356 protein-coding genes, 4 tRNA genes, 1 pseudogene and 1 riboswitch are annotated in these 402845 nt (G+C 63.8%); of the genes and pseudogenes, 229 read left to right on the top strand and 132 right to left on the bottom strand.

Annotated elements, in window-relative coordinates; translation table 11 throughout:
• Positions 1–159 precede the first annotated feature (159 nt).
• Positions 160–573: a tellurite resistance TerB family protein gene (locus tag C8348_RS02535; protein ID WP_106751708.1), complete on the top strand. Its 414-nt coding sequence runs from the start codon at positions 160–162 to the stop codon at positions 571–573.
• A gap of 4 nt (positions 574–577) precedes the next feature.
• On the opposite strand, the gene apaG is transcribed toward C8348_RS02535, so the two are convergent.
• Positions 578–970, bottom strand: a complete 393-nt coding sequence (apaG, locus tag C8348_RS02540) for a Co2+/Mg2+ efflux protein ApaG (RefSeq protein ID WP_106751709.1) — start codon at positions 968–970, stop codon at positions 578–580.
• Positions 971–1171: 201 nt separating this feature from the next.
• On the opposite strand from apaG, the gene C8348_RS02545 reads away from it, so the two are divergent.
• The gene (locus C8348_RS02545; RefSeq protein WP_106751710.1) at positions 1172–1780 is read left to right on the top strand and encodes a CDP-alcohol phosphatidyltransferase family protein; all 609 of its coding nucleotides are present in this window, start codon (positions 1172–1174) and stop codon (positions 1778–1780) included.
• Positions 1781–1796: 16 nt separating this feature from the next.
• On the opposite strand, the gene C8348_RS02550 is transcribed toward C8348_RS02545, so the two are convergent.
• Positions 1797–3023, bottom strand: coding sequence for an O-succinylhomoserine sulfhydrylase (locus tag C8348_RS02550; RefSeq protein ID WP_106751711.1), 1227 nt, complete (start codon positions 3021–3023; stop codon positions 1797–1799).
• A gap of 41 nt (positions 3024–3064) precedes the next feature.
• Positions 3065–3144: riboswitch (SAM riboswitch) on the bottom strand.
• A gap of 140 nt (positions 3145–3284) precedes the next feature.
• Here C8348_RS02550 and C8348_RS02555 point away from each other — a divergent pair.
• Positions 3285–4379 carry a 2'-deoxycytidine 5'-triphosphate deaminase gene (locus C8348_RS02555; protein ID WP_106751712.1) on the top strand — a complete coding sequence of 365 codons (1095 nt, stop codon included), beginning with the start codon at positions 3285–3287 and terminating at the stop codon, positions 4377–4379.
• A 38-nt stretch (positions 4380–4417) separates the two neighbouring features.
• Positions 4418–5356, top strand: coding sequence for a histone deacetylase family protein (locus tag C8348_RS02560; protein ID WP_106751713.1), 939 nt, complete (start codon positions 4418–4420; stop codon positions 5354–5356).
• Positions 5357–5361: 5 nt separating this feature from the next.
• On the opposite strand, the gene C8348_RS02565 is transcribed toward C8348_RS02560, so the two are convergent.
• The 7 genes from C8348_RS02565 to C8348_RS02595 form a co-directional block, all read right to left on the bottom strand.
• Positions 5362–5631: a DUF6460 domain-containing protein gene (locus C8348_RS02565; protein WP_106751714.1), complete on the bottom strand. Its 270-nt coding sequence runs from the start codon at positions 5629–5631 to the stop codon at positions 5362–5364.
• A gap of 96 nt (positions 5632–5727) precedes the next feature.
• Positions 5728–6798 carry a helix-turn-helix transcriptional regulator gene (locus tag C8348_RS02570; protein WP_208983494.1) on the bottom strand — a complete coding sequence of 357 codons (1071 nt, stop codon included), beginning with the start codon at positions 6796–6798 and terminating at the stop codon, positions 5728–5730.
• Positions 6799–7566: 768 nt separating this feature from the next.
• Complete coding sequence (locus tag C8348_RS02575) at positions 7567–9786, bottom strand: FAD-dependent oxidoreductase (RefSeq protein ID WP_106751716.1); 2220 nt, start codon at positions 9784–9786, stop codon at positions 7567–7569.
• Positions 9787–9810: 24 nt separating this feature from the next.
• Positions 9811–11019, bottom strand: coding sequence for an acetyl-CoA C-acetyltransferase (locus C8348_RS02580; RefSeq protein ID WP_106751717.1), 1209 nt, complete (start codon positions 11017–11019; stop codon positions 9811–9813).
• 26 nt (positions 11020–11045) lie between these two features.
• The gene (locus tag C8348_RS02585; RefSeq protein WP_106751718.1) at positions 11046–11684 is read right to left on the bottom strand and encodes a glutathione S-transferase family protein; all 639 of its coding nucleotides are present in this window, start codon (positions 11682–11684) and stop codon (positions 11046–11048) included.
• Between the two features lie 77 nt (positions 11685–11761).
• The gene (locus C8348_RS02590; RefSeq protein ID WP_106751719.1) at positions 11762–13552 is read right to left on the bottom strand and encodes an acyl-CoA dehydrogenase C-terminal domain-containing protein; all 1791 of its coding nucleotides are present in this window, start codon (positions 13550–13552) and stop codon (positions 11762–11764) included.
• A gap of 233 nt (positions 13553–13785) precedes the next feature.
• Complete coding sequence (locus tag C8348_RS02595) at positions 13786–14247, bottom strand: MerR family transcriptional regulator (protein ID WP_106751720.1); 462 nt, start codon at positions 14245–14247, stop codon at positions 13786–13788.
• Between the two features lie 375 nt (positions 14248–14622).
• Here C8348_RS02595 and C8348_RS02600 point away from each other — a divergent pair, with 375 nt between their 5' ends.
• From C8348_RS02600 to C8348_RS02610, 3 genes are all read left to right on the top strand, one after another.
• Positions 14623–18894 (top strand): peptidoglycan-binding protein, encoded by a 4272-nt coding sequence (locus C8348_RS02600; RefSeq protein WP_157950361.1) that lies wholly within the window; start codon positions 14623–14625, stop codon positions 18892–18894.
• 103 nt (positions 18895–18997) lie between these two features.
• Positions 18998–19927: a sulfite exporter TauE/SafE family protein gene (locus C8348_RS02605; protein WP_106751722.1), complete on the top strand. Its 930-nt coding sequence runs from the start codon at positions 18998–19000 to the stop codon at positions 19925–19927.
• Positions 19924–20700, top strand: coding sequence for a TIGR02186 family protein (locus C8348_RS02610; protein ID WP_106751723.1), 777 nt, complete (start codon positions 19924–19926; stop codon positions 20698–20700). Before C8348_RS02605 ends, C8348_RS02610 begins: the two co-directional genes overlap by 4 nt.
• Before the next feature lie 16 nt (positions 20701–20716).
• On the opposite strand, the gene pdeM is transcribed toward C8348_RS02610, so the two are convergent.
• Together pdeM and C8348_RS02620 are read right to left on the bottom strand one after the other, a co-directional pair.
• Positions 20717–21442: a ligase-associated DNA damage response endonuclease PdeM gene (gene pdeM / locus C8348_RS02615; RefSeq protein ID WP_106751724.1), complete on the bottom strand. Its 726-nt coding sequence runs from the start codon at positions 21440–21442 to the stop codon at positions 20717–20719.
• The gene (locus tag C8348_RS02620; protein ID WP_106751725.1) at positions 21439–23967 is read right to left on the bottom strand and encodes a ligase-associated DNA damage response DEXH box helicase; all 2529 of its coding nucleotides are present in this window, start codon (positions 23965–23967) and stop codon (positions 21439–21441) included. Before C8348_RS02620 ends, pdeM begins: the two co-directional genes overlap by 4 nt.
• Positions 23968–24075: 108 nt before the next feature.
• On the opposite strand from C8348_RS02620, the gene C8348_RS02625 reads away from it, so the two are divergent.
• Positions 24076–25104: a ligase-associated DNA damage response exonuclease gene (locus C8348_RS02625; protein ID WP_106751726.1), complete on the top strand. Its 1029-nt coding sequence runs from the start codon at positions 24076–24078 to the stop codon at positions 25102–25104.
• Positions 25105–25227: 123 nt separating this feature from the next.
• Positions 25228–25653, top strand: a complete 426-nt coding sequence (locus tag C8348_RS02630; protein ID WP_106751727.1) for a DUF4440 domain-containing protein — start codon at positions 25228–25230, stop codon at positions 25651–25653.
• 84 nt (positions 25654–25737) lie between these two features.
• Here C8348_RS02630 and C8348_RS02635 read toward each other — a convergent pair whose 3' ends face one another.
• Positions 25738–27756 (bottom strand): DEAD/DEAH box helicase, encoded by a 2019-nt coding sequence (locus C8348_RS02635; RefSeq protein ID WP_106751728.1) that lies wholly within the window; start codon positions 27754–27756, stop codon positions 25738–25740.
• 184 nt (positions 27757–27940) lie between these two features.
• On the opposite strand from C8348_RS02635, the gene C8348_RS02640 reads away from it, so the two are divergent.
• The 3 genes from C8348_RS02640 (at position 27941) to C8348_RS02650 (ending at position 30932) form a co-directional block, all read left to right on the top strand.
• Positions 27941–29569: a cisplatin damage response ATP-dependent DNA ligase gene (locus C8348_RS02640; RefSeq protein WP_106751729.1), complete on the top strand. Its 1629-nt coding sequence runs from the start codon at positions 27941–27943 to the stop codon at positions 29567–29569.
• A gap of 71 nt (positions 29570–29640) precedes the next feature.
• Positions 29641–30261, top strand: coding sequence for a 2-hydroxychromene-2-carboxylate isomerase (locus C8348_RS02645; RefSeq protein WP_106751730.1), 621 nt, complete (start codon positions 29641–29643; stop codon positions 30259–30261).
• 95 nt (positions 30262–30356) lie between these two features.
• Complete coding sequence (locus tag C8348_RS02650) at positions 30357–30932, top strand: hypothetical protein (protein WP_157950363.1); 576 nt, start codon at positions 30357–30359, stop codon at positions 30930–30932.
• Between the two features lie 27 nt (positions 30933–30959).
• Here C8348_RS02650 and C8348_RS02655 read toward each other — a convergent pair whose 3' ends face one another.
• Both C8348_RS02655 and C8348_RS02660 read right to left on the bottom strand, forming a co-directional pair.
• The gene (locus C8348_RS02655; RefSeq protein ID WP_106751732.1) at positions 30960–31829 is read right to left on the bottom strand and encodes an acyl-CoA thioesterase; all 870 of its coding nucleotides are present in this window, start codon (positions 31827–31829) and stop codon (positions 30960–30962) included.
• A 72-nt stretch (positions 31830–31901) separates the two neighbouring features.
• Positions 31902–32858: an alpha/beta hydrolase gene (locus tag C8348_RS02660; protein WP_106751733.1), complete on the bottom strand. Its 957-nt coding sequence runs from the start codon at positions 32856–32858 to the stop codon at positions 31902–31904.
• Between the two features lie 344 nt (positions 32859–33202).
• On the opposite strand from C8348_RS02660, the gene C8348_RS02665 reads away from it, so the two are divergent.
• Both C8348_RS02665 and C8348_RS02670 read left to right on the top strand, forming a co-directional pair.
• Positions 33203–33871, top strand: coding sequence for a response regulator (locus C8348_RS02665; protein WP_198646900.1), 669 nt, complete (start codon positions 33203–33205; stop codon positions 33869–33871).
• Between the two features lie 171 nt (positions 33872–34042).
• Positions 34043–36445 carry a putative bifunctional diguanylate cyclase/phosphodiesterase gene (locus C8348_RS02670; protein ID WP_106751735.1) on the top strand — a complete coding sequence of 801 codons (2403 nt, stop codon included), beginning with the start codon at positions 34043–34045 and terminating at the stop codon, positions 36443–36445.
• A 6-nt stretch (positions 36446–36451) separates the two neighbouring features.
• Here the strand turns inward: C8348_RS02670 and C8348_RS02675 are convergent, their stop codons facing one another.
• The gene (locus C8348_RS02675; RefSeq protein ID WP_106751736.1) at positions 36452–39976 is read right to left on the bottom strand and encodes a PAS domain-containing hybrid sensor histidine kinase/response regulator; all 3525 of its coding nucleotides are present in this window, start codon (positions 39974–39976) and stop codon (positions 36452–36454) included.
• A 253-nt stretch (positions 39977–40229) separates the two neighbouring features.
• Here C8348_RS02675 and mscL point away from each other — a divergent pair, with 253 nt between their 5' ends.
• From mscL to C8348_RS02705, 6 genes are all read left to right on the top strand, one after another.
• A complete protein-coding gene (gene mscL, locus C8348_RS02680; RefSeq protein WP_106751737.1) occupies positions 40230–40655 on the top strand; it encodes a large-conductance mechanosensitive channel protein MscL in 426 nt (141 codons plus the stop codon).
• A gap of 157 nt (positions 40656–40812) precedes the next feature.
• Positions 40813–41988 (top strand): pyridoxal phosphate-dependent aminotransferase, encoded by a 1176-nt coding sequence (locus tag C8348_RS02685; protein WP_106751738.1) that lies wholly within the window; start codon positions 40813–40815, stop codon positions 41986–41988.
• Between the two features lie 96 nt (positions 41989–42084).
• The gene (locus C8348_RS02690; protein ID WP_106751739.1) at positions 42085–43260 is read left to right on the top strand and encodes a two-component system sensor histidine kinase NtrB; all 1176 of its coding nucleotides are present in this window, start codon (positions 42085–42087) and stop codon (positions 43258–43260) included.
• A gap of 63 nt (positions 43261–43323) precedes the next feature.
• A complete protein-coding gene (locus tag C8348_RS02695) occupies positions 43324–43923 on the top strand; it encodes a response regulator transcription factor (protein ID WP_106752018.1) in 600 nt (199 codons plus the stop codon).
• Between the two features lie 142 nt (positions 43924–44065).
• Positions 44066–44404 (top strand): response regulator, encoded by a 339-nt coding sequence (locus C8348_RS02700; protein ID WP_106751740.1) that lies wholly within the window; start codon positions 44066–44068, stop codon positions 44402–44404.
• Positions 44405–44699: 295 nt separating this feature from the next.
• Positions 44700–45413 carry a Crp/Fnr family transcriptional regulator gene (locus C8348_RS02705; RefSeq protein ID WP_208983496.1) on the top strand — a complete coding sequence of 238 codons (714 nt, stop codon included), beginning with the start codon at positions 44700–44702 and terminating at the stop codon, positions 45411–45413.
• 207 nt (positions 45414–45620) lie between these two features.
• Here C8348_RS02705 and hemN read toward each other — a convergent pair whose 3' ends face one another.
• On the bottom strand, positions 45621–46985 hold the full coding sequence (gene hemN, locus C8348_RS02710) for an oxygen-independent coproporphyrinogen III oxidase (RefSeq protein WP_106751741.1): 1365 nt from the start codon (positions 46983–46985) through the stop codon (positions 45621–45623).
• Between the two features lie 181 nt (positions 46986–47166).
• On the opposite strand from hemN, the gene C8348_RS02715 reads away from it, so the two are divergent.
• The 9 genes from C8348_RS02715 to ccoS all read left to right on the top strand — a co-directional run bounded on the left by C8348_RS02715 (position 47167) and on the right by ccoS (position 56668).
• Positions 47167–48210, top strand: a complete 1044-nt coding sequence (locus C8348_RS02715; RefSeq protein ID WP_208983498.1) for an AbrB family transcriptional regulator — start codon at positions 47167–47169, stop codon at positions 48208–48210.
• Positions 48211–48434: 224 nt separating this feature from the next.
• On the top strand, positions 48435–50090 hold the full coding sequence (gene ccoN / locus C8348_RS02720; RefSeq protein WP_106751743.1) for a cytochrome-c oxidase, cbb3-type subunit I: 1656 nt from the start codon (positions 48435–48437) through the stop codon (positions 50088–50090).
• 13 nt (positions 50091–50103) lie between these two features.
• Complete coding sequence (ccoO, locus tag C8348_RS02725; RefSeq protein ID WP_106751744.1) at positions 50104–50838, top strand: cytochrome-c oxidase, cbb3-type subunit II; 735 nt, start codon at positions 50104–50106, stop codon at positions 50836–50838.
• A 10-nt stretch (positions 50839–50848) separates the two neighbouring features.
• Positions 50849–51004 (top strand): cbb3-type cytochrome c oxidase subunit 3, encoded by a 156-nt coding sequence (locus tag C8348_RS02730; RefSeq protein ID WP_106751745.1) that lies wholly within the window; start codon positions 50849–50851, stop codon positions 51002–51004.
• A gap of 3 nt (positions 51005–51007) precedes the next feature.
• Complete coding sequence (ccoP, locus tag C8348_RS02735; protein ID WP_106751746.1) at positions 51008–51886, top strand: cytochrome-c oxidase, cbb3-type subunit III; 879 nt, start codon at positions 51008–51010, stop codon at positions 51884–51886.
• A 169-nt stretch (positions 51887–52055) separates the two neighbouring features.
• Entirely contained in the window at positions 52056–53513 is a 1458-nt protein-coding gene (ccoG, locus tag C8348_RS02740; protein ID WP_198646901.1) for a cytochrome c oxidase accessory protein CcoG, read from the top strand.
• Positions 53514–53525: 12 nt separating this feature from the next.
• Positions 53526–54074 carry a FixH family protein gene (locus tag C8348_RS02745; RefSeq protein ID WP_208983500.1) on the top strand — a complete coding sequence of 183 codons (549 nt, stop codon included), beginning with the start codon at positions 53526–53528 and terminating at the stop codon, positions 54072–54074.
• 46 nt (positions 54075–54120) lie between these two features.
• Positions 54121–56331, top strand: coding sequence for a heavy metal translocating P-type ATPase (locus tag C8348_RS02750; RefSeq protein WP_106751747.1), 2211 nt, complete (start codon positions 54121–54123; stop codon positions 56329–56331).
• Between the two features lie 157 nt (positions 56332–56488).
• Positions 56489–56668 carry a cbb3-type cytochrome oxidase assembly protein CcoS gene (ccoS, locus tag C8348_RS02755; RefSeq protein WP_106751748.1) on the top strand — a complete coding sequence of 60 codons (180 nt, stop codon included), beginning with the start codon at positions 56489–56491 and terminating at the stop codon, positions 56666–56668.
• A 29-nt stretch (positions 56669–56697) separates the two neighbouring features.
• Here the strand turns inward: ccoS and C8348_RS21875 are convergent, their stop codons facing one another.
• Positions 56698–56871, bottom strand: coding sequence for a hypothetical protein (locus tag C8348_RS21875; protein WP_157950365.1), 174 nt, complete (start codon positions 56869–56871; stop codon positions 56698–56700).
• A 521-nt stretch (positions 56872–57392) separates the two neighbouring features.
• On the opposite strand from C8348_RS21875, the gene C8348_RS02760 reads away from it, so the two are divergent.
• On the top strand, positions 57393–57953 hold the full coding sequence (locus C8348_RS02760) for a response regulator (protein WP_425270805.1): 561 nt from the start codon (positions 57393–57395) through the stop codon (positions 57951–57953).
• A 14-nt stretch (positions 57954–57967) separates the two neighbouring features.
• Here C8348_RS02760 and C8348_RS02765 read toward each other — a convergent pair whose 3' ends face one another.
• The 6 genes from C8348_RS02765 to C8348_RS02790 all read right to left on the bottom strand — a co-directional run bounded on the left by C8348_RS02765 (position 57968) and on the right by C8348_RS02790 (position 65594).
• Positions 57968–58180 carry a hypothetical protein gene (locus C8348_RS02765; RefSeq protein ID WP_106751749.1) on the bottom strand — a complete coding sequence of 71 codons (213 nt, stop codon included), beginning with the start codon at positions 58178–58180 and terminating at the stop codon, positions 57968–57970.
• A 118-nt stretch (positions 58181–58298) separates the two neighbouring features.
• Positions 58299–59705, bottom strand: a complete 1407-nt coding sequence (gene uxaC, locus C8348_RS02770) for a glucuronate isomerase (RefSeq protein ID WP_106751750.1) — start codon at positions 59703–59705, stop codon at positions 58299–58301.
• Positions 59706–59729: 24 nt separating this feature from the next.
• Positions 59730–61214 (bottom strand): mannitol dehydrogenase family protein, encoded by a 1485-nt coding sequence (locus tag C8348_RS02775; RefSeq protein WP_106751751.1) that lies wholly within the window; start codon positions 61212–61214, stop codon positions 59730–59732.
• Between the two features lie 15 nt (positions 61215–61229).
• A complete protein-coding gene (locus C8348_RS02780) occupies positions 61230–63638 on the bottom strand; it encodes a glycoside hydrolase family 31 protein (RefSeq protein WP_106751752.1) in 2409 nt (802 codons plus the stop codon).
• Positions 63639–63750: 112 nt separating this feature from the next.
• Positions 63751–65058 carry a TRAP transporter large permease gene (locus C8348_RS02785; protein ID WP_106751753.1) on the bottom strand — a complete coding sequence of 436 codons (1308 nt, stop codon included), beginning with the start codon at positions 65056–65058 and terminating at the stop codon, positions 63751–63753.
• A gap of 11 nt (positions 65059–65069) precedes the next feature.
• Complete coding sequence (locus C8348_RS02790; RefSeq protein WP_106751754.1) at positions 65070–65594, bottom strand: TRAP transporter small permease; 525 nt, start codon at positions 65592–65594, stop codon at positions 65070–65072.
• Positions 65595–66071: 477 nt separating this feature from the next.
• On the opposite strand from C8348_RS02790, the gene C8348_RS02795 reads away from it, so the two are divergent.
• The 4 genes from C8348_RS02795 (at position 66072) to uxuA (C8348_RS02810) (ending at position 70928) form a co-directional block, all read left to right on the top strand.
• A complete protein-coding gene (locus C8348_RS02795) occupies positions 66072–67052 on the top strand; it encodes a TRAP transporter substrate-binding protein (protein ID WP_208983504.1) in 981 nt (326 codons plus the stop codon).
• Between the two features lie 91 nt (positions 67053–67143).
• On the top strand, positions 67144–68964 hold the full coding sequence (locus C8348_RS02800) for a glycoside hydrolase family 2 protein (RefSeq protein ID WP_106751755.1): 1821 nt from the start codon (positions 67144–67146) through the stop codon (positions 68962–68964).
• Entirely contained in the window at positions 68961–69710 is a 750-nt protein-coding gene (locus C8348_RS02805; protein WP_106751756.1) for an FCD domain-containing protein, read from the top strand. Before C8348_RS02800 ends, C8348_RS02805 begins: the two co-directional genes overlap by 4 nt.
• Before the next feature lie 57 nt (positions 69711–69767).
• Positions 69768–70928, top strand: coding sequence for a mannonate dehydratase (gene uxuA / locus C8348_RS02810; protein ID WP_106751757.1), 1161 nt, complete (start codon positions 69768–69770; stop codon positions 70926–70928).
• A 363-nt stretch (positions 70929–71291) separates the two neighbouring features.
• On the opposite strand, the gene C8348_RS02815 is transcribed toward uxuA (C8348_RS02810), so the two are convergent.
• Positions 71292–72230 carry a helix-turn-helix domain-containing protein gene (locus C8348_RS02815; protein WP_106751758.1) on the bottom strand — a complete coding sequence of 313 codons (939 nt, stop codon included), beginning with the start codon at positions 72228–72230 and terminating at the stop codon, positions 71292–71294.
• A 1106-nt stretch (positions 72231–73336) separates the two neighbouring features.
• Complete coding sequence (hpaR, locus tag C8348_RS02820; protein ID WP_106752024.1) at positions 73337–73879, bottom strand: homoprotocatechuate degradation operon regulator HpaR; 543 nt, start codon at positions 73877–73879, stop codon at positions 73337–73339.
• Positions 73880–74171: 292 nt separating this feature from the next.
• Between hpaR and C8348_RS02825 the strand changes: the two genes are divergently transcribed.
• Positions 74172–75689, top strand: coding sequence for an aldehyde dehydrogenase family protein (locus C8348_RS02825; protein ID WP_106751759.1), 1518 nt, complete (start codon positions 74172–74174; stop codon positions 75687–75689).
• 7 nt (positions 75690–75696) lie between these two features.
• A complete protein-coding gene (locus C8348_RS02830) occupies positions 75697–77286 on the top strand; it encodes a GMC family oxidoreductase (protein ID WP_106751760.1) in 1590 nt (529 codons plus the stop codon).
• Between the two features lie 625 nt (positions 77287–77911).
• On the opposite strand, the gene C8348_RS02835 is transcribed toward C8348_RS02830, so the two are convergent.
• The 5 genes from C8348_RS02835 to C8348_RS02855 all read right to left on the bottom strand — a co-directional run bounded on the left by C8348_RS02835 (position 77912) and on the right by C8348_RS02855 (position 82640).
• On the bottom strand, positions 77912–78634 hold the full coding sequence (locus C8348_RS02835; protein ID WP_106751761.1) for an ABC transporter ATP-binding protein: 723 nt from the start codon (positions 78632–78634) through the stop codon (positions 77912–77914).
• Between the two features lie 3 nt (positions 78635–78637).
• Positions 78638–79345, bottom strand: coding sequence for an ABC transporter ATP-binding protein (locus C8348_RS02840; RefSeq protein WP_106751762.1), 708 nt, complete (start codon positions 79343–79345; stop codon positions 78638–78640).
• On the bottom strand, positions 79342–80451 hold the full coding sequence (locus C8348_RS02845) for a branched-chain amino acid ABC transporter permease (protein WP_106751763.1): 1110 nt from the start codon (positions 80449–80451) through the stop codon (positions 79342–79344). Before C8348_RS02845 ends, C8348_RS02840 begins: the two co-directional genes overlap by 4 nt.
• Positions 80448–81314, bottom strand: coding sequence for a branched-chain amino acid ABC transporter permease (locus C8348_RS02850; RefSeq protein ID WP_106751764.1), 867 nt, complete (start codon positions 81312–81314; stop codon positions 80448–80450). Before C8348_RS02850 ends, C8348_RS02845 begins: the two co-directional genes overlap by 4 nt.
• A gap of 75 nt (positions 81315–81389) precedes the next feature.
• A complete protein-coding gene (locus C8348_RS02855) occupies positions 81390–82640 on the bottom strand; it encodes an ABC transporter substrate-binding protein (RefSeq protein WP_106751765.1) in 1251 nt (416 codons plus the stop codon).
• 291 nt (positions 82641–82931) lie between these two features.
• Between C8348_RS02855 and hpaD the strand changes: the two genes are divergently transcribed.
• A complete protein-coding gene (gene hpaD / locus C8348_RS02860; RefSeq protein WP_106751766.1) occupies positions 82932–83783 on the top strand; it encodes a 3,4-dihydroxyphenylacetate 2,3-dioxygenase in 852 nt (283 codons plus the stop codon).
• A gap of 10 nt (positions 83784–83793) precedes the next feature.
• Here hpaD and gntR read toward each other — a convergent pair whose 3' ends face one another.
• The gene (gene gntR / locus C8348_RS02865; protein ID WP_341871585.1) at positions 83794–84798 is read right to left on the bottom strand and encodes an HTH-type transcriptional regulator GntR; all 1005 of its coding nucleotides are present in this window, start codon (positions 84796–84798) and stop codon (positions 83794–83796) included.
• Between the two features lie 134 nt (positions 84799–84932).
• On the opposite strand from gntR, the gene C8348_RS02870 reads away from it, so the two are divergent.
• From C8348_RS02870 to C8348_RS02885, 4 genes are all read left to right on the top strand, one after another.
• Entirely contained in the window at positions 84933–85490 is a 558-nt protein-coding gene (locus C8348_RS02870) for a gluconokinase (RefSeq protein WP_106751768.1), read from the top strand.
• A gap of 42 nt (positions 85491–85532) precedes the next feature.
• Positions 85533–86552: a TRAP transporter substrate-binding protein gene (locus C8348_RS02875; RefSeq protein WP_198646903.1), complete on the top strand. Its 1020-nt coding sequence runs from the start codon at positions 85533–85535 to the stop codon at positions 86550–86552.
• A gap of 63 nt (positions 86553–86615) precedes the next feature.
• Complete coding sequence (locus C8348_RS02880) at positions 86616–87167, top strand: TRAP transporter small permease subunit (protein ID WP_208983508.1); 552 nt, start codon at positions 86616–86618, stop codon at positions 87165–87167.
• Positions 87167–88483 carry a TRAP transporter large permease gene (locus C8348_RS02885; protein WP_106751769.1) on the top strand — a complete coding sequence of 439 codons (1317 nt, stop codon included), beginning with the start codon at positions 87167–87169 and terminating at the stop codon, positions 88481–88483. Before C8348_RS02880 ends, C8348_RS02885 begins: the two co-directional genes overlap by 1 nt.
• Before the next feature lie 80 nt (positions 88484–88563).
• Here the strand turns inward: C8348_RS02885 and C8348_RS02890 are convergent, their stop codons facing one another.
• From C8348_RS02890 to C8348_RS02910, 5 genes are all read right to left on the bottom strand, one after another.
• Positions 88564–88953 carry a nuclear transport factor 2 family protein gene (locus tag C8348_RS02890; RefSeq protein WP_106751770.1) on the bottom strand — a complete coding sequence of 130 codons (390 nt, stop codon included), beginning with the start codon at positions 88951–88953 and terminating at the stop codon, positions 88564–88566.
• A 21-nt stretch (positions 88954–88974) separates the two neighbouring features.
• Positions 88975–89766, bottom strand: coding sequence for a MoaF C-terminal domain-containing protein (locus C8348_RS02895; protein WP_106751771.1), 792 nt, complete (start codon positions 89764–89766; stop codon positions 88975–88977).
• A 120-nt stretch (positions 89767–89886) separates the two neighbouring features.
• Positions 89887–90675, bottom strand: coding sequence for an SDR family NAD(P)-dependent oxidoreductase (locus tag C8348_RS02900; RefSeq protein WP_106752027.1), 789 nt, complete (start codon positions 90673–90675; stop codon positions 89887–89889).
• 165 nt (positions 90676–90840) lie between these two features.
• Positions 90841–91278, bottom strand: coding sequence for a thiol-disulfide oxidoreductase DCC family protein (locus C8348_RS02905; protein ID WP_106751772.1), 438 nt, complete (start codon positions 91276–91278; stop codon positions 90841–90843).
• The gene (locus C8348_RS02910; RefSeq protein WP_244293930.1) at positions 91275–92039 is read right to left on the bottom strand and encodes an SDR family NAD(P)-dependent oxidoreductase; all 765 of its coding nucleotides are present in this window, start codon (positions 92037–92039) and stop codon (positions 91275–91277) included. Before C8348_RS02910 ends, C8348_RS02905 begins: the two co-directional genes overlap by 4 nt.
• 147 nt (positions 92040–92186) lie before the next feature.
• Between C8348_RS02910 and C8348_RS02915 the strand changes: the two genes are divergently transcribed.
• Positions 92187–92879 carry a nitroreductase family protein gene (locus C8348_RS02915; RefSeq protein ID WP_106751773.1) on the top strand — a complete coding sequence of 231 codons (693 nt, stop codon included), beginning with the start codon at positions 92187–92189 and terminating at the stop codon, positions 92877–92879.
• Positions 92880–93189: 310 nt separating this feature from the next.
• On the opposite strand, the gene C8348_RS02920 is transcribed toward C8348_RS02915, so the two are convergent.
• Complete coding sequence (locus C8348_RS02920; RefSeq protein WP_108724193.1) at positions 93190–94404, bottom strand: aminotransferase class V-fold PLP-dependent enzyme; 1215 nt, start codon at positions 94402–94404, stop codon at positions 93190–93192.
• Positions 94405–94454: 50 nt separating this feature from the next.
• Between C8348_RS02920 and C8348_RS02925 the strand changes: the two genes are divergently transcribed.
• Positions 94455–95306, top strand: coding sequence for an IclR family transcriptional regulator (locus C8348_RS02925; protein WP_106751775.1), 852 nt, complete (start codon positions 94455–94457; stop codon positions 95304–95306).
• On the opposite strand, the gene C8348_RS02930 is transcribed toward C8348_RS02925, so the two are convergent.
• From C8348_RS02930 to C8348_RS02970, 9 genes are all read right to left on the bottom strand, one after another.
• Positions 95294–95773: a RidA family protein gene (locus C8348_RS02930; RefSeq protein WP_106751776.1), complete on the bottom strand. Its 480-nt coding sequence runs from the start codon at positions 95771–95773 to the stop codon at positions 95294–95296. The genes C8348_RS02925 and C8348_RS02930 overlap by 13 nt on opposite strands.
• Positions 95767–96735, bottom strand: coding sequence for an ABC transporter ATP-binding protein (locus tag C8348_RS02935; protein WP_106751777.1), 969 nt, complete (start codon positions 96733–96735; stop codon positions 95767–95769). Before C8348_RS02935 ends, C8348_RS02930 begins: the two co-directional genes overlap by 7 nt.
• On the bottom strand, positions 96732–97751 hold the full coding sequence (locus C8348_RS02940; RefSeq protein WP_106751778.1) for an ABC transporter ATP-binding protein: 1020 nt from the start codon (positions 97749–97751) through the stop codon (positions 96732–96734). Before C8348_RS02940 ends, C8348_RS02935 begins: the two co-directional genes overlap by 4 nt.
• The gene (locus tag C8348_RS02945; RefSeq protein ID WP_106751779.1) at positions 97748–98860 is read right to left on the bottom strand and encodes an amidohydrolase/deacetylase family metallohydrolase; all 1113 of its coding nucleotides are present in this window, start codon (positions 98858–98860) and stop codon (positions 97748–97750) included. The genes C8348_RS02940 and C8348_RS02945 overlap by 4 nt, the downstream gene beginning before the upstream one ends.
• Positions 98861–98864: 4 nt before the next feature.
• Positions 98865–99725 carry an ABC transporter permease gene (locus C8348_RS02950; protein ID WP_106751780.1) on the bottom strand — a complete coding sequence of 287 codons (861 nt, stop codon included), beginning with the start codon at positions 99723–99725 and terminating at the stop codon, positions 98865–98867.
• Positions 99726–99738: 13 nt separating this feature from the next.
• Positions 99739–100680, bottom strand: a complete 942-nt coding sequence (locus C8348_RS02955; protein WP_106751781.1) for an ABC transporter permease — start codon at positions 100678–100680, stop codon at positions 99739–99741.
• Positions 100681–101015: 335 nt separating this feature from the next.
• Positions 101016–102551, bottom strand: coding sequence for an ABC transporter substrate-binding protein (locus C8348_RS02960; RefSeq protein ID WP_106751782.1), 1536 nt, complete (start codon positions 102549–102551; stop codon positions 101016–101018).
• 336 nt (positions 102552–102887) lie between these two features.
• A complete protein-coding gene (locus C8348_RS02965; RefSeq protein WP_157950367.1) occupies positions 102888–103511 on the bottom strand; it encodes a DUF418 domain-containing protein in 624 nt (207 codons plus the stop codon).
• A gap of 14 nt (positions 103512–103525) precedes the next feature.
• Entirely contained in the window at positions 103526–103996 is a 471-nt protein-coding gene (locus tag C8348_RS02970) for a DUF418 domain-containing protein (RefSeq protein WP_106751784.1), read from the bottom strand.
• A gap of 81 nt (positions 103997–104077) precedes the next feature.
• Between C8348_RS02970 and C8348_RS02975 the strand changes: the two genes are divergently transcribed.
• From C8348_RS02975 to C8348_RS02990, 4 genes are all read left to right on the top strand, one after another.
• Complete coding sequence (locus C8348_RS02975) at positions 104078–104713, top strand: TetR/AcrR family transcriptional regulator (protein ID WP_198646904.1); 636 nt, start codon at positions 104078–104080, stop codon at positions 104711–104713.
• Positions 104714–104792: 79 nt separating this feature from the next.
• Entirely contained in the window at positions 104793–106709 is a 1917-nt protein-coding gene (locus C8348_RS02980; protein WP_106751786.1) for a PhoX family protein, read from the top strand.
• 180 nt (positions 106710–106889) lie between these two features.
• Positions 106890–108047, top strand: a complete 1158-nt coding sequence (locus C8348_RS02985) for a serine hydrolase domain-containing protein (protein WP_157950368.1) — start codon at positions 106890–106892, stop codon at positions 108045–108047.
• Positions 108044–108418 carry a nuclear transport factor 2 family protein gene (locus C8348_RS02990; protein WP_106751788.1) on the top strand — a complete coding sequence of 125 codons (375 nt, stop codon included), beginning with the start codon at positions 108044–108046 and terminating at the stop codon, positions 108416–108418. Before C8348_RS02985 ends, C8348_RS02990 begins: the two co-directional genes overlap by 4 nt.
• 291 nt (positions 108419–108709) lie before the next feature.
• On the opposite strand, the gene C8348_RS02995 is transcribed toward C8348_RS02990, so the two are convergent.
• The gene (locus C8348_RS02995) at positions 108710–109318 is read right to left on the bottom strand and encodes an NUDIX hydrolase (RefSeq protein ID WP_106751789.1); all 609 of its coding nucleotides are present in this window, start codon (positions 109316–109318) and stop codon (positions 108710–108712) included.
• A 308-nt stretch (positions 109319–109626) separates the two neighbouring features.
• Here C8348_RS02995 and C8348_RS03000 point away from each other — a divergent pair, with 308 nt between their 5' ends.
• Positions 109627–109929, top strand: a complete 303-nt coding sequence (locus C8348_RS03000) for a GNAT family N-acetyltransferase (RefSeq protein WP_106751790.1) — start codon at positions 109627–109629, stop codon at positions 109927–109929.
• Between the two features lie 223 nt (positions 109930–110152).
• Here C8348_RS03000 and C8348_RS03005 read toward each other — a convergent pair whose 3' ends face one another.
• Positions 110153–111478 (bottom strand): GH1 family beta-glucosidase, encoded by a 1326-nt coding sequence (locus C8348_RS03005; RefSeq protein WP_106751791.1) that lies wholly within the window; start codon positions 111476–111478, stop codon positions 110153–110155.
• 5 nt (positions 111479–111483) lie between these two features.
• Positions 111484–112521, bottom strand: coding sequence for a LacI family DNA-binding transcriptional regulator (locus tag C8348_RS03010; RefSeq protein WP_106751792.1), 1038 nt, complete (start codon positions 112519–112521; stop codon positions 111484–111486).
• Positions 112522–112782: 261 nt separating this feature from the next.
• Between C8348_RS03010 and C8348_RS03015 the strand changes: the two genes are divergently transcribed.
• The 5 genes from C8348_RS03015 to C8348_RS03035 all read left to right on the top strand — a co-directional run bounded on the left by C8348_RS03015 (position 112783) and on the right by C8348_RS03035 (position 119331).
• Positions 112783–114135 carry an ABC transporter substrate-binding protein gene (locus C8348_RS03015; RefSeq protein ID WP_106751793.1) on the top strand — a complete coding sequence of 451 codons (1353 nt, stop codon included), beginning with the start codon at positions 112783–112785 and terminating at the stop codon, positions 114133–114135.
• Positions 114136–114446: 311 nt separating this feature from the next.
• Positions 114447–115442 (top strand): carbohydrate ABC transporter permease, encoded by a 996-nt coding sequence (locus tag C8348_RS03020; protein ID WP_106751794.1) that lies wholly within the window; start codon positions 114447–114449, stop codon positions 115440–115442.
• Positions 115442–116569 (top strand): carbohydrate ABC transporter permease, encoded by a 1128-nt coding sequence (locus C8348_RS03025; protein ID WP_106751795.1) that lies wholly within the window; start codon positions 115442–115444, stop codon positions 116567–116569. Before C8348_RS03020 ends, C8348_RS03025 begins: the two co-directional genes overlap by 1 nt.
• A gap of 17 nt (positions 116570–116586) precedes the next feature.
• Complete coding sequence (locus C8348_RS03030; RefSeq protein WP_106751796.1) at positions 116587–118209, top strand: alpha-glucosidase family protein; 1623 nt, start codon at positions 116587–116589, stop codon at positions 118207–118209.
• A 36-nt stretch (positions 118210–118245) separates the two neighbouring features.
• Entirely contained in the window at positions 118246–119331 is a 1086-nt protein-coding gene (locus tag C8348_RS03035) for an ABC transporter ATP-binding protein (protein WP_106751797.1), read from the top strand.
• A gap of 260 nt (positions 119332–119591) precedes the next feature.
• On the opposite strand, the gene C8348_RS03040 is transcribed toward C8348_RS03035, so the two are convergent.
• The gene (locus C8348_RS03040; protein ID WP_198646905.1) at positions 119592–120023 is read right to left on the bottom strand and encodes an Lrp/AsnC family transcriptional regulator; all 432 of its coding nucleotides are present in this window, start codon (positions 120021–120023) and stop codon (positions 119592–119594) included.
• Between the two features lie 139 nt (positions 120024–120162).
• Here C8348_RS03040 and C8348_RS03045 point away from each other — a divergent pair, with 139 nt between their 5' ends.
• A complete protein-coding gene (locus C8348_RS03045; RefSeq protein WP_106751799.1) occupies positions 120163–123204 on the top strand; it encodes an aminotransferase class III-fold pyridoxal phosphate-dependent enzyme in 3042 nt (1013 codons plus the stop codon).
• A gap of 305 nt (positions 123205–123509) precedes the next feature.
• Here the strand turns inward: C8348_RS03045 and C8348_RS03050 are convergent, their stop codons facing one another.
• Positions 123510–124412, bottom strand: coding sequence for an MBL fold metallo-hydrolase (locus C8348_RS03050; RefSeq protein WP_106751800.1), 903 nt, complete (start codon positions 124410–124412; stop codon positions 123510–123512).
• Between the two features lie 25 nt (positions 124413–124437).
• A complete protein-coding gene (locus tag C8348_RS03055) occupies positions 124438–125085 on the bottom strand; it encodes a DsbA family protein (protein WP_106751801.1) in 648 nt (215 codons plus the stop codon).
• A 158-nt stretch (positions 125086–125243) separates the two neighbouring features.
• On the opposite strand from C8348_RS03055, the gene C8348_RS03060 reads away from it, so the two are divergent.
• The 3 genes from C8348_RS03060 (at position 125244) to C8348_RS03070 (ending at position 127992) form a co-directional block, all read left to right on the top strand.
• Complete coding sequence (locus C8348_RS03060; RefSeq protein WP_198646906.1) at positions 125244–126149, top strand: LysR family transcriptional regulator; 906 nt, start codon at positions 125244–125246, stop codon at positions 126147–126149.
• A 73-nt stretch (positions 126150–126222) separates the two neighbouring features.
• Positions 126223–127446 (top strand): mannonate dehydratase, encoded by a 1224-nt coding sequence (gene uxuA, locus C8348_RS03065; protein ID WP_106751803.1) that lies wholly within the window; start codon positions 126223–126225, stop codon positions 127444–127446.
• A gap of 108 nt (positions 127447–127554) precedes the next feature.
• Complete coding sequence (locus C8348_RS03070; protein ID WP_106751804.1) at positions 127555–127992, top strand: YqaA family protein; 438 nt, start codon at positions 127555–127557, stop codon at positions 127990–127992.
• On the opposite strand, the gene C8348_RS03075 is transcribed toward C8348_RS03070, so the two are convergent.
• A complete protein-coding gene (locus C8348_RS03075) occupies positions 127953–128963 on the bottom strand; it encodes a glycosyltransferase family 2 protein (RefSeq protein ID WP_106751805.1) in 1011 nt (336 codons plus the stop codon). The genes C8348_RS03070 and C8348_RS03075 overlap by 40 nt on opposite strands.
• 95 nt (positions 128964–129058) lie before the next feature.
• Between C8348_RS03075 and C8348_RS03080 the strand changes: the two genes are divergently transcribed.
• The gene (locus tag C8348_RS03080; protein ID WP_106751806.1) at positions 129059–129946 is read left to right on the top strand and encodes a ChbG/HpnK family deacetylase; all 888 of its coding nucleotides are present in this window, start codon (positions 129059–129061) and stop codon (positions 129944–129946) included.
• A 35-nt stretch (positions 129947–129981) separates the two neighbouring features.
• Here the strand turns inward: C8348_RS03080 and C8348_RS03085 are convergent, their stop codons facing one another.
• The gene (locus C8348_RS03085) at positions 129982–130605 is read right to left on the bottom strand and encodes a GntR family transcriptional regulator (RefSeq protein WP_106752029.1); all 624 of its coding nucleotides are present in this window, start codon (positions 130603–130605) and stop codon (positions 129982–129984) included.
• 436 nt (positions 130606–131041) lie between these two features.
• On the opposite strand from C8348_RS03085, the gene C8348_RS03090 reads away from it, so the two are divergent.
• The 8 genes from C8348_RS03090 to C8348_RS03125 all read left to right on the top strand — a co-directional run bounded on the left by C8348_RS03090 (position 131042) and on the right by C8348_RS03125 (position 142717).
• On the top strand, positions 131042–131824 hold the full coding sequence (locus tag C8348_RS03090; protein WP_198646907.1) for a LamB/YcsF family protein: 783 nt from the start codon (positions 131042–131044) through the stop codon (positions 131822–131824).
• Between the two features lies 1 nt (position 131825).
• The gene (gene pxpB, locus C8348_RS03095; RefSeq protein WP_198646908.1) at positions 131826–133475 is read left to right on the top strand and encodes a 5-oxoprolinase subunit PxpB; all 1650 of its coding nucleotides are present in this window, start codon (positions 131826–131828) and stop codon (positions 133473–133475) included.
• On the top strand, positions 133472–135244 hold the full coding sequence (locus tag C8348_RS03100) for an acetyl/propionyl/methylcrotonyl-CoA carboxylase subunit alpha (RefSeq protein ID WP_106751807.1): 1773 nt from the start codon (positions 133472–133474) through the stop codon (positions 135242–135244). Before pxpB ends, C8348_RS03100 begins: the two co-directional genes overlap by 4 nt.
• A complete protein-coding gene (locus tag C8348_RS03105) occupies positions 135241–137088 on the top strand; it encodes an ABC transporter ATP-binding protein (protein ID WP_198646909.1) in 1848 nt (615 codons plus the stop codon). The genes C8348_RS03100 and C8348_RS03105 overlap by 4 nt, the downstream gene beginning before the upstream one ends.
• Positions 137089–137128: 40 nt before the next feature.
• Complete coding sequence (locus tag C8348_RS03110) at positions 137129–138664, top strand: ABC transporter substrate-binding protein (protein ID WP_106751808.1); 1536 nt, start codon at positions 137129–137131, stop codon at positions 138662–138664.
• A 534-nt stretch (positions 138665–139198) separates the two neighbouring features.
• Positions 139199–140122, top strand: coding sequence for an ABC transporter permease (locus C8348_RS03115; protein ID WP_106751809.1), 924 nt, complete (start codon positions 139199–139201; stop codon positions 140120–140122).
• A 5-nt stretch (positions 140123–140127) separates the two neighbouring features.
• Positions 140128–140973, top strand: coding sequence for an ABC transporter permease (locus C8348_RS03120; protein ID WP_106751810.1), 846 nt, complete (start codon positions 140128–140130; stop codon positions 140971–140973).
• Positions 140974–140977: 4 nt separating this feature from the next.
• Positions 140978–142717, top strand: a complete 1740-nt coding sequence (locus tag C8348_RS03125) for a M14 family metallopeptidase (RefSeq protein ID WP_106751811.1) — start codon at positions 140978–140980, stop codon at positions 142715–142717.
• 253 nt (positions 142718–142970) lie between these two features.
• Here the strand turns inward: C8348_RS03125 and C8348_RS03130 are convergent, their stop codons facing one another.
• On the bottom strand, positions 142971–143837 hold the full coding sequence (locus tag C8348_RS03130) for a sugar transferase (RefSeq protein WP_106751812.1): 867 nt from the start codon (positions 143835–143837) through the stop codon (positions 142971–142973).
• 363 nt (positions 143838–144200) lie between these two features.
• On the opposite strand from C8348_RS03130, the gene C8348_RS03135 reads away from it, so the two are divergent.
• The 3 genes from C8348_RS03135 to C8348_RS03145 all read left to right on the top strand — a co-directional run bounded on the left by C8348_RS03135 (position 144201) and on the right by C8348_RS03145 (position 147448).
• A complete protein-coding gene (locus C8348_RS03135; protein ID WP_106751813.1) occupies positions 144201–145214 on the top strand; it encodes an NAD-dependent epimerase/dehydratase family protein in 1014 nt (337 codons plus the stop codon).
• A 367-nt stretch (positions 145215–145581) separates the two neighbouring features.
• Positions 145582–146220: a helix-turn-helix domain-containing protein gene (locus C8348_RS03140; RefSeq protein ID WP_106751814.1), complete on the top strand. Its 639-nt coding sequence runs from the start codon at positions 145582–145584 to the stop codon at positions 146218–146220.
• Positions 146213–147448 (top strand): type II toxin-antitoxin system HipA family toxin, encoded by a 1236-nt coding sequence (locus tag C8348_RS03145; protein ID WP_106752033.1) that lies wholly within the window; start codon positions 146213–146215, stop codon positions 147446–147448. The genes C8348_RS03140 and C8348_RS03145 overlap by 8 nt, the downstream gene beginning before the upstream one ends.
• 201 nt (positions 147449–147649) lie before the next feature.
• Here the strand turns inward: C8348_RS03145 and C8348_RS03150 are convergent.
• A tRNA-Thr gene (locus C8348_RS03150) sits at positions 147650–147724 on the bottom strand.
• 218 nt (positions 147725–147942) lie between these two features.
• On the opposite strand from C8348_RS03150, the gene C8348_RS03155 reads away from it, so the two are divergent.
• The 13 genes from C8348_RS03155 to C8348_RS03215 all read left to right on the top strand — a co-directional run bounded on the left by C8348_RS03155 (position 147943) and on the right by C8348_RS03215 (position 161242).
• Entirely contained in the window at positions 147943–148182 is a 240-nt protein-coding gene (locus C8348_RS03155) for a hypothetical protein (protein ID WP_106751815.1), read from the top strand.
• Positions 148183–148395: 213 nt separating this feature from the next.
• The gene (murA, locus tag C8348_RS03160) at positions 148396–149685 is read left to right on the top strand and encodes a UDP-N-acetylglucosamine 1-carboxyvinyltransferase (protein WP_106751816.1); all 1290 of its coding nucleotides are present in this window, start codon (positions 148396–148398) and stop codon (positions 149683–149685) included.
• Between the two features lie 440 nt (positions 149686–150125).
• Entirely contained in the window at positions 150126–150566 is a 441-nt protein-coding gene (locus tag C8348_RS03165) for a DUF2948 family protein (RefSeq protein ID WP_106751817.1), read from the top strand.
• Positions 150567–150643: 77 nt separating this feature from the next.
• Positions 150644–151942, top strand: coding sequence for a histidinol dehydrogenase (gene hisD, locus C8348_RS03170; RefSeq protein ID WP_106751818.1), 1299 nt, complete (start codon positions 150644–150646; stop codon positions 151940–151942).
• 61 nt (positions 151943–152003) lie between these two features.
• Complete coding sequence (locus tag C8348_RS03175) at positions 152004–152525, top strand: UPF0262 family protein (RefSeq protein ID WP_106751819.1); 522 nt, start codon at positions 152004–152006, stop codon at positions 152523–152525.
• A gap of 5 nt (positions 152526–152530) precedes the next feature.
• The gene (locus tag C8348_RS03180) at positions 152531–152983 is read left to right on the top strand and encodes an arsenate-mycothiol transferase ArsC (RefSeq protein WP_106751820.1); all 453 of its coding nucleotides are present in this window, start codon (positions 152531–152533) and stop codon (positions 152981–152983) included.
• A gap of 213 nt (positions 152984–153196) precedes the next feature.
• On the top strand, positions 153197–153415 hold the full coding sequence (gene infA, locus C8348_RS03185; protein ID WP_106751821.1) for a translation initiation factor IF-1: 219 nt from the start codon (positions 153197–153199) through the stop codon (positions 153413–153415).
• A 35-nt stretch (positions 153416–153450) separates the two neighbouring features.
• On the top strand, positions 153451–154092 hold the full coding sequence (locus tag C8348_RS03190; protein ID WP_106751822.1) for a Maf family nucleotide pyrophosphatase: 642 nt from the start codon (positions 153451–153453) through the stop codon (positions 154090–154092).
• Between the two features lie 83 nt (positions 154093–154175).
• Positions 154176–154322 carry a DNA gyrase inhibitor YacG gene (yacG, locus tag C8348_RS03195; protein WP_341871586.1) on the top strand — a complete coding sequence of 49 codons (147 nt, stop codon included), beginning with the start codon at positions 154176–154178 and terminating at the stop codon, positions 154320–154322.
• A gap of 246 nt (positions 154323–154568) precedes the next feature.
• Complete coding sequence (locus C8348_RS03200; RefSeq protein WP_106752034.1) at positions 154569–156182, top strand: bifunctional metallophosphatase/5'-nucleotidase; 1614 nt, start codon at positions 154569–154571, stop codon at positions 156180–156182.
• 263 nt (positions 156183–156445) lie between these two features.
• Positions 156446–157840: a tetratricopeptide repeat protein gene (locus tag C8348_RS03205; protein WP_106751824.1), complete on the top strand. Its 1395-nt coding sequence runs from the start codon at positions 156446–156448 to the stop codon at positions 157838–157840.
• Positions 157841–157851: 11 nt separating this feature from the next.
• On the top strand, positions 157852–160938 hold the full coding sequence (locus tag C8348_RS03210; protein ID WP_106751825.1) for a FecR family protein: 3087 nt from the start codon (positions 157852–157854) through the stop codon (positions 160936–160938).
• Between the two features lie 228 nt (positions 160939–161166).
• Positions 161167–161242 (top strand) — tRNA-Phe (locus tag C8348_RS03215).
• A 117-nt stretch (positions 161243–161359) separates the two neighbouring features.
• On the opposite strand, the gene C8348_RS03220 is transcribed toward C8348_RS03215, so the two are convergent.
• Complete coding sequence (locus C8348_RS03220; protein ID WP_106751826.1) at positions 161360–161998, bottom strand: YitT family protein; 639 nt, start codon at positions 161996–161998, stop codon at positions 161360–161362.
• Positions 161999–162198: 200 nt separating this feature from the next.
• Here C8348_RS03220 and C8348_RS03225 point away from each other — a divergent pair, with 200 nt between their 5' ends.
• The 4 genes from C8348_RS03225 (at position 162199) to C8348_RS03240 (ending at position 170862) form a co-directional block, all read left to right on the top strand.
• Positions 162199–164907, top strand: coding sequence for a cation-transporting P-type ATPase (locus C8348_RS03225; RefSeq protein WP_106751827.1), 2709 nt, complete (start codon positions 162199–162201; stop codon positions 164905–164907).
• Between the two features lie 191 nt (positions 164908–165098).
• Entirely contained in the window at positions 165099–167192 is a 2094-nt protein-coding gene (locus tag C8348_RS03230; RefSeq protein ID WP_106751828.1) for a 3-hydroxyacyl-CoA dehydrogenase NAD-binding domain-containing protein, read from the top strand.
• Between the two features lie 461 nt (positions 167193–167653).
• Positions 167654–168418, top strand: coding sequence for an enoyl-ACP reductase FabI (gene fabI / locus C8348_RS03235; RefSeq protein WP_106751829.1), 765 nt, complete (start codon positions 167654–167656; stop codon positions 168416–168418).
• An 11-nt stretch (positions 168419–168429) separates the two neighbouring features.
• On the top strand, positions 168430–170862 hold the full coding sequence (locus C8348_RS03240) for a DUF3141 domain-containing protein (RefSeq protein WP_106751830.1): 2433 nt from the start codon (positions 168430–168432) through the stop codon (positions 170860–170862).
• 362 nt (positions 170863–171224) lie between these two features.
• Here the strand turns inward: C8348_RS03240 and C8348_RS03245 are convergent, their stop codons facing one another.
• The 3 genes from C8348_RS03245 to C8348_RS03255 all read right to left on the bottom strand — a co-directional run bounded on the left by C8348_RS03245 (position 171225) and on the right by C8348_RS03255 (position 173877).
• Positions 171225–171992, bottom strand: coding sequence for an ABC transporter permease (locus C8348_RS03245; protein ID WP_106751831.1), 768 nt, complete (start codon positions 171990–171992; stop codon positions 171225–171227).
• Positions 171989–172780 carry an ABC transporter ATP-binding protein gene (locus C8348_RS03250; protein WP_106751832.1) on the bottom strand — a complete coding sequence of 264 codons (792 nt, stop codon included), beginning with the start codon at positions 172778–172780 and terminating at the stop codon, positions 171989–171991. The genes C8348_RS03245 and C8348_RS03250 overlap by 4 nt, the downstream gene beginning before the upstream one ends.
• A gap of 86 nt (positions 172781–172866) precedes the next feature.
• Positions 172867–173877 carry an ABC transporter substrate-binding protein gene (locus C8348_RS03255; RefSeq protein WP_106751833.1) on the bottom strand — a complete coding sequence of 337 codons (1011 nt, stop codon included), beginning with the start codon at positions 173875–173877 and terminating at the stop codon, positions 172867–172869.
• Between C8348_RS03255 and C8348_RS21880 the strand changes: the two genes are divergently transcribed.
• The gene (locus C8348_RS21880) at positions 173876–174187 is read left to right on the top strand and encodes a hypothetical protein (protein ID WP_157950370.1); all 312 of its coding nucleotides are present in this window, start codon (positions 173876–173878) and stop codon (positions 174185–174187) included. The genes C8348_RS03255 and C8348_RS21880 overlap by 2 nt on opposite strands.
• Here C8348_RS21880 and C8348_RS03260 read toward each other — a convergent pair.
• From C8348_RS03260 to C8348_RS03270, 3 genes are all read right to left on the bottom strand, one after another.
• The gene (locus tag C8348_RS03260; RefSeq protein ID WP_106751834.1) at positions 174133–175665 is read right to left on the bottom strand and encodes an alkaline phosphatase family protein; all 1533 of its coding nucleotides are present in this window, start codon (positions 175663–175665) and stop codon (positions 174133–174135) included. The two genes, C8348_RS21880 and C8348_RS03260, sit on opposite strands and share 55 nt — an antisense overlap.
• Positions 175666–175762: 97 nt before the next feature.
• Complete coding sequence (gene phnX, locus C8348_RS03265) at positions 175763–176548, bottom strand: phosphonoacetaldehyde hydrolase (protein WP_106751835.1); 786 nt, start codon at positions 176546–176548, stop codon at positions 175763–175765.
• The gene (locus C8348_RS03270; RefSeq protein WP_106751836.1) at positions 176545–177681 is read right to left on the bottom strand and encodes a TIGR03364 family FAD-dependent oxidoreductase; all 1137 of its coding nucleotides are present in this window, start codon (positions 177679–177681) and stop codon (positions 176545–176547) included. The genes phnX and C8348_RS03270 overlap by 4 nt, the downstream gene beginning before the upstream one ends.
• 491 nt (positions 177682–178172) lie before the next feature.
• On the opposite strand from C8348_RS03270, the gene C8348_RS03275 reads away from it, so the two are divergent.
• From C8348_RS03275 to C8348_RS03290, 4 genes are all read left to right on the top strand, one after another.
• The gene (locus C8348_RS03275; protein ID WP_106751837.1) at positions 178173–179276 is read left to right on the top strand and encodes an ABC transporter substrate-binding protein; all 1104 of its coding nucleotides are present in this window, start codon (positions 178173–178175) and stop codon (positions 179274–179276) included.
• Between the two features lie 205 nt (positions 179277–179481).
• Positions 179482–180354, top strand: coding sequence for an ABC transporter permease (locus tag C8348_RS03280; RefSeq protein WP_106751838.1), 873 nt, complete (start codon positions 179482–179484; stop codon positions 180352–180354).
• Positions 180351–181133: an ABC transporter permease gene (locus C8348_RS03285; RefSeq protein ID WP_106751839.1), complete on the top strand. Its 783-nt coding sequence runs from the start codon at positions 180351–180353 to the stop codon at positions 181131–181133. The genes C8348_RS03280 and C8348_RS03285 overlap by 4 nt, the downstream gene beginning before the upstream one ends.
• Positions 181133–182194, top strand: coding sequence for an ABC transporter ATP-binding protein (locus C8348_RS03290; protein ID WP_106751840.1), 1062 nt, complete (start codon positions 181133–181135; stop codon positions 182192–182194). The genes C8348_RS03285 and C8348_RS03290 overlap by 1 nt, the downstream gene beginning before the upstream one ends.
• A gap of 71 nt (positions 182195–182265) precedes the next feature.
• Here the strand turns inward: C8348_RS03290 and C8348_RS03295 are convergent, their stop codons facing one another.
• Positions 182266–183171: an alpha/beta hydrolase gene (locus tag C8348_RS03295; RefSeq protein WP_198646911.1), complete on the bottom strand. Its 906-nt coding sequence runs from the start codon at positions 183169–183171 to the stop codon at positions 182266–182268.
• 352 nt (positions 183172–183523) lie between these two features.
• Here C8348_RS03295 and C8348_RS03300 point away from each other — a divergent pair, with 352 nt between their 5' ends.
• Entirely contained in the window at positions 183524–184228 is a 705-nt protein-coding gene (locus C8348_RS03300) for a ParA family protein (RefSeq protein WP_106751841.1), read from the top strand.
• Between the two features lie 151 nt (positions 184229–184379).
• Here C8348_RS03300 and C8348_RS03305 read toward each other — a convergent pair whose 3' ends face one another.
• Entirely contained in the window at positions 184380–185045 is a 666-nt protein-coding gene (locus C8348_RS03305; RefSeq protein WP_208983510.1) for a class I SAM-dependent methyltransferase, read from the bottom strand.
• Between the two features lie 70 nt (positions 185046–185115).
• On the opposite strand from C8348_RS03305, the gene C8348_RS03310 reads away from it, so the two are divergent.
• A complete protein-coding gene (locus C8348_RS03310; RefSeq protein ID WP_106751842.1) occupies positions 185116–186009 on the top strand; it encodes a LysR family transcriptional regulator in 894 nt (297 codons plus the stop codon).
• Between the two features lie 8 nt (positions 186010–186017).
• Here the strand turns inward: C8348_RS03310 and C8348_RS03315 are convergent, their stop codons facing one another.
• The gene (locus C8348_RS03315) at positions 186018–186575 is read right to left on the bottom strand and encodes a DUF2585 domain-containing protein (protein ID WP_106751843.1); all 558 of its coding nucleotides are present in this window, start codon (positions 186573–186575) and stop codon (positions 186018–186020) included.
• Between the two features lie 241 nt (positions 186576–186816).
• On the opposite strand from C8348_RS03315, the gene C8348_RS03320 reads away from it, so the two are divergent.
• From C8348_RS03320 to C8348_RS03350, 7 genes are all read left to right on the top strand, one after another.
• Complete coding sequence (locus tag C8348_RS03320; protein ID WP_106751844.1) at positions 186817–188415, top strand: peptide chain release factor 3; 1599 nt, start codon at positions 186817–186819, stop codon at positions 188413–188415.
• 226 nt (positions 188416–188641) lie between these two features.
• Positions 188642–190330: a methyl-accepting chemotaxis protein gene (locus C8348_RS03325; protein ID WP_106751845.1), complete on the top strand. Its 1689-nt coding sequence runs from the start codon at positions 188642–188644 to the stop codon at positions 190328–190330.
• A 71-nt stretch (positions 190331–190401) separates the two neighbouring features.
• Positions 190402–191745, top strand: coding sequence for a DUF2157 domain-containing protein (locus C8348_RS03330; protein ID WP_106751846.1), 1344 nt, complete (start codon positions 190402–190404; stop codon positions 191743–191745).
• The gene (locus tag C8348_RS03335) at positions 191742–192341 is read left to right on the top strand and encodes a GDYXXLXY domain-containing protein (RefSeq protein WP_198646912.1); all 600 of its coding nucleotides are present in this window, start codon (positions 191742–191744) and stop codon (positions 192339–192341) included. Before C8348_RS03330 ends, C8348_RS03335 begins: the two co-directional genes overlap by 4 nt.
• Positions 192342–192402: 61 nt before the next feature.
• Positions 192403–193449, top strand: coding sequence for a class I SAM-dependent methyltransferase (locus tag C8348_RS03340; protein ID WP_106751847.1), 1047 nt, complete (start codon positions 192403–192405; stop codon positions 193447–193449).
• Positions 193446–194147 carry a pseudouridine synthase gene (locus tag C8348_RS03345; protein WP_106751848.1) on the top strand — a complete coding sequence of 234 codons (702 nt, stop codon included), beginning with the start codon at positions 193446–193448 and terminating at the stop codon, positions 194145–194147. The genes C8348_RS03340 and C8348_RS03345 overlap by 4 nt, the downstream gene beginning before the upstream one ends.
• Positions 194148–194245: 98 nt before the next feature.
• Positions 194246–194545 (top strand): hypothetical protein, encoded by a 300-nt coding sequence (locus tag C8348_RS03350; protein ID WP_106751849.1) that lies wholly within the window; start codon positions 194246–194248, stop codon positions 194543–194545.
• A gap of 37 nt (positions 194546–194582) precedes the next feature.
• Here C8348_RS03350 and C8348_RS03355 read toward each other — a convergent pair whose 3' ends face one another.
• A complete protein-coding gene (locus C8348_RS03355; protein ID WP_106751850.1) occupies positions 194583–196394 on the bottom strand; it encodes an ABC-F family ATP-binding cassette domain-containing protein in 1812 nt (603 codons plus the stop codon).
• 395 nt (positions 196395–196789) lie between these two features.
• Between C8348_RS03355 and C8348_RS03360 the strand changes: the two genes are divergently transcribed.
• The 4 genes from C8348_RS03360 to C8348_RS03375 all read left to right on the top strand — a co-directional run bounded on the left by C8348_RS03360 (position 196790) and on the right by C8348_RS03375 (position 202225).
• Entirely contained in the window at positions 196790–198376 is a 1587-nt protein-coding gene (locus tag C8348_RS03360; RefSeq protein WP_106751851.1) for a peptide ABC transporter substrate-binding protein, read from the top strand.
• Between the two features lie 163 nt (positions 198377–198539).
• On the top strand, positions 198540–199463 hold the full coding sequence (oppB, locus tag C8348_RS03365) for an oligopeptide ABC transporter permease OppB (RefSeq protein ID WP_106751852.1): 924 nt from the start codon (positions 198540–198542) through the stop codon (positions 199461–199463).
• 12 nt (positions 199464–199475) lie between these two features.
• Positions 199476–200603: an ABC transporter permease subunit gene (locus C8348_RS03370; RefSeq protein ID WP_106751853.1), complete on the top strand. Its 1128-nt coding sequence runs from the start codon at positions 199476–199478 to the stop codon at positions 200601–200603.
• Positions 200604–200614: 11 nt separating this feature from the next.
• Positions 200615–202225, top strand: coding sequence for an ABC transporter ATP-binding protein (locus C8348_RS03375; protein ID WP_106752038.1), 1611 nt, complete (start codon positions 200615–200617; stop codon positions 202223–202225).
• Positions 202226–202334: 109 nt separating this feature from the next.
• Here C8348_RS03375 and C8348_RS03380 read toward each other — a convergent pair whose 3' ends face one another.
• The gene (locus tag C8348_RS03380) at positions 202335–203102 is read right to left on the bottom strand and encodes a GntR family transcriptional regulator (protein ID WP_106751854.1); all 768 of its coding nucleotides are present in this window, start codon (positions 203100–203102) and stop codon (positions 202335–202337) included.
• 223 nt (positions 203103–203325) lie between these two features.
• Positions 203326–204396: a dipeptidase gene (locus tag C8348_RS03385; RefSeq protein WP_106752039.1), complete on the bottom strand. Its 1071-nt coding sequence runs from the start codon at positions 204394–204396 to the stop codon at positions 203326–203328.
• 269 nt (positions 204397–204665) lie between these two features.
• Here C8348_RS03385 and C8348_RS03390 point away from each other — a divergent pair, with 269 nt between their 5' ends.
• Complete coding sequence (locus C8348_RS03390) at positions 204666–205445, top strand: L,D-transpeptidase (protein WP_106751855.1); 780 nt, start codon at positions 204666–204668, stop codon at positions 205443–205445.
• A gap of 260 nt (positions 205446–205705) precedes the next feature.
• On the opposite strand, the gene trhA is transcribed toward C8348_RS03390, so the two are convergent.
• Positions 205706–206356 (bottom strand): PAQR family membrane homeostasis protein TrhA, encoded by a 651-nt coding sequence (trhA, locus tag C8348_RS03395; protein WP_106751856.1) that lies wholly within the window; start codon positions 206354–206356, stop codon positions 205706–205708.
• Positions 206357–206681: 325 nt separating this feature from the next.
• Here trhA and C8348_RS03400 point away from each other — a divergent pair, with 325 nt between their 5' ends.
• Positions 206682–208169, top strand: coding sequence for a helicase HerA domain-containing protein (locus tag C8348_RS03400; protein WP_106751857.1), 1488 nt, complete (start codon positions 206682–206684; stop codon positions 208167–208169).
• A gap of 58 nt (positions 208170–208227) precedes the next feature.
• Here C8348_RS03400 and C8348_RS03405 read toward each other — a convergent pair whose 3' ends face one another.
• Both C8348_RS03405 and C8348_RS03410 read right to left on the bottom strand, forming a co-directional pair.
• A complete protein-coding gene (locus C8348_RS03405) occupies positions 208228–210261 on the bottom strand; it encodes a methyl-accepting chemotaxis protein (protein WP_106751858.1) in 2034 nt (677 codons plus the stop codon).
• 176 nt (positions 210262–210437) lie between these two features.
• Positions 210438–210692, bottom strand: a complete 255-nt coding sequence (locus tag C8348_RS03410; protein ID WP_106751859.1) for a hypothetical protein — start codon at positions 210690–210692, stop codon at positions 210438–210440.
• A 161-nt stretch (positions 210693–210853) separates the two neighbouring features.
• On the opposite strand from C8348_RS03410, the gene hmgA reads away from it, so the two are divergent.
• From hmgA to C8348_RS03455, 9 genes are all read left to right on the top strand, one after another.
• Positions 210854–212170, top strand: coding sequence for a homogentisate 1,2-dioxygenase (gene hmgA / locus C8348_RS03415; RefSeq protein ID WP_106751860.1), 1317 nt, complete (start codon positions 210854–210856; stop codon positions 212168–212170).
• A 132-nt stretch (positions 212171–212302) separates the two neighbouring features.
• Complete coding sequence (locus C8348_RS03420) at positions 212303–213313, top strand: fumarylacetoacetate hydrolase family protein (RefSeq protein WP_106751861.1); 1011 nt, start codon at positions 212303–212305, stop codon at positions 213311–213313.
• On the top strand, positions 213306–213821 hold the full coding sequence (locus C8348_RS03425) for a hypothetical protein (protein WP_106751862.1): 516 nt from the start codon (positions 213306–213308) through the stop codon (positions 213819–213821). Before C8348_RS03420 ends, C8348_RS03425 begins: the two co-directional genes overlap by 8 nt.
• A 155-nt stretch (positions 213822–213976) precedes the next feature.
• Entirely contained in the window at positions 213977–214927 is a 951-nt protein-coding gene (locus C8348_RS03430) for an MBL fold metallo-hydrolase (RefSeq protein WP_106751863.1), read from the top strand.
• A 124-nt stretch (positions 214928–215051) separates the two neighbouring features.
• A complete protein-coding gene (locus tag C8348_RS03435; protein WP_106751864.1) occupies positions 215052–216662 on the top strand; it encodes an FAD-dependent oxidoreductase in 1611 nt (536 codons plus the stop codon).
• Positions 216663–216678: 16 nt separating this feature from the next.
• Positions 216679–216894: a DUF2783 domain-containing protein gene (locus C8348_RS03440; protein ID WP_106751865.1), complete on the top strand. Its 216-nt coding sequence runs from the start codon at positions 216679–216681 to the stop codon at positions 216892–216894.
• A gap of 29 nt (positions 216895–216923) precedes the next feature.
• On the top strand, positions 216924–217466 hold the full coding sequence (locus C8348_RS03445) for a VOC family protein (protein WP_106751866.1): 543 nt from the start codon (positions 216924–216926) through the stop codon (positions 217464–217466).
• 256 nt (positions 217467–217722) lie between these two features.
• Positions 217723–220149 (top strand): methyl-accepting chemotaxis protein, encoded by a 2427-nt coding sequence (locus C8348_RS03450; protein ID WP_106751867.1) that lies wholly within the window; start codon positions 217723–217725, stop codon positions 220147–220149.
• A 192-nt stretch (positions 220150–220341) separates the two neighbouring features.
• On the top strand, positions 220342–222312 hold the full coding sequence (locus tag C8348_RS03455) for a vWA domain-containing protein (RefSeq protein ID WP_157950371.1): 1971 nt from the start codon (positions 220342–220344) through the stop codon (positions 222310–222312).
• Between the two features lie 98 nt (positions 222313–222410).
• Here C8348_RS03455 and C8348_RS03460 read toward each other — a convergent pair whose 3' ends face one another.
• Together C8348_RS03460 and C8348_RS03465 are read right to left on the bottom strand one after the other, a co-directional pair.
• Positions 222411–224078: a methyl-accepting chemotaxis protein gene (locus tag C8348_RS03460; protein WP_106751869.1), complete on the bottom strand. Its 1668-nt coding sequence runs from the start codon at positions 224076–224078 to the stop codon at positions 222411–222413.
• A gap of 313 nt (positions 224079–224391) precedes the next feature.
• Positions 224392–224468, bottom strand: a tRNA-Pro gene (locus tag C8348_RS03465).
• 279 nt (positions 224469–224747) lie between these two features.
• On the opposite strand from C8348_RS03465, the gene C8348_RS03470 reads away from it, so the two are divergent.
• The 4 genes from C8348_RS03470 (at position 224748) to cysQ (ending at position 226896) form a co-directional block, all read left to right on the top strand.
• A tRNA-Gln gene (locus tag C8348_RS03470) sits at positions 224748–224822 on the top strand.
• A gap of 339 nt (positions 224823–225161) precedes the next feature.
• Entirely contained in the window at positions 225162–225365 is a 204-nt protein-coding gene (locus tag C8348_RS03475) for a hypothetical protein (RefSeq protein WP_106751870.1), read from the top strand.
• Between the two features lie 86 nt (positions 225366–225451).
• Positions 225452–225748: a hypothetical protein gene (locus C8348_RS03480; protein ID WP_106751871.1), complete on the top strand. Its 297-nt coding sequence runs from the start codon at positions 225452–225454 to the stop codon at positions 225746–225748.
• A 254-nt stretch (positions 225749–226002) separates the two neighbouring features.
• Positions 226003–226896, top strand: a complete 894-nt coding sequence (gene cysQ / locus C8348_RS03485; protein WP_106751872.1) for a 3'(2'),5'-bisphosphate nucleotidase CysQ — start codon at positions 226003–226005, stop codon at positions 226894–226896.
• Between the two features lie 3 nt (positions 226897–226899).
• Here cysQ and galE read toward each other — a convergent pair whose 3' ends face one another.
• Positions 226900–227889, bottom strand: a complete 990-nt coding sequence (gene galE / locus C8348_RS03490; protein ID WP_106751873.1) for a UDP-glucose 4-epimerase GalE — start codon at positions 227887–227889, stop codon at positions 226900–226902.
• A 69-nt stretch (positions 227890–227958) separates the two neighbouring features.
• The gene (locus C8348_RS03495; RefSeq protein ID WP_106752040.1) at positions 227959–228432 is read right to left on the bottom strand and encodes a YbaK/EbsC family protein; all 474 of its coding nucleotides are present in this window, start codon (positions 228430–228432) and stop codon (positions 227959–227961) included.
• A gap of 153 nt (positions 228433–228585) precedes the next feature.
• Here C8348_RS03495 and C8348_RS03500 point away from each other — a divergent pair, with 153 nt between their 5' ends.
• Positions 228586–230064: a hypothetical protein gene (locus C8348_RS03500; protein ID WP_106751874.1), complete on the top strand. Its 1479-nt coding sequence runs from the start codon at positions 228586–228588 to the stop codon at positions 230062–230064.
• Between the two features lie 21 nt (positions 230065–230085).
• Here the strand turns inward: C8348_RS03500 and C8348_RS03505 are convergent, their stop codons facing one another.
• A complete protein-coding gene (locus C8348_RS03505; protein WP_106751875.1) occupies positions 230086–231231 on the bottom strand; it encodes an NAD(P)/FAD-dependent oxidoreductase in 1146 nt (381 codons plus the stop codon).
• 70 nt (positions 231232–231301) lie between these two features.
• Here C8348_RS03505 and mnmC2 point away from each other — a divergent pair, with 70 nt between their 5' ends.
• Positions 231302–232087, top strand: coding sequence for a tRNA (5-methylaminomethyl-2-thiouridine)(34)-methyltransferase MnmC2 (mnmC2, locus tag C8348_RS03510; RefSeq protein ID WP_106751876.1), 786 nt, complete (start codon positions 231302–231304; stop codon positions 232085–232087).
• Here the strand turns inward: mnmC2 and C8348_RS03515 are convergent.
• Positions 232071–232829, bottom strand: a complete 759-nt coding sequence (locus C8348_RS03515) for an SDR family oxidoreductase (protein WP_106752041.1) — start codon at positions 232827–232829, stop codon at positions 232071–232073. The two genes, mnmC2 and C8348_RS03515, sit on opposite strands and share 17 nt — an antisense overlap.
• Before the next feature lie 181 nt (positions 232830–233010).
• Between C8348_RS03515 and C8348_RS03520 the strand changes: the two genes are divergently transcribed.
• The 11 genes from C8348_RS03520 to C8348_RS03570 all read left to right on the top strand — a co-directional run bounded on the left by C8348_RS03520 (position 233011) and on the right by C8348_RS03570 (position 244870).
• Complete coding sequence (locus C8348_RS03520; RefSeq protein WP_106751877.1) at positions 233011–234324, top strand: MHYT domain-containing protein; 1314 nt, start codon at positions 233011–233013, stop codon at positions 234322–234324.
• Between the two features lie 256 nt (positions 234325–234580).
• Positions 234581–235447, top strand: a complete 867-nt coding sequence (locus tag C8348_RS03525; RefSeq protein ID WP_106752042.1) for an FAD binding domain-containing protein — start codon at positions 234581–234583, stop codon at positions 235445–235447.
• A gap of 11 nt (positions 235448–235458) precedes the next feature.
• The gene (locus C8348_RS03530) at positions 235459–235968 is read left to right on the top strand and encodes a (2Fe-2S)-binding protein (RefSeq protein ID WP_106751878.1); all 510 of its coding nucleotides are present in this window, start codon (positions 235459–235461) and stop codon (positions 235966–235968) included.
• Positions 235965–238385 (top strand): aerobic carbon-monoxide dehydrogenase large subunit, encoded by a 2421-nt coding sequence (locus C8348_RS03535; protein WP_106751879.1) that lies wholly within the window; start codon positions 235965–235967, stop codon positions 238383–238385. Before C8348_RS03530 ends, C8348_RS03535 begins: the two co-directional genes overlap by 4 nt.
• Before the next feature lie 440 nt (positions 238386–238825).
• Positions 238826–239704 carry an AAA family ATPase gene (locus tag C8348_RS03540; protein ID WP_106751880.1) on the top strand — a complete coding sequence of 293 codons (879 nt, stop codon included), beginning with the start codon at positions 238826–238828 and terminating at the stop codon, positions 239702–239704.
• Positions 239705–239711: 7 nt separating this feature from the next.
• Positions 239712–240917: a vWA domain-containing protein gene (locus C8348_RS03545; protein WP_106751881.1), complete on the top strand. Its 1206-nt coding sequence runs from the start codon at positions 239712–239714 to the stop codon at positions 240915–240917.
• A 70-nt stretch (positions 240918–240987) separates the two neighbouring features.
• On the top strand, positions 240988–241797 hold the full coding sequence (locus C8348_RS03550; protein ID WP_106751882.1) for an XdhC family protein: 810 nt from the start codon (positions 240988–240990) through the stop codon (positions 241795–241797).
• Positions 241798–241823: 26 nt separating this feature from the next.
• Positions 241824–242378, top strand: coding sequence for an SRPBCC family protein (locus C8348_RS03555; protein WP_106751883.1), 555 nt, complete (start codon positions 241824–241826; stop codon positions 242376–242378).
• Between the two features lie 32 nt (positions 242379–242410).
• On the top strand, positions 242411–242620 hold the full coding sequence (locus C8348_RS03560) for a hypothetical protein (RefSeq protein WP_106751884.1): 210 nt from the start codon (positions 242411–242413) through the stop codon (positions 242618–242620).
• Between the two features lie 144 nt (positions 242621–242764).
• Positions 242765–243028: a helix-turn-helix domain-containing protein gene (locus C8348_RS03565; RefSeq protein WP_106751885.1), complete on the top strand. Its 264-nt coding sequence runs from the start codon at positions 242765–242767 to the stop codon at positions 243026–243028.
• An 81-nt stretch (positions 243029–243109) separates the two neighbouring features.
• On the top strand, positions 243110–244870 hold the full coding sequence (locus C8348_RS03570) for a SulP family inorganic anion transporter (protein ID WP_106751886.1): 1761 nt from the start codon (positions 243110–243112) through the stop codon (positions 244868–244870).
• Between the two features lie 66 nt (positions 244871–244936).
• Here C8348_RS03570 and C8348_RS22510 read toward each other — a convergent pair whose 3' ends face one another.
• From C8348_RS22510 to C8348_RS03580, 3 genes are all read right to left on the bottom strand, one after another.
• Positions 244937–245068, bottom strand: coding sequence for a hypothetical protein (locus C8348_RS22510; RefSeq protein ID WP_268140602.1), 132 nt, complete (start codon positions 245066–245068; stop codon positions 244937–244939).
• Positions 245069–245330: 262 nt separating this feature from the next.
• On the bottom strand, positions 245331–246644 hold the full coding sequence (locus C8348_RS03575) for an adenylate/guanylate cyclase domain-containing protein (RefSeq protein ID WP_106751887.1): 1314 nt from the start codon (positions 246642–246644) through the stop codon (positions 245331–245333).
• Positions 246645–246675: 31 nt separating this feature from the next.
• Positions 246676–248853, bottom strand: coding sequence for a malate synthase G (locus tag C8348_RS03580; RefSeq protein ID WP_106752043.1), 2178 nt, complete (start codon positions 248851–248853; stop codon positions 246676–246678).
• A 276-nt stretch (positions 248854–249129) separates the two neighbouring features.
• Between C8348_RS03580 and C8348_RS03585 the strand changes: the two genes are divergently transcribed.
• The 5 genes from C8348_RS03585 to C8348_RS03605 all read left to right on the top strand — a co-directional run bounded on the left by C8348_RS03585 (position 249130) and on the right by C8348_RS03605 (position 254687).
• The gene (locus C8348_RS03585) at positions 249130–250053 is read left to right on the top strand and encodes a DMT family transporter (RefSeq protein WP_106751888.1); all 924 of its coding nucleotides are present in this window, start codon (positions 249130–249132) and stop codon (positions 250051–250053) included.
• A 93-nt stretch (positions 250054–250146) separates the two neighbouring features.
• Positions 250147–252702: a cation:proton antiporter gene (locus tag C8348_RS03590; protein WP_106751889.1), complete on the top strand. Its 2556-nt coding sequence runs from the start codon at positions 250147–250149 to the stop codon at positions 252700–252702.
• 139 nt (positions 252703–252841) lie between these two features.
• Positions 252842–253237: a (R)-mandelonitrile lyase gene (locus tag C8348_RS03595; RefSeq protein ID WP_106751890.1), complete on the top strand. Its 396-nt coding sequence runs from the start codon at positions 252842–252844 to the stop codon at positions 253235–253237.
• 105 nt (positions 253238–253342) lie between these two features.
• Positions 253343–253807: a carboxymuconolactone decarboxylase family protein gene (locus C8348_RS03600; RefSeq protein ID WP_106751891.1), complete on the top strand. Its 465-nt coding sequence runs from the start codon at positions 253343–253345 to the stop codon at positions 253805–253807.
• The gene (locus C8348_RS03605; RefSeq protein WP_106751892.1) at positions 253794–254687 is read left to right on the top strand and encodes a sigma-70 family RNA polymerase sigma factor; all 894 of its coding nucleotides are present in this window, start codon (positions 253794–253796) and stop codon (positions 254685–254687) included. Before C8348_RS03600 ends, C8348_RS03605 begins: the two co-directional genes overlap by 14 nt.
• Here C8348_RS03605 and C8348_RS03610 read toward each other — a convergent pair.
• Both C8348_RS03610 and C8348_RS03615 read right to left on the bottom strand, forming a co-directional pair.
• Positions 254684–256129 (bottom strand): ATP-binding protein, encoded by a 1446-nt coding sequence (locus C8348_RS03610; RefSeq protein WP_106751893.1) that lies wholly within the window; start codon positions 256127–256129, stop codon positions 254684–254686. The two genes, C8348_RS03605 and C8348_RS03610, sit on opposite strands and share 4 nt — an antisense overlap.
• Entirely contained in the window at positions 256126–256863 is a 738-nt protein-coding gene (locus tag C8348_RS03615; RefSeq protein WP_106751894.1) for a response regulator, read from the bottom strand. The genes C8348_RS03610 and C8348_RS03615 overlap by 4 nt, the downstream gene beginning before the upstream one ends.
• Positions 256864–257087: 224 nt before the next feature.
• On the opposite strand from C8348_RS03615, the gene C8348_RS03620 reads away from it, so the two are divergent.
• The 3 genes from C8348_RS03620 to C8348_RS03630 all read left to right on the top strand — a co-directional run bounded on the left by C8348_RS03620 (position 257088) and on the right by C8348_RS03630 (position 260384).
• Positions 257088–258083 carry an EF-hand domain-containing protein gene (locus tag C8348_RS03620; RefSeq protein WP_106751895.1) on the top strand — a complete coding sequence of 332 codons (996 nt, stop codon included), beginning with the start codon at positions 257088–257090 and terminating at the stop codon, positions 258081–258083.
• A 601-nt stretch (positions 258084–258684) separates the two neighbouring features.
• On the top strand, positions 258685–259815 hold the full coding sequence (locus C8348_RS03625; RefSeq protein WP_106751896.1) for a type III PLP-dependent enzyme: 1131 nt from the start codon (positions 258685–258687) through the stop codon (positions 259813–259815).
• 11 nt (positions 259816–259826) lie between these two features.
• The gene (locus C8348_RS03630; RefSeq protein ID WP_106751897.1) at positions 259827–260384 is read left to right on the top strand and encodes a GNAT family N-acetyltransferase; all 558 of its coding nucleotides are present in this window, start codon (positions 259827–259829) and stop codon (positions 260382–260384) included.
• 92 nt (positions 260385–260476) lie between these two features.
• Here C8348_RS03630 and C8348_RS03635 read toward each other — a convergent pair whose 3' ends face one another.
• Together C8348_RS03635 and C8348_RS03640 are read right to left on the bottom strand one after the other, a co-directional pair.
• On the bottom strand, positions 260477–262291 hold the full coding sequence (locus C8348_RS03635) for an adenylate/guanylate cyclase domain-containing protein (protein WP_106751898.1): 1815 nt from the start codon (positions 262289–262291) through the stop codon (positions 260477–260479).
• Between the two features lie 306 nt (positions 262292–262597).
• Positions 262598–262978, bottom strand: a complete 381-nt coding sequence (locus C8348_RS03640) for a hypothetical protein (RefSeq protein ID WP_208983512.1) — start codon at positions 262976–262978, stop codon at positions 262598–262600.
• A 231-nt stretch (positions 262979–263209) separates the two neighbouring features.
• On the opposite strand from C8348_RS03640, the gene C8348_RS03645 reads away from it, so the two are divergent.
• The 5 genes from C8348_RS03645 to meaB all read left to right on the top strand — a co-directional run bounded on the left by C8348_RS03645 (position 263210) and on the right by meaB (position 267923).
• Positions 263210–264391: an aminotransferase gene (locus C8348_RS03645; RefSeq protein WP_106751899.1), complete on the top strand. Its 1182-nt coding sequence runs from the start codon at positions 263210–263212 to the stop codon at positions 264389–264391.
• Positions 264392–264425: 34 nt separating this feature from the next.
• On the top strand, positions 264426–265463 hold the full coding sequence (locus C8348_RS03650; RefSeq protein WP_106751900.1) for an asparaginase: 1038 nt from the start codon (positions 264426–264428) through the stop codon (positions 265461–265463).
• Positions 265463–266056: an LOG family protein gene (locus C8348_RS03655; protein WP_208983514.1), complete on the top strand. Its 594-nt coding sequence runs from the start codon at positions 265463–265465 to the stop codon at positions 266054–266056. Before C8348_RS03650 ends, C8348_RS03655 begins: the two co-directional genes overlap by 1 nt.
• A 194-nt stretch (positions 266057–266250) precedes the next feature.
• The gene (locus C8348_RS03660) at positions 266251–266862 is read left to right on the top strand and encodes a DUF1131 family protein (protein WP_106751901.1); all 612 of its coding nucleotides are present in this window, start codon (positions 266251–266253) and stop codon (positions 266860–266862) included.
• Positions 266863–266918: 56 nt separating this feature from the next.
• Positions 266919–267923 (top strand): methylmalonyl Co-A mutase-associated GTPase MeaB, encoded by a 1005-nt coding sequence (gene meaB, locus C8348_RS03665; protein ID WP_106751902.1) that lies wholly within the window; start codon positions 266919–266921, stop codon positions 267921–267923.
• On the opposite strand, the gene C8348_RS03670 is transcribed toward meaB, so the two are convergent.
• Positions 267920–268207, bottom strand: coding sequence for a hypothetical protein (locus C8348_RS03670; protein ID WP_106751903.1), 288 nt, complete (start codon positions 268205–268207; stop codon positions 267920–267922). The two genes, meaB and C8348_RS03670, sit on opposite strands and share 4 nt — an antisense overlap.
• A 147-nt stretch (positions 268208–268354) precedes the next feature.
• On the opposite strand from C8348_RS03670, the gene C8348_RS03675 reads away from it, so the two are divergent.
• Positions 268355–269743, top strand: a complete 1389-nt coding sequence (locus tag C8348_RS03675) for a TIGR03808 family TAT-translocated repetitive protein (RefSeq protein ID WP_208983516.1) — start codon at positions 268355–268357, stop codon at positions 269741–269743.
• Between the two features lie 45 nt (positions 269744–269788).
• Here the strand turns inward: C8348_RS03675 and C8348_RS03680 are convergent, their stop codons facing one another.
• From C8348_RS03680 to C8348_RS03695, 4 genes are all read right to left on the bottom strand, one after another.
• Entirely contained in the window at positions 269789–271177 is a 1389-nt protein-coding gene (locus tag C8348_RS03680) for a dipeptidase (RefSeq protein ID WP_106751904.1), read from the bottom strand.
• Positions 271178–271343: 166 nt separating this feature from the next.
• Positions 271344–272195, bottom strand: coding sequence for a pantoate--beta-alanine ligase (gene panC / locus C8348_RS03685; RefSeq protein ID WP_106751905.1), 852 nt, complete (start codon positions 272193–272195; stop codon positions 271344–271346).
• A complete protein-coding gene (gene panB, locus C8348_RS03690) occupies positions 272192–273052 on the bottom strand; it encodes a 3-methyl-2-oxobutanoate hydroxymethyltransferase (protein WP_106751906.1) in 861 nt (286 codons plus the stop codon). The genes panC and panB overlap by 4 nt, the downstream gene beginning before the upstream one ends.
• A gap of 137 nt (positions 273053–273189) precedes the next feature.
• The gene (locus C8348_RS03695; RefSeq protein ID WP_106751907.1) at positions 273190–274740 is read right to left on the bottom strand and encodes a helicase HerA-like C-terminal domain-containing protein; all 1551 of its coding nucleotides are present in this window, start codon (positions 274738–274740) and stop codon (positions 273190–273192) included.
• Between the two features lie 169 nt (positions 274741–274909).
• On the opposite strand from C8348_RS03695, the gene C8348_RS03700 reads away from it, so the two are divergent.
• From C8348_RS03700 to C8348_RS03730, 7 genes are all read left to right on the top strand, one after another.
• The gene (locus tag C8348_RS03700) at positions 274910–275296 is read left to right on the top strand and encodes a DUF2780 domain-containing protein (RefSeq protein ID WP_106751908.1); all 387 of its coding nucleotides are present in this window, start codon (positions 274910–274912) and stop codon (positions 275294–275296) included.
• A gap of 54 nt (positions 275297–275350) precedes the next feature.
• Entirely contained in the window at positions 275351–275758 is a 408-nt protein-coding gene (locus C8348_RS03705) for a DUF4332 domain-containing protein (protein ID WP_106751909.1), read from the top strand.
• Positions 275759–276257: 499 nt separating this feature from the next.
• A complete protein-coding gene (locus C8348_RS03710) occupies positions 276258–276941 on the top strand; it encodes a DUF2239 family protein (RefSeq protein ID WP_106751910.1) in 684 nt (227 codons plus the stop codon).
• Positions 276922–277377 carry a DUF1330 domain-containing protein gene (locus C8348_RS03715; protein ID WP_106751911.1) on the top strand — a complete coding sequence of 152 codons (456 nt, stop codon included), beginning with the start codon at positions 276922–276924 and terminating at the stop codon, positions 277375–277377. The genes C8348_RS03710 and C8348_RS03715 overlap by 20 nt, the downstream gene beginning before the upstream one ends.
• A gap of 122 nt (positions 277378–277499) precedes the next feature.
• Complete coding sequence (locus tag C8348_RS03720) at positions 277500–278105, top strand: GNAT family N-acetyltransferase (RefSeq protein ID WP_106751912.1); 606 nt, start codon at positions 277500–277502, stop codon at positions 278103–278105.
• Positions 278106–278503: 398 nt separating this feature from the next.
• The gene (locus C8348_RS03725) at positions 278504–278866 is read left to right on the top strand and encodes a type II toxin-antitoxin system ParD family antitoxin (RefSeq protein WP_425270804.1); all 363 of its coding nucleotides are present in this window, start codon (positions 278504–278506) and stop codon (positions 278864–278866) included.
• Positions 278859–279149: a type II toxin-antitoxin system RelE/ParE family toxin gene (locus C8348_RS03730; protein ID WP_106751913.1), complete on the top strand. Its 291-nt coding sequence runs from the start codon at positions 278859–278861 to the stop codon at positions 279147–279149. The genes C8348_RS03725 and C8348_RS03730 overlap by 8 nt, the downstream gene beginning before the upstream one ends.
• Before the next feature lie 361 nt (positions 279150–279510).
• Here the strand turns inward: C8348_RS03730 and scpA are convergent, their stop codons facing one another.
• Both scpA and C8348_RS03740 read right to left on the bottom strand, forming a co-directional pair.
• Complete coding sequence (gene scpA, locus C8348_RS03735) at positions 279511–281673, bottom strand: methylmalonyl-CoA mutase (protein ID WP_106751914.1); 2163 nt, start codon at positions 281671–281673, stop codon at positions 279511–279513.
• A complete protein-coding gene (locus C8348_RS03740) occupies positions 281670–283652 on the bottom strand; it encodes a methylmalonyl-CoA mutase family protein (protein ID WP_106751915.1) in 1983 nt (660 codons plus the stop codon). Before C8348_RS03740 ends, scpA begins: the two co-directional genes overlap by 4 nt.
• A 426-nt stretch (positions 283653–284078) precedes the next feature.
• Between C8348_RS03740 and C8348_RS03745 the strand changes: the two genes are divergently transcribed.
• Positions 284079–284780 (top strand): helix-turn-helix transcriptional regulator, encoded by a 702-nt coding sequence (locus C8348_RS03745; RefSeq protein ID WP_106751916.1) that lies wholly within the window; start codon positions 284079–284081, stop codon positions 284778–284780.
• A 294-nt stretch (positions 284781–285074) separates the two neighbouring features.
• Here the strand turns inward: C8348_RS03745 and C8348_RS03750 are convergent, their stop codons facing one another.
• Positions 285075–285899 carry an META domain-containing protein gene (locus C8348_RS03750; RefSeq protein WP_106751917.1) on the bottom strand — a complete coding sequence of 275 codons (825 nt, stop codon included), beginning with the start codon at positions 285897–285899 and terminating at the stop codon, positions 285075–285077.
• A gap of 104 nt (positions 285900–286003) precedes the next feature.
• Positions 286004–287407: an aminotransferase-like domain-containing protein gene (locus C8348_RS03755; RefSeq protein WP_106751918.1), complete on the bottom strand. Its 1404-nt coding sequence runs from the start codon at positions 287405–287407 to the stop codon at positions 286004–286006.
• A gap of 498 nt (positions 287408–287905) precedes the next feature.
• Between C8348_RS03755 and C8348_RS03760 the strand changes: the two genes are divergently transcribed.
• A complete protein-coding gene (locus C8348_RS03760) occupies positions 287906–288766 on the top strand; it encodes a DMT family transporter (protein ID WP_208983518.1) in 861 nt (286 codons plus the stop codon).
• A 169-nt stretch (positions 288767–288935) separates the two neighbouring features.
• On the top strand, positions 288936–291113 hold the full coding sequence (gene katG / locus C8348_RS03765) for a catalase/peroxidase HPI (protein WP_106751919.1): 2178 nt from the start codon (positions 288936–288938) through the stop codon (positions 291111–291113).
• Positions 291114–291196: 83 nt separating this feature from the next.
• Here katG and C8348_RS22345 read toward each other — a convergent pair whose 3' ends face one another.
• The 6 genes from C8348_RS22345 to C8348_RS03790 form a co-directional block, all read right to left on the bottom strand.
• Positions 291197–291724: a transposase gene (locus tag C8348_RS22345; RefSeq protein WP_198646915.1), complete on the bottom strand. Its 528-nt coding sequence runs from the start codon at positions 291722–291724 to the stop codon at positions 291197–291199.
• A gap of 51 nt (positions 291725–291775) precedes the next feature.
• Positions 291776–292156 (bottom strand): IS110 family transposase, encoded by a 381-nt coding sequence (locus C8348_RS22350; RefSeq protein WP_198646916.1) that lies wholly within the window; start codon positions 292154–292156, stop codon positions 291776–291778.
• 405 nt (positions 292157–292561) lie between these two features.
• Complete coding sequence (locus C8348_RS03775; protein ID WP_157950372.1) at positions 292562–294262, bottom strand: GGDEF domain-containing protein; 1701 nt, start codon at positions 294260–294262, stop codon at positions 292562–292564.
• 192 nt (positions 294263–294454) lie between these two features.
• On the bottom strand, positions 294455–294769 hold the full coding sequence (locus C8348_RS03780; protein WP_157950373.1) for a hypothetical protein: 315 nt from the start codon (positions 294767–294769) through the stop codon (positions 294455–294457).
• Between the two features lie 121 nt (positions 294770–294890).
• Positions 294891–295109 carry a helix-turn-helix domain-containing protein gene (locus C8348_RS03785; protein WP_106751922.1) on the bottom strand — a complete coding sequence of 73 codons (219 nt, stop codon included), beginning with the start codon at positions 295107–295109 and terminating at the stop codon, positions 294891–294893.
• A 10-nt stretch (positions 295110–295119) separates the two neighbouring features.
• Complete coding sequence (locus C8348_RS03790) at positions 295120–295713, bottom strand: hypothetical protein (RefSeq protein ID WP_106751923.1); 594 nt, start codon at positions 295711–295713, stop codon at positions 295120–295122.
• Between the two features lie 175 nt (positions 295714–295888).
• Here C8348_RS03790 and C8348_RS03795 point away from each other — a divergent pair, with 175 nt between their 5' ends.
• Positions 295889–296593: an outer membrane protein gene (locus tag C8348_RS03795; RefSeq protein ID WP_106751924.1), complete on the top strand. Its 705-nt coding sequence runs from the start codon at positions 295889–295891 to the stop codon at positions 296591–296593.
• A gap of 184 nt (positions 296594–296777) precedes the next feature.
• Here the strand turns inward: C8348_RS03795 and C8348_RS03800 are convergent, their stop codons facing one another.
• A complete protein-coding gene (locus C8348_RS03800; protein ID WP_106751925.1) occupies positions 296778–297440 on the bottom strand; it encodes a haloacid dehalogenase type II in 663 nt (220 codons plus the stop codon).
• Between the two features lie 195 nt (positions 297441–297635).
• Positions 297636–298064 carry a VOC family protein gene (locus C8348_RS03805; RefSeq protein ID WP_106752049.1) on the bottom strand — a complete coding sequence of 143 codons (429 nt, stop codon included), beginning with the start codon at positions 298062–298064 and terminating at the stop codon, positions 297636–297638.
• A gap of 185 nt (positions 298065–298249) precedes the next feature.
• Between C8348_RS03805 and C8348_RS03810 the strand changes: the two genes are divergently transcribed.
• Positions 298250–299107 (top strand): branched-chain amino acid aminotransferase, encoded by an 858-nt coding sequence (locus C8348_RS03810; RefSeq protein WP_106751926.1) that lies wholly within the window; start codon positions 298250–298252, stop codon positions 299105–299107.
• Positions 299108–299121: 14 nt separating this feature from the next.
• On the opposite strand, the gene C8348_RS03815 is transcribed toward C8348_RS03810, so the two are convergent.
• Together C8348_RS03815 and C8348_RS03820 are read right to left on the bottom strand one after the other, a co-directional pair.
• The gene (locus C8348_RS03815) at positions 299122–300294 is read right to left on the bottom strand and encodes a YbfB/YjiJ family MFS transporter (protein WP_208983520.1); all 1173 of its coding nucleotides are present in this window, start codon (positions 300292–300294) and stop codon (positions 299122–299124) included.
• Between the two features lie 141 nt (positions 300295–300435).
• Positions 300436–301164 carry a thermonuclease family protein gene (locus C8348_RS03820; protein ID WP_244293932.1) on the bottom strand — a complete coding sequence of 243 codons (729 nt, stop codon included), beginning with the start codon at positions 301162–301164 and terminating at the stop codon, positions 300436–300438.
• Between the two features lie 317 nt (positions 301165–301481).
• On the opposite strand from C8348_RS03820, the gene C8348_RS03825 reads away from it, so the two are divergent.
• A complete protein-coding gene (locus tag C8348_RS03825; protein WP_106751928.1) occupies positions 301482–302084 on the top strand; it encodes a superoxide dismutase in 603 nt (200 codons plus the stop codon).
• A 329-nt stretch (positions 302085–302413) separates the two neighbouring features.
• Entirely contained in the window at positions 302414–302839 is a 426-nt protein-coding gene (locus tag C8348_RS03830) for a DUF1284 domain-containing protein (protein WP_106751929.1), read from the top strand.
• A gap of 103 nt (positions 302840–302942) precedes the next feature.
• Here the strand turns inward: C8348_RS03830 and C8348_RS03835 are convergent, their stop codons facing one another.
• Positions 302943–303143: a YgaP family membrane protein gene (locus C8348_RS03835; protein ID WP_106751930.1), complete on the bottom strand. Its 201-nt coding sequence runs from the start codon at positions 303141–303143 to the stop codon at positions 302943–302945.
• A 132-nt stretch (positions 303144–303275) separates the two neighbouring features.
• On the bottom strand, positions 303276–303959 hold the full coding sequence (locus C8348_RS03840) for a Crp/Fnr family transcriptional regulator (protein WP_106751931.1): 684 nt from the start codon (positions 303957–303959) through the stop codon (positions 303276–303278).
• Positions 303960–304218: 259 nt separating this feature from the next.
• Between C8348_RS03840 and C8348_RS03845 the strand changes: the two genes are divergently transcribed.
• Entirely contained in the window at positions 304219–305439 is a 1221-nt protein-coding gene (locus C8348_RS03845) for an MFS transporter (protein ID WP_106752051.1), read from the top strand.
• A 32-nt stretch (positions 305440–305471) separates the two neighbouring features.
• Here the strand turns inward: C8348_RS03845 and C8348_RS03850 are convergent, their stop codons facing one another.
• Entirely contained in the window at positions 305472–305855 is a 384-nt protein-coding gene (locus tag C8348_RS03850) for a hypothetical protein (protein ID WP_106751932.1), read from the bottom strand.
• Between the two features lie 175 nt (positions 305856–306030).
• Here C8348_RS03850 and C8348_RS03855 point away from each other — a divergent pair, with 175 nt between their 5' ends.
• From C8348_RS03855 to C8348_RS03865, 3 genes are all read left to right on the top strand, one after another.
• On the top strand, positions 306031–308115 hold the full coding sequence (locus C8348_RS03855; protein ID WP_106751933.1) for a S9 family peptidase: 2085 nt from the start codon (positions 306031–306033) through the stop codon (positions 308113–308115).
• A gap of 121 nt (positions 308116–308236) precedes the next feature.
• The gene (locus tag C8348_RS03860; RefSeq protein WP_106751934.1) at positions 308237–308686 is read left to right on the top strand and encodes a c-type cytochrome; all 450 of its coding nucleotides are present in this window, start codon (positions 308237–308239) and stop codon (positions 308684–308686) included.
• Between the two features lie 21 nt (positions 308687–308707).
• Entirely contained in the window at positions 308708–309625 is a 918-nt protein-coding gene (locus C8348_RS03865) for a c-type cytochrome (protein WP_106751935.1), read from the top strand.
• 36 nt (positions 309626–309661) lie between these two features.
• Here C8348_RS03865 and C8348_RS03870 read toward each other — a convergent pair whose 3' ends face one another.
• The gene (locus C8348_RS03870; RefSeq protein ID WP_106751936.1) at positions 309662–310516 is read right to left on the bottom strand and encodes an SDR family oxidoreductase; all 855 of its coding nucleotides are present in this window, start codon (positions 310514–310516) and stop codon (positions 309662–309664) included.
• A 168-nt stretch (positions 310517–310684) separates the two neighbouring features.
• On the opposite strand from C8348_RS03870, the gene C8348_RS03875 reads away from it, so the two are divergent.
• From C8348_RS03875 to C8348_RS21885, 11 genes are all read left to right on the top strand, one after another.
• Positions 310685–311083: a winged helix-turn-helix transcriptional regulator gene (locus C8348_RS03875; protein WP_106752052.1), complete on the top strand. Its 399-nt coding sequence runs from the start codon at positions 310685–310687 to the stop codon at positions 311081–311083.
• 286 nt (positions 311084–311369) lie between these two features.
• On the top strand, positions 311370–313763 hold the full coding sequence (locus tag C8348_RS03880) for a putative monovalent cation/H+ antiporter subunit A (RefSeq protein ID WP_106751937.1): 2394 nt from the start codon (positions 311370–311372) through the stop codon (positions 313761–313763).
• A complete protein-coding gene (locus C8348_RS03885; protein ID WP_106751938.1) occupies positions 313763–314182 on the top strand; it encodes a Na+/H+ antiporter subunit B in 420 nt (139 codons plus the stop codon). Before C8348_RS03880 ends, C8348_RS03885 begins: the two co-directional genes overlap by 1 nt.
• On the top strand, positions 314182–314559 hold the full coding sequence (locus C8348_RS03890) for a Na+/H+ antiporter subunit C (protein WP_106751939.1): 378 nt from the start codon (positions 314182–314184) through the stop codon (positions 314557–314559). The genes C8348_RS03885 and C8348_RS03890 overlap by 1 nt, the downstream gene beginning before the upstream one ends.
• Positions 314560–314562: 3 nt before the next feature.
• Positions 314563–316161 (top strand): Na+/H+ antiporter subunit D, encoded by a 1599-nt coding sequence (locus tag C8348_RS03895; RefSeq protein ID WP_106751940.1) that lies wholly within the window; start codon positions 314563–314565, stop codon positions 316159–316161.
• Positions 316158–316634: a Na+/H+ antiporter subunit E gene (locus C8348_RS03900; protein ID WP_106751941.1), complete on the top strand. Its 477-nt coding sequence runs from the start codon at positions 316158–316160 to the stop codon at positions 316632–316634. The genes C8348_RS03895 and C8348_RS03900 overlap by 4 nt, the downstream gene beginning before the upstream one ends.
• The gene (locus tag C8348_RS03905; RefSeq protein WP_106751942.1) at positions 316631–316987 is read left to right on the top strand and encodes a cation:proton antiporter; all 357 of its coding nucleotides are present in this window, start codon (positions 316631–316633) and stop codon (positions 316985–316987) included. Before C8348_RS03900 ends, C8348_RS03905 begins: the two co-directional genes overlap by 4 nt.
• Complete coding sequence (gene mnhG / locus C8348_RS03910; protein WP_106751943.1) at positions 316984–317340, top strand: monovalent cation/H(+) antiporter subunit G; 357 nt, start codon at positions 316984–316986, stop codon at positions 317338–317340. The genes C8348_RS03905 and mnhG overlap by 4 nt, the downstream gene beginning before the upstream one ends.
• Before the next feature lie 572 nt (positions 317341–317912).
• Positions 317913–318329, top strand: coding sequence for a Ros/MucR family transcriptional regulator (locus C8348_RS03915; protein WP_106751944.1), 417 nt, complete (start codon positions 317913–317915; stop codon positions 318327–318329).
• 687 nt (positions 318330–319016) lie between these two features.
• Complete coding sequence (locus C8348_RS03920) at positions 319017–319460, top strand: helix-turn-helix domain-containing protein (RefSeq protein WP_106751945.1); 444 nt, start codon at positions 319017–319019, stop codon at positions 319458–319460.
• Complete coding sequence (locus C8348_RS21885) at positions 319457–320230, top strand: DUF6456 domain-containing protein (RefSeq protein ID WP_157950374.1); 774 nt, start codon at positions 319457–319459, stop codon at positions 320228–320230. Before C8348_RS03920 ends, C8348_RS21885 begins: the two co-directional genes overlap by 4 nt.
• Here C8348_RS21885 and C8348_RS03930 read toward each other — a convergent pair.
• Together C8348_RS03930 and C8348_RS03935 are read right to left on the bottom strand one after the other, a co-directional pair.
• Positions 320175–320603, bottom strand: a complete 429-nt coding sequence (locus C8348_RS03930) for a SufE family protein (RefSeq protein WP_106751947.1) — start codon at positions 320601–320603, stop codon at positions 320175–320177. The two genes, C8348_RS21885 and C8348_RS03930, sit on opposite strands and share 56 nt — an antisense overlap.
• A 292-nt stretch (positions 320604–320895) precedes the next feature.
• On the bottom strand, positions 320896–321399 hold the full coding sequence (locus tag C8348_RS03935; RefSeq protein WP_106751948.1) for a DUF5330 domain-containing protein: 504 nt from the start codon (positions 321397–321399) through the stop codon (positions 320896–320898).
• A 361-nt stretch (positions 321400–321760) separates the two neighbouring features.
• Here C8348_RS03935 and C8348_RS03940 point away from each other — a divergent pair, with 361 nt between their 5' ends.
• The 3 genes from C8348_RS03940 to C8348_RS03950 all read left to right on the top strand — a co-directional run bounded on the left by C8348_RS03940 (position 321761) and on the right by C8348_RS03950 (position 324861).
• A complete protein-coding gene (locus C8348_RS03940; RefSeq protein ID WP_106751949.1) occupies positions 321761–323497 on the top strand; it encodes a sensor histidine kinase in 1737 nt (578 codons plus the stop codon).
• Positions 323498–323510: 13 nt separating this feature from the next.
• Positions 323511–324386, top strand: a complete 876-nt coding sequence (locus C8348_RS03945) for a peptidoglycan-binding domain-containing protein (protein WP_106751950.1) — start codon at positions 323511–323513, stop codon at positions 324384–324386.
• Positions 324387–324516: 130 nt separating this feature from the next.
• Positions 324517–324861, top strand: a complete 345-nt coding sequence (locus tag C8348_RS03950) for a DUF1491 family protein (RefSeq protein WP_106751951.1) — start codon at positions 324517–324519, stop codon at positions 324859–324861.
• Between the two features lie 10 nt (positions 324862–324871).
• Here the strand turns inward: C8348_RS03950 and C8348_RS03955 are convergent, their stop codons facing one another.
• Positions 324872–326035, bottom strand: coding sequence for a DUF2336 domain-containing protein (locus tag C8348_RS03955; RefSeq protein WP_106751952.1), 1164 nt, complete (start codon positions 326033–326035; stop codon positions 324872–324874).
• Positions 326036–326218: 183 nt separating this feature from the next.
• Here C8348_RS03955 and C8348_RS03960 point away from each other — a divergent pair, with 183 nt between their 5' ends.
• Both C8348_RS03960 and C8348_RS03965 read left to right on the top strand, forming a co-directional pair.
• Entirely contained in the window at positions 326219–326440 is a 222-nt protein-coding gene (locus C8348_RS03960) for a hypothetical protein (protein ID WP_106751953.1), read from the top strand.
• Between the two features lie 211 nt (positions 326441–326651).
• Positions 326652–327320, top strand: a complete 669-nt coding sequence (locus tag C8348_RS03965) for a hypothetical protein (protein ID WP_208983522.1) — start codon at positions 326652–326654, stop codon at positions 327318–327320.
• A 2-nt stretch (positions 327321–327322) separates the two neighbouring features.
• On the opposite strand, the gene C8348_RS03970 is transcribed toward C8348_RS03965, so the two are convergent.
• From C8348_RS03970 to C8348_RS03980, 3 genes are read right to left on the bottom strand one after another with little or no spacing between them, the layout of a single operon-like run.
• The gene (locus C8348_RS03970; protein WP_106751954.1) at positions 327323–327907 is read right to left on the bottom strand and encodes a DUF1254 domain-containing protein; all 585 of its coding nucleotides are present in this window, start codon (positions 327905–327907) and stop codon (positions 327323–327325) included.
• Positions 327904–328566 carry a DUF1214 domain-containing protein gene (locus C8348_RS03975; RefSeq protein ID WP_106751955.1) on the bottom strand — a complete coding sequence of 221 codons (663 nt, stop codon included), beginning with the start codon at positions 328564–328566 and terminating at the stop codon, positions 327904–327906. Before C8348_RS03975 ends, C8348_RS03970 begins: the two co-directional genes overlap by 4 nt.
• Entirely contained in the window at positions 328563–330773 is a 2211-nt protein-coding gene (locus C8348_RS03980; protein WP_106751956.1) for a PBP1A family penicillin-binding protein, read from the bottom strand. The genes C8348_RS03975 and C8348_RS03980 overlap by 4 nt, the downstream gene beginning before the upstream one ends.
• Positions 330774–330884: 111 nt before the next feature.
• Between C8348_RS03980 and C8348_RS03985 the strand changes: the two genes are divergently transcribed.
• The gene (locus C8348_RS03985) at positions 330885–331373 is read left to right on the top strand and encodes a YcgN family cysteine cluster protein (RefSeq protein WP_106752054.1); all 489 of its coding nucleotides are present in this window, start codon (positions 330885–330887) and stop codon (positions 331371–331373) included.
• A 209-nt stretch (positions 331374–331582) separates the two neighbouring features.
• Positions 331583–333214, top strand: a complete 1632-nt coding sequence (locus C8348_RS03990; protein WP_198646917.1) for a methyl-accepting chemotaxis protein — start codon at positions 331583–331585, stop codon at positions 333212–333214.
• 63 nt (positions 333215–333277) lie between these two features.
• Here C8348_RS03990 and C8348_RS03995 read toward each other — a convergent pair whose 3' ends face one another.
• The 3 genes from C8348_RS03995 to C8348_RS04005 all read right to left on the bottom strand — a co-directional run bounded on the left by C8348_RS03995 (position 333278) and on the right by C8348_RS04005 (position 335563).
• Entirely contained in the window at positions 333278–333898 is a 621-nt protein-coding gene (locus C8348_RS03995; RefSeq protein ID WP_106751957.1) for an alpha/beta hydrolase, read from the bottom strand.
• A gap of 3 nt (positions 333899–333901) precedes the next feature.
• The gene (locus C8348_RS04000) at positions 333902–334834 is read right to left on the bottom strand and encodes a VOC family protein (RefSeq protein ID WP_106751958.1); all 933 of its coding nucleotides are present in this window, start codon (positions 334832–334834) and stop codon (positions 333902–333904) included.
• A 180-nt stretch (positions 334835–335014) separates the two neighbouring features.
• Positions 335015–335563, bottom strand: a complete 549-nt coding sequence (locus tag C8348_RS04005; RefSeq protein WP_208983524.1) for a DUF3833 family protein — start codon at positions 335561–335563, stop codon at positions 335015–335017.
• 391 nt (positions 335564–335954) lie between these two features.
• Between C8348_RS04005 and C8348_RS04010 the strand changes: the two genes are divergently transcribed.
• From C8348_RS04010 to C8348_RS04075, 14 genes are all read left to right on the top strand, one after another.
• Positions 335955–336674 carry a hypothetical protein gene (locus tag C8348_RS04010; RefSeq protein WP_106751959.1) on the top strand — a complete coding sequence of 240 codons (720 nt, stop codon included), beginning with the start codon at positions 335955–335957 and terminating at the stop codon, positions 336672–336674.
• Positions 336598–337878, top strand: a complete 1281-nt coding sequence (locus tag C8348_RS04015; protein ID WP_198646918.1) for a DNA-packaging protein — start codon at positions 336598–336600, stop codon at positions 337876–337878. The genes C8348_RS04010 and C8348_RS04015 overlap by 77 nt, the downstream gene beginning before the upstream one ends.
• Before the next feature lie 196 nt (positions 337879–338074).
• Positions 338075–339331: a phage portal protein gene (locus C8348_RS04020; RefSeq protein WP_106751960.1), complete on the top strand. Its 1257-nt coding sequence runs from the start codon at positions 338075–338077 to the stop codon at positions 339329–339331.
• On the top strand, positions 339324–339521 hold the full coding sequence (locus C8348_RS04025; protein ID WP_106751961.1) for a hypothetical protein: 198 nt from the start codon (positions 339324–339326) through the stop codon (positions 339519–339521). The genes C8348_RS04020 and C8348_RS04025 overlap by 8 nt, the downstream gene beginning before the upstream one ends.
• 152 nt (positions 339522–339673) lie before the next feature.
• Entirely contained in the window at positions 339674–339862 is a 189-nt protein-coding gene (locus C8348_RS04030; protein WP_106751962.1) for a hypothetical protein, read from the top strand.
• Positions 339859–340287 carry an HK97 family phage prohead protease gene (locus C8348_RS04035; RefSeq protein WP_106751963.1) on the top strand — a complete coding sequence of 143 codons (429 nt, stop codon included), beginning with the start codon at positions 339859–339861 and terminating at the stop codon, positions 340285–340287. Before C8348_RS04030 ends, C8348_RS04035 begins: the two co-directional genes overlap by 4 nt.
• 43 nt (positions 340288–340330) lie before the next feature.
• Complete coding sequence (locus tag C8348_RS04040) at positions 340331–341569, top strand: phage major capsid protein (RefSeq protein WP_106751964.1); 1239 nt, start codon at positions 340331–340333, stop codon at positions 341567–341569.
• A gap of 272 nt (positions 341570–341841) precedes the next feature.
• Positions 341842–342411, top strand: coding sequence for a head-tail connector protein (locus C8348_RS04045; RefSeq protein ID WP_106751965.1), 570 nt, complete (start codon positions 341842–341844; stop codon positions 342409–342411).
• Positions 342408–342731 carry a phage head closure protein gene (locus tag C8348_RS04050; protein WP_157950375.1) on the top strand — a complete coding sequence of 108 codons (324 nt, stop codon included), beginning with the start codon at positions 342408–342410 and terminating at the stop codon, positions 342729–342731. Before C8348_RS04045 ends, C8348_RS04050 begins: the two co-directional genes overlap by 4 nt.
• The gene (locus tag C8348_RS04055) at positions 342728–343129 is read left to right on the top strand and encodes a DUF3168 domain-containing protein (RefSeq protein WP_106751966.1); all 402 of its coding nucleotides are present in this window, start codon (positions 342728–342730) and stop codon (positions 343127–343129) included. Before C8348_RS04050 ends, C8348_RS04055 begins: the two co-directional genes overlap by 4 nt.
• A gap of 262 nt (positions 343130–343391) precedes the next feature.
• Positions 343392–343805 carry a phage major tail protein, TP901-1 family gene (locus C8348_RS04060; RefSeq protein WP_106751967.1) on the top strand — a complete coding sequence of 138 codons (414 nt, stop codon included), beginning with the start codon at positions 343392–343394 and terminating at the stop codon, positions 343803–343805.
• A 14-nt stretch (positions 343806–343819) separates the two neighbouring features.
• Positions 343820–344164: a gene transfer agent family protein gene (locus C8348_RS04065; RefSeq protein ID WP_106751968.1), complete on the top strand. Its 345-nt coding sequence runs from the start codon at positions 343820–343822 to the stop codon at positions 344162–344164.
• Positions 344161–344376: a phage tail assembly chaperone gene (locus C8348_RS04070; RefSeq protein WP_198646919.1), complete on the top strand. Its 216-nt coding sequence runs from the start codon at positions 344161–344163 to the stop codon at positions 344374–344376. The genes C8348_RS04065 and C8348_RS04070 overlap by 4 nt, the downstream gene beginning before the upstream one ends.
• Entirely contained in the window at positions 344376–344963 is a 588-nt protein-coding gene (locus C8348_RS04075; RefSeq protein ID WP_106751970.1) for a phage tail tape measure protein, read from the top strand. Before C8348_RS04070 ends, C8348_RS04075 begins: the two co-directional genes overlap by 1 nt.
• A 22-nt stretch (positions 344964–344985) precedes the next feature.
• Here C8348_RS04075 and C8348_RS04080 read toward each other — a convergent pair whose 3' ends face one another.
• The gene (locus tag C8348_RS04080; RefSeq protein WP_106751971.1) at positions 344986–345240 is read right to left on the bottom strand and encodes an HP1242/YdcH family protein; all 255 of its coding nucleotides are present in this window, start codon (positions 345238–345240) and stop codon (positions 344986–344988) included.
• A 96-nt stretch (positions 345241–345336) separates the two neighbouring features.
• Between C8348_RS04080 and C8348_RS04085 the strand changes: the two genes are divergently transcribed.
• The 18 genes from C8348_RS04085 to C8348_RS04170 all read left to right on the top strand — a co-directional run bounded on the left by C8348_RS04085 (position 345337) and on the right by C8348_RS04170 (position 363770).
• On the top strand, positions 345337–345975 hold the full coding sequence (locus C8348_RS04085; protein WP_106751972.1) for a DUF2460 domain-containing protein: 639 nt from the start codon (positions 345337–345339) through the stop codon (positions 345973–345975).
• Between the two features lie 231 nt (positions 345976–346206).
• Positions 346207–347118: a DUF2163 domain-containing protein gene (locus C8348_RS04090; protein WP_106752059.1), complete on the top strand. Its 912-nt coding sequence runs from the start codon at positions 346207–346209 to the stop codon at positions 347116–347118.
• The gene (locus tag C8348_RS04095) at positions 347096–347572 is read left to right on the top strand and encodes an NlpC/P60 family protein (RefSeq protein WP_106751973.1); all 477 of its coding nucleotides are present in this window, start codon (positions 347096–347098) and stop codon (positions 347570–347572) included. Before C8348_RS04090 ends, C8348_RS04095 begins: the two co-directional genes overlap by 23 nt.
• The gene (locus tag C8348_RS04100) at positions 347560–351411 is read left to right on the top strand and encodes a baseplate multidomain protein megatron (protein WP_106751974.1); all 3852 of its coding nucleotides are present in this window, start codon (positions 347560–347562) and stop codon (positions 351409–351411) included. The genes C8348_RS04095 and C8348_RS04100 overlap by 13 nt, the downstream gene beginning before the upstream one ends.
• Entirely contained in the window at positions 351404–352129 is a 726-nt protein-coding gene (locus C8348_RS04105) for a DUF2793 domain-containing protein (RefSeq protein WP_106751975.1), read from the top strand. Before C8348_RS04100 ends, C8348_RS04105 begins: the two co-directional genes overlap by 8 nt.
• Positions 352130–352160: 31 nt before the next feature.
• The gene (locus C8348_RS04110; RefSeq protein WP_106751976.1) at positions 352161–353075 is read left to right on the top strand and encodes a glycoside hydrolase family protein; all 915 of its coding nucleotides are present in this window, start codon (positions 352161–352163) and stop codon (positions 353073–353075) included.
• A complete protein-coding gene (locus tag C8348_RS04115) occupies positions 353072–353284 on the top strand; it encodes a hypothetical protein (protein ID WP_106751977.1) in 213 nt (70 codons plus the stop codon). Before C8348_RS04110 ends, C8348_RS04115 begins: the two co-directional genes overlap by 4 nt.
• 98 nt (positions 353285–353382) lie before the next feature.
• Complete coding sequence (locus tag C8348_RS04120) at positions 353383–353781, top strand: VOC family protein (protein ID WP_106751978.1); 399 nt, start codon at positions 353383–353385, stop codon at positions 353779–353781.
• Positions 353782–353787: 6 nt separating this feature from the next.
• Positions 353788–354483: a helix-turn-helix transcriptional regulator gene (locus tag C8348_RS04125; RefSeq protein ID WP_106751979.1), complete on the top strand. Its 696-nt coding sequence runs from the start codon at positions 353788–353790 to the stop codon at positions 354481–354483.
• 86 nt (positions 354484–354569) lie between these two features.
• On the top strand, positions 354570–354824 hold the full coding sequence (locus C8348_RS04130; RefSeq protein WP_208983526.1) for a PepSY domain-containing protein: 255 nt from the start codon (positions 354570–354572) through the stop codon (positions 354822–354824).
• Positions 354825–354993: 169 nt separating this feature from the next.
• On the top strand, positions 354994–355656 hold the full coding sequence (locus C8348_RS04135) for a response regulator transcription factor (protein WP_106751980.1): 663 nt from the start codon (positions 354994–354996) through the stop codon (positions 355654–355656).
• On the top strand, positions 355653–357035 hold the full coding sequence (locus C8348_RS04140) for an ATP-binding protein (RefSeq protein WP_106751981.1): 1383 nt from the start codon (positions 355653–355655) through the stop codon (positions 357033–357035). The genes C8348_RS04135 and C8348_RS04140 overlap by 4 nt, the downstream gene beginning before the upstream one ends.
• Before the next feature lie 300 nt (positions 357036–357335).
• Positions 357336–357779: a hypothetical protein gene (locus tag C8348_RS04145; RefSeq protein WP_208983528.1), complete on the top strand. Its 444-nt coding sequence runs from the start codon at positions 357336–357338 to the stop codon at positions 357777–357779.
• A gap of 169 nt (positions 357780–357948) precedes the next feature.
• The gene (locus C8348_RS04150) at positions 357949–359385 is read left to right on the top strand and encodes a hypothetical protein (protein WP_106751983.1); all 1437 of its coding nucleotides are present in this window, start codon (positions 357949–357951) and stop codon (positions 359383–359385) included.
• 87 nt (positions 359386–359472) lie between these two features.
• Positions 359473–360609, top strand: coding sequence for a c-type cytochrome biogenesis protein CcmI (gene ccmI / locus C8348_RS04155; RefSeq protein WP_106751984.1), 1137 nt, complete (start codon positions 359473–359475; stop codon positions 360607–360609).
• A gap of 75 nt (positions 360610–360684) precedes the next feature.
• Positions 360685–361134 (top strand): cytochrome c maturation protein CcmE, encoded by a 450-nt coding sequence (ccmE, locus tag C8348_RS04160; RefSeq protein ID WP_106751985.1) that lies wholly within the window; start codon positions 360685–360687, stop codon positions 361132–361134.
• Positions 361135–361269: 135 nt separating this feature from the next.
• Entirely contained in the window at positions 361270–363255 is a 1986-nt protein-coding gene (locus C8348_RS04165) for a heme lyase CcmF/NrfE family subunit (RefSeq protein WP_106751986.1), read from the top strand.
• Positions 363256–363266: 11 nt separating this feature from the next.
• A complete protein-coding gene (locus C8348_RS04170) occupies positions 363267–363770 on the top strand; it encodes a cytochrome c-type biogenesis protein (RefSeq protein WP_106751987.1) in 504 nt (167 codons plus the stop codon).
• A 15-nt stretch (positions 363771–363785) separates the two neighbouring features.
• Here C8348_RS04170 and C8348_RS04175 read toward each other — a convergent pair whose 3' ends face one another.
• Positions 363786–364862, bottom strand: coding sequence for a DUF2336 domain-containing protein (locus tag C8348_RS04175; protein WP_208983530.1), 1077 nt, complete (start codon positions 364860–364862; stop codon positions 363786–363788).
• Between the two features lie 289 nt (positions 364863–365151).
• Between C8348_RS04175 and C8348_RS04180 the strand changes: the two genes are divergently transcribed.
• The 4 genes from C8348_RS04180 to C8348_RS04195 all read left to right on the top strand — a co-directional run bounded on the left by C8348_RS04180 (position 365152) and on the right by C8348_RS04195 (position 371967).
• Positions 365152–366678, top strand: coding sequence for a Do family serine endopeptidase (locus C8348_RS04180; RefSeq protein ID WP_106751988.1), 1527 nt, complete (start codon positions 365152–365154; stop codon positions 366676–366678).
• A 196-nt stretch (positions 366679–366874) separates the two neighbouring features.
• Positions 366875–367576: a response regulator transcription factor gene (locus C8348_RS04185; RefSeq protein WP_106751989.1), complete on the top strand. Its 702-nt coding sequence runs from the start codon at positions 366875–366877 to the stop codon at positions 367574–367576.
• Positions 367560–368990, top strand: a complete 1431-nt coding sequence (locus tag C8348_RS04190) for a sensor histidine kinase (protein WP_106752062.1) — start codon at positions 367560–367562, stop codon at positions 368988–368990. The genes C8348_RS04185 and C8348_RS04190 overlap by 17 nt, the downstream gene beginning before the upstream one ends.
• A complete protein-coding gene (locus C8348_RS04195) occupies positions 368971–371967 on the top strand; it encodes a bifunctional [glutamine synthetase] adenylyltransferase/[glutamine synthetase]-adenylyl-L-tyrosine phosphorylase (RefSeq protein ID WP_106751990.1) in 2997 nt (998 codons plus the stop codon). Before C8348_RS04190 ends, C8348_RS04195 begins: the two co-directional genes overlap by 20 nt.
• A gap of 6 nt (positions 371968–371973) precedes the next feature.
• Here C8348_RS04195 and C8348_RS04200 read toward each other — a convergent pair whose 3' ends face one another.
• From C8348_RS04200 to C8348_RS04210, 3 genes are all read right to left on the bottom strand, one after another.
• On the bottom strand, positions 371974–374283 hold the full coding sequence (locus C8348_RS04200) for a PAS domain-containing sensor histidine kinase (RefSeq protein WP_244293933.1): 2310 nt from the start codon (positions 374281–374283) through the stop codon (positions 371974–371976).
• Positions 374284–374494: 211 nt separating this feature from the next.
• A complete protein-coding gene (pepN, locus tag C8348_RS04205; protein WP_106751992.1) occupies positions 374495–377137 on the bottom strand; it encodes an aminopeptidase N in 2643 nt (880 codons plus the stop codon).
• A gap of 58 nt (positions 377138–377195) precedes the next feature.
• Positions 377196–378263: a class I SAM-dependent methyltransferase gene (locus C8348_RS04210; protein WP_157950376.1), complete on the bottom strand. Its 1068-nt coding sequence runs from the start codon at positions 378261–378263 to the stop codon at positions 377196–377198.
• A 190-nt stretch (positions 378264–378453) separates the two neighbouring features.
• On the opposite strand from C8348_RS04210, the gene C8348_RS04215 reads away from it, so the two are divergent.
• The 7 genes from C8348_RS04215 to C8348_RS04245 all read left to right on the top strand — a co-directional run bounded on the left by C8348_RS04215 (position 378454) and on the right by C8348_RS04245 (position 388446).
• Positions 378454–379620, top strand: a complete 1167-nt coding sequence (locus tag C8348_RS04215; protein ID WP_106751994.1) for a CaiB/BaiF CoA transferase family protein — start codon at positions 378454–378456, stop codon at positions 379618–379620.
• A 125-nt stretch (positions 379621–379745) separates the two neighbouring features.
• Positions 379746–381617 carry an adenylate/guanylate cyclase domain-containing protein gene (locus tag C8348_RS04220; protein ID WP_106751995.1) on the top strand — a complete coding sequence of 624 codons (1872 nt, stop codon included), beginning with the start codon at positions 379746–379748 and terminating at the stop codon, positions 381615–381617.
• 153 nt (positions 381618–381770) lie between these two features.
• Complete coding sequence (locus C8348_RS04225) at positions 381771–383654, top strand: ABC transporter ATP-binding protein (protein ID WP_106751996.1); 1884 nt, start codon at positions 381771–381773, stop codon at positions 383652–383654.
• The gene (locus C8348_RS04230; protein WP_106751997.1) at positions 383651–385558 is read left to right on the top strand and encodes an ABC transporter substrate-binding protein; all 1908 of its coding nucleotides are present in this window, start codon (positions 383651–383653) and stop codon (positions 385556–385558) included. The genes C8348_RS04225 and C8348_RS04230 overlap by 4 nt, the downstream gene beginning before the upstream one ends.
• A gap of 52 nt (positions 385559–385610) precedes the next feature.
• Positions 385611–386636 carry an ABC transporter permease gene (locus C8348_RS04235; protein WP_106751998.1) on the top strand — a complete coding sequence of 342 codons (1026 nt, stop codon included), beginning with the start codon at positions 385611–385613 and terminating at the stop codon, positions 386634–386636.
• Positions 386633–387805: an ABC transporter permease gene (locus C8348_RS04240; protein WP_106751999.1), complete on the top strand. Its 1173-nt coding sequence runs from the start codon at positions 386633–386635 to the stop codon at positions 387803–387805. The genes C8348_RS04235 and C8348_RS04240 overlap by 4 nt, the downstream gene beginning before the upstream one ends.
• A 47-nt stretch (positions 387806–387852) precedes the next feature.
• On the top strand, positions 387853–388446 hold the full coding sequence (locus C8348_RS04245; RefSeq protein ID WP_106752000.1) for a class I SAM-dependent methyltransferase: 594 nt from the start codon (positions 387853–387855) through the stop codon (positions 388444–388446).
• Between the two features lie 90 nt (positions 388447–388536).
• Here the strand turns inward: C8348_RS04245 and C8348_RS04250 are convergent, their stop codons facing one another.
• From C8348_RS04250 to C8348_RS04270, 5 genes are all read right to left on the bottom strand, one after another.
• Entirely contained in the window at positions 388537–390183 is a 1647-nt protein-coding gene (locus C8348_RS04250; RefSeq protein WP_106752001.1) for an ABC transporter ATP-binding protein, read from the bottom strand.
• Positions 390180–391001 (bottom strand): ABC transporter permease, encoded by an 822-nt coding sequence (locus C8348_RS04255; protein ID WP_106752002.1) that lies wholly within the window; start codon positions 390999–391001, stop codon positions 390180–390182. Before C8348_RS04255 ends, C8348_RS04250 begins: the two co-directional genes overlap by 4 nt.
• Complete coding sequence (locus C8348_RS04260) at positions 390998–391945, bottom strand: ABC transporter permease (RefSeq protein WP_106752003.1); 948 nt, start codon at positions 391943–391945, stop codon at positions 390998–391000. The genes C8348_RS04255 and C8348_RS04260 overlap by 4 nt, the downstream gene beginning before the upstream one ends.
• Positions 391946–392158: 213 nt before the next feature.
• Positions 392159–393661: an ABC transporter substrate-binding protein gene (locus C8348_RS04265; RefSeq protein WP_106752004.1), complete on the bottom strand. Its 1503-nt coding sequence runs from the start codon at positions 393659–393661 to the stop codon at positions 392159–392161.
• A gap of 33 nt (positions 393662–393694) precedes the next feature.
• Complete coding sequence (locus C8348_RS04270; protein WP_106752005.1) at positions 393695–394966, bottom strand: acetylornithine deacetylase/succinyl-diaminopimelate desuccinylase family protein; 1272 nt, start codon at positions 394964–394966, stop codon at positions 393695–393697.
• Positions 394967–395149: 183 nt separating this feature from the next.
• Here C8348_RS04270 and C8348_RS04275 point away from each other — a divergent pair, with 183 nt between their 5' ends.
• Positions 395150–396265 carry a DUF6030 family protein gene (locus C8348_RS04275; protein WP_106752006.1) on the top strand — a complete coding sequence of 372 codons (1116 nt, stop codon included), beginning with the start codon at positions 395150–395152 and terminating at the stop codon, positions 396263–396265.
• Here the strand turns inward: C8348_RS04275 and C8348_RS04280 are convergent.
• Positions 396243–397169 (bottom strand): pirin family protein, encoded by a 927-nt coding sequence (locus tag C8348_RS04280; protein WP_106752007.1) that lies wholly within the window; start codon positions 397167–397169, stop codon positions 396243–396245. The two genes, C8348_RS04275 and C8348_RS04280, sit on opposite strands and share 23 nt — an antisense overlap.
• Before the next feature lie 115 nt (positions 397170–397284).
• Between C8348_RS04280 and C8348_RS04285 the strand changes: the two genes are divergently transcribed.
• Entirely contained in the window at positions 397285–397848 is a 564-nt protein-coding gene (locus C8348_RS04285) for an AAA family ATPase (RefSeq protein WP_106752008.1), read from the top strand.
• Here the strand turns inward: C8348_RS04285 and C8348_RS04290 are convergent.
• On the bottom strand, positions 397820–398701 hold the full coding sequence (locus tag C8348_RS04290) for a LysR family transcriptional regulator (protein WP_106752009.1): 882 nt from the start codon (positions 398699–398701) through the stop codon (positions 397820–397822). The two genes, C8348_RS04285 and C8348_RS04290, sit on opposite strands and share 29 nt — an antisense overlap.
• A 194-nt stretch (positions 398702–398895) precedes the next feature.
• Between C8348_RS04290 and C8348_RS04295 the strand changes: the two genes are divergently transcribed.
• Positions 398896–400395: a CoA-acylating methylmalonate-semialdehyde dehydrogenase gene (locus tag C8348_RS04295; RefSeq protein ID WP_106752010.1), complete on the top strand. Its 1500-nt coding sequence runs from the start codon at positions 398896–398898 to the stop codon at positions 400393–400395.
• Positions 400396–400568: 173 nt separating this feature from the next.
• Here the strand turns inward: C8348_RS04295 and C8348_RS04300 are convergent, their stop codons facing one another.
• The 3 genes and pseudogenes from C8348_RS04300 to C8348_RS04305 all read right to left on the bottom strand — a co-directional run.
• The gene (locus C8348_RS04300) at positions 400569–401030 is read right to left on the bottom strand and encodes a glyoxalase superfamily protein (protein ID WP_106752063.1); all 462 of its coding nucleotides are present in this window, start codon (positions 401028–401030) and stop codon (positions 400569–400571) included.
• Between the two features lie 433 nt (positions 401031–401463).
• Positions 401464–402084 (bottom strand): hypothetical protein, encoded by a 621-nt coding sequence (locus C8348_RS21890; protein WP_157950377.1) that lies wholly within the window; start codon positions 402082–402084, stop codon positions 401464–401466.
• A gap of 37 nt (positions 402085–402121) precedes the next feature.
• A pseudogene (locus tag C8348_RS04305) lies at positions 402122–402292 on the bottom strand (IS5/IS1182 family transposase); the annotation flags it as partial.
• Positions 402293–402692: 400 nt separating this feature from the next.
• Between C8348_RS04305 and C8348_RS04310 the strand changes: the two are divergent.
• The coding region (locus C8348_RS04310) for a transposase (protein WP_157950378.1) at positions 402693–402845 on the top strand (153 nt) is incomplete at its 3' end.

Consider the following 402845-nt stretch of genomic DNA (forward strand, 5'->3'; position numbering starts at 1 on the left):
GTTGCACCGCGGCAACAGGCTGGCGGACACTAGAAAAGCCTGTGTGTCACGTCAATGAAACTCTGGGGTCATTGCGGCGATCCGGCGCTTGTCCTTGGATCGGTGAGGCTATACCAGTGCTGTCACGAGTGTTTTGTCCCTCAGGGAGTGACCGATTTCATGAGCCAGAAAGTCAGCGTTCAGGAAGCCCTTCTGTATGTCATGGTCACCATGTCCGCTGCGGACAGTTCCATGCCGGACAACGAACTGGGTTCGATCGGCGATCTGGTGAAGGCGTTGCCGGTGTTCGCAGGGTTTGACGGCAACAGCATCGTCAAGGTCGCGCAGGCCTGCGGTGATTTGCTGCAGGATGCCGACGGGCTGGACACGATCCTCGATTTGATCGCCGACAGCCTGCCGCCGCGCCTCTATGACACGGCCTACGCGCTGGCTGTCGAGGTTGCCGCCGCCGATGGCGACGTTCCGGAGGAGGAATTGCGCCTTCTCGAACTGCTGCGCGATCGTCTCAGCCTCGACAAGCTGACGGTGGCTGCCATCGAACGTTCTGCTCAGGCCCGCTTCCGCACAGCCTGACAGGTCAGTTGAGGATGCGCCGCATGGACGGCGCATCCAGCGAGAAGGCCGGAATCTCGACGGCGATGAACCGTCCGTCCGGCAGCTCCATCCGGTAGCTTCCTTCCATGATGCCGGAGGGCGTCGGCAACGGGCAGCCTGAGGTGTACTCGAACGCCTCTCCCGGCTGGATGACCGGCTGCTGGCCAATCACGCCTGCGCCTTCCACTTCCTCGACCCGGCCAAGCGCATCGGTGATGATCCAGTGCCGGCGGCGCAGTTGCACCGGGATCTGACCGAGATTGCGGATCTCCACCGTATAGGCCCATACAAAGCGGCCATTCAGCGGCTCTGATTGCTCTTCCAGGTACATCGGCTCGACCGTAACCTGAATTCCCAGTGTGGTTGCTCTGTACATGGACTGTCCTGCATTGCGCTGGGAGAATGCATCCCGTGCAAAGGATATAGGGGGAACGCCTGCAGTTGGACAGTGCAGCCTGTTCGTCTGCCGTGCCGGCGTGATTTCGCGTGATTGCCGATGACGCAGCCGTGACGGTGTGGGGGCTTGCCGCAGCCGTCCGCGTGGAGCACACAGGCGGTGCCAACGCGGAACCATGCCATGTTTGATGCCCGTCTTCGTCCGTTGATCGATCCACCGCTGAATGCGGTCGGACGGACCTTGGCTGCCACAGGTCTTGCGGCCAATGCCGTCACGGCCATCGGCCTGGGGTTTGGTCTGGCGGCCGCCGCGTTGATTGCTCTTGGATATCCGCTTCTGGCCTTGCCGCTGCTTCTGGCCAATCGCCTGGCCGACGGGCTCGATGGCGCCATCGCCCGGGCAACGTCCCGCACGGATCTCGGCGGCTATCTGGATATCGTTTTCGACTTCCTGTTTTACGGTGCCGTGCCGGTCGCCTTCGCGTTGGCGGATCCGGCGGCCAATGGCGTGGCTGCCGCGGTGCTGCTGTTCAGCTTCTATGCAAACGGCGCCGCCTTCCTGACCTTTGCGATCATGGCTGAGCGCAGGCGTCTTGAGACATCACGTCAGGGACTGAAATCGCTCTACTATCTCGGCGGGCTGGCTGAAGGGGCCGAAACGATCCTCGTTTTCACGCTGATGTGCGTCTGGCCGGACAGCTTTGCAGTGCTCGCCTACGGCTTTGCCGCCCTGTGCGGCCTGTCGGCAGCGGCGCGCATCGCCACTGCCATCCAGGTGCTCAAGCGGTGAGCCGTCGCGGGCCGATCTAGAGCGCGGCGGCGGCAGCCAGTCCGCGCTCGATGTCGTCCAGCAAATCGAGCGGGTCTTCGAGGCCAACCGAAAGCCGCAGCATTCCGTTGGTGATGCCAAGCTCCAGGCGGGCCTCTTCGGCGACGTTCTTGTGTGTCGTCGTTGCCGGATGCGTGATCAGGCTCTTGGCGTCGCCGAGGTTGTTCGACAGCTTGATGACCTGAAGTGCATTGGTGAAGGCGAAGGCAGCTGCCTTGCCGCCTGCCAGCTCGAAGGCCAGCATGGTCGATCCGCCTGTCATCTGGCGGGCGATGACTTCGGCCTGCGGATGGTCGGCGCGGCCGGGATAGATCAGGCGGGAAATCGCCGCATGCCCGGCGAGCCGGTCAGCAAGGCGCTGGGCACTCTCGGTCTGGCGGGCAATGCGCAGAGGCAGGGTTTCGAGGCCCTTGAGCAGAACCCAGGCATTGAACGGGCTCATGGCCGGACCTGTGTGCTTGACCAGCGGCAGCACTTCGTCCTCGATCCACTTGGCGTCTGACAGCACGACGCCGCCAAGGCAGCGCCCCTGTCCGTCGATGTGCTTGGTGGCCGAGTAGACGACCACATCCGCACCCAGCTTCAGCGGTGACTGGAACAGCGGCGTGGCGAAGACGTTGTCGATGATCACGCGCGCGCCGACCGCATGGGCGATCTCGGCGACGGCTGCGATATCGATGACGTCCAGCGTCGGGTTGGTCGGGCTCTCGAGGAACACCGCACGTGTCTTCGGGGTCACGGCAGCGCGCCACTGGTCCAGATCCGTGCCGTCGACAAGCGTGCTGGTGACGCCGAAGCGCGGCAGCAGCGTTTCGACGATGTAGCGACAGGAGCCGAACAGCGCCTTGGCGGCGACGACATGATCACCGGCCTTGACGCTGGCCATCAGCGCCAGGTTGACGGCAGCCATACCGCTGGCGGTGCCGATTGCGGCCTCTGCCTGCTCAAGCTCGCACATCCGCCGTTCGAACATGGCGACGGTCGGGTTGGAATAGCGGGAATAGACGAAACCGGGATCTTCGCCGTTGAACCGTGCCTCGGCGGCTTCGGCATTCGGATAGACAAAGCCCTGGGTGAGGAAGATCGCCTCGGACGTCTCGCCATGCTGCGAACGGATCGTGCCGCCATGCACAAGACGGGTCGCGGTGCGCAGGCCGTCACTGGTTGCGCCGCTGCTTGCGGACTGGTCGTCGGATGCGGTCATCGGTCGAGGCTCCAGATACAAAAAAACCGGCCATAGGGGCCGGGATTCACCTCCCGACCTTTTTAGCTACTTATTTAACGTGGCTGCAAGCCGGCCGGCCCAAATCACCACGGAACATCTGACGCATTACGCCATTCCCGGCAAAGCGTCAATCACGCGCATAAAACTTGGTTGGCCGGAGAGAAACCATGAGCTAATCACTCAGATCCCCGGAGCGGCAGGCTGTCCTGCCCGTGCGACGCGAACGCGAGAGGTCTGTCCATGCGCCCTGAAGGCATCCTGCCCGCCCATATGATCGAGGACATGTTCCGGTCCGGCGGCATCCTCAGCGCTGCGGCGCCGGTCGAGGGGCAGATCCAGCCGGCAAGCCTTGACCTGCGCCTCGGCAGCCTGGCCTACCGGGTGCGTGCCAGCTTTCTTCCCGGTCAGGGCGTCACAGTCGCCGACAAGCTCGATGCCTTCGCGCTGCACACGATCGATCTGGCTCCCGGAGCTGTGCTGGAGACGGGCTGTGTCTACATCGTGCCCTTGCAGGAGAGCCTCGCCCTCAGCGAAGCGGTCTCCGCAACGGCAAACCCCAAGAGCTCGACGGGCCGCCTCGACGTCTTCACCCGTGTCATCACCGATGAGGGACGGGCATTCGACACGGTGCCCGCCGGCTATCGCGGGCCGCTTTATGCTGAAATCTCGCCGCTGACCTTTCCCATTCTCGTTCGAGAAGGCTCGCGCCTGTCACAGATCCGTTTCCGCATCGGCGAACCGCTGATCGGGGACAGCGAGCTGGAAGGTGTGCATCAGGTGCAGCGCCTCGTCAGTGGCGGGCACGAGCGCATTGGCGGTGGTGTCCAGTTGTCCATCGATCTGGAAGGTCAGGGCGAGGGCAGCCTTGTCGGCTACCGGGCCAAGCATCACACCGGAGTGATTGATGTCGACCGCACCTCGGCCCATCATCCGCTGGATTTCTGGGAACCGATCCACCGGCGCGGACCCGCGGAACTGATCCTCGATCCGAACGAATTCTACATCCTCGTCAGCCAGGAAGCGGTGCATGTACCGCCGCTCTATGCAGCGGAAATGGTGCCATTCGATCCGCTGGTCGGCGAGTTCCGCGTGCACTATGCCGGCTTCTTCGATCCGGGCTTTGGTCACGGCGGGGCAGGGGGAACAGGCTCGCGCGCGGTGCTGGAAGTGCGTTCGCACGACGTGCCCTTCATTCTCGAGCACGGCCAGACGGTTGGTCGTCTCGTCTATGAACACATGCTGGAGCGGCCGCACAGCCTTTACGGCGAGGGCATCGGTTCCAATTATCAGGGGCAGGCCCTGAAACTTTCCAAGCATTTCCGCCCGCTTGCCTGATTGGCCGTCAGGCTGGGCCGGGCACGCAGGTTGATCTGATGTTCGCTGAAGCCGCTGTTCCGATCGTTCATCACCCGGCCTATTGCGCCGAGTTGCCGGAGGGCCACCGGTTTCCGATGAACAAGTTCCGCCGCGTGGCCGAGTTGGCGTTGGCGGAGGGGCTGGTACCGCGGGGCCGGTTCCACCGGCCACGTCCGGCACCTGCGGAATGGGTCGCACTGGCGCATGACCGTGCTTATGTCGATCAGGTGTTCGCGGCTGACGTTCCCCCGCTGATCGCCCGGGAAATCGGCTTTCCGATGACGGAGAGTGTGGCCCTGCGCGGCCGTTGCGCCACCGGCGGCACGGTGCTGACCGGCTATCTCGCGCTTGAACACGGCCTTGCCTGCAACACGGCCGGCGGCAGCCATCACGCGCGCCGGGCGCATGGGGCAGGGTTCTGCGTTTTCAACGATGTTGCGGTTGCCATTCGCGTAATGCAGGCCGATGGCGTCATCCGCCGAGCGCTGGTCGTCGACCTCGACGTGCACCAGGGCGACGGAACGGCTGACATCTTTTCCGGTGACCCGGATGTCTTCACCTTCTCGGTGCATTCCGAAAAGAACTATCCCGTCCGCAAGGTGCCGTCCTCGCTCGATGTCGGGCTGGCCGACGGAATCGAAGACGCGGCTTATCTGGAGGCGCTGGCCGCGGCCCTGCCTGGTATTCTGGAATCTGCCCGTCCCGATATCGTCTTCTACAACGCCGGCGTAGATCCGTTTGCCGGTGACAAGCTTGGGCGGCTGGCACTTTCGCGCGACGGGCTTCGCCGCCGCGACGAGTACGTCATCGGATTGGTCAGGCAGGCGGGTATTCCGCTGGCCGGCGTGCTCGGTGGCGGCTATTCGGCGGATATTGACGAACTGGCTGACCGGCATCTGACATTGCTGCGCGCCGCCATTGCGGTCCAGTCCGGTCTGGCCGGGCAGCCTGACTGACCCTGTCAGCGGCGCGCGGCAAACACGCGGCTGAGGATCCAAAGCGGCACGACGATGACGGCTCCGAGGACCAGATACTGCCCCACCTGTTCGATCGCTGAAAAGCCCATGTTCCAGAGCTTGCGGATGAACGCGAACAACAGGTCGACCAGACCCAGCGGGTCGAGGTCGAGCGCAGACAGGATCACGCCGACAACCAGTGACAGGAAAATCAGGCGGACGGCAACGCGCAGCGGCGTATCGCCCAGGAACCGGCTCAGTCCATCACCCGACATGTCTTGCTCCATCGCTGCGTGGCACTCTCGGTTCCCTAGATAAGGGATCGCAAGACAATGTGCATCCCCGGTGCTGTCGGGGGAGTGGAGTTTCCCTCAGGCGGATGTCCGTTTCAGGGCGTCACCCGTGCCGTGGCTGCCGGTGAGGCGTACGGTCTTCGGCGGCACGCCATACCACGCTTTCACCGCCCTCGAGAAAGCGGAAAGCTCCGAGAATCCCAGAAGGAAGGCGATTTCCTTCATCGGCAGCGACGTGTCTTTCAGATAGCGCGCGGCCATGTTGCGGCGGATCGTTTCCGTCAGCTTGCGGAAAGACGTGCCTTCGGCCTCAAGCAACCGCTGCAGCGAGCGCTGTGACATGCCGAGATCTGCTGCGATGTGTTCCAGCGACACAGTGCCGGACTTCAACGCCTCGTTGATGCGCTCTGCCACCCGTGTCAGTGGCTCGTTGCGGCCGCTGTATTCTTCCATTTCCCGGATCGCGGCCTGCTCGACAATGGCGTAGAGATTTGCCTCGCTGCGCGGGGTTGGGCGCGGCAGATAGTGTTTGGGAATGTAGATGCGATCATGATGCCGGCCGAACAGAAGTCGGGCGCCGTGTCGGCGCTGGAAGTCGGAGGTGCGCCGTGGAGCGGGCTGGGAAATCTCGATGATCAGACCTGCGGTCGGGTCCTGGATTGCAAATTCGATGCGGCCGGCTGCCCATGCCACCCGTTCGTAGGTGCTTTGGATCCTGGGCAATCCGCAATCGGGCACATGCCATTCGAGGATCCCGTATTCAGGTTCCTCGGTGAAGGTCAGCCGGTAGAAGTTGGTGCGCAGCGGCAAGAAGCGCGACCAGTTCATCAAGCCGGTCGCCAAGCTTGGGGCGCACATCCCGACATAGTCAAATGTTGAAAACAAGCCGAGGGGGAGAGACGAGGCAATATCGAGCATAATGCCATCGTCATTGGAGGCCTGCGCCACGTGCTCGAACATCATGATTGCGGTTCGATAGTCAACGGTCGCCGCCGGACAATGCGGCTGATCCGCCCGCACGCCATAGTGTCTTGCAATCGCCGCCCAATCGAGGCGCTTCATCTTGCAGGCGATTTCCAGCGCTTGCAGCGTATCTGCACGGCACCAGTCGTCCTGTAGCCGCCGTGTCCCTCGGGTGTGCTCCAACACGTTCCTGCCCTCCCTGCAAGAGGTTTGGACGAGTGTTCTATAGACGCCGCCCTGGCGCAATAGGTCAAAGTTGTGTCGGCTTTGCCGCCAATCTATTTATTTTGGCACGTTTAGTTAAATATACGGCTGATTGTGACAACGACAGCGGCACGGAAAAGCGGCATATAACCGGATGAAAGACGTTATTGCCGCTGCGTCATGTCTGGCGGACCGGGCGGACTCCGCTATGTTCGTGTGCAGTGCGGGTCAGCCTGCCCCAGTTGGCAAGTCCATATTGGTGCATCTTTTGCAGCAGTTTCGCTTCGTTTTCGAGAATACGTGGCCCCATCACGAACGAACAATGCCGAAAACAATGTGAGACTATCTGCCGGCATGTTGAGCATGCACGGAAGAGCCCCTCGATCTCAATCGGCGGGGCTTTTCCTTTTCGCAGGGCACAAATCTAATCCGAGCTTGTTCTGCTCTGCAAGAACATGCCGATTCAAAGCGGACGGTCGCATTTGATTAAACAGCTGATGTGCTTTTTGTTCACGCAGTTGTGAAAAAGATCAATGAGAGCACTGCTGTGGAAAACTTCAAATCGCTTTCGATGAGAGAGGCGGCGGCCTCAATTTATTCCGCTATTCTGAAGCAAATTACTTTTGGTTGAATGTTTTTCCAATTCAATTTTGGATTTTATTTGCCAATGCAGCCGCGCTCATGAACACAAAGAGAAGGAGCGCAGCCGTGTGACTGCGCTCCTCCATTTCTCACTCAGACAAGCTTGCCTCAGGCAGCTTCGATTGCCGAGATGGCCTCGCCCTGCGGCGGGAACTTGCCGTAGAAGGTCTCGTTGTTCTTGGCCAATTCGCGCAGCAGCTTGTTCGGCTTGAAGCGCGGGCCCCACTTCTTGGTGAACTTCTTGCAAAGTTCAACGAAGGCGTGGGTGCCCATCATGTCGATGTAGCTGAGCGTGCCGCCCGTGTAAGGGGCGAACCCGAAGCCGAGGATCGAGCCGACATCGGCCTCGCGGACGTCCGTCAGGCACTTTTCTTCAAAGATGCGGGCGGTTTCGAGGGCCTGCATCACCAGAAGACGCTGCTTCAGCTCCTCGACATTGAAGGCGTCAGCCGGCTTCGGCTTGCCGACCACATCCGGGATCCCGGCCCAGAGGGACTTTTCCTTGCCCTTGTAGTCGTAGAAACCCTTGCCGTTCTTGCGGCCGAAGCGCTCGCGCTTGACCACCATCTCTTCGAGGATGTTGTCCAGCGGGCCTTCAACGTAGTTGACGCCAAGGTCCTTGCGGGTGGCCGAGACGATCTTCCAGGCCAGATCCAGCGCCACTTCGTCGCCAAGCGACAGCGGTCCGACCGGCATGCCGGCCATCTTGCCCGCGTTCTCGATCATGGCCGCCGGTACGCCGTCTGCCAGCATCATGAGGCCTTCTCGCACATAGGTCATGACGACGCGCGAGGTGTAGAAGCCACGGCTGTCGTTGACGACAATCGGGGTCTTCTTGATGGCCTTGATGTAGTCCAGCGCCATGGCCAGCGCCTTGTCCGAGGTCTTCTTGCCCAGGATCACCTCGACCAGCATCATCTTGTCGACGGGCGAGAAGAAGTGGATGCCGATGAAGTTCTTCGGGCGGGACGAGGCTTCTGCCAGCGAGGAAATCGGCAGCGTCGAGGTGTTCGACGCATAGATCGCCTTGGCTTTCAGCGCAGCTTCGGCCTTTTCGGTGACGACGCGCTTGACCTCACGGTCCTCGAACACGGCCTCGATGACGAGGTCGCAGTCGGCCAGCTGGTCATAGTCCGGCGTTGCGTTGATGCGCGCCAGCAGCTTTTCCTTGTCCTCGGCGGTTGCCTGGCCGCGCGAGACGGACTTGCTCATCAGCTCGTCCGAATGCGCCTTGCCCTTGTCGGCAGCGGCCTGGTCACGGTCGATCAGCACGACATCAATGCCGGCCTTGGCCGTGACATAGGCAATGCCCGCGCCCATGAAGCCCGCGCCGATGACGCCGATCTTCTTGATCTTGTTCGGCTTCACGTCGGCCGGACGGCGCGCGCCCTTGTTCAGCTCCTGCATGGAGACGAACAGCGAGCGGATCATGTTTGCTGCTTCCGGTGTCTGCAGCACATGCGCGAAGTAACGGCTCTCGACCTGCAGGGCGAGGTCCATCGGCAGCTGCAGGCCTTCGAACACGGACTTCAGCAGGCCGCGAATGCCCGGATAGTTGTCCTGGGTCTCACGACGATAGATGGCGTTGGCGGCCGGCCAGAACTGGAACCCGGCCGGGGAGTAGACCGGGCCGTTCGGCAGCTTGAAGCCCTTCTCGTCCCAGGGCTTCACCGGCTTCACGCCCGCCTTGAGCATCTTCTTGGCCGTCTCGACCAGCTTCTTGGCCGGTGCGGTCTCGTCGATGAGTTTCATCGACTTGGCCTTGTCGGCGCGCAGGGTCTGGCCCTGCATCAGGAAGGTGAGGCCAGCCTGGGCGTCGGTCATGCGCATGACGCGCTGCGTGCCGCCGGCGCCCGGGAACAGGCCCACCTTCACTTCCGGCAGGCCGAGCTTGAAGCTGTCATCTTCGACGCCAACGCGGGCATGGCAGGCCAGCGCCAGTTCGGTGCCGCCGCCCATGCAGGTGCCGTTGATCGCAGCGACGAACGGCTTCCCGCAGGTCTCGAGCTTGCGGTAGATCAGCGTCAGCCGGCGCGAGCCTTCAAACAGCGTCTTGGCTGCGGCTTCCGCATCCTTGCGGCGCTCCTTGTGGAAGCCCTTCAACAGGCCGTCGAGCATGGTGAGGTCAGCACCGCCCGAGAACGCGGCCTTGCCGGAGGTGATCACGGCGCCCTTGATGGCCGCATCGGCCACCACGTCCGCGATGATCTTGTCGAGGTCGTCCATCACCGAGATGTCGATGACGTTCATCGACTTTTCCGGCATGTCCCAGGTGATGAGGGCGATGCCATCAGCATCGGTTTCAAGGGTGAAGTTCGTGTAAGCCATTGTGGTTCTCCCCGAGGACAGCCGTCAGACGCGCTCGATGATCGTCGCCGTGCCCATGCCGGCGCCGATGCAGAGGGTGACGAGGGCGGTGTGGAGGTCGCGGCGCTCCAGTTCATCGAGCACCGTGCCGAGGATCATGGCGCCGGTGGCACCAAGCGGGTGGCCGAGCGCGATGGCTCCGCCATTGACGTTGACCACCGACGGGTCAAGGTCGAAGGCCTGCCGGAAGCGCAGCACCACCGAGGCGAAGGCTTCGTTGATCTCGAACAGGTCGATGTCCTTGAGGGTCATGCCGGCATTGCGCAGCAGCTTTTCGGTCACGTCGACCGGGCCGGTCAGCATCAGCGCCGGTTCGGAGCCGATGTTGGCAAAGGCCTTGATGCGCGCGCGGGGCTTCAGCCCGGCCGATTTGCCGGCCTTGCGCGAGCCGATCAGCACGCCTGCAGCGCCATCGACGATACCCGACGAGTTGCCGGCGTGATGCACGTGGGTGATGCGCTCCAGTTCCGGATGCGCCTGGACGGCGACCGCGTCAAAGCCGCCCATCGCCCCCATCATCTCGAAGGATGCGCCGAGTGCGGCGAGAGACTGCATGTCGGTGCCCGGACGCATGTGCTCGTCCTTGGCCAGGATGGTGATGCCGTTGACATCCTTCACCGGGACGACGGACTTGGCGAAGTAGCCCTTGTCCCAGGAGTGCGCTGCGCGCTTCTGGCTTTCGACGGCGTAGCTGTCGCAGTCATCGCGGGTGAAGCCGTACTTGGAGGCGATCAGGTCCGCCGACACGCCCTGCGGCATGAAATAAGAGGGCAGTGCCACCTGCGGATCGACCGGCCATGCGCCACCGGATGCGCCGATGCCGACGCGGCTCATGCTCTCGACACCGCCGGCGATCACCAGCTGGTGCTGGCCGGACATGACCTGGCCTGCGGCCATGTTGACCGCGTCGAGGCCAGAGGCGCAGAAGCGGTTGATCTGGATGCCGGGCACCGAATTGTCGTAGCCGGCAGCAAAGACGGCTGCGCGGGCAACGTCGCCGCCTGCTTCACCCACCGGGTCGACGCAGCCCAGGATGACGTCATCGACGAGCTTGGTGTCGAGTTCGTTGCGGTCGCGGATGGCTTCGAGGGCGACGGCGGCGAGGCGGACTGCGGTCACCTCATGCAGCGATCCGTCCTTCTTGCCGCGTCCGCGCGGGGTGCGCACGTGGTCAAATACATAAGCCTCAGGCATGGAATCCTCCTGAATGTCGTGGTTGGTCAGGCAGACGCGGGCAGCGGATGGCCCGGCATCAGCGCATAGGGGGGAGCCCAGCCAGGCTGGGCACGAAGCCGGTCAAGCCAGCGGGACATGTTGGGATAGGCGGCAAGGTCGATCCCGATTTCGTCGGGCCAGAACAGATAGCCGCACAGGGACAGATCGGCCGTTGTCAGCCGGTCGGCGACCACGAAATCGCGGCCAGTCAGGTGCTTGTCGAGGATGGCAAAGGCCGACTTGGCCCGGGCCTCGAAAAAGGCAGTAACCGGTGTTTCCCCGGTCTTTGCGAATTGCCGCTGGTAGCGCAGCGTCGCCGCGTAGCTGCTGAGCTTGTGGTTGTCGAAAAGGACCCAGCGCAGGATTTCCCGGGCTTCCTCCTCGGTGCGGGCACCGAACTCGCCAAGCTCCTCGGCAAGGTAGTCGAGAATGACGCCGGACTGCACCAGCTTGAGGCCGTTATGCTCCAGCACGGGCACTTCGCCCATCTCGTTGACGGTCTCGCGGAACTCCGGCGACCGGGTGGCTCCGTTGAAAAAGTCGACGAACCGCGGCTCCCAGTCTGCCCCGGCCAGCTGGAGCATCAGGGCGACCTTGTAGGAATAGCCCGATTGGGCAAAGCAATGCAGCACATACTCGGCCATGCGTTCCTCCCGTCATGGCATGACACCACAGGCGTGTGATCAAGGTGTGGCCCGGCGGTTGCGCCGGGCTAACCGGATCAGAATGCCTCGGCAGGCAGGCTCATCATGGTGTCTGCACCGGTCGAGATGCGGGCAAGATGCGCGGCCGTTTCCGGCAAGGTGCGCTCCATAAAGAAGCGGCCGAAGACCAGCTTGGCCTCATAGCGCTCCTTGTCCTCACCGGCCGCGATCTTGTCCTGAGCGGCCTTGGCGATCTGGGCCCACATGTAGGCGAGTGCGACCAGACCAAAGAGGTGCATGTAGTCGACCGAGCCAGCGCCGGCGTTGTCGGGCTTTGCCATGGCGTTCTGCATGAACCACATGGTCGCGGCCTGCAGGTCGTCATGTGCCTTCTTCAGCGGCTTGGTGAAGGGGGCGAGCGCCTCGTTTTCCTTGTTGGCCTTCAGGAAGTCGCCAACCTCGGCAAAGAAGGTCATCACGGCGCGGCCACCGTTGGCCGGCAGCTTGCGGCCGACAAGGTCAAGCGCCTGAATGCCGTTGGCACCTTCATAGATCATGGCGATGCGGGCATCGCGCACGAACTGCTCCATGCCCCATTCGGCAATGTAGCCATGGCCGCCATAGAGCTGCTGGGCGTTGACCGCGTTGGCAAAGCCAACATCGGTGAGGACGCCCTTCAGCACCGGGGTCATCAGGCCCATCAGGTCGTCTGCACGGGTCCGGTCTGCCTCGTTGTCCGAGCGATGCGACACGTCGCCCTGCAGCGCGGTCCACAACACCAGCGCGCGGGCCGCCTCGTTGAACGAACGGATCGACATCAGCACGCGGCGCACGTCCGGATGCACGATGATCGGATCGGCGGCCTTGTCTGCGGCCTTCGGACCGGTCAGGGCGCGGCCCTGGATGCGGTCCTTGGCGTAGACGACGGCGTTCTGATAGGCCACTTCCGACTGCGCGAGGCCCTGCACGGCCACGCCAAGACGGGCCTCGTTCATCATGGTGAACATGGCACGCAGGCCCTTGTTCTCCTCGCCGACGAGCCAGCCGGTCGCCCCGTCATAGTTCATGACGCAGGTGGCGTTGGCGTGGATGCCCATCTTGTGCTCGATCGAGCCGCAGGAGACGCCGTTGCGAGCGCCGAGCGACCCGTCGCCATTGACCATGAATTTCGGCACGACAAACAGCGAGATGCCCTTCACGCCCTCCGGTGCGCCCTCGATGCGGGCCAGCACCAGATGGATGATGTTCTCCGCCATGTCGTGTTCACCGGCCGAGATGAAGATCTTGGTGCCGGAAATCTTGTAGCTGCCATCGGCCTGCGGTGCAGCCTTGGTGCGGATGAGGCCCAGATCGGTGCCGCAATGCGGCTCGGTCAGGTTCATCGTGCCGGTCCAGGTACCGGCCACCATGTTGGGCAGGTAGGTCGCCTTCAGCGCGTCGGTGCCATGCAGCGTCAGCGCAGCCACGGCGCCGGCGGTCAGGCCCGGGTACATGGCAAAGGCCATGTTGGCGGAGGACAGATATTCGGCCATGACCATGGCCAGCGTGTGCGGCAGGCCCTGGCCGCCGTGATCGGGGTGAACCGACAGGCCGCCCCAGCCGCCTTCACAATAGGCGTCATAGGCTTCCTTGAAGCCCTTCGGGGGCGTGACGCTGCCGTCGTCGTGACGGACGCAGCCGGCCTGGTCACCGCTCTGGTTCAGAGGCTGGATCACCTCCTCGCAGAACTTCGCGCCTTCCCGCAGGATGGCTTCAACCAGATCGGGCGATGCATCGGCAAAGCCCGGCAGGTTGCTGTAGCGTTCGTAGCCGAACACATCCTTGAGTAGAAACAGTGTGTCCTCGACGGGGGCACGGTAGGTCGGCATAAATTCCTCCCAGAACGAAACCGCATAATCACGACTTGACGTTTCCGTAAACGTCAACTGCCGCCTTTATATACGCGCCATTCCCGGGCGGACAAGTCGTGTCCTTGCGGAAGGTACGCCTGATTCTTTATAAAATGAACAAAAGTCGCAGGCCCTAACGCACAAAACCGGAGCGCGTGCCCCGGTTTTGCGTGATTTTCGATCAATTTGCGGCCGTGCCGCGCGCGTCAGGGTTACTCGCCCTCGGCTTCCTTGTGCTTCAGCATCCCGGACACGATCTCGACCGTGCGGGAAAGCTCCTCGATCGCCTGGTCGATATCCTTGCGCTGGTTGACCAGAACGGCAATCTGCTCGCTGAATCGCGACAGGGCGACCCGAAGTTGCGTGACCTGTCCGTCGCGCAGGTCATAAAGATCCAGCATGTCGCGGATCTCGCTGAGCGAAAAACCGACGCGCTTGCCCATGACAACCAGCTTCAGGCGTGCGCGGTCGCGGCGCGTGTAGACGCGGTTGAGGCCATCGCGCTTCGGGTTCAGCAGGCCCCGGTCTTCATAGAAGCGCAGGGTGCGCAGGGTGCAGCCGAATTCCTTGGCGAGGTCGCCAATGGTGAAGTGGGTCTTCTTCGTGCTGTCGTCCGCAGCAGCCACGACATCGACAATCTCTGTGTTGTTCCGGAGGGATAGTGCTTCGCTCATGTCCTGTTCCTGCTCGCATGCCCTGCATTGGCAGCTGATCCGTGCGCCCGGTCAGGTGCGGTGGGCGGCTTGCGCGGTGTCGCTACACCGGGAGGGGTGTGGCACGCCGTTCTCTGACTGAACGCCATACCTTACGCTAAGGGAATGGTCCACACCTCCCATGCGCCTTTTTTCGTGATTCGGCATTTTGGGGTGTCTGGCAAACAAGCGGTTAAGACAAATTCGCAAGCTGCGACCGGAATTAACGCGCTGTTTACCCTACCGCGACAAAGATTCACCCATTGCTTCGGTGCCATTGTTTTTCCAGTTCCGGGACCGCGCAACTCGCAAGTTTGTTGTCAAAGGTCAGAACGACCGCAAGTCCAGGTCCAGCCCATGTCGTCTTGGAATATCCGCAGAGCAGGAAGCGGCGGCGATGAGATGTCGCGTGGCGGGCGTGGCCGGGGCTACGCCGGACAGCGCGACCACGACGATTCCTATGATGACGAGTATGAGGACGACTTGCCGGTATCCGCACGTTCGCTCCGCCGCGAACCGCCGCGCGAGCGAGTGGAGCGTCTGACGCGAACGGCAACAACCGCCTCGGACTATCGGCGGAATGACGGTCATCACGGCGCCGAGCATGAGCTTGATGCCGTGGCCGACGAACTCGACCGGCTGATGGGCGACCGCCATCGGTCGCGTCGCCGGGATCGCTCTGACGTCGAGCCCCGACCGGAGCGTCGCAATGAACGCCGTCAGGAGCCGGATTTCGAGCGTGAGGCAGCCCCGCGCGGGCGGCGCATTGGTGCGGTCATGGAGGCGCTTGAGCGGTTAGACCAACGCGTCGGCGATCTGTCGGAGCGCACGGTTTCGCCCCGCGCCGCGACGGAGACGCGCCGTGGCCACAGCCGGCTTCCGGCTGAAGATGCCTATGATTATGACGACGACCAGGAAGATGAACTGGATGTGTATGACGCACCGCGCTCCAGGTCACCTGAAACGCGGCGAGCCGAGCCACGTCGGGCGGCACGTCCCGTTCGCAGCCGCTACGAAGAAGATGATGATATCGGACATCAGCCGACGCGCCGCTCCCGTCGCCGGATGGACACGAATGAAGAGGTAAGCCGCGCCGCAGCTGACCTGCGTTCCCGCCGCGATGCGCTCGACCGGATTGCCGAACCGGATCTTGATACCCTCGATGACTATCCGATGGAGCGCCCACGCCCGCGCCGCAGCCGTGAGGCCGAGGCACCATCGCGCCAGATCTACAACGACTTGTCGCGCCGGATCGACGCGCTGCGCAAGCCGCATCAGGAAACCCTTGATGTGGTGCGCCGGGAAATCGGCGCCTTGCGGGAAACCCTGCAGGCCTGGCCCGACCGGGATCGCGGCCGCGAGGAACGCGATCGCCAGGAGATGCGTCGTCTGTCGGAGGTCGTCGAACGCTTGCGGGTTGACCGCACCGATGACCGCCAGGCCCGCGAACTGCGCGCCGAGATCGCGGACCTGCGCAATCTCGTCAGCACCACCAATGTCGACGGCACGCTGAAGACGCTCGAGATGGGCTATGCCCATATTGTTCAGCGGCTTGATGAGTTGTCCCGGTCCTCTGTGGATCCGCGTGCGGTCAAGAGCCTGGCAGTGCGGCTGATGGAGATCGAGGATGGCCTGTCCGCGCTGCCCCGCTCCGAGCATCTGCTGGTTCTGGAAGGGCGCATCGGCGACATTTCCGAGCGGGTAGATACCCTGTTGCGCGCCCATAGCCGGTTCGACATGGAACCGCTGCGCCAGGAACTGAAGGATGTCCGCCGCATTGTTGAACAGGTCGATATTGGCCGTGTTGTCGGCGGGATCGACGACCGGATGCGCTTTGTTGCCGACCGGCTCGATGAACTGGAACTGCTGGCGCGCGAGCAGCGTGGTCTCGACAGCCGTCTCAGTGCGATGGAGGAACGTCTTCCTGATGCGGACAGCCTTGACCGGCTGAACGGGCGTCTGGAAGAGATTTTCGGGATGCTCTCGCGCGGTGAGTGCGGGTCCGGCGAGGACGAGGCCCGGTTCGGCAAGGTCGATAACCGGCTGGACGAAATCATGGACCGGCTTGCCTCCATGGAACGGGGCAAAGGCCAGCAGCATCCCGCGATGGACGCCGCTTTCGCCGGGCTGGAGACACGGCTTCAGGGCATTCACAGCAAGATCGAATCCCTTGAGGAGCGCGCAACGCGCCCGATCTCCGTTGAGCTGGGCGAAGGTGCTGGCGTCGAGGCGGAGTTGCTTGCACAGCTTGAACGCCAGGTCGGTGACCTGTCACGCCGTCTTACCGAACCGCGTGATCATGTCACCAACCAGGATATCGAGGCGCTGCGTCGTGAAATCGTCGACATGCGCGCTGCCGTGCAGACGCCGGCCCCTGCGGTGATGGCGCTGGAACGGCGCATCAGCGATCTGGCCGAGGCGGTCAACCGTGGCAGCGAGACCATGGACGACCGCCGTCTCGATCTGATCACCGACAAGATCGGCGCGCTGGCCGGGCAGATTGAATCGGCCGAGAGCCGTCTGGCGGGCGTCGACGGGATCGAGAAGGCGTTGCTGCGCATCGAGGAAGGGCTTCGGGCGACCCGCGCTGAAGTCGCGGATGTGGCCAGCGAGGCCGCGCGCCGGGCCGTGCGCGATCATGTTCCCGATGTGAGGGAATATGACGATGCAATTGGCGACTTGCGCGATGACCTGAAGCGGCTTCTCGATGCCGCACAGGGCAGCGAAAGCCGGACGCGCAACACGTTCGAAGGCGTTCAGTCGATCCTGTCCGGGATCACCGACCGGCTTGATTCCATCGAGCGCAGCGGGGCGACCCGTCCCTCGACACGGGCTATGGATGAGCCGCGCGGCAGGGGGCCTCTGCCGGGGCTCCCCTTGAGCGCCGAGGGCCGCGAGCGGCCAAAGGAACGTGCCCGCGACCGCAAGGCGGATTTCATTGCCGCTGCCCGCCGCGCGGCACAGGCCGCCTCCGTTGAGGTTCAGCAGGCGCGAGCTGAAGAACTTAGGGACACCGACGAGGACGCGTCATCGGCCAACTGGTTCCGCCGAGCCTTTACCCGTTCAAAGCCGACCGGGACAGACGATGCCCTGGAACTCGGCACGGATCCGGAAATCAAACCCGCTAAGCGGTCCCGCCCTGCACCGGAAGAAATTTCGGCGATCAGCCGGGATGACCGTCCAGCTCCCGAGAGCACAGGCGGCGGTCTGCTGAGCGGCGGACGCAAGCGCGCGATTCTGTTTGCGGCCGCAGCTGTCGTGCTGGCCATCGGCACCCTGCAAATTTTCCGTCTGGCCGGCAGCGGTGATACGACCGCCGCGCTGGACGCTGCAGACAACGAGGCGCCGCAGGTTGCCGAGACGCCTGTCGATGGCGCTGCGACCCAGCCTGTGCTTGAACTCCAGGAAACGGATGTCGTTGAGGTCCCGGCAACTGGTCAGCCGGGGGACGTCTCCGCGCAGCAGATGATCGCGGCTGACACCAGTGCAGGGCAACTTGATGCCACCGCGCAGGGGCCGGATGTTCCGTTGATGCCGGGTCCCCTGGCAACTCAATCACCGCTTGTCACACCGAGCGCGCCCGATGCCTTGCCGCCGGCCTTGGCTTTTTCGCCCCCCGCCATTTCCGGCAAGTTTGGCGATACACCCTTTGTCAATGGCGCGGCGCCGGTGTTGCCGTCCAACCCGACGACACTCGCCTCAGCGCCGTCTTCATTGCAGCCCAACCCGGTCGCTCCCGTTGCACCAGGGGCGACGCTTGAAAACCTGCCACCTGAAGCAATTGGTCCCATGGCGCTGCGCAGTGCTGCCGCAGCGGGCAATGCTGCTGCAGAGTTCCAGATCGGTGTGAACTACACCGAAGGCAAGGGCGTGGATTCGGATCTCGCTGAAGCGGCCAAATGGTACGAAAAGGCCGCAGCCAAGGGGCTGGCCCCCGCCCAGTACCGGCTTGCAAGCCTTTATGAAAAAGGTCGCGGCGTTCCCAAGGATCTGGCGAAGGCGCGGGAGTGGTACGTCAAGGCGGCCGAGGCGGGCAACGCCAAGGCGATGCACAACCTGGCTGTGCTTTATGCCGAGGGTGCGGAAGGCGCGCCCAACTTCACGGAAGCAGCCCGCTGGTTCAAGTCGGCTGCCGAGCATGGTGTCCCGGACAGTCTCTTCAACCTCGGCATCCTGCACGCACGTGGCCTGGGCGTGCCCAAGGATCTGCCCGAGAGCTACAAGTGGTTCGCAATTGCAGCGAAGCAAGGCGACGGCGAAGCGGCCAAGAAACGCGACGACATCGCCAACATGATGGACCAGACCCAGCTTGCCGCCGGGCGTCTGGCGGTGGACACATTCGCCTTGCTGGAGCCGCAGCCGGAGGCAAACACCGTGGTGCTGGATCCGGCCTGGGACATGGCGGCTGCCATTCCCGCCACGAACGCGTCGGTCCTGCAGGGTGCGGATATGGTCCAGCAGGCCCAGGGGTTGCTGAAGACACTCGGCTTCTATTCGGGCTCGATTGATGGACAGATGGGACCGAAGACGCGGCAGGCGATCGAAGAATTCCAGCGCAGTGCGAAGATGCCGGTGACCGGCGTGGTCAGCCCCGATCTCGTCAAGGCGCTGCTCGGACGGTCAATTTGACCGGTTGGGATAGTCGACGGTTGACAGGGCGGCGAAAGCAGCTCTTTTAGCAACATTTCACGGGTGGCGGCGGGTGCCGCCGCCATAACGCCGGTATAAGCCCGTGCAGATCTACCTGCCCATCGCCGAAATCTCGGTGAATATGTTCGTCATCTTCGGCATGGGCGGTGCCGTGGGCTTCCTGTCGGGCCTGTTCGGGATCGGCGGCGGCTTTCTTCTGACACCCCTGCTGATTTTCTCCGGCATTCCACCCGCAGTCGCCGTTGCAACAGTGACGACGCAGATCGTCGCCTCGTCGTCGTCGGGGGTTCTGGCCTACTGGCGGCGCGGAGCCATTGACACCAAAATGGCGACGGTGCTGCTGATCGCCGGCATCGTCGGATCTGCCATCGGGGCCTGGCTGTTCAAGATCCTGCAGAGCCTTGGCCAGCTGGATGTCGTCATCTCGCTGTCCTACGTGACTTTCTTGGGTGCCATCGGCAGTCTGATGCTCGTTGAATCCATTGGCGCGATCCGCCGCCGGCGGACGGGCACCGGCCGTGTGGCCCGTCTTCCCGGGCAGCACAACTGGATCCATGGCCTGCCGTTCAAGATGCGGTTCCGCCAGTCGAAGCTCTATGTCAGTGTCATCCCGATCCTCGCACTTGGCTCCGGCATCGGCTTTCTGGGAACGGTTTTGGGTATCGGCGGCGGCTTCATGATGGTGCCGGCACTGATTTATCTGTTGCGCATGCCGACCAGTATCGTCGTCGGCACCTCGCTGATGCAGATCCTGTTCACAATGGCAGCGGCAACCATCCTGCACGCCATGACGACGCAGACGATCGACATTGTCCTCGCCTTGCTCCTGATGGTTGGTGGGGTGATCGGTGCGCAGTTTGGCGCCCGCATGGGACAGAAGCTGCGCGGTGATCAGTTGCGCCTCCTGTTGGCGCTTCTGGTTCTTTCGGTTGGCGTCCGCTTTGCCGTTGATCTTCTGGTTACCCCTGACGAGTTCTTCTCGATTGCGGTTAAGGGAGGCGCGGGCACATGAGTGGTCGCTGGTTCTTTCTGGTCGCCTCGCTGGCCCTCGCGCTGCGTCCGGTTCCGGCGACAGCAGAGGAACTGGTGACGTCCCTGTCCTCGAGCGAGGTGCTGATCGAGTCCAATTTCACCGGCGCCCAGATCGTCATCTTCGGACAGGTTGACCGGGACAAACAGACGGTTTCGCGGCCGGGCCCCTACGATCTTGCCGTTGTCCTGCGCGGCCCGGACCAGATCGTTACCACGCGCCGCAAGGACAGGCTGCTCGGTCTCTGGGTCAACCGCGAGGCCGAGACATTCTATGAGGTCCCGTCCTTCTATGTAATGTCCTCGACACGGCCGCCCACCGAGATGGGGCATCGGAACATGCTGGAGAAATATGGCATCGGCATCAATTACCTCAATCTGCCGATCAGCCCGCAATCCGAAGTCCAGGTGTCAGAGCGCGACGATTTCCGTGACGCTTTTCTGCGCCTTCGGCGGAAGCAGGGTGTTTACTCGGAACAGGCCGGCAAGGTGGACTTCCTGACCGAGAGCCTGTTCCGGACTACGATTTCCTTGCCGGCAACCACACCGGTCGGGGTCTACTCCGTGGATACCTTTCTCCTGCACGAGGGAGCCATGCTGGCGAGCCAGACAAAGGCGCTGACGGTTGCCAAGACTGGCTTCGAGCAGGCAGCCTTTGACCTGGCGCACCAGCGGCCAGCGCTCTACGGCATTCTGGCGGTCATAACTGCGGTATTCACCGGCTGGCTTGCCGGTGTCATTTTCCGCAAGGATTGAGGGTCGCTCTATGTCGTCAGTCGGCGATCAGTTTCGCGGCGGTAAAGGGGTAAAGCCTGTCCGCGCCAAGCATGAAGGCTGAAAATCGCCGGGGCGGGAACACGCTAGCAAAAGCGCTGTCCATCACGTTTAGCCCGCCGGTGAGGGCACCAAAGGCAGGCAAGACCAGCCGGTTGCCGTCAGTGGCAAAACAGGGGCGCCGGATCGACCGGCCGTAGCGCCGGACTTTCGCAGCCGGGTGCAGATGGCCACAAACCTCACCGGATTGCGGCCCGCTCTGCGGCTCATGGCGGAAGGTGAGGTCACCAAGCGTCATTTCGTCCACGCATTCGCCGCACAGGCGAACAGGCGCCACCGGATCGTGGTTGCCGGTGACCCAGATCCATTCCCGATTCAGCTGAAGTGTGGTGAGGAATGCGCGATACGGGGCCGGAAGCCTGTCGGACCCTTCCGCGTCATGGAAACTGTCGCCAAGCGCGATGACGCGTGCTGGATCGAAGGCGTCGATGACCATGGCCAGCCGTTCGAGTGTTGCCGCCGTGTCATAAGGCGGAAGCATCACGCCGCGCCGGGCATAGGACGAACCTTTCTCCAGATGCAGGTCGGCGACAACAAGCGTCTGTTCCTCGGCCCACCACGCGACGCCACTGTCATGCAGGCCCAACTGGGTCCCGCCAACGGCGATGTCGTGGCAGACGGGAGCCACCCGTCGGAACTGTCCTGCATTCCTTAGCGCCGTCATGCCAGGGCCTCCCCGATCAGGTCATCCGCCGCCTCGGCCAGGATTGCATCCTGCGCCTCGCCATAGACCGGTTCGCGCCCGATTTCCAGCAGAACGGGAACGGCAAGCGGGGAAACGCGGTCGAGCGGAGTATGCGTGATTCGACCCCTGATCCTGGCCAGAAGTTCGCCGAGCCTCGAGATATCCAGAAGTCCTTCCGCCGCGTCGTTCCAGGTTGCGGTCAAAAGGATGTGGTCGGGTTCGTGCTGGCGCAGGACATCATAAATGAGGTCCGAGGAAACGGTGATCTGCCGCCCGTTCTTTTCCTGGCCCGGGTGGCGCCGCTCGATCAGGCCGGCAATCACGGCACATGTCCGGAATGTCCGCTTCATGAGGCTGGAATCCGCCAGCCAAGCATCAAGGTCATCCCCGAGAATATCCTCCTCGAACAGGGCGTCTAGCGACAGCCTGCCCGTGTCGATCAGCAAGGACAGGTCGCTGAGGCACCAGATCGACAGCGCATAGTCATTGGCAACAAAGCCCATCGGCTTTGCGCCCAGCCGCTCCAGCCGGCGCGTGAGCAGCATCCCGAGCGTCTGGTGCGCAAGCCGGCCCTCGAAAGGGTAGCAGACCAGGTAATGCTTGTCGGAACGCGGGAATGTCTCGACCAGCATTCCGTCGCGGCGCGGCAGCACGGACTTCACCCGCTGCAGTTCCAGCCAGTCCCGCACCTGACCGGGAAGCTGGCTCCATTGCTTCGGGTCGGCAATCAGACGGCGCACCCCGTCGGCCAGATAGGTCGAGAGCGGGAACTTGCCGCCCTGGTAAGACGGGATCATCGGGCTGGTTGCACGGGCGCGGGACACATAGGCCTCGTTCTCTAGGATCGTCTCGAAACGGAGGATCTCGCCGGCAAACAGGAATGTGTCACCGGGTGTCAGTTGCTCGACGAACCATTCCTCGATCTCGCCCAGCACCCGGCCACCACGGCCCAATGGTGTCTTGCGCCCTTCCGCCTTGCTGCGCACCATCCGCACCTTGAGCATGGGCGCCTCGACAATGGTGCCGACGTTGAGCCGGTATTGCTGTGCAATCTTCGGATTGGCGATACGCCACAACCCGTCCGGTCCCAGTTTCAGTTTTGCGTATCGGTCATAGCTCTTGAGAGCATAACCGCCGGTGGCAACGAAGGCGATTACCTTGTCGAAGGTGGACCGGTCGAGGTGGCGATAGGTTTCGCAGGCGCGGATCTCATTGAACAGCGCATCCGCATCGAACGGCGCAGCACAGGCAACGCCGAGCACGTGCTGTGCAAGCACATCCAGCGCTCCCTTGCGCAGCGGCGGCGTGTCTTGCCCGCCGCAGAGCGAGGCCTCCAGAGCGGCGCGGCACTCCAGCACCTCGAACCGGTTGGCTGGCACCAGCACGGCCTTCGAGGGCTCGTCCATCCGGTGATTGGCGCGGCCGATGCGCTGCGCCAGCCGGCTGGCTCCCTTCGGTGCACCGATGTTGATGACCAGATCGACATCGCCCCAGTCAATGCCCATGTCGAGCGAGGACGTAGCGACGATGGCCTTCAACTGTCCTGAGGCCATGGCCGCCTCGACCTTGCGGCGTTGGCCGACGTCCAGCGAGCCGTGGTGAAGGGCGATCGGAAGGGTATCCTCGTTGATCTTCCAGAGGTCCTGGAAAACCATCTCGGCCTGGGAGCGTGTATTGACAAAAACCAGCGTCACGCCGTGCGCCTTGATCAGGCTGTAGATGTCAGCCAGCGCATACCGCGCAGAGTGGCCGGACCAGGGCACGCGTTCGGCCGAATCCAGGATAGCGATATCGGGTGCCGCACCGCCCTTGACGCTGACCATCTCGCTCAGCCGCCGCTTGCCTGGCTCGATCTGTGCCATCAGAAAGGCGCGCAGGTCATCCGGCTCTGCCACCGTCGCGGACAGGCCGACCATGCGCACCTTGGGTGAGAGCTGGCGCAGCCGGGCAAGGCCAAGGGCCAGCAGATCACCGCGCTTCGACGTGACGAGGGCATGCAGCTCGTCGAGGATGACGGTCCGCACATCGGCCAGCATCGCCATCCCGCCGGGGTCAGACAGCAGCAGGGCGATCTGCTCCGGCGTGGTCAGCAGGATGTCCGGCGGCACCAGCTTCTGCCGCTGGCGTTTGTGCGTGGGTGTGTCTCCGGTCCGCGTCTCGATCCGTACCGGCAGCCCCATCTCGGCGACAGGCGCTTCAAGGTTGCGCGCGATGTCGACCGCCAGCGCCTTCAACGGAGAGATGTAGAGCGTGTGTACCCCTTGGCCGCGGTCGCCTCTGGCCGCCCCGGGCTTGCGCCGGGACATATCGGACAGTTCGATGAGGCTTGGCAGGAAGCCGGCCAGCGTCTTGCCCGCACCGGTTGGGGCGATCAGCAGCGTCGATGCCCCTTGCGCCAGTTGCTCGATCAGCGCGACCTGATGCGCACGCGGGGTCCAGCCCCGCGCCTTGAACCAGGCACGGAAACAGTCAGGCAGGCACGTTGGATCAGGCGTTGCGGTCATGGCCGGCGAATGTAGGCGGGGCTGGCAGGAAAGGGTAGGGGGCAATCCGTCCGCGCTGTTGTGGTATGTTGCTCTGGTAAATCCCGAGCCGATGCCTATCCTCCAGCCATGTCCAGTTTGCTCACCCTGACGCCGGAAGGGCTCTACTGCCCGGCAGCCGGCCTGCATATAGATCCGGTCCGTCCTGTGGCGCGGGCGGTCATCACCCATGCCCATTCCGACCACGCCCGGCCCGGCCACGGCGCGGTGCTTGCGACGCGGCAGACGCTGGACATCATGGCTTTGCGCCTGGGTGAGGGCTTTGCGGGAACCCGGCAGGCCCTTGCCTATGACGAAACTGTCAACGTCAATGGCGTTCGGCTGCGGCTCGTTCCGGCCGGCCATGTGCTGGGTTCGGCCCAGGTGGTGCTGGAGGCAAGCGGCGAGCGGGCGGTGGTCTCCGGCGACTACAAGCGTCAGGCCGATCCGACCTGCGCACCGTTTGAACTGGTCCCTTGCGACACATTTGTCACCGAGGCGACCTTTGGCCTGCCGGTGTTCCGCCACCCGCCAATCGCCGGCGAAATCGCCCGGCTCCTGACCTCCTTGCGCCTGTTTCCCGAACGCACCCATCTCGTCGGAGCCTATTCGCTTGGCAAGGCACAGCGGCTTCTGGCCGAACTGAGGGCTGCCGGCTATGAGCGGCCGATCTTCCTGCATGGGGCGATGGAAAAGGTGACGGCGTATTACATCGCCCAGGGTGTCGCTTTAGGTCCGGTCGAACCTGTCGGAACGCGGGGAAAGGAACTCGCCGGGGAAATTGTGCTGTGCCCGCCCGGCGACTTGGGGGGGCGTTGGGCGCGGCGGTTCGCCGATCCCGTGACAGCCGTTGCCTCCGGCTGGATGCGTGTGCGCGCACGTGCGCGCCAGCGCGGCGCCCAGTTGCCGCTGATTGTCTCCGATCACGTCGACTGGCCGGATCTGTGCCGGACTGTGGAGGAAACCGGGGCAGGCCAGATCTGGGTGACGCACGGGGCTGAGGACGCCCTGTGTCACTGGTGCAAAACCGTTGGACGGGAAGCGCGACCTCTCAATATGATCGGATATGGGGAGGAAGAGGCTGATTCTTCTCCGGTACCGGCATTGGCGCCCGCATGACAGGCGGGATTTGACCGGCTCCGGGCCTGTCCGTCCCCTGGCCTTGCCGGCCGTTGCCCGCCTGCCTTGCGGGCCAGTCCTGGCCAAGACCCTAGCACCGGACCAGAGCCCAGGACTGAAGACATGGCTGACGATCGCTCCCCAGACCCCGCAGAAACCGGTGACGCGCCCACCGCCCTTGAGGATGGCATTGCCGGTCTGTTTGACGACTACCTCACCGGCTTCAATGATGCAGATGCCGACACGCTCATCGACTGCTTCTACCTGCCGGCGACCATCTGGCAGATGGACAAGGGGTATGTCTTCGATGACGAGGAAGACCTTGCAGAGAACATCGAAGCGCTGCTCGAAGCGCTCGACAAGGAGAACATCTCCTTTTCCGAGTTCTCGGTCGTATCCGCCCATATTTCCGGCACGACGGCGCTGGTCACGCTCGACTGGCGCCAGGAAAGCTCTGATGGCGAAAGCGTTTTCGAGTTCACCTGCCACTATCACCTGATTTTCGATGGCGACGACTGGCGCATCGCCATGATCGTCAACGAGCAGTAAAACGCTCAGGTCTTTGTGGCTCCTTTGAACGAAAAATGCCCGGTCCAGGACCGGGCATTTTGATGTCAGGCTTGAGTAGCGGTCTCAGGCGTCGCGCTTCTTTGGCTTCTTCTTCACGGCTGTTGCTGCGCCGGGGCCGGCCTTGCCGGGTTTCTTGAAGCCGCCTTCCTTGAAGGCCGGCTTGTTCTTGCGCGGAGCAAAGTCACCGTCCGGTCCGGACTTGGCCTTCTTCGGACCACGGGCGAGCGGAGCCTCATCCATCGGCGTGAAAGCGGGATGCGTCGGACGCGGCTCGTCGTCTTCGAAGCGACGACGCTTGGCCGGGCCACCGGCACCACCGCCAAAGCCACCACGGCCGCCAGACCGTTCGCGGGCATTTTCATAGCGGCTGCGGCCATCGCCATGTTCACGGCTGTTTTCGCGGAAGGCCGGGACCTGGCCGGCGCGCATATCCGTCACTTCGATGGACACGCCGCGTTCGCCCGAGCCATCCCGCCGGATCACTTCGGCGTATTTCTCGGCGTGGCTGCCGGCGATTTCGAACAGGGTCTCGGTGCCGCCGATCTTGATGGCACCGACTTCCTTCTTTGTGACATGGCCGGCGCGGCAGATCATCGGCAGCAGCCAGCGCGGATCGGCGCGGTGCTTGTGACCCAGGGACAGGCGGAACCAGATGCCGTCCTCGAACTTGTTGCGCAGTTCCTGCGACCGCGCGCCGCCGAAATCCTCATCGCGCTGGAACCGTTCACCGCGTTCCCCGCGCTCGCCGCGGCCACCGCGCGATTCAAAGGAATCCTCGGTCAGTTCTTCCGGAGCCGGCAGACGGGACTGATACAGACGGACGAAAGCGGCTGCGATCCGTTCGGCGCCATGCACCTCCATCAGCTCGCGTGCGATGTCCAGATCTTCTTCCTCGGCAGCCTCGGCCAGAACCGGATCGGCAAGCAGGCGTGCCTTGTCCTGGGCGCGGATGGCGTTGGCCGAGGGAGCCTCGCGCCATTCTGCCTTGACGCCGGCTGTCTGAAGCAGGCGCTCGGCGGTGCGTCGGCGGGTGAAGGGAACGATCACCACGCTGGTGCCCTTGCGCCCCGCGCGGCCCGTGCGGCCCGAACGGTGCAGCAGGCCAGCCTTGCCGGTCGGCATGTCGGCGTGAATGACCAGATCAAGGTTCGGCAGATCGATACCGCGCGCGGCAACGTCGGTGGCCACACAGACGCGGGCCCGGCCGTCACGCATCGCCTGCAGCGCGTGGGAGCGCTCGGCCTGGCTGAGCTCACCCGAAAGCGCTGCAACGGAAAAGCCCCTGTTGCCAAGGCGCGAGGTCAGCCGGTTGACAGCCTCACGCGTTGCGCAGAACACGATGGCCTTCTGGGCTTCATGATAGCGCAGCACGTTGATGATGGCGTTTTCGCGCTCGTTCGGCACCACCGGCATGGCGACATAGTCGATGTCGACATGCTGCTCGCGGGCGTTGATGGTGGTCAGCCGCACCGCGTTGCGCTGGTAGCGCTGTGCGAGATCGGCAATCGGTTTCGGCACGGTCGCCGAGAACATCAGCGTGCGGCGGTCCTGCGGCGCGGCGTCGAGGATGAACTCGAGATCCTCACGGAAGCCGAGGTCCAGCATCTCGTCGGCTTCGTCGAGAACGATGGCACGGATTGCGGACAGGTCAAGCGCACCGCGCTCGATGTGGTCACGCAGGCGGCCCGGAGTGCCGACGACGATATGTGCGCCACGTTCCAGGGTGCGCCGCTCGGCGCGCGGGTCCATGCCGCCGACACAGGAAGCTGTGTGCGCTCCTGCCTCTTCGTAGAGCCAGGTCAGTTCGGCCTTGACCTGCAGCGCCAGTTCGCGGGTCGGTGCGATGGCGAGAGCCAGCGGCAGACCGGCCTGTGGCAGCCGATCCTTGTCGCCCAGCAGCGTCGGGGCCAGGGCGAGGCCGAAGGCAACCGTCTTGCCGGAGCCGGTCTGTGCGGAGACCAGCAGGTCAGCCTCGGCAGGAGCTTCGGAGAGAATGGTCTCCTGCACGGGGGTGAGGCTGGAGTAGCCGCGCTTCGCCAAAGCGGAGGCCAGCGCCGGAGAGACGGCGTTTGTATCGATCATGCGTGTCTTTCGTGAAGGGGGCGGGCGAGCGGAATGCTACCGCAAGGGCCGGCCAGATTTTTCAACTGCTCCTATACTTCAAACTGCGCCTGCCGTCCACCAAAGAGCGGACAAAGCTGCGTCTTTGGTTGAGATTGTCACGTGAAGGCCTTTCCGTGCCAGTTCGGCGCTCTAAGATGCGCCCATGGAAGCCTTTGCCCGCCTGCTTGACAGTCTCGCCTTCGAGAGTTCCCGCAATGCCCGTGAGGCCTTGCTGGTGGACTATTTCCGGCGCACGCCCGATCCTGATCGCGGCTATGCACTCGCTGCGCTCACCGGGACATTGTCCTTCCGCACAGCCAAGCCGGCGGTGTTGAAGGCCCTGGTCAGTGAACGGTCGGATCCGGTGCTTTTTGCTCTGTCCTATGACTTTGTCGGCGATCTGTCCGAGACGATTGCCCTCATGTGGCCCGCGCACGGCACGGCCGGTGCTGCGGCTGTCCGGTTGTCGGAGGTCGTAGAACAATTGAGCGCGGCCGGACGCGCCGATGCCCCGCGCCTGATCGCGGCATGGCTCGACAGCCTGGATGAGACCGGCCGCTGGGCCTTGCTGAAGCTGGTGACCGGCGGCTTGCGGGTCGGTGTGTCGGCGCGCCTCGCCAAGACGGCGCTGGCAAGGCTTGGCAGCGTCTCCGTCGACGAGATCGAGGATGTCTGGAACACGCTGGAGCCGCCGTTCGTCCCGCTGTTTGCCTGGGCCGAGGGGCGAGCCGCGAAGCCGGAGAGCCGGGATCCGGCCCCGTTCCGGCCGCCCATGCTGGCCCATCCCCTTGATGAGGCCAGGGACTTCGAGCAACTCACGGCGAGCGATTTCATCGCCGAATGGAAATGGGACGGCATCCGCATTCAGGCTGCGGCCGGGCACGAGAGCGGGGCCTGGCATCGCCGGCTCTATTCGCGCTCCGGCGACGACATCACGGCGGCCTTTCCGGACCTTCTCGAGCATCTGTGCTTTGACGGTGCCATTGATGGCGAATTGCTGGTGGTTCGCGATGGCGAGGTACAGCCATTCTCCGATTTGCAGCGCCGCCTCAACCGCAAGACGGCAGATGCAAAGCTCATGCAGGCATTGCCCGTCGCGATCCGGGCCTATGATCTCCTGTCGGAGAATGGCGAGGATTTGCGGCCCCTCGGCTTCTTGCGACGCCGGGCGCGGCTGGAGGCGCTGTTGCAGCGGCTGCAATCGCCGCGAATCGATCTTTCTCCGCTGATCCCCTTCCGCGACTGGAGCGAACTGGCTGCCGTGCGGGCAGAGCCTTCCGCGCGCCTGTCTCCTGCGGATGCGGCGGCGGTCGAAGGCGTCATGCTCAAGCGCGCGCAGGCGCCTTATGTGCCTGGCCGCCCGAAGGGGGAATGGTTCAAGTGGAAGCGCGATCCATTTCTCGTCGACGCCGTGCTGATGTATGCGCAGCGCGGCCACGGCAAGCGGTCGTCATACTACTCCGACTACACCTTCGGCGTCTGGCGTGGGGCTGAACTGGTGCCTGTCGGCAAGGCCTACTTCGGTTTCACCGATGAGGAATTGCTGCAGATCGACAGGTTCATCCGAGCCAACACGGTTGGCCGCTTCGGTCCGGTCCGGGAAGTCATGCGCCAGCCGGACAAGGGGTTGGTGCTGGAAGTGGCTTTTGAAGGGCTGAACCGGTCCAGTCGGCATAAATCCGGTCTTGCCATGCGCTTCCCGCGCGTTTCGCGTTTGCGCTGGGACAAGCTGCCAGCCGAAGCGGACCATATCGAAGCTCTGGAGGCGCTCTTGTCCGCCACGCGAGCGTGACTTGCTTTTGATCGCGCAATCGCGACACAGTCGCCGCCTTGGGACTGGCACCTGACGCTTGGGGGAATTTTATGTCGGTGACGATTGAGTATTTTTACACCCACGTGTCTCCGTGGGCCTATTTCGGCCATGCGGCGTTTCTGGACCTCGCCACCCTGCATGGCGCGCGAGTCGTGTTTCGCCCGGTCAATCTCGGCGGGGTATTTGATGCCTCGGGCGGCATGCCACTGGCCAAGCGTCACCCGGTTCGCCAGGCTTACCGTTTGATCGAATTGCAGCGCTGGCGCGACAAGCGCAACCTGCCGCTGACCATTCACCCGAGCCACTTTCCCGCTGACCCGACCCTCGCAGATTGCTGCGCCCTTGCCCTTGTCGAGCAGGGTGGGCCAGTGGGCGCCTTTTCAGACAGGGCCTTCCGTCATGTCTGGGCCGAAGAGGGCGATCTAAATGACCGTGCCAGCTTGGCGAGGCTTGCGGAAGCCGTCGGAGCCGATGGCGAGCAAATGCTGGCCCTGGCGGACAGCGCCGCGATCAAGGCCGTCTATGCAGAAAACCAGGCCCGCGCTGTCGAACTCGGGGTGATAGGATCGCCGTGCTATGTTCTGGACGGTGAGCCCTTCTGGGGGCAGGATCGTCTGGATTTGTTGGCCGATGCCCTCGTAAGTGGACGCGCGCCCTACAAGCCTGTGTAATTCCCGCCGTCCTTTCGACATAGACGGGTGTTACGGCTATGCTGCATCGCGGCCTCTCGATGCAGTGAGCGGCAAGCGTCTTTGGAGAGTGTGCAATGGCACGGATCAGCCTTTTGGCATGTCAGGGAAAACGAGCTGCTCGCGCCGGCGGTCTGGCTCTGTTGCTGGCGCTCGCCAGCCTGACCGCCGCCTCGGCAGAGGGGCAGGCCCTGAAGGCGCCTGCCCTGGTTACCGGAGACGATCCGCAACGCTTTGCGCTGATTGAAGTCGAGGGAGAGTATCTGCGCCTCGACCGCCGGCTGGGCGATATCAGCACCTGCAAGAAGCTGAATGATGTCTGGCGTTGTTCGCCTGCGCCCGATGCCGGGCTTGCCTATCTTGCGGAGATCGAACGCCTGTCAGCGGAAGTCACGGAGTTGAAGGCACGGCTCGCCAGTGTGGGCAAGACCCCGGGCGATGGCGCAGCCCAGATGCCCCTGACCGGCAAGCCGGAACAGGAAGCGCCGAACGCCGAGACCCCTAAAAACGAGCCCCTGCGCAGTCCGCGCTTGTCCGAGAAGGACGAGAAGGAACTGGAGCAGGTGCTTGGCTTCACCGAAATGGCCATGCGCCGGTTTTTCGGCCTGATGCGCGAGTTCCAGCAGGATATGGACGGAACCGCGCGCCCCTGACCGCTTTCTCCCTGGAGGCGGATGCGTCTAGTCCATCTTGATGCGCAGGATCGCTTCCCGGTGATCAGCGCCAAGCTTTATGGCCTTTCGCGTTTCCTGGTGCATCGGCAGTACGACGGCATCGCACAGGGCCACAAGACGCGCTGTCCGTGCCTCGAACAGATGGTGGCGCATCGAGAATGTGCTGGCCTGGCAACCGGTGATGCCGCTTGCCACGATGACGCTGTCGCCAGCCTTGACTGGCCCCGCCCAGGACAGTTTCATCTCCACGGCAACCCGGCCGGCCTGCATTGATGCCAGCGTGGCCCGGTTCAGCGGTGTGCGCTCCCAGACGAACGGCGCTGCTTCGGTAAAGCAGCCCAGCACAAAGCCGTCGTCCGCCTTGCCGTCCGCACCCAGATGCCGCGACAGGACTGTGGCCCGGTGACTGATCTCGGCCCCGCTCCCGAGGATGCCGTCCAATGTCGAGCGCAGGCTTGCCGGGGTTGCCGAGAGACCGCGCGGCGCCGCCGCCTCCGGCATCGGGCCCTGGCTGTCCTTGAACCGGGTCCGCAACGTGCGGGCCGCTTCGAGTGCCGGATTGTAGCCGTCAATCGCCGTGGCGATCAGAGTTCCGCTGGTGGCATCGCGCATCTCATGGACGATGGTGAGAATATGCGGACCGTCGAAACAGACATAGGCGCTCACACGCAACAAGGTTCCGGATTGGGCTTCGTGATGATAGCGAACATGCCGGACACGCCGCGCTCCGACGAGAGACTCGCTGAAACCGGTCATAAGGCGAAACTGACGTTCGGATTCTTCAAAGCGCGAGAAGTAAAACTGCACATTCAGATGGGCGTTCTCGTCAAGCTCCCAAGCGTTGACGAGAGATAGCAGTGTATCGTGAGCTGGCATGGTCCGGGCAGTTCCGTTTCTTTGTGCAGACAAATACGAAGCGGCCGAGACCTGGGTACGGCTCAACCAGCCTCACTGCATACTTACCCTGAGGAAATTATCAATGAGATTGTTGCTTTCTAGTGAAATAGAAAGCCCAAAACTCTGGAAGACATGGCATCCGCCGGGGAAAATCCGGACTTCCGCCTTGTTTCCGCAGCTCATCCACCGGCTTGCCATGAACAACGTATCGTCCAGCAGAGGGTCACGGGTGCCGACCACAAAGTGGGCCATCGGCATGTCCTTGAGGTCCGCAATGAGGGGCGAGATGTCCGGCTGGGCCGGATCATGTCCGTGGCTCAGGTAGTGGCGGACGAACATGTCGAGGTCCCGGGTGTTCAGGACAAGTTTCTCGTTGCCCCAGGTGCGGGCGCTTGGCGTCAGGCGCAGGTCGAAGCAGCCTGCGATGAAGACAGCGGCGCGGAAGGGCGTTATCCGGTGACGGTCGCGCAGCCGCAGCAGCGTCGCCGCGGCCAGGTTCGCGCCTGCACTGTCACCGCCAATGGCCAGGTGCGAGATCCCGAATTCGGCGCGGCCTGGTCCAGCAAGCCAGAGTGCGGCGCTTTCACAATCGTCTGGCCCGCAAGGGTAGGGATGTTCCGGGGCGAGGCGATAGTCGACAGAGACTGCGATCAGGCCGGTGCGGTCGGCAAGTTCGATGAGCCGGGCGTCCTGAAGGTCGGCACCGCCAAAGGTCCAGCCGCCACCATGAATATGCAGGAATGCCCCGCAAGTCTCGCCAATCGGTTTCAGGATCCGCAGCTTTACCGGACCATGCAGGCCATCGATGACCCGGTTGATGGCTCTCGGGCTTCGCTCGGGTGGCGGGAACGGCCCAAGCCCCTGTTCCCGTCGTTCGCGGACGACCTGTGGGGGAAAGCTCCACTGGTCCGGCAGGGCGGCAAGCCGTGTCGCCAGGTCATGGTTGAAGGCACGCGTCTCCTCCGCCACTGCAGCGGGATCAAAGATGGATGGGTCAAGCGTGAACATGCGGCCTCGCAAATCTGGCATCAGCCTATCGAGGCTAGAGCCTGGCTTTCCAGCTGCCAAGCAGGTCGCACCGATATCCCAAGAGCTTCAGGCAGAAAGCCTGCGTGCACCTGATCTGCGAGGCTTGCACATGTGGCGCGCTGGCAACATAATCTGCCGCGCTTTGCGGTTGCGGGAGGAGGCCGGACCGCAAGGCGATACGGTGTCATTTTATAAACATGCACCCGCCGCGAGCTGGGGTGCATGCAAAGGCCGACGGGACCGGACCAGATGCACTGCGCAAGGGACTTGCACGGCAAGCGCCTGGTTGGAAGAAAAGCAGGCCACAAGGGGGGCAGAGGGTTTTGGCAGATACCAGCTACCAGTTCATTATTGCGGATGATCATCCGCTTTTCCGTGGTGCGCTGCGCCAGACCCTCGAGATGCAATATCCCGGTGCGCAGATCGTGGAAGCAGGCGCCCTGGAGGATGTGACCCGCCAGCTCGATGGCGAGGGCGATATTGATCTCGTCTTGCTGGATCTGACCATGCCCGGGATGCGCGGGTTCTCCGGCTTGATGTATCTTCGGGCGCAGTTTCCGTCGGTGCCGGTTGTCATCGTGTCGGCGAACGAGGAAGCCGGCGCGATACGCCGCAGCATTGAGTTTGGCGCTTCGGGCTTCATCCCGAAGTCGCGCGGCATTGAGGTCATTCGCGAGGCGATCGCCGCCGTCATGCTGGGCAATATCTGGACGCCGGCCGATGTGGATGTGACGACGCCCGACGAAGGCGCGGATGTGGTTCGCCGTCTGGCGACCCTGACGCCACAACAGGTCCGCGTTCTGATGATGTTGTCGGAAGGTTTGCTGAACAAGCAGATTGCCTATGAGTTGTCGGTGTCCGAAGCGACGGTGAAGGCTCATGTCTCGGCCATTTTGCAGAAACTGGGCGTGGAAAGCCGAACCCAGGCCGTCATCGCCGCCTCGAAGATTGAAGCTGGCCAGTGGCAGATCACCGAGAATGACAACGGTTGACCGCATGCGCGGTTGAGCGAGTGGACGAGCACCACTAACTGCTGCCGCAAAACCGGCACCATTAATCCGCGTTTGCCAATCCACTTTACCTGCCATTCATGACAGGTGCGGTACACCTGACCTTGGGGAAACAGAACAAGGGTCCATGCGCAAAGGCGTGGTCGGGGTGGAATGGTCAGCTGGTTCAAGGGCGGTGCCGGGGTGTTTACCCGGTTGCGCAACATCTTTCCCGACCCGGTTTTACCGGGCCATCAGGAGAGTATGGTCGAGCGGCAAGCCCTTGCTGTCGCCTTCGGCGGCTCGGCAGGTGATGAGGCCCTGACGCGCCGCGTCCATGCGGCGCAGGTCGGGGCAATCCTCCGGCTGGCGCCCTACACGTTTTTTGCCAATCTGTTCAATCTTGTGATCATGTTCCTGGCGCTGGCCGGGACGTTTCCGTTCTGGCTCGCCATGACCTGGGCGGCTGCTGTTCTTGTGGTTCTCTCGTTCGGGCTGCGGTCCTGGTGGAGCAATCTGAAACGGCCGATTGTAGCGGCCTCGCCGCGCGCCTTGCGGGCAGCAACATACCACTCGGGTATTCTTGCCGCCTTGTGGGCCTGCGGGCCGCTGGGCGTGATGATGACGGATGATCCGTCGAAGTTCCTTGTTATCGCCTGCATTACCACCGGGATGATTTGCGCCGGAGGATTTGTTCTCGCAACCGTTCCAGCCGCCGCAATAACGTGGGTTGCCGTAATTGCGGTCTCTGCGGCCTGCACGTTGGTGGTCGAGGACACGCCGGTTACCCTGTCGATCCTGATCCTGCTCGCAACCTATTGCCTGATCGTCATAGGCTCGGTGATCTCCACGTCCCGGCTGTTCGTGACCCGCTTCATGGTCGAGGCGGAACTGCACCGACGCGGCGAAGTCATTCATCTGCTTCTGAATGACTTCGAACAGTCATCCAGCGACTGGTTGTGGGAAACCAATTCGGCCGGGGTGCTGCAACGCGCTTCCAGCCGCTTCAGTGAAGTCTGCGGCTTGCCTCCGGAGGCCCTGCAGGGACGGCGGCTGAGCGAGATGCTGTCCGGAGCCAAGGATCCGGCCAATGGCTGGGGTGTTCTCGCCGAGTTGATGGAGCACCGTCAGGCCTTCCGCGAACATCCGGTTCCGGTCAAGATCCGCGGTGAGGCGAGGTGGTGGGCCCTGACTGGCCGTCCTGCCTTTGACGAGCGTGGGCGCTTCAAGGGCTATCGCGGCGTCGGGTCGGATATCACCGAGTCCCGCCGGGCGCAGGATCTCGTTACCTACATGGCCGAACACGATGCCCTGACCGGCGTGGGCAATCGCAACTGGTTGCTCTCCCGCGCCCAGGACGCCATGGCCGAGGCCTATGCCGAGGGAACCACGCTGAGCCTGCTGATGGTTGACCTCGACAATTTCAAGGCAATCAATGACACACGGGGCCATCCGGTCGGTGATGAAATCCTCAATCGGGTTGCACAGCGGTTCAAGTCGGTCTGCGACGGCCGGGCGGATCTGGCCCGTATCGGCGGCGACGAATTTGCCGTGCTTCATCTCAGTTCCTGCCGGGAGGAGACCGAACGCCTCGCGACCCAGCTGATCGAGATCCTTGACCAGCCGATTACGACAGAACATGGCGGGCACGCGATCGGGGCCACCATTGGCATTGCCTCCACTCCGGGCCACGCCGAAACCATCGAAGACCTGATGCGGGTTGCAGATATTGCGCTGTACCGGGCCAAGCGCGCTGGGCGCGGCCGGGCGCTGTATTTCGAAGTGGAAATGGAGCGCGAGGTTCGGGAGCGGCGTGAACTGGAAAACGCCCTCCGTTACACGCTTGAACGCGGCGGCCTGTCGCTGGCGTTCCAGCCAATTGTCTCGGCCCGCACCGGCGAAGTGGTCTCCTGTGAGGCGCTTTTGCGCTGGGAGGATCCAGGTTTCGGCACCGTTCCGCCCTCCCTGTTCGTCCCTGTTGCAGAAGAAGCAGGATTGATTGTGCCGATCGGCTCCTGGGTCCTGCAGGAAGCCTGCCGGCGGGCCATGGCCGCCGACCCCCGGATCGACATTGCCGTCAATCTCTCGCCCCTCCAGTTTGCAGCACCCGGCCTGGTCGATACGGTGCGGCAGGCCCTGGACGCGTCCGGCCTGCCGCCGCAGCGACTGATTCTCGAAATCACGGAATCCGTGCTCATCCAGGACTTCGGCTCGACGGCAACGACGCTGGCCGAGCTTGCGGCCCTTGGTGTGCGCATTGCACTGGATGACTTCGGCACCGGCTACTCGTCCCTGTCTTATCTGCGCCAGTACAAGTTTGACCGCATCAAGATCGACAAGTCCTTCGTGGCCGAGATCGGGCGCGGCGGCGAGAGCATTGCCATCATTTCCGCGGTCATCATCCTGGCGCGCAGCCTCGACATGGAAGTGACCGCCGAAGGTGTCGAGTTCGAGGCCCAGGCCGAGATGCTGCGTCTGATGGGATGCGACACGCTCCAGGGTTATTACTTTGGCCGCCCCGCCGCTGACTTCCCGCAAACGGTTCCCGTAACCCCCGTCCGCCAGGCATCGGCCTGATCAGGTCTATTCGGCGGGAAGGAGTTCGGCCCGGCACCGGGCCAGATGCGCGCGCAACGCCGCGGGCTTCACCGGTTTGTTGATCAGGGCGATGTCGCGGTCCTGGGCCTCGGCCCGCACCGGACGGCTGCGATCGGCTGTGATCAGGATCGCCGGGATGTTTGCGCCGAACTTCCAGCGCAACCGCACCACGCAGTCGATGCCGTTGCCCTGGTCGAGGTGATAGTCCACCAGCATGATATCCGGCGCCCGTCCGGCTTCTGCAATGCGTTCCATGGCCTCCACGTCATTGGCGGCCGTCATCGCCTTGCAGTTCCAGCTTTCCAGCAGGCGCTGCATGCCATCGAGAATGTTGGGCTCGTTGTCGATCGCAAGCACGAGAAGCCCGTCCAGCTGGCCGGGAATGGCTGCAGGCTCCGGGGGCAGGATGGTTTGCGGCAGCGGAGCCGCCGTGGGCAGTTCGACCGCGAAACATGACCCTTTGCCACTGCGCGAGCGCAGCGTAACCGGATGATCGAGGACGCGGCTGATCCGCTCGACAATGGACAGACCGAGCCCGAGCCCCTTGGCCGCGCGCATGCCCTCGTCGAGGCGATGAAATTCGAGAAAGATTGCCTTCTGCTTCGAGGAGGGAATCCCGAGGCCCGTGTCATGCACCTCCACCACCACCCGGCCCGCATGGCGGCGGCAGCCGACAAGGACCTTGCCCCGGCTGGTGTATTTGACCGCATTCGAGATGAGGTTCTGCAGCAGCCGCCGCAGCAGCCGTCTGTCCGAGCGCACCGACAGGGACGGTGCGACAAAGGTCAGAGCGAGGCCCTTTTCCTGCGCCACCGGCTCGAACTCCAGCCGCAGGCTCTGCAGCATTTCATCAAGGCGGAAGATTGTGTGTTCGGGTTTCAAGGCACCGGTGTCCAGCCGGGAGATATCAAGAACGGCGCCGATGATGTCCTCGACTGACTCCAGTGACGCCTCGACATTGCGTACCAGATCGCCAACGTCCCCCTCCTGATACCGGTTTACCAGAACGGACGCATAGAGCCGGGCGGCATTGAGCGGTTGCAGGATGTCGTGGCCAGCTGCTGCCAGAAACCGTGTCTTGCCGATATTCGCTTCTTCGGCCGCATGGGTTGCCGTCACCAGCTGGTGATTGACGCGCGTCAGTTCTTCCGTCCGCTCCCGCACCCTCCGTTCGAGCGTTTCATTCGCCCGTGCCAGCGCTTCCTCGGCAAGGACCCGCTCGGTGATATCCGTGAAAGTGGTGACGATGCCGCCATCGGGCATCGGGCTGATGCGCACTTCCAGCACGGTGCCGGACAGGAGTAGCCGCTCCTGGAAGGTCTCCTGCTGGATCACCAGCTTGTCGAGCCGGTCTGACAGGATGGCATCCGTGGCTCCACCGGCCAGTTCGCCCCGTTCTGCATTGAAGCGGATGATGGCGTCGAGCTGGGTGCCGACCTGGCCATATTCCGGCGGCAGGCCGAGCAGGTCGCGGAATTGCCGGTTCCAGCAGATCAGGCGCAGGTTGACGTCAAAAACGCCGATGCCCTGGCGCACCTGGTCGAGCGCGGTCTGCAACAGGTCGCGGTTGTACTGGATCGCCTCGGAGGCATCGTCCAGCAGCTTCATCGCGCCCTTTATGTTGGAATCCCGCCGCTTCAGCATCAGCGACAGCACAAGCCGGGAGGAGGCCGCGCCAATGGCCGAGGCCAGCAGCTGTTCGGAATATCGCAGCATCTGTGCGTCTGCGGTGGCGTTCTGGTCCAGCGTCAGCCCGCGTTCCCGGGCATAGCGTTCGAAGGACCGCTCGGTGCGTTCGACCCCGAGATAGCGGGCAACGGTCGACTTGAGGTCGCCAATGGTCACATTGGTACGCCACAGCCGCAGTGATGGGGTCGGCAGGATGTCGGGCGGCACGAAGATGTTGGCCTGCAGCCGTTCCGCCGGCTCCGGCGTCCGGCTCAGTGAAAAGCCGATGTAACAGGCGATATTGACCAGGAGGCTGAAGGCGACCCCATGCAGGAAGGGATCCGCCTCGATGCCGAACAGGGCCTGTGGCCGCAACAGCTCCAGTCCGAAGGGGCCGGTGTCGAGAAAACTCTCCGGAAACAGCCCGGAGCGGGCGAACGTCGGCAGCAACAGCGTGTAGAGCCAGAGCCCGAAGCCACTGGCCATGCCGGCAATCGCCCCGCGCGCGGTTGCCCGGCGCCAGACCAGTGCTCCAACGAAGGAAGGGGCGAACTGGGCGATGGCCGCGAAAGACAACAGGCCGATTGAGGAGAGCGCTGCAGTGTCCCCGGCTGCGCGGTAGTAGGCATAGGACAGGAGCAGGATGAACAGGATCGCGGTTCGCCGGGTTCGCAGCAGCAGCCGGCTCATGTCGCGCGCCGGGGCCCCGGCTGCCTCTTCCTGTGCCCGGCGCCTGAGGATCATGGGGACGACGATGTCATTCGAGATCATGATCGACAGGGCAACCGTCGCCACGATTACCATGGCAGTGGCCGCAGACAGGCCGCCGATGAAGGCAAACAGGGCCAGCAGGCCTTGCCCTTCGGAAATGGGCAGCGCCAGAACATAGCTATCCGCATTGACGGACGCTGGAAGGGTGAGCAATCCGGCGGCCGCAATGGGTATGACGAACAGGTTGATCAGGACGAGATACAGCGGAAACAGCCATGTCGCCCGGCGCAATTCCGCTTCCGAGTTGTTCTCCGTGACGATCACATGGAACTGGCGCGGCAGCATGAGAACAGCAATGGTCGACAGGGTCGTCATCGCGATCCAGTTGCCGGTGTTGATCGGCTGGGCAAAGACCCTCGCCGTTTCAGGATGCGTTGCAATCGCGGCCACGAGGTCGAGCGGGCCGTCGAAGAGCGCATAGGTGACCCAGATGCCGACAGCCAGAAAGGCGATGAGCTTGACGATGGCCTCCAGGGCAATTGCCAGCATCAGGCCTTCCTGATGCTCGGTGGCATCGATGTGGCGTGTTCCGAACAACCAGGCAAACCCAGCAAGTCCGATGGCGATCAGCAGGGTGATGTCGCCGAAGGATGTGATCAGCGACGTGCCATCAGGGGGGCCGAAGGGGCCGATCATGGTCGTGACCGAGAGCGAGATCGCCTTCAGTTGCAGCGCGATATAGGGAATAATTCCAATGACGGCGATCACGCTGGCCACGGCCGCCACAGTCTGGTGCTTGCCATAGCGCGCGCCGATGAAATCCGCGATCGACGTGATCTTCTCGGCCTTTGACAGCTGGATGATCCGCCGCAGGATCGGAAAGCCGAAGGCAAACAACAGCACCGGGCCGATGTAGATCGTCAGGAACTCGAAGCCGTTCCGCGTCGCGCCACCGACGGAGCCGTAAAACGTCCATGATGTGCAATAGACCGACAGGGACAGCGCATAGATCAGCGGTCGCCCCTTGCCGCCGCGCCACAGCCGTGCGGCTCGGTCGCCGTAGCTTGCAATGGCGAATAGCAGCAGAATGTATCCCAGTGCCGTCAGCGTGACGATCCAGCCATCCAGCATGGTCTGCCCGGTGTTCTGTCCCGGTCTGGTGTCCAGATCCGGGCGCGGTGGTTCCGCATTTGGTTATCAACATGCAGCAAGCTTGTGGATTGCCGCCTCCCGGTGCTGATCGGACCACAGCGCAGGGTCACTGTCTATTCACCTTCAGGCGGGGCCCCCTTCTGGATCGCGTTCAGAATGTGTTAAGCCTTCGGCCAGAGGGGCTGGCGGCACACAGCGCATCGCCGCACCTGGACTGCATGGGGAGCGAAACATGCTGAAGGAATTCAAGGAATTTGCCATCAAGGGCAACATGCTCGACATGGCCATCGGTATCGTCATTGGCGCGGCCTTCAGTGCGATTGTCTCGTCCATGGTCGATGACATTATTATGCCGCCGATCGGCCTGATCCTCGGAAATGTTGATTTCTCCGAGCTTTTCCTCGTGCTCAAGGAAGGCGCGGTCCAAGGCCCTTATGCCACGGTTGATGCGGCCAAATCTGCCGGTGCAGTAACCTGGAACCTGGGCCTCTTCATCAACGCGGTGGTAAAGTTCACCATCGTGGCCTTCGCGCTCTTTGTCGTGGTCAAGGGCGTCAACCGCCTGCGCCGGGAGGACGAAGCCAAGCCTGCCGCCCCGGCAGCGCCCAGCCGCGAGGAAGTCCTTCTCGGCGAGATCCGCGACCTGCTGAAGAAGTGAGGCTCGGTAGCGCCGCTGGTCCGTGATTGGCGGCGTGGTTACCAGACGCGGTCCCGGGTGTCCCGGACAAAGGGGTCGTACGTTACTTCCCGGGTCGGCATTTGCCGGCCCGGCTTTCGTGCCCGTTTCATCTGAAAGACATGCAGAAGGCTGCTTCGTGACCCAGTCGCTCTTGAACGCATTGCGTGCCGCCGCCAGACAAGCCCCGGAAAGCGGAATTGTCGAGGTTGTGAATGCCGCCCGCGGGCGCGCCGACCTGATCCCGCTCTGGGTCGGCGAAGGTGACCTGCCGACCCCGGAATTCATTTGCGAAGCCGCTGCAGGCGCGCTGAAGGCCGGCGAGACGTTCTACACCTATCAGCGTGGCTTGCCGGACCTGCGCCAGGCGCTGGCAGATTACCACGCCCGCGTTTACGAGCGTCCCTTTGATGCCGAACGGTTCTTCGTGACCGGATCCGGCATGCAGTCGATCCAGATCGCCGTCCAGATGATTGTTGGCGCCGGCGACGAGGTGCTTGTGCCGACGCCGGCCTGGCCCAACATCGCAGCGGCGGTGGGCATCAGCGGCGGAACCCCGGTGTCCGTGCCCATGCATTTCGGCACCCTTGGCTGGACCCTCGATCTTGATCTTCTGGCCGCCAGCGTGACGCCGCACACCCGGGCGATCTTTCTGAATTCGCCCAGCAATCCGACGGGTTGGGTTGCAGATCACTCGACCCTCTCGGCCATCTTGGCGCTGGCCCGCAAGCACGGGCTGTGGATCATCTCGGATGAGGTCTATGGCCGCTTCTATTATGGCGAGGGAGGGCGTGCCCCATCCCTTCACGACATTGCCGATGACAGCGACCGCATCCTGTATGTGAACACGTTTTCCAAGAACTGGGCCATGACCGGATGGCGCATCGGCTGGATGTCGGCCCCGGCAGAGCTGGGGCAGGTAATTGAAAACATGGTGCAATATTCCACGTCCGGGGTCGCGGCCTTCATGCAGCGCGCAGCGCTCGCCGCGCTCTCGCCGCAAGGCGATGCTTTCGTGGCCGCCCAGATCGCCCGGGCCGAGGCTGGCCGCAAGATCATCTGCGATGCCATTTCCGGCCTGCCCGGGTGTCGCTTTGCAGAGCCGGAGGGGGCCTTCTATCTTTTCTTTGGGTTGGACGCGCATCCGGACAGCCGCCGCCTCGCGATGGATCTCGTGCGCGAGACAGGGCTCGGTCTGGCTCCAGGGTCGGCGTTCGGCGCCGCAGGCGAAGGGTTCCTGCGCTTGTGCTACGCCCGGCGGCCGGACCATCTCGCCGAAGGCGCGCTGCGACTGTCCAGGTGGCTTGCAGATTGACGAAAACTGCACTGGCAAGTTACGCAATTTCCCGTAAGATTTACAATTCATACGTCACGAAGGGCGTATTGGCTGCAACCGCAGGCGGCGAGGGGCATGGTTGAGGGACCAACTCCGGACGAGGAACCAGTAGAGGGCGAGCCAGTGTGGACGGTTTCAGGGGCGCGGCTTGAAGGTGTGCTGGACACAGCCGTCGATGGCATCGTGGTGATCGATGATCACATGCGGGTACTGGCCTATAACAAGGCCTGTGAACGTTTGTTTGGCTATACCGCTGCGGAAACACTTGGGCGGAATGTGTCCATTATCATGCCGCGCCATTACGCCGAAGCGCATGACGGCTATGTCCAGCACTATCTTGAAACGGGTGAGAAGCGGATCATCGGCATTGGCCGGGAAGTCGCGGCGCGTCACAAGGACGGCACCGAGTTTGCGGTCGAACTGTCGGTTGGTGAAACCGTAACGCCGGACGGGCGTCAGTTTATCGGCATCTTGCGCGACCTGCGTCCGCGCAAGCAGATCGAGCGCAGCCTTGCCCAGGCGCAGGCTCAGCTCCTGCACATGACTCGCATCAGTGCCATTGACGAAATGGGCGCTGCCATTGCTCACGAACTCAATCAGCCGCTGACGGCGGTCCTGCTTTATTTGCAGGCCGTTGTGCGCAAGGCCCGTGATCGTGAGTTGCTTGATGCCCAGATGCTCGGCGTGATCGAAAAGGCCATGCGCGAAGCCGAGCGTGCCGGGGAGATCATTCAGCGGATGCGCCAGCTCGTCGAAAAGCGCGAGCCGGAACGCTCAGAGACGGACATCGGACCGTTTGCCCAGTCCTGTGTTGAGCTTGTCGAACTGGGCAGCATAGACGGCAAGACACTGTTCCAGACCGTCATTGATCCCCGGATCCCTACCGTATCGATGGACCCGGTGCAGATCCGACAGGTTCTGGTGAACCTGCTGCGGAATGCCCGCGAAGCGGTTGCCGCTTCAGACGTCAAGCAAGTCCGTCTGGAGGTTGCGATTGACGACGGGTTTGTCGAGTTCCGCGTGTCTGACAGTGGCCCCGGCGTGCCGAAGGAAGTCGTGCCGGAATTGTTCCGCGCCTTTTCAAGCCACAAGCGCAAGGGCCTGGGGCTCGGCCTGGCGATATCCAGGACCATCGCACAGAACCATGGGGGCGATCTCGTGCTCCGGCAAGGGACAGGGCAGGGTGCGACCTTCGTGCTCCGGCTTCCTGTGGAATGCGGCATTGATACTACGCAGGCCCCGGATCAATAAGGGTAAGTGCGCAGTATCTTGATTCGTGAATGAAAGGACCGAATGGCCATGAGCAACGTCAACATGGACGCAAGCCAGACCATCTATGTGGTTGATGATGACCCGGCGGTCCGCGACGCGCTTTCGGTGGTCTTCGAGATGGAGGGCTTCACGGTCCGCAGCTTCGCAGACGGCGATGCCTTCATTGAAGCGGTCAAGTCCCAGGTGCCTGCCAGTGTCATTCTGGACGTTCATATGCCTGGGCGTTCCGGCATCGATGTGCTGAAGACATTGAGCGCGGATCACTATGATGCCCCGGTTTTCATCATCTCCGGGCAAGGCGATATCCCGATGGCCGTCGAGGCGATCCGCAGCGGGGCATTCGATTTCATCGAGAAGCCCTTCAATGCGGACACGGTTGTCGATCGGGTGCGGGAGGGCATTGCGGCCATGGCGACCCGAAACGCTGCTGCCGAAGCTCATTCCGGGTTCCAGGGTGCTGAACTTCTGACCCAGCGGGAGCGCGAGGTCCTTGGCCGGATCACCGCCGGCGCATCGAACAAGGAAGCCGGGCGTGAACTCGGGATCAGCCCGCGCACCGTGGAAGTGCACCGGGCCCGCATCATGGAAAAGCTTGGCGCACGCAACGCCGCCGACCTCGTCCGTATCGTCCTGGGGCACTGAGGCGAGCGACCGGCGACGCACGGAATATGCGTGCCGGGCCTTGGGCGCGGTGACTTTCGTAGTAGTGCGTAGGTTACTCCGGCAAAGAAAGCCTTATAACTCTGGCCTAGGCTCAATATAGGTGCCCTGGAGTTAGGTCCTCGTGACGGTTCATATCATCGAAGATGATTATGGGGTTGCTGACGCGCTCGCCACATTGTTGGGCGGCGTTGGACATGACACCGTCTGCTATCCGGATGCGGAATCGTTTTTCGAGGCAGCGCCGCCGGCTGCCGGAGATGCCGTTATTGTCGATCTGGGTTTGCCAGGCTTGAGTGGTGTCCAGGTGGTGCGATGGCTGGATGAAATGAGAAATCCTCCGCGCGTCATTGTAATTTCCGGCCAGTCAAATTCGAGTATTAGAAGTATTATCTCAGAGCTTCGCCCGGTGGTCTTCTTGAGGAAGCCATTGTCTGAGGAGCTTATTGTTCCTCATCTGTGACGATTTGCCGCATTTGCTGTGAGTTCGATGCAAAATGTTTTGGCTCGCCCCCAAATTTTATCTCCCTTTCACGCCGAGGCAATGAATCCGGGCTTCGTTTCTTTCCCGTTATGTAAAATGCCTTACGCACTCGACCGGATTTTCCTGTGTCATGCGTCAGTCTAGGGTTGCTTGGTCAGCAATCGGGAAGGTTCCGGACACCGGACGGGGTGTGGGGAGCCGGGATGCAGGGAAAAGGGTGGACGGACCCTCTGCGCCAGTTCCGAGCCTCGACTGGCAGCCATAGGAGGGAAAAATGGCTTATCTCGATCGCACTCCCGACATGGACCTGTCCTATCGTGGACAGATGAGTGTTCGTGGCACGGCAGAAGCCTCTGCAACACTTTGCAGTTTTGGCGCCAAGTCGGTTCAGTTTCGCCCGCACGAGGTGGTATATTTCGAAGGTGACCCTGCTGACCGGATCTTCGAGGTCGCACGTGGAACCATCATGCTGTTCAAGCTCCTGCCGGATGGTCGTCGTCAGGTGGTCGAGATCCTGCGCACGGGCGATATTTTCGGCATTCCCAATGGCAGCGAGCAGGATTGCACCGCAGAGACCTTGACCGACGCCAAGGTCAATTCGCTGGATCTCAGCCAGGTCGAGACCTCGGCAGCCGTTCAGCGCCAGCTCACCAAATGCCTGATCGCGCAGATGCAATCACTGCACGAGCATGCTGTCCTTCTTGGCCGCAAGTCGGCCACCGAGCGCGTTGCGAGCTTCCTGATGCATCTCGTTCCCGAGCGCGGCACCAATTCCTGCGCCGGACCGGTTGATGAGGCCAATGACAGCCGCCAGGTCAAACTGCACATGACACGACAGGAAATTGCCGATTACCTCGGCCTGACAATCGAGACCGTCAGCCGTGTCATTTCCGATATGAAGCGTCGGGGTCTGATCAACGTCGAACGTAACGACGAGATCCGCCTCAACAAAGTCTGTGCCGTGTGCCAACTCACCGGCAGACACTGACCTCCAAAACACAAAGCCCCATCGGTCAGGAGAGAAGCCAGTCCTTTCGAGGGCTGGCTTTTTGTGTGGCCGCCAAGATCGGATGAAGACATCTGGTACCGTTCCGGTCCGCTTCCCCGAGAGAGCAAATGTGCCGGCTTTTCATCCAGGCCTATGGCTCGCATTCAATCCGTGTCCGGCCAATCGGCTCTCGTTCGACTGCCGCTGTCACACTGCCATGGAATGGCGCGGCGGCACGACCGCGGCGGCCGCTTTGCCGAAGTAGGCGTCGAAAACAGCAGCGACAACGCGAACATAGGGCTGCGCTTCGTCTGGCACGCGGATGATGTCCCCTTCGATGCGGGCGAGGCCATCCTCCACAAGGGGCGGCAGTTTCGAGAGGCTTTCGCTGAGCCGTGCCTTGCACACCCGGTGCCTGGCCAGCACGTCGGCGAGGTCCACCTGGTGATCGGTCATCAGCCGTTCGATGATTTCCCCACGCGCCTTGTCTTCAGCGCTCATGGCAAAGCCGCGTTGGACGGGAAGCCGGTTTGCACCCAGCGATCTTTCCCATGCCCCCACATCGGATGCGTTCTGGACATAGCCCTGCGGCAGGCGGCCGATGGACGACACACCAAAGCCAATCAGGGCTTCGCCCGTGTCGGTGGTGTAGCCCTGGAAGTTGCGTTTCAGCGTACCGGCGGCGAGCGCGACGGCCATGCTGTCGTCAGGCAGGGCAAAATGATCGAGACCAACCGCCACATAGCCGCCGGCCAGCAGCGCCTCCCTTGCGATATTGGCCATGTCCAGTCGCTCCGGCGGCGTCGGCAGCGCGGCTTCGTCAATCAGCCGCTGGTGCTTTTTCATCCAGGGTACATGGGCATAGCCGAACAGCGCGATGCGCGACGGCCGCAGGTCCAGTGTATGGGCGACCGTGTTGAGGATCGTCTCGCGGTTTTGATGTGGCAGACCATACATGAGGTCGAAATTGATCGCATCGAGCCCGGCCCGCCGCAGGTTCTCCACGGCCGTCCGCACCACCTCGAGCGGCTGCACGCGCCCGATGGCGAGTTGCACGCCGGGATCAAGGTCCTGCACCCCGAGGCTGGTCCGGTTAATGCCAATGGCCGCCAGTGTGACGGCCAGATCGGCGGTCACATGACGCGGGTCCAGTTCCATCGCATGTTCCAACCCGGGGACCAGATTGAAGACGACACGCATGAGGCCCGCAAGATCGATCAGACGCTTTGCCGGCAGAAGGCTCGGCGTGCCGCCGCCCCAGTGGATATGGTGAACCGGCCGGTTCCCCCCCAGGTGCCGAGTGACCAGTTCTATCTCGCTGGCCAGGGTTCGTGCATAGGCGTCAAGTGGAGCGTCCTTGCGGCTGGCCTTGGTATGGCATCCGCAATAGTGGCAGATCTCACGGCAGAACGGCACGTGCAGATACAGGGACAAGGGGGTGTCTGCCGGCAACTCGCGCAGCCAGGCGGCATAAAGTGTCCCGTCAACCGCGTCATTGAAATGCGGCGCGGTCGGGTAGCTTGTGTAACGTGGCACGTTGCGCGTGCCATAGGGGGCAAGTCTGTCGCTCATGGGCTTTTGATGGCAGCAGGCAGCGTGGCGTGCCTTGATCTGTCTCAACGGCAGATGCGTCTGTCCTGTTTTAGCCGGTGAAAAAAGTCGTTAGGGTCGCTATAGTTTTGCCTTCCCCTCGCGCCGTGTTTCCGGTCTCATGCCAAAATCAGACAGTCTTGCCGTCCGCTTGCGGACGTTGTTGATCACCCTTTTCGTTGGAACACTGGGCGGCGGGCTGTTTGCGCTCGCGGGTCTTCCTGCTGCCTGGTTGTCGGGGGCGATGATCGCGGTTGCAGCCGCCGTGCTCATCGGCATGCCGAGCCACGTGCCTGACAGGTTGCGGGATGGTCTGTTTGTAATCCTTGGTGTCGCGATGGGCAGCGGGGTTACGCCGGAGGTGGTGGATCGTGTTGGCGACTGGCCCTTGTCGATGCTGGGCCTGTTCGTGGTTGTCACGACGGTGATGGTTTCGACCTTTGCCTTTCTTCGCAGTTTCGCCGGCTGGTCGCGGGAAACATCCTATTTCGCGGCAATTCCGGGGGCCTTGTCATTTGTTATCGCCCTGGCCTCTGATCGCGAGGCCGATGTTGCCCGGGTCGCCGCCTCGCAGACGATCCGCCTGTTCTTTCTGGTTGCCATTCTTCCCGGGGTGGTTGTGGGAGCCACCCCGGCAGACCAGATGCCGGTTCTGGTGCAGCCGGCAATCGCGCCACTGCCGCAGTTCGTGTTGGCGCTGGCCCTTTGCGTCCTCGGCAGCCTTGCAGCCGTTCGCCTCAGGTTTCCGGGCGGGTGGCTGACCGGGGCCTTTTTTGTCAGTGCGGCTCTGAACGGCGGCGGCGTCCTCAACACGCATGTGCCGGATCCCTTGATGGTTCCCTGCTTCATTGCCCTTGGCGCAATGATTGGTACCCGGTTTGCCGACACCACGCCGATGAGCTTGCTTCGATTGCTCGTTGCCTCCGTTGGTGCGTTTCTTGTCGGACTTTTCGTGTCGGTGTCCGGTGCCCTGCTGGTTGCCTGGGCGCTTGGGTTGCCCTTCGGCCAGGTGCTGTTGGCCTATGCGCCTGGCGGCCTCGAAGTGATGATGCTCATCGCATTCCTGCTGGACCTCGACCCCGCCTATGTCGCGGCGCATCAGTTGGCACGTTACATCGCGCTGGTGCTGGTTCTGCCTCTGGTCACGCTGATTGTTCTGGGGCGGCCGGCCCGTGAGTCGCAGGACGGCTCCTCCGATCGGACCTGACTAGGCGCATATTCGGTATCTGAAGAGGCGAAATGCCCTGAAAGCCGGCGTGCCGGTGACTTGATGTGCGGCATTTCCAGCGCACTCCGAAGAGCCTTCACCCAAGTGGCTGCGGCATCTCGCAGCGGTTGATTTGAATCAACGCAAACTGCCCGTCCCCATGCGCATGGTCGACCTTGGTTCGCTGGCACTCGGCCTGCGACACAGAAGACTGGGGCGGAAGAATGGCAAATTCAAAAGCCAAGCTGATTACGCTCGAGGAAGGTGGCTTTGCGCTTTTCCTCGTGCTGCTGGCCTTCGCCTGCCTGATTGTGGCGGGGAAGACATATGACCAGGTGATGGCGTTCCACACGTCCTTCGGTGCGCTTTGCGCGGCCGCTGGTGCGTTCGTCATCTTCAAGAACTATTTCGCTGACGGCGGTGAGCCGATCCCTCAGGAGATCGACGGCAAGCCGAACTACAACATGGGGCCGGTCAAGTTCGGCTCCGTCGCTGCCATGTTCTGGGGCATCGCCGGCTTCACGGTCGGTCTGATCATCGCGCTTCAGCTGGCCTGGCCCGCACTGAACTTCGACCTGCCCTGGACCAACTTCGGCCGCCTGCGTCCGTTGCACACCTCCGCCGTGATCTTTGCCTTCGGCGGCAACGTGCTGCTGGCAACGTCCATGTATGTTGTACAGCGCACCTCACGTGCGCGCATGCCAGGCCAGATCCTGCCCTGGTTCGTGATCCTTGGCTACAACGCCTTCATCGTCATTGCCGGCACGGGCTACCTGCTGGGCGCGACGCAGGGCAAGGAATACGCCGAGCCGGAATGGTATGCCGACCTGTGGCTGACCATCGTCTGGGTTGCGTATCTGATGCTGTTCCTCGGTACGCTCTGGAAGCGCAAGGAACCGCACATCTACGTTGCCAACTGGTTCTACCTGGCTTTCATCGTCACCATCGCGATGCTGCACCTGGTCAACAACGCCACCATTCCGGTGTCGGTGTTCGGAACCAAGTCCTACATCGCCTGGGCTGGCGTGCAGGACGCCATGGTGCAGTGGTGGTACGGCCATAACGCCGTGGGCTTCTTCCTGACCGCCGGCTTCCTGGCCATCATGTACTACTTCGTGCCGAAGCGTGCCGAACGGCCGGTCTACTCCTACCGTCTGTCGATCGTGCACTTCTGGGCCCTGATCTTCATCTACATCTGGGCCGGTCCCCATCACCTCCACTACACGGCGCTGCCGCAGTGGGCCTCGACCTTGGGTGCGACCTTCTCGATCATCCTGTGGATGCCGTCCTGGGGTGGCATGATCAACGGCCTGATGACGCTCTCGGGCGCCTGGGACAAGCTGCGCACGGATCCGGTCCTGCGCATGATGGTGGTGTCCGTCGCCTTCTACGGCATGTCGACCTTCGAAGGTCCGCTGATGTCGCTGCGCTCGGTCAACTCGCTGTCGCACTACACCGACTGGACCATTGGCCATGTGCACTCGGGTGCGCTCGGCTGGGTGGGCTACATCTCCTTCGGTGCGCTCTACTGCCTCATTCCGTGGCTGTGGAACAAGAAGAGCCTGTATTCACTGAAGCTGGTGAACTGGCACTTCTGGCTCTCCACCATGGGCATCGTGCTCTACATCTGCGCGATGTGGGTGTCCGGCATCATGCAGGGTCTGATGTGGCGTGCCTACGACAAGATGGGCTTCCTCGAATACTCGTTCATCGAGACTGTCGATGCGATGTTCCCCTTCTACGTCATCCGTGCCCTTGGCGGTGCCCTGTTCGTGCTCGGCGCTCTCATCATGGCCTACAATCTTTGGATGACCGTTCGTCATGGCGAGGCAGAAGTTGCCGAACGCCAGTCGGGCGGCGCCCTGGCCCCGGCCGAATAAGGGGAGGCGAGACATGTCTGCTTGGAACAAACACGAAGTCTTCGAGAAGAACTCGATGATCCTGCTGGTTGGCATCCTGGTGATGGTTGCCATTGGTGGCCTGGTCGAGATCGTCCCGCTCTTCTATCTGAAGAGCACCATTGAAAAGGTGACGGGCATGCGGCCCTACACCCCGCTCGAGCTTGCCGGGCGCAACATCTACATCCGCGAAGGCTGCTACCTCTGCCATTCGCAGATGATCCGGCCGATGCGTGACGAACTGGAACGCTACGGCCACTACTCGCTGGCGGCGGAGTCGATGTACGACCACCCGTTCCAGTGGGGCTCCAAGCGTACGGGCCCGGATCTGGCCCGCGTCGGAGGCAAGTACTCGGACGAATGGCATCGCGATCATCTGGTAGACCCGCGCGCCGTCGTCCCGGAATCCATCATGCCGGGCTATCCGTTCCTGCTCGAGGCCAAGGTTGAGACCCGTGGCATTGCGGACCATCTGAAGGCCAACGTTATCGTCGGCGTGCCCTATACGGACGCCATGGTCGAGAACGCGGCCGCTGACATGGCGGCCCAGGCCAACCCCGACAGTGACGGCGTTGATGCGTTCCTCGAACGTTATCCCAATGCCCTGGTCCGCGACTTCGATGGCAATCCGAAGGCCGTCACCGAGATGGATGCACTGGTCGCCTACCTGCAGATGCTCGGTACGCTGGTGGACTTCTCGATCTACGACAACAAGGCCGACCTGCGCTGAGGAGACGACGATGAACGAGACTTACACCTCGCTGGCCGCCTTCGCCCAGACCTGGGGGCTCCTCTACTTCGTGCTCATGTTTGCACTGGTGGTTGCCTATGTGGCCTGGCCGAATAACCGGAAACAGTTCGAAGACGCCGCCCAAATCCCGTTTCGGGAGGATTGATCCATGACTGACACGCACAAGAAGGAAGTCGACGCGCTCTCGGGCGTGGAGACGACGGGCCACGAATGGGATGGCTTGAGGGAATTGAACAATCCACTGCCGAAATGGTGGCTCTACGTCTTCTACGCCTGCATTGTCTGGGCGATTGGCTACTGGATTGTCTATCCGTCCTGGCCGTTGCTCTCGAGCTACACCACAGGCGTCATGGGCAACAGCCAGCGTGCCGATGCGCTGGCGGCTGTTGACGCCGGCCGGGCAGCACGGGCCGAAATCGGCACGAAGCTGGTCGATGCCACGCTGGAGGATATTTCCTCCACGCCGGCTCTCCTGGACTTTGCCATGGCGAACGGCAGGGCCGCATTCGGTGACAACTGCTCGGCCTGTCACGGGTCGGGCGGCACCGGGTTTGTTGGCTATCCTAACCTGCAGGACGACGGCTGGATCTGGGGCGGAACCCTGGATGACATCCACACCACGCTGAAATACGGCATTCGCTCCGGTCACGACGAAGCCCGTATCGGTGAAATGCCGGCCTATGGTCGCGATGAACTGCTCGAGAAGGACCAGATTACACAGGTGGCGAATTTCGTCGCCTCGAAGGCTGGTCTTGAAACCGAAGCCGGCGTCGATCTGGCGGCCGGTGAAGTTGTCTACCAGGAGAACTGCGCCGCCTGTCACGGTGAAGACCTGAAAGGCTTGCGCGAAGTCGGTGCCCCGAACCTGGTGGGTGCCAACTATCTCTACGGGAAGTCTCTGGCAGCCATCAAGGCGCAGATCAACAACCCGCGTGCAGGCGTCATGCCGGCCTGGGAAGGCCGTCTCGACCCGGCCACGGTGAAATCCCTTGCTGTCTATGTCCACTCCTTCGGCGGCGGCGAGTAAGGGGGCTTGTCACCAGACACGGTGTCGCAGGTTGATCGGCCTCAAGGCCAGCCAGCCGGCACCGGACTAGAGTGACAGCCACGAGCAAGAGCCGGGTCGGCCTGCCGCCGACCCGGGAACCTTCCCGGGGTCCGTTGGGGCCGGCCCTGGACAGGAAAAGGACGGAACAATGCGTGTCGAGCCAGACGCCGCATCAGGCGGCAACGAGCCAGAAGAGTGGTTTGCCTCTGCGAAGAAGATTTATCCCATGGCAACTCATGGGACCTTCCGGCGGATCAAGTGGGCGCTGCTTTTCATAACGCTCGGCCTTTACTATTTCCTGCCATTCATCCGCTGGGACCGTGGGCCCAATGCGCCTGATCAGGCTATTCTCATCGATCTGGAGGGCCGGCGCGCCTATTTCTTCTTCATCGAGATCTGGCCGCAGGAAGTCTACTACCTCACGGGGCTCCTGATCATTGCCGCGCTCGCCCTGTTCCTGATGAATGCCGTCGCCGGCCGCATCTGGTGCGGCTACCTGTGCCCGCAGACGGTCTGGACGGACCTGTTCATGTGGGTCGAACGCAAGATCGAGGGGGATCGTCGTGAGCGGATTGCGCTCGACAAGGCACCCATGAGCCTGTCCAAGCTGGCCAAGCGCACCGCAAAGCATACGTCCTGGCTGATGATTGCCTGGTGGACGGGCGGTGCCTGGGTGCTCTATTTCTCCGACGCACCGACCCTCGTCTATGACCTTGCGACCTTCCAGGCGCCCTGGGCAGCCTATCTCTGGATCGCCATCCTGACCGCGACGACCTATCTCCTCGCTGGCTTCATGCGCGAGCAGGTCTGCATTTACATGTGCCCCTGGCCGCGCATCCAGGCGGCCCTGACCGATGAGAAGGCGCTCAACGTCACTTATCGCTGGGATCGCGGCGAGCCGCGTGGCCCCTTGAAGCGCAACAAGGAACTGGCGGAGCAGGGGCTTCCGGCAGGGGACTGTATCGACTGCGCCCAGTGCTATCATGTCTGCCCGACTGGCGTTGACATCCGGGGCGGCCTGCAACTTGACTGCATCCAGTGCGGCCTGTGCATCGATGCCTGCGACAACGTCATGACGAAGGTGGGCAAGCCGACAGGCCTGATCGGCTACGATACGGATGAAAACATCCAGCGGCGTCTGGATGGCAAGGATCCGGTCTATGAGATCGTCCGTCCCCGCACGGTCATCTATGCGGCGGTGATTGCCATTGCCGGCGCCATCATGCTCTACGCGCTGCTGACCCGCGATTTTGCCGGGATCAGCACCCTGCATGACCGCAACCCGATCTTTGTCACTCAGAACGATGGCAGCATCCGCAATGGCTTCACGGTTCGCCTGATGAACAAGCGGACGCATGATCGCAGCTTCCTGCTCAATGTCGAAGGCATGCCCGCCGGCTCGCGCATCGAGGCTGTCGGTATCGATCACTATTTCGAGGGGCGGCCCTATGTGGTGGTCGGCCCGGATCAGACCCGGGAAATCCGTGTTCTGGTCTATTCGCCGCAAGACATGAAACTGCCGTCCTCGACCCCGATCACGTTCCGCCTGACTGACACGGTGATGGGCGAGGTGGTCACCACCAAAGACTTCTTCAAGGCACCCTGAAGGGAGGGAGCAATGACCATGAACAGCACAGCTACTGCTGCAGCACTGGCTTCGGCACCGAACTCCGGCAAAGGCGGAAAGCCCTTCACCGGGCGGACTATCCTCTACTGGGTTCTCGGCTTCTTCGGTGTGATCTTTGCGGCCAACGCGGTCTTTCTCTACTATGCTATCGGGACATTTCCGGGCACGGTGGTCGACAGTTCTTACAAGGCCGGCCTTGCCTTCAACGGCGAGGTTGCCGCAGCCAAGGCCCAGGCCGACCGTGGCTGGCAGGTTGCAGCCCATCTCGATCGAAGCACGGACGGCGCAGCCCGGATTACGGTGACTGCCCGCGATGGCGCCGCAGCTCCGCTCGCAGGTCTCGTCTTCACGGCCAGGCTCTCCCACCCGACAGCCGCAGGGCTTGACCAGACGATCGCGCTCGCCCCGCTGGAGGACGGCCGCTACACCGGTGTTACGCCCGGGCCGCTTGCCGCCGGCAACTGGAACATGGTGATCGAGGCCGAAGGGGCGGAAGGCCGCCTGTTCCGGTCGGAAAACCGGTTGTTCCTGAAGGAGTGATCCTTCTTCTGACCTGACAACGCGAGTGCACGGCAAGAGGACGGCTATGACGGTGCATATGCGAGACTGGGATGCCTTTGTCACGCCAGCGGCGGACGGCGGCGTCCATATGGACCTGGCGGTGGAGGGCATCACCTGCGCCGCCTGTATGGGAGAGATCGAGCGCGGTCTGGCCCAGCTGCCTGGTGTCACAAGGGCGCGCCTCAACCTCACCAGCCATAGGCTGGCCGTGGACTGGGACGCCGAGCAGACGCCTGCCGATCTCATCGTCTCCACGCTCGACCATATGGGCTATCGCGCCCATCCCTTCGATCCGGCCGCCCAGAAGGCGCGCGAGGATCGCTCAGGGCGCGAGTTGCTGCGCGCCATTGGCGTGTCCGGCTTTGCCTCCATGAACATCATGCTGATGTCCGTGTCGGTGTGGTCCGGCAATGTCACGGACATTACCGATGAGACGCGCGACCTGTTCCATTGGGTCTCGGCGCTGATCGCCCTTCCGGCGGTCGCCTATGCCATCCGCCCGTTCCTGCGCAGCGCGCTTGCTGCCATTCGCGGGCACCGTCTCAACATGGATGTGCCGATCTGCATCGGCGTGTCGCTGGCCGTCGGCCTTTCGGTCATCCAGACCCTGCAGAGCCAGCATCATGCCTATTTTGAATCGGCAACGATGCTGCTCTTCTTCCTGCTGGTCGGGCGCTATCTCGATCACAACATGCGCGGACGCACCAGATCGCTCGCCGAAAACATCGCGGCTTTGAAGGCTGAAGTCGCCGCACGCATCGCCCCCGATGGCACCGTGCGGGAAGTCCCGCTGTCCAAGATCGAACCGGGTGACCGGGTGCTGGTGACCGCCGGCGAGCGCATTCCCGTCGACGGCGTTATCGATGTCGGCCAGTCCGAAGTCGACCAGAGCCTGGTGACCGGCGAAACCGCGCTTGCGCCGGTTGGACCAGGCACGCGGGTTTATGCCGGCACGCTCAATGCTGACGGCGTGCTGGAAATCCGTGTTTCGGCGGCCTCCGGAGCAACCCTGCTGGACGAGGTCAACCGCCTTCTGGAAGCCGCCGGTCAGGCAAAGTCCCGTTATGTGGTTCTCGCCGACCGTGCCGCCTCGATGTATTCGCCCATCGTCCATGCAGCCGCGCTGACAACTTTCCTCGGCTGGACGCTTTATGGTCTTGGCTGGCAGCCATCCCTGATCATCGCCATCTCGGTGCTGATCATCACGTGCCCCTGCGCACTCGGGCTTGCCATTCCGGCCGTGCAGGTCGTGGCGTCGGGGCTGCTGTTCCGCGCCGGCGTACTGATCCATTCCGGGGATGCCATCGAGCGGCTGGCCGCTGCCGACACCATCGTCTTCGACAAGACCGGCACCTTGACCCTGGCGCAGCCTGAATTGCTCGAGCCTGTTGACGACGCCGATCAGGATCTGGCCGTGGCCGGCCGGCTGGCCCTTTCCAGTCGCCATCCGCTGGCCCTGGCACTTGCACGGGCAACCGGAGCGAGCCATCCGCTGGGCGGTGTCCAGGAAACCACTGGCGCGGGCGTCGAGGCGTCGCAAGATGGACAGACTGTTCGCCTTGGCAGTCCGGCTTTTTGCGGGGTGTCGGAGGCCCGGGTGGCCGAACTGCTCGAGCGCCATGGCGATGCGTCTCTACTGGCGTTTCGCGTCGGCACCGAACCGGCCCGCCTGATCCCGATGCGTCAGAGCCTTCGTCCCGATGCGAAGCAGGTGATCTCGCTTTTGCAGTCTCGCGGTTACCGGATTGAAATCCTCTCCGGAGACCGTTCCGGTGCCGTAGAAGCCGCCGCGATGGCATTGGGCGTCACCCACTGGCGTGCCGGCATGACACCCGCCGACAAGATCGCCCGCCTCGATCAATTGAAGGCCGAGGGAGCCACTGTTCTGATGGTGGGGGATGGTTTGAACGATGCCCCGGCCTTGGCTGGTGCTCATGTGTCCTTGTCACCGGTGACTGCTGTTCATCTCAGCCAGGCAGCTGCGGATGCTGTCTTCCTTGGCGATGCGCTTGCCCCGGTTGCTGATGCCTTGTTGATTTCGCGCAGGGCAAAGGCAGTCATGATGGAGAACCTCTGGATCTCGGTCATCTACAACCTGATTGCCGTGCCTATTGCCGTCGCAGGGTTTGTCACGCCGCTGGTCGCGGCAGCCGCCATGTCCGGGTCCTCCCTGATCGTGACGGCAAACGCATTGCGGCTCCGTCTTCTGCGCAGTCGAGCACGCATAGATGGGTAACACCTGATCGGCGCAAGCCTCGCGAAAGCTCTGCGGCCAAGGATTGCCTGGTGAAGCAGGCACTTGCGATACATAGTGGAACGAGTGGAAGGGGCGGGGCAGTCAGGAGATTGGTGAGACAGGACCCTGAAGGCCTGGAGCCTGTGGAGTAAGAACCGTGGAAGTGCTGCTTTATCTCATTCCCGTCGCCGTCAGCCTGGGTGCGCTCGGCTTGGTCGGTTTTCTCTGGTCTCTGAAATCCGGTCAGTATGACGATCTGGAGGGGGCCAAGTGGCGGGTTCTGTCAGATGATGATCTGCCGGAGGACCAGCAATCGGGAAAAATGCCGGACGCGTAACGCCGACCGCCAGACGCTGGCGACGTGGGTCAGCCGATCAAGGTGGACAGCATCATGCTGGCCGAAACGACAATCAAGGCGACGCCGGACAGCAAAAGGGTGTTCTCGCGCATGGGAAACTGTGCGGACGACACGGGGCGCACCTCGAAGGGAGTGCCGAAATTCACTGCCTGCGTCTTGCTCTGGCGACCGATGGTGCGCATGGCTTGCTCCGACATGGTTATACCCTGAACATCCGTATTTTTGCTGTTCGTGTGAGCAACGTTGTAGGCCGGATTTTTGAAGGGGCAGTTAAGTCATATCGCTGTAATGTGTTAATCCCTGTAAACTTTACTGAGTGTTAAATTCTTTCCGAGCAAATTAATGCCAAGTGATGCCGACTTTTGTATCTGATTGAAATTCAATTGATTTCCGCAGCTTTGGTTCTGCGGCAGACGCGCATGTCTTTTTGGTTGAATGCAGTCGCAGCGGTGCTGGCGACTGTCTTTTACGGAAAATGGCTCCCTTCCATGGTCCATCCCTTAATGGATCCCGCTCCTATGTTAAGATCTGGAATTGAAGGTCGCGGATATCTCGATTTCCGAGCGGCAGCTTTCTTGTGTGACTTTTCGAGAGCGTGAACAACGTGATCTGAACAGCTGGAAAACACGCAACTCGCGAGAAACAATGCACTAACCCTCTTTTCACGGTTTCCCGGTAAGACTCTGGCTCTGAACTGGAGGTCCTGGTGAGCGTAGATCTGGCTTCGCTGACATTTTTGCTTGTGGAGGATAGCGCCTACATGCGCACGATCCTTCGCACGATGCTGCAGGGCTTTGGAGCCCGGCGTATCGTCGAGGCCGAAGACGGGGCATCCGGTCTGGAAGCCATGGACCGGGCAAACCCGGATGTCCTCATTCTGGACTGGGTTATGCCCATTCTGGACGGCGCGGACATGGTGCGCATGATCCGCACTTCCAACAATCCCTTCGCCTATATCCCGATCATCATGGTCACCGGACATACAGAGCGCAGCCGCATCATCGAAGCGCGCCGTCTGGGTGTCCATGAGTTGCTGTCAAAGCCGATTTCCGCAAAGGCGCTGTATCAGCGGGTGTCGAACGTGATCATGAACCCGCGTGATTTCGTCAAGACTCCCAGCTACTTCGGCCCTGCGCCGCGCGAGATCCGCAACCGCCAGAAAATCTGGCAGGGCGGGGTCCGGCCGCCGGAAATGCGCAAGCCGGGTGCCACTACTCCTCCCACGGACACCGGCGACGAGAACGAGACGCTCGCCATCGGCTAAGCATTTCGTCGTCGTCAGGCTGCGAGGGCTGCAAAGGGACGATGCGGTCCGCTTGGTGCGTCGGCTTTTCGCGCCAGATCACGGACGAATTCCTGGATGAGATCCAGGTCGACGGCGTAGTTGCTGATCAGATAACGGATGAGGTTTTGTGCCGGAAGATGCGCGTAGCCTTCCGTCGCGCGATAGAATCCCTCAAGTGTATCAATGCGCTTCTGCAGTTCCACCATGGCAAATCTCCTGAGTTGCCGATGGGAGAAGCTTCCACTTTTATGGTTAATGACAGGTGTATGGCCTTGTCAGTTTCTGCAGGGAACGGCCCAGATGCCAGGCGAGCATTTTGGGTCCTCAACCGAGGAACCAGCGCCGGGCATTGCCGTAGCAAACGTCCGTAACGAGAGTGTCAGCGAGATTCTGATCATTCGGCATGTGCCCCTGTTCGATCCAGTTTCCGACCATGTTGCAGAAAAGACGGCGGAAATACTCGTGCCGGGGGAAGGAGAGGAACGAGCGGCTGTCGGTCAGCATGCCGACGAAGGTGGAGATGAGACCCATCTGGGTAAGCTGGGTCATCTGGCGCTCCATGCCTTCGAGCTGGTCGTTGAACCACCAGCCGGATCCGGCCTGGACCTTGCCCGGAACGCTGCCGTCCTGGAAGTTGCCGGCGGTCGTTACGATCACCTCATTGCGTGTCGGATCAAGGGCATAGAGGATGGTCCGGGGCAGTGAGCCGGTCCTGTCGAGCCGGTCGAGCAGCGCATTCAGCTCTGCGGCGATCGGGCGGTCGGCGATGGAATCCCCGCCGGCATCGGGGCCGAGCTGGCGGAAGAGGGCGGTGCGGTTGTTGCGGGTGGCGCCGATGTGCAGCTGCATCACCAGCCCGCGGGCAGCATAGGCGCGGCCGAGACTGACCAGCACCGCGCCGTGGAAATCGGCGATCTCGGTCTCGTCAAGACTCTGATTTGCAAGGCGTTTTGACAGGATACCATCAAGCCGCGCCGCACCGCAATCGCTGCCGGCGCGCAGGATCTCGATGCCGTGGTCGGTGGCGACGCAGCCGGCGGCAACGAAGTGATCGAGGCGGGCGACAAGCGCGCCGGTCAGGTCCTCGAAGCTGCGGATCGGATGGTCGACGACGGATGCCAAGCGATTGATGTAGCTCGGGAATCCGTCCAGCTCGATCTTGAAGGCCTTGTCCGGCCGGAAGCTCGGCACCATGCGGAAGCCGAGGCTCGGGTCGTCCTTGAGGGCGATGTGGTGCTCGAGGCTGTCGCAGGGGTCATCGGTGGTGCCGACCAGTTCGACCTTCATCTGCCTGAGGAGGCCGCGGGCGGAGTGGCTGGGCTTGCCAAGTTCGGCGTTGGCGGCGTCCCAGATCGCGGCGGCGGACCCGGAATTGAGCACGGCTCCTGACAGTCCGAAGTAGCGGGCGAGCTCCAGATGGGACCAGTGATAGAGCGGATTTCCCAGCAATTTCGGCATGATAGCTGCGAAGGCATCATACTTCTCGCGGAAATCTGCCTCGCCGGTGATGCGCCTTTCGTCAATTCCGGCCCACCGCATCGCGCGCCACTTGTAGTGATCACCCTCCAGCCAGATGCGACCGAGACTGTCCCAGGTGGTGTCCGCGGCGATCTGATCGGGCGGCAGGTGGTTGTGATAATCGATGATCGGCAGACCGCTGGCGACCTCATGATAGAGGCGGCGGGCGGTGGGGGTGGCGAGCAGGAAATCGGGGCCGAGGAAGGGCTGCATTGTCAGGAGGCCTTGGCGAAACTGTCAGGAGAAGAGGGCGGTCAACGAGGCGCGGACGCCCTGCTCACGCAAGCGGCAATAGCTGTCGAAAATGGCCGAGCGGAACAGCGGATCGGCAGCGAGCTCTGGCGGGAAAATTTCCGAAAGTTCAAGCATCGCAGAGACATAGCCTGCGCCATCCGGAACAGCGGCGATGATCTCGGCAAAGCGCGGTGCCATCGGGTCATTGACGGGAAGCGGCTGGCCGGCCTCGTCACTGCCCCTGACATAAGCCATCCAGCCGGTGACAGCGAGCGCCAGCAGCGGGAAGGCTTTGCCGGCATCGAGATGCCAGCGGATCGAGGCCAGCAGGCGCTGCGGCAGTTTCTGTGAGCCGTCGTTGGCGATCTGCGTTGTGCGGTGCTTCAGCCGGCTGTTGCTGAAGCGTGCCAGAAGCTCATCAGAATAGATTTTGAGATCAATGCCTTGCAGGCCGCTCAGGGTCGGGGCCTGCTCGCTCATCATCAGCCGTCCTGCGGCTGCGGCAAAGAGCGGATCGGCCATGCAGTCTGAAATCGTCGCCTTTCCGGCCAGCGCGCCAAGATAGGCGAGGAAGGAATGCGAGCCATTCAGCATGCGCAGTTTCATCGCTTCAAAGGGGGCTACATCCGCGACAAACTGTGCCCCTGCGCGGACAAAGTCCGGTCTTTCTGCGACAAAATCATCCTCGATCACCCACTGACGGAACGGCTCGCAGACAATGCCGTTGATGTCGTCCGATCCGATCTCGCGCAGCAGCTGTTTTGACGGCTCGTCGAGGGCGGGAACGATGCGGTCGACCATGGTCGAGGGGAAGGTGCAGTGCCGGGCGATCCAGACCGCCAGATCTTCGTCGAGGGCCTTGGCATAGCCGATGATCGTCGCCTGGGTCACGGCGCCGTTGTGGGGCAGGTTGTCGAGCGGCAGCACGGTGACGCCTGGAAGGCCGCTGTCGCGGCGCAGCCGGAGACCTTCGACGATGACGCCGATGGCGGTGCCGGGCTGGCGCGGGGAGGCGAGGTCGGCAACGATGCCGGGATGGGCCGTGTCGAGAGCGCCCGAGCGCGAGCAGTAGCCCTTCTCGGTGATGGTCAGGCTGATGATCGACAGGTCCGGGTGGACGAAGTGGCCAAAGAGCGCCGGCAGTCCGTCGCGTGCCGGATGGCAGGTTGCGACCAGGCAGTCGATGCGCCGGGCCGCGATACCGGCATCGTCGGCGGCGGCAACCCAGAAGCGGCGGTCGGTGGCATCGAGGGCCGCGAGCTCCTCGGCGCCGGAATTGAGGCGGACGGCGACGAGGCCCCAGTCGGCAGCCTCGCCGGGACCGGCCTGGTCGAGTGTCTCGTCGAGGATCGAGCAGAGGAAGGCGCGGGCGAAGGCACCGAAGCCGAAATGCAGGATGCGCGGCTTCAGCATCTGGCGGTCATAGGTCGCGGTCTTGACGCGCACGACCTGGGTCACCTCGGGAGCCGCGGGAGCGGAAACGGACATGGACTTCACCTCTGCTCAGGCACGGGGAACGGGGCGGGAGATGCCGGAGGCGACAGCCTCGCCGTTCAGGATCAGGGGGCGGGTCTCGCCGGCGGGAAGAACGAAGCTGGCGTCTGCCCAGGCCGGATCATGCCGCCCGCTGCGGGCGACGTCGAGACGGATCTCGGATGCGGTCGAGGTGAGGGCAAGCCGAACAAGGGCGTGGTTGCCCTCGAGCGCATCGACGGCAAAGCCGTCATCGCCATACTCCAGGCTGACACCTGACGCGGCCCCTGGGGCAGGGAAGAGGGCGTAGGTGCGGGACGTGTCCCGGGCTGCCTGGGCGCGATTGAGATCATCGGCCAGCGGCAGCACCGCGCCACCACGGACGAAGAGCGGCATGGAGGCGAGTGTCACCGGCAGGGTGACGGTGGTGCCGCCTGCATGCCAGCTGCCGGCCCAGAAATCCCACCAGCCGGTGTCGTTCTGCGGCAGATAGACGGTGCGCTCGGTCACGCCGGGATCGACCACATTGGCGACCAGCAGATCGCGGCCGATCAGGAACTCGTCGCATTCCTCGAAGGTGCGCGGGTCGTGTTCATGGTCGAGGAAGGTCGGCCGCAGCATCGGCTCGTCGGCCGTCACGGCCTGGTGCAGCGCGGTGTAGAGATACGGCAGCAGCCGGTAGCGGAACTTGATCGCTTCGCGGATGAGCGGCGTCACGTTCGGATACATCCAGGGCTCGTTAACCGTGTGGTCGTCGTTCCAGGAATGGATGGTGAAGCGCGGATGGAAGATGCCGTTCTGCACCCAGCGGACGAACAGTTCCGGATCGGGCTTGGGGCCGGCAAAACCGCCAACGTCGTGGCCGACGTTGTAGAGGCCGGACAGGGACATGCCGAGGCCCATGCGGATGTTGTAGCGGATCGTCTCCCAGGCGGTGTAGTTGTCGCCGGTCCAGGTCTGGGCGTAGCGCTGCAGGCCGGGCGCGCCGGAGCGCGAAATGAGATAGGGGCGGGTGTCGGGCTGGTGCGCCACCTGCACTTCATGGCTGGCGCGGGTCATCAACACCGGCAGCAGTGGCCGGATCAGGCCGACGTCGATCTCCTCGCCAAAGCCGTGGCAGCGGGCATGGTTGTCCCAGACCTCGAACTCGTTGTTGTCGTTCCAGGTCGAGTTGATGCCGTAGCGCAGCAGCTTGTCGGCGATGTTGCCCTGCCACCAGGCGATGGTCGCCGGGTTGGTGAAGTCGAGGTTCGAGCCCTCGTCATCCCAGAAGACGGAGCGGGACGGGGCGTCGCTCTCGCTGTCCTTGATGAACAGGTCGCGCGCGGCGACGTCCTGGTACATCGGATGGTCCTGCAGCAGGCAGGGCTTGATGTTGGCGGCCAGATGCAGGCCAGCGTTCGTGAAGGTGGCGGCAAGGCCCGCCGGATCGGGCACCTTGGCGCTGTTCCAGGTGAAGACGTAGCGCTTGGCACCGATGGAGGAATAGCCGGAGGACAGCTGGAAACTGTCACAGGGAATGTCGTGTTCGTCGACGAGCCGGACGAAGCCTTCGAGCTGTTCCTGGGCATTGGGTGCATCGGTGTAATGCATGGTCGAGCCGGAGTAGCCGAGGCTCCACAGCGGCGGGAAGGCGGTGCCGCCGGTCAGACGGACATGATGTTTGACCGCGTCCAGAACCGAAGGTGACCAGCGCATAAAGTAGTCGAGATCGCCATCCTCGGCGCGGTAGCTGCGGTAGGGCTTGTGGTAGTTGTCCAGCTCGTTGCCGAGATCGAACCAGCAGCCGGCCAGATTGTCATAGAAGACCGAGAAGGTCCCGGCATCGGACGTGCGGGTGATGGTGACCGGGATGTGCTTGTAGAGCGGATCGGTCGAGCGCGCGTCATAGCCCATGGCATCGAGATTGCGCATCTCGTAGCGGCGGCCGGACCGTTCCAGATCGCCGGACTTCTCGCCGAGGCCATAGACCTTCTCGCCCTTGCGGCGGTTGAGGTAATGGGCGTGGGCGTGCGACTTGACGTCCAGCATGTAGGCGCCGGTCGGGCGGTCCTCGGCGAAGACCAGGAACCGGCCGTCGGCCTGCCGGGCCTCCCAGACGAAGGTGAGCGGTTCCGTTATGGTCAGACGCAGGTCCGAGGTCGAGAGGGTCAGGCCTGCCTCGCCGTGGTCGTCCAATGTAAAAGACGGACATGAAAAGCCTGACAGATCGAGGCGGGAGCGGCCTTCCCAGGCAACGTCTGCGGGCGCTGCCGTGTCTTCAGGCTTGGGCGCGACCGACCAGGAGCGGCCGAGGCGGAACTGGCCATCCTTGCGCAGGACAACACGGAAGAGCTGAGGCTCAAGGACAAATACAGTCAGGAGATGGCGGTTTTCGACCAGAAGCTCGATGCCCTTGTCAAAGGTGCGGGCGAGGCGGAAGGAGTGCAGCGTCTTCATGGGAACTCCGCGAAGCGGGGCAGCGCAAAGCTCGGTGCGCTGCGGGAACTAAAAGGGTCAGCATGCGGCGGCCAGCAGGCAGTGCAGATGCGCTTGCCTGCTGGCCTGAAGGTCAGCGGCCATAGCCAAGCAGCCAGCGCGGCAGGGCAAGGCTGAGGTCAGGAACAAAGGTGATAAGCATCAGCACGGCATATTGCATCGCGATCATCGGCAGGAGCGGCTTGATGACCTTGGCAATCGAGACCTTGCCGACGGAACAGCCGACAAACAAGGCCGAGCCGACCGGTGGGGTACAGATGCCGATGCACAGGTTGAAGGTCATCATCACGCCGAAATGCACCGGATCCATACCGAGATCCTTAACCACCGGCAGGAAGATCGGGGTGAAGATCAAAAGCGCCGGGGTCATGTCCATGAACATGCCGACGACAAGCAGTGCGATATTGATGATCAGCAGCAGCACCAGCGGGTTTTCCGACAAGGCCAGCAGGGCGTCTGATACGGCATAGGGAATATCGGCGAAGGCCATGGCCTTGGACATGGCGATGGAACAGCCGATCATCAGCAGCACGATGGACGTGGTGACAGCCGAATCGAGGAAGATGCCCGGAAGATCGCGCACCCGGATTTCGCGGTAGACCACCAGCGCCAGGAACAGGGTGTATATAACCGCCACGGCGGACGCCTCTGTCGCCGTAAAGACGCCGCCGATGATGCCACCCATGATGACGAAGATGAGGCTGAGTGGCAGCAGGGCATCGGCCGTCTTGGCCAGAACCGTGCCCAGGCTCGGACGCGGGGCAACCGGATAGCCGCGCTTCTTGGCGATGATGCCGGCGACGATCATGATGCTGAGACCCATCAGCAGGCCGGGGACATAGCCGGCAACGAAGAGAGCCGCGATGGAGGTTCCACCCGAGATCAGGGAGTAAACGATGAAGGTGGTGGACGGGGGGATCAGCAGCCCGGTGGGGCAGGAGGCGATGTTGACGGCGGCAGAATAGGCAGGGTCATAGCCTTCCTTCTTCTGCAAGGGGGCCATGACGCCGCCGACAGCGGCGGCGGCGGCGACCGCCGAGCCCGAGATGGCGCCAAACATCATGTTGGCCAAAACGTTGCAGTGGGCCAGGGAGCCCGGCAGGCGGCCGCCGAGTACCTTGGCGAATTCGATGAGGCGCAGGGCAATCCCGCCCCGGTTCATGATGTTGCCGGCGAGGATGAAGAACGGGATGGCGAGCAGGGTGAAGCTGTCGAGACCCGAGGCGATCTGCTGCGCCGTGATGAAGATCGACTGATCGACCGTCATGAACAGGGCAAAGGTGACAACCGAGGCAATGCCGATGGCAAAGGCAATCGGCACGCCGAGGACCATGAGCAGGCCGAACGAGCCGAAGAGAATGAACGCGCTGATGAGTTCCATGGGCCTGTCCTTCAGGTCTGCGGGCCGTTTGCCGGGACTTCGGCGTCGCTTTCGATCGGCTGGATGCGGCCGGAAATGACCCCCGCAGCGAATTCGAGGCAGTAGAGCACCATCATGATGCCGGCGAAGGGGATTGCGCCGTAGACATAGCCCATCGGCAGGCGCAGGGCCGGGGAGAGCTGGCCGCTAGCCAAGGTCTTCTGAACCAGGTTGTAACCGCCGTAGACCATGACGACCGCGGCAAAGGCCCCGACGATGACAGTGGCCAGCAGGGCCAGCCAGCGTCCATTCGACGGGCCGGCCATCTGCATCAGCAGGTCGATGGCCAGATGCTTGCGTTGGCCGAGCGTATAGGCTGCGCCGATAAGGCCGACCCACATGAAGAGGAACCGGGCGAGTTCGTCGGTCACTGTGCTGGGAGCATTGAGGACGTAGCGCGAGAAGACCTGCCAGACCACGCAGGTTACAAGCACCGCAAAAACGGCGGCGATGAAAACACCCAGCGCGTGGTCGACGCGGGTTTTCAGTGCATGCATGGCTGCATGTCCTCCTCTTCAAGGGTGTTCGCCCGGGCGATACCCCCTGTTTCCTCCCCGGACCAACTGGTCCGGTCCCGCTTCGGATTGGTTGACCAGATCCGCCAATTCCGGCGGCCGGTCTGTCTGTTGGCTGGTCAGCCTCCCCGAAACACGAGGCCTGACCTTAGTCTCATACACCAGTGCTCCTCGGGTCCCTTGTTGTTGAAACAAGTTCGCCCTTGCGCGCACAGCGCACACCACCGGCAGGAAGCTTTCCCGCCAGCCCCCTCAGAGAATGCGCATTTTCAGAAATTGGTCAACCAATTTTCAAAACTGGTTGACAGTGGCGCTGGATTGGCCAAGTCTCTGGTCGCGAGCCGAGCCTAGACTGATCGGCCAAGTCGTCCGGACCGGTGATCCGCCGCCCCGCCACAGCATGCGCGGGGAGGATGGGAGCCTGACGAGCCGGACGGGATCATCGGGAGGAATTTTGACATGCGTATGATGAACCGTCTCGCCGTTCTGGCGGGTGTTGCCCTCATGGCCTTTGCCACCGCCGCCGACGCCAAGACGCTGAAGCTGAACCATAACAACCCGGAAGACCATCCGCTGCACAAGTCGATGGAATTCATGGGCAAGCGCGTGGATGAGCTGACCAACGGCGACATCAAGATCCGCGTCTATGCCAACGCGCAGCTGGGCAACCAGCGCGAGTCCATGGAACTGATGCAGAATGGCACGCTCGACATGGCCCGCTCCAACGCCAGCGAGCTGGAAGCCTTCGAAGAGTCCTATTCGGCGCTGAACCTGCCGTTCATTTTTGCGAACGACGACCACTACTACAAGGTGCTCTCCGGCGACATCGGTGACGATATCCTGGCCGCCTCCAAGGACAAGGGCTTCGTTGGCCTGGCCTACTACGTGGAAGGTGCGCGCTCCTTCTACTCCAACAAGGAAATCAAGACCCCGGCCGACCTGAAGGGCATGAAGATCCGCGTGCAGCCGAGCCCGTCGGCCATCCGCATGGTCGAACTGCTGGGCGCCGCCCCGACGCCGATTGCCTTCGGTGAACTCTACAGCGCCCTGCAGCAGGGCGTGGTTGATGGCGCCGAGAACAACCCGCTGGCGCTGACCGTCAACCGCCATGGCGAAATCGCCAAGGTCTATTCCGAGAACGAACACACCATGATCCCGTCGGTGGTGATGATCTCGACCCAGACCTGGGACGGCCTGACCGAAGACCAGCAGAAGGCGCTGAAGCAGGCCGCGCGCGAGTCCATGGACTTCCACCGCGACGGCTGGAACAAGCAGGTTGCCGCCGGCAAGGAACAGGCCGAGAAGGAAATGGGCGTGAAGTTCGTGGCCGTCGAGAAGGCCCCGTTCGTGGAAGCCGTGAAGCCGATGTATGACGAGGCCGCTGCCAAGTCGCCGCGCATCGCCGACCTCATCAAGCGCATCCAGGCGACCGCCAACTAAGACCCAAGTCAGACCCCGGGCTGGTTGCATCCCGGGGTCTGCGTCTTTCCATCTTCATGACCTCGTTGCTTCTGCCATTCGGAGACCTGCCGTGCTCGAACGTTCCGCCCTCGCCGAAAACGCCCTGCAGGCGCTGCATGACGAGGACTATGACCGCCCGTTCAACACGCAGGCGCTGAACCATTCGACGCTGGTCTTCACCCGTGGCCGCCCGCGCATCAGCCTCAACGGCGACTGGAACTTCTGCGTTGACCTGCTCGACACCGGGCTGCGGCAGAAGTGGTTTGCCATGCTGCCGATGGCGGCCGAGGAGCGGCCCGAGCCCTGGGACTATGATCCCTATGAGGGCGAGACAGTGCCGGTGCCCTCCAACTGGCAGATGCTGAAGGAGAAGTGGTACTTCTTTGAAGGCAGCGCCTGGTACACCCGGCCGCTCGACATGGCCGCGATCAACCCGGACACGCGCAAGTTCCTGCGCGTGGGCGCGGCGCAATATGACTGCAAGGTCTTCCTCAACGGCGCCTTCCTCGGCAACCACTACGGCGGCTCGACGCCCTTCATGGTGGAGCTGACCGAGCACCTGAAGCCCGGCCGCAACTGGCTGATGCTGATGGTCAACAACACCCGCACGCTGGACCGCGTGCCGATGCGCAACACCGACTGGTTCAATTACGGCGGCGTCTACCGCGAGGTGGAGCTGTTCGAGACGCCGAAGACGCTGATCCGCGATCTCTTCGTTCATCTGGTGCCCGACGGCCGCTTCGGCACGATCCGCGCCGAAGTGGCGGTCGAGGGCGCGAATTCGGCGCGGCTGGAAATCCCGGCGCTTGGCATTGACACCACCCTTGCGCTGGACGCCAGTGGGCGCGGCGTCATCGAGATCGCGGCCAAGCCCGCGCTGTGGTCGCCGGAGAGCCCGGTGCTCTACGACGTGCGCCTGACGGCGGGCGCGGACAGCGTCCGTGACCGTATCGGCTTCCGCGAGATCCGCACGGTTGGCGACGAGATCCACCTCAACGGCAAGCCGCTGTTCCTGCGCGGCATTTCCGTGCATGAGGACGACCGTACGCTCGGCAAGGTGATGCGCGAGGAAGACCTCGCCCGCCGCTTTGCCCATGCGCGGGAGCTGAACTGCAACTACCTCCGCCTTGCCCATTATCCGCACCACGAGCGCGCCGCCGAGATGGCGGATGAGCTCGGGTTCCTGCTTTGGGAAGAGATCCCGGTCTACTGGGCGATCGACTTTGCCAATCCGGCCACCTACCGCGATGCCGAGAACCAGTTGATCGAGCTGATCAAGCGCGACCGCAACCGCGCCTCCGTCATCATCTGGTCGGTCGGCAACGAGAACCCGGACACCGATGCGCGGCTCGCCTTCATGCGCGGCCTTGCCGAGACAGCCAAGGCCTATGACCCGACCCGGCTGACCTCGGCGGCCTGTCTCGTCAACCACGCCAAGACCTGCATCGAGGACCGGCTGGCCGACCACATCGATGTCATCGGCATCAACGAGTATTACGGCTGGTACGAGGAGAACTTCGAGGATCTCGCCGCCATCGGTCGCAATTCCAACCCGGGCAAGCCGGTGGTGATCTCCGAGACCGGCGCCGATGCCGACATCAGCGCCACCGGCCCGCGCCGGGCGCTGTTCAGCGAGGCCTACCAGACCGAAGTCTACGAAAAGCAGATTGCGACGCTGCGTCCGCTTGACTACGTGAAGGGGATGTCGCCCTGGATCCTCTATGACTTCCGTGTCGAACGGCGGCAGAATGTGTTCCAGAAGGGCTTCAACAAGAAGGGCCTGATCGCCGGTGACAAGGCGACCAAGAAGGAGGCCTTCGCGGTGCTTTCGGCCTATTACGCCGAGCGCCGGGACGAGGACCAGGCGCGCGGCGGCGGGGGAGAAGCATGATCGAAGCGGCGGGCAAACGGCGCTACGAAGAGGTGGCCGAAGCGCTCCGCAGGGAGCTGGCCGAGGGCCGTTACAAGGTCGGTGACCGGATGAAGCCGGAACGCCAGATCTCGGACGAGATGGGCGTGTCGCGCTCGCTGGTGCGCGAAGCAATCATCCGGCTCGAGATCGAGGGCCTTGTCGACGTGCGCAAGGGCTCGGGCACCTATGTGGTGCGCCTTCCGGCCGGCGACGCGGAAGATCCGCGCGGCGATATCGGCCCGTTTGAACTGCTGCAGGCGCGGCAGGTGCTGGAAAGCTCCATCGCAGCCTTTGCCGCCACGACCGTGACCAAGGCCGACATCCTGCGCATGCGCGAGGCGCTGGACATGGAGCGCCGCGCCATCGAGGAGGGCAGCGGCGACTATTCCGGCGACGAGCTGTTCCATCATCTCATCGCCGAGGCGACGCAGAACAGCGTGCTGGTCGACATGATCGACGAGCTGTGGGGCAAGCGCGAGCAGAGCCCGATGTGGGAACGCCTGCATGCCCGTATCTTCGATGTCAGCTACCGCGGCCGCTGGCTGGAGGACCATCAGGCGATCCTGACGGCGCTGCAGTGCAAGGACCCGCGCGCGGCGCGTCAGGCCATGTGGCAGCACCTGGAAAACGTGCGCCAGACACTGATGGAACTCTCGGACGTCGATGACCCGGAGTTCGACGGTTACCTGTTCGACAGCGGCCTCGTTGCCGCTGCCGTGTCCTGACCTGTGCCCCATCATCACCTGAACAACAAGACCGCCTCCAACTGAGGACAGACCAAGATGCAACAGACCTGGCGCTGGTTCGGCCCTGCCGATCCCGTTTCCCTCGCCGATATCCGGCAGGCCGGCGCGACCGGTATCGTGACCGCGCTGCATGACCTGCCCAATGGCGTGGTCTGGCCTGTGGAGCGGATCCTCGAGCGCAAGGCCATGATCGAGGCTGCCGGCCTGACCTGGGCCGTGGTCGAGAGCATCCCGGTGCATGAGGACATCAAGACCGCCGCGCCGGGCTGGGAGCGCTATGCCGAGGCCTGGGCCGAGAGCCTGACCAACCTTGCGCGCTGCGGCATCCGCACGATCTGCTACAACTTCATGCCGGTGATCGACTGGACCCGCACGGACCTCGCCTATGAACTGCCGGACGGGGCGAAATGCCTGCGCTTCGATGCTGTGGCCTTTGCCGCCTTCGACCTGTTCATCCTGCGGCGGGACGGGGCAGAGGCGAGCTACAGCGCCGCCGAGATCGCAACCGCGCGGGCGGCCCATGCGGCCATGTCCGGCGCCGACATCGCCAGGCTTACCGCCAACATCATTGCCGGACTGCCGGGCGCTGAGGAAAGCTATTCGCTGGACAGCTTCAAGGCGCGGCTGGCCACCTATGCCGAAACCGACGCCGAGCGCCTGCGCGCCAATCTGGCGGCGTTCCTGAAGATCGTGGTGCCGGTTGCCGAAAAGGAAGGCGTCGTGCTGGCGATCCACCCGGACGATCCGCCGCGCCCGCTGTTCGGCCTGCCGCGCATCGTCTCGACCGCCGCCGACATGCAGGCAATTGCCGCCATGGTCGACAGCCCGGCCAACGGCTTCACCTTCTGCACCGGATCCTATGGTGTGCGGCCCGACAACGACCTCTGTGCCATGTTCCGCACCCATGCGGACCGGGTGCATTTCCTGCATCTGCGTGCGACCAAGCGCGAGGAAGGCGGCCTGACCTTCCACGAGGCGGGGCATCTGGACGGCGATGTCGACATGGTTGCCGTGATCCGCGAGATCGTCGCAACCGAACGCCGGCGCGGCATCGCTCTGCCCATGCGCCCGGACCATGGCCATCAGTTGCTCGACGACCTGCGCAAGACCTCGACCCCCGGCTACCCCGCCATCGGCCGCCTGCGCGGCCTTGCCGAACTGCGTGGTGTTGAACGGGCGGTGACGGCGCTGATCTGAAGGGGCGCGCTTCAGGCCAGCTCGCTCCTACTGGGGCAGGGCTATCGCTTCTGTGGCCAGACGGCTTTCGATGCGTCCCAGCCCCCTCTCCCTCGTGGGGAGGGCGATCGCATTTGATGTCTGTCACATGATCCATGTGAAAGATTGTGTCGAGAAAGTTTGAACTGTCGGAGCCTCGAAGCTCCCCTCTCCCTCGTGGGGAGGGGTTTGGGGGTGGGCGGAGTGGACTTAAATCCAATTCCCGACGTTACTGACCAGGCTGATTTCAGATGCCTTGTGATCTAACGGCCTCCCGTGCCCCCCACCCCTCACCCCTCCCCACGAGGGGGAGGGGGGGCGGAGAGGTCGTACCTCAAACCAGCCTTACCCCGCCATCTCGCCGCGCAGCTGGCTGGGGGTGCAGCCGTAGCGCTTGCGGAAGGCGCGGGAGAAGTGGGCGCTGGAGGAGAAGCCGCAGGAATAGGCGACTTCCGAGATCGAGCTGCCGCGAAAGGCCGGGTCTGTGAGCCGGGCGTGGGCCCGCTCCAGCCGCAGGTCCCACAGGAAGCTGGCCGGGGTCACGTTCTCGGCCTCGAAGGCGCGGAAGATGTAGCGGCGCGAGCACCCCATGCGCTGGGCGATTTCTTCGACATCGAGATTGGGACGGGCCAGATTGGTCTCGACATAGGCCTTCACCCGGCTCCGCAGGATCTTCAGCGACATGGAATCGCGTTCGTCCTCGGTTTCCTCGGGCAGGATCAGGCTGGTGGCGAGGCGGACAATCGTGTCGCCAACGCGGGCGCGAGCAGTTTCATCAAGCACGGGCGCCTCCGTCATTGCGTTGCGGACAAGGCCGGCAACGATGCGTGATATTCCGTTCTGTTCGGCCGTGAAGAGATGCGGGCCGGTGAGACGCTGAAGCAGGGCCGCCGAAAAATTGTGCCGGGGCACCTGCAACAGGAACTGAGTGATGCGCGAGACGTTGTTGAGGGCGTAAGGGCGGGTCGGGTCATAAAGCAGCATGGAGCCTGTGCCGACGATCAGGCTCATGCCGCCCTGTTCCATCACCGAACGGCCATCCGCCTGCAGGATCAGCTTGATGGAATCCACGTCATGGGACCGCTGCGCCACCCGCTGACCGCGCACGCCATGCGCCGTCGCATCGATGCGCGACAGGCGGCAGGGGCCAAAATCGGCAGACTGCAGCGTCGCGGCACGGGTTTCGGTTTCAAAGTCGAGCTGGATGTTTCCGAACAGCCGACGGGCCAGACCGGGCAGTTCCGGTCCTGACCCGATGTCCATCGGGGCGTGGGTGAAAGCCATGACGTCCTCCCGCCATCTGCCGGTCTGTCTCCCTTTCGGGTGACCGGTCTGGTTCTGCCGTCCGGATCACCTGCGCCAGGTGGCGCCAGTCCTCCAGATCCGGGTGCGGCACGGTTCCAGCCAGTGGAACCTCCCAGATAATAAACATATTAAATATCTCATTGGAAGAGGGGTGTGGGATACCTCGAGAAAAATGCTGAACCGGTAGGGATGGGGCCAAATGCCGGGCAGTGCGTTTTCTCGTCGTCGCTCCTGCGCAGGCAGGAGCCCAGTAACCGGGGCATCATCGGCTGAAACACCCAATGCGCACAGGGGGTACTGGATCCCTGCCTTCGCAGGGATGACGAGGGGGAGAGGCGCGGGGCGGAGTGGCCAAAACCAAACGCCTCGTCGCTCCTGCGCAGGCAGGAGCCCAGTAATCGAGGCGTTCTCGGCTGGAACACCCAAGGCGCACAGGGGCTACTGGATCCCTGCCTTCGCAGGGATGACGAGGGGAGAGGCGCGGCGCGGAGTGGCCAAAACCAAACGCCTCGTCGCTCCTGCGCAGGCAGGAGCCCAGTAACCGGGGCGTTCTCGGCTGAGACACACAACGCCCACCGGGGGTACGGGATCCCTGCCTTCGCAGGGATGACGAGGGGGAGAGGCGCGGGGCGGAGTGGCCAAAACCAAACGCCTCGTCGCCCCTGCGCAGGCAGGAGCCCAGTAACCGGGGCGTCGTCGGCTGAAACACGTAACGCCCACCGGGGATACTGGATCCCTGCCTTCGCAGGGATGACGAGGGGGAGAGGCGCGGGGCGGAGTGGCCAAAACCAAACGCCTCGTCGCTCCTGCGCAGGCAGGAGCCCAGTAACCGGGGCGTTCTCGGCTGGAACACCCAAGGCCCACCGGGGATACTGGATCCCTGCCTTCGCAGGGATGACGAGGGGGAGAGGTGCGGAGCGGAGTGGCCAAAACCAAATACCTCGTCGCTCCTGCGCAGGCAGGAGCCCAGTAATCGGGGCGTCGTCGGCTGGAACACCCAAGGCCCACCGGGGATACTGGATCCCTGCCTTCGCGGGGATGACGAGGGGGAGAGGCGCGGGACGGCGTGGCGGGCAATGAAAACGTCAGTCTTCGAGGGGCTCGTCGCCCTTGCGCGGCCGGCCGCGGCGGGGGGAGGGGCTGGGGGTGCGGGTGCCGAGGTCGAGGCCGAGGGATTCGGCGATGAGCGGACCGTCGTTCATGACTTCGTCCAGCTCGCGCAGCATGTCCTGCAGGACGGCGAGGCGCTCGGCACCATAGCGGCGCGTGATCTCGGCATAGATGCCTTCCGAGTGCTGGCCGGCCTGGTCGATGAGAACCTGGCCGGCCGGGCTGATGGAGATCAGCACCCGGCGCATGTCGTTCTCGTCGGCCATGCGCTGCACAAGATCCCGCTCCTCAAGGCCCTTGAGGATGCGCGACAGGCTTGGCGCGAGCAGGCAAGTGGCGTCGGCCAGTTCCAGCACCTCGATTGCGGAGACTGAGGAAAGGGCCCGCAGCACGCGCCATTGCTGCTCGGTGATGCCGAACCGGCCAAGGCTGGGGCGGAACTGGCGCATCACGGCTTCCCGCGCACGCAGCAGGGACATGGGCAGTGACTTGGAGAAATCACGCAGCCGCACCCGCATGCCGGCGCCCGACAGGGAGACGATGCTCTCGGTCGCCGGCAGACGGCGATGGGTGGGGCGAGAATCTCTTGTCATGTTCACAAATTTCCAGGTGGCTGATGCCTATCCCGAAAGTGGCCATATGGAAAGCGCCATCGTTCCGGCAATGGGGCAAACCCACATTGACCGGCGGGGCAGTGTCCCTTGCCTGCCTGCGCAAGGTGTGGTGGAGCCGGTTTTGACCTCGCAGCCGGGTCGCTAGGGTGAGCCATCAACAGCGCCCGGCCCTGACGTCCGGGCAGGGAGGACACCCATGACCATCCAGACCGCAACGCCGGCTGCCGCCCCGCAGATGAGCGAGGAAGCTGCCCGGTTTCTCAACGGACCGCATCGCGTCTTCATCAAGGGGGCATTCACCGACGAGGGGGCCGGCGAGGCCATTGCCGTGCATGACCCGGCAACCGGGCGGGTGATCGCCGAGGTGCCGGAATACGGCGCCGCCGGTGTCGAGGCGGCGGTCGTTGCCGCGCGTGCCGCACTTGAGGGGCCGTGGTCGCGGATGCGCCCGGCGGACCGGGAGAAGCTGATCCTGGATCTTGCCAATGCCATCGAGGCGGACGGGGCGCTGCTGGCCGAGCTGGAGACGCTGGAAAACGGCAAGTCGGTTGGCATCGCGCGCGGTCTCAGCGTCGGCGGATCGGTGGAGTGGCTGCGCTATTTTGCCGGCTGGGCCACCAAGATCGAGGGATCGAGCTATGACACCTCCATCGCCGTGCCGCCGGGAAGCCATCATTTCTCGGCCACCATCAAGGAGCCGGTGGGCGTGGTGGCAGCGATCGTGCCCTGGAACTTCCCGCTGCTGATGGGCATCTGGAAGATTGCCCCGGCGCTTGCCTGCGGCTGCACCGTGATCCTGAAGCCGGCCGAGGAAACGCCGCTGACGGCGCTGCGGCTGGCCGAGATTGCCGCCCGCGTCGGCCTGCCGGAAGGCGTGCTCAACATCATCACCGGCCGGGGATCGGTGACCGGCGCGGCGCTGACGGCGCATCCCGGGGTGGACAAGATCACCTTCACCGGCTCGACCGAAGTCGGCCAGATGATCGGCCGCAAGGCGCTCGACACCATGACCCGCTTCACGCTGGAGCTGGGCGGCAAGTCGCCGATGATCATCTGCGCCGATGCCGATCAGGGCCAGGAACCGCTGATGGCGGGGCTCGGCATGTTCTTCAACCAGGGTCAGGTCTGCACCTCGGCCTCGCGGCTGCTGATCGAGAAATCGGTCTATGACAGGACGCTGGAAGCACTGGCCGGGGTGGCCGACAGCATGACCATGGGCTCGGGCCTTGATCCGAATGCCCAGATCAATCCGCTGGTATCCGCCCGCCACCGCAACCGGGTGAACGGCTTCATCGAGCGGGCCGAGGCGGCAGGCGCCCGGCGCATCTGCGGCGCGCGGACCTTGCCGGACGGCGGCTATTTCGTGGCCCCGACCATCTTCGACGGCGTGAGCTCTGAGATGGAAATCGTGCAGGAGGAAGTGTTCGGCCCGGTGGTGGCGGCGATGCCCTTCACCGATCTGGACGAGGCGATCCGGCTGGCCAATGACAGCCGCTATGGCCTCGCCGCCTCGATCTGGACGCGCGACCTCAACAAGGCCTTCCACGCCAGCCGCGCCCTGAAGGCCGGAACGGTGTGGGTCAACAGCCACAACACCGTCGACGCCAACGCGCCCTTCGGCGGCTACAAGCAGTCCGGCATTGGCCGCGAGCACGGCCGGGCGGCGCTGGACGCCTATCTGGAATCCAAGACCGTGATCATCCGGTATTCGTGAGACAGCCATGACAGAAACCTTCGACTACGTCGTCATCGGGGCCGGTTCGGCCGGGTCTGCCGTGGCGCACAGGCTGGTCAATGCCGGCAAGACCGTGCTGCTGCTGGAAGCGGGCCCGGCGGACAATTCGATGTTCGTGCATATTCCGGCGACCTTCGTGCGCGTCATCGGCACGGCGCGGACCTGGCTGTACCAGTCCGAGCCTCAGCCGCATGCTGAGGGCCGCGTCATGCATATCCCGCAGGGGCGCACGCTTGGCGGCGGCTCCTCGGTCAACGCAATGATCTACATCCGCGGCCAGCGGCAGGACTATGACACCTGGGCCGCCATGGGCGCGCGCGGCTGGGCCTATGCCGATGTGCTGCCGTACTTCCGGCGGGCGGAGAACAACCAGCGCCTGTCCAATGCCTGGCACGGGGCAGACGGCCCGCAGAGCGTCAATGACCCGCGCCACCGGCATCCGCTGAGCCTTGCCTTCGTCAAGGCGGCGCAGGAGGCTGGCCACGCCTACAATGACGACTTCAACGGCGCGGAACAGGCCGGGACCGGCTTCTACCAGTCGACGACCGGCAACGGCCAGCGCGCCTCGACGGCGGTCGCCTATCTGAAGCCGCTCAGGGGCAACTCGAAGCTGGTGGTGCGCACGGGCTGTGCCGTGTCGCGGCTGATCATCGAGAACGGTGCAGCGACAGGGCTCAGCTACCGCCGCGAGGACGGCAGCGAGCACACCGTGCATGCGCGGGCGGAAGTGGTGCTGTCGGCCGGGGCGCTGGCGACGCCGAAGCTGATGATGCTGTCGGGACTGGGGCCGGCGGCGGAGCTGGAACCGCTCGGCATCCCGGTGCTGCGCGACCTGCCGGGCGTCGGCCGGAACTTCCAGGACCATCTGGAGGTGTCGGTCTATGCCAGGGCGAAGGACCCGATCAGCCTGCTCGGTGCGGACCGGGGGCTGAAGGCGATCCGGCATGGCCTGCAGTATTTCATGACCAGGTCCGGGCTGCTGACCTCGAATGTGGTGGAATGCGGTGGGTTTTTCGACACGAGCGGTTCGGGCCGTCCCGATATCCAGTTCCATGTCATCCCGACGCTGATGGGCGATGTGGGGCGCGAGCCGCTGGCCGGGCACGGCATGTCGCTGAACCCCTGTTTCCTGCGGCCGAAGTCGCGCGGCACGGTGAAGCTGCGCTCGGCCGACCCGAACGAGCCGATCCTGCTCGACCCGAACTTCCTCGCCGAACAGGACGACATGGACACGCTGGTGCGCGGGGTGAAACTGGCCCGCCGCATCCTGCGCCAGCCCTCGCTGCAGAAGCTGATCGAGCGCGAGCTGCTGCCCTCCGAGGCGGAGACGCTGAGCGACGCGCAGATCGAGGACCATGTCCGCCGTTATGCCAAGACGGTCTATCACCCCTCCGGCACCTGCCGCATGGGCGAGGACGACGAGGCGGTGGTCGACAGCCAGCTGCGCGTGCGCGGCATCGGCCGGCTTCGCATCGCCGATGCCTCGGTGATGCCGGCGCTGGTCAGCGGCAACACCAACGCCCCCTCGATCATGATCGGCGAACGCTGCGCCGACTTCCTGCTTGGGCGGGGATAGCGCAGGGTCGCGATGACTGAGAAAAAACGCCGCCACGGGATCGCCGGGGCGGCGTTTGCTTGTTGGTGGACCATGTTCTGTTGTGCCTGCACAGTCATTCCGGACAAGGTGAGCGTGAGCGAACCGCAGATCCGGAATCCAGCGCGTCTGCGCGAGCGTAAGCGAGCTCCAAAGAGCAACGGAGCAACAACCGGGTGTCGGGTCTGGTTTGTCGCGCTGCGCGCGGCTGATGTCTGGATCCCGGCTCACGTCCGGGATAGGTCCCGGCTCGGCGCATCACTGGCGCTCAGCTAGGCCGGGATGACGGTGGCGAGATGAGGACTCCGACAATGCAGAACGCTGAAAGCAGCCGCCTCATTATGACGTCCGAGATGCTGGAGGCGGTCCGCCGCCGAGTGCGGACTTCGATTGAAGATACTCGCCCGTCTCTCAATGCATCCGAAGTGGAGAGGCGGTTGCACGCGCTTCACACGGACACCGTGAAGGCGCATGGCAAGTCCATGTGATCAAAACAGGTCCCGGCTCAAGGCCGGGACAGCGCGGTGAGGGTGGCAACGGCCGGGGCCGTTCCGGTGCGGCAAGACCTCCGAGTCCATAACCTCCAAGGTCATTTTGTCTGTGCCAACTACGCCCCCTTGCCGCCGGCGAGGTAGGCGCTGTGCAGGATGTCGGGGCGGGCGGAGAGGTCGGCGGCGGTGCCGGAGAAGACCAGGTTGCCGCGTTCCATCACCATGGCCTGACGCGAGAGGGCAAGGGCGAGGGTGGTGAACTGCTCGATCAGCAACACGCCCGTGCCCTTGGCGGCAATCTCGGTCAGGGTGCCGGCAAGGCGCTTGACGATGGCCGGGGCAAGGCCCAGCGAAAGTTCGTCGATCAGGAGGAAGCGCGGCTTGGCGATGAGGGCCTGACCCATGGCGACCATCTGTTTCTGGCCGCCGGAGAGCGAGCAGCCGCGCACTTCCAGCCGCTGCACCAGCTCGGGGAAGAGGGCGAGCACCTCCTCGATGGCGCTGGAGAGGGCCGCTGGCGGCAGCATCGATCCGGCCGCGCGCAGGTTGTCGATGACGGTGAGGCTGGTCAGCACCCGGTGGCCTTCGGGCACGATGGCAATGCCGGCGCGGCGGACGCTGTCGGGGGAGCGGCCGTCGATGCGCTCCCCGTCCAGCAGGATGCGGCCGGCGGTGAGCGGCAGGACCCCGGCCATGGCGCCGACGAGGCTGGACTTGCCGGCCCCGTTGGCGCCGACGAGGGCGGTGATTTCGCCGGCCGTGATGGTGAGGTCAATGCCATGCAGCACGCGCTTGCCGCCGCGATGGAGGACGAGGCCGGAGACGTCGATGGTGCTCATGGCTCAGGCAGCTCCGAGATAGGCGCGGTGGACGACGGGATCATCGAGGACGGTGCGGGTGGGGCCGAGGGCGAGGCGCTTGCCGAAATCCAGCACCAGCGTTTCGCCGCAGGTGGCGGAAATCAGGTCGACGTCGTGGTCGATCAGCAGCACCGTGGCGCCGAAGGCCTTGGGAATGCCGAGGATGCACTGGCGCAGGCGCAGCGCTTCGGCCTCGTCGAGACCGGCGCCGGGCTCGTCCATCAGGATGAGACGCGGACCGCCGACCAGGGCGCGGGCGATCTCGACCATGCGCCGCTCATAGAGATTGAGCGCGGCCCCCATCACCTGGGCACGGGGGCCGAGGCCGGTGAAGGCGAGGGCCCGTTCGACATCATCGCCGATGGTTGCGCCCTTGAGGCCGATGTGGTCGGCCAGCGCGAGGACATTGTCCCAGGCAGAGAGGTCATCGGCGACCTGTTCGGTCTGGAACGTGCGGCGCAGCCCGGCCTGGACGCGGCGGGTTGGCGACAGCGGCAGGAGATCGCGGCCGTCCAGCTCGATGGAGCCGGTGACGGGGGTTATGAAGCCCGAGAACACGTTGAGCAGCGTGGTCTTGCCGGCACCGTTGGGGCCGACGAGGCCGATGATCGGCTGGGTCAGTTCTGCCGAGAGGCCGTCCAGCGGGCGCACCGCGCCGAACTGGACCGTGAGATTTTCGATGCGGATCATGGGCGTCTTTCCCCGGTCTCGGCGGCCAGCTTGTCGGAAGCCGGAGCTTCCTGTTGCGCTGGCGATGGGGTGCTTTCGCTGGCGATCAGACCGGTCAGCCATTGGCCAAGGCCTGTAATCTGGCCGGCGATCCCAGTCGGCGCGGTGACAAGGGCGTGCAGAAGCGCGGCGCCGAAGATGACCATGGCGAGATAGCCATCAACGCCGTGGTCAGTCAGCAGGGACGGGACGGCGCGCAGGAGCAGCCCGGCGATGACGGCACCGAACCAGTTGTAGGCCCCACCGACCACGGTGAGGGCGAAGAGATTGAGCGATTCCGCTGCCGAGAAGGCGCGGCCGTCGAGCTGGCCAACGCCGGCTGCCAGTACACCGCCAGCAAGACCGGCCAGGAAGCCGGCCAGCGCGAAGGCCCAGGCCTTGTAGAGCAGCAGGTTGACGCCGGCTGACAGCGCCGTGGTTTCGCCAGCGCGGATCATGGCCCAGGAGCGGCCGGGCTTTGTCCGCCGGTGCAGTTCGATGAGCATCAGGCCGAGGGCCAGCACGCCGACCGCGTAGAGGAAATAGGCCTCGTTGCCGGTGGCGAGCAGGGGGCGCGGCAGCATCAGGCGCTGGCTGGCATCGGCGCGGCCGAAAAAGCCCGAACCGCCGTCCGGAAAGCCGAAGGCATTGATGATGACCTGGAAGCCGCCGGCCAGCATCAGCGTGACCAGAGCGAGATAAAGCCCCTTGAGACGCAGCGCTGGAAGGCCGCAGAGCACGCCGACGAGTGATGCCGCGATGCCGCCCGAGAGCAGCGACAGCTCGAACGGCCAGCCGAAGGCAAAGCCGGTGCGCAGCGTGACCCAGCCGCCGACGCCGATGAGGCTGAACTGGCACAGGGAGACGAGCCCGAGCTGGCCGTAGAGCAGCGCAACGCCGGCAGCAGCGAGGCCAATAGCCGCAGCGGAGGTGAGCGTCGAGATCCAGTAGGCGTTGGCGGCGAGCGAGACGAGCACAGCGCCGGCCATCAGCAGCAGCGGAATGGTGACGAGGGTGCGGTAGCGGCCAAGGCCGGGACGTTCGACGGTCAGATGGGCCGGCTCGCCGGGGAGGGAAGGAGAAGTCATCGGCGGTCCATGGTCAGGAGGCTTGCGCGCATGGTGGCGACGGCCACGAGCGCGATGACAAAGGGGGCGGCTGTGCGATAGGGCGCGATGGCCGGCACGGCGGTGAGGCACGCTTCGGTAACGCCGATGGCGATGCCGGCGATGGCGGTGGCCGGAAGCGAGCGGAGCTGGCCCAGAATGGCGGCCGCAATGGCCGGGACGACCAGGAAGGTCAGCTGCATGCCCTGGAGGCGGACGAGATTGGCCAGCAGCAGCCCGCAGATGCCGGCAAACACGCCGGAAATGCCCCAGGCAAAGGCCTCCAGCCGCACCACGCGGATGCCGAGAATGGCGCTGAGATCGCGGTCATCGGCCAGCGAACGCAGGTAGAGGCCGACACGGGTGCGGGCCAGCAGCAGGCTGATCGCCGCGACCATGGCAAGGGCGAGCGTCAGCGCGATGATCCGCGTCATGTTGAGGCGTGCACCGAAAATCGTGAAGAACGTCTTGTCGGTCGGCAGATTGAGCCGGCGCGGCACCTCGCCCCAGTACCAGCCGATGAAGCCGAGCAGGACGAGGGCAAATCCGAGCGTGCCGACGGAGCGCACGACGGGGTCGCGGAAGGCCAGACGCGGCGCGATGAGACGGCCATAGGCATAGGAACCTGTGGCTGCGACCAGAATGGCAGCAAGCCAGGCCAGTGCGTTGGCATGGCCAAGTTCAATCAGGTTCCAGGCGACGAAAGCGCCAAGGGCACCCAGCGCACCAAAGGCAAAGTTGATGACGCCGGTTGCCCGGTACAGAACCACGAGGCCGACACCCGACAAGGCGTAGACCGCCCCGATGCCGAGACCCGACACGACGAAGGCGAGGAGGATGGACATGCAAAAGCCGACCGCGTTTCAGGATAAAAAAGCGCCCGGGCAAACCGTGGTTCGCCCGGGCAGGGGAGGAGAGGTTCAGCGAAGCGTGGCTTCGAAAGCGCGGATGTCTGTCAGCTCCGGGTCATTGACGGCGGCGCATTCGGAGACGGTCTTCCAGGATCCGTTGTCGGTGATGGCGTTGCGCAGGGTGTTGTTGGCGTTGTGCCGCGACAGCTCGGCGCCGTAGTACCAGGGCGCACACAGGATATCGCTCTCGAACGTCTTCACTTCACTAAGCGCCGTGGCAACGCTGTCACGCTCGATCTTGGCCGGATCCAGCTTCAGCATGGCTTCGGTGGCAAGGCGGGCGGAGAGGTAGCCGGCCTGGGCGAAGGTGTCGCGCGGGACATCCTTGCCGGCATGGGCATCCATGACGGCGCGCCAGTTCATGTTGTCCGGCGTCTCGGCATCCAGCGGCTGGAACTCCATGTTGACGACGAACTTGCCGTTCCAGGCCTCGCCGAGGGCACCGGGGACATCCAGGCTGTAGCCCGAGGCGGCCGAGCCGAACTTGATGGTCTCGTTGAGGCCCTGTTCTTCAGCGGCCACCAGCACCGGCAGCATGACGCCCTTGGGCAGGCTGAGGATGATCGCATCCGGGCTCATGCTGGCGGCCTGCAGCACGACCGAGGTGGCGTCCGATGAACCCGGATCGATGAGGATGGTGGAGGATTCCGCGCCGTTCTCGTTGGCCCAGACGGTGACGCCGTCACAGGCCCAGGCACCGACATTGGGGATGTTCGGGGCGATACAGACGAACTTCTTGGCGCCCGAGGTCTTGTTGATGTGCTCGGCAACCGCCAGCGTCGACAGCCGCGGACCCGCGTTCAGCGGGGCATAGGTCCAGGCCGTGAAGCACTCACGCGGCACGCCGACGCCGGCGATGGCGATGACGCCCTTCTCGGCATAGCTGTTGGCGTTGGCGGCGCATTCGACGAAGCTGGAGTTGCCGACCATGGCAACGACCTTCTCGTCATCGACCAGCTTGGCGGCAAGCTGCGCGGCGATTTCCGGGCTCCACTGGTCGTCGCCGATGATGTAGTTCACCGGACGGCCATTGATGCCGCCATTGGCGTTGACGCAGTCGAAATAGGCCTTGGCCGCCTGGGCCGAGGCGCTGAAGTCGTCCGGACCGGTCTTGGAGACGATGGAGCCGATGTTGATCGGCGTGCCGGTGGCCGCCTGGCCGTTGGCAAGGCCGCATTTGGGGGCATCAGCGGCCGACGCAACGCCAGCGGAAAGAGCGAACACGGCAGTTGCCGCGCCAGCCAGGATCAGATGTTTCATGATGGTTTCCTCCCAGTATGAGGACGCAGGCAACCTGTCACTGTCCAGCCTGTTTGCCGGGCAGTGAGGCAACCGGTTTTCCGGGGCTCTCCGGGGTCGCGTCCTGTTGCCCTGATCCTAGCCGAGCCTGCGATTCCGGCCATCCCATGCCCTTGATCGGCCACGCACTCGGGCTTGACCGAGGGCGGCAAGGCGCAGAAATCCGGGCTTTGTGTTGATCCACATCAAGGCAGGTTCATTATTTAACATGTTTATTAAATCCATTGCCGCACCAACCGGGAGGATCCGCACATGGGCAAGATTTCACTCGCCGCCAAGGTCACACACGTTCCGTCGATGTTCCTGTCGGAGTTGCCGGGGCAGCATCATGGCTGCCGTCAGTCCGCCATCGACGGGCTGATCGAGATTCGCCGCCGCTGCGAGGCAGACGGGGTGGACACGCTGGTGGTTTTCGACACGCACTGGCTGGTGAACAGCGGGTTCCACATCAACGCGTCTGCCCGCTACCAGGGCATCTACACCTCGAACGAGTTCCCGCAGTTCATCCAGAACCTCACCTATGACTATGAGGGCGCGCCGGAGCTGGGCGATGCGGTGGCGCAGATCGCAAGGGGCAAGGGCGTGCGCATCGAGGCGCATCACGTCGATACGCTGGAATTGGAATACGGCACGCTGGTGCCGCTCAAATACATCAACCCGGACCACCGGATGAAGGTGCTGTCGATCGCGGCCTGGTGTCCGTGGCACGAACTGGAGGACAGCCGCCGGATCGGCGAGGCCGTGCGCGAGGCCATCGCGGCAAGCGGCTGCAACGCCGCCGTGCTTGCCTCCGGCTCGCTGTCGCACCGCATCCACGACAACAACGAGGCCCAGGCCGGGATCCACACGATCTCGAACGAGTTCTATCGGCAGGTCGACAAGCGGGTGCTGGACCTGTGGACGCAAGGGCGGTTCGAGGAGTTCACCGCGATGCTGCCGGAATATGCCCGTGCCTGCCACGGCGAAGGGCTGATGCATGACACGGCGATGCTGATGGGTCTGCTTGGCTGGGACAAGTACACCGGCAAGGCCGAGATCCTGACCGACTACTTCACCTCATCGGGCACTGGCCAGGTGAATGCCGTGTTCCCGCTGGCGGCATGAGGAACTGGGGTCAGGCCTGGCGCGCGGTGCTGCCGCGCGCCATGACCTGATAGCCAAGGTCCACGGTTTCCACTGGATTGTCCGGGTTCCGCAGGGCGGCGATGAGCATATCCATCGCCGTCTTGCCCATTTCCTGCCGGAAGGTGCGGACACTGGAAATGGAGGGATTGGCGGCCGCCATCATTTCTAAGTCGTTGAAGCCGCAGATCCCCATGGCCTGCGGCACGTCGATACCCCGGCGCTGGCATTCGAACAGGGCACCGAGTGCAAGGTCGTCATTGTTGCACAGAACCGCGTCCGTTTCCGGGGCGCGGGCAAGGAGGTCTGCCATCAGGAGGCCGCCCAGCGTCACGCTGGACGGCTTTGGCGTGGTGACAATGCGCTCGTCACTGAGACAGCCGGCCCGACGCGTCACATCACGGAACCCTTCGAGACGGCGCTGGGTCCGCGGATCAAGCCGCGCTGCGAGAAATCCGGGGCGGACATAGCCGGCCTCGATGAGGTGCCGCGTCGCGGCCCGGGCGGCGTCCAGATGCGAAAAGCCGACCATCATGTCGAGCGGATCCGGACCGGTCTCCATGATCTGGACCATCCGGCAGGACGCGCGCTTGAGCAGCGCCAGAGTTTCGCTGGACTGGTCGATGCCAGAGAGGATGAGGCCGGCTGGGCGCTGCGACAGGAAGGTCCGGACGAGGCGTTCTTCTTCCAGCGGCGAATACCGGGAATTGCCGAGCTGGATCTGCCACTCGGTTCCCTCGGCCGCCTTGTAGACCCCTGACAATACATCCGAAAAGACGTTGTTGGTGACGGACGGCACGATGAAGCCGATGACGTTCGTGCGCCCCGTTGCCAGGGCGCTGGCTGCAGGGTCAGGCACATAGCCGAGCTTGTCGATGGCTGCCCGGACCTTCTCCCGCGCCTTGGCCGACACCTTGTCCGGTTCCCGCAGGACGCGGGACACAGTCATAGCGCTAACACCAGCTTCTTTAGCGACGTCACTGATTTTGATCTGCAAAAAAATGTTGCTTTCTCAAATGGTTGAGCGGGTAGCCCGATTTTGCGTGAAGTGTAGCAGGAAAAATGCATTTGACAAATGTTAGCGCTAACATATGTTGAATTGAACAGGATGGCAGGCCAGCGGCGAGAAAGATGACGAGAGCGACAGTTCAGGTGGTCGTCGTGATGGGGGTTTGTGGTGCCGGCAAGAGCCGGGTCGCCGCCGACCTGGCACAGGCGCTGGGCGGTGTGTTCGTCGAGGCCGACAGTTTCCATTCCGAGGCCAGCAAGCAGCGGATGCATCGCGGCGAGGCCTTGACCGATGCGGACCGGCTGCCGTGGCTGCGGCGGGTGGCGCAGGCGGCGCAGGACGCGCGTTCAACCGGGCGCGGGCCGGTCGTGGTGGCCTGTTCGGCCTTGAAACGCAGCTACCGGGATCTGTTGCGCGGGGAACTGGGTGATGTGCTGTTCGTGCATCTGATCGGCACGTTGGCCCTGCTCCGGGAGCGCCTCGAACAGCGCCAGGGCCACTTCGTTGGCGAGGCGCTGCTCGACAGCCAGCTGGCGACACTCGAGCCGCTGGAACGGGACGAGGCGGGGATGACCGTCGATGTTTCAAACCCGGTCCGGACAATCGTCCAGGCCGTGATGGATGTGCTGCCGGGGGGAGATCCGGCGGCAACGCATGGCGCAGCCGGTCAGGTGCTCTGACGCGGAGGCGCAACTGGAATTGCAATCAAACGGGAGGATACCATGTTGAAGTTCGCAAGCAGTCTGGCCGCCAGCGCAATCGTGGCGGCATCCTTGATCTCGTCGGCTGGAGCGGCTGACTTCAGCTTCAAGTTCCAGTCGTCCGATCCGGCCGGCAATCCGAATTTCGTGCTGCAGCAGGGATGGGCGGAGAGCGTCAAGCAGAAGACCAATGGCCGCGTCGATATCGAGCTGCTGCCGGTGGAATCGCTGGTGGCGCACAATGAAACCCAGGACGCGGTCTCGGCTGGCATTCTCGACGGTCATGTGACCGACACGTCCTATTTCTCCGGCAAGGATCCGGCCTTCGGCCTGATCGCCAACCCGGTCGGTGCCTGGTCCGATCCGGCGCAGATGTTCGACTTCATGGCGAATGGCGGTGGCAAGGAGCTGATGAACGAGATCCTTGAACCCTACGGCCTGCATTTCATCGGAGCGACCACGCCCGGTCTGGAGGCGTTTGTGGCCCGGGTGCCTATCCGGGGCGTTGCTGACCTGAAGGGTGTCAAGGTGCGGGCGCCAGAAGGACTTGTTCAGCAGGTGTTTGCCGCAGCTGGTGCTGCCCCGGTCAACCTGCCGGGCTCGGAAGTGTTCACCAGCCTCGACAAGCGCGTGATCGACGCGGCTGACTACACCGTGTTCTCCACCAACCAGGCCCAGGGCCTCAATGACATCGCCACGTTCCCGGTCTATCCGGGCTTCCACTCCATGCCGCTCGTCGAGATTTCGATGAACAAGCAGTCCTGGGATGCCCTGCCGGACGATCTGAAGGTTGCACTTGAGGAGAGCGTCGCGGAGTTCGCGACGGCGCAGGTCGCGGCCCTGGCCGAAAAGGATCTGGCAGCGGTGAAGGCTGCGCAGGATGGCGGCAAGATCACGGTGATCGACTGGGCCGCCGAGGAGCGCGCCAAGTTCCGGGTGATCGCGATGGGCGAATGGGCCAAGGTTGCCGAACGGTCCGAGAACGCCCGGAAGGTCTATGACACGCTGACCACTTATCTCAAGGAAAAGGGCCTGATGTAATCAGGCACCAAGGGACTGATCAGGGACCGGCGGCCTGCCGGTCCCTTGTCGGGAGGGCGCGTTTTGACTGAAACGGCAGACAATCATACTGAATCCCGGGACCATGTCGCGATCCCGCAGGCAGGACGTCTTGGACGGCTCATCGACAAGGGTGCGATTGTCTTCGCGGCCGGTATCGTCCTCGCCATGCTCATTCTGATCAACGAGGTGTTTTTGCGCTATGTGCTGAACGCTCCGACGATCTGGGCGCATGAGACGACGATCTTCCTCTGCGGAATTGCCTTTCTCTATGGGGGCCTGCTCTGCACCGCGCGCGACCGGCATATCCGGGTGGTCCTGATCTATGACTTTGTTCCCAAGGGCCTGCGCCGCTATCTGGATGTGGTGATCTCGCTGATCTGCGCTGCCGCCAGCCTCATGTTCGCATGGGCGGCCTGGTTGATGGTGGCCAGGGCCGCGTTCAGGCCGGATGGAACCATCCGGCTGGAGCGCTCGGGCAGCGCCTGGGACCCTGCCTTTCCGGGTCTGCTGAAGATCTTCCTTCTTGTCATCATGTCGGTCATGGCGCTGCAGTTCGCCATCCTCGCCGTGAACTACCTGCGGGGCCGCCGCTGATGGACTTCTTCGGCTCATTCCAATCTCTCGGCATCGAGACCGGCACGCTGGTCATGTTCATCGCCCTGATCGGGCTGCTGATCACCGGCATGCCGCTGGCTTTCGTGACGCTGCTTGTCGCGCTGATCTTCGCACTCGGATGGTTCGGCCCGATGGCCGTGCCGCTGATCACCAGCCGCGTCTACTCCTTCGTATCCTCCTTTGTCTTTGTCTCCGTGCCGATGTTCGTGCTGATGGCGGCGATCCTGGACCGGTCCGGCATTGCCCGCGACCTGTTCGACGCCATGCGCCTGCTCGGGGGGCGGATCCGGGGCGGCATCGCTGTCCAGACCATTTTCGTCGCCGTGATCCTTGCGGCGATGAGCGGGATCATTGGCGGAGAGGTGGTGCTGCTCGGACTTGTGGCACTGCCTCAGATGCTGCGTCTGGGCTATGACAAGCATCTCGCCATCGGTGTGGTTTGCGCCGGCGGTGCGCTGGGGACCATGATCCCGCCGTCGATCGTGCTGATCATCTACGGACTGGCTGCCAATGTATCCGTGGGCGAACTGTTTACGGCCTCGTTCTTCCCCGGGCTGATGCTGGCGGCTTTCTACGTTGGCTATGTCCTGATCCGAGCCTATCTCAACCCGAGCATCGCGCCGATCCCCGATGAGACGCCCGTTCCGCTGGCGGAAAAAATGCGTCTGCTCAAGGGCTTGTTCTTGCCGCTGCTGGTCGTGGTCTTCGTTCTGGGCTCCATCTATGGCGGCATCGCAAGTGTCACTGAGGCCTCGGCCGTCGGTGTGCTCGGCGTGCTGATCTCGACTGTGCTGCGCGGTGAGTTCAGCTTCGGCCTGTTGAAGGGGGCTGCCATGCAGACGCTTCAGACGGTCGGCATGATTGTCTGGATCGGAATTGGCGCCAGCGCGCTGATCGGCGTGTTCAACATGATGGGCGGCATCAAGTTCGTGTCCGGTCTCCTTGCGGGTGCGTCCGATGATCCGCTGGTGATCCTGCTGCTGATGATGCTGATCCTGTTCGTGCTGGGCATGTTCCTGGACTGGGTGGGCATTGCGCTGCTGACCCTGCCGATCTTCGTGCCGATCATCATCCAGCTTGGCTATGATCCGGTGTGGTTCGGCGTGCTGTTCTGCATGAACATGCAGGTGTCGTTCCTGTCACCGCCGTTCGGACCGGCAGCCTTTTACCTGAAAAGTGTCGCGCCACCGGACATCACGCTGGCGACGATCTTCCGCTCCCTGCTTCCCTTTATCGGATTGCAGATCCTGGCGGTGTCGATGCTGATTATCTTTCCGGGCATCACTGGCCGTTGACGGCAAGGCAGTTGCAGGAGGCCACGCAAAAAGGCCGGAGCGGTGGGACGCTCCGGCCTTTTCGCATCGCCTGACTGCACTCAGTTCATGCACTCGGCGACGCGAAGCGTGTCGGTGAACTGCTCGAAGCGGACGACCTTGCCGTTTTCCACGTCCCAGACATGGGTGACGCGGGCATGGAACGGCTTGCCGGTTGCCTTGCAGGTGCCGGTGTAGTCGCCGATGCCCACGACCGAGGAACCGGCGTCGAGCAGGCGCTCAAGGCGGAAGGTGTAGCCGTCGAACTCGGCACCGAGCCGCATGAAGACCTCGCGGATGATCGCCTCGCGGCCCACATGGGTGCCACGGCAGGGGAAGCCATCCATTTCGGTCCAGGCGGCATCAGGGGCAAGATCGGCCACCATGCCCTCAAGATCGCCGCGGTCTGAGGCGGCGTAGTGGTCCTTGATGATCTGATAGGGTGTGCGCATGGGTCTTTCTCGTGGGTTCGCTCAGACCGGGGCTTCGCCCGGGCGGTAGAGGGTCATGGAGGCCTTGGAGATGTGTGCGCCGGCCTTGTTGTTGGCGAGCTTGCCGTCGCCGGTGATGCCGAGGAACTTGCCGGTCGAGCGCAGGGTCTCGAAATTGTAGAAGAACACCGAGGCGACCGGGATCTTGAACTCGCGGAAAGTGAAGACGTACTGGTCTTCGGCGAACTTGAAGGTGGTGGTCAGGTCGACGTCACCATGGCCGCGCTGCACGCCCTTCAGGCACTGCCAGCAATAGCGCTGCGACGACAGGTAGGTGTGCTCGTAGACGTGGTTGGGGCTGTAGGTGAAATGGGCGCGCAGGCCGATGAGGTCACGCGTCTCGGCCGGCACGAGGCCGGTGGCCGGCTGGCCGTCGTCGATGACGCCGACACGGAAGATCTGGGAGACCTGCGGCTCGCCGACGGTTTCCTCCGGCTTGCGCACGATGCAGCGCACCGACAGGACGCGGCGGGTGACGAGGTTGAGGATCAGTGTCTCGGCTTCGGTCGGCAGGGCAGCGAAGGCGATGTCGATGAAGTAGGTGTTCTCGGCCACTTCCACCACATCGGCGGCCTCGGCACCAGCCAGACTGCCCTCGCGCCAGGCGAGCGTGTCACCGTCGGTGAAGGCGAGATCAAGCCGGCGACCATCGTCAAAGGCGACGGCGAAGGACTTGCCCTTGAGGGCCTGGCTGGCAGGCAGGCGGTTTGTGTCGATGCCGAAGGCGAACTGGTCGTAGGTCTTCCAGTCCTTCGGGGTCTGCTGTGCGGTCATTCTATCCTCCCGTAAGATAAGAGTGTGTTTTGTGAAAGAAGAGAAGTTGTGTGTGTTCTGTCTCTTTGTTTTCACGCAATTCCGGACGCAAAACCGGTTCCCACTTTTGCTGGAATTGCTTTAACTGACAAAGGCCAGCGTCGGCAGATCCACCGTGGACGCCCCGCCGTCCACGGTGACGATTGCGCCATTGACCATCGATGCTTCGGGGCTGGCGAGGAAACAGACCACGTTGGAGACTTCCTCCGGCGTGGCAGGACGGTTGATCGGCACGTCGCGGGTGACGAGGGCATAGGCCTCGGCCGGTCCACTGAGGCCGTCGCGGTCAATGAGGACCTGCATTTGCTCGTCGGCCATGGCGGTGCTGACCCAGCCCGGGCAGACGGTGTTGGTGCGCACGCCCTTGCGGCCATAGTCGCGCGCCAGCGACTTGGCGAGGCCGATGCAGCCATGCTTCATCGTGACGTAACCGATGGCGTCGGGGCCTGAGAACAGCCCGGCGATGGACGAGACAACGACAATCGCCCCCTTGGCCTCGATGAGGGCCGGCAGGCAGGCGCGGGCGCTCACAAATGCGGTGTCGAGGTTGGAGCGGGTGGCCAGCGCCCAGGTCTCGTCGCTCATGGAGACGGTGGGGCCAACGCCATGACCACCGGCATTGGCGATGAGCAGGTCGAGGCTGCCGTGGGCTTCGAGCGTGGCGGCTACGGCCTTGACCATGGCGGCGCCATCGGCGGCGTCAGCGGCGATCACGAGCGCGCCGGTTTCCTCCGCCACTGCCATCAGCGGCTCCTTGCGGCGGCCGACGAGAACGACCTTGCCGCCCTCCGATGAAATGCGGCGCGCGACGGCGGCGCCGATGCCGGTTCCGCCACCGGTGATGAGGGCGGTCTTGCCTGAAAAACGCATCTGAAGAAATCCTCCCGATTGGATGACGGCAAGCATCGGGGAGGGCGCGGATCCTGTCTCGCCCACCGGGGAACCGGCGATTGACTGGCGATGAACAGGTTGCGAAACCGGGATCACCCGGTTTCTATAGTTGAAATCATGGCAGGAATGCCCTGCTGGCGGATATCAGACTGCTGGCGGCGATACGGCCGAGGCACCGGGTTTTTCGCCGCAGGCGCAGGCATCGCCCCCGGCGGCTAGGCTGCGACGGTAGCGGGCAAGCAATCGGGCACGGAGCGGCAGGAACAGCCGGTAGGCCAGTTCGCCAAGGGTGGTGACCGGCGGCAGGGACGCCAGCCGGCCAAGAAGGGCGAAGCCGGGCAGCGCGCGCCAGAGTGCGGCAAAGCCTGCTGCGCCGGACACCAGCGTGCCATCGGGACGGCGGACATGGAACCGGGCGAGTGCGGCGGCCCGGTCAAGATCCGGCGGCATCTCGGGCGTCGCAGCTACATCGACCCAGGCGATGGCATCCGCGCCCCGGCACCGCTGGTAACAGCCGATTTCGCGCGAGCACAGCGGGCAGGCGCCGTCGAAATAGACCGTGAGAGCGGGCCCTGTGCTCACCAGACGATCTCCTTGCCTTCGGCATCATGGAAACTGCCGGTGTGATGGCCACTCAGGGCATCGACGACGGCGAGCAGCCTTGCTGCGGCCTCTTCCGCTGGATGTACGTTAAGGCCCGCCTTGGCGAAAGGATCCGACAGGCGGCTGGCGACGGTGCCGGGATGCAGCACGACGCAGGCGGCGTCAGGACGCTTGCGGGCCAGTTCAATCGCCGCCGAATGTACAAGCTGGTTCAAGGCGGCCTTGGCGGCGCGGTAGCTGTACCAGCCGCCGAGATGATTGTCGCCGATGCTGCCGACCCGGGCGGACAGGGTGGCGAAGACCGATTTTCCATCACCGGCCAGCAGTGGCAGCAGATGCTTCATCAAGAGGGCCGGACCGATGGCATTGATCGCGAAGGACCGGGCCATCGCGGCAGGGTCGAGCGAGCGCCAGGATTTTTCCGGCTGGATGTCCCCGTCATGCAGCATGCCGGTGGCGTCAAACACCAGGCGCAAGGGCAAGCCGACCGCCGAAACTCGTGCAGCGGCACTCGCGATGGACCCTTCGTCGGTGAGATCTAGGAAACCTTCGTCCGCATTGCTGCGGGCGAAGCGCAAGACGTTGGCAAAGCGGCCGCTGGCCTCGGCCTGGCGCGCGACTTCAGATCCGATGGCGCCGCTGGCTCCGATGATGACCGCAAGGCCACCGTCCGGGAACGAGGTGAGCTGAGGACTGGAGCGGGTGAGGTCGAGGGGCATGGTCGGGTCCGGGCTGGTCATGCTCGTCTTACGCAGGCGAGCCCGTGCCGGTTCAGACCCCTTCCAAGTGCTGCCCTGCAACTTCGGGACACGAAGGGGATTGATTATCACTGTGAACTGGTGCAGCCATTGGTTACCGGCGCAACAGACACCTTTGGGGAGGAAATCATGTTCGCAAAAGCAAAGATCAAGTTCGAGGCGCTCGACCTGCCGGATCGGGTCAGCATGCCGGATGAGGCAATGGAAAGCGCGGCGCGCGGCTTCTACGAGCACGTGAAGAAACGGCATACGGTGCGTGACTTCTCGGACCGGCCCGTGCCGCGCAAGGTGATCGAGGACTGCATTCGCGCCGCCGGCACCGCGCCGTCGGGGGCCAACCACCAGCCCTGGCATTTCGTGGCCATTGCCAATCCGGAGTTCAAGCACCAGATCCGGCTTGCCGCCGAGGAGGAGGAGAAGGCCTTCTACGCCGGTGGCGCGGGGGATGAGTGGCTGCAGGCGCTGGAGCCGATCGGCACCAATGCGGACAAGCCGCATCTGGACATCGCGCCCTGGCTGATCGTGGTGTTTGCACAGCGGTGGGGCCAGTTCGACGATGGCACGCGCTTCAAGAACTACTACGTGCCGGAAAGCGTCGGCATTGCCTGCGGCTTCCTGCTGACCGCGCTGCACACGGCGGGGCTGGTGGCGCTGACACACACGCCGAACCCGATGAAATTCCTGAACGGATTGCTGGGCCGGCCGGAGTCCGAAAAGCCGATCATGATCATTGCGGTTGGGCACCCGGCTGAGGATGCCAAGGTGCCGGCGGTGGCCAAGCTGAAGAAGCCGCTGGAGGAAATCCTGACCGTGGCGGAGTAGGCGGGTCGGAGCAAGCCTTTGGTTTGCGCCTCTCACTCGTCTCGTCATGCCATGGCTCGACCATGGCATCCATGCCGTGACACTTCCGCGCTGGAAGGCATGAAGATGGATATTCTGGCTTCGTGATCCATGCCGGAGGTGAGTCAACGGCATGGATGCCATGATCAAGTCATGGCATGACGGCAGGGGTAACGGAGGCAGCCTCGGGTGCAGGCGGGCCCCCAATCGATGAGATGACCGAGGGCCGTGCTGCGAGAAAGCCCGAATGACCGTTCAGAAGTTACGCGGCAATGCGGGTGCGAGGCCCGGATCAGAACAGATCCGGGTTGAGATAGGTCGCGATGCCGCCGTTGCGGTGGGCTGTGACGTCGGGCTCCGGCAGCTCGCCGGCACGGGCTCGGGTCAGGACTTTCACCAGGCTTTCGGCCACGATCTCGGCATCGCCGTCATGGAGATTGCAGGGATCAAGCTGGATCCAGCCGAGTTCGACTTCGTGGTCACGCAGGATCACCGGAATGTCGAGCGAGGCCATTGCCTTGACGATCGCCAGTGCGCTCGCGCCGAGGGTCTTGGCGGAAATGTCCAGGCGCAGACGGTCGAGCGGGTTACCGGTCGGATCCGGATTGCGGCGTGCGGTCACACCCGGGAATGGTGCGACGGCACTTTGCCAGAGATCAAGGGCAGCCTGTTCGCGGGCGAGTATGCCCTCGTGATCCCGGGTCTTCCAGGCATTGAGCGCGGCCATGACGCCCCAGATGCTTTCCTTGCCAACCTTCATGCCGCGGCCAATGCCGATGTTCTGGAGGTAGGCAGCCCGAACAAGATCGCGGCGCCCGGCAACGATGCCGGACGTCGGACCACCGAGGAACTTGTGACCGGAATAGATGCCAATGTCCGCGCCCGCCTTGAGGAAGGCACCGAGATCGTATTCGGACGCGCCGTCGACGATGACAGGAACACCATGGGAATGCGCAATGGCTACAAAACGGTCCAGCGGGATCTGGCCGTATTCGACGACATGATGGGAGACGACATACAGTGCCGCAACGACATCTCCGCCGGCGAGCGCGTGTTCGAGCTGGTGATCCAGCGCCTGGGTCGACTGGCCGACCGGAACCGGAACGGCGCCGGTGAGGCGGATCGACTGGTCAACGGCGGCGCCGTAGTGGCACATGTGGCCAAGCTGGATGGCGACCTTGTTCTTCATGCCGGTGGCATCGGGCAGCTGTTCGGCCCGGCCGGGGTTCAGTCCGGTCATGGTGCCGGCAATCGTCAGGGCAATGCCGGCAGCCGCAGAGGCGGTGATGAAACCGGCTTCGGCGCCGGTCATCTCGGCAATCAGCTGGCTGGCCTCGCGCTGCAGCTTGTGCATGGGGACGAAGCGGGGAGCGATCTCCTGCATCGCCGCGATGGCTTCCGGCACCATGATCGAAGCCCCGAGGCTGGTCATGGTACCATTTACATTTATCACCCGGGGTAGAACCGAGAGGTCGAGACCCGAGCCGGAGTTGCGCCTGTCATTCATTTCGAGCATGATCCCGCTATCGTGGAATAGATTACGTTGTAAAAGAACAAATGTTCTCCAGGAGTTTTGCAGTGACCATCGATCAGACAGCCGAGGCGAGTGAGAAGGGCGTCAAGTCCCCGCGCAAACGGGCCCATGGCATTGACCGCATGCTGGAAATTCTCGACACGCTGTGCGCCGAGGAACGCGAGCTGACGTCCTACGAGATCGCCAAGCTCGTCGGCGCACCGATCTCCACCATCTATACGCTTGTTGCCGAAATGGTCGAGCGCGGCTTGCTGAGCCGGCGCGTGGGCAACACGGTCTGGCTTGGCCCGCGCACGCTGCGCTATGGCATCGCCTTTGAGAAGGGCACCAACCTGCTGGCGCTGGCACGCCAGGAGATGCACACGCTGGCGCGGCAACTGGGCGAGACGGTTCAGGTCTGCGTGCGCGATGAGGACATGATGGTCGTGGCCGCCATGGCCGACGGAATCGGGCATTTCCGCGTGACGTCGGATGTCGGCACCCGCGTGCCGCTGAACTGGACCGCGTCCGGCCGCCTTCTGGTCGGGCATCTGCCGGCAGGCGAGCGGCTGGCGGTGTTTTCCGCCTGCAACCGTCCGTCGCCGACCGCCCGGGCCGAAACTGACCCGAGCCGCCTGACGGTGCAGGCCGAGGAGGACTTCAACAACCGCCTGTCGATCCAGATCGGTCAGTCCGACTATGCTGTCGCCTGCATTGCCTCGCCGATCCGCGACGCGTCCGGGGCTTGCGTTGCGACGATCTCGGTCGTGCTGCCGGAGCAGCGGGCGAACGAGCGGCGGGATGAAATCTGCGATGCTGTCCGCGATGCCGCTGCCCTGATCGAAACGCAGGCCGGTGTCGAGCATGGCGGTCAGCGCAAGTCTCATTCCGGGTGAACCAGGAACACAGCCTCGACTTCCACGGTGATCTGCCGAGGCAGCGAGGCGACGCCGAAGGACGACCGGGCATGGCGGCCAGCCGCCGGCCCGAACACCTCCATGAAGAGGTCTGAACAGCCGTTGATGACGGCGGGGTGGTCGCAGAACGTGTCGATTGCGTTGACCATGCCGAGGACCTTCACGACACGGCGGAAGCGCGTCCAGCCGCCGAGTTCGGCGTGTACGGCTGACAGGATGTTCATGCCGACAAGGCGGGCGTGGGCATAGGCTTCCTCGACACTGACGTCCCGCCCGACCTTGCCGGTGTGCAGGCTGCCGTCGAGTTCGACGGGACCCTGGCCGGAGATGTAGAGCAGATTATCGACCAGCAACGCATTGGCGAAGGTGCCGATCGGCGTCGGCGGCGCAAGGGGGATGCCGGTACCGGCCAGGCGCTCGGAAATCTCGATGGGTGTGATCAGCATGAAACGGTCTCGTTGAGGCGCAGGCAGGCGGCGGTGACGGAGGCGGCAACGGGCTGCGGCGTGGGGAGGATGTGACGGCAATCGTCCATGGCCACCGGGCAGCGGGTATGGAAGACACAGCCGGGGGGCGGATTGAGCGGGCTCGGGATATCGCCCATGAGCATGACATCGGCGCGCGGCACGAGCGGATCGGGCACGGGCGCGGCGGCAAGCAGGGCCTTGGTGTAGGGGTGGTTCGGCGCGGCATAGATGCTGCGGCAGTCGCCTGCCTCCATCACCCGGCCGAGATAGAGCACGGCGACGGCCTCGCACAGATATTCCACCACCGACAGGTCATGGGCGATGAACAGCATCGTCAGTCCGCGCTTTTGGCGCAAGTCATTGAGCAGGTTGAGGATCTGCGCCTGGACCGACACGTCGAGCGCGGACACGGATTCATCGGCGACGATGAAGTCCGGGTCGACGGCGAGCGCCCGGGCAATGCCGATGCGCTGGCGCTGGCCGCCGGAGAATTCATGCGGGAAGCGGTCGAGCTGGTCGGGGCGCAGGCCCACTTCCTCCAGCAGCGCGGCGGCGCGATCACGGCGCTCCGTCCGCGTCCGCCCGATGCCGTGGGCGATCAGGGCCTCGCCGATGATCTCGTGTACGCGCATGCGCGGATTGAGGCTGGAGAAGGGATCCTGGAAGACGATCTGCATGCGCTTGCGCATCGCCTTCATGTCGCGGGGATTCAGCTTGGTGATGTCGGTGCCGTCGAAGAAGACTTCGCCCGACGTTGGCTCGATGAGCCGCAACACGCAGCGCCCGAGGGTGGTCTTGCCGGAGCCGGATTCGCCGACGAGGCCGAGGATCGAGCCGCGCGGAATGTCGAGACTGACATCGGTCAGGGCCCGGACCTTGCCGCCCGGCGTCTCGAACACCTTGGTGACGTTGCGGAGCGAGAGAAGCGGGGTGGCGGTCATGCGCTTTGCCTCATCTTCCAGCAGCGGGTCATGTGGTCGGCACCAAGCGCCGCCAGCCGTGCCGGCTCGCGGCAGGTCGGTTCGCTGCTGGCGCAGCGCGGCGCAAAACTGCAGCCGACGGGCAAATCAACAGGCGAGGGCACGGAGCCGGGAATGGCCGTCAGCGGCAGCCGGCTGCCATCGGCGGCAAAACCACGGGCAGCGCTCGGGATCGAGCCGAGCAGACCTGTGGTATAGGGATGGCTCGGCTTGGCAAACAGGGGGCGGACGGCGCCCTGCTCGACAACCTCACCCGCATACATGACGGCAACCTCGTCGGCCATCTCCGCCACCACACCCATGTCGTGGGTGATGAACAGGATCGACATGCCGAGATCCTTTTGCAGCCGTTGCATCAGGCGCAGGATCTGGGCCTGGATGGTCACGTCCAGCGCCGTCGTCGGCTCATCGGCGATCAAGAGGCGCGGATTGCAGGCGAGCGCAACGGCGATCATCACGCGCTGACGCATGCCGCCGGACATGGAATGGGGATAGTCCCACATGCGCCGGGCAGCGGCCGGGATCTCGACCAGCTCCAGCAGCTCCCGCACCCGGGTCTGCAGCGCCTGGCCCTTCAGGCCGAGGTGCAGCGTCAGCATCTCGCCGATCTGGTCACCGACCCGCATCAAGGGGTTGAGCGAGCTCATCGGCTCCTGGAAGATCATCGAGATCTCGCCGCCACGCACGCCGCGCATGGTGCGGGCGTCGGCCTTGGCAAGGTCGAGAATCTCACCCGCGCGGGTGCGGTACAGGACCGAGCCGCCGACGATCTGGCCCGGTGAGGACAGAAGACGCAGGATGGACAGCGAGGTGACCGACTTGCCGGAGCCGGACTCGCCCACCAACGCGAGGGTCTTGCCCTCGCGCAGGGTGAAGGTGACGTCCCGAAGCGCCGGAACGGTCCGGCTCTTGAAGATGAAGGAGGTCGAGAGATTGTCGACCTTCAGGACGATGTCGGGCGAGAGTTCCGCTGTCATGTCTTCCTCCGCCGCGCCGCATAGATCTCTGTGCCCAGCACGGCATGCTTGGGCAGGAACACCTTCGACAGGCGGCTGTGGTTGCCCATGCTGTCGGAAACCGGCTCGTCGGCGTCTTCGATGGTGAAGACGGTGAAGTCGGCACGGTCGCCAATGCCCGGCTCGCCGAGGCCCATGACGGAGCGCGGGTTGGTGGTGATGCCGGTGATGCACTGCTCGAGGGTGAGGCCGGCCATCATCAGCTTGGACACGGTCGTCGCAAGGTCATGCACCGGACCGTCGATGTTGTTCTGGTGCAGGTCGGTCGAGATGGAGAAGGGGATCAGGCCTTCGCCGATGGCGCGCTGGGCAACGGCGAAGTTGTAGGAAGCGGCGCCATGGCCGACATCCATGCGCACGCCGGAGCCGGCGATATCCTTGGCCATCTGCATCAGGGCGGGCGTGTCGGTGATGGAGCCGGTGCGCTTGCCGTTGAAGCAGTGGGTGACGATGTCGCCCTCGGTGAGGATGGCGAAGACTTCGTCGATCATCGGCAGCGGCTCGCCGACATGCACCATCAGCGGCAGGCCGCAGATTTCGGCAACACGCTTGGCGATCTTGGCCGGGCCGATGCCCCAGGCGCCCGTGATGACGCCGCTGGCGCGGACCTTGATGCCGCAGATCACGTCGCGGTTCGCCTCGACGACGGCCAGCGTCCGGTCGACGTCGACGAAGCGCAGGTCAACCAGTTCCGGCACGCGGTTGCAGGCGACGATGCCGATGGAGCCGATGTTGAGGAAGGCTCTCACCGTCTCCGGCTGCTTCTCGATGACATATTCGCGCAGACCATGGAACGCCGCCTCGCCGGAGGACCCGGCGTCCGCCATCGCGGTCACACCATGCGAAACGCCGCAATAGTCGGCACGCACGGAAATGTCGGTGCCGCCATACCAGACATGCACGTGCAGGTCGGCCCAGCCCGGCGACAGGTAGGCGCCGCCCAGATCGATGGTCTCGGCCCCGGCCACCGGCGCGGCAACGATCCGGCCGTTGGCATCGATGTGGAGCGCGGCACCCGGGTTGCGGGCAAAACCGATGGCGCGGAAATTGGTGAGGGTACGGGCAGTCATGGTCTCAAAGGTCCTTGGAGAGGCGCGGATCGAGGGCATCGCGCAGGCCGTCACCGGCGATCTGCAGCGACAGGACGGACAGCGTGATGGCCAGGCCCGGGAAGAGGATCAGCCAGTCGGCGGTGCCAATATACTGCCGGCCGCCGTTGATCATCGAGCCCCAGGTCGGGGTGGAGGGATCGACGCCGACGCCGAGGAAGGAGAGGCCCGCCTCGGCCAGCATCGAATAGGCAAAGATGAAGGTCGCCTGCACTATCACGGGCGAGACCATGTTGCGCAGGATATGGTGCACGAGGATGCGCCAGGTGGAGGTGCCGAGTGCCCGGGCCGCTTCCACATAGGGAAGCTCGCGGATGACCAGTGTTGCCGCACGCACGACACGGGCGACGCGCGGGGCATAAACGATGGACAGCGCCAGGATCAGGTTGGCGAGCGAGCCACCGAGGACCGCCACCAGCGAGATCGCCAGAAGAATGTCCGGGAAGGCCATCATCGCGTCGACCAGCCGGCTGACCGGCGCGTCGAGCTTGCGGAAGAAACCGCCGGTGAGGCCAAGGACGATGCCGATGATCGACGCCAGTACGGCGGTGCCGATGCCCACGATCAGCGACACGCGCCCGGCGTAGATCAGCCGGGTGAAGACATCGCGGCCGAACTCATCCGTGCCGAACCACCACTCCGCACTCGGCGGCTTGAGGCGGTTGCGCACGGACATCACGCCCGGATCATGCGGGGCGATGACATCGGCAAAGACGGCGGCAAACAGCACGACTGCCAGGATGGCAAGCCCGAGGGCCACCGACCGGCGCTGGATGAGCACCTTGAACAGGCTGGGAGCAGCGACTGCCGCGGAAGCACCGGCCATGACAGGCTCCTTTTCAATATTTCACGCGGGGATCGATGGCCAGATACAGCATGTCGATCAGGAAATTGACGAAGACATAAAGCGCAGCCACGACGATCAGCGCGCCCTGGATGGTCGGATAGTCGCGCCTGAGCACCGCACCCACCACCAGCGAGCCGATGCCCGGCAGGTTGAAGACACGCTCGGTGACGACGGCACCGGAAATGAGCAGCGCGAAGGTGAGGCCCACCACGGTGACGATCGGGATCAGCGCGTTCTTGAAGGCATGCTTCAGGACGACGCGGGACTCGCTCATGCCCTTGGAGCGGGCGGTGCGGACGAAATCCTCCGACAGCACGTCCAGCATCGAGGCGCGGGTGAAGCGGATGATCAGCGCGGAATTGACGATGCCGAGGACGATGGCCGGCATGATCAGATAGGTCATGCGCTCAAAGAACCCGGCTTCCGGCGGACCGTAGCCGGACACGGGCAGAAGACCCAATTTGCTGCCGAGCTGCTGCTGGATGATCAGGCCGAGCCAGAAGGACGGTACTGAGGCAACCAGAATGGCGGTCGACAGGGTGCCCTGGTCGAACAGCGAGCCGCGGGTGTAGGCGGAGGCAATGCCGACGGGCAGGGCGATGGCGACGGCGATGAGGATCGAGAACAGCGTCAGGAACACGGTCGGTTCCGCGCGGGCGATCAGAACATCGGCAACCGGCTGGTTGAAGAAGATCGAGGTGCCGAGGTCACCCTGCAGGACGTTGGCGATGAAGCCGAGGTACTGCACGATGATCGGCTGGTCGAGGCCAAGCCGGCTGCGCAGGGCGGCGATGTCGGCGGCGGTGGCTTCGGGGCCGAGCATCAGGGCAGCCGGGTCGCCCGGCGCGAGGCGGACAAGCACGAACACCAGCGTCAGCACGATGAAGATCACCAGTGCCATGCCGGCAAATCGCTTCAGGATGTAGTTGGCCATGGGCTGGACCTCTGGCGGTGAAGTTTGGTTTCCAAGGCGACGCCGACGATCGGTTCATCGGCGCTGCGGAACGTCTGGCGATGGTCCTTGCCCCGAGCCCTCTCCCCCCTTGAGGGGGAGATGCCCCCGTCAGGGGGCAGAGGGGGGTATGCGGACTGTCCGACTTTCGAGAGGTGGCTTTGCGTTGAAGCGCTGCTACCCCCCCCCCCCCCCCTCTGTCTGCTATCGCAGACATCTCCCCCTCAAGGGGGGAGAGGACCCCCGGGTATGCCCTCAGGACCTGTCGGCGGGGGCATCCCCCGCTGCACAAACAGCAGGGGAATCCCAAACGCTCGTCAGTTGCCGACCTGTGCGTTCCAGAAGAACGGCCACGGGGTCGGGGCGACGCCGGTGAGGCCCTGCTTCTTGCCCATCAGGGCATTGAAGCCGCCAACCTTGTAGAAAGGCACCTCGGTGTAGACGAGCTTCTGCAGATCAGCGAAAGCCGCCTGGCGGGCAATGGGATCGCTTTCGCCGGTCAGGCGGGCGTAGATCGCATCGCGGTCGGCGTTGGCCCAGCCAATCGGCGAGTTCTCGACATAGAGGTTAGTGAGGGTCGGCTCGGGCAGGAACGGCGAGTGGGTGATGAAGATGTCCCACAGGTCCGGATTGCCACGGCGCTCGATGAGGGTTGCCCATTCGACGACGTCAAGCTGGACGGTGAAGCCTGCAGCTTCAAGATTCACCTTGGCAACTTCCGCCATCTTGAAGTGGAACTCGTACTGGCGCGAGGTCAGGATGCGCAGCGGCTCACCCTTGTAGCCCGCCTTGGCAAGGATTTCCTTGGCCTTTTCCGGGTTGGCCTGGGCATAGAGCTCCTTGCCCTCTTCGTTGTTCCACGGATACTGTTCCGGGAACAGGGCCGCGTCGACGACGAAGTACTTGTCGTCACCAAAGGCGGCGAACAGCATGTCATCCGGCGACAGGGCTGCCTGTACCGCCTGGCGGACGGCAAGCTCGGTGCCCAGGCCCTTGCGCATGTTGAAGGCAAAGATCGGCCAGCCGAAGGGGCGCAGCAGCACCGGCTCGACGCTGGCACTGTCGGCAAGGCGGCCATAGGCCTCGGTTGGCAGGCTGTCGGCGAAGGCGAACTGGCCGGAGACCAGACCCTCGACGCGGGTGTTGGCATCAGGCACAGGAACGAAGCGGATTTCGTCCAGCGTCTGCATGCGGGCACCGGAGCTGCCGCTGGCCGGTTCGGAACGCGACTTGAAACCGTCGAACTTGCCGAGCTGGATGTAGCGGTCCGGCGCATGCTCGATCAGCTTGTAGGGGCCGGTGCCGACCGTGGCCGACAACTTCTCGCCGAGGATCTCCTGCGGCACCACGATGGCAGCAGAGTTGGAGAAGGCCAGCAGCGACAGGAGCGGCGAGTAAGGCTTGTTCAGCTTGATCACGACAACGCTCGGGCCTTCGGCCTCGATGCTGTCGATCATGCCGGCGACAGACTTGCCGCGCGCGGCGACGGTGGTCCAGCGCTTCAGCGAATCCACCACATCGGCGCTGTCCATGGCTGAGCCGTCGTGGAAGGTGATGCCCTCGCGCAGCGGGATCTTGTAGGTCTTGCCGTCCTCGGAAATGAACGGCAGCGCGTCGGCCAGCAGCGGCGCGACATCCCAGTTTTCATCGAACGTGTAGAGCGTCTCGTAGAAATGCTGGGTCACGATGCTGACCACGTCGGCGGTGGACATCATCGGGTCGAGGGTGGGCGGCTCGCCGATAATGGCGACATCCAGCGTGCCGGCGGCGAAGCCGAGGGCTGTGGAGCCAAGGAAGGCGGCGAGAGTAAACGAGGCAAGGCGGCCGGAACGGCCAGACAGGATCCGGGTCATGTCATTCTCCTGGAAGGTTTATTCGTTATAAGAGAATATATGTTGTTGCAGTGAAATGCTGGCAGTGACCGGCGGTGCTGTCAAGCCGCTGACGGACGTGGATCGTCCTGTTTGGGGCGTGGACGAGACAGGCCCGAGGTGCCACAGCCTGCCGCCGAGTGGCAAAACGGCTTTATTTGCCGAGGCTTCCGGCCCCGCTTCGCAGGTGCAGCATGAGGGCTCAAAAAAACAACGGGCGCCAACGGGTGGGACCGTTGGCGCCCGTTGTGCCAGAAGCCGGCAACGGGGGTGGGGAACCTGGGCAGCCGTTGCCGGACTTCGCGACCTCTGCGTGTGTCAGCGGCTGCCGGTGATGGCGCGCAGGACCTCTTCAAGTGGCCCGCGCCGGAACTGGATCTGCCAGACGCGGGCAAAGAGCATGGTCGCCAGGCAAACGGCGAGGGCGGTGACCAGATAGCCCGCAGAACCCATCTGCGCCCCGAGGCCTAAGCCATAGCCAGACACCAGAACGCCGCCAATCAGGCCTTGCAGGACGTAGGTCGTAAGCGAGCTTTTTCCCGTTGCGACAAAGGCTTGTGGGAAGTGAACACGACGGGCGAGTTCGACGATTGCAACAAGATAGGCCGTCGACAGGAACAGGGCGCCGAGCGGCCCGAGCGCCATGCCCGCAACGGCGGACCAATCCGGCGCCTCCGGCGTGAGGTTGGCTTCGGCGATGGCATAGCCGAGGCTGAGCGTGAGGCCTGCCAGCGTGATCGGGATGATCTTCCGGCGCAGCCACAGGTAGTGCGGATTGTCCTGCTGCAGCAGCCCGGCCCGGGCGCCGGCAAGGCCAAGGCAGAAGGCGGCGAAGGCGGCCGGTCCGTTGAACAGCACGACAAAGCTGAAGGTGATGGGCCAGTCAATCTGCCGGTAGGCGACCGCGTCCATGAAGGTGACAATGTCTGGACCTTCGGGCATGTCGCCAAACTCGATCAGGTAAAGGCTGCCCAGAGCCACATAGGCGAGCGCGGCAACGGGACCATCGCCAGTGCCAGCCTGACAAGGCGCGGACCCGACCAGCCGAGAAACGGCCAGATCAACAGTCCGAGAAGGGCATATAGCACCAGGATGTCGCCGGTGTAGACGAAGAGCGCATGCAGCGCACCAAGCAGCAGCAGGCCGAACAGGCGGCGGGCATAGCGGTGGGCAAAGGACTGCCCATCACGGAGAGCGGCAGCCTGCTGGCCAACAATGCCCCAGCCGAACATGAAGGCAAACAGCGGGAAGACCTTGCCTTCCAGCAGCCACACATTGGCGAAATAGACGATCTCGTCCAGCCTGGTCGGCTCGCGCAGCGGCTCGGGGGCATCATAGAGGGCGAGAATCGGCAGGTTGACGATGCAGATGCCGACAAGTGCGAAACTGCGCAGCAGATCAACTTCGGGGTTGCGGGGGGGCGCCATGACGCTATCCTGACTTGAGCAAGCGCTCAGCTAGTTATTGAGCGGATGCTCAATTGTCAAGGCTGCAACCAGGAGGTTGGGATGGCCAAGGACGTGACCAGAGAGGACGGGCAGGAGGCTCGCCCCCGGATCAGCGCCGATGCGCGCAAGGCCCTGCTTGTCGCGGCCACCGCCGAACTGTTGTTCGAGCGCGGGTTCAGCGGCACGAAGACGCGGGATGTAACGGAGCGCTGCGGCGTCGGCACCGGCCTTCTGAACCACTATTTCACCTGGGCCGAGCTTCGTGCTCAGGCCTTTGCCGGGATCTATGCCGAAGTGGTGGCCGAGCAGTTCCACGCCGGGACGCCGCCGCTGCCGCTGCTCGATGCCTATCTTCGGACTACATTCAGTCCGCGGGCCGTGCCCTACCTGCGGCTGTGGGTCGAGGCAACCGAGCTGTCGGCAGAAGACCGGGTGCTGGCTGCCGTTCTGGAGCAATGCCAGCGGGCCTTTCTGGATGGATTGACGGGTCTTCTCACCAAACTGGTGCAGGAGGAGGGCTGGCGGCTGCCCGATCCGGCAGCGACGGCGCTGCGCTTGTCCGCAATGCAGGATGGGCTGGCGGGACTGCTGCTGTGGCGATTCCCCGGGGTAAATGCGCAGATGGCGGAGGCGCAGATGCGCTGCCTGGTCGACTTGGAGCGGGGCCTGCCGCAGTCCGCCGTCATTCCGTTGTGACGCAGCTGCGATAAGGCAGGTCGGGAGACACCGGGATCGCTCCCCGTCTCCCAACAAGCCAGCTTTTCGGAGGCCAGCCATGACCGAGATCAACAAGAACGACCTGTCCTGGGATGAATGGGACGAACTGCAGACCCCGCCGCCGGCAGTGACGGATTTCGACAAGGTGGTTGAATCGGCCCTGTCGCGCCGCGGGTTCCTGGGCGGCATCCTGGCCATGGGGTCGGCTGCAGCGGCCATGGGGTCCCTCTCCGGTGTTGGCGCCCTGATGTCGAGCACCTCGGCGGAAGCCTCGACCTCGCGCTTTGCCTTCAAGCCGATCACCATTGCCACCGATAGCACGATCCATGTGCCGGAAGGCTACACCTGGGACGTGCTGGCCAAGTGGGGTGACCCGCTGTTTTCGAGCGCCGCTCCCTTCAGCGACGAGACCGGCGGTGACGCTGCCTCGGCCGACAAGATCTTTGGCGAGAACACCGACGGCATGGAACTGTTCGTGATCGGCAACCGCCAGGTGATTGCCGTCAACCACGAATATGTGAACCCGGAAATCAACCTGCCGAAGAACGACAAGGGCACGCCGGCGAGCGCCGAAGACGTCATGAAGCTGCAGAACCTGCAGGGCGTCACCGTCATGGAAGTGGCGGAAGGCGAGAACGGTTGGGGCATCGTCGTCGACAGCCCGTTCAACCGCCGCATCACCCATCTGACTCCGATGAAGATCTCCGGTCCGGCCGCCGGCTCTGACCTGCTGAAGACCGAAGCCGATCCGACCGGCACCCAGAGCCTCGGCACCTTCAACAACTGCGGCGCCGGCAAGACTCCGTGGGGCACCTATCTGACCTGCGAGGAAAACTTCAACGGCTACTTCGGCACCACCGACGCGGCCTTCAAGCTGCCGGACGACTACAAGCGCTACGGCATTTCGGCTGAAACCCGCTATGCCTACGAGAAGTTCGATCCGCGCTTTGATGTGGCTAAGAACCCGAACGAGCCGCGCCGCGCCGGCTACGTGGTCGAGATCGACCCGTCCGACGCCAGCTCGACCCCGGTGAAGCGCACTGCGCTTGGCCGTATCAAGCACGAGAACGCGGCCGTCGTCATCGCCCGTGACGGGCGCGTGGTCGTCTACATGGGCGACGATGAGCGCGGCGAGTTCCTCTACAAGTATGTCTCCAACGACGTCTATGTTCCCGGTGGCGACACCTCGAAGCTGCTCGACGAAGGCATGCTGTATGTCGCCAGGTTCTCCGACGAAGGCATCGGCGAGTGGCTGGCGCTGACCCCGGAAACGACCGGCATGAAGGCGGACGAGATCGCTGTCTTCACCCGTCAGGCGGCCTCCAAGGTGGGCGCGACCACCATGGACCGTCCGGAATGGGTTGCGGTCAATCCGGTCGCCATCGAAGCCTATTGCTGCCTGACCAACAACACCCGCCGCGGTGAAGTGAAGGACGGCAAGATGCGCACCAACGCCGGCGGCGACGAGATGACCGTGAATGCGGTCAACCCGCGCGAAAAGAACGGCTATGGCCAGATCGTGCGCTGGTATCCGGCAAACAATGACCACGCGGACGCCGCGTTCAAGTGGGACCTGTTCGCGATGGCCGGCAACCCGGTCGTCCACAAGGACAGCGCCTATGCCGGGTCGCAGAACATCAACGACGGCAACATGTTCAACTCGCCGGACGGCATGATGTTCGACACCACCGGCCTCGTCTGGATCCAGACCGACGGCGAAGACAGCAACGAGGGCGACTTTGCTGGTCAGGGCAACAACCAGATGCTGGCAGGTGACCCGGTCACCGGCCGTATTGAGCGCTTCCTCACCGGCCCGAAGGGCTCGGAAGTGACCGGCCTGACCTGGTCCGCTGACAAGCGCACCATGTTCGTCGGCATCCAGCACCCCGATGCTCCGTTCCCGGAAGGCGAAGGCAAGCTGCCGCGCTCGGCCATCATCGCCGTCAAGCGTCAGGACAATGCCCTGGTTGGCTGAGGCCTGGCGGACTGGACTGAAGACAAGGGAGGGCGCGCCGGTGGCGCGCCCTTTTGTTTGACCGTTGATGCTCCAGTTGCTGTCACCCCGGACCACACTGACGCGATGCCTTCGCAATTTTGACGTGTTCTCTGACTACGACTTCGTTCTGGCGATGCAGCATTGCCGGAGGACAGGACCGTGGACCCACAGCTGCCAGTCGTACGATCGCAGACGCTGCGCCCCCTGGCCGTCCCCCCACATCCGGCGCTGATCGGCTTTGTCGAGGGAGCAACGCGAAGCGGGCGGTTGCCGGCGGTGGCCGCAGGGGTCTGGCAGGAGGGGCAGGGCCCAATGCTGGCCACGAGTGGCCGCAGGTCGGCATCCGCCAAGGTCGCCGTGACCGACAGTGACCGCTGGCACATCGGCTCGATCACCAAGTCGATGACCGCGCTGCTGTTGATGCGGCTGGGGAGCCGGCACGGGGTAACGCTGGAAACGCCGCTGGCCGATCTGGTCAGCTTGCCGTTGCACGAGACGCTGAAGCCGGTGACCCTGAGGCTCCTGCTGGCGCACCGGGCCGGACTGACCGCGAACCCGCCGACAGCGCAGGCATTCCCAAGACATGGGCCGGTGACCCATGGCGCGGCCCATGGCCCCGAGCGGGATGCCATGATCGCGCCCTTTCTGCTGAAACCGGTGAACCCGGGCAAGCACAGCTATTCCAACATCGGTTACATGCTCGCCGGCCATATCGCCGAACGGCTGGGCGCAGACAGCTACGAGACCTTGATGCGGGCCGAGATTGCGGCTCCGCTCGGGCTCGAAAGCTTCGGCTTTGGTCCGCCGCGCGGGCAAGGGCCGCTGGACGAGCCACTTGGCCATACATCGCTCCTCGGCTTCTTCCGCAGGCCCGTGCCGAGCGACTCCATTCGCGCGGACCTCGCGGCTTGCCTTGCGCCGGCCGGACTGGTGCATCTGTCGATGGGTGATCTCCTCAGCTATGGCGCTGCCGTCTTGCGGCTGGCGCGCGGCGAGGACGGGATCATTTCCGCCGCCAGCTTCGCTGACCTCACACGCAGTCCCGACGACTACGCCGGTGGTTGGGTCAAGGGAGAGGAGCCCTGGTCGAACGGTCCGTTCCTGGGCCACAATGGCTCAAACCAGCGCTGGTACGCCGATCTCACGATCCTGCCGGGCAAGGGACGGGTGCTGGCCTTTGCCACCAATGTCTTCGGCCTGCCCGGCTTTGGCGCTGCCATGCGCTGGCGTGGAATTGCAGCGGTTCGCGATGAGGTGACGTCTCAGCCGGCCTCCGGTGCAAGTTCCAAGCGTAGCGAGCAAAGGCTCGTGCCATGACCAAAGTTCCCCTCCTCAAGGACATTCAGTTGCTGGAAGAGGCGCTGTACCGGCCGGAGATCCGGCGCTCGCGAGAAGCGGTCGGAAGTTTGCTCGCGGATGGCTTTTTCGAGTTTGGTTCATCCGGGCGCGTCTACGACCGCGCCCACACCATCGAGCTTCTCGCCTCGGAAAGCGGTGCGGTAGAAAGCGGCTTGAAGACACAGGACCACGCCCTGACGTTGCTCGCAGAGGGAGTGGTCCTTCTGACTTACCAATCGGAAAGCACGTCCGAAAACGGGTTGCCGCGACGGGTGTTGCGAAGCTCTATCTGGAAGCAGGATGATGCACGGTGGCGGATGGTTTTTCATCAGGGCACGGTGAGAGAGTAAGCGTGGACTCCTGAAGGCGAGGGCAAGCCGCCGCGCCCTTTTTGTTTCAAGGTCATTGCTCCAATGGCTGTCACCCCGGACGAGCAACGCGAGATCCGGGGCCTACTCGTTTCCAGAGCAGTGCCGTATTGCCAGACACTGCCACACTGCGACGAGTGCACCTATGGGCCCGATGGTGCGAAGGATACGGCGCTCTGGAAACGAGTAGGCCCCGGGTCTCCGCTGCGCTGCGCCCGGGGTGACACCGGAGAGGTCGAGTATTGCCCTCAAGCTCAGGGCGCGTCGGATTTCTTAAGCGCGGAAGACCGTCAGGGCGAGATGATAGAGGAGCAGGATGGTCTTGGCGTCGGGGATGCGGCCGGCGGCGACGAGGCCCATGACCTCGTCAAAGGGCAGGTCGAGCACGGTGATGTCCTCGCCCTCATCCGCCTTGCCGCCGCCGTCGGAGATGCGGTCGGCCGGGGAATAGGGGGCGATGAAGAAAGTGAGGCGTTCGGTGACGGAGCCGGGGCTCATGAAGGGGGCAAACAACTGCTCGACGGGGCCGAGCCGGTAGCCGGTCTCTTCCTCCACCTCCAGCCGGATGCGCGTTTCCGGATCGGCATTGTCAAGGAGGCCGGCCGGGGCCTCGATCAGCTCCTCCGCATGGCCGCTGACGAGCGCCGGCAGGCGGAACTGGCGGGTGAGCAGCACGTGGCGGCGCACCGGGTCATAGGGCAAAAGCACGGCACCGTGGCCCCGGTCATAGACCTCGCGCACCTGCGGCTGCCAGTCGCCGTCGGAGCGGCGATAGCGGAAGCCGTATTTCGTCAGCCGTCCCCAGTTCGCGGACAGAAGCTCCTGCGTGTCGATCTCGACGCGGCCTTCGAGCGAGGCACCAAGGAGGGCGGGCTTGTCCATGTGAACACCTTCAGACAGTTCGGCAACGCCGCGACGCGCGGCAGCATGACCGCCAGAGGGCTTGGAAATCCGGCCAGGATCAAGCCGGAACCTGCGGCGGATTCGTTTTCTGCAAAGGACAGTGACGATCAGGACACATCTATTCGAGGCGAGACAGTGCGCAAGAATAAAACATCATCGTCTTCTAAATGGTGGACAATGTGTCCGTCGTCAGAGGGCTGGCGCAGGTGAAGCCGGTCTGCGAGGTTTCTCGCATGACATCAAGGGCGCGTGACTTGCGCGCCAGGTGAACAGGACGGAGGGAAGCGATGAGTGATGTGGGTGTGACCATTCGCGAAGAACGCGGCGCTGGCCGGGGCCGCTTCGTCGGGACTGTCGAAGGCGCAGAAGGCGAGGCGGAGATCACGTTCTCGATCGTCAATGACGGCCTGATCATCGCCGACCACACCGGCGTGCCGGACAGCATGCGCGGCATGGGCGTCGGCCAGAAACTGGTGGCGCATATGGTGGAAGCCGCGCGTGCCGGTCAGTTCCGCATCGTGCCGCTGTGCCCCTTCGTCAACGCCCAGCGCCAGCGCCACAAGGAGTGGGCTGACGTGTTCCAGGTGTGAGCATCCGGCGCCATTGGTTGCTGAAATACGCCGTTGCATCATCCCGGACGCAGCGAAGCGGAGATCCGGGACCGGAGAGCCAAGGTGTTTCGCAGGCGGGGTCGCGGACCCACCGCGTCCTCGGCTCTCCGGTCCCGGCTCTCGCGTTGCTCGGCCGGGATGACGTTGGAGAGGTCGAGGCTTTCCCGCAAGATTGCGCCGCTAACTTGTCTGCCTGTTCTCCCTAGCGCGCGAGGGCCTGGCGCAGGGCGTGGTAGGAGGCCTTGGGGGTGCGGGCGAGGGTATCGAAATCGACATGGACGACGCCGAAGCGTTTCTCGTAGCCGAGCGACCATTCGTAATTGTCCATGAGCGACCAGACGAAATAGCCGGCGACCGGAACGCCGGCAGACGCGGCCCGGCGCACGGCCTCGAGATGGCTGGCGATATAGGCGATGCGGCCGGCATCCTCCACCGCGCCGCCCTCGATCACGTCCGGATTGGCCATGCCGTTCTCCGTCACGTAGAGCGGCAGGCCCCTGGTGTAGTCGGCGTGGGTGCGCTTGAGGAAATGTTCGAGCCCCTCGGGATAGATTTCCCAGCCCATCTGCGTCTTCGGCAAGGGGCCGTCGACCTCGCGCAAGGACGGCCAGGGGCTGGCCGGATCGGCGGCGATGAGCTTGCGGGTGTAGTAGTTGAGCCCGCACCAGTCGACCGGCGTGCCGATGACGTCGAAGTCGTCCTGCCAGCCCGCCGGCATGTGCGGCAGGAAGGCTTCCAGCACCTCCGCCGGGTATTCCTTGCGGAACATGCCCGACAGGAACCAGCGATTGTAGTAGCCGTCATAGACCCGGGCGGCCTCCATGTCGGCGGCACTGTCGCTGGCGGCCTGGGCATACTCGAAATTGCAGACCGCGCCGAGATTGCCCATGCCCAGCGCCCGCATGGCCTGTATCGCGCGGCCGTGCGCCAGCAAAACGTGGTGCATGGCGCGCGCGGTGGCGCGGATGTCGCGCAGGCCGGGGGCGTGGTGGCCCATGAAATGCGACAGGAAGGCCACGCACCACGGCTCGTTGATGGGGGCGGCCGACCAGACGCGGTCGCCGATGCGGCGCATGATGACGTCGGTGTAGTCGGCGAACCAGCCGGCGATGTCACGGTTGCGCCAGCCACCGAGATCGAGCAGCGGCGAGGGCAGTTCCCAGTGATAGAGCGTGACGGCGGGCTTCAGGCCGCGCTCCAGCAGCCCGTCGACCAGGCGGTCATAGAAGTCGAGCCCCTCGACATTGACCTGGCCGCGGCCCTCGGGAATGACGCGGGCCCAGGAGGTGGAGAAGCGGTAGACGTCGAAATTGCCATCGCGGATCAGGTCGAGATCCTGATCGAGGCGCAGGTAATGCTCGCAGGCGCGCGTACCATTCTCGGCCCGCACGACATTGCCGGGCGTTGCGGCAAAGTCATCCCACTGGGTGCGGCCCGCGCCGCCAAAGCCATGACCTTCGATCTGGTAGCTCGAGGTTGCCGCGCCGAACAGGAAGCCGGACGGGAAATCAGAACGGGTGACGAGCATGACACTCAGGTCCTTGCAGGGGCTGGAACGGGGCCGGTGGACTGGCCGATGATCAGTTCGGCTTCCAGCAGGCGGGTCTGGGGTTCGCCGGAGGGATCCGTGATGAGCGAGAGCAGGATTTCCGCCGCCTGCCGCCCAGCCTCGCGCACGGAGGAGCGCGTGGCGGTGTAGATCGGCACGTCCTCGCCATTCTTCATGTAGCTGAGATCGTCATCGTGAATGATGATCGAGACATCGCGGCCAATCCTGAGGCCCCGCTCCTCGACGGCGCGGCGCACGCCCATGCCCGAGATCATCGAGGCAACCAGGAAAGCCGTCGGCGGCTCGGGCAGCGCCAGCATGCTCGCGGCCATGGCGTGGCCCCGGCCTTCCGTCATCTCGGCACTCGACATCAGCTCTGGCGCCGGCATCAGGCCGCGTGCTTCCTGCGCCTCGGTAAAGCCAATGCGGCGGCGCATGGCGAAATCCATGAACTCGAGCCCGTTGACCAGCGCGATGCGGCGGTGGCCGAGATCCAGCAGGAAATCGGTGGCGCGGCGGAAGGCACGGCGGTTGTTCACGTCGAGCCAGGAGTAGGGCGTCTGGCTGCCGCTGGCCCGCCCATGCACAACGAAGGGCAGGCCGATCTCCGTGAGGAGGCGCACGCGCGGATCATCCATGCGCGGACCATGCACGATCACGCCGTCGACGGTTCCCCGCGCCTTCAGCTCGCGGTAGGCCGCCTCCTCGTCATTGTCGGGCACGACAGACAGGACCATGTCGTAGCCATTGCGGGAATAGGTTTCGCCCGCTCCTGCAATGAAGTCGGCAAAGACCGGGTTCACCATCTCGTGCTTGTTGGCGATCGGGATCACATGGCCGATGGCCATGGCACGGCCGGTGGCAAGGCGCTGGGCGCGGGAGTTGGGGCGGTAGTTGAGCCGTTTGGCGGCAGCCATGACCCGTTCGCGCGTGGCCTCGTTCACCTCCGGATAGCCGTTGAGTGCCCGGCTGACGGTGGTGGGGGACAGGCCCAGCTGACGCGCGAATTCCTTGAGGTTCATTGGGTCCGATTTTCCAAAGCGCTTTGAAGACTGCGCAACTTTAGCGGCGTCGCGCCGTTGCGTCAAAGGGTTGGGTCATCTGATCATGTTGCGTCGCACAAGAAACGAGACAGTATTGCTGGCCTTTTCGGATTCTTTTTTGGTCCCAATTGACTCTGCGTCGGCAATCGGCGAGTGTGCCGCATCCAAAGCGGTTTGAATTTGTCGCCGCGACGGACTGTGCACGCCGCGCTCGGCGTGCTCGCAACTGGGAGGTTAGCGATGAAGAGCGTATTTCTGGCGGGTGCGGCTGCACTTGCCCTGATGGCCGGCCCCGCCGCAGCGCAGGAGCTGAAATTTGCGCCGGGTCAGGATGCCAAGTTCAACTGGGCAAGCTACGAGGCGCTGAAGTCTCAGGACCTCAAGGGTCAGGAGATTTCGATCCTTGGTCCCTGGCTTGGGCCGGACAAGGAGCTGATCGAGAGCGTCATCGCCTATTTCGAGGCCGCGACCGGCGCGAAGGTGAATTACTCCGGCTCCGACAGCTTCGAGCAGCAGATCGTCATCGACACCGAAGCCGGGTCTCCGCCCAACATTGCCGCTTTCCCGCAGCCGGGCCTGGTGCGCGATCTTGCCGCCAAGGGGCAGATTGCGCCGCTTGGTCAGGCAACGTCCGACTGGCTGCGCGACAACTACGCGGCCGGCCAGTCCTGGGTGGACCTGTCCACCTTCAAGGGCAAGGACGGCAAGGATGACCTCTACGGCCTCTTCTTCAAGGTCGATGTGAAGTCGCTCGTCTGGTACGTGCCGGAGAACTTCGAGGACGCGGGCTATGAAGTGCCCAAGACCATGGAAGAGTTGAAGGCGCTGACCGACAAGATCGTGGCTGATGGCGGCACGCCCTGGTGCATCGGTCTGGGCTCGGGCGCTGCCACCGGCTGGCCGGCCACGGACTGGGTCGAGGACATGATGCTGCGCACCCAGTCGCCTGCCGACTATGACGCCTGGACCTCGAACGGCATGAAGTTCGATGATCCGAAGGTGGTGGCGGCCATCGAGGAGTTCGGCTACTTCGCCCGCAACGACAAGTATGTCGCGGGCGGTGCCGGTGCTGCTGCCTCGACCGACTTCCGCGATAGCCCGAAGGGTCTCTTCACGTCGCCGCCGCAGTGCTACATGCACCGCCAGGCCTCGTTCATTCCGGCCTTCTTCCCGGACGGGACCAAGGTTGGCGAGGATGTCGACTTCTTCTACTTCCCGGCCTATGCAGGCAAGGATCTCGGCCAGCCGGTGCTGGGGGCAGGCACGCTGTTCTCCATCACCAAGGACAGCCCGGCTGCCCGCGCGTTCATCGAGTTCCTGAAGAGCCCGATCGCGCATGAAGTCTGGATGGCGCAGAAGGGCTTCCTCACCCCCTACAAGGGCGTGAACACGGATGTCTATGGCGATCCGACCCTGAAGAAGATGGGTGACATCCTTCTGGGTGCCAGCACCTTCCGCTTCGACGGGTCCGACCTGATGCCGGGTGCCATCGGCGCCGGCGCCTTCTGGACCGGCATGGTCGACTACACCGGCGGCAAGGACGCGAAGGTGGTTGCCGGCGAGATCCAGAAGACCTGGGACGCCCTGAAGTAAGGGCTGCGCGCCAGCGCTGACAGTCTGCAACTTGATCATTCCGGACCGGGCAAGGTTCGGTCCGGGATGGCATTAAAGCGGCTTTTCTGCCCGTGCCGGAACACCTCCGGGTCATCCCCGCCTTGTGCGGGGATCCACCTTCTCTTGCCGGTGAACTGAGGGATTCGGGTCTGGTTCTCCGCTGCATGGATCCCCGCACAAGGCGGGGATGACCGGGGAGGGGCGTGCACCGGAAAGACAGGCCCTTTCGCCAGTTGACGGCTGGAAAAACAAGTAACTGCGCGGAAAAGTGCAAGGCCCCGGGAGGACGCATGTTCGAGCAACTGATGATGGCGGGTTCGACCATCGTGGTCGGCGTGTTCGGCTGCGTGGCCTATTTCTTCGCCTCGAACCTCATTCTGGATCGGCTGTTGCCGGCCAGGGGGCCGAATGCCGGGGCGAACATCAACCGTGCCAATGCGGTCCGGCCCTGGCTGTTCCTGGCGCCGGCGGTGATCCTGCTCGGGCTCTATCTGGTCTATCCGGTGTTCGTCTCGATCTGGCTGTCGTTGCATGACAGCGGCGGTGACAGATTTGTCGGCCTTGCCAACTATTCCTGGCTGTTCCAGGACGGCAAATTCCGCGAGTCCATGCGCAACAACCTGTTGTGGCTGCTCGTGGTACCGGCTGCCTCGACATTCTTCGGGCTGATCGCGGCGGCGCTGACTGACCGTATCCGCTGGGGCAATTTCGCCAAGTCGCTGATCTTCATGCCGATGGCGATCTCCTTCATCGGGGCCTCGGTGATCTGGAAATTCATTTATGACTTCCGCGGTGAAGGTCAGGCGCAGATCGGACTGCTCAACGCTATCGTGGAGACGCTCGGCGGCACGCCGCAGACGTGGCTGACGCTCGACATTGCCAACAACTTCTTCCTGATGATGGTGCTGATCTGGATCCAGACCGGCTTTGCCATGGTGATCCTGTCGGCGGCCCTGCGCGGCATTCCGGAAGAGACAATCGAGGCCGCCATCCTCGACGGCGCCTCGCCGTTGCAGATCTTCCTCAAGATCAAGGTGCCGCAGATCTGGGGCACCATCGCCGTGGTCTGGACGACGATCACCATTCTTGTGCTGAAGGTGTTCGACATCGTGCTGGCCATGACCAACGGCCAGTGGGGCACGCAGGTTCTGGCCAATCTCATGTTCGACTGGATGTTCCGTGGCAATGACTCCGGCCGCGCCTCGACGGTGGCGCTGGTGATCATGCTGCTGGTGACACCGATCATGATCTGGAACATCCGCAACGCCCGCAAGGAGATGCGCTGATGGACAATATCGCGGGCACCCGGTCCAGGCTGGTCTGGGCGGTCAACCTGTCGGTGGTGGCGCTGGTGGTCTTGTGGACCATCCCGACATTCGGACTGCTGGTCTCCTCGGTGCGCAACGCGGACCAGATCGCCTCGTCAGGCTGGTGGCAGGCGCTGTTCCCGGCAACGCAGAACCTGATCGTGCGTGCCGCACCCGCCGAGAGCCAGAGCGAGGAAGCGGGCAAGTTCGTGCTGGCCGGCAATGCGCTGGAGGGAAGCTCCGGCACCGTTTCGGCTTTCGGCGCCAGCTCGCGTGAACCCACGGCCTTTGCGCCCGGCGACGTTGCCGACTTTGGCAGCGGCCAGACCTTGAGCGTTGCGGCGGACGGCAGCTACCGCATCGAAAGCCCGACCCGGTTCGAAGGGCGCAGTCCGCGCATCTTTGTGACGGCCCGCATGCCACCGTCCTTCACCAGCAGCAACTACGCCAAGGTGATTGGTGCCGAAGGGCTGGGCCGGGCTTTCCTCAACACCATGACCGTGACGATCCCGGCCACGGTCATCCCGATCCTGATTGCCGCCTTCGCCGCCTATGCGCTGGCCTGGATGGAGTTTCCCGGCCGCGCGCTGCTGATCGCGGCCGTCGTGGGCCTGCTGGTGGTGCCGCTGCAGATGGCGCTGATCCCGCTCCTGAAGCTGCACAACGCCATCGGCATCGGCAAGGACTACCTCGGCATCTGGCTGGCCCATACCGGCTTCGGCCTGCCGATGGCGATCTACCTCCTGCGCAACTACATGGTTGGCCTGCCGCGGGAGATCATTGAAAGCGCGAGAGTCGACGGGGCGACGGATTTCCAGATTTTCCTGAAGATCATTCTGCCGCTCAGCTTCCCTGCCCTTGCCTCTTTCGCAATCTTCCAGTTCCTCTGGACCTGGAACGACCTCCTCGTCGCCACCGTGTTCCTCGGCAACACCGAGAGCCAGCTGGTAATGACCGGCGTCCTGCGTGAGCTGCTCGGCTCCAAGGGCGGCGAGTGGGAAATCCTGGCGGCTTCGGCGTTCCTGTCGATCCTGGTGCCGCTGATCGTCTTCTTTGCCATGCAAAAGTATCTGGTGCGCGGCCTTCTGGCCGGCTCTGTCAAGTAAGCTGCGAGACTGTTTTCATGACGTATCTGACCAAGGACAAGGACTGGTGGCGTGGCGCGGTGATCTATCAGATCTATCCGCGCAGTTATCAGGACCTCAACGACGACGGGATTGGCGATCTGGCCGGCATTGTCTCGCGCCTGCCGCATATCGCCAGCCTCGGGGTGGACGGCATCTGGATCAGCCCGTTCTTCACCTCGCCGATGAAGGACTTCGGCTATGACGTGTCGGACTATTGCGATGTCGATCCGATGTTCGGCACGCTGGCCGATTTCGACCGGCTGATCGAGACCGCGCATGCGCATGGCCTCAAGGTCATGATCGACCTGGTGCTGTCGCACACGTCGGACAAGCACGCCTGGTTCGAGGAAAGCCGCCAGAGCCGCGACAACCCGAAGGCCGACTGGTATGTCTGGGCCGATCCGAAGCCGGATGGCACCGTGCCGACCAACTGGCTGTCGGTGTTTGGCGGTTCCTCCTGGCACTGGGACGGGCGGCGCGAGCAGTATTACCTGCATAACTTCCTCGTCTCGCAGCCGGACCTCAACTTCCACAATCCGGCGGTGCAGGACGCGCTGCTCGACGTGGCCGGCTTCTGGCTGAAGCGCGGCGTCGACGGGTTCCGCCTCGACACCATCAACTTCTATTTCCACGACAAGGAACTTCGGGACAATCCGCCGCTGCCGAAGGACCAGCGCAACACGCTGACGGCACCAGCTGTGAACCCCTACAATCACCAGCTCCATCTCTACGACAAGAACCAGCCGGAGAACCTGGGCTTCCTGCGCCGCCTGCGCGCGGTGATGGAGCCTTACAGCGCGGCGGCCGTCGGCGAGGTCGGCGACAGCCAGCGCGGGCTGGAGATCCTGGGCGAATACACCCGCGGCAATGATCTCATGCAGATGAGCTATGCCTTCGAGTTCCTGGCGGGAGCCGGATTGACGGCGCCTTATGTGGCGAACGTGTTCGAGCATTTCGACCGGGTCGCCTCGGAAGGCTGGGCCTGCTGGGCCTTCTCCAACCATGACGTGGTGCGCCACATCAGCCGCTGGAACCTGACGCCGGCGGCGGCGCGCACCTATATCACCCTGCTGATGTGCCTGCGCGGCTCGGCCTGCATCTATCAGGGCGAGGAGCTGGGCCTGCCGGAGGCTGACGTTGCCTTCGAGGACCTGCAGGATCCCTATGGCATCGAGTTCTGGCCGAAGTTCAAGGGCCGCGATGGATGCCGGACGCCGATGGTCTGGCGCACGGACAATGGCTATGGCGGTTTCTCCAACACCAAGCCCTGGCTGCCGGTTCCGGCCGAGCACCTGCCGCTGGCGGCAGAAACACAGGAACAGGACGCTGGCGCGCTGGTGCATCACTATCGCCGTGCCATCGGCCTGCGGCAGGCACAAGTGGCGCTGAAGAAGGGAAGCCAGTCGGCAATGCGGGCCGAGGGCAATGTGCTCGTGTTCGAGCGCGAGGGCGGCGGCGAGACGCTGACCTGCGTCTTCAACCTGTCGGATACACCGGCGGATGTGACGCTGCCGGCGGGCCCGCGCGAGACCCTGGGTGAGGACATCGGCAGCATCGCGCCGCGTGATGGCGTCGTGCAGCTCGGCCCCTGGGGCGTGTCGATCACCCGCAAGGCCTGACAAGACCCGAAAGCAAGGGCGTAGGGAGGAACCACCATGGCCGATCTGAAGCTGACGGATGTCGCCAAGGCCTATGGCGACATCAAGGTGCTCGGCAACATCAACCTGGATATCAAGCAGGGCGAGCTGATCGTCTTTGTCGGGCCGTCGGGCTGCGGCAAGTCCACGCTCTTGCGCATGATCGCGGGGCTGGAGCGGATCAGCGGCGGCCGGCTGGAAATCGACGGCATGCTGATGAACGACGTGCCGCCGGCCCAGCGCGGCATCGCCATGGTGTTCCAGTCCTACGCCCTCTATCCGCACATGACCGTGCGCGAGAACATGGCCTTCGCCCTGAAGATCGCCGGCAAGAGCAAGGCCGAGATCGACGCGGCCGTCACCAAGGCGGCCGGGATCCTGCAGTTGACGCCCTATCTTGACCGGCTGCCCAAGGCGCTGTCCGGTGGCCAGCGCCAGCGCGTGGCCATCGGCCGGGCGATCGTGCGCGACCCGAAGGTCTATCTGTTCGACGAGCCGCTTTCCAACCTCGACGCGGCGCTACGTGTGGCGACCCGCATCGAGATTGCCCAGCTCAAGGAGCAGATGCCGCAGTCGACGATGATCTACGTTACCCACGACCAGGTGGAGGCCATGACGCTCGCCAGCCGCATCGTCGTGCTGGCCGGCGGCGGCATCAGTCAGGTGGGCACGCCGATGGACCTGTATCTGAAGCCCGAGAACGAGTTCGTGGCGCAGTTCATCGGCTCTCCTGCTATGAACCTGTTGCCGGGCGAGATCGTGGCGACGGGCACGGAAACCCATGTGCGGCTGGACAACGGCGGCATGGCCCGGGTGGCCATCGCCACGACGGCGGCGGACATGGGCCTGAAGGTCAATCTCGGTGTGCGGCCGGAAGATCTGACGGTCAGCGCTGAGCCCTCGATCTACACTGGTGAGGTGGAGATCACCGAGGCGCTGGGCGAGGTGACGCTGCTCTATTTCCGCAAGGACGCGGCCGGCCGGCAGATGGTCGCCAAGCTTCCCGGCATTCACGGCGACCTGAAGCACCGCAGCGTGCACCTGACCGCCGCCCCCGACAAGCTGCACCTGTTCCACGGCGGAAAGTCGCTGCTGTACCGGTGAGGGGAGGGGCTGACAGTTCCATTGAGGGATTAGAAGCCTCTCCGCTCCCCTCCCCCTCGTGGGGAGGGGTTAGGGGTGGGGGGCTCTGATGCAGTCCCGATCGAAGCGATTGATTTGCAACTCCGGCGGCAAGTCTAAAGGACAAGACTTCGTGGTTACGGGCACTGTGCCTCAACGATAGGCTGTTCCCCCCACCCCCAACCCCTCCCCACAAGGGGGAGGGGGACGAGAGGCCGTAAAGCGGGCGGGACTGCATAGAACTAGCCCCGCATCTCGTCGCGCAGGACGATGGCGGTGGTGAGGTCGGCGATGTGGGGAAGAGAGGCGATGGTGTCGCGCAGGCGATTGAGCGCCTCGGTGTCCGCGACGCTGACCGAGACGATCAGGTCCGTGTCGCCCGTGAGCGAGGCGCAGGCGGTGACGCCGGGCAGGCGGATGATGCGGGAAACCGTGTCGCGGGCGGGTGTCTTGGTGAGGCGGACGAGAAGATGCGCCTGCAGGGCGGCGCCCATCGCCTCGGGGGCGATGTCGGCGTGATAGCCGCGGATGATCCCGGCCTTTTCCATCCGGTCGATGCGCTCGCGCACGGAGGAGCGGGCAAGGCCAACTTCGGCAGCCAGCGTCTTGAGCGGCAGCCGCGCATCGGCCTTCAGAAGCTCGATGATCCGCCGGTTGATCTCGTCCAGATGCATGTCCTGCCCCTCGCGCCTTGCCCCCATTGCCTGAGTGCCGGCCCGACATAGCAAAGCGGCGGCCTCGCCGCCACTTTGACGGCTGCCATGACCTGCATTCTCATGTCAGTTCTGATGGGAACGCTGACGGGAGAGACCGATGCCGATTGAAGAGAGCCGCCCGACCCTGAGCCCGGACGAGGCGCTTGCCATCCTCGCTGATGCCTATGGCCTGACCGGCCAGCTTTCGCCGTTGCCGAGCGAGCGCGACCAGAATTTTGCCTTTGAATCCGCCGACGGCATGAAGGCCATCCTGAAGATCTCGCAGCACGGGGAAGACCCTGAGGCGCTGGCGTTCCAGGAAGCGATGCTGGCGCATCTGGCAGTCGCCGATCCTGGCCTGCCGGTGCCGCGCCTCATTGCCCGGCGCGATGGCGCACTGAGCGGGACCATCGACCGCGCGAATGGCCGCAGCCATGCGGTCCGGCTTGTTTCCTATCTCCCCGGCGAGGCGATGGCGGATGCGCGCGGCGATCACGCGACCCTGCGCGATCTGGGCCTCGTGCTCGGACGACTCGACCGGGCGCTTGCATCCTTCGGCCATGCCGGTGCCATGCGGACCTTCGACTGGGACATCCGCCAGACGCCGCGCGCCAGGGCGCGGCTTGCAGCGATCCGCGATGCGGGCGACCGCGCGCGTGTTGCCGACATTCTGGATGCCTATGACAGCCGCGTCGCCCCGGCGCTGGCGCGCCTGCCGCATCAGGTGATCCACAACGACGCTAACGACTGGAACCTGCTGGTGGATGCGGCCGGGCGCGTCTCGGGCGTGATCGACTTCGGCGATGCGCTGTTTTCGCCGCGCGTGGCGGAAGTGGCTGTTGCACTCGCCTATGCGATGATGGAGCGGGACAACCCGATCCTGGCCGGGGCCGAGCTGGTGGCCGGCTATCACGCCGAACATCCGCTGAGCGACCTGGAATTTGCCCTGCTGCCCGATCTGATTGCCGCGCGGCTGGCGATCTCGGTCAGCCTGTCGAGCGAACGGGCGGCGCTGGCGGCGGACAATCCCTATCTGAGCGTCTCCGAGCGCGGGGCCTTCCGCCTGATCGAGACGCTGGCGCGGCAGGATCGGCACATCGTCACGGGGATCTTCCGCAAGGCAGCAGGGCTTGAGGCGGCCGCCGGCGCGGAGCGGGTGAAGGCATGGCTTGCCGCCCATCGCAACCGTCTGGCGCCCCTGATGCAGCCGCATCCGGCGCGGGCGGAAAAGCATGTGCTGAAGCTTGCCGACCTGAACGATCCGCTGGTCCAGGCGAGCCGCACGCAGGACCACGCCAGGGCTGCCGCCCTCTATGCGGCCGAGATGCAGGCCGCCGGGGCGGAGCTTGGCATGGGGCCTTGGGGCGAGGTGCGCGAGGTCTATGCCGCGCCGTTCTTTGCCTCCAAGCTGATCGCCGGCGAACGGCGCAAGATGCATCTGGGGCTCGACATCTTTGCGCCTGCCGGCACGGTGCTCACCGCGCCGCTGCAGGGCCGCGTGGTGGGCCTGGCGATCAACCCGGACCCGCTCGACTATGGCGGGCTGATCGTGCTGGAGCATGAGCCCGAGCCGGGGCTGGTGTTCCGCACGCTGTGGGGCCATCTCGCCCATGCCTCGATCGAGCGGCTGAGCCTTGGCCAGATGATCGCGGCCGGCGCGGAAGTGGCGCGGCTCGGCGACACGGACCAGAACGGCGGCTGGCTGCCGCATCTCCACCTGCAGGTGGTGCTGCCGGACTATCCCGACATTGCCGGCATTCCGGGCGTTGGCGAGGCGGCGTTGGAGGCGGTCTGGGCGGATCTCTATCCGAAGGCCTATGATCTGGCCGGCCTGCCGCCGGAGACCTTCGAGAAGACCGGGCGCGACAAGGCAAGCCTGCTGGCGGCACGCAAGGCGCTGCTCGGCCCCAACCTGTCACTGTCCTACCGCGAGCCGCTGAAGATCGTGCGCGGCGACGGCGTCTGGCTGATCGATGCGGGCGGGCGCGCCTATCTCGACTGCTACAACAATGTCGCCCATGTCGGGCATTGCCACCCGCATGTGGTGGCCGCGCTGCGCGACCAGATCGGCACGCTCAACACCAACACGCGCTACCTGCACGATGCCATCATCGACTATGCCGAGCGGTTGAAGGCGACCCTGCCGGAAGGGCTCGACACGTTCTACTTCACCTCGTCAGGCAGCGAGGCGAACGAGGTGGCGCTGCGCATGGCCCGCGCGGTGACGGCGCGCAAGGGAACGCTGGTGGTGGACTGGGCCTATCACGGCACGACCCAGGGCCTGATCGACGTCAGCGCCTACAAGTACAAGCGCAAGGGCGGCCAGGGGAAGCCGGCCACCACCCACGAACTGCCGCTGCCCGAGGTCTACCGCGCCCCGGCCGACTGGCCGGCCGACGAGATCGGCGCGCGCTATGTGGCAGAGGCCGAAGACATTATCGCCGGGCTGGTGGCGCGGGGCGAGGTGCCGGCGGCCTTCATCGCCGAGACCATTCCCTCCGTGGCCGGGCAGGTGTTCCTGCCGGAAGGCTACCTGAAGGGCATCTATGCGGCGGCGCGCAAGGCGGGGATCGTCTGCATTGCCGACGAGGTGCAGGTCGGCTTCGGCCGGGTGGGCGGCGCCATGTGGGCCTTCGAGGAGCATGGCGTGGTTCCGGACATCGTCACCATGGGCAAGCCGATCGGGGCCGGGCATCCCATGGGCCTGGTGGCAACGCGGCGCGACATCGCCGCCGCCTTTGCCAACGGCATGGAGTATTTCAACACCTTCGGCGGCAACCCGGTGTCCTGCCGGGCGGCGGCGGCGGTGCTTGACGTGATGGAGGCGGAGGGCCTCAAGGAGAATGCGGCGCGGGAGGGCGCCTATCTGCTGCAGGCGTTCCGGGCGCTGATGGCCGAGGACGAGCAGATCGGCGACGTGCGCGGGCGCGGCCTGTTCCTCGGCATCGAGATCGTGCGCGACCGGGCGAGCAAGGCGCACAATGGCACCCGGGCCGGGGCCATCGTTGGACGGATGCGCGAGCTCGGTGTGCTGGCCGGCACCGACGGGCCGTTCGACAACGTCATCAAGCTGCGCCCGCCGATGGTCTTCGCCCGCGAGCACTCTGACTTGCTGCTGACGGTGTTCCGTCAGGCGCTGGCGGAAACGCGGGGACTGTGAGGGGACAGAAGCACCCTGAGCCAGACCACTGCCGAGTCAGTTGAATACTGAGGCGACTCCGCTCCCCTCCCCCTTGTGGGGAGGGGGTAGGGGTGGGGGGTAACTACCTCAGCCGTTCGGTAAGCTATTGTTTTTTCGGACGGGAGGATTGATCGGCTCCGGGCGCGCGTCGGGCTCACAGCCCCCCACCCCCAACCCGACCTGGGTCGAGCCAACGGTCTCGCCCCGCCTTCGGCCCCCACGAGGGGGAGGGGGGCGGAGGGGCTTTGGTGTTCCTCACAAGGGACAGGACTATCCCCGAAGCCTCAGCCCCACTTCATCTCGCCCTTCACCACCTTGGCGGAGAGTTCGAGACTGAAGTCCTCGCCGGCGGAGGGGAAGCGGGCCTTCATGGCCTTGATCAGCGCGGCGCTGTCGGCAGCCCTGGCGGCCTCTTCCTCGAAAGCGACCAGATAGGCGCGGGTGTAGGCGATGGCGCTGGCATCGAGCGCCGAGCCCGGGGCCATGTGGCCGGGGACAACGACCTTCGGGTTCCGCGCGGCCATCTCGTCAAGCGCGGCGATCCAGGCCTGACGCTGTTCTGAGGTCGGCGTGTCGGCCATCCAGACATGGATGCCGGAGAAGACCAGCACGCCGCCGAAGACCGCGTCCAGCGAGGGCACCCAGAGATAGCGCCGGTTGGCGAGGGCGCCTGCCGGAACGATCTCGATGGTCTCGCCGTCGAGCGTCAGGCCGGGTTCGGACGAGACGGTAGGGATCACCACGTCGGCCAGGACCTGCGGGCCGTTGTCCTTGAGCTGCGGCCCCCAGACGGCGAGCTTCTTTTCGACGTTGCCCTTGATCGCCGCGACCGTTGCGGCGTCGGCAATCACTTTTGCGTCCGGGAAGGCAGCCTTCACCGGGCCGAGGCTGAAGTAATAGTCCGGGTCGCTCTGGCTGACATAGATGGTGGTGAGCCGCTTGCCGGTGGCCTTGATGGCCTCGGCAAGGGCGCGGCCATCCGCGAGGGTGAAGCCGCCGTCGATGAGGATGGCCTCGCTCTCGCCCTCGATCAGGACGGGGGCGCGGAGAAAGCCGGTCTCATCGGCCTGAAAATGGGTCCATGTCAGGCCGCGGGCGGCGGCCAGGACATCGAGCGGCAGGTTGAACGCGACCATGGCGGCCGTGCCGGTGACGAGGGTCTTGAGGGTCTGGCGACGCGTGAACATGACGGGGTCCTGGATTGCGGGACGATCAGGCGGCCTTGAGCCGGCTGACAAGCGTTTCGGGATTGGCGTAAAGGGCGGCGGAGGGCACGAGGCTGCGGCTGCCGTCCGGATTGTCGAGCGCGAGCGTCGGCACGCCGTTGGCGAAGACCGAGCGCAGCATCGCGCTGCCCGTGGCGGCGCGGCTCTGGGTCATGGCGATCAGCGCGGCATCCGGCGCCGCAACCCGGCGGGCGGCATCCTCGAGGCCGAGCGTGGCAAGCGTGTCGGCCAGCACGCCGAGGCTGGTGATGTCGCGGCCGTCGACGTAGCGGGCGAGCTGGATCGCCTTGAGGGCGGCCAGTTCGTTGGCAACGCCGCTTTCCCGCGCCGCCGTCAGGGCGAGGGTGGCCGGGCCGCTGTCGAACATCTGGGTCCGGTTGGCCAGCACATCGCGGCGGTAGAGATCGGAAAATTCCTGGCCGGTGAGACGGGCAATGCGCTGGTCATTGGCCCAGGCATAGGCGGCAAATCCGTCGTCCATGGGCCGGGCTCCGGTGCGGGAGAACAGGCCGGTTGGCAGAAGGTCCAAGGTGACATCGGTAGCGCCCGCGAGCGCCGCCATGGCCGGGGCAGCGCCATAGCACCAGCCGCATAGCGGATCGAAGAGATAGGTGAGGCGGAGAGACTGGGACATCGGCGGCTCGTGTCGTGAACTCGGGTGCTACCCGCCTTTGCCGCAGTGGCATCATCGGGCAGGCAGACAATCCCACAGTCAGCGGATTTGCAGAAGATCAACAAATCGGACAGATTGTATGCTTCAAGCATACAAAAGGGTCCAGGATGCGCGCGTACATGAACCTCAACCGGCTGGCCTATTTCGCGGCGGTGCTGGACACGGGATCCTTCACGCAGGCGGCAGAGCGGCTGGGCGTGACGAAGGCAGTGGTCAGCCAGCAGGTGGCCAAGCTGGAGGAGGAGCTTGGGGCCAGCCTCATCGTGCGATCAACGCGCCGGGTGCAGGCAACCGAGGCCGGGCGGGCGTTTCACGCGCGCTGCACAGTGATCCTAAAGGAAGCCGAGGACGCCTTCGACCTGGTTGCGGAAGCCAGCGGCGCGCCGAGCGGCACATTGCGGCTGACGGCTCCCTATGACTATGGCACGGCCAAGGTGGTACCGGCAGTGACCCGCTACATCACGCGATATCCCGGCTGCGAGGTTGAGGTGAGTTTCACCGACCGGCGGCTGGACCTGATGGCAGGCGAACTGGATCTTGCCATTCATGCCGGCTGGCTGCAGGACAGCTCGCTGCAGGTCCGGCGCATCGGGGAGTTTCGCCAGGTGCTGGTGGCGCGGGCTGACCTTGCAAAAAAATGCAAGGGTCTGAAGGAGCCAGCGGATCTGGCGGGCTTGCCCTTCGTCGCCAATCTTGCCTTGCGCGATCCCTTGACCTGGCGCTTCAGCCGCGATGCCATCTCCCGGGAGACGGTGCAATTCTCGGCAAGGCTGCGACTGGACACGACAACGGCGGTGTATCACGCGGTGAAGCTTGGTGCCGGGCTGTCGGTCCTGCCCGACTATCTGGTTGCGCCCGACCTTGCTGCCGGGGACTTGCATGAACTGTTGCCCGACTGGCAACTGCCGGTCGGTGGCATCCATGCCGTCTTCCCGCCGGCCCGCTATCGCCCACCGAAAGTCGCTGCCTTTGTCGAGATCCTGCGCGAGCTCGAGCAGGGGATCGAGTCAGGACTGGAATACTAACATACTAGATTGACGAGCTGGAGCCTGCTAAGCATGGGCAACACGGCGCGAGACTGCTGTGAGGGAGGGAGCAATGCGGCAGACCTGGCGCTGGTTCGGTCCGAAGGACCTGGTCAGCATCGATGACATGATGCAGGCTGGCGTCCAGGGCGTGGTCTCGGCGCTGCACCATGTGCCGACCGGCGCTGTCTGGAGCGCCGACGAGATTGCCAGACGGCAGCAGGAAGTGGCGACCCGGAGGAGCGGCGAGCCCTCGGGCTTGCGCTGGGAGGTGGTTGAAAGCCTGCCGGTCTCCGAGGACATCAAGAAACAGACGGGAAACTGGCGCGCCCACATCGAAGCTTACAAGATCAGCCTGCAGCACCTCGCCGCTGCCGGCATCGAGGTGCTGTGCTACAATTTCATGCCGGTGCTGGACTGGACCCGAACGGATCTGGCGTGGCGGGTTGCCCATGGCGGGACCTGCATGCGGTTTGATCTTTATGACTTTGCCGCCTTCGACATTCATATCCTGCAACGTCCAGGTGCTGCTGAAGACCATGCCGGTCCCGTCGCGGACGAGGCCCGACGTCGGTTTGTCGCCATGAGCGAGACCCGCAAGCAGGAACTGGCGGCCAATGTCGCCTTCGGTCTGCCAGGAGCTGCCGAGCAGATGTCGCTGGCGGATGTGCGCGCGCATCTGGCCGAATATGGCGGCATCGACGCGGACCGGTTGCGGCAGCATTTCATTGCCTTTCTCGAGGAGGTGATCCCGGTCGCGGAACAACTTGGTATCCGCATGTGCTGCCATCCGGACGATCCGCCAGTGCCGCTGCTCGGCCTGCCGCGCATCGTCTCAACGGAGGCTGACTACCGGCTGCTACTTGAGGCGGTGGACAGCCCGGCGAATGGGGTGACGTTGTGCACGGGCTCGCTTGGCGCCCGCGCCGACAATGACCTGCCCGGCATGATGCGGCGTCTGGGGCCGCGCGTTCATTTCCTGCACCTGCGCAATGTCCGGCGGGAGCAACCCGGCCTGTTCGGTTCGTTCCACGAGGCCGAGCATCTAGCCGGCGACACTGACATGGTGGCAGTGCTGGCCGAGGTGGTGAAGGAAGAGGCCCGGCGCAGGGCGGAAGGGCGCAGCGACTGGTCGATCCCGTTCCGGCCTGACCATGGACAGGACATTCTCGATGATCTGACGCGCAAGGCGCAGCCGGGTTATCCGGCCATCGGCCGTCTGAAGGGACTGGCAGAGCTGCGCGGCATCGCGACCGCGCTGACCCACCCGGAGTTGGGCCTTCTTACCCGCGTTTGACAAGCGTGGCGGCGTGGCACTTGAACAAATGCAGCCGGGGAGCTACCTGCGGCACCACACTCGGGTTCCGCCATCAGGGCACGGAACGTGACCGTCAGGTGGTGAGCGATGGATGGACTGGCCGGTCTCGCTGGATTGTTTCTGGCAGCCTTTCTGGCTGCGACGATTCTGCCGGCTCAGTCCGAGGGTGTTCTGGCCGCGCTGGTGGTTGCAGGCAACTGGTCGCTGTGGCTGCTGGTTTGTGTTGCCACGCTGGGCAATGTGCTGGGTTCGGTGGTCAACTGGCTGCTGGGGCGCGGGCTGGCAAGCTTTCGGCACAAGCGCTGGTTTCCGGTGTCGGACAAGTCACTGGCCCGGGCGGAGGGCTGGTATCGCCGTTATGGCCGATGGAGCCTGCTGTTCGCCTGGTTGCCGGTCATCGGGGACCCGCTGACCGTGATTGCGGGCACCTTGCGCGAGCCGCTGGGGGTTTTCCTGGTGCTTGTCACCATCGGCAAGGCGGGCCGTTACGTGCTGGTTGCGCTGGTGGCGGCAGGCGTGGCGTGACCTGAAGCTGCCAAGACGTCAGGACCATTGGGTGTCGCCGGGCGATAGCTGCCGACGAAATAGAGCGGGCGCTGCTTTGTCTCGTTGAAGATGCGGCCGACATATTCGCCGAGGATGCCGAGCGAGATCAGCTGCACGCCGCTGAGGAACAAGAGGCCCACCATGAGCGAGGCATAGCCGGGCACGTCGATGCCATGCAGCAGCACATCCGTCATCAGGACGAGGCCATAGATGATGGCGATGATGGAGACCAGAAGTCCGGCGATGGAGGCAAGCCGCAAAGGCACCGTGCTGAAAGCGGTCAGGCCATTGAGGGCCAGGCTTGCGAGCCGGCGGTAACACCAGCCGCTTGCCCCTGCCAGTCGTTCGGCCGGCTCATAGGGGATTTGTTTCTGGCGGAAGCCAACCCAGAAATACAGACCCTTCATGAAGCGCGCCCGCTCGGGCATGGACTTGAGCGCGTCCAGCGCCGCCCGGTCCAGCAGGCAGAAGTCGCCCGCGCCGCGTGGCAGATCGATGTCCGAGAGCTGAGCCAGCAGCTTGTAGAAGAGATTGGCCCCGGCGCGCTTGGCCAGTCCCTCGGACGGGCGGACAGTCTGCGTGGCGTGGATGATCTGGAAGCCGTCATTCCAGGCCGCGACAAGCTCGATAATCTTTTCCGGCGGGTGCTGCAGGTCCGCGTCGATGAGGATTGCCGCCTTCCCCCGGGCATGGTCGATGCCGGCGGTGATGGCGATTTCCTTGCCGAAATTGCGGGAAAGCGAAAGAATTCCGATGCGTGGGTCTGCTGCTGCAAGACCGGAGGCAACCTCCAGTGTCCGGTCCCGGCTGCCGTCATCCACCAGCAGGATCTCGAAGCTGTGGCCGAGGCCTTCCAGCACCGGGACGAGCCGGGCCATCAGCGGCACAAGGTTGGCCGCTTCATTGAAGCAGGGAATGACGACTGAAAGCTCGGGAGCGGTACCGCCCATTTTCCTGGTTCCTGGTCGACCAGCGCAGCAGGCCGGATGACTTTGATCTTTTCGAAGTGTTTCTGCTATGGCCTAGATAGACGTGAAGCAGGGGAATGCAAACAGTGGCGGCTGGCAAAAATTGTGTGGTTCTCAGCGCGGATGACTATGGGCTGACACCTGGCGTCAGCGCGGGGATCCGGCAACTCCTTTTGCAAAAGCGTCTGACGGCGACAGCGGCCATGACCATAAGCCCCTTTTGGGCGGAAGAAGGGCGACGGCTGCTGGCCGACTGGGGCCGGGTTGATGCCGATGTCGGGCTGCATCTCACGCTCACCGATCATGTTCCCCTGACACGGATGCCGAGGCTAGCCAGGAGCGGGCGTCTGCCGGGCAACGGGCCGTTGATCCTGATGTCCCTGCGCGGGCAACTCAAGGACGATGCCATCCGGCGGGAGCTTGCCGGGGAGATCGCTGCGCAGATTGATGCCTTTGAGGCTGTCATGGGGCGGGTGCCGGACTTTATGGACGGGCATCATCACTGTCACCAGCTGCCGGTGATCCGCGATCTTGTGCTGGAGGCCTTCGGCAGCAGGATCGGGACTGAGGGCGGCTATCTGCGCCTGTGCCAGGAGCCGCTACCCGCCATCTTGCAGCGGGGCAGGGCGGTGCTGCGGGCTGCCGTTATCAACGCGCTGGGTCAGGGTTTCGCTCGAAAGGTGCGGAAGGCCGGGCTGAAGGCCAATGACAGTTTTCGCGGTGTGCGCGATTTCACGGCGCAGGAAGACACGGGCGATCTGTTTCGCCGGTTCTTCAAAGGGGCGGGAGACCGGCCGCTGGTCATGTGCCACCCGGGCTATGTCGATGACCATCTGATCGGGCTCGATCCGCTGACGGACCTGCGCGAGGTTGAACTTCAGTATCTCGCCAGCGACGCGTTTGCCATGTTGCTGGCGGAGAACGATGTCGCCCTTGTCCGGTTCAAGGACCTGGCGGCAGCCTAGCCGGGGTGCAGTGAGCCGGCTGCCGCCTTGCGATGTTACGCGGGGTAGATCCGCGCGTACGCGGCGAGGATGAAGCGTTCGGCCTGATGCAGATAGTCCTCGAGCCTTGCGGCGGCCGCGGCTGCTTCGCCTTGTTCAAGCTGGGTCAGGATGGCGACGTTCTGCTCGATGTAGGGGCCATGCAGATATTCCGGATCGCGCAGCAGGCCGAAGACCAGGCGCAGTTCCAGCGAGATCTGGGCGTAGAAGGCGGACAGGCGCGGGCTGTCGGCCAGCTCGACGATGGCAGCATGAAAGGCGATGTCGGCGCTGCCGACGCTGAGCCATTCGCCGGCCTCGCGATGACGAAGCGCGGCTTCCACGGCCGCACGCATGCGGGCGACGCTGGGATGCAGCGGATGGGCGCGGGCAAGCGCCGGGCATTCGATGTGGCGGCGGACGCGGTAGATATCGATGATGGTCGACATGCTGGGCGTGATGACGAACACGCCCTTGTTCGCCTCATGCCGCAGGAGGCCTTCCTTGGTGAGCAGGCGAAACACTTCGCGCAATGTGTTTCGCGAGACCTGCAGGTCTTCGCTGAGCGTGACCTCGGAGAGGTGACTGCCGGGTGTCAGCTCACCGGAAATCACCCGGTTCCGGATCCGCATTGCAATCATTTCGGCGAGCGTCTGACCAGCTTCTGACGCCGGCACCACGTTCGTCGCGGACCCAAGAACTTTCAATCATCACTCCTCGACAAGAACGGCAGGCATGACAGGGAGCAACCCGATTCCCGCCCGGCACAGTGCCGGAGACACTAGGGCGGAGGGCTGTCACCTTCAAGCACGGAGCTGCTGCGCCGCACGCCATGCCAACGTTGCATTGCACAATAAAGTTGCTCTTCCGCTGCTGCAAGAGACACTTAGTGCCATCGTTGTAGGTCAAGGCGACAAGATTGTTCAACAGTCTGGACAGGATTGTCTGTTTTTGATAGGCCTGTCCCCAATCAAGAGGGGTGGCACAAGCCATGAAGTCAGTTTGCCAGCGGGGCGGTGTTCGCCCTGACAGGAACGTCATGACCGGTCTGCCCGCGAACCCGTGGGACAGGGCCTGATGCGGTCGATCGATCTCAACAGTGATCTTGGCGAGAGCTTCGGCGCCTGGGTGATGGGCGACGATGCCGCGATGCTGGACCTCGTCAGCAGCGCCAATGTCGCCTGCGGGTTCCACGCCGGCGATCCGGCCGGCATCCTGAAGACCTTGAAGGCGGCACGCGTGCGCGGCGTCAGCGTTGGCGCGCACGTCGGCTACCGTGATCTCGCCGGCTTCGGTCGCCGGACGATGGATCCTTCCAGTGAAGAACTTTATGGCGACGTGATCTACCAGATCGGCGCGCTGCAAGGGCTTGCAGCTGCGGCTGGCACCTGCGTGTCCTACGTCAAGCCGCATGGCGCGCTCTACAACACAATTGCCTTTGACGCCCGGCAGGCGGCAGACGTGATCGCTGCCATCCTGGCGGTCGACCCGCGATTGACCCTTGTGGCGCTGGCCGGCTCTCCGCTGGTTGCGCAGGCGCAGAAGGCCGGGTTGACGGTGATCGCCGAAGCGTTTGCGGACCGCGCCTATACCGCCGACGGACGCCTGGTGTCGCGGCGCGAGCCCGGCGCCGTGCTGCATGACCCGGCACGGGTTGCCGACCGCATGGTGCGCCTTGTGCGTGACGGGGTTGTCGAAGCGATCGACGGGCAGATGGCCCGGGTCGAGGCGCAATCCATCTGCGTGCATGGCGACAGCCCGGATGCGGTGGCCATGGCGCGGCAGGTGCGACAGGCGCTGGAAGCAGATGGCATCGCCATCCGGCCTTTCGCCGGCCTGGAAAGCGCAGGGCAGGGCTGAGATGTCGTTGCTGCCCGTCCTTCCCACCGAGCCTGCCTCGGCCAGCCTGCGTTTCCTGCCGATGCGGGACGGCGCGCTGATGATCGAGCTGGCGGATCTAGCCGAAACGCTGGCGCTGTTCGATGCGCTGCAGGCGGCAAACCTGCCGGGCATCATCGAGATCATCCCGGCCGCGCGGACCCTTCTGCTGCGCTTTGATCCCAGCATGCTGCGCACGTCCGACATCGAGCGCGAAGCCTGTGCCCGTGCCGGACAGGGACGGAAGAGCGAAGCCGGGGTGCTGGTCGAGGTCCCTGTCTTCTACGATGGCGAGGATCTCGCGGAGGTGGCCGATCTCGTCGGGATCAGCCCTGAGGAAGTGATCCAGCGCCACACGCAGGCTGAGTACACCGTTGCCTTCACCGGCTTTGCCCCCGGATTTGCCTATCTGAGCGCGGGCGATGCCGGGCTCACGGTGCCGCGCCGCACGTCGCCGCGCACGCTGGTTCCGGCCGGCGCTGTCGGGCTGGCCGGTGAGTTCAGCGGCATCTACCCCAAGGCCAGCCCTGGCGGCTGGCAGCTGATCGGGCGCACGCCGCTGGCGATGTTTGATCTGGCGCGGGAGCCGGCGGCACTGCTGACCCCCGGCGCGCGGGTCAGGTTCCGCGACATGGCCAAGGAGCCCGGCGCGTCAGTCGTCGTGCCGTTGGCAGCAAGCGAAATCACCAGCAGCGCGCAGGACCGGCGGCAGGCCGCACTCGAGGTGTTGTCCACCGGCCTGCCGGCTCTGGTGCAGGATCTTGGCCGTCCGGGGCTCGCCGGGCAGGGCATCAGCCAGTCCGGGGCCGCGGACCGGGGTAGCCTGAAGGCTGCCAACCGGCTGGTCGGCAACCGGCCGGACGCACCCGCGCTGGAACTTGCGCCAACCGAATTCCGGTTCAAGGCCTTGGAGCGCGCTGTTATTGCGCTGACCGGCGCAGCCGAGCGGATCGAGATTGCGCCTAAGGCCGGCGCGAAACGGGTCTTTGCAGCGAACCGTCCCGTGGCGCTGGAGCGCGGCGATGTTGTGCGCGTTCCGGCACCTCAGCGCGGCATGCGCTCTTATCTTGCTCTGCGTGGCGGGCTCGACGTCCCTATAGTGCTGGGCAGCGCGGCGAGCGACACGCTGGCGCAGCTTGGGCCGGAGCCGGTCGTTGCCGGCGTCCGGCTTTGTGCCGGTCGCGAGCCCCGCGAGGCGGTGGCCGATGCAGCATATCTGCCAGCAACGATGTTGCCGGCGGCGGGCGAGGTCGTGGCGCTTGAGGTGGTTCTGGGGCCGCGCACGGACTGGTTCACCGACGCTGCACTGGCCGATTTTCTCGGGCAGGACTGGGAGGTCACCGCACTGGCGAGCCGCGTCGGACTGCGACTTGCCGGGCCGGACCTGACGCGCGCGATTGGCGGCGAGCTGCCGAGTGAAGGCACGTTGCGCGGAGCGATCCAGGTGCCGGCCAATGGTCAGCCGGTGCTGTTCCTGGCCGATCATCCGCTGACAGGCGGCTATCCGGTTATCGCCAATGTGGTGAGCCACCATCTCGACCTCGCCGGACAGATCCCGCCCGGCGCCCGGATCCGCTTCGTCGCGGCGCGGACTTTCAAAGACATCAAACCCTGTTCAGGTGCGCCCACATGAAAAAGGTTCTGATCGCCAATCGCGGCGAGATCGCAGTCCGCGTGATCCGGGCTTGCCGGGACTATGGCCTGGCGTCCGTTGCCGTCTACGCCGATGCGGATGCCGGAGCGCTGTTCACCGGGCTGGCCGACGAGGCGCTGGCACTCAATGGGGCGAGCCCGAAGGAGAGCTATCTCGACATCGGCAAGCTGATCGAGGCGGCTCGCCGTTCGGGGGCTGATGCGGTGCATCCGGGCTATGGCTTCCTGTCGGAACGGGCGGAGTTTGCCCGCGCGGTGATCGACGCGGGGCTGACCTGGATCGGGCCGGACCCGGAGGTGATCGAGGCGCTGGGCGACAAGCTCGAAGCGCGGCGCATTGCCCGCAAGGTCGGCGCGCCGCTGGTCAAGGGCAGCGACGGACCGATTGGCTCGGCTGCCGAGGCGCTGGCCTTTGCACGGGAGTTCGGTCTGCCGATGGCTATCAAGGCCGCGCATGGCGGCGGCGGACGCGGCCTCAAGATTGCCCGCAGCCTGGACGAGGTGGAGGAGCTGTTCGACAGCGCCACCCGTGAGGCACTGGCCGCCTTTGGCCGGGGCGAATGCTATGTGGAACAGTTCCTTGACCGGCCGCGTCACATCGAGGCGCAGGTTCTGGCCGACCGGCACGGCAATGTGGTCGTGGTCGGTACGCGCGATTGCTCGCTGCAGCGGCGCAACCAGAAGCTCGTCGAGGAAGCTCCGGCCCCGTTCCTGAGCGATGCGCAGCGCGCGGCCATCCATGCCGCTGCGCGCGATATCTGCCGCGCGGCTGGCTACACCGGGGCGGGCACGGTGGAGTTCCTGCTCAGCGCCGATGGGCTGATCTCGTTTCTGGAGGTGAATACGCGCCTGCAGGTGGAGCATCCGGTGACGGAAGAGACCACAGGGATCGACCTGGTGGTGGAGCAATTCCGCATCGCCGAGGGCCTGCCGCTGGGCATCACGGAAACGCCGGAGCCGCGCGGTCACGCGATCGAGTTCCGCATCAACATGGAAGACCCGGGCCGGGGCTTCCTGCCGGCGTCGGGTGAAATCACGGCGATGACGGTGCCGGCCGGTCCGGGCATCCGCTTTGACAGCGGTGTGACGGCCGGCTCGGTGATCCCGCCGATGTTTGATTCCTTGAGTTCAAAACTCATCGTCTGGGGTGTGACGCGCGAGCAGGCAATTGCCCGTGCGCGCCGTGCGCTCAGTGAGTTCCGCATCGAGGGTGTTCCGAGCGTGCTGCCGTTCCACAGGGCGGTGCTGCAGGAGGCTGACTTCTGCGGTCCGTTCAGGGTGCATACGCGCTGGATCGAGACAGAGTTTGCCGGGACGCTGGACACTGCCCCGCGGCCCGAGGCGACCGGTGAGGCAAGCCTGTTGCGCGGCAAGATCGAGATCGGCGGGCAGCTTGTCGAGATCGGCATTCCGCAGAGCCTGTTGCGGCTGCTGGGGACCGGGACGGCTGTGCCGGTGATGGAGGATGCGACCCCAATTGATGCGGCTGTCGTGGCCGCGCCGTTGCCGGGAACTTTGGCGCACTGGGCAGTTGCCGACGGCGATCTCGTCCGTGCGGGCGATGTCATCGCGATGATGGATGCGATGAAGATGGAAACGGCCGTCACGGCGCACCGCGATGGCGTGATCACCTGCCTGGCGCAGGCTGGATCAGCCCAGATCGCCGGGGCTGCATTGGCCCGGATTGAACCGGCGGGCGTGGCCCAGACAAACAACAACCGGCAGGAACCGGCGGAGACGCAGGCATGAGCACCATGACGCCCCCTGAGAAGACGCCCCCCCAGATGTCCAACCCGCTGCTCATCGTTGACGGGCTCAGCGTCAGCTTCGGCGGCAACCGGGTGATCGAGGATCTGTCCTTCTCCGTCCAGCCGGGCAAGACGCTGGCCATCGTGGGCGAGTCCGGGTCCGGCAAGTCGGTGACATCCCTGTCGATCATGCGGCTGGCCGACATGATGGGCGCGCGCTTTGACGCAGGCCGGATCCTGTTCGGCGCCCGCAACCTGCTCACCGAGACGCAGAAGGACATGCGCGCGATCCGTGGCAAGGACATTGCCATGATCTTTCAGGAGCCGATGACTTCGCTCAATCCGGTCTACACCATAGGCGACCAGATCTGCGAAACGCTGATGCTGCACGAAAAGATGAGCAAGGCGGCGGCGCTGGCGGAGGCCATCCGGCTGCTCGGCATGGTGCGCTTGCCGGACGCGGCCGAACTGGTGAAGCGCTATCCGCACCAGCTTTCCGGCGGCATGCGCCAGCGGGTGATGATCGCCATGGCGCTGGCCTGCCGGCCCAAGGTTCTGATCGCCGACGAGCCGACGACGGCGCTGGATGTGACCATCCAGGCCCAGATCCTCAACATCATGCGCGAGTTGCAGAAAGAACTCGGCATGGCGCTGATTTTCATCACCCATGACATGGGCGTGGTCGCCGAGATGGCGGACGACGTGGTGGTGATGTGGAAAGGCCGGAAGGTCGAGGAAGGCAAGGTCACCGACATTTTCGCAAGCCCGCAGCATCCCTACACCCGCGCCCTGCTGTCCGCCGTGCCGAAGCTGGGTTCAATGGCGGGCGAGGACTATCCCAAGCGCCTGCCGCTGACGGTGCTGGAAGATGGCGAGCCGAAGACCGTGGGCGTGGAGCGGGTGCAGAACACCGCCCGCACCGACGGAGGGCCGCTGTTGTCCGTGCGCGACCTGTTCGTGCGCTTTGACGTGCGCAAGACGATCCTTGGCAAGGTCACCCACCGCTGCAGCGCCGTGTCGAATGTATCCTTCGACATCTATCCGGGCGAGACGCTGGCGCTGGTTGGCGAATCCGGCTCGGGCAAGTCGACCATCGGCCGGGCGGTGCAGCAGCTGCAGGCCGCCCACTCCGGCGACATCAGCTTCAAGGGCAAGAGCCTTGCCGGCATGTCGGCGGCCGAGCGCTTCGCGTTGCGCCAGAAGGTGCAATACATCTTCCAGGACCCGTTCGCCTCGCTGGACCCGCGCAAGACCGTCGGGTTTTCGATTGCAGAACCGATCACGACGCACGGGCTGATCAGCGACCGCAAGGCGATCCAGCGGCGGGTGGATGAACTCCTCGAACGGGTCGGGCTCACCTCGGCCCATGCCAGCCGCTATCCGCATGAGTTTTCCGGTGGCCAGCGCCAGCGCGTCTGCATTGCCCGGGCACTCGCGTCCGACCCGGAGCTGATCATCGCCGATGAGGCCCTGTCGGCGCTGGATGTGTCGATCCAGGCGCAGGTGATCAACCTGTTCATGGACCTGCAGGCCGAACGCGGGCTGGCCTATCTCTTCATCAGCCATGACATGGCGGTGGTGGAGAAGATGAGCCACCGCGTCGCCGTGCTTTACCTCGGCCAGATCATGGAAATGGGCAGCCGCCGCCAGGTGTTCGAGACGCCGGCGCATGACTACACCCGCCGCCTCCTGTCCGCCGTGCCGGTTGCCGACCCGACCCGCGCCCGCACCTCCGCGATGCTGGAAGGCGAGATCCCCAGTTCAACCCGGCGCGTGGGAGACGAGCCGGCTCTCCTCGTTCGCGAGGAAATCCATCCAGGCCACCTTGTCGCCAAGAGCGCCTGAACCCTGCGAAATCCGCAGTCATCAGCAGAGGAATGGGAACATGAAAACAAAGAAGTGGGGAATGAGCGCCGCCCTCGTAGCGCTTGCCATGTCCAGTGTCTCTTTTGTCGCCCAGCCGGCGCTTGCCGCCGGCAAGCTGACCGTTGCTTCGCCGCTCGATCCGGGCAGCTGGGATCCGATCGACACGTTCCTGGTGGCCTGGGCCGCCGTTTCGACCAACGTGTTTGAAGGCCTCACCTATCGCGGTCCGGACCTGAAGCTGGTGCCGGGCCTTGCCGAAAGCTGGGAAGAGCTGGACGAGGGCAAGCGCATCCGCTTCAAGCTGCGCCAGAACGTCAAGTTCCACAACGGCGAGCCGTTCAATGCCGAAGCCGTCAAGTTCACCTTCGACCGCCTGCTCGGCGAGCAGGGCGCCAAGGGGCCGCAGCGCTCGAACTACACCGTGATCGACAGCGTCGAGGTCATCGATGAGAACACCGTCGACCTGAAGCTGAAGAAGCCGGATCCGGTGCTGCTGACGAAGCTCGCCGGCTATGGCGCGATGATCGTTCCGCCGAAGTACATCGCGGAGAAGGGCGAGGACCACTTCAACGCCAACCCGGTCGGCACCGGCCCGTTCAAGGTCGTGTCCTACGCACCGAAGGTCGACGTCAAGCTGGCGGCAAACCCGGATTACTGGGGCGGTGCGCCGAAGCTGGACGAGGTGGACTTCCGCTTCATCTCCGAGCCGGCAACGGCTGTCGCCGAACTGCAGTTCGGCCGCGTCGATCTCGTCATCCCGCCGATCATTCCGATCGGCATGGTCGAGACGATCAAGTCGGATGCGAACCTCGAGATCCTGAGCGTTCCTGGCCCGACCGTCGACGCGCTGCGCTTCAACACCCGCGACGGCATCACCGCCGATGCGCGCGTGCGCAAGGCGATCATCATGGCTGTCGACCGCGCGGCCATCGTGCAGTCGATCCTGGCAGGTCACGCTTCGGAAATCGCCACCTTCCAGAGCGCGCTGTCCTTTGGCCATGACGAGGCGCTGAAGCCGCTGCCGTTTGATCCGGCCGCTGCGAAGAAGCTGCTTGCCGAGGCTGGTGTGAAGCCGGGTGAGGCGCTGCAGATCGACGTGCGTGGCAATGACGCGACCATGAACGAAGTGGCCCAGGCCATCTCCTTCTACCTGCAGGCTGTCGGGCTCAATGCCACCGTGAAGCCGTACGAGACCAGCGTGCTGATCAACGACATCATCCCGCAGGGCAAGACCGGCGCCATGTTCCAGCAGAAGTGGGGTGGCTGGACCTTCGATTACGACAACACCGCCTACGCCATGTATCACACCGGCGAAAAGTGGAACCCGTATGACAAGGACGAAACGCTCGACAAGCTGCTGGAATCCCAGCGTCCGATGACCGATCAGGCGGCCCGCGAGAAGGTGCTGCAGGAGATCGGTGCCTATGTCGCGGACAAGGCGCTCGAGCTGCCACTCTACAACACCAACGCCATCTACGGCATCAACAAGCGGGTGAAGGGCTTCGTTCCGGCGCCCGACACCCGCATCAAGCTGAATGAAGTCAGCGTCGACTGACACACACTGAGGTCCCGCCCGGCATGGCCGGGCGGGGTTGTGACTTGCTGACACGACCAGAAGGCTGCGTGACACGACGGACCATGCGTTTGCGCCTCTCCCCCCATGAGGGGCAGAGCTCTCGCAGATGTAGTCAGACAGTTGTCGAGGCCTCGAAGCTCCCCTCCCCCCCGTGGGGAGGGGTGAGGGGTGGGGGGCACAGCGCCCGTTTGATCGCAAATTGCGTGAACCACGCGCAGTCAGGAACGCAGGTTACCTGGAATGAAGTCTGTTCCCCCCACCCCCAACCCCTCCCCACGAGGGGGAGGGGGGCGGAGAGGCTCCGACAAGGATCAAAATTTCTGGGCACGGTCGTTCACATCGAACACGTGCCAGACTTCATATGCGAAAGCCTCGACCCTCAAGGGGGGAGAGGGCGCTGCGACTTAAGGCATCTGTCAGGGGCTAATCTCTGGTTGGTCTTGGTGTGTCAGCAGTTTCAGGTTCCGCCCGGCATGGCCGGGCGGGGCCAATCCGCACCAGTAGGAGAAGAACGTGGCCGGTTTCCTCATCAAACGCCTGCTTCAGGCCATCTTCGTGGTCATCGCCATCACGCTCATCGTCTCGTTCGCCATCCGCCTCACCGGTGATCCGGCGGTGATGATGTTCCAGGGCGGCGGCAGCATGACGGAAGAGGATCTGATGCGGATCCGTGCCGAGCTTGGCACGGACAAGCCCTTCCTGGTGCAGTATCTGAGCTTCATGCAAGGTCTGGTGACCTTCGACCTCGGCAAGAGCTTCGTTGGCGGAACGCCGGTCGCCCGGCTGATCGGCGACGCGCTGCCGGCGACCCTGATGCTGGCCTTCGTGTCGATGGCGGTTTCCATCGCCCTGTCGATCCCGCTCGGCATCAAGGCGGCCACTTCCCGCGGCAAGCTGGCGGATCAGGTGATCCGCGTGTTCTCGCTGGTTGGCCTGTCGTTTCCGAATTTCTGGCTCGCCACCATGCTGGTGCTGCTGTTTGCCATCACCTTCAACCTCTTGCCACCCAGCGGCATGTCGGGACCGGAGAGCTTCATCATGCCCGCCGTGACCATGGGCGTGATCCTGACCGCGACCAATGTGCGCCTGGTGCGCACGGCGATGCTGGAAACGCTGCAGTCGCAATATGTCATGGTCGCCCGGGCCAAGGGGCTGAGCGAGAGCAAGGTTCTCTACAAGCACGCCCTGCGCAACTGTGCCATTCCGCTGATCACCTATTTCGGCCTGCAGTTTGGCGGCCTGCTCGGCGGCATCGTCGTCATCGAGCGGGTGTTCAACTGGCCGGGCATGGGCACGCTCGCCTTCGAGGCGGTCGGTGCGCGCGACTATCCGGTGCTGCAGGCCGTGATCACCGTGCTGTCGCTGATGATCGTCGGCATCAACCTTCTCGTCGATATCGCCTATGGCCTTGTCGACCCGCGCATCCGGACGGAGTGACGCTCATGGCCGCAAAGACCTCTCGCCCCTCGCAGTTTGCCAGTCTCGAGTTCATCCTCGGCGCGTTTCTGACAACCGTGATCTGTTTCGCGGTTTTGTTCTCGGATGTGCTGTTTCCCGGCGCCGACAAGATCGACCTGATGGCCCGGCTGACCAAGCCCTTTGTCAGTGCAGCGCATCCGCTCGGCACCGACCCGCTCGGCCGCGACGTGCTGGCCCGTGTGGTGGCCGGTGGCAAGATCTCGCTGCTGGTCGGCTTTACATCGGTGATCGGCGCGGTCGTCTTCGGCGTGCTGATGGGGCTGATCGCCGGCTATTACCGTGGCTTCTGGGACATGGTGGTGATGCGCTTTGCCGACCTGCAACTGGCCATGCCCTTCATCCTGCTCGCCATCACCTTCATTGCCATTGTCGGCGGCAGCCTGACCAACACGATCATCCTGCTGATCATCTCGCAGTGGGTGCAATATGCCCGTCTTGTGCGCGGCTCCGTGCTCACCCTGCGCGAGCGGGAGTTCATCCTCTCCGCCCGCGCCATTGGCGTGAAGGACTGGCGCATCATCCTGCAGCACCTGCTGCCGAACCTGATCGGCCCGGTGATCGTGCTCATGACGCTGAATGTTGCCAACAACATCCTGCTGGAAAGCAGCCTGACCTTCCTCGGCCTCGGCGTCGATCCGACGATCCCGAGCTGGGGCGGGATGCTGGCGGACGGGCGGACCTACCTGCAGACCGCGTGGTGGGTGAGCGTGTTCCCCGGTGTTGCCATCCTGCTGACCGTGCTGGGTCTCAATCTTCTCGGTGACTGGCTGCGCGACAGCCTCGACCCGACCGGACGAACCTCGAGGTAATCCGATGACCGTGCTTGTCGACCGCAGCTTTGCCCGCACGCTGGACCAGATTGCCGGTCTTGCCCGCCCTGGCGAGACGCTGGAGGTGTGGAGCTTCGATGACCGCCGCAGCCGCGAGGACTGCGAAGCGCTGCTGAAGCAGAAGGGCATCACGGCCCGCATCCGCAGCGCCTACAAGCCGCTGGTGCATGCCTTTCTGGAAGAAATCGATCTGGCCGGGGTGAATGCAATCGAGCTGCACTATCCGGTGCATCCGGCCGCGCCGGACAACCGGTTCCGCCTCGAGGCCTATCCGCTGGCCGCGATGACGGGCGACAGACCACTGCGCTTCGTGCCGAAAACCGGCGCGGTGCTGCAGTATGATGTCGTGCTGACCCGAGCGGACGGGAAACGTGAGACCATCGCCGTGCTTGCCCCGAACCGGCTGCATGTGGACGCGGCCGGCGAGACGAGCCTGTCGCCGACCGGCTGGATCCGGCGATCCGGCGAGGAAGAGGGGGAGCGGATCGAGACGGACTTCGAGCAGCTGTTCGAGGCGGCCATCGCCACCGTGAAGTCCGCCCCCTGGGGCACGCAGGAGCCCTATTTCGAGGAACTGCATATAGCAGCTTCCATCCCGGCGAAAGATGCGCCGATGTCAGTCGGCGACGAGGTGATCAGCCTCGCCGAGGCCCTGCATGAGGACCTGTATTTCTCGCTGCTGGAGGTGTTCCAGAAGCGCTCGGGGCGTCCGCTCGGCGACCGGGGGCTGAAGCCGGGGCAGATCGTTCCGGCTGTGACGGGCGGCGCGGCGCGGTCCTCCCTGCGGATCGAGCTCAAGGCCCTGTCGACCGGCCATATGGACGACCCACGACAGGATCTGGACCGGGCGGAGACGCCTCTGGCCGTTGCGCAGGTGACCGACGAACTGGCCGGCCATGGCGGTGTTGCGTTCGAGGCAAGCACCCGGTCGGGCCGGACGGTGCGCGCGACCTATGTTGCCGGGACGGCTGCACCGGTGATGATCAGCGCCGGGCAACATGCCAACGAGACGACTGGCGTCGTCGGTGCGCTTCGGGCCGCACGGCGTCTGGCCAGACGTGAAGGGGCGCATTTCAGCCTGTCGCCGCTGGAAAACCCGGATGGCTATGCGCTGCACCAGCGGCTGCGCCTCGGCAATCCACGTCACATGCACCACGCCGCGCGCTACACGGCGCTGGGCGATGACCTTGAATACCGCACGCGCGAGAACTCGGGGGCGACCCTCTTTGAAAAGGAAATCCGCCTCAAGGCCGAAGCGCTGAGCGGAGCGGGGCTGCATGTAAACCTGCACGGCTATCCCGCGCACGAATGGACCCGTCCGCTGTCAGGCTATGTTCCGCGCAACTTCGCCATGTGGACCTTGCCGAAGGGCTTTTTCCTGATCTTGCGCCATCTGCCGGGCTGGGAAGCGGCGTCCGAAGCCTTGCTCGACAAGGTGACGCGCCATCTGGCGGCAATCCCGGGGCTCGTTGGCGAGAACAGCCGGCAGATTGCGCTGTACGAGGCCCATGCCGGGGAAACCGGCTTCCGCATGATCAATGGGTTCCCGTGCCTGTGCTCGCTGGATGACCGGCACACGGTGCCTGTGACCCTGATCACCGAGTACCCGGACGAGACCATCTACGGCCCGGCCTTCCGCACCGGCCACACGGCGCAGATGGAAACCGTGCTTGCCGCCTATGAGGCCTGGCAGGAGATCATGACCGGACTTGGCATGGTGTGAGGCAGGGCTGCGGGACGGGAACCCGACATGTAGACAAGCATCAACAACGCGGCCCAGGGGATATTGTCCGGACCAGCGTTCATTTCTTTCGTCATGGTCGGGCTAGTCCCAACCATCTGCAAGCCTTTGACGGTTTAGGTCCTCGGCACAAGGCCGAGGATGACGAAAGAGCAGTTGCGGTGCGGTGAGCAGTCTTGTCCCCGGACATGCAGCGGCGCAGTCACGTGTGAACGCATTGCTCGCCGGGCAGGCCTTAGTAGCCAGTGCCCTTGGTGAATTCCTTCCAGACGGTCTGGAACAGGATCTTCAGGTCGCCGCGCGTCGACTGGCTGCGGATGTACTCGAGATCGTAATGGACGCGCATGCGGGCATGGTATTCCTCGGTGGTTTCACCGCGGAAGCCGTTGACCTGCGCAAGGCCAGTAATGCCCGGACGGACCTGGTGACGATCCATGTAACGGGTGTCGAATTCCTCGTAAGGCATACCGGCGGCAAGCATCCCCGGAACATGCGGACGCGGGCCGACGAGAGACATGTCGCCCATCAGGACGTTCCACAGCTGCGGCAGCTCATCGAAGTTGGACCGGCGCAGGAAGCGGCCGACCGGCGTGATGCGCGGGTCGTTCTTGCGCGTCTGCGCGACACCGGTTGTGTCCTGTTTGGCGACATACATCGACCGGAACTTCAGAGTGTAGAACAGCTCGCCATTCAAGCCATAACGCGCCTGGCGGAAGATCACCGGGCCGGCACTGTTCAACTTGATTGCGGCGGCAATCCCGATCAGCAGCGGGCTCAACAGAACCAGACCGGCAGCACTGCCAACCACATCCATGGTCCGCTTGAGTGGCGGGCGGGCGAAATTTCGCAGGCGCGCCCATCGACGCCCGTCATCGAACGCAGCTGCAGGCCCGGCGATGGCGGAGAAAGCTGCATTCGCACGTGACCCGACAAGCCGGACGTCCCCGAAAGTCCGACCCAGCCGGTCAGTCTTGTTGGGGCCAAAGCTGCCTCGATCAGCCCTGGAGCGATCGATCCGCGCCTTGGACAGGTAGACAATCCGTCCTGATTGCGGATGCCAGAACCCGAAGCCGTCAGGCTGGTCAAAACGATTATGCGCCATGGCATGCCCCGAAAACGCTAAACAATTTCCTGCACCCGCACCGTCGTTCTCGGCGATGGGAGCAGTGGCCAATGCCAGAAGCCTCCGTAAAAACTGAAGGCAGCAATTTTAATGGATTCTTAACATTGTCGGGACCCGACTGCAAATTACATCGGGCTTAATGTCATACCTGTCGCAGGCGATGCCAGGCTTTCGAAAGGCCGCTTTCCGGTGCTATCGGAAAAGCCCTGTCTGCCCGGCGGCGACACAGGCGAACCTGCCTGTCCCAGTGCCTGGCCGAATGGGGTTGGTCGCCCTGCGTCTCGATGCTAAGCACAGCGCGTGGGCCGCGCGGGCGGTCTGAACAGGCGAGAGAGGCTCCCCTTGCGCAAGGCACTGGTTACCGGTTCGGCCGGCTTCATCGGCTATTATCTGTGCAAGCGGCTGATTGCGGACGGGTTCGAGGTGATCGGCCTTGATGCAATGACCGATTACTATGATGTGCGCCTGAAGCAACGGCGGCACCAGATGCTGCTGCAGAGCCCGAACTTCCGTGCGCTCAACGAACGGGTCGAGACGCCGGGCTATCTGGTGGATCTCCTCGCCCGCGAAAAGCCGGATGTGGTCATCCACCTGGCGGCGCAGGCCGGCGTGCGCTATTCGATCGAGGCGCCGCGCTCCTATCTCGACAGCAACATTGCCGGTACGTTCGAGCTGCTGGAAGCGGCAAGGGCCACCCCGCCGCAGCACCTCTTGATCGCCTCGACCTCGTCGGCCTATGGCGCCAATACGACGATGCCCTATGTCGAGACGGCCAAGGCCGACCACCAGATGTCCTTCTACGCAGCGACGAAGAAGGCCTGCGAGGTGATGAGCCATTCCTATGCCCATCTCTATGGCCTGCCGACGACGCTGTTCCGCTTCTTCACAGTCTATGGCCCCTGGGGCCGGCCGGACATGGCGCTGTTCAAGTTCACCAAGGCGATCCTCGCCGGCGAGCCGATCGACGTCTACAATCACGGCGACATGCGCCGCGACTTCACCTATGTCGAGGATCTGGTCCTGGGCATCCGGCTCCTGATCGACGCGGTGCCGCAGCGCCCCCTGGACGGGGAGGGCGTGCCGGAGGGCGACAGCCTGTCGCCGGTTGCGCCCTGGCGCATCGTCAACATCGGCAATTCGGCACCGGTGCAGCTCACTGACTACATCGCCGCCATCGAGGCCGCCACGGGCCGCAAGGCGATCCGCAACCTGTTGCCGATGCAGCCGGGCGATGTTCCCGCCACCTGGGCCGACACCAGCCTCCTCGAACACCTCACCGGCTTCCGCCCGGCGACGAGCGTGGAAGAGGGCGTGGCGCGGTTCGTGGACTGGTACCGGGGGTATTATGGGGGGTGAGTGAGGCGACAGCGCTGGTCCTGTGCCAATCTGTCGCTCGCTCGGGACGATGAATATCCGCTTTGCGGCAGCGTGCCAAAGACGACCGGAACAACAGAATGAATTGTGTGGATCCGATTTACAGAGTGGGAAATGGCATTGGGGCCGAACTCCTGATGCGGACTTTCGCCTAGGTCTGAAAATCTGACCAAAGGGCTTCCAATGAGCTAATTTAAGAATGTTCCAAAAAGAGACGGCACCTTGAGGTAATATGTTTCAGCATATGAAGCGACAAACTTATATGCTGTAGCATGTCGAATTTCTCAGATTTGTTGACAGAAATATATCTTGGCATATAATTTAGGGCGATTATATGTGAGAATATATAATGACTGAGAATTTGGAGATCATAGAGGCAATCAAGAATGCCCGCAAAGCCAAGGGCCTAAGCCAAACCAGCTTCGGCGAGCTTGTTGGCGTGCCGCAAAGCCATATCTCTAAAATCGAAAAGGGCGGCGTAGATATCAAGCTCTCCAGCTTGATCCAGATTGCTCGCGCGCTTGACCTGGAAGTCAAGCTGGTACCCAAAAGGGCTCTTCCTGCCGTCGAGAGTATCGTCGCAGGGGTTTCGCGAGATCGTACCGCTCCCGCTTTGAGTAATATCCGCAATGCTCAAAAGGCTCTCGATCACCTGCGAAACATTGCTGGTGCGCCCGCCAATTACATTGAGGTGTTTGAGCAAATTGATCGCGCTCTGAAAGGGTTGCAAGCTCTCAACTACGACACGGACGCTTATGTTCGACTAGAGAAAGCTACATCTCCCATTTGGAAGATAACCTTTCCACCCAAGCAGTTCAGCCCTGCCGAAGGTCTCAAGGAGAATTCTTCCGAAGTCGGTAAAATCATCAAAATATTGGAGCGAGTTGGCAAAAGCTTGCGAGAACTCCGCAATAGTCTTGTTCATCGCCATGAAAAGGCTGACCTGCTAGAGCGTCCGGCCTATTTACTGGAGGATGACGTTGACTGATATATCCTCACTCAACATCCTTCTTCACGGCAAAAAAGTCGGCACACTCAGCCTGCTGCCGGGAGACCGCTCGATCTTTTCATTCGATGACGCCTATGTCGCCGACAAAAGCCGTGACACGCTGAGCTTGTCTTTCAAGAACCCCCTTGGCGAACTGCTGACGAGGTTTGACGCGACGGGGCCTAACCTGCTGCCGTTCTTTTCAAACCTATTACCGGAAGGCACTCTGCGGGATTATCTGGCACGGCAAGCCGGCGTAAAGCCTGTCAGAGAGCTATATCTCCTATGGGCGCTCGGCCAGGACTTGCCTGGTGCGGTCACCGTGTTGCCTGACGACGGGGAGGGGCTGCCAGATGATGACGACGAGACAACTGCCGAGGAAAAAGCAACGCGCAAAGAACAAGCTCTGCGCTTCTCTCTTGCGGGTGTTCAACTGAAGTTTTCTGCTTTGCGCAATGCAGGCAAGAACGGTGGCTTGACGATACCCGCCAAAGGGATCGGCGGGGAGTGGATCGTAAAGCTTCCGGCAGACAGGTTTGAAGGCGTTCCCGAGAACGAATTTTCGTTCATGACCATCGCAAGGCAGATCGGGATTGATGTGCCTGAGATCGAGCTGATTGATCTCAAGAGCATTGACGGTCTTCCGGACGGGCTTGGAAGGTTACGGGGCGAGAAAGCCTTCGCTATCAAGCGCTTCGACCGAAGTGACGATGGCCCTGTGCATATTGAAGACTTTGCGCAGGTTTTCGGGCGCTACCCTTTTCAGAAATACGATCAAGCGAGCTACAGAAATATCGCAACGGTGTTGGGGATTGAAACCACTCAAGGCGATGTCGCGGAATACATCCGGCGTTTGGTGTATTCGACGCTCATTGGCAACGACGATATGCACCTGAAAAACTGGTCGCTGATCTACTACGACCGAAAGACGCCGAGCGTCGCACCGGCCTATGATTTGCTTGCAACGATCCCATATCTGCCAAGCAAAACAGCGGCCATGAAATATGTCACCACAAACGTGATGGCGGAGCTCACGCTGAAAGAGCTTGCCGTACTGGCATCAAAGGCCAAGCTGCCAGAAAAGCTTGTCTTGGACACGGCCAAAGAAACGGTCGCTGCGTTTCAGGAGGTTTGGGCAAAGGAGAAAACGAACCTGGCCTTGAGCGAAGATGTGATCAAGGCTGTCGATGCCCATCTTGCGACGTTGATCCTGCCTTTGGAGTGCTGAGTTGCCTGCTGGGGGGGGCAATTCCAGCCTCCCTATCTGCGGGCATCGCACCCTGAGCAAACAGTAAATGCCCCTGAACGATCCTTGTCCGGATGATGACGTTTGTTCGCGGCAATCAAAGACTGTGATGAGGCCCGACCCTGATCGCATCGCAACTAACGGAATTTTATTAGAGGTATCAATGTACTGAGAAGATTTTGATGGTGCTGTGAGAGAGGATTGAACTCTCGACCTCTCCCTTACCAAGGGAGTGCTCTACCACTGAGCTACCACAGCATCTTCGGCGTGTTGACCGTTTGGTCCGCCAGGCGAGGGCAAAGGCTGCCGCTCGTGTCTGCAGCGGGTTATCGCTGCGAACGAGCGGGCTTGTGCCACAGTTGTTCGGGGATGGCAAGCGCCTGTTACAGGGAATTTGTAAGCCGCCTGTGGACAGGATGAGCCGGCGTGGCCGGTGGGCTTTGCGTGGGGGCCATGGCTGGGGTAGGTCTTGGGGCATGGACGAGAACACGAAGCAGAGCGGAAATCAGGGCAGAAATGCTGGTGCAAACGGCGGCAATCCAAAGCTGTCGCTGAAGCCGGGCAGCCGGGAGGCGCGCCTTGCCGAGGCCCTGCGCCAGAACCTGAAGCGCCGCAAGGTTGCCGCGCGCCAGCGGGCGGATCGGGACGGGGATGACGCTGGGGATCCCGCCGTCGACGGGCTTTTGCCGGCCCCGGAGGGTGCTGATACGCCCTGATGGCCAGCAAGGCTGTGGATAACGCGGCTGTGCGGCTTTTGAGGTGACGGACGCTGACGCTCCGACGTGCTGCAACGAATGCGGGGCGATACGCGGCAGCAGGGGCGATGCTGGCGGTCTGCCTTGCGCGCGCCAAACTCCGGGTGTAGACGCGGCTCGCGCAAGGGAACAAATCAATTTCAGGGCCGTTTGCGGCCGCAGCCAGGTGAATCCATGGACAGCATCAAGATCGTCGGCGGTTCTCAGTTGAACGGCGTCATTCCGATTTCCGGCGCCAAGAACGCCACCCTGCCGCTGATGATCGCCTCGCTGCTCAGCGACGAGACCCTGACGCTCGGCAACGTGCCGCGCCTGCGCGATGTCGCCCAGCTGAACCACATCCTGTCGAACCACGGCGTTGACTATTCCGTCGACGGCAAGCGCGTCGGCCAGGATGACCTGAAGGGCCAGACGCTGCATCTGACCGCTCGCACCATCGTTGACACCACTGCGCCCTATGAACTCGTCTCGAAGATGCGGGCGAGCTTCTGGGTGATCGGCCCGCTGGTGGCGCGCGAACGCCGCGCCCGCGTGTCGCTGCCCGGCGGCTGCGCGATCGGCACGCGTCCGGTCGATTTCTTCATCGAAGGCCTGACCAAGCTCGGCGCGTCCATCGACATCGAGGCCGGTTACGTCGTCGTCAACGCGCCGAAGGGCCTCGTCGGCGCGCGCATCGAGTTCCCGAAGGTCTCGGTCGGCGCGACGCATACGCTGATGATGGCCGCGACGCTCGCCAAGGGCGAAACCGAACTCGTCAACGCGGCGCGCGAGCCGGAAGTGGTCGATCTTGCCAACTGCCTCATCGGCATGGGCGCGAAGATCGAGGGCGCGGGCACGTCGGTGATCCGCATCCAGGGCGTTGACCGCCTGCATGGCCATCGCCATGCGGTGATCCCGGACCGCATCGAGGCCGGCACCTATGCCATGGCCGTTGCCATGACCGGCGGCGACGTGGTGCTGGAAAACGCCCGCGCGGACCTGTTCGAGAGCGCCCTCGACGTGCTGCGTCAGACCGGCGCGGAGATCACCGAGGTCGACGGCGGCCTGCGCGTCTACCGCAATGGCAATGGCATTGCTCCGGTCGACATCACGACCGAGCCGTTCCCCGGCTTCCCGACCGACCTGCAGGCCCAGTTCATGGCGCTGATGACGCGTGCGGGCGGCCAGAGCCGCATCACCGAGACGATCTTCGAGAACCGTTTCATGCATGTGCAGGAACTGGCCCGCCTCGGTGCCCGCATCCGCATTGACGGGCACACCGCGATTGTCGACGGCGTCAGCACGCTGCGCGGCGCTCCGGTGATGGCGACGGACCTGCGCGCCTCGGTGTCTCTGGTGATCGCCGGCCTTGCTGCCGAAGGCGAGACGAACGTCAGTCGCGTCTATCACCTCGACCGTGGCTTCGAACGGCTGGAAGAAAAGCTCGGCCGCTGCGGCGCGGTGATCGAGCGCATCTCGCACTGACGCCCAAAACACCGGCTGTGCTGTCTTGGATTGAGGGTCCGGCGCGTTTTGCGCCGGTCTTGCTCCGTGTCACCCCGGCCAAGCGCAGCGCCGAGCCGGGGGCTACTCGCTGCCAGAGCCGTCGTGTGGGATTGCACTGTAATAGCTGAACTCTATCGTCATTCGGCCAATTGCAGTGCTGCGAAAACGCTTTCTGCTCTGCGAGCGAGTAGGCCCCGGGTCTGCGCTGCGCTGCGCCCGGGGTGACGCTGGCGGATTTGTCGCCAGATTGGGTTGGCTGTGCCGTCTGGCCAATTGTCAAATCGGGCAGGACCGGTTAGGCAATCGCGGGAACGGCGTGTTCTGCGGCGGGCGTGATCGCCAGCGGGTCAATACGCCCGGCAGGACAGGCAGCATGTGACAGGTCCGGGACCCGGGCCGCAGGGACCTTGCGACGACCGATGGATCTCGTGAAACTCGCCGCTCTCGATCAGGACGACCTTGCCATCGTGTCCGCCCATGTGCAGGACGCGGTGCTGCTTGTCGGCGACATCCGCTTCCTGCCCCAGGAGGGCAAGGCGGTGTTCGTGATGAACCGTTTTGTCTGGGACAGACCGGTTGATCCGCGCAGCGGGGCGCATGAGCGCCGGCGCGCGGCCCTTGCCTTTTCCCGTGTCAGCGCCATGAAAGCGGCCGGGATCCGTCAGACGGTGAAGGATGCGGTGCTGTCCCTGCTGGCTGTGCAGTTCCATCAGGCCGGCGAGGGGCCGGAAGGCGAGGTCATGCTGTCGTTTTCCGGTGGCGGAACGATCGCGCTGACGGTGGAGTGCATCGAGGCACAGCTGACCGATCTCGGGCCCGCCTGGGGCACCGCGCATCGGCCGCAGCATCCGCTCGACTGATCCAGTTAGAAAACCGAATGGGCCCAAGGGGGCCGCTGGCGAGGCTGCGTGATCGCCGGCGACAAGGGAGATGACCTGTGCCGATCCGTCTTTCCATCGAGGCTGATGATTTCGAAACCCGCTTCCGCGCGCTGCTCGCCGGCAAGCGTGAAGTCTCCGAGGACGTCGACCAGATCGTGCGCGACATCATCGAGGATGTGCGCCAGCGCGGCGATGCCGCCGTGATCGACTACACCAACCGCTTTGACCGTCTGCAGGCGGTCTCGATTGCGGAACTGACCGTCACAGAGGCCGAGATTGAGGCGGCGATCGCCTCTGTCGACAGCGCAACGCTGGATGCGCTGAAGCTGGCCCGCGACCGGATCCATTCGCACCACGCCCGCCAGATGCCGAAGGATGACCGCTACACGGACGCCATCGGTGTCGAGCTGGGGTCGATCTGGACGGCTGTCGAGGCGGTCGGCATCTACGTGCCGGGCGGTCTTGCGAGCTATCCCAGCTCGGTGCTGATGAATGCTGTTCCGGCGAAGGTGGCAGGCGTCGAGCGCATTGCCATGGTGGTGCCGAGCCCGGACGGGATCCTCAATCCGCTGGTGCTGGCCGCAGCCCGGGTCGCCGGTGTCACCGAGATCTACCGCATCGGCGGCGCGCAGGCAGTGGCAGCGCTCGCCTATGGCACGGACAGTATCGCTCCGGTCGCCAAGATCGTCGGTCCGGGCAATGCCTTCGTGGCTGCAGCAAAGCGGCGTGTGTTCGGTACGGTCGGCATCGACATGATCGCCGGCCCGTCGGAAGTGCTGATCGTGGCTGACGGCGAGAACAATCCGGACTGGCTGGCAGCAGACCTGCTGGCCCAGGCCGAACATGATCCGGCCGCGCAGTCGATCCTCGTCACCACGGATGCAGCGCTCGCCGATGCGGTGGAAGCAGCCGTGGAGCGGCAGCTGCGCACCCTGCCGCGCGGCGACGTGGCAGGGGCAAGCTGGCGTGACTACGGCGCGGTGATCACGGTGCGCACGCTTGAGGAGGCACTGCCGCTGGTCAACCGCATCGCGCCGGAGCATCTGGAGCTGGCTGTGGCCGATCCGGAAGCGCTGCTGAAGGGCGTGCGCAACGCGGGTGCGATCTTCATGGGCCATCACACGCCGGAAGCCATCGGTGATTATGTTGGCGGTTCAAACCATGTGCTGCCCACGGCGCGCTCGGCGCGGTTCTCGTCGGGCCTGTCGGTGCTTGACTTTGTCAAGCGGACGTCGATCCTTAGGTGCAACGCGCAAAACCTGAAGGCGCTCGGGCCTGCGGCGATTGCACTCGGCGAGGCGGAAGGACTTGGCGCGCATGCGCGGTCCGTCTCGATCAGACTGAACCTCGGCTGACCAAGGGCTCAGTCGACATAAGAAGCGAGCCGGGCGTATGGGGTCAGACGGAGAGGCAGTCATGGGCGGCCACGACAATGCGGCCGCTTTGGCGGAACCGGGGGCAGACGAGGCGATCCGCAGCCGGCTGGTCGACGTGATCTTGGATGAAAGCTCCATCTCCCGCTCAACGCCGGACATCGAGCATGACCGGGCAGTGGCGATCTACGATCTGATCGAGGAGAACACGTTCCATCCGGTCGGCCAGGCTCCGGGGCGCTACATCCTGCGTCTTTCGGTCATCGAGAAGAAGCTGGTGTTCGAGATCAGCTCTGAAGCGGGTCCTGCGGTGGCAACGCATGTGCTGTCGCTGACCCCTCTGCGCAAGATCGTGCGCGATTACGACATGATCTGCGAAAGCTACTATCAGGCGATCCGGCATGCGACGCCAAGCCAGATCGAGGCCATCGACATGGGGCGCCGCGGCGTGCACAACGAGGGGTCCCAGATATTGATGGAGCGGCTGGAGGGGAAGATCGAGCTGGACCTTTTGACCGCGCGCCGATTGTTCACGCTGGTCTACGCCCTGCACTGGAAGGGCTAAGGGACATGACCGAGCCGGGCAAACGTCCGACTGCGGTCCTTTTCGCCTGCGGCATGAACGCGGTGCGCTCGCCCATGGCCGCCGCGATTGCCAGCGCGCTCTTCCCGGGGCGGGTCTATATCAAGTCGGCCGGTGTGAAGCGCGGTGACCGCGATCCCTTTGTCGATCAGGTCATGGCCGAACTTGGCATGGACACCAGCAAGCATCAGCCGAAAACCTTCGAGGATCTCGACGAGTCCGGGTTTGACCTCGTCATCACGCTCGCCCCGGAAGCGCATCACAAGGCGCTGGAACTGACCCGGACCGAAGCGGTCGACGTTGAATACTGGCCGACAATGGACCCGACACTGGCCACCGGCAGCCGCGAGCAGATCCTCAATTCCTATCGTTCGGTGCGTGATCAACTGCTGATGCGGATCAAGAAGCGGCTGGGCTGGACGCCGCCCCCCAGTGGGTGATATGTACCGCATCCTGTAAAGGTTCATGCTGCCGGCCTGTGATGGTCGGCTTTCGCGCGTTAGCCCTTGTGTGCTGCGGGCTTTTGCAAGCCGAACCTCTGTTTCCGCTTCGGGTGAGAAAAGCGCTCCTGCGCGGAAATTGCGTTGTTCACATTCGAGGCGCGATCCGTTAGGTTCCGCGCACTTTCAAGAACGGTTTGACCGGGATACCATATGGCCAAGGAAGAAATTCTGGAGTTTCCGGGCGTAGTCACAGAACTGCTGCCCAACGCGACCTTTCGCGTGAAACTCGAAAACGATCACGAGATCATTGCCCACACCGCGGGTCGCATGCGCAAGAACCGCATCCGCGTGCTTGCCGGTGACCGGGTTCTCGTCGAGATGACCCCGTACGACCTGACCAAGGGCCGCATTACCTACCGCTTCAAGTAAGCGGTATTCCGGCAGCGGGGACGATCAAGATCATCATGAGCGATGCCGCACAAGTTCCGCTGATCCTGGCCTCTGCCTCGCCACGCCGCTTGGCGTTGCTGCAGCAGATCGGCATCGACCCGCGCCACCTGATCCCTGCCGATCTTGATGAAACGCCGCAGCGCGGTGAAACCCCGCGGGCTCTGGCCGTTCGACTTGCCCGCCTGAAGGCGAAAGCCGTTCGGGACCAGGCGGACGGGCAGGCCGAACTTGCACCCTGCGTCGTCCTGGCGGCTGACACAGTTGTGGCGGTCGGCCGCCGCATCCTGCCGAAGGCCGAGACCATCGACCAGGCGGAAGCTTGCCTCGGACTTCTGTCCGGGCGCGGCCATCGTGTTTATACCGGGCTGGCGGTTGCCTTGCCCGGAGGCGGGATCCGGCACAAGATCGTCGAGACCCGCGTGCGCTTCAAGAAACTCTCGCGCCAGGAAGGCGATGACTATCTGGCCTCCGGCGAGTGGCGGGGCAAGGCGGGCGGCTATGCCATCCAGGGACTGGCCGGAGCCTTTGTGGTGAAGCTGGTCGGGTCCTATCCAAACGTGGTCGGCCTGCCGCTCTACGAGACGATGAGCCTCCTCTCCTCGGCCGGAATTGATGTCCGGACGCTCTGGCGCGATCCTCTGCGCCTGCCTGCGTGAGGTGTTGCATGAGCGACAGCAGCAATTCCGGCGGACAAGGCAAGGACGGTGAGGGGGAAGCGCGCAGGCTGCGACCGTGCCCGGTGTGCGCGAAAATGTCCACGCCTGCAGACCATCCCTTCTGCAGCGACCGCTGTGCCAAGGTGGACCTCAATCGCTGGCTCTCGGGGGGCTATGGCATTCCTGTCGTGGAATTCGATGATCTGTCGGAAGGCGACGACCAGAGTTGAGGCCGGTGTCGCTGATGGGCCGGATTTATTAGCCGGCTTGCAAATTTCCACTTGTCCTGAAAATTTTTTCGCCCTTCAATAGGAGTTACTGCAACTTGCCAAGGCTGGTTGGTGCGTGTGGCCACGATCTTGCACGCGCCTTGCGGGAAAATCCGAGACGACGCAGCAACAAAAGCGTCGCAGTGCTGTGCTACGCCCCATAATTGTAACAGGACCTTCAGGTCCGTGTTTTTTGGCGAGGCGATCATGAAGAACATGTTTCTCGGCGCCACTGCCCTTTTCGCCTCCCTGGCGATGGGCGGGGCTGCGCTGGCAGATTATTCCGTAACGATCCTGCATACGAACGACCTGCACAGCCGCATCGAACAGATCAACAAGTTCGATTCGGGCTGTAGTGCGGAAGAGGACCAGAAGGGCGAATGCTTTGGCGGCATCGCCCGCGTGAAGGCCAAGATCGACGAGCGCCGCAAGGCGCTGGCCGCCGAGGGCAAGAACGTGATCGTGCTGGACGCCGGCGACCAGTTCCAGGGCTCGCTGTTCTACACGACCTACAAGGGCAAGGATTCGGCCGAGTTCATGAACATGATCGGCTATGACGTCATGGCCGTCGGTAACCACGAGTTCGATGATGGTCCGAAGGGCCTTGCCGACTTCCTGGATCTTGTGAAGTTCCCGGTTATCTCCGGCAACATCGATGTCGCTGGCGAGCCGCTGCTGAAGGGCCGTGTTCCCGGCGCCGTGGTGCTGGATATCGGTGGAGAGAAGCTGGCAATCGTCTCGACCCTGGCTGAAGATACAGTTGAGACTTCCTCGCCCGGCAAGGGCGTGCGCTTCATCAAGTCCGAGGACTATCTCAAGGGCGCCGTCGATGCCTTTGAGCTGGCCGGGATCAACAAGATTATCGCTCTGACCCACGTCGGCCTGCCGCGCGACAAGGAAATTGCGGCCAGTGTCACGGGCATCGACGCCATCGTCGGTGGCCACTCGCACACGCTGCTGTCGAACACGAATGACAAGGCCGCCGGACCCTATCCGACCCTCGTCTCAAATCCGGCCGGCAAGGACGTTCCGATCGTCCAGGCCTATGCCTACGGAAAGTATGTCGGCGAAGTCGAACTGACCTTTGACGACACTGGCAACCTGATCTCCGCGAAGGGCGAACCGATCCTTCTCGACAACAGCGTCGAGCCGGATGCGGCCGTCGTGGCCCGCGTTGCTGAACTGGCCAAGCCGCTGGAAGAAGTCCGCGCCAAGGTCATCGGCTCTTCCGCTGCAGCCATCGACGGCTCGCGTGACACCTGCCGGGCTGGCGAGTGCCAGATGGGCAACCTCGTCGCCGATGCCATGCTGGAGCGCGTAAAGGGCCAGGGCGTCCAGATCGCGATCCAGAACGGTGGCGGCTTGCGCACATCGATTGACGCGGGCGAAGTCACCATGGGCGAAGTGCTGACGGTGCTGCCGTTCCAGAACAGCCTCGCGACCTTCCAGCTCAAGGGCTCCGATGTGATCGCTGCCCTTGAGAATGGCGTATCTAAGGTCGAGGAAGGCGCTGGCCGCTTCCCGCAGGTCTCCGGCCTGCGCTACAAGTGGACCCGTGCAAAGCCGGCCGGCGAAGGCCGCATCATCACCGTCGAGGTGATGGAAGATGGCAACTGGAAGCCGCTGGACCCGGAAAAGGTCTATGGCGTTGCCACCAACAACTATATGCGCGGCGGCGGTGACGGCTATGGCGTTTTCGCCAAGGCCGGGATCAACGCCTATGACTACGGTCCGGGCCTTGAAGAGGTTGTGGCCGAATTCATCGCCACCGTGAAGGACTACACGCCCTACACCGACGGCCGCGTGACTGAGGTGCAGTGAGTGAAATAGACCCCGAAAGTTTCGGAAGGGTCTGGAATGGCGCGCTGGCTTGCTGGCGCGCCATTTTATCTTTCTATTCGAAGGGTTTGATACCTTCCGCCGTTGCGGTCTGACGAGCTTGCGACGGCGTGGTTCGCGTTGCACCGCACACGAGTCTTTGCCTCATGGAACGCGATCCTGTACTTCTGATATACAGGGCAAAATTAACGATCAATTAAGCTGTTTCCAGATGGTGGGGTTTGGCGTTGGCATTCGGTGAGGGCATGGCAGGCAAGGCGCGCCGCAAGGGCCGGCGTGGCTGGAGCCGCAGCTTTTGGATTGGACTTTGGTGTCTTGTCAGTTCTGCGGCTTTGTTCCTGCCGCAGGCTTCGCCTGCGTATGCGCAAGGAGCCGTCTTCGGCACGCCGGAATTGAAGGCACGCCAGGCGGCACTGCTGAACGCCTCGCTCGCCGATCCCGCCAATCTTGATGCGGCATTTGAATACGCCATGGTCTCTGCTCGCATCGGTGACCATGAGGCGGCGATCAGCACGCTGGAGCGGATGCTGGTGTTCGCGCCGGGCCTGCCGCGGGTGCAACTGGAACTGGGTGTCCTCTATCTTCGCCTCGGTGCGGCGGATGTGGCCGCGACCTATTTCGAGAGCGCCCTGTCCGCGCCCAACGTGCCGCCGCAGGTGGCTGAACGGGTCAACTTGTACCTTGCCGCCATCGCCAAGAAGGAAGCGCCAGCCAAGCTGAGCGGCATGCTGGCGACCGGCGTGCGCGTCCAGTCCAACGCCAATGCCTCGCCTGAAGGGCGGCGGATCCAGTTGAACGGCAGCACCTTCCTGCTGGACGACACGGCGACCGGGCGGTCGGACGTCAATGGCTTCGTCTCGGGAAATGTGCATTTTTCCTACGACCTGGGTCTGCAGGGCGACACGCTGGAAGCGGACCTAGTGTTTTACGGGGCACGCTACGACAAGCTGGATCGGCTCAATACGGAAATGGCCGAGCTGACCTTTGGCCCGACGCTGAACCTTGCCCGGATCGGCATCGATGATGCCCGGCTCGGGCTCTATGGCATCGCCAATGGCATCCGCCTCAACGGGGCGAATTACAGCGGTGCGGTTGGTGCTGGCGTCCGGTTTGGTATGCAGGTCTTGGGCAAGGATGAGATCAACACCCGAATTGAACTGCGCCGGCGCTGGTTCAATGACACGGTCCGCTATCCGACAGCTTCGGACAGGGCAGGCTATTCGCTGCGTGCGGTCTCGACCTACCATCACCGCTTCACCGCCGCTTTTACTGGCCGGCTGTCGCTGTTGCTCGACTACGAGGATGCCCGCGTTGCCTGGAAACGCAGCCTCGAGGGCGGTGTCTCCGCCGGCCTGACCTATCGTTTTGCCTCGCCATTTGGCGCGGAGGCCGGTCCCTGGTCGATTGATCTGGAAGCTGGCTATAGCCGCCGGGCCTTTTCCAAGCCTGACCCGCTGATCAACCGCAACCGCAGCCAGCGTGACAATGAGGCCTGGGCTCGCTCGGTGCTCACGGTGCCGGTCGGCACCAGCGGAACCGCCGTTGCCCTGACCGGCGAACTCCGCAGGCAGCAGTCAAACTATGATCTGAATGACTACACCAATGCCCTCGGCATGGTGACGCTGATGCAGCGGTTCTAGGAGTGTCACCGATGAACACGCGCCTTGTTGTTACTCTTCTTGCCGTCACATCGCTGGCAAGCACCGCGACCCCGGCACTTGCCGCTCAGGATGTCGGTGTGGCTGCGGCTGTCAACCGCGAGGCGCAGGGCACGCCGCCTGGCCGCCCGACGCGAACGATCATCCTTGGCAACAACATCATCTTCAAGGAGCGCATCGAGACCGGCGGATCCGGCCTCGTTCAGGTGCTGCTGGTGGATGGTTCGACCTTTACCGTCGGGGCCAACTCCGATCTGGTCATCGATGAGTTCGTCTATGACCCGGCAGCAGGCACTGGGAAACTGGTAGCCTCTTTCGGCAAGGGCGTGGCGCGCTTTGTCGGCGGCAAGCTGTCCAAGGGCCCGGACGGGGTGAATGTCAGGACGCCCGTCGGCACCATCGGCATTCGCGGTGGCATCGCCAACATGGATGTGCGCGGCGATGGAGCAACCTTCTCGCTGATCTACGGCAAGGAACTGACTTTTGTCGGCCGAAATGGCGGCCGCGAACGTGTCTATGAGGCCGGCTATACGATTGCGGTCGGGGACAACGGCCAGGGCAGCGCGGTGCGGCGCACCACCCGTGCCGACCTTGGTGGCATCCAGAATGCCCTGGGGGGGCGGTCCGGACAAAATGGCGGCATCCCGAAACCGCCGACCGATACTCAGGTTGCCAATTCCGGCATCCAGGCGGTCAACTCCGGGCTGGGCGTGGTGCGGGCAGTGCCTGTGCCCAAGCCGCAGGTAGTGCGGGCGACTGAACTGGAACAGATCGAGCCTCGACTGGTCCAGGTGGCCCAACTTGATAAACTGCCGGATGGCAAGCCGGGTCCAGTGCCTACACCGACGCCGGACCCGGGACCAAATCCGACGCCTGACCCGATCCCTACGCCGGATCCCACGCCGATTCCGGATCCGGTGCCGGATCCGAATGAGCCGATCAAGCCGGAGCCGACCCCGGATCCCACGCCAACACCGACGCCTACACCGACGCCGACGCCGAGCACGCAGGATGTGCAGGCACGGGCGTTGTTTGCCAGCCCTGGCTTCTATGAAGTGCCGGGCGGCTCGGTGATCGTCTCCAACCCGGGTGCACAAGGCATCATCGGCAACAATGGCTCGACAACGCAGGATGTAACGCTGACCCTGCAGTCGAACGGCAATGCTGCGATGTCTGGCGGCGTCACGACCGATGGCGCGATCCTGCGCGGCACGGCCAATGGCGAGCAGATGTCCGTGCCGGTGCCCACGTCCAGTGGCATGCATTACTTCCTGTCGGCCATCACCAGCAGCGGCAAGCACTTCGGCGCCCTGTCGATCGACAGCGTCCCGGTCCTGCCGACGATTGATGCATCGACACAGGGCACAATCACCCACATTGGACGGGGCGCCTATTACCGCGGGGCGCATAATTTCTTTGCGCTCGCCTATCAGTCGGCGGACACGCCGGAAACCACGCCGACATTTGAAGGAGATCTGGGCGATATCCGCTTCCTGTTTGGCGGAACGCCGACGAGCTTTTCGTCAATGGTCGTGACAAGCAGCACGCCGAAGCTGCGGACATATACGCTGGAAGGCGACATGCAGCAGGCCATCCGCTTTGGTGAGGATGAGGGAGGCGGGGAGCTCCAGATTCGCGGTTCAGACGCCCTGTTCATGAACCCGGTTGCAACTGAAGCGCTCGGTCGCAATTTTATGTCCGCAGTCCGCAGCAGCGGACTGACCGTGCTCGATGGAACAGGGTCGTCTGCGACCACGCGGCCGCTGGGACTGGCGTCGTCCTTCCTGATCGACGGCCAGGGCAGTTCGCAGAAGTCCCTGGTCAGTTTGTTCGCGGGTGAGGTCTTCGACGATACGGTGTCGCTTAAGCTGCAGGGACAGCGGCGTGGCGGCTACCGGTCAGGCAGCGCCAACAGTTCAGCCAATTTCTCGGGCCGGATCAGGTCTGTGGCTGGCCCTGACGGGGCGCAAGCCTTTGGCAACAACGCGCAAAACTTTATCTTGAGCGCGGACCTGGGCAATGAACCCTATCATGACAGCTTTGCGGTGGTGCCCACGGGCATCACGCCGCCAAAGCAGGTTTCAAGCTCGATGCATATCGCCAACCTGCAATCGTCGGTGGACAGCACCGGCCTGACCCGTACCAGTCGCGGCATCTCAGGATATGCTGCCGGCGTGCTGCAGCAGCCGAATGGCGTCGGCGGCCTGAAGACGACGGCGCTGGCCACGCGGCATCCGATGGAAATGTCGGTCGAGTTTGACGCAGCCCGCAAATCGGTCAATGCCGAAATGCGGCTGACCGAGACCGGGTATCAGGATGATCCGGACAGCAGCACCGACCAGGCCATGTCCATGGACATCAGTTTCGGCGATGAATCTGCTGCCGTAGAAGATCCGCGCCGGTCGGTGTTCATCGACGATGACCGTTATGCGGCGCTTGAGAGCAACTCCAGCTACAGCACGCCCACAATCGAGGACAATGACGGCAACACCGCCTATGGGACAAAGGCAACCAGCTATTTCCTGCCCTCCACCATGGTGGCCAATGGCGATGCCGGCTTGTTTGCCGCCGGTCAAAAGTGCACCTGCGCTTTCCTCGAATGGGGCTATTGGGGCACAAGCGTCGCAACGCCAGGCGCCAGCGCCGGAGATCCGGATGTTCTGAACCAGGTGCATCTGGGAACCTGGGCAGCCGGGCGCATCCTCGGGCCAGGGGACATGCCGACAACCGGCACGGCCAGCTATTCCGGCCATGCGGTCGGATCGGTGGTCAATGGCGGGGCGCAGTATCTGGCGGCAGGCGATTTCAGCATGTCGGTGGACTTTGCCGCACGCACGGGAAATGCAGCAATCTCCAACTTTGACGGCCGCAATTTCTCCTCCGCCCTGACAGCCGGCAGCCTGTACGACGACAAGAACCGGATGACCGGTCTGATCACCGACGGTGCGACAATGACCGGCAGTTTTGGCGCGTCATTGGTCGAGGGGCCGAACAGCCCTGTAGAGGGCGTTGTCGGCGGCTTTTCGGCGTTTGATGGCGCCTGGAGCGCCACCGGCGTGGTTGTCGGCCAGCAGCCGTAAAGGCAGCCGGCCAGGGGCAAAACCGGCTTGAGACAGGGCGTCGCGGCCTGTCTCAGCTTTGACGCTAAGCTTTTGAGGACACGAACTAAACTGTCCCACGGGCAGGGTCTGAGAAAGAGTTTTCCCCAGGCTGAAAAGTTTTGCCGGGGTGCTGGACAAGGGGGATTTTGTCTCCTATAAGACGCGGGCTTCCGGCGGTTGCGGCCACGGACAGCGACTTGAAGAAGTGCCCAGATAGCTCAGTTGGTAGAGCAGCGGATTGAAAATCCGCGTGTCGCTGGTTCGATTCCGGCTCTGGGCACCATTTCCCTTTTCCCCACATATCCTCATCAGTCTGCATCAGTCCTCACGGGTCTTGTAACCCTATGGGGATATTGATGTTTTTGAAGCGGCCTGGCCTCCCGCCTGTCTTCGAGCTGCGTCAGGTTGAGTGCCGGACGCCCCTGCCCGTGGTCGCCTGATAGCGTCCCGGCCGGTGGTTGAAGGCGAGCACGAGATTGACGAGGATGCCGGTCAGGACGGACCAGGCGAGGTTCACCGGGGTCAGCACAAAGGCGGAGGCAAGAAGGACGCTGAGGTCCAGCGCCATCTGCACGTAGCCTGCGCGCAGGCCAAACCGGTTCTGCAGGAAAAGCACGAGGATGTTGAAGCCGCCGAGCGCCGTGCCATGGCGGAACAGCATCAGGAGCCCGGTGCCGGTGAGGCCGCCGCCCATGATGGCGGCAAACAGCGGGTGGATGTCGCTGATCACGATCCAGGACGAGATTGCCCGGGCCAGCAGGGACACCATGGCCACGGCCAGCAGGCTGCGCAGGGTGAAGGGCCAGCCAAGCACCTTCGGCGCGAAGATGAAGAAGGGCAGGTTGACGAGGGCAAAAAAGATCCAGAAGCCGGTGCCGGTCACATATTGCAGCAGCAAGGCAACGCCCGCGAGACCGCCGGTCAGCAGTTGGGCCTTCGCGCAGATCAGCATGCCGAAGGCAACGAACAGCGTGCCCATGACAAGAGCGAAGACATCTTCATGCGAGCCGTGGCGGGTGGTGTCGTTGGGTGTGCTCATGCAACTGCGATCCGGAACTGTGGAGACGTCAGAAAATCTGATGCCGCTTCTCCACTTCAATCGTGCCCGGGACCAAAAGAAAAGCGCCAAGGCGCCGCATACGTGTTTGTGCTGTGCGCTGCAACATTTGTCTGACACAGTCCGGCTGATAGGGTCAGCCGCGCCTTCAGTGCCCGGGCTGGAGCTGTTGCGGAGGCCAAATGACCCTTGCTGCCCATTCCAAAACTCCGATTGTCGTGCTGGAAAACCTCTCCTCTGGTGAGGCGGGCCTTCATGCAGCAGACGTTGACCGCCGGCTGGCAGAGCATGGGCCGAACCGCCTGCCACAGGCTCCCAAGCGCTCGGCGTTGCGGCGGTTTCTGGCCCAGTTCCACAATATCCTGATCTATGTCCTGCTCGCCTCCGCGGTGATTACGGCTGGGCTCGGGCATTTCATCGATTCTGCCGTGATCCTGGCGGTCGTCGTCGTCAACGCGGCCATCGGCTTCCTGCAGGAGGGCAAGGCCGAGCAGGCCATGGCGGCGATCCGTGACCTGCTGGCGCCCAAGGCATCCGTGATGCGTGACGGCATGCGCCAGACCATTGCCAGCGAAACCCTTGTGCCTGGCGACATCGTGCTGCTGGAAGCTGGCGACAAGGTGCCGGCGGATCTGCGGCTGTTATGGGCGGGGCGGCTGCAGATCGACGAGGCGCTGCTGACGGGCGAGTCGCTGCCCGTGGAAAAGGGCATTGCCCAGGTGGCGGCGGACGCCGCACTCGGCGATCGCAGTTGCATGGCCTACAGCGGCACGATGGTGACACAGGGCACGGCCGGCGGTGTGGTGGTGGCGACCGGCAAGCACTCCGAGATCGGCCGGATCAGCCGGATGCTGTCCTCGGTCGAAACGCTGACGACGCCCCTTGTTGTGCAGATGGACCTGTTCGCACGCTGGCTCACCTTTTTCATCCTGGCGGTGGCCGCGCTGATCCTGGGCTTTGGTTCGCTGGTCCTGAACTACGATTTCACTGAGCTGTTCATGGCTGTTGTCGGCCTGTCGGTTGCGGCGATCCCGGAAGGCTTGCCGGCCGTGCTGACGATCACGCTGGCGGTTGGCGTCAAGGCCATGGCGCGGCGCAATGCCATCGTCCGCCGGTTGCCGGCGATCGAGACGCTAGGTGCCGTTTCGGTCATCTGTACGGACAAGACCGGCACACTGACGCGCAACGAGATGATGGTGGCGAGTGTGGCCGTGGGCCGCGATGTGTTCAGTCTTGGCGGTGATGGCTACGCCCCGGATGGCGCGATCCATCTCGGCGACCAGAGCCAGGAGGCGCGCGATCACCGGCTGCTGCTGGATCTGGCCGAGGTGGCAGCGCTGTGCAATGACGCGGCGATCCGGCAGGTGAACGGAACCTGGCGCGTGGAAGGCGACCCGATGGAGGGGGCGCTGCTTGCCTTTGCCGGCAAGGCGGGGCTGGAACCACAGGCCAGTCAGCAAGGCTGGCAGCGGTTGCGCGTGGTGCCGTTCGACGCCCGGCATCGCTACATGGCGACGCTCGATCAGCCTCAGGCCAACCAGCCGGTGCTGCATCTGAAGGGCGCGCCCGAGGCCATTCTGGCGCTCTGCCGCCATGAACGGACTGCCGCTGGCGAAAACGTTCCACTGGAGGAAGCCTACTGGCATCAGGTGGCCAATCTGCTGGCCGCACGGGGTGAGCGCGTTCTGGCACTCGCCAGCCGGAGCGGGCTGACGGTGACTGCCGAGCTGGATCAGACGGATCTGCTGCAAGGGGCGGATCTGATCGGCCTTGTTGGCCTGATCGATCCCCCGAGACCGGAGGCCGTGGCTGCCGTGGCCGAATGCCGGGCGGCGGGCATTTCGGTCAAGATGATCACCGGAGATCATGCCGTCACCGCGTCAGCCATCGGCCGCCAGGTCGGGTTGGGGCATCCGGACCGGGTGCTGACCGGGGCCGATCTGGACCGGATGAGCGAGCCGGAGATTGCCGCCGCCGTGCTGGAGACGGATGTGTTTGCCCGCACGAGCCCGGGGCATAAGCTCGCGCTGGTAAAGGCGCTGCAGGCGCATGGATTGACCGTGGCCATGACCGGCGACGGCGTCAATGACGCGCCGGCGCTGAAACGCGCCGATGCCGGGATCGCCATGGGGCAGAAGGGCAGCGAGGCGACGCGGGAGGCGGCAGAGCTGGTGCTCGCCGACGACAACTTTGCGTCGATTGTCGTTGCGGTGCGCGAGGGGCGCACGGTCTATGACAACATCAAGAAGGTGATTGCCTGGAACCTGCCGACCAGCACGGGCGAAGCCCTGACCATCGTCGTTGCCCTGTTGGCTGGCCTGACCCTGCCGGTGACTGCCGTGCAGGTGCTCTGGGTCAATCTGATCACTGCCGTGACGCTGGGTCTGGCTCTGGCCTTCGAGCCGACCGAAACAGGCACGATGGCCCGGCCACCGCGACCGCGTCACGAGCCGATCATCAATGGCCGGCTGATCTGGCACATCCTGTTCGTGTCCGGCCTGATGCTGGCCGGTGTGTTCGGCATCTTCACCTATGCCATTCGGCAGGGCTACTCGATCGAGCTGGCCCGGACGCTCGCCGTCAACACGCTGGTCGCGATGGAAGTGTTCCACCTGTTCAACGTGCGCAACCTGCATGGCACCTCGCTCACCTGGACGGCGGTCCGGGGAATGCGGGTGATCTGGTGGACAATTGCGCTGGTCACGGTCGCCCAGTTCGCGATCACCTATCTGCCGCCGCTGCAGGCGGTGTTCGGCACCGCGCCGGTGCCGTTCCTTGATGGGGTTCTGGTGGTTGGTCTGGGCGTTGCCCTGTTCGTGCTGGTCGAGCTGGAAAAGCAGATCCGCTTTGCCTTGCGTCCTCTGGTTGGTGGGATGGTGCGCAAGGCGTGATCCCGGCTACGGATTGGCACCAGTCCATTGCAGCACTGGAATTGTCCGTCCGGTCGGTCTATGAATTTGTCCTGCAGTCTGGGTCGACGGCAGGTTGACAGGCCAACCGGCTCTCCCTAGCGTGCAGATAATATTTTAAACTTAAACCTTCTCTCGGAGAGCAGCAGGTTTATGGGGGAGTGAAGACGCCGATGACCGAGCCGCAAAGCGCCCACGCCGATGTCGTGACCCTGACACGGGAGGGTGATCTCGCCCTTGTGACGCTGAACAATCCACCCGTGAACGCGCTGAGCACGGCGCTGCGGGCCGGCATTGTCGCAGCGCTCGCCGAGGCTGCTGCCGACCCGGCGGTCAAAGGCATCGTGATGACGGGGGCCGGACGCGGTTTCTGCGCCGGGGCCGACATCACCGAGTTCGGCAAGCCGCCGCGCGAGCCGTTCCTGCCCGATGTCATTGCCGCCATCGAGGCCTGCCCGAAGCCGGTCGTTGCCGCGATCCACGGACCGGCGCTGGGCGGCGGGCTGGAAGTGGCGCTGGGCGCCCATGCCCGCGTCGCCGCGCCGTCCGCGAAGATGGGCCTGCCGGAGGTGAAGCTCGGCCTGATCCCCGGTGCCGGCGGCACCCAGCGCCTGCCGCGCCTGATCGGTCCGGCGGCAGCGGTGAAGCTCATTGTCTCGGGCGAGCCGGTGGGCGACGCCGAGGCGCTGAAGCTCGGCATCGTCACCGAGGTAGCCGAGGATGTGGTGGCCGCCGCCTGCGCCCTGGCGCGGCAGATGATCGCCTCCGGCGTGGCGCCGGTGGGTCTCTCAAAGGACGAAGCACGGCTCGAGGCGGCGCGGGCCGGGCGCGATGCGTTCGAGGCAGCAGCAGCCGAGGTGCTGAAGGGCGCGCGCGGGGCGGAAGCCCCGGCGGCTTGCGTCGCGGCCGTGCGCAACAGTCTGGATCTCGACATCGAGGCGGGCATGAAGGCGGAGCGCGCCGCATTCCTGTCGCTGGTGGCCGGAGACCAGTCGAAGGCGCTGCGCCATGCCTTCTTCGCCGAAAAGGCGGCGGCCAAGATCGACGGCCTGCCGGCTGATGCGGTGGCCCGTCCGGTGCGTTCGGTTGCGGTGATCGGCGCGGGCACCATGGGCGGCGGCATTGCCATGGCCTTTGCCAATGCCGGCTATCCGGTGACCCTGATCGAGACCAGCGCCGAGGCGCTGGCGCGCGGACAGGGCAACATCGAAAAGAACTATGCCTCCACCGTCGCGCGCGGCCGGATGAGCGAGGCCGAGAAGGGCGAGCGGATCGCCCGCATCACCGGCTCGCTGGATCTGGCCTCCGTGGCAAATGTCGATCTCATCGTCGAGGCGGTGTTCGAGGACATGGGCGTGAAGAAGACGCTGATGGCCGATCTCGACCGGCTGGCCGGGCCGGACGCGATCCTGGCGACCAACACCTCCTATCTCGACGTGAACGAGATTGCCTCGGCTACCTCCCGTCCCGAGGCGGTGGTCGGCATGCACTTCTTCTCGCCGGCCAACATCATGAAGCTCTTGGAAGTGGTGCGGGCTGCGAAGACAGCGCCGGACGTGCTGCTGGCCGCCGTCGAGGTGGGCCGCAAGCTCGGCAAGATCCCGGTGGTGGTCGGTGTCTGCAACGGCTTCGTCGGCAACCGCATCCTCCGGGCGCAGCGCAACGATCTGGAGGCGCTGCTGGTCGAGGGCGCGAGCCCGGCCGAGGTGGACGCGGCCTGGAGCGGCTTCGGCTTCCCGATGGGCCCCTTTGCCATGCTGGATCTCGCCGGCCTCGACATTTCCTGGCGCGCCCGCAAGGCGCTCGGCCAGACGGCAGAGATCGCCGATCACCTGTGCGAACAGGGCCGCTTCGGCCAGAAGACCGGGCGCGGCTTCTACCGCTACGAGCCGGGCGAGCGCAAGCCGCTGGCCGACAGCGAGGTCGAGGACCTGGCCAAGGCGATTGCCGCGCGCGAGGGCATCACCCGGCGCAGCATCCCGGCTGCGGAGATCGTCGAGCGGCTGCTCTATCCGATGATCAACGAGGGCGCGCGCATCCTGGAAGAGGGCATCGCCCAGCGGCCCGGCGACATCGACGTGATCTGGATCTTCGGCTACGGCTTTCCAGCCTGGCGCGGTGGCCCGATGCACGCGGCCGGCAGCATCGGCCTTGCCAAGATCCGCGACGGCCTGCAGGCCCGCTTCGAGCAGAGCGGCCGGGCGGAGTTCAAGCCGGCGGCGCTGCTGGAACGGCTGGCCGCAGAAGGGGGCAGCTTCGCGGGGTGACGTTGAGCCTGGGCAGTTCGCATATGTGGCCGGACGAAAACTGAGGGCTCTCCGCTCCCCTCCCCCTCGTGGGGAGGGGTTTGGGGGTGGGGGGCGGGACTTGAAACCAGGGTATTTGCTTTCCTGACTAGGCTTTCATCAGACCCCTACGACCTAACGGCCTCCCGAGCCCCCCACCCCTTACCCCTCCCCACGAGGGGGAGGGGAGCTGAGAGGCGGAGTGCGCCTTGTACTTTGCACTTTGCTCCTGTGATCCCTGATCAGCGCCGTACAGGGCGCAGTGGCTCTCCGGTCCCGGGTCTTCGCTGCGCTTCGCCCGGGATGACGCTGAATAGTTTAATGCTGCTCGCCGGCCCTCCGGTGAAATGCGCATAAGGGCAAATCGTCACAAACCGGTTGCTGCGGTGCAATAAGCTCGTCTGTGTTCGGTTCGTCCGTTCCGACACAGGGGAGTGCCAGAGATGTTTGATCTCACCGGTCAGAAAGCGCTGATTGTCGGCGTCGCCAACGACCAGTCCATCGCCTACGGGATTGCCGCGGCGTTGCGCCGCCAGGGCGCGGACCTGGCCATTACCTATCTGAATGAAAAGGCCGAGCCGCATGTGCGGCCGCTGGCCGAAGCGCTGGGCGCCGAGATCATCGCGCCGCTGGACGTGCGCAACGGCGACGACACCGATGCGCTGTTTGCCGAAATCGCCAGCCGCTGGGGCCGTCTCGATACGCTGGTCCACTCCATCGCCTTCTGCCCCAAGGACGATCTGCATGGCCGGGTGATCGATTGCTCCGCCGAAGGCTTCGGCCTTGCCATGGACATTTCCGTGCATTCCTTCCTGCGCCTGATCCGCAAGTCAGAACCGCTGATGCAGGACGGGGGCACCTGTATGACCGTGTCCTTCTATGGCGCGGAAAAGGTGGTCGAGCACTACAACGTCATGGGCCCGGTGAAGGCCGCGCTGGAAGCGGTGACACGCTATGCGGCCGCAGAACTCGGCCCGAAGCGGATCTCGGTGCATGCGCTGTCGCCCGGACCGCTGAAGACCCGCGCAGCCTCCGGCATCGCCGAGTTTGACGATCTGCTCAACGCGGCGGCCGAGCGCGCGCCGACGCATCTGCTGGCCACCATCGAGGACGTTGGCGCCTATGCCGCCTTCCTCGCCAGCCGTGAGGCCGCCAACGTTACGGGCGGCGTCCATGCCATCGACGGCGGTTACAGCATCATCGGCTGAAGGGAACTCCCATGAGCAACATTTTCGATGCCCTGAACACGCCGAACGGCGATCTGCTGAAGTCCCTGCAGGACGCGACCGCCTGGTCGCCGAGCGAGCGGATGAAGGTGTTCACCGCCCAGTTTGCCGAATTCTCAGCGATGAGCGAGATGATGCTGCGCGGCACGTCGCGCCATCTCGACGCGATGGCGCGCACGCACAACGCCCGCACCCGCAAGAGCCTCGACAACCTCACCAAGCTGGCGACAGACCTCACTGCCCGGCAGGCCGAGGGCACACTGGCCGATGACGTGAAGGCCTATGTCACCGATGCCAGCCAGCGCATGGTGCTGATGCTCGACACGCTGCGCCAGCGCGGCGACATCTTCCTGAAGCATGAGGCCGAGGGCTGCCCTCCGGTGCTGATCTATGACCACGAGGTGGTTGTCGACGGCAAGGACCTGCCGCATCCCTGCAACTACATGCTGCTGCGCATCCTGCCGCCGGCTGGCGTGACCATCGATCCGGCCAAGCGGCCCTATATCATCATTGATCCGCGCGCCGGCCACGGTGCCGGCATCGGCGGGTTCAAGACCGACAGCCAGGTCGGTGTAGCGCTGAAGGAAGGCTATCCGGTCTATTTCGTCGCCTTCCGCCGCGCGCCAGAGAAAGGCCAGACGCTGGCCGACGTGACACGGGCCGAAGCGGAGTTCGTGCGCGAGGTGACGCGCCGCCACCCGGAGGCCCCGCGTCCGGTGGTGATTGGCAACTGTCAGGGCGGCTGGGCGACCCTGCTGCTGGCGGCGTCCAATCCGGACCTGACCGGCCCGATTGTGCTGAATGGCGCGCCGGTCGACACCTGGTCCGGTCTCGTCGGTGGCCATCCGATGCGCTACAACGCCGGCGTTCTGGGCGGCACGATGATGCCGATGATCCTGGCGGACATCGGACATGGCGTCTTCGACGGCGCGCATCTCGTCTCCAACTTCGAACTGCTCAACCCGGCCCGGACGTTGTTCCGCAAATACGTCGACCTTTACGCCCAGGTGGACACGGAAGCCCCGCGCTTCCTCGAGTTCGAGACCTGGTGGGGCGGCTATTTCCTGCTGAACGAGGCCGAGATCCGCTGGATCGTCGAACAGCTCTTCGTCGGCAACCGGCTGGCGCGCAACGAGGCGCGGATCGAGCCGGGCCGCAATGTGGACCTGAAGGCAATCCGCGCGCCGATCATCGTGTTCGCCAGCCATGGCGACAACATCACCCCGCCGCAGCAGGCGCTGAACTGGATCATCGACACTTATTCCGATGTCAGCGAGATTCAGATCCGCGGCCAGCGCATCCTCTACATGGTGCATGACCAGGTCGGGCATCTCGGCATCTTCGTGTCTTCCTCTATTGCCAAGAAAGAGCACAGCGAGATGGCCTCGACGATGAAGACCATCGAGGCGCTGGCTCCCGGTCTCTACGAGATGAAGATCGACAATTATTCCGGCGAGGTGATGAACCGCACCTTCACCGTCTCGTTCCACGAGCGGACGCTGGATGACATTCTGGCGCTGGATGATGGCCGTGATGACGAGACGCCCTTTGCGGCCGTCGCCCGCTGGTCGGAGCAGCAGGCCGAGGTCTATGACACGGCGATCCGTCCCTTTGTACAGGCCGGTGTGACAGAAGCCAGCGCGGAAGCCGGCCGGGTGCTGCATCCGCTGCGGCTGCAGCGCGCGGCCTTCTCCAGCCGCAATCCGCTGGTGCAGCCGCTGCAGCAGATGGCCGAGAAGGTAAAGGCGGAACGCGCGCCGGCACCGGCCAGCAATCCGCTGGTCGAGCTGGAGCGGCTGAGCGCCGACCTGATCGAGCAGTCCATCGACATGGTCCGCGACCTGCGCGACACCTGGTACGAGATGGCCTTCTTCGGCATCTGGGGCACCCCCTGGGCGCGCTGGTATGGCCGCGGCCACGTGCGTCCGCGCACGCTCAAGCGTACTGACGAACTCAGGGCCTTGCCGGTTGTGCAATCGGCCCTGCGCCGCGTGGAGGAAGGCGGCTTCGTCGAGGCGGTCATCCGCATGCTGGTGCTGCTGGCGGAATCGCGCGGCAATGTGCGCCGCGACCGTCTGGAACGCTCGGCCCATGTGCTGACCGAGGACGAGCCGTTCCGCTCGCTCAGCGCCGAGGAGCGCGCGATCATCATCCACGAACAGACGCTGATTGTGGAATTCGACCGCAACGGCGCTCTGGCAGCCTTGCCGAAGCTGCTGAAGACCCGCGAGGAGCGTGATCTTGCCGCCCGCGTGGTGCAGTATGTCCCTGGCGCCATTGACGAAATGGCCCCGCACACGCTGGACATGCTGCAAAAGTTTCACGACATCCTCGACCTGCCGCCAATTTCCGGCGACGTGACCGAGGATCCGCTGGACAGGAAGGCGCTGAGCGGCCCGGCCGAGGTGATGGTGGCGGCGAAGTAAGGTCGCGCGGCGGGGCGGTGGGCCTTGGTTGGGCGGGGCTGTCGTCCCTGAAATCCGACATCCGTTCGATGTGAAGGACTGGGCTCAGACAGTTCAACCTTGTCGCTGCCTCTCCGCTCCCCTCCCCCTCGTGGGGAGGGGTTTGGGGGTGGGGGGAACCGACGTAAACCCAAGCTATAGACGTTCCTGACAAGGCGCAGTTCGGATGCCTTGTGATCTGACGACCTCCCGTGCCCCCCACCCCTTACCCCTCCCCACGAGGGGGAGGGGGGCTGCGAGGCCTCGACACCGTCTGACCGCTCATGAGATTGCACGGCCGCAAGGGGGCAGGGGGCTTGCCTCAGTTCTGGACTGAGGCGGTCCTACGCCCGGTTCTGGCCCGAGCGGTGGGCCCAGCCGGTCATGCGCATTTCCAGGAGTGCCATCAGCGCATACATGACGATGCCGAGGACCGCGAGTGCGACGAGGCCGGCCCAGACCAGCGGCACGTTGAACTGCGACTGCGCCGCCAGCATCATGTGACCGAGGCCGGAGTTGGCGGCGACGTTCTCCGAGATCACCGAGCCGACGAAGGCGAGCGTGATGGCGATCTTCAGCGAGCCGAAGAAATAGGGCATCGAGCGGGGAATGCCGACCTTGAGCATGATGTCGAGCTTCTTTGCCCCCAGTGCCCGCAGCACGTCCTCCATTTCCGGCTCGATGGTGGCAAGGCCGGTGGCCACATTCACCACGATCGGGAAGAAGGCGATCAGGAAAGCGGTAAGCACTGCGGGAATGGTGCCAATGCCGAACCAGATGACGAGGATCGGCACCACGGCCACCTTCGGGACCGAGTTGAAGCCGATCATCAACGGATAGAGCCCGGCGTAGATGGCACGGCTCCAGCCGACGGCCAGACCCAGCAGCAGGCCGCCGACGACCGCCATGGCAAAGCCGAGGACGGTGGTGAACAGCGTCTGCAGCGCGTTCTTCCAGATCGCCGGCCAATATTGGTAGGTCGCAACAGCGATGTCGGACGGGGCCGGAAGAATGTAGACCGGCAGCTTGAGGGCGGCGACGGCCAGTTCCCAGACCGCGAAGAGGCCGAAGGTCCAGAGGAACGGGGCAGCCTTGATCCAGCGGTCACTCATGCGGCAGCCCTCGCTTCGGCAATGTAACCGCGCAGCTCGTGCACGATGTCGTTGAAGCCCGCTTCATAGGTCAGGTCGATCGGGCGCGGGCGGGGGAAGTCGATGTGCCGTTCCATGATCACCTTGCCGGGCCGGGCGCTCATGACGAAGATACGGTCGGCGAGATAGACGGCTTCGCGCAGGTCATGGGTGACGAGGATGGTGGTGAAGCCCTTTTCCGCATGCAGGTCACGCATGACTTGCCACAGTTCCTCGCGGGTGAAGGCATCGAGCGCGCCGAAGGGCTCGTCCAGCATCAGGAGGGCCGGGTCATGCACCAGGGCGCGGCAGAGGTTGGCGCGCTGCTGCATGCCGCCGGAGAGCTGCCAGGGGAACTTCTGGCCGAAGCCCTTGAGCCCGACCAGGGCGAGAAGATCTTCCGCCTTTTTCAGATAGGCCTCGCGCTCGCGCTTCAGGCGGCTGCGATGCGGCTGAACGATCTCAAGCGGCAGCATGACGTTGTCGAGCGTCGTGCGCCAGGGCAGCATGGAAGGGTTCTGGAACGCCATGCCGGCGATGGACACCGGGCCGGCCACTTCCTTGCCCGCCACCTCGACCGTGCCGGCCTGGGGGCGCATGAGCCCCGTCGCCAGCTTCATCAGGGTGGACTTGCCACAGCCGGACGGGCCGACCACGGCAGCAAATTCGCCCTTGTTGACGGCCATCGTCAGGCCATCGAGGGCGAGGGTACCGTCAGCCGTGCCGCCATAGGTGAGCCGCACGCCGCGCAAATCGACAAATCCGGTCACTGCCCCTCCGGTCGGATCTTCTTGAACTCAAAAAGCCCCTCCCGGCGCCCTTAGGCACTCCGGGAGGGTAGGAAGTCATGAACCGGTTACTTGACGGCGCGCTCGGCGGCCGGCGGCAGATAGGCCGGATCGAACACCTTCTCGGCGGCTGGCGGCGTGGCGCTGACACCCATCGAGGTCTGGAGGTATTCCATCGACTTGGTGAGTTTGGCCATGTCGACGCCGCCGAAGCCGTTGGCTTTCACCGCCGGAGTGGCGATGGACTGGTCGACCGCCATCTTGAGGCGTTCGATCTCGACGGCCTCGTTCAGCACCTCGTTGCGCTTCATCACATGCGGGACGGCGGCTGCCGGATCGGCGATCGCGTCGAGATAGCCCTTGGTCAGCGCCTTGACGAAGCCCTTGACGGCCTCCGGGTTGGCGGCGGCGAAGTCGGTGTTGACCATGACGACGTTGCCGTAGAGGTCGAGACCCTTCTCGGCCATCATGATCAACGCGATGTCATCCTCCGGCACGCCCTGTGCCTTGAGGTTGATCACCGAGGAGAAGGAGAAGCCGAAGATCGCATCGACCTGGCCCTGGGCGAGCATCGGCTCGCGCACGGGGAAGCCGACGTTCTCGATGGTGATCTTCGAGGTGTCGAGACCGGTGACCTTGGCAAAGGCCGGCCACTGGCCGAAGGCGGCATCCGGGGGAGGTGCACCAAGCTTCTTGCCTTCCAGCGACTTCGGATCGTCGGTGATGCCAAGGCTCTTGCGCCCGATGACGGCGATCGGCGGCCGCTCATAGGCCATCATCACCGCCTTGACCTTGAGGTCGGGCTGCTTGTCCATCAGCTGGATCAGCGAATTGATGTCGCCAAAGCCCATCTGGTAGGCGCCGGTCGCCACCCGCGGGATCGACTCGCGCGAGCCGGCGCCGGTGTCGATGGTCACCTCCAGCCCTTCGGCTGCGAAGTAGCCCTTGTCGAGCGCGATGAAGAACGGGGCAGCAGGGCCCTCGAACTTCCAGTCGAGTGTGAACTTGATTTCAGTGGCAGCAAAGGCCGATGACGCCGAAAGCGCCAGGCCCATCGCCAGTCCAAAAAGACGCCGCATGCTGTTCCCCTCTGGTTTTTATGAGGTTTCACAGCAGAGTGACGCTGATCTGCACAACCGGCAAGCAGGAAAAATTGCTGCGCAATTATTGTGCAGTACACTGCATGCATTGCACACAGCGCACCAAAAGATAAAAGAAACCAAGGCGTTGGAGGTGCGTCGCCAAGCAGTTCTGGCCGAAACGGGGTGGCTTGCCGACGATCGCGCCCCTGCGGAGCGCGAAAAATTCGTGCAGGGCAGGGGCTGGGAACCGGATCAATCGTCGCTGAACGGCCGTGAGACAGGTCCCGATGCGGTCAGTTCGGTGTAGGCGAGCGTTTGGTCGAGGTGCTGCGTGCGCCAGTCCAGCAGGCGCTCGGCACAGGCCAGCCGCACGGCCTGCCAGGCAGGGTCGTCCGCCAGGTTCCTGAGTTCGCCCGGGTCATTGACCATGTCGAACAGCAGAGGTGGCAGACCACCGGCGAAATGGACGTATTTGAACCGCTCATCGCGCAGGACAGCCAGCGACAGCGCACGCGACGGCAGGCCAAAATGGCTTTCCTGCCGGCCGGACTTGATGTCGCGGAAGTCGAACTCCCACACCACCGCGTCGCGCCAGCGTTCCGGCGCCCGGCCTTCAAGGAAGGGCCGCAGGGACTGGCCATCCGGCCCGGTCAGCGGCGTTACGCCCAGATAGTCGGCCAGCGTCGGGAAGATGTCGCAAGCGCTGGTAAAGGCGGTCACGGTCTCACCTCGTGCCCCGTCGGCATCGGGCAGCTTGACCACCAGTGGAATATGATAGCTCTGGTCGTAGAAGCCGCCCTTGCCGAAGCCCCAATGGTCGCCCATCAGCTCGGCATGGTCGGAGGTGAGGATGATCAGCGTGTTGTCGAAGCTGCCGGCAGCCTTCAGCCCGTCGAACAGACGGCCAAGCTGGGTATCCACCTCGCTGATCATGCCGTGATAGATGGCACGGATAAGGCCGTGATCCTCTGCCGACCACTGCTCGGTGCCGCCGCTCGCGCCGGCGAGGAAATGCCCGGCCCCAACGCGGGCAAGTTCAGCGGCAACATAAGGATGGACATCTGCCTGTTCCGCACGGGTGCCAGGCCGCAGGAAGCCATCAGTGCGCGCCTCGTACATGGTGTTGTAGGGGGCGGGCACCACGAAGGGCGGGTGCGGGCGCAGAAACGAGATATGGGCAAACCACGGCCGCTCGCCCTCACGCTCCGACAGCCAGCGCAGGAATTCTCCCGTGAGGAAGGCGGTCTGGGTCTCGTCGGCGCTGTAGGCGGGGGCATCGCGGGTGACGGTGCCCGGCACATGGCCGACCGGAACATGGATCGTCGACGGATCGTCAATCCGGTGGCCGCGCTCGCGCAGCCAGGACAGCCAGGCCTTCTCATGCTCGGGCAGCAGCACACGGGTCGTGAAGCCCGGCAGCACACCTTCATAGGTGGTCAGGTCGGGATCATGGCTGTCCCGGGTGCGGGGATCGGGCGAGACGTCGGTGTAGCCGAACAGGGTCGGATCATAGCCGGCACGGCGGGCGAGCCGGGCAATGTTGTCGAGCCGGTCGTCCATCGGGGTGCCATTGCGGGTCACCCGGTTGTTCATCTGGGCAAGGCCGGTGTAGAGGCACGCACGCGCCGGAGAACAGGGAGCAGCGCCGGCGAAATGCTGGCGGAACAGCACGCCTTCGCGGGCAAGGGCATCCACATTCGGCGTCTTGACTTCACCGTGACCGGCACAGCCAAGGGCCGCGCCGCGCCACTGGTCGGCGGTGATCAGGAGAACATTCGGCTTCATTTCCGTCCCTTTGTGCCAGGGCGCGATGCGGCTGCATCACGCCCTGAAGTTCCTCGAAGGGCCGGGCGTACCGGGTGGCCGTGACTGCGCCTAACGGTTAAATGCCGGCTTCGAGACGCTCGATCAAGGCCGGAAGATCAGCCACCGTGTCAATGAGATAATCGGCGCCGGCGGCCTTGAGACGCGCCCCGGCCTCGGCCCGGATGGCATCGATCTCGGCCGGGGAGAGCGCCGCCAGTTCTTCCGGCGTGCGGCCGGCGATGTTGCCCGACAGGGTGACGCCGACGGTAAGGCAGCCCGCCGCAACGCCTTCGCCGATGCCCGGCTCGGTGTCGTCGACCTTGATCACGGCCGCGGCCGGATGCACGCCAAGATCAATGAAGCACTGGTACATGCCGAGCGGGCTCGGGCGGCCTTCCTTGACCTCGTCAGCGCAGATCAGATTGTCTGGCGCATAGCCCTGGGCGGCGGCAACCGGCAGCACCCGGTTCATGATCGAGCGGGTGTAGCCGGTGGTGGAGCCGATCTTCAGGCCGCGTGCGCGCAGGCTGTCGATGGCCTCCTTCGCGCCGGGGACCAGCGTGGCGAACTCGGCCACGACGTCCTCGTTCATCGGCACGAAGACCTCGTAGACCCGGTCGACGTCGGCGTCGGTCGGGTATGCCCCATGCGCGGCCTTCCAGCGCTCGGCAAGCGCGGGTGCCGTCATCATCGCCTTGATGTGATCCCACTTGGCCATGCCCATCGGCGCGCGGGCCTCGGCAATGGTCGCCTCGACGCCGAAGCGGGCGAAGGCTTTCACGAAAACGCCCATCGGGGCGAAGGAGCCGAAGTCGATGACGGTGCCGGCCCAGTCGAACACGACTGCCTTGAACTTGCTCATGCGATGATTTCCTGTCCGAAAAGGGAAGCGATGGTTTCCTCGCCGATGGCGAAGGCTGTGGAGGCGCCGCAGCCGGCGGTGACGACGACGATGCGGGTGGCGTCATCCGGTGCGTCCGTAAAGCGCCAGCGGTCGTCGGCGCTCGCATAGGTGCCGATCCAGTGCTCCTGGATGGTGCGGCCGGGCAGATCCAGCACCTGGTCCATCTCGTCGAGGATCAGGTCGCGGACGTCGACGGGGGCGAAGGGATCGGGCGTCGGCGCGTAGTGGTGGCTGTCGCCGACCACAAGCGAGCCATCGGCGGACTGCACCACGATCAGATGCACGCCATGGGCGCGATGCGCTGATTGTTCAGCGTCGAGCCGCGCCTTGAGGGCGGCCGCCTCCGGCAGGTCGGCATAGCCCCTGTAGCGGGCAAGGCCGAGATCGGACATGACCGGGGTCTGGAGGGCGACAGGCCGGGCCGGCGCGACGCGCAGCATCTGCAGCTTGCAGCGGAGCGGCTGATAGGCGGTGATCCGGTCCCGGAAGAGCGAGATGAAATCGTCGCCGGGACAGACGATGACCGTTTCGGCCATCACCTCGCCACGTGATGTCTCCAGCTTCGGGGCATTGATGCGGGTGACAGACGTTGACCAGTGAAACGTCACGCCATGGACGTCCGAAAGCCAGGCCGCCAGGCGCGGCAGCGCCTCCCGGCTCTCGACCCTGAGTTCATGTGGCGAATAGAGGACGCCGGACAGGCGGTCCTGCCGCAGGGCCGGGACAAGGTCGGCTGCCTCCGCCAAGGTCAGGCGGCGGCACTGCGCGCCCATGTCGGTACTCAGGAACGCATCGATCACCGCCTCGGCTTCCGGGCGACGAGCCGTCATGACCATGCCGCGTTGCAGGACGGGGATGCCTGCCGCCTCCGTGACTTCCGACCAGACATCACGCGCGCGCCGCGCCATCTGCCAGCAGTCACCCGCTTCTTGGCCGGTCACGGTGACGAAGCCGAAGTTGCGGATCGATGCGCCATTGGCCTGCGCGTCACGATCGAGAACAATGACGGACTTGCCGCGCCGTGCGGCTGCAAGAGCATGGGCAAGGCCGACGATACCGCCGCCCACGATCGCTACATCGAACTTGGTCAAAGGGTGTCCTTAGGGAAGGGGGAAATGTCATATTCGGCTGTCATAATACCGAGCCATTCTGTCTATGCTTGACGCAGGATGACGCTATTATGACGTTTATGCGATGGAACTTTTAGGGATAGCACCCCTTCATGAAACTGTCATAAAAAAGCAGTCGAAGTGTCATCTGTATCGGATAATGGCGCAGGGCAGGGGCTGGGCAAGGACTTTGCATCGCGTATCCTGCGTGGTGAGAGGTCGGGACCAGGCCGCCTGTTTTATCGAGGGCGATGAGGATCGCTTTCAAAGTTCGTCGTGATCGGGGTTCGGCAGCGGGCAGCACAGCTATGCTCGAGAGGCCGAAGCCGACCTGCGGCCAGGGAACCGGTTCGCCCGGTCGACCACATGCGTCGGCCTAAATTCCGGGAGGCCGCATCACCTGTTGCGAGGGGGTGCGTGGGAATTTTTGCAAGGAACCGATTCACGCGTATCGGGTAACCCAGGAGAAGTGCATGAACATCAAGACGATTTTGGCAGCGACGACGAGCCTCGCTGTTCTGTTCAGCGCCACAGCCGCTTCTGCGCAGTCGATGGAAGAACTCATCGAAGGTGCCAAGAAGGAAGGCATGCTCACCACCATCGCCCTGCCGCATGACTGGTGCGGTTATGGCGGCATCATTGCTTCCTTCAAGGAAAAGTACCCGTTCCTGACCGTCAACGAACTGAATCCGGATGCCGGCTCTGCCGACGAACTGGAAGCAATTCGCGCCAACAAGGGCAACACCGGCCCGCAGGCTCCGGACGTCATCGACGTCGGTCTGGCTTTTGGCCCGCAGGCCAAGGGTGAAGGCTTGATCCAGCCTTACAAGGTCTCGGTGTGGGACGAAATCCCGGATGCGGTCAAGGATGCCGAGGGCCATTTCTACGGCGCCTACTACGGCGTGATGTCCTTTGTTTCCAACAAGGATCTCGTGCAGAACCCGCCGAAGGAGTGGGAAGACCTGCTGAAGCCGGAATACGCTGGCCAGGTCGCGCTCGCCGGTGACCCGCGCGCCTCGAACCAGGCCATCCTGGGTGTCCTGTCCGCCGGCATGGCTGCTGGCGCCAAGGCTGGCACCGAGTCCGGTGCTGCTGGCCTGCAGTTCTTCAAGGAACTGAACGAGAAGGGCAATTTCGTGCCCGTCATCGGCAAGGCTGGCACGCTCGCCCAGGGCACCACGCCGATCATGGTAATGTGGGACTACAACGCCCTGTCCGCACGTGACAGCCTGAAGGGCAACCCGCCGGTGGAAGTGACCGTCCCGACCAAGGGCACCCTGGCTGGCGTCTACGTCCAGGCCATCAGCGCCTATGCACCGCATCCGAATGCTGCCAAGCTCTGGATGGAGCACATCTTCTCCGACGAAGGCCAGAACGGTTACGTCAAGGGCTACTGCCACACCGCGCGCTTCAACAAGATGGTCGCTGAAGGCAAGATCTCCGACGAACTGCTGAAGGCCCTTCCGCCGGCCGAGCCGTATGAGAAGGCCTACTTCCCGACCATCGAAGAGCAGAATGCCAACAAGGAAGCTGTTGTTTCCGGTTGGGACAAGGTCGTCGGCGCCAACGTGCAGTAAGCACGCCTGATACTGCGAAGAGCCGGGGCCTCCCCGGCTCTTCCGTCTTGACCGCCTGCGATGGATAAGTGACCTCCAAGGTCCGTTTCGTCGCCCACTGCGGCACACCAGAAGCCGGCAAACGGCCAGACTGACCAAGACCGGGCGGGGCATCCAGGGGCGGATGCAACCGTGACCGGCCACCGGACGAGAGGGGCTTCGCCCGATGCCAGAACCCAGACCGGGTCCACTCAGCCGTCTCAACCTCAACTGGTTGGGCCTGCTTCCCTTCGCGCTGTTCGCGCTGCTGTTCCTGATCCTGCCGACGATGAAGATCGTGGTCGGAGCATTCCAGACGCCGGACGGCAATTTCACCCTCGACAACATCTATGGCCTCAACACCGAGTCCATCGTCTCCTCCTACTGGGTCTCGATCCAGCTCAGCCTGATCACGGCCTTCCTGGGCTGCCTGATCGGCTTTGCGATGGCGGCGGCGGTGATCCTCGGCAAGTTGCCCGGCAAGGTGCGAAGCGGCCTGATGACCTTTTCCGGGGTCGCTTCAAATTTCGCCGGTGTTCCGCTGGCCTTTGCCTTCCTGGCAACGCTCGGGCCGGTTGGCCTCGTGACCATCTGGCTGCGCAACGAATTCGGCATCAACCTGCGCGCCATGGGCTTCAACCTGTTGTCCTTCTGGGGGCTGGTCGTTGTCTATCTCTTCTTCCAGATCCCGCTGATGATCCTGATGATCGCCCCCGCGCTCGATGGCCTGAAACGCGAGTGGCGGGAAGCTGCGGAAATTCTGGGGGCTTCGGCCTCGCAATACTGGCGCATGGTGGCCCTGCCGATCCTGTTCCCGGCGCTGCTTGGCACCTTCGCGCTGCTGTTTGCCAATTCTTTCGGTGCCATTGCCACGGCCTTCGCCCTGACCGGACCGCAACTGAACATCGTTCCCATCAAGCTCTATGCGCAGATCCGTGGCGACGTGCTCGGCAATCCGCATCTCGGCTATGCGCTGGCCTTTGGCATGATCGTCATCACCGCCCTTGCCAACGGGCTCTACATCTGGCTGCGAGTGCGCAGTGAAAGGTGGCTGAAGTGACCCGTCTTCTCGCCTGGAGCGCCCTGTTGCTGGGCTGCGTCTTCTTCGCGCTGCCGCTTGTCGGCATGACCGAGTTCTCGATGCGAATGCTGCGCGAGGGCTATTCCTTCGAGGCCTACCGCGTCGTGCTGGTGGATGAACGGTTCCAGCTGACCTTTTCGTATTCGGTGCTGATGGCGCTGGCGACGATTGTCGTCGGCATGGTCCTGGTGGTTCCGACGGCCTACTGGGTGCGGCTGCGCTTGCCTGCAGCAAGACCCTGGATCGAGTTCATCACGCTGCTGCCGCTGGTCATCCCTGCGATTGTCATCGTCTTCGGCTACATCCGCCTCTACAACACATCGTCCTGGCTGCCGCTGACCGGGTCGACGACCGGCACCAACATTCTCCTGATGTTCGGCTATGTCACCCTGTCGCTGCCGTATATGTACCGCGCCGTGGACACGGGGCTGCGGACCATTGACGTTGCGACACTCACAGAGGCAGCTCTGAGCCTTGGTGCGGGCTGGGTGACGATCCTGACCCGGGTGATCCTTCCCAACGTGCTTGTCGCGGTGCTTTCCGGCGCCTTCCTGACCTTCGCCATCGTCATCGGCGAGTTCACCATGGCGGCGCTGCTCGACCGGCCGGCCTTCGGACCCTTCATGCAATTGCTCGGCGCAAATCGCGCCTATGAACCGGCGGCGCTGGCCGTGATTGCCTTTGGTATCACCTGGGCCTGCATGGCCCTGATCCAGCTTGCGACCCGCTTCTCCAAACACATACAGGTGCAACGCTGATGGCTTATCTGGAGCTGAAAAACCTCAAGAAGTCCTTTGGCCCGACCACTGTCGTGCAGGACTTCAACCTTTCGGTTGGCCGCGGCGAGTTCATCTCGCTTCTGGGGCCATCCGGCTGCGGCAAGACCACCGTGCTGCGCATGGTCGCCGGCTTCGAAATACCGACGTCCGGGTCGATTGTCATCGACGGCCAGGATGTGACGCGGGTGAAGCCGAATGGACGCAACATCGGCATGGTGTTTCAGGCCTATGCGCTGTTCCCGAACATGACCGTAGCGCAGAACGTCGCCTTTGGCCTCAAGATCAAGGGCATGGGTCGGGCCGACATCGATACGCGGGTGCGTGAGATGCTCAAGCTGATCGGTTTGCCGGAACTGGGAAATCGGTTCCCGTTCCAGCTCTCCGGCGGGCAGCAGCAGCGCGTCGCACTGGCCCGTGCCCTCGCTCCGAGCCCGCGCGTGCTGCTTCTCGATGAGCCTCTGTCGGCGCTCGACGCCAAGATCCGCGTCAGCCTGCGCACCGAGATCCGCGAAATCCAGCGCGAACTCGGCATCACGACCATCTTCGTGACGCATGACCAGGAAGAAGCGCTGTCCATGTCGGACCGTATCGTCGTCATGTATGGCGGCGTAGCCGAGCAGGTCGGCAATCCGCATGAGGTCTACAACCGGCCGCGAACCCGCTTCGTCGCCAATTTTGTCGGAACGCTGAACACGCTGGATGCGACAGTGCGCGATGCCGACGCCGGCACCCTGACCATGGCCGGTGTCGACCTGACACTGCCGGAAGGCGGGTTGCAGGCCAAGTCCGGCGAACGGCTGACCGTCGCCTTGCGCCCGGAAGCGGTGCAGCTCGGACGCGGAGCCGACAGCGACATCGTGCTGCCCGGCAGCATCGAGGATGTGCATTTCATGGGATCGGTCATTCGCCTCAAGGTGGCTGTTGCCGGTTCGTCCCTGTCGCTTGATACCTTCAACCGCTCCGACATGCCGCCGCCAGCCGTCGGCGCCGCCATCGAGGTGTCCCTGTCGCCGAAGGACCTCATCGTCCTGCAGGGGTGAGTGCTTTCCCGCTTGCTTGAAAGACGACGCCGGCCAGTTGGCCGGCGTTGTTCTGACAAGGGGTGACGAACTTAGCCCCGTGACAGCATCCAGTTGAGGATCAGGCGCCAGTCGGTCATGCGGATCGGGGTGCCGTGGGTGCCGGTGTCGAACAGGGTGAAGCGGACCGGGTAACCGGGGGCTGCCTTGCGGATCTGCTCGTAGAAGGCGACCTGCTTCTCCCAGTCATAGACATTGTCCCAGCTGCCGTGGCCCATGTAGAGGGGGACATTGTTCTCCGCCTTGCGCAAGGTGGCGGACTTCAGGAAGGCGTCGTCCTTCGAGGCGCCGAACAGCAGCACGCCGGACAGCTTGCGCGCCTGGACCGGATCCTTGAGGAGGTTCCAGCACAGGATGCTGCCCATGGATCCGCAGGCCACAAACGTCCTGGCGCGGGGCGAACTGGCCCTGTAGGCGTCGATGATAGCTGCGACATCCTCAGTGCCCTTGGTCCCGAAGTCGGTAAAGCCGGCGGAGATGTACACGCCGCCATTGCGGGACATCAGGTTCTTGATGCGGTTGAAATTGCCGCCGAAGGTCAGGTCGTTCATGCCCTGGAAGCGGTTGCCGCCCTGGCCATGCACGTAGATGACGACGATCGAGGCGCCGCCCTCCGTCTTGCCGGTTGCCATGTATTTCACGGCACGGCCATTCGCCTTGAGTTCCAGGTCTGCCTGGCTGGATGTGGGGTGGAAGGAGACGTAGTTGCCCCATACCTCGCGCTCCGGCTCCTTGTCGCGCTCATGCAGATCGCGCGCCTTGATGTACTCCACCACTTCGTAGGTGCCATCGTCGTTGCTGGATATCAGGCGTGGATAGGCAAAGAGACTGTCCTTGTAAGGCGGCAGGCTCTGGGCGCTGGCGAGCCCGCACAGGAGCGTGAAGCCGGTGAGGGCGGCTAGGCCGCCGCGCAAGCCGGCAGAGAGGAGAGCACGCATGACAAGGTTCCTTGTGTGCCGGTTCGCGGCAGTTTCCCCAGACATACCCAAGCGCGGCAAGCCGTGCAAATGCTGAGAAACGCAATGCTGACGTTCAAGCATTTACCGGCCCGCGGAGACGCTGTTTACACTCTGCCATGCGCCGGATTTGCCGCTTGTGGAAAACTTTGACTGGAACCTTGTCAGTTTTGCGGCTGAACGGCGCCAGAGCGTCTCCCGAAAGCTCGCAAATTATTACAGGTAAATGCATTTTGAGACGAGTTATCGATTTGTTAACCATGAACTATTGAAACTCTGAAGACGAGAAGCCGCCAGCAGAAGGCCAACGGCTTCCGATCCAGGAGACCCACCGATGCCCGTAATTTCCTTCGCAAACGCCAAAGGTGGTGCAGGCAAGACCACCGCGGCGCTGCTCCTGGCGACAGAAGTCGCCGAACGGGGGAAAACTGTCACCATTTTTGACGCCGATCCGCAGCGCTGGATTTCCAACTGGTCCGATCTGCCCGGTCGTCATCCCAACATTTCCGTCCAGAGCCAGTTGTCTCCTGCAACGATCACCGAGCAGGTGCTCGAGGCCACACAGACAAGCGACTATGTGATCGTGGATCTGGAGGGGACGGAGAACCTCATGGTCGCGAATGCGATCTCCGTATCCGATCTTGTCGTCGTGCCGATCCAGGGCTCGTCGATGGACGCGCGGGGCGGGGCAAAGATCCTGCGTCTCATCAGCAAGCTTGAGCAGATCGTCCGGCACGATATTCGCCATTGTGTCGTGCTGACCCGGACCAATGCCGCAGTCACGACCCGGGCGCTGAAGGCCGTGCAGGATCATCTGGCCGTCAGCGGCATCGATGTGATGATGACCCCGATCATCGAGCGCGCCGCCTATCGCGACATGTTCGAGTTCGGTGGCGGGCTGGCCAATCTCGATCCGCGCACGGTGACCAACCTGGAAAAGGCGCGCGAGAACGCAGCCCTGTTCGCAGCTGAAGTGCTGGAGCGAGTGCAGGTGCGTCAGGCACGGCGGTGGTACGACTGGTTCAAGAAGGCTTCGTGAGCAAAGGCCCGGGGGCGAGGCAATCTCGCCTCCAGTGCCAGTTCAAGGACCTGAGCTTATATAAAACGAGGCCCGGCCGCGAACGACCGGGCCTCGCTGTCTTTCGCAGCCGACCTACGGGGCGATCTCTCCTCGACTGAGGGTAGGGACATCACTCGAGGAGACGGGCGGCGACGAAATGCGATGGCGGCTTCCTGGGGAAGTTGCCGGTTTCGAGAATGCGGAAGCCATGCGCAGCAATCTGGCGGTCCAAGGCTTCCTGCCGGAACAAACTGACGTGCGGCGCCTTGCCGAATAGCTTCATCACACCGATCAGCGGGCGAAAAATGAAGGAGGCATCGCCAAGGCAGACAGTCTTCGAAATGAACATGCCGCCAGGACGCAGCTTGCTGGCGACCTGTGCCAGCACTGCATCGATGTCATGGACGAGGTGCAGCATGTTGAAGGCCAGCACCGCATCAAAGCGGGCTGCCGGCAAATTCGCTCCGTCAGGGCCCGATGTCTGAAAGACCACGTTTTGCGGGGCATCTGGCTGCTTCAGCTTCTGGCGCGCGATGTCGATCATCGCCGGCGAGAAGTCCGTCGCCGTGATGTGGCCGACAGACGGCGCCAGCAACAGCGCCGTCGAGCCCGTGCCGCACCCCAGTTCCAGAACCCTGTCGCCGGGCAGCAGATAGCTGCGGGTCCGGTCAAGCGTGTATTCGTAGGACGCCATGTCCTTGATCGGATCGCGGGCGTATTTCTCCGCAATCCGGTCCCAGAAGATCACGTCCGGGTTCGGCAGGGCACGGTTGAATTCAGAACTCATCTTGGTCATGGGTCCTTTTTATCGGCATGCAAAAAAATATGAAATTGCGGTTTTTTGTACAATTGGTATGCGTAGTTGCATGAATTGGACCAAGCTCACTTTCGACTGGAACCAGGCTCGTGCCCTCGTCGCGGTTGCCGATCTCGGCTCGCTCTCGGCGGCCGCGAAGGCGCTCGGCCTGACCCAGCCGACAATCGGGCGCCAGATCTCAGCGCTTGAGGCGGATCTGGGGGTGGTTCTGGTCGAGCGCAGCGGCCGTTCGTTGACGCTGACGGTCTCGGGCCGTGAGGTTTTGGAAGCGGCAAGGGCGATGGCAGAGGCGGGCCTGCGCCTCAGCCTTGTTGCCTCAGGTCAGGCCCAGGCTCTGGCAGGGCCGGTCAGCATTTCGGCCAGCGACATGTTTGCCCATTACGCCTTGCCCCCGGTGCTGCGGCACCTGCAGGCCATCGCACCGGCGCTGGAAATTGACGTGATTGCCTCGAATGAAATCAGTGACCTGAAACGGCGCGAGGCCGACATCGCGATCCGCCATGTCCGCCCCACGGGCAGTGAACTGTATGCACGGCTCTTGCGGGAGGCGACGGCGCATCTTTACGCCGCGCGGAGCTATCTCGACCAGATTGGCCGTCCGGGCTCGGTGGCGGAACTGACCGGGAAGAACTTTGTCGGCTTTGGCAAGCGGGCCGAGATGGTGCAATACTTGGAGATGTATGGCATCAGCACCACGGAGAGCGATATCCGGTTCAACTCCGCAAACGGCGCTGTTGCCTGGGAGGCGGTACGCAAGGGACTTGGCTTCGGCTTCATGGCGGTCGACTTCACGCGTGGTCTCACGGATGTGGAACCGGTGTTGCCAAACGAGATTTCCGTCAAGTTCCCGATCTGGCTCGTCACCCATCGGGAACTTCACACCAGCCCGCGCATCCGCCTCGTGTTCGACGTGCTGGCCAAGGCGCTTGAGGCGCAACCCTGAGGGCGGGATCAGCCGCCGGCCTGCCAGACCTTGATCGCCTCGACCGGGCTGATCAGCATGATGACATTGAGGGTCAGGTTGTCGCGGATCACCCACAGCGCCGCGAGCTCGAAGACAATTGCCAGCAGCACCGTCACCCACACGGGCATCCTTGCGGCAAAGGCGAAGCCTGCAAGCATCCAGATGATGTCGAATACCGAGTTCAGCACACTGTCGCCGGTATAACCAACGGCAATCGTGGCCTCGCGGTAGCGGTCGATGATCCAGGGGCTGTTTTCCGTGATCTCCCAGGTGGCCTCCAGGAGGATCGCGATCAGCGCGCGTTCCCCGACCGGGCGGGCACGCAGCACCAGCCACAGGACCCAGTAGAAGATCATGCCGTGGATGATATGCGAGGGCGTATACCAGTCGGCGATGTGCTGGGAACTGCCCGAGATATCTGACGCCGGGGTCCAGAGCTTGATCTCGCCACAGTCGCAGATCGGAATGCGGCCCATGGCGAGCAAGATGATGGCGGTGAGCGCGATCAGGCCAAGGCCGGTGAGCCAGATGAGACGTTGGGACAAGGATCAAACCGATGCTGGAGACGACACCACCCACGTGGCGCTGCGGGCTGGCTAAGGGACGGACGTGGCGAGGCTACCCGGCTATGCATCTCTAACGCGGCAAATCTGTGCTGGCAAATCCGCGCTTTCCTGACTATTTCCTTGGCACCAGACCCGAACCCGACGAAGCGGTCTCCGACATGGTTATCCATGGGCGGAAGAGGCCGCGCTTTTGGGCTTATCCGCCCCAAGGAGTTACCGCATGACCACGGCCGCTGCGCCCTATCTCGCGCGCCGAACCTTTGCGATCATCTCGCATCCGGACGCCGGCAAGACGACGCTGACCGAAAAGCTGCTGCTGTCCGGCGGTGCCATTCGCGCCGCAGGTCAGGTGCGTGCGCGCGGCGAGCGCCGGCGGGCCCGCTCGGACTGGATGAAGATCGAACAGGAACGCGGGATCTCGGTCTCGTCCTCGGTGATGACTTTCGAGCGCCGTGGCATCATCTACAACCTGCTCGACACGCCGGGTCACGAGGACTTTTCCGAGGACACCTATCGCACGCTGACCGCCGTGGATGCTGCGATCATGGTCATTGATGCTGCGAAGGGCATCGAAACCCAGACGCGCAAACTGTTCGAAGTTTGCCGCCTGCGCGACATCCCGATCATTACTTTCGTCAACAAGATCGACCGGGAAGGACGGCACGCGCTGGAAATCCTCGACGAGATCCAGGAAGCGCTGGCGCTGGATGTGTCGCCGATGACCTGGCCGGTGGGCATGGGATCCGACTTCTTCGGCGTCTACGACGGCAAGAAGCACCTGTTCTGCACCTCCGATGGTGAACGCGGCGGCCCCTACACCCAGGCCAAGCCGGTGACCGGCATTGATGATCCGATTCTGGTCGACACGGTCTTTGACCGGGTGTTGGCCGAACTGTCCGAAAATGTTGAACTCGGCGAGGCCGGCTACGCGGCATTCGACCCCGAAAGCTTCCTGGAAGGGCATCTGACGCCGGTTTTCTTCGGTTCGGCCCTTCGCGACTATGGCGTCGAGGACCTGCTTGATTTCATCGCCGAACACGCGCCGGCCCCGCATTCGCAGCCGGCAACCGGAGGGCGTGTCATTGCCCCGGACGAGCCGGATGTGACCGGGTTCGTGTTCAAGGTGCAGGCCAACATGGACCCCAAGCACCGCGACCGCATCGCCTTCGTCCGCCTGTGCTCGGGCACGTTCAAGCGCGGCATGCGGCTGAAGCATGTGCGCGCCGGCAAGTCCATCGCCGTGTCTGCGCCGATCTTCTTCTTTGCCGAGGAGCGCGAAATTGCCGAAGAGGCCTTCCCCGGCGACGTGATCGGCGTGCCGAACCATGGCCAGTTGCGCGTGGGCGACACGTTGACCGAAGGCGAGGAAATTCACGTCACCGGCCTGCCGGCTTTTGCTCCGGAAGTGCTGCGCCGCGTCCGCCTGTCCGACACGATGCGGGTCAAGCAGATGCGTCAGGGCCTGCAGGACCTCGCCGAAGAGGGCCTGGTGCAGATCTTCAAGCCGGATCTTGGCTCGAACTGGATTGTCGGCGTCGTCGGCATGCTGCAGCTGGACGTGGTGATCGACCGGCTGAAGAACGAGTACACGACCGAAATCGGCTTCGAGACCGTGCCCTATACGACCGCGCGCTGGATCGAGTGCGCGGATCCGTTGAAGCTGCAGAAGTTCATCGAGGCCAACCGGATGAGCGTTGCCCTCGACCGCGATGACAAGCCGGTGTTCCTGTTCAAGAGCAACTGGGAAGTGAACTATATCGGCGAGAAAAACCCGGACATCGGCTTCCGCGAGACGCGCGAGATCGTGCACACGCATTGATCCTGCCGGCAGTTGGGCCCAACAACGTGGCCGCAGTCGATGACTGCGGTCATTCCTATAAATAAGCACTGTATTTTATGACTATATTTGCGATTTTGTTTTCGGTTTTTACGGTGCGTCCGCAGAGGATTCCCGCAGAATAAATCTTTTGATAACCATGTTGTACAATCATTTACCCCGGGTTGCTCATCGCGCGAGATGACAGTGCATTGCCTCGGGGGATTTCATGAATATGACAATTGGCCGGAAGCTGCTTGCAAGCTTTGCATTGATTGTCTGCGTCGTCCTCGGCGCGGGCGTGATCACCCACAACGCGGTCTCCGACCTCGGCGCGCGAGGGCTTGAACTGGGCGAACGCCTAGCTCCGCTTGGAGATGCCGCGATGGAGGTCAAGCTGACCGCCACCCATGCCCATCTCCTGTTCGAGGAGATCATGTCGGGCGACGAGGGCGAGGACATCAATGATGTGTGGAGCCTGATCGGTGAAAGCCGGTTCTACGCCAAAGCTATTCAGTCCGGTGGGGCAAGCAAAAAAGGGCTCATTCAGGCAACAGATTCTGAGCCGGTTCGCCAGTCGATGGCCAAGGTCCTGATCGGGCTCGATGAATTTGAACAAGTGGCACGGGACCGATACCGCAACATCGGCAAGGATGTCGCTGGAACTGATGCGGATGAGCGGTTTGACCAGGCGTTCGAAACCCTGCTCGCCGATGCGGACGTGGCTCAGGCGCTCATTCGTGGCGATATGGACGCCGCAAATGCGCATGTTCGTGAACTGACGGCTGAGGCCGGCATGCACCAGATGATCGCTGTCGGCGTCACCATGATTGTCGCGGTCTTCGCCTGGGTCTACCTCAATGGCCGGGTCGGTCTGCGCGCGGCAAGTCTGGCCCGGACAGCCGAAGCACTGGCTGCAGGCAACGTCAACACCCCGATCCCCTCCTGGACAAGCACGGATGAACTCGGGCAGTTGCGAAATGCCCTGAATGGTTTCCGCGCAGCGCTGACCGAACAACACGCTCTTGCAGAGCAGATGCGGAACTCGGAGCAGGCCGCGCAGCAGGAAAAGAGCGCGATGATGCGCAACCTCGCAGAACAGTTCCGGCAGAGCACCGAAAGCTATTTCACGTCTCTGGCGGATGCCTCGCGTCTTCTGGGGGAAGATGTCAGTGCCATGGATCACACGGCCCGGCGTAACACAGAGACGGTGACCCGGACGGCGGATGCTGCCGTCGAGGCCTCGGGCAACGTGGAGGCTGTTGCCGCTGCATCCGAGGAATTGTCGGCCTCGATTGCCGAGATCAGCCGGCAGGTGGCGACGACTGCGAAAGTCGTGGACACGGCGACGGTGCAGGCCGAGGCGACAAACTCGAAGATCGAGAGCCTTGCCGCAACAGCAGGGCGGATCGGCCAGGTGGTCACCTTGATCCAGGAGATCGCGGAGCAGACCAATCTCCTTGCCTTGAATGCGACGATCGAGGCCGCGCGTGCGGGCGAAATGGGCAAGGGTTTCGCGGTCGTTGCGTCCGAGGTCAAGCAACTGGCCAGCCAGACTGCAAAAGCCACGGACGAAATCGGCAAGCAGATTTCGGCAATCCAGGCCTCCACCGGCGAAGCGGTCGGGGCCATCGAGGCGATCACCCGGACAATGCGGGAGATCGACCAACATACCGCTTCGATCATCCGTTCTGTCGAGCAACAGGGCGCAGCGACAGGGGAAATCGCCAGCAACGCGCAGGTCACGTCGAGCCGGACGGCACAGATGGCGCAGGACATGTCCGGCATGCGCAGCAGCACCGAAGACACCATGGCCACGACGGATCGACTGCGCTCTTCGTCCAGGGCCGTTGCCGACCAGAGCAAGGCATTGCGATCAGCTGTTGATGGGTTCCTGAAACAACTGGCCGTTGCCTGAGGCCTGGGCTGCCGACACCTGACAAGCGCGACAAACCGTCTTATGGTCGGGCGCGAGACGGGGAGGCGCTCATGTTCGACCAGATCTACCAGCGCCGGCTGAAGGCTGACATCGAGACCTGGATCGCGCGCGGCTGGGTCAGCCCGGATGCGGCCGGTCACATCCTCGCCGAGGCCGGAAAGAGCGATGGCCGCAGCCGGTTGCCGATGGCGCTGGCAGCCGTCGGTGTCATCTGCGTTGCCCTCGCAATCACTGCCTTCATTGCTGCGAACTGGGATGGTATCCCCCGGGCTGTCCGGCTGCTCGGCATTGCCGCGTTGGTGATCGGGGCCAATCTTGCCGCCGCCCGCGCCGCCGCCCTCGGCCGCCACGGGATCGCAGATCTGGCCACGGCCTTCGCGGCGCTTGTCTTCACCGGGGGCCTGTCGTTGGTGGGGCAGATCTATCACCTGCCGCAGGACTGGGCCGGCGGCGCCCTGCTGATCACCCTTGGCAGTCTTGCTGCTGCCTGGCTCGGACAGTCACGTCTTACGCTGGCTTTCGCTGCCCTTGCAGCAATTGCGTGGCAGTGCTTGGCGGCTGAGGCGCATCCGGCGCTCCGGCTCGCAGAGGGAATGCTGAGCCTCGTCCTGGTCCTGGCCCTAGGGGCACATGCCGTCCGCTATCCAGCGCGCATGTCCCGCTGGGGCGTGATCCTGTTCGCCTATGTTGTCTACGGTCGCTGGCTTCTCATGGCGGCAGAGCAGGGCGCACGCGAGGAGGGTGTCCTCTCGATCGGTCTTTCCGCCTTGCCGGCTGCGATTATCCTGCTGGCTGTGGCGCTCGAACGTCGCGGCGGTTCGGGTGCCCATCTGGCCCGTATGGGTGGCGGATTGCGTCTGCTCGCCCGTTCGGCGAGCGAGGCCTCGCTCTTGGTCCTTCTGGCGCTTCTAATCATTACGCTTGTTGTGGCACTGGATGGCGCGAACCCGTTGCCGGCGTCGGTCTATCTTGCCGTGCCGGTTGGTCTGGCGCTGGCATTGATGCTGGTCGGGATCGGGCTGCTCATTCCCGTGGCCCGGCAGGACCTGACGGCGCTTCTGGTGCTTCTGGCGGTGCCTGGTGCTGTCGTCTGCGTGCTGATGGTGGTCTCTGTCCCGCACCAGGTTGTCCTGATTGCAGCGCTAGGGCTCGCAGTTTCCGTTGGTATTGCCATGGCCGGCGTCGTGTCGCATCAGTCGTTCTGGACGCTGGCCGGCCACGGCGCCTTTACGGTGCTGGCGCTGTGGCTGCTGTCTGAAACGGTTGGCAGCCTGCTCGGACAGGCCGTCTTCTTCCTCGTGGCCGGTCTGGTGCTGATCGGCATGGCACTGGTCACCGCCCGCAGCCTGAAGGCCGCCGCGCGCCGGGACGCAGTGAAGGCAGGTGCAGCATGACGATGCCATCTCAGTCCGGAACGGCCGAACCGGTTGGCGCAATCCGGCCGCTGCTGGCCGCGCCTTACCTGCGCTGGGGCCTGATCATCCTGCTGCAGCTTCTGCTCATCGGCCTGCCCCTGGCCGAGCGGGCAAGCGTGCATCTTCTCGGGCAAGAGGTGCGGCTGGAAGTGCGTCCCGTCGATCCGCGTGACCTGCTGCGGGGCGACTATGTGATCATCAACCTCGCGATCACGCAGCTGGATCCAGCCCTGCCGGGCCTCGAGCGGGAGATCCGGACCGGCGAGACGGTCTATGTTGAACTGGCAGCAGATGAAGGAGGCCTGTTCCAGCCTGTGGCGGTTCATCGCGATGCCGGCATGGCCAAGGGACCAGTGATCGCCGGAACCGCCGAGTATACCCGCCGGCCCGGCACCGCGCTCAACCTCGACTATGGCATCGATGCATTCTTCGTTCCCGAGGGGGAAGGGCTCGCCATCGAGAACACCGCGCCGGAGCGTATCAGCCTTGTGGTTTCGCTCGACAGGGCCGGACGTTCGGCTCCCCTGCGGCTGCTCGTCGATGGCCGGGAGATCCTGAACGACGCCGGCTTTTGACCCGGACCGCCGACACCTGTATGAGGGGCGCCCGAACCTCCAATCCAAGAGACCTGCCGCAATGACCGATCCGGTGCTTGAGACCCTGCTGCTGCCGCTGGAAAATGGCACCTTCGACCTGCCGGACGCGCCGCAGCGCGTTCTGTTCCTGCGTGCCCGCATGGGCAAGGATCTGGGATTGCTCGACAAGTCCCGCCTCGATCTGGTGCAGAGTTTCGCCCCTGACCGCGAGGCGCTGGCCGCTGGCGGCTATGAAGCGCAGCCCGACATTCGCGGCGAGACCTATGGCCTGGTGCTGCTGCTGCCGCCGCGCCAGAAGCAGGAAGCCCGTGCCCTGATCGCCGAGGCCTTCCGCCGGGTGGCGCCTGGGGGGCGCGTTGTCCTGTGTGCCGCCAACACCGAAGGCGCCAAGGCGTTCGAAAGTGATGTCGAGGCGCTGGCCGGAGAGTTGGAAGGCAAGCAGTCCAAGGCCAAGTGCCGCGTGGTCTGGGCGATCCGCGATGATGCGCGGCTGAATGCCTCGCTGCAGGCAGAGTGGGCCGAGGGCGATGCGCCGCGTCCGATCCTGGATGGCCGCTTTGTCAGCCGCCCGGGCCTGTTTGCCTGGGACCATGTCGATGCGGCGACGGACCTCCTCGTGCGCACGCTGCCCGTTGGCCTGTCCGGCATCGGGGCGGATCTGGGGGCGGGCTTCGGCGTCCTGACGGCCGGGGTGCTGGCCCGGTGCCCGAAGGTGGCAGCGCTGGACCTCTATGAGGCGGAGAAGCGCGCGCTGGATCTGGCGCGTCAGAACTTGGCTGCCGAGGCCGCACCGCGTCACTTGCAGTTCTTCTGGGCCGATGTCACCAAGGGACTTGGCCGGCCGCATGATTTCATCGTCATGAACCCGCCGTTCCATCAGGCGACCAAGGCCGACCGGACCGATGTTGGCCATGCCTTCATCCGCGCCGCTGCCAAGGGACTGAAGCCCGGTGGCAACCTCTGGATGGTCGCAAACCGGCATCTGCCCTATGAGGGCGTCATCAACGAGGTGTTCTCCGAGATGACCATTGTCGCCGATGAAGGCGGCTTCAAGGTCATCCATGCGCGCAAGGCCCGCGGCAAATGAGGCTGGTGAAGCTTCTGGCCAATCTTGGCTATGGCACGCGCAAGGAAATCCAGACGGTCATCCGCAATGGCTGGGTGACGGACCGCGCAGGCAATGCGCTGAAGGCTGATGCTCGCAACGAGCATGACGACATCCTGTTCGATGACGAGCCGCTGGATCCGGCGCAGGGCATGCTGCTGCTGCTGAACAAGCCGGTCGGCTACACCTGTTCGACCAAGGATCAGGGCAAGCTGGTCTATGACCTCCTGCCCGACCGGTTCCGCTATCGCAAGCCGGTGCTGTCCACCGTCGGCCGGCTGGACCGGGAGACCTCCGGCGCGCTGCTCTTCACCGATGACGGCACGCTGCTGCACCGGATCATCAGCCCCAAGGCCGAGGTGCCCAAGGTGTATGAAGCCGTGCTGGACCGGCCGCTGAAAGGCGACGAGGCCGCACTGTTTGCCTCCGGTGGCATGATGCTGGAGAGCGATGACAAGCCGCTGAAGCCGGCAGAACTGGAAGTGCTCGGCGAGAAACATGCCCGCCTCACGCTGCACGAGGGCCGCTATCATCAGGTCCGCCGCATGTTCGCTGCCACCGGCAATCACGTGAACGCTCTTGCCCGCGTCAGGATCGGCAACCTCACGCTTGACGGCCTGGAGGAAGGCAAGTGGCGGCTGCTGGATGCTGGCGATCTGGCGAGGGTGTTCGGGGAGTAGGCGGAAGGGCCTTCATGCGCGGATTTTGAGCGGTTGAGGTCGATTGGCATTTGCCAATCGACGCACGCTTCTGCATCCTTCAGTGCAGGAGGCAGGCAATGTCCCAAAGCACGATCGACCTTGAGTTTGTACTGCGCCAGCAACAGCAATTGCTTGACGAACTGCGCCTGTTGCGCAAAGACGTGTCCGATATACGCTCGCTTGCGGTGCAGACCGTTGAATACAGCCGCCGGATTGAACGGCGAGTGAGCGAGACTCGCGATGACATCGAGCTCATGCTCAAGGCGGAGCTCAGCGGTCGGCTCGCACACCTCGAGACGACCATCGAAGGCCAGTTGATGACCTTGTCATCCCGCATAGACGAAGCGGTTGCCGGATTTGCTTCGCCGAACTCCTAAGCCAGCAATCGTGCCAAGCCCGTCAAATGCCGGACTGTCACCCCTCGGCTTCTTCCTTCAGCATCTCCAGTTCCAGCCACTGTTCTTCGGCTGCGTCCTTTTCGCCGGTCAGCTTGGTGATCTCGGCTGACAGTTTGGCGAAGCGGTCCGGGTTTTTGGTGTAGAGCGCAGGGTCGGCCATTTCGGTCTGGAGCTTTTCCAGCTTCTTCGTCAGGGCTTCGATGGTGCCTGGCAGGGTTTTCAGCAGGTGTAACTGGCTGAAGGACAGCTTTGTCTTGGCGGCAGGTTTTTGCGCTGCTGGAGCCGAAGCCTTGGCAGCCTTGGCCTGCTGCTTCTCGGCCACCTTGCGGGCCGTGACGCCCTCGCCGCGCTGGGCCACCATGTCGGAATAGCCGCCCGCATATTCCTGCCACTTGCCTTCCCCCTCCGACACGATGACCGATGTGGCCACCCGGTCGAGGAAGTCGCGGTCATGGCTGACGAGCAGAACCGTGCCGTCGTAGTCGCCGAGCAATTCCTGCAGCAGGTCCAGCGTTTCGAGATCAAGGTCGTTGGTCGGTTCGTCAAGCACCATGATGTTGGACGGGCTGGCCAGCGCGCGGGCCAGCATCGCACGGGCCCGCTCGCCGCCGGAGAGCACGCCGACGGGGGTTCTTGCCTGTTCGGGAGCGAACAGGAAGTCCTTCATGTAGGCGATCACGTGCTTGGTCTCGGTGCCGAGCACCACGGTGTCGCCGCGCCCGCCGGTGAGGACGTTCGACAGCGTTTCGTCCGGATTGAGCTTCTCGCGCTTCTGGTCGAGCGTCACCATCTGCAGGTTGGTGCCCAACCGGATGCTGCCGGTATCGGGGGCGAGTTCACCGGTCAGCATCTTCAGCAGTGTTGTCTTGCCCGCGCCATTGGCACCGATGAAGCCGACACGGTCGCCGCGCTGGATGCGGGTCGAGAAGTTGGCGACGATGGTCCGCTCGCCATAGGTCTTGGAGGCGGACTTGGCCTCGACCACCAGCTTGCCCGAGGTTTCACCTTCGGTCACGGCCAGTTTGGCCGAGCCTTGCGGGCCACGGTGGTTGCGGGCCTTGTCGCGCAGATCGGCAAGCTCGCGCACGCGGCGCATGTTGCGCTTGCGCCGGGCGGTGACGCCATAACGCATCCAGTGCTCCTCGCGCTTGATCTGCTGCGCGAGTTTCTGCTGGTCGCGTTCCTCCTGCTCGAACACCTCGTCCCGCCAGGCCTCGAAATGCTCGAAACCCCGGTCCATGCGGCGGGTGGTGCCGCGGTCGACCCAGATGGTGGCACGGGAGAGATTCTCCAGGAATCGCCGGTCATGCGAGATCAGCACGATGGCTGACTTCAGTCCCTTCAACTCGCTTTCCAGCCATTCGATGGCCGGTAGGTCGAGATGGTTCGTCGGCTCGTCCAGCAGCAGGATGTCCGGCTCGGGGGCCAGCGCCCGGGCCAGCGCCGCGCGGCGCGCTTCGCCACCGGACAGGCTGCGCGGATCCTCCTTGCCGGTGAGGCCGAGAACCTCCAGCAGATAGGGCGCGCGATAGGGATCATCGCCGGGCGCCAGGCCGTCGTTCACATAGTCCAGAATGGTGGCATAGGCCGACAGGTCAGGCTCCTGCGGCAGGTAGCGCAGGGTGCGGCCGGGCTGCAGGAAGAACTCGCCCTGATCGGCCTCGATCAATCCCGCAGCAATCTTCAGCAAAGTCGACTTGCCGGATCCGTTGCGGCCGACGAGGCAGAGCCGGTCGCCCTCTGATACGCTGAGGTCTGCTCCGGTCAGGAGCGGGGTCGAGCCGAAGGTCAGGTGAATGTCACGCAGGATCAGAAGCGGAGGAGCCATGGATTTCCGGAACTTGGAGGCGAAAGGCGGGTAGCGCCGCCGTATTGTGGCGAGAGGAACGCCATCTTGGCCCCGGTTGCAAGGGGCTCGCCGGATACGACAGGATTGTTTTTTCTTTTTTGTGTGATCGCGCCGCGCTCCACCCGCTGTGGACAACGCAAGACTCCTTGTTGCCCAAAGGGGAAGTCTGCAAATCCAGATTGAAAGATGGTTGTTCAAGGGTGCGGTGGGGTGAATATAATTTCCTGAATGAACTGTTAACCGGATGAAATTCGCTTATTCAATGCAGAACGCGGAAAGCGCCGTTGCGGCACGGTTGATCTCCAATCCGACGCGTGGAATCGTCGGCACCCTACCGGAACAGGTAGCCTTCATTGCGAAGAGGGGAGACAAACATGTTTAAATCAGCCCGGATGTCTATTCTGGCGACGGCCCTTATGGCCGCCACGTCGATGAGCGCCATGGCCGAGGTGGTCTACCACCGCGGCAACTCTGGTGATCCCGAGACCCTGGATCAGCACAAGACTTCGACGGTTGTCGAGGCCCACGTCCTGCGTGACCTTTACGAAGGTCTCGTTGCCTATTCCGCCGCTGGCGAGATTATCCCCGGCGTTGCGGAAAGCTGGACCACGTCTGAAGACGGCAAGACCCTCACCTTCAAACTGCGCCAGAACGCCAAGTGGTCGAACGGTGACCCGGTCGTTGCCGGCGACTTCGTGTTCTCGCTCCAGCGCATCATGAACCCGGAGACTGGCGCTAAATACGCCAACATCCTCTACCCGATCCTCAACGCCGAGGAAGTTAACAAGGGCACCGCCAAGCCGGAAGAGCTGGGCGTGAAGGCCGTCGACGACCTCACCCTGGAGATCACCCTGAAGGCTCCGACGCCGTACTTCGTCGACCTTCTGGCCCACCAGACAGGACTGCCGGTGCATCCGGCGACCGTGCAGAAACACGGCACCGACTTCGTCAAGCCGGAGTTTTTCGTCAGCAACGGCCCCTTCGTCCTGAAGGAGTTCGTTCCGAACTCCCACATCAAGGCGGTGAAGAACCCGAATTTCCATGACGCTGCCAACGTCAAGATCGACACGGTGATGTTCCACCCGACCGAAGATCGCGGCGCTGCGCTGCGCCGTTTCCAGGCCGGTGAACTTCACTCCAACGATGATATCCCGACCGAACAGGTCGCCTTCATCCGCAAGGAACTGGGCGACCAGTTCAAGGTTGCCCCATATCTCGGCACCTATTATTTCGCCGTCAACATGAAGAACGAATCCTTGGCCAAGAAGGAAGTGCGTCAGGCGCTCTCGATGGCCGTTGACCGTGACTTCCTTGCCGAGGAAATCTGGGGTGGCACCATGGTGTCGGCCTACTCGCTGGTGCCCCCGGGCATCAACAACTACGGTGAGCCGGCATTTGCGTCCTACAAGGACATGTCGCAGATCGACCGCGAGGAAAAGGCCGCCGAGTTGCTGAAGGCTGCCGGCTACGGCCCGGACAAGCCGCTGAAGATCGAAATCCGCTACAACACCTCGGAAAACCACAAGAACACGTCGGTTGCCCTGGCTGACATGTGGAAGCCGCTCGGTGTCGAAGTGACGCTGCTCAACACGGACCTGAAGACCCACTATGCGCATCTGCGTGACAAGGGAGCCTTCGATCTCGCCCGTGCCGGCTGGATCGGGGATTACTCCGACCCGCAGAACTTCCTGTTCCTCGTTGAATCCGACAATGACGGCTTCAACTACGCAAACTACAACAACCCGGACTACGACAAGCTGATGGATGAGGCGGCCGCAACGACCGACCTCGAGAAGCGTGCCGAGATCCTGAAGCAGGCCGAGACCATCTTCATGGACGACCTGCCGTTCATCCCGATGCTGTACTACGCATCCAAGAACCTGGTGTCCCCGAAGCTCAAGGGCTTCGAAACCAACCTGCAGGACGTACATCCGACCCGCTTCATGAGCATTTCGGAATAAGGCACTCGTCAGGAGCCGGCCGCGCTTTTCAATGCGCGGTCGGCTTTTCTGCGGACATCAAATGCACAGGCTGTGGATGCCGCGTGCACTGATCTTGCCGACAGGACGGGATCAGTTCGCAGCTAAGCTTTGAGCTGAACAAGAAAATCACAAGGGCAGGGCCATGTCGCGCTACGTGCTGGAAAGGCTGCTCGGGGCTATCCCGACGCTGTTCCTGATCGTCACCATTTCCTTTTTCCTGATCCGAATTGCGCCGGGGGGGCCGTTCGATCTGGAGCGGCCACTGGAAGCCAAGGTGATGGAGAACCTCAACCGGATCTATCATCTCGATGAGCCGCTCTGGCAGCAGTACCTGATCTACCTGAAGAGCGTTGCCCAGCTCGATTTTGGCCCGAGCTTCTATTTCCGCGACTTCTCGATCAACGAGTTGTTCGCAGCCAGCCTGCCGATCTCCATCCAGCTCGGCCTGACGGCCCTGGCGCTTGCGCTGGTCGTCGGCGGTGTTCTGGGTGTCGTGGCCGCGCTGCGCCAGAACCATGGCACCGACTATGCGGTAATGGCAGCGGCAACCCTCGGCGTGACGGTGCCGAACTTCGTGGTGGCCCCGGTGCTGACGTTGATCCTTGGCGTCTGGCTCGGCTGGCTGCCGGTTGGTGGCTGGAATGGCGGGGCGATCGTGAACACGATCCTGCCCGTCGTCACCCTGGCCTTGCCGCAGATTGCCGTCGTGGCGCGCCTGACCCGTGGGTCGATGATCGAAGCCCTGCGCTCCAACCATGTGCGCACGGCTCGCGCCTATGGCCTGTCGTCCTGGACGGTGATTGTCGTCCACGCGCTGCGCGGGGCGATCCTGCCGGTCGTCTCCTATCTCGGGCCAGCTGCTGCGGCACTGCTGACCGGGTCTGTGGTGGTCGAGACGATTTTTGGTATCCCCGGGATCGGGCGCTATTTCGTGCAAGGGGCCCTCAACCGCGACTACACCCTTGTGATGGGCACGGTCGTGGTCGTTGCCTGTTTCGTCATCCTGTTCAACCTGATCGTGGACCTGCTCTATGCAGTCCTTGATCCGCGCGTTCGCTTTGATTGAGGAGAAAGCGTGATGAGTGTCTCCTCCGTGGAAGCCGTTCCGCTGCCGGTCAAGGGGCGTTCCCTCTGGGACGATGCCCGTGATCGCCTGCTGAAGAACCGCGCGGCTGTTGCCAGCATGATCGTGCTGACGCTGATTACCCTGATCTCTATTATTGGCCCCTGGTTGTCGCCGCATGGCTATGACCAGGTGTACCGGGACTATGTCAAGGTTCCGGCGAGCCTGACGGCCTATCCGCTGCCGGAACAGGTCGAGCCGGCTTTTCTGTCGGCATTGAGGAGGGCGCGCCTCGAGACCGAAGGTTTCCTGCAGGAGGGCAACACGGTCTCGGTCCGCGTCTCGTCGAGCCGCGAGATCGATCCGCGCTCGGTGCAATATGTCGATCGCAGTGACCTGTTCAAGAATGCAAGGTTCGAGGACTTTGCTGACGACAAGACCTCGGCCGTCATCAAGGCCGACATTCGCCATCTGCATTTCTATTTCGGCACGGACGCCAATGGCCGTGACCTGATGACCCGCACGTTCATCGCCGGTCGCGTGTCGCTGACCATCGGCTTGCTCGCCACCTTCGTCGCGATTTCGATCGGTGTGGTCTATGGCGCTGCCTCGGGCTATCTCGGCGGACGGATCGACCAGGTGATGATGCGAGTCGTCGACGTGCTCTACTCGCTGCCCTTCATCTTCTTCGTCATCATGCTGGTGGTGTTCTTCGGTCGGAATTTCGTGCTGATGTTCATCGCGGTCGGCGCTGTCGAATGGCTCGACATGGCCCGGATTGTGCGAGGCCAGACGCTGACCATCAAGCGGCAGGAATATGTGCAGGCGGCCGAGGCCATGGGCGTGTCGAATGGTGGTATCCTGCGCCGGCATGTTATCCCGAACACGCTGGGTCCGGTCGTCGTCTACATGACGCTCCTGGTGCCGAAGGTGATCCTGCTGGAGAGCTTCCTGTCCTTCCTGGGCCTTGGTGTTCAGGAGCCGATGACGAGCTGGGGCGTGCTGATTTCCGAAGGCGCGCGCAACCTGCAAGGCTCGGTCTGGATGCTCGTGTTTCCGTCGATTTTCCTGACGTCGACACTGTTCGCGCTGAACTTCATCGGCGACGGGCTGCGCGACGCTCTTGATCCGAAGGACCGCTGAGGGACATGGACATGACCACCACACGCGAAACGGTCCTGAAGATCGAGGACCTGAAGGTCGATTTCACCACCAACTCCGGCGCCGTCAATGCGGTGCGCGGTGTCAATATTCACGTCGATGCTGGCGAAACCGTCGCCATCGTGGGCGAAAGCGGCTCCGGCAAGAGCCAGACCATGATGGCTGCCATGGGCCTGCTGGCCTCCAATGGCAAGACCGCCGGGAAGGTCGTCTATGGCGGGGAGAACATTCTCGGCTTGCCGATTTCCCGCCTCAACACCATCCGCGGCAAGAAGATCACCATGATCTTCCAGGAGCCGATGACCTCGCTGGATCCGCTCTACACCATCGGCCGGCAACTCGCCGAACCCATGGTGGAACATGGCGGCCTGAGCTGGGCGGCGGCGAAGGAGCGGGCGCTCGAACTGCTGAAACTCGTCAACATCCCCGAGCCGGAGCGCAAGCTGAAGTCTTATCCGTATGAACTTTCCGGCGGCCAGCGTCAGCGCGTCATGATCGCCATGGCGTTGTCGAACAACCCGGATGTCCTCATTGCCGACGAGCCGACAACCGCGCTGGACGTGACCACGCAGGCCCAGATCCTGGAACTGCTGGCCGACCTGCAAAAGCGGCTGGGCATGTCGGTCGTGTTCATCACCCATGACCTCGGCATCGTCCGGCGCATTGCCGACCGTGTGTATGTGATGCGCCAGGGCGAGGTGGTGGAAGAGGGGGAAACGGCCAAGATTTTTGCCGCGCCTTCCCACCCCTATACCAAGATGCTGCTCGACGCAGAGCCGGAAGGGCACAAGCCCGCCGTTGCCGACAGCCGCCCGGCGGTGATCGAGGGCCAGAAGGTGCGCGTCGAGTTTGCGCTGGGTGGCGGGCTGTTGACCAAGCCCTTCATCCTGACGGCCGTCAATGATGTGTCCCTGGTCCTGCGCGAAGGCCAGACGCTCGGCATCGTGGGTGAAAGCGGCTCGGGCAAGTCGACGCTTGGCCGTGCGCTGCTGGGCCTTCTGCCCGCAGAGGGCCGCGTGATGTTCAAGGGCCAGCAGATCAGCGGCAAGAGCCGCTCGGAGCTGCGCGGCCTGCGCAAGCACATGCAGCTGGTGTTCCAGGACCCGTTCGGATCTCTCAGCCCGCGCATGACCGTAGGCCAGATCATCACCGAGGGTCTTCTGGTGCACGAGCCTTCGCTCGACTGGGCCGAGCGGGACCGCCGTGCCTGCCAGGCGCTGGAAGAGGTGTCGCTGGATCCGGCCATGCGCAACCGCTATCCGCACGAGTTCTCGGGCGGCCAGCGCCAGCGCATCGCCATTGCCCGCGCCATGGTGCTGAAGCCGGAGCTGATGGTTCTGGACGAGCCGACCTCAGCGCTTGATCGCACGATCCAGAAGCAAATCGTCACGCTGCTGCGCGACCTGCAGGCCGCCCATGGCCTGACCTATCTGTTCATCAGCCATGATCTTGCTGTCGTGCGCGCGATGGCCGACACGGTCATGGTGATGCAGCATGGCAAGGTCGTGGAAGCAGGGCCGACGGAGGCAATTTTCGAGGCGCCGCGTGAGGACTACACGCGCAAGCTGATTGCCGCCGCGATGCTGGAAACGCTGGCTGCCTGATCTGATTGTCTATGCGAAGGCACAAGACGCAAAAGACGGGGCGATCCGGTGATCGTCCCGTTTTCTGTATGAGATCCGCTGTGCTGCCTTTCAGGCTGCCTGCCTTGCTTCAGGATGGGGCAACGGTGGACCCGGGCGGCAATTGCGCCAGATCCTCGGATTGTGCGTTGCCAAACACTTTCTGATAGATCGCCGGCGCGAAAGCCTGGATGTTGCTCATGATATGTTCCCGCATCCGCTGACGGCACAGAGCGGGATCGCCACCCTCAAGCGCCTCGATGACGAGCCGGTGCGGGTCCGGCCGCAATTCGCGCCAGAGTTCTGGCCCCTGCCGCTTCGAAATCGTGTAGCGATGCAGTTGCAGGAGAACGCGGCTGAGCAGGGGCATCAGGTTCGGCATGTCCGCCTGCTCGAACAGGCGCAGGTGAAAGGCCCGGTCCAGCAGCACAAGGTTATAAAGATCACCCGTTGCCTGGACAGCCCTGTACTCTGCGGCTGACTGGGTCAGGAACTGGCGCACCTCGGGATCAAGGCGAAGGGCTGCCCGTTCGATCGCGGTGCATTCCAGCTCCAGCCGCAACCGCACAAACGCCTCGGCTTCTGCCTCCGACAACTGGGTCACATAGGTGCCGTGATAGCCCTTGCGGTCAACGAGACCATCCTGTTCGAGGCGCAGCAAGGCTTCGCGCACGGTGCCTTGCGCGCAGGAGTAATCCTGCGCGATCGCCTGCTCGGTCAGGATGCTTGCACCGGTCAACTCGCCAAGCACCATCTTGCGCTTCAGGTCGCAATAGACGTGGTTGCTCTTGCGACCGCCTTCAGCGGCATGAAGTGCGTGCAGCGTGGTCAGGACGATGGAGGATGCCACTTCGCTCATGCTCCCCCCCGGTCAGCCACATCTGGCGAGACTATTAAATGGCAGTGCACGCGAGGGCGCGCTGATATCTGGACCAACTTGTCCCATCCCCTTCAGGCAGTACGTTTGCGAATTACAAATCAAACAACAAAAATAAACGGACCCTACTATAGACAGATCCGGCATCCTGCTACCGCATTTGGCGGGAGGAAGGCGATAACATCTTCGCGAGTTGAGCCCTGATCTACAGGCCGGAGCTCTCGATCACACCCAGCCAGTTGCGCCAGGCGATGCGGGCAATCAGGTCTTCGCCATAGCCGGCCTTCCGGAAGGCCTCCATCAGCGCGGGCAAGCCGCCGACATCGCCAATCGCGCGCGGGACGACACAGCCATCAAAGTCAGATCCGAGCCCGACATGATCTTCGCCAAGCCGGCTGATCAGATGGTCCGCGTGGCGGATGATGGTCTCCAGCGCTGTATCGGCATCGTGCCGTCCGTCCTCGCGCAGGAAGGCGACGTGGAAATTGATGCCGACAAGCCCCTTGCTTTCTGCGATGGCGTCGAGCTGCCGGTCTGTGAGGTTGCGGGCGGTCGGGCAGATGGCATGGGCGTTGGAATGCGAGGCGATCAGCGGTCGTTCGCTGAGCCTTGCCACGTCCCAGAACCCCTTTTCGGTGATATGCGACAGGTCGATCAGCAGGCCCATGCGATTGCAGCGGCGCACCAGGTCGCGGCCAAGATCGGTCAGGCCGTCGCCGGTATCAGGGGACGAGGGAAACGCCATCGGGACCCCGTCGCTGAAGATGTTGCGCCGGCTCCAGACAGGTCCGATTGACCTCAGTCCGGCCGCATGGAGTACATCCAGTGCAACAAAGTCCGGGTCAATCGCCTCGGCGCCCTCGATGTGCAGCACCATCACCAGCTGCCCTGCGGCCATTGCGTCCCTGATATCCCTGGAACTGCGGCATATCCGGATGGCCTCCGGGGCTTGCTGTTCGAGCCGGAAGGCGCGCGCCATCATGCGCAGGGTGTAGTCGAGTGCATCTGGCTGGGACAGGCGCCCAAAATGTCGTGGGTCCGAATTGGGTATGGCCCGGATTTCAGCTTGGGATCGAACCGAGGGGACGAACATTGCAAACAGTCCCCCGGCAAATCCGCCTTTGCGGGCCCGGGACAGGTCAATGTGGTCCTCTGTGCTCTCGTCGAAAAACGAACGGGCTCGGCCGCCCTGCTCACGCATTTCCAGCTTCAGCAAAGTATCGTTGTGGCCATCGAACACGGGAACGAGCGGCTGCGAGATCGGCGAATCACTCACGAAGCAGTCTTTCGGCAGGGTATGGACAGGGCAGGGGCGGAAACTCACGATTGCCGCCATCTTATAAGACACCGGTGGTATGGGGCTGGCAAGTCTTCGCCGATGCGACGGACGGGTGCTTTCGGGGCGAAGTGCAGCACAAATGTGACGGATCCGCTTCTCTCGCGCGGTTTTGATCGGGCAAAGCCGATGCCCCATTGCCTTTTGCTCCGGTCACGGCGCAAAAGGGGCATTATTGCTTGCCTCCTGAATTTCTGAAGGTGACCTGAATGGCAGTTGATCATGCAGATGAGACTCCGATTGCAGACCTGGGCCTGAGCCGACGGGGCTTTCTGGGCGGTGCATCCCTGTTGCTGGCCAGCGCGCTCGCGGGATGCCAGTCCGTCGGCCTTCCAACCACAGTCGGCCTGCCTGGCCAGCCGCCGTTGCCAGATCAGACGTTCGACTACGCCCTGGCCTATGCCGGCCGGAAGGATGGCGAGTTTGAGATCCCCGCGATCAAGTACCAGAACTTCGATCGCAAGTTCTGGCGACAGGTCGTGCATTATCCCAATGATCTGGATCCCGGCTCGATCATCGTCGATCCGCACCACCACTTCCTCTACTGGACGCTTGGCCGTGACAAGGCGCTGCGTTACGGCATCGGCGTCGGCAAGGCCGGCTTTGCCTGGGCCGGGGTTGCCGTGATCCGGATGAAGCAAGAATGGCCGCGCTGGTTCCCGCCGAAGGAAATGATCGCGCGCCGTCCGGAACTGAAGAAATACGACAAGGAGCCGATGGAAGGCGGGCCGAAGAACCCGCTGGGTGCGCGTGCGCTTTATCTCTGGCAGGGCAATGTCGACACCCTGTACCGGATCCATGGCACATATGAACCGGACAGCATCGGCCGCAGCGTTTCAAGCGGTTGTATCCGCATGTGGCATCAGGACGTCATCGATCTGTACCAGCGCGTCCCGATGAAGACCCATGTCTTCGTCATCGGCCCGGACGGCTCGATCCCGAAGGCCCCGCCGAGGCCGCAGGATCCGGTGCTGACGATCCCGAATTGATTGGCGTTATCGTTTGATGAAAGGCCCAGACTGCTGACAAACCCTCAATGGTCATCCCGGACGCAGCGAAGCGAAGATCCGGGACCGGAGAGCCAAAGTCTCTCCGAGGTTACCTCATTGAAACATAGGGGCCTCGACTCTCCGGTCCCGGCTCGGCTCTACGCTTGGCCGGGATGACTTCGGTGAGGTAGAGGTTTGTCATCAAGCTCAGGCCCTGCATTGCAGGGCCTTTTTGATTTCAGGAGAACAACACGGCCAGTTCAGGCGCCAATCACAGGCGTGAGCGCAACGTCGGTTAGGATTGCTGCGAAATGGCAGACCGCGGCGGCAAGGACGAAGACGTGCCAGATGGCGTTCTGGAACGGCAGGGACTTCCAGGCGTAAAACGCTGTGCCGGCCGAATAGAGCGCGCCGCCGGCCACAAGCAGCCAGAACCCGGCCGGTGAGGCGTTCTCGATCAGCGGCTGGTAGGCAAAGACGATTACCCAGCCAAGTGCGAGGCAGATCGGTACGGTGAACTTGTCGAAGCGTTTCAACTGGATCAGCTTGAGGGTCGCCCCCGCGAGTGCGCCGGCCCAGACTATGGCGAGCACGATTGCGCCAGGCCAGCCGCCAATCACCATCGCGGCAAAGGGCGTATAAGTGCCTGCGATCATCAGGAAGATCGCCGCATGGTCCAGGCGCCGGAACAGGCTGGCGTGGTTGTTCTTGGCCAGCATGTTGTAAAGCGCGGAGCAGATGAGCATGGCCATCAGACAGGCCGTGTAGACGGAAATGCTGGCGATGCGGCCGGCGCCTGCATCGGGTATCACCAGCGACAGCAGGATGATGGTGGCCGCCAGTCCAAGCGCAATGCCGATGATGTGAACTGTGCTGTCTGCGATATATTCGGCTTTTGTCTGCGCGCGCATGCGGGCTCCCCTGAATTTGGCCGCAGATTACCGTTGACGTAACCGGTAAGGCAACCTTGCTTCACATGACAATTCGGAGGGATCGTAAAGGCGCAGGGCGAATGTGCTTGTCTCCTCGTCGCATGGCAACGGGCATGCGGTGGAAAAGCCGCCTTTCCTGTGGTGAAACACTCAAGGGTCAGGCTCACGGCGGCCATGGGGTTTTGACCTTGCTCCCGAATCGCGGGACTGTTCGCACCGTGGTATTCCGGCGTGCGACACCCGTTGCCCCGGGCCGTTTCCCGCACTACAGGAGACGGGCAGGGCACCGGTTACGGGACATGGAATGACGGTCAGCATCGATATCGGCGAAATGACGGGCGGCGCCCGGGCCCTGATGGATCTTGAGGAGCTTCTGGCGACCCGGTTGCTGGTTCAGGGCAATTCCGGCTCCGGAAAGTCGCATCTGCTGCGCCGTCTGCTGGAGCAGTCCGCCGGCTGGGTGCAGCAGGCCATCATCGACCCGGAGGGGGATTTTGTCAGTCTGGCTGACAAGTTCGGCCATGTGGTGGTCGATGCCGTCGGCACCGAGCGCGATCTGCAGATGATTGCCGCCCGCGTGCGTCAGCACCGTGTGTCGGTCATTCTCAATCTTGAGGGGCTCGACGCTGACCGGCAGATGAAGGCTGCGGCGACCTTCCTCGATGGGCTGTTTGATGCCGATCGGGATCAATGGTATCCGATGCTGGTCGTTGTGGACGAGGCGCAGCTGTTTGCGCCGGCCGCTGCCGGAGAGGTCTCCGAAGAAGCCCGCCGCCGCTCGCTGACGGCCATGACGAATCTGATGTGCCGTGGCCGCAAGCGCGGTCTTGCCGGCATTATCGCCACGCAACGTCTGGCAAAGTTGGCCAAGAATGTGGCGGCTGAAGCGTCCAATTTCTTGATGGGCCGCACGTTCCTCGACATTGACATGGCCCGGGCCGCAGACCTCCTCGGCATGGAACGCCGACAGGCGGAGGCATTCCGCAATCTGGATCGGGGGCACTTCGTGGCGCTTGGCCCGGCCATGTCCCGCCGTCCGGTCCCGGTGAAGATCGGTCCGGTAGAGACCATGGGGCGCGGCGGCGGACCGAAGCTCACCCCGCTGCCGGAGCAGCCGGCCGAGGACGCCAAGGATCTCATCTTCACCCCGACCGCAGACGAAGCGATCCGCATCAGGACCCGCGCGCCGGAGCCGGTGTCCACGGCGGAGATCCTGAGCCAGTTGTCGGCAGCCGGGCGTCATGAGGCCGCACGCAACAGCGCGCCCGCCCAGCCGGACGAGCCGCCGATCGATCTGGCGGCGCGGGAGGCGGCCGTCGAGGACATCATGACCGCGATCCTCGCCGAGCAGGATGCCGCGTTCCTGCCGGTGGCGACGCTGTACCAGGATTTCCAGGTGCGTTGCCGCATCGCCAAGGTGCCGGGCGGTGTCCCGGATCTGGCCTATTTCCGCGAGAAGCTCTCCGTTGCCCGCGCCGGTGTCGATGCGGGGGAGGTGGACACTGGCGACTGGGAGCGGGCGGCTCTGATCGCGGCCGAACTTCCCGAAGACATGCGCGGTGTCTACTTGCTGCTGGCCAAGGCGGCGCTTGCCAAGGCGCCGTGCCCGCCCAATGCCGAGATCGCCAAAGCCTATGGCACAAGGTCGCCCGGCCGCGCCCGCTGGCTACTGGCCCATATGGAGGAACGCGGTTTTCTCGTCTGCGCGACCGACATGCGCGGCAACCGGATCGTCACCTTGAGCGATCTTGGCTGGCAGACGGCGCCGGGCGACGCGGAAGCCGCTGCCTGACCTGAGATACGAAAAGGGCGCCACAAGGGCGCCCTTCTGCATTCAATTGAGGTGAATGTCAGGCCGCGCGAACCTGTGACAGGAAGGTCGCGATGGTCGACTGCAAGGTTTGCGCCTGGCGCGACACATCCTGCGAGACGTGCAGGACATCACCGGCCGACTGGCTGGTCTCCTGCGCCGACTGCATGACGTTGCCGACATTTTCGCTCATGTCGGTGGTGCAAGACGCTGCCTTCTGGACGTTGTAGGTGATCTCCCGCGTCGCCTCGCCCTGCTGCGAGATCGCATCGGCAATGGTGGCGGTGAACTGGTTGACCTCGTTCATGGTGGAGGCGATTTCCTGGATCGACGTCACGGCCTCGCGGGTGGAGGTCTGGATGCCGCCGATCTGGTTGGAAATTTCCTCCGTCGCCTTGGCCGTCTGGTTGGCCAGTTCCTTCACTTCCGCAGCAACCACCGCAAACCCGCGGCCGGCTTCACCGGCACGGGCCGCTTCGATGGTGGCATTGAGCGCCAGAAGGTTGGTCTGCTCGGCGATGGCCTGGATGAGGCTGACGACTTCGCCGATCTTCTGCGCGGCCGTATCGAGGCTGCCAACGCGTTCGTTCGAGGTTGCAGCTGCCCGGGTGGCGACGCTGACGACGCCCTTGGTCTGGTCGACCTGGCGGCTGATCTCGGCGATGGAGGCCGACAGTTCCTCGGCAGCCGAGGCCACGGTCTGCACGCTGATCTGCGTCGTCTCGGAGGAGGAGGCGACCGAGGACACTTTGCCGGAGGTCGCCTGGGCGATGGCATTGAGCGAGCCTGCGGTGCGTTCCATGCGCTCGGTGTTGCCGGCAACCTGGCTCAGTGCCTGCTGCACATCGGCCTCGAATGTCGAGATCATCTTCTCGATGGTCTTCTGCCGCTCCAGACGGGCCAGCTGTGCCTGCTCGCTTTCGCCCTGCAGTTTCTGGCGTTCGATTGCGTTTTCGACGAACACGCCGAGGGCGCCGGCCATCTGGCCGATCTCATCCTTGCGTTCGGTATGGGTCACGGCGGTGGTGACATCGCCGGCGGCAAGCTGGCGCATCCGCCCGGTCAGTTGCAGGATCGGTCCAGCGATGGTGTTTCCGAGCAACCACATCAGGCCGGTGCCGAGGGCGACAATCACCGCCGCAATCAGCATGGCGATGTTGCGGGTGCGGTCGGCAACGGCGGTCAGCTCGCTTTCGGCAACCGTCAAGACGACGAACCACTTCTGGTCCGTGTTGACGAGCTGGACCGGGCGCATGGCTTCGATCATGCCACCATTGGTCGAGAGGTTGAGGTCGCCGGTGACACCCTTCAGCCGGTTGACGAGCGAAGCGTCGGCGGTCTTGCCCAAAAGGCTTGTATCGGGATGCGAGACCCAGATGCCACTGCCGCTGAGCAGGCCGAGGTAGCCTGTCTCGTAAGGATCGCTGGCCGAAATCTGCTTCTGCAGCACCGCGAGTGACACGTCGACTGTGGTTCCGCCGACAGCCTTGCCGCTGGCATCAAGGATCGGGGAAGAGGCGGTGGCCATCAGCACGTCAACGCCATCCACCGGATAGAGATAGGGTTCGGTGACCGTATCGCGCTTCAGCTGCTTCGGCTTGTCGTACCATTCCTCGGAACCGCTATCGCCGCCGAACATCAGCGGATCAAAGGCGACGCTGCTGCCCTTGTGATAGAAATAGGGGATGAAGCGGCCATTCGGGTCATTGAACCCGGTGCCCTTGTTGTCGGCATCCAGGCCACCGACATCCGGTTCGAGGACCGCGCCAGCCCCGACGAACTGCTTGTTCTGCGACGTCAGCTGCTGCATCACCGCACCATAGGCGTTGCGGTCGGTGATGCCGGACTGGACCAGCCCCTCCAGCGCATCGGCTGCAGCACGGGCGGTAAGCTGGGCTTCCGCCACGGTCTTGCTGACCTCGGTGGCAATCGCGAGCGTGACGTCCGCGACCTGCTTGCGGCCGGCTTCCTCTGCCGCATTGCGCATCATCATGGATACGACCGTGAGGAGAACGATGAATCCAACCAGAAAGATTGCACTCGCTGACAGGAAGATTCGATTGCGCAGGGACATGAATTCACTCCGGGGAGAGAGCGGGACATTTTCCTCATAGTTAGGTCGTTGTTGTAAAGTAAACCTTACCACACCCTCGATTTGATCTATGTCAACAGGAGCAAATCTGTCGTTATTTTAGCCGGTTATGGAGCCGGTCGCTTCGGAAGGCGTGTGATCGGGCGTCTTGAGCACTTTCAGTTGGCGCGCCGCATCCGCGTAATGCGTTGATCTTCCTTGGCAGCTGATGGAAACTCGGGGTCAGCCAGCAGAAAGCGAAGCTGAGCCAGCTCAAGTTCCAGTCCCTCGATGGTTCGGCTGAGCACGCTGTCCAGATAGCTGCCGGCGGGCGCGTTGGAGCGGATGCGGTTGGCCTGGTTGAGTGTTGCACGCAAATAGCGTGCAATGTCTTCGACCTCGAAACGGGTGACGCTGATCTCGTTCGGCTGCATGGCTTCTGCCTCATGAAGTTCTCGTTTTGTTCTATATCTGAGAGTCGTCCTTCTATCAAGAGGCTGTGTCGCGGCACGTGAATTGCCGGTAAGCACTTGCGCGTAGGTGTTCAAATGGTTACATACGTAACCAATCAATCGGCCATGGAGGGGACACGATCATGGGCGTGAATGAACTTCAGTACATGCCGGGCTTCGGCAATGACTTCGAGACCGAGGCGCTGCCCGGCGCGCTGCCGCAGGGCATGAACAGCCCGCAGAAGTGCAATTACGGCCTCTACGGCGAGCAACTGTCGGGCACGGCATTCACCGCTCCGAGCCACCAGAATGAACGCACCTGGTGCTATCGCATCCGCCCCTCGGTGAAACACACCGGCCGCTTCCGCAAGATCGACATGCCGTACTGGAAGTCGGCGCCCAACGTCGACCCGGATGTCGTGTCGCTCGGCCAGTACCGTTGGGACCCGGTGCCGCACACCGGCGAGGACCTGACCTGGATCACCGGCATGCGCACCATGACGACGGCCGGCGACGTGAACACCCAGGTCGGCATGGCGAGCCACGTCTATCTCGTCACCAAGTCGATGCAGGATGCCTATTTCTTCTCTGCCGACAGCGAACTGCTGGTGGTGCCGCAGGAAGGCAAGCTGCGGTTCTGCACCGAATTGGGCGTGATCGACCTGGAGCCGAAGGAAATTGCTGTCATTCCGCGCGGTCTCATCTACCGCGTCGAGGTGCTGGAAGGTCCGGCGCGCGGCTTCGTCTGCGAGAACTACGGCCAGAAGTTCGAGCTTCCGGGCCGTGGCCCGATCGGCGCCAACTGTATGGCCAACCGCCGCGACTTCAAGACGCCCGTCGCCTGGTACGAGGACCGCGAGGTGCCCTCGACGGTGACTGTGAAATGGTGCGGCCAGTTCCACACCTGTGACATTGGCCACTCGCCGCTCGACGTGGTCGCCTGGCATGGCAATTACGCACCTGTCAAATACGACCTGCGCACCTATTGCCCGGTCGGCGCGATCCTGTTCGACCATCCCGACCCGTCGATCTTCACGGTGCTGACCGCGCCGTCGGGCGTACCGGGCACGGCCAATATCGACTTCGTGCTGTTCCGCGAGCGCTGGATGGTGGCCGAGAACACCTTCCGTCCGCCGTGGTACCACCGCAACATCATGTCGGAGCTGATGGGCAACATCTATGGCCAGTATGATGCCAAGCCCCAGGGCTTTGTTCCCGGTGGCATGAGCCTGCACAACATGATGCTGCCGCATGGGCCCGACCGTGATGCCTTCGAGCATGCCTCGAACATGGAACTCAAGCCGCAGAAGCTGGACGAGACCATGTCCTTCATGTTCGAGACCCGCTTCCCGCAGCACCTGACGCAGTTTGCCGCCAAGGAAGCGCCTTTGCAGGACGACTATGTCGACTGCTGGGATGGTCTTGAAAAGAAGTTTGACGGCACGCCCGGCGTGAAATGACGTCCGTTTCAAAACGGGCATAAATTGACGGTGACGGCCGGCTACAGGAGGCGCTAGCCTTGAACCTGTGTCCGGTGATCCGGCGAGCGTGGGCTTGCCGGGTCTGACAAAGACAAGACCCAGGGAGAATCCATGAAACTCGCCACGCTCAAGGACGGCAGCCGCGACGGCAGGCTGGTGGTTGTGAACAAGAGCCTGACTCGCTGCACGGAGGCGGCCCATATTGCCCCGACCCTGCAGGCGGCGCTGGACAACTGGGCAGCGGTCGCGCCGAAGCTTGCGGTTCTTGCCGAAAGCCTCGAGCACGATGCCGTGCCGTCCATGCGGTTTCACGAGCACAACGCCCATTCGCCGCTGCCGCGCGCCTATCAGTGGGCGGATGGTTCGGCCTATGTCAATCACGTGGAACTGGTGCGCAAGGCGCGTGGCGCCGAACTGCCCGAGAGCTTCTGGACCGATCCGCTGATGTATCAGGGCGGCTCTGACAGTTTCCTCAGCCCACGCGATCCGGTCGTGATGGCAGACGAGGCCTATGGCATCGACATGGAAGGCGAGGTTGCGGTGATCGTCGATGACGTGCCGATGGGCGCGAGTGTCGATCAGGCCCGTGCCGCTATCCGGCTCATCATGCTGGTCAACGATGTCTCGCTGCGTGGCCTGATCCCGGCGGAACTGGCCAAGGGCTTCGGCTTCTTCCAGTCCAAGCCCTCATCGGCCTTCTCGCCGGTTGCGGTCACGCCGGAAGAACTGGGCGAGGCCTGGGACGGCGGCAAGGTGCATCTGCCGCTGCGCGTTGACGTCAATGGCAAGCCGTTCGGCCGGGCGAATGCCGGGATCGACATGACCTTCGACTTCCCGGCCCTCGTCGCCCACGCGGCCAAGACCCGGCCCCTGACAGCCGGCTCGATCATTGGTTCGGGCACGGTTTCCAACAAGCTGGACGGCGGCGCCGGCAAGCCGGTTGCCGAGGGCGGCGTCGGATACTCTTGCATTGCGGAAATCCGCATGATTGAGACTATCCGTGATGGCGCCCCCAAGACCCCCTTCCTGCAGTTCGGCGACACCGTGCGCATCGAGATGCTGGATCGTGACGGCCATTCCGTGTTCGGTGCCATCGAACAACGGATCGAGAGACATGCTTAAGGCTGGTTTGATTGCCCTTGGACTGCTCCTGCCCACGGCGGCGCTTGCTGCCGATGCCCTGGTTCCGGTGCGCGAAGTGATGAGCGCAACGGAGGCCAACTGGCAGGAGGGAGCGAGCGAATTCCAGGATGTTTTTGCGGAAGACCGGCTTGTCCGGCTCTTCAGCAAGGACTTCGTCGAGCGCTACCGCAAGGCGGCCAACACGGAATATGCCAAGGAGTCCGGTTCGCCCTTCAGCTACGACGTCATCGTCAATGGCCAGGACGGCTGCGCATTGCGGAACATCACCATCACTCCGGGCCCTGCCAAGGGCGGGGCGACCGAGGTGCTGGCGAAGTTCCAGAACCTGACCTGCTTTGGCAACGACCAGGAATACCAGGCCTTCACGGAAACCCGCTTCAAGGTGATCACCGAAGGCGGCAAGCCGGTCATCGATGACATCATCACGATGATGGATGGCAGCGCCTTGTCGATCAAGTCTGAGCTGGACGCACTCGCGGCCCAGTAAGGGGCAGGGGACATTACCGCCGCACCCTGTGCGGACTGAAGCACACCAGTCTCTGGTGTGAACGACTTTCTGCTGCCGTGCCTCATCCAGCCGTGCAGCCGTGCCAGCCAAGTGGCCTGCGAATGCAGGCGATCGGAAAATGAGGGAGGACCGTGATGTCCAAGCAATTCGCATCCGCCGGCGACATGGCCGAAAAGAAGATCTCCTTCACGGAGATTGGCCGCGACCTGTGGGCCTTTACGGCTGAGGGGGATCCCAACTCCGGCGTCATCATCGGCGATGACAGTGTCATGATCATCGAGGCGCAGGCCACGCCGCGGCTCGCCAACAAGGTGATCGAGAAGGTCCGTGAAGTCACCGACAAGCCGATCTCGCATCTGGTCCTGACGCACTATCACGCCGTGCGCGTCCTCGGTGCGTCCGCCTATAATGCGCCCACCATCATCATGGGCGATGCCGCTCGCGGCATGGTCGAGGAACGTGGCCAGGAAGACTGGGACAGCGAGTTCGGCCGCTTCCCGCGCCTGTTCCAGGGGCACGAGTCCATCCCGGGCCTGACCTATCCGACCACGACCTTCTCCGAGCGCATGACCGTCTATCTCGGCAAGCGCCGCGTCGACCTGATGCATCTGGGCCGGGCGCATACGGCCGGGGACATCGTGGCCTGGGTGCCGGACGAGGAGGTCATGTTCACCGGTGACATTGTTGAGTATCACTCGGCCTGTTACTGCGGCGACGGTCACTTCAACGACTGGGGCGACACGCTCGACATGATCCGCTCCTTCGATCCGCGCGCCATCGCGCCGGGCCGGGGTGATGCCCTGATCGGCCATGACATGGTCGAGGCGGCGATTGCCAGCACCCGTGACTTCGTCGAAAGCACCTATCGCCCGGTCGCCCGCGTCGTGGCGCGCGGCGGCAGCCTCAAGGAAGCCTGGGACGCGGTGCGCGCCGAGTGCGATCCGAAGTTCAAGGACTTTGCCATCTACGAGCACTGCCTGCCGTTCAACGTCGCCCGCGCCTATGACGAAGCGCGCGGCATCGACACACCGCGCATTTGGACCGCCGAACGCGACCGCGAGATGTGGGCCAAGCTGCAGGGCTGAGGAATCAGGGCCGCCGGGACAAGTTCCGTGCGGCCCTTTTTGCAGGCGGCCGGATACGGGATCACCCGTACTTGCGCGCAAATGGTTGCAAATGTAACTAATTCATCGTTCATCAGGAGGAGAGATGACGAAGATCTTCGAAACGCCGCTTTATCCCTACGCGCGCAGCAGCGATCAGGATGCGGCCCAGCCGGTCCGGCACACGGTGGTGATCATTGGCGCAGGTCCCGTGGGACTGGCGGCGGCGATTGACCTTGCCCAGCAGGACGTGCCTGTCCTGGTGGTCGACGACAATGACAAGGTGAGCTTCGGCTCCCGCGCCATCTGCTTTGCAAAACGTCCGCTGGAAATCCTCGACCGTCTGGGCTGTGGCCAGCCGATGGTCGACAAGGGCGTCCTGTGGAACCTCGGCAAGGTGTTCTTTGACGAACGCCAGGTCTATGGCTTCAATCTCCTGCCGGAGGATGGCCACAAGCGCCCGGCTTTCATCAACCTGCAGCAGTACTATTTCGAGCTCTATCTGGTCGAGCGCGTCCGTGCCCTGCAGGCTGAAGGCAAGGCAATCGAGATCCGTGGCGGCAACAAGGTCGTGTCCATCGATCCTCGCGCTGACCATGTCGGCCTGACCATCGACACTGCGGATGGTCCTTACAGGATCGAGGCAGACTGGCTGATTGCCTGCGACGGCGCCAATTCGCCCGTACGCCGCATGATGGGCCTCGATTTCGTCGGTCGCATCTTCGAGGACAACTTCCTCATCGCCGACGTCAAGATGACGGCGGACTTCCCGACCGAACGCTGGTTCTGGTTCGATCCGCCGTTCAATCGCAACCAGTCTGCGCTCTTGCACAAGCAGCCGGATGATGTCTGGCGCATTGACCTGCAACTTGGCTGGAACATCGACAAGGAAGCCGAAAAGCAGCCGGAGCGGGTCATCCCGCGTCTCAAGGCGATGCTCGGTGAGGACGTCGAGTTCGAGCTGGAGTGGGTGTCGATCTACACCTTCCAGTGCCGCCGAATGGAAAAATTCCGTCATGGCCGGGTCCTGTTTGCCGGTGACAGCGCGCACCAGGTCTCGCCCTTCGGCGCCCGCGGGGCGAACTCGGGCCTGCAGGATTCCGACAATCTCGTCTGGAAGCTCAAGCTGGTCATCGATGGCAAGGCGGGAGACGCGCTGCTCGACAGCTATGACGACGAGCGCATCTACGGGGCCGACGAGAACATTCTGAACTCCTCGCGCTCGACCGACTTCATTACGCCGAAGTCGGACATCAGCCGGATCTTCCGCAATGCGGTGCTTGATCTCTCCGAGAAATTCGAGTTTGCCCGGCCCTTCGTCAACTCCGGTCGCCTGTCCGTGCCCTGCACCTATGACGGCTCGCCGCTCAATGGCCCCGATGCCTCCGGCCTGCCGGCACGCACAAGGCCGGGCTCGCCGGCTGCCGACGCCCCGCTCGGGGATGGGTGGCTGCTGGACAGGCTGGGAAATCGCTTCCAGCTTGTCGGGATCAACAGTCCCGTTCCGGCGCAATCGGATGTCGACGGCATCCTGGTCGAGGGCCTGTCTCTTGAAACCGCTGCCGACCCGAGCGGTGCCCTGTCCGCCCGTTACCTCGGTTCCGCCGATGCTGCCGTCTATCTGATGCGTCCGGACCAGCATGTTGCTGCCCGCTGGACATCCTTTGATGAAGCGGCTGTGCGCAAGGCACTGGCAACCGCGTTGGCGCGCCACTGAAGCGAAGGGCAGGACCATGACCAAGCTGACCACGACCACAAATATCACCGGCGCGGATGACTTCTACGCCGAACTCCTTGCCGCCCATGAGGGGCTCACCAAGGCGGACAGCGATGCCCTCAATGCCCGCCTGATTCTGATCCTTGCCAACCACATCGGTGATCGCGCGGTTCTGACCGAGGCGCTTGCTGCGGCGGCGGGTGCCGGCACGGATCGCAAACAGCCGGCATGAAGCCGGACACCTCTGGAGGAGGACCTGACATGAAAATCGAACAGATCCATCACGTTGCCTATCGGTGCAAGGACGCCAAGGAAACCGTGGAATGGTATGTGAAGAACCTGAACATGGATTTTGTTCTGGCCATCGCCGAGGACCATGTTCCCTCCACCCATGAGCCGGATCCCTACATGCATGTGTTCCTCGATGCAGGAAACGGCAACGTGCTGGCCTTCTTCGAACTGCCGACCAAGCCGGAGATGAGCCGGGACCTCAACACGCCTGTCTGGGTGCAGCACATCGCCTTCAAGGTGAAGGACCGTGACACGTTGGTCGCCTTCAAGGACCAGCTGGAGGAGAACGGCATCCCGGTGCTCGGTGTCACCGATCACTCCATCTTCCATTCGATCTATTTCTTCGACCCGAATGGCCACCGTGTCGAACTGGCCTGCCCGGATCCGGAGGAGGACGCTCTCCTGAAGAAACTCGACAGCGTCAAGTGGGACATGCTGGAGGAATGGTCGAAGACCAAGCGGGCACCGAAACACGCGGCCTGGCTGCACCAGAAGGAACTGTCCGGCGTTTGATCCCGTGCGGCGGCGACCTTTCTAAAGACCGATATCAGTCGGTATTCCGGGCCCTGCGGGGCCCGGATTTATTTCGCCTCCGCAAAACTGCCGAGTCCGCCAGGAAATCTGCTGCCGATGCAGGAAGCAAAGCCCTTGTCGGGATTTGTCTTTTCTTGAGAGGCAGAGTCTTCCCGCAGCCGGTCATTTATTTCGGAGTCTGGTTTTACGCTTTGTTTATTCCGTTCTCCCGTAATTGCTTCAAGGATTGGGGGGAATGATGGCTTCTTTCATCAAATGGCTTTCGGGTGTCCGGATTTCCGCAAAGGTTGGCGGTGGCTTCGCTGCGATGGTGACGCTGACAACTCTGGTTGGCGGGATCGGCGCCTATTCGGTTCTCGGGCTGAGTGAGCAAACGCATACAAGCGCGGCAGCAACGGCTGCTCTCGCCGGCTTGCAGGAAGTCACGGCTTCCAAGGAAGTCTATCTCGACACCCGCGAGCCAGCTGCAGCCGACCTGGTGGTCAGCCATCTTGACGCGCTGAAGGGGCAGCTTCGCCACCTGAAGGCCGCCGGCGCGGATGCCTCGGCAGTCGATGCCGCCAACATCGCTGTCGACGGGCTCGCCGCGAACTTCTCCGCTGTCACAAGCGCAATCGACGAGCAGCAGCAGCAGGTCGGGCGCCTGCTGGCCAGTTCCAGCAAGATCGAGAACCTCTCGACCGAAATCGGCGACGTGATGCTGACGCAGCAGCGCGGTGCTGCGGAGGAGGTCAAGACCGCCAGCCGCACCCGTGACCGGGCCGACAAGGCCGCCCGTCTCCTTGCCCAGGTGCAGGAACAGGCCCTTGAAGTGCAGAACCTGCTGCTGATTGCCGGACGGGCTGGGGATGCCGACGTGCTGCAACAAGCGCGGGACAAGGCGCTGGCAATGGTTGAAGCCTCGGCGGCAGCGGGCGCGGTGAAGGGGAGCGGCCTGGACGAAGCCGCCGGCGCGGCGCTGACCGTGAGCGCCACGGCCCTGGCCGAAACGCTGACGCCCATTGCAGCCATGCCCGATGCCTGGGGACGCCGGGCCGCTGCAACCGCGATTGCCAATGACAGCCTGGAAACGCGCCGGAAGTCGGCCGATCTCCTGTCGGGGCTCTACGCGACCCTCGACGAGGCACGTAAGACTGCCGCTGGTGCCCAAAGCCGTCTGAGCATCGTCGAACTGGTGAAGGTCAATGCCGACAAGTTCGCACGGGCATCGCTGGAACTGCGGGCGGCAACGATGGAATCGCTGGCCCGTCCGTCCGGCTTCGAGCTGAAGCCGGTGGCGATGCGTGTCGACATGCTGCGCAGCCTGTCCTCGGTCCTTGCTGCCGATGTGGCAGCCTTCCCGCAGATTACGGATACGGTTGCCCGGATCACCGGTGAGGTTGACGCCTATGCGCTGGAGCTTGCTGCCCTTGACGCTGCTTCCATTCGGCTTGCCGACAGCCGCAAGGCGCTGGACGCCCTGTCGACGCAGGTGATGGGCGAGATCACGACCATGACCGAGCGCCAAAGTGCGGCCACAGAACAGGCGGCCAGGACGGCTCTCTTGGTGATCGCTGCCACCGTACTTGCTGCCATTGTTCTGGCAACTGTGCTGGGTATTGCCTTGTCGCTGCTCATCTCCCGCCCGACCCGCGCCCTGACGGCCGTGATGGACCGCCTGGCCCGTGGTGACACGAGCGTTACCGTCACCACCGCCGATCGCGGCGACGAGATCGGTGACATGAGCCGCACGGTCGAAGTGTTCCGCGACAATGCCATGGAACGCCTGCGCCTGGAGGCCGAAAGCCGCGCCGAACAGGAGCGCGCCGGGGCCCGGCAGGACCGGATCGAGCATTTGATTGAAGACTTCCGGGAGACGGCCAGCCGGTTGACGTCGCAACTTGGCCAGACGGCCGGCAGCATGGAGACCACGGCGCGCAACCTCTCTGCCATTGCCGAGGAAAGTGCCCGCAAGGCCGGCGACACGCTGACGGTCAGCGACAGCGCGACCCATAGCGTCGAGAATGTTGCGAGCGCTGCGGAAGAACTGGCAGCCTCCATCGGCGAGATTGGCGGGCAGGTTCGCCGCACCAGTGCCATCGTCAACACGGCCAGCCAGTCGGTCGAGGACACCAACCGCAAGGTCGAAAGCCTGGCCGAAGCCGCTCACCGGATCGGCGAGGTCGTGACCCTCATCCAGGCGATTGCCGAACAGACAAACCTTCTCGCGCTCAATGCCACCATCGAGGCGGCGAGGGCAGGTGAGTCGGGCAAGGGCTTTGCCGTCGTCGCTGCCGAGGTCAAGGGCCTCGCCAACCAGACCTCGAAGGCAACCGAGGAAATCAGCGCCCAGATTGCCGCGATCCAGTCCTCGACGGCTGAGGCGGTCACGGCCATCTCCGGGATCGTCCACACCATGGGCGAAGTCGACAGCTACACGGCAGCCATCGCCGCGGCAGTCGAGCAGCAGGGCGCAGCGACGTCCGAGATCTCCGGCAATGTCCAGCGCGCGGCGCAGGGCACCCTGGCCGTAAAGGCCAATATGGATGGCCTTGCCGGTACAGTGGAAGAGACCCAGTCGTCTTCGCAGGCGGTGCTGTCCGCAAGCGCCGAACTGGGAACCAAGACCACTGCCCTGCGCAACGAAATCGACCGGTTCCTGGCCGAGGTGGCCGCAGCCTGACGCTCCTGCGGGGCGTGGTTTTCGGGAATGTCCCGGCCTTCGCGAGGCTTGTGACTTTGATCACACGCCTTGCGCGTTTCTTCCGACACAGTCGCGCCCGGGCCGATAAAGTATGGCACCTGGGCATGACACGAAGGGGGAGAACGGATGATATTCTGTCCAAACGGGCGAAACGGAGCATGGATCGGGGCGTTGCTTGGACTGGCCTCGTTGCTTCCTGGCGTCGTCCACGCGCAATCGGGCACGACGCCCGATACGATGATTGTGCTCGACGTTTCCAACTCCATGTGGGGGCAGATCGACGGCGTTGCCAAGATCGAGATCGCCCGCGAGGCGCTCGGCAGTTTGCTGGACGAGTTGCCGGACGGTGGTCGAACCGGTTTGATGGTTTATGGGCATCGCCGTGAGGGCGACTGCTCCGATGTTGAACTGGTGGCGCCCCTGACGCCCCTCGACCGGGCCGCGCTCAAGGCAGCTGCTGCAAAGGTCAAGCCGAAGGGCAAAACGCCGATCACCGAGGCCCTGCGCCAGGCAGCAACAAATCTCGGTGTTGCCGATCGGCCTTCGCGCCTGATCCTCGTGTCCGATGGCATCGAAACCTGTTCCGGCGATCCTTGCGCCCTGGCGGCGGAACTTGCCCGCGCCGGCGTTGATTTCAAGGCGCATGTCATCGGCTTTGATATCGCCTCGCGTGCCGACCAGGCGAAAATCGCCTGTATCGCCAGCCTGACGGGTGGCAGCTACACCAATGCCCGCGACGCTGCAGAACTTTCTGAAGCCCTGAAGAAATCGGCTGCGACCGTCTCGCAGGAGGCACCTGCGTCAAAACTGCCCGAACTGACCTTGACCGCAATTGACGGCGCAACCGGCAAGCCGATCGAGGGACCGGTCAACTGGACGGTAAGCGGCCGCGACAGCGAAGCCGTCGTGGCGGCCGGGCTCACCGGCGGGACAGTCAGCCTGCCGCTTCCACCCGGAGCCTATACGGTTTCAGCGACGCTTCTGGAGAAGTCCGGCGGCGCTGAGGCAAGTGTCACCGACGCTGGAGGTTCGGCGACCGTGGTCCTGGACGGCGTGGTCCCCAAGGCCAGCATCAGCCTTGCAGCAGCCTCGGCTCCTGCCTCGTCGGTTCTCGCCGTCAGCTTCGAGGGGCCGAAGGAGCCCGGTGATTTCCTGCGTATCGTGACGGCGGATGGCGAGCGGCTTGAAACCGATCTGTGGGTGCGGGTCGACGATGGCAGCCCCGTTGACATGCGCTTGCCCTCCGAACCTGGCACCTATGAAATCGTCTATGTTTGGAATGCCGGTGATGACCGCATCATCGCGCGTGCGCCCTTGACCGTTATGCCGGCCGAACTGTCCCTCGAACTGCCGGCAACCGTTCCTGTCGGAGCGCAGGTTTCCGTCGACTGGAAAGGTCCTGGCGGCAAAGGCGACTGGATCGGCTTCGTCCCGCAGGGCGGGGGGGCCGGAGACTATGCCGGCCGCTATGTCTTCGTCGAGACGAGCCCCGCCACGCTGATGGCCCCTTCCGGGACGGGGACATATGAAGCGATCTATGTCACCGGGCATGACGGCGCGGTGGTGCAGCGCAAGGCGTTCGAGGTTACCGAGGGCAGCAGTGCCCTTGTTGCCCCCACCTCTGCGGAAGCTGGCGCTTTGATCGAGGTGACTTGGCAAGGGCCTGGCGGCAGCAGCGACTGGATCGGCATCTCCGAGCCGGGATCTGCCGCCGACAGCTATCTTGCCTGGGCCGCGCCGTCAGATCCTGTGGTGCGCCTGAGATTGCCGTCGACGCCCGGGGCCTATGAACTGCGCTATGTACTGGCAGCGCCCGAGGGAGCCAAGGTGATGGCAGCGCAGGCGCTGACCCTGATTGAGCCGGAAATCGAACTCGGTGTTGCGGGGGAAGTCGCAGCATCGACCGCTGTCACCTTCGCGGCCAAAGGACCCTCAAATGGGTCCAACTGGATCGGCTTCGCACTGCCTGGCGCGGAGCCCGGCGCTCATGTCTCCGGGATGTGGGTTGGAGCTGACAACATTACGGTCGGTCAGCTGACGATGCGTACTCCAGATGAGCCCGGCACCTATGAATTGCGCTTCGTCCTGTCGGGTGTCGGAGAGGAGCGGATCGGCAAGGCTGTACCGGTTGTTGTGAAATAATCCGGAGACGACTAGGACAGCTCAGATATGGCAGGAGCCGGGCAGGGGAACCCTCCCGGCTCTCGTCATTTGGTTGGGAAATGGATCTTCCCTTCTCGTCAGGCGGCCCGGATGTTGGAGAAGAAGGCGTCCAGTTTGGACTTCAGGATGTGCGACTGGCGGGCCAGTTCCTGCGAGGACGAAAGCACCTGGACTGAGCCGGCACCCGTCTGTGTTGCCGAGCCGGTGACATTGGTGATGCTCGACGACACCTGCTGCGTCCCATAGGCGGCCTGATTGACGTTGCGTGCGATTTCCTGTGTGGCTGCCCCTTGCTCCTCGACGGCTGCCGAGATCGCGGTGGAGGCAGAATTGATCCGCCGGATGATTTCGCCAATGCCCTGGATGGCGAGCGCAACCTGATTGGTGGCGCTCTGCATTTCATCAATATGCGCCCCGATTTCGCCGGTTGCGCGGGCCGTCTGGGCGGCGAGCGTTTTCACTTCGGTGGCAACCACGGCAAAGCCCCGGCCAGCCTCTCCTGCACGCGCCGCCTCGATGGTGGCGTTCAGCGCCAGGAGATTGGTCTGGCCGGCGATGTTGTTGATCAGTTCCAGCACGCCGCCAATACGCGACGCCGACGAGACAAGGCCATTGACGGTCGCCTCGGTCTCCGTCGCAGCTCTCAATGCCTGGTCGGAGATATTCGCCGACATCTGCACCTGGTTCGAGATTTCACCGATCGATGCTGCCAGTTCGTCTGAAGCGGCTGCAACGGTCTGGACGTTCGCGGCTGCTTGTTCCGATGCTGCTGCCACGGTTGTCGCGGTCTGCGCGCTGGTCTCCGCGATTTGCGACAGGGATTCGGCTGTCGCCTCAAGCTCGGATGAGGCCGAAGCCACCGTGCGCAGGATCACGCCGACATCCTCGTCGAGGGTGGAGACCAGTTCCTCGATCAGCAGGGCACGCCTTTCCCGGGCCGCACGCTCCGTTGCCTGTTCTGCTTCGAGACGCTGCCGCTCAAGCCCGTTTTCCTTGAAGACGGAAACGGCGGAGGCCATCCCGCCGATTTCGTCCTTGCGGCCAATGCCCGGGACTTCAACCGCGAAATCCTGGTCGGCCAGCCGCTTCATGGCGTCTTGCATGGCCTGGATTGGCCGAAGGACGCTGCGGATCACGAACACGGCGACAAAGCCGGCAATCGCTGCCGAGAGCACCGCCAGCACTGCCATGATCGTCAGCGACAACTGGTTCGTCGCCTTGGCAGATTCATACTCATGCCCGGCAACATCGATCTGCAGGTCGACGAGCTTGGAGATCGGATCGCCGATCGGGTCGATGGTCGAGTAAAGCGAGGCGTTGATATACGTCTCCAGCGCAGCCTGGTCCCGTGATTGCAGGATGTACTCAAGCCGGGTGATGGAGGGTTTGGCCGCAGACATGGCAGCATAGACCTCTTCGGCCAGCGCCTTCTCGTCCGCAACCATGTAGGTGGCACTGTAGGCAGACCATTCCTTGTTGATGATCGAGAGAGCATCTGAAACTGAGGATTGTCCCTGCTCCCATGTCAATGCACCACTGCGGACCTTGTGCGCCGTGTCGACAATGCTGACAGCATAAGAATCTGCAACCCTTTTCAGTTGTTTCATCGGAACAACGCGATCATCGACAATTGTGCGGATGGATTCATAGGATGCAGACAAGGCGATATAGCCACAAAGGCCCATGACGGCGAGCATCAAAGTCATGATGACAAGACTGGCCAGAATCCGAAACTTTATGGTCATCGGGTTCCCCTAAGGAAAATTGCATGGCCAGTGTGCTCAAAAATGATGCAGGGGCGTAAGGGGGGAGCCGTAGTGAAGGGGTTATCAACAAGTTAATTACACGTAGAGCGAGTATTATTCTATTGTAAAGTAACTTTTGCGACGCATCTCAACTGCAGAGTGGTCTGGTTGTATATTTTGGTTGCTGAAATGATGGATTGTGCAGGGGGGCTCAGGCCCGAGATGCCGACAAAGGTCAGGCAAGCTGATTCGAAATCGCGTAGGCGCGGCTTTCAAATCTCTCTGCAACAGTAATTTTGAGAAAGAAACTGGATGGTCGGAGTGGAGTGATTCGAACACTCGACCCCCTCGTCCCGAACGAGGTGCGCTACCAGGCTGCGCTACACTCCGATCCAGTCATGCCGGTCTTGCGACCGCCGGGAACGGCAGAGCTAGGTGCGCCGCCGATGTGGGGGGTAATTAGCACCGCGATTTGAGGTCCGCAAGAGCGCAATGCGAAGAAGACGAAAAAAGTTCGTGGCTAGGGTCCAAGGCGTGGATAAGTCACGGGAATTTCGCAGAAAAATGGCTGCACACAGGCATTTCCGATGTTTCGGAGAGGTGCTTGCACCGTCTGGCGGCAGGAGGTATACAGCGCCTCACCCGCCCGGACCAAGCCGTCCGGCCTGCTGGGGCGTCGCCAAGTGGTAAGGCATCGGTTTTTGGTACCGACATTCCCAGGTTCGAATCCTGGCGCCCCAGCCAATCTCTTCCATCGTCCCGGATGACGTCCTGCTGCTGGCGCTTTCGCGCGCTGCGGTGGTCTGTCGTGCTTTGTCGTCGTTTTCGGCTGCTATGGCAGGCGCAACCGGTTTGACAAGGGCGTTGATGGGGCTGAACGCTCAAGCCTCACGCAAGTCCGCCGCATCACACCTGCCATGCGCTTGCGTCCAATTCGGCGACGGAAAGTTTGTCGCGCCTGTCTGGACTGATGCGGACGGTGCGCTGAGGTCTGCCCTGTTCTGGCACAACTTGGACCCAGGACGTCACTGCCTGACTTTAACACTTGTTAAGCAGTGCAGCTTATTTTCCGGAATTGGGTTGATGGGCAAGGACATGAGCAAGCCGATGTTTCGCGCAGATGGCCTCACCCGGACTGAACGACTGGCAGCAAGCCGGCGCCTGCGGCAAGGCGTTGGCAAACGCGCTTCGGGTCTGGTGTTCCTGCTGGCAAAGAACCTGTTATTCTGGGGTTCCATGCTCCTGAGTGGCTTTGCTGTCTACAGTCTCGCGTCCTGGTTTTTCTAGGTCTTCAGGCTGGTGAACTGAAACTATGTCCGCTGGGGAAAGCCCTGGCGGAGTTAACCTTAACAGGTGGACTGGAGCCATAAGTCATGACCGGCGCAATGATCCTGATGTTTCTCGGCGCGTTGCTCTACGGTGTCGTGGCCTTGATGTTCCTTGCTTTTTCCTGTGCTGAACTGATTGACACCAACCGGTCGAGCCGGCTTCGGCTGGCCCTTGCAATTGGCGCTGCCCTTGTCTGGCCTGTGGCCTTGGTGCTGGCAAGCGTTGCCGCCGTGCTGATGGCGCGCCCGCGAGCCGCTGTCCATGGGCAGTCCCGGACCACAGCCCGCCACGCGCCGGCCCAGCCGGCTGAAGGCCTTCCTGGCAAACGCATTGCTGCCTGATCTGTCAGACTGACCCGGCGCCCTGCACGAGCCAGACTGAGAAGAAAGATTTTTCCAGGCGAGGGGCAAACCTGCGCGTTGATGCCTCCGTTAGCGCTCCGATAAGTGCTACATCCAAGCCAGATCCACTGTCGCTGGACCTTGCGTCTTCCGTTCCAGCCGGGCGGGGATAGCTTTTGGACGGTCCCGGGAGCCCACGCGATGGGTCTGCCCGACTGGCGATGGCGCATCAGCCTTTGCAGGAAGTAGCGGACATGAACGACCCGAGAGCCCAAGCCCACCCTATTCAATCCGAGCCCGGGTTGCCGGCTGATCCGGTCGCCCGAGCCCTTCTGGCGATGGCGCTCGAGTCCGGCGAAGCCATTCTTGCGATCTATGCCGAAGCGACCGACTACATCAGCAAGGGTGATGGATCACCCGTGACCGCTGCCGATCATGCGGCGGAAGCGATCATCCTGCGCCGTCTCGCTGAGGCTTTTCCGGCATTGCCTGTCGTGGCCGAGGAAGCCATTGCCGCCGGTCACATTCCAGCCATCGGACCGGATTTCATCCTCGTCGATCCGCTGGATGGTACCCGCGAGTTCATCAGCCGCAATGGCGAGTTCACCGTCAACATCGCCATCATACGTGGCGGCGTTCCGGTGCAGGGCGTCGTCTATGCTCCGGCGTCGGGCGATATCTACTGGAATGTGGAAGGGGAGGCCTTCCATGCCTGCGTGAGGGATGGGACGATCACCGAGATCGCATCCATTGCCGTGCGTCCCGCCCCGGCAGAGGGCATCTCCATCCTGGCCAGCCGCTCGCATCTTTGCGGCCAGACGCAGTCGATGATCGAGGCCCTGAAAGCGGCTGACGTTGTCTCGGTCGGCTCGTCACTCAAGCTGTGCTGGCTGGCCAGTGGCAAGGCGGACGTTTACCCGCGCCTGTCGCCGACCATGCAATGGGATATTGCAGCCGGACATGCCGTGCTGCGGGCCGCCGGTGGCACGGTCCGTAACATCACAGAGCCCGGTTGGCCGGAACTCGCCTACAGGCTCGTGCCGGAGACGGATGTGGTCACCATGCTGCGCAATCCTGCCTTTGTCGCTGTTGGCGACGCGGCACTGGTTGGTGATGTCCGCAAATGCCTGGAAAGCAAGTCCGGATAGACGTCAGATCCGGTTGCGCCGGGCGAGCGCTGCCTCCCAGTCGAGCGCATGGCGCACGATAACGTTCAGGTCCTGGTGCTTTGGCTGCCAGTTCAGCTCCCGCAGGATGACCTCGTTGGCGGCCAGAACTTCCGGCATGTCGCCCGGGCGGCGTTCACCAAGGCGCACGTCGAACGTTGCCCCTGAGGCAGCCTGCACAGCATCGATGACCTGTCGAACGCTCGACCCTTTGCCATAGCCGCAGTTCATCACCACGCTGCCGCCGCCGGCCCGCAGGCGCAGCAGGGCCAGACGATGTGCCTCGACCAGATCCCAGACATGGATGTAGTCGCGAACTCCGGTGCCATCGATGGTGGGATAGTCGGTGCCGAAGATCGTCATGTGATCGCGCTTTCCGAGCGCGGTTTCGCAGGCGATCTTGATCAGGTTGGTGGCATTCAGTGTTGCCTGTCCGGTCCGGCCCTGCGGATCCGCACCGGCAACATTGAAGTAGCGCAGCGCCGTGTAGCGGAAGGGATGGGCGGCGGCCACATCCTTCAGCATCAGTTCCGTCATCAGCTTTGACAGCCCGTAAGGCGACTGCGGCCGCAGCGGTGCATCCTCGCGCACCGGTACCTCGTCAGGATCGCCGTAAACGGCCGCCGTCGAGGAGAAGATGAACTTGTCGACGCCGGCATTGACGCAAGCCTCGATGACATTGCGCGAGACAGCCGTGTTGTTACGGTAATATTTCAGCGGATTGGAGACGGATTCCGGCAGCACGACGGACCCGGCGAAGTGGATCATCGCCTCGACGGCGTGTTCCTTCAGGATCTGCTCCATCCGCGCGACGTCGCCGACATCAGCCTGGATGAAGGGCACACCCTCCGGCACCAGCCAGTCAAAGCCGGTGACAAGATTGTCGACGACAAGGGGTGTTTCCCCCGCGTCGAGCAGGCATCGCACCATGTGGCTGCCGATATAGCCGGCGCCGCCAGTGATCAGGACGGTCATGCTGTCTCCTCATCCAGTCATGGAGGCAAGACATACCCTGAAAAGATTGACGAGGCTTTGAGGCGGCTCTCAGTCGCCCTCGGGATCCTTGCAAACATCAACCCAGTCAGCCCCTGTCAGCGCCGCCATCCGGTCGGGCGAGAGGCAGACAGCGGCATTGACCGCGCCGGCGGCTGGATAGACGAGGTCAAACGCTTTGAGTGAAACGTCGCAGCAGACGCGCAGCGGCCGGGCAAGGCCGAAGGGGCAAACGCCGCCAACCGGATGACCGGTTATCTCCTCGACCACATCAAGGCCCAGCATCTTCACCTTCGAGCCGAAGGTCGCCTTGGCCTTCTTGTTGTCGAGGCGGGCATCGCCGCGCGTCACGATCAGCACCACATCCTCTCCGGCCTGGATCGACAGGGTCTTGGCAATCTCCGCCGGCGTGACGCCGAGGGCAGCCGCTGCTTCCACCACCGTTGCGGTGCTCGCCTCCTTCACCGTGACTGTGATGTCAGGCGCGTGTTCGGCAAAGAAAGCGCGGACACTGTCGAGGCTCATCTGTCTCTCCGGGACCAGGAAGAAATGCGTACCGAACCGTTCGGTTCTGATCCCAGCAAAGCAGGTCATGATGACCCTGTCCAGCCATCGCGTCACAGGATCGGTTCGCCTGCGTCCCTTCCAGCTGAGAGCAGCCAGTTCCAGGGAGCTACCATGGCGAAGGATCCGATCATCATTTATGGCCGTGCGGTCCAGGATGCGCGCAACCGGCTGCGGTCAGCCCAGATTTCGACCATGACCGATGTGTTGGTGGCCGAATTGTTCAAACCGGGGACTGGCGATGGGACAGCCTTTGCCACTGTCTTCGCGGGCTGGGTCAAGAAACTGCCGGCCATGGATGACACCGTCGGCAGTTCCCTCGACAAGCGCGCGGCGAAGGCGGCCAATCGGGCCGTCAGCGCGGCGCAGGTCCGGGCGGATGACTTCGTAACGCCCAATGGCGCGATCCAGGACATCTATGCCATCGGCGACATGCTGCGCTACGTCGGCGAGTATTTCGAGTTTGGCGGTGGCGGACAGGACGCAACCGTCAATGCCGTGAACCAGTTTCGCGACGGGCTGCGCAATCAGCTCGCCTTCAACAAGGCCAACCGCGCCCGGCGGCCGGTGACGGACTATGACCTCACCGAATGGCCAGATCTCGGCATTTTCAAGAATGAACTGCTCGACCGCTCCGTGGTCAAATACATGGAGCGCTTCTACGGCCCCTACATCGGCGCCGACATTTCCGGCACGACGACCGATGCGCTGGATGTGCTGGCGTATTTCATTGCCGGCGCGAATGGTACCGGGCTTCTGGACGTCTATGCGGGCACAGCCATCGGCCTCGGTGAGGAGATGGTGCCGATCGCCACGATGGTCCTGCAATATCACCACAGCCTGATGGAATGCGGGCTGGCGCTGAGCCTGTCGAGCAAGTCGATGGAAAACATTGCTTCAACGAATGGGGCCGCCCTGAAGCGCTTCAACTTCTATGACTATGCGACCTTCATCAACGGCTCGGCCCAGGATCCCATCGCCGGCGTCATGACACGCGGCAACCAGACGCTGACCCGGGATCTCGCCGGGCGCGGGTTGGTCATCATCCGCGACGCCATCGACATCAACGACAATCCCTACGCCGACACCGAAATCGCGCTGCTGCTGGACGATCCGTCGAACAATCGTCTCTTTGACCTGAACAGCCAGTACACCCCCTTCGCCGAAAAGCGGCGGGAGGTGATGATGACCGAAGACGGCTACTACCAGAACTGCAATCCGAGCCTGACGGCCTATGCGTCCCGTCAGTTCGGCAACCTGGCCGTGGCGAGCAAGAGCTACGATGATATCATCCGCATGAACTCCATTGACCTTGCTGCACTTCAGGCAACGGCACCGGCGCTGGTATTTGACAACCTTGATGCTGCGCTAAAAGCCGATCGCCCCGGCGCAGCGCTCTACGCGCAGCAGGTGGCAGCGGCGCTGAAGCTGCCACCTCAGCCGCAATCCTCTGCCCAGCCAGCGGTCCAGCCTCAACCCGCGCCGCAGTTGGCGCCGGGTGATGAGCCGGACGCTGATGAAGCCTCCTTGCGCGGCATCGATCCGAACCGCCTGCGCAAGGCGCTGGCCATTGCCAGCCTGTTCGACAACTGAGGGAGGCCAATGATGCGTCGCTCAGGCGAAATGCGCCTCGGGGCGGAAGGAGGCGGGCAGGGGATACTGCGGCGCCTCGTCCGCCAGCTCCGCCACAAGGGCGTCGGCGATGCGGTGCGCGAGACTAAAGCCGGTCTTGAAACCGCCCGTGGCGACGAAAGCGCGGCTCAGCCCCGGAACCGCGCCAACCAGCGGATCGCGCGCCTTCGGCTTCGGACGAATGCCCGCCCAGGCCTCGATGACGGGGCGTCCGGCGAGCTGGGGGCAGAAGCGGATGGCGCGGGCCACGAGGTCAGCCGTCGCCGCCGCTTCCGGCTCGGTATCGGTCACGCCGGCCAGCGCCGTGCTGCCGATGGCGACGCTGCCGTCGCTGTGCGGGACGACGTAGAGCCCGTCGCAGTAGACGGCGGGCATGTCGGAAAGACCCGCGCCATCGATCCGAAGCGCCTGCCCCTTCTGGCCCTCGCCAAGCGTCTGGCCAGTGAGGGCCGCCAGCGCATCAAACGCGGCAAAGCCTTGCGCCAGGACGATGCGGCCGGCACAGATCCGGGTGCCGGAGGAGAGGGTGACCGTCCCCGTTTTGTCGTCCAGCTCACCAAATCCCTCGCCGAGGCGAAGTTCCGTCCGGTTCCCGTCCGCGCTGCGGCCGGTGGCGGTGAACGCGGCAGCGAGCGCTCCGAGATAGGCACGGGGCGCCACGCGGGCCGCAAGCGTTTCCCGGACAACGCCGAAGGGCGCCGCCTCGGGGGCAATCCAGCCGCCAAGCGTGCCGGCATCCTCGACCGCATAAGAAAAACCGGTGACCGGGGTCGCCCAGTGGGTCAGCGCCTCGGCCGCGCGCGCCTCGTGATGCGCCCGAAGGTCCGCCGTGGTGATCGGCAGAACCCGGCCGCAGCGGCGGTAGCCGCACTGAAGGCCCGTTTCGGCCTCAAGGGCGGCAATAAAGCCGGACAGGGAGGCAAGCGCCTCGAACTGAAACGCCTTTTTCGCGTTCCAGCGGGCCGGCATATGCGGCATCAGTGCGCCAAGAACGCCCCCGCTCGCCCCTGAGCCAATGGCCTTCTGCTCCACGAGCGTTACCCGTAAGCCCTTGCGGGCGGCGCAGAGCGCGACCGACAGGCCAAAGACGCCAGCACCAATAACGAGCACATCCGGGGACTTGGACACGAGGCGCGGGCTCCGCTAGGAAGGAAAGGCATCGGGACACAGGCTGTGCCGCCTCAGCGGGTTCTATCGCATGGCTCAGGACGAACAAGGGAAATTGCCGCAACAGGTTGCCGCGCCAGAGCTTGAATGGCTGGACGATGGCGTGCCCCGCGCGCCGCGATTTGGCGACACCTATTTTTCGCGCGCCGGAGGCCTTGCCGAAACGGCCCATGTCTTTCACGCCGGCAACCGCCTGCCAGCGCGCTGGCAGGGCAGGGACCGGTTCGTGATCGGGGAACTCGGCTTCGGCACAGGACTGAACCTGCTTGCCACTCTGGCACTGCTGCGCGATCAGCGGACCGCGCCGCATCTGACCTTCATCTCGGTCGAGGCCTTCCCGCTGTCGATCGCCCAGCTCGAGAAGGCCCATGCCGCCTTTCCGGAGCTGGGCCTGCTTGCCGGCAATCTGCGGCAGCAGCTGGCAGCTGCCCGCATCGGGGAGGGAACTGCTGCGGGCTGGCACCGGATGGAAATGCCGGGTCTGACATTCTGGCTTGGTCTTGGAGATGCCAACCGGCTTGTCCCAGAGCTGGTGAACAAGCGGGCCCCTGTTGCCCTGTGTTCCTGTCTTCCCGTGGATGCCTGGTTCCTCGACGGCTTTGCCCCATCGCGCAACCCGGAGCTCTGGCAGCCGGGTCTGATGCAGGCGGTCTATGCGATAACAGCCAAGGACGGGAGCTTCGCAACCTACACATCCGCCGGCTGGGTTCGCCGCGCTCTGGCGCAGGTCGGCTTCACCGTCGAGAAGCGCAAGGGCTTCGCGGGAAAGCGTCAGATGTCGGTGGGGTGGAGAGGCGAGGTTACCCCCGGCCAATAAAGGGCATCGCGGTGGCCATCACGGTCATGAACTGCACATTTGCCTCAAGCGGCAGGCTGGCCATGTACAGCACCGAGCTTGCCACGTGCTGCACGTCCATGACGGGCTCGGCGGCGACCGTGCCGTTGGCCTGCGGCACGCCCTTGCTCATCGCATCCGTCATGTCCGAGGCGGCGTTGCCGATGTCGATCTGGCCGCAGGCGATGTTGAAGCGGCGGCCGTCGAGCGACAGGCTGCGGGTTAGGCCGGTGATGGCGTGTTTCGACGTGGTGTAGGCAACCGAGCCCGGACGCGGCACATGCGCGGAAATCGAGCCGTTGTTGATGATGCGCCCACCCTGCGGCGACTGCCGCCGCATCAGGGCAAAGGCGGCACGGGCAATCAAAAAGGCACCGATCACGTTCACGTCGATGACAGTCCGGAACTCCTGAGGACTAATCTCGTCGATCGTGCGCGAGTGAAGGCTGATGCCCGCGTTGTTGAAGACCACATCAAGCCGGCCAAACCGCGCTTCCAGAGCGGCAAACAGCCCATCGACGAAGGCCTCGTCGCTGACATCGCCGGCAAGACAAAGCGCCCGCCCGGCTGGCGCGCCGGAGAGGGCCAGCGTCTCATCGAGGGCGTCCAACCGGCGCCCTGTCAGGACAACCTGTGCCCCGGCCTCAAGGAAGGCAATCGCAGTAGCCCGGCCAATGCCGGCGCTGGCACCCGTGACGAGAATAGTCTTTTCCGACAAGGACATGATCGCTTGGCCCGGTGTTGTGGTGGCGTTGAAACGGCGCGGAGAGGGCAGGTTAGAGGCCTCGTCCCGCCCATGCAATGGCTGGCGGGCTGTGGACATTTCACAGACTTTCCTTATCCTTACGGCAGTGCCGGGGAGGAGGCTGCGTTCATCGCGGTGCCGGCAGGAGGGAGACGCGAGGATGGGACTCACCCATGAGCCCTGGCTCGTTGCCTTGTCCGTTCTGGTTGCCTTCCAGGGCAGCTTTGTCGGATTGAGCATGGCCATCCGCGTGCGTGACGCGCGCGATGCACGCCGGCGCATGCTGCTGGCGGGCTCCGCATTGACCCTCGCCCTCGGCATCTGGTCCATGCATTTCGTCGGCATGCTGGCGGCGCAGCTGCCGGTGGCGGTTGATTTCCTCGTGCTGCCGACGTTGCTGTCGTTTCTGATCTGCGTCCTGGTGGTCGGGCTGGCGGTGTTCACGGCAGCACGGCGAAGGGGCGGGCTTACGCGGCTGCGATTGCTCATCTCGGCCTTTGTCATGGGCGCGGGCATTGCCACCATGCACTACCTCGGCATGCTGGCGCTGCATGCCTCGTCGCACATGACCCATGATCCGCGATTTGTCGGCGCCAGTTTTCTGGTGGCCTTCTGCGTGTCCGGCCTGGCGCTCTGGCTTGCCTTCGGCACGGTTCGCCGTCCGCCCGTGCTGGTGTCGGCGCTGGCGCTCGCACTTGCCATCGCCGCGATGCACTACATTGCCATGGCCGGCATGTCGCTGATGCCGATGGAAGGTGGCGGTACGGGCGCGCCGGCTGTGTCGCCAGGCATTCTTGCAATCATCGTCTCGGTCGTCGCCTTTCTCGTTTCCGGCCTGTTCCTGCTGACCCTTGTGCCGGAAACCGAGGAGGCGGAGCCGCCGCTGGCGCTGTCAGCACCAACGCCGGCCGCTAAGTCAGGTCCTGCCATTGCCGCCAATGAAACCGTACATCCGGGCGAAGACGACGCGGCAGCGCAAATGACCAGCGTTGCCTCTCTGGCAGCGCTCTCTCCCATGCCGGCACCCACGCGCGACGGTCTTGCCGAACCGCTGCGGCGCGCGGCGCTTGGCCTGCAGAGCGCGCCGGACGAGGCGCGCCTGCGGTCTCAGCTCGCCGTCGGCGGCCTGTCCCTGCCCATCGAGCGGGACGGTGGCAAGGCGCGTCTGGCCGTGGGCGAGATTGTCGCCGTGCAGGCGGATGCCCATTACACCCGGGTGTTCGATCTGCAGCGCGCCTATTTCTGTCCCCTGTCGATCACGGAAGTCGAACGCCTGCTCGACGGACGCCATTTCACGCGCGTGCATCGCTCGCACATCGTCAATCTCGGCCGGGTCCGCGCGTTGCGGCGGGCTGGGGACAGCGGAATGGTGCTGCTGGAAGGCAGTCATGGCCACTGCGCGCCGGTCAGCCGGTCCAAATGGCCAAGGCTCAAGTCGCGCGTCGCGGGTGATACGGTCAGCGCGGCCGAGTAGACCGCACTCTCCCTGATATTCCAAAAAGGCCGGTGAGCTTCGGTCGCGGCGCCGCCGGGACAGCTCATCTCCATGCGCCAGATGCGGCAACCCTGCTGACGCATTTCGTGCAAGTCGCGCCGCATTTCGTGCAGGGGCAGCGCGAATGGTGCAGCTCCCGTTGTGCGTGCACCGCACACACCGCCAGCCTCCGGATCAGGAGCAAGCGGTTTGGCCCGGCATCCCCGAGTTGACCGCACCGGTGAGGGAGGAAGCCGTGATCCCAGGACAGTTCACCTATCACAGACCATCGACCGTACAGGAGGCGGTGGCCCTTCTCGCCAGCCACGGCGAGGAAGCCCGGCCGCTGGCCGGCGGCCACAGCCTGATCCCGATGATGAAGCTGCGCATGGCTGCGCCCGAGCATCTTGTCGACCTCGGCGGGGTCGCCGAGCTGAAGGGCATTCGCGAGGACGCAGGTCACATCGTCATCGGCGCGATCACGACGCAGCACGAAGTGATCGGATCCGAGCTTCTTGCGAGCAAGTTGCCGATCCTGCGCGAGACCTCGCTGGTTATTGCCGATCCGCAGATCCGTTATGTCGGCACCATCGGCGGCAATGTCGCCAACGGCGATCCGGGCAATGACATGCCGGCGCTGATGCAGTGCCTTGATGCCGGCTACGTGCTCGTCGGCCCGTCGGGCGAACGTCATGTGGCGGCGCGCGAGTTCTACGAGGCGGCCTATTTCACGGCGCTGAGCCCTGACGAGATCGTGGCTGCGATCCGCATTCCCGTGCCGGCCGCCGGCCATGGCTACGCCTACGAGAAGCTGAAGCGCAAGGTCGGCGACTACGCCACGGCGGCAGCTGCCGTGATGCTGACCCGCAGCGGGCATCAGATCACCTCCTGCGCCATCGGCCTCACCAATGTCGCCGATACGCCGCTGTTTGCCGAGGAGGCGGGCCGCATCCTGACCGGATCGTCCATGGAAGCCGATGTGGTCACCCGCGCCGTGGCTGCAGCCGAAGCAATCACCAATCCCGCCTCCGACGGCCGTGGGCCGGCGGAATACCGCACGCGCATGGCCGGCGTGATGCTGCGCCGGGCACTTGCCCGCGCCTATGACCGCGCAGCGGCCTGAGGGAGACAAAGATGAGCGAAATCGAACAGCATCCCCTGACCCTCACGGTCAATGGCAAGAAGGTGCAGCGCTTCGTCGAGCCGCGCACGCTGCTGATCCACTTCCTGCGCGAGGAACTGTCCCTGACCGGACCGCATATCGGCTGCGAGACATCCCACTGCGGCGCCTGCACCATCGAGCTGAACGGCATGTCGGTGAAATCCTGCACCATGTTTGCCGTCCAGGCGAACGGGGCGGAGATCACCACCATCGAAGGCATGGCCGCTGCCGATGGCACCCTGTCGGCATTGCAGGAAGGCTTCCGCCAGATGCATGGCCTGCAGTGCGGCTATTGCACGCCCGGCATGATCCTGCGCGCGCATGTGCTCCTGAAGGAAAACCCGAACCCGACCGAAGCGGAAATCCGCGCCGGTATTGCCGGTAACCTGTGCCGCTGCACCGGCTACCAGAACATCGTCAAGGCGATCCAGTACGCCGCCGCCAAGCTGGCCGGGCGTGACTTCCAGGAGGCAGCAGAATGAACGACATGACGCTGACCAAGGAACAGCGCGAGGCCCGCCTTGAAGGCATGGGCTGCAAGCGCAAGCGCGTCGAGGACATCCGCTTCACGCAGGGCAAGGGCCAGTATGTCGATGACATCAAGATGCCCGGCATGCTGTTCGGCGACTTCGTCCGCTCCCCCTATCCGCATGCGCGGGTGAAGAAGATTGATGCCTCGCGGGCCCTGGCCCTGCCGGGCGTGATCGCGGTGCTGACGGCGGAAGACCTCAAGGGCGTCAACCTCGCCTGGATGCCGACGCTCGCCGGTGACGTGCAGATGGTGCTGGCCGACGGCAAGGTGCTGTACCAGAACCAGGAAGTCGCCTTCGTGCTGGCTGAGGACCGCTATCTCGCCGACGACGCGATCCAGCTTGTCGATGTGGAATATGAGGAACTGCCGGTACTGGTTGACCCGTTCAAGTCGATGGACTCGGACGCGCCGGTGCTGCGTGAGGATCTTGTCGGCAAGACCAGCGGTGCGCACGGCCCGCGCAAGCACCACAACCACATCTTCACATGGGATGTCGGCGACAAGGACCTGACCGACAAGGCCTTCCACGAGGCAGATGTCACGATCAAGGAGCTGATCTCGTATCACCGCACCCATCCCTCGCCGCTGGAAACCTGCCAGTGCGTCGCGGCGATGGACAAGGTGAAGGGCGAGCTGACGCTCTACGGCACCTTCCAGGCGCCGCATGTCATCCGCACCGTGGCCTCGCTGCTCTCGACGATCCCGGAGCACAAGATCCACGTCATCGCGCCGGATATCGGCGGCGGCTTCGGCAACAAGGTCGGTGCCTATCCCGGCTACATCTGCGCCATCGTCGCCTCCATCGTCACCGGGCGTCCGGTGAAATGGGTCGAGGACCGCATGGAGAACCTCTCCACTACGTCCTTTGCCCGCGACTACCACATGACCACCGAGATTGCCGCCCGCAAGGATGGCACGGTGACAAGCCTGCGCGTGCACGTGCTGGCTGACCACGGCGGCTTCGATGCCTGCGCCGATCCGTCCAAGTGGCCGGCCGGCTTCTTCAACATCGTCACCGGCTCGTATGACTTCCCGGTCGCCCATCTCTCGGTCGACGGCGTCTACACCAACAAGGCGCCCGGCGGCGTTGCCTACCGGTGTTCCTTCCGCGTGACGGAAGCCGCCTACTGCATCGAACGGGCGATGGACATCCTGGCGCAGAAGCTCGGGATGGATCCGGCGGACCTCAGGATGAAGAACTTCATCCGCCGCGACCAGTTCCCCTACCAGTCGGCGCTGGGCTGGGAATATGACAGCGGCGACTATCACCTCGCCATGCAGAAGGCGATGGACACGCTGAACTATCGCGCGCTGCGCGAGGAGCAGAAGCAGAAGCAGGAGGCGTTCAGGCGCGGCGAGACCCGCGAGATCATGGGCATCGGCATTTCGTTCTTCACCGAGATCGTCGGTGCGGGGCCGTCCAAGAACTGCGACATCCTGGGCGTTGCCATGTTCGACAGCGCCGAGATCCGCGTCCATCCGACAGGATCGGTGATCTCGCGCATGGGCACCAAGAGCCAGGGCCAGGGACACGAGACCACCTGGGCCCAGATCATCGCCACCGAGATCGGCATCCCGGCCGAAAACATCATGGTGGAAGAAGGCAACACCGACACGGCTCCCTATGGCCTTGGCACCTATGGCTCGCGCTCCACTCCGGTCGCCGGTGCGGCCATCGCGCTGGCGGCGCGCAAGATCCGCGCCAAGGCGCAGATGATCGCGGCCCACATGCTCGAGGTCTCCGAGTACGATCTGGAATGGGATGTCGATGGGTTCCAGGTGAAGGGCAACCCGCAGGCGCGCAAGTCCATGACCGAGATCGCCTGGGCCGCCTATCATCTGCCGCCCCCGGGCATGGAACCGGGGCTGGAAGCGGTCAGCTACTATGATCCGCCCAACATGACCTATCCGTTCGGAGCCTATTTCTGCGTGATGGACATCGACGTCGATACGGGCGTTGCCAAGACCCGGCGCTTCTATGCGCTCGATGACTGCGGCACCCGCATCAACCCGATGATCATCGAAGGCCAGGTCCATGGCGGCCTGACGGAAGCCTTCGCCATCGCGATGGGGCAGGAGATTCGCTACGACGAGGCCGGCAACGTCATGGGGGCGTCCTTCATGGACTTCTTCCTGCCGACCGCCGTCGAGACGCCGCACTGGGAAACGGACTTTACCGTCACCCCCAGCCCGCATCACCCGATCGGGGCCAAGGGCGTGGGCGAAAGCCCGAATGTCGGCGGCGTGCCGGCCTTCTCCAACGCGGTCAACGACGCCTTCGCCTTCCTCGGCTCCACCCACATCCAGATGCCGCATGACAGCTGGCGCCTCTGGAAGGTGGCAAAGGAGCTCGGCGCGACGGCCTGACACTGCCTGTGGCCGGACGGAGCGCATGCGTTCCGTCCGGGGCGCGGGGTCGACGCTGTCTGGTGCAGGCTGGATGTCACCTAGTGTTTTCCGGCAGGCCTCTCAGCCCCCCTCCCCCTCGTGGGGAGGGGTGAGGGGTGGGGGGCACGGGAGGTCGTCGGATCACAAGGCGTCTGAAGATCACTTGGCCAAGAACGCAAGCTGCTTGGATCTAAGTCCGCTCCCCCCACCCCCAACCCCTCCCCACGAGGGGGAGGGGAGCGGAGAGGATCCGACGGGTTAAACGTTATGGGCACAGTCCTTCACATCGAACACGTGCCAGATTTCACTTACGACGGCCCTGCCTCAAGGGGGGAGAGGGACTGCGGCCTTGCCAGATGCGCATGGGGAACACTGAGCGTCCGCACTCGCTTCACCCCACACCAGGACCGGACTGATCCATGACCCGAACCAAGGACAGCATCGCCAAGGCCTTTGCCAGCGCCGGCTACATCGCCGACGAGGGATTGCTGACGGCCGTGCTGCTGATGGAGGTGCTGGCGCGGCCTCTGCTGCTGGAGGGCGAGGCCGGGGTCGGCAAGACGGAGGTCGCCAAGGCCCTGGCAGCCAGCGAGGGCACCGACCTGATCCGGCTGCAGTGCTTCGAAGGGCTCGACCGCTCCGATGCGCTTTACGAATGGAACTACCAGCGCCAGCTCCTCGCCATCAAGGCGCATGAGGGGCAGGGCGATCCGGACGCCCTCGAGAGTGCCATCTTCTCGGAAAGATACCTCCTGCAGCGGCCGCTGCTGGCTGCCATCCGCAGTGAGCGCCCGGTGGTTTTGCTGATCGACGAGGTCGACCGGGCCGACGAGGAGTTCGAGGCCTTCCTGCTGGAAGTCCTGTCGGACTATCAGGTCTCGATCCCGGAGCTTGGCACCATTTCGGCCACCAGCATTCCCCGCGTCGTGCTCACCTCGAACGGCACGCGCGAACTCGCCGATGCCCTGCGCCGCCGCTGTCTTTATCATTACGTCGACTACCCGGATGTCGGGCGCGAGGCCGAGATCCTGCGCGCCCGGGTTCCCGGCATCGACACGGCCTTTGCCCTGCAGATCGCCGAGCTGATGAGCCGGCTGCGCAAGGAGGATCTCGCCAAGGTGCCGGGCGTCGCCGAGACCATCGACTGGGCGGCCGCGCTGACGGGGCTGGGCGGCACCCATCTCGCCCGGGACCGGGAGCTGGTCTTCGATACGCTCGCCTGCGTCCTGAAGACGCGCGAGGACCGATCCCGCATCACCCGCGAGGTGACGGACCGCCTCATCGGCAAGGTTGCGTGAGGCGGACATGAGCCAGACCGCTGCCCCCCAGACCGCCGCGTTTGAACCGGGTCCCGCCCTGCGCCTGACGCTGGCTGCCTTCGTCGCGCTGCTGCGCGACAAGGGCTTCCGCATCGGCCCGAGCGAGGCGGCGGATGCAGGCCGGCTGGTGACGGGTGCCGCTGGCCAGCGCGCGGCGACGTTACGCCCGGCCTTGAAGGCTCTGTTCTGCGGCCGGCGCTCGGACTGGCTCGCCTTCGATGCGCTGTTTGATGCGCACTTCCTGCGCAAGGGCATGAAGAAGGCGGTGACGCTCGCGGGCTCTGCAGGCGAGAGCGGCGGTGCCCGCACGCTGAAGCAGATGCAGGACGACCAGGCCGCGCGCCGCTCGTCGCCCGCGCTGGACGTCAGCCGCGAGGCAGAAGCCCCCGAGGCCGGCGAGGAAGATCCGGCGGGCACCCGCGAGGGCGCAAGCCGGGCGGAGAACCTTGCGGAGACCGACTTCCGCAAGATCCGCGATCCGGAGCTGGAGGCCGAGGCGCATCGGCTGGCCGAACGGCTGGCGCTGGTGATGCGCCGTCGTCTCACCCGCCGCGACCGCATCCGCAGCCAGGGCCCGCGCCTCGACCTGCGTCGCACCTTGCGCAAGTCGGTGGCCCGCGGCGGCCTGCCGCTGGATCTGGTGCGCAAGGGGCCGAAGCTGCGCCAGCTGCGCCTCGTCGTGCTGCTGGATGCCTCGGGCTCGATGAACAACTACACCGGCGTTTTCGTCCGCTTCGTGCATGGTCTGCTGGATGCCTTCCGACAGGCCGATGCCTTCCTCGTCCACACGCGGCTGGTGCATGTGTCCTCTGCGCTCAAGGAGCGGGATGCGGCGCGGGCGCTGGACCGGCTCGGGCTGATGGCGCAGGGCGTCGGCGGCGGCACGCGAATCGGCGCGGCGCTGGCCGACTTCAACCGCTGGCACGCGGCCCGGGTGCTGACCTCGCGCAGCTGCGTCATCATCCTCTCCGATGGCTATGACACCGGCCCGGCCGAGGAGATCGGCGCGGAAATGGCCCGGCTCGCCCGCCGCTGCCGCCGCATCGTCTGGCTCAATCCGCTCATCGGCAGCGACGGCTATGCCCCGGTTGCCGCCGGCATGGCAGCCGCGCTGCCCCATGTCGACCTGTTCGCGCCCGCCCACAACCTGAAAAGCCTGGCAGCGCTCGAACCCTATCTGGCCAAGGTGTGAGGATCAAAACATGACCCCATCGACCACCCCACAACCACCACACTGGGACGCCAGAGACGTCAACTCCGTCATGGACCGCCTGCGCCGGGTGGGCGCTCCTTTCGCACTTGCCACCGTGGTTCGCACCGTTTCTGTCACGGCGGCCAAGGCGGGGGCGAAGGCGGTGATCGCGCCCGATGGCACGATGCTCGCCGGCTGGATCGGCGGCGGCTGCGCCCGCGGCGCCGTGCTGAAGGCCGCGCGCGAGGCGCTGGCCGATGGCAAGACGCGGCTCATCTCGGTGCAGCCCGAGGATCTCCTGGCCGAACAAGGCGTCGCAGCGGGGGATGAGCGTCAGGGCGTGCGCTACGCCAGAAGCATGTGTCCGAGCAAGGGCACGATGGATGTCTTTGTCGAACCGGTGCTGCCCCGTCCGCGTCTGATCGTTCTGGGCGCGAGCCCGGTCGCCGTTGCTCTTGCGGACCTTGGGCCGCGTCTTGGGTTTGACCTGACCGTCTGTGCCCTGCCGGAGGATCAACCGGTGTTTGCGTCGGCGGACGAGCGGATCGAGGGCTATGCCCTGCCGGTTGAAAGTCCGGCGGCCCGCTATGTCGTGGTCGCCACGCAAGGGCGCGGCGATCTGGCGGCACTGAAGGCAGCACTTGCCGTCGATGCCGAACACGTCGCTTTTGTCGGCAGCCGAAAGAAGGCGGAGGCCCTGTCACAAAAGCTGCAGGGGGATGGTATCGGTTTGAACCAGATTGGCCGGATGAAAGCCCCGGCCGGGCTTGACCTTGGCGCCATCACTCCTGAAGAAATCGCCCTGTCCGTGCTGGCCGAGATCATCGTGTTGCGGCGCAAGGGACAGCGTGACACCCCAGAACTGGCAAAAAATCCGTAGTCCGATCAAGCCGAGGAAACAGCCCCATGCAGATGGCCGACAGTCAACGAATTGAAGCCCCGCGCCAGAAGGTGTGGGAGGCTCTGAACAATCCGGACGTGCTCAAGGCCGCGATCCCCGGCTGCGAGGAACTGATCAAGCATTCCGACACAGAGCTGGAAGCCAAGGTGACGCTGAAGGTCGGGCCGGTGAAGGCGACCTTCGGCGGCAAGGTGACCTTGAGCGAGCTGGATCCGCCGAAGGGCTACCGGATTGACGGCGAAGGCTCCGGAGGCGTGGCCGGCTTTGCCCGGGGCGGTGCCAAGGTCTGGCTCGAGGAAGACGGCCCGGACGCCACCATTCTCAACTATGAGGTCGACGCCAATGTCGGCGGCAAGCTCGCCCAGCTCGGCGCGCGCCTGATTGATTCCACCGCCAAGCGACTGGCCGGCGAGTTCTTCAAGAGCTTCGGCGACATCGTCGCTCCTCCGGCACCGGATGCTGACGCTGCTGCCGAGCAAGCCGAGGGCGAGAAGAAGGGCTGGTTCGGTGGCCTATTCGGCAAGAAGAAAGACGAGCCAGCAGTTGACGCCGAGGCGTGAGCGGGTCCTTCCAGAGGTAAGGAGAAGAACAGATGACAGTCATGACCATCAATCTTGAGGTAGGCCAGGGCCAGGGCGGCAATGAAACACTGGCGGAGATCTTTGCCGATCCGTCGATCCGTCTCGCCCTTGGAACAGGTGCGGTTCTGTTGTCGGCGTTGGCCGCCGTGCATGCCTGTTGTCTTTTGCCGTCGACGGAAAGCTGGCATGGGCTGGCAGCCCTCTGCAGTTCCGCAGTTTAGCTGGCCAGTGCCTGTAAAGGCGGCATAGCCCGGCGTTTTCTGGGTGCAGGTTCAAACCATCTCCTCTTGATGCTGAGCAGCTTATCGTCATATGATTTCAGCTAACATTGATATCTGAAGCATCAGAATCGACAGGGCGAAATCATGTTGACTTCGGCACAGCTCAAGGCCGCCCGGGCCTTGCTCGGCATTGACCAGAAGACCCTGGCCGAGATGGCTGGTGTCTCCGTGCCGACGATCCAGCGCATGGAAGCCAGCAACGGCACGGTGCGCGGCGTCATCGAGACACTGACCCGCGTCGTCGAGGCGCTCGAAGGTGCCGGGATCGAACTGATTGGTGACAATGTCGCCAGCCTGTCCGGTGGCCGCGGGGTTCGCCTGCGCGACCGGTCCTCTGCCGGCAGCTAGCGTTGGGCTTGTGGACCGGCCGTTGCAGCCCCCGGCGCGCGGTCAGTTCCCCAAAGCCAGCGCCGGGGCCGTGAGGATGCCATGTCCAGTGGTTCGGGGCCGTCAGCATTGCAGTCCGGCAAACCTACATTTGCCGAATTGTTCACGCCCAAACTCGTCACGGCCTTGCGCGAAGGCTATGGCCCGGCGCGCTTCAGGGCCGATGCCATTGCCGGCCTGACGGTTGCCATCGTCGCCCTGCCATTGTCGATGGCGATTGCGATTGCGTCCGGGGCCTCGCCCGGGGCAGGGCTGACAACGGCCATCGTCGGCGGCTTCCTCGTGTCGGCGCTGGGCGGCAGCCGCTATCAGGTCGGTGGCCCGGCGGGTGCCTTCATCGTGCTCGTCGCTGCCTGTATCGCGCGCCATGGCATGGAGGGGTTGATCCTTGCCACCCTGATGTCCGGCGTGTTCCTTGCCCTGATCGGTGCCTTCCGGCTTGGCACCTACATCAAGTATATCCCGCACCCGGTGACGGTCGGCTTCACTGCGGGCATCGGCGTGATCATTCTCGCCAGCCAGCTCAAGGACCTGTTCGGTCTGACCCTGAGCGGACCGGAGCCAGGACCTCTGGCGGAGAAACTGCCGGCCCTGGTCGGCGCTCTGCCGACGGTCAGCGGGGCCACAGTTGCCGTTGCAGCGGGAACGATTGCCGTCATTCTGCTGTTGCGGCGTTACAAACCACACTGGCCCGGGCTGTTGATCGCCGTTGTCCTGGCCTCCGCTTGTGCCGCTGCCTTTGGCTTGCCGGTGGACACAATCGCCTCGCGGTTCGGTGGCATCCCGGCCGGTCTGCCGGCCCCCGCGTTGCCCGATTTCTCAGCCGCTAAGATGCTGGCCGTCCTGCCGGAGGCGATCAGCTTCGCCCTGCTGGGGGCCATCGAGTCGCTGCTCTCGGCGGTGGTCGCCGACGGAATGACGGGCCGCCGTCACCGGTCAAACTGCGAGCTGGTGGCACAGGGCATTGCCAACATCGGCTCGGCGCTGTTCGGCGGCATCTGCGTGACCGGCACCATTGCCCGCACGGCCACGAATGTCCGCGCCGGGGCTACATCACCAGTCGCCGGCATGCTGCACTCCGTGTTCCTGTTGCTGTTCCTTGTCGTCGCTGCCCCCCTCGCCGGCTTCATCCCGCTGGCTGCGCTCGCCGGGGTGCTGGCGGTGGTGGCCTGGAACATGCTGGAGCGGCATGCCATTGGCACCATCCTGCGCAATTCGCGCGCGGACACGCTGGTCTTTACCGCAACGTTCTTCCTGACGCTGTTCCGTGACCTGACAGAGGCGATCCTCGTCGGTGTGGCGCTCGGCGCGGCCATCTTCATCGACCGCATGGCCAAGCTTGTGCAGGTCGAGCAGCAAAAGCCGTTTGTCGGTGAGGATGTTGCCGACAGGATGCAAGGGGATGACAGCGGTCTGACCTATCTGCGCGGCGAGCGGCCTTTCGAGCCGGGCCTTGCCAGCGATCCCGATCTGGTCGTCTACCGTCTGTCCGGTGCGTTCTTCTTCGGTTCGGCCGCAACCGTCGGGGCCGTGCTGGAACGGATTGCCGATCAGCACAGGGCGTTGGTGCTGGATTTCTCCGGCGTGGCCCTGATCGATTCTACCGCAGCCCTGACGATGATCGGCGTTGTGCGCAAGGCATCCGGACGCAACGTGGCGCTCTATCTTGTCGGAGCGAGTCCTGCCATTCGCGGCGCGCTGGCGACCCATGGCCTGAAGGATGGCGAAGTGCACTTCCAGCCTGATCTGGAGACGGCTGTCCGCGCCGCCCGTCTTGCGCTTGATGAGGCTCGCACCAGTTAAGGCCAAGAGGGACAAAGCAAAAGCCCCGGAATGACCGGGGCTTTCATGCTGTCCGCTTGGGATGCGTCAGGCTTTGCGATTGGCCTTCACCGCTTCGGCGAAGAGGCGATAGAGGCTGGACGGCAGCCAGGGCAGCCGGTCGCGGTTGTAGTCCTGCCGATGATCGATGATCAGGGCACGGGCAGTGTAGACGTTCATGGTCTTGTTCTCCTGCGTCTGGTGGTATGGGGCGCTTACGCGTTCTTCTTTCCGCTAAGGTATGTGCATTGAGTGCACATTTCAAGGCGTACCATGTGCGTTTTGCTCCGAATGTATAGATAACTAGACCAATATGTCGGTTTCACGACATTCGACCGTCGGTTGCGGAATAAATGTGCAACGTGCATTGCCGGCTCAGGTTCATGCGAAAGGGGCCGGACCCTTCGGTCCAGCCCATCAGTGATGTGCGATTGCTTGTGATTCAGGCGTCGCGCGGTCTGATCGGCGCGAACAGATCCATCGGTTCGGGCAGTCCGCGCAGGTTGTGGCGGCCCAGGCTTTCGACCGCGACCGTCGCCATCGCTGCAACGGCAACTGAATTGGCGACAGGCGCCGTCATGATGATGGGCTGTGCCAACGGCTTGGTAAGGCCTTCGACCCGACTGGCCGTGTTGACCGCTGATCCGATGACCGTGAAGTCCAGCCGGTTGGCAGCTCCGACGTTGCCGAAGAAGACGTCCCCGACATGCAGGCCGATGCCAGACAGGAGCGGCGCCCAGCCCTCGATGCCGGACAGCTCATCGGGTGGGTTCAAACCCAGTTCGGCGACGGCGATCTCCGCGTCCAGCGCCGCTGCAAGGGCTGCGGTGGCGGCATTTGCTTGGTCGTAGGTCCGGTCGAGCGGGAACACAGCCAACAGGCCATCGCCGACAAACTTCAGGACATCGCCGCCATGTCGCGTGATGGCCTCGACCAAGGCCGAAAAATAGGCGTTGAGGATCAGCAACATGTCGTCTGGGGCCAGCCGGTCGGACAGATCGGTGAAACCGCGGAGGTCCGAGACCCAGATGACCGCTTCGATGCGGCTGCCCTTGCCGCGCTTGATGACGCCGTCGAGTACGGCCTTGCCTGCATCAGCGCCGAGATAGGTGGCGACCACATTCTGTGAAATCCGGAGTGCGATATGCCGCTCGACATGCAGGGCAAACAGGCGCAGCAGCGAGCACAGGATCTCGTGCTGTTCGGGCGAGAACCCGTCCGGATGCCTTGTGGCGACGGTTGCGACATTGTGATAGTCGCCAGCTCCCAATGGAGTTGCGATATATTGGGTAAAGCCGGTCTGGCGCAGGTCGGCCATGATGCCGTATTGGGCAACGGTTGCGTCATCGCGCGGATCAAGCACGAGTTCCTCGCCGGTCTGGAAGACAACGGACAGCGGGCTGCGCAGGAACGCCGGATGCTGCAAGGCCTCCTCGCTGACCTGAACCTCGTCACAGAACCCGTCGGCTTCGCTCCAGTTCCAGGCAAAACCCAGCAACTGGGGATGCAGGGTCCCGACATGCAGGCTCGCCCTGTGCAAGGGAACATCCGCAGCAACGAGATGCCAGCAGAATGCCTCGAACAGGGCATGAAGGGTCGGTATCCGTCCGCCCTCATCCAGCAGCCAACGCTCGATGTCGCGCCAGTCCTGCTTGCCGGGCATATGATCCCGGCCGCCGGACGACCGGGCCAGCAGCCGGACCATCGACGGGTAGACACGCTCAGGAACTTCTGACGTCTCGGGCGACTGGACCATGGACCTTCCTGTCAACGGGCACGTCGACCGGTCAGCGAGACACCATCTCGCTGGCCTTGCGTGCCTTGGCCTCACGCCGCCGGGCGTGGAGCACGGGTTCGGTGTAGCCGTTTGGCTGGCGGGTGCCTTCAAACACCAGGTCGCAGGCGGCCCTGAAGGCGATGGAGCCGTCGAAATCGGCGGCCATCGGCTGGTACAGCGGATCGCCTGCGTTCTGGGCGTCCACCACGGCGGCCATGCGCTTCATCGTTTCCATCACCTGGGCCTCGCTGCAGACGCCGTGGCGCAGCCAGTTGGCGATGTGCTGCGAGGAGATGCGCAGCGTCGCCCGGTCTTCCATCAGGCCGACATTGTGAATGTCCGGCACCTTGGAGCAGCCGACGCCCTGATCCACCCAGCGCACCACATAGCCGAGAATGCCTTGCGCGTTGTTGTCCAGCTCCGCCTGGATGTCCTCTGCCGACCTGTTCGGACGGGTGGCCACCGGGATCGACAGGATGTCGTCCAGCCTTGCCTTCGCCCGGCTGGCGAGCTCGCCCTGGCGGGCCTTCACGCTGACCTTGTGATAATGCAGCGCGTGCAGCGTCGCGGCCGTCGGGGAGGGGACCCAGGCGGTGTTGGCGCCGGCCATCGGATGGGCGATCTTCTGCTCGATCATCGCCTTCATCAGGTCCGGCATCGCCCACATGCCCTTGCCGATCTGCGCATGACCAGGCAGGCCACAGGCCAGACCGACGTCCACGTTGTTGGCTTCATAGGACGCGATCCAGGTGGCGGCTTTCATGTCGCCCTTGCGGATCATCGGCCCGGCTTCCATTGAGGTGTGCATCTCGTCGCCGGTGCGGTCGAGGAAGCCGGTGTTGATGAAGAACACCCGGTCCTTGGCCGCCCGGATGCATTCGGCAAGGTTCACCGTGGTCCGGCGCTCCTCGTCCATGATGCCCATCTTCAGCGTGTTGCGGGCCATGCCCAGTACATCCTCGATGCGGGCGAACAGGCGGTCGGCGAAGGCGACTTCCTCCGGCCCGTGCATCTTCGGCTTGACGATATAAACCGAGCCGGCGCGGGAGTTCGCCCGGCGGCCATTGGCGCCGATGTCGTGCAGCGCGATGGCCGCCGTCACCATGCCGTCGAGAATGCCCTCCGGCACTTCGTGGCCCTCGGCGTCAAGCACTGCGTCGATGGTCATCAGGTGGCCGACGTTGCGCACCAGCATTAGCGAGCGGCCATGCAGGGTGAGCGTTTCGCCGTCAGCTCCGGTGTAACTGCGGTCGCCGTTGAGACGGCGGGTGACGCTCTTGCCGCCCTTTTCGAACGTGTCGGTGAGGTCGCCCTTCATCAGGCCGAGCCAGTTGCCATAGACGACGACCTTGTCCTCGGCGTCGACGGCAGCAACGGAGTCTTCGCAGTCCATGATCGTGGACAGGGCGGATTCCAGAACCACGTCGGCAATGCCGGCAGGGTCCGTGGCGCCGATCGGATGGGCGCGGTTGATCTGGATGTCGAGATGCAGTCCGTTGCGCGCCAGCAGCACCGAGGCGGGTGCGTCCGGCGCCCCGGTGTAGCCCTTGAGCTGCGCCGGATCGGCAAGTCCCGTTTCGCCCGCGTCATTCGTCACGCTCAGCATGCCGCCCGCCAGGCTGAGGCCCGTCACCGTGCTCCAGGAGCCGACCGCCAGCGGGGCCGCGTCATCAAGCACCTTGCGGGCATGGGCGATGACCTCAGCGCCGCGCGCCGCATCATAGCCGCCGGCGGCCGGCAGGGAGCCCATCGCATCCGTGCCGTAAAGCGCGTCATAGAGCGAGCCCCAGCGGGCGTTGGCGGCGTTGAGCGCGTAGCGGGCGTTCATCACCGGCACGACGAGCTGCGGCCCGGCGACGGAGGCGATTTCCGGGTCGACATTGGCCGTGCCGACGGAGAACCGGTCGCCCTCCGGCACGAGATAGCCGATGTCCGTCAGGAAGGCCTTGTAGGCGGTCATGTCCGGCGCGCCCGGATTGGCCCTGTGCCAGGCATCGATCTGCGCCTGCAACGCATCGCGCTTGGCCAGCAGCGCCCGGTTTTCCGGCGCAAGATCGGTCAGGATCGCCGCAAACCCGCTCCAGAACGCATCGGACGACACGCCCGTTCCGGGCAGCACCCGGTCATTGACGAAGTCATGCAGTTCGCGTGCGATCTTGAGGCCATGCGTCTCGACCCGTTCCGTCATGCCGCTCTCCATTGCGTTGTCCGCGACCCTGCCGTGCAGGGGGACGATCCATCTGATTGGCGATCACTTTTGTCAGCCCCAGCGATTTCGTCAATCACATGGTGGTCCACATGACCTTTTCCATCAGGGAAACAATCATCCTTGATCCATCGCCAAACGCGAGGCGATGTCGGACGCGGCTTGCCAGCGTCGCATTTTCCGGTCACAGGTGGCGGCAATCAACTAGCGCCCGCCGCCGGTCTCCGGGCGCTCTCCCCGCCACAAAGGAACTCCCTGATGATCGAAGCTGCCCGCAGCCTCGGTGCTCGTCTCAACACCAGCCCGGTTCTTCTGCTGACATTGGCCATGCTGTTCTGGGGCGGCAACACCATCGCCGGACGGCTGGCCATCGGCGAAGTCTCGCCCATGGTGATCGTGTTCCTGCGCTGGATCATCGTGGCGGCGCTGATGGGCATGCTGATGCGCGGCCGGCTGGCCGAGGAGTGGCCTCTGGCGCGGCCGCACCTTCCCGCCATGATCGCCATGGCGCTGTTCGGCTTCGTCGGCTTCAACATCCTGTTCTACATCGCGGCCTATTACACCTCCGCGATCAACCTCGGCATCATCCAGGGCTCCATGCCTGCGCTGGTGCTGGCTGGCACGGTTCTGGTGTTCCGGGCAAAGGTGAAATTGTTGCAGCTGGCCGGCATTCTGGTGACGATCGTCGGTGTCGCGCTGGTGGCGGCCCAGGGTGATTTCGCCAATCTGGCCAAGCTGGAGATCAATCCTGGCGACGGCATCATGCTGATCGCCAGCCTGTTCTATGCGGGCTACACGCTGGCGCTGCGCAACCGGCCGAAGTTGTCGGGCCTCGTCTTCTTCACGCTGCTGTCGATCATTTCCGCCATCGCCTCCGTTCCCGCCGTAATCTACGAAATGGCCGCAGGCGCTGCGATCTGGCCTGGCGTCACCGGTTGGGCCATCGTCCTGTTCATCGCGCTGTTCCCCTCGTTGCTTGCACAGATCTACTTCATGCGCGGGGTCGAACTGATCGGACCAGGGCGCGCCGGTGTCTTCATCAACCTTGTGCCGATCTTCTCCGCGATTCTTGCCGTGGTGCTGCTCGGAGAGCCCTTCCGCTGGCACCATGCCGTGGCGCTGGTGCTGGTTCTTGGCGGGATCTGGCTGTCGGAACGAAAGAACGCCGGTCCCTTGCAGTAACGTCTTGTCCAGACACGGCGTGTGCAGCTAAAATTGAAACAAGCTCTGAAAAACTCACCATAATTTGCCACGTGGCACTGGAAGGTCGGCGCCATGCACACCCCGGTCGTCATCGCCGCCTTCGCGGTCCTGCTGATCGTCATCTCGCTGCTGCAGCCACTGGCGCGGCGGCTGGATCTTGCGCCGAGCGTGCTGCTCGCCGCAGTCGGCGCCCTGATCGGTGCTCTCGCGGCCTATCTGCTCTATACCCCGCGCACCGATGCGCTGAACGATCTGGCGCAGGTCTTCGTCGACCCTCCGATTGATTCCGAGACGATCCTCTACGTCTTCCTGCCGCTGCTTTTGTTCCAGACGACACTGACCCTGGAAATCCGCCGCATCTTCGAGGACATCGGTCCGATCCTCGTGCTGGCCGTGGTGGCGGTGCTGGTGGCCACGGCCTGCATCGGGCTCGCCATCTATCCGCTCTCGGGCGTGCCGCTGGTTGCCTGCCTTCTGCTTGGGGCCATCGTGGCAACGACCGATCCTGTCGCCGTCGTCTCGATCTTCCGCGACATCGGCGCGCCGGCCCGCCTCGGGCGGCTGGTGGAGGGCGAAAGCCTGCTCAATGACGCCGCCGCCATCGTGCTGTTCGTCATCCTGTTCGGCATGCTGACCGGGGCCCAGGCACCTGAACTGTCCACTGCGGTGATGACCTTTTTCCGGTCTTTTGTCGGCGGCCTTGTCTTTGGTCTCGTGATTGGCCGGATCGCGGTCGCCATCCTGCCCGTGATGCGGGAGCACAAGCTGGCACAGGTGACCTTCTCGGTGGCGCTGCCTTATCTCGTCTATGTGCTGAGCGAGCAGGTGGTCGGTGTCTCTGCGGTGGTGGCCGTGGTCTCCAGCGGCATCATGTTCAATCTCTATGGCCCGGCCCGCGTGACGCCGGATGCCTGGTCCTATCTGCATGATGTGTGGGAGCAGATCGCCTTCTGGGCGGCGTCTCTCATCTTCGTCATTGCATCGATCCTGATCCCGGAAATGCTCGACGGTTTCCGGCTGCTGGATGCTCTTATCCTCGTGGTGCTCATCCTTGCCGCCTTTGTCGGGCGCGCGGTGGTGATCTTTGGCCTGTTGCCCCTGCTGGGCGTCATGCGGCTTGGGGAGGGGGTCAGCAACAAGTACAAGACCGTGATCCTGTGGGGCGGCATGCGCGGCGCGGTGACGCTGACGCTGGCCCTGTCGGTAACCGAACACCGCAATATTCCCGACGACATCCAGCATTTCATCGCGGTCCAGGCCACCGGCTTCGTGCTGTTCACGCTGCTGGTGTACGGTACGACCCTGAAGCCGCTGATCAAGGTGCTGAAGCTCAACAAGCTGTCGCCGCTCGACGAGGCCCTGCGTAACCAGTTCCAGGCCCTGGTCCTGTCGGATGTGCGCGATGGCGTCGACCAGATGGCGTCCGCCTACGCGATCTCGCCGACTGTCGCACGCAAGGTCAGCGACGGCTACGCCGCGCGCTCGGCTGCCGCCGCCGAGGCGAATGCCTTCTCCGAAGACATCATGGACAAGGAACGGGTCCAACTCGGACTGATCGCCCTGGCCGACCGCGAGCGTGTGCTTGTGCTGCATCATTTCCGAGAGAACACCGTATCCAACCGGACGATCTCGGCGCATCTGGCCATTGTCGGGGCGATTGCCGATCTGGCGCGCACCAAGGGCCGCGCAGGCTACAACCGGGCCGCCCGGCGCCTCGTCGCCTTCGATGTCAGCTTTCGGGCCGCGCAATGGGTATTCCGTTGGCTGAAAACAGATGCTTTCCTCGGGCGTGTGGTTGCAGACCGGTTCGAGCGGCTGCTTCTCACACGTATCGTTCTCAACGAACTGATCCTGTTCAACGTCAAGCGCATTCGTCCGATGGTGGGCGACCGGGTGTCGACGATCCTGCATGAGGTGCTGGACAGCCGGAAGGATGATGTGCTGCGCGCGCTGGAAGCTCTCCGCCTGCAGTATCCCGATTACGCGGATGCGCTGGAACTGGAGTTCCTGCGCCGCACGGGCGAACGGATGGAAGAGACGGCCTATGCTGAAGCCTATGCCCAGCGGCTGATTGCTTCGGAGCTCTATAACGACCTGCAGCGCGAACTCGCAGTGCAGATGGGCGAGACCCGCCAGCGCCCGCATATCGATCTGGGGCTCAAGACGCGGGATCTCATTGCCTCCAATCCGCTGTTCGCGAGCCTGCCCGACCAGCAGCGGGAGACGATCTCGCGCCTGTTGCGACCCCTGTTCGTGTTGCCGGGGGAGCACATCATCCGCAAGGGCCAGAAGGGCGATGCGGCCTTCTTCATTTCCTCTGGCGCGGCCGAAGTGCGGACAGCTTTCGGCGTGCATCGCATGGGACGCGGCGATGTGGTCGGCGAGATGGCGCTGCTGACCGGCCAGCCGCGCAGCGCCGATGTGGTGGCGCTTGGCTACTGCACCCTGCTTGTGCTGTCTGCGGCAGATTTCCGCAATCTGATCCGGACCTCGCCGGAACTGAAGGCGCATGTGGAGCATCTGGCCCAGACCCGTCTCGGCATGAATGCCGCAGAGGCTGCCGCCCTGGCTGAGAAGGCCGCTCAGGATGTGCCGGATCCCGCAAGTGAGCACTCAGCTCAAGCCTGACAGGCGACGCGCGGCGGCGCATCCGGTCGTCTGGATTGAACTCCGCCCGGAAGTCCGGCACAGGCACGGCCTCGCGCGACACTTGCGCTTCACGGGCAGCCAAGGTTCCATGCCGATGGAACAGGGAGAAACTGGATCGATGAACATTCACAAGGCCGGCAGCCGCCCGACGCGGCGGGCAAATCCCGATTATTTTACCGGCACCGTCTGGCAGGATGTCGTGGCTGAACCGGAAGGCTCGGCCCGCGTTGCAGCACTGTTCGTGCATTTTGAGCCCGGCGCCCGCACGAACTGGCATACCCATCCGCATGGCCAGACGATCCATGTCCTGTCCGGCATCTGCCGGGTGCAGCTCCGCGGTGAGCCGGTGGTCGAGCTTCATCCCGGCGACACTGTCTTCTTCCCGCCGGAGACAGAACACTGGCACGGCGCCGCGCCGCACTCGGCGATGACCCATCTTGCGATCCAGGAAGCCGAGGGCGGTGTCACAGCGCATTGGCTGGAGCCGGTCAGCGAGAGGGACTATTCCGGCTGATTTATTCAGGGGCAATGTCACATGTCCGGTCAGCTCACTCGTCATGGCAGTGGACCCGCCTGTTTTGCCGGCCGTTGCCGGCAGCGTGTTCATAGGAGTGTTGTGATGTCCCCTCGTTTGACCAACCAGTTTGAACTTGCGGCCGATGCCTATCAGGCGATGGTTCAAGTGGAGGTGGCCCTTCAGTCATCCGGAGTGGATCTGCGGCTGCTTGAACTGGTCAAGCTGCGTGTTTCCCAGATCAATGGCTGCGCATTCTGCCTCGACATGCATCTTCGTGTTGCTCGCTCGCTTGGCGAGAACGAGTTGCGGATCCAGTTGCTTAATGCCTGGAGGGACAGCTCTCTCTACTCCGAGCGTGAACGGGCCGCACTTGATTGGGCGGAATGCCTGACACTGTTGTCTGACAGGGGTGCGCCTGATGAGGTCTATGATCGGCTCTCGGCCCAGTTCGATGCGCGTGAGCAGAGTTATCTGACCTTTGCAATTGGCGCGATCAATCTATGGAACCGATTGCAAGTCGGCTTCCGTGCGGCTCACTCGCAAGAGGCGCTCCGTGTCGCAGGCTAGTTCTGACCTGCAACTTTATGAGACGCAGCGGCCACGGCTGCTGCGTCTTGCTTATCGCATGCTCGGGTCCCTCGTGGAGGCCGAGGACGTGGTGCAGGAAGCCTGGCTGCGTTGGCAGGGGCGCAGTCAGGCTGAGATCCGCGAACCGGCAGCTTTTCTCACGCGGGTCGTGAGCCGTTTATGTCTAGACGTCATGAAATCGGGACGGTGGCGCAAAGAGACCTATGTCGGGATGTGGTTGCCGGAGCCATTGGTCGAGCCGGTTCTACCCGATGAGGAGAGCCGTCTGGATAATCTCAACCTGACATTGATGCTGGCATTGGAAAGGCTGTCGCCGCTCGAGAGAGCGGCCTTTCTGCTGCATGATGTCTTCGGTTTGCCGGCAGGTGAAGTTGCAACAACCCTCGAACGGGATCCGGCTGCAGTGCGCCAGCTGGCCAGCCGGGCCCGTCGGCATCTGCGCAGTGAAACTCCTCGGTACCAGATCGAAAAAGGTGAAGGGCAGCGGATCAGCAAAGCGTTCCATGAGGCGTCCACGAGCGGGAACATCGCCATGCTCGCAACACTCCTTGCCGAGAATGTCGTGCTGAAATCTGATGGCGGCGGCAAGGTTCTGGCGTTTCCCAATGCGATTGTGGGCCGTGATCGCGCTCTGCGCCTGTTTGAAGGTCTGTCGCGCAAGTTCGCGGCCGCACGCACTGAGTTGCTCAGCTTCGGCTGGATCGATGGATTGCCAGGCTATGTGAGCCGGGATGCAGCAGGTAACCTTCAGACAACGGCTCTGGCGATCGAAAACGAGTTGATTGTGGCGGTTTTCATCACCCGAAACCCCGACAAGCTTCAGGCACTTGGCGGAATGCCTGATCGAAAGCCCGCCTAGACCGGCAGAAGCACAATCGCCCTGAGGCCACCTTCGGCGCGGTTTTCCAGGGTGATTGTGCCGCCATGGGCGTGGATGATCGAGCGGGCGATGGCAAGGCCAAGGCCGATGCCTCCGGTTTCGCTGGAGCGGGAGGTTTCAAGCCGGACGAAGGGCTCAAACACATCCGCGAGCCGGTCTTGCGGGATGCCCGGGCCGTCATCGTCGATGATCAGGCGCAGCTGGCCGTCCTCGACACTCTGGCTGACGCGGGCAACCGCGCCATAGCGCACGGCATTCTCGATCAGGTTCCGGATGGCCCGTTTCAGGGCGAGCGGCCGACAAGTGAGCTGTAGCGGCGACGTTCCGGTCAGCCGCACGTCGCGGCCCATGTCAATCTGGTCATCGGTCAGCGCAACCAGGAGGGCGGGAAAATCCACAGTCTCCTGGCTTTCCTTCACGGCCTCGTCGCGGGCAAAGGCCAGCGTCGCCTCGGTCATCGCCGCCATTTCGTCGAGCGTCGCGATGAACTTCTCGCGGTCCTCGTCATCCTCGATGAACTCTGCACGGATGCGCAGCGAGGTGATCGGCGTGCGCAAGTCGTGGCTGATGGCGGCCAGCATGCGCGTCCGGTCACGGACAAAGCGGCTCAGCCGTTCCTGCATGGCGTTGAATGCCTGGATCGTCTGGCGTACTTCGCGGGGGCCGGCGACGGGCAGCGCTGAAACATCCTCACCGCGGCCAAGCCGATCCGAGGCCCCGGCCAGGGCGCGCAGTGGCTGGCTGACCTGACGGATGGTCACGGCCACGATGAGGATGATGGCTCCAGCCATCAGCGCGATCTGCAGCAGCAGGGTCTGGAAGGCGCCGCTTGGCGGCGGCCGGTGATTGGTGGTGACATTCAGCCAGGTGCCGTCCGCCAGGGGCACTGAAAAATTGATCGCCAGCAAGGTGCGGCGAATCCGCTCTGCCTGTTTCTCAGCGCGCTCGCGCTGCTTCTCAAGCCGTTTGTCCGGCTCAGTGTCCTGGTCCTTCCTTGGCGACTGGTGGTGTTGGGACGGCGCCGGGTTTCGGCTGCGCCCGATCAACTCCACCCGGATGTCCTTGCCGTTTCCCAGTTCTTCGGCAAGCGCGTCCTCCAGCCGCCGCTCTGGCGACGACCGGCCCGGCGCGGAAACGACCGGCTCCGCTCCGATCCAGAACCGGGTCACCGGCGTGCTGGCCGCCTTGAGGATCTGGTCGCGCACCTGGCCATCAGCGCTGTCGAGCAGCGGCACAAGCGTTGCCGCGCGCAGGATCACGCCGTCGCCGATGGCCTCATAGATCGCCACCCGGCGCTCGCCGGCAAACAGCCAGATGGCAAAGCCCTGGCTGGCAATGAGCGCAATCAGCAGCAGGGCAATCAGCTGACCGCCCAGGCTGCGCGGATAAAGCCGAAAGCGCGGCAGGCGCAGGCCCGTCATGGCGTCTCCTCCCCCAGCGACTTCACCTCGGGCGTAAACATGTAGCCACCGCCCCAGACCGTCTTGATGAAGACCGGTTCCTTGGGGTCCGGCTCGATCTTGCGCCGGAGCCGGCTGATCTGGTTGTCTATGGCACGGTCGAACAGTCCAGGCGCGCGCCCGGTGGTCAGATCCATCAGCTGATCCCGCGAGAGGACGAGGCGCGGACGCTTCAGGAAGGCACAAAGCAACTGGAACTCGCCGCTCGACAAGGCAACAAGCTGGCCGGCCGCATCGCGCAGTTCCCGCCGGACCACATCGACCGTGAAACCCTCGAAGGACAGGCGTTCCTGCTCCAGCGCATCCCGTGTCTTTGGAACGCTGGCGGTGCGGCGCAGCACGGCCTTGATCCGGGCCAGCAGCTCGCGCGGATTGAACGGCTTGGTGACATAGTCGTCAGCGCCGATCTCCAGCCCGATGATCCTGTCGGTGTCCTCCGCCATGGCCGTCAAAAGAATGATGGGCGGGGCATCGCCTTCCACAAGCGACCGGCACAGGCTCAGCCCGTCTTCGCCCGGCATCATCACGTCCAGCACGATCAGATCGATCACGGCCGCCTTCAGGGCCTTGCGCGCCTGCGCGGCACTCTCGGCGCTGGTGGCGCGGAAGCCGTTCTTGATCAGATAGCGCGCCAGCGTTTCGCGGATGTCCTTGTGGTCATCAACGACCAGGATGTGGGGGCTCGGTTCACTCATGCTTTCTGACCCTGGAGCGCAAGGCTTGCGTCTCCTTCCTAGGTAGCGCCAATCGAAAGGGCAGGGGAGGGCAAAATGTAACAACCTGTCGCACAGGCTGCGCATCGGCACAGCTGGCGACACTTCCGCCCGGATCCGGTCCTATTTCAGCTGCGACTGCTGGCTATCTTGAGGACATCGCAAGCACGAAAGCTTGTCGTGGACACCATTGAAGGAGACGTTCCATGAAGACGCTCAAGACACTCGCCCTGACCACCGTTGCCGCGACGCTCACCTTTGTGGCAGCAGGCGCTGCCCTGGCGGATGGGGGCCGGATGGGGTGGGGCGGCAAGGACCGTCATGGCCCGGGCATGATCCTGACCCAGTTTGACCTGAACAAGGACGGTGTCCTGACCCAGGACGAAGTGACCGAAGCCGTTGCCGCGCGCTTTGCTGCTGCCGATACCGACAAGGACGGCAAGGTCAGCCTCGAGGAATTCCGCGCCTTTCGCCTGGCCGAAGCAGAGCCGATGCGGGTGCGTGCTTTCCAGCGCCTTGACAGCAACGGCGACGGCAAGGTTGCCCGGGAAGAATTCGACCGGATTTCTGCCCGCATGTTCTCCCGTCTTGATCGCGACAACGATGGCACGCTCGCCATGATGCCGATGGGGCCGCGTGGCGAAGGCAAGGGCCAAGGCCAGGGCATGGGCAAAGGTCAGGCCCATGGTCGTGGCCAGTCTGAGGGTGAACGCGGCAGCCACGGCTTCGGCCCCGGCCACGGCGGCATGATGATGATGGGCCTGTTCGAGCGCTTTGACAGCGACAACGATGGCAAGATCACCCGTGAGGAATTCGACAAGGTGCGCGGTGATCTTTTCGCCAAGGCGGATCCGGCCAGCACGGGCGGTTTTGATCTCACCGGCTTTGGTGCGATTTTCGCCGAGATGGGCGAACCCCGCCTTGTCCGGATGTTCCAGCAGCTCGATGCCAACGGTGACCTTGCCATCACCGCCGAGGAAAACGCCGCGCGGACGGCGGACATGATCCAGCGTCTTGATGCCAACAACGACGGTGTCGTCACCAAGGCCGATTTCAGGAAGATGAAAAAGGACGGCCGTCACGGCAAGGACGGGCGCCATGATGGCAAGCGTCATGCCGATGCCGGTGGCAAGGGTGAGGGCCGTCATGGCAAGGGCCCGCAGCATATGCAGCCCGGCGCAGCAGCCCCGACGGCCAACTGAGGCCGCAGAGCCTGGCGAGAAAGTCTGGCTTCCGTTCCGGCCAGCCCCCCAGGCCGGGACGGAACCAGACCCTGAGGGGCCGCGTTCGCGCGGTCCCTTTTTGCATTCAGAAACCCGCAGAAAGCTGCGGGATTAATGATGAATCCGAAGGCAGCGGCGCCTTGCGCATTTTTTATGCGCAGAGCACAAAAAACCGCTTGATCATGACGGCGAATGGATCCATTTAGGTCTTGCCCAAATTCGCACGTGCCTATCGTCGTCCAAGAATTTCAGTGGCAGCTGATCGCACACCCCACCACGCTCTTCGGGGGATCAGCAAAACCGGACGGCTTAAAGCAACGACGTAAGAGGGCTTTTTTGGTCTCTGTCGGGTTTCCACATCCCGACGTTACTGAAGAGGCACTTGTTACTTCATTGCCGGCCGTGCGGAGCGTTTTCCCGTTCCAAGCCAAGGCAGCTCACCCGGAACAGTTCGCAGATTGTCTGCGCGCTCGACCGCACGCCTGCGTTCGTCGCCCCGCCTCCCTGTCCATATGGGAGATGCCCGGGTGTCGGCGTCGGCGATCCCTGCGCCATGACCTGTTGAACGGGAGAAGCCCCGATGACTGACCGTATCCGCGAATTCCTCCGCCGACGCACTGAAGATGGTCCCTGTGTTGTGGTTGACCTCGACATCGTGCGTGACAACTACGAAGCCTTTGCTCGCGCCCTGCCGGACACCTCCGTCTATTACGCCGTGAAGGCCAACCCGGCCCCCGAGATCCTCAGCGCCCTTGCTGAACTCGGCTCCTCCTTCGATTGCGCCTCCGTTGGCGAAATCGAGATGGCGCTGGCCGCTGGTGCCTCGGCTGACCGCATCTCCTATGGCAACACCATCAAGAAGGAGCGCGACATCGCCCGCGCCTTCGAGCTGGGCGTGCGTCTCTATGCCGTCGACTGCGAAGCCGAAGTCGAGAAGATCGCCCGCGCCGCCCCCGGCGTGAAAGTGTTCTGCCGCATCCTGTGCGATGGCGCCGGCGCTGAATGGCCGCTGTCGCGCAAGTTCGGCTGCGCCCCGGAAATGGCGCCGGACGTGCTGGAAGCCGCTCATCGCGCCGGTCTCGAAGCCTTCGGCGTGTCCTTCCACGTCGGCTCGCAGCAGGCAAACCTCGGCGCCTGGGACAGCGCGCTGGCCACCGTTGCCGCCGTGTTCCGGGAATGCGCCACCCGTGGCATTTCCCTGCGCATGGTCAACATGGGCGGCGGCTTCCCGGCGCGCTATCTCAAGGACGTCCCGGGCGTTCCGGCCTATGGCCAGGCCATCTTCCAGGCACTCACCGATCACTTCGGCAACAACCTGCCGCAGACGATCATCGAGCCGGGCCGTGGCATGGTTGGCGATGCTGGCCTGATCGAGGCGGAAGTTGTTCTGATCTCGAAGAAGTCCGCTGACGACACCGTGCGCTGGGTCTATCTCGACATCGGCAAGTTCCACGGTCTGGCCGAGACCATGGACGAGGCGATCCGCTACCCGATCCGCACCCCGCGCGACGGCGATGCGACCGCCCCTTGCGTCCTGGCTGGTCCGACCTGCGACAGCGTCGACGTCCTCTACGAGAAGACGCCGTACGAACTGCCGGTCTCCCTGTCCATCGGCGACAAGGTCCTGATCGAAAGCTGCGGTGCCTACACGACGACCTATTCGACGGTCGGCTTCAACGGCTTCGCAGCCCTTGCATCCTACGTGATCTGAAAGACAAGGCCATGATCGAGATCGTGGACGAGGCACCGGCTCACACCGGGGCCCGAGAGCTGCTGCTCGACCGGGCGTTCGGCCCGGACCGTCATCAGAAGACCAGCGAGCGCCTGCGCGAAGAACGTCTTCCGGCGTTGGCCTTTGCTGCGCTTGATGCCACGGGAGACCTGGTCGGAACCCTGCGCCTGTGGCATGTCGCCATGGAAGGGGCGCAGTCCGTCTTGCTGCTCGGGCCGCTGGCTGTCGAGGCGGCCTGCCGCAGCGAAGGGCTTGGGGCACGGTTGATGCGCCACGCGCTGAACCGCGCCTCTGTCGCGGGATATTCGGCCATTATCCTGGTCGGGGATGCGCCCTATTACAATCGCTTCGGGTTCTCGGGCGATCTGACACAGGGTCTCGACCTGCCCGGTCCGGTGGATCGTGCCCGCTTCCTCGGGCTCGAGCTGCAACCCTTTGCTCTCGGCTCGGCCCGGGGTCTCGTCCTGCCGTCCGGCTTCCTTGATCCGGTCTGCGAAGACGTGGTGCAGGCGCCGTCGCTGCAGGGCTACGCCAAGCGCGCAGCCTGACCTTCTCAGATGCTCCGCCGCCGGTCTGCCTGCTGGTCCGGCGCGGGGTATTACTGGATCGGGGTATTACTGGATCCTCTTGTCCGCAGCCTTTACACCGGCCCCATGCGGGCCGGCAGCAGCCGGACCACGTCGACGGGCAGGTCCTTGCCCTTGATCCGGTGGCTCCCGAGCGGGGCAAGTGTACAGGAAGACGGCAGTTCTTCCGCGACCTGCGCCGAGGCCAGGATGATGGTCTCGGCATCCGGATCGATGTCGCGGCCGAGCGTTTCCAGCCGTGCTGCGATATTCACCGTGTCGCCGATGACCGTGTAATTCACCCGCTGCGGCGCGCCGATATCTCCCACGACCAGCGGTCCGACATGCAGGCCGATGCGCAGGCGCACTGGCGGCAGGCCTTCCCCTGCGCGGCGCCGGTTGTCCATCTTGATCGCCCGGGCAATGTCGAGCGCAGCGCGCGCGGCGGCGGCTGCAGGCTGCTCCAGTTCCTCCGGCGCGCCCCAGAAGGCCATCACGCTGTCGCCGATGTATTTGTCGATGGTGCCGCCGTTGCGCTCGATGGCCTCACCGACCAGCGTCAGATGGGCGTTCAGGAAATCTGCGGTCTCCACCGCATCCAGCCCTTCGCTGATTGATGTGTAGCCGACGATATCGGTAAACAGCACCGCGACCCGGGTCTTGACCGGCGGCTGGTCGATCGAGCCTGTCTCGATCAGCCGGCGGACCAGCGTCTGCGGCAGATATCTGAGAAAGGCGCGCAGCCCCGTCAGCATGCTGTTGAAGCCTTGCGCCAGGTCGCGGATCTCGACGATGCGGCTGTCTGGCAGGGGTTCAAGGTCTCCAAGGTCCAGCCGGGCGATCAGGCGGGCGCTGCGTGCGGCCCTTCGGATCGGCCGGCCGATGTAGAAGGCCAGCAAGCCGCTGCCGAGGACGGCGAGGCCAAGAATGCCGACGCCAATCAGGCCGGCCACCGCAAGCCGTTGCAGCGGTGCCTCCAGCACGCTGACCGGAAAATACGCGCCGACCTGAACCGGCAGCCCGACGGCATCCGTCCCGCTGCGTTCAAGCACGACGAAATAAGCGGCCCCATTGGCCGCTACAACCCGGAACATGGCGTGCGCCTCGACGAGGTTGTACCCCGCCGCATCCACTGGAACCATGGTCTGCATCTGCGGCAGGACTGGCCCCGGCGCATCGACGAGGTCCACCAGATCATTGTCTTCCGAGGCGTTTTGCGTCGCCGGGTCCAGCTGCGGATGCGCCAGAAGCTCCATGTTTCCATAAAACAGGAACATGGTCATGTCCGTGCTCGACAGGCCTCTGGCCATCACGGACAGGCTGTTCAGGGAGACGCGGACCCTCGCAAGCCCGAGAAACCGGTCGCCGGAGCGGGAGGGCACCACATAGCTGATTTCCGTTCGCCGGTTCGCTTCATTGTATTCCGGCTGGCTCCAGAATGGCCCTGGCGCCGCTTCCGCCTGCTGGGCAAGGTCCAGCAAGGTGGGGCGTGGCAGTCTCCGGATCGGCCGCAAGCCGAAATTGGCCCCGCTGTCGCCGCGCTCGACCTCGATACCGCTGCCGTCCGGCCGCACGATGTCAATCGCGATGACCTGGGGCGTGGCCGCAAGCACGCCATGGACAAATCCGGTCAGCGCCGCGTCATCGTCCGGGTCGATGGAGCCGCCGCGCAGCGCGCTGGCGACATAGGCCCCCTGTTCCCGGATCTGCGTCACATGTGTCTGGAACTTCAGGTCAAACGCATCCATGCCGAGGTCAACCAGCTGGCTGCCAAGCTGCGCCGTGACGGATCGGGACGTGTAGGCCGACAAGGCCAGGATCGTCAGGGCCGTCAGCAACACGCAGGTCGCGATCAGGCTGGCAAGTGTCGGGGTCAGGCGTAGCAGCAAGGTGCGTCCGTCTTCATGGTCGTGACAATGACGACAGACTAACCACTTTTTGCGAGCAAACTGTAAAATCTGCCTGTATCGCCACAAAATAAAGGGGCGACCTGACCTGCCTCTTGTCCTGACCTCTTCGGATCGCTTCAGTCCGGTCTGCACCGCCCTTGCCGATCCGGTGGGCAAGCCTTTGACAGTCCGTCTGGTTGTTGATGATCCGTGGAAAAGCAACGCAGGCGCGACGCCGTTCAGCGCTGTGTCACAGGCTGTGCCTGCAGAGCGTGATGGCCCGCGCGCAGGCGGGCCATGACAGGATCAGTTGCACATCTGCTGATGGCCGACGACCACATACTGGCCGATATAGGGATCCCAGCGCTGGATCGGCGACATGTAGCAGCGCGGCACCGGCGGCGGCGCATAGTAGACCGGTCCGCCATAGTGCGGATAGGGCGGCGGGGGCGGATAATAGGCCGGGGGAGGGGCGATATACTCCGGTCCGCTGTTGGCAGCGGCCGCACCCAGCAGAGCGCCGGCAGCAAGACCGACGGCAGCACCGGCCGCCAGCGCCCCGTTGCGCCCGTCACGCGCCTCAGCCTGCGGCACCGACACCGCCAGAACCCCCAGCGCCATCACGCCGGCAAGGGCCGCTGCACCAGCCCGGCGCAAACAGGACCCCTTCACAAAACTCTTCACCATCTCTTCGTCTCCGAAGCGCCGGATGCTTCAACCGGCGATACAGGAACATACCACACCCCGATCAGGGCAATGTGATGGCAGACACACACTTGGCATGGCGAGGTTGCAACGCCGTTGCCCGCCTTCCGTCCCCATCCCCCTCGACGTTGCCGTCTGTCCCGTCTAAAACCGCAGCAAGGAAAATGGCCGGCAGGGAGTGAGTCCCCGGCAAGGCCAGGCGGAGGGGGTTGCATGAAGCCGACCAATCCGGTGTTCACCGGGCTTGAGACCACCATTTTCGAGGCGATGTCCCGCCTGGCGCGTGAGCATGGCGCGATCAATCTGGGTCAGGGCTTCCCCGATGTCGACGGTCCGGAAGATGTGCGCCGTGTTGCCGCCGACGCCCTGATCGATGGCCCGAACCAGTATCCGCCGATGATGGGCATTCCGGAGCTGCGCCAGGCGGTGGCCGAGGCCAACAAGCGCTTTTATGGCCTTGATATCGACTGGGCCAACGAGGTGATGGTAACCTCCGGCGCGACCGAGGCGCTGACCGACTGCATCCTCGCCCTGGTCGAGCCGGGCGACGAGGTCATTCTCATCGAGCCGCTCTACGACTGCTACCTGCCGATCGTCCGGCGCACCGGCGGCATCCCGGTCCGCGTGCGCGTCACGCCGCCGACCTGGAGCCTTGACCTCGACGCGCTGGAAAAAGCCTTTACCGAAAACACCAAGGCGATCCTCCTCAACAACCCGATGAACCCGGCCGGCAAGGTGTTCTCGGAAGCCGAACTCGCCCGCATCGCCGAGCTTTGCGTCGAGCATGACGTCTATGCCATCTGCGACGAGGTCTACGAGCATCTCCTGTTCGACGGCTCGGTGCATCGCCCGTTGATGAGCTTCCCCGGCATGCGCGAGCGCACCGTGCGTGTCGGCTCAGCCGGCAAGACCTTCTCGCTCACCGGCTGGAAGATCGGCTATGTCACCGGCGCGCCGAAGCTGCTCGACCCGATTGCCAAGGCGCATCAGTATGTCACCTTCACCACGCCGCCGAACCTGCAGAAGGCGGTGGCGCATGGCCTGCGCAAGGATGACAGCTATTTCGACGGCCTGTCCGCCGAGCTTCAGGCCAAGCGGGACCTGCTGGCCGAGGGCCTTGCCGGGCTCGGCTTTGGCGTGCTGCCTTGCGAGGGCACGTATTTCCTCACCTGCGACATCACTCCGCTCGGGCTCGAGGGGCGCGACGTCGACATCTGCAAGCGCATGGTGACCGAGGCGGGCGTTGTCGCCATTCCGGTTTCCGCCTTCTACATGGCCGATGCACCGACCAACTACATCCGCTTCTGCTTCTGCAAGCGCGATGAAGTGCTGGCCGAGGCGCTGGCCCGGCTCGGCACCTGGCTCCGGCCAGCGCTTGCCGTCAGCAACGCCTGAACCAGTCGTCTCTTCACATCCCAAGCGAGGTTTCATGAGCAATCCGGTTCTGGTCGAAGTGACCCGCGGCGATGTGGTGGAAAGCCGCCATCGCGGTGCCATCGCCATCTTTGATGCCAATGGTACGCCCGTGCTGAAGATCGGCGACACCGGACGCCGGGTGTTCCCGCGTTCTGCCATCAAGGCGCTGCAGGCGCTGCCGCTGGTGGAATCGGGCGCTGCCGACGCACTGGATTACGATCCGGCCGAACTGGCGCTGGCCTGTTCCTCGCACAATGGCGAAGAGCGGCACGTCAATGCCGCCCGGGTCATGCTGATCAAGGCCGGCCTTGAGGATGATGCCCTCGAATGCGGGCCCCAGTGGCCCTCGCGCGTCGAGGACGTGGCGGGTCTTGCGCGCGCGGGCGAAACGCCCTGCGCCCTGCACAACAACTGTTCCGGCAAGCACGCCGGCTTCCTTGGTCTTGCCAAGGTGATGGGCGCGCCGACCCGTGGCTATGTTCTGCCGGACCATCCTGTGCAGCAGGAGATCAAGGCGGTGCTGGAGGCCATGACCGGCGACACGCTGACACCGGACATCTGCGGCATCGACGGCTGCGCCATCCCGACCTTTGCCACCCCGCTGGACGGTTTTGCCCGCGCCTTTGCCGCCTTCGGCACTGGCGAGAACCTGGAGCCCTTGCGCGCCGAGGCCGCCCGCCGGCTCTATGATGCCTGCGTCGACAACGCGTTCATGGTCGCAGGTACGGATCGCTTCTGCACCCGCGCCATGGCCGGCTTCCGCCGCCGCGTTTTCGTCAAGACCGGGGCAGAGGGCGTGTTCTGCGCCACCATCCCCGAGCTTGGCCTCGGCATCGCGCTCAAATGCGATGACGGCGCCTCCCGCGCATCGGAAGTCATGATGGCTTCGATCCTCGAGGCCTTCCTTGACCTCAATGACGACGAGAAGGCCCTGCTGCAGGATCTGACCCAGCCGGCGATCAAGACCCGCCTTGACGTCAAGGCCGGCGTCATCCGACCGACCAGCGATCTCCTCACCGACCTGAAACGCGCCGCCAGTGTGAGTGCGTGATGACCCAAACGATCAAGTCAGTCTGTGTCTTCTGCGGATCGAGTTCCGGCACGGATCCGGTGTTTGAAGTCGCCGCGCGGGACACGGGGCGCGTGATTGCCGAGGCGGGGCTGACGCTTGTCTATGGCGGCGCCAGCGTCGGCCTGATGGGCGCTGTGGCCGATGGGGCGCTTGCTGCAGGTGGCCGGGTCATCGGCGTTTTGCCGGAGGCCCTGAAGGCCAAGGAGCTGGAGCACAAGGGTCTCAGCGAGTTGCATGTCGTCGGCTCGATGCACGAGCGCAAGGCGATGTTCGCCGACCTGTCCGATGCGTTCTTTACGCTGCCCGGCGGCACCGGCACGATGGAAGAGATCTTCGAGGTCTGGACCTGGGGCCAGCTCGGCTACCATGCCAAGGCCTTTGGCCTCCTGAACACCGGCGGCTTCTATGACGGCCTGATCCGGTTCCTCGATACGCAGGTCGACAAGGGCTTCGTCAAGCCGGCGATGCGCGCGATGCTGCAGGTGGCTGACACGCCGGAGGCCTTGCTGTCGGCCTGCGCGGCCTATGTCCCGCCGGCCACGGGCAAGTGGATCGGCCGCGGCCAGACCTGAGGTCGGCGGCTGGTTTCCCCGTCGGGGAGGCTCACGGAAACCCGGTGTTAACCCTGCCTGCTGAAGGTGGCGGCGCGGCGATGTCCCTCTGCCGCAGCCATGCCCCATTTGCCTGACACTCCCGTGCTGGCTAAGCTTTCGAACCTTGTCAAACCGGTTCGCCCCCTGTTGTTGTTTCCGGAGTCATCCTGCCAATGCGTTTCGTACCCCTGTTCGCTGCACTTGGCTTGTCCGTCGTTATGGCGGCCTGTTCGCAGACCTCGAACTATGTCGAGACGACATCATCGGTGCCTTCGGCCATTCCAGCGGCCGCCCGGACATCCAACGTGACGCTGGTGCAGATCACCGGACAGGGCGTCGGCGGCATCAATGCGTCCACCCCCTATTCGAGCAAGGCGATCCAGGCGGCCTTGCCCGGCTTTACCACCGACAGCATCCAGACCGCCGTCGAGATGACGACCGAAAATGCCATCGGCGCGTTCAACTCCGATGGTTTCCAGGTGCTGCAGGTGTTCAAGGCCAGCGATGGCCGCATCCGCACGGTTCATGGTGTGACACACCATCTGGCCGGCCCCAATGGGGAACGCATCGGCATGACCTTCGCGGAAGTCGGCACCCGCCGGTCTGATTGCCGCATTGGCCAGGAGTTGTGGCGCGGCATGGCCATTTGCACGGCGCGGGGCGTTCCGAATGTGCAGCTCGTTTACGCCATTCCGCAGTTTACCGGCCCGTGGGATCAGCTGCCGCCGGATAACCAGCTGCGCGGTGCTGCCATCCAGCGCATTCTGTGGACGCCGGCTTCCTGAATTTCCGACCTTTCGCCGGGATGACGTGCAGCAAGTAATCGGCTAAGCCTTGTGGCATGACCGCTTCGCCCGCCGCCTCAAGCGCCAGCCTTGATCCCGAGCATCTGGCCGCCGGCATTCTCGCCGGCAACCGGGCAACGCTTGCCCGCGCCATTACACTGGTCGAATCGCGCAAGCGCGAGCACCGGGACGTCGCCCGGGCCCTGCTGACGCGCCTGATGCCGCACACCGGCCAGGCACATCGCGTCGGCATCACGGGCGTTCCCGGCGTCGGCAAGTCCACGACCATCGACACACTGGGCAGCAACCTGACGGCATTAGGCCACCGGGTCGCGGTTCTGGCCGTCGATCCGTCGTCCACCCGCACGGGCGGCTCGATCCTCGGCGACAAGACGCGCATGGCGCAGCTGGCGGTGGATCCGGGCGCCTATATCCGGCCGTCGCCTTCGGCCGGCACACTGGGCGGTGTCGCGGCGAAGACGCGCGAGACCATGCTCCTGTGCGAGGCGGCCGGCTTTGATGTCATCCTGGTGGAAACGGTCGGCATCGGCCAGTCCGAGACGACCGTGGCCGAGATGGTCGATTTCTTCCTCGTCTTGATGCTGCCGGGGGCGGGGGACGAGTTGCAGGGCATCAAGAAGGGCGTCCTCGAGATCGCCGATCTCATCGCCGTCAACAAGGCGGACGGGGACGGCGCAATCCGGGCCCGCAGCGCCGCCTCGGACTATCGCAGTGCCCTGCATATCCTGAGCCCGCGCTCGCCAACCTGGTCGCCGCCTGTGGTCACCATCTCGGGTCTTGCCAATGAGGGGCTGTCGGAGATGTGGGCGCAGGTGGAACTGCACCGCTCGAAGATGCAGGCCACCGGCGAATGGGCCAGCCGCCGCGCCAGCCAGCAGGTCGCCTGGATGTGGGACATGCTGCAGCAGCGCCTGATGGAGGCGTTGACCCGCGAGCCGGCCCGCGCCGCCCGGATCAAGGCGCTGGAAGCCGATGTCCGCGACGGACGTGTCCCCGCATCGGCCGCTGTCGAAGATATTGCAAGCCTGATGGGGCTCTAGAGCGCGACCGATCCATGTCTCCTTGGCGAAGGTTGGTGTTCCTTCAGGAAATGCCGCAGTGCCATGAACAGGTCGCGCGCATGCGCCCGGTCGCCCCGGTCCAGGGCGTTGCGAATGTCCTCCTCGATCATCTGCTGCACCTTCTCCGCCCCATGCGGTAGATGCAGTAGATAGGCCCCGAGCGCTGCCGCAGCGATTTCCGGCAGATGCTCGTGCTCTGCCAGTGCTTTGACTTCTGCCTCGTCCAGACCACAGAGCGCGATGCAATCGGTCAGGCTGATCATGGTCCGTCTCCTCCTTGATGACTTTTCTAGTCTGACGCAACGGCAGATGTCCGCATTGAGGCGGATCAACCGGCACGCCCCTTGCTACCAGGGCGTAACACCTGCTGCCCCTGTGCCGCATCGACACGAAAGCCGGACATCACACGGATGGGAACCCGCCTGATCTTGCCAGACCTGAGCAGACGCCACTTTCTGGCAGGCATCGCCCTGTGTCTTTCCGGGACGGCTGCAGTTGCCCAGACCCGCGTTGCTGATCTGCGCGGAACCATCGATGCCGCCGATCTGGGCGTGCTGCCTGATTGCGCCGACGACCAGAGCGCCCAGATGCAGCGCGCCATCAACCGGGCGGTCGAGAAGGGCAGGGCGCTGTTCCTGCCTGCCGGAACCTACCCGGTTGCGAACCTGCGCCTGCCGTCGGGAACGTTGATCGTGGGTGTGCCCGGCCGCACGCGACTGGTCTACCAGGGCGGCGGCGGCTTGCTGGCCACGGCCGAGGGCGTGGCGCGCATCGGGCTGGACGGCGTCGTCTTCGACGGGGCCAACAAGCTGATCAACGAGCATGCCTTCGGCCTCCTGCATTTCCTCGATGTCGATCACCTGAGCCTCGTCAATTGCGAGATCACCGGTTCCAGCCGCTCCGGTCTTGCGCTGGATCGCTGCGCTGGCCATGTCGAGCGCTGCCTCGTCTCGGGGGCGGCCGAAGCTGGCATCCGGTCTGTCGAGGCGCGCGGGCTGGTCTTCGCCGAAAACGTCATTACAGACTGCGCCAATGCCGGCCTGATGGTGATGCGCTGGCAACAGGCCGAGGATGGAACGCTGATCCGGGGCAACCGCATCGAGCGGATTGCGGCCCGAGCCGGCGGCACGGGGCAGAACGGCAACGGCATCAATATCTTCCGCGCCAACGGGGTGATGATCACCGGCAACCGGGTGGCGGACTGCGCCTTTTCAGCCATCCGCGCCAACACAGCCTCGAATGTGCAGATCATCGCCAACTCCTGCCTGCGATCCGGCGAGACCGGCATCTACAGCGAGTTTGAATTCGAGGGCGCGGTGATCTCGGACAACATCGTCGACGGGGCCACCATCGGGATCTCTGTCGCCAACTTCCTTTCGGGCGGCCGCATGGCGGTTGTCTCGGGAAATCTCGTGCGCAATCTCTCCGTGAAAAGCCCCTATCCGGAGCAGGGAGGCGCAGGCAAAGGTATCGGTATCTACGTGGAGGCTGATACGACTGTTACGGGCAATGTCATCGAGAATGCACCGAGGTTCGGCGTCATGGCCGGCTGGGGGCCCTACCTGCGCGATGTGGTGATTGCAGACAATGTCGTGCGTGACAGCGGCGTCGCCGTCTCTGTCAGTGCCGTGGAAGGCTCAGGCACAGCTGTCATCCGCGGCAATATCCTGTCCGGCTACAGGGAGGCGGCCATCGTCGGCTATCGCTGGCGCGATGCCGACACCGGTGATCTCGCAGGCGGCGCTGCGGCTCCTGCCCACCTGACGATTTCAGGTAACGTCGTGCGCCCGGCAAGTTAGCCACTCCCGGAAAACCGGGAGCAGCCATTTCGGGGTGTGGTGTCGTCAGCCCTTGGCGAGTTCGGCGAGCACGCGGGCCCAGGAGCGGATGCCCTTGTGGAAGCTGCGCAGCTCGTACTTCTCGTTGGGCGAATGGATCTTGTCGTCCTCCAGACCGAAGCCGATCAGCAGCGAATCCATGCCGAGCATGCGCTTGAAGTCGCCGACGATCGGGATCGAACCGCCCATGCCGATGAGCGCCGCCGGCTTGCCCCATTCCGCTTCGAGTGCCGCCTGGCCCTTGGCCACCGCCGGCATCGTCGGGTCGAGCGACAGCGCCGGGCTACCGTCCTTGGGCAGGAACTCGACGGTGCAGTCCGCCGGGATCTTGGACTGGACATAGGCGCGGAAGGCAGCGCGGATCTTCTCCGGATCCTGCTCGCCGACGAGGCGGAACGTGAACTTCGCATGGGCCTCGGCCGGGATCACGGTCTTGGAGCCCGGGCCCTGGTAGCCGCCCCACATGCCGTTCACTTCGGCGGTCGGACGGGTCCAGATGTGTTCCAGCGGCAGGCGGCCCTTTTCGCCGCGCGGATACTTCAGCCCGATGTCTCCAAGGTATTCCTCGACGGAGAAGCCCAGCTCCGCCCACATCTTCGCAAGGCTCTCCGGCAGCTCGGTCACGCCGTCATAGAAGCCCGGAAGGGTGATGCGGCCGGTCTCGTCATGCAAGCCAGCGATGATGCTGGCAACGATGTGGTTCGGGTTCTGCGCCGAGCCGCCATAGCTGCCCGAATGCAGATCGCGGCTCGCGGCCTTGACGATGATCTCGTCGCCGACCATGCCGCGCAGCATGATCGAGATCGCGGGCGTGTCCTTGTCCCACATGCTGGTGTCGCAGACGAGCGCCAGGTCGCAGGTCAACTCATCCTTGTTGGCATTGAGGAACGGGTGCAGCGACGGCGAACCGGATTCTTCCTCGCCTTCGAACAGGATCGTCACGTCCACGGGAAGATCGCCGGTCTCGGCGATATAGGCGCGGGCCGCCTCGACGAAGGTCATCAGCTGACCCTTGTCGTCAGCCGAACCACGGGCAACGATCATCTTCGAGCCATCGGCGCGGGTGACCATGCGCGGCTCGAACGGATCGGTCTCCCACAGGTTCAGCGGATCGACCGGCTGGACGTCATAATGGCCGTAGAACAGCACATGCGGGCCGGGCTTGCCGGATTTGCGGTGGCCGACGACCATCGGATGGCCGGCGGTGTCGCGCACGCTCGCCTCGATGCCGATCGAGGTCAGTTCCCTGGCCAGCCATTCGGCGGCCTGACGGCAATCCGCCGTGTAGGCCGGATCGGTCGAGATGCTGCGGATCTTGATGAGGTCGAACAGGCGGGCAAGCGCGTTGTCGAGATCCGCGTCAATGCGGGCGAGAACCTTGTCGATCTGGCTCAACGGATAAGCTCCTGGGCTTTGAGAATGCCCCCGCCAATAAGGCGTCTTGGGCAAGGCAGGGCGGGGGGAGCATCAGGCTCCCCGGCTGGCCGCAGAATGCCGCCATCCGCCGCTCCGGGCAAGCGGCCAAAGCACCGTCCTTGCATCGGTAAACAGGCCGTTGCAGCTAGCTTGCCGGAGCGACCGCGATATTGTCGATGAGCCGGACCCCGCCGAGCCAGGCGGCGACCAGCAGCCGGGCCGGACGGTCGGCCCGTTCCAGCGGGCTGAGCCCATCCTCGGCGCGCAGCTCCAGATACTCTACCTCGGAAAAGCCGGCGGCCAGGATGTCGGCAGTTGCCGCAGCCAGGAGCGGTGCGGCTGCCCCGCCGCCCGCCAGTGCCCCGGCGGTCCGGGTCAGGATGGCCGCAAGCCGCGGCGCCACGGCCCGGTCTTCCGGCGACAGCCGGACATTGCGCGAGGACATGGCCAGGCCGTCGGCCTCGCGCACGGTCGGGCAGGGGACGATCTCGACCGGTATGTCCAGGTCTGCCACCAGCCTGCGCACGACCTGCAACTGCTGGAAGTCCTTTTCGCCGAAATAGGCCCGGTCAGCACCGGTCTGCAGCAGCAGCTTGGCGACGACGGTGGCGACACCGTCGAAATGTCCGGGACGATGCGCCCCGCACAGGCCCTCGCTCACCCCGCTCACCGAGACATTGGTGGCAAAGCCAGCCGGATAGATATCCTCTACCCCCGGCGCGTAGACCACATGTGTTCCCAGCGGTGTCAGTTTGGCCGTATCCGCTTCCAGCGTGCGCGGGTAGGTCGACAGGTCGCTGGCGTTGTTGAACTGCTTCGGGTTGACGAAGATCGTCACGATCACCCGGTCGGTCTCGGCCAGTGCCCGGCGCACCAGGGCCAGATGCCCCTCGTGCAGCGCGCCCATCGTCGGCACCACGCCGATCTGCAAACCGTCCCGGTGCCAGGCGGCCACCGTCGCGCGCAGCTCCGCGCGGCTGTGCAGGATCGTCGTCATTCGGCACCTTCCGGCTTCGGTGTGGCAAGGCTGGAGAGATCCGCGCCATCGCCAAACACATGCTCGGCCGCCGGAAAGGCCCGGGCGCGCACGTCTTCAGCATAGGCGGCAACCGCCGCTTCGGCGGAATGCCCAAGCTCGGCATAGCGCTTGACGAACTTCGGCCGGAAGGCCGTGAACATGCCCAGCATGTCATCGATGACCAGCACCTGCCCGTCGCAGGCAGGCGAAGCGCCGATGCCGATGGTCGGAATGGAGACTTCAGCGGTAATGCGCCGGGCGAGGGCATCGGGCACCTTTTCCAGCACCACCGAAAACGCACCGGCCTCAGCAACGGCAAGCGCATCGGCCAGAATCCTGTCGCCGTCCTCGCCGCGGCCTTGCACCTTGTAGCCGCCGAAGCTGTTGACCGCCTGCGGCGTCAGCCCGACATGCGCCATCACCGGGATGCCGCGCCGGGTCAGGAAGCGGATGGTCTCGGCCATGGTCACGCCGCCTTCCAGCTTCACCGCCGCGCAGCCGGTCTCCGCCACCAGCCGGGCAGCATTGCGGAAGGCCTGTTCCGGGCTTTCCTCATAGGTGCCGAAGGGCATGTCGACGACCAGCAGCGCCTTCTCCACGCCGCGCCGCACCGCCTTGCCATGCAGGATCATCATGTCGAGCGTCACGCCCAGAGTAGACGGCAAGCCATGCAGCACCATGCCGACGCTGTCGCCGACGAGGATGATGTCGCAATGCCGGTCGGCAATCGCCGCCACCGGGGTGGTGTAGGCTGTCAGGCAGACAAGCGGCGTGCCGCCCTTGCGCCGTTCCACCATCGGCGGTGTCACGGACTTCACGGAAGCCGATGCACTCATGGTCAGTTCCTCCCGGGCGTCTTGCCGCGCCCGGAAGGGGATGTTGCACAGTTTCTCGCAAATGCGAAGTCACTTGTGCGCCGCGCAATGGTGAGCCGGCTAGAACTTTCGGCCCAATTCCTGACCCAGGATTGGCCTCAGAACCCGCGCTTCAGCGAGCCGAGCACGCCGCGCACCAGTGCCCGGCCGAGCGACGAGCCGAGGCTGCGCGCGGCTGATTTCATACCCGCCTCGACCACACTGTCCCGATTGGATGCAGCTGGCCGGCGGGTGGGCGCGCGGGTTTGTCCCCGCGTATCGTCGCGGCCAAAGTCGGGAAGCTGGAAGCCGCTGCGTGTGCGCTGCGTTCCGCTTCTGGGGGCAGTATCTGCTTTGCGGTTCCGCTCGGCTTCTTCGCGGTCCTGTTGCTTGCGCGCCCGGTCCAGCAGGATCTCATAGGCGGACTCGCGGTCACGAACGCGTTCGTACAGGCCGTAGATCGGGCTCGCTTCGATACAGTCGCGGCGCTCCGCCGTTGAGATCGGCCCCATCCGCGAGGCGGGGGGGCGGATCAGCGTCCGCTGTACGACAGAGGGAATGCCCTTGCCCTCAAGGGTTGAGACCAGCGCCTCGCCGACGCCCAGCTCGGTGATCACCTGTGCCGTGTTCAGCTCCGGATTGGGCCGGAAGGTATCGGCGGCGGCCCGCACTGCTTTCTGGTCGCGGGGCGTGAAGGCGCGCAAAGCGTGCTGCACCCGGTTGCCGAGCTGCGCCAGCACCGTTTCCGGCACGTCGAGCGGGTTCTGCGTCACGAAATAAACGCCGACGCCCTTGGACCGGATCAGGCGGACCACCTGCTCCACCTTCTGCAGCAAGGCCTTGGGTGCCCCGGTGAAAAGCAGATGTGCCTCGTCGAAGAAGAACACCAGCTTCGGCTTGTCCGGATCGCCCACCTCGGGAAGCTCCTCGAACAGCTCCGACAGCATCCAGAGCAGGAAGGTGGCGTAGAGCCGCGGCGAATGCATCAGCTTGTCGGCGGCCAGGATGTTGACGATGCCGAGCCCGTCGCGCGTCGTGCGGGCGAAGTCGGCAATGTCGAGCGCCGGCTCGCCGAAGAACTGGTCCGCGCCCTCGCGCTCCAGCACCAGCAGCGCCCGCTGGATCGCGCCGACCGAGGCGGCCGAGACATTGCCATAGACCTTCGACAACTCCTGCGCCCGCTCGCCCACATGGGCGATCATCGCCCGCAGGTCCTTGAGATCCAGCAGCAGCAGGCCTTCGTCATCGGCGAGTTCAAAGGCGATGTTGAGGACGCCTTCCTGGGTGTCGTTGAGATCCAGCATACGGGCAAGCAGCAGCGGCCCGATCTCGGAGATCGTGGCACGCAGCGGGTGGCCCTGCTCGCCGAACAGGTCCCAGAACACCGCCGGGAAGCCCTCGAAATCATAGCTGTCGGCGATGCCGATCTGTTCGGCGCGCTTCAGCAGGAAGTCCTTCGGGTCACCCGGCATGGCAATGCCGGACAGGTCGCCCTTCACGTCGGCACAGAACACGGGCACACCCGCCCTGGAAAAGCCTTCGGCCAGGATCTGCAGGGTGACGGTCTTGCCGGTGCCGGTGGCCCCGGTGATGAGGCCGTGGCGGTTGGCCAGCTTCAGGCTCAGCACTTCGTCCTTGCCGCTTCCGCCGATGAAAATGCTCTCGCTCAAATCCCGAACTCCCGAAACGTCCCCGCACCAGATATTCTGCACCCACTGATAAGCCACCAGCCTCCACTGGCAAAGCTGTCATCGACGTGCGATCTCCCTGGTGTGTATAGGCAATGCTGTCTGCTTCACATGTGACATAGCACGGCGTCCCAAGCTTCAGGAGATCCGGATGGAAGAACTCGCAGCCCGCATCATGACCGCAGCCGGCCTCAATGAGGAGACCGCCCGCACGGCCATCGGCATCATCCTGCGGTTTCTCGCCAAGGACGGTCCGCAGGATCTCGTGCCCCAGATCATCAATGCCTTGCCAGGCGCGGAGGCCATCATGGCCGAAGGTCAGCAGCAGGCCGGCGGTCTGTTCGGCTCCATCGCCGGCATGATGGGCGGCACGATGGGAGCCATGGCAACACTGAATGAACTGTCGAACGCCGGTCTCGACCTTGATCAGGTCAAGACAGTGGCGCGCGAGATCATCGGCTTTGCCCGCGAACAGGCTGGCGAAGAGGTCGTAAATGCGGCCATCGCCCGCATTCCGGGATTGAATCAGCTGGTGTGACCGCTAATCTGCCTTGGTGGGGCAGGGCCCGTCAGGCTCAAGGGAGGATGTGGAATGGCGTATCCAGTGATTGATATCGAAGGCATCGGCAAGGTCTATGCCGAAAAGCTCAACGGCATTGGCATCAAGACCACGGACGACCTGCTGGATCGTGCCAAGGACCCGAAAGGCCGCAAGGCGCTGGCGGAAGAGACCGGCATCGACGGCAGCCGCATCCTCAAATGGGCCAACATGGCGGACCTGATGCGCATCAAGGGCGTCGCCGAGGAATATTCCGAGCTGCTGGAAGCCGCCGGCGTTGATACCGTCAAGGAACTCAAGCACCGCGTCCCGGCCAATCTTGCCGCCAAGATGGCCGAAGTGAACGAGACCAAGAAGCTGGTCCGTCAGGTGCCATCGGAAAAGATGGTCGAGAAGTGGGTCGAGGAAGCCAAGGGGCTTCCGGCAATCATGACCTACTGACCGCACGAACCACAGCAATCCGATCCAGGGCTCGCGGCACCGCGGGCCCTTTTGTCTGGTATATCGAAAATTACAGAAGAGGCCAGTTCGCAGGCCGCTCCAGGCCGCCGCACCCTCTCCCGTCATCCCCGCCTTGTGCGAGGATCCACTAACCAACTGAATTTGCTGAGCAATATCCGCCGCCGTCCCGGCCTTGAGCCGGGACCTGTTCTTGTGTCAGCCGTTTCGCCAAGTGCCGCAGCACCGCGGCAACCAACACCTGTCCACGAGCACCAGATCCCCGCCTCGTGCAGCGATGACGATGCTGCAAAGAAAGATGCCGGTGGCCGCGCCCGGTTGTGGTGAGGCGGTAGGACATTCCCAATCCGTGCTTGATCGCGAGGCAAAACGCGCACGCCGGCTCGGGTCCATCGAAGGCAAGCGCGTAAAATTACCCGGGTATAATTGACTCGTTATTTTATCCGGGTATTAATCGGGCGATCGATTGAACGAGCACCCTATGTCCGATCCCTCCCTCAAGATCTGCACGGCATTTGTCGGGCACCGATTGCTATCCACGGCCTCCTTGCCTGAAGTCGCCGTGGCTGTCCGGCAATCGACTGGCGTAGCTGACGCGGTTCTCGTGTTCGACGACGCAACGGGTCGCGTCATCGATCTCGACCTGCGTGGCAGTGAGGCCGAGATCCTTGATCGGATGTCCCGGCACCCTGCGATTGACGAGGGTGGCGATCACCCCAAAGCCGATGTGGCGTCAGATCCACGGGGATCGGACGAAGCACAAAGCCCGAAGACGCGAGGCCGGCCGAAGCTGGGCGTCGTCGCCCGCGAGGTGACCCTGCTGCCCCGGCAGTGGGAATGGCTGACAAGCCAGCCCGGCGGAGCGTCTGCAACGCTTCGACGCCTCGTGGAGGAAGCGCGCAAGACGATGAGCCCGCGCCAGCGGAGGCGAGCAGCCCAAGAGGCCGCGTATCAGTTCATGCAGGCAATCGCCGGCGATTTGCCCGGCTATGAAGAGGCAACCCGAGCCCTCTTTGCGGACGACCGACCCTCATTGGAACACCGGATCGCGGCGTGGCCCGAAGACATCCGCACCTATGCGCTGCGTCTCGCATTTGGTGCGCACGACAACCAGAGCGCTGATCCCGCCATTCAACGGAACACCGATGACCAGCACCACGACTGATGCCTATCTGGAACCGACACATGAGGCCGGCCGCAGCTTCGTTCAGCGCGATCTGAGCGGCCCGCTCGTCATGCTGAACTTGCTGCGTTTCAGGGATGTGGCCGACTATTCCGGCCACCCGGATCTTGCCCCGTCATCGCCGATCAGCGGTGCCGCAGCGTTTGATCGCTATATCGAGCATACCTTGCCCTTCTTGCGGGAAACTGGCGGCGACATCCTGTTTCTTGGCCGAGGCGGCCCCTTCTTGATCGGCCCCGCCACGGAACATTGGGATCTGGCGATGCTGGTAAGGCAAGCCAATGTCGCGTCCTTTCTCTCCTTCGCCAGACACGAGGGGTATCTCGCGGGAATTGGTCACCGGACGGCAGCACTTGAGGACTCGCGGCTTCTGCCGATGAGCGAGATGCCGCTGCCCGTTGCAGGCGCGACGTCATGATCATCGCAGATGGTCAATGGCATCGAACGCGCCTCGGACAGCATCGGGGCGGATGCAGACCCGATTGACTGTCGAGGCGTCAAGGCCTGGCTGGGTATGCGTGAGCAGAAAAGGAATTCAGAATGGAAATCCGAGCAGCACCGACTTTTTCTGGCGAGGCGACAAGGTCAGGCCGTCTGACACTGCGGCCACGTTCTCCGTCTGACGCGGATGCCCTGTTCTCGACGATGTCCAATCCGGACATGATGCGATGGTGGTCGCGCGCGCCCTTTGACTGTATCGAGGATCTGCGCAAGTACTTTGCCCACGACGATCAATCGAACTGGCGTTCCTGGGCGATTGTACTGGCCGATGAGCTGGCAGATGAGCTGGCCGATGAAAAGCCTGCGCTTGGCTTTGTGGCTGCAGGCAAGAAACGCGACGGCGTAGTCGAGATTGGCTATCTGCTTGCACGCGAAGCACAGGGGCAAGGGTATGCGCGTGAAGCTGTCACCTTGCTGATCGACCAATTGTTCGCCGAGGGACATCGGCGCGTTTTCGCAGATACCGATCCGGACAATCAGCCATCGATTGCGCTGCTGACAGCGCTCGGTTTCACGCTGGAGGCACACCTGCGGGCCGAATGGCAGACGCATATCGGCATTCGGGATTCTCTGATCTACGGGTTGCTGGCAGAGGAATGGTCCTCCGGTGCTGCGGCGCGCTCAGCGCCTTCTGGTCCACGCTAAAGCTGCCAGGCTAGGTGCTTGCCCTCATCGCGCCGCCAGGCCCTCCCGGCAATGCACCACTTGCCTCCGCCAGCCCTGCCGCGCCAGGCGCGCCGCCCCCTCTCCCGTCATCCCCGCCTTGTGCGGGGATCCACTAACCGCCTGACTTTGTTGAGTGATATCAAGCGGCGCCAGGTCACCGCACGCGGGCGCAATCAACTGCTATGGAACCGAGCGGGACCCGGGTCTGCGCGACGTTTCTCCCGGGGTTAAATGGAGTGAAGTCGTAGCGCTTCGGCAAGAGTTCGACACCGGCCAACCAGCTTCACCCTATGGAGACTGGCCCAGCCTGTCCTCCGCGCCGCCATCAACCTTGTACCCAGAAACCGGTGCAGCCCTTGCCAGGCAGAAGTCCGGCAATGCCCGGCGATGATGCCATCGCCTTTGTCGTCGACCCTGCCCAACAATATTTGTTAGATTTTGTGAGCCGTGGTAGTGTTGAGGCCATGAAAACCAGCACCATGCGCACTCTCACCGTTTCCCTCACACCGCATCAGGCGGCGATGATGCAGGCTGCCGTCGAGAATGGCGGTTATGCCTCCAACAGCGAGATCGTCCGCGACGCTCTGCGCCTCTGGGAACAGCGCGAGGAAATGCGTCTGCTTGAACTCGCTCGTCTCAAGCAAGCTTACGAAGAAGGCATGGCCAGTGGTGCGGGACGTGTGCTGGACGGTACCACACTGCTGGGAGAACTGAAGGCGGAAGCCCGCGAGCGTGGCTAGGGCCGTCTTCAGTCCGCGTGCGGAGGCTGACCTCCGGGATATCTGGCGGGCCATTGCCACGGACAACGAGCCTGCTGCGGACGCTCTGCTGCTTCGTATCCTCAATCGGGCCGAACTGGCCGCAACGCAGCCGCATATGGGGGCGGCCCGTCCGGAGTTGAGCGCAACGGCTCGTATCCTGATCGAGGGGCGCTACATTGTGATCTATGAACCCAAAGACTTCGGCGTGTTCGTGGTGGCGATTGTCTACGGCGCCCGCGACGCGGACACCTGGCTTGCCTGAAACAAGGCCTGAGAAAGACACCACGCGATTACTGCGCGCCCAATGCCTGCCACCCGGCCCTCCCTGCCGTGCGCCACTCGCCTCCCCAGGCACAACCTCACCAGGCGCCACCCAACCAAGCGCCGGACCAGCAAGCGCCGCCGCAGCCTCTCCCCGTCATCCCCGCCTCGTGCGGGGATCCTCTAACCACCTGACTTTGTTGATCAATATCCACCGCGGTCCCGACCTTGAGCCGGGACCTGTTCTTGTGTCAGCCGTTTCGCAAATGCCGCAGCACCGCGCCAACCAACGGCCTGTCCACGAGTACCGGATCCCCGCACAAGGCGGGGATGACCGCTGTGCGGATGACCAGCCCCCCCCCTCACGCCGCTTCGCTGCCCTCATAGCCCAGCTTGCCATTCAGCTTGGCGATCAGGTCGATGGCGGCTTCGGCGATGACGGTGCCGGGGGGGAAGATGGCGGTGGCGCCAGCAGCATAGAGGGCGTCATAGTCCTGCGGCGGCACGACGCCGCCGACGACGATCATGATGTCCTCACGCCCTTCAGCAGCGAGCGCTGCCTTCAGCGCCGGCACTAGGGTCAGGTGACCGGCGGCGAGCGAGGAGACGCCGACCACGTGGACGTCGTTTTCCACCGCCTGGCGCGCGGCCTCTTCCGGGGTTGCGAAGAGCGGGCCGATGTCAACGTCGAAGCCGAGGTCGGCGAAGGCCGAGGCGATCACCTTCTGGCCGCGGTCATGGCCGTCCTGGCCCATCTTGGCGACCAGGATGCGCGGCCGGCGGCCGTCGTTTTCCTCAAAGCGTTCAACGAGATGCTGCACGCGTGCGACCTTGTCCGACATGGCGCCGGCCTCCCGCTTGTAGACGCCCGAAATCGAGCGGATCTCGGCCTTGTGGCGGCCGAAGACCTGTTCCATGGCGAGGCTGATCTCGCCCACCGTCGCCTTGGCCCGCGCCGCCTTGATCGACAGATCGAGGAGGTTGCCGGCGCCCTCGCGGGCGGCCTCGGTGAGGGCGGCAAGGGCGGCCTCGGTCACGGCAGGGTCCCGCTCGGCCTTGAGGCGCTGCAGCTTCTCGATCTGGCGGGCGCGCACTTCGGCGTTGTCGACCTTGAGGACCTCGATCGGCTCCTCGCTGACCGGCTTGAACTTGTTGACGCCGACCACGGTCTGCGCGCCGCTGTCGATCCGCGCCTGGGTCTTGGCGGCGGCCTCCTCGATGCGCAGCTTCGGGATGCCCTTCTCGATGGCCTTGGCCATGCCACCGAGGCTTTCCACCTCGGCAATATGGGCGAGCGCCTTCTGGGCGAGGTCATTGGTCAGCTTCTCGACATAGAACGAGCCGCCCCAGGGATCGATCACGGCGCAGGTGCCGCTCTCCTGCTGCAGGAACAGCTGGGTGTTGCGGGCGATGCGGGCGGAGAAGTCGGTCGGCAGGGCGAGCGCCTCGTCAAGCGCGTTGGTGTGCAGCGACTGGGTGTGACCCTGGGTTGCAGCCATCGCCTCGACGGAGGTGCGGATGACGTTGTTGTAGACGTCCTGCGCGGTCAGCGACCAGCCGGAGGTCTGGGAATGGGTGCGCAGGGACAGGGATTTGTCGCTTCTGGGCGCGAAATTGTCCGCCATCAGCTTTGACCAGATCAGGCGTGCCGCGCGCAGCTTGGCGACCTCCATGAAGAAGTTCATGCCGATGGCCCAGAAGAAGGACAGGCGCGGCGCGAACTGGTCGATGTCCATGCCGGCGGCCACACCGGCGCGGGCATATTCGATGCCGTCGGCAATGGTATAGGCCAGCTCCAGATCCGCCGTCGCCCCGGCTTCCTGCATGTGATAACCGGAGATCGAGATGGAATTGAACTTCGGCATGTTCTGCGAGGTATAGGCAAAAATATCCGAAATGATCCGCATCGACGGGGCGGGCGGATAGATGTAGGTATTGCGGACCATGAACTCCTTCAGGATATCGTTCTGGATCGTTCCTGAAAGAAGGTTCTGGGCAACGCCCTGTTCTTCGGCTGCGACAATATAGAGCGCCAGAACCGGCAGAACGGCGCCGTTCATGGTCATGGAGACGCTCATCTGGTCCAGCGGGATGCCGGAGAACAGCGTGCGCATGTCGAAAATACTGTCGATGGCAACGCCCGCCATGCCGACGTCGCCGGCAACACGCGGATGGTCGCTGTCATAGCCGCGGTGGGTGGCCAGGTCGAAGGCGACCGAGAGCCCCTTCTGCCCGGCCGCCAGATTGCGGCGGTAGAAGGCGTTGGAATCCTCTGCTGTCGAGAAGCCGGCATACTGGCGGATGGTCCAGGGCTGCTGCACATACATCGTCGGATAGGGCCCGCGCAGGAAAGGCGGCAGGCCGGGATAGCTGTCAACATGACTCAGCCCGGCTATCGCATCCGGGCCGATAACCGGTGCAACATCAATACCTTCCGGCGTGGTCCAGGTGCTGGCGGCGGCCGGGTCAGCCGGACGGGAGACGGCCGGCAGCGGCAGGCGGGAATAGTCCGGAATGCGGCTCATGACAGGCTCTCCCCGGCTTCAGCAGCGGCAAGGCCAAGGCCGAGCCTTGCGTGAATGTCTTTCAACAGATCAAGGATATCGCAGCCTTCATAGAGGAAGGTCGTGACGCCGGCCGCACGCAAGTCCGCCTCAAGTTCTCCCGGTTTTCCGGCCAGCAGCAGGGTCTCTGCCCCGGCCGATTTCAGGGCCTCAGCTGCGGATATCGCGCTGTCGGCATAGATCCGGTCGGAGGAGACGAGACAGGCGATGCGGGCACCGCTGGCCGTGAAAGCCTCGGCAAGCGCTTGAATATCCTCGACTTCCTCGCCGCCTGGTGTCCGCAGCCCGCCGGCCTCCAGCACGTTGCGGGTCCAGGTGGCGCGGGCAGTGAATTGTGCGACCGGGCCAAAGGTTGCCAGGAACACGGCCGCTTGCCGGGGATCAACCACGGCAGCTGCGTCGCGCAGCTTTTCGTAAGGTTCTGCAATACGATAGACGGGCAGCGTCGCGATCCGCAGCGGCTCGACCGGCGGACGCGACGCGGTGATATCGATGAGGCTGGCCCCCTGCTTGAGGGCCTCGGTCACCGCTCCCAGCAACTCTCCCTGTCCCGGCACCGGAAGGTCGATATGCCGAAAGGCGGGGAAGACATCATCGGCCTCGGCGGCCAGAACGCGCACCGGGGCTTCGGTGATGTTGGGGAAGGTGCTGACACCGGTGATCGGCATGCGGCGGGTGGCGATGCGCTTGTCCCGCGCGGCCCGCGCCTCGCCGATCGCCCGCTGCGGCAGACCGGATTTCAGCGCCGCGATCAGACCACCTTCGGCCTCGACCGTCCGGAACAGGCTCCAGGCTGCGGCAGCCAGCTCCTCGGTGCGCGCCTCCACCGCTCCGGAGCCGGCACCTGGATCGGCGACCCGGTGCAGATTGCTTTCCTCGATCAGGATCGCCTGGGTGTTGCGCGCCACCCTGCGGGCAAAAGCATCTGGCAGACCAAGGGCTTGCGTGAAGGGCAACACCGTCACGCTGTCCGCTCCGCCAACACCGGCCGCAAAGGCGGCCACGCTGGCGCGCAGCATGTTCACGTAAGGATCTGCCCGGCTCATCATGCGCCAGGACGTTTCCATATGCAGGCGGGCCGCAACATCCGGCAGGCCCGCGGCGTGCAGCACCGCGGCCCAAAGCCGGCGGGCCGCACGGGCCTTGGCAATGGTTCCGAACTGGTCGGCATCAGCCACCAGCGTCAGGCCGACGAGACCGGGAAGATCGGCATAGTCGATCCCGGCGGCCTCGAGGTCCCGGAAATAGGTGACGGCGGCGGCCAGGGTGAAGGCCAGTTCCTGCGCCTGGGTCGCGCCACGGTCATGCCAGAGCCGTCCGTCTGCATTCAGGATCGAGGCCGTCAGCCCGCGGTTGCGGCAGAAGCCGACAAGATCGAGCATCCGGCGCTGCAGCATGTCGATGCCGCTGCGCAGGACACCGGTGTGAACCAGCTTTCCGATGTAGTCGCTGTTTGAGATGACATGCAGGCTGGCCGGGTCGTAGCCGCGCCTTTCCGCGTGTGCGATCAGCAGCGCAAGGGCGGAGGAGGTTTCGTATCCCCCGTCCAGCCGGACTTCGATGAGGTCAAGCATGACCCCTTCGAGCAGCCGGTCGAAGGCGCCGATGTCCTGCCCGGCAATGCCGAAACCGCGCGCATGCGACGAGGACGCGAGGACAAGGTCCAGACCGTCCGCACCACCTTCCAGATCCGCCAGAAGCAACTCGTTGGCCACGGCCACATCGGGATGATCGACCCGCTGGATGATCCGCCAGGGCTGCCCCGCCGCTCGGCCCTGCTGCGGCGGGACATCCTTTCGGCGCTGATACAGCGGGGCAACGGCCAACCCGTCTTCCGTGTGCGAAGTCAACCGATCCCGCGGAGCGCCTTTCAGCGCCCGGTCCACCGCTTCAAACCAGCGGCTTTCGTCCGCCGCACCGTCAGACTGAAGTTCTGCCACTGTCGTCCGCTCCTTGCATTCCAGCTTTTATTCCACCCCGGGCAGGTTGGTGCAAGTTAGGCAAAAGGGGGGAGCGCCGGCCATTTTCCACAGACGCAACCCAGAGACGTACCAATTGGTATTGTCAAATTCCGCCATAGAAGTCTCAAAAATTGGCGGGATTTGGCAACATTGTTCGACATAATACGGTTGGTATTTTTATGGTTTATGCGGTAGAACAAAAACTGCCGCAACGGCAAGCCTCGAAGTTGCAATGGGACGGACAACAAGTCTGGTTCGTTGCGATGGGGCACACAGGTTCGGGTAGCCGCCCATCATAACAACACGGCACCAGAGCCTGCGACCTCATCGGGGTCAACCCGCCTCTTCCGGGAGGCGAGACAACACAAGCAGCCTTGAGCTGCGGATAAAAATGGATGTGCACACATGTTGGATGAAGCTGAACTCAGCACGCAGTTGCGTACAATTTCCGAAGCCGGGTCTGCCCAGCTCGTTCTCGACATTCTCGAGGCCAATCTGCGCCGCGTCGGTGCGACCCATGTGCTGGTCACCGGCCTGCCGATGCCCAAGCGACCGATCGAGAGCCTCGTCCAGCGCATTCGCTGGCCCGATACGCGGGGCGGCAGCACCGACAATGTTTCATTGACCGCCGGCGACAGCGCGCTGTTTCTTGGCCTTGCCTCGAACCGCGCTTCGGTCTGGACTGTGACGGCCGGGGACATGGAGCATTCGCGGCTTCTGGCGGCGACGGGTGAAGGCACCCAGATCATCATCATTCCGGCCACCGCGCTGCATCCGTTCCAGGCCTTTGCCTATTGCGCAGGTCCCAGCCTGAAGACGGACAAGTATACGCTCGCAGCGCTGGAGCTTCTGACCGACGCGGTGTTCGTCAAGCTCCAGGATATGGGTGTCGTGACCGCACAGCGCCCGGGTGCCCTCTCGGTTCGCGAACGCAAGGTGCTGGAATTGACCGCTTTCGGCAAGACCGCCAGCGAAATTGCCGAGTTGCTTGATATCTCGCAGCGCACGGTCCACGCCCACCTGCAGAACGCCAGCGTCAAGCTCAACGCGACGAACAAGACCCACACCGTGGTCGAGGCCCTGCGCTACGGTCAGATCCGCGTCTGAACTCAAGCGTTTGATAAACCAGTGATCAAGGCCTGCAGCAAGCTGCAGGCCTTCCAGCCTTTGACAAACCCGTCGAACATTCGGCGGGTTTTGTTTTGTGTATTGGTCCAGATCGTTGTGCCGGATTGCGGAGCGGCGGGACGGAATAGCTTTCGCGCATGCGGTTGGTCAGATCCGGGTCCACCTTCGGTCGCCGATGGACCGGACTGCCGCTTTGCTGTGGACCGGCAAGGCAGCAGGGAACAGCGCTGCGCCGGCGCGCAGGAGCGCCGGCGGAAAAATAGAGCAACGCGGTCAGCGGGCGATCTGGAGGATTGTGTGGCCGCGCGCGTTGAGGAAGGCGATCTGGCCTTCGCGATACTCGTAGCTTTGAACCGCGTCCATGGCCCCTGCGAGACGCTGCTCGAACCGCTGCAGGACGGTGTCGCACCGCATCCGTGTCATCATGGCGGGCGCAAAGGTGGCGCGCTGCCCGCGCAGGGTCAGGCGGCTGCCGATGGTGTTGCAGCCGGCAGTGATGGAGACGGTCATGTCGCGGGCAATGATGAAGCGGACATCGGTGCCGCGCGGGGCGCTGACGCGACGGCCGTCGGGTGTGGTGACCCAGACCTGACGCCAGGTGCCGGCCCATTCGACCTGCGGACGGTCCGGCCGCTGGGCCTGGGGCCGTTCGCCGACAGTGATAAGTCGCAGCTGGGTCTGGAAATTGCGGATATCGGCGGTGGCGGCGAGACGGCCGGAGGCGTCAAGCTCGACAAACTTGCCGTTCTGCAGCGAGCGCAGCGAGAAGGTATCGCCACCAGCGCTGTCGAGGACAAAAGTCTCCCAGCCCCGGATATGCGGACTGCCGCTGGCCAGCAGCGTCTGCTGGCCAACCCCGGCGCGGACATAGCTGCCGTCGCTGGCCCGGAGGGCGATCCGGCGGCCCTCGAGGCGCACGATCTCGAACCGGGCCGCATTGCGCGTGTTGCCGACGGCCGCGAGGATGCCGCCCGACTGTAGCGTCACGTTGTTATTGGACGAGGCCCACTGGATCACCACGTCGGCCATCGCGGGGGCGCCGAGCGACAGTGTGACTACGGCGGCGGCAATCAAGGTCCTGAAGGTCTGGAAGGTCATCTTGCGGCTCCATGCTGAAGGTGAGTGTCCGGCAAGACTTTACCGACGTCGATTGAATTTACGCTGAGGCAGGCGTTCATCGCCCGTTCATGGCCGAGAAACGCTCACCCCATCACCGCCGCCAGCCGCTCCAGCACGCCCGGCATCATGGTGTGCGGGGTGTTGAAGCGCATGTAGGCGTCGGCGGTGCGGGTGGGGCTGAAGACGTTGCCGGGGGCAAGGACGAGGGGCGTCAGGCTTGCCCGCGCGCGCTCGGCCAGCGCGGTGGCGGACGGGGCCCCGGGGTGGTCTTGTGACTGGCCTTCTGACTGGGGCTCTGGAATGCCTTCTGGCAGGCGGCACCAGAGGTAGAAGCCGCCGCGCGGCATCAGGGCGGGGGTGAAGCCGAGGCGGGCGAGGGCGTGGGCGGCGTCGCGGCGGCTGCGCTCGAGACGGCGGCGCAGGTCCTCCACATGCTTGCGATAGGTGCCGCCGGTCAGGACCTCGGCAATCAGCTCGGCGGCAAGCGGGCTGGGGCCGCCGAAGCGGGTGGCGATCTGCAGGTCGGTCAACGCCTCGATCCAGTCCGGCGGGGCGACGATGTAGCCGCAGCGCACCGAGGCGGACAGGGTCTTGGAAAAGCTGCCGATGCGGATCACGCGCTTGAGGCCATCGAGGGCGGCGAGGCGGACGGAGCGTTCCGGCTCCAGATCGGCGAAGATGTCGTCCTCGACGATCGTCATGCCGGCCGCCCCGGCGGCGACGAGGATGCGGTGCGCCACCGCCGGGGACAGGGTTGCGCCGGTCGGATTGTGCAGGGCGGAATTGGTGAGATAGAGCCGGGGCTTCTCGGCGGCGAGCACCGCCTCGAAGGCGGCAGGATCCGGGCCGGTGCCCGTGTAGGGCACGCTGACAAGCCGCACCTGATGCGCCTTCAGCAGCGCCTGGAAGTTGAAGTAGCAGGGATCATCGACCAGCACAGTGTCGCCGGGCGACAGCTGCAGCCGGCAGACGAGATCCAGCGCCTCGGTGCCCGATCCGGTGAGCGCGAGATGGCCGGGGCCGACCTCCAGTCCTTCCTCGGCGAGGCGGGCGAGCAGCAGGCGGCGCAGCCGCGCGGAACCCCGGCTGCCGCCATAGTCCGTGAGCACGCCGGTTTCGGCCCGGGCAAGCTGGCGCAGGCCCCGTCGGAGCGCGGCCTCCGGCATCCAGTCGGGCGGCAGCCAGCCGCAGCCGGGCTTGGGCACGCTGTCATCGGCCTCCAGCGCCAGCCGCGACACCCAGAACGGATCGACCGCCCGTGCTGCGGGAGCGGGGTCGGCGAGCTGCAAGGGCGGCAGCGCCTGCCCGGCGACGAAGAAGCCGGAGCCGCGCCGGGCGCGGATCAGCCCCTCGGCGGCGAGCCGGTCATAGGCCTCCACCACGGTGCCCGGCGAGACGGCGAGGGTCTCGGCCAGCCGGCGGATCGAGGGCAGCCGCTCGCCCGGGCCAAGGCTGCGGGCGGCAATCCGCGCGCGGATGGTGGCCATCACGGTCTCGGTGCGGCTCGGGACGGGTGCCAAGTGTATGGTCTCTGATGCTGGTACAGTTTGACGGGATTGTATCAGTCTGTGTCTGGTCGTGGAAGGGGGAGGGGTGTTCTCTTGGGGGATGGTTGGTTGCGGAGCGGGCGTGCCGGGTTGCCCACAACCCTCACCCTGCCGGGTTGCCCCCCACCCCCAACCCCTCCCCACGGGGGGGAGGGGGGCATTGGGCGCTGTGCCCTCGGGCTTGGGTGAATAGGCACCGCCTCTCAGCTCCCCTCCCCCTCGTGGGGAGGGGGTTGGGGGTGGGGGGCGGCGGGACCGAGGGGTTCTATGACCGACGGATCTTTTGGGCTGGCGTGCTGCGTCCTTCAATGAAGGCCTGAGCGGGGGGGCACCCCTCACCCCTCCCCACGAGGGGGAGGGGGGCGGCAGGCGCCGTGCCTGGGGGTTTGGGGGGCATTCCAAAGGCTTGAAACAGGTGCGACAGGACAGGACACAGACATGCGCATGGGACTGGAAGGCTGGGGCAGCGGGCTTGTCGGGGTGGTGATCTTCAGTGGGTCGCTGCCGGCGACGCGGGTGGCGGTGCAGGGGTTTGAGCCGGTATTCCTGACCTCGGCGCGGGCGGTGATTGCGGCGCTCGTCGGGGCGCTGCTGCTGGTGCTCCTGCGGCAGAAGCGGCCGCAGCGGGCGGATCTGGTGCCGCTTGCCCTGGTCGCGGGCGGGGTGGTCGTGGGGTTTCCGCTCCTGACCGCCGTGGCGCTGCGCTCGATCACCTCGGCGCATTCGATCGTGTTCATCGGTTTGCTGCCCCTGGCGACGGCGCTGTTTGCGGTGCTGCGCGGCGGGGAGCGGCCGAAGCCGTTGTTCTGGCTGTTCTCCGGTCTCGGCAGCCTGGCGGTTGCAGGCTTTGCCCTGACGCAGAGTGGCGGCGGGGCAATCGAGGGCGATCTTCTGATGCTGGCGGCGGTGATCGTTTGCGGCCTTGGCTATGCGGAAGGGGCGAAGCTGTCGCGGCACCTGGGCGGCTGGCAGGTGATCAGCTGGGCGCTGATCCTGGCGCTGCCGGTGATGGCGGTGACGGGCGCGCTGAGCTTTCCTAAGGCGTTGGGCGACGTGACCGCTCCGGCCTGGCTGGGCCTTGCCTATGTGTCGCTGTTCAGCATGCTCATCGGCTTCATCTTCTGGTACCGGGGGCTGGCCATCGGCGGGACGGCGGCGGTTGGCCAGCTGCAGCTGATCCAGCCCTTCCTTGGACTGCTGCTGGCGGGACAGTTGCTCGGCGAAGCGGTGAGCCCGGCGATGGCCGCGGCAACGCTGGTCGTGGTGCTGTGCGTGGCAGGAGCGCGGCGGTTTGCCTGAATCAATCAGTTTTTCTTATCAAGACTAGTAGAACTTCCGACTTAAGGTGATCGGCGTAACGGGCTAGTGTCATCTCAGCGGCGTGGTTCGGGTGCAGCATTCAGCTGGGACCGAGAGGGGACGACACCCTCGGGACTGCGCGCAAGGTCACAGATGATCGGAGAGGACAATGGACGCGATTGACACCGGCAAGTCCGGCAAATGCCCCGTCATGCATGGAGGCCTGACTGCATCAGGCATGTCGAACATGGAGTGGTGGCCGAATGCCCTCAACCTCGACATTCTGCACCAGCATGACACAAAGACCAATCCGCTGGGCAAGGACTTCAACTACCGCGAGGCCGTAAAGAGCCTCGACGTTGCCGCGCTGAAGGCCGATCTCAAGGCGCTGCTCAAGGACAGCCAGGACTGGTGGCCCGCTGACTGGGGCCATTACGGCGGCCTGATGATCCGGATGGCGTGGCACGCAGCCGGCTCTTATCGCCTGGCCGACGGCCGTGGCGGTGGCGGCACCGGCAACCAGCGTTTTGCCCCTCTCAATTCCTGGCCGGACAACGCAAACCTCGACAAGGCACGCCGTCTGTTGTGGCCGCTGAAGAAGAAGTATGGCAACAAGCTGTCCTGGGCCGACCTGATTATCCTGGCGGGCACCGTTTCCTACGAGGACATGGGCCTTAAGACCTTCGGTTTCGCCTTTGGCCGTGCTGACATCTGGCATCCGGAGAAAGACGTTTACTGGGGCTCGGAAAAGCAGTGGCTTGCTCCGTCCGATGAGCGCTATGGCGACGTGTCCAAGCCGGACACGATGGAAAACCCGCTTGCTGCCGTGCAGATGGGCCTCATCTACGTCAATCCGGAAGGCGTCAACGGCAAGCCGGATCCGATGGCAACGGCAGCCCAGGTGCGCGAGACCTTCGCCCGCATGGCGATGAACGACGAGGAAACCGCAGCCCTGACCGCTGGCGGCCACACCGTCGGCAAGACTCATGGCAACGGCCGAGCCGAGAATCTTGGAGCGGATCCGGAAGGCGCCGATGTCGTGGAACAGGGGCTTGGCTGGATCAACCACAAGGGCCGTGGCATCGGGCGTGATACCGTGACATCCGGCATCGAAGGTGCCTGGACGACTCATCCGACCAAGTGGGACATGGGATATTTCGACCTTCTGTTCGGCTATGAATGGGAGCTCAAGAAGTCACCGGCCGGTGCCTGGCAGTGGATGCCGGTTGACATCAAGGAAGAGCACATGCCGGCGGACGTCGAGGATCCGTCAATCAAGTGCATGCCGATCATGACCGATGCAGACATGGCAATGAAGGTCGATCCGATCTATCGCGCCATCTGCGAAAAGTTCATGGCTGATCCAGAGTACTTCGATGACGTCTTCGCCCGCGCCTGGTTCAAGCTGACCCACCGCGACATGGGCCCGCGCGTGCGCTACATCGGCCCGGACGCCCCGAAGGAAGACTTGATCTGGCAGGATCCGATCCCGGCTGGCCCGAAGAACTACGACATCGGCGCGCTGAAGGCGAAGATCGCCGCGTCCGGCCTGTCGGTGGCTGACTTGGTCGCCACCGCCTGGGACAGTGCCCGCACCTACCGCGGGTCCGACATGCGCGGCGGCGCAAATGGTGCCCGCATCCGTCTGGCACCGCAGAAGGACTGGGAAGGCAACGAGCCGGCGCGTCTCGCCAAGGTTCTGGCCGTCCTGGAACCGCTGGCGGCTGAATTCGGCGCGAGCGTTGCGGATGTGATCGTGCTGGCCGGCAACGTCGGCATCGAGAAGGCCGCCAAGGCTGCCGGCTTCGCTGTCGAGGTGCCGTTTGCCGATGGCCGCGGTGACGCAACCGACGCCATGACCGACGCAGACTCCTTCAAGGTGCTGGAACCGATCCATGACGGCTTCCGCAACTGGGTGAAGAAGGACTACGTGGTCAGCCCGGAAGAGCTGCTGCTCGACCGTGCCCAGCTGATGGGCCTGACGGCTGCGGAAATGACCGTGCTGCTGGGTGGCCTGCGCGTGCTCGGCACCAACTACGCCGGCGCCAAGCATGGCGTGTTCACGGCCCGGGAAGGTCAGCTGACGACGGACTTCTTCGTCAACCTGACGGACATGGCCAACACCTGGAACCCGACCGGAAAGAACCTCTACGAGATCCGCGACCGCAAGAGCGGTGCAGTGAAGTGGACGGCCACCCGCGTCGACCTGGTGTTCGGATCGAACTCGATCCTGCGCGCCTATGCGGAAGTCTACGCCCAGGATGACGCGCAAGAGAAGTTCGTGAAGGACTTCGTCGCCGCCTGGGTCAAGGTGATGAACGCCGACCGCTTCGACCTCGCCGCCTGAGTGGCTCAAGGTCAGATCGTGACAAGGAACGCCGCACCCGAAAGGGCGCGGCGTTCAGGTTTCTGCCCGAGCCTCGCTCGTCATCAACTCTGTTGTTGTGCGTTGTCCCTGATCCTTGCGTTGAGTATGACGATGATCTTTCGCATGAGGGCGGCGATTGCGAGGATTGGCTTCTTCCCGTTGTTGATAAGCCTTTGATAGACCTCTTTTAATGGCCCGTTTGCGCGGCTTGCGGATAAGGCTGCCATGAAGAGGGCCGGCTTGACGGTGGAGCGTCCGCCATGCATCCGGCGATATCCCTTGAGGGTCCCGCTGTCCTTCGGATGCGGGGCGACCCCGGCGAGGCTTGCGGCCTGGCGCCGGTCCATCGTTCCCAGTTCCGGCATGGTTGCGGCGAGGGTGATGGCGGTGCGCTTGCCCACGCCCGGCAGGGAGCAGCTGACCTCGATCCGGCGGGCGAGCTGCGGCGAGGCGTCGACGAGCGCCTCGATGGCGGCGTCGATGGCCTCGATCTCGCGCAGGATCGCGCGCAGGATGACCTGGCAGGAGCGGCGGATGATCGCGATGCCAGGTCCCTCTCCGGGGATCTTTGAGCGGTTCTGCTCGGCCACCTTGAGGGCAAGAAGCTCCTGCCGGCGGGCATTGAGGCTGGCGAGCGTGCTCTAGGTCTCATCGGCCGGCGTGAACAGGGCGAGTGTCTTCCAGCGCTCCTCGCCATAGCGGGCCAGAGCCTGGGCATCGATGGCGTCTGTCTTGGCAAGACGGCCAAAGGACCGGCTGAATGCCTTGACCTTGACGGTATCGGCCCGGTGGCAGGCAAGGCCTGCTGCCGTCAGTTCGCCCACCAGCAGGCGCTCGTGGCCGCCGGTCGGCTCCAGCACGCACAGGCAGTCGGCCGACAGGCCTGCCAGCGCCTTGCGGATGCTGGCGGAGCGGTTGGGGAAGGTTGTGACACGGCCGGTGGCGGTGTCGAAGGCGGTGATGCTGTCCTTGGCGACATCGAAGCCGCAGACATGGGCGGGAGGCTGCTGCAGGGCGGGCATGGCCGTGCTATCCTTGACGTGCTTCGGATTGTTTGCGGGCGTGGGTGTCAGCCAGAGGCCCCGTCAACTCTCCAAGCGGGAAAAGGGAAGCGTCAGGGAGCCATGATGACAGCGGGTGAAAACCCGATCCCGGAGCGGTCGCCTGACGCTGAAGCTGCGGGTTAAGGGTCGCAGCTTCCCCTTTACCCTAGCACCACGGACAACAAACAATCCCGGACGAGAGCGAAGCGGAGATCCGGGACCGGAGAGCCAAGGTCTCTCAGGGATTCGCTCATTGAAATATTGAGGCCTCGACACTCCGGTCCCGGCTCTGCGCTTCGCTTGGCCGGGATGACGACGGTGAGGTCGAGGTCTACGATCAATCGCAAAGCTACGTCCGGCAGGGTGAGGCTTTATTGCTTGAGGTCAACCGATCCGAATGCGGTCGCGGCCGGCTTCCTTCGCGGCATAAAGCGCCTGGTCGGCACGGCGGACGATGGTCTCCCAGTCTGCATCCGCGCCGCCGGAAATGCCAAAGCTGGCGGTCAGCCGGATTGCGTATCCGTCCGGGGATTCCAGCTCGAGGGCCTTGATCGCCTTGCGCAGCTTGCGGGCAACGCAGGCAGCTTGTGCCTTTGTCTGACCAACAAGAAGCACGGCGAACTCCTCGCCTCCATAGCGGGCGACATGATCCTGGCTGCGCAAGGTGCGGCGCAGGACGGCACCAATTTCCCGCAGCACATCGTCGCCGACCGGGTGCCCGAAACAGTCGTTGATCGCCTTGAAGTGATCGATGTCGGCCAGGATCAGATGCGGCACGTCGGAACTGCGGGCGCCTTCGGCGAGGCGATGGCCGATGTCGTCAATGGTCCTGCGGTTGAGAAGCCCGGTCAGGCCGTCAGTGGTGGCCAGAAGATGCAATTCCTCGGTCATGCGCCGGCGTTCTGTCAACTTGTCGGCAACGATCGCCAGGGCGGAGTGGACGAGGCGGATCTCGGCGACGTGGCGCCGTGGCCGGGTCGGGAGCGGCGGTTGATCAAAGGCAAGGGCGATGATTGCCCGCGAGGCATCCAGCAGCGGATTGAAGATGTAATGCTGCATCGCCAGCACAAGGCCAGCGACCAGCAGAACTATCGCGAGCATCAGGGCCATTGACTGGACCATGCCGGTCCAGGCCGCCTGTTCCCTTTGCAGGTAGGTCAGGCGAATGTCCTCCATCAGTCCGGCCCGCAGCTGTTGCAGCGGCCGCATCGAGGCGACATAGGCCCGGGTAAAGGTGATCGCATCGATCACCGGACGCGTCTCTGTTGCGTCGAGCCCGAGTTGCTGGTCCCGCAAGGCAAGGCCCTTGATGAAAAAGTCCTGCCGCGTCCGGTCGAGGAGTTGGCCGAGCTCCGAATCAGGCGCGAGCGACGCGGCCAGGGGCTCCATAAGCATCCATGTTGCCAGCAGCCGGCCACGTACTTGCTGGCTCTCGATGACATGGCGACTGCGAATCGGCTCGCCGGTGACCAGAGGGGGAATGACAAAGGAGCCAAGCCGGCCAGCCTGCTCGCGCAGGTCCGCCAGCATCATGCCCTTGAACAGCACATCGATGAGATCCGGCTCGGCCTCGAGCGCGACGGCCATCCGCCAGCGCAGGACGGCCTCGAAGTGATCATGCACCTTGAACATTGCATCGATGCCTGCCTGGATATCTTCATAGCGGCGGCTGAGGCGGGGGCGCTCGCCCGCCATGGCGACAAGCCGTCTGGCGTTGGCCAGCTGATCGTGAACTTTTTCAATGAGTTCCGGGGGCACATGCGGGCCAATTTGGTCGAGGAGGGCGTCCGTTTCGGCTGCAGCTGCTTCCCAATCGGTACGATAGTTCGCGCGGACGCCATCGGGCGCGGCCATGTAGGAATTCGCCGGACCACGCTCCGCAGAGATGCGGGTTCCAGTCTCGAGGTAGCGCGCAAAGTCGGCGATCACATTGGCATGGATCCGGGATTGCTTCAGCTCGACATACCAGGACCGCGTCGACAGTCCGGCAAGGATCACCGTGCAACTGATCGTCAGGACCGCAAGGACCCACAAGTGGATCTTCAGGCCACTGGTTGCGGGATGCGTGGGGAGGCGACTGATCATGTGAAGCATACTGCCGCTGCGTGAGAAGAACGTGAAGCCGCAGTCTTACGTTTCCCCGCAGGAATTAACCATTGCGATTCCTGAGGGGGAGGTGTGATGGGAAAACTTGACTGATAGTGCAGAACTTAATGGGAAATCGAAGAAAAAATTTGACAAATAACGCCAGGTGAGGGGCGCGATCTTAGCCCCTTGTCAAAGGTTCATAGAGAAGAGGCTTGCTCCGACTGGGGCCGTCTCCAGGGACAGCGCTAGCTGACGTCCCTCACGCCATAGCACTCGGGCTTCGGCGATGGTGACATCCAGATCGTCGTGCAGCAGCAGCCGCGCCGGCAGGTCGGCATTGCTGGCAACGATGACGCCGATCCCATTGTCGAGCGTATCATAGATGGTGCAGTCCGCCAGCGGCTTGCAGGACAGATCGGTGAGCCGGCCGCCGCGCATACGGGATCGCGGAGCGGGGCGAAGCTGGCGGGCGCGGAACGGCGATGAAGCAGGGCGCGGCGGCATGGCGAAATCCCGGGTGAGGTGTCGCCGGGAACAAAGTTGAAAGGCGCCGGCCGGAGAGGATGCGTCCGGACTTAAGCCGCCAAGCTTGCGCGAGGCTGGCGAAAAGGCCCCAAACAGGGCGTCAGCCCTGTCCTTCCTCATGCTTGTAGATGAGGATGTCGCCAGGTTGGCAGTCGAGAACCTCGCAGATCTTCTCGAGGGTTTCAAAGCGGACTCCCTTGACCTTGCCGGATTTCAGCAAGGAGACGTTCTGCTCTGTGATGCCGATCTTTTCGGCAAGCTCCTTCGACCGCATCTTCCGGCGCGCGAGCATCACATCCAGCTCGATGATGATGGGCATGACAAGTCCTTCACACGAACTGCTGGTTTTCTTCATACGCAAGCGCGGCCTCCCGCATGACCCAGCCAAACAACAAGGTGAGTGGTCCAAAGACAAGGAACAGGATCTGACCGGCCTCAAGGGCAAACGAGATTTTTCTCTCGGCTTCGGGAAGATCGAAGGTCAGGATCCAGGATCCTATCGGATCGGCAAATATGTCGAGCAGCCCAAGTGCAAGCAGCCACCAGCCGGTCTCGACAATAAAGGACAGCGTGCGGCTCGAGAAGAAGTCCAGTCGGCCGAATTGTGCAAAGAGCTGTCTCAGTTTCCAGAGCAGCATCACAATCGCCCCGATACAGGCTGTCAGAAACAGAGCGATCAGGATGCGCTGTCCCAGACCGATGGTCATCAGTCCTCTGGAGACCTCGCCGATGTCGATTGTGTCCTCCGGGTCGAGTTCAACGAAGCTCGGCAGGATCAGGACAAACAGTATCAACAGGCCGCACAGCACACAGATCGCCGCCATGCCGGTCAAAATCCACTTGAGCCACATGGCCATCGTGCTGATGCGCTTCAGCCGGCGGGTGCGCTCGTCGTTCGTCTCTGGGGAATGCGCTGATGTCATGGTCGGCTTTCTGACAGTCTTTTGCAGTGTCGTCACTACAGGTCAAGCCAGGTTTTCGCAAGCTCGAAATATCGTGCTTGACAAAAAAATAAAAACAAGGCTTTTTCGAATTATCGTTTCGCAGTAAGAAATTGATGCGAACGACTTTATCGAGATCCACGGAGACGACCCTCCCATGCATTCCCTTATCCGTTCCCGGGCCACATTCGCCGGCATCCTTGCCTCCCCGCTGGTGCTGCTCCTTGGTGTCTGGGGCAGCAGCGCCCTGGCCGCCGACCTCGCCCAGCCGCTGCCGGATTACGACAGCTCCAGCGTCATCGAGACCCAGCGCAAGCGTAACCCGTTCGAGGGTGCCTATTTCGGTGTCGAGGCGGGCGTATCCGGCTCGGCCACCAAGACTGAGTTCGGTTCGACCAAGAAGACCAACTCGCGTGTCGATGCCGCGTTCGGCGCTTTCGCCGGTTACAACTGGCAGGTTTCCCGCGTCATCCTCGGCGTGGAAGGTTCCGCCACTTACCTCGGTGGCCAGCTCAAGTCACAGGTCACTGGCCTTGGGCAGGTGAAATCGTCCTCGCCCTACAGCTTCGGCGTCAAGGGTCGTATCGGTCTGCCGATCGACAACTTCATGCCGTACCTGTCGGTCGGTCTTGCTGCCACCCAGCACAGCTACCAGGTGCAAGGCTTCAAGGCCAAGCGGAGCATGCATCTGGGCACATCGGTCGGAGCTGGTCTTGAAGTGGCTCTGACCGACAACCTGCGCGCCCGCGCCGACTACACTCTCACCGCGATCGCGGCGGACAAGCACAAGTTCGACACCAAGACGGTGAAGGACTTTTCCGCCAATCATCGCCTGATGTTGGGCGTGGCCTACGCCTTCTGACCCACCCCGAAAGGTCAGTGGCCACACCCCGCAGGGCCGTCAGTGCCGTGACGGCCCGACCTGTCCTGCGTCCGGTTCACCCGCTATGCCCCATGCCCGAGCCGGACGCGGGACAGACCTTCTCGCCAATTGGCCTCGCGTTGAAAGACGCGGGGCCAATCGTCGTGCCGGAACTGGATCCGGCCTAGCCCAGAAGTGGCAGGCCTTTGAGGTCCGAGAGGACGGCTGCGGGGGCAAGATCCGGGTATTCGTCCGGCAGGCCCGCGCGGTTCATCCAGACGGTGCGGAAGCCATAGGCCTTGGCACCGGCAACGTCCCAGCGGTTTGACGACTGGAACGAGATCGCCTCCGGATAGACACGGAAGTGGTTGGTCACCATCTCGTAGACGCGCGGATCGGTCTTGTAGCTGCGCAAGATGTCGACGGAGAAGATCTCGTCGAGCAGCTCGGTGATCCCGGCCGCCTTGGCCGCAGCTTCCAGCATCGACGGCGTACCGTTGGACAGGATGGCGAGCCTTGCGCCGGACTGTTTCAGGGTGGTCAGCACCTCCGGCACTTCCGGATAGCAGTCCAGCGCCCAGTAGGCGTTGAGAAGATCGGCACGCAGGCCCCTGTCAGCGTCGGGAAACAGGGCGAAGGCGGTGTCGAGCGCCTGTTCGGTCAGCTGCCAGAAGTCCGCGTAACGCTGCATCAACGCGCGGACCCAGGAATACTCCAGCTGCTTCTGGCGCCAGACAAAGGAAAACTGCTGCGCCTGTGGCCCGAGTTTCTCGGCATGTTTGCGCACAGCGGCATGAACATCGAACAAGGTGCCATACGCATCAAAGACATAGGCCGAGTGGGCCATCATGGGGCTCCGTCAGGAAAGAGGCAGTCTGCCGAAAGTTTAGGCGGCAATAGATGACTACCCACAGACCATGACGTCAAGCAGATTGTGCATTGCACAAACAATTTTATGCGGAAAGCACAGGCGTTCAGCGCAATAAAATTACGCGATGCACGTAAGCCGGACCCCACGCCTGACGCGTTTGCGGGTGTCAGTCTAGCCCGGAAGTTTGAGGCTGCCGTCCGCCGCGAGGGGCCAGAACGGGTTGAAGGCAAGTTCCAGGAGATGGCCGTCGGGCGTGCGGACATAGGACGAGTAGCCGCCCCAGAAGACCTTTTCCGGCGGAACGACCGGTGTGGCCCCAGCCGCCAAGGCCCGGGCATAAGCGTCATCGACTTCGGCCTCGCTGGCCCCGTTCCAGGCGAGGGTGACGCCGGAGTGGGCACCGGCCGGGATTTCCGCTCCGATGTCGCGGGAAAGGGCCGTGCGCGGATAGAGCGCAAGGGCAAGACCCGGCAGCTGGTAGAAGGCGATGCCGTCCTGGCTTTCGCTGGAGGCGGTCCAGCCGAGGCCTTCCTCGAAGAAGCGGCGGCTGACGGCGAGATCCTCGACAGCGAGGGTGATCAGGGACAGGCGCTGCTGCATCGTCGAACCTTCGAGACTGGTGTTGAAAATGTTCCCGATTGTAGCCGGATGATCCGAACAAAAATAGAACAAATACCTTGCGACGCACGAATTTCGCGTTTTTTGCCAAGGAGCCGGCAAAAGGTTGACCTCGGCGCGTGAAGGCGGTTTGGTCTGCGGCAAAGAACCTGACCGGGAGAAACGCCGTGAGCGCCTTTAGCGAAACCTGGAACTATGTCGATGGCCGCTGGATCGAGGGCAATCCGCCGCTGATGGGCCCGCGCAGCCACGCCAGCTGGCTGGGATCTACCGTTTTCGACGGCGCGCGCTTCTTTGAAGGCGTGTTTCCCGATCTCGACCTGCATTGCCAGCGCGTCAATGATTCGGCGCTTGCTCTGGGCCTGAAGCCGACAATGCAGGTGGGCGAAATGGCCGAGCTGTCCAAGGAAGGCGCGGCCAAGTTCAAGCCGGGCAGCGCCGTCTATATCAAGCCGATGTACTGGGCCGAGGGCGATGGCCCGGGCGTGATCGCCGCCGATCCGGAATCGACCCGCTTCTGCCTGTGCCTGTTCGAGGCGCCGATGGCTCCGGCCGGCAGCGCCTTTTCCATCACCCTGTCGCCATTCCGCCGGCCGACGATGGAGACAATGCCCGTCAACGCCAAGGCTGGCTGCCTTTATCCGAACAACGCCCGCGCCATGGTCGAGGCCAAGTCGCGCGGCTTCGACAACGCCGTCGTGCTGGACATGCTGGGCAATGTGGCCGAACTGACCAGCGCCAATGTGTTCATGGTCAAGGACGGCGTTGTTCATACGCCGGTGCCGAATGGCACGTTCCTGAATGGCATCACTCGCCAGCGCGTGATCAAGCTGCTGCGTGATGCCGGGCACCAGGTGGTGGAGCGGACCATCGGCTATGGTGAGTTCCTGACAGCTGACGAGATCTTCTCCACCGGCAACTACTCCAAGGTGGTGCCGGTGAACCGCATCGAGACGCGGCAGATCGCGCCGGGTCCGGTGGCGGCAAGGGCGCGTGAACTGTACTGGACCTTCGCTCACGCCTGAGGGGCAAGCGCGGCTCAGCCCGCCTTGTTCGCCGGCCAGAGCATCAAGGCGCCGGAGAGGACAAGGCAGCTGGCGGCCACCAGCGATGGCAGCAGGAAGCTGCCCGTTGCATCGGCAGCATAGCCGGCAAGGCTCGGTCCCAGCATCTGGCCGAGGCCGAAGCTCGCCGTCATCGCGGCGAGCAGGCGGCGCGGGTCTCCGGCCGCCTGTCGCCTGGCCTCGATCAGGCCGAGCGCGGTGATGCCCATGAAGGTGCCGCCGAGCAGCGCGGCCGCCAGGAGAATGCCGAGGGGCGAACCGGTGGTCACCGACAGCACCACGCCGGCAGCCTCAAGTGCAGCTGCCAGGGCAAAGGCGCGGGCGGCCGAAATGCGGGAAGCGATGCGGTTCCAGATCAGGATCGAGGGCGCGGCCGACAGGCCGACGGCGAGCCAGACGAGCGTTTCCGCCGAGGCGAGCGCCGGATTGCTGCGGGCAATCACCGAGACAAACGTGGCCGTGACCACATAGCCAAGGCCGAACAGGCCATAGGCGAGGATCAGCCGGATAACGGCCGCCGGCATCGGTGGTGCTTCGGCAACACTGGCCGGACGGCTTGGCGCCGCGCCGGCCCCGCGCAGAAGCAGGGCGACGGCTGCCAGCAAGGCGAGTGTCACGCCGCCGCTGAAGAGCCAGAGGCCGCGCCAGTCCGATCCGGCGGCGGCAAGGCCCGCGATCAGCAGGGCCGACAACGAGATGCCAAGCCCGACGCCGGAAAAATGCAGCGCCGACAGGGACGGCCGGCCGGCGCGCGCGAGCCTGTCGAGCACCAGGGCGGTCGCAAAGACGAAGACAAAGGCGCTGGCCAGGCCGCTGACGAACCGCAGAACCGCAAAGGCAGCGATGCCGCCGGAGCCCGCCATGGCCATGCCGGTGATCCCGCTGACGGCAAGCGCCGCGAGAAGCCAGGTCCGCTGCTGACCGGGCAGGCCCGGTAGCGCGGCCAGCAAGGCCCCGATCAGATAGCCGAGGAAATTCGCCGAGGCAATCAGGCCGCCTTCCGCCGGAGACAAGGGGACACCTTCGGTCATGAAGGGCAGGATCGGCGTGTAGACAAAGCGTCCGATGCCCATCGCCCCTGCAAGGGCAAGGAGCCCGCCAAGGGCCGTGGCAACGGGGGCATGTGCTGGCGGCTGGGGGCTGGACACGGGCGGGCTTTTCGCTGGGGACGGATGATCGCACCCTAGCGCCCTGCGCGCGCCTGCCAACCCGGGAAAAGGGCTGAGCAGGATTTCTGCGGTTTCAGTCAAGTAACCTGATCAGCGCCGGTCGAACCGCATCGGCCCCCACTACCGCGGCGCACGCCAGCCGGCGGACAGGGCTTCGGCTTCGGTGCAGAACCAGCGTTCGCCCTGGCGGGCATCGATGCGGGTGCGGGAATAGGCGGGGGACCAGGGCATGTGGTAGATGCGCCCGGCCTTGCTGATGTTGCCCTTGATGCGGCAATCGCCGGGAGGGGCATCCTTGTCGGCGGTCGCCCATTTGCGGGCGCGGAAATCCCAGGGCGTCTCTGCCGCGCCGGCGAAAAGCCCGGCCTTGTGCCGGCGTGCCTCCGTTTCCTCGGCGATGTAGCTCTGCGAATAGCGGCGGAAGGCAAAGGCGTGGCCCGAGAGCACCATCTCGGCATTCACATTGACCCCGGCCGCATGGCAGGTGGCCAGCAGCCGGCCATAGTCATCGCGGGTCTCGCCAATGCAGGCGACCGGACCGGCGGCGAGCAGACGGGTGAGCGCCCGGGCGGCTTCCTTGCCACACGGATAGGAGCGGCCGGAGGGGAGGGCGCAGGTTTGCGCCAGCTCGGGCGCGTCAATGCCTTCCAGGCGCAGTTTTTCGCCGGCCAGTTCAATCGTGTCGCCATCAATGACCCTGGCGCCAGACATACCGGTGCCGGCCTGTCCGGCCTGCACTGCAGCCAGCGCAAAGCATGCAAGCGCCAGGAAAACCGTGCCGGCAAACAGCAGCGCGCGCGCCGGCCGATGATGGGCCGCGCCTCGAATCACCTTTGAAATCATGTTCATGGATTGAGGGTGCCAGCGATCTGCCGTCAGAAAAGCCCGGCCTTGCCTCACCTCGCCGTTTCATGTGGACAGTTACATGGGCAGACGCGCTGGCCGCCATTTTGTGAGGCTGTCTGTGCGAGGGGGCCGTGAAAATAATAAACGAAGAAAAATATTTTTTTATTGCGCTGATGGCATTGCCCGGCGATGGCAAGACGCCTATCTTGCGCAGCGACGCGGGGCGTAAATCTACGCATCCCCGCTGTGCTCTCCCCCCAGGAGGCGCAGACCCGATCGGCCTGTCGTCTTCTGATGATCAATTCTGAAGGAGAACTGCGATGTCGTTTGAACTTCCCGAGCTGCCCTACGCCTATGACGCCCTTGGCCCCTACATGTCCAAGGAGACGCTTGAGTATCACCACGACAAGCATCACCTCGCCTATGTCACCAACGGCAACAACCTGTTGAAGGACAGCGGCCTCGAAGGCAAGACGCTGGAAGAGATCGTCAAGGAGAGCTTCGGCAAGAACGCCGGCCTCTTCAACAACGCCGGCCAGCACTACAACCACATCCACTTCTGGAAGTGGATGAAGCCGAATGGCGGCGGCAAGTCGATCCCGGGCGCGCTGGCCAAGGCCATCGACAGCGACCTCGGCGGCTATGACAAGTTCCGCGCCGACTTCATCGCCGCCGGCACCACCCAGTTCGGCTCCGGCTGGGCCTGGGTTGCGGTCAAGGACGGCAAGCTGGTCATCATGAAGACCCCGAACGGCGAAAGCCCGCTGGTCCATGGCGCCGCCCCGATCCTCGGCGTCGACGTGTGGGAGCACTCCTACTACATCGACTACCGCAACGCCCGCCCGAAGTACCTGGAAGCCTTCGTCGACAGCCTGGTCAACTGGGACTATGTGCTGGAAATGTACGAAGCCGCAGCCAAGTAAGCGGTTCTGGACGTTTGATTTTGGAAGGCCCGGCGGCAACGCCGGGCTTTTCTTTTTTCCTCGTTACGGCAGCCACGCATTCCGTTGCCTGTCACCCCGGACGAGCAACGCGAGATCCGGGGTCTACTCGTTTCCAGAGCGGTGATGAGGGCATTGCGTTGCGCCGCAGCTGGATCAGCGAATTTCCAAGCTGGGACCTTATTTGCCGCTCTGGGAGCGAGTAGGCCCCGGGTCTGCGCTTCGCTCCGCCCGGGGTGACATCGGAGAGGTCTTGCCCTGGCAAACGTTCCGACCGCTGACAGGCCGGAGAAAACAGGGTACGCAAGGATATGACCATCCGGCTGCGACCGCATCATTTCCTGTGCATGCTGACCTTTGTCGGCGAGGGCTACAGCCCGCGGTTTGTTGTCAATTATGGCCGCATCATCGACCGCATTCGCGCCGGCGAGCCCGTTCTCATGGTCGAAGGGCCGGATGACATCTGCGCGCCGCTGCTCGGCACCGATGACCCGCATTGCCACAACGACAGCGTGAAGCTGCGGGATGCGCAGGCGCTGGCGGATGTGGCGGCGTTGACGGGGCTGGCGCTGGAGACCGGTGGCGAACTGGTGCTGGACGGGGCGCTGATTGCCCGGCTGCAGGCGGGATTTGCGGCAGGTGCCATCCGCAAGGCCTGCGGCGGCTGCCAGTGGTCCGGCCTGTGTGATCAGGTGGCAGGCAACGGATTTGCCGGGACGCGGGTCCATGGCGGCTGAAACAACCGGAAACGGAAAGCCGGACCATGGGGCAGATCCGGCTTTCCGTTCCGGATCAAGGCGCGTGCTGGAGTTGCAGCGCGCCTTGAAGATGAAGGACGGATCAGGACGCCTTGCAGGTCTTGATGCCGAGGATTGTGTAGGCCGGGCACCAGCCGATGGCGGCGGTGAGCAGCGGGACGACGCCGATGTAGCCGACCCACTTCCAGGCAATGTCCGCCGGGCCGAAGAAGGCGAAGGCCAGAAGGGCCAGACCCAAGATGACCCGCAACAGCCGGTCGATGCTTCCCATGTTGACGCTCATGTTTCGTCCCCTGTTCAAATCCCTGACAGCGCAGATCGCGCTGAATGACCTCACTCTAGCGAGGGCAGGGGGAGGGGTCTGTGACTAGGTCACACTGAGGTTTACTGTCGGACCAAACAGGCAGATGACGCGTCACTCCGCCGCAAGGCGGGCAAGGGCGGCGCGGTCGAGGATCGTGATGTGGCCGCGGTCCTTGGCAAGAATGCCTTCGTCGGCAAGACGGCCAAGGTGACGGGCGATGACTTCTCGGGCCGAGCCAAGGTCGCTGGCGAGGTCCGCCTGGGTGGCATCGAGCTTGCCCTCCGCATCGGCCCGCGCCAGCAGCAGGCGGGAAAGGCGCGGCTCGATCCGGTGGAAGATGGCGTCTTCCATGGTCTTGAGAATGGTGCTGATGCGCTGGCCGAAGCCGGAGAAGACGAGACGGCGGAACTCCGGTTCGTTCTCCACCAGATGGAACACGGTGGAGGCTGACAGCACCAGTGCGGTCACGTCGGTTTCGGTCTGTCCAGTTGCGGCATAGGGCTCCTCGCCGAACAGGCAGGAGGTGGTGAGCAGGCAGCTTTCGCCGGGCTCGACGCGGTAGAGCAGGATCTCGCGGCCGGTGTCGGCCGTCATCATGACGCGGACGGAACCGCTTTCAACGAGGATCCAGCCGGGGCAGGCCTGGCCGGGAGAGAACACGGTGGTTCCGCGTGGCAGCACGATTTCGCGGGCACCACGGGCAAGCAGATCCGCTGCAGCCGGCGACAGATCCGTCAGACCAAGGCGGGCGGCAATCTCGGGTCCGCGTATCTGGTTCTGGGCTGAATTGATCATGCGAAGTGTCCCTTCAGTTTGCCGCAAGGTGACATGACGGCAAGGGCGAGGCCAGACAAGGATGATGTGGAGCCGAGACAGGCGTGTCCGGTTCCTTAGCGGTTCCGTCCCGATAGCACGGCCGACCTGGTGTCTCATCCTTTTCGCTTGTCGCAGAGGAGATGGCTCTTTGCGCCTGGACCGCCTATTCTGACGCCCCGCCTTAGTTGTTTCTTTCCGGAGTGCCCCCTTGCCCCAGGCCGCCTTTAGCGATGAACAGATGCGTCCCGATGGCGCCTATGCCTGGTTCCGGCTGGCGATTGCCATCCTGCTGTCGACGCTTGGCGGCGTCGGCATGTGGTCGGTGGTCGTGGTGCTGCCGGCGGTGCAGGCGGAATTCGACGTCGACCGGGCCGAGGCGTCGCTGCCCTACACGCTGGCGATGGTCGGCTTCGCGCTGGGCAATTATCTCGTTGGCCGCTGGGTGGACCGCGTCGGCATCATCCTGCCGGTGATCGGTTCGGCGCTGGCGCTGTCTGCGGGATATGCGCTGGCGGCGGTGGCCCCGACCCTGTTGCTTTTTGCCCTGGCGCAAGGGTTCCTGATCGGTTTCGGCACGGCGGCGACTTTCGGTCCGCTGCTGGCGGATGTGTCGCACTGGTTCCAACGCCGGCGCGGCATTGCCATCGCCTGCGCGGCCAGCGGGAACTATCTCGCCGGCGCGCTGTGGCCGACCTTCATCAAGTGGGGCCTCTCCGTCGGTGACTGGCGCAGCACCTATCTGACGATCGCGCTGATCCTGATCGTCACCATGGTGCCACTGACATTGCTGCTGCGTGCCCGTGTCCATGGCGGCCCGCTGGGGACGGACTTCAGCGTGGGCGGTGTCGCGAAAAGCCCTGGCACGCGCGATCTCGGGCTTTCACCAGCGGCGTTGCAGGGGCTGCTGGTTGTCGCGGGACTGGCGTGCTGCATCGCCATGTCGATGCCGCAGGTGCATATCGTCGCCTATTGCGTCGACCTTGGCTATGGCATCGCGCCGGGTGCGGACATGCTGGCGCTGATGATGGTCGGCGGCGTTGTCAGCCGGCTGATTTCCGGTGTGATTGCCGACCGGCTCGGCGGTCTGATCGCGCTCCTGATCGGCTCGGTCGGGCAGGGGCTGGCGCTGGCGCTGTACATTCCCTTCGACGGGCTGACCTCGCTCTATCTCGTGTCGCTGATCTTCGGCCTGTCGCAAGGCGGCATCATTCCGAGCTACGCGGTGATCGTGCGTGAGTACCTGCCGGCCAAGGAAGCCGGTCAGCGCATCGGCTTCGTCATCATGGCAACGATCTTCGGCATGGCCATTGGCGGCTGGATGTCCGGCTGGATCTATGACCTGACCGGCTCCTACGCCGCTGCCTTCCTCAATGGTCTGGCCTGGAACCTCGTCAATGCGGCCGTCGTGATCTTCCTGCTGCTGCGTGACAGGAACACCCGGCGCGTTGCCATGGGCTGAAGGGGCTCGACTGAAATAGAATCGGCAGATGCTCAACCCGCCTTCAGCGCGGCGACCGCGAACAGGGCGAGGGAGAGCAGGAGGAAGGCGCCGGAGAGGCGGGCGGACATGCGGGCCTTGTCGAACAGGGCATCGCGCATGGCGACCGCGATCAGCGCCCGCGCCACGGCCTTCTGCGGCCGCCGGTCCGGGGCAAGCAGCATCCAGACTTCCGTGTCCTCGACACGGGCGCGGCGGTGATAGGTGAGGCCATACCAGGCCATGAAGAGCCCGGTGATGCCGGCCCCAAGCGCCCCGAACAGGAAGCTGTAATGGGGATGAGACAGCGTGCCCATCATCACCATGAGCACCGCCAGCCCGCAGAAGCCCCAGGCCCGGGTCACGCATTCCTCGGCAAGTCGGGTGATCTCGTCCACGGCGCGCCTCCCGCCCTGAGCTGTCTCCTGCCCACAGTCGCAGAAACGCTGCGGCAGTCAATTTCCCTCTGGCGGCACAGGCTGCCGATCACGCAGGCGTGTTGGCCAATCTGCAGTGAGCTGTGTTGCTTTGGTGCCCCTTGCCAAGCCTCCCGAAACAACCTACCTCGGCTGAATGACACACTCCGTTCTTCCTCCGCGCGCGGAAGCGCGCCCCGTCACCCTGACCACCCACGGCATCACCCGCCAGGACGATTACGCCTGGCTCAGGGCTGACAACTGGCAGGAGGTCATGCGGGATCCTGCCGTCCTGGCGGACGATATCCGCGCCTATCTGGAGGCCGAGAACGGCTATCTCGAGGCGCAGATGGCGCCGACCAAGGCGCTGCAGGAGACGCTGTTTGCCGAGATGAAGGGGCGCATCAAGGAAGACGACAGTTCCGTGCCGATGCCGGACGGGCCGTATGAGTATGGCCTGCGCTATGTGACCGGCGGCCAGCATCCGATCCTGACCCGGACCTCGCGCGGCGGCGGCGATGAACAGATCCTCATTGACGGCGACAAGGAAGCTGCGGGCAAGGCCTATTTCAAGCTGGCCGGCGCGACCCATTCCGACGATCACAGCCGTCTGGCCTGGGCCTATGACGACAAGGGCTCGGAGTTCTACACCCTCAAGCTGCGCGACATGGCGACCGGCGCGGACATGGCGTCCGTGATCGAGGACACCGCCGGCGGCGGCGAGTTCTCGGCCTGCGGGCGCTATCTGTTCTATATCCGGGTTGATGCCAATCACCGGCCGTCGAAACTCTTCCGCCACGAGATCGGCACCGATCCGGCGACGGACGTGCTGGTTTACGAGGAGGCCGATGCCGGCTTCTTCATGGGCGTCGGCAAGACCCAGTCGGGCAGCCACATCGTCATCGACATCCATGACCATGAGACCTCCGAAGTCCATGTCATTCCGGCCGACGCACCGACCAGTGCCCCGCGCCTGATCGCGGCGCGCGAGACGGCGATTGAATATTCGGTCGATGAAAGCGGTGGCCAGTTCTTCATCCTGACCAATGCGGACGATGCCGAGGACTTCAAGATCGTCACCGCGCCGGTAAGCGATCCTGGCCGGGCGAACTGGAGCGATCTGGTGCCGCACAAGGGCGGCCGGCTGATCCTGTCGGTTACCGCCTACAAGGAGTTCATCGTCCGCCTGGAGCGCGAGGATGGGCTGCCGCGCATCGTCGTGCGCCGGCTGGTGGATGCCGTTGAACACGCGATTGCCTTCGACGAGGAGGCCTATTCGCTGGGTCTTTCGGATGGCTATGAGTTCGACACCAGCTTGATCCGTTTCACCTATTCCTCGATGACGACGCCGTCGCGCACCTATGACTACGATGTCGAGACGCGCCAGCGCACGCTGCGCAAGGAACAGGCGGTGCCGTCGGGCCATAACCCGGCGGACTATGTCACCCGCCGCCTGCAGGCCCGCGCGGCCGATGGCGAGCTGGTGCCGGTGTCGGTGCTCTATCGCAAGGACACGCCGCTGGACGGTTCCGCGCCGTGCCTGCTCTACGGCTATGGCTCCTATGGCATTTCGATCCCGGCGAGCTTCAACACCAACTGCCTCAGCCTCGTCGACCGGGGCTTCGTCTATGCGATTGCGCATATCCGTGGCGGCAAGGAGAAGGGCTACGCCTGGTATTCGAAGGGCCGGCGCGAGTTCAAGCGCAACACCTTCACTGACTTCCTCGCCGCAGCCGACCATCTCGTCGGTGAAGGCTTCACCGCGCATGAGCGCATCGTCGCGCAGGGCGGCTCGGCCGGCGGCATGCTGATGGGCGCAGTGGCCAACATGGGCGGCGAGAAGTTCGGCGGCATCATCGCCGAGGTGCCCTTCGTCGACGTGCTGAACACCATGCTCGACGACACGCTGCCGCTGACCCCGCCGGAATGGCCGGAATGGGGCAACCCGATCGCCAGCCGCGAGGCCTATGACTATATCGCCGGCTACTCGCCCTATGACAATGTCACGGCGAAGGCCTATCCGGCGATCCTGGCGGTCGGTGGCCTGACCGATCCGCGCGTGACCTATTGGGAACCGGCGAAGTGGGTGGCGCGGCTGAGGGCCGTGAAGACCGGCGACAGCCTCTTGATGCTGAAGACCAACATGGAGGCCGGACACGGCGGCGCTTCTGGCCGGTTCGACCGGCTGAAGGAAGTGGCACTGGTTCAGGCGTTTGCGCTCAAGGTTGCAGGGCTGGCGTGACGGCGCGATCAGGGCGCTGGCCCGCGCCGATCACTCGTCTGTGACTTCCGCTTTACCGGCAAATCCTCCTTCAATAGCAGCGCGGATGGTGACGCGCCGTTTTGCCTTGAGGGAGAGATTGATGAAGAAATTTGTTTTGGCCGCCGCTGCGGTCCTGTTTGTCATGCCTGCGGTTCAGGCGGCCGATGATCCGGTTGCCACGCGCAAGGCGATCATGCAGTCGGTTGCCGCCAGTGCCGGTCTCTCGGGCGGCATGATGAAGGGCGAGATTGCCTATAGCCCGGCCGCTGGCAAGGCTGCCATTGCTTCGCTCAACGCGGCTGCCCTGTCCTTTGGTGCCTTCTTCCCGGCGGGTAGCGAAGCTGCCCCCGGCACAACGGCCAGCCCGAAGATCTGGGAAGATTCGGCCGGATTTGCTGCCGCGCTCGCCAAGTTCTCGGCAGCCACAGGAGCCGCAGCCCAGGCGTCCGGCAAGGATGGCCCTGCTGATGTTGATGCCCTGAAGGCCGCCGTCGGGCCGATCCTGGCCAGCTGCAAGAGCTGTCACGAAGTCTATCGGGTCCAGAAGTAATCCGGCAAAAGGAGCGCGGGGATGCGTCGGAAGATCCTGACTGGTGTCCTCGTGGCTGGCGCGGCCGTGGCTGCCGCTGGCTGGGTGCTGACCGCCCCGCGCCCTCTGTCCTCCGCCGCCCTGGCAGCCTTGCCCGATGGCGACCCGCAGCGGGGCGAGGTGGTGTTCCACGCTGGAGGCTGTGCTTCGTGCCATGCAGCGCCGGGCGCAAAGGGCGAGGACAAGCTGAAGCTGGCGGGCGGGCTGAAACTGGCGACGCCCTTCGGCACCTTCGTCGCGCCGAATATTTCGAGCGATCCGAACGACGGGATCGGCGGCTGGAGCAAGGCCGACTTCGCCAATGCCATGCTGGCCGGCGTGTCGCCGGACGGTGCGCATTACTACCCGGCCTTTCCCTATACATCCTATGCCCGGATGACGCCGGGCGACGTGATGGACCTGCAAGCCTATATGCAGCAGCTGCCGGCAGTGGCCGGAAAGGCACCGGCGCATGACCTGGGCTTCCCCTTCAACATCCGCCGGGGACTGGGGCTCTGGAAGCTGGCCAATCTGGATCCGGCGCCAATGGTCACGGTGGCTGCCGGTGATGCCGTCCTTGAGCGTGGCCGCTATCTGGTCGAGGGGCCCGGGCATTGCGGCGAATGCCACACCCCGCGCGATGCCATCGGCGGCCTGGACCGCAGCCGCTGGCTTGCAGGCGCTGCAGCACCAACGGGCGAAGGCCGTATTCCGAATATCACGGGCGGGGAGGGCGGCATCGGCAGCTGGAGCGCTGCCGACATTGCCTATTACCTTGAAACCGGCTTCACGCCGGACTTCGATTCCGTCGGCGGCGAGATGGTCGCCGTGCAGGAGAACATGGCGAAGCTCCCGGCCAGCGACCGGGAAGCGATTGCCGCCTATCTGAAGGCTGTGCCGGCGCTGGCGGACGGGCGCTGAGGCCCTTCCGCACTTTACGCCCGGAGGGCGGAAGCGTCAGGCCTTGAGGGTCGCGGCGACGGCCTCGGCGAGCGTGACGGTCGGGCGGCCGATGAGGCGGGAGAGGGTCTTGCCGTCATCGAAGAGTTCACTCCTTGCGGTGGCGGTGTCGGCATCGGCGAGAGCACCGGCAAAGCCATCCGGCAGACCGACCTGGACCAATAACCCCTTGAATGCCTCTTCAGACATGTTCGTGTAGGCAACCGGCTTGCCCGACTGGCGCGCGATCTCGGCGGCAAGGTCGGCCTTGGTGAAGGACGTGTCGCCGGCAAGCTCGAGGACGGTGCCGGAGGCTGCGCCCTTGCGCAGGATTTCGGCTGCAGCTGCTGCGTAATCGGCGCGGGCGGCTGCGGAGATGCGGCCCTCGCCCGAGGCACCGAAGACCGCGCCGTGTTCGATGGCGGCCGGAACCGAGCCCATGAAATTCTCCAGATACCAGCCATTGCGCAGGAGAACATAGGGAACGCCGGAGGCGGCGAGGTCCTGTTCGGTGATCTTGTGTTCGGCGGCGAGGATCATGCCGGACTGCGGCGTGCGCAGGATCGAGGTGTAGATCAGGAGTTCGACGCCTGCCGCCTTGGCCGCCTCAATGACGGCCTTGTGCTGAGCCGCGCGGCTGCCAACCTCGGACGAGGAAACCAGCAACAGCTTGCTGACGCCCTGGAGGGCAGGGGCGAGGGTCTCGGGGCGGCTGTAGTCGAACGCGGCAACCTGAGCGCCGCGGGCGGCAAGGTCAGTGACCTTGTCCGGGCTGCGCACGAGAAGGCGCAGCGAGACGGCAGGTTCGGTGGCGAGCAGGTTTTCAGCGACGAGGCGGCCAAGCTGGCCGCTGGCTCCGGTAATTGCAATCATGATCAGGTCTCCCTTTGGGTTTGGATCGGGTTCGGGGGTGCGATGGACCTGATATGCGCTTCAAACTTTCTTTTGGAAAGTACGCACTAATTTGTTAGTATAACCTTTGTTGAAACGAGGATGCTGGCAATGGATGGCGCGGACCTTCTGGACCGGAAAGGCAGCGAGATGGACGGGGACAGCGCCCGGCAGCCCGAGCCGCTGTCCGGACTGCTGCAGCGCGGACTGGTGTTCAGCGAAGCCTGCCCGTCGCGCGAGATCCTGAAACACCTGACCAGCCGCTGGGGCGTGCTGGTCCTGCTGGCACTGCTGGACGGCATGCACCGCTACAGCACGTTGCGCCGCAAGATCGGTGGGGTGAGTGAAAAGATGCTGGCGCAGACGCTGCAGCAGCTGGAGGCGGACGGGTTCCTGACCCGGACATCCCTGCCGGTGGTGCCACCGCATGTGGAGTACCGGCTGACGGAGCTGGGCCGTGAGGCGGCAGAACGGGTGCGCGTGCTTGCGGACTGGATCGAGGTCAACATGCCGCGGATCCTTGAGGCACAGCAGGATAAGAGCGGCTGACATTTCCATCACAAACTGATTCCCTGCACCGCGCCCCAAATCTAACTGTCAGGCAGCAGCCACTCGATGCTTGGTTTGCGGCTAAAAACATCCAGCGAGCTTGGGTCTGGCCAATGCGAGACCTGGGGATACGTAAAAATACGCTCCAATTTGACGCAGGCACCTTGCGATTGCGGTCAGGAAGAACCAATTCAAACGAAAATTTTAACTTCCTCCTCATAGCCTTCGGGTCGGAACCGTCCGATCCGGACGTCACGATCTGCCCCAGACCAGCCGAAGAGTGAGCATGACGCCCGCCGCACCCGACATGACCATCCTCGCCGTGCTTGCGCCCTTTGCGGCTGCGGCGATTGCGCCTTTCGCCGTCAGGATCCTCAAGCACAACGCGGCCTGGCCGCTGGCGCTGGTGCCCTTCCTGATCTTCGCCCATTTCGCCGGCTTCGTGTCCGGCGTGTCGCAGGGGCAGACCTTCACGGTTGCCCGCGAGTGGGTGCCGGCCTATGGCGTCAACCTGTCATTCTACATCGACGGCCTGTCGACGCTGTTCGCGCTGCTGATTTCCGGTATCGGCACGTTCATCATTCTCTACGCAGGCGGCTACCTGAAGGGGCATCCGCAGCAGGGGCGGTTCCTGTCGTTCCTGTTCCTGTTCATGGGCGCGATGCTGGGGCTTGTCACGGCTGACAACCTCATCACGCTGTTCATCTTCTGGGAACTGACCTCGATCACCTCGTTCCTGCTGATCGGCTTTGACCATCTGCGCGCGGCCTCGCGCCGGGCGGCGCTGCAGGCGCTGCTGGTCACGGGTGGCGGCGGCCTCGCGCTGCTGGCCGGGTTCCTGCTGATCATCCAGATCACCGGCGAGATCGAGATGTCAAAAGTGCTGGCCAGCGGCGATGTGCTGCGCGGCAGTGCGCTGTATCTGCCCGTGTTCCTTCTGGTCCTGGGTGGTGCCTTCACCAAGTCGGCCCAGTTCCCGTTCCATTTCTGGCTTCCCAACGCCATGGAAGCGCCGACCCCGGTGTCGGCGTTCCTGCATTCGGCGACGATGGTGAAGGCTGGCGTCTATCTGCTGATGCGCGTGCATCCGGTGCTGGGCGGCACGGACATCTGGATGACCGTGCTGCCGCTGTTTGGCGGCGTCACCTTGCTGGTGGGCACCTTGCTCGCCGTGCGCCAGACCGACCTGAAGCTGATGCTGGCCTATACGACCGTCGCCTCGCTCGGGCTGCTGGTCATGCTGACGGGCACCAGCAACGAGAAGGCACTGGAAGGCGCGGTGCTCTATCTCTTCGCCCATTCGCTGTTCAAGGGCGCGTTGTTCATGGTCGCCGGCACCATCGACCATGAGGCTGGGACCCGTGACGTCACCAAGCTGGGCGGGTTGCGCAAGGCGATGCCGATCACCTTTGCCGCGGCAGCACTCGCAGGCCTGTCCATGGCCGGCCTGCCGCCCTTCATCGGCTTCATCGCCAAGGAAGTGCTCTACTATGGCACCTGGGGCTTGCCGCAGGGGGCGATGCTGCTGACGGTGGTCGCCGTCATCGGCAATGCCCTGATGCTGGTGATTGCAGCTGCCGTTGCGATCAAGCCCTTCTTCGGGCCGGAGACGCACACGCCCAAGCATGCCCATGAAGGGCCAGTCCTGCTGTGGGCCGGGCCGGTGGTGCTGTCGCTGACCGGTCTTGCCGCCGCCATGATGGCGCATACGACGGGTGAACTGTTCATCGGGCCGATGCTGTCCTCGCTGAAGGGCACGCCGGCGACCGTCGAGCTACATCTCATCCCGGGCTATATTTCGGCACCGCTGATCCTGTCAATCATCACCGTCGCGCTTGGCATCGTGCTGTTCCTGCAGCTTGACCGGCTGCGCGGGATCATTGCCTCGATCCTGGCGGCCATCGGCTGGGGGCCGGACCGTGGTTTCGACCAGGTGGTTGCCGCGATAGTCTGGATCTCGGCCGTGGTGACACGGCTGCTGCAGGGCGGCAAGATGCAGACCTACATGGTGCTGACCTTTGCCGTGACCGGTATCGCCCTCCTGCTGCCACCGTATCTGACGGGCAGCTTTCCGGCGATCCCCGAATGGCCGCAGTTCCGCTTCTATGAGTGGGCCGTCATTGCCATTGCGGTGATGGGCCTTGGCGCGGTGCTGGTGGCAAAGACACGGCTGACGGCGATCGTCTCGCTCGGCATCCAGGGTTTTGCCGTCGCAACGCTGTTCCTGCTGTTTGGTGCGCCGGACCTGTCCTTCACCCAGTTCATGATTGAAACCCTGTCGGTGGTGGTGCTGGCGCTGGTGATGACTCGTCTAAACCTGTCGCCGCGTGACCATCGTCCGCTGGGCGCCAAACTTGTGACGGGCGTTGTTGCGGCCTCCGTCGGCGCGGGCCTCGCCCTGGCCCTGATGGCAGTGACCCAGACGCCTTTCGACGGACGGCTGTCCGAGTTCTTCTCGCAATACAGCCGCGCGATTGCCCATGGCCGCAACATCGTCAACGTCATCATCGTCGACTTCCGCGGCTTTGATACGCTGGGCGAGATTGCAGTCGTGGTGCTGACGGGCCTGGCCGTACTCGGTCTGGTGCGGATCCAGACGAAGCCGGACAGCGGCAACGCTGCCAACAAGGCCAACAAGACGGCGGCGAAAGCTGCTCGCAAACCGGTGGAGGCCCGCTGATGCGCTCGGTCATCTTCCGCACCTTTGCCCCGTTCATCACGGCGCTGATGGTGCTGTTCTCGATCTTCGTGCTGCTGCGTGGTCACAATGAGCCAGGTGGTGGCTTTATCGGCGGGTTGGTGGGCGCCTCGGCGCTGGCAATCTACGGGATCTCGGCCGGAGTCGGTCCGGCCAGACGCGCACTCAAGGCGCATCCGATGAGCATTGCGGCCTTCGGCTTGCTGCTGGCAGCCGTCTCCGGTGTGCTGTCCCTGTTCACGGGCCAGGCTTTCATGACCAGCCAGTGGGCGGCGGTCGAGGTGTTCGGCGTGACGGTCGACCTGTCGACGCCGCTGTTCTTCGATATCGGTGTCTATCTGGTGGTTGTCGGTGCAATCGGCTCGATCGCACTGGCGCTTGAGGAAAGGGAGAGCGACTGATGGAAGCTGGCTTTTCCGTCCTGATCGGACTTTTCTTTGCCGTCGGCGTCTATCTGATGCTGTCGCGCCATATCGTGCATATTCTCATCGGCATCACGATCCTCGGCAATGCGGTCAACATGTTGATCTTCACCGCAGGCCGGCTGACACGGGAAGTGCCACCGGTGATCCCGCTGGAACTCTATGTGCCGGCGGGGCCAACCGCCAATCCGCTGCCGCAGGCCCTGGTTCTGACGGCAATCGTGATTTCCTTCTCCTTCTTCGCGTTCCTGCTGGTGCTGGCCTTCCGCACCTACCAGGAACTGGGCACCGATGACGTCAACGAGATGCGCGTCGCCGAGCCCAAGGGCGAAGCTCTGCCGCCGCAGGGGTATTGATCCATGGCCGGTCCTTCCGTTTCCGTTGACCTTTCAGCTGCCATGCAGACCGTTCCGGTTCAGCTTGCCGACTGGCTGGTGGTCGCTCCATCGATCCTGACCATCGTCGGCGGCATGCTGTGCCTGATGAGCCGCAAGAACATCGCGCTGGCGCCGAAGTTGGGGCTGTTCTTCCTTGGCCTGCTGGTCATCAGCAATCTGCTGCTTCTGGCCGAAGTGCTGAAGCGCGGCGTGATCACCATGGTGATGGGAAACTGGCTGCCGCCTTTTGGCATCGCCTTCACCGTCGATGCGCTGGGGGCAACTTTGGCACTGGTGGCGGCGATCGTAGCTTTTGCGGCCGGCCTTTATGCCTCGATTACCATCGACAATTCGGGCCGGCGCTACGGCTTCTATCCGTTCCTGCTGCTGCTGATGACCGGAGTGAACGGAGCGTTCCTCACCGGCGACGTGTTCAACCTCTATGTCTGGTTCGAGGTGCTGCTGATTTCGTCCTATGGCCTGCTGGTGCTCGGCAACGACCGGATCCAGCTCGACGGCACGGTGAAATACGGCATTCTCAACCTGATCGGTACCAACCTGTTCCTGATCGCCACCGGTCTGCTCTATGGCCAGCTCGGTACGCTGAACATGGCCGACATCACCATGAAGGTGCAGGAAAGCGGTGTCAGTGGCCCGTTAATGACCATTGCAGTGCTGTATTTCCTTGCTTTTACAATGAAGGCGGCGGCGTTCCCGGTGAATTTCTGGCTGCCCTCGTCCTATCACACCCCGCGCATCGTCGTGGCGGCCGTGTTCGCCGGACTGCTGACGAAGGTGGGCATCTATGCGCTGCTGCGCATCCTCGTCATGCTGATGCCGGCGGCGCGGGCCGAACTGGCGGACGTGATCGCCTGGGTCGCCGCGCTGACGATGCTGACCGGTGTGATTGGCGCGCTGGCGCAGTCGGATGTACGCCGATTGCTCGGGTATCTGGTCATTTCCGGCATCGGCTCGATGTTGGCCGGGATTGCGATGGGCTCGGTGCTGGCCCTGTCCGGCACGGTGTTCTACGCCGTCCACTCCATCCTGGTGATGACGGCCCTGTACATGGCCGCCGGTCTGATGGCAGCAATGGCCGGAAGCTATGACCTGCGTCGGCTGGGCGGGCTCTATGGCGCCAGTCCGGTCCTTGCCGGGGTGTTCCTGGTGCTGGCGCTGGCTGTTGCGGGCCTGCCGCCGTTCTCCGGTTTCTGGCCGAAGGTGATGCTGGTCGACGCTGCCCTGACGCTTGGCTGGAACTGGCTGGCCGCGTCTATCCTCGTGACCGGCTTCCTGACCTCGCTGGCTGTTGGCCGGGTCTGGATCTATGCCTTCTGGCGTGGTGGTCCGGAGGGCACCGTCGATGGCGGATCGGTAAGTCTGCCGGGTGGTGGAGTTCTGCTGGCCGGGGCCGGCGGGCAGTCGACGGCTGCGGTCTGGGTGCCGATCGGCATACTGACGGCGCTGATCGTGCTGTTCGGTCTGCAGCCGGAGTGGATGATGGAAGTGTCCTCGCGCGGTGCCTCAGGTCTGATTGATCCGGTCGGGTACCTGAGGTCGGTGTTCGGAGGCGGCGCATGACCGGTCTGTTCCTCGTCAATATCCTGCTGGCGCTGTCCTGGGCAGCGGTCACTGGGTCCTTCTCGGTGGTAAACCTTGCCTTCGGCTTCGTTCTTGGAACGGGTGTCCTGTTCATGATCCGCGAGCAGGTTGGCGGATCGAGCTACTTCAAGCGGACAGGACGGGTCGTCGGCCTGATCCTGTTGTTCTTGAAGGAACTAGCCCTTTCGGCCTGGCGTGTTGCCCTGCTAGTCAGCCGGCCAAAGCTGGACGTCAGCCCGGGCATCATCGCCTTTCCGCTGACTGTAGAGCGAGACTTCGAGATTGCCCTGTTGGCCAATCTCATCACCCTCACACCGGGAACCTTGTCGGTTGACGTCTCCGAAGACCGCAAGGTTCTCTATGTGCACTGTATTGACCTGCCGGATCCCGAAGCCACCATTGCCGACATTCGCGATGGCTTCGAGCGCAAGATCATGGAGGCATTCCGTTGAGCCCCTTCGAGACTTTTGCGTCCGGTTTCCTGGACGTGGCGATTCAGATCTCGCTTGCCCTGTTGTGTCTGGCTTTCCTGCTGACCGTGGTGCGCACCGTCGTAGGACCGACGCTGCCGGACCGGGTCCTTGCGCTCGACATGCTGGTGGGCACGGTGATCGGTTTTATCGCCGTAATCGGTGTTGCGACCGACTTCTATCTCTACATTGATATCGCCATCACCCTTGGTCTTGTCGGCTTCCTGGCGACGGTCGCCCTTGCGCGGTTCATCCAGAACCGCGGTGCGGCCGGCGACCAGACGATTGCCGAGGAAGTAAAGGCCGCAGTCGCGCGCAACAGGAGAGTGAAATGACCGCGCTTGTTGATATCCTCGTCGGCCTGACCCTGATTATCGGCGCTCTCTTCGCGCTGCTGGCGGCGGTCGGCGTGCTCAGACTGCCAGATGTCTATTCGCGTATGCATGCTGCCTCAAAGGCAGGTACTGTCGGTTCAGGCCTACTGCTGATTGCACTGGCAATTGATGCGGGCCAGCTCGACGTGACCACCCGCGCGATCGCCGGGGTTCTGTTCTTCCTGTTGACTGCGCCGATCTCTGCGCATCTGCTGGCAAAAGCTGCTTTCGCTGCCGGCTATCCAACCTGCGCCAGTTCGCGCCAGGACTGGGTGAGGGAACTGCAGGGCAAGGGCAGCAAGCGCAAGGGCTGATCGCCGACCGGACTTCAGGCCTGGCCGCTTGGCGGCCTACAGAGACAGAAATCGCCATCCGGGGAGCGCTGCGCCCCGGATTTTTTGACGCCCTGTCAGACATGGACCTGCCGTATCGGTGTCGAAGGCAAGGGCTGAAGCGACAGGTTGCGCCTCTTTCACCCGCAAAGACCGCCTGTCTTTCCTGATCCGGGCTTGCATTCGAAGTCCGGATGGGCAATGAGGCAATTGATTACGTCTGGTCTATGTTTGAGTCGCCTGTGCTGATGGTCCTTTGATTGCGCTTATGGGCAATTTACTCAATTGCATCTCCACAAATTCGACAAAATTAGAACAGACAGACAGTGATGGCAGGCAATTCGCGATAACGAATTACTTTTTCGATGTTGTTCAGGGCTTGTCGACTGCGAAGCGCGCCTGTATAACCGCAAGAACGTTGTCCAAGCAGTAGAATCAAATTTTAGCAGTCGAGCGCTGCAAGCAAGACTTCAGGATCTTACCAGAGGTAAGCGAAGTCAGAAGCTTCGATCCGACTTGCGAAATCGCCACAAGATATATGGAACGGGTGAGACATGACTGACAATCCGGTAGACGCCAACCTGATCGACCTGACCGCAGAGATCGTTTCTGCATACGTGAGCAACAACACGGTGGCTGCCACGGATCTGCCGGCTTTGATCACCGACATCTACAGCGCCCTGCAGCGTACGTCGGGCACCCAGTCCGAGCCGGAGCCGGAGCCGCTGAAGCCGGCTGTTCCGGTCAAGAAGTCTGTCATGCCGGATTACATCATCTGCCTGGAAGACGGGAAGAAGTTCAAGTCGCTGAAGCGTCACCTGCGCACGCATTACGACATGACCCCGGAAGAGTACCGCGAGAAGTGGGACCTGCCGACCGACTACCCGATGGTTGCCCCGAACTATGCCGCCGCCCGCTCGGAACTGGCGAAGAAGATGGGCCTCGGCCAGCAGCGCAAGCGCGTCAAGTAAGGCTTGTCGCCGGCGCGGACTGCCGGCGCGGCTTTTCAGACCGAATGCATCCGTGTCAGCACGGATCAGGACCGCCCCCGAAAACGGGGCGGTCCTTTTTGTTTGCGGTTTCGGAAACGGCGGTCGGAGCGGGCTGGACTTGTCGCGAGTTGCATTGGCCAGCGGGGTCAATCGCGCTTGCAGGGCGAGCCCGGGCCGGACCTGGAGGTTTTGATGCCTGTTGCCATTTCGCGCCGGCCCGACACTGAAACGCTGGCATCAGGGCAGTTTCCAGGGCCAGGAGCCGGGGCAGGCTTGCGGTCCAGTGACCGCTGCCATGACGCGCCCGCTCCTGCCGCAATAATTGCAAAAGTCGCCAGACTGCCGCTCGTGGCAGCGCAGCCCCTGGCTGCCAGTCCGAAGGCAGGAGGGCCTCCCGTCCCAGCAGGCGGACAAGGCGATGCCTCGGCAACACCATTCCAGCGGCTTTGATCAACCTTGCTCTGCGATATTGCATCCTGTTGTTCCCACAGCTTCCACCCGGCGCGATCGGTTCAGTGTGCCTGAGGTTTGACCTGGGGGGATAACTTGGCAGTACACGCCCATTTCGCCTTCAGATTGATAGGAAACTTATCCCCCACCTCAAATTGCTCTCTTAGAATGTAGGAAAATAAGCCTACAAATCGAAAGCAGAAGAGGGGAGATCTGATGGAGCAGTATGTTTACAGTGAAATTCTCGAAGTATTCGGACAAGGCAGGTGTCGGGTATCAAGAATCAGGGCGAATGAAAAAATCTCAAGGAGCATCAGATCTGCTGAAATTCTGGTGACTGAGTTCTACGGGGTTCCGCAGGAAGACTTGATGCAGGAAACGAGGGGGCGGAAAAACGTTGCCTGTGCGCGCCAGGTCATGATGTACATGGCGCATATCACGTTCGGGCTGACGCTTGGCGAGGTCGGGCGGCTCTACAACCGCGATCGCTCCACGGTCGGATACGCCTGCCGCAAGATGGAGGATCTCAGGGACAACCCGTGTCACGACCGGATGCTGGAGCAATTCGAGCGCGCCATCCGCGACATGGCGGTGCAGGACAGAATTGCGGTTGATGGTTCCGAATGTCGCGTTTCCCTGTGCGGGGAGAGTGTCCGATGAACTCCCGAGCTCTGCTGCGCCGGCTGGCCCGGGCCGCGATGATGCGGACAGACATCGAAGGCATTTGCGGCAAGGGGGACGGGGATGGGCGCAAGTTGTTGATGGAACTACTTGTGGCCGGACTGGTGCGCGAGGAGGCCGGAACCATTCACCTCAGCGATGCGGGGCGGATGCATCTGCGCCGCATGCTGTCGGGCGGTGATGATTGCTTTCGCGGACAACATCAGGAGCGGGCATCCCAACCAGTGGCGCCAGAGGGGAAACCGGTGGGCCATGAGAATGCCCGCCATGTGCTGGTTGATCTTGGCGAAAGCCCATTGGCATGGCTCGCCAGCCGGCGTGACGCTAAGGGACGGGCCCTGTTGAACCGGGGACAGGTCGAGGCAGGCGAGCGGCTGCGGCAGGATTTTACATTCGCCGGCATGATGCCACGGCTGGCCGGTGGCTGGAGAACCGAGCGGATCAGCGGCGGTGCCGGAGCCAATGCGGGTATCGATCTCAATGATCACGTTCTGGCTGCGCGGCGGCGCGTCGAGACGGCGTTGGACGCGGTCGGACCTGGGCTGTCTCCTATACTTGTCGACGTCTGCTGCCTGCTGAAAGGGCTGGAGACGGTCGAGCGGGAGCGCGGCTGGCCGGCCCGGTCGGCGAAGGTGGTTCTGGGACTTGCCCTGAACGGCCTCGACGAGCACTACCGGCTTGGCCGTGTCCGGGTCAGGTCGCCAGAGCCGTCGCCGCATCGGAGCGGATCCGCTCGACCATCGACTTGAGGCCGTTCGACCGCTGCGGGGTCAGATGGTCCTGCAGGCCAATCCGGGCAAAAAGGGCGTCGACATCCGTTGCCAGGATTTCCTTTGCCGTCTTTCCGGAAAAGATCGCCAGCACGATGGCAACGAGGCCCTGGACGATAAGGGCGTCGCTGTCGCCCTGGTAGGTCAGCACCGGCTCGCCGGCTGCATTGCGGGTCACGTCGGTCACCAGCCAGACCTGTGACACACAACCGCGCACCTTGTAGGCGTCTGTCCGGCACTCGGCAGGGAAGGGAGGCAAGGCGCGGCCAAGGTCGATGACGTATTTGTAGCGATCTTCCCAGTCATCGAGGAATTCGAAGCCATCGAGAATGTCGGCAAGGGAAGTGGTCATGGAAAAGGCGCCCGGACGGAACTGAAGGTCAGGGAGATATAGCCGCATGACCCGCAAGTGCAAGCTGCGGAAAGGCCTGGGAACGGTTACGCAAGGAGCCGGCACGCGGCCGACAAAAAAAGACGCCGCAAGTGGAAAGGGCAGCTGCCCACTTGCGGCGTCGCGGAAAGAACCGCGGAGTGTTTTCCGTCTCCCGAACCGGTCGCCAAGAAGGCGGGGCCGATCCGGTCATGCGGGGCGCAAACCACCGCGTACGAGGAGCGCGAACGCAGTCGCACGCGGTCAGCAGTGGTCAGACACGAGAGCCTGACCGGGGATTGGGCCGTGGCACCGGCCCAAAGGAGACCTCCGGTGTGGAGGATGCGGGGGCGGGAGCAACACTTGCAGCTCCCGGAACTGTTTCAGGCGCAGGCAAATGCCAGGCCGGAACGGGATCGGCGGCGAACATCGGACCGTTGCCGCCGACCGAACCGGTGAAGACGGGCGTCCCGGCGCTCACGCTAGTCTGCGGAGCTGCCAGGTCCGTACCTTCGACCGACTTGTCGAGAAACTCATAGACGATACGTGCGCCATCGCGCGCCTGGGCCCCGATGGCGACCAACGCCTGGCCACCTGTGTCACAGGTCTGCGGATTGCGGGTGCAGAAACCGGTGAGGTCGGACACCGTCGCCTGGGCCGCCAGGACGGCGGACAAAGGATCGACGTCGATCCCGGTGGTGGTCTTCTGGCCGGTGCCGAAGGGGATCAGCACGAGGACCAGAGTGAGCCAGAAGGCTGTCCTGATCAGAAAAAACATGACGCTACCCTGTGTAGTTCCTGAGATCCGCCGTGCTCCATGCCAGGGCCAGCGGTTTTCTTATGCCGTCACATTAGCAGCGACGTCCAAAGGGCAGGTTCAGATCCCCCACGCGTTTTTCATCAAATTCGCAGATGACTTGATGAAAATGCAGGACAAAATTGATTCAAATTTGAGCAAGTCCGATGCAAGTCGCTGGGCGTGAACCGCTTTTTCGGGAAAGAGATTTGCACGACATGGACCGGCTTTCAGCGTTCCTTAAGCGGTCTGCGCAAAACTGTCTCTGGAACAGAATCCGGCTTCCGTCGGATCCTAGCCAGTCAGAGTGAGTGTGTTGTGTAGCGTGTCCAGAGTTCTACAGGTGTTTGGCCATACAATCAGCCGCTTCATCGAGGGCCTGGTGCACCCATCGGCCGCCTCGGACCGGCTGCGCGCGCCGCGCCATGCCACTTTCATCACCGCTAGTCTTGGAGCCGGATCGGCGGCTCTGATCCTGTTGCCGCTGCATCTGGCGCTGGCCGGTCCGGCGTCACTGCCGCTGACCCTGGCGCTGGCCTGGGCGCTGGCACAGTGGCCGCTGGTGCTGTTCCTGTCACGCACCGGATATCTGACCCTGGCGCAGGCTGCTTCTGCCGCGCTGTTTGCACTCTTCATAGGCGCCATTTGTGCGCTGACCGGTGGCGTCGCCTCCTTTGCGCTGCTGTGGTTGCTGCTGGCCCCTGTCGAGGCCGCCTTGTCGGGCGACCGGCGTGCAGTTCTCTGGGTGACGGCGCTGTGCGTGGTCGAGGCTGCGCTGCTGACGGCCATGGCCCCTGGTGCGCCTGTCCTCGCCCTTGCAATTGATCCGCGCGTGGCGCAGGCCGTCTCGGCGGGCGGCGGGCTTGCCTATGCGGCCATGCTCGCCTTGCGCTTTGCCTTTGACCAGCGGCGCAGCGATGGGCTGGCCGTGGACAGGGAACATGACTTGCGTCTTGTCTGCGATACGCTGGGGGATCTCGTCCTGCGCCTGGGCGAAGGCGGCGATGTAGAGACGCTGACCGGCCCTGCCGACGTCGTGTCGGGCGTTCCGGCAAGGCAGTTGCAGCGCAAGGGTTTGTTTCAGCGCCTGCATGTGGCGGACCGGCCAGCCTATCTGAAGACAGTTTCCGACGCCGAACGCGGGCTTGAACCGCCGCGCCTCGACATGCGCCTGCGCACTGGTGCAACGCAACCTGGCGAGGCGGGCCTCGCCGACTATCGCTGGATTGACCTGACCTGCCGCCGGCTGCCGGACGGTGCCGTGGTCGCCGTCCTGCGCGATGCAACGCAGCGCAAGGCCGAGGACGAGCGGGCCGTGAACGCCCAAAGTGCCGCAGAAGCGCAGAACGCGGCCAAGACCCGAATGCTGGCCGCCGTCAGCCATGAAATACGGACACCGCTCAATGCCATCATCGGGTTCTCGGACCTGCTGCGCGCCAGTCCGGCGATGCTGGCCGATGAGCAGCGCAAGCGGGAATATGTCGAACTGATCCACGAATCGGGCACGCATCTGCTGGAGGTCGTGGAGGGGTTGCTGGACGTGTCGCGGCTCGAGAGCGGCCGGATGGACTTGAGCATCGAGCCCTTTGACCTGCGCGCCTGTCTTGAAAGCTGCCGTCACATGCTGGCGGGCGAGGCTGCAGCACGGCGCATCAGCATTCGCATGGACCTGTGCGACGGCATCCAGGTCTTTCCGGCCGACCGGCGCGCCTGCCGCCAGATCGTGCTCAACCTGCTCTCCAATGCCGTAAAGTTCAGCGCCGATGGCGGTGAGGTGGTGCTTGGCGCAAGGCTTAGTGACGATGCGGTCGACCTGTTCGTCGTTGACAGTGGCCTTGGCATGGATGAGGAGGCGCTTGCCCGCATCGGTGAGCCGTATTTCCGCGCAGCGCCGCTGGCAGCAGCGGGAACCGGGCTCGGATTGTCCATGGTGAAAGACCTGACCGAACTGCATGGCGGCACGCTGCAGATCGAGAGCCGCAAGGGCTTCGGAACGCGGGTCGCAGTCCGCCTGCCGCTGGCAAGTCACGCCAAACCTGATGTTGCAGAGGTCGACGCCCCTCTGAAAACCGTCGCCTGACACGGGAGCAGACATGGCCCGCCGGAAAGACGACTTCGATGACCTTGAAGAACGCGAGGGCCTGATCGCCCGGGCCGGACAGGCAGCCCTGGACAATCCGTTGGCTGCGGGCGGCTCCGTTGTCATGGCGCTGACCGGATGCCTGATCATCGCCAATGCGATCAGCCTGCAGCCGCAGCGCCATCCTGCACCGCTGTTTGTGTCCCGGGAGCAGAAGGTCGACGTGAGGGCGGGCGAAGAGCGCAGCGTCATTGCGCAGCCGATCTCGACGCTTATCCTCGATATCCAGACTGAACTGCGCCGCCTCGGTCTCTATGAGGGTCTGCTGGATGGGCTGATCGGTCCGGCAACCGAACGTTCGATCCGGCGTTACGAAATCCTGACGGGCCAGCCAGAGACCGGACACCCGACCAGTGCGTTGCTGGCGCGGCTGCTGATGGAGACGGACAATATGGCTGCCGCTGCACAGGCCATGACCGGCAGTGGCGCCCCACAGCCTGTCTCGACGATGGTTGTCCCGGTGCCCCGACCTTCGCCCTTCGCCCGTCCGGCACGGGCGCCGGATGCCCAGGCGCCGCAAGCCGTTCCCGTAGCGCCCCCCTTCACCCCCGCGCCGCAGATGGTCGCAGAGGCGACGCCCGTGCCGCCTGGCACGGTGGGCGATCTGTCCGGATCCCTGGATATGGAGGCACGCCGGCTCGGACGGGTCCAGGCTCTCCTTGCGGAACTTGGCTATGGCCCCTTGCGTGCCGATGGTGTGATGAGCCAGAACACGGTCAACGCGATTCAGCGGTTCGAACTGGACCGGGGGATGGCGATCACAGGGCAGGTGTCCCCCGCCCTGATCCGTCAGCTCGAAGATTTCACCGGCATTCCTTTCGAGGGCTGAGGACGGCCGGCGAGAGGCTGGTCCTCGCACCGGCGGTCTGACGGCTGCCCCGTTACGCAGTGACGGGCGAACCGTATCCGGACGGTCAAGCGCCTGAGCTTGACCGTCAATTGCTCCAGGGAGCCGGCCCTTGCCGAGACTGACCAGCCGATTTTACGTGAGCGCGCTCATCCGCCGGGTGACCGGGGAGGGGGCCTTTGCGGCCATTTCCCGCAAAGGGGCGGAGGAAGCGGGCGCGATCTTCGTGCTGGTGGATCGACTGGATGGGACAGTGGACCTTTTTGGTCCGGCGCCGCAGGCGATTTTCGAATCCACACCTGACGGACGCCTGTTCGAGACCCTGATCAGGGCAGGCAGCCGCGAAGAGGCAAACCAGCGGCTTGAGCGGGAAAAGCGAATGGATCCGGATTTCTGGGTGGTCGAGATCGACAGCCGCGATGGCACTGCAGCCTTGCCGGTGATCCCGGAAGGGTGAGGGGCGCCTGTCAGGATGTGGCCAGGCGCTTGTCGGAAAGACCGTCAAGCGGCAGATGTGAGGCGTCGGAGCCGCGCAGGCCGGTAGCAAGCCCGGATTGCGCCCCGGGACGCAGTCCGGCAACAGGTGCGGACGCATTTGCCGCCGCCCGCTGGTGGTCCGGCTCCGTTCCCGAATGCTGGCGCCAGGTGGACACCAGCAACTGGGCAGCGGCCAGGGACAAGGTGTCGTAGAGGCGCAGCGCAGCCCGTAAACCGTCCAGCGACAGATTGTTTCCCGTCAGGCGGACCAGGATCGAGGATGCGTCGGCCTCGGCCATGCCAAGCGCCTTGAGTGCGACCATCAGGCTTTCCCCGCTCATGTCCGAGACGATGGCAAGGCAGAAGTCGCCATCGAGGCCGAGCAATTGCGCCAACTCGGCTGCAAAGGCTTCGTGGCCGGCGCCAAGGGCAATTTCTATGAGCCGCTTGAGCAATTGAGGCTTGAGTGTCGGCCGGGCCGGCCGGGCGAGCGGTTGGCGGGCCTTTTCGGCTAGGGCGCGGAGACCTGCGGTGGCCAGGGCGCGCTGGCGGTTGACCGGGTCCAGCGTCGGGAAATTCGCCATCAGCAGGTCGCTGGGCAAGGCGTTACGCTCGGCCAGCAGCGGCCCGAGGCGATCCATCACCGCCGGGCGGCCACACAGAATGTCAAGGGCTGCATCGGGCAGGTTGCCCTCCGGCAGGTCGGACAGGGCCAGCAACGTGTCAGGTTCAGCTTCGGCGGCCAGGATCACCAGCGTCGCCTCGTCGAGATCCTGACGCCGCAGCAAGGCGCGGCGCAGGCTTTCCGGACCGCGGCGGGCAATCCGCGCCAGGATTTCGGGCGAAATGGCCGCGCCATGCAGGATCACGGGATAGGCGACAAGCGCATCCTCGTCGTCGGCAAAGCGCGTCAACACGTCCGCCGGCGCCTGGGGCGCGCGGGCAACCAGGCAGGCGACACGGCGGCGGTCGGCAAGCGAGGTGGCGTCGTAGAGGTTGAGGGCAAGTTCGGCGAAGGCCCTGACCGCCGCTCGATCATGCCGTTCGCGCGCGCAAAAGAGCTCTGCCGCTGCCAGAAGCAGGCGGTCCGTGCGGATGATCTCGGGATCAAGCGCTGGCCGGTCTAGGCCTTTACCGAAAGGGACTGGGGACATGGATACGCGTCAACACAGCCTGATGTACAAGACGGACCGACGGATCCGTTGTCTAAACTTAGACGTAAACCGTTAGCAGGCTGTTAACCCTGACGGAGCGTAACTCGATGTTACCGACAGGCAAGACAGCTGTGGGGCGATCGGCCCGGGTTACATCGGGCCGCAGATATGGCGGAGACGAGGATGGGAACCTTGCTGGACTTTGCAGCGGCCCGCAGGCCGCTGAAGCACCGAGCCACTTCGACGGGAGCGGACGAGACCCCGGCCACGGACCGTGTTGTCCTGTTTCCCGGTGTGCGCATCGAGCGCGTGGCGCTTGATCTCGCCCCGAGAATCGGGACCATCGGAACATCGGCCAAGAATGCGGCCCCCGAACACGACCAGGCGGCCCTGACTGACGCGTGAGCCGCCGCGCGACAACCCGCGCGAGGATGGCTGCATGACTATGAATACTGCCCGGCTGACGTGCCGACGGCCCTACTCTTTTCTGCCCCCGCTGCTGGCGGCGGCGGCGTTTGTCTTGTTTGGGCCGCTTGGCTGCAGCCGCCCAACCGGTGATTTTAACCGGGCAAGGCCGTCCGTTGTCCATGACGCATTGATGCCGGAAGCAGGAAACATGGCCGCGCGTCTGCGCGAGGAGCCGGTTTCCGAATTCCTGCTGACCGATGACGAAAAGCTGTTGCGTAATCTGGGCTGGGGACTGATCCGTCCGCCGGCGACACAGGACTGGATTGGCGGCACCAAGGTGGAACTGGCGCGGACCCGGTTGCTGCCGGAGAAGCAGGGACTGGTGCCAGTAACGCACTACACAGTGTTCCTGGGGTCGGAGCGTTTCCGGTCGAGCGAAGTGCGTTTCGACCGGATCGCGGCAGATGCGCGCGGCGATGCGACCCTGGTACCGCCCTTCTGCGAGGTGGCGACAAGGGTGGCGAAGGCGGATCTCGACCGGTTGCGGGCGCTGTCAAGCCGGGACCTCGTGACCGTCGACACCTATGCCGGGGCCAATGCGCGGGTGTGGGAAAACCGGGCCTATACCGGGTGGGTGGCGCAGGCCCTGAGGTTCCGGATCCAAGCCTATCAGACCGCCGTCGACCACTTTGAGATCGAGACGCCCTCCGGCAGCCGGATCTGGGAGGTCAACCGGGCCATCAAGGAACTGGAGACTGTTGTCCGTTTGACCGAAAAAGGCTGTGAGCATACGGACCGCTACCAGACGGCAATTGATGCGGAACGATCCCGGATCTACTCCAGATGGGGCCTCGAACGGCCCGCACCGCAGAAATAGCTTCAGCTGGACGCTGGCATGTCGGGCTTGAGGGTGTCGCACCGGGCAGCCTTGAGGCCTGAACTGATGACTTCCGTGCTCGGCCGGTCGGCAATGAAGGCACGCAGGAGGACGAAGCCTTCCGTTTGGTCTGTTTCGATAACGATCAGTTCATCGAGGTTTTCCGGCGGGTTGGCGCGAAGGATCGACAGTTGCGGTGTCGTCAGCACCAGCATGGCCAGTTCGCCGCTGCCCGAGGTGCGGTTGTTGAGGCTGTAGACGACCTCGCCTGCGCCATTGAACAGGGCCATGGACCAGAACGGCGAGTTGACCGCGGCGCTGAGACTGACCGGGCCATCGGCAAGGCGGAACCAGCACAAGGCATGGCCCATTTCCGGGTCCAACATCGGCAGCGGCTCCGCACCGGGCGCGACTGCCGGCAGGACATGGAACTGCCGGTCCGAGCCGATCCGGGCCAGCCGGGCGAAGGCTTCGGCGCGCACATGGCCGGGGACGGTCAGTACGACGAAAATATGGACGATCCCGGCCAGAAACAGGCTGGCAAGTCCATAGAGCGCAAGGCGCACAAGTAAGCGGCGGCCGCTCATGGACAACTGACCTTCGTGATCTCCGGCATGGCGAGGCCGATGAGCGTGGCCCCGGTTGTGATCGGAGCATCATAGAGGCGCAGGATGAAACTGAGGCTTTCCCCCGTGCCAAGTGGCAGCCAGTTTCCGGGGCGCGGCGCGCGGGAGGCGGACACTTCAAAGCTGCCATCGGATGCCCGCAGAAGGCCTAAACTCGACAGGCTGACCCTGCCGGCAGGGGTGGGCATGAGGCGTCCGTCCCGGTCGGCGGAGGTGAGGGTCCACAGGCGCGCTGTGGGGGTCTGGCCGGCGATCCGATAGTTGCAAGCAGGGCTCAGCAGTTCGCCGGACGAATCCGTCGAGGCAACAAAGGCGACGCCCTCACCATTGGCCAGCGGAATGCGCCCGGTCCGGGCATAGATTGCTGCGGAATAAGGATCAGCCTCCGGGGTCCCTGCGAGGGGATGGGCGCCCCAGACGCCGATGCGGATCGGTTTGAACAGGTCCTCGCTGGTCAAGGCAAGATGGGCAGACCACAACCCGGCGGCGACGGCTACGGCGATGGTGCCGACGAGGGCAAGAGCCCGGGCAAGGCGAGACATGCGCGTGGGGCGCAGAATATCCGGCGTGCTGGTCTTCTGCCAGTCGGTTTCGGGCCCGAGCGGAAAAGCGGACTTCATGGCCGGGCGATCTCCTCGCCGATCGCGGCAGTCTGACCGAGGGCGTCAAGCGCCCGGCCAATCTGGCCGAGCACCTCGGCGGTGCGCGCTGAGAGAATGCGTGGCTGGCTGGCAGCCGGCGCAACGTCGCTGTTGCGGGCGATCTGCGCCGGCTTCAGGCGCGTTGGGTCGATGCCGGGCATCGGGACAAGCTCGATACCGGCATGGGCATAGGCCATCAGTTTCTGCCAGGCGAGGGCCGGCAAGGTGCCGCCCGTAACGCGGTCCGTGGGGGAGAAGTCATCATTGCCGAACCAGACGGCGCTGACGAAGTTGCCCGTATAGCCGACAAACCAGGCATCGCGGTAGGCGGAGGTGGTCCCGGTCTTGCCGGCGACGACGACGCCCTCAACAATGGCTCTTCGTCCTGTGCCGTTCTCGACTGCGTTGACCAGGATCTCGTTGATCTCGCCGACCTTGTCGGCCGGCAGGATACGCTCGGGCTCCGGCTCGTTGCGGCTGCGGTCATAGAGCTGCCGGCCGAGGGAATTGCGAACCTCAAGGATTGCGTAGGGGGATGCTTTCAATCCGCCATTGGCGAAGGCCGCATAGCTGGCGGTCATGTCGATGACGGAGACATCCGAGGCGCCCAGAGGAAGGGACACGGTGTTCTGCAATTCGTGAGTGATGCCCATCTTGTAGGCTGTCTCAATGATCGCCGGGCGACCGACGGCAATGGACAGGCGGACAGGAACCGTATTGATCGAGCGGGTCAAGGCATCCTTGAGGGTAATGGGACCGGCATAGCCGCGGGAATAGTTGCGCGGGCTCCAGTTGCCGATCGAGACGGGCGCATCCGGCACGATACTGGCGAGCGAATAACCATTGAGGAAAGCGGTGATGTAAACGAAGGGCTTGAAGGAGGACCCGGGCTGGCGCAAAGCGGCGACGGCCCGATTGAACTGGCTCTTGCCATAGTCGCGACCGCCGACCAAGGCCCGGACAGCGCCATCTGGAACCATGACAACCAGCGCGGCCTCTCGGGCGCGACGGGCCTGGCCGAATTCTGTCAGGACACCGTCGACGGACTGCTCCGCCTGACGCTGCAGGGCCGGATCCAGCGTGGTGCGGACGGTGACGATGCGGTCGCGGGCGAGGGCGGGGTTGCGGCGGGCGAGTTTCCTCACTTCATCGAAGGCCCAGTCGAGGAAATAGTCGGGCGCCTGTTCCTGCGACCGGTCGACAGCCACGGCTGGATTGCGGCGGGCTCCGATGACCTGGCCCTCGGTCATAAAGCCGGACTGGACCATGTTGGTCAGGACTTCATTGGCACGGGCACGGGCGGCTGGCAGGTTGATGTGCGGGGCGTACTTGCTTGGCGCCTTGTAGAGGCCGGCAAGCATCGCTGCCTCGGCCAGCGACAATTCGCGAACGTTCTTGCCGAAATAGAACTCTGAGGCCGCGGTGACACCAAACACGCCGCCGCCCATGTAGGCGCGGTCGAGATAGAGCTTCAGGATCTGGCGCTTGGAGAGATTCGCCTCCAGCCACAGGGCAAGAAAGGCTTCCTTGATCTTGCGTTCCAAAGTGCGCTCATTGGACAGGAACAGGTTCTTGGCCAACTGCTGGGTCAGCGATGAGCCACCCTGGACCACCGTTCGGGCCCGCAGGTTCTCCACCATGGCGCGTGCCGTACCGAACAAATCAATGCCGAAATGCTCGAAGAAGCGGCGGTCCTCGGTCGCCAGAGTTGCCTTGACCAGCACATCCGGCAATTCCTCCAGAGGCACGGTATCGTTGAGCACGATGCCGCGCCGGCCGACTTCCTTGCCGAAGCGGTCGAGGAAGGTGACGGCGAAATCTTCTGTCGTCATCCAGTCGGCGTTGCGGGTTGCCTCGAAGGCCGGCTGGGCGAAGGTCAGGAGGACGAGCAGACCGAGAAGACCAAACGTGGCGCCGTCGGAGCCGACTTCGGCTGCCGCCCGGCCAAAGCCGCGAACCTCGAACCGGCGCAGGAACCGGTCATAAGCGCGAAACCCCTCACCGAGTGACCGCCCTGCGCGCCACAGCGCCGTATCGACCCAAGCGTCGGCCGAGAGGAGGCGGGACGTTAGCGAGCGATAGGTGTTGCGACGAGGACGGGCCTTGTCTTGCCCAGATGCAGCACCCCTGTCCGCCTGCTCCGGCGGGCGATCCGGGCCGCGATCATCCTGATGGTCGGAGCTCACAGCGCTATCCGTTGCCTGTAGATGCTGTTAAAGGATCGACGCCTATCCTTGTCGCGACTAGGGAACCCGAAACGGGCTACGAAATCAATGCCGGACACCAAGATTCCCCCGATGGCTGCCGATCTGCCGGTTCCCTACTGGCGTGAAAAGGCGCTGGAGGACATGACGACAACGGAGTGGGAGGCACTGTGCGACGGCTGCGCCCGCTGCTGTCTCAACAAGCTGGAGGACTGGGACACCGGCCAGATCGTCTGGACCAATGTGGCCTGCCAGTTGCTTGACGATGCCAGCTGCCGCTGCAGCGACTATCCGAACCGCACGGTGAATGTTCCCGATTGCATCCAGCTGACGCCGGAAGAAGTGCGGACCTTGACGTGGCTGCCGGCGACTTGCGCCTATCGGCTGGTGCGGGAAGGCAAGGATCTCTACTGGTGGCATCCGCTTGTGTCGGGAGAACCGGACACCGTGCATCAGGCCGGCGTGTCCGTGCGTGGGCGCACAGTGTCGGAAGCCGGTATCGAGATTGAAGACTACGAAGATCACGTGGTCAACTGGCCAATGCAAATTCCGCGCAAGGCCAAACGTCGGCCCGAGAAATAGAAGTTACCCAGCGAACGAGCCCCGCCCTTGCGAAATCAGCAATATGGGCCTGCAATTTTTGCCGATGCGCTGGGTAATCAGGGCTGACAAAAGGTAAATGGACAATGTTGCCTGATTTTTCAGCTGATCTGTTTGGTTATCTGCAGCCGCATTAACGGAATTTTGTCTCGCTGGTTGGAGCATGGGGTCAGCTCAATCGGGGACTGGCCATGAAATTCTGGCAATCCATCAAGTTCAAGACCATCACGCCTGTGGTGGTCATCGTCGCAGGTGCCTTTGCGGCATTTTCTTACCTCACCTCTTCGGAGTTGATTTCCACGGTCGAGGATGCGTTCCAGTCCGAGATCAAGATCAGTACCGAGATGTCCAACCAGGCCCTGGGCAACGCCATCTGGGACTTCAACCAGGATCTGGCCAAGACGGTGCTGCAGCCGCTCACCGAAAACAGCCGGTTCTCCTTTGCGGTGGTGCGTGAGGAGAACGGGGCTATATTCGCCACGGTTGCCAAGGAAGCGGTTGATGGCAAGGACCTGCTTGCCCGGATTCCTGACGAAGCGCAGGCGCCCAGCGATGACAAGGCAACGCGGTTCTTCGAGACTGAGACCCACATGATCGGTGTCAAGCCGATCCTGCGCGATGAGGCTGGAACAGTAAGCCGCATCGGCAGTGTTTTCATCGGCTTCGATCTCAGCCTTCTGAAAGCCGCCGAACGGGAAGCCCAGCTGACAGCGCTGGTGATGGCACTTATTGCCATCGGGGTGGTGTCCGGGGCGCTGATGTATCTGATCAGCCGGATCACGCGGCCGATCGACCAGCTGTCGCGCACCATGCTCAGCCTTGCCGACGGTGATCTGGAAGTGACCGTGCCGGGAACGGCGCGTGTCGATGAGCTCGGCCAGATGGCCAAGACGGTGGAAGTGTTCCGTGACAACGGCCAGAGGCAGCGTCAGCTCGAAGCTGATCAGCGCGCCGGGTTTGACAAGGAGCGCGAGCGTCAGGCGGCCCTTGAGGCGATGATCGCCGGGTTCCGTGACCAGTCCCGCCAGTTGCTGCAGCCGGTTGAGGAATCCACCCACAACATGTCGCAGATCTCCAACCTGTTGCTCGACATGTCGAAGGACACCACCGGCCGGACTGCCTCCGTGGCGGCTGCGACCGAGCAGGCCTATGCCAGCGTCCAGACGGTGGCTTCGGCCTCCGAAGAACTGTCGGCGTCCATCGGTGAGATCTCGCGCCAGATTGCGGATACCAGCGCGGTGGTTTCCGCCGCGAACACGAAGGCCGCATCAGCCAACGATCAGGTGGCCGGCCTTGCGGCCTCGGCCCAGAGGATCGGCGCGGTGCTGCAGTTGATCCAGGACATTGCGGAACAGACCAACCTGCTGGCGCTGAATGCCACCATCGAGGCGGCACGTGCCGGGGATGCAGGACGTGGCTTCGCGGTCGTGGCCGCTGAGGTGAAGGAACTGGCAACCCAGACGTCGAAGGCGACTGAAGAGATCGCGGCCCAGATCACGGCGATCCAGGACGCGTCGGCCGGCTCCGTTGCGGCGATCAACGAGATTGCCAAGACAATGGTGCAGGTGAACGAGTACACCGCCTCCATCACCCGGGCTCTCGAACAGCAGGGCGCAGCGACCGGCGAAATCAGCCACTCTGTTCAGGAAGTGGCGTCCGGGACGCGAGAAATCACGGTCAACATGACAAGCGTCAAACACGCGGTCGACGAAACCTCCGCCTCGGCTGCGGATGTGGCGAAGTCCTCGAATGACGTGGCACTGAAGACCCGTCAGCTGGCGGAAAGCATCGACGACTTCCTGAGCCGCGTTAGCGCGGCCTGACGTCGACCTCAGCTGTGACGCAAAGATCAGCCCCCACGGCACGGCCGTGGGGGCTTTTGCATGTCAGGTCAGATGGTCCTGGCCGAAACGGGCAAGGGCCTCGATCTCGGTCGGGCGCAGTTCATGTCCGCCGTCGTGCCAGAGGGTTCGCGTAGCCGAACCCTGCGCCTCGAACCAACTCTGCAGGCGCGTCGTCAGGGGAGCAGGGCAAATGGGATCGCGGCGACCCGCCGTGATCAGCACCGGCAGCCCGGCGAGAGCCGGGTTCGCGACTGGCTCGAACGGGATCAGCGGGTGCAGTAGTGCGATGGCGTCGAACAGATCCGGACGCTGAAAGGCGACGCTGGCCAGGATGTTGGCCCCGTTCGAATAGCCGAAAGCGAGCAGCTTGCGAGGCCTAAGTTCCGTCTTCCAGGCGGACAGGAAGCCGGTCATCTTGTCTGTTCTAGCGGCGAGATCGGCCATGTCATAGACGCCTTCACCAGTGCGGCGGAAGAAGCGCAGGGCGCCATGTTCCGACACATCGCCGCGCGGTGACAGCACGGTTGCAGCCGGAAACAGGCTATCAGCGAGGTTGGCGAACTGGTGTTCATCACCGCCCGTGCCATGCAAGGCGACAACAAGAGGGGCTTCGTCCGGCCCGGGGGCCGGACGCAGGTAGTGGGCGTAGCTGTCTTTCGCCATGGATCAGCCCTCGAGTTTCGGCAGGTGGGTTTCCAGATAGGGACGCAGGTGCGCGTGCTGGCTCGGCAGCTTCAGCGCTTCGCCCAGATGGGCCGTGTCCTCATCCCGGTCGAAACCCGGTTCGTTGGTGGCAATCTCGAACAGGACACCACCGGGCGTGCGGAAGTAGATCGCGTAGAAGTAATCCCGGTCGATCACCGGCGTGACCTGGAAGCCGGTGTCCATCAGGGCCTTGCGGACCTCGAGCTGGGCGGCCCGGTTCTCGACCGCGAAGGCGACGTGGTGCACCGAGCCAGCGCCAGAGACGCCGTGAGCGATGTTCGGCATGACCTCGACATCAATGACATGCGCGCCATTGCCGCCAGCAATCTGGTAGCGGGTGAAGCCTTCCGCGGTCTCTGCCTGCTGGTAGCCCATGAAGCGCAGCAGCTCGCCCGTCGCTCCGCCATCCCGCAGGCGCAGCGTCGTCGAATGGAAGCCGCGGATCGCGACATCGGCGGGAACGTCGGTGCCAATCCAAGGCGCACGTGTGTCGCCGGGCACTTCAAGGAGGGCAAAGCCGTCGCCGTCGGGACCGGCAAAATGCAGGCGCTTCTGGCCCAGCAGCGTGTCCTCCATCAGGCCGTCGACTCTGGCAGCTGTGAGCCGATCCTTCCAGTAGCCGATTGCGCCTTCCGGAACCGCGAAGACGGTGGTGCCGACCTCGCCGGTGCCGGGGCGTCCGCTGCGCGCGCCAGGGAAGGGAAAATAGGTCATGACCGAGCCGGGCGTGCCGACCTCATCGCCATAGTAGAGATGGTAGACGTCGGGCGCGTCGAAATTGACCGTCTTCTTGACGCGGCGCAGCCCGAGGGTACGTGTGAAGAAGGCATTGTTGGCGGCAGCGTCACCGGCGATGGAGGTGACATGATGCAGGCCGCGGATCTGGTTCAGCATGGGAAAGTCTCCCGATCTGGCAGCCCCGGTGTGGGGCCGATCTGTTTGATGCGCTGAACTTAAGGGGCGGTTGCGGATCCGGGAATGCCGCGAATGTTCGACTTGAAGTTCACTCTGATTGAACAATGATCATGTTCCGGCGGGGGGCTTGCGTCAAAAGTTGACGGTCTGACGTGGGAGTCAGGGGCGCTTGAAGGTGAGGTCCACCGTGCCCACGGTGATGCCATACTTGACCACCTTTGCCGTGTTGCGGACGGTTTTTGCGTCCACCGGCGTCAGGGTGTCGAGAAAGCGCAGGGCAATCGAGCCTTCGCCAACCGGCACCTCGGCGGCATAGGTGAAGACGAGGCTGTCGCCCTCGGGCGTGACATGGGTCGGTGCAAGCACGTCGGAACGTGTGCCGATGTAGCGGCGGTCGCCGACTTTCTGGAAGAACCAGACCTTGGTGTCCTTTTCGCCATCCGCATAGACGAAATCCTCGCGCAGGCGGAGCGTGAAGGTCTTCGGATTCCAGGTACCCTCGAGATAAACCTTGAACTCGCGCCGGACGCCAGCGATGCGGCTTTCAAACACGCCTTCGGCCACCGTGCGGCCGCGGAAGAACTCTTCGAGCACCAGCGGCTGAGCCGCGCGCGCGGGCAGCATCAGGAGAAGCAGAACTGCTGCGACAAGTGCGAAGAGGAAGGGCGGCAGCAGAAGTCCGGACGGGCGGCGCGCTTTCAGGGACATGGGACCTCGCGATGAAGCAATGAATTTGTGGATCTGTTACGGCGCGCGTGGAGCCATGGATCTGTTGGGCTGATGTGGAACCCAATTCACAAAATAGGAAAATAATCCTTGACAGCGAAGCGCTGTTCGGGTAGGATCTTGTCATGGTCGAAGAAGTGCGGCTGACGGCGAGTGGGGGTGGGATGTTGATCCACGCCTGCGCAAGGAGCGCCGTGTGCAGGACACAATGCACCCGGTGACCCCACCCGGGGACAAGTTTCCGGCCTTTCTGACTGAGATGGATTTTTGACCGGGCCAAGACGGCTGGCGGCGCGGCATCTGGCTGCGACGCGCAGCCACTGGCGTTGCCGTTGAGTGACGAGATCTTACAGTTATGCGGGAGAGCTTGGCCATGCAGGACACTGCCGGGGACGGGGATGGCTTGCCTGAAGTCAGGACGCCCACCACGACGAAGGCTGGCGCTGGCAAGACACGGGCTCCAAAAGGTACGGCGAAGGACACGGTGGTCCCAGACCAGGCGGGTCCGGCGAAGTCGGGTGGCCGGGTCCGGCGGCCGGTTGCCGATATGGCCACCGACCCGGCGCAGGTCTGGCGCGAAGCGCGGCGGCTCTATGAGGAGACGGACCTGTCGCAAGCGATGATCGCGGCGCGGCTGAAGGTGACGACGAAACGGCTTGCCTACCGCATCCGGCAAGAGGGCTGGATGCGGCGGGGCGAGGCGCTGGAGGGCTTTGCCGACGCTGAACCCGATGAGCAGGCGCGGATGATCGCAAGGCTCTACCGGGCGTTCGAGACCCAGGTGGCGCGGCTCGAAGACCGGCTGGGCCGGCTGATGGCGGGCGAGACCGGGGAGGGGGCTAAGCTCTCCGACATGGACCAGGGCGCAAGGACGCTGGCAAGCCTAGCCCGCACGCTCGACACGCTCATGGACCTGCAGAAGAGCCGCAGCGAGGAGACGGATGACGGACCTGACCCCGACAGCCTGCGCGCGGAACTTGCGCGCCGCCTTGCTGGCCTTTGGGCAGGCGGGGCGGATGGAGGAGGCGCTGGACCGGCTGAGCCGGAGCGAGATGGCGTTCCTGCTGAAGGACTGGCCGACCTTCGCCCATGAGCATCAATTGCCCCCCGGCGGCGACTGGGCAGTGTGGTTGATGATGGGCGGACGCGGCGCGGGCAAGACCCGGGCCGGGGCCGAATGGATCCGCGCCCGCGCCCTTGGCCATGGCTGGACCGGCGAGGCGGCACCTGCGGGGCGCATCGCGCTGATTGGCGAGACTTATCAGGATGTGCGCGAGGTGATGATCGAAGGGGTGTCGGGCATCCTGTCGGTGCATCCCAAAGCCGAGCGACCGCAATGGAACCCGAGCCGGCGACGGCTGGAATGGCGCACCGGCGCGGTGGCGCAGGCCTTCTCGTCGGAAGACCCGGAGGCCTTGCGCGGGCCGCAGTTCGACATCGCCTGGGCCGACGAGCTGGCCAAGTGGCGCAATGGCGAGGAGACCTTCGACATGTTGCAGTTTGGCCTGAGACTGGGCGAGCGGCCGCGCCAGCTGGTGACGACGACGCCCCGCGCAGTACCGCTGCTGAAACGCCTCATCAACATGCCCGGCACCACGCTGACCCGGGCCGCAACCCGGGCCAATGCGCTGTTTTTGGCGCCTGGCTTTCTGGAGCGGGTGGTGGCGCGTTACGCCGGAACGCGGCTGGGGCGGCAGGAGCTGGACGGCGAACTGATCGAGGACCGGCCCGATGCCCTGTGGCAACGCAGTGACCTGGACGCCTGCCGGATCGCCGCCGCGCCGGATCATCTGGTGCGGATCGTCATTGCCATCGATCCGCCGGCCACGGCCACGAAACGTTCTGATGCCTGCGGCCTGGTGGTGGCGGGCCTCGGTGAGGACGGGATTGCCTATGTGCTCGCCGATCACAGTCTGGCCCGGGCGCGGCCGGCCGACTGGGCCGGGCGGGCGGTGGCGCTGTGGCGGCACTATCAGGCGGACTGTCTGGTCGCCGAGGTCAATCAGGGCGGCGACATGGTGCGCGAGGTGATCGCCGCCGCTGATCCGGCGGTGCCGGTGAAGAGCGTGCGGGCGAGCCGGGGCAAGTATGCACGGGCCGAACCGATCGCGCTGATCTACGAACAGGGCCGGGTGCGCCACGTCGGAGCTATGCCGGCGCTGGAGGACGAGATGGCGGATTTCGGGCCGGGCGGCCTCACCTCAGGCCGCTCGCCCGACCGGCTGGACGCGCTGGTCTGGGCCCTGAGCGAACTGCTGTTGTCCGAACGGGGGACACCGCGGCTGAGGCGGCTGTGAGGGGGGCATGGATCAGTGCTTCGGTTTTCCCGAGAGGCGGCTTACCCCCCTCTGCCCCCTGACGGGCGCATCTCCCCCTCAAGGGGGGAGAGGGTGCCTGGGGTTGGGTCGTGAGCGCGCTGAGGCTGTCATGTGACTCAAGCTGTGAGGCCGTGGATTCAATCTCTTAAGTGATACGGAAAAAGGATTCAGGATCATGGGGTTGGCACGGTTTCTGGACTCAGTTTTCAAACCGCGCGGGGCAGCGCTGGATGAGGAAAAGGCCTCGCGCACGGCGCCGCTGATCGCCTTTGCCAGCGGTGGGCGGCCCGTGTGGAGCCCGCGCGACTATGCGGCGCTGGCGCGGGAAGGCTACCTGCGTAACCCGGTTGTCTACCGGGCGGTGCGGATGGTCAGCGAGGCGGCGGCGAGTGTTCCGCTGAGCCTGTTTTCCGAGGAAGAGGAACTGACGGAGCACCCGCTGCTGCGCCTGCTGGCGCGGCCCAACCGGGGCCAGAGCGGGCCGGATTTTCTGGAGACCCTGTTCGGTCACCTGCTGGTGGCGGGCAATGCCTATGTCGAGCGGATCTATGTCAGCGAAGACGCCGATGCCCTGCCGGCGGAGCTGCATGTGCTGCGCCCCGACCGGGTGAAGGTGGTGCCGGGGACGTCCGGCTGGCCGGAGGCGTTCGAGTATCAGGTGGGCGGCAAGTCGCTGCGGCTGAGCGGCCTTGGCGACGTGCCCCAGGTGCGGCAGTTGACGCTGTTTCACCCGCTGTCGGACCATTATGGCTGCGCGCCGATCGAGGCGGCACAGGTGAGCCTCGACATCCACAACGCAGCCGCCGGATGGAACAAGGCGTTGCTCGACAACGCAGCGCGGCCCTCCGGGGCGCTGGTCTATGGCGCGGGCGAGGGGGCCAATCTGTCACTGGACCAGTTCGAGCGGCTGAAGGCGGAACTGGAAGAGGGCTATCAGGGCGCACGCAATGCCGGCCGGCCGCTGCTGCTGGAAGGCGGACTGGACTGGCGCCCGATGGGCCTGACGCCCAAGGACATGGATTTCATCGATGCCAAGCGCGAGGCGGCGCGCGAGATCGCGCTGGCCTTCGGTGTGTCGCCGATGCTGATCGGCATTCCCGGCGACAACACCTTTGCCAATTACCAGGAAGCCAATCGGGCGTTCTGGCGCCAGACCGTGCTGCCGCTTGTGCGGCGGACGGCGCTGAGCCTGTCGAACTGGCTGGCCCCGGCCTATGGCGCGCCGCTGCGGCTGGAACCGGACGCCGATGCCATCGAGGCGCTGTCGCCGGAGCGCGAGGCCCTGTGGCGGCGCGTGGGGGCGGCGGACTTCCTGTCCGAGGACGAGAAGCGGGCGGCGGTGGGCTATGGCCGCCGCGCCGGGCCAGACGAGGCAGCAGGGCAGGGCGAAACCGCAGGGCAGGGCGACGCAGCAGGGCAGGGCAATGTCTGAGGCGGTCCTCACCGCCGTCGTCGAACGCGGCGACCTGGCCCATCTGGCGCTGCTGCTGTGGGCGGGATCGGCCTCGGCTTTGGCCGGGCTGCTGCTGAAGGAACTGTCCGCCTCGAACCGGCGCTTCAGCCAGTTCGTGGACGAGATCGAGCGCTTGAATCAGATCTTCAACGACCATGACGGCGGCTGAAGAGCCGGGTCCAAGCGATTCAGAAGACTCAAGAAACGGCGCCGCAGACTCAAGAAACGGCGCCGCGTGACGTTTCGCGATGAAGCGCCGGGCTCGCCTGCCGCATGAAGCGGGCAAGCCGGACTCAGAACCTCGACAAGGAGAGCCAAGTCATGACGGACACAGGCCTTTTGGCCCGTGGCGGGGCGATGACGCCTGCCCGCAGCCTGACCTTGAACCTGAACCGCAGACCCATGCCGCAGGCCCGGCCCGCGCGGGTGTTTGCCGCCTTTGCCGCGACGTTGCAGCGGCTTGGCCAGATCACGGACCAGACGCCAAGCAATCGGGATGCAGCGCGATGACCCGCTTTGCCGGATACGCCAGCGTGTTCCATCAGCCCGATGGCGCAGGCGATGTGGTGCTGCCGGGCGCCTTTGCCCGCTCGCTCGCCCGGCGCGGGTCTGCGGCCTTGCGGATGCTGTGGCAGCACGACCGGATGCAGCCCATCGGCATCTGGGAGAAGGCGCGCGAGGACGCGCACGGCCTCTATGTGACCGGACGGCTGCTCACCGGTGTGGCCGCGGCGCGCGAGGCGGCGGAGCTGATCAGCGCCGGGGCGCTGGACGGCCTCTCCATCGGCTTTCGCGCCCTGGCGGCCGTCAAGGGTGAGGGCGGTGTCCGCCGGCACCTCACCGAAATCGACCTTTGGGAAGTGTCGCTGGTGACCTTTCCCGAACACCCGGCAGCACGGCTGACGCCACTGCCGGCGGAGACCGCGGCGCGATGAGCCGCCGCCCGAGATCATGCCCCTGCCCAACGCGGAGACAGCGATGAACGAGATGATGCTTGAGACCAAGGCCTATGGACTGGAGCCGCGCCAGGCGCTGGACGACCTGCAGTCGGCCTTTGCCGCCTACCGAGATGCCAATGACACGCGGCTGGCCGAACTGGAGACGCGCGGCAGCGCGGATGTGGTGACGCTGGACAAGCTGAACCGGCTGGATGCGGCACTCGACAAGACGCAGCGCCGGCTGGACGAACTGACCCTGAAGGCCCGGCGGCCGGAACTCTCCGGCGAGACGCCGCGCAATGGCGCCGGGCTGGAGCACAAGGCGGCGTTTGACGCCTACATGCGCGAGGGACGCGACGACGGGCTGAAGGCGCTGGAGATGAAGGCGCTGTCGATCGGCTCCAACCCGGATGGCGGCTTCCTGGTGCCGGCGGAGACGGAAAGCGGCATTCTCATGCGGCTGGCGAACGTGTCGCCGATCCGCGCCATTGCCGGCAACCGGCAGGTGTCGGGCAGCGTGTTCAAGAAGCCCTATTCCCTGACCGGGCCGCAGTCCGGCTGGGTGGGCGAGACCGCTGCACGGCCGCAGACCAACAGCCAGACGCTGGCGGAGCTGACCTTCCCGACCATGGAACTCTATGCCATGCCCTCGGCCACCTCGGCGCTGCTGGATGATGCGGCCGTGGACGTGGACGCCTGGATCGCGGAAGAGATCGAGATGGTCTTTGCCGAGCAGGAGGGGACGGCCTTCGTCAACGGCGACGGCATCAACAAGCCGACCGGCTTCCTGTCGGTGCCGCGTGTTGCCGATGCCTCCTGGGCCTGGGGGTCGCTTGGCACGCTGAACACGGGCGTGGCCGGCAATTTCGCCGCGACCAACCCGGGCGACAAGCTGATCGACCTCATCTATTCGCTGCGCGCCGGATACCGCCAGAACGCCCGCTTTGTCATGAACCGCCGCACCCAAGCGGCGGTGCGCAAGATGAAGGACGCCGACGGCAACTACATCTGGCAGCCGCCGGCGAGCGCCGGTGCCCCGGCGACGCTGATCAACTTCCCCGTTACCGAGGCCGAAGCGATGCCCGACATCGCCGCCAACGCCGCCGCCATCGCCTTCGGCGACTTCCAGCGCGGCTATCTGGTGGTCGACCGCCAGGGCGTGCGCATCCTGCGCGACCCCTATTCCGCCAAGCCCTACGTGCTCTTCTACACGACCAAGCGTGTCGGCGGCGGTGTGCAGGACTTCGCCGCGATCAAGCTGCTGGTGTTCGCGGTGTAGGGGGGAGGGGGAGCCTCCAATCCTGTTCTAGTTCGAGCCGAACCGCCCCACTCCCAAGCCTATGCGGTTTGCGCCCGCATCCCCCCCCACCCCCACCCCCTCCCCACGAGGGGGAGGGGGGCGGAAGCGCCTACCGGATTGAACAACTGCACCAACTGCTGCCGAGGCCTTTCAGCTTCCCTCCCCCTCGTGGGGAGGGGGTGGGGGTGGGGGGCTTCGGTCTTGCTGCATGACGACTACACTTAAGAAAAAATTCCTGACAAGAGGTGGCCATGACACATTGGCTGACGAGCGCGCCGGCGGTGGAGCCGGTGACGCTGGCGGAGCTTCGGGCCCAGCTGAGGCTGGTGCAGACCGAGGAAGACGGATTGCTTGCCAGCCTGATCAAGGCCGCGCGCGAGCATGTGGAACAGGTGACGCGGCGGGCGCTGATCACGCAGGGCTGGCGCATCGCGCTGGACGGCTGGCCAGCGGGACGCATCCTGCGGCTGCCGCTGGCCCCGGTGCTGTCGGTGACGGCGGTGACGGTCTATGGCGCGGACGGCATGCCGGTGACGCTGGCCCCTGCCGCCTGGACGCTCCGGCGCGGCACGGAGCCGGCGCGGCTGGTGGTGGCGCCGGACATGGGCTCCGGGGTGGAGCCGGTGAACGGGCTCGAGATCGACTTCACGGCTGGATACGGGGCTTCCCCGGCCGATGTGCCGGAGCCGTTGCGGCAGGCGGTGCGCATGCTGGCCGCGCATTGGTACGAGCACAGGGAAGCCGGGACGGACCTTGCCATGGCGAGCCTGCCGTACGGTCTCGACCGGCTCTTGATGCCGTTCCGGATGCCGCTGCTGTGAGCGGTGCGGGAGCCTATCGGCTGTCCGTCCGCCTGTGGCGACCGGAGCTGAGCGTGGCGGCAAGCGGGCAGGCCACGGCAGGGTTTACCGACATCGGTATCGACTTCGCGCAATTGACCGGCCTGTTGCAGGGCGAGGCCGTCGCGGCCGGGCGGCTCAGCGGCACGGCCACCCACCGCATGACCCTGCGCTTTCGCGCTGATGTGAGCGGCGGCTGGAAGGTGACGGTGGACGCCCGCAGCTTCCGGGTGCTGACCGCAAGGGACCGCGATGGCGGCCGGCGGCAGGTGGAGCTGATGCTTGAGGAGGAACCGGCATGAGCCATGGGTTGAACCTGCGCAGCGCGGTCCTGACGAGACTGTCGGCGACGCCGGCGCTGCTGACATTGCTGGGCGGTGCCAGGCTCTATGACGGGCCGCCGCGTGGACAGCCGCTGCCCTATCTGACGCTGGAGGCGCTGGCGAGCCGCCTGCTGGGCGGAACGATCAGCGACGGCGAGGAGCACGAGCTTGAGCTTGCCGTCTATTCGCGCGGGGCGAGCCGCGACGAGGCGATGGAGGCTCTGGTGCTGGCCGTGACCACGCTGGAGACGACCACCTTGACCATTACGGGCGCGAAGATGGTCTCGGTGCGGCGCATCGAGGTCACAAGCCGGCGCATGACGGACGGCCGCACCTGGCGGGCCGGCGCAAGGCTTCGCTGTGTGACTGAGCCGTAGGTGTTTCCGTCCCCTCGTCGCTCCTGCGCAGGCAGGAGCCCAGTAGCCCCGGTTTCGGTTGGTGAGCTCGGCGTGTGGTTTCGAACGCGGGACTGGCGGGGTTTTTCCCGTGCGCTGCATTTGGCCGCCTCGGTTACTGGGCTCCTGCCTGCGCAGGAGCGACGAAGGAGGGGGGAGCGAGCGACGTTTTAGCCGGGAGCGACGAGGGAGGGGGCGAGACGATTGATGAATGACCTCAACTTGACAGACCGGGAGACTGGCCATGGCGGCGCAACGTGGACGTGATCTGCTTTTGAAACTGGACCAGACCGGCAGCGGGTCGTTTCTGACGGTGGCGGGCTTGCGGGCGCGGCGCATTGCGCTGAGCGCTCCGGCGGTCGACATCACCAGCGCCGACAGCACCGGGCGCTGGCGGGAACTGCTGGACGGGGCAGGAACGCGGGCGGCCAGTATTTCCGGCTCGGGGATCTTTCGCGATCTCACCAGTGATGCGCAGGCGCGCACTCTTTTCTTTTCTGGCGAAATCCGCCGCTGGCAGGTGACGATCCCGAGTTTCGGCACCCTGGACGGGCCGTTCCAGATCACGGCGCTGGAATATGCCGGCCAGCATGACGGCGAGGTGACCTACGAGATGGCGCTGGAATCCGCTGGTGAACTGACCTTTACCGCAATCTGAGAAGGAAAACGGCGATGGTGAACCGTCTGCGCGGAGAGATTTCGGCCATGCTGGATGGCCGGGAATGGACGCTGGTGTTGACACTGGGCGCGCTGGCCGAGCTGGAGGCGGCCTTTGCGGTCGAGGATTTGAACGGGCTCGTCGAGCGGTTCGGATCCGGCCGGCTGTCGGCCCGCGATCTGGTCAGGGTGCTGGGGGCAGGCCTGCGCGGAGCCGGCCATGTGGTGAGCGATGATCAGGTGGCCTCGATGCGGGCGCCGGGCGGCGCACCGGGCTATGCCGCGATTGCGGCTGACCTGCTCAGGGTGACCTTTGGCACCGGTGAGGCGGGCGAGGAGGACGCTGGCGCGCGCCCTTGAGCAGGGCAAGGCCCGGATCGGCGGAGCCGTTTCCCTGGGACCTTGCCCTTTTTCTCGCGATGAACCGGCTGGGCTGGAGCCCGGCCATGACCTGGGCCGCGACGCCGCGCGAACTGGCGCTGGCGCTGGGGTTGACCCGGCGGGCGGCTGCCTTGAGCCGCAGGGATCTGGCCCGGCTGATGACCGATTTTCCGGATGAGGGAGCGCCGTGATGGAGGATGACAGCGACAGCGGTCTGACCGGTGACATGGGCCGGATGAGCGCGCAGATGCAGGACATGACCCGCTCAGCCGGCGAGTTCTCGCGCCTGATGAGCACGGGCCTGAAGGCGGCGCTGGTGGACGGCAAGGCGCTGGACAGCGTGATGAAGCAGATGGTGCTGAGCCTGTCCTCCCGCGTGCTGGGACAGGCGCTGAAGCCGCTCGACACGCTGGTCGGGTCGATGGCGGGGGGGCTGTTCGGGACAGACGGACTTTCGAGCCTGATCAGCGGCGGCGTGACGGCCTTCGCCGACGGAGGCGTGGTGGCTCAGCCGACCTTCTTTGGGCATTCGGGCGGCCTGGGCCTCATGGGCGAGGCCGGAGCCGAGGCAATCCTGCCGCTGGCGCGCGGAGCCGACGGGCGGCTGGGCGTGGCTATGTCAGGGGCCATGTCGGGGGGCGGTGCTGGCCCGGGCGCAGGAAGCGGGCCGGTGGTGGTGAACGTGACAACCCGGGATGCGGAAAGTTTCCGCAGGTCTGAGGCCCAGGTGTCGGCGTTGGTGGCCCGCGCCGTCGGACGGGGACGGCGCGGGCTCTAACACCGGCTTGAAGAGGAGGGGCTCAGGAGCCGGTGTTTTCCTCGGCGGCGAGCATGGCCGCGATCTGGTCTTTCAGGTGAAGGCGCTGCTTCTTGAGGGCCTCAAGGGCTTCGTCGGACGCGGGCGCAATGTCGGTCTCGATGCGATGAATCTCGCGGTTTACCTCGTGATACTCGTCAGAAAGCTTGACGAAATGCGCGCTGGACAGCTTCAGCGCGTGCAGCGCGTTGGCAGCTTCCGGGAACTCTTCGTGCAATTCGTGGGGAACGTGACTCATGCGTCTTTACTCCTTGTTCGGACCGACCATGGCGGCAGTGGCCGTTCCGGTCCTTGAGAAAGATCAAACCGGACGCGAGATCGATGGGGGGACGCGATGATTGCATTTCTGGACGAGAGCTTTCCCTTGCCGATTGCTTTCGGATCCCGGGGTGGGCCGGAGCGGCGCACCGAGGTGGTGACGCTGGCCAGCGGCCGGGAGACGCGCAACGCACGCTGGGCCGACAGCCGCCGGCGGTATGATGCGGGCTCGGGCATCCGCTCGCTCGCCGACCTGCGCGCCGTCGTCGCCCTGTTCGAGCGGGCGCGGGGGCGAATGTCCGGGTTCCGCTTCCGCGATCCCTTCGACCACAGCTCGGCCCTGACCGGCGGCGCGCCGGGGGCGCTGAACGTTGCGCTCGGCACGGGAACGGGCAGCCGGACGCGCTATCCCCTGGTCAAGGTCTATGGCAGCGGACCGGCCGCCTATGCCCGGGTGATCGACCTGCCGGTGGCGGGCAGCCTGAAGCTGGCGGTGAATGGCACGGAGCTGCCACCGGGCGGCTTTTCCTTTGATACGGCGACGCGCGAGGTGGTGCTTGCGACACCGCCAGCGAATGGGGCGGTGGTGACGGCCGGGTTCCTGTTCGACGTGCCGGTGCGCTTCGACACGGACAGCCTGGACCTGAGCCTGACGCATTTTGAGGCCGGCGAGGCGCTGCATATCCCGCTGGTGGAGATCCGGTTGGGCGGCTGAGCGGGGGCTGGGCCGAATGACGGGCGGACCAAGACGCGGTGATCGCAACCTCGCATCCCGTTGAAATATCGAACTTTCATCTCGGCGGCTCCGTTCCTCGGGTGAGGTGACGGCATGGATGCCATGATCAAGTCATGGCATGACCGCCGGGGGAAAGTGGGCGAAACCCAAGCTTCGAGCATCGGCAGGCCGCAAAGCGGCAACGCCATGGCGAAGGCAGGACCCAATCTCATGAAGACACTTGACCCGGGTCTGGCCGCCCATCTGGCGGGCAGGATGACGAGCTTTTGCGCGGTGTGGATCCTGACCCGCAGCGACGGGCAGCGGCTGGGTTTTACCGACCATGACCGCAGCCTGACGGTGGACGGGGTCGTCTGCCATCCGGCGCGCGGCATGGAGGCAAGCGCCGACACGTGCGGGCCGGGACTGGCGGCGGGCGGCGGTGAGGTGTCGGGCGCGCTCGACACGGACGGGCCGGTGCCGCTGGACGGCTTTGCCGAGGCGGACCTGGAGGCCGGGCGCTGGGACGGGGCGGAGGTGGCGGTCCATCTCGTCAACTGGGCCCAACCGGCTGAGGCGGTGCTGCTGCGCCGTGCGGTCATCGGCGAGGTGACGCGGGCCGGCCGCAGTTTCCGCGCCGAGCTGCGCGGGCTCGGCCATCTGCTGGAGGCGCGGCGCGGCCGGGTGTTTGCCAGCCGCTGCGATGCTGATCTGGGCGACACGCGCTGCGGCATTGCGCTGACCGATCCGCGCTATCGGGCAGTGGCCACGGTGAGCGGGGCGGCGGATGCGCGCGAGCTGACGGTGACGGGCCTCATCGGCTTTGACGCCGGATGGTTCGACGGCGGGCGATTTGTCGTCCTGAACGGGCCGCTGACGGGCTTTGCCGGCGAGATCGCCCGGCATGCGAGGAGCGGGTCGGCGGCGACGCTGTCGCTGTGGCTAACCGCGCCGCAGCCCATCGGGGCGGGCACACAGATCGAGCTGACAGCCGGCTGCGACAAGCGTTTTGCCACCTGCCGGGCGAAATTCGCCAATGCGGTCAATTTCCGCGGTTTCCCGCACATGCCGGGAACCGACTTCGTGCTGGCCTATCCGGGGCGCAACACCGGAGAGAACGATGGAGGCGCACTTGTCGGCTGAACCCCTCGACCGGCGGGTGCTGCTGGCGGCGGCGCGGCGCTGGATCGGCACGCCTTACCGGCATCAGGCGAGCCTGAAGGGCGCCGGGTGCGACTGTCTCGGCCTCATACGCGGGCTGTGGCGGGAACATCTCGGCGACGAGCCCGAGCCGCTGCCGCCCTATGCGCCCGACTGGGCCGAGGCGGCGGACGGTCCGGAGGCCGAAACGCTACTGGCGGCGGCAGAGCGCTGGCTGGTGCCGGTGTCCCTCGACCAGCGTCAGCCCGGCGACGTGCTTCTGTTCCGCTGGCGCGACGGGGCGCCGGTCAAGCATGCCGGGATTCTGTCGACCGGCGAGCAGCTGATCCACGCCTATGAGCGCGTCGGCGTCATCGAATGCCCGCTCGGCACCGCCTGGGCGCGGCGCATCACCCATGTGTTTTCCTTTCCCGGAGCCCTGCCATGGCAACCTTGATCCTTGCGGCCGCCGGACAGGCGCTGGGCGGCCTTGTCGGCGCGGCCGGGCTTGGCGGCATTCTCGGCAAGGCCGCCGGGGCAGTGGCCGGAAACCTTCTCGACCAGTCGCTGTTTGGCGGCGGGCGCACGGTCGACCGGGGCCGGCTGGCCGACCTGTCGGTGCAGGCCTCGACCGAGGGCGCGCCGATCCCCTTCGTCTATGGCCGGGCGCGGCTGGCGGGGCAGGTGATCTGGGCGACGCGCTTTGAGGAAGTGGTGAGCGAGGAAAGCGCCGGCGGCAAGGGCGGCGGGCCGAAGCTCCGCAATTACAGCTATTTCGCCAATTTTGCTGTTGCCCTGTGCGAGGGCCCGATTGCCCGGGTCGGCCGGATCTGGGCCGATGGCAAGCTGATCGACCGCAGCGCGATCACGCACCGGGTCTATCCGGGCAGCCCGGACCAGGGCGTTGATCCCCTCATCGCGGCGGTGCAGGGGGCTGCTCCCGCCTATCGCGACACGGCGCATGTGGTGTTCGAGCGGCTGCCGCTGGAGCCCTTCGGCAACCGTCTGCCGCAGCTGACCTTCGAGGTGGTGCGGGTCGTGGACCGGCTGGAGCGGCAGATCCGCGCCGTGACCCTGATCCCCGGCGCAGGCGAGTTCGTCTATGCGCCGGTGCCGGTGACAGACACCCCGCGGCCGGGCGAGACGCGCAGCGTCAACCGCCACACCAAGCTGGCCGCGACCGACTGGACGGCGGCGCTGGACGAGCTGCAGGACCTGTGCCCGGCGCTGGAAAGCGTGGCGCTGGTGGTGGCCTGGTTCGGCTCTGACCTTCGGGCTGGCCAGTGCCAGATCCGGCCCAAGGTGGAGGGGGCAGGCCGGCAGACAAGCGGCATGACCTGGACCGTGGGGCCGGTGACGCGCGAGGAGGCGGAGGTCGTGTCGCAGCTGGATGGGCGCCCGGCCTATGGCGGCACGCCCTGCGATGCCTCGGTGCTGGCCGCGATCCGTGACCTGAAGGCGCGGGGGCTGCGGGTGGTGCTCTATCCCTTCATCCTGATGGACATTCCGCCGGACAACAGCCTGCCTGATCCCTATGGCGGGGCGCGGCAGGCCGCCTTTCCCTGGCGCGGGCGCATCCGTCCGGGGGCAGCGCTTGCGACCGATGTGGCCACCTTCACCGGCACGGCTGCGCCTGCAGATTTCTCGCGGGCGGGCGATGTGATTGGCTATGCCGGCCCGGACGAGTGGTCCTACCGGCGGTTTGTCCTGCATCACGCGCATCTGGCGGAAGCGGCCGGCGGGGTGGATGCCTTCCTGATCGGCTCCGAGATGCGCGGGCTGACGCTCGCCCATGCAGGCGGCGGCAGCTATCCCTTCGTTACGGCGCTGAAAAACCTCGCGACGGCCGTGCGGACCGTGCTGCGGCCGCAGACGCGGGTGTCCTATGCGGCGGACTGGTCGGAATATGGCGCGCATCAGCCGGCAGGCGGCGAGCTGCGCTTTCCGCTCGATCCGCTCTGGGCCGATCCGGCGATCAGTTTTGTTGCGATCGACAATTACATGCCGCTGAGCGATGCGCGCGCCCGGGAGACGGGCGACCCGCTGGATGTGGCGGCCCTGCGCGGCGCGATCCGGGGCGGGGAGTATTTCGACTGGTTCTACGCCAGCGATGCGGATCGGGCGGCGGGGGTGCGGTCGCCGATCACCGACGGGGCCTATGGCAAGCCGTTCGTCTTCCGCGCCAAGGACCTGAAGGGCTGGTGGGAGACCCCGCATGTGGAGCGCATCGGCGGGGTGGAGACCGGGCCGGCGACGGCCTGGGTGCCACGGTCCAAGCCGATCTGGTTCACGGAACTGGGCGTGCCGGCCATCGACAAGGGTGCGAACCAGCCGAATGTCTTCGTCGACCCGAAGTCCTCGGAATCCGCGCTGCCCTACTTCTCCGGTGGCGGGCGGGACGATGCGGTGCAGCGGCGGGCGCTGGAAGCCTCGCTGAGCTTCTGGGACGACCGGCATCCGGACTGGCCGATGGGCGACAATCCCCTGTCGCCGCTCTATGGCGGGCGCATGGTGGACGGCGGCAACCTGCATGTCTGGACATGGGATGCGCGGCCGTTTCCTGCCTTTCCGCTCTATGGCGAGGTCTGGTCGGACGGGGGCAACTGGGAGGTTGGCCACTGGCTGAACGGGCGCCTCGGCGGGGCGAGCCTCAACGCGGTGATCCGCGCGATCCTGGCCGATTTCGGCGTCCCGGACGGGCGGGTACGGGTTGAAGGACTGGCCGAGGTCATCGACGGACTGACGCTGGCCGGGCCGCTGACGGCGCGCGAGGCCATCGAGCCGCTGCTGGAGGCCTTCGGCGGGCGGGCGCTGGACCGGGGCAGCGAACTGGTTCTGACCGGGGCGCAGACGGGAGCAGCATTTGCCCTCACCGGTGAGGATCTGGTGGAGAGCGAGCCGGAGGCGGCCCTGCTGACCCGGGTGCGCGGACAGGCGGGCGAATTGCCGGCGGAGGTGCGCATCGCGGGCGAGGACATCCAGCGCGACCATCGCCGGCAGATCGTCGCGAGCCGGCGTCTGGAAGGCGGCAGCCGGCACGTGCTGACGCTGGACCCGGGCGTGGCGGTGCCGGTGGCGCTGCTGGAACGGGCGGCGGAAGCACGGCTGCACCGCAGCTGGGCGGAGCGGGAGCGGGTGGAATTCCTGTTGCCGATAAGCCACGTGGCGCTGGAGGTTGGCGATGTGGTGGAGCTGGCGGCAACGCCCGACCAGAGCTTCTCGCCGCCGCTGAAGATGACCATCGCCGCGATCGAGGACAGTCTTGTTCGCCGGATCGAGGCGGTGCGCAGCGAACCGGCAGCAGCCCTTGCAAGGGCGCCCACGCCGCGCGCGGACCCCTGGCGGAGCACCGATCCGGGGCCGGCGCAGGCCGTGTTCCTTGACCTGCCGCTGCTGGAGGAGCGGGGCGCGGCCTTTGCGCCGCATCTGGCCGCGCAGGCACGGCCCTGGCCGGGCAGTCTGGCTGTCCTGCGCCAGCGGCCGGGCGGGGCAGGCTTTGCCGAGATCGCCCGCATCGAGCGGCCGGCCACCATCGGACGGCTGGTGATACCGCTGGAGGCCGGGCCGTTGTGGCGCTGGGACCGGCAGAACCGGCCGGAGCTGGAGCTGTTCTCCGGTCACCTGCAGAGCCTGTCGGAGACGGCTGTGCTGGCCGGGGACAATGCGCTCGCACTGCGCAGCCGGACGGGCGGTTTCGAGCTGTTGCAGTTCCGGCAGGCGGATCTGGTGGGCGAGCGGCGCTATCGGTTGACAAGCCTGTTGCGCGGACAGAAGGGCACGGAAGCCGAGGCGCTGGCAGGTGCCGATGCCGGAGCCGAGTTGGTACTCATGGATGCGAGCCTGGTGGCGCTGCCGCTGGAGGCGGACCAGCGCGGGCAGGCGCTGTCCTACCGGCTGTTGCCACCCGGCGTGGCGCTCGATTCGGCCGCGCGCACCGACTTCACTGCCGCCGGCCTGGGCCGCGCGGCGCTGCCCTTCGCCCCGGTCCATCTGACGGCCCGGCGCGAGGCGGGCGGGGTGCGGTTTGGCTGGATCCGGCGCAGCCGCATCGGCGGCGACGGGTGGGAGGCGGCGGAGGTGCCCGTTGGCGAGACACGGGAAGCCTACCGGCTGCAGCTCTTCTCCGGCGCGGCTGTCCGGCACGATGTGACCGTCGAGGCCCCCGGTTACCTCTATCCAGCGACGCAGGAGCTGGCCGATTTCGGCGCGCTGCAGACGGTATTCACGGCCGAGGTGGCGCAACTGTCCGATCTGGCCGGACCCGGCCTCACCCTGAAGGAGATCCTCCATGTCTGAAACCGTCCGGTTGCGCCTGCCGCTGATCGCGGCCGCGCAGGCGCAGAAGCATGTCACCCACAACGAGGCGCTGGCCCGGCTGGACACGCTGGCGCATCTGTATCTCCTCACCCGAACCGGCACCCCGCCGGGCTCACCGCTCATCGGCGACTGCCATCTGGTGACGACGCCGGCGAGCGGCGCCTTTGCGGGCAAGGGGGACCATGTTGCCGAATGGACCGGCGCGGACTGGGTCTTCCATCCGCCGGTGACTGGGCTGGTTGCCTATCTGGCCAGCGCGGGAACGCTGGTGGTGCGGACCGCGGCCGGCTGGCGTGACTATGGCGGACTGCTGTCGCCATCGGCCGTGCTGTCGCGTTCGGCCGGCGGGGCGACGACGGGACTGGCGACGCTGGAGGCAACACTGTCGGGCCTCAGCGGAGCCTTCGTCGAGGCCACGGGGCTCATTCCCAACCGGGCTGTCGTCTTCGGCGTGTCGACGCGCACGCTCACAAGCATCACCGGTGCTGCGTCCTACGACTGCGGGCTTGCCGCCGAGCGCAGCAAGTTCGGCGGTACGCTCGGGAGCGCGGCCGGGTCCAGCAATGCGGGTGTCATCGGACCGACGGCCTTCTATGCGGCAACCGCCGTCCGGCTCAGCGCCAATGGCGGCAATTTCACCGGAGGCAGCGTGCGCATTGCGGTGCATTGCCTGTTGCCGGGGGTTCCCGATGCGTGAGCGGCGCAAACTCCAGGAAGGGAGCAGACGCATGGATGTCAGTCCGCAGGGGCTTGCCTTCATTGCCCGGCACGAAGGCTTTGTCGGCCGGGCCTATCTTGACCCGGCCGGGGTGCCGACCATCGGCTATGGCTTCACCGAAGGCTCGCGCGTGTTCCGCAGCTGGTGGCAGGCGCAAGGCCATGCCGGCCTGGCGCCGGGCCAGACCATCGATCCGATTGCGGCGCTGACGCTGCTGCGCAAGCTGCTGGATCACGAATATGGGCCAATGGTCACAGCAGCGCTTGGCGCCTTGCCGCAGCCTGTCTTCGATGCGGTGGTGTCCGTTGTCTACAATCTCGGGCCGAGGGCATTGGGCTGGCGCTGGGCCAAGGCGCTGAAGGCGGGTGACCTTGGCCGGGCTGCCGAACTGCTGGCACGCACGGGGACGAAGGCGGGCGGGCGGGTTCTGCCGGGGCTGGTCACGCGCCGCAGGGACGAGGCGGAGCTGATCCAGGACGGCACCTATGGCTTTGCGCCCGATACGCCGGCGCAAACGGATCCTGACGTGAAGATCGCCCAAGGCCATCTGCGGCTGCTTGGCTATCGACCGGGCCCCGTCGATGGGATCGAGGGCCCGCGGACGCGGCTGGCGACGCTGCGGTTTCAGTCCGACCATCCGCCGCTTGCCCCGGATGGCACGCTGGGACCTGCCACGCGCGCGACGCTCGCCCGCACTGTTGCCGCGCGCAAGGGGCTTGCCGGATGCAGCGCGGGCGGGGCGGTGGCTGCTGGCAGCGCTGCAGCTCACGGCCATGCGCTGTGGACCTGTCTGCTGATTGCCGGCGGCGTGCTGGCGCTGGCCGGACTTGGCTTTCTGGCCTGGCACTATCGCGGGCGCATCGCTCTCGAACTCGCGCGGTGGCGCGGGGAAACCGTTCAATCACAACAGGAGAAGCTGTCATGAGTGGATGGAAGACACTGATGTTCAATGGTGGGCTGGGACTGGCGGTTCTGGTTGGCCAGGTGCTGGACCAGCTCTCGGTCGTGGACTGGGATGCCGTGCTGCCGCCGGAATGGGGGCCGGTCGCGCTTGTCATTGTCGGTGTGGTCAATGTCCTGCTTCGGCATGTGACCACGGGACCCGCCGGATGGCGCGGTCAGGTTTCCGAGTGAGCGAAAATCGACAGGCGCTGAATGGCTCCTGACAGAAGGCTGTCAGGAGGGGGGAGATAGGGTTCAGCCGTTCCTTCCCCCTCCTGATGGAGACTGACATGAGCGCATCCACCACTTCCGCCCCCCGCAACAGCGTCGTCTGGTTCGAGATCCCGGTTCCTGATCTCGACAAGGCCGTTGCCTTCTACAATGACGTGCTGCAGGTCCAGCTGATCCGCGAGAACATGGACGGCATGGAAATGGCCAAGTTCCCGGTCGCGGATGAAATGAACATGCCCTCCGGTCATCTGTCTCTTGGCACGCCGGCTCCGGCAGGCCAGGGTGGCGTGATCCATCTGCTGTGCCCGGACGCGCTGGAAGACGGCATGGAACGGCTGGCCAAGGCAGGTGGAAAGGTGTTGTCCGATCCGATCAGCATTCCGTTCGGACGTTTCACCTATTGTCAGGATCCGTTCGGCAATGGCATTGGGCTCTATGTCGAGACCGGCACGAGGTAAGACCACATGCGCCGCGCGGATCGCCTGTTCCAGATCGTCCAGCACCTGCGCGGCGGGCGGCTGGTGCGTGCGGCGCAACTGGCCGAATGGCTGGAAGTGTCCGAGCGCACCATCTATCGCGACATTGCGGATCTTCAGGCGTCGGGCGTCCCCGTTGAGGGGGCGGCCGGCGTCGGCTATGTCATGCGCTCCGGCTTCGACCTGCCGCCTTTGATGTTCACCCGCGACGAGATTGTGGCGCTGGTGGCCGGCGCAAGGCTGGTCAGTGCCTGGGGCGGCGCAGCCATGGCACGGGCGGCGGCAGAAGCCCTGATCAAGATCGAGGCGGTCTTGCCGGAAAAGATCGCCTCCCGGCCCGGCGGTATCCAGATCCATGCGGTGGCGCCGGAGATGACTGCCGAGGTCCGGGCGCATCTCGATGTCATCGAAGGAGCGGTCGACCGGCGCGAGCGGCTCGACCTTGCCTATCGGGATGGCGAGGGCGCTGCGAGCAGCCGGATCGTACGGCCATTGGGCCTGTGGTTCTGGGGCAAGGTCTGGACGCTGGTTGCCTGGTGCGAATTGCGGCAGGACTTCCGGATGTTCCGGATCGACCGGATTGCAGGTCTTGAAGCAACCGGCGAGACATTCCGGCTGGAACGTGGCCGGACCCTGGCTGATTTCTACCGGATGATCGAGCACGTCGGCCCATCCGGCCGCTGAGGAAGGCCGGGACTGTTCATGTCCCATTCAGGCGCCAGGGCCTAAGTCTGTCGGCAAGTTCAAACACGCCAGTCCGGGACCTGACCATGATGCGCCTTTTCCTCGTTCTTGCCCTTGTTGTTGCCAGCGGCTTTTCGGCCAACGCGGCTTGCTTGTCTCAGTCGGAAGCACAGCAAGTGGTTGCAAGTGGCAACGCTCAGTCGCTTGGCAGTGTTGCGGCAAGCGTCCAGGGGGAAATAGTCCGGGCGCAGCTGTGCGAAGAAGGGGGGCGGTATGTCTACCAGCTCTCCGTGCTGAAAAATGGCCAGGTCACAACGGTGGTTGTCGACGCCAGCCGCTGAATTTTGCCATGATCGCGCGCAAAACAGCAATGTGAGTCGATTTGCCAGGGCTTTTGTGGCGAGAGCGGAACCGCAGAATTTTTTCTGTCGGTTTGTTTTCGTGCAAGTCCGGCCGCAAGACTGATCCCCATTTTTTGCTGGAGTTGCTCTGGCCAACCTGGATTTTTCCATGCGCATTCTGATTGTCGAGGACGACAAGGACCTGAACCGCCAGCTCAACGACGCACTGACACAAGCAGGCTATGTCGTTGACCGGACCTATGACGGTGAGGAGGGGCATTTCCTCGGCGACACCGAGCCCTATGACGCAGTCGTGCTGGATCTCGGCCTGCCGAAGCTCGACGGGTTGTCAGTGCTGGAGAAATGGCGGCGCGCCGGACGCGTGATGCCGGTGCTGATCCTCACCGCACGTGACCGCTGGTCCGACAAGGTGGCCGGCATCGATGCCGGCGCTGATGACTATGTCGCCAAGCCCTTCCACATGGAAGAAGTTCTGGCGCGGGTTCGCGCGCTGGTGCGGCGGGCGGCCGGGCATGCCTCGAACGAAATCGAATGCGGTGAACTGCGTCTGGATCTGCGCGCAGGCCGGGTAACGGTTGCCGGGATGCAGGTTAAGCTGACGTCGCATGAATACCGTTTGCTGGCTTATCTGATGCATCACCGGGGCAAGGTGATCTCGCGGACCGAACTGGTCGAACATCTGTATGATCAGGATTTCGACCGTGATTCCAATACGGTCGAGGTGTTCGTGGGGCGTTTGCGCAAGAAGCTGGGCGGCGACTATATCGAGACAGTGCGCGGCCTCGGTTACCGGATCGGGGAGCCGACGTGAGCGCCGCAAACCGGCCAGCCCGTCGCCGGTCGCTGGCGGCGCGGCTCGTTCTGGTCGCGTCACTTTGGTCTGTCGCGGCACTGGCGGTCGCCGGCTTTATTCTGGTGGAACTGTTTCGCGATACGGTGGAGCGTGGTCTCGACAGTCAGCTGGAAGTCTACCAGAAGGCCATCATCGGGGCGATGGCGCCAAGCGATGGCAAGACCATCAACCGGCCGGAAAATCTGGGCGAGCCGCGCTTCTCCCTGCCGCTGTCTGGTTGGTACTGGACTATCGCGGACTGGCCGGAGTGGAAGCTGGTATATGCGTCCGGGAGCTTGGTTGGTGATCCGCTGCTGGTCCCGCCGCTCGCGTTCGGGCAGCGCACAGGCGGCGGCTTTGCGACCGGTCCCGGCGGCGAAGAATTACGGGTTTCCCAGCGGATCATCAGCTTTGATGGCGAGTCCTACCTGATTGCCGTCGGCGGCAAGACCGAGGGCCTGCGCAAGGATCTGGCCGCCTTCACCGAGCAGGTGGTGCTGACCCTTTCGGTGTTCGGCATTGGCCTGATTGCGGCAATCTTCGTGCAGGTGCGTTTCGGCTTGCTGCCGATCCGCCGGATGCAGCAGTCGCTCGCAGCTGTCCGGGATGGCGAGGCGGAGCAGATCGACGAGAATGTACCGCGCGAACTGGCTCCCCTCGCCATTGAACTCAACGCCCTGATCCGCTCCAATGCGGAGATCGTGGAACGGGCCCGTACCCATGTCGGCAATCTGGCCCATGCCCTGAAGACCCCGCTCAGCGTCATCTCGAACGAGGCGAGTGTCAGTGGTGGTGATGCCTTTGCCCAGAAAGTGGCCGAACAGGCGCAACTGATGCGCACCCAGGTGGATCACCATCTGGAACGGGCGCGTCAGGCAGCGCAGCGGCGGGTCATCGGCGTGGCGACACCGGTCGAGCCGGCGCTGGCGCGGCTGATGCGGGCCATGTCCCGCATCCACGGCGATCGGGGGCTGACCTTCAGCGCCGAAATGGATCCGGCTGTCCGGTTCAGGGGCGAGCAGCAGGATCTGGAGGAACTGGCCGGAAACCTGATCGACAATGCTTGCAAATGGGCAAGGACGCGCGTCGACCTCAAGGTTGCCGTGATTGCGTCAGCTCCCGACGAGCGGGCCCTTCTGGAAATCCTTGTCGAAGATGATGGGCCGGGCCTGACCGAAGAGCAGCGGCGCGAGGCGGTCAAGCGCGGCAGGCGGCTGGACGAGAGCGTGCCGGGCACAGGCCTCGGCCTGTCGATTGTCGCCGATCTTGCCGCTCTCTATGGCGGCCGGTTCGAGCTGTCGGCTGCGGAAATCGGCGGACTGCGGGCACGTTTGGTCTTGCCGGCAGCCGTGGGATAAGTGCGAGACGGACGTGGGAAATGTGACAGGGATCACGACAGTGCGCATTGCATTGCGGTATCGTCACATCAAGTGATTGGCCAAAGTGTTGCTGTTGCTTGAGGAAAGCACGACAAGAAGGGATGCTGTTTTGGATATTGCCTGCAGCCGGGCAACGAAACGGCCCAGTTCGGCCATAAAGTGAGACTAAATTTACCAAGGTGATGAAGCATGGTTCTCTGGTCGGCGCCACGGCGCCAATCGGGAGAACCTGGGTGTCAGACCAGTATGCGCCCGGCGATGGAGTGCCAGATGCGGTGGATGGGAATAACGATGGTGCTGGCCGTTTCGGTCGGGCTGTCCGCATGCGGTTCGGTGGGCGACACTGGCGGCAGCGGGGCCGGGCTCTGGGGCACCGCGTTCGGTCAATCCGAGAAATCCCTGGCCGAAGCTGAAGCCAATGCCGCCATCAACCAGTTGCTGGACGGCACCCCGCAGCTCGGGCTTGAGACCAGTGATCGCAAAGTTGCCGCCGAAGCCCAGAAGCAGGCGCTGGCCACTCCCGGCTCGGGCGGGACCGTACGATGGGACAATCCGCGCACAGGTCGCGCCGGTGAGGTGCGCCTCGGGCCCCGCTATCAGGTCAACAAGACCGAATGCCGTGCGCTCACCCATTCGGTGACCTCGAAGGACACGCCGGTTCCAGTGGTCGCGCGCTCAACAACCTGCGCTGATGACAAGGGGATCTGGCGTCCGATCAGCTGATGGAGACGGCTTCAGGTCTGCAAGACAGCAAGGCGCGCCGGGTCGGTGCGCCTTTTTTGTCATCGGCAATCGTTAAAATGTGACGGACTGGGGCAAGTGTCTGGAAAGAATTGCTTAAGTTCCTGAATGTTAGACAGGAACATACCTGCCACGGCAGACCCAAGCAAAGATGACAGACCAAGCGCTCCTGACCGACAAGATCCAGTCCTACCTGATGGCCCTTTCGCCAAGGGCTGTCGGCACGCTGGTCCGAGGTCTCGAACGGGCACGTCAGTCTGGCAAGGGCGATCCGCATGTGGAGTTGATCCTGGCGGCATCCGCAGCCCTGCTGCGCGGCGAGGCGCTCGACCGGAGTGCGCCGCGTGACGATCGACCGCTGCCGACCGCGACGCGCCGCGGGCATCTGGAGCGCCTGTTTTTCTCGCCGCTCGATACATTCCTGGTCAATGAACATCTGCCACGCAAGCAGGAAGGGCGCGTCTACCGGCCCTATCTGAACGAAATCTGGCAGTGGTTGGAGCGGGATCTCCTGCCGGCAGAGATCCGTCAGGCAAGACAGGACCTCCAAGAACCGCACTCTGATGATGACAAGGCCCATGAGCGCGTTGCGGCGCTGCGCAAGATGGCGACGCAGGCCCTTGCCGAAGCCATGGCACGGGCCAACGATTCGGATCGCGAACGGCGGCGGCTCAGCATGGTCCTGGGCGGAGACCGTGCCTTTGCCGACCTGCAGGACGTCACGAAGCTGTTTCTTGCCGAACCCTGGCTGACACGGTTTCTCGACCGCATGCCGACGAGCTTGACCGAACGTCGGTTGAAGCAGGACACTGATGTCCTGACCCTGGTCGAGGCCCATGCCCGCAAGCATCCCGACTATATTGCGATGCTGGCCGCGACCGTGCTGGACCGGGCGGACGCGCCCTGGAGCCTGGGCACCTTTGCGACCCGTCTGGCCGGGACAAACAAGGCACGTGATCTCAGCCGCAGCCCGTTTGCCCCCTTCATGGATGTTGTCATCTCGGAAGCCGAGCGCCTGAGCATCCTGGCCCGCAGCCAGCGGGACAATCCGGATCCGGTCGCGTTTTCGGAGGCTGTGTCAGGCTATGCCAACCTGATGCGCGGCCTTGAGTTCGACATGGACCTGAGCGGGGCCGATGCCTGGCGAGGCCGACTTTCCGAGACCCGCCGCGAGATGTCACAGATCGTGACCAGCGAGTTGCAGACCGCAAGCGGAGCGGTCCGCCGGGCCCTGGCAGTGCCGAAGGTTGACCGGGATGGGCGCTGGAAAGCCGATAGCCATGCCCTGGATGATGCTGTGCGGACCTTGAGAGTGCTGGCCATGGCGCGAGGGACCGCAGAAACTCTGGCCATCAACGACGTCAGCAAGCGGACCCGGCAGACGGTCGAGCAGACACTTGAGATCATCACCAGGTCGCTTCTGTCTGACTTTGCCAAGCAAAAAGGCGCATCGCGCGCGGCGCATCTGTCCGCAATCGACGCGGCGATCCTTTTGTCCGAGGTCTATTTCGGGCCGGACTACGCCGGACAACTCCGTCGCAGCCGGCAGTCCGCCCTTGCTGCGGTCGAAGCAAGCAGCGCGGCCTGACCGGGCAATGTCGTAAATTCACGCGCGACCCAAGGTCACACACTTGGCAGTGGTCAGGGTGGGGTCTCCCACCTTATATGTCATTCCATGACACTCTGGATCCTGTTCGCCCTGATGACCGGCCTTGCGGCCCTCTCCATTCTCGTCCCGCTGCGCCGTGGCGGTGACCCGCTGACAGCGGCCTCTGCCAACCGGGCGGCTGATGAGGCCGTCTACATGGCACAACTCGACGAGATTGACCGTGATCTTCAGCGGGGGCTTGTGGATGCGGCGCAAGCCGACGCAGCCCGAACCGAAATCGCGCGACGTCTTCTGGCCGCACACCGGCAGAACAAGGGCGAGACCAGAACGGTCGGGACGCGAGCTGCTAAATTCGTACAACTCTTGGCATCGCTGCTGCTGCCGGCGGCAGCTCTGGGGCTGTATCTTTGGCTCGGATCGCCGCATCAGCCCGACCAGCCACTGGAGGCCCGTCTTCAGTCCGATCCGCAAGGCCAGCCGGTCGATGTGCTGGTCGCCCGCGTCGAGCGGCATCTTGCTGCCAATCCGCAGGATGGTCAGGGCTGGGAGGTTTTGGCCCCGGTGTACATGAGCCTTGGCAGACCCCAGGATGCGGCGCAGGCCTATGCCAATGCCATCCGCCTCAACGGGGCGAGTGAACCGCGCGAATCGAGTTACGGCGAAGCACTTGTCGTTGCTGCCGAAGGGCTTGTGACAGCAGAGGCACGCGCGGCGTTTGACCGGGCAGTGAAACTAGACCCGGCGGCGCCCAAGCCCAGGTTCTTCCTCGCCCTCGCTCTCGGACAAGAAGGCAAGCGTGAGGAAGCTATCGCTGCCTGGAGGAGCTTGCTGGAGGGTGCAGACCCGCGCGCAATCTGGGTGCCTGCTGCCGAGCAGGAACTGGCGCAACTCGAAGGCAGGCTGCCCGCGAGCCTGCAGCCACCCCGTGGTCCGGCTGCTGCAGATGTCGAGGCGGCGGCCGCCCTGAGTGAGGGTGACCGGAACGACATGATCCGGTCCATGGTCGACGGACTGAAGACCCGGCTTGAGACAGAGGGCGGTTCGGCGGAAGACTGGCTTCGGCTGATCCGGGCACAGGCAGTGATGGGGGACAAGGACGCCGCCCGGGCAAGTGCCGCGGGCGCGCGGGAGGCGCTGCAGGATGACGCTGCTGCGCTCGATGCCTTAAACAGGGCTGAGGCTGACAATGGTCTCGGCTCGTAGGCCGGACCTGAGATAACAACTGAGACGGTGGCCAATGCCGGCCGCCGGTCACGCAAGAGGGATGCGGGACGCGACATGACACGAAAGCAACGCCGGCTGACGCTGATCGGGGCCGCTGCCGTGGTACTGGCCTCGGCAGCAGGCCTGATCCTCTACGCGCTCAATGATCAGATCGTCTTTTTCCAGACGCCGACCGATGTGGTCGCCAAGCAGATCCCGTCCGGCCAGCGCATTCGCCTCGGCGGCCTGGTGGAAGAGGGGTCAATCGAGCGGTCCGAGGATGCAAAGGTCAGTTTCCGGGTGACGGATACGGCGAATACGGTGCCCGTCACCTATGTCGGTATCCTTCCCGACCTGTTCCGCGAGGGGCAGGGCGTGGTGACTGAAGGCATTGTCGGTCCTGACGGGATCTTTCGGGCCGATAGTGTGCTCGCCAAGCATGACGAGAACTATGTGCCCAAGGAAGTCGCGGACGCGCTGAAGGCGCAAGGCGTCTGGAAGGGTGACGACACCACAGCCCAGTGAGCCCGGACGTTTTGCAGCTCTAAGGGCAGCGAAGCGACTTGGCCTGCATTCTTCTTGCGCCTTGCGGCAGAAGGCGCCGCTCCACAAGGGGCAAATGCGCGTTATAACCGGACAAAACCACCGGACGAGGGACCGATGATCGTAGAGACAGGACATTTCGCGCTGGTGCTGGCCTTCGTGCTGGCGCTGATCCAGTCCGTAGTTCCGGTCTGGGGCGCTGTCACGGACGACAGGCGGCTGATGCAGACGGCCGCACCGGTCGCCAATGTTCTGTTTGTGCTGGTCACCTTGTCCTTCGCAGCCTTGACCTGGGCTTATCTTGCCTCCGACTTTTCGGTGGTGAATGTCTGGGAGAACTCACACTCGGCCAAGCCGCTGATTTTCAAGATCTCGGGGGTCTGGGGAAACCACGAAGGCTCGATGCTGCTGTGGGTGCTGATTCTGGTGATGTTCGGCAGTCTTGTGGCGCTGTTCAGCGGGAACGTGCCGGCGCAACTCAGGGCGGCTGTCCTGGGTGTGCAAGGCTGGATCACGGCTGCCTTTCTCCTGTTCGTTCTGGCAACGTCCAATCCCTTCGAGCGGATCGTGAATGCTCCGATCGAGGGCAATGACCTTAATCCCCTGCTGCAGGACATCGGCCTCGCGATCCATCCGCCGCTGCTGTATCTCGGATATGTCGGCTTCTCGATAACGTTCTCCTTCGCCGTCGCGGCCCTGATCCTCGGCCGTATCGACGCTGCCTGGGCGCGCTGGGTACGTCCCTGGGCCCTGCTGGCCTGGGTGTTCCTGACCCTCGGAATCTCGATGGGCTCCTACTGGGCCTATTATGAACTCGGCTGGGGCGGCTGGTGGTTCTGGGATCCGGTCGAGAACGCCTCGTTCATGCCCTGGCTCGCCGGAACAGCCCTGCTGCACTCCGCCATCGTGATGGAGAAGCGCGAGGCGCTGAAGGTCTGGACAGTCCTTCTGGCTATTTTCACCTTCTCACTGTCGTTGCTCGGCACGTTCCTGGTGCGCTCGGGCGTCTTGACGAGCGTTCATGCCTTTGCGGTCGACCCGGAGCGGGGGCTGTTCATTCTCGTCATCCTCTGCATCTTCATTGGCGGATCCTTCACGCTTTACGCCTGGCGGGCACCTTTGTTGAAACAGGGGGGGCTGTTCGCCCCAATCAGCCGCGAAGGGGCGCTGGTCCTCAACAACCTGTTCCTGACGGCTGCGACGGTCTCCGTGCTGGTCGGCACTCTTTATCCGCTGGCCCTCGAAGCTGTGACTGGCGAGAAGATTTCGGTCGGCGCGCCGTTTTTCAACCTCACCTTCGGGCCGTTGATGATCCCGTTGTTGCTCGCTGTGCCCTTCGGACCGCTGCTGGCCTGGAAGCGCGGCGATCTTCTGGCAGCGACACAACGGCTCTATGCCGCCTTCGGCTTGGCCCTTGTAGCAGCGCTTGCCGTGTTCTGGCTCTGGGGCATGAAACAGGTTCTCGCACCGATCGGCGTTGGTCTTGCTGTCTGGATCATGGCGGGCTCGATTGCCGAACTGGTGACACGCACAAGGATCGGCGAGGTCGGTCTGTCGCGCGGGCTTTCCCGTCTTGTCGGGCTGCCACGCTCGGCCTTCGGAACAACGCTCGGGCATTTTGGTATCGGCGTGACGCTGCTCGGAATCGTTATGTCGAGTGCGTTCCAGACCGAACTCGTGCGCACCGTTCGTCCGGGGGACACGTTTGATGTGGCCGACTACCAACTGTCATTTTCAGGCCTTGCGCCGCGCCAGGGACCGAACTTCACCGAACAGGTCGGGCACTTCACAGTGCGTCAGGGCGGCACCGAGGTCGGTGTGCTTGATCCGTCGAAGCGGCTCTATCAGGCCCGCGGCATGCCAACCACCGAGGCGGCGATCCTGACCTTCGGGTTCTCGCAGCTCTACGTGTCGCTTGGCGAGACGCGGGCTGACGGTGCTGCCGACATCCGGGCCTACTACAAGCCGATGATCACGCTGATTTGGCTCGGGACGCTGGTGATGTCCATTGGGGGGATCATCTCGATCACCGACCGCCGCTTGCGGGTTGGTGCGCCCAAGCCCGCCCGGGCGAAGATTGCCGGACTAAGCCCCGCCGAATGAAGGACCCTGGCATGCCCCTCCTGGCCCGATTTGGCTTTCTGCTTCTGCTTCTGCCCGCGCTGCTGATGCCGGTTGCCTCGGCACAGGCACTGGCACCCGACGAAGTGCTGCAGGATGCGGCACTGGAAAAGCGGGCGCGCGCGCTTTCGACAGAACTGCGCTGCATGGTCTGCCAGAACCAGTCGATCGACGACAGCGATGCGCCTCTTGCCAAGGACCTCAGGGTTCTGGTGCGTGAACGGCTGGTTGCCGGTGACACGGATGCACAGGTGGTTGACTACCTGGTCTCGCGTTACGGCGAGTTTGTGCTGCTGAAGCCGCGGATGGCCTGGCACACGCTTGCGCTCTGGATTGCTGGTCCGCTGGCTCTGGTTGCGGGGCTCGCAACGGTCATCGTGGCCTTGCGGCGTCGGCGCGAGGGCGCAGCGGCGTTGGCTTCTTCAGGCGCTGGCCTGACTGCTGCGGAGAAAGCCGAACTGGATCGGATCCTCAACGCGGATGGTGCGAAGGACTAGCTGAGCGGGCTCTGATCAGGCCGCCGTCGCCATCGTCGTCAGCCGCACCTTGATAAAGCGCATTGTCCGCTGTGCTTCGACGACTGAAAGGATACGAAATTCTCCAACCCATGTGTCGACAATGGCCGGGTTGGATTTAAGCTGACGTGCACGGGCCTTGCACAGGGCTCCGAAGGCTGTTTCGCCTATGTCCAGGGCGCGGCACAACACGGCAATTGCTTCGATATCCTGTCGGACCATGACATTGCGGACGAATTTTTCGTCGACGGTGCTCAACTGGGCGAGCAGATATGACAGGTCATAGAGATCGTTGGCCAGGCTGTACTCGATGACAACCTGGTCAAGAGAGCGATGCCCGTCGCGGATGTCCTTGAGGGCGACCTTGGTGTTGAGCCGGGCCTTACGTCTTTCGATCTTGGAATCGTCGACCAACAGGCTGGCTTCCCGGAACAGGTCACGGGCGACACGTTCATTGTTTTCAAAAATGTGGCGCAGCTTGGCCTGCCGGTCTTCCGGCAGCATGGCCAGGAGTTTTTCGAAGTTGGCCTTGTTTAGGTCGTGACGCTCGGTGAGGGACTCGCGCAAGGTGGTATCGGCTTCGGCCAGCTTGATCAGGAGGCGTCCGCCCCAGTCGGAAAGCTCGGCGCTTGTATTGGCTGCAACCGACCTGCGCACCGGCTGTTCGCCGCGCTCAAGGAGGACGTCGGTCACGCGAGCCTGCAGGGCATCGCGTTTCGAGATTGCCAACAGATGATCCTGTCCCTTGGTTTTGGCCAGGGTGTAAAGGTCATCATCGGTCAAAACCGGAGAGTTTTCCAGAATCGGGGCCGCGACGATGGCCGTATCGTTGGCGAGCTTGAGTACCAGCTCGCGCGGTGTGGTCTCGATAGACCCGATCTGTTGTGACAGCATGCTTCGACCATCGACATCGACGACATCAAGCAGGTTCGTCAGCACGTCGTTGAAGAGCGCCAACTCTTCATTCGTGTAGCGTTCAGCGCCATCGACAAAGAGCGTTGCAACGTGCCCCATCAGTTCACGTCGTTTGTCGCTGCTGCTTTCGCGCGCCAGATCGACCAAAGATGCCAGCATGTCCGCCCCAAGTATCAAGTTCGAAACTGTCCCTAAGGGACGAAGATAAGTGTGAAGCCTTTACAGAGCGATAAGGGGCTCAAGTAAACTGGCGGGTATCTCGGAAAAAATGGTATCGGACTTGTGATTTATTGCAATGTCGTGGCTAAAGGTAACATTACAAAGGATTAATCCGCCTGACAGGCGGCTGTAAGGAGGCGCTCTCCATATTGGTGGTGAAGGACGAGGGATATGTCCCCGCGTGTCCCCGTCCGGTTCTGTTTTGCTCCAGACCTCCAAGGAGAGCTTTATGACCGCTACCGCCACCGCACCCCGCAAATTCCTTGGCTCACGCCGCTCGCACCTGCTTGCCGGTGCCATTGTGCTCGGACTGGCCGGTGTCCTCAGTGCCCAGACCATCCTGCCAGGGCAGCCGGCCTTTGCCGAAGCTGTTCGGGTGCAGAGTGCTGCGCCGGCAGACTTCTCGCAGGTTGTCACCGCTGTGCAGCCGGCCGTCGTCAGCGTCCGTGTCAAGCAGGCGCCTGAGCCCCAGATGATGAACTTCGGCAACCGTGGCCAGCAAGGCTTCGGCATCCCCGGCCTCGACGCGCTGCCTGAGGGACATCCGTTGCAGCGGTTCTTCGAGCGCAAGGGTGAAGGCCAGCGTGGCCAACAGCGCGGTGAGCCGAAGGCCTATGGCATGTCGCAAGGCTCAGGCTTCTTCATCAGCGATGATGGCTATGTCGTCACAAATCATCATGTGATCGACAAGGGAACCGAGTTCACCGTCATCGACAACGAGGGCAATGAACTGGAGGCCCGCCTGATCGGCGCCGATCCACGGACGGACCTTGCGCTGTTGAAAGTCGAGGGCGACAAGCCGTTTACATACGTCCGCTTTGCTGATGACGCCCCGGCTGTGGGTGAGTGGGTTGTCGCTATCGGCAACCCCTTCGGCCTTGGCGGTACGGTCACGGCGGGCATCGTGTCGGCACGCGGCCGTGACATTGGCGCTGGTCCTTATGACGATTTCATCCAGATCGACGCACCCGTGAACCGCGGCAACTCCGGTGGTCCCGCCTTCAACATGAAAGGCGAAGTGATCGGCGTGAACGCAGCGATCTTCTCGCCCTCCGGTGGGAATGTCGGCATTGCCTTCGCCATCCCGGCCTCAACGGCAACCGATGTGGTCGGTGATCTCAAGGATAGCGGCGCCGTGGTGCGTGGCTGGCTCGGCGTCCAGATCCAGCCCGTGACTGGCGACATAGCCGAGAGCCTTGGACTTGCCAGGGCGGAAGGTGCCATCGTCTCGGATCCCCAGAGCGGCAGCCCGGCAGACAAGGCGGGGATCAAGGCGGGCGACACAATCCTCAAGGTCGACGGCAAGCCGATCAAGGGCCCGCGTGACCTGTCGCGGATCATTGCTTCCTATGCTCCGGATACCAAGGTGAAGCTCGCCGTTTGGCGTGATGGTGCAGAGGAGAACGTGACCGTTACGCTTGGCACGCTCATTGATCCGGATGCGGTTGCGCAGGTGGCGCCGTCGGTGTCTGGAAGCACCCAGCTTGCCGATCTGGGCATCGAGGTCACCGCTGCAAAGCGCGCCGGCCTGAACGTTGACGGGGTTGTTGTCACGGCCATCGATCCCAATGGCCGGGCGGCCCAGAAAGGCCTGCGGGAAGGCGACATCATTGCCGAAGTCGCGGGCCAGAAGGTCACCTCAGCAAAGGACGTGGAGAAGGCGATTGCCAAGGCGGAAAAGGATGGCCGCAAGGCCGTGCTGATGCGTGTCTTCAGTGATGACGCCGCACGCTTCGTCGCGGTCCCGCTGGCCTGACCCAAGACCGGATCCCGACCGCCTGCCGCGCTTGACGTGTCCGCTGCCTCGGCGTCGAGGCGTGGCTGGCAGGACCCTCTTCCCGGGCAGTCCGCCCCGCACTTTTGCCCGGTGGAGCCAGGAGGGTCCGCAGTTCCCCGAAAGGGAACTGCGGACCCTATTCCATCTCCAGCCCCAACTCAGGTACAAGTGCAACATGATGCGGATTCTGATAATTGAAGACGACAAGCAGGCCTCGGCCTATCTGGCCAAGGGACTTAAGGAGGTCGGTCACATGGCCGATCAGGCTAGTGATGGCGAGGAGGGCCTGGAAATGGCCTCCGCCGGCTCCTATGACGTGCTTGTTGTCGACCGGATGCTGCCGAAGCGCGACGGGTTGTCCGTGATCCAGTCCTTGCGTAAGGCCGGCAACCATACGCCTGTCCTGATCCTTTCGGCGCTGGGGCAGGTGGATGATCGCGTTACCGGGTTGAGGGCTGGTGGAGATGACTATCTGCCCAAGCCCTTTGCGTTTACCGAACTGCTTGCGCGTATCGAAGCACTCGGCCGTCGCCCCAAGGCCGGCGTCGATGTCGAGACTGTGTACCGGGTCGCCGATCTGGAACTTGATCGGCTGGCGCATCGCTGCACCCGTGCCGGCAAGGACATCCCGCTGCAACCGCGCGAATTCCGCCTGCTGGAATACTTGATGCAGCACGCGGGGCAGGTAGTGACGCGGACCATGTTGCTGGAGAATGTCTGGGAGTATCATTTCGATCCGCAGACCAATGTCATTGACGTGCATATCTCCCGGTTGCGCTCGAAGATCGACAAGGACTTCGATAGCCCCCTCCTGCACACCGTACGCGGTGCCGGCTATACAATCCGCAATGGTGCCGGCCGTGACAGCGCTGGCTAGGCTTCTCCGCACGACGGCGTTCAAGCTTTCTCTGCTCTATCTTGCTGTCTTTACCGGGCTTTCCGGATTTCTTTTTGTCTCGATCTCGCGCAACACCGATACGCTGATGACCGAGCAGGTGGTACAGACGGTCGATGCGGAGATCGAGGGCCTTGCCGACCAATATGCCCGGGGCGGGGCGCGGGCGCTGGTTGCCGCCATCGACAGCCGCGCCAGGCGACCGGATGCCAGTCTCTACCTGTTCGTCGATTTCGCTGGAAATGTGCTGGCCGGCAATATCTCGCGGCTGCCGACGACCGTGCTGGAAGAGGCGGATGGCGGGGTCCGCCGGGTGAAATATGGCCGTGGCGATGGCGAGACCGAGCGCGAAGCCGTGGTGCGCACCTTCGAGGTGCCTGGAGGGTTCCGGCTGCTGGTCGGCCGTGATCTTGGCGAGCAGACGCGCTTCCGCGATATCCTGGCCGGAGCCCTGCGGGTCTGGCTGGTCGTGGTGGTGGTGCTTGCGCTGGTGACCTGGGCCTTTGTCAGCCGCCGCGTGCTCAAGCGCATCGATGCGATTGCAGCCTCAAGTCGCCAGATCATGGATGGAAACCTGTCGCAGCGGCTGCCGCTTGCCGGCAATGGCGACGAGTTCGATCGGTTGGCGATCAGCCTCAACGCCATGCTGGAACGCATCGAACAACTGATGCAGAACCTGCGCGATGTGACCGACAACATTGCCCACGATCTCAAGACGCCGCTGACCCGGCTGCGGACGCGGCTCGAGACGACCTTGAACGAGGCGCGCGGGGAAGCGGACCTGCGCGAAGCCATGGAAGCGACCATCGAAGACAGCGAGGGACTAATCCGTATCTTTGACGCTTTGCTGCAGATTGCCAGGGTAGAAGCGATGTCGCCAGACGGCGGCCTGCAGCCGGTGGATGTGGCGGCGATTGCCGAAGAACTGGCCGATCTCTACGCACCGGTGCTGGAGGACGAGGGCGGCAGTCTGAAGCTGGACCTGCTACCGGTTCAAACCGCATTGGGGAATCGGGAACTGATCGCACAGGCGATGGTGAACCTGATCGAGAATGCCCTGAAATACGCACGGTCCAAGAATGGACAGCCCCTGGCAATCACCGTAATGGTCAGGCAAGAGAAGGACCGGATTCTGCTGTCCGTGGCCGACAATGGCCCCGGTATCGAGGTGAAGGACCGTGACCGGGTGCTTGACCGCTTTGTTCGCCTGGAACAGAGCCGGACCGAGCCTGGCTATGGACTTGGCCTCAGTCTCGTGCGGGCCATAGCCAGGTTGCATGGCGGCACGCTGACGCTCGAGGACGCAAGGCCGGGGCTGAAGGCGCAAATTGACCTGATGGTCGCGCCGGCGGCAAAAGCGGGAGGCGAGGAAATCGATGGTACTGACAGGAGCTGAGGCGGGGGAGGGCCTGTCGTTGCACCAGCGGATCGTGATTGTGCCACTGGCGATCGATCAGGGCCGGGGGCTTGGCTTCCTTGACGATCTTGAGAGCCGGGCAAATGCCGACACGGCGCCAGAAAGCCAGCGTCTTCTGGAGCTTCTCGACCAGAACGCAAAGCTCAAGCCGTTCCTTGGCGCTGTCATGGCCAACTCGGCCTATCTGCGTGACCTGTGCCTGCTTGACCCCGCGCGGCTAGGGCGGATCATGAGCACGGATCCGGATGCCCAGATCGCCGCGATGATTGCAGCGGCGCGTGACGCCCGGGCCGACAGCGAAGCCGATCTCATGCGCGTCCTGCGCAAGCTGAAGCAGGAACTTGCCCTCTCACTTGGCCTTGCCGATATTGCCGGCGCCATCGATCTGGATGTTGTGACGCGGGCTCTTGCCGAGTTTGCCGATGCCGCTTTGACGGCAGCTATCCGCTTCTGCCTGCGCGATCTGGCAGCACGGGGACGTTTCGAGATCGCCGATCCTGACCAGCCCGAAGTGAACTCCGGCCTGATTGTCCTTGCCATGGGCAAGCACGGTGCCTTCGAGCTGAATTATTCTTCCGATATTGACCTCATCGTGCTCTTCGATCCGGCAATCACGCCGATGCGTGGTGGTGCGGAGGCTCCGGTCGAGTTTGTGCGGCTGACCAAGCGCTTCGTGAAGATCATGCAGGAGCGGACCGGCGACGGTTATGTGTTCCGAACAGACTTGCGCCTGCGGCCTGATCCGGGGGCAACGCCGGTTGCAGTCTCCGTCCCTGGTGCGCTTGCCTATTATGAGGCGCTGGGCCAGAACTGGGAGCGTGCGGCGCTGATCAAGGCCCGGCCTTGCGCCGGTGACATCAAGGCAGGTGAGGCCTTCCTGCACGAGATCGTTCCCTTCATCTGGCGCAAGTACCTTGATTTTGCAGCGATTGCCGACGTGCATTCGATCAAGCGCCAGATCCACATGCACAAGGGACACGGCAAGATCGCAGTCGCCGGGCACAACGTAAAACTCGGGCGCGGCGGCATCCGGGAGGTCGAGTTCTTTGTCCAGACACAGCAGCTGATCGCCGGCGGACGGAACCCCGATTTGCGGGGCCGCCGGACACTGGACATGCTGGAGAAGCTCGTGGCTTCCGGCTGGATTGAGGAAGAGGCGCGGACTGATCTGACTGCCGCCTACCGCTTTCTGCGTGGTGTCGAGCACCGTATCCAGATGCTGAACGACGAACAGACCCATCTCCTGCCGCAAGACGACGAGGGGCTGTTGCGCGTTGCCTATCTTTGCGGCTTTGAGACGCGGGCGGCCTTCGAGGCAAAGCTGCTGGTGTACCTGCAGAAAGTGCAGCGCCACTATGCCGACCTGTTCGAGGATGAACCTGAACTGGCGTCTGAACTCGGCAACCTGGTCTTCACCGGTGATGATGATGATCCGGACACATTGCAGACCTTGTCCGGTCTCGGGTATCGGCAACCGTCCGACGCGGCCAAGGTGATCAAGGCCTGGCATTTCGGTCGCTATCCGGCAATGCGGTCAACGAAGGCGCGGGAAAGGTTGACTGAACTTCATCCGGTCCTGATCTCGGCACTGGCCAGGACGGACAATGCAGACGCAGCTCTGCGAGCCTTCGACGCGTTCCTCGCCCGGTTGCCGGCCGGCGTGCAACTGTTTTCGTTGTTGCGGTCGAACCCGCATCTTTTGCACATGCTGGCAACGGTCATGGGCTCGGCGCCGCGTTTGGCAGAGACGGTGGCGCGGCGCGTGCATGTGCTGGACGCGGTGCTTGATCCGGCATTCTACGGCTCGATGCCCAGCCGCGAGGAATTCCGTACCGGGCTCGACCTGACGCTCGTACAGGCGCGCTCTTACGAGGAAGCCCTCGACCGGGCGCGAATTTTTGCGCAGGAGCAGCAGTTTCTCATCGGTCTGCGGCTTCTCTCGGACACCTTGAGCGGCGACCAGGTCGGTTATGCTCTGGCTCGTCTAGCAGAGGTGGTGGTCGACCGGATATTGACCCGGGTGGACGCGCATGTGGCAGAGAACCACGGCCATGTTCCCGGTGGCGACCATGCCGTGATCGCCATGGGCAAGCTGGGAGGCGAGGAGATGACGGCAACGTCCGACCTTGATCTCATTCTGCTCTACGACGTGCCGGAGGGAGTGTCCCAGTCGGATGGCGCAAGGCCGCTGGCCGTCAGCCAGTACTACATCCGCCTGACCCAGCGCCTCGTGACGGCGCTGTCGGCCCAGACGGCGGAAGGCTCGCTGTACGAGGTTGACTTCCGCCTGCGTCCGTCCGGCAACGCGGGGCCGCTGGCTACCAGCCTCACGGCCTTCGAAACCTATCAGAAATCCGAGGCCTGGACCTGGGAACACATGGCCCTGACCCGGGGCCGGGTAATTGCGGCGTCTTCAACAGCCTTTGCGGATAAAGTGACGACTTTCCTGCATGACACGCTGCGCCAGCCACGCGATCAGGCGAAGACCGCTGCCGACGTGGCTGCCATGCGGGCCCGGATCGAGAAAGAGAAGGGTACCAAGGACATCTGGGACCTGAAGCAGGTCGCCGGTGGACTGGTGGACATCGAATTCATCGCCCAGTACCTGCAACTGGTCGAGGGGCCGCGCCATCCCCAGATCCTCGCGCAGAACACGGGTGAAGTTTTGGCCCGGGCCCTCGACGCCGGTGTCATCGATCCGGATACAGCCGGAACGCTGTCCTCCGCACTGCGGCTATATCACCGGCTGACGCAAGTCATGCGAATGACGCTTGCGGGCTCGTTCAAGGTGTCCGAGGCCCCGCGCGGCGTGGTCGAGCTGTTGCTGACAGCGAGCGCTGCACCGGACCTGCGCCGCCTGGAACTGGATCTTGTTGAGACACAGCAATCGGTGCGGCAACTGTTCGAGCGTCTCGTCGGGCCAGTGGCATTGCCGGATACGCCGGACGCCGGCTGAACCCCTTCAAGCGGCGTGGGCTTCCTCAGCAAGCGGCAGGGTAAAGGTCACGGTTGTGCCCTTGCCTGGAACCGAGTTCAGGATCAAGGCGCCGCCCTGGAGCTCGACGAGCGAACGGGCAATGGCAAGACCGAGGCCAGAGCCCTTGTGCGTCTTGGTGAACTGGTTCTCGACCTGGACAAAGGGCTGAGCAAGGCGTTCGATATCGGCTTTGCGGATCCCGATACCGGTGTCCTTGATTTCGAATGTTGCCATGCCGCTGCGCTGGCTGACCGTGAGGCAAACCTGGCCGCTGTCCGGCGTGAACTTGACCCCGTTCGACAGGAGATTGAGCAGCACCTGCTTGAGCGCACGCCTGTCTGCCGCCACCACCAGCCCCTGTGGCATGCTGCAGGTTACATCGATGGATTTTTCCTGTGCCGGGGCGCGGATGATGCGGATGGCCTCGTCAATGACGGTCCCGGCGTCCAAGGCTGCAACATTCATGTCCATGCGGCCGGCTTCGATCTTCGACATGTCGAGGATGTCGTTGATCACGTTCAGCAGATAGGTGCCGCTGTCATAAATGTCGCGGCAGTATTCCGCATAGCGCTCCGAGCCGATGGGGCCGAACATTGATTTGTCCATGATGTCCGAGAAACCAATGATCGCATTCAGCGGCGTGCGCAGTTCGTGAGAGATATTGGCAAGGAATTCAGACTTGGCACGGTTGGCGTTTTCCGCGTTAGTCTTTTCCTCGGAGTATTTTTCGGCCAGTTCCACGAGCTGCTGCGCCTGCATCTCGAGCGTCTGGCGGGATTTGCGCAGGTCCGAGATGGTGGCGATCAGGCGGCGTTCGCTCTCCATCAGACGTTCCTCCTGGCGTTTCAGGGCGGTGATGTCAGTGCCGACCGACACGAAGCCGCCGTCCTTGGTCCGGCGTTCCGAGATCTGCAGCCAACGGTCATCATCCAGTTGCGCTTCGTAGCTCGCATTGGTGCCGGCAATCGGAGCGGGGCCACGGGCCGGGATGGTGGTGATGTGGGAGTTCCGCGCGGCGGCCATCACCTTGGCATATGGCGTGCCCGGCTTTACGGCATTGTCGGGCAGGTTGTGCAGCGACTGATAGTTGGAGTTGCAGATGACCAGTTCATTGTCCGAATTCCACAACACGAAGGCTTCCGAAATCGTCTCGATGGCATCGCGTAGGCGCAGGTCCGCTGTCCGGCTCTGCTCGGCCAGTTCATGTTGTTCGGTGACGTCGATGCAGATGCCGATCAGATGCGGCTCGCTGCGGCCCGGCTCTGTCTGGACCTCCCCGCGCGCCCGAAGCCAGACCCATGACCCGTTGGCGTGACGCATCCGGAACATCCGGTCGACGGTCGTCTCGCCGGAGATCAGGAGGCTTTCGGCAAGGGCATAGAGGTCAATGTCATCGCTGTGCGTCAGTTCCGAAATCTCTGAGAAGCCAAGGATATCATCCTTTGGCTCGCGTCCGAGCATGTCGTAAAGCGAGGCGGACCAGAACACGCGGCCCCTTGCGAGGTCCCAGTCGAACAGGCCGCAGCGGCCATGGGCAAGCGCCGTATCGATGCGGGCCCGCGTGGCCGCATAGATCTCATCCGCCTGTTCGGCGCGGGTGGCTTGCGAGAAGAAGCCGTAAACCAGCACCAGCAGTACGGTTGCCGTGCCGACAAACAGCGTCACATTTGCTGAAACATCGCCGCGCCATTCGGCGAAGATGTCCTTCTCCGGCTGCATCACGGCGACCATGCCAAGACGGCCGCTGAGATGATGCACGGTGGCGAGAGCGGGGTTGTCGCTGTCCTTGTTGATGGTCAGGACCCCCGCACGGGCACCGAAAACCGTCAACGGCTGCGAAGGGCCAAACACATCAGCGATCATCTGGCCTTCGAATTCGGTCTGCAACGGAGCGCTGGCGACGATCAGGCCGGTCGGATCGGTGACGAGGATGACGCGGCCTTCGCCCGTCGCGCCGGCCGGCAGAGCGTCGGCCAGGACCCGTTGCAGGGCGGAGCGATAACCGACATCCGGCAACTGGCTTTCCTCAGAGCCAACCCGGGCGGAAAGAACGGAGGCGATAAGAGAGATTTCGTCGCGTGCCTGCAGTTCGACATCTTGGTAGTCGAACGACAGCTCAAGCACGCGATAGACGGCAAGACTGGCAATGAAGACCAGGCACAGGACGGGGATCAGGCGGCGGAACAGGGGCTCGGTGCGCAGCAGGCGCTGGTAGGTCGGCTGAGCCAGCAGGCGGATGTGCCCGGTGAGCGTGCCGCTTTTCTTTCCAGCTGTAATCTGGGCAAGGCGTCGCATGGACGCGCTGCCGGCAAATGCCCGCGCCATCGGTAGAGCCCCGATTGTCTTGAAAAAACGTCGATCCGGTAAGCAGTTACGTCCGAATCAATTGCATTTGAATCCACGAGCCGGGTTTTGTCCAGTGGCTGATGGGAAATTTTTGGTTAACGCGGCGCCGTGAACTGGAGGTGGCGCGTTAACCTTTTGCTAAGTGCTTGATATCGGACTCTTAAGCCAGGCAGCGTTCGACAATATCCCGCGTGTCCGTTGACAGGATCGCGGATCCGGCAATGCGTGTCAGGACCCCTTCGGCCAGCCCGGCACGCACTGGCTCGAGCGCCTGCCAGGACCGGAAGGCTGAAACAAGCCTTGCTGCAAGCTGCGGATTACGTTGGTCGAGCCGTTCGACGACATCGCGAAGGAACACGAACCCCGCTCCGTCCGCACGCGTAAACTGGGACTGGTTTCCGGTTGAGAACGCGCCGATCAGCGCCCGCACCCGGTTCGGATTGGACCAATCAAAGGCGGGATGCCGGGTCAGGGCGTCGATCTGCGTCAGGGCCGTGTCCGCCGGGTTGGTTGCTTGAACTGTGAACCATTTGTCCATGGCGAGGGCATGCCCTCCGTGCCGCCTTTCGAAGCTGGCAAGGGCGTCCGGAGCCCCAGCCATCTGTTCATGGACGAGCACGGTCAGAGCGGCCAGACGGTCGGTCATGTTGTCCGCCTCGCGGGCATGCCGCGTGACAATCTCCTCCCGGTCGTCCCGGTCCGAGACAGCCAGGTAACCAAGGCAGAGGCCTTTCAGTGCCCGTTCGCCGGCATCGGCCGCCGACGGGGTGAACGAGCGCCGACCGAGCGCTTCGGCCTCAGCGGCGAAAACCTCGGCATGCGCCCGGCCGATGGCCGAGCGTAGCATCCTGCGTGCCGTCAGGATCGCAACAGGTTCGAGGTCCTTGCCGATTTCCCGCGCCAGATCGGCCTCGCCGGGCAGATTGAGCACCTGGGCCCTGAACGCCGGATCGAGGGCGGTGTTGCACAGGACCTCGCCGAAAGCGGTCACGAGGGCGGTATCGACCGCTGTGGCCTGATCCTGGCGCAGGCCAGCATAGAGCCGCATCAGTTCGCGCGTGGCGAGATCCTGCGCGGCCTGCCAACGGTTGAAGGGATCGCTGTCGTGCCGCAGTTGAAACAGCAGATCAGCCGGAGACTGTGACGCGCTCAAGTTTACAGGTGCGGAAAAGCCGCGCAGCAGGGACAGGACCGGTCGGTTAGAGACGCCATCAAATGTGAAGGTCTGGCTGCGCTGCGAAAGGAGCAGGACATCGCCGCTGGCTTGATGCGTTTCTCGCGGACTAAGGTCAAGATCCTCACCGTTGTTGCCGAGGAAGCCGAAGCGTACCGGGATCAACATGGGCTGCTTGCTGTCCTGGCCCGGTGTCGGTGCCAGGCTCTGGGTCAGGGTCAGTGAGGCCGTACCGTTTTCCGCGTCATGGACGAGGTTTACCTCGACGCGCGGCGTGCCGGACTGGTCGTACCAAAGCGAGAACTGGGTCAGGTCGCGCCCGCTCACTTCTGCAAAACAGTCGAGAAACTGCTCGATGGTCGCCGCATCGCCGTCATGACGGCGGATATAGAGATCCATGCCTTTGCGAAAGTCTGTCTCGCCGAGCAAGGTTTTCAGCATGCGGACGACTTCGGCTCCTTTCTCGTAGACCGTGGCCGTATAGAAATTGTTGATCTCGCGGTAAGCGCGCGGGCGTACCGGATGGGCCAGCGGACCGGCATCCTCCGGAAACTGGTGTGATTTCAGCAAGCGCACATCGGCGATGCGCTTAACCGGGCGCGATCGCATGTCGGAGCTGAACTCCTGGTCGCGGAAGACGGTGAGCCCTTCCTTGAGGCAGAGCTGGAACCAATCACGGCAGGTGATGCGATTGCCGGTCCAGTTGTGGAAATATTCATGCGCGATCACGGCTTCGACATGGGCATAGTCCTGGTCTGTAGCCGTTTCCGGATCGGCCAGAACGTATTTGTCGTTGAAGATATTGAGGCCCTTGTTCTCCATCGCGCCCATGTTGAAGTCGGACACGGCGACGATGTTGAACACGTCGAGATCATACTCGAGGCCGAAGGTCTGCTCGTCCCATGTCATCGAGCGCTTGAGCGAATCCATCGCCCAGGCGCACATGTCCTCCTTGCCCGGCTCGACATAGATGCCAAGCTCGACATTTCGGCCTGAGGCGGTGGTGAAACTGTCCTTCACGCAAGCGAGATTGCCGGCGACGAGGGCAAAGAGATATGCGGGCTTGGGATGCGGGTCATGCCAGACAGCGAAGTGGCGGCCGGTACCCGGCAGCAGGCCGCTTTCCTTGAGGTTGCCATTGCCCAAGAGAACAGAAGCTTCCTCCAACTCCGCTTCGATCCGCGTCGTGTAGACGGTCAGGACATCGGGCCGGTCGAGGAAATAGGTGATCCGCCGGAACCCTTCCGCCTCGCACTGCGTGCAATAGGTGCCCGATGAACGGTAGAGCCCCATCAGCGTGCTGTTGGCATCCGGGTTGATACGGGTTTCGATCTCCAGCCGGAACGGCTCGAATGGCGGGTGCAGCAGCGACAGGGCCGACGGCGTTGCCGAGAAGTCGTCCTCCGAAAGATCGTGTCCGTCAAGCTGCAGGCGTTCCAACTGCAGTCCGTCGCCGTCCAGCGTCAGAGGCGTTCCGGCAGGAGTGCCTTGAGCGCGACGGATCGAGAGCACCGCTTTCACGTAGGTCGAGGTTGGATGCAGGCAGACGTCAAGATCGACCGTATCGATGCAATAGGCGGATGGCCGGTATTCTTCGAGCCGGACAACGGTCTGTTCATGCGTCGACATTGGGTACTCCTGCGGCAGGCGTCGGTGTGCTGCGGTTTAACCAGACGGGCTTCGCTCGTCACGCGGCCTTTTCGATGATCAGACCGAAGCAGGTGGAAGCAAATCCGTCGATGGACAGCTTCATGTGCGGCGCACCATCGGTCCAGCACTGGGTAAGGACCTCCGGCCAGTCGTTGACATAGGGCGGAATGTCGATGAACTGGTCCATCGGTGCCTTGCCGATATCGAAGTTCAGCGGACGAACCTTGTGACCCTGTGCGGTGAGATGTGCGGCCAGGTCCTCGAAGTGCTTCCGCTGGTAGAGAACGGTGCCCCAGTTGTCGAGAGTCTCGCCATCATTCATGAAGTTGAATTCTGTGGTGTGCACAGCGATCCCGCCCGCGCGCAGCGGCTTCAGGGAATTCTCGATGAAATCGATCCCGTGTCTGAGGCTACCCAGATGCTCAAGCGCACAGATCGACCAGGTGAAGTCGAAACCGGTCAGATCGTCTGGAATGGCATTCATGTCCACATAGCGCAGGCTGATATGACGCTCGAACGCCTCTCGCTTTACCAGTTCTGCGCGGAAGGCCTTCTCGATACTGGCTGCATATTCGTTGGTCTTTGACCACACCTTGGCCGCTTCATTGTCCGGCGGCAGGTCGGTCACCAGCACATCCACGCCTTCGCTTGCGAGGAACGAAGGGATTGGCTCCTCGCCGCAGCCAAATCCGAGGCCGCGCTTGCCGGGCTGGATCATGCCATGCTCGTGCAGGGCCTGCAGCACATAGACGAATTCCCAGAGCTTGCGATGGAAGAAGATCGGGATCTGCAGCCGCCCCGCCCAATAGGCTGCCCAGTCGGACTCAAGATCGGTTTGGGTCGAGGCCTTGCTCTCCAGTCCGACATGATGGGCGGACAGGCCGGTCCGCAGCGGCAGGTCAGCGGCCAGCTTGCGGGCAAGGGCGTAGCCCATGTTCTTGATGTTGTAGTGGAGGAACTCGATATCTTTTGTCTTGGCCCACATCGGGTTGATGTTGGGCTGTCCGGTGCCGCGCGTGAGACGGATCCGGTTGTCGAACAGATATTCGGCTGTCCGTTCGACAAAGGCGCGGATGTCCTCGGTGACGGTTGGCTTCTTGAACATGGCGAGGCAATCCGGATTGGAAAAGAGGATGGGATGGAACAGGGTATAGCCGTAGCAGGGCGGGTTGTTCGCGGGCAAGCCTGAACGTGCAGGCTGCAACGTTCGGTTTTGATTGCGCTGCTGCACCCGGAGAGTTATCGCAACGGCTGTCCAAGCTGGCAACCTGACGTGAATCGCGAAGGAGCAGTCCGTGCGTGCACCCCTCGAAGGCATCAAGGTGCTTGAACTCGCCCGTATCCTGGCAGGACCCTGGGCGGGGCAGACCCTGGCTGATCTCGGCGCCGAGGTGATCAAGGTCGAGAGCCCGCAAGGGGACGACACGCGGACCTGGGGACCGCCGTTCGTTGAGCCGACAGATGGCGGCAAGCCGGATGCTGCCTATTTTCATGCCTGCAACCGGGGCAAGCGGTCGATTGCTGTCGACTTCACGACGGCTGAGGGCCAGGACCTTGTTCGCCGTCTCGCCGTGGACACCGATATCCTGATCGAGAACTTCAAGGTCGGCGGTCTGGCGAAATACGGCCTCGATTACGACAGCCTGAAGGCCATTAATCCCAAGCTGATCTATTGCTCGATCACCGGCTTTGGTCAGGATGGGCCCTATGCCCACCGGGCAGGCTACGACTTCATGATCCAGGGCCTTGGCGGCTACATGGATCTGACCGGTGCCGCAGATGGCGAGCCGCAGAAAGTCGGCGTTGCGGTGGCGGATATTTTCACCGGCGTCTACAGCGTCATTGGAATTCTGGCGGCTCTTCGCCGCCGCGACATTACCGGGCAGGGCGAACATATCGACATGGCCCTTCTGGATGCTCAGGTCGGTGTGCTGGCCAACCAGGCCGAGAATTATTTCATCTCGGGAAAGGCGCCGCGCCGCATGGGAAATGCACATCCCAACATCGTGCCCTACCAGGTCTTCGCCACATCCGACGGCCACCTGATCATTGCCTGTGGCAATGACGGCCAGTTCCAGCGCCTGTGCGGCGTGTTGGGGTGTCCGGAACTGGCATCCGACCCTGCCTTTGCCACCAACAGCGCGCGGGTTGCCGCACGCGAAACGCTTGTCCCGAGGCTTGCCGCTCTGACGTTGACCATGACCCGGGACGATCTTCTGGCCCGGCTCGAATGTGTGGGCGTACCGGCTGGTCCAATCAATACCATTGCGGATGTGTTCGAGGATCCCCAGGTTCGTCACAGGGAAATGAAGATCGCCCTGCCGGCGGACGGGGCTGCTGACGGAGCGGTGCCTTCCGTACGGACGCCGATCCGCTTTCGGAACGCGGGACTCGTCCTGGAGCGCGCCGCGCCGCGGCTCGACGAGGATGGCGACGACATTCGTTCAGGACTTGGGCTTTAGAATGCCGCAACGACAGCCTGTTACAAGGAGCATGGTTGCTTTGCCGGCCAATTCGGGACATCCCTCATTGACCTGACCGGTTCGCGGTCCGGTCGATGGGACTGCAAGAGAGGACAAGCACGAGGATGGCGGCACGCCTGCGTTTTCCCTGGCTCCGGCAGGTTCCCCTGACGCGGATCGTCAGCCTCGGCTTTGGCCTGCTGGTCGGCGTTGCCGTGTCGCTGGTCCTGTTCATGATGGTCCAGGCGAATATCCAGAACACGTTCTCGCTCCTGAATGACAAGGCGATCCTGATCATCCAGAGCATGGAGCGGCAGGTTCGCGGCTATCTCGACCAGATGGAAGAGGCTGTTGTTGCGCTGAAGGTCTTGTTCGATGAGGGGCAGATTGACCTTGGCAACAAGGACGATGTGCTAGCCGACCTCTCGGCGGCTCTGGCGGCGAATTCCCGTATTACCGTGCTGCTGATAACCGACGCCGGCGGTGAGACCTATGGCGTCTACAAGGCGCCGAACGGCAAGCTCTGGCCATTCAAGCGGGCATCTGAGGTGCCAGGCGGTATTCAGCATGCCATGCCCGAGACGATGCCGAGTTCACGGCCGGTCTGGGGACCTCTGGTCAGCAATGAGTCCGGTGTCTTTGCCAATGTGACCGTGCCAATTGTCCGGGGCGGCGATCCCGTGGCCTATCTCACTGCCGGAACGTCCATGACCAGCCTTGGGGATGCCGTCCGTGCGCTTGATGAGGGGCCGGATGCGACCACCTTCATCATCACCGGCGAGGGAGATCTGATTGTCCATTCGGACCAGCATCTTCTGCTGACGGGTGGTTCACCGGAAAAGCAGGTGCCATCACCAGTCTTAGAGTTCGGTGATCCGGTCCTGTCAGGCATCCCGACTGGCGAGCACTTCTCGACGTTCCAGAAGGCGGCTGACCTTGGCATCGAGGTGCTCGGCATCGAGGCAAACGGCGAGGAATTCATCCTGATGCGTGTGCCGGTGACCGGCTACAGCAAGACCCCTTGGATGATTGGCCAGTATTTTCGCGGCACGTCGGTGTCCAGGGAAATCCGCCGTTTGTCCGGCTCTGCGGTGGTCGGATTCGGCGCCATGGTGGTGGCCGTTTTGCTGGCGATCTGGTTGGGCCGACGCGTATCCCGGCCTTTGCGCGATATCGCCGAACAGGCCGAGCATGTCGGGCGTCTGGCCCTTGACGACGTCACGCCGCTTCCCCGCAGCCGGGTGAAGGAGGTCGATCAGGTCGCGCTTGCCTTCAATGCCATGGTGATTGGCCTCAAGGCGATGAACACCTATGTGCCGCGCTCCCTGTTCCGCAAGCTGATGCGTCTCGGCATCGACCGGGCCGCGAAGGCACGGGAGGCGGAACTCACCATGCTGTTCAGCGACATCGTCGGGTTTACGGCCGTTTCGGAACACATGTCGGCGGCCGAGACGGCAGAACTCCTCAATGAACATTTCGCGCTGCTGGTTGAGGCTGTCGAAAGCGAGGGCGGCACGGTCGACAAGTTCATCGGCGATGGCATGCTCGCTTTTTGGGGCGCGCCCGATGCCCGCGCCGACCACGCCGTGGCGGCGGTGCGGACATCGCAGCGGATCAGTCATGCGGTGAAAAGCTGGAACCAGCAACAGACCGTCGCCGGACGTCCTGCGATGCATCTGCGGATCGGACTGCATTCAGGGTCAGTCGTGGTGGGCAATGTCGGTGCGCTGGATCGCTGGAACTATACGATTGTCGGCGATGCTGTGAATGTCTGCGAGCGACTGCAGTCGCTGGGCCGCGAGGTTGCCCCGTCGGATGAGGTGGTTATCCTGGCCAGCGAGGACACGATCAACCGCCTGCCGCCGGGTTGCGCCTGCGCCCCGGTCGGGACACACCGTCTGCGCGGCCGTACCGGAGATGTCGAAGTCTGGAAGCTCGATGCGGATGGCGATCCGGAACTGCTGCGCGCCGCCAGTGGGCAAGTGGCTGCGGAATAGGCGTTTTCTCCCCCTGAACCAGTGTGATAGCGATCACACAATCGCCATTTAACCTGTCCGGTGTGGGGATGGTCTGGTATTGGTTGTTGTAAGGTGGCCGCCGGCCACGCTATTGCCTGTTTCACCAACAGTCTCTTGGGGGAGGGACGAAGAGTGAATGTTTTATCGATAAATGGTCTGACAGTCGATTTTCACACGGACGAAGGCGTCACCCGCGCCGTCGATAACGTGTCTTTTGTTGTTCCCCAGAACCGGACCGTGGCCTTGGTGGGCGAGTCTGGATCCGGCAAGACCGTGGTATCGCAGACCATCATGGGACTGTTGCCCTCTGCCGCGCGCATTGCCGCAGGCGAGGTGATCCTGTCTGACCCGACCGGTGTCGACGCCCCCGTCGATATCGCCCAACTTGACCGCAAGGGTTTGCGCATGCGTCACCTGCGCGGCAACAAGGTGGCCATCATTTTCCAGGAGCCGATGACCTCGCTGTCACCGCTCCACACCATCGGCGACCAGATTGGCGAAGCGGCACGGTTGCATCGTGGCGTCGGTCCGGGCGAGGCGCGCGAACTGACCCGCGAGATGCTGCGCCTGGTGCAGTTTCCCGACCCGGCGCGTGCCCTCGATAATTTCGCCTTTGAACTCTCCGGTGGTTTGCGCCAGCGCGCGATGATCGCGATGGCGCTGATCTGCCGCCCGGCCCTCCTGATCGCGGACGAGCCGACGACGGCGCTCGATGTCACGATCCAGGCAGAGATCCTGAAGCTTATCAAGGATGTGCAGGCCGAGCTTGAGATGTCCGTCCTGATGATCACCCATGATTTCGGCGTCGTTGCCAACATGGCGGACGAAGTCGTGGTGATCTATCACGGCCGCATCATGGAGAAGGGCTCGGCCCGGGCGCTGTTTGAAAATCCGCAGCACGATTATCTGAAGGCGCTGCTTAGCGCCGTTCCGCGGTTTGCCATGGACAAGTCGGAGCGGCTGGTTCCAATCCGGCCGATCGCTGTTGAGACCCCGGCGGTCAGCCGTCCGGCCGCTGATGCTCCGGAACTGGCTCCGGGCCAGGCGCTTGTGGAGGTGCGGGACGTCTCCAAACAGTTCTCGATCCGCAAGGGCAGCCTGTTCGGCGGCAAAGCGCGCAGCATGACGGCGCTGGACCGGGTTAATCTGACCATCCGCAAGGGGGAGTGCCTTGGCCTTGTGGGTGAGTCCGGGTCCGGCAAGACGACCCTTGCCAAGGCCATCTTGCGCGCCATTCCGATCAGCGGCGGCAGCATCCACTACAACGGCGGCAAGACCGGCTGCGATGTGGCAAACCTGGAGGGGCCGGCGCTGATGGACTTCCGCCGCAAGGCGCAGTTCATCTTCCAGGACCCGTTCTCCTCGCTCAATCCGCGCATGACGGTGAACGAGATCCTCACCGAGCCCTTGCTCATCCATAACATCAGCACGCCGGTCGAACGGGCGGAACGGGTGCGCGAGTTGATGCGGCTCGTGGGGCTCGATGCGCGCTACCTGCGTCGCTATCCGCACTCCTTCTCGGGTGGCCAGCGCCAGCGCATCGGCATTGCCCGCGCACTGGCGCTCAATCCGGAATTCATCCTGTGCGACGAGCCGACCTCGGCGCTAGATGTATCGGTGCAGGCGCAGATCCTCAATCTACTGCAAGACCTCAAGCGTGATCTCGGACTGACCTATCTCTTCGTCAGCCACAATTTGGCCGTTGTGGACTACATCGCCGACCGTATTGCGGTGATGTGCCGGGGTCGTCTCGTCGAACTGGGGGAAACCCGCGCGGTCATCGCCAATCCGTTGCATCCCTATACGAAAGCCCTGCTGGCCGCCGTGCCGGAGCCGGATCTGGACGCCCCGCTTGATTTCGGTGCGCTCGGCGCACAACGTGCCTCGGACCCTACCTCCTGGCCGGAACCCTTCCGTCTTGGCGACGGCATTGCCCCCGCCCTGGTTGAGCTTGAACCCAATCATTTTGTCTGTGCGCCCGGCCTTGCCGGTGCTGAACGGGAGACTGCCGCATGAAACTCAGGATGGCCCTTGGCCTTCCAGCCCTTGTCTTGGCGGGGTTGTTCGGCGCTCAGGCGCTTGCGTTGGACCTGAAGGAAACGCCAGGGCTGGAGGCGCTTGGCTACACGGGGCTGCCGCCGGTGGCGGAACGGGTTCCGTCTGATCCGCTGGTCGTGGACCTTGAGGCACAAGGCCGCAAGATCGGCAGCGTCGGCGGCACGATCAACACCCTGATCGGCCGCGCCCGAGATGTGCGCCTGATCAACGTCTGGGGCTATGCCCGGCTCGTCGGCTATAACGACAAGCTGGAACTGGTCCCGGACCTGCTCAAGGACGTGACCGTCGAAGAGGGCCGGATCTTCACACTCTCGCTGCGCAAGGGGCACAAGTGGTCTGACGGCGCGCCCTTCACTGCCGAGGACTTCCGCTATTTCTTTGAAGACGTGGTGTCTGACCCGGATCTGACCCCGTCGGGCTTGCCGCCCTTCCTGCTGGCTGGTGGCAAGGGGCCGACGTTCGAGGTCATCGACGAGACCACTGTGCGCTACAGCTGGGACCAGCCGAACCCGCTGTTTCTGGCGGAACTGGCCCTGTCACGCCCGCCCTTCATCTACCGGCCGGCGCATTACCTGAAGCAGTTCCACGCCAAGTACGGTGATCCGGCGGTTATCGCCAAGGGAGTCGAGGCGCAGAAGGTGCGCGGCTGGGCGCCGCTGCACAACAAGCTCGACGACATGTACAACGCGATGAACCCGGATCTGCCGTCTCTGCAGCCCTGGATCCGTCGCACAGCCGACAGCGACCAGCGCTTCGTACTCGTCCGCAACCCGTTCTATCATCGGGTGGATCCGGCCGGTCAGCAGTTGCCCTATGTCGACAAGGTCATCATGACCGTGGCCGATGGCAAGCTGATCCCTGCCAAGACCCAGGCCGGCGAAGTTGAGCTTCAGGCCCGCAACCTGTCCTTCTCCGATATCACGGTGCTGAAGCAGGGCGAGGCCCAGCACGGCTACCGCACGCTGTTGTGGCCCAATTCCAAGGGCTCGGAGATCTCGCTGCTGCCGAACCTGACGGTCAAGGACCCGGTCTGGCGTGAACTTTTGCGCGACACCCGCTTTCGCCGCGCCCTGTCGCTCGGCATCGACCGCGACATGATCAACAACGTCCTCTACTTCGGGCTCGGCCAGGCCGGCAATGACACGGTGCTGAGCATGAGCCCGCTGTTCAAGGACGAGTACAAGACCCTGTGGGCCGAGCATGACATCGAGAAGGCCAATGCGCTGCTCGACGAGATCGGCCTTTCCAAGCGCCGCGGAGACGGCATTCGCCTGCTGCCGGATGGACGTCCGCTGGAGATCATCATTGAGACCAACGGCGAGAGCCAGACCGAAGTCGATGCGCTCGAACTGGTGGCCGAAACCTGGAAGGAAATTGGCGTCAAGCTGTTTGCCAAGCCAAGCCAGCGGGATGTCATCCGTGACCGGGCCATGGCCGGCGAACTGGTGATGTCCGTGAGCACCGGCTTCGAGAACGGCATCCCGACCGCAGACATGCCGCCCACCGACTACGTGCCGGCGCGCGGCGACCAGCTGACCTGGCCGACCTGGGGGGATTACCTCGAGACAGCCGGCAAAGGCGGCGAGAAGCCCGACTGGGCTCCGGCTGCGCGTCTCAGCGAGCTCTACCAGGGCTGGTTTACCGCCGCTGATACGTCGGCGCGTGAGACCATCTGGCAGGAGATCCTCCAGATCCATGCCGATGAGACCATCCACATCGGTCTCGTTTCGGAAGTGCCGCAGCCTGTCGTGGTCAAGGGCCTCGAGAACGTGCCGGACGAAGCCATCTACGGCTGGGATCCGGGCGCACAGTTCGGCATTCACCGTATGGATGAATTCTGGCTTTCCAGCGCCGCAAAGTGACTAGGCCAGGGTGACGGGACCTTCCCGTCACCTCTGACCCGTGGGGGACCCAATGCTCATTTACATCCTGCGCCGGATCCTGACGATGATCCCGACGCTGCTTGTGATCAGCTTTCTCATTTTCTTCATTATCGAGCTGCCGACCGGGGATTACATCTCCAACCAGATTGCCGTGCTGCGCTCGACCGGAGAGGCGTCCTCCATCGCCAAGCTGGAATTCCTGCGCGCCGAGTTTGCGCTGGACCGGCCCTTTTTCGAACGGTTCCTGATCTGGATCGGCCTGTGGCCAGGGCCGCATGGGTTTGACGGGCTGATCCAGGGCAACTGGGGCTGGTCGTTCGAGTTCGACAAGCCGGTGCAGGCCGTTGTCGGCCCGACCTTGCCGCTGACCATTGTGCTTAACGCAGCGACGATCCTGTTCGTCTATATCGTGTCTTTCCCGATCGGCATTTACTCGGCCACCCGACAGTATTCCTGGGGCGATTACGGCTTCACGTTCCTCGGCTACATCGGCCTTGCAACGCCCAACTTCCTGCTCGGTCTGATCCTTCTTTACTTCTTCAACAAGTGGTTTGGCCTGTCTGTCGGCGGCCTTATGGCGCCGCAGTACATCGATCAACCCTGGAGCTTCGACAAGGCGATGTCGGTGCTCGCCCATCTCATTGTGCCAACGATCGTTATTGGAACATCCGGCACTGCGGCGATGATCCGGCGCCTACGCGCCAATCTTCTTGACGAACTGCACAAGCAATATGTCACGACGGCCCGGGCCAAGGGCCTGTCCGAAGGACGGCTGCTGATGAAATATCCGCTGCGCATGGCGCTCAACCCGTTCATTTCCGATATCGGCAACCTGATCCCCTCGATGGTGTCCGGCTCGGTGATCGTGTCCGTGGTGCTCAACCTGCCGACGGTCGGCCCGGTTCTCCTCAACGCCCTGCAGGCGCAGGACCAGTTTCTTGCCGGTTTCATCCTCATGTTCGTCGCGGTTCTGACGTTGGTTGGTATGCTCATTTCGGATATCCTTCTCGCCATCCTGGATCCGCGCATCCGTCTGGGCGGGAGGGCCGCGACATGACCGGCCCTCAGCATCCCGGTGATGCGTCGGAGCACTACGTCGATCCGGCACCGTTTAATCCGCACGTGACCCGCGAGCTGACGGCCGAACAGGAGCGTTACTTCCAGGCCTCGCAATGGCAGATCATGTGGTGGAAATTCCGCCGCCATCGCGTCGCCGTTTGGTCGGCGGTGGTCCTGATCTTGTTTTATCTCTGCGTTCCCTTTGCAGAGGTCATTGCCCCCTATGAGGCCAATACGCGCGATTCCAAGTTCCTGTTTGCGCCGCCACAGGGCGTGCATCTCTTCCATGAGGGCTCGCTGCGCACGCCTTTCGTCTATCCGATGAAGGCGAAGATCGACATGAACACGCTGCAGTGGACCTATCAGCAGGACCGCAGCAAGCCGATGCCGCTGCGGTTCTTCTGCTCCGGCGACAAGTACGAGTTCTGGGGACTGTTCAAGGCCGACTTCCATCTGGTATGTCCGCCCAAGGGCGGCTCTTTCTACCTGCTCGGCACCGACCGGCTTGGACGCGACCAATTCTCGGGCCTGATCTACGGGGCCCGCTTGTCCCTGACGGTCGGCCTGGTCGGTGTTGCCATTTCGATCCTGCTCGGGCTGTTCTTCGGCGGAATTGCGGGCTACTTCGGCGGCATTGTCGACAGCCTGATCCAGCGGCTGATCGAGATCATGCGCTCTTTGCCTGAACTCCCCCTCTGGATGGCGCTGTCGGCCGCCCTGCCGGTCACGTGGAACCCGGTCTGGATTTATTTCGGCATCACCGTCATTCTCGGTCTGCTCGACTGGCCGGGGCTTGCCCGTGCGGTGCGGTCCAAGCTTCTGTCGCTGCGGGAGGAAGAATACGCCCAGGCTGCCATGCTGATGGGGGCAAAACCGTCCCGAGTCATTTCCAAACATTTGTTGCCAGGCTTCACCAGCCACATCATCGCTTCTGCCACCCTGTCGATCCCGGGCATGATCTTGGGCGAAACAGCCCTGTCCTTTCTCAATCTCGGCCTGCGCCGCCCGTCGGTGTCCTGGGGCGTGATGCTGAACGAGGCACAGAACATCTCGGTTGTCACGATCTATCCCTGGCTGATGGCGCCGGTCATCCCCATCATCATCGTCGTGCTGGCCTTCAATTTCCTGGGGGATGGTTTGCGTGATGCGGCCGATCCCTATAAGTGAAACGGCAAATCAGGTTTGATCAGGCCGTCAGGGCCGTGGAGTGTGTCATGTCGAAGAATGCAAGCACCGCAGAAGGCTGGGATGAGGAATACGCAGCTGGCCGCTGGGCCTTCCTGCGTGACCTGCCCGAGAGCGGCCGCTATGGCATCATCGGCATGTGGCTGATGCTCAACCGTGCCTTCGACAAGGTTCTGGATATCGGTTGCGGCGAAGGTCTGCTCTATGAGCGTCTCGCCCCGCTCGGCCTCAAGCACTACGTCGGCGTGGACCTTGCTCCGAAGGCGCTTGATATCGCCAATGTCGACCCGTCCATCGCCTCGCTGCGCGCGGGCGACATGCATACGTTCGAGCCGGCTGCGGATGAGCGCTTCAACGCGATTGTCTTCAACGAGGTGCTGCATTTCGCCGAGGATCCGGGTGCCGTTGTCGCCCGTTACATCCCCTGGCTGGCCGAGGATGGTGTCATCGCCCTGTCTATGTATTCGCCCAAGCGTCCGGAATCTGGTGCCAACAAGCTGATCGCCCGCCTCTGGGAGGCGACCGATGACACCAGTCGCTGGGTCGTCCTTGATGATTACCGCCTCGTCTCCGACAAGAAGGGCGTCACCTGGCGCATGCGTCTGGTCAAGCCCGTTCGCTGACGCTTCTGGTTCCCTGTCAGATCCGCTTTCGGTCACCACGACTGCGTTTCAAAAGCGCCGCAGCCTCGAGCCAGAAGTTGCGGCGTTTTTTCATGCGTTGACCTGTTCCCGTGTGGCTCTCGCCGCCAGGACAGCGTCGAGCTTGGGTGCCGAGGCGACCAGAAGCCGCGTGTATGGATGCTGTGGCGCATCGAAAACAGCACCGGTCGCCCCCCGCTCGACAATCTCGCCGGCATTCATCACCAGGACCGTGTCGGTGATCGCGCGCACCACGCTGAGATCGTGTGAGATGAACAGATAGCTGAGACCATACTGGTCCTGCAGGCGTGCGAAGAGATCGAGGATCTGCGCCCGGATCGACACATCCAGTGCCGAGACCGGTTCATCGGCTACGATCAGACGGGGCCGTGTCACCAGCGCCCGGGCGATGGCTATTCTCTGGCGCTGACCACCGGAGAATTCGTGCGGATATTTCCCGCCATCCTTCGGGGTCAGGCCGACGGAAACCAGCGCCTCACTTACCCTGAGGCGCTTCTCCGTGCCCGAGAGCTCCGGCAGCAGATACAGCGGCTCGGCGATGGCCCGTGCAACGGTCTGGCGCGGATCAAAGCTGCCATAGGGGTCCTGAAACACCACCTGCACCTTGCGCCGGAGATCGCGCAAAGCCTGGCCGGTAAGACCATGCGGATCTTCCCCGTCGAGACGGATATGGCCGCCGTTCGGAGATTGCAGGCCGAGGATGGTCCTGGCCAGGGTCGACTTGCCACAACCGGACTCCCCGACCAGCCCGACGCTTTCGCCGGCCCCGACCGTGAAGCTGACATCCGACACGGCGCGAAGCCGTCCTTGCCGGCCGGTCAGCTGGGCCATTAGGCCCTGACCGGACAGCTTGTAATCAACGACGAGCCGGTTGACTTCCAGCAGAGTATTCCGGGTCTGCGGCTGCACCCGTGTGGCCAGCCGGTCCGGAACATGGGCGGAAGCCGCCATCAGCGCGCGGGAGTAGGGCGCCCTGAAGCCACGGAACAGGGCTGTTGTCGGGCCACTTTCCACCTCGCGGCCGTCCTTCAGGATCATGACCCGGTCCGCCATGTCGGCAACGACCGCCAGGTCATGGCTGATCAGCAGCAGCGACAGCCGGTCTTCGCGGACGATTTCCTTCAGAAGGTCGAGGATCTGCGCCTGAATCGTCACGTCCAGCGCCGTGGTCGGCTCGTCGGCGATGATGAGGCGCGGCCGGCAAGCCATCGCCATGGCGATGACGACACGCTGTCTCTGTCCGCCGGACAGCTCGTGCGGATAGCGCTGCGGCGACACCCGGTCACCCGAAAGCCCGACCCGCTCCAGCAGGCGTCCGGCCTCGCGCGCTGAATTGGCCCGGTCTTCCTTGCCATGCACCACGAGGCTTTCGGCGACCTGCGCGCCGATGGTCTTCACTGGGTTCAGCGCCGTCATCGGCTCCTGGAACACCATGGAAATGGCATTGCCGCGGATCGCGCACATCTGCGCCTCGCTCAAGCCCACCAGATCGCGGCCCTCCAGCCGGATCGCGCCGCTGAGCCGTGACCCATGCGGCAGAAGGCGCAAGATCGACAGCGCCGTCAGCGACTTGCCGGACCCGCTTTCCCCGACGAGGCCGAGAACCTCGCCGGTTCGAATGGTCAGCGACAGGTCCGTCAGGATCGGCACGGAACCAATCGACAGGTTCACCCGATCCAGTTCGAGCAACGGGCTCATGCCGTCCTCCGCCGCAGGCGCGGATCCGTCAGGTCGCGCAGTCCGTCACCCAGGAGGTTCAGACCGATCACGGTGATGATGATGGCAAGGCCGGGATAGAGCGCCAGCTGCGGCGCGAAGGCCATCATGGTCTGGGCCTCGTTCAGCATCCGGCCCCAGCTGGTCAGCGGCGGCTGCGCCCCCAGCCCGACATAGGACAGACCCGCCTCTGCAAGGATACCGAGGGAAAACTGGATGCTCGCCTGCACGATCAGAAGGCTGGCGATGTTGGGCAGGATGTGCTCGAGCGTCACCCGCCCCTCGCCCTTTCCTGCCACCCGGGCGGCCATCAGATACTCGCGTGAGGACAGCGCCAGCGCCGCCCCGCGCGCCACCCGGGCAAAGACCGGTATGTTGAAGATGCCGATGGCAAGGATCGCATTGAACGCGCCCGGCCCCATCAGCGCCGTGATCAGAACTGCCGACAGCAGGGCAGGGAAGGCAAAGACCAGATCGTTGAAGCGCATCACCGCTTCATCAAGGATCCCGCCGCGCCGCGCCGCCAGCAGCCCGAGCGGCAGGCCGACGCCAAGGCCGATGCCGACGGCCACAAGCGCCACCGCAATCGAGGTGCGTGCGCCGACCATCAGCATCGACAGGAGATCGCGGCCGTACTGATCGGTGCCCAGAAGATGTGCGGCTGAAGGCCCCTGCAGCTTGGCCGCCACATTGAGCGTGTCGATGGCATGCGGTGTCCAGACCAGTGACACGGCCGCCGAAAGGGCGACAAGGCCGCTGATCACGGCACCGATGACGAAGGATGTGTGCGCCCGCGTCATGCCTTCCGCCTCAGTCTTGGGTCAACGAGCGCATAGGCGATGTCGACCAGGAACGTGACGAGAATGACCAGTCCGACGAGGAGCACCACGACGCTCTTCACCACGATCAGGTCTCGCTGGGTGATGGCCTGAAAGATCAGCCGGCCGATACCAGGCAGGTAGAACACGTTTTCGATGATGATCGTGCCGGTGATGAGAAAGGCGAACTGCAGCCCGAGAATGGTCAGCACCGGGATCAGCGCATTGCGCAGCGCATGGCCCCACAGTGCCGCCCGCTGGCTGAGGCCCTTGGCCCGGGCGGTGCGGATGTAATCCTCGCCCAGCGTGTCGATCAGCGCCGAACGCATCACCCGCGTCAGGATCGCCGCCTGCGGCAGCGCAAGCGCGATGGCCGGCAGCATCAGGGCCGTCAGCGCCGCTCCAGGCCCGGCTTGCCAGCCGGGGAAGCCGCCGGAAGGCACCAGCCGGAGGGTCACGGCGAAAACATAGACCAGCAGCATGGCAAACCAGAAATTCGGAATGGCGATGCCGACCTGTGTCAGCGCCATCAGGCCCGTATCGGTCGTCTGGCCGCGCCGGCTCGCCGCCCATACGCCGGCGGGCAGGGCCAGTACGACCGCAAGGGTCAGGGCCATCAGCGCCAGCGGCAGTGTCACGGGCAATCTCGCCGCGACAAGCTCGCGCACGGGAACAGAATAGGTGTAGCTGACGCCAAGATCGCCGGTGGCCAGCCCGCCAAGCCAGACGAAGAAACGCTCGATGACGGGCCGGTTCAGTCCCATCTGCTCGCGCAGTGCCTGGACCGTGTCCTCGCGTGCCTCCAGCCCCAGCATCAGCCGCGCCGGGTCGCCGGGCAGGACTTCCAGCACGACAAACACCACCAGCGCCGCCAGCAGCAGCGTCAGGCCAAGACTGATCAGCCGGCGGATCAGGAAGTGCGCCATGCTACCTCCCGCCGCCCGGCTGCTGCTGCGCACCCCGGGTTCCCCAAGTCCCTGCCCATGTCCTTGCCCAACTAACTGCCCCAGTCCCTTTCAAGTCTCTTTGGCATCCCGTGTCTCGCCCCAGACCCGGATACCCGCTCGGTTCGCTCATCCCGTCAGACATCCGGCCAGCCACGCGGTGCCGGCCGGATGCGTCAGGGGCGGCGTCAGAATTCAGTCTTCCCAGTACACGCCGGTCAGATCATTCGCCTGCACCGGAGCATTTTCCCAAAGTCCCTTCAGCTTGGCGTCCCACACGCCGGTCTTGGCGAGCTGGAACAGGTAACCGTTGACGGCATCCTTGGCGATGATCTCCTGCGCCTCGCCATAGAGCTCATTGCGCGCTGCCGGATCGCTGGTTGCCTCGAGTTTCGCCATCAGCGCCTTCAGCTCAGGGTTCTGGTAATTGAAGTAATAGTCATCCCGGGCATAGATGTTGATGTCGTTTGCCTCGGTGTGGGACACGATGGTCAGATCGTAGTCCTTGCCCTTGAACACCTGTTCCAGCCACTGCGCCCATTCCAGCGGGATCAGCTCCAGTTCAATGCCGATTTTCTTCAGGTCGGACGCCAGGATCTCGCCGCCACGGCGGGCATAGGTCGGGGGCGGCAGCTTCAGCGTTGCCTTGAAGCCATTGGCCAGCCCTGCCTCGGCCATCAGCGCCTTGGCCTTTTCCAGATCCTGCGGATAGGTCGAGGTCATGTCCTTGTAGGCAGGATGGTGCGGGGCAAAATGCGATCCGATCGGCGTGCCATAGCCGAACATGGCCCCGTCGATGATTGCCTTGCGGTCGATCGCATGGGCAATGGCCTGGCGCACCTTGAGGTTCGAGAACGGTTCGCGCGCGTTGTTGGTCGACAGGATGGTCTCGCCCTCCGTCGTGCCCACCACCACGGCAAAGCGCGGGTCGGCGGCGAACTGCGGCAGGTTTTCCGGCGCGTTGAAGATCGGGAACCCGTCCACGTCCCCGGCCATCATCGCCGAGAAGGCGGCAGCGTTGTCGGCAATCACCTTGAAGGTCGCCTTCTCCAGCTTTACCGGCGTTCCCCAGTAGTCGGGGCTGCGCGTCAGGTCCACCTTGTCGCCCTGCACCCACTGGCCGAAGCGGAAGGGGCCGGTGCCCACCGGCTTGGCCTTGTTCTCGGCGGCCGTCTCCGGTGCCACGATCACGGCGTCGCCAGTGCCGAGGAACGTCAGGAAGTCGCCAACCGGCTGTTTTAGCGTCACCTTGACTTCGGTCGGGCTGACCACCTCGACGGCTTCGATCTGCTCGAACTTGGCCTTCTGCGCATTGGCGCTGTCAGCAGCCTTGCCGCGCTCGAGCGAGAACTTCACGTCGTCAGCGTTGAAGTCCGACCCGTCGTGGAACTTCACGCCATCGCGAAGCTTGAAAGTGTAGGTCTTGCCGTCCTCGGATATTGTCCAGCTTTCCGCCAGAACCGGCTTTACCGAGCCGTCCCGGTCAACCTGGGTCAGGCCCTCGAACAGGTTGATGAAGACCACTTCGTCGATGGCTGCCGCCGCGCCGGCGGTCGGGTCGAGATGCGGCGGCTCCAGCCGCACACCCAGCGTCACGCTGGTCTTGGCAGCTTCCGCCGGGCCTGCGCCCAGAAATGCCAGCACGGACAGGCCGGCCAGCGCCGCAGCACGCAGATGCGATCCTCGGTATTGCATCATGTCCTCTCTCCCCTCGTTTGGCCGGTCCGGCGTTCAGCCATGTCCCGACAACAATGCATGCGCGGCCTGCGCCATGACCCGGGCGCTGTCGACCATATCGTCGATCACGACAAACTCGTCCGGGCGGTGGGCCAGGTCCAGAATGCCCGGCCCATAAGCGATACAGTCATGCAGATGCCCGATCCGGGCAATGTGCTTCTGGTCGTAGCTGCCCGGCGAAATCACATAATCCGCCGGCCGGTCCAGCACCGATTCAATGGCGTCTGCCACCGCCCGCACCACGGGTGCCTGCCGGTCTGTCATGGTCGGAATGACTTCCAGCAGATCCTTCAGCGAGTACTTGAAGCCCTGCCGGGTCGTGCTCAGCCGGTCGAGGATGGAGACGACCTCGCCCTTCACCTCGTCCAGGTGCTCCTCGATCAGGAAACGCCGGTCGATCACCATCCGGCAGCTGTCGGGCACACAGGGGCTCGGCAGCCCCTCGAAGCCTTCCGGCTGGCCGCCGTGGATGGAGTTGATGTTCAGCGTCGAGGACTTCGCCCCTTCGGGCACCACGGGCATCGAGGTGTGTTTGGCCGCAAGCTTTGGGTAAAGCTCATGCTCGAAAGCGTCCATCACCGCGCCCATGTGGCGCACGGCGCAATCGCCCAGGAAGGGCATGGAGCCATGCGCGATGGAGCCATGCGTTTCGATCTCCGCCCACCACACGCCCCGGTGTCCAAGGCAGATCCGGTCCTTGTTGAGCGGTTCGGGGATGATCACGTGGTCGACGCGGGGCTTCGAAAACAGCCCCATGCGGGCCAGGTGCGCCACGCCGCCAAGACCGCCGGACTCCTCGTCCACTGTGCCGGAAATTTCCAGCACGCCGTTGAAGTCCGGCCACAGCTCGATCAACGCCTCCACCGCGATGATTGACGCGGCCAGCCCGCCCTTCATGTCGCAGGTGCCCCGCCCGTAGACCTTGCCGTCGCGCACCAGTCCGCCGAACGGCTCCACCGTCCAGCCATGCCCGGCCTCCACGACATCGATATGCGAGTTGAAATGCACGCAAGGACCTGGCCTTGCGCCAGCGCGCCGGGCAATCACATTCGTGCGCGGGTGGCGGTCGCTGTCGCCGGGGGTGTTTTCGGCCCGGATATAGGCAATCTCGAAGCCGCGCCGCCGCAGGCGTTCGCCGATCAGCTGCGCGCAGGGCGTGTAATCTTCGCCGGGAGGGTTGATCGTCGGGATGCGAACCAGATCCTGCGTCAACGCGACAAGTTCGGCGCGTTTGCCTTCGATCCTTGCATGCAATGCTGCCAGCATACCCCACCCCGGACCTTGCACCCTCGCAACTTTAACAGGAGTGTATCGGTTGCAGGGGCGAAGGGAAGCGCAAATCTTTGACCGTCGCATTTCCGCCAGCCTTGCATGGCACCACGCGCGTGGGATAGTCGGGGATGTCTTGCGACATGGGTCCCGGGACCCTCGTTCGGCAGTAGTGAGTCCATGAAAGAGGCGCAGAAAATCCGGCGACGCTATCGCCCGCTTGACCGGTTTCGCGCCTCCATGCGCGCCGACAAGCGCAAGCTGATCTGGGGGGATGCGGCGCCGCCCGAGCCGGATCCCGCGCCCCGCCGCAAGCGCCGCTGGGATGTTCGCCGGCTGGTACTGCTGGGTTTGCCGCCTCTGATCCTTCTGGGAACGGCTGTTGTCGCCTTGGGTGTTTACACCGACTGGCGCTTTGCATTCGCTACGGCTCAGCTTCATACCCCGCTGGCACTGCCTGATGATCCGCTGGCGCCGCTTCCTGGCAATGTGCAGGCCCTGTTGGTGGCGCCGGAGCCGGAGCTGCCGGCAGCGCTTAAGTTGAGTTTTATCGGGCTGCCGACGGAACTGTGCATTGAGCTTGCGCTGCTGGGGCTTCCCAATACGGGATGGAGTGCCGCACCGTTTCAGACCGACCGGTGGCAATGCAGCTCCGAGCTCGTTCCGGTCGGTGCCCAGGATGGCAGTTCGGAGCCCACTACGCTGTTTTTCCTCATGCGTGGCACAGTGGACCGGGTGGATTTTCTGCGGCTGAAACTCAATGCCGCCAACCCGCGCACCGCATCGGAAGGCCTTGCGCTGGCACGCAAGGTTCTGGACTCCCTGTCGCGTCGCTACGCCTGGGAGTTTCCTACGCCCGTTCTCCGCGCCATCTCGAATATGCGTAGCATCGATGTTACGGAGCGCGGCGTGCGTTTTCGGGTTTCACCGGAGGATCCCAACCTCACAGGGGATCTGTCAGCGCGCGACAGGCTGAATGTGATCATCGAGTTCTCGCCGCCGGATCACATCCGTCCGGCCCGCTTCGAAGGCGGGAATACCCGTGCACCAGCATCTCCTCCCTTGGCGGATCTCGCCCCGGAGGGACCCGGCCAACCGAAGGCCTTTGGTCCGATCGAGTTTAAGCCCCTTGTCGCCTTTCCGCCGGAGGGAGGCACTGAACAGTCCGATGAGACGCCAGGTCTGCCACCGCTCGACACCGCCTATCCACCACTCGTCGGGATTCCGCCGGACGGCAGCGAGCCGCCGTCCCCAACCGATGGCTCGGCGCTGGTCAGTCCGCCGGCAGCGGAATGAACTCGCTCTCGTCGCCTGGCACGATGTCAAAGCGGCCGCGGCGCCAGTCTTCCTTGGCCTGCTCGATCCGCTCCTTTGACGAGGAGACGAAGTTCCACCAGATGTAGCGCCGGCCATCCATCGGCGCGCCGCCCAGCAGCATGAACCGCGCCGGGCCGGCCGCCGTCGCCCGGATCTCCAGCCGGTCGCCCGGCTTGAACACCAGAAGCTGCGCCGGGCCAAAGGTCTGGCCAGCGATCTCGATCTCGCCGTCTACGGTGTATAGTGCCCGTTCCTCATGGCTGGCGTCGAGCGGGATGCGGCTACCTGCTTCCAGTGCAACATCGGCGTAGAACAACTCGCTCGCCGTGCGGGCCGGCGAGGTCTCGCCATAGAGGGAGCCCGCGATCAGCCGCACTGTAGCGCCCTGGTCGTTCAGGAGCGGCAGCCGGTCAGCGCCGTAATGGGCAAAGTCGGGCTCCGTTTCCTCCAGATGCGCGGGCAGGGCAACCCAGCTCTGGATGCCGAACAGGGTGCGTGGAGCCAGCTTGCGTTCGGCCCGTTCCCGCTCGGAGTGAACAATGCCGCGTCCGGCCGACATCCAGTTCAGCTCGCCCGGCGTGATCAGCTGGTCGGACCCGAGGCTGTCGCGGTGATAGATCTCGCCGTCGAAGAGATAGGTGACGGTGGCAAGGCCGATGTGCGGATGCGGCCGGACATCAACGCCGCCGCCGACCAGCAGTTCTGCGGGGCCCATCTGGTCGAAAAAGATGAAGGGGCCGACCATGCGCCGCCGCGACGAGGGCAGGGCGCGGCGCACTTCAAAGCCGCCGAGATCCGACGTGCGCGGCATGATGATCGTGTCGATCGGATCACAGCTCGCCGCATCGCCAGGAATGGGATCGGGTGCAGTCAGCCAGCTCATTGTGTCTCTCCTCTCGAAGCGTCCATCGAGTGTCAATTTCACCTCCAAGGTGGCGCGCCTGAGCCTGACTGTCTATTGAACAGTGTGTTTCCCATCGCATCCTCTGAGAGTTCCAATGCAACGCGTGATGATCGTCGGTGGTCCCGGTTCAGGTAAAAGCACACTGGCCCGGGAGCTGGGAGAGCGGACCGGGCTGCCGGTGTTTCATATGGACCAGATCCATTGGCAACCGGGCTGGGTGGAACGCAGCAAGGAAGAGAAGGACCGCCTGAGCAGCGAGGTCCACCGGCAGGACCGCTGGATCTTCGAGGGCGGGCATTCGCGCACCTATCCCGAACGGATCGCCCGGGCCGACACCTTCATCTGGCTGGATGTGCCCGTGATCTTGCGCACAATTCGCGTGCTGCGGCGCAGCTGGGTCTATCGCGGCCAGAGCCGGCCGGACCTGCCGGAGAGCTGTCCGGAGCAGTTCAACGGCCGGACGGTCGAGTTCCTGAAGTTCATCTGGGACACGCGGCATTCGTCGCGGGCGAAGCTTCTCGAGGTGTGGCAATCGCCGCCAGTGCACCTGACCCTGCACCGCTTCACCCGCCTGAAGGAGGTCCGGCAGTTTCTGGCCTCGCTCGAAAAAGAACAGCGCGGACAGATGGTTATAGGAACATCGCCCGGTCGCGGGTGACGAGATCGCGCAGGAAATCCTGCACCGCCGCCACATGGCGCAGCGGCCGCGAGCTTTCGTGCGTCACCATCCAGTAGGCCCGGGTCAGCCGGATCTGCGGCAGGACCGGCACGAGGGTGGGGTCCTTGCGGGCAATGAAGGCATGCAGGATGCCGATGCCGGCCCCGGACCGCACCGCTTCGGTCTGGCCGAGCGCCGAGGCGATCTCGAACCGGGCCGACCAGTCGCGGACGATCTCGGCGCCATAATTGAGCGAGGGCGAATAGAGCAGGTCCTCGACATAGCCGACGAGATCATGGTCGCGCAGCTCCGAGGTCTGGCCGGGGAGCCCGCGTCTTTCGACGTAAGCCCTTGAGGCATAAAGGCCGAGCGCATAGTCGACGAGCTTGGCCGCGACCAGGCGCCCGGTGTCGGGCCGGTCGATTGTCACCGCGATGTCTGCCTCGCGCCGCGACAGGGAGAAGGAGCGCGGCACCGGCACCAGTTGGATCGTCAGGCCGGGATGGCGGGCGGTCAGTTCGCCGAGGCGCGGGGCGAGGAAGGCAACGCCGAAGCCGTCGGGCGCGCCGATGCGGACCGTGCCGGAGACGTCGATCTCCGTGTCGGTCAGGTCCGAGCGGGCGGCCTGGAACTCCGCTTCCATGCGTTCGGCCGACTGGAGAAAGCGTTCGCCGGCGACCGTCAGGCTGCAGCCGGTGGTGCCGCGTTCGACCAGAGGGGTCTTCAGCGCCTCTTCCAGCGCGGTCAGGCGGCGGGCGACGGTGGCGTGGTTGAGGCCGAGACGGCGCGCCGCGCCCAGGATCTGGCCGCTGCGGGCGATGGCGAGAAACACCCGAATGTCATCCCAATCCACGACAAACTCCGGTCATTGCAGGACAATTTGCGACACAGCCGCGATGCGGCGGCCTGTTCCGGTTTGCACTATAATTCACGCACAACGGATGCGGAAACTGCGCCGTTGTCTTTGCAAAAAGAAAGGCGCAAGACAAGACCCAGGCGAACAACGGGACCCAACTGAGGACCCGGCTCGCGCTCAGGAGGAAGCCCATGAAGAAGATCGGACATTTCATCGGCGGCAAGCACGTCGAAGGCACGTCGGGCCGTTTTGCCGACGTCTACAACCCGGCCACCGGTGAAGTGCAGGCGCAGGTCGCGCTCGCAACCAAGGCCGAGATGCGCGCCGCCGTCGAGAACGCCGCCAGCGCCCAGCCGGCCTGGGCCGCCCAGAACCCGCAAAAGCGCGCCCGCGTGCTGATGAAGTTCGTCGACCTCCTGCACCGCGACATGGACAAGCTGGCCGAGGCCCTGTCCCGCGAGCATGGCAAGACCATTCCGGACGCCAAGGGCGACGTGATCCGCGGCCTGGAAGTGGCCGAGTTCTGCATCGGCGTGCCGCACCTGATGAAGGGCGAGTTCACCGAAGGCGCCGGCCCGGGCATTGACATGTACTCCATGCGCCAGGCGCTGGGCGTCGTGGCCGGCATCACCCCGTTCAACTTCCCGGCGATGATCCCGATGTGGAAGTTCTGCCCGGCCATCGCCGCCGGCAACGCCTTCATCCTGAAGCCGTCCGAGCGTGACCCGTCCGTGCCGATGATGCTGGCCGAGCTGATGCTGGAAGCTGGCCTGCCGGCTGGTATCCTCAACGTCGTCAACGGCGACAAGGACAGCGTCGACGCCATCCTCGATGACGAGATCATCCAGGCCGTCGGCTTCGTCGGTTCCACCGCCATCGCGCAGTATGTCTACTCGCGCGGTTGTGCAGCCGGCAAGCGCGTGCAGTGCTTCGGCGGTGCCAAGAACCACATGATCATCATGCCGGATGCCGACATGGACCAGGCCGTCGACGCCCTGATCGGCGCCGGTTACGGTGCGGCCGGCGAGCGCTGCATGGCGATCTCGGTCGCCGTCCCGGTCGGCGAGGACACCGCCAACCGCCTGATCGAGAAGCTGGCCCCGCGCGTCGAGAGCCTGAAGATCGGACCTTACACCGCCGGCAATGACGTCGACTTCGGTCCGCTCGTGACCAAGGACGCCTACACCCGCGTCAAGGGCTTGGTCGACAAGGGTGTCGAGCAGGGCGCCAAGCTCGTGGTCGATGGCCGTAACTTCAAGATGCAGGGCTATGAGAACGGCTACTTCATCGGCGGCTGCCTGTTCGACAACGTCACCAAGGAGATGGACATCTACAAGACCGAAATCTTCGGTCCGGTCCTCTCGGTGGTGCGTGCCAAGACCTACGAGGAAGCCATCGACCTGCCGATGAGCCACGAGTATGGCAACGGCGCGGCGATCTTCACCCGTGACGGCGATGCCGCCCGCGACTTCTCGACCCGCATCAACATCGGCATGGTCGGCATCAACGTTCCGATCCCGGTTCCGCTCGCCTACCACACCTTCGGCGGCTGGAAGAAGTCCGGCTTCGGCGACCTGAACCAGCACGGCCCGGACGCCTTCAAGTTCTACACCCGCACCAAGACGGTCACCTCGCGCTGGCCGTCGGGCATCAAGAACGGCGCCGAATTCGTCATCCCGACGATGCGCTGAACCCGTCTTCCAAGATGTGCAAAGGGCGGCCACTGGCCGCCCTTTGTTGGTTTTCGCCTCGCGTTGGGGATCTCTGTCCACGCGGCGTCACTCCGGCCGAGCAGCGCGAGAGCCGGCCAACTCGCTTGCAGAGCCTCGCAACAGAGTTTTGCACAGCCCGCAAGCCAGGCCGATCAGCCCGCCGTCTCGATCACCAGATGCGGCTGGCCGTTCGAGGTGCGCTGGGGGGAGGTGCCGTTCTCGTCCACCGTCGCCCGGATGCGGCGGCGGAAGGCGGAGAAGCTGTCGAAGGTGACCACGTCGACCGGTTCGTCGAAATGGATCTCCAGCTTGTAGCGTCCCGAATTGCCGAGGCTCGAAACGGCAAGGACCTCACCGGTAAAGGGCTGGCCGAGATAGTGCCCGCCGACCCTCGCCCCCACCTGCAGGAAGGCGCGATTGGTCGCCGGCCGCGGTGCGGATTGCGGCATGGCCGGGGTCCTCGCGGCAAGCGTGTTCCAGTCGCGCGCGCCATGAGCTTCGGCGATGAGTTCGAGGGCGCGCGAATGGGAAATGGGCGTGCCCTGGCTGGCCATGGCGCTGCGCAACCGCTTCGCCTGGGCCTTGTAGTCCCCGGTGGTTCCCGGGCCTGTCATGTCAGTCATCTTGATTGCCTTCATCAGCATCAGCATGCGTGAAAGCCACGGGTACTCGCGTTGCCATGTGCGCATGCGCTGGTCAGGCATATGCTGTCACGAGGACTTCACCACGGGTCTCCCCTGCGAGCGGCCGGCGCCTCGAACCGAACGCAGATGTGGGCCGTGCGCCGGGGGATGTCAAGGGCGGGTGGTTCGGAGTTCGATCGGTGACGCAGTTGGAGAGACGCTGACACTCGAACCCAAACAGGATTCAATGCAACCACAAACCCGAGCCGCCTGAACGCACTTCAAAACGCGGCGTTGTCAGGTGAATACCGTCTTTTTACATACAGAACACTCGCTCTGTGTAGTTAATGCATGGGCCCGACCTATTCATCAACGTAATTATTCACTTAATAAAACACGCGATGTTGGTGAAATTTGCTATCTCTCAGCTACGCGCGTCAAGAAGGAATGAAAACTTATCAAGACACCCTTCGTCTTGCGCATCGGAAAGAAACTGATCACATGCTTGATTCATGCGCTGGAAAATCCACTCATTGAAATCATAGTTGACTTCAAATATTTCCTTTGAACAATCAAAAAATCCAGAAACAATTTTACCGTCTTCATCTAAAATGTCATGAAATTTTCGGTCCTTACCCTCATGCGACCTCCAGCTCAAACCTAGCACGAGACCTGCTGTCGGCGCATAGATTGGGAATTCATGACCAGACGGCACACTGATGTCGATCGGTATGTTGAAATAGTCGAGCAGGCTCTCAGGTGTTAGTCCAGATCTCACACCGGGCACATAGAATCTGCCGCCAAACACATTAAAACCATTTATTGATGAGTATATTTTACAGACCAGATCACGATCTGACCGCCAGGAGTAATTGTATATGTATTCAAAATTCGGCTCTTGGAGCGGAGAATTGACAGCTACCAGGTACTTGGGGCCCAGGTATATATTCTCGTTCCGAATGCAAACCCATCCTAATTTTGTTTCTTCGTAATCCCTGCGCCACGCATTTCCTAGGCCACGCTTAACGCTACCAATAATATCCATCACACATACCTCGACGACGCGACACCAAGTTTCCGACTCATATCCAAGAGGATACGGCTGCCGCGAGGCAGAGGGACGACAGAAAGTTTCTGGCGTTGCGGTTAAAACGAGTAGCGATCTTGCGGAACTCGTTAAGCCTGCCGATCATCCTCTCTATGATGTTTCCATCCTTGTAAAGGCACGGCGAGAAACAGTTTTTCTGTTTGCGTGTCTTGCAAGTTACCCGTTTTAAAGGGGCTTCAACGATGGCGCTGGATTACGTCAGTGCTCGATCTACTGCTTGAAGTTACAATCGCAAATTTATATAAGGATTTTTGCCAGAAGGATGGTCCTAACGATTTCAAGTGCTGTTTTCGTGCTGCGTTGATTGTGTTCCTTTAAGAATTTAAAGGGCGAAATTTGAGCCGGAAGTTATTCCAAAAAATGTTAGTTCGAGCGCGGTCTGATCAAGCAAGGACAGATCAGTGCCATATTGTGCGCTGCGAAGTATACCCAGTTTTATCGTCAGACGAGTTATCCGAAACGTAAGCGATGTTGTATCCTCACCTTCCGCTCGGTTGTGAGCCATGCGATTGCGCAGTGATTGATGTCAGTGCGGGAGTTTGTCCATGGACGCTCCAATGGAGCTTCTCATAAATGGGGCGAGGCGGCGTCGCAATCGGCAATGGCCCGATGATGTGAAGGCGCGGATTGTCGCCGAGACACTGCGGCCGGGAGCGAGTGTAAGTGCAGTTGCGACGCGGCATGGGCTGAAGGCCAAC

This window comes from Pannonibacter carbonis (genome assembly GCF_003012935.1).
GTDB lineage: Bacteria > Pseudomonadota > Alphaproteobacteria > Rhizobiales > Stappiaceae > Pannonibacter > Pannonibacter carbonis.

Excerpts from the sequence above, each read along its gene's own strand:
- C8348_RS02535 (WP_106751708.1), top strand. The coding sequence starts at position 160 with ATGAGCCAGAAAGTCAGCGTTCAGGAAGCCCTTCTGTATGTCATGGTC.
- apaG (WP_106751709.1), bottom strand. The coding sequence starts at position 970 with ATGTACAGAGCAACCACACTGGGAATTCAGGTTACGGTCGAGCCGATG.
- C8348_RS02545 (WP_106751710.1), top strand. The coding sequence starts at position 1,172 with ATGTTTGATGCCCGTCTTCGTCCGTTGATCGATCCACCGCTGAATGCG.
- C8348_RS02550 (WP_106751711.1), bottom strand. The coding sequence starts at position 3,023 with ATGACCGCATCCGACGACCAGTCCGCAAGCAGCGGCGCAACCAGTGAC.
- C8348_RS02555 (WP_106751712.1), top strand. The coding sequence starts at position 3,285 with ATGCGCCCTGAAGGCATCCTGCCCGCCCATATGATCGAGGACATGTTC.
- C8348_RS02560 (WP_106751713.1), top strand. The coding sequence starts at position 4,418 with ATGTTCGCTGAAGCCGCTGTTCCGATCGTTCATCACCCGGCCTATTGC.
- C8348_RS02565 (WP_106751714.1), bottom strand. The coding sequence starts at position 5,631 with ATGTCGGGTGATGGACTGAGCCGGTTCCTGGGCGATACGCCGCTGCGC.
- C8348_RS02575 (WP_106751716.1), bottom strand. The coding sequence starts at position 9,786 with ATGGCTTACACGAACTTCACCCTTGAAACCGATGCTGATGGCATCGCC.
- C8348_RS02580 (WP_106751717.1), bottom strand. The coding sequence starts at position 11,019 with ATGCCTGAGGCTTATGTATTTGACCACGTGCGCACCCCGCGCGGACGC.
- C8348_RS02585 (WP_106751718.1), bottom strand. The coding sequence starts at position 11,684 with ATGGCCGAGTATGTGCTGCATTGCTTTGCCCAATCGGGCTATTCCTAC.
- C8348_RS02590 (WP_106751719.1), bottom strand. The coding sequence starts at position 13,552 with ATGCCGACCTACCGTGCCCCCGTCGAGGACACACTGTTTCTACTCAAG.
- C8348_RS02595 (WP_106751720.1), bottom strand. The coding sequence starts at position 14,247 with ATGAGCGAAGCACTATCCCTCCGGAACAACACAGAGATTGTCGATGTC.
- C8348_RS02600 (WP_157950361.1), top strand. The coding sequence starts at position 14,623 with ATGTCGTCTTGGAATATCCGCAGAGCAGGAAGCGGCGGCGATGAGATG.
- C8348_RS02610 (WP_106751723.1), top strand. The coding sequence starts at position 19,924 with ATGAGTGGTCGCTGGTTCTTTCTGGTCGCCTCGCTGGCCCTCGCGCTG.
- pdeM (WP_106751724.1), bottom strand. The coding sequence starts at position 21,442 with ATGACGGCGCTAAGGAATGCAGGACAGTTCCGACGGGTGGCTCCCGTC.
- C8348_RS02620 (WP_106751725.1), bottom strand. The coding sequence starts at position 23,967 with ATGACCGCAACGCCTGATCCAACGTGCCTGCCTGACTGTTTCCGTGCC.
- C8348_RS02625 (WP_106751726.1), top strand. The coding sequence starts at position 24,076 with ATGTCCAGTTTGCTCACCCTGACGCCGGAAGGGCTCTACTGCCCGGCA.
- C8348_RS02630 (WP_106751727.1), top strand. The coding sequence starts at position 25,228 with ATGGCTGACGATCGCTCCCCAGACCCCGCAGAAACCGGTGACGCGCCC.
- C8348_RS02635 (WP_106751728.1), bottom strand. The coding sequence starts at position 27,756 with ATGATCGATACAAACGCCGTCTCTCCGGCGCTGGCCTCCGCTTTGGCG.
- C8348_RS02640 (WP_106751729.1), top strand. The coding sequence starts at position 27,941 with ATGGAAGCCTTTGCCCGCCTGCTTGACAGTCTCGCCTTCGAGAGTTCC.
- C8348_RS02645 (WP_106751730.1), top strand. The coding sequence starts at position 29,641 with ATGTCGGTGACGATTGAGTATTTTTACACCCACGTGTCTCCGTGGGCC.
- C8348_RS02650 (WP_157950363.1), top strand. The coding sequence starts at position 30,357 with ATGGCACGGATCAGCCTTTTGGCATGTCAGGGAAAACGAGCTGCTCGC.
- C8348_RS02655 (WP_106751732.1), bottom strand. The coding sequence starts at position 31,829 with ATGCCAGCTCACGATACACTGCTATCTCTCGTCAACGCTTGGGAGCTT.
- C8348_RS02660 (WP_106751733.1), bottom strand. The coding sequence starts at position 32,858 with ATGTTCACGCTTGACCCATCCATCTTTGATCCCGCTGCAGTGGCGGAG.
- C8348_RS02670 (WP_106751735.1), top strand. The coding sequence starts at position 34,043 with ATGGTCAGCTGGTTCAAGGGCGGTGCCGGGGTGTTTACCCGGTTGCGC.
- C8348_RS02675 (WP_106751736.1), bottom strand. The coding sequence starts at position 39,976 with ATGCTGGATGGCTGGATCGTCACGCTGACGGCACTGGGATACATTCTG.
- mscL (WP_106751737.1), top strand. The coding sequence starts at position 40,230 with ATGCTGAAGGAATTCAAGGAATTTGCCATCAAGGGCAACATGCTCGAC.
- C8348_RS02690 (WP_106751739.1), top strand. The coding sequence starts at position 42,085 with ATGGTTGAGGGACCAACTCCGGACGAGGAACCAGTAGAGGGCGAGCCA.
- C8348_RS02695 (WP_106752018.1), top strand. The coding sequence starts at position 43,324 with ATGGACGCAAGCCAGACCATCTATGTGGTTGATGATGACCCGGCGGTC.
- C8348_RS02705 (WP_208983496.1), top strand. The coding sequence starts at position 44,700 with ATGGCTTATCTCGATCGCACTCCCGACATGGACCTGTCCTATCGTGGA.
- hemN (WP_106751741.1), bottom strand. The coding sequence starts at position 46,985 with ATGAGCGACAGACTTGCCCCCTATGGCACGCGCAACGTGCCACGTTAC.
- ccoN (WP_106751743.1), top strand. The coding sequence starts at position 48,435 with ATGGCAAATTCAAAAGCCAAGCTGATTACGCTCGAGGAAGGTGGCTTT.
- ccoO (WP_106751744.1), top strand. The coding sequence starts at position 50,104 with ATGTCTGCTTGGAACAAACACGAAGTCTTCGAGAAGAACTCGATGATC.
- C8348_RS02730 (WP_106751745.1), top strand. The coding sequence starts at position 50,849 with ATGAACGAGACTTACACCTCGCTGGCCGCCTTCGCCCAGACCTGGGGG.
- ccoP (WP_106751746.1), top strand. The coding sequence starts at position 51,008 with ATGACTGACACGCACAAGAAGGAAGTCGACGCGCTCTCGGGCGTGGAG.
- ccoG (WP_198646901.1), top strand. The coding sequence starts at position 52,056 with ATGCGTGTCGAGCCAGACGCCGCATCAGGCGGCAACGAGCCAGAAGAG.
- C8348_RS02745 (WP_208983500.1), top strand. The coding sequence starts at position 53,526 with ATGACCATGAACAGCACAGCTACTGCTGCAGCACTGGCTTCGGCACCG.
- C8348_RS02750 (WP_106751747.1), top strand. The coding sequence starts at position 54,121 with ATGACGGTGCATATGCGAGACTGGGATGCCTTTGTCACGCCAGCGGCG.
- C8348_RS21875 (WP_157950365.1), bottom strand. The coding sequence starts at position 56,871 with ATGCGCACCATCGGTCGCCAGAGCAAGACGCAGGCAGTGAATTTCGGC.
- C8348_RS02765 (WP_106751749.1), bottom strand. The coding sequence starts at position 58,180 with ATGGTGGAACTGCAGAAGCGCATTGATACACTTGAGGGATTCTATCGC.
- uxaC (WP_106751750.1), bottom strand. The coding sequence starts at position 59,705 with ATGCAGCCCTTCCTCGGCCCCGATTTCCTGCTCGCCACCCCCACCGCC.
- C8348_RS02775 (WP_106751751.1), bottom strand. The coding sequence starts at position 61,214 with ATGTCCGTTTCCGCTCCCGCGGCTCCCGAGGTGACCCAGGTCGTGCGC.
- C8348_RS02780 (WP_106751752.1), bottom strand. The coding sequence starts at position 63,638 with ATGAAGACGCTGCACTCCTTCCGCCTCGCCCGCACCTTTGACAAGGGC.
- C8348_RS02785 (WP_106751753.1), bottom strand. The coding sequence starts at position 65,058 with ATGGAACTCATCAGCGCGTTCATTCTCTTCGGCTCGTTCGGCCTGCTC.
- C8348_RS02790 (WP_106751754.1), bottom strand. The coding sequence starts at position 65,594 with ATGCATGCACTGAAAACCCGCGTCGACCACGCGCTGGGTGTTTTCATC.
- C8348_RS02795 (WP_208983504.1), top strand. The coding sequence starts at position 66,072 with ATGCGTATGATGAACCGTCTCGCCGTTCTGGCGGGTGTTGCCCTCATG.
- C8348_RS02805 (WP_106751756.1), top strand. The coding sequence starts at position 68,961 with ATGATCGAAGCGGCGGGCAAACGGCGCTACGAAGAGGTGGCCGAAGCG.
- uxuA (WP_106751757.1), top strand. The coding sequence starts at position 69,768 with ATGCAACAGACCTGGCGCTGGTTCGGCCCTGCCGATCCCGTTTCCCTC.
- C8348_RS02815 (WP_106751758.1), bottom strand. The coding sequence starts at position 72,230 with ATGGCTTTCACCCACGCCCCGATGGACATCGGGTCAGGACCGGAACTG.
- hpaR (WP_106752024.1), bottom strand. The coding sequence starts at position 73,879 with ATGCGGGTGCGGCTGCGTGATTTCTCCAAGTCACTGCCCATGTCCCTG.
- C8348_RS02825 (WP_106751759.1), top strand. The coding sequence starts at position 74,172 with ATGACCATCCAGACCGCAACGCCGGCTGCCGCCCCGCAGATGAGCGAG.
- C8348_RS02830 (WP_106751760.1), top strand. The coding sequence starts at position 75,697 with ATGACAGAAACCTTCGACTACGTCGTCATCGGGGCCGGTTCGGCCGGG.
- C8348_RS02835 (WP_106751761.1), bottom strand. The coding sequence starts at position 78,634 with ATGAGCACCATCGACGTCTCCGGCCTCGTCCTCCATCGCGGCGGCAAG.
- C8348_RS02840 (WP_106751762.1), bottom strand. The coding sequence starts at position 79,345 with ATGATCCGCATCGAAAATCTCACGGTCCAGTTCGGCGCGGTGCGCCCG.
- C8348_RS02845 (WP_106751763.1), bottom strand. The coding sequence starts at position 80,451 with ATGACTTCTCCTTCCCTCCCCGGCGAGCCGGCCCATCTGACCGTCGAA.
- C8348_RS02850 (WP_106751764.1), bottom strand. The coding sequence starts at position 81,314 with ATGTCCATCCTCCTCGCCTTCGTCGTGTCGGGTCTCGGCATCGGGGCG.
- C8348_RS02855 (WP_106751765.1), bottom strand. The coding sequence starts at position 82,640 with ATGAAACATCTGATCCTGGCTGGCGCGGCAACTGCCGTGTTCGCTCTT.
- hpaD (WP_106751766.1), top strand. The coding sequence starts at position 82,932 with ATGGGCAAGATTTCACTCGCCGCCAAGGTCACACACGTTCCGTCGATG.
- C8348_RS02870 (WP_106751768.1), top strand. The coding sequence starts at position 84,933 with ATGACGAGAGCGACAGTTCAGGTGGTCGTCGTGATGGGGGTTTGTGGT.
- C8348_RS02875 (WP_198646903.1), top strand. The coding sequence starts at position 85,533 with ATGTTGAAGTTCGCAAGCAGTCTGGCCGCCAGCGCAATCGTGGCGGCA.
- C8348_RS02885 (WP_106751769.1), top strand. The coding sequence starts at position 87,167 with ATGGACTTCTTCGGCTCATTCCAATCTCTCGGCATCGAGACCGGCACG.
- C8348_RS02890 (WP_106751770.1), bottom strand. The coding sequence starts at position 88,953 with ATGCGCACACCCTATCAGATCATCAAGGACCACTACGCCGCCTCAGAC.
- C8348_RS02895 (WP_106751771.1), bottom strand. The coding sequence starts at position 89,766 with ATGACCGCACAGCAGACCCCGAAGGACTGGAAGACCTACGACCAGTTC.
- C8348_RS02900 (WP_106752027.1), bottom strand. The coding sequence starts at position 90,675 with ATGCGTTTTTCAGGCAAGACCGCCCTCATCACCGGTGGCGGAACCGGC.
- C8348_RS02910 (WP_244293930.1), bottom strand. The coding sequence starts at position 92,039 with ATGACCAGCCCGGACCCGACCATGCCCCTCGACCTCACCCGCTCCAGT.
- C8348_RS02915 (WP_106751773.1), top strand. The coding sequence starts at position 92,187 with ATGTTCGCAAAAGCAAAGATCAAGTTCGAGGCGCTCGACCTGCCGGAT.
- C8348_RS02920 (WP_108724193.1), bottom strand. The coding sequence starts at position 94,404 with ATGAATGACAGGCGCAACTCCGGCTCGGGTCTCGACCTCTCGGTTCTA.
- C8348_RS02925 (WP_106751775.1), top strand. The coding sequence starts at position 94,455 with ATGTTCTCCAGGAGTTTTGCAGTGACCATCGATCAGACAGCCGAGGCG.
- C8348_RS02930 (WP_106751776.1), bottom strand. The coding sequence starts at position 95,773 with ATGCTGATCACACCCATCGAGATTTCCGAGCGCCTGGCCGGTACCGGC.
- C8348_RS02935 (WP_106751777.1), bottom strand. The coding sequence starts at position 96,735 with ATGACCGCCACCCCGCTTCTCTCGCTCCGCAACGTCACCAAGGTGTTC.
- C8348_RS02940 (WP_106751778.1), bottom strand. The coding sequence starts at position 97,751 with ATGACAGCGGAACTCTCGCCCGACATCGTCCTGAAGGTCGACAATCTC.
- C8348_RS02945 (WP_106751779.1), bottom strand. The coding sequence starts at position 98,860 with ATGACTGCCCGTACCCTCACCAATTTCCGCGCCATCGGTTTTGCCCGC.
- C8348_RS02950 (WP_106751780.1), bottom strand. The coding sequence starts at position 99,725 with ATGGCCGGTGCTTCCGCGGCAGTCGCTGCTCCCAGCCTGTTCAAGGTG.
- C8348_RS02955 (WP_106751781.1), bottom strand. The coding sequence starts at position 100,680 with ATGGCCAACTACATCCTGAAGCGATTTGCCGGCATGGCACTGGTGATC.
- C8348_RS02960 (WP_106751782.1), bottom strand. The coding sequence starts at position 102,551 with ATGACCCGGATCCTGTCTGGCCGTTCCGGCCGCCTTGCCTCGTTTACT.
- C8348_RS02965 (WP_157950367.1), bottom strand. The coding sequence starts at position 103,511 with ATGCCCGAAGGTCCAGACATTGTCACCTTCATGGACGCGGTCGCCTAC.
- C8348_RS02970 (WP_106751784.1), bottom strand. The coding sequence starts at position 103,996 with ATGGCGCCCCCCCGCAACCCCGAAGTTGATCTGCTGCGCAGTTTCGCA.
- C8348_RS02975 (WP_198646904.1), top strand. The coding sequence starts at position 104,078 with ATGGCCAAGGACGTGACCAGAGAGGACGGGCAGGAGGCTCGCCCCCGG.
- C8348_RS02980 (WP_106751786.1), top strand. The coding sequence starts at position 104,793 with ATGACCGAGATCAACAAGAACGACCTGTCCTGGGATGAATGGGACGAA.
- C8348_RS02990 (WP_106751788.1), top strand. The coding sequence starts at position 108,044 with ATGACCAAAGTTCCCCTCCTCAAGGACATTCAGTTGCTGGAAGAGGCG.
- C8348_RS02995 (WP_106751789.1), bottom strand. The coding sequence starts at position 109,318 with ATGGACAAGCCCGCCCTCCTTGGTGCCTCGCTCGAAGGCCGCGTCGAG.
- C8348_RS03000 (WP_106751790.1), top strand. The coding sequence starts at position 109,627 with ATGAGTGATGTGGGTGTGACCATTCGCGAAGAACGCGGCGCTGGCCGG.
- C8348_RS03005 (WP_106751791.1), bottom strand. The coding sequence starts at position 111,478 with ATGCTCGTCACCCGTTCTGATTTCCCGTCCGGCTTCCTGTTCGGCGCG.
- C8348_RS03010 (WP_106751792.1), bottom strand. The coding sequence starts at position 112,521 with ATGAACCTCAAGGAATTCGCGCGTCAGCTGGGCCTGTCCCCCACCACC.
- C8348_RS03015 (WP_106751793.1), top strand. The coding sequence starts at position 112,783 with ATGAAGAGCGTATTTCTGGCGGGTGCGGCTGCACTTGCCCTGATGGCC.
- C8348_RS03020 (WP_106751794.1), top strand. The coding sequence starts at position 114,447 with ATGTTCGAGCAACTGATGATGGCGGGTTCGACCATCGTGGTCGGCGTG.
- C8348_RS03025 (WP_106751795.1), top strand. The coding sequence starts at position 115,442 with ATGGACAATATCGCGGGCACCCGGTCCAGGCTGGTCTGGGCGGTCAAC.
- C8348_RS03030 (WP_106751796.1), top strand. The coding sequence starts at position 116,587 with ATGACGTATCTGACCAAGGACAAGGACTGGTGGCGTGGCGCGGTGATC.
- C8348_RS03035 (WP_106751797.1), top strand. The coding sequence starts at position 118,246 with ATGGCCGATCTGAAGCTGACGGATGTCGCCAAGGCCTATGGCGACATC.
- C8348_RS03040 (WP_198646905.1), bottom strand. The coding sequence starts at position 120,023 with ATGCATCTGGACGAGATCAACCGGCGGATCATCGAGCTTCTGAAGGCC.
- C8348_RS03045 (WP_106751799.1), top strand. The coding sequence starts at position 120,163 with ATGCCGATTGAAGAGAGCCGCCCGACCCTGAGCCCGGACGAGGCGCTT.
- C8348_RS03050 (WP_106751800.1), bottom strand. The coding sequence starts at position 124,412 with ATGTTCACGCGTCGCCAGACCCTCAAGACCCTCGTCACCGGCACGGCC.
- C8348_RS03055 (WP_106751801.1), bottom strand. The coding sequence starts at position 125,085 with ATGTCCCAGTCTCTCCGCCTCACCTATCTCTTCGATCCGCTATGCGGC.
- C8348_RS03060 (WP_198646906.1), top strand. The coding sequence starts at position 125,244 with ATGAACCTCAACCGGCTGGCCTATTTCGCGGCGGTGCTGGACACGGGA.
- uxuA (WP_106751803.1), top strand. The coding sequence starts at position 126,223 with ATGCGGCAGACCTGGCGCTGGTTCGGTCCGAAGGACCTGGTCAGCATC.
- C8348_RS03070 (WP_106751804.1), top strand. The coding sequence starts at position 127,555 with ATGGATGGACTGGCCGGTCTCGCTGGATTGTTTCTGGCAGCCTTTCTG.
- C8348_RS03075 (WP_106751805.1), bottom strand. The coding sequence starts at position 128,963 with ATGGGCGGTACCGCTCCCGAGCTTTCAGTCGTCATTCCCTGCTTCAAT.
- C8348_RS03080 (WP_106751806.1), top strand. The coding sequence starts at position 129,059 with ATGCAAACAGTGGCGGCTGGCAAAAATTGTGTGGTTCTCAGCGCGGAT.
- C8348_RS03085 (WP_106752029.1), bottom strand. The coding sequence starts at position 130,605 with ATGATTGCAATGCGGATCCGGAACCGGGTGATTTCCGGTGAGCTGACA.
- C8348_RS03090 (WP_198646907.1), top strand. The coding sequence starts at position 131,042 with ATGCGGTCGATCGATCTCAACAGTGATCTTGGCGAGAGCTTCGGCGCC.
- pxpB (WP_198646908.1), top strand. The coding sequence starts at position 131,826 with ATGTCGTTGCTGCCCGTCCTTCCCACCGAGCCTGCCTCGGCCAGCCTG.
- C8348_RS03100 (WP_106751807.1), top strand. The coding sequence starts at position 133,472 with ATGAAAAAGGTTCTGATCGCCAATCGCGGCGAGATCGCAGTCCGCGTG.
- C8348_RS03105 (WP_198646909.1), top strand. The coding sequence starts at position 135,241 with ATGAGCACCATGACGCCCCCTGAGAAGACGCCCCCCCAGATGTCCAAC.
- C8348_RS03110 (WP_106751808.1), top strand. The coding sequence starts at position 137,129 with ATGAAAACAAAGAAGTGGGGAATGAGCGCCGCCCTCGTAGCGCTTGCC.
- C8348_RS03120 (WP_106751810.1), top strand. The coding sequence starts at position 140,128 with ATGGCCGCAAAGACCTCTCGCCCCTCGCAGTTTGCCAGTCTCGAGTTC.
- C8348_RS03125 (WP_106751811.1), top strand. The coding sequence starts at position 140,978 with ATGACCGTGCTTGTCGACCGCAGCTTTGCCCGCACGCTGGACCAGATT.
- C8348_RS03130 (WP_106751812.1), bottom strand. The coding sequence starts at position 143,837 with ATGGCGCATAATCGTTTTGACCAGCCTGACGGCTTCGGGTTCTGGCAT.
- C8348_RS03140 (WP_106751814.1), top strand. The coding sequence starts at position 145,582 with ATGACTGAGAATTTGGAGATCATAGAGGCAATCAAGAATGCCCGCAAA.
- C8348_RS03155 (WP_106751815.1), top strand. The coding sequence starts at position 147,943 with ATGGACGAGAACACGAAGCAGAGCGGAAATCAGGGCAGAAATGCTGGT.
- murA (WP_106751816.1), top strand. The coding sequence starts at position 148,396 with ATGGACAGCATCAAGATCGTCGGCGGTTCTCAGTTGAACGGCGTCATT.
- C8348_RS03165 (WP_106751817.1), top strand. The coding sequence starts at position 150,126 with ATGGATCTCGTGAAACTCGCCGCTCTCGATCAGGACGACCTTGCCATC.
- C8348_RS03175 (WP_106751819.1), top strand. The coding sequence starts at position 152,004 with ATGGGCGGCCACGACAATGCGGCCGCTTTGGCGGAACCGGGGGCAGAC.
- C8348_RS03180 (WP_106751820.1), top strand. The coding sequence starts at position 152,531 with ATGACCGAGCCGGGCAAACGTCCGACTGCGGTCCTTTTCGCCTGCGGC.
- infA (WP_106751821.1), top strand. The coding sequence starts at position 153,197 with ATGGCCAAGGAAGAAATTCTGGAGTTTCCGGGCGTAGTCACAGAACTG.
- C8348_RS03190 (WP_106751822.1), top strand. The coding sequence starts at position 153,451 with ATGAGCGATGCCGCACAAGTTCCGCTGATCCTGGCCTCTGCCTCGCCA.
- C8348_RS03200 (WP_106752034.1), top strand. The coding sequence starts at position 154,569 with ATGAAGAACATGTTTCTCGGCGCCACTGCCCTTTTCGCCTCCCTGGCG.
- C8348_RS03205 (WP_106751824.1), top strand. The coding sequence starts at position 156,446 with ATGGCAGGCAAGGCGCGCCGCAAGGGCCGGCGTGGCTGGAGCCGCAGC.
- C8348_RS03210 (WP_106751825.1), top strand. The coding sequence starts at position 157,852 with ATGAACACGCGCCTTGTTGTTACTCTTCTTGCCGTCACATCGCTGGCA.
- C8348_RS03220 (WP_106751826.1), bottom strand. The coding sequence starts at position 161,998 with ATGAGCACACCCAACGACACCACCCGCCACGGCTCGCATGAAGATGTC.
- C8348_RS03225 (WP_106751827.1), top strand. The coding sequence starts at position 162,199 with ATGACCCTTGCTGCCCATTCCAAAACTCCGATTGTCGTGCTGGAAAAC.
- C8348_RS03230 (WP_106751828.1), top strand. The coding sequence starts at position 165,099 with ATGACCGAGCCGCAAAGCGCCCACGCCGATGTCGTGACCCTGACACGG.
- fabI (WP_106751829.1), top strand. The coding sequence starts at position 167,654 with ATGTTTGATCTCACCGGTCAGAAAGCGCTGATTGTCGGCGTCGCCAAC.
- C8348_RS03240 (WP_106751830.1), top strand. The coding sequence starts at position 168,430 with ATGAGCAACATTTTCGATGCCCTGAACACGCCGAACGGCGATCTGCTG.
- C8348_RS03245 (WP_106751831.1), bottom strand. The coding sequence starts at position 171,992 with ATGAGTGACCGCTGGATCAAGGCTGCCCCGTTCCTCTGGACCTTCGGC.
- C8348_RS21880 (WP_157950370.1), top strand. The coding sequence starts at position 173,876 with ATGCTGTTCCCCTCTGGTTTTTATGAGGTTTCACAGCAGAGTGACGCT.
- C8348_RS03255 (WP_106751833.1), bottom strand. The coding sequence starts at position 173,877 with ATGCGGCGTCTTTTTGGACTGGCGATGGGCCTGGCGCTTTCGGCGTCA.
- C8348_RS03260 (WP_106751834.1), bottom strand. The coding sequence starts at position 175,665 with ATGAAGCCGAATGTTCTCCTGATCACCGCCGACCAGTGGCGCGGCGCG.
- phnX (WP_106751835.1), bottom strand. The coding sequence starts at position 176,548 with ATGAGCAAGTTCAAGGCAGTCGTGTTCGACTGGGCCGGCACCGTCATC.
- C8348_RS03275 (WP_106751837.1), top strand. The coding sequence starts at position 178,173 with ATGAACATCAAGACGATTTTGGCAGCGACGACGAGCCTCGCTGTTCTG.
- C8348_RS03280 (WP_106751838.1), top strand. The coding sequence starts at position 179,482 with ATGCCAGAACCCAGACCGGGTCCACTCAGCCGTCTCAACCTCAACTGG.
- C8348_RS03290 (WP_106751840.1), top strand. The coding sequence starts at position 181,133 with ATGGCTTATCTGGAGCTGAAAAACCTCAAGAAGTCCTTTGGCCCGACC.
- C8348_RS03295 (WP_198646911.1), bottom strand. The coding sequence starts at position 183,171 with ATGCGTGCTCTCCTCTCTGCCGGCTTGCGCGGCGGCCTAGCCGCCCTC.
- C8348_RS03300 (WP_106751841.1), top strand. The coding sequence starts at position 183,524 with ATGCCCGTAATTTCCTTCGCAAACGCCAAAGGTGGTGCAGGCAAGACC.
- C8348_RS03305 (WP_208983510.1), bottom strand. The coding sequence starts at position 185,045 with ATGACCAAGATGAGTTCTGAATTCAACCGTGCCCTGCCGAACCCGGAC.
- C8348_RS03310 (WP_106751842.1), top strand. The coding sequence starts at position 185,116 with ATGAATTGGACCAAGCTCACTTTCGACTGGAACCAGGCTCGTGCCCTC.
- C8348_RS03320 (WP_106751844.1), top strand. The coding sequence starts at position 186,817 with ATGACCACGGCCGCTGCGCCCTATCTCGCGCGCCGAACCTTTGCGATC.
- C8348_RS03325 (WP_106751845.1), top strand. The coding sequence starts at position 188,642 with ATGAATATGACAATTGGCCGGAAGCTGCTTGCAAGCTTTGCATTGATT.
- C8348_RS03330 (WP_106751846.1), top strand. The coding sequence starts at position 190,402 with ATGTTCGACCAGATCTACCAGCGCCGGCTGAAGGCTGACATCGAGACC.
- C8348_RS03335 (WP_198646912.1), top strand. The coding sequence starts at position 191,742 with ATGACGATGCCATCTCAGTCCGGAACGGCCGAACCGGTTGGCGCAATC.
- C8348_RS03340 (WP_106751847.1), top strand. The coding sequence starts at position 192,403 with ATGACCGATCCGGTGCTTGAGACCCTGCTGCTGCCGCTGGAAAATGGC.
- C8348_RS03345 (WP_106751848.1), top strand. The coding sequence starts at position 193,446 with ATGAGGCTGGTGAAGCTTCTGGCCAATCTTGGCTATGGCACGCGCAAG.
- C8348_RS03350 (WP_106751849.1), top strand. The coding sequence starts at position 194,246 with ATGTCCCAAAGCACGATCGACCTTGAGTTTGTACTGCGCCAGCAACAG.
- C8348_RS03355 (WP_106751850.1), bottom strand. The coding sequence starts at position 196,394 with ATGGCTCCTCCGCTTCTGATCCTGCGTGACATTCACCTGACCTTCGGC.
- C8348_RS03360 (WP_106751851.1), top strand. The coding sequence starts at position 196,790 with ATGTTTAAATCAGCCCGGATGTCTATTCTGGCGACGGCCCTTATGGCC.
- oppB (WP_106751852.1), top strand. The coding sequence starts at position 198,540 with ATGTCGCGCTACGTGCTGGAAAGGCTGCTCGGGGCTATCCCGACGCTG.
- C8348_RS03370 (WP_106751853.1), top strand. The coding sequence starts at position 199,476 with ATGAGTGTCTCCTCCGTGGAAGCCGTTCCGCTGCCGGTCAAGGGGCGT.
- C8348_RS03375 (WP_106752038.1), top strand. The coding sequence starts at position 200,615 with ATGACCACCACACGCGAAACGGTCCTGAAGATCGAGGACCTGAAGGTC.
- C8348_RS03380 (WP_106751854.1), bottom strand. The coding sequence starts at position 203,102 with ATGAGCGAAGTGGCATCCTCCATCGTCCTGACCACGCTGCACGCACTT.
- C8348_RS03390 (WP_106751855.1), top strand. The coding sequence starts at position 204,666 with ATGGCAGTTGATCATGCAGATGAGACTCCGATTGCAGACCTGGGCCTG.
- trhA (WP_106751856.1), bottom strand. The coding sequence starts at position 206,356 with ATGCGCGCGCAGACAAAAGCCGAATATATCGCAGACAGCACAGTTCAC.
- C8348_RS03400 (WP_106751857.1), top strand. The coding sequence starts at position 206,682 with ATGACGGTCAGCATCGATATCGGCGAAATGACGGGCGGCGCCCGGGCC.
- C8348_RS03405 (WP_106751858.1), bottom strand. The coding sequence starts at position 210,261 with ATGTCCCTGCGCAATCGAATCTTCCTGTCAGCGAGTGCAATCTTTCTG.
- C8348_RS03410 (WP_106751859.1), bottom strand. The coding sequence starts at position 210,692 with ATGCAGCCGAACGAGATCAGCGTCACCCGTTTCGAGGTCGAAGACATT.
- hmgA (WP_106751860.1), top strand. The coding sequence starts at position 210,854 with ATGGGCGTGAATGAACTTCAGTACATGCCGGGCTTCGGCAATGACTTC.
- C8348_RS03420 (WP_106751861.1), top strand. The coding sequence starts at position 212,303 with ATGAAACTCGCCACGCTCAAGGACGGCAGCCGCGACGGCAGGCTGGTG.
- C8348_RS03425 (WP_106751862.1), top strand. The coding sequence starts at position 213,306 with ATGCTTAAGGCTGGTTTGATTGCCCTTGGACTGCTCCTGCCCACGGCG.
- C8348_RS03430 (WP_106751863.1), top strand. The coding sequence starts at position 213,977 with ATGTCCAAGCAATTCGCATCCGCCGGCGACATGGCCGAAAAGAAGATC.
- C8348_RS03435 (WP_106751864.1), top strand. The coding sequence starts at position 215,052 with ATGACGAAGATCTTCGAAACGCCGCTTTATCCCTACGCGCGCAGCAGC.
- C8348_RS03440 (WP_106751865.1), top strand. The coding sequence starts at position 216,679 with ATGACCAAGCTGACCACGACCACAAATATCACCGGCGCGGATGACTTC.
- C8348_RS03445 (WP_106751866.1), top strand. The coding sequence starts at position 216,924 with ATGAAAATCGAACAGATCCATCACGTTGCCTATCGGTGCAAGGACGCC.
- C8348_RS03450 (WP_106751867.1), top strand. The coding sequence starts at position 217,723 with ATGATGGCTTCTTTCATCAAATGGCTTTCGGGTGTCCGGATTTCCGCA.
- C8348_RS03460 (WP_106751869.1), bottom strand. The coding sequence starts at position 224,078 with ATGACCATAAAGTTTCGGATTCTGGCCAGTCTTGTCATCATGACTTTG.
- C8348_RS03475 (WP_106751870.1), top strand. The coding sequence starts at position 225,162 with ATGGGCAAGGACATGAGCAAGCCGATGTTTCGCGCAGATGGCCTCACC.
- C8348_RS03480 (WP_106751871.1), top strand. The coding sequence starts at position 225,452 with ATGACCGGCGCAATGATCCTGATGTTTCTCGGCGCGTTGCTCTACGGT.
- cysQ (WP_106751872.1), top strand. The coding sequence starts at position 226,003 with ATGAACGACCCGAGAGCCCAAGCCCACCCTATTCAATCCGAGCCCGGG.
- galE (WP_106751873.1), bottom strand. The coding sequence starts at position 227,889 with ATGACCGTCCTGATCACTGGCGGCGCCGGCTATATCGGCAGCCACATG.
- C8348_RS03495 (WP_106752040.1), bottom strand. The coding sequence starts at position 228,432 with ATGAGCCTCGACAGTGTCCGCGCTTTCTTTGCCGAACACGCGCCTGAC.
- C8348_RS03500 (WP_106751874.1), top strand. The coding sequence starts at position 228,586 with ATGGCGAAGGATCCGATCATCATTTATGGCCGTGCGGTCCAGGATGCG.
- mnmC2 (WP_106751876.1), top strand. The coding sequence starts at position 231,302 with ATGGCTCAGGACGAACAAGGGAAATTGCCGCAACAGGTTGCCGCGCCA.
- C8348_RS03515 (WP_106752041.1), bottom strand. The coding sequence starts at position 232,829 with ATGTCCTTGTCGGAAAAGACTATTCTCGTCACGGGTGCCAGCGCCGGC.
- C8348_RS03520 (WP_106751877.1), top strand. The coding sequence starts at position 233,011 with ATGGGACTCACCCATGAGCCCTGGCTCGTTGCCTTGTCCGTTCTGGTT.
- C8348_RS03530 (WP_106751878.1), top strand. The coding sequence starts at position 235,459 with ATGAGCGAAATCGAACAGCATCCCCTGACCCTCACGGTCAATGGCAAG.
- C8348_RS03535 (WP_106751879.1), top strand. The coding sequence starts at position 235,965 with ATGAACGACATGACGCTGACCAAGGAACAGCGCGAGGCCCGCCTTGAA.
- C8348_RS03540 (WP_106751880.1), top strand. The coding sequence starts at position 238,826 with ATGACCCGAACCAAGGACAGCATCGCCAAGGCCTTTGCCAGCGCCGGC.
- C8348_RS03545 (WP_106751881.1), top strand. The coding sequence starts at position 239,712 with ATGAGCCAGACCGCTGCCCCCCAGACCGCCGCGTTTGAACCGGGTCCC.
- C8348_RS03550 (WP_106751882.1), top strand. The coding sequence starts at position 240,988 with ATGGACCGCCTGCGCCGGGTGGGCGCTCCTTTCGCACTTGCCACCGTG.
- C8348_RS03555 (WP_106751883.1), top strand. The coding sequence starts at position 241,824 with ATGCAGATGGCCGACAGTCAACGAATTGAAGCCCCGCGCCAGAAGGTG.
- C8348_RS03560 (WP_106751884.1), top strand. The coding sequence starts at position 242,411 with ATGACAGTCATGACCATCAATCTTGAGGTAGGCCAGGGCCAGGGCGGC.
- C8348_RS03565 (WP_106751885.1), top strand. The coding sequence starts at position 242,765 with ATGTTGACTTCGGCACAGCTCAAGGCCGCCCGGGCCTTGCTCGGCATT.
- C8348_RS03570 (WP_106751886.1), top strand. The coding sequence starts at position 243,110 with ATGTCCAGTGGTTCGGGGCCGTCAGCATTGCAGTCCGGCAAACCTACA.
- C8348_RS22510 (WP_268140602.1), bottom strand. The coding sequence starts at position 245,068 with ATGAACGTCTACACTGCCCGTGCCCTGATCATCGATCATCGGCAGGAC.
- C8348_RS03575 (WP_106751887.1), bottom strand. The coding sequence starts at position 246,644 with ATGGTCCAGTCGCCCGAGACGTCAGAAGTTCCTGAGCGTGTCTACCCG.
- C8348_RS03580 (WP_106752043.1), bottom strand. The coding sequence starts at position 248,853 with ATGACGGAACGGGTCGAGACGCATGGCCTCAAGATCGCACGCGAACTG.
- C8348_RS03585 (WP_106751888.1), top strand. The coding sequence starts at position 249,130 with ATGATCGAAGCTGCCCGCAGCCTCGGTGCTCGTCTCAACACCAGCCCG.
- C8348_RS03590 (WP_106751889.1), top strand. The coding sequence starts at position 250,147 with ATGCACACCCCGGTCGTCATCGCCGCCTTCGCGGTCCTGCTGATCGTC.
- C8348_RS03595 (WP_106751890.1), top strand. The coding sequence starts at position 252,842 with ATGAACATTCACAAGGCCGGCAGCCGCCCGACGCGGCGGGCAAATCCC.
- C8348_RS03600 (WP_106751891.1), top strand. The coding sequence starts at position 253,343 with ATGTCCCCTCGTTTGACCAACCAGTTTGAACTTGCGGCCGATGCCTAT.
- C8348_RS03610 (WP_106751893.1), bottom strand. The coding sequence starts at position 256,129 with ATGACGGGCCTGCGCCTGCCGCGCTTTCGGCTTTATCCGCGCAGCCTG.
- C8348_RS03615 (WP_106751894.1), bottom strand. The coding sequence starts at position 256,863 with ATGAGTGAACCGAGCCCCCACATCCTGGTCGTTGATGACCACAAGGAC.
- C8348_RS03620 (WP_106751895.1), top strand. The coding sequence starts at position 257,088 with ATGAAGACGCTCAAGACACTCGCCCTGACCACCGTTGCCGCGACGCTC.
- C8348_RS03625 (WP_106751896.1), top strand. The coding sequence starts at position 258,685 with ATGACTGACCGTATCCGCGAATTCCTCCGCCGACGCACTGAAGATGGT.
- C8348_RS03630 (WP_106751897.1), top strand. The coding sequence starts at position 259,827 with ATGATCGAGATCGTGGACGAGGCACCGGCTCACACCGGGGCCCGAGAG.
- C8348_RS03640 (WP_208983512.1), bottom strand. The coding sequence starts at position 262,978 with ATGGTGAAGAGTTTTGTGAAGGGGTCCTGTTTGCGCCGGGCTGGTGCA.
- C8348_RS03645 (WP_106751899.1), top strand. The coding sequence starts at position 263,210 with ATGAAGCCGACCAATCCGGTGTTCACCGGGCTTGAGACCACCATTTTC.
- C8348_RS03650 (WP_106751900.1), top strand. The coding sequence starts at position 264,426 with ATGAGCAATCCGGTTCTGGTCGAAGTGACCCGCGGCGATGTGGTGGAA.
- C8348_RS03655 (WP_208983514.1), top strand. The coding sequence starts at position 265,463 with ATGACCCAAACGATCAAGTCAGTCTGTGTCTTCTGCGGATCGAGTTCC.
- C8348_RS03660 (WP_106751901.1), top strand. The coding sequence starts at position 266,251 with ATGCGTTTCGTACCCCTGTTCGCTGCACTTGGCTTGTCCGTCGTTATG.
- meaB (WP_106751902.1), top strand. The coding sequence starts at position 266,919 with ATGACCGCTTCGCCCGCCGCCTCAAGCGCCAGCCTTGATCCCGAGCAT.
- C8348_RS03670 (WP_106751903.1), bottom strand. The coding sequence starts at position 268,207 with ATGATCAGCCTGACCGATTGCATCGCGCTCTGTGGTCTGGACGAGGCA.
- C8348_RS03675 (WP_208983516.1), top strand. The coding sequence starts at position 268,355 with ATGGGAACCCGCCTGATCTTGCCAGACCTGAGCAGACGCCACTTTCTG.
- panC (WP_106751905.1), bottom strand. The coding sequence starts at position 272,195 with ATGACGACGATCCTGCACAGCCGCGCGGAGCTGCGCGCGACGGTGGCC.
- panB (WP_106751906.1), bottom strand. The coding sequence starts at position 273,052 with ATGAGTGCATCGGCTTCCGTGAAGTCCGTGACACCGCCGATGGTGGAA.
- C8348_RS03700 (WP_106751908.1), top strand. The coding sequence starts at position 274,910 with ATGGAAGAACTCGCAGCCCGCATCATGACCGCAGCCGGCCTCAATGAG.
- C8348_RS03705 (WP_106751909.1), top strand. The coding sequence starts at position 275,351 with ATGGCGTATCCAGTGATTGATATCGAAGGCATCGGCAAGGTCTATGCC.
- C8348_RS03710 (WP_106751910.1), top strand. The coding sequence starts at position 276,258 with ATGTCCGATCCCTCCCTCAAGATCTGCACGGCATTTGTCGGGCACCGA.
- C8348_RS03715 (WP_106751911.1), top strand. The coding sequence starts at position 276,922 with ATGACCAGCACCACGACTGATGCCTATCTGGAACCGACACATGAGGCC.
- C8348_RS03720 (WP_106751912.1), top strand. The coding sequence starts at position 277,500 with ATGGAAATCCGAGCAGCACCGACTTTTTCTGGCGAGGCGACAAGGTCA.
- C8348_RS03725 (WP_425270804.1), top strand. The coding sequence starts at position 278,504 with ATGCCCGGCGATGATGCCATCGCCTTTGTCGTCGACCCTGCCCAACAA.
- scpA (WP_106751914.1), bottom strand. The coding sequence starts at position 281,673 with ATGAGCCGCATTCCGGACTATTCCCGCCTGCCGCTGCCGGCCGTCTCC.
- C8348_RS03745 (WP_106751916.1), top strand. The coding sequence starts at position 284,079 with ATGTTGGATGAAGCTGAACTCAGCACGCAGTTGCGTACAATTTCCGAA.
- C8348_RS03750 (WP_106751917.1), bottom strand. The coding sequence starts at position 285,899 with ATGACCTTCCAGACCTTCAGGACCTTGATTGCCGCCGCCGTAGTCACA.
- C8348_RS03755 (WP_106751918.1), bottom strand. The coding sequence starts at position 287,407 with ATGGCCACCATCCGCGCGCGGATTGCCGCCCGCAGCCTTGGCCCGGGC.
- C8348_RS03760 (WP_208983518.1), top strand. The coding sequence starts at position 287,906 with ATGCGCATGGGACTGGAAGGCTGGGGCAGCGGGCTTGTCGGGGTGGTG.
- katG (WP_106751919.1), top strand. The coding sequence starts at position 288,936 with ATGGACGCGATTGACACCGGCAAGTCCGGCAAATGCCCCGTCATGCAT.
- C8348_RS22350 (WP_198646916.1), bottom strand. The coding sequence starts at position 292,156 with ATGCCCGCCCTGCAGCAGCCTCCCGCCCATGTCTGCGGCTTCGATGTC.
- C8348_RS03775 (WP_157950372.1), bottom strand. The coding sequence starts at position 294,262 with ATGATCAGTCGCCTCCCCACGCATCCCGCAACCAGTGGCCTGAAGATC.
- C8348_RS03780 (WP_157950373.1), bottom strand. The coding sequence starts at position 294,769 with ATGCCGCCGCGCCCTGCTTCATCGCCGTTCCGCGCCCGCCAGCTTCGC.
- C8348_RS03785 (WP_106751922.1), bottom strand. The coding sequence starts at position 295,109 with ATGCCCATCATCATCGAGCTGGATGTGATGCTCGCGCGCCGGAAGATG.
- C8348_RS03790 (WP_106751923.1), bottom strand. The coding sequence starts at position 295,713 with ATGACATCAGCGCATTCCCCAGAGACGAACGACGAGCGCACCCGCCGG.
- C8348_RS03795 (WP_106751924.1), top strand. The coding sequence starts at position 295,889 with ATGCATTCCCTTATCCGTTCCCGGGCCACATTCGCCGGCATCCTTGCC.
- C8348_RS03800 (WP_106751925.1), bottom strand. The coding sequence starts at position 297,440 with ATGGCCCACTCGGCCTATGTCTTTGATGCGTATGGCACCTTGTTCGAT.
- C8348_RS03805 (WP_106752049.1), bottom strand. The coding sequence starts at position 298,064 with ATGCAGCAGCGCCTGTCCCTGATCACCCTCGCTGTCGAGGATCTCGCC.
- C8348_RS03820 (WP_244293932.1), bottom strand. The coding sequence starts at position 301,164 with ATGAACATGATTTCAAAGGTGATTCGAGGCGCGGCCCATCATCGGCCG.
- C8348_RS03825 (WP_106751928.1), top strand. The coding sequence starts at position 301,482 with ATGTCGTTTGAACTTCCCGAGCTGCCCTACGCCTATGACGCCCTTGGC.
- C8348_RS03830 (WP_106751929.1), top strand. The coding sequence starts at position 302,414 with ATGACCATCCGGCTGCGACCGCATCATTTCCTGTGCATGCTGACCTTT.
- C8348_RS03835 (WP_106751930.1), bottom strand. The coding sequence starts at position 303,143 with ATGAGCGTCAACATGGGAAGCATCGACCGGCTGTTGCGGGTCATCTTG.
- C8348_RS03840 (WP_106751931.1), bottom strand. The coding sequence starts at position 303,959 with ATGATCAATTCAGCCCAGAACCAGATACGCGGACCCGAGATTGCCGCC.
- C8348_RS03845 (WP_106752051.1), top strand. The coding sequence starts at position 304,219 with ATGCGTCCCGATGGCGCCTATGCCTGGTTCCGGCTGGCGATTGCCATC.
- C8348_RS03855 (WP_106751933.1), top strand. The coding sequence starts at position 306,031 with ATGACACACTCCGTTCTTCCTCCGCGCGCGGAAGCGCGCCCCGTCACC.
- C8348_RS03860 (WP_106751934.1), top strand. The coding sequence starts at position 308,237 with ATGAAGAAATTTGTTTTGGCCGCCGCTGCGGTCCTGTTTGTCATGCCT.
- C8348_RS03865 (WP_106751935.1), top strand. The coding sequence starts at position 308,708 with ATGCGTCGGAAGATCCTGACTGGTGTCCTCGTGGCTGGCGCGGCCGTG.
- C8348_RS03870 (WP_106751936.1), bottom strand. The coding sequence starts at position 310,516 with ATGATTGCAATTACCGGAGCCAGCGGCCAGCTTGGCCGCCTCGTCGCT.
- C8348_RS03875 (WP_106752052.1), top strand. The coding sequence starts at position 310,685 with ATGGACGGGGACAGCGCCCGGCAGCCCGAGCCGCTGTCCGGACTGCTG.
- C8348_RS03880 (WP_106751937.1), top strand. The coding sequence starts at position 311,370 with ATGACGCCCGCCGCACCCGACATGACCATCCTCGCCGTGCTTGCGCCC.
- C8348_RS03885 (WP_106751938.1), top strand. The coding sequence starts at position 313,763 with ATGCGCTCGGTCATCTTCCGCACCTTTGCCCCGTTCATCACGGCGCTG.
- C8348_RS03890 (WP_106751939.1), top strand. The coding sequence starts at position 314,182 with ATGGAAGCTGGCTTTTCCGTCCTGATCGGACTTTTCTTTGCCGTCGGC.
- C8348_RS03895 (WP_106751940.1), top strand. The coding sequence starts at position 314,563 with ATGGCCGGTCCTTCCGTTTCCGTTGACCTTTCAGCTGCCATGCAGACC.
- C8348_RS03900 (WP_106751941.1), top strand. The coding sequence starts at position 316,158 with ATGACCGGTCTGTTCCTCGTCAATATCCTGCTGGCGCTGTCCTGGGCA.
- mnhG (WP_106751943.1), top strand. The coding sequence starts at position 316,984 with ATGACCGCGCTTGTTGATATCCTCGTCGGCCTGACCCTGATTATCGGC.
- C8348_RS03915 (WP_106751944.1), top strand. The coding sequence starts at position 317,913 with ATGACTGACAATCCGGTAGACGCCAACCTGATCGACCTGACCGCAGAG.
- C8348_RS03920 (WP_106751945.1), top strand. The coding sequence starts at position 319,017 with ATGGAGCAGTATGTTTACAGTGAAATTCTCGAAGTATTCGGACAAGGC.
- C8348_RS21885 (WP_157950374.1), top strand. The coding sequence starts at position 319,457 with ATGAACTCCCGAGCTCTGCTGCGCCGGCTGGCCCGGGCCGCGATGATG.
- C8348_RS03930 (WP_106751947.1), bottom strand. The coding sequence starts at position 320,603 with ATGACCACTTCCCTTGCCGACATTCTCGATGGCTTCGAATTCCTCGAT.
- C8348_RS03935 (WP_106751948.1), bottom strand. The coding sequence starts at position 321,399 with ATGTTTTTTCTGATCAGGACAGCCTTCTGGCTCACTCTGGTCCTCGTG.
- C8348_RS03945 (WP_106751950.1), top strand. The coding sequence starts at position 323,511 with ATGGCCCGCCGGAAAGACGACTTCGATGACCTTGAAGAACGCGAGGGC.
- C8348_RS03955 (WP_106751952.1), bottom strand. The coding sequence starts at position 326,035 with ATGTCCCCAGTCCCTTTCGGTAAAGGCCTAGACCGGCCAGCGCTTGAT.
- C8348_RS03960 (WP_106751953.1), top strand. The coding sequence starts at position 326,219 with ATGGGAACCTTGCTGGACTTTGCAGCGGCCCGCAGGCCGCTGAAGCAC.
- C8348_RS03965 (WP_208983522.1), top strand. The coding sequence starts at position 326,652 with ATGGCCGCGCGTCTGCGCGAGGAGCCGGTTTCCGAATTCCTGCTGACC.
- C8348_RS03970 (WP_106751954.1), bottom strand. The coding sequence starts at position 327,907 with ATGAGCGGCCGCCGCTTACTTGTGCGCCTTGCGCTCTATGGACTTGCC.
- C8348_RS03975 (WP_106751955.1), bottom strand. The coding sequence starts at position 328,566 with ATGAAGTCCGCTTTTCCGCTCGGGCCCGAAACCGACTGGCAGAAGACC.
- C8348_RS03985 (WP_106752054.1), top strand. The coding sequence starts at position 330,885 with ATGGCTGCCGATCTGCCGGTTCCCTACTGGCGTGAAAAGGCGCTGGAG.
- C8348_RS03990 (WP_198646917.1), top strand. The coding sequence starts at position 331,583 with ATGAAATTCTGGCAATCCATCAAGTTCAAGACCATCACGCCTGTGGTG.
- C8348_RS03995 (WP_106751957.1), bottom strand. The coding sequence starts at position 333,898 with ATGGCGAAAGACAGCTACGCCCACTACCTGCGTCCGGCCCCCGGGCCG.
- C8348_RS04000 (WP_106751958.1), bottom strand. The coding sequence starts at position 334,834 with ATGCTGAACCAGATCCGCGGCCTGCATCATGTCACCTCCATCGCCGGT.
- C8348_RS04005 (WP_208983524.1), bottom strand. The coding sequence starts at position 335,563 with ATGTCCCTGAAAGCGCGCCGCCCGTCCGGACTTCTGCTGCCGCCCTTC.
- C8348_RS04010 (WP_106751959.1), top strand. The coding sequence starts at position 335,955 with ATGCAGGACACTGCCGGGGACGGGGATGGCTTGCCTGAAGTCAGGACG.
- C8348_RS04015 (WP_198646918.1), top strand. The coding sequence starts at position 336,598 with ATGGAGGAGGCGCTGGACCGGCTGAGCCGGAGCGAGATGGCGTTCCTG.
- C8348_RS04020 (WP_106751960.1), top strand. The coding sequence starts at position 338,075 with ATGGGGTTGGCACGGTTTCTGGACTCAGTTTTCAAACCGCGCGGGGCA.
- C8348_RS04025 (WP_106751961.1), top strand. The coding sequence starts at position 339,324 with ATGTCTGAGGCGGTCCTCACCGCCGTCGTCGAACGCGGCGACCTGGCC.
- C8348_RS04030 (WP_106751962.1), top strand. The coding sequence starts at position 339,674 with ATGACGGACACAGGCCTTTTGGCCCGTGGCGGGGCGATGACGCCTGCC.
- C8348_RS04035 (WP_106751963.1), top strand. The coding sequence starts at position 339,859 with ATGACCCGCTTTGCCGGATACGCCAGCGTGTTCCATCAGCCCGATGGC.
- C8348_RS04040 (WP_106751964.1), top strand. The coding sequence starts at position 340,331 with ATGAACGAGATGATGCTTGAGACCAAGGCCTATGGACTGGAGCCGCGC.
- C8348_RS04045 (WP_106751965.1), top strand. The coding sequence starts at position 341,842 with ATGACACATTGGCTGACGAGCGCGCCGGCGGTGGAGCCGGTGACGCTG.
- C8348_RS04055 (WP_106751966.1), top strand. The coding sequence starts at position 342,728 with ATGAGCCATGGGTTGAACCTGCGCAGCGCGGTCCTGACGAGACTGTCG.
- C8348_RS04060 (WP_106751967.1), top strand. The coding sequence starts at position 343,392 with ATGGCGGCGCAACGTGGACGTGATCTGCTTTTGAAACTGGACCAGACC.
- C8348_RS04065 (WP_106751968.1), top strand. The coding sequence starts at position 343,820 with ATGGTGAACCGTCTGCGCGGAGAGATTTCGGCCATGCTGGATGGCCGG.
- C8348_RS04075 (WP_106751970.1), top strand. The coding sequence starts at position 344,376 with ATGGAGGATGACAGCGACAGCGGTCTGACCGGTGACATGGGCCGGATG.
- C8348_RS04080 (WP_106751971.1), bottom strand. The coding sequence starts at position 345,240 with ATGAGTCACGTTCCCCACGAATTGCACGAAGAGTTCCCGGAAGCTGCC.
- C8348_RS04085 (WP_106751972.1), top strand. The coding sequence starts at position 345,337 with ATGATTGCATTTCTGGACGAGAGCTTTCCCTTGCCGATTGCTTTCGGA.
- C8348_RS04090 (WP_106752059.1), top strand. The coding sequence starts at position 346,207 with ATGAAGACACTTGACCCGGGTCTGGCCGCCCATCTGGCGGGCAGGATG.
- C8348_RS04095 (WP_106751973.1), top strand. The coding sequence starts at position 347,096 with ATGGAGGCGCACTTGTCGGCTGAACCCCTCGACCGGCGGGTGCTGCTG.
- C8348_RS04100 (WP_106751974.1), top strand. The coding sequence starts at position 347,560 with ATGGCAACCTTGATCCTTGCGGCCGCCGGACAGGCGCTGGGCGGCCTT.
- C8348_RS04105 (WP_106751975.1), top strand. The coding sequence starts at position 351,404 with ATGTCTGAAACCGTCCGGTTGCGCCTGCCGCTGATCGCGGCCGCGCAG.
- C8348_RS04110 (WP_106751976.1), top strand. The coding sequence starts at position 352,161 with ATGGATGTCAGTCCGCAGGGGCTTGCCTTCATTGCCCGGCACGAAGGC.
- C8348_RS04115 (WP_106751977.1), top strand. The coding sequence starts at position 353,072 with ATGAGTGGATGGAAGACACTGATGTTCAATGGTGGGCTGGGACTGGCG.
- C8348_RS04120 (WP_106751978.1), top strand. The coding sequence starts at position 353,383 with ATGAGCGCATCCACCACTTCCGCCCCCCGCAACAGCGTCGTCTGGTTC.
- C8348_RS04125 (WP_106751979.1), top strand. The coding sequence starts at position 353,788 with ATGCGCCGCGCGGATCGCCTGTTCCAGATCGTCCAGCACCTGCGCGGC.
- C8348_RS04130 (WP_208983526.1), top strand. The coding sequence starts at position 354,570 with ATGATGCGCCTTTTCCTCGTTCTTGCCCTTGTTGTTGCCAGCGGCTTT.
- C8348_RS04135 (WP_106751980.1), top strand. The coding sequence starts at position 354,994 with ATGCGCATTCTGATTGTCGAGGACGACAAGGACCTGAACCGCCAGCTC.
- C8348_RS04145 (WP_208983528.1), top strand. The coding sequence starts at position 357,336 with ATGGGAATAACGATGGTGCTGGCCGTTTCGGTCGGGCTGTCCGCATGC.
- C8348_RS04150 (WP_106751983.1), top strand. The coding sequence starts at position 357,949 with ATGACAGACCAAGCGCTCCTGACCGACAAGATCCAGTCCTACCTGATG.
- ccmI (WP_106751984.1), top strand. The coding sequence starts at position 359,473 with ATGACACTCTGGATCCTGTTCGCCCTGATGACCGGCCTTGCGGCCCTC.
- ccmE (WP_106751985.1), top strand. The coding sequence starts at position 360,685 with ATGACACGAAAGCAACGCCGGCTGACGCTGATCGGGGCCGCTGCCGTG.
- C8348_RS04165 (WP_106751986.1), top strand. The coding sequence starts at position 361,270 with ATGATCGTAGAGACAGGACATTTCGCGCTGGTGCTGGCCTTCGTGCTG.
- C8348_RS04170 (WP_106751987.1), top strand. The coding sequence starts at position 363,267 with ATGCCCCTCCTGGCCCGATTTGGCTTTCTGCTTCTGCTTCTGCCCGCG.
- C8348_RS04175 (WP_208983530.1), bottom strand. The coding sequence starts at position 364,862 with ATGCTGGCATCTTTGGTCGATCTGGCGCGCGAAAGCAGCAGCGACAAA.
- C8348_RS04180 (WP_106751988.1), top strand. The coding sequence starts at position 365,152 with ATGACCGCTACCGCCACCGCACCCCGCAAATTCCTTGGCTCACGCCGC.
- C8348_RS04185 (WP_106751989.1), top strand. The coding sequence starts at position 366,875 with ATGATGCGGATTCTGATAATTGAAGACGACAAGCAGGCCTCGGCCTAT.
- C8348_RS04195 (WP_106751990.1), top strand. The coding sequence starts at position 368,971 with ATGGTACTGACAGGAGCTGAGGCGGGGGAGGGCCTGTCGTTGCACCAG.
- C8348_RS04200 (WP_244293933.1), bottom strand. The coding sequence starts at position 374,283 with ATGCGACGCCTTGCCCAGATTACAGCTGGAAAGAAAAGCGGCACGCTC.
- pepN (WP_106751992.1), bottom strand. The coding sequence starts at position 377,137 with ATGTCGACGCATGAACAGACCGTTGTCCGGCTCGAAGAATACCGGCCA.
- C8348_RS04210 (WP_157950376.1), bottom strand. The coding sequence starts at position 378,263 with ATGTTCAAGAAGCCAACCGTCACCGAGGACATCCGCGCCTTTGTCGAA.
- C8348_RS04220 (WP_106751995.1), top strand. The coding sequence starts at position 379,746 with ATGGCGGCACGCCTGCGTTTTCCCTGGCTCCGGCAGGTTCCCCTGACG.
- C8348_RS04230 (WP_106751997.1), top strand. The coding sequence starts at position 383,651 with ATGAAACTCAGGATGGCCCTTGGCCTTCCAGCCCTTGTCTTGGCGGGG.
- C8348_RS04235 (WP_106751998.1), top strand. The coding sequence starts at position 385,611 with ATGCTCATTTACATCCTGCGCCGGATCCTGACGATGATCCCGACGCTG.
- C8348_RS04240 (WP_106751999.1), top strand. The coding sequence starts at position 386,633 with ATGACCGGCCCTCAGCATCCCGGTGATGCGTCGGAGCACTACGTCGAT.
- C8348_RS04245 (WP_106752000.1), top strand. The coding sequence starts at position 387,853 with ATGTCGAAGAATGCAAGCACCGCAGAAGGCTGGGATGAGGAATACGCA.
- C8348_RS04250 (WP_106752001.1), bottom strand. The coding sequence starts at position 390,183 with ATGAGCCCGTTGCTCGAACTGGATCGGGTGAACCTGTCGATTGGTTCC.
- C8348_RS04255 (WP_106752002.1), bottom strand. The coding sequence starts at position 391,001 with ATGACGCGGGCGCACACATCCTTCGTCATCGGTGCCGTGATCAGCGGC.
- C8348_RS04260 (WP_106752003.1), bottom strand. The coding sequence starts at position 391,945 with ATGGCGCACTTCCTGATCCGCCGGCTGATCAGTCTTGGCCTGACGCTG.
- C8348_RS04265 (WP_106752004.1), bottom strand. The coding sequence starts at position 393,661 with ATGATGCAATACCGAGGATCGCATCTGCGTGCTGCGGCGCTGGCCGGC.
- C8348_RS04270 (WP_106752005.1), bottom strand. The coding sequence starts at position 394,966 with ATGCTGGCAGCATTGCATGCAAGGATCGAAGGCAAACGCGCCGAACTT.
- C8348_RS04275 (WP_106752006.1), top strand. The coding sequence starts at position 395,150 with ATGAAAGAGGCGCAGAAAATCCGGCGACGCTATCGCCCGCTTGACCGG.
- C8348_RS04280 (WP_106752007.1), bottom strand. The coding sequence starts at position 397,169 with ATGAGCTGGCTGACTGCACCCGATCCCATTCCTGGCGATGCGGCGAGC.
- C8348_RS04285 (WP_106752008.1), top strand. The coding sequence starts at position 397,285 with ATGCAACGCGTGATGATCGTCGGTGGTCCCGGTTCAGGTAAAAGCACA.
- C8348_RS04295 (WP_106752010.1), top strand. The coding sequence starts at position 398,896 with ATGAAGAAGATCGGACATTTCATCGGCGGCAAGCACGTCGAAGGCACG.
- C8348_RS04300 (WP_106752063.1), bottom strand. The coding sequence starts at position 401,030 with ATGACAGGCCCGGGAACCACCGGGGACTACAAGGCCCAGGCGAAGCGG.
- C8348_RS21890 (WP_157950377.1), bottom strand. The coding sequence starts at position 402,084 with ATGGATATTATTGGTAGCGTTAAGCGTGGCCTAGGAAATGCGTGGCGC.